The following is a 459,409-nucleotide window of genomic DNA, read 5'->3' as shown; positions in this document are numbered from 1 at the left end:
CTCGCAGATAGGCCAGATCGCCGCGTACGCTTTTCGAGCCGGGAAGAACGATCAGGTCCGCGGCGGGAATCACCTGCCCTGGGCCGATGAACTGCAAGTCCACCTGAGGATGCAGGCGCAACGGATCGAAATCCGTGTGATTGCTGATGCGCGGCAGCACCGGCACCACCACCTTCAGCACTTGATCGACCTTGCCGGCCTGGCGCTGGTCGATGCCGTCCTCCGCCTCCAGATGCAGGTCCATGACATAGGGCAGCACGCCGATCACCGGCTTGCCGGTACGCGCCTCCAGCCAGTCCAGCCCCGGCTGCAAGAGCGCCAGGTCACCGCGAAAACGATTGATGATGAAGCCCTTGACCCGCGCCTGCTCGCTGGGCGAAAGCAGCTCCAGAGTTCCCACCAGATGGGCGAACACCCCACCACGATTGATATCAGCAATCAGCAGCACCGGACAGTCCACCGCTTCGGCAAACCCCATGTTGGCGATATCGCCAGCCCGCAGATTGATCTCGGCCGGAGAGCCGGCCCCCTCCACCATCACCACCTCATAAGCGCCTCGCAGACGCTCATGGGAAGCCAGAACCGCCTGCATGGCGATGGCCTTGTAGTCGTGATAGGCCACGGCATTCATGGTGGTGACGGCCCGGCCGTGAATGATCACCTGGGAACCGGTGTCGCTGTTGGGCTTGAGCAGCACCGGGTTCATATCGGTGTGGGGCACCAGATTGGCCGCCTGGGCCTGGACCGCCTGGGCCCGTCCGATCTCACCACCATCGGCGGTCACCGCACTGTTGAGCGCCATGTTCTGCGGTTTGAACGGCACCACGCTGACGCCCCGGCGCAACAGCCAGCGACACAGGGCGGTCACTAACGTGCTCTTACCGGCATCCGAGGTGGTGCCCTGTACCATCAGCGTGCTCATGGATAGTCCTTGCGATAAGCCTGCAGCGCCTGTTCCAGGCGCGCCCAATCGGCATCGTCGGCGGGCAGGCCGAAGCGCAGACTGCTGTTGTGGGCAAACAGCCGCAGGAGAATGCCGCGCCGCGCCATGAATTGATAAAGCCGCTCGGCCTCGGCGGTGATCAGCCATTGGAACAGCGCACAGCCGCCTTGGGGCTTGAAGCCATGCTGCTCCAGGACTTCACTCAGACGCTCACTGGCCGCCTCACTGCGCAGACGTTGCCGGGCATGGCCCTCGACATCCCGCAGACAGGCCTGCCCCAGCACCCGGGTAGGTCCACTGACCGCCCAGGGGCCAACCTGCTCCGCCAACAGCCTGAGCAACCGGCGCTCGGCCAGGACAAAGCCCAGGCGTACTCCGGCCAGCCCGAAGAACTTGCCGAATGAACGCAGGACAATCAGCCCCACCTGATGGGCATGCCGGGCCAGGCTCAGTTGCGGGGTGTTATCCATGAAGGCTTCATCCACCACCAACCAGCCACCGCGCTGGGCCAAGCGGGCGTGCCAATCCAGCAGGCGCTCCGGCGTCAGGCTCAAACCGGTGGGGTTGTTGGGGTTGACCACCACCAGCACATCGAGGCTGTCGAGAAAGAAATCCACTTCCTGCTCCAGTACCTCACGCACCCGATAGCCACTGCGCCGCCAGGCCTCGGCGTGCTCGGCATAACAGGGCGACAGGACCCCAACCTTGCCCGCCCGCCGCAGCCGCGGCAGCAGTTGGATCGCCGCCTGGGAACCGGCCACCGGCAACACCTCACTCGCGCCGTAGTAGGCGCAGGCCGCTTGCTCCAGGCCATCATCGGTTTCCGGCAGGCGCGCCCAGGCACGCAGGGCAATGGGCGGCAGGGGAAATGGCCAGGGCGCCAATCCGCTGGACAGATCCAGCCAGGCCTCTTCGGCGATTCCGTGTTCCTGGGCCGCCTTGCGCAACCTTCCACCGTGCTCAAGCATAGAATTCAGCCCCCAGGCACAGAATCAACAACCACAGCCAGACACCTCGCTGCACCAACTGCCAGCCGCGATCGATGGAGTCGGCACTCGCCGGCTCGCCTTCGCCCAGTTGCGGGCGCTGGTGCAACTCACCGTGATAAATCGCTGCGCCGCCCAACTCGACCCCCAGGGCACCCGCTCCAGCCGCCATCACCGGGCCGGCATTGGGGCTGTCCCAGGTCGGGCCCTGGCGCCACCAGCATGTGAGCGCCAGGCGGGTCTTGCCCAGCAAGGCATAGGTCAGGGCCACCAGCCGTGCAGGAATGTAATTGAGCAGGTCGTCGATTCGCGCCGCCGCCCAGCCGAAACGCTCAAAACGCTCGTTGCGATAACCCCACATCGCATCCAGAGTGTTGCTCAGACGATAGAGCACCACCCCTGGCGCGCCGGCCACGGCGAACCAGAACAAGGCGGCGAACACGGCATCGCTGCCGTTTTCCAGCACCGATTCAGTGGCTGCCCGCGCCACTTCGGTGGCGTCCAGCTCACGAGTCTCACGGCTCACCAGAAAGCCGACCCGATGCCGGGCTTCATCCAGGTCGTCACTGCGCAAAGCCTGAGCCACCGGCTCGACGTGCTCGCCGAGGCTGCGAAGACCCAGGGCGCAATACAGTGCAACGATCTCCACCAGCCAACCGATGTAGGGCAGCCAGGACAGGGCCGTGGCCAACAGGGTCAAGGGCAGCACCGCCAGTACCCAGGCCGTGACCCCATGGCTGCGCCAGCCTCGGCCGGCGGCGTTGAAACGTTGCTCGATACGATCCGCCACACGGCCAAAGGCCACCAGCGGATGCCAGCGCTTGGGTTCGCCCAGCAGCGCATCCAGCGCCACCCCGGCGACACTCAGCAACGCCACACTCATTGACTCACTCCCCAGTAATTCTCATACAGCAACTCACTCAATGGCCGGGGTTGCGCCCAGCCCTGCAGCGCCAGCATCGGCGCCGGATAGAACTCGGTAACCGGTCCCAGGCACAACACGGCCAAGGGTTTGGCGCCGGCGGGTAATCCCAGCAGGTCGGCCAGGGCCTGGGGCTCGAACAGCGAAACCCAGCCCATGCCCAGGCCTTCGCTGCGGGCCGCCAGCCAAAGGTTCTGAATGGCACAGGACAGCGAGGCCAGGTCCATTTCCGGCAGGGTCCGCCGTCCAAAGACATGCCGCTCGCGCCCATCCATCAACGCCGCCACCAGCACCTCGGCACAGTCATTGATGCCTTCGACCTTGAGCTTCATGAACTCGTCGGAACGCTCCCCCAACGCCTCGGCAGTGCGCACCCGCTCCTCCTCCACCAACTGCTGGATTCGTCCACGCAGTGGTCGATCGCTGATACGGATAAAGCGCCAGGGTTGCATCAACCCGACACTGGGCGCCTGATGCGCCGCTTCCAGCAAACGCTGCAGCAGCTCGGGCGCGACACTGCCACCGGCGAAGTGACGCATATCCCGGCGTTCGGCAATGGCGCGATAAACCGCCTCACGCTCCGCCGCAGAAAACCCCTGCTCACTCACCTGCCACGCCCTCTGCAGAAGCCGGCACGAACAACGCCGCCACCGCCGCCGGATTGGACGGAAAGTAAAAGTGCACATAGGAGGCAGTCATCCGCCCATCGCGATACACCGCTTCCGCACCACGACCACCATTGGGACTGATGCCACGGGCAATCGGCTCGAGTTGCGTGCTGGTCAGGGAATGATGATAGGTGTGGCCACGCAAGCTGCCCTCCGGCAACTCCACCGCTTGCAAGGCCAGGGCCGCCAGGCGTTTTTGCATCACGGCATCGCCGGGCAGCAACCCCAAGAGATTGGCACGCAGCCCTTCGACGTCGGTCAGGGAGTCCAGCAAATACAGCATGCCACCACACTCCGCGAGCAACGGCTTGCCCGCACCATGGTGAGCACGAATAGCGCCCAGCATCGCGGTGTTTTGCGCCAGTGCCTGATGGTGCAATTCGGGGTAGCCACCGGGCAGGTACAAACTGTCCGCCTCCGGCAACTCGGTGTCATGAATCGGCGAGAAGAAGCTCAACTGCGCGCCCATGGCCCGCAACAGATCCAGGTTGGCGCCATAGGTAAAGGCAAACGCCTCATCCCGCGCTACGGCGATTCGCACACCCGCCAGCAAAGGCTCGCAGGGCTCCGGCGTGGGTGCGGCAAAGCTCACAGCCGGCGGCAGTGCCACTTGGCAACTGCTGGCCAGGGCTGCAGCGGCGGCATCAAGACGCAGGTCCAGATCATTCAGTTCGCTGGCCTGCACCAGCCCCAAATGGCGGCTGGGCAGCTCGATGCCAGTCTCCCGGGACAAGGCTCCATACCAGCGCAGTCCCTCGGTGAGGCTGCCTTCAAGCAACTGCGCGTGACGCAAGGTGCCTACCCGGTTGGCCAGCACCCCAGCGAACGGCAGGTCCGGCTGATAGCGGGCCAGTCCCAGGGCCAGCGCACCAAAGGTCTGGGCCATGGCGGTGCCATCGATCACCCCCAGCACCGGGACTCCGAAATGCCGTGCCAGATCGGCGCTGGAGGGCGTGCCGTCGAACAGCCCCATGACCCCCTCGATCAGAATCAGGTCCGCTTCGCCCGCAGCCTCCCAAAGCAAGCGGCGGCTTTCTTGCTCCCCGACCATCCACATGTCCAGCTGGTACACCGGAGCACCGCTGGCTCGCTCAAGAATCATTGGATCGAGAAAATCCGGACCGCACTTGAATACCCGTACCTTGCGCCCCTGGTTGCGGTGCAAACGGGCCAATGCCGCGGTCACGGTGGTCTTGCCCTGGCCGGAAGCCGGTGCGGCGATCAATACCGCCGGGCAATGACGAACATCGGTCATGAATTCACACTCACAGCTCAACACCTTTCTGCGCCTTGATACCGGCCTGGAACGCATGCTTGATCATGCCCATTTCAGTGACGGTATCCGCCAGCTCGATCATCTCCGGCTTGGCGCCGCGGCCGGTTACCACCACGTGCTGCATGGGGGGACGGGCCTGCAGGTCACTGAGCACCTGATCCAGATCCAGGTAGCCGTGCTTGAGGGCGATGTTCAACTCGTCGAGTACTACCAGGCCAATCTCCGGGTCGTTCAGCAGCTCCCTGGATACCGCCCAGGCCGCTTCGGCCGCAGCAATGTCGCGCTGGCGATCCTGGGTTTCCCAGGTGAAACCCTCACCCATCACGTGAAACCGCACCTGCTCTGGAAAACGCCGGAAGAACAACTCTTCGCCGGTGCTGTTACGGCCCTTGATGAACTGCACCACGCCGCACTGCATACCGTGGCCCATGGACCGCGCCAGCATGCCGAAGGCCGAACTGCTCTTGCCCTTGCCATTGCCGGTCAGCACCAGCAACAAACCACATTCGTTGGGCGAGTTGGCGATGCGCTCATCGATCACGGCTTTTTTGCGCAACATGCGCGCCAGATGGCGTTCGTCACGATCGGGGGATTCACTCATGGGGCAGCTCTCCGTTGGGGCTGGGGAACGGCGGGCAGGAAAAGAAAGAGACGGCGCTAGCCTGGCATCGCCCACCGTGATGCCGTTGGATGGATCAGGCCGGTCTCCGGGCTCATGAGGGGCATCGCTGCCGGGCTGCGCGCCTTCCCATGTCATCGACACAGTGGCATCTGGCACAGCCTTGACTCATCTACCGTTGCGGGGGCAGCGCCGGAATCGTTGCCGTGTCCATCGCTGGAACAGGCACTGACCGGCTTCCCTGTTTCACTCTGTCGACCACGGGCCACAGAGCACCTGAAACAAGTCGCGAAGGTTAGAGGGTTGGGGGTGGAGCGTCAATTAAAGCCGGCCGTCGCACATCGCACAAAACTGCACTGCATCAACAAACTGGCGCCAATCTTGTGCCACACTCAGAGCGGTGATATCAAATAGCCACATTCCGGGACCCAGGTCCTGCCACACAACAATAAGGGGTGAGTTCGATGCAAGGCATGATCATCAGCAATCCAAAGCTGGAATTCCTGCGCCCGATGCTGGAACGCTGGTTCGATTGCATTGACCGCTACAACGCAGTCCGCGGCGATAACGAAACCCCGTACTGGTTCGATGAAAAGGCCAACCTGGGATTACTCTCCGCGGCCGCCTGGATGGCGGAGATGATCAGCCTGGAACACAGCCCCAGCAAGAAGCAGCAGGAGGAAGGTGCTCGCAACGCTCGTACCGACCTGTATCTGGCCACCAAGGACGAACGCGCTTATATCCAGACCACTCAGCGCTGGCCACGGGTCAACAGCCTGCACCTGACCCAGCCATTGCTGGACATTGCCAGTGACGCCAAAAAGATCAGCTATCCCAGCGACCTGAGGCTCGGCTGCCTGTTTGTAGCCCCGCAAAAAGCCCAGCACAGCGCCTCTCCCGAAGAACTTCAGGACATGCTGGACGAGTTGCAAAAGGAGCACTGCTGCGCCGTAGCCTGGTACTTCCCCTACGCCTACCGCAAGCTGCATAACGAAAGCGGCCACTACCATCCGGGGATTGCCGTACTGTTCAAGGAGGCCCGCTGATCAGGCGGAACCATCGACTGGCTATGCTCCTCTATGACTACGACGTTCGTGCACTCATAGGGAAATCAGCATGCTCAAGCTTCAACACACCTTGCTTATCGTTATCGCCGCCGGCCTCACCGCCTGCGGCGAAACCTCCAGCCTGCAAGTCTCAGACGGCACCGGACCGAACCCCAAGCTGCCGGAACCCAATCCCACGCTGATCCCCACGGTCAATATTGCCCCTGCCATCGGCTGGCCCCAAGGCGCAAAACCCACGGCCGCAGCCGGCACCCAGGTTGCCGCCTTCGCCGAAAACCTCGACCACCCACGCTGGCTGTATGTATTGCCCAATGGCGATGTATTGGTGGCTGAAACCAATGCACCACCCAAGCCGGATGACAGTCAGGGCATTCGTGGCTGGATCGCCGGAAAAGTAATGGGCCGAGCCGGCGCAGCCGTCCCCAGCGCCAATCGCATTACCCTGTTGCGGGACCAGGATCACGACGGCGTGGCGGAAACCCGCAGCCTGTTCCTGGAGAACCTCAACTCCCCCTTCGGCATGACCCTGGTGGGCAATGATCTGTATGTGGCGGACACCGACAAGCTGCTGCGCTTCCCCTATCAGAACGGTGACACCCACATCAGCGCAGCCCCCACCAAGGTGCTCGACCTCCCCGGCGGCACACTCAACCACCACTGGACCAAGAACGTCATCGCCAGCAAGGACGCAAGCAAGCTGTATGTCACCGTCGGCTCGAACAGTAACGTTGGGGAAAATGGCCTGGATAAAGAAGAAGGCCGTGCGGCCATCTGGGAAGTGGATCGCGCCAGTGGCAAGCATCGCCTGTTCGCCACCGGCCTGCGCAACCCCAATGGCCTGGCCTGGGAGCCGGTCAGCGGAGCGCTATGGACCGCAGTCAATGAGCGCGACGAAATCGGCAGCGACCTGGTTCCGGATTACATCACCTCGGTCAAGGACGGGGCTTTTTATGGCTGGCCCTTCAGTTACTACGGGCAACACGTGGACGTGCGGGTCAAGCCACAAAATCTCGAGCAGGTGACCAAGGCAATCGCTCCGGATTACGCCGTAGGCCCACATACGGCCTCACTGGGCCTGACCTTCGCCGAAGGCAGCAAACTTCCCGCCCCCTTTACAGAAGGCGCCTTCATCGGCCAGCACGGGTCCTGGAACCGCAAGCCCCACAGCGGCTACAAGGTGATATTCGTGCCTTTCAGCGCGGGCAAACCCCAGGGACAACCAATCGACGTACTCAGCGGCTTTCTCAATGCCGATGAAAAAGCCCTGGGGCGCCCGGTCGGGGTAGTCATCGATCAGCAAGGAGGCCTATTGGTCGCCGATGATGTCGGCAACAAGATCTGGCGGGTATCCGCCGCCAAGGCGCCCTGAGTTCAGCGCTTGCGGCACAGGGTCAGGCCATCCCCCAGGGGCAGCAGTGACAAGTCGATGCGCGAGTCATCCTTCAAGGCACGATTGAGCGCCTGGATGGCTCGGGTATCCTCACTGGCGGCATTCGCCTCCAGCACTCGCCCGCTCCATAGCGTGTTGTCGAACACCGCCAGCCCCCCAACTCGCAGCAAACGCAGGGCGAACTCCAGGTAGGCCGGGTAATTGGCCTTGTCCGCATCGATAAAGATCAGATCGAAAGACTCAAGCGGGCCCGCCTGCTCCAGGCCAGCCAGGGTCTCCAGCGCAGGCGACAGGCGCAGGTCAATACGCTGGTCGACTCCCGCCTCCTTCCAGTAACGACGGGCGGTGGCATTGTAGTCACCGGGAATGTCACAACAGGTCAACGAACCGTCGTCGGGTAGCGCCTGAGCCATGCACAAGGCGCTATAGCCGGTGAAGGTCCCGACCTCGAGGATCCGGCGAGCACCGGTGAGCTTGATCAGCAGCGCGAGGAACTGCCCTTGTTCCGGCGCCACTTGCCAGCGCGCATTGGGCAGCGCCTGGGTTTCGTCACGCAAACGACGCAATAGGGGCGTCTCACGCAGTGAAACGTCCAGCAGGTACTGATAAAGGGCATCGTCGAGGTTGAGAGTACGAGCAGTCACGAGCACCTCGACAGGGAAGGCTTATGGATTGTGCGCCAGATGTTCCGGCTGCAGTACACGCTTGGCGCTCAGGTAGGCCTTCTGCCAATAGGCCTTGGACAGACTGTCGAGCTTAACGGTGCCACCTGTGGCCGGGGCGTGCACGAAACGTCCTTCGCCAACATAAATCCCGGCATGGCTGACCTGAGAACCGCCATTGGTGGCAAAGAAGATCAGGTCACCGGTCTGCAAGGCATTCTTGCCCACATCCGGCGCCTGCATGCCAATCATTTCCCGAGTCGAGCGCGGCAAGGAAATACCCGCCGCATCGCGGTAGACATAACCAATCAGACCGCTGCAATCGAATCCGGAGTCCGGAGTATTGCCACCCCAGCGATAAGGCGTGCCTACCAGGCCCAAGGCGCGAAACAGCACGTCTTCGGCAACCGGAGAAAAAGCCTGGGAGGAGTTGAATACCGGAGCACGTACCACAGGCGCCGGAGGCGGTGTACGGCTGGCGCAGGCACTGAGCAGTGCAGCGAGGGCAATAAGCGCAAAACGGGCCGAGGTCGACATAAGCTGAACAATCCTGATCGGGATGCGGCTTTCTCTGCCGTGGTACTGAAAACAAAACCGCGTAAGCAGGGCTTACGCGGTTAGTTTCAACAATAGATCAGGATTCTAGCGTCTACACGCCAAACTTCAAGTAAGACTTTAACTTCGCCCTACAAATAGTCTGCTTATTTACGTGCAGTGACTACAGTCGGCGCCATGGCGAGGGCTCGCTTGGCTTCGATGAAGGTCTTGCTCCAGTAGCTGTCACCCAGGCTATCGACCCGCACGCCGCCACTGCGACGACTGCTGGAGTGGATGAACTGATCATCCCCCAGGTAGATACCGGCGTGGCTGACGCGCCCACGGCCATTGGTGCTGAAGAACAGCAGATCACCCGGCTTGAGGTTGTTGCGTGCGACCAGAGGAGCCTTGACGTTGATCATTTCGCGAGTGGAACGCGGCAGGTTCATGCCCGCCTCTTCGCGAAACAGATAACCGATGAAACCGCTGCAATCGAAGCCGGCCTCCGAGGTACCGCCGAAACGGTAACGGGTACCGATCAAGGACATGCCGCGCTCGAGGATGCTGTCAGCCAGAACTGGCAACTGGTAAGGCTTGCTGTCAGAGAACTCTGCCAGTTCCTTTTCAGTTGCCAGCTCTTCCTGGTAAACAGCGGAAGACTGGTTTTTTGCGGAGACTTGAGCCTGTTGCACGGGCTGCTGCTGAGACACCGGTGTGTGAGAAGCGCAACCAAACAACAGGGTAACGAGTGCGAGAGGCACGAGGGGTGCGAAGCGATTTAGCATGGGCACGACCGTGGCTTGAAATAAAAGAAGACGCGACTATGCCTTCTATCGCCCTCATTTGCAAATTCAATCGATCAGAATGTGACTTATGAGTTTCTTCCGTACATCTAAGGCTTTAAGCCCATTTTAAGTTCGCCCGCCTCTGGAAACCCTTCCAAAGGTGCGTTTTCTGGCGCCTGAAATATGCCGAACGCATACCAGGGAAACTCTGCAGGCCCCGGTTTTACCAGCCTAGGGTCTCTTTCAGGAAGGGAATGGTCAGTTTGCGCTGAGCTTGCAACGAGGCCTGATCAAGACGTTCGAGCAGCTCGAAAAGAGCACTCATGCTGCGAGTGCCGCGAGTCAGAATAAAATGCCCGACTTCATCGGTCAGGTGCAGTCCACGACGGGACGCACGCAGTTGCAGGGCACGCAATTTATCTTCATCGGAGAGCGGACGCATCTGGAAGATCAGCGCCAGGGTCAGACGGGACTTCAAGTCCGCCAGCTTCACTGGCAACTCTCGGGGCGAGGTCGAGGCCGCGATCAGCAAGCGTCGGCCACTGTCGCGCAAGCGATTGAACAGATGGAACAGTGCCTCTTCCCAATCCGCCTTGCCGGCCACCGCCTGCAGATCATCCAGGCAGACCAGTTCGTACTGTTCAAGGTTGTCGAGAATCTCGATACCACGATCCAGCAACTCTGCCAGCGGCAGATAAACCGCAGGCTCCCCCAACTGCTCGAAACGCAAACACGCCGCCTGCAGCAAGTGAGTACGGCCTACGCCGTCCTTGCCCCAGAGATAGATCAGGCTTTCGGTCCAGCCGGCGTCGGCTTCGCATAGGCGCTCGACGTAGCCGAGTGCAGCGGCATTGGCGCCTGGGTAGTAGTTGATGAAGGTGGCGTCATCACGCAGACGCACACCTAGGGGCAGCTGAATCGGTTTCATGCTGACTGAACAGTTCCAAAGGAACCGTTAGTGGCCTCTGTGTAAAGTTTGCAAAGTTTATACCCGTGACGCCGAGCGCACAATGCAGCAGACCACAAGCAAAATCAAAGGTTTGCGTCAGTCGAAACGGGCTGAAGGGGATTCTTTGACAGCCTGGACAGCAGCAGGTCGATAGTCATGAAGGAACGCCCGCCCGGGGCGCCCCTAATCATCTAGCCCTTCGCCACCCTTACAGTTCGGGGTCTTCAGCACCACTGTAGAGGTCCGAGTCCTTGTACAGGTCGTGCACATGGCGTACCAGCACCATGATCACTGCCGCCACTGGCAGAGCCAGCAGCACCCCGGTAAACCCGAACAGTTCGCCACCAGCGAGGATGGCGAAGATTACCGCCACTGGGTGCAGACCAATCCGGTCCCCCACCAGCAGCGGCGTCAGCACCATCCCCTCCAGCGCCTGCCCCACCATGAATACCGCAACGATGCCGAGCATCGGGTACAGGTCGCCACCAAACTGGAACAGACCGGCAATCAGCGCCGCGCCAATACCTATGACAAAGCCCATATACGGCACGATCGCCGCCAAACCGGCAATCAGCCCAATCAACAAGCCCAATTCGAGCCCTACCAGCATCAGCCCTGCCGCATAGATCACCCCGAGAGCCAGCATCACCAGCAATTGCCCGCGGACAAACGCCCCCAGCACCTCGTGACATTCACCCGCCAGGGACATCACCCGCTCCTCGCGATTGCGCGGCAACAGGCTACGGATCTTGGCCATCATCAGGTCCCAGTCCCGCAACAGGTAGAAGCTGACCACCGGGATCAGCACCAGGTTGGCCAGCCAGCCGATCAGCGCCAGACCCGAAGCGGTGGCCTGGCTCAGCACCACACCCACAATGTCCGTGGTCTGCCCCATATGCTCGCTGATGGCAGCCTTGACCTTGTCGAACTTCCAGAAGCCATCCGCCAGCCCCAACCGGGACTGCACCCAGGGCATTGCCGAGTGCTGTACCCAGTCGAGCATCTGCGGCGCCAACTCATACAATCGCAGCAACTGCTTGGCCAGCATCGGCACCAGTACCAGCAGCAGTGTCATCACAATCAGAGTGAACAGCGCAAACACAGCCACCACGCCCCAGGTACGGGACAGCCCCCATTTTTCCAGGCGATCCACCAGCGGGTCGAACAGATAGGCCAACAACAGCGCCACCAGGAACGGACTCAGGATCGGGTGCAGCAGGTAGACCAACCCACAGACCAGGAGCACTCCACCCAACCAGACCCAACGACGCGTATCAGCCATAAACCACTCCTGCTTCTATATAGAAGGAAATCAACCTGCTACCAACGAAAGCGCAACTGCGCCTGTGTCGCCGCAGCAGCGGCTGGCGCCGAGCCTTGCGCACCTTGCACAGGCACCTGAGGCGCCAGCGCCTCACCAGCCGGAATCTCTTGCAGCTTGGCCAGGGACAACTGCGCCCGCAGTTGCTCCGCGCTGCCGTTGACCCGATAGACGACCCGGTCACCGTCGATACTCTGCAACTGCGCACCGAAAGGCTCCAAAAGGTGCCCCAAGGCTGCGTAGTGCTCCAGGGTCATGCCCTGCACTTCGAGCAACTGCTCGCTGGAAACACCAGGACGGGTAACGAAACGCGGCGCCAGACGCTGACTCACCGCAAGCAATACGCCATCCGCCAAAGCAGCGGTATCAGCCCCCTGAACGGTGCCCTGCTCTTTCTGATCGCCGAGCCACAACCGCCACTTGGCCTGCCATTGGCCGCCCTCTTCACGAGCATGTACCGCCAACAGCGCATCTGCACCATAGCGCTCAGAAGCTTCACGCAGCGGAGCCGGATCGGCGCCTTCAAGATTCGGCGCCGTCGCGACAATCTGCTCATCCAGGTCGCCAAGAGGCAAACGCAAAGGCAAGCCACGATGCTGAGCTGCTCGCCGCAGGGGCGCGGCACTGGCCTGTCCATCCCCGACCAGGCTGGAGCCCTCGGTTGAATCACTCAGCCACCAGCCAAGGATCGACGGCCGGTTGCTACCCCACAACGACAGCCCCGCCTGGCGCAGGGCACGATCGGTGCTGACCGGATCGAAGTCCACCTGCAAGCTTTCCGGCGGCCCGGCGTCATAACCATACTGGCTGATGATCTGCTGCGGGTCCTTGCGGATCGCAGCCAGACCGGGCCCTTGTGCAGCCTTGGCGTCGCCAGTGAGGCGCAGCACCAGGGTTTCAAGTGCTCGCTGGGTGGCCTGGTCGCGCTCTTCGGGCGACTGACTGCTCACCGGCTCACGCACCTGATACAAGCCATTGAGGGTTTCGGCATGACTCGCCAGGCTGACCAATGACAAACAGCCCACAAATAGAAATTTACCCAGACGCATGGAAGATTCCCGACGACAAAAAACGATTGAAACAGCACCCATGAACCGCTGCGAGCAAGGCTGTGACCACAAGCCCCGGCAAAACATTCACCCGTCGCCCGATTGTTTTCGCACTGTCATAACGATAGCCACTTGAGCGCTATACCTTATACAGGCATGGGCAGGAGCACCAACACGGCCAATCGCGGTTTTTTTAACAGGATATGCCTCTACCCGTCGGCCCGAGGATGGCCGCTGCCCCTCAAGCCTGATAAAATCGCGCGCCTTCGCAGACCGGCATCAGCTGGGCACCCTGAAACCCTTTTGCAGTGTTTCGGCAGGCTCTCTGGTTCGGTCGATACCCCTGAATCCCCCCTAAAGGCCTGGATCATGAGCAAGCAACCCTCCCTGAGCTACAAAGACGCCGGTGTAGACATCGACGCCGGTGAAGCATTGGTCGAACGCATCAAGAGCGTCGCCAAGCGCACTGCGCGCCCGGAAGTCATGGGCGGCCTGGGCGGTTTCGGCGCCCTCTGCGAAATCCCGGCCGGCTACAAACAACCTGTACTGGTTTCCGGTACTGACGGCGTCGGCACCAAGCTGCGCCTGGCCCTGAACCTGAACAAGCACGACAGCATCGGCATCGACCTGGTGGCCATGTGCGTCAACGATCTGGTGGTTTGCGGCGCCGAACCGCTGTTCTTCCTCGACTACTACGCCACCGGCAAGCTCAACGTCGACACCGCAGCCCAGGTAGTGACCGGCATCGGCGCCGGCTGCGAACTGTCCGGCTGCTCCCTGGTGGGCGGCGAAACCGCTGAAATGCCAGGCATGTACGAAGGCGAAGACTACGATCTGGCCGGCTTCTGCGTCGGTGTGGTGGAAAAGGCCGAGATCATCGATGGCTCGAAAGTCGCCGCCGGTGACGCCCTGCTGGCCCTGCCATCTTCCGGTCCGCACTCCAACGGCTACTCGCTGATCCGCAAGATCATCGAAGTTTCCGGTGCCGACATCGAAAGCATCCAACTGGACGGCAAGCCACTGACCGACCTGCTGATGGCCCCGACCCGCATCTACGTCAAACCACTGCTCAAACTGATCAAGGACACCGGCGCGGTCAAGGCCATGGCCCACATCACCGGCGGCGGTCTGCTGGACAACATTCCACGGGTACTGCCAAAAGGCGCCCAGGCAGTGGTCGACGTCGCGAGCTGGCAGCGTCCAGCGGTCTTCGACTGGCTGCAAGAGAAAGGCAACGTCGACGAGCACGAAATGCACCGCGTACTGAACTGCGGCGTGGGCATGGTCATCTGCGTCGCCCAGGACCAGGTCGAAAACGCCCTGAACGTTCTGCGTGAAGCCGGCGAGCAGCCTTGGGTCATCGGCCAGATCGCCACCGCAGCCGAAGGCGCGGCCCAGGTCGAGCTGAAGAACCTCAAGGCCCACTGATGCAAGAGCGGATGTCGCCGACCTGTGATGTTGTGGTGCTGCTGTCCGGCACCGGCAGTAACCTGCAAGCCCTGATCGACAACGCGCGGACCGACGACAGTCCGGTTCGCATCGCTGCCGTGATCTCCAACCGCGCTGACGCCTATGGCCTGCAGCGCGCCAAGGAAGCGGGTATTGCTACCCGCTTCCTCGATCACACCACCTTCGAAGGCCGCGAGGCCTTCGACCAGGGGTTGATCGAGCTGATCGATACCTTCCAACCGAAACTGGTGGTACTGGCCGGGTTCATGCGCATTCTCAGCGCTGGATTCGTCCGTCACTACCAGGGCCGTCTGTTGAATATCCACCCTTCGCTGCTACCCAAATACAAAGGGTTACACACTCATCAGCGGGCGCTGGAGGCCAAAGACACCGAGCACGGTTGCAGTGTGCACTTCGTCACCGAGGAACTCGATGGCGGGCCTCTGGTCGTACAGGCTGTGATCCCGGTAGAGTTGCACGACTCGCCGCAAAGCCTGGCGCAGCGAGTGCACGTCCAGGAACACCGGATTTACCCCATGGCCGTACGCTGGTTTGCCGAAGGTCGGCTGACGCTTGGCGATCAGGGTGCTTTACTGGATGGTCAATTACTGGCCGCCAGCGGCTATTTGATTCGAACCTAGGAGATTTTATGCGTCGCGCCCTGCTCTTCGCTTGTGCTCTGTTCGCCCTGCCGGTTGTGCAGGCAGCAGACCTTCACCCGTTCTCCGCCAGCTATACCGCCGACTGGAAGCAGTTGCCCATGAGCGGCACGGCTGAACGCAGCCTGGAAAAAACCGCCAATGGCGCGTGGAAACTCAGCTTCAAGGCATCGATGATGATCGCCAGCCTGAGTGAAGAAAGCACCCTGACCCTGGACAAGGACACTCTGGTGCCCCAGTCCTATCACTTCGAGCGTGGCGGTCTGGGCAAGGCCAAGAAAGCCGACCTGGACTTCGACTGGAACGCGAAGATGGTCACCGGCACCGATCGCGGCGATGCGGTCAAGCTGCCCCTGAACACCGGAATGGTGGATAAATCCACCTATCAACTGGCCCTGCAGCACGACGTGGCCGCCGGCAAGAAGACCATGAGCTATCAAGTGGTCGATGGCGGCGAAGTCGATACCTACGACTTCCGCGTCCTGGGCTCGGAGAAGGTCGACACCAAGGCTGGCCAGATCGATGCGATCAAGGTCGAGCGCGTACGCGACCCGACACAAAGCAAACGCATCACCGTGATGTGGTTCGCCAAGGACTGGGACTACCTCCTGGTACGCCTGCAACAAGTGGAAACCGACGGCAAGGAGTACAACATCATGCTCCTTAACGGCACGGTCAACGGCAAAACCGTCAAAGGCGGCTGAGTCACCACAGAATCAAAGCCCCGCACATGCGGGGCTTTTTTTTGTCCTGGATCTACCTGTCAGCCCCACCCAGGGGCTCTGGCGCAATGCATCAAAGATGAAACTTTTGTCATGAAACTTCCGCCACTGCGGCGAAATGTCACGGTTTTCGCGGGCTGCAGGATTGTCGCCGATCCTGCAAGGGTCTGTTGCAGATCCAGGCAATTTACTTAGCAAGCTAACAAAACATATAACAGAGTCCTGCACACGCCTTGCTGCAGATCAACAGAGATTGGAGCTAGCAGATGACTGTAAAAGTAACTGAACGCGACGATTCACATATGTCCCATGAAGGCGTAGCCGCGGGTGTACGGATCTGGGATGTGCATCAACAAGACATGCTGGTGGGCATGTTCCATTCCGAGAGCGACGCCCACAGCTACAAGGCTGAGCTGGAAAAACTCGAGCAGAACCGCGCACCCCAGAGTTCCTGACTCAACGTCAGCGCAAGAGCGCCGGGATCTCCACGCAGATCCCCGCCCGCCCCCCATAAACGACAAACCCCGCCATGAGCGGGGTTTGTCGTTACTGGAGGCTTACCACATCAGATCATCAGGGATCTGATAGGCCGCGTACGGATCATCCTCATCCGGCGCCTCTGTAGGGGTATTGAGCTGCACGATACGCCGCGGGTCACGCTCCTGGATCTTCAGCGCCGCCTCCCGCGGAATCACCTCGTAACCGCCGCCATGGTGAACGATGGCCAGGGAGCCACTGCTGAGTTTGTTGCGCATCAGGGTGTTCACCGACAGACGCTTGACCTTCTTGTCGTCGACGAAGTTGTAGTAATCCTCGGTGGTCAGCTTGGGCAGACGCGAAACCTCGATCAGTTGCTTGACCTGGGCCGCACGAGCCTTCTGCTCGGCCTTCTCCTGCTGCTGACGATTGAGCTCCTGGTCGCGCTTGACCTTCTCGGCCATGGCTTCCTGAGCTGCACGCTGCTGGGAATCGTCAAGCTCGATCTGGCCTTTATGGGCCAGGCGCTGCTGCTTCTGCTTGTCTTTGCTGACCTGCTTGGCCTGCTTTTGGTTGACCAGCCCTGCTTTGAGCAACTGGTCGCGAAGGGAAAGGCTCATGGTGCTTACTCACTTAGGCAACGGCCTCAGCCGCAGCTGGGCAAATTCTTTTCCTGACGTTTGGCTTCGCCCCACAGGGCATCCAACTCTTCGAGGGTGCAATCTTCCACGGGACGACCGGTATCGCGCAATGCCTGCTCGATAAATCGAAAGCGTCTGTCGAACTTGGCATTGGCACCCCGCAGCGCGGTTTCCGGATCGACCTTGAGGTGCCTGGCCAGGTTAACCACGACAAATAGCAGGTCGCCAATTTCATCGGTGATCGCCGCAGGGTCGTTGTCAGCCATGGCCTCCAACACTTCATCCAGCTCTTCACGGACCTTGTCCACCACCGGCAGGGCTTGCGGCCAATCGAACCCGATCTGGGCCGCACGCTTCTGCAACTTGGCGGCGCGAGACAGAGCCGGCAAGGCCACTGGCACATCGTCCAGCAGAGACAGCTGCTGCGGAGCATCGGACTTCTCTGCACGCTCCTCGGCCTTGATCTGCTCCCAGCGCTCCTTGACCTGTTCTTCATCGAGCCGCGGGATGTCCAGCGGTGCATACAGGTCCCCAGTGGGAAACACATGGGGGTGACGACGGATCAGCTTGCGGGTGATGCTGTCCACCACCCCATCGAATTCAAAGCGCCCCTCTTCCCGGGCCAGTTGGCTGTAGTACACCACCTGGAACAGCAGGTCTCCCAACTCGCCCTGCAAGTGGTCGAAGTCGCCGCGCTCGATAGCGTCGGCCACTTCATAGGCCTCTTCCAGGGTATGAGGGACGATGCTGGCGTAGTTCTGCTTGATGTCCCAAGGGCAGCCGTATTGCGGGTCCCGCAGGCGCGCCATCAGGTGGAGCAGGTCTTCAAGGCTGTACATCAGTTCATCCATTTCATGCGGGCATCACGGGGTTCGATTGCGCCGGGTCTCGATGATGTTCGGCAACTGGGATATGCGCCCCAGCAAACGTCCCAATGCATCCAGGCCCGGAATCTCGATGGTCAAGGACATCAACGCCGTGTTGTCCTCCTTGTTCGACCGGGTGTTGACCGCCAGTACGTTGATGCGCTCATTGAGCAGTACCTGGGACACGTCACGCAGCAGACCGGAACGGTCGTAGGCACGAATGATGATATCCACCGGATAGGTGAGCACCGGCACCGGGCCCCAGCTGACCTGAATGATCCGCTCCGGCTCGCGACCAGCCAGCTGTAGCACCGAGGCGCAATCCTGACGGTGAATACTGACGCCTCGACCCTGGGTGATGTAACCGACGATCGCATCCCCCGGCAGCGGCTGGCAGCAACCTGCCATCTGCGTCATCAAGTTGCCCACGCCCTGGATCTGGATGTCGCCGCGCTTGCCCGGCTTGTAGCCGGCGGCCTTGCGCGGGATCAGCTCCAGCTGTTCATTGCCGCGCTCCGGCTCCACCAGTTGCTGAGCCAGGTTGACCAGTTGCGCCAGACGCAAGTCGCCCGCGCCCAAGGCGGCGAACATGTCCTCGGCAGTCTTCATGTTGGCCTTCTCGGCCAGTTTGTCGAAGTCCACCTGAGGCAGGCCGAGACGGTTCAGTTCGCGTTCCAGCAAGGTCTTGCCGGCGGCGACGTTCTGATCACGGGCCTGCAGCTTGAACCAATGGACGATCTTCGCCCGCGCCCGGGAAGTGGTGACGTAGCCCAGGTTCGGGTTCAGCCAATCGCGACTCGGGGTGCCGTGCTTGCTGGTGATGATCTCCACCTGCTCGCCGGTCTGCAGGCTGTAGTTGAGCGGCACGATGCGCCCATTGATCTTCGCGCCCCGGCAGTTGTGACCGATCTCGGTGTGCACCCGATAAGCGAAGTCCAGCGGCGTGGCGCCCTTGGGCAGGTCGATGGCGTGTCCGTCGGGAGTGAAGATGTACACCCGGTCCGGTTCGATATCCACGCGCAACTGTTCGGCCAGGCCACCGATATCCCCCAGTTCCTCGTGCCATTCCAGCACCTGACGCAGCCAGGAGATCTTCTCTTCGTAATGGTTGGAGCCGGACTTGACGTCGGTGCCCTTGTACTTCCAGTGGGCACAGACCCCCAGCTCCGCCTCCTCATGCATCGCATGGGTACGGATCTGCACTTCCAACACCTTGCCCTCGGGGCCGATCACCGCGGTGTGCAACGAGCGGTAGCCGTTCTCCTTGGGGTTGGCGATGTAGTCGTCGAATTCCTTGGGAATGTGCCGCCACAGGGTATGCACGATGCCCAGCGCGGTGTAGCAATCGCGCATTTCCGGCACCAGCACCCGTACTGCACGTACGTCGTAGATCTGGCTGAACTCCAGCCCCTTGCGCTGCATTTTGCGCCAGATGGAGTAGATGTGCTTGGCCCGCCCGCTGATGTCGGCGTTGACCCCGGTAGCCTTCAATTCGTTCTGCAGCTGGTTCATCACGTCGCTGATGAAGCGCTCGCGATCCAAGCGCCGTTCATGCAGGAGCTTGGCGATCTGCTTGTATTGCTCGGGCTCCAGGTAACGGAAGGACAGGTCCTCCAGCTCCCACTTGATATGGCCGATGCCGAGGCGGTGAGCCAGCGGCGCATAGATATCGAAGACCTCCCGCGCGACTCGGTTGCGCTTCTCTTCGTCGGCGCTCTTCACCGCACGAATGGCGCAGGTCCGCTCGGCCAGCTTGATCAATGCCACTCGCACATCATCAACCATGGCCACCAGCATCTTGCGCAGGTTTTCCACCTGGGCCTGAGTACCGAGCACCAGGGATTGACGAGGGCTGAGACTGGCAGTGATGGCAGCCATGCGCAGCACGCCATCGATCAGCTTGGCCACCACCGGACCAAAACGCTGGCTGACCGCCGGCAGCTGGATCTGGCCCTCGCGGACGCCACGGTACAGTACCGCGGCGACCAGAGAGTCCTGATCCAGTTTGAGATCGGCAAGGATCTCGGCGATCTCCAGGCCCGTGCTGAAACTCGACACGTCCTCGGCGCTGAGATTCTTCGTCGCTATGTGTTGCAACTCAGCCTCGCGAGCGAACTCGCAGGCTTCTTTCAAGGCTTCACGGTCCAGTGCCATGTCGACGCTGACCGTATGATCGAGCCATGCCTCGAGATTGATACTGCCGTCGGTGTTGATCGGCTGGTGCGCTCTCACCTGTACCATCTTGCTTTACCTTCCCTACGACGCACATTCAATGCGTCAAATCGCTGACCTTCAACGCTCGGGCGCAGCTCGCAGGGCCAGCGAACCACACCTGAAAGATCAGTCGGATTAGACAAGCCATCCTAGCTCGCTTCGAATAACGCCATGGCCTCGACATGCGCCGTCTGAGGAAACATATCGAGGATCCCGGCACGTTTTAACCTATAGCCCTGCTTGATCAGTTCGACTGTGTCACGAGCCAAAGTTGCCGGATTGCATGACACGTACACCAACCGCTTGGCACCCAGGGTCGCCAACTGGCGGACCACCTCGAAAGCACCGTCGCGGGGTGGGTCCAAGAGTACCGCAGAAAAGCCTTCATCAGCCCACTCGGCAGCACTCAGAGGTTGGGATAAATCGGCTTGAAAAAAGCGCGTGTTATGCAAATTGTTGCTGGCAGCATTTTCAGCGGCCCGCGCCACCATGGTCGCCACGCCTTCCACTGCCACCACTTCCCGCACGTGCCGGGCCAGCGGCAAGGCGAAGTTGCCCAGCCCGCAGAACAGATCCAGCACCCGCTCCTGAGCTTGCGGCGCGAGCCACTCCAGGGCCTGGGCGACCATCGCTTCATTGACTCGCGCATTGACCTGGACAAAGTCCCCCGGCCGATACGCCAGGTGCAGGTCCCAGGTCTCCAGGCGGTAGCCCAGAGCCTGCGATGGATCAAAGGGTTGCGGCTCGCCTTCACCGTGCAGCCACAATTGCGCCTGATGGAAATCGCAGAAGTCCTTGAGGATCCCAAGGTCGCTGTCGGACAACGGCGCCATGTGGCGCAACAGCACCGCCAGGGCCGAACCGCTGAACAACTCCACATGCCCCAGTGCCTGAGGCTTGCTCAAGCGTCGCAGCATGGCGGGCAAGCGGTTCATGACAGGTTGCAAGGCCGGTACCAGCACCGGGCAATCGTCGATGGCGACGATGTCCTGGCTACCCGCCGCGCGGAAACCCACCTCAAGTTGCTTGCCTTTGGCGTCCCAGCGCACCGCCACTCGGGCGCGGCGTCGATAGCCGAATTCGGGACCGCTCAAGGGGGCAGCCCAGGCCTCGGGCTCGACACCCGCGACTTTGGACAACTGCTCGGCGAGCATGCGCTGTTTCAGGGCAAGCTGTTCGGCATGAGGCAGGTGCTGGACACTGCAACCGCCGCAGCGCCCGGCATGGGCGCAGGCCGCCGGGCGACGCAGATCACTGGCGTTGAAGATGCGCTCGGCACGGGCCTCCACTACTTTGCCGTGGCTGCCCAACACCCGAGCTTCGACCTCTTCACCGGCCAGGGCACCGCTGACAAACCAGGTACGCCCTTCGACAAAGGCAATGCCACGGCCGTCGTTGGCCAGACGCTGAATCGTCAAACGCTGCTTCTTGCCCACCGGAATCTGCGGGGCCCGGCTACCGCCCGCAGGCTGGAAGCGCAGGCCTCTCTCGTGCTTAGCCATCAGTTGGGCGCATCGAAAATGCCGGTCGACAGGTAACGATCGCCACGGTCACAGATGATCGCGACCATGACCGCGTTTTCCACTTCCCGGGACAGGCGCAGCATCGCTGCCACCGCACCACCGGAAGACACGCCGCAGAAGATGCCCTCTTCCCGGGCCAGGCGCCGGGTCACGTCTTCAGCTTCGCTCTGAGCCATGTCGACGATGCGATCGACCCGACTGGCCTGATAGATCTTCGGCAGGTATTCCTCGGGCCAGCGGCGAATGCCGGGAATGGCCGAGCCTTCCATCGGCTGCAGACCCACGATCTGCACCTGGGGATTCTGTTCTTTCAGATAGCGCGAAGTGCCCATGATGGTGCCGGTGGTGCCCATCGAGCTGATGAAGTGAGTGATGCTGCCCTGGGTCTGGCGCCAGATTTCGGGACCGGTGCCGGTGTAGTGGGCTTCCGGATTGTCGCCGTTGGCGAACTGATCGAGCACCTTGCCACGGCCTTCAGCCTGCATCCGCTCGGCCAGGTCACGGGCGCCTTCCATGCCCTCTTCCTGACTGACCAGGATCAGCTCGGCACCATAGGCGGTCATCGCCGCCTTGCGCTCGGCGCTGGAGTTGTCGGGCATGATCAGGATCATCTTGTAACCCTTGATCGCCGCAGCCATGGCCAGGGCGATACCGGTGTTGCCCGAGGTCGCTTCGATCAGGGTATCCCCGGCCTGGATCTGCCCACGCAACTCGGCGCGGGTGATCATCGACAGTGCCGGACGGTCCTTGACCGAACCCGCCGGGTTATTGCCCTCGAGCTTGAGCAGCAGGGTATTGCTGGTGGCGCCGGGCAGGCGCTGCAAACGAACCAGCGGGGTGTTGCCGACGCAATCGGCGATGGTTGGGTACTGCAAGGTCATGGCGTATTCGCAATCCAGACTGCGGGGGCGCCTATCATACCGGCAAACGCCCAAGCGCCATATCACGCAAAGTGCGGGACTTATGGCTTATTGATATAAGGCGGCGCAGGGCCGGTTCAGGCCGCCAGCAACTGCATATGAATACGCAGGCCATGGGCCGTGTTTTGCGCCCACAGCCGACCTCCCTGGCGCCCCACCGCATTGCGCGCAATGCTCAGGCCGAGACCGAACCCCCCATCCCCCGGTCGCGATCCGTCCAGCCGGATAAAAGGCGCGAAGATCCGTTCCAGATCCTCTTCGGCCACACCGGGTCCCTGGTCGTCCAGCCACAAATGCCAATACTCAGCGTCACGTCGACCATCGAGGATGACCAGAGCCCCGGGCGGTGAATGTCGGATGGCGTTGCGCAAGATGTTTTCCAGGGCCTGGGCCAGGGTATTGAGATGCCCGCGCACCCAGCAATCAGCCGGTAGGTCACAGCGCAATTGCGCTGGGGACCAGCCGCTTTCAAAGCAGGCGTTCTCGCTGAGCATCTCCCACAAGGCCTGGACCTGAATCTGTTCCTCAGGCAGCGGCGCCCGCTCAGTGTCCAGCCAGGCCAATTGCAGGCTGTCCTCCACCAGGCGCTGCATACCGTCGACTTCCCGAGACAGGCGTTCACGCAATGCCCCCAGGTTTTGCTCGCTGTCGCAAGCCACCCGCAGGCGACTCAAGGGAGTGCGCAACTCGTGGGACAGGTCCCGCAGCAACTGCTGCTGAACAGCCACGGTGCTTTGCAGCCGCTCGGACATCTGATCGAACGCTCGTCCCAATTCCCCCAACTCGTCCTTGCGCTCAGTGGTCTGGGTGGATAGCCGCACATTCAACTGCTCCGCACGCCAGGCATTGGCCTGCTCTCGCAGCTGATTGAGCGGCACCACCAACAAACGGTACAGACCCACACACAGCAGCAGCGTGAACAGTCCGGGGATCACGCCATTGGTGATCACGCGCCAGAACACCCGGTATCGCCCGGGCATGAAGCGCTGTGGCAGCTCGATGACCAGGCTGCCAAGGGACGGATCATCGGGGAACGGAATTTTCAGCCAGGGCAACCCACGGCTGTGCCGGCTCACTGGCCAATCCGCCCCTCGCAGGAACGTCAGGCGCTGAGCCTCGGCCGGTGTCAACGGGTAGCTGCTCAGGGCTTGCAGATCGCTGCCGATGACGCCGACCCAAGTGCTCTCACGGCCGGCCATCTCCTGGATCCAGGCATCGACACCGGCATGCTGGCCAACCTTCCAGGCCTGTTCCGCTTCCTGTGCGTAATTGCGCAAGGTGGCCCGGGCTTCATCGGCGAGGTACAGGTTCTTCTGCTCCACATAGCGCCCCCAGGACCAGCTCAGCCAGATCATCAACAGACAGAACGCCACCAGCAGGCAGGCCAGCTTCCAGAACAGCGAGTGCCGACCCGGCAGATCAGACCAGCTCATCGAAGGCACTCAGCACATAGCCCTTGCCCCACACCGTGCGCACTTCACGCTCGCTGTAGCCCAGCGCCTTGAGCTTGCGGCGTATCTGACTGACATGCATGTCCAGGCTGCGATCATGGGCCGCGTACCCGCGTTGCAACACATGTTGATAAAGGAAGGCCTTGCTCAGCACCTCATCGACGTTGCGGTGCAGGGTTTCCAGCAGGCGGTATTCGCTACGGGTCAGACCCGCCCAGCGCTCGGCAAAAAACACGTCACACAGCTCGTCATCAAAACGCAGGCTCTGGATGCTGCTGCTGAGTTTCGGCGGTGTCGGCCGCTGATCCAGGGCCACTCGCCGCAGGATGGCTTCGATGCGTACCCGCAGCTCGGCCATGCTGAAGGGCTTGGGCAAATAGTCGTCGGCACCCAGGCGGAATCCACTGATGCGATCGGCCTCTGCTCCCAGGGCCGACATCAGCAGCACTGGCGTGGAGTGACTCTGGCGAAAGTGGGTCAGCACCGCCAGGCCGTCCATGCCCGGCAGCAGGATGTCCATCAACACCACATCAAAGGCTTGCCGACGCGCGATGCCCAAACCTTCCTGGCCGTTCTGGCACCAGGTCACGGCAAAGCCGCAGCGCCCCAGCTGCTCATGCACATAGGCACCGAGCACCGGGTCGTCTTCAATTGCCAGGATACGGGGAGGCTCAACAGCTACGGGAGTCATTAGCTTCTGCAAGTCATTCTCAGTTGGGCAATTATTCAAGATTGCCCGGATCGCGGCAACCAGCGCCTTGGTCGTAGCCCCTCTATCCACCCTCCGGCTGTCGGCTAACCGTCTGCAATTTGCCAAGATCAGCCTCCAGCAAATCGTTACACTGCGCAGGTGGCGCATCACGGACGTGCCCGTCGACCTTTCAAAACAGCGTGGAAGCAGGAGAGTTGCGTGCTCAAGAAACTGGGAATCAAAGGCCGCGTACTGTTGCTGACCTTGCTGCCCACCAGCCTGATGGCTTTGGTACTGGGCGGCTATTTCACCTGGATGCAGCTCTCCGACCTGCAGACCCAACTGCTGCAACGCGGCGAAATGATCGCCGAACAGCTGGCTTCCCTGGTGGCACCGGCAATGGGCAACCGCAACTCGCCGATGCTCGAACGCATCGCCACCCAAGCCCTGGAACAGCAGGACGTGCGCGCGGTGTCATTCCTTGCCCCCGATCGCACGCTCATGGCCCACGCCGGCCCCAGCATGCTCAATCCACCGCCCAGCGGTAACAGCACCCACATGATGCAGCGCAGTGGTAGTGACGCGACCCGCTACCAACTGCCGGTGTTCGGCCGCCACCGCAATCTGGCCGGTGATCTGATCCCCGATGAATCAGACCGCTTGCTGGGCTGGGTGGAACTGGAGCTGTCCCATAGCGGCATGCTGTTGCGCGGTTACCGCAGCCTGTTCGCCAGCCTGCTGTTGATCGCCGCTGGCCTGGCCGGTACTGCCCTGCTGGCGGTGCGCATGGGACGGACCATCAACAACCCACTGACTCAGATCAAGCAGGCCGTGGCGCAACTCAAGGACGGCAACCTGGAAACCCGGCTGCCGCCCCTGGGCAGCCAGGAGCTGGATGAGCTGGCTTCGGGTATCAATCGCATGGCCAGCACCCTGCAAAATGCTCAGGAAGAATTGCAACACAGCATCGATCAGGCCACCGAAGACGTGCGCCAGAACCTGGAAACCATCGAGATCCAGAACATCGAGCTGGATCTGGCACGCAAAGAGGCCCTGGAGGCCAGCCGTATCAAGTCGGAATTCCTGGCCAACATGAGCCATGAGATCCGCACGCCCCTCAACGGTATTCTCGGCTTCACCCACCTGCTGCAGAAAAGTGAGCTGACACCGCGCCAGCTGGACTACCTGGGTACCATCGAAAAGTCCGCCGACAGCCTGCTGGGGATCATCAACGAAATCCTCGACTTCTCGAAAATCGAAGCGGGCAAACTGGTGCTCGACAGCATTCCGTTCAACCTGCGGGACTTGCTGCAGGACACCTTGACCATCCTCGCGCCAGCAGCCCACGCCAAGCAGCTGGAACTGGTGAGCCTGGTCTATCGGGATACGCCTTTGTCCCTGGTGGGTGATCCGCTGCGGCTCAAGCAGATCCTCACCAATCTGGTGAGCAACGCCATCAAGTTCACCCGCGAAGGCACCATCGTCGCCCGGGCGATGCTGGAAGAAGAACACGAAGACAGCGTGCAACTGCGCATCAGCATTCAAGACACCGGCATTGGCCTGTCGAACCAGGATGTTCGCGCTCTGTTCCAAGCCTTCAGCCAGGCCGACAACTCGCTGTCGCGGCAACCCGGTGGCACCGGGTTGGGGCTGGTGATCTCCAAGCGCCTGATCGAACAGATGGGCGGCGAAATCGGCGTCGACAGCACTCCGGGCGAAGGCTCGGAATTCTGGATCAGCCTGAACCTGCCGAAAACCCGCGACGACGCCGAGGACCTGCCTGGTCCCCCATTGCTGGGGCGACGCGTAGCGGTACTGGAGAATCACGAACTGGCCCGCCAGGCCCTGCAGCACCAACTGGAAGACTGCGGCCTGGAAGTGACCCCGTTCAACACCCTGGAAGCCCTGACCAACGGCATTACCGGCGTGCATCAAAGCGACCAGGCCATTGACCTGGCGGTGCTCGGCATCACCACCAACGACATGTCTCCCGAGCGCCTGAGCCAGCACATCTGGGACCTGGAGCACCTGGGCTGCAAAGTCCTGGTGCTGTGCCCGACCACCGAACAGACGCTGTTTCACCTGTCGGTCCCCAACCCCCACAGCCAGTTGCAGGCCAAGCCGGCCTGCACCCGCAAACTGCGTCGTGCCCTGTCCGATCTGGTCACCCCGCGCCGGGCCCGCAGCGAGCCGGAGGAAAGCCTCTCCAGCCGTGCTCCGCGGGTCCTGTGTGTCGACGACAACCCGGCCAACCTGCTGCTGATCCAGACCTTGCTGGAGGACATGGGCGCCAAGGTGCTGGCAGTGGACAACGGTTACGCAGCGCTGAACGCGATCCAGAACGAACCGTTCGATCTGGTGATGATGGACGTGCAGATGCCGGGCATGGACGGCCGACAAAGTACCGAGGCGATCCGCCAATGGGAAAGCGAGCGCCATGGCACGCCACTGCCCATCGTGGCCCTGACCGCCCATGCCATGGCCAACGAAAAGCGCGCCCTGCTGCAAAGCGGCATGGACGATTACCTGACCAAGCCCATCAGTGAGCGGCAACTGGCCCAAGTGGTACTGAAGTGGACCGGACTGGCCTTGCGCAATCAGGGTCCGGAACGGGCCAATGAACGCTCGGAACTGAGCCTGGAGCTGCAAGTGCTGGATCAGGACGAAGGCCTGCGCCTGGCGGCCGGCAAGGCTGATCTGGCGGCGGACATGCTGGCCATGTTGCTGGCGTCCCTGGAGGCCGATCGCGAGGCGATCAACGCCGCTCGCGCAGCCAATGACCACAGTGCCCTGATCGAACGCGTCCACCGCCTGCACGGTGCCACCCGATATTGCGGAGTGCCACAGTTGCGCGCGGCCTGCCAGCGCAGCGAAACCCTGCTCAAGCAGGAAGACGTCAAAGCCTTTGCCGCTCTGGATGAACTGGACCACGCCATCGGACGTCTCGCCGTCGAAGCGCGGATCAACGCCTGATCCAGGGCAAGACCTGCCCGGCGCCTGGCCTGCATGCTGGGCGCCCTGACCAAGGATGCAAGCATGCGTACGATTCTTTTCAGCAGCCAGAACTACGACCGTGAAAGTTTTCTCGGCGCCCACTTGCCCACGGGTATCGAACTGCAATTCCAGGCCGCCCGCCTGAGCCTGGACACCGCGGCCCTGGCCGAGCGCCATGAAGTGGTCTGCGCCTTTATCAACGACGACCTGAGCGCCCCGGTGCTGGAGCAGCTGGCCGCCGGCGGTACCCGGCTGATCGCCCTGCGTTCAGCCGGCTACAACCATGTCGACCTGCCTGCCGCCAAGCGCCTGGGCCTGGATGTGGTCCGAGTTCCGGCCTACTCGCCCCATGCCGTGGCGGAACATGCGGTGGCCCTGATCCTGGCGCTGAACCGACGCCTGCATCGAGCCTACAATCGCACCCGTGAAGGCGATTTCACCCTTCACGGCCTGACCGGCTTCGATCTGGTGGGCAAGACCGTGGGCATTGTCGGCACCGGACAGATCGGCGCCACCTTCGCTCGCATCATGGCCGGCTTCGGCTGCCAGTTGCTGGCTTACGACCCCTTCCCCAATCCTGCCGTCGAGGCCCTCGGGGCCCGCTACCTGAGCCTGTCGGAGCTACTGGCCCAGGCGCAGATCATCAGCCTGCACTGCCCCCTCACCGACGACAGTCGCTACCTGATCAACCAGGACAGCCTGGCGCACATGCAGCCCGGGGCAATGCTGATCAATACCGGGCGTGGTGGACTGGTGGATACACCGGCGTTGATCGAAGCACTGAAGAGCGGTCAACTGGGCTATCTGGGCCTGGACGTCTATGAAGAGGAAGCCCAGCTGTTCTTCGAGGACCGTTCCGACCTGCCCTTGCAGGATGACGTGCTGGCCCGGCTGCTGACCTTCCCCAATGTGATAGTCACCGCGCACCAGGCCTTCCTGACCCACGAGGCTCTGGCGGCCATCGCCGACACCACCTTGCACAACATTGCCAACTGGGCTGCGGGCCAGCCGCAGAATCAGGTCCATGGCTGAAATCCCGGCCACGGCCTGATCGAAGGTCGCCTGCCCGCAACCTGCGGCGCAGGGGCCCGTGCTAGCATACGCGGCAGATTTGGAGGACCCATGGTCGAACACGATTTCCGCTACAACCTGATGAACCCGCAACACACCCTGATCGAATGTCGCGCCCTGGTACCGGGTCGCTATCAAGTCACCGGCAACGGTGGTTCGATCCGTACCGACGACGTGCTGCTGGTCACGCTCAAGGGCAGCAAGGACCTGTCCATGCGCCTGACAGTGGACACAGTCCGCCACCTGATCAATCCGGTCGGCCAATGGGTCGCCGTGGCCCGTGGCCCGGTATTCGGCGAACTGGCGATTCATCAATGGCAAGTCAACTGCGACAGCTGCGCAGCAGAGCTGAACTTCGAGTTTGCAGTGGATGCCAAGCTCGGCACCAAGGCCCAGAAACCTGCCGCCAGCGCACGAATTGCCGAGCTGGGCTGGGCCAGTGAGGGCGAACGTCACCTCTGCCCGAAATGCCAGCAGGCCGGCCAATGAAACGCCTGGCGCTGACTGCGGCACTGGGGGCCGGCCTGATGGGCTGCGCCGCCGAGCCGCTGAAGCTGCAGCAGGATCGCAGTTACGTCCTGGAATGGATTGGCGAGCGGCCACTGATCGACTACAGCCACCTGACCATCACCTTGGGTGAAGACGGCCGCGCCTATGGCAATGGTGGCTGCAACCACTGGTTCGCGCCTTACACACTGGACGGCGAAAAGCTCAGCTTCGGCAAGGTCGGCAGCACCCGCAAACTCTGTGCTCCAGCATTGATGGAGCAGGAACGGCGCTTCCTCCAGGCCTTGGAAAGCGTAGAGCGCTGGGATGTTTCGCCGATCGAGCAAGTACGCTTCTGGCCTGCCGAAGGCAAGCCGCTGCGCTGGTGGCTGGAAGAAGGCTGATCCGACCCGGGACAGATTGCCCCCAATTCCTGCGGCCGCCGACACTATCAGCGGCTGCAGGCATCATTACCCCATCAATGACCGCGTAGAGCCTGCAGTTTTCCCAATACGCCCGCTGCGGTCTGCTCACCCAGCAGTTGCTCACGTACCTTGCCCTTGTCGTCGATGATGTAGGTCACCGGCAGCGCCTCGCTGCGTGGCAAATCGAAGAGTTGCTCAGGATTCTGCGCCAGCACCGTGAACTTGATCCCCAGTTTCTCGCTGGCGCTCTTGAGCTCCTCACCCTGTACATTGTCAAAATTGACCCCCAGTACAGTGGCCGACTGCCCTTTGAGCTGCTCGTTCAGGGCATTCAACTCGGGCACTTCAGTGCGACAAGGCCCGCACCACTCCGCCCAGTAGTTGAGCACCAGCCATTGCTTGTCGATGCGCTCGGCGGCGACTTTCTGGCCGTATTGGTCGACCCCGTAGTCATTGCCACAGCCGCCCAGCAGCAGGGTTGTAATGATCGCCAATGCTGCCGCCAATTGCCTTGCCATGCGCTGTTTCCTGTCTTGAAAGGTGTCTTGAAAAATAACTGCCGACCCAGGGCCGATGCGACCTATCGACTCCCAAGGTTCAGGAGAGCCCGTCGCGCGGGTAGAATAGCCGCCACCTTACGCAAGATGCGACCCGCACATGACCGATCTGACGCTTTATCACAACCCGCGCTGCTCGAAATCCCGCGGTGCGCTGGAACTTCTGGAACAACGCGGCCTGGCGCCGACCGTGGTCCGCTACCTGGAAACCCCACTGGACGCCGTCCAGTTGCACCGCCTGCTGGGCAAGCTGGGCATCAGCGCGCGCCAGCTGTTGCGCACCGGCGAGGATGAGTACAAAGACCTCAGCCTGGCGGACACCAGCCTCAGTGAAGAACAACTGATCGCTGCCATCGTCCAGCACCCGAAACTCATGGAACGGCCGATTCTCGAAACCGCCGACAAGGCCATCATCGGGCGCCCACCGGAAAATGTGCTGGAGATTCTGCCTTGAGCGCGCCGTACATCCTGATCCTGTATTACAGCCGCAACGGTTCGACCAACGAGATGGCCCGCCAGATCGCCCGAGGTGTCGAACAGGCCGGCCTGGAAGCGCGCCTGCGCACTGTCCCGGGAATTTCCACCGAGTGCGAAGCCGTGGCACCGCGCATTCCCGAAAGCGGAGCGCTGTATGCCAGTCTCGACGACCTGAAGCACTGCTCGGGCCTGGCCCTGGGCAGCCCGACCCGCTTCGGTAACATGGCAGCCCCGCTAAAGTACTTTCTCGACGGCACCAGCAACCTCTGGCTGACCGGTGCCCTGGTGGGCAAGCCCGCCGGCGTCTTCACCTCCACCGCCAGCCTGCATGGCGGCCAGGAAGCCACCCTGCTGTCGATGATGCTGCCGCTGTTGCATCACGGCATGTTGATCACCGGCCTGCCCTACAGCGAGTCAGCGTTGCTGGAAACCCGCGGCGGTGGCACCCCCTATGGCGCAAGCCATCATGCCGGGGCGGACGGCAAGAGCCCGCTGGACGAGCATGAAATTGCCCTGTGCCGGGCCTTGGGCCTGCGCCTGGCGAAAACCGCTCAGCAATTGGAGAACGGCCGTGGCTAAGAAGCCGAAGATCCTGCCTGCAGTGGAGTGGCTGGAACCTCGGGTCCGGATAGCCCGGATCCTCAGCCTGATCTGTTTTTTCGGCCTGGTAGGCCTGCTCTGCGTTTACTACCTGCTGGTAGCCGACCTCCACGGCGCCCGGCCCTGGGTGATCCTGCTGATCGAACTGGTGCCCCTGTTGCTGATGGCACCGGGCATGCTCAGCGGCAGTGCCCGCGGGCACTCGTGGATGTGCTTTGTGGTCAACCTGTACTTCATCAAGGGGGCACTGGCGGCCTACGACCCGAATCGTCAGCTGTTCGGCCTGCTGGAAATGTTCGCCAGCCTGGCGGTGTTCACCTCGGCACTGCTCTACGTACGCTGGCGCTTCCAGCTCAATCGCCGGCTCGCCGGCGAAGGTGCCGATCCGGCCTGACGCCCCGCAGCCCTCTGGTTCCCCCGGGCATGACATCGCCCGGGGAGCTTGCATCGCCGTTTCGGCGCCCCCACCTTGGTCAGCAGACTTTTTGACCGATACTCCCGAACCAACCCGGAGCAGGCATGCACGATTACAAATGGTTGAACGAATATTGTCTTAATCGCTTTGGCTCCGCCGCAGCCCTCGAAGCCCAGCTGCCGACGCCGGCGAGCCACGACTACCTGCGCTCGTTGAGCGCTGATCGCTACTTGTCGACCCTGGCCTTGCGAGTCTTTCGCGCCGGGTTGAAGCACAGCCTGGTAGATGCCAAATGGCCGGCGTTCGAACAAGTGTTCTTTGGCTTCGATCCGGACAAAGTGGTGCTCATGGGCGCCGAGCATCTGGAGCGACTGATGCAGGACACGCGGATCATTCGCCATCTGGGCAAACTCAAGAGTGTGCCGCGCAATGCCCAGATGATCCTCGATGTGGAAAAACAGCACGGCAGTTTCGGCGCCTTCATTGCCGACTGGCCAGTTCAGGACATCACGGGGCTATGGCAATACCTGGCCAAGCATGGCAACCAGATGGGAGGGCTTTCCGCCCCGCGCTTCTTGCGCATGGTGGGCAAGGACACGTTCATCCCCACTTGGGACGTCGTGGCGGCACTCAACGCCCAGAACATTGTCGACAAGGTGCCCAGCAGCAAGCGTGACCAGGCCCTGGTCCAGGAAGTGTTCAACCAGTGGCAGCAGGAAAGTGGCCGACCACTGTGCCAGCTGTCAGCGATGCTGGCCTACACCGTCAATCACTGATCCCCCCCTTTCATCAACGTGGCTCTCTGCCCGGTACAACGGGCAGATGAACACCCCGCTCTCAAGCGCCTCCATCTCAAGCTGACAATAAGCTGAACTAAACGCGGGTTTTTTCTTCCGCTGTTTTTTATCGGATAAAGTTCGCTGCGCACTTGCCACAACGATAAGAACGATAGATAGACGGTTTCTGTAGCCACACTCTGCTGGCCAATAGACGGGCATGGCCTGACAACAAAGCACTGATCAGGCCAACAACCTGAACAAAGGCTGTCAGGTTTAAAAGAACTGCCGCCATACATTCGTTTTTTTCACATTGCTTTCACTCTCCGCCCACTTGGCCCGACCTAAATTGGCCCCAGTTGCGGCGAGGATGCCGGTGAGCGCATGCCGTTCTTTTCAGAACACCTGGCAACAACCTAATCAGGTAAACGACGTGGTCAATACGGCTGAATCCGGTACTGGCGGCAAGACAATCCGCAGCTTGCGAATCTTGGCTGGCGCCTGTGGGGCAGCCCTGGTAACTCTCGTCTGCGGCTTTGTCCTGTGGCCAGCCACGCCACTGGACCTGGGTGTCGACAACCAGATGCAGCAAGCCGGCTTCTATCGCCACTGGCAAAGCGGCGAGGTAATTGCCCTGGTGCGGCATGCCGAGCGCTGCGACCGCTCCGCCAATCCCTGCCTGGGGCCTGTTGACGGCATCACCCTATCCGGAAGCCGCATAGCAAGCGACCTGGGCCGGGCGTTCCGCACCCTGGGCATGGCCTCCACCGATGTCATCAGCAGCCCGGCAACCCGAACCCGGCAAACTTCGGAGTTCATGTTCAACCGGCCGGTGCAGACCCAGGACTGGCTGAGCAACTGCGGCGAACACTTCGAAGAACAGATCAAGGCGCACAAGTTGTTCAAGCGCAACCTGATCCTGATTACCCACAGCGATTGCATCAGCGACCTGGAAAGCCAGTTGGGCTTTGAACATGCACTGGCCAGCAAGTACGCCAGCTCGCTATTTGTCACCCTGAACGTGGACGGAACCATGGAAGTAATGGGCATTATCAATGCCGCAAGCTGGCGAAAAACTCTTGAGCACCTTATCGAATAAGCTGTAACTATTTTTAACAACATCTCAACAGACTTTACTCGGAAAGTAGACACACTCTCTCGCTAACTATTTTACCTTATAAGTCCTTGCACTAAGAGAGCGCCCCTCTCACTTACAAGAAGCCCCATCAAACAGGCGCAGCCAAGTATATTTTTTTAAGACTTGAGAAAACTGAGTATTCGACAACAATTTACCGTTCATCAGTGATACCTAATGAACGTAACAAGCCACCGCTTTCGACAAATGACTTAGAGGACACAAATGCAGCGCACTTTACCGCCCCAAGCTTATGGAACAAGCACCACGCCTTCCGGCTATACCCTGGGCGGGAGTGCAACCAGCGGCATCCAACGCTGGGCAATACCCTTCTTGCTGCTGGCCTTCGCACTGTTCTACCTGCTGCCACTGACCAGCCACGGCCTTTGGATTCCGGATGAAACCCGCTACGCACAGATCAGCCAGGAGATGCTGCTCAGCGGGGATTGGGTGTCTCCGCACTTCATGGGCATCCGCTACTTCGAAAAACCCATTGCCGGCTACTGGATGATCGCCATCGGCCAGGCAGTGTTCGGTGACAACCTGTTCGGGGTACGTGTTGCCTCGGCCCTGAGCACCGGCCTCAGCGTACTGCTGGCTTACCTGATCACTCGCCGGATCTGGAGCGACCCGCGCAAGAGTTTTGCCGCTGCCCTGCTTTATATGAGCTTCGGCCTGATCGCCGGGCAAGCCGGGTACTCCAATCTCGATCCCCAGTTCACCTTGTGGGTCAACCTCAGCCTGGTGGCGCTCTGGTTCGCCCTGGGCAGCCAGACCCTGCGCGGCCGGTTGCTGGCTTGGGGCACCTTGGGCGCCGCCTGCGGCATGGGCTTCATGACCAAGGGGTTCCTGGCCTGGTTGCTGCCAGTGCTGATCGCCCTGCCCTACATGCTCTGGCAACGACGCTTCGGCGAGTTACTGCGTTATGGCCTGGTGGCGGTGCTGATGGCGATTGCCATCAGCCTGCCCTGGGTGTTGAGCATCCATGCCCATGAACCCGATTTCTGGCGGTTTTTCTTCTGGCATGAACATATCCGTCGCTTTGCCGCCGAGAATGCCCAGCACACTCGCCCCTGGTGGTTCTACCTGCCGCTGCTGGTGGTCTCGAGCCTGCCCTGGGCCGCCTTGCTGCCCGGCACTCTGATTCAGGCCTGGCAGGACAAGCACCAGGCGGCCACCGGTTACCTGCTGCTGTGGTTGCTGCTGCCGTTGGCGTTCTTCAGCCTGAGCCGCGGCAAGCTGCCGACCTACATCATGCCCTGCCTGCTGCCCTTGGCCGTGCTCATGGGCCACGCACTGATCCAGTGGATCAGCGCAGGCAAGACCCGGACTGTTCGCCTCAACAGCCTGCTCAACCTGCTGATCGGCGTCGCTGCACTGGTAGCGCTGGTGGTGATCCAGATCACCCGGCCGGTGTACGGCCACGACGAAATGCTCAGCCTGTCCCTGGTGTTCATCATGCTCATGGGCTGGATCATCGCCAACCTGCTGCCGGCCTCCCGGCCGCTCAACTACTGGGCAGCACCGGCACTGGGCATCTGGCTGCTGGTGGCGCTGCTGCCTGCGGGAATGCCCGGCTTGATCGTGCACAACAAGATGCCGGACCAGTTCATCAAGGAGCACCTTGCGGAACTCAAGCAGACCGACCGCCTGCTGAGCAACGACCTGGGGGCTGCCTCAGCGCTGGCCTGGCGCCTGCAGCGCTCGGACGTGGCGCTGTACAACACCGAGGGCGAATTGAAATACGGTCTGGCCTATCCTGAGTCGGCCCAGCGCAAGGTCAGCATGGCCGACGTCGGCCAATGGGTCAGTGACGCGCGAAAACAGGGATCGGTGGGTGTGGTAATGCGGGTCAAGGACGTACTGGAGAACGAAGAAGTCGCCCTGCTTCCACCGGGGGGCAAGCGCTACGAACAAGGCAACATGCTGATCCTGATCCTACCGGCCGCTCAACCCTGACCTGCCTGCCTTGACACCTGCCTGAGAGCGTCAGCGTCGACCACCGTCGGCGCTGGCGCTTCTTGCACCTTCCTCCCACATACAGCCTGCAGAAATCCGCCCATGAAAAGCTGCAACAGCGAACGCAAGGCCCTGGCCCTGCTTCTGGGCGTCAGCGCCCTGATCCTGCTCCTCGGCCTGGGCTCCCGTGAGCTGTGGGGGGCGGAAACCCGCTGGGCCAACATTGCCTTGCAGATGCTGCAGAGTGGCGACTACTTCGACCCCTATCTCAAGGGCGCCCCCTATTACGACAAACCCCTGCCGTCCTACTGGCTGATCACCGCCAGCGCCTGGCTGACCGGAGGCCTGGGGCACTGGTCGCTGCGGCTGTCCTCGGTGCTCGCCGGATGGCTGAGCATCTGGCTGGTGTACCTGCTTGGCGAGCAACTGTTTCACAAGGGCACCGGGCTGATCGCCGGCTGGATGCTGGCCACCACCTTCTACTTTGCATTCTGGGCACGGGTGGCCACCGCGGACATTCTCACCGTGTGTGGAGTGCTGGCAGCGGTGTGGTGGTACTGGCGAGGACCCGAAGATACCCGCCTGAGTCGCTATTGCCTGTTCTTCCTGCTGTTGGCGGCGACTTCACTGCTCAAGGGATTGATCGGTTTCGTCCTGCCGGGGCTCATCCTGCTGCCACACCTGCTGAGCCAGGGACGCTGGAAGCGTCACCTCAATCCACGCCTGTGCCTGGCGTTGCTGATGGCTGCCCTGCTGTACATGGTGCCGTTCGTGCTCTCGCACCTGTATGGCGCCCCGACCTACGGTGAAAGCGGGCTGAGCTTGGTGTTCCGGGAAAATGTACAGCGTTTCTTCGACCCTTTCGACCATGTCGGGCCGATCTATACCTACCTGATCTACCTGCCGGCCTACACCTTGCCCTGGGCACCCTGCTGGGTACTCGCCCTCTGGGTAGCGGCGCGTCACTGGCGCCAGCTACAACCCAATGAGCGCTGGCTGGTCTGGGCTCTGGGCTTGTTGTTTCTGTTTTTCACTGCCAGCGGCAGTCGGCGCAGCTATTACGTCCTGCCTCTGGTGCCCTTCGCCCAACTATTAGGAGGCTGGTGGCTGAACCGCCACCTGCTACAACGACGCGCCAGCGGCAAGCACAGCGAACGCAACTGGACCATAGGCTTTGCCAGCGCAGCGCTGGTCCTGCTGCTGGTGCTGGGGGTGGCCTATCCCTGGAGCAATGGCGGAGGCGGTGTCATCCAGTTCGGCACGCAGGTCAGGGCCGAGGCAAGCCGGATTGCCCCCTGGAATCAATGGCGGATGGTGATGGTCGAGGTGGATAACAAAGTGCCGCTGTACCTGCAGAATCAGGGAGCGCCCTTCTATTACGTCGCCGAAACCCAGGACTTCCCTCGTTCCGGCACCAGCGCGGACTTCATGGCCTGGCTGGACAAGACCAGCGGCCAGCATTGGGACCCCCAACGCACTCTGATCCTGGTGCGACAGAGTCAGAACGAACCGTCGATGCTCAGCTACTTGGGCAAGGATCATCAACTGATCCGCACACTGCCGACCAACGGTGAGCGGCTGGCGAAAAAAAAATCCGAGGGCAGTGTCGCCTTCATTCCGCAGGCCCCCGGGGCCTGAAGCGCCTCGCCACGCCGGATAGCAACCGGCATGGCGATGGAAGCTCAGCGAGAACGGATCAGAGATTCACCACATTGACGAAACGCGGCGTGGCGCTGTCGTCGATGCGCAGGTTGGTGAAGTCGAACAGATTGCGATCCGCCAGTTGCGAAGGAATCACGTTCTGCAGGCCGCGGAAAATGCTTTCAGTACGCCCCGGGCTCTTGCGCTCCCACTCCTGGAGCATTTCCTTGACCACCTGACGTTGCAGGTTCTCCTGGGAACCGCAGAGGTTGCAGGGAATGATCGGGAATTGCTTGAGGTCGGAGTAGGCCTGAATGTCCTTCTCGCTGCAGTAGGCCAGCGGGCGGATCACCACATTGCGCCCGTCATCGGCCAGCAGCTTGGGCGGCATGGCCTTGAGCGAACCGTTGTAGAACATGTTGAGGAAGAAGGTCTCGACGATGTCGTCACGATGGTGACCGAGGGCCATCTTGGTGGCACCAATCTCATCAGCGAAGGTGTACAGGGTGCCACGACGCAGGCGCGAGCACAGTGAGCAGGTGGTCTTGCCTTCCGGTATCAGTTCCTTGACCACCGAGTAAGTGTCCTTCTCGACGATGTGGTACTCGATCCCCAACTCCTTGAGGTAGGCCGGCAGTACATGCTCGGGGAAACCGGGTTGCTTCTGGTCCATGTTCACCGCGACGATCTCGAACTTGATCGGCGCCACCTTCTGCAGGTGCAACAGCACGTCGAGCATGGTGTAACTGTCCTTGCCGCCGGACAGGCAGACCATGACCTTGTCGCCCTCTTCGATCATGTTGAAGTCGGCGACCGCTTCGCCCGCCTGTCGGCGAAGGCGTTTCTGCAGTTTGTTCTGGTTGACCGTAAGAGTGCCCATGGCGCTTGGAATCCGCGAGGTATGTGACGAAAAGCCGGACATTTTACGCAAAAACCCCGGTCCCTTGAAAGCGTCGCAACGCAGCGCTCCCCGGGGCTGCGGTGACAGACACACCCGCGATTACCCTGGGGTTTTACAGCGCGATTTGCTCTAAAGGTGCGCACATCTGACGAAAACTCCTCCCTATACTGCGACATAAGGTCGCATGCATATATAGACCTATACTGACTGTGCCACTTGGCTGTAAGCGCTCCGTTGGGGGGCGATGGCAACAATAAAGGAGTGACTGACCATGATTCATCATGTCGTAGGACTCTTCACCCACCCCGATCAGGAATGGCGAGACATCCGTGGCGATGCAGAGGAAAGCATCAGCCACATGTACCTGACCCACACGCTGATTCTGGCAGCGATCCCCGCCATCTCGGCCTTTATCGGCACCACCCAGGTCGGCTGGGTCATCGGCAACCGCGCGCCGGTGATGCTGACCATGGAAAGCGCCCTGTGGATGACCATCATGTCGTACCTGGCCATGCTCGGCGGCGTGGCGGTGATGGGGGCCTTCATCCACTGGATGGCCCGGACCTATGACGCCAGCCCGAGCCTGGCGCGCTGCGTCGCTTTTGCCACCTACACCGCGACACCGCTGTTCGTCGGCGGCCTGGCGGCGCTGTATCCCCATATGTGGCTGGGGATGATCATCGGCACGGCGGCGATCTGCTACACGGTGTACCTGCTCTACGTCGGGCTCCCGACTTTCATGAACATCCCGTCGGACGAGGGATTCCTGTTTTCCAGCTCGGTCCTGGCGGTAGGACTGGTGGTGCTGGTAGCGATCATGGCCTTCACCGTGATTGTCTGGGGCCTGGGCGTCGGCCCCGTGTACACCAACTGACGCCGCACCAATAATAATCCTCCATCTGCCAACACAGGCCGCCGCAAGGCGGCCTTCTTAATGGACGCGATCCGACGACCATTCGGCGCCTGGACGATTCGGATTCGCCGGTCTTTGCGGCATACTCAGCCACTCTGGAGAGCCGTTAAGCATGCCCGAGCAACTCAATACCCGCGTCGAAGACTGTTTCCTACTCGCTGAATCCTTTTTCAAACGTCCTTTCAAACGCCCGGTGGTCAGCCTCAAATTACGAGGCCAGAAAGCCGGGGTCGCCCATTTGCACGAAAACCTGCTGCGCTTCAATCCGCAGCTGTACCGGGAAAACAGCGAAGACTTCCTCAAGCAGACCGTGGCCCACGAAGTCGCGCACCTGATCGCCCATCAGTTGTTTGGCGAACGCATTCAGCCCCACGGTGAGGAATGGCAACTGATCATGCGCGGGGTGTATGAACTGCCGCCCAATCGTTGCCACACCTATGACGTCAAACGTCGCAGCGTGACCCGCTACATCTACCGCTGCCCCTGCGCCGAAAGCGATTTTCCGTTTTCGGCGCAACGCCACAAGCTGGTGGCTCAGGGGCGTCGCTACTTGTGTCGACGCTGTCGGCACACCCTGGTCTACAGCGGAGAAACCAGGGTCGAGTGATGGCGCCAACGTGCTTCGCCGGCAAGCCGACGCCTACGCGATGATCTGGTTGCGCCGCAGCTCCTCGATACGCTCAGCGCTGTAACCAAGCTCCGCCAGCACCTGATCGGAATGGGCGCCCAGCCTGGCGCCGATATGCCGCGGCTCGGGCAAACCCTCGGAGAACTTCAGCGGACATGCCATCTGTGCCTGGAGGCTACCGTCTTCCCGGGGGACCTGGCTTACCAGTTGCCGGGCCTGCAATTGGGGATGCTCCACCGCCTCAGCCAAGCTCAGCACTGGTTCGACACAAGCGTCGAGCCCGGCGAACAACTGGCAAAGCTCGGCGAAGTCGTGTTTCTCGAACTCGATCTGCAAAGCCTGCTTGAGGGCCCTTTGCTGCTCGGGCAGGGGGGACAAGCCCTGGGCTGCCAGTTCCGGCCGCTCCAGGGCCTGACACAGCTGCTGCATGAACACCGGCTCCAGGCTGCCCACCGATAGCCAACGACCATCCCGGCTGCGGTAGTAGTCGTAGAAGCTGCCACCATTGAGCACCTGTTGCTCCATCCCCGGCTCAACCCCGCAGGCCAGGTAACCGGCTCCGGCCATGGCGTTCAGGCTGAACACGCAATCGGTCATGCTGATATCCAGGTGCTGGCCCTGCCCGCTGTGCTGCCGGGCGATCACCGCCGCCAGCAGGCCGATCACGCCGTGCAGCGAGCCCCCGGCGATATCCGCCGCCTGGATGCCCAGAGGCAACGGGCCCTGGTCGCGACGCCCGGTCTGGCTGGCGAGCCCGGCCAGGGCCAGGTAGTTGATGTCGTGGCCGGCGCGGTCCTTGTAGGGCCCGGTCTGACCATAGCCGGTAATGGAGACGTAGATCAGCCGCGGATTGATCGCCTTCAAGGCCTCGTACCCCAACCCCAGGCGCTCCATCACGCCCGGGCGAAACTGTTCGAGAACGATGTCATGATCCTGCAGCAGTTGCCGGATCACCTCCAGCGCCTCGGGCCGCTTGAGGTCCAGGGCCAGGCTGCGCTTATTGCGGTTGAGATAGGCGTGACTGGCGGATACGCCGTGATCGTGGGGCGGTAGCACCCGCAGCAGGTCCATGCGAGTCGGCGACTCGATGCGCAGCACCTCGGCCCCCATGTCCGCCAGCAGCAGCGAGGCGAACGGCCCCGGCAACAGGGTGGAGAAATCCAGTACCTTGAGTGACGCCAACGGCCCTTGCATGTGCCCTCTCCTCTTGATCGACTGCCTCAGAGTAGGCAGCCGCGAGCAGCGCAACAATTACCACAACGGTCAGCCGGACTGACCGTTGCGCTCAATCTCCAGGCAATAAAAAACCCGCCGCAGCGGGTTTCTTATATTCAGCAAGACTTACTTGATGCTCGGCGCCGGACCTTCGGCCACACCCAGATCGTCGGTTTCACGGGTGTCGGTGATCGCACGGCCACCAGACGCCAGCTCGACCTGCAGTTTGTCTTCGTCCAGCTCCTTGACCCACTTGGCGACTACCAGGGTAGCCACGGCATTGCCCACCAGGTTGGTCAGGGCACGGGCTTCGGACATGAAGCGGTCGATACCCAGAATCAGCGCCAGACCAGCCACCGGCAGGTGACCCACGGCCGACAGGGTAGCGGCCAGAACGATGAAGCCACTGCCGGTGACACCCGCAGCGCCTTTGGAGGACAGCAGCAGCACTAGCAGCAGGGTGATCTGGTGAGTGATGTCCATGTGGGTATCAGTTGCCTGGGCAATGAACACCGCGGCCATGGTCAGGTAGATCGAGGTACCGTCCAGGTTGAAGGAGTAACCGGTAGGAATCACCAGGCCGACCACCGACTTCTTGGCACCCAGGCGCTCCATCTTGATCAGCATGCGTGGCAGGGCCGATTCCGAGGACGAGGTGCCCAGCACGATCAGCAGTTCTTCGCGGATGTAGCGGATCAGCTTGATCACGCTAAAGCCGTGGGCGCGGCAGATGGCCCCCAGGACCACCAGCACGAACACCACGCAGGTGATGTAGAAGCAGATCATCAACTGGCCCAGTTGCACCAGGGAGCCGACGCCGTAGGCACCGATGGTGAAGGCCATGGCACCCAGCGCACCCAGGGGCGCGAGCTTCATGATCATGTTGATGATGTTGAACATCACGTGGGCGAAGCGGTCGATGAAGTCCAGCACCGGCTTGCCGTAGGCACCCAGGCGATGCAGGGCGAAACCGAAGATCACCGAGAACATCAGCACTTGCAGGATGTCGCCGTTGGCGAAGGCACCGACGATGGTCGACGGGATCACGTTGAGGATGAAGCCGACAATGCTCTGGTCATTGCCCGCAGTCACATAGGCCGCGACTTTCGAAGCATCCAGGGTCGAGGCGTCGATGTGCATGCCTGCACCCGGCTGCACCACGTTGACCACGATCAGGCCGATCAGCAGGGCAATGGTGGAGACGATTTCGAAGTACAGCAGCGCGTAGCCGCCAGTCTTGCCCACCGATTTCATGTTCTGCATGCCGGCGATACCACTCACCACGGTGCAGAAAATGATCGGCGCAATGACCATCTTGATCAGTTTGATGAACCCATCACCCAGGGGCTTGAGGGCCACGCCGGTCTGAGGATAGAAGTGACCGAGCAGGATGCCGATGGCGATGGCAACGATCACCTGGAAATACAGGGATTTGTACAGTGGCTGACGAGTCGTCATTGCAAAGTTCCTCAAGAGCCCCGGTATGCAGCGTCCGTCGATGCATGCGGTGCCTAAAGTGCGAACCCTCCTGCGCTGGAGGGATTTGTTGTGTCGAGCTGCGTGCTGGCAGATCTTCCGGCTCTATCGCAAAGCCCGTGCCACCTTGTAAAAAAGCCCTACAGGCCTTTAGACATCAGGGGTCGAGCCGATCTTTGCATCCCTTGCACCCGGCGCAGCTGGCGGATTTCCGCCCATCTACCGAGTCTCGTCCTACAATTTGGCGGATATCCGCCTTGTTCCCTCATGGGGGGCTGGCTAACATCCGCCACTCAATGGACGGACCAGCCTTCATGCGCGAACGCACCATCGCCAGCCACTTTGCCCGTGCCGCCTTAGGCGGTGCACGTCGTCGCGGCTACGATTACGGGCCGCTGCTGCAGCAGCTGGGCATTGGCCCCGAACTCCTGAGCCAGCCCAAGGCACGCATCGCCCCCGAGCAATTCACCTGTCTGCTGCAGCAACTGTGGCTGGCGTTGGACGATGAGTACCTGGGCTTCGGCCATGGCCCCAGTAAACGCGGAACCTTTGCCATGATGTGCCACGCGCTCATCCACTGCCGCACCTTGGAAAAAGCGCTCAATCGCGGCTTATTATTTTATAGCTTGTTTGCGCAAGCTCCGCGCCTTCGTCTGACGCGTGAAGGGGATATGGCTCGCCTGAGCCTGGATGATTCTGAGCTATGGGACCCAGAGCATTTTCTCAGCGAAAGCCTGCTGGTGATCTGGCATCGTCTGGGCAGCTGGTTGATCGGCCAGCGCATACGTCTTGAGCAAGCCTGCTTCAGCTACCCGAAACCCGAACACGGCGCGGAATACGATTTGCTGTTCCCCTGCCCACTGCTGTTCAGCCAGGAACACAGCAGCCTGCTGTTCCACAGTCGCTACCTGGGCATGCCGCTGTTACAGGATGAACGTACCCTCAAGCACTTCCTCGAGCGCTCCCCCGCCGACCTTTTGTCACGCCCGGACCAGGGCGACAGCCTCAGCAGCCAGTTGCGGCATCTGCTCAGCCGTGACCGGGAGCGCTGGCCCGACCTGGAAAGCGTTGCCCAGCACCTGCACGTCAGCCCACAGACATTGCGCCGCCATCTACGAGAAGAAGGTTCGAGCTTTCAGGAGCTGAAGGATGAACTGCGCCGCGACATCGCCATCTACCACCTGGGGCGGGCCGACCTGTCATTGCAACAGATCGCCGAGCAACTGGGCTTTTCCGAACCCTCGGCCTTTCATCGGGCATTCAAGAAATGGACTGGCCTGACCCCAGGCGCCTATCGCGCCCGGGAGCAGTAGCGAAAGCGCCCTTTACAGCGCCGGGAAGTGAATCCTGAAGGCCGCACCGCCCAGGGCAGAGTCCCCCAGGGTCAACTGTGCACCGTAACTTTCGATGATGTCCTTGACCACTGCCAGGCCTATGCCCTGCCCTGGATGCTGGCGATCAAGACGCTCACCACGCTGGAGAATCCGTGCCCGCTGATCCGGCGGCACGCCAGGACCATCGTCCTCAACACACAGCTCAGAACCGTCCAGAGTCTCGCGCACACTGATGCGCACCGAACTCAGGCACAGGCGGTAGGCGTTCTCCAGCAGGTTGCCAAGCAACTCCAGCAAGGCACCCTGCTCGATCGGCACATAGCAGCGCTCGGGCAAATCGAAGGACACGCGCACCTGCTTGTCGCGATAGACCTTGTCCAGGGTATCGCACAAGCTTTGCAGAACCGGTCGCAGACGCACCTGATGGCGCACCAGGCCACTCTTGCGCAAGCTGGCACGCTGCAACTGGTAGCTGATCTGCTGGCTCATGCGTTCGATCTGCGTCTGCAGGACCCAGGCCTGCTCCCGATCCTGAGGGCGCTGCGCCATGTCCTCGCTGACCCCTTGCAACACCGTCAGCGGGGTTTTCAGGCTGTGGGCCAGATCATCCAGGGAGTCCCGGTAGCGACTGCGCTGCTCGCGCTCGCTTTGCAGCAGACGGTTCAAGGAACCGGTCAGGCGCAACAGCTCCCGCGGATGCTCCTCACTGAGGCTTTGGCGGGTACCGCTCTCGATCTGGTCCAGCTCCTGACTCAAGCGCCGCAGGGCCTGCAAGCCCCAGGTCAGCCCCAGCCAGAGCAATGCCAGGAGCACCAGCAACGCCGCACCAAAGCCCAGATAGAGGTTTTCCCTGACCCCTTCAAGGGTCTGCTGGTACTCACGCACCGGCTGCAATGCAACGATACTGAAGGCCGCGTTCTTGCCCCCCAGCAACTTGATCTCGACGTCGTAGACGAAGAACTCCTGGCCATTGGCTTCACGGATTCTGGCGAACTCGTTACCGCGCCCGTCGTACCGCGGCCGGTAATTGATGTTCTCTTCCTGGGTGGCCCGGGAACGCCAGACCAGGTGCCCCTCTCGGTCATAGATGTAGCCCAGCAAGCGACTGTCGGCGAGATTGAAGCGCTCGTCCGGCAGTTGCGCGGGCATCTGCAGGCGATTGTTTTCAATTCGCGCCGCTGAAATCAGGGTGGTGACATCGGAAGCCAGGCGCTGCTCGATGGAGTCCTGCAGCGCCAGGCTGAAGGCCCCCTGCATGGCCGGCAGCAACGCCAGCATGAACAGCACCGCCAGGGTGGTCGCCGCCAGCATCAGCCGCAGGCGCAGCGATCGAATCATCGGCAGCGCTCGTTGAACAAGTAGCCCAGGCCGCGCACCGTATCAATCGGCTTGAAGCCCGACGGACCTTCCAACTTGCGCCGCAGCCGCCCCACCAGCACCTCGATGACGTTCGGATCACGCTCGTCATCGTCCGGGTACAACTGCTCCATCAGCCGGTCCTTGGCCACCACCTGCTGGTGATGGCGCATCAGGTACTCGAGGATCCGATATTCGTAGGCGGTCAGGGCCAGGGGCTGCTCATCCAGGGACGCCTGCTTGCGGTTCAGGTCCAGCAGCAACGGGCCAGCAATGATGGTGGACTGGGTAAAACCACTGGAGCGCCGCAACAACGCATTGAGCCGTGCATCCAGCTCTTCGAACTGAAACGGCTTGACCACATAATCGTCGGCACCGGCGGCCAGGCCTTCAACCTTGTCCTGCCAGTTGCCGCGGGCGGTGAGGATGAGGATCGGAAACGTCTTGCCACGGGCACGTAGCTGGCGGATCAGATCCAGTCCGCCCATGCCGGGCAACCCCAGGTCGATCACCGCCAGATCGTGATTGAACTGCTCGGTCTGATACAACGCCTCTTCGGCGTTCGCCACAGACTCGACCACATGGCCACTGTCGGTGAGGCGGGTTTGCAGGTGATGGCGCAACAGCGCCTCATCTTCGACGACCAGCAACTTCATAACGCTCTCCCAGGCAAAATTCGACATCTCCAAGGGCGCCCCTGCGCCCTGACGATCAATGCGCCAGCGCCGGACCGTGCCCAAGGCACGATCCGGCGCGGTTCAGGCCAGGCCGCTTATTTAGAAAGCGTAGTTGGCCGACAGATAAGTCTGGGCGCTGCTGGTAAGGCTCAAAGAACCTTGCTTGCTGCCGCCCCGCTCGCTCATCTCGGTCCCGGCATTGCTGCGCAGGTAACGGTAGCCGAGCTCCACCGACGTGTTTTGTGAAACCTGCTGCAGGACACCAGCCTGCACTCCCACCGCGTAACCGATGTCACTGTCGCGGCTGAAGCCCGGGGACTCCTGGGTCAGCTTGGTCAAGCCGGCGGTAGCGCCGCCAAACAGCTTGGTGCTGCTGGTCACCGGCAGGAACATATCGTAACTGCCCAGCAGGTTTTGCTGACGCAGTTTAATGCCATTGTGAGAGCCGGAAACGTAATCGTAAGTGGCGTAGTAACGGCCCTGGTCATTCTGTTGACCGAAGCGCACACCCCAGGTGTTGTCCTTGCCGATCACACCATCGGCGTTCGGGTGGCCGAGATTGCTGTTGAGCTGGCTGGATTTTTTAACCTTGTCGCTGGTCTGGCCGTAGGTCAGGCTGGCGAAGTTGCTGTCAGCGGCTTGGACGGCGGCGCTGGCGCCGAGAACGGTAAAGGCCAGGATCAGTTTTTTCAATGAAGTCATAGGAAGTTTCCTTTGCGCTATTGGCTTTTTGGGTACGGGGCTAGAGTAAACAGCCCGCCCTGAACTCCCCCTGAACACACTCTTAACCTCACCTGAACCAGATCCATCTGGCTGTCTTGAGGCGTTTTACCTGCACAACGGCTCTCGCCTAGCCTTCTGAGTCCCCTCTCTGCGCCACACACCGCTACCCTCGAACTCTTCAACCCGGCAAACTAGCAGCCATGAATGCACTCCCCCCTCTCCCCGCTTGCTGTACCTCTCTGGATGCGTCCTGGCCCCTGCCGGAGGCATTGCCCCATACCCTTTGGCTGAGCACTCGGTTCAATCCCGGGCACTTGGCTGCAGATGATTTCCAGCGCAGCGGCATTGAAGCGCCACCAAGCATCCAGCGCTCGGTAGCCAAGCGCCAGGCCGAGTTCCTTGCCGGCCGCCTGTGTGCCCGGGCCGCCCTGTGGCAACTGCAGCGCATGGATTGGGTTCCCCCGATCGGGGCCGACCGGGCGCCGATCTGGCCCGAGCATATCTGCGGCTCTATCACCCATAGCACTGGACGCGCCGCCGCCATTGTCGCCGACAAACAGCACTGGCGAGCCTTGGGGCTGGATTTGGAAACACTGCTGAGCAATGAGCGCGCCGCCAATCTGGCGCAGCAGATCCTCACTCCGACGGAACTGCAACGCCTGGACCTGTTGCCCCCCGCATTGCACGCCCTGGCGGTGACCCTGACCTTCTCGATCAAGGAAAGCCTGTACAAGACCCTGTATCCGCTGGTGCAGAAAAACTTCTACTTCGAGCACGCCGAGGTACTGGAATGGTCCCCCGAGGGCCAGGTCCGAGTGCGTCTACTGACGGACCTGAACGAAGAATGGCACCACGGCAGTGAGCTACAGGGGCAGTTCGTGGTCGAGGGCGACCAGTTGCTCAGCCTGATCGCCATCAAGGCTGCTCCCCCGACAATTGTCAGCGGGGTTCCTGCTGCCGGGGCCAGCTCAGGCTGAAGCAGGCGCCCCCGAGGCTCTTGCTCTTGCTGATCAGGGCCCGGCCATCGTGCCAATGGATGATTCGCCGCACAATCGACAGCCCCAGCCCATGGCCGCCGGAAGCCCGGGTACGGCTGTCATCCAGGCGCAGAAAAGGCGTGAAGATCTTTTCCCAGGCACTTTCCGGTACGCCGGGACCGTCATCCTCCACATCCACCCGACAGCGCAACTGGCCCACCTGATAACTGACGGTGACCTGGGATTCCGCATGGCGCATGGCATTGCTCACCAGATTCTGCAGCGCTCGGTGCAGATAGCGCGGCTCAGCCTCGACCCAGGCGCCGTCGCACTCGGCCGCGGACAGGCACAGCCCACGCTGGACCTTGAGGTTGGCCCGCAAGGGCGCCAGCTCGCTGATCACTTGGTTGATCAGCGCATCCAGATCGATACGCTGGAAGTTCAAGGCCGGCGAGCCCTGTTCCAGGCGGGCATAGGTGAGCATCTCGTCCACCAGCCGATCCAGATCCTGAATATCGTTGTCCATGCCGTCCAGGTACTTCTGCCGTGCCTGATCGGTACTTGCCGAAGCAATCATCTCCAGGCCGAAACGCAACCGAGCCACCGGTGTACGCAACTCATGAGAGACCGCCCGCACCAGTTCGCGCTGGATCGCCAGCAAGCGCTGCAGATGCTCGGCCATGCCGTTGAATGCAGCCGCCAGGCGCCCCACCGAATCCACGCCACGAGCCGGCACGCGGGTTTCCAGGCTGCCCTTGGCAATCTTCGTGGCTGCCGATTCCAGGCCGCTGAGACGTCGCTCCAACTGGCGCACCAATAAATAGACGATCAGGCCAATCAAACTCAGGCCGAGCACGGCAATCAGCACCAGCCATTGCGGCGGATAAGGGTTCATCTGATACAGCGGGCCGATTTCCAGGACCCAGGGCGTACCCACCAGCCCCGCGAATACCCGGATCGAGTCACCGCCCTTGCCCAGGGCCATCACCGTATCGCCCTCGGCCACCCGCCGGCGCTGGTCATCATCCATATCGGCAGCATCCAGGGTGGACAGGTGCATGTCGAAACCAAAACCCTTGGCCTTCTTTAACGCCGCCAGGCGCTCGGGCTGCTCCGCCACCGGATACCGTACCAACTCGTCCGCCAGCAGATAGATGGTTGCCCGGGCCAGTTGCTCGCTGATCTGTTGCACTTCGGCACTGAGCAGCAACTGCTCCTTCTCACTAACCAGGCGATAAACCCGGGCGGCGAAGGGCCCGGTCTGCTCCACCAGCGCCTGCCCCCGCAGGACTCGGCCACGCTGGCTGCTGTCCAGGTCGGTCTGGCTGAAGGTCTTCAGGCGCAGGGGAATCCCCAACAACCGCTCCCACACCGCCAGCGCGCGGCGACGCTCGATTTCGCTCATGGGCTTGAGGTTGTCCGCCATCAGCGAGAAGGTGCCGTGGGCCAGTCGTTCGCGGTACTGCTCGCTGCGCACTTCGTTGAGCAGGTGCAGAGCCAGCACCCCCAGCAGCGCCACCAGGATCAGCGCGGCGCACATGCCGCCATAGATACGCAGGAAGATGGAGTTCACGAGGGCAAGTCGGCGGCGGCTTCGGGAACGAACAGATAGCCCTTGCTGCGAATGGTCTTGATCAGTCGAGGGTGCTCAGGGTCGTCGCCGATCTTGGGCCGGATGCGCGAGATGCGCACATCGATGGAACGATCCTGGCCGTCATAACCTATGCCGCGCAGAGCGGTGAAAATTTCCTCACGGGACAGTATTCGCCCGGCGTTCACCACCAGCAGCCACAACAGATCGAACTCGGCACTGGTCAACTCGATGCCGATATCGCTCAGCCATGCTTCGCGCAGGGCATTGTCCACCACCAGGGGACCGAATTGCAGGCGCCGGGTTTTCTCCTGGGCAGGCTCCGGTGCCTCGCTGCGCCGCAGCAAGGCCTGGATCCGCGCCAGCAACAAACGCGGGCGCACCGGCTTGCAGACATAGTCGTCGGCCCCCAGGTCCAGGCCCATGACCTGATCCATGTCATCGGTACGGGCGGTGAGCATGAGAATTGGCCCGTCATAGCGAGCCCGGACCTTGCGACAGATACTCAGGCCGTCTTCGCCGGGCAGCATCAGGTCGAGAATCACCAGGTCTGGCTGCTCGGCAATGATCCTGGCTGCAGCCCGAGCGCCGTTGCCCTCGATGGCCACCTGCAAGCCGTTGCTCTCCAGATATTCACGGGTCAACTCAGCCAGACGCTGGTCATCCTCGACAATCAGTACCTGCCAGGCTTCTTGCTCCACGCTCGACCTCTTTTATTGCCAGCACTCACTGGAAGGAAGGCACCCGTCTTTTTGTCATGAAAAAGACGGATAACCGGCCATGGAAAACGCCGTCAGCACCCCATGAACCGCGACGGATTGTAGCAACCGGGATCGCCCCACACACAAGCGACTAAAACGACTCGGTCAGGGGGATTTTTTGTGATAGGGTTCGCGCCCGCAAAAATCCGCCCAAGGCAATTTCCGGCGGTAAAAAACAGTGACAAACGGTTCCATGCACTAGGACTGCGGCCTCCGCGAGTTTTACCCAGTCCATACACAATTTACGCACAACCTTATCCACAGGCAGCACGTTGCAATCAGCCCCCCAAACGCATTATCTTGTAGCCCGCCGGCCAAAAACACCTATATCTAGGGTTTTACGCAAAAAACCAAACACAATTCAGACAAGAAACTCAAGCCCTTTTCTTGCCCCGTTTGGTGGAACCAATCGCTGTTTCAGAAGACCAAGACCGCGCGTGCGGATGGCATCGTTTTCCACCCTGTCCAGGAGAAAGCGGTACGGGTGTTGCAGCAACAAGACTGTCACCCACCAGGAATAAGGTGCCGAGCCCAGGCTCGACACCATGACTTCGGCATGGAAGCGGCGCCAACAGCCCCCTTCCTGAACTGTCCCGAAGTCGTTATGCCCGGCCTCTGCCGGCTGTAGTGCTTCAGGACGGAACGGTGGGCACCTCATTGGTGCCCAAACAAACATAGAGAACGTGGAGACACCCATGCAAACCGACACAACTCGCGAGAACCCGCAGGCCAATGCGCCGCAGGCCGCCGATTCCAATCTGGATCTGTCTGCTACCGCCCCTGGCCAATTGCGCGTGATCAAGCGTAACGGCACTGTCGTTGCTTACACCGATGACAAGATCACCGTCGCTATCACCAAAGCGTTCCTCGCAGTTGAAGGCGGCACCGCCGCTGCCTCGTCGCGAATCCACGACACCGTGGCGCGTCTGACCGAACAGGTTACCGCGACCTTCAAGCGTCGCATGCCTTCGGGCGGCACCATCCACATCGAAGAGATCCAGGACCAGGTAGAGCTGGCCCTGATGCGCGCCGGCGAGCAGAAAGTTGCCCGTGACTACGTGATCTACCGCGACTCGCGTGCCAAGGAACGCGCCACTCGCTCCACCGGCGAAGAGCCGGTACAAGCCCACCCATCGATCCGCATCACCCGCGCCGATGGCAGCTTCGCTCCTCTGGACATGGGCCGTCTGAACACCATCGTCAGCGAAGCCTGTGAAGGCCTGGAAGAAGTCGATGGCGATCTGATTCAGCGCGAAACCCTGAAGAACCTCTACGACGGCGTGGCCCTGAAAGACGTCAACACCGCCTTGGTGATGACCGCCCGCACCCTGGTCGAGCGCGAGCCGAACTACTCGTTCGTCACCGCCCGCCTGCTGATGGATACCCTGCGTGCCGAAGGCCTGGGCTTCCTCGAAGTGGCCGAAAGCGCCACTCACCACGAAATGGCCGACCTGTACGCCAAGGCACTGCCAGCCTACGTCGCCAAGGGTATCGAGTTCGAATTGCTGAACCCGGTACTGGCTGAGTTCGACCTGGAAAAACTCGGCAAGGCGATCAACCACGAGCGCGACCAGCAGTTCACCTACCTGGGCCTGCAAACCCTGTACGACCGTTACTTCATCCACAAGGACGGTATCCGCTTCGAACTGCCGCAGATCTTCTTCATGCGCGTGGCCATGGGCCTGGCGATCGAAGAGAAGCAGCGTGAAGACCGCGCCATTGAGTTCTACAACCTGTTGTCGTCCTTCGACTACATGGCTTCGACCCCAACCCTGTTCAACGCCGGCACCCTGCGTCCACAGCTGTCGAGCTGCTACCTGACCACCGTTCCAGACGACCTGTCGGGCATCTACGGCGCCATCCACGACAACGCCATGCTGTCGAAATTTGCCGGCGGCCTGGGCAACGACTGGACTCCGGTTCGTGCGCTGGGCTCGTACATCAAGGGCACCAACGGCAAATCCCAGGGCGTCGTGCCGTTCCTGAAAGTGGTCAACGACACCGCCGTTGCCGTTAACCAGGGTGGCAAGCGCAAAGGCGCTGTGTGTGCCTACCTGGAAACCTGGCACATGGACATCGAAGAGTTCATCGAGCTGCGCAAGAACACCGGTGATGATCGTCGTCGTACCCACGACATGAACACCGCCAACTGGATCCCTGACCTGTTCATGAAGCGTGTCTTCGATGACGGCAAGTGGACCCTGTTCTCGCCGTCCGAAGTACCGGATCTGCACGACCTGACCGGCAAGGCCTTCGAAGAGCGCTACGAGTACTACGAAGCCCTGACCGAGTACCCGGGCAAGGTCAAACTGTTCAAGACCATCCAGGCCAAAGACCTGTGGCGCAAAATGCTCTCCATGCTGTTTGAAACCGGCCACCCATGGCTGACTTTCAAAGACCCGTGCAACCTGCGCAGCCCGCAGCAGCACGTGGGCGTGGTCCACAGCTCGAACCTGTGCACCGAGATCACCTTGAACACCAACAAGGACGAGATCGCCGTTTGCAACCTGGGCTCGATCAACCTGCCGAACCACATCGTCAACGGCAAGCTGGACACCGCCAAGCTGGAACGCACCGTGAACACCGCCGTGCGCATGCTCGATAACGTGATCGACATCAACTACTACTCGGTGCCGCAAGCGAAGAACTCCAACTTCAAGCACCGTCCGGTCGGCCTGGGCATCATGGGCTTCCAGGACGCGCTGTACCTGCAGCACATCGCTTACGGTTCCGACGCTGCCGTCGAGTTCGCCGACAAGTCCATGGAAGCGGTCAGCTACTACGCGATCCAGGCTTCCTGCGACCTGGCCGACGAGCGCGGCGCCTACGAGACGTTCCAGGGTTCGCTGTGGTCCAAAGGCATCCTGCCGCTGGATTCGCAACAGATCCTGATCGAGGCCCGTGGCCAGAAGTACATCGATGTGGACCTCAACGAAACCCTGGACTGGGCGCCGGTACGTGCCCGCGTGCAGAAAGGCATTCGTAACTCCAACATCATGGCCATCGCACCGACCGCGACCATCGCCAACATCACCGGCGTATCGCAGTCGATCGAACCGACCTACCAGAACCTCTACGTGAAATCGAACCTGTCGGGCGAATTCACCGTGATCAACCCGTACCTGGTTCGCGACCTCAAGGCTCGCGGCCTGTGGGACTCGGTCATGATCAACGACCTGAAGTACTACGACGGTTCAGTGCAACAGATCGAGCGCATCCCGCAAGAACTCAAAGAGCTCTACGCGACCGCCTTCGAAGTGGAAACCAAGTGGATCGTCGACGCTGCCAGCCGTCGCCAGAAGTGGATCGACCAGGCTCAGTCGCTGAACCTGTACATCGCCGGCGCCTCGGGCAAGAAGCTGGACGTGACCTACCGCATGGCTTGGTACCGTGGCCTGAAAACCACCTACTACCTCCGCGCCCTGGCCGCCACCAGCACCGAGAAATCCACCATCAACACCGGCAAGCTGAACGCTGTTTCCAGCGGCGGCAACCACGGTGACGACTCGGTCCTGGCTGCGCCAGCCGGTCCTGCTCCAGTGCCGAAGGCTTGCGCCATCGACGAGCCGGATTGCGAAGCCTGCCAATAAGCTGAGCTGACAGGCGCCTATGGCGCCTGTGCCAACCCCCGATAGGCCTCCGGCTTATCGGGGGTTTTCTTTTGCCCCCAACAAAACCGCAGGAGCCGGCTTGCCGGCGAAGAAGCCCCCCCGAGCGCTGCACAAGCTTCAAGGATGCCTTCGCTGGCAAGCCAGCTCCTACACAAGCCAGCCCGCCTGCACACCTGCACAGGCACGCCCTGCTCAAACCAGTGCACCTCTAGGAACCTGCCGTCGATAACGAACATGGGCAAGCGGGCATAAAAAAGCCCCTCATCGAGGGGCTTTTTGTACAGCGCTCAAGCGAACCAGCATCAGGTCATCTGGATGATGGTCTGCATGATGGTGCTCTGGGTGGAGATGGTCTTGGCGTTCGCCTGATAGTTGCTCTGAGCCTTGATCAGGTTCACCAGCTCATTGGTCAGGTTAACGTTGGACTCTTCCAGGGAGTTGGACTGGATCGCTCCCAGGGTGCCGGTCTTCGGAGCGTCATAACCTGGAATACCGGACGAGTAGGTCTCTTTCCACTGAGTGCCGCCTACCGGCTGCAGACCTTGCTCGTTGGTGAAGCTGGCCAGGGAAATCTGACCGATCGCCTTGGTCTGCTCGTTGCTGAAGTTGGCCAGCATTACACCGGTGCCATCGATGGTCAGGCTGCTGATCTGGCCAGTGGAGTAGCCGTTCTGCGCGATGATCGAGCGAGTGCTTTCGCCGAACACCGAACCGGTTTTGGTCATGTCGATGCTGACGCCGTTCGGCGCTGGCTTGGCACCGTTAGGAGTGAACACGCCATTGGTGACGGTACCCGGAGTCCAGGCAGCAGCCGACATGACAATGCTGTTACCGGTAATGGTGTACGGCGTGGTCCCAGGCGCAGCTGGCGGGGTCATGCTGCTGAGCTTGCCCGACGAGTCGAACTTCATGGTGATCGGCGACTGGTTGGCCATGGTGAATGCAGTACCGTCCGGATTGCGACCATCAATCAGCGTGTAGGTTTGCCACTCATTGGCGTTCGGCGTCTTGATCATGTACTGATCCATGACGTGCTTGTTGCCCTGAGTGTCATACACCGGAGTACTGAACGACTTGGTGTAGGTGGTGTTGTCGGTCGGATTGAACACATAAACCGGAGCGGTCGAAGCCACATTGATCGGAGTCGAATCGGAATTCAGGTTGATCGTCGAGGAGATCGAGTCGGTTGGCTTGGGCGACAGGTTCGAGGTATCGATCCGCAGGTCGGTCAATACACCGTTGATGATCTTGCCGTTGGCATCTACGGCATAGCCTTGCAGGCGCGCAGTGCCATCACTGTTGGTGATGAAGCCTTCCTTGTCGGTCTTGAAGGTACCGGCACGGGTGTAGGTCAGCGAGCCGTTGGTGCTGAGCACGAAAAAGCCCTGCCCCTGAATGCCCATGTCCAGCACGTTGCCAGTGTTGCTGATATCACCGTTGGTGAACTGCTGGGAAACGTTGGACAGGCGTACGCCGTTACCAATCACCTGGGTGCCGCTGCCCAGCTTGGTGGCCGAGTAGACGTCGGAGAATTCTGCGCGGGAAGATTTGAAACCGGTGGTCGCGACGTTGGCGATGTTGTTGCCGGTGACGTCCAGCTGTTTGTTGGCAGCGTAGAGACCGCTAAGGCCGATATTGAAAGACATATTCCACTCCTTGTGCCGGTTAGTCGGCTCTAGATACCAATGGTTTGTACTTTGGACAGGGCAATCGGGCTGCTCAGTCCTGCCAGGTTCAGCATCAACTCTCCGCCGGTCTGGCTGATGGTGACGCTGTTGACTGTCGCCGGCAGATAAGTGATCAGGTCAGTGCCCTTGCCGTCGATGGTGGTGCTGGCCTTGAAGGTGTAGTTACCCGGGGCCGCCTTGGTGCCGTCGGTCTTGGTGCCATCCCAGACAAAGCTGGCGTTGCCGGCCTTCTGGCTGCCCATGTCGATGGTCTTGACGGTGTTGCCATCCTTGTCGGTGATGGTCACTTTGACCGAGCTGACGCCAGCCGGAACGGTCACCGAACCGGTCATGCTCTTGCTGGTGTCCACCTGAGTGGTGCCGGACTGGACGATCACCGAGCGACCTACCAGGGACGAAGCCTGCAGAGCCTGAGACGATTTGTAATTGCCAGTGATGGAGTTCACCGAGGTATTAAGGGTCGTGATCCCTTCCAGGGTAGAGAACTGCGCCAACTGGGCAACGAACGCACTGTTGTCCTGAGGATCCAGCGGGTTCTGGTTGTTCAGCTGGGTCACCAACAACTTGAGAAACGCGTCCTTGCCCAGGGCCTGCTTACCGGTGGTGCTGTTCGTCGCTGCCGCCAGGCCGTCGGCGCTGGTGGTGTTCGCGGTCTTCTTCGACGAGTTGGCCAGTACATCCTTAAGGGATGGGCCGCTGGTGGTATCCGTAACGCTCATTGGCTTCGCCCCTTATCACTGACCCAGGGTCAGGACCTTCTGCATCATGGTTTTGGCGGTGTTCATCATTTCAGCGTTGGTCTGGAACGAGCGACTGGCGGAAATCATGTCGGCCATTTCTTCCACCACGTTGACGTTGGGGTAGTAGACGTAACCTTTGGCATCCGCAGCCGGGTGGTTCGGTTCGTAGCGAGCTTCCAGATTGCTCTGGTCTTCCACTACACCCAGCACCTGTACGCCTTGGCCTGCAGCGTCCTGGTTCTGGAACAGCGAATCGCTGCCACCGCTCTGGGCGCCCTGAAACATGGTGGCAAACACCGGGTGACGAGCGCGGTAAGTCTGGTCGATGCTCGACGACACGCTCTCGGCGTTGGCGATGTTACTGGCGACGGTGTTCAGACGAGTGGTCTGAGCGCTCATGCCACTACCGGCAATATTGAAAACACTGGCAAGGGACATGGATTACTCTCCGCGCAGGGCTGCAACCAGCCCTTTGAATTTGCTGTTGAGCAGCGTGAAGCTGGCTTGGAAGTCCACCGAGTTCTGTGCGTAGCTCGATTGCTCCAACTGAGCATCCACGGTGTTCTGGTCGATCGAAGGTTGCATCGGCGTGCGATACAGCAGCGACTCGTCGCCACTGCCAAGGCCCTGGGCTTCGATATGCCGGGTATTGGTCATGTTCAGCGCGAAGCTGCCGTTCTTGGCCTTGTCGTTCTGCTCGGCGAGCACAGCGGAGAAGTCCAGGTCCCGAGCCTTGTAGTTCGGGGTGTCGGCGTTGGCGATGTTGTTGGCCAGCACTTCGGCACGCTTGGCGCGAAAGCCAAGAGCTTGTTCGTGAATACCGAGCGCTTTATCGAAGCTGATGCTCATGTCGGAAACCTTTGGGTGACCTGATTTTTCGTAACCTTGACTTAGCAAGCTACGTGCCAAGTCAAAGAGCCCCGTAAATCAAGGGCTCTACGGCAGCGGCAAGGCGGCAATGCCAGAAAAGCGGCAATGGATTTCCGCGAAACGCCGGCAAAGCGGCAATCGAGCTGCCGCTTTTAGCCCAGCCACCCGATAAAATGACGCCCACAAAAAAGGAGGCCCTGAGGCCTCCTTTTTTATTGCCGCAACAATCGATCACTTCGCCTGGTAGATGATCCCCGGGCTGCATTGCACCATCTGATAATGATCCGGCAGACCATTGAGCGCTTCGGAAGCGCCCAGGAACAGGTAACCGCCAGGCTTCAGAGTGCTGTGAATGCGCATCAGGATGTCCTTCTTGACCTCGGCCGAGAAGTAGATCAGCACATTGCGACAGAACACGATGTCGAACTTGCCTAGGCTGGCGTAGCTGTCCAGCAGGTTGAACGAGCGAAACTCCACCCGACTCTTGATCGGTGCCTTGACTACCCAGCGCCCCGGCCCTTTAGGGTCGAAGTAGCGCTGCAGGCGCTCGGCCGACAAACCACGGCCAATGGCCAGGCTATCGTATTCGCCGGTCTTACAGTTATTGAGCATGGTCCCGGACAGATCGGTAGCAACAATCTGCACCCCCATCTTTAACTGGCCCATGTTGCTGCGCTCGAACTCATCGATGGACATCGACAAAGAATAGGGTTCCTGCCCAGACGAGCATGCCGCCGACCAGATCCGCAGGCGCTGATTGGGGCTGGCCTTGATGGCCTCGGGAAGCACCTTGTTCTTCAACACTTCGAAGGGATAGGTGTCACGAAACCACAAGGTTTCGTTGGTCGTCATCGCATCCACCACCATCTCGCGCAATCCGCTGCGCGGCTGGGTCTGAATCCGCTGAACCAGCTCACCCAAGGTTTTGATGCCTTGCTGCTCCATCAGTTTGTTGAGACGGCTCGAGACGAGATATTGCTTGTTTTCCCCGAGCAAAATACCACAGGCTTTTTCCAGGAAGACCCGGAACTGTTCAAAATCCAAATTACCCGTAGACAATGCTGCCGCCTCTTAAATCTTATGTTCGCCAGGGGCTGATGCCCTCAGCTGTGGTCTGCTGCTTTGATCCGGTCGACTACCCGGGATGCCAGGTCATCAGGACGGAACTTGGCAAGGAAGTCATCGGCACCGACCTTCTTCACCATCGCCTGATTGAACACCCCTGACAACGAAGTATGCAGGATGATATGCAGCTTTTGCATGCGTGGATCGCTACGTATCTCGGCCGTGAGGGTGTAACCGTCCATTTCGGGCATCTCGATGTCGGAAATCATCATGAGGAATTCCTCTTCCGGCTTCTTGCCCTCATCCACCAGCTTGCGCAGGTAGTCCAGCGCCTGCCGGCCATCGTTCAGCGCCACCACCTCGACACCCACAGTCTGCAGGCAGCGAGTAACCTGTTTACGCGCCACTGACGAGTCGTCAACGGTCAGCACTCGCAGGGATACAGCCTTGTGCTGAGTTTCGACGTCCACCACGCCCACCGAGATCGACTCGGAAGTGGGGGCGACTTCCGCCAAAACCTTTTCAACGTCGATGATCTCGACCAACTGGTTGTCCACCCGAGTTACCGCCGTCAGGTAGTGATCGCGACCAGTCCCTTTGGGCGGCGGATGGATCTCTTCCCAGTTCATATTGACGATACGCTCCACCGAGCGCACCAAAAACCCCTGGGTCTTGGTGTTGTACTCAGTGATGATGACGAACGGATTGCTTTGATCCTGCAACCCACCCGAACCTGTGGCCATTGCCAGATCCAGGATCGGAATGGTCGCCCCTCGAATATTCGCGACACCGCACACCACAGGGTTGGATTTGGGCATCAGGGTCAGCTTGGGGCATTGCAGCACCTCGCGAACCTTGAATACGTTGATCCCGTAGAGTTGCTCGCCGTCCAGACGGAACAGCAGCAACTCCAGGCGATTCTGCCCAACCAATTGCGTGCGCTGGTTTACCGAATCCATTACACCAGCCATGCCCAGACTCCCCAAAGCTTTAAGATCCGACGCACGCTCATCACTAAACGGCACGGCGCTTGCTTTTTAACTGTTATGAACGCCAAAACGACATTTTTCCGACGCCTGACATCCCCCTACCGCGCATTGCTTTGTGGGTTGTCGGCGCTGTGTATCCTAAACCCTGGCGGCCCTGCCGTTGCTGATTCGGTCACCCTGCCTGATCTACTTATCGGCGTCACTCAAGGGTTTCTTGAATTCACGGTAGAAGACTACCTGGCCACCAGTCAAACGGAAGGACGCTACGAAATCCAAGTCAACCAATTGGATCCGCGTATGCGCATGCCCGCCTGCGACAAGGAATTGACAGCGAGCCTGGAAAGTCCAGCACAGCCGCTGGGACGGGTCACGGTCAAGGTACGCTGCGAAGGCGCCTCCCCCTGGACCGTATTCGTGCCAGCCCAGGTCAAGCTGTTTCGCGAAGTGGTCACCACTTCACGCCCACTCAAGCGCGCCGGGATCATCGAGCCGGAAGACGTGGTGTTGCGTGAGAGAGATATCAGCCTGAACAATCAGGGCTACCTGACCTCCGTGGACCAGGCCATTGGTCAGAAACTTGTCCGACCAATGGTCGCCGACCAGCTCATTACCCTGGGGCACCTGGAACAGGCTGAAGTGGTGCGCAAGGGCGATCAGGTGGTGATTTCGGCACGTAGCGGCACCCTGAACGTGCGGATGCCGGGGGAGGCACTGTCCAATGGCGGCATGAGCGAGCAGATCCGGGTCAAGAACCTAAACTCGCAGCGAGTGATCAAGGCGCGCATCACCGCACCGGGGCAGGTGGAAGTGGCAATGTAGATAACTGGCGCTCGACTCGCTCGTTCCCTAAACTGTGGCCGATAAAGGGTCGCAGATACCTGCGCTGGCTTGTCGACAATCGAGCCTAAAGTTTTTCAGGGTATGGCCGAAAACATGGCAAGCGTCCAAATACCCAGAGGTTTTCTTCATCATGGTCATCGACTTCAGCCGTTTAAACAGCTCCCCTTCACTGACAGGCAGTACGCGTACCAGCGCCAGCAAGGAAACCGGTGATGCCGGCAAATCCGCTCCGCTGACGACTGCAGCCGAGACCAGCAAAAGCGGGGAATCGGTACACCTCAGCAATGAGGCTCAACAGTTGCAGAAAATCACCGACAAGCTGCGCGATCAGCCTGCTGTCGACAAGGCCCGAGTGGCCGAGTTGAAGCAAGCCATTGCCGATGGCAGCTATAAGGTCGACAGCAACCGTATAGCCAGCAAACTGCTCAACTTCGAAGCCCAGCGCTAGCCACAGGCTTGCGCCAGGCTTTTGGACGCTTAATCCCCAAGGCCAGCCATGCACGACACCAATTTACTGCAACTGATCAATGACGACCTTGCTCCAGCTCAACAACTGCTGGAGCTGCTCAGAGCCGAATCCATTGCCCTGCACGGCCGCGACATGCCGTTGCTGGAGGATATCCTGGCGCAGAAGCAGGCCCTGGTCATATTGCTGGAACAGCATGGCCGTAAGCGCACAGAGATCCTTGCCAGCCTGAACCTGCCGAGCAATCGTGCAGGCCTCGAGCAACTGGCCAGTCACTCCAGCCTGGGCGACCAACTGCTCGAGCAGGGCAATCTGCTGACCCAGTTGCTCGCCGACTGCCAGGCCACCAACGAACTCAATGGCCGTTCGATCCAGATTCAACAGGCCACCACCGCCAACCAGTTGAAAATCCTCAACGGCGGTGAACCCCCAGCACTTTATGACGCCCGCGGCTCTACCTCTATGCTTGCGAAGCCCCGCCCACTCAGTCAGGCTTAAGCCCCAAAAATGAGTGCGCGCTACCAAGCCGTGAAACATACTGGCAAAATGCCAGATCCTGCGTGTAGTTGTATTTTGTCTGGAGATTGATGAACCGTGTTCAACGCCTCAAACGCGGAAGATGCTCCGCAGCCACCTAAGGTGTTCACCACTGCGTTGGAAATTTCCTCCAACCTGCGGCTGCTGCAAGAGAGCCACGACCCGCTGATCATCACTTTCCATGAGCGCAGTCAGCGCTTCCAGAGCTACCTCGTGGAAGTGGACCGCGACAGCAACATGATTGCCCTTGATGAAATGATCCCTCGCGACGGTGAGCGATTCATGCTGGCAGGCGAGCCATTTCGCGTTGAAGGCTTTCATGAAGGCGTGCGCATCGCCTGGGAAAGCAACGGCCTGCCGACCCTCGATGAGTCCAATGGCGGGCGCTGCTACCGGACCACGCTGCCGGACGAAGTGGTTTACCACCAGCGCCGCAACGCCTTCCGGGCTGCACTCAAGCTGGCGCAACTGGTCGACATCGAACTCAGCGGCGAAAAACTCAAGTCCCCTCTGACCGGCAAGCTGCTGGATATTTCCGCTACCGGCTGCAAGTTGCGCTTCGACGGCGATATCTCTTCGCGCCTGCAACTGGGTCAGGTGTACGAGCGCTTTATTGCCGCCCTGCCCTTCGGCAGCATGACCGCCCCGGTCGAACTGCGTTACCTGCATCACGAGGAGCGTATCGACACCACCTTCGCCGGCGTGCGCTTTCACAACATGAGCGGCCTGGTGCAGCGTCAGGTAGAGCGCTTCGTCTATCAGTTGCAGCGTGAAGCGCGGCGCTTCGACAAAGACGACCTCTGAACCCCACGCATCAATGAAAACGGGCAGTGCCTTGCGGCAACTGCCCGTTTTTCGTTTCTAGGGTCGAGCCCCACTCAGATGATCCCGAGCACAATCGTCGGGCGACGCCTCATCCGACGCTTCCGGCGTCTCAGGCTCCGCTGCAGGCACAGCATCCGGAGCGGGCGTGGTCTGCATCTGATCCTGCACCACCTGCTCATCCACCCGTGGATCGAGAGCCGCCACCAGAGGTGAGCTGGACATGCTGTCCGGCATGGCGACGTGATGCAGCGGCGCATCATCCACCTGATGCAGATTGGTCACCGCCTTCGGCCGGATCCTCCAGACCAGGACCAGGGCAAAGAAACTGAAGAAGGCATACAGCATCTGACTGCCGAACAACTTCATCAGCACTCCGGCCGCCAACGGACCGATGCTCGCCCCCACGCCATACGTCACCAACAGCATCGCCGTCAGCGACACTCGACGATCACTTTCCACGTGGTCATTGGAGAAAGCCACCGCCAGCGGATAGAGGCAGAACTGCACCAGGGAACAAAGGAACCCGAGAATAAAGAGCATCTCCAGGGGAACCGACGGCAGGATCGCCAGAGGCAGGGCCACCACCGCCAGGAACAGTGCGAAACAGCGAATCAGCAACGCCCGATCATAGCGATCGGACAACCAGCCCAATGGCCACTGCACCACCAGACCGGCAAAAATACAGCTCCCCATGAACAGACCGACCTGCTCGGTACTCAAGCCCTGCTGCGACGCATAGAGCGGCGCAAGGCCATAGAACGAACCCACGATCAACCCCGACCCCAGCACGGTACTCAGAGACTGGGGTACTCGCTTGATAAAGAAGCGCGGCTCCATCGGCGCCGGATGCAAAGGCGCCGGGTGAATACGCCGGGTCATGGCCACCGGCACCAGGCACAGGGCAAAGCACAGGGCCACCAGCATCAATAGTTCCAACCCCAGGGCCGGGTGCATGACCAGAATCAACTGCCCCAGCACTAACCCCAGGTAAGAGGCGATCATGTAGCCGCTGAACACCAGACCGCGCTGATTGGCGTCGGCCTGCTCGTTGAGCCAGCTTTCGATGACCATGTACTGGCACATCATCCCCAGGCCGACGATCATCCGCAGCACCAGCCAGGCCGGCAGCCAGTCCACCAAACCGTGCCCGAGCACCGCCGCACCAACGATCCCGGCACAGGTAGCGTAGGCGCGGATATGCCCGACCCGGGCAATCAACCGATGCCCCAGCTTGCCCCCCAATACCAGACCGAAATAGTTGGCCGCCATCAAGGCCCCCACCCACAGGCCATCGACATGGTCGGCGGCCAGGCGAAGAGCCAGATAAGTGCTGAGCAGACCCGAGCCGATCAACATCATCAGCGAGGCGAAATAAAGCGCTCGAAAGGATTTCCAGATTTGGCGCATCGGCGTTCCGAGCGGCTCCTTGAATGAGGTGCCGGGCCCTTGGCAAATCAGGACCCGACCAGCGACGGTTCGGTTATGCCTGGGCCGCTAACACACGCCGCTCCCAGGGAGTGATTTCATCAAAGAAGCTGGTCAACTCCATGGTCTTCGAAGCGATGTAGCCTTCGATGAACTCGGTGCCGAACAGTTCCCTTGCCAACTGACTACGTTTCAGACGCTCCAACGCCGCATGCAAGGTACAAGGCAGCGACAGATTGTCCGGAACCTCGAACTCACCCTGGATAGCCGCCGCGGGCTCCAGCTCGTTCTCGATCCCGTGCAAGCCCGCTGCCAGGCTCGCCGCAATCGCCAGGTACGGATTGGCGTCCGCGCCCGGCAGGCGATTCTCCACCCGCCGCGCCACCGGCGAACTGGCCGGAATACGTAGCCCCGCAGCCCGATTGTCATGGGACCAGCAAGCATTGTTCGGCGAAGCGTAAGGATGGCACAAGCGCTGATAGGAGTTCACGTTGGGCGCGAACAATGCGGTGAGGTCCGCCAGCCCGGCCTGTAGCCCGCCGATGAAATGGCGGAACATCGCCGTCGGCTGCCCGGTGTCATCGCTGAAGACGTTACGCCCACTGCCGATCTCCACCAGGCTCTGGTGAATATGCATTGAGCTGCCCGGCGTATGAGCCAGGGGCTTGGCCATGCAAACCACGATCAGCCCGTGCTTGAGGGCCACTTCCTTGAGCAGGTGCTTGAACAGGAAGGTCTGGTCTGCCAGCAGCAGCGGATCGCCGTGCAACAGGTTGATCTCGAACTGGCTGACGCCCATTTCATGCATGAAGGTATCGCGAGGCAAGCCCAGGGCCGCCATGCACTCGTAGACTTCCTTGAAGAACGGCCGCAGGCCGTTGTTGGAGCTGACACTGAATGCCGAGTAGCCCTCCTCCCGTCGACCGTCCAGGCCTACCGGAGGCCGAAAAGCCTGTGCCGGATCGTCATTGGCGGCGAACACGAAGAATTCCAGCTCAGTGGCCACCACCGGCGCCAGCCCCAGGGCCGAATAGCGTGCGATCACCTGCTTGAGCTGGCCGCGGGTGGAGAGTCGCGAGCTTTCGCCACTGAGCTCATCCGCATCACAAATGGCCAGTGCCCGTGGTGTCTGGCTCCAGGGCAGACGATGAATCTGCCGAGGGTCGGCATTGAGCGCCAGGTCGCCGTCGTCGCTGCCGTAAAACCGTGCCGGCGGATACCCGCCCATGATGCATTGCAGTAGCACCCCGCGAGCCATCTGCAAACGCCGCCCTTCGAGAAAGCCCTCGGCTGTCATCACCTTGCCCCGCGGCACGCCATTGAGATCCGGAGTGACGCATTCAATCTCATCAATGCCCGTCAATCGCTCGGCGAGTGAACTGTGGCCATCGGTTGTCATGACTCAATCCTTGTTGTTATACGAGCCGCGAACGGCGACCCGTACAAAATACGCATCACCCGTTCAGGATTTCAAGCAGACAAGAATAAAATCCCGGGAGGGCACGAACTCCCGGCGAGCAACCCACACGTCATTGCCGGGACCGATCTTGAAAAAGAAGAAGGCAATAGCCCCTGATAGGGCCTGGCCACCCTGATAACACCTGGCCGCCGCAGTCTTCGGCGACCACGCCGATCAGGCACTCAAGGCAAGTACAGCTTGAACAGCCCGCCGCCCAATGGGCCGCCGTTGCTGATACGGGTGTGCCCGCACACGCCATTGCGCTGATGCAGCTCGGCAATGCGTCCGGCGAAATACAGCCCCAGCCCGGTGCTGCCGCTGCTCTGATTGATGCCCTGCACATAATCGGCCTGACGCTCGATCATCGCTTGCGGGTAGCCGTCGCCGTCATCGTTGATGGACAGCACCACCTGCCCCTCTTCGTCACTGACCGTGATCAACAGTGCATGGCGGGCGTAACGCAGCGCGTTGTTGATGCAGTTGGCCAACACCGAGGCAATCAGCTCTCGATCGAAAAAGCCCAGGGGACTCAAGGGGTCGACCTCATAGGTGGCAGAGATTCCACGACTCCTGAACACATCCTGATGGCTCACCAGTTGCGCTTCGATGAAATCATCCAGCTCGTGGTAGGCCGGCTGCAGCGGCAACTGGTTGACCCCCAGCTTGTACAGCCCCAGGAGCTGCACCAGCATGCCGTTGAGGTGAGCGAAGTGGTAATCGATCACCCCCTGTTCGGGCGCCAGGTGCGCCTCGGGCAGACGGGCCTGCCACTGGGCATGGGCCTGCATCAGCATGGCCAGGGAATTTTTCATGTCATGGACGGTGGAGGCAATCACCGTGGAGAAATCGAGCGCCTGTTGCTCTTCGTTCATTCGCCAAACGCCTTGCTTCGCAGCTTCTGGTAGCGCGGATAACGCGCGTCGGTATCGGGCATCATGCCGACCATTTTCAGGCACGCCTGGCATTCTTCCAGGAGCGCCGCGTCTGTATTGGGGTCAGTGCCGTGCAACAGCGACTGCGCCATGTTCAGGGCAATACTGATGTTCTTCGGCTGCATGGCCAAAGCCTTGCGAAACAGCTCCCGAGCCTCGCTCAGATTGCCCGCCTTGTAACTGCGCACGCCCTGGCGGTTGATGTCGGCCGCTGCATTGGACGAACTGAGAATAGTCGGATCGTCGGTGAGCTTGGCGATGTTCTGCATGACCTTCGGATCGTCGCCGTAGATTTCCGCACAGTTTTTCAACATCGAGGCACCGGCACTGGCCTGCCCCAACATCTGCAGTTGCTTGGCCACCAGCAATGCCGCTTCAGGACTCATGAACTGCTCCATGCCGTCCAGGCGCATCAGCGCCTGCTCGGTGAGTTTCTCTGCGGTTTCCGCATCATTGAGCAGCAGGCTGGTGGCCTTCATCAGCCGCGCACGAATCTGCAATCCAGGGTCGGTGGGGTTTTCCTTGGCCACCGCACTCAGGGTCTGGTTGATCTCCAGGCGAGTGCGGGTGTCCAGGCCCTTTTCACTGCCCTTGCTGATCAAGGCATGGGCCAGGCCAAGATTGCTTTCCGGATCCTTGAAGCGCGACTGCGCGCCCTGAGATACAGCCTGCCGATAGGCCCTGGAAGCACTGTCGAAGTCTTCGTTGGCCATGGCCAGCTTGCCCAGCAGCGCCTGACGACGCACCGCCAACGGCGATAGGCGCACTGCCTCTTCCAGGACATTCTGGGCACGCTTGGTGTCGCCTTCGGCCACCAGCACATCCGCCAGTCCGTCATAGAGCCCCGGCATCATCGGGAAAGCCTTGAGGGCCTTTTCATAGACAGCCTTGGCTTCGCCTACCTGCCCGCGCTTGAACAGCAGGCGCCCCAGGCCGACGTAGGCCCAGGGCAACGGCCGGTCCGCCAGAATACTGTTATACAGGCGCTCCAAAGGCTCGTTCTGATGCATGTCGCGCAGGGCATCGGCCCTATAGCGCAGGCACAACGGCGCGTAACGCGGGTCCTGCTTGCACAGAGCGACGCAGGCGTTGAGCACTTCCACCGGTTTGCCCCGATCAAGGGCCTGAAGAATGGGCTTGAGCAGGGTCTTGCGCTGTTGCAGGCGCTCCAGGCGCTGGGCCAGGCCGGAACGATTGAAGGGCTTGGTCAGATAGGCATCGGGCTCATGCTCGAGGGCGCTGAGTACCATGGCCTGACTGCTCTCGGCAGTGACCATGAGAAACACGCTCTCATGACTGATGAGCTTTTCCAGCATCAGGTCTTCCAGCACCTGCTGGCCGTTTTTCTTGCCGTCGCCCAGATGGTAGTCCTGGAGGATGAAGTCATAGCGCTTCTGCGCGCACATGCGCAGGGCCTGTTCGCCAGTGTCGGCGGTGTCCACGTCCTTGACGCCCAGCTCACGCAACATCGAACGCACCGAACTGCGGAAGTCCGAGAAATCATCGACGATCAAAAAGCTCTTTTGGTGGTACGCCAGCATCGAAGATTCCAGGCAAGTAAGAAGATCAATCCAGGGACAGCAGGACCCACCCGGCTTCGCAGCCTGTTTTTGGCGCGCAGATAATAGCTGCTGGCCACGGGCTATCAAGCACTTTCAAGTCGACCTGTGATGCAGATCGCCACTTGGGAACACAATTGTCCACTGAAGTTATCGGCCGAATTCGCCATTCCCTTAAAGTGGCCGGACAGCATTTGCTGCCTGATGTAAAAAGTCCTGGCCCAGCGCTGAAAAACACTTTGGCTGCGTGTTGAAACCTTGGATTCTGAAACATCACCTGATAGCGTGCTGCGCCTCAAAGCCTCGATCGTTTTTGCTCCGCAATACCGGCCCTGCAAGCAGGGCCGGCCAGCCGGCAAAGGTTCCATCAGTCGCAAGCCCCACAGGCTTGCAATCCGGGTGTCGAAGGATCGGCATGACGCCCGACGGCGGTATCATCGACGAGCAAATGCCGGTCTGCCAGGCAGTGCATCATGGGATGCGCAGGTCATTATCAAATGGAGTTAACGATGGCGCATGACAGCAGTGCGATAACCGGGATTGAACTGGAACAGTTCATGGACCGCCTTGAGGCACAGCAACAGGACCAGGAAACCGATACCCTGCTGGCCCAGTTGCAAGCACAGCCGCTGCGGGCCGACTCCCTGGCCTCGATCGACCGCCTGCACACGCTATGGATGCAGGCCGGTGATTCAGCCGCGGCCCGGGCCGTTATCGCAGAGGATGGCAATGCTCTGCTGCAAGCCGTGCATGAGCCCGCCCGCGCCGAGTTGACAATGAACCTGGCCATCCTGCGCTTGCGAGTCGCCAGTTATCTGGACGACGACACAACCTTGCTTGAGGTGCTCGAGCAACTCAACCAGATGGCCACACAAACCCTGGACTTCAATGTCGAGCACTATCGTCGCTACCGAATCTTCGACGAGCTGGAACAGGGTCGCCTCGAAGTCGCATTGAAAACCATCGAAGTGCGCTATGCCCTGACCTTGGGCAATCCTGCCCGTGTAGCGTTGCGTGCCTGGGATGCTGCCGACCAGTATCAACGCCGCGCCCGCGTCCTGGCCTTTCACAGTCGTGATGAAGAAGCCCGTAGCGCCGCGCTGGAAGCCGTCAACGCCGTACGCACGGCCGGTCCCGACCAAGACATCGATGAAGGCGACTGGCTGTGGCTGGGCAACTCGCTGATCGAGATCATCCCGTTGCGCCTGGCGCTGTTCGAACAACCCATCGCCCAATTGACCTCAGGCCTCTCGCTGCCTCAGCGCCGCGAGTGGGAAGTGCGTACTGCGCGCCTGGCCGCCCGCGCCCTGCACGCCCAGGGCGACCTGGCCGGAGCCTTAAAGGTCTGCAATGCCGCCGCCCTGAGCCTGGATTCTGACGGCGGCAACAATTTTATCGAGTACGAACTGCCCTGGCTGATGGAAGCCGGACGCATCGACGAAGCGGGGTTTCGAGCCTTCATCGACATCTACGACAGGCAAACCGAACTCTGGCCAGCTACCGCCCGCCTGGTTCTCGACCGCCTGCAAGATCCCGAAGAGCGCAGTGCCTGGTGGCCGATCTGCGTGATGCGTGCCTGTATTACCGAGGAAGCACTGCAGAGTTTTCTCGAGGCGCTGCCGAACATCGAAACCACCGAGTCCGATACCACCCCGCTGCTGGCCGCCCTGCACCAGGCCATGGAAGATCTGGAGACACGCGACTCACTGTTTGCCGAAGCCCGCGCCGAAGCCCTGCGGCGTGCCCCCGAGCAGCCCTGGATCACCCGCCTGGCCGCCGTGCATGACGCAGAGCGCGGCCTGATCGACGCAACCACCGAAGCCAGCCTGCTGCAAAACGCCATCCAGGCAGGCCGTATGCAGGACAACCGCAGCGCGTTCTCGCTGTTTGCCGCTCGGGTCAACAGCCTGGGGGTGATCGAGGCACTGAAAGCGCCGAAGCCGGTGCTGTCCTGCGGCAAATACGCCTACAACTATGCGTTGAGCATCGAAGACCTGGCAGAGACTGAAGCCGACAAGCTGCCCAAGGACGCCCGGGACCAGGCCTATTCGTTGCTGCGCGAAGCGCAGAAAGACGCCTACGAGCAGGGCCAGGCCCACATGGAACGCTATTTCGCCAGCGGCAGCGGCCACCCCTACGATGCCTGCGCGCACCTGTACTCCATGCTCTGCAACAACCTGGCGATCAACTATCGCTACTACAACCAGATCCGCTACGAAGACGCCATCGAACTGCACACACGCGGCATCGCCGCCAGCCCGTTCGCCGAACACTACAACGGCCTGCTCAGTGCACGTATCAGCCTGGAGGATCTGCCCGGCATCATCGATGCGGCAGAACAGCTTTGGCATTACTCGGCGGAGTTCGGCTACAGCCGCCACGACCCGAATGAGTACGTCGCCTCCGTGGTGTACGCCCTGTACAAGCTCGATCGCGACAACGAAATCCTCATCTGGCTCGAACGCCTGCTCAAGTGGCAGGAAGAGCAAGGTGTCAGCGATCGGCAACTGGACAGCTCGGCGCTGTTCGCCCGGATTCAGGTCGCGCGCTACCTGGCCCATGCCCATCCCGACAACGCCGACAGCCTCTGGCAGCGTTACGAGCCAGCAGTGCTGACCCTCAACGAAGTCTCGGTCATGTCCAGCTCGGTGGACTTCCTCAAGGCCCGTGGCCGCACCGCCGAAGCCATTGACTACTGCGCACGAACCCTGGCGCTGTGCACCCCGGACGATGACTACGACATCAGGTGCCGCGCCCGGATCGAGGAGATCCTGAGCGAGCTGCAAGCACCGGCTCAACCGGCCGGCAAAAAAAACTGGTGGCAGATATGGAAGTAAGCGCCGACAAACGCAGCCCCAGCTACGCCCCACGCAACCTGCTGAATGCCGATGAACTGAAACGCGGCATCACTCAGCGCAGCCAAGGGCGCGGCGACGAGGATGGGGTGCAGGGTTGGCTGCTGAATCACTTCTATCGCCACCTGGTGGGCAACTTCGAACCTGCGCGGCGCATCCAGACCCTGGATGACGCCTGTGCGGCACTGGGTAGTGACGCGCCGCCGGCCTGGGTAAGCGGGTACTTCGACAGCGCTGCCAAGGTACAACTCGAAGACGCCGCCAAGACCGTGGCGGCGCTGGTATGGGTCGACCCGCTGGAGCCATTGCTGTTGCAGCAGGAAGCGCAACTGGTGGAGTTCCTGACCTCGCGTAAAGGCACGGCACTGGAGGGCAAGCTGGAGCGCATCACTTGCCCGCAGGCCCTGGCACTATGGGAAAAAGAGCACGCACAGATGGCCGCCCGGGTCGATCAGGGCTGGCGCCAGAGCTCTCCCGACGCCCTCAATGTGGCGGTCTCCTGCGCCGAACACACCTGGGTCGAACTGCGCCCGGAAAGCCCGTTGCTACGGGCTGAAATGGCCTTCGAAAGCTATGTGATGCGCCACTGCCTGGGACAATTCGCCAACCGCCGAGCCTTGACCGGCGGCTACGGTGAACGCTACGCCGAAGCCGTGGAGCAACAGGGCATGCGCGTGTTCAGTCTGCGTGATGCCCAGGGCCAGCCTCACATCACCGTCAGCCTGATCATCCAGGACGACGGCGTACTGACCGTGGAGCAAGTCAAAGGCAAGCAGAACCGCCCGCCCATCGAGCGCTACTTCCAGGACCTGCTGCGCCTCCTCAACACCCTGGACACCGACCTGCAGACGCCAGCCGACTGCATTGCCATCGGCATCGTGCGCACCGATGCCGGCTGGTTGCGTATCGAGGAAGTCAGCGATGCGCAAGCCCAGACCCGCCTGGTGGCTCGCTACCCGCAACTGTTCTACCGACTGGACGCCCCGTCGGCCATGGTCGAATGGCTGGTGGCGGCCCGCCAGTCCGACTTGCTGCTGGAAGTTGCCCCCCAGGCGCCATCAGTCAAGTACGCCACCCGCCATATCTTCAAGAAAAGCCCATGGCCACAACGCCACGCCGACGACCCGCTGTATCGGACCGAAGGCGTGCCCTGGACGGACATGTCTCCTCCCCAGGCCGAGGAAATCGCAGCCTGGCAGGCCAGAAACCGGTGAAACGCACATGATGACGATAATTGCCGTAGCCTTCGGCGCCTGGCTGGTGTGGCGCTACTTTCGCCGCCAGTCGCCTACGTCTCTGGTGGTGTTCACGCCACGCAAACGCTGGGCACTGAGCCTGGCCCAACCCATGGTGGATGCCACCGGGATGACCGGCTTCTTCGATCCCGAGACCACCCATTTCATGGATCAGGCGAAAGCCTCCCTCAGGGCCCCGCTGCTGCACCAGATCGGCTTTCGCAGCAACGCCACGAACGACGAAGTCCGCGAACACTTGAACAGCACCCTGGAACGCCAGTGGTTCCGGGTTGACCTGCACGACCTGAACGCCACCGACGACCCGCGAGCAGCAATGGCCTTCGCCTGCGTGCGCAGCGCCTTCTTTGTCCGCTGCGCGATGTTGATGGGCTGGATCGACACAGAGAGCGGATGGAGGATCATGCTCCTCAATGCCCAACGAGCTCAGGATTGCTTCAGCGACTGGGAAGACTTCGGCAGAGCCTTCATGCTCGGGCGCAGCCAATGGATCGCGGCGTTCAGGGCCGACTCTCTGGGTGAGGTGTTCAATGAAGCAAGCCTGAGCCGGCTGCTCATGCCCGGTAGCGGCATCTGGGCTGGGGTTGCCTGGCAGGGCCTGCCGGCGTTGTTGCCTGTGGCGGATTGAGACCGCGAAGGGATGGTGTCCCAGGGCAGGTTCGAACTGCCAACCTTCCCCTTAGGAGGGGGATGCTCTATCCAATTGAGCTACTGAGACAAAACTGCAAGCGCCTGATACTTCACGGCGCGTAGGACGGCGTGCATGTTAACGGCCAAGGCCGCATTTGTCATGTTATCCATAGGGCTTTTTGCACGAGCCGTCAGGAGCGATCCGCTCACTCGGGGTCTCATCGTGCAAATTGCATCACCGCAAAAAGCCATCATTGCAAAATGCAATTCACCGACATCCAAAATCAATCTCAAGTTATTGTTTTTAAAGAGTTTATCTACAGTTAAACTCTTGGCACGCAGGCTGCTTTATCAGTGGATAAAACACTGCGGAGATGACGCCCATGAACAGCGCCCTGTTTCTCTTGAATGCGATCGCCATTGCCGTACTGGTGGCTTTTCACTTTCAACCTGCAGACAACGCTGGCCCTGCCGGACTGTCCAGCGCCCGTTACAACCAGCACCCGACACCGCAGCTGGCAGTCATGAACACCCAGGGCGAGCCTCGCAGCGTAACCAGGGTTACCCAGGAAAAGACACCGCAGCAACCAGCCGCCACGCCAACCGAACGCTGGATTTTTTAAGACCAAGACTTCAGGAGCCTTCTATGTCCACCGCAGCCAAAAGCCTGCTTATTCTGACGTTGCTCAGCGCTATCGCCGCCTTGCTGCTGCCGGAAGCCCCCCAGGCCAATGCAGCTCTGATCATCTGCGGCTCAATGTTCAGCCTATTCCTGTTGGCGCTGTTGGCCGGGCGCAAGATCAAGTTCGACCCGGTATTGCGCTGACCCCCTTCTCGCTCAGTATGACCAGCAGCCCCTCCAGGGTTGTCGTCAACTCACCCGAATTGTCTAGACGCACGACCTGCTCCTCATCCAGCCAGGCAGCAGTGGCAAATTTTTCATTGCGCTGCAGGCGACGCTCTATCTCCGGCAGGCTTTCCCTGCCTCTACGCAGCAGGCGACGGCGCAATACGTCGGTATCGACCATCAGAACTATCGGAATTAAATCAGGATAACGCTCCCGCGCTTGAGGCAAATGACCTCTAGAGCCGTTGACCAGCACATTCTGCCCCTGCGCCAGCCAAGCATCGATCTGCGCGGGAATGCCATAACCCAGACCATTGGCTCGCCAAAACAAGGCAAAATCGCCCCGAGCCACCCGTCGCTCGAACTCCTCGGCAGTAACCCCCAACGCCTCCTCGCCCACCGACTCGGCCGAGCGCGTGATCACCCTTCTTACAACCTCACATCCCAACGCACTTAAAGGCTGCCTGGCCGCATCAATCAGGCTATCCTTGCCGGCCCCTGACGGCCCCATCAAATAAATCACTCTACCCGGCATAGGCTGCCGCTCCGGACAGCACAACTAGTAAATCGGCCATTTGCCACTATCCTCTAACAGGTAGGGATTACACTCTCAACCGCATAGCATGCACCTTCGCCCGTGCACTGACACTCCCGTCGAATGGGAGAATGCGGCCAACAACGCGGGCCCGGCGATCTTTTCAAACCAGTCCGCATTTCTGATAATTGGTGCTGGCATAACGCCTTTATCCAGTTCAATATTTGTCACAGAATTGACGCCAAGGATCTGGCAATTTTGAGGCATGATGCGGGCCTCTTAACAATTCAGGTTGAACATTTGGCAATCAGGCTTGTCCTAAAAGACAGCCCGCGGCCAATTCCGAGAACCGCTCCCCTGAACTAACCGGTTAAATATATGCGCCCATTGAAACAGGCAATTTATTCCAGCCGTACGGCTGACAAGTTCGTCGTACGTCTACCCGACGGGATGCGTGAACGCATTGCCGAGGTGGCTCGCAATCATCACCGCAGCATGAACTCCGAAATCATCGCGCGCCTGGAACAGAGTCTTATTCAGGAAGGTGCCTTGGGTGAAGAGTTGAGCATGCGCCTGGATAGCCCTGAGCTGTCCTTGCATGAACGCGAACTGCTTCAACGCTTCCGTCAACTCTCTCATCGCCAGCAGAACGCTTTGGTTTCGCTGATCGCCCATGACGCCGAAATGGCCGCAGACGCCAACTGATTTCACCCTGAAAGCTCAAGCCAGCCTAGCCGCTGGCTTTTTTTTGCCTGCGATAAAAGCAACGAAGCGCCATAAAGGCGCTTCGCGAATAAACCGATGTGCGAGGCTGGCTCAGAGCAGGAAGATCGTCGCCAAACCAAGGAAGATGAAGAAGCCACCGCTGTCGGTCATGGCAGTAATCATTACGCTGGCCCCCATTGCCGGGTCACGCCCCAAGCGCGCCAGCGTCATGGGAATCAGAACCCCCATCAGGGCCGCCAACAGCAGGTTCAGGGTCATCGCGGCGGTCATCACCACTCCCAACGACCAACTCCCGTAGAGCATGTAGGCGACAACACCGATCACCCCACCCCAGACCAGACCATTGATCAGGCCTACTGCCAGTTCCTTGCGCATCAGGCGTGAAGTATTCCCAGTACTCACCTGGTCCAAGGCCATGGCCCGGACAATCATGGTGATGGTCTGATTACCCGAATTGCCGCCGATACCCGCAACAATTGGCATCAGTGCCGCCAGGGCTACCAGCTTTTCGATAGAGCCTTCGAACAGACCAATCACTCGAGACGCGACGAACGCGGTAATCAGATTGATTGCCAGCCAGGCCCAACGGTTGCGCAGGGACTTCCAGACCGAGGCGAAGATATCCTCCTCTTCCCGCAGACCGGCCATATTGAGAACTTCGGTCTCGCTCTCCTCACGAATCAGGTCGACCATTTCGTCAATGGTCAAACGGCCGATCAGCTTGTCGTTCTTGTCAACCACCGGGGCCGAGATCAAGTCATAACGCTCAAATGCCTGAGCCGCATCGTAGGCATCTTCATCCGGATGAAAGCTCACCGGGTCGCTGGCCATGACTTCCGCGACCTGCTTGTCCGGATCATTGACCAACAGACGCTTGATCGGCAGGACACCCTTGAGCACGCCGTCGTAATCCACCACAAACAGCTTGTCGGTATGGCTCGGCAGCTCCTTGAGACGGCGCAGGTAGCGCAGAACCACTTCAAGACTGACGTCCTCTCGAATCGTCACCATCTCGAAGTCCATCAGCGCACCGACCTGCTCCTCGTCATAGGAGAGCGCAGAGCGAACTCGCTCACGCTGCTGGCCGTCAAGGGCTTCCATCAACTCATGGACGACGTCTCGCGGCAGCTCGGGAGCCAGGTCAGCAAGTTCGTCGGCGTCCATCTCCTTGGCAGCAGCCAGGAGCTCGTGATCGTCCATGTCGGCGATCAGGGTTTCACGTACGGAATCGGATACTTCGAGAAGGATGTCGCCGTCACGCTCGGCCTTGACCAACTGCCAGACGGTCAGGCGCTCTTCAAGAGGCAAGGCTTCAAGGATGTAGGCAACGTCGGCAGAGTGCAGATCATCGAGCTTGCGCTGCAATTCGACGAGATTTTGCCGATGGACCAGGTTCTCGACCCGATCGTGATGGTGACCTTCCTGACGGTGCGTCAGGTCTTCAACCACCCGCTGGCGCTGCAGCAGCTCAACGACTTGAGCGAGGCGGTCTTGCAGGCTTTCCTGCGTTTTCTTTACTTCTACTTCGGTCATAGGCGAACTCCACTCCCAGCAGAGGAGCACGCCGGAAGGATCAATCAGTCAGTTCATGATTGTGAAAACGGGATACTGAGTAACTACTGGGTAAGTCCATGGAGGTATTCCACAAGCCCCGGCGGGGCTGACGGGCGCAATGATACACCGCTTGGCAGTTTTAAACGTTAAAAAATCGTGGCAAGAACAAGCGCTTGCGGCATAAACCTGAGTAGTGTCCGAATCTATGAAACTGCGACGCCCCGGCAGAAAAAGAAAACACACACCGGGAGAAAAAAGTTCGGCGACAGGCAGAGCATTCGACTTCCGAAGAGCAAAGCCGTTCCAGCCGGACGAGCAAGAAGAACGACAAATAAATAAAACGCAGAAAGCAAAAAGCCCGCATCTTTCGATGCGGGCTTTCTGGTGTATGGTGCACTCGACAGGATTCGAACCTGTGACCGCTCGGTTCGTAGCCGAGTACTCTATCCAGCTGAGCTACGAGTGCATTTTGTGTTTTTAGACCAGACCACAACTGGCTGAAGCCAAGTTAACTACATTGCTGCAACTAACTCTTAAATGGTGCACTCGACAGGATTCGAACCTGTGACCGCTCGGTTCGTAGCCGAGTACTCTATCCAGCTGAGCTACGAGTGCATTTGTTGCCGCGCATTATAGGCCGTTAAATCTTTTTGTAAAGCACTTTTTCTAGTAATTTCAACAACTTACAGAAGAAGCCAGATTACAACGTACTAAACAAATAATGGCGGAGAACGGGGGATTCGAACCCCCGACACCCTTTTGAGGTGTACTCCCTTAGCAGGGGAGCGCCTTCGGCCACTCGGCCAGCTCTCCGCAACACGGGGCGTATATTAACCAGCTTTCTCCCCGTTTGCAAACAAAAAAAACGATAAAAATTAATGGCTTGGTTCTTCGTCCTTCTCTTTCTTTATCCGCAGGTAAATTTCCTCACGGTGAACCGCCACTTCTTTGGGGGCGTTGACACCAATACGCACTTGATTACCTTTGACGCCGAGCACGGTCACAGTGATCTCGCCATCACCAATGATCAGGCTTTCTGCGCACCGACGAGTCAGAATCAGCATACCTTTCTCCTCACGCATTACATTTTCAGGGACTACAGTCTGCAAAAAAAAGGGTGTCGGCCTACAACCTGGTCGGCTGCAGTCCTACACGCCTAAGTATTGACTAGCACGGGCAAAAGAACAGCTTTCTGCCGTGCCGATCAAAAACACAAAGGGCGCGGTCAGACCGCGCCCCTTTCAAACACCTATCACTCGCCCTGGCGGGCTGGAGCGTCAAGCTCGAACGCGGTGTGCAACGCACGCACTGCCAACTCCAGGTACTTCTCTTCGATCACCACCGAAACCTTGATTTCGGACGTGGAGATCATCTGGATGTTGATACTTTCCTTGGCCAGGGCTTCGAACATGCGGCTTGCCACACCCGCGTGGGAGCGCATGCCAACACCAACGATCGAGACCTTGGCAATATTGGTATCACCGACCACCTCACGGGCGCCGATCTCACGGGCGGTGTTTTCCAGCACAGTCTGGGCCGCCAGGTAGTCATTGCGGTGCACGGTGAAGGTGAAGTCGGTGGTGTTATCGTGCGAAACGTTCTGCACGATCATGTCGACTTCAATGTTCGCCGCACTGATTGGGCCGAGAATCTTGAAGGCCACGCCAGGATTGTCTGGCACGCCACGGATAGTCAGCTTGGCTTCATCGCGGTTGAAAGCGATGCCGGAAATGATCGGCTGTTCCATGGATTCCTCTTCATCAATAGTAATGAGGGTGCCCGGACCCTCCTGAAAGCTGTGCAACACGCGCAGCGGAACGTTGTACTTGCCAGCAAACTCGACCGCGCGGATCTGCAGCACCTTGGAACCGAGGCTAGCCATTTCCAGCATCTCTTCGAAGGTGATCTTGTCCAGGCGCTGAGCCTTGGGTACCACACGTGGATCAGTGGTATAGACGCCATCTACATCGGTATAGATCTGGCACTCGTCAGCCTTCAGGGCCGCTGCCAGCGCCACACCGGTGGTGTCGGAGCCACCACGACCCAACGTAGTGATGTTGCCGTGCTCGTCAACGCCCTGGAAACCGGCAACCACAACCACACGCCCGGCCTTCAGGTCACCACGAATCTTCTGATCATCGATCTGTAGGATTCGCGCTTTATTGTGAGCGCTATCGGTAAGAATGCGCACCTGGTTGCCGGTGTAGGACACCGCCGGAATACCACGCTTGATCAACGCCATGGCCAGCAACGCAATGGTCACTTGCTCGCCGGTGGAGACGATCACATCCAGCTCACGGGGAACCGGTTTGGCTTCGCCACTGATCTGCTTGGCCAGATCGATCAGGCGATTGGTTTCGCCGCTCATCGCCGACAGCACGATCACCAGGTCATCGCCGGCTTCGCGGAACTTCTTCACCTTGTCGGCGACCTGCTCGATCCGCTCGACAGAGCCGACCGAAGTGCCTCCAAATTTCTGTACGATCAAAGCCATTTTCTAAGCCGCCTCAGCCCGTAAAGGGGCGCCCGTTAATCAATCAAACTGCACAGCGCAAGGGCCCGCCACTAGACGACGGGCCCGGCTCGGCGCCTTAAATACCCTGTTCGACAAATGGCACGGTCAGGGCCAGTGCCCCATCCAGCGCAGCAGCATCAACACCACCGCCTTGAGCCATGTCTGGACGACCACCACCCTTCCCACCCACTGCCGCAGCGGCTTGTTTCATCAAATCACCGGCTTTGAGTTGGCCAGTCAGGTCCTTGGTTACACCCGCAACCAGTACGACCTTTTCCTCATGGACACTGCCGAGCAGGATCACTGCGCGGCCGAGTTTGTTTTTCAACTGATCCACCAGCGCCAACAGCGCCTTGCCGTCCTGGCCGTCAAGACGCGCAGCCAGCACTTTCACGCCCTTGACGTCTGCCGCTTGAGCGGACAGATCATCACCCGCCGCACTAGCTGCCTTGGCCTGCAGTTGCTCAAGCTGCTTCTCCAGCAGACGATTGCGCTCCAGCACGGCCGACAGTTTGTCGATCAGGTTGTCACGGCTGCCCTTGACCAGGGTCGCCGCTTCCTTGAGTTGTTCTTCCGCAGCGTTCAGGTACGCCAAGGCCGCAGCACCGGTGACCGCTTCGATACGCCGTACGCCGGAAGCCACACCGCCTTCGCTGGTGATTTTCAGCAGGCCGATGTCGCCGGTACGGTTGGCGTGGATACCGCCGCACAGCTCAACCGAGAAATCACCGCCCATGCTCAGTACGCGCACACTGTCGCCGTACTTCTCGCCGAACAGCGCCATGGCCCCCTTCTTCTTGGCGGTATCGATGTCGGTCTCTTCGGTTTCCACCGCCGTATTCTTGCGAATCTCGGCGTTGACGATGTCTTCCAGGGCCTTGATCTGCTCGGGCTTGATCGCTTCGAAGTGGCTGAAGTCGAAACGCAGGCGCTGACTGTCCACCAGCGACCCCTTCTGCTGTACATGCTCGCCCAGTACCTGGCGCAGTGCGGCGTGCAGCAAGTGGGTGGCCGAATGGTTCAGCGAAGTGGCGTGACGCACGTCGGCATCGACCTGAGCTTCAACCGGAGCACCCACAATCAGGCTGCCCGACGCCAGTACGCCGTGGTGCAGGAACGCACCACCGGTCTTGGTGGTGTCGCGCACATCAAAACGTGCACTGCCAGCCTGCAGGTAACCGCAGTCACCGATCTGTCCGCCGGACTCGGCGTAGAACGGAGTCTGGTCAAGAACCACAACCCCTTCTTCGCCTTCATTAAGTACGTCGACCGATTGCCCTTCTTTATAGAGGGCGACCACTTTGGCCGAACCGCTGGTGGCGTGATAGCCGGTGAACTCGGTGGCCACATCGACCTTGACCAGACTGTTGTAGTCCATGCCGAAGGAGCTGGCGGAACGGGCACGTACACGCTGGGCTTCCATCTCGCGCTCGAAACCTTCCTCATCGAGGGTCAGGCTGCGCTCACGGGCGATGTCACCGGTCAGGTCCATGGGGAAACCGTAGGTGTCGTAGAGCTTGAACACCACGTCGCCCGGCACTACCGAGCCTTCGAGTGCCGCCAGATCCTGTTCGAGGATCTTCAGGCCCTGCTCCAGGGTCTTGGCGAACTGCTCTTCTTCAGCTTTCAGCACGCGTTCGATATGCGCCTGCTGGGATTTAAGCTCTGGGAAGGCTTCGCCCATTTCGGCCACCAGGGCCGCGACGATCTGGTAGAAGAAGCTGCCCTTGGCCCCCAGCTTGTTGCCGTGACGGCAGGCACGACGAATGATCCGTCGCAGCACATAACCACGACCTTCGTTAGACGGCAGCACGCCGTCGGCAATCAGGAAACCGCAGGAACGGATGTGGTCGGCCACCACTTTCAGCGACGCCTGGGCATCATTGGTGCAACCAATGGCCTTGGCTGCCGCGTCCAGCAGGCTCTGGAACAGGTCGATTTCATAGTTCGAGTGCACATGCTGCAGCACTGCGCTGATCCGCTCCAGGCCCATGCCGGTGTCCACCGACGGCGCCGGCAGCGGGTGCAGAACGCCATCGGCGGTGCGGTTGAACTGCATGAACACGTTGTTCCAGATTTCGATGTAGCGATCACCGTCCTCTTCAGGCGAGCCGGGTGGGCCGCCCCAGATATCGGCGCCGTGATCGTAGAAAATCTCGGTGCAAGGGCCGCACGGGCCAGTATCGCCCATGGTCCAGAAGTTGTCGGAAGCGTAAGGCGCGCCCTTGTTGTCACCGATGCGCACCATACGCTCGGCCGGCACCCCGACTTCCTTGGTCCAGATGTCGTAAGCCTCGTCGTCGCTGGCGTAAACCGTGACCCAGAGCTTTTCCTTCGGCAGGTTCAGCCACTTGTCGGAGGTCAGGAAAGTCCAGGCGAAAGTGATGGCGTCACGCTTGAAGTAGTCACCGAAGCTGAAGTTGCCCAGCATTTCGAAGAAGGTGTGGTGACGAGCGGTATAACCGACGTTTTCCAGGTCGTTGTGCTTGCCGCCGGCGCGGACGCACTTCTGGCTGCTGACAGCGCGGGTATAAGCGCGCTTTTCCTGACCCAGGAAGCAGTCCTTGAACTGGTTCATCCCCGCGTTGGTGAACAGCAGGGTGGGGTCGTTGCCTGGGATCAAAGAGCTGGAGGCTACACGGGTGTGGCCTTGCTCTTCGAAGAAGCGAAGGAAGGCTTCACGGATTTCTGCGCTTTTCATTAGGTTCTTCCACGGAGACTGCGGCCAAAGGCCTGTGCGCAACGTCAACAGACGAAACGACGGCAAAGGGCCGCATTATATCGGCGTTAATCACTTGGTACAGCGTGTTTGTACGATACAAACAGTCAATTGGACGGAGAACACTGTCAGTTACGGGAAAACTCGGCAAAAGTGCTCACCACTTGTTCGATTTGCCCGGAACTGACATTCAAATGGGTTACCAGGCGCAGCCGTGACGCGGCGCTGAGGCAGATCCCTCGCTCGGCGGCGAACGCCTTGAGGGCTTCCGCCCGTTCCCCCATCTGCACATACACCATATTGGTCTGCACCGGTTCGACACTGAAGCCCGCCTGGCTCAGCCCCTGTGCCAGCAACTGCGCATTGGCATGGTCATCCGCCAGACGCTGTACCTGATACTCCAGGGCATACAGCCCCGCTGCTGCCAGCCCACCGGCCTGGCGCATGCCACCGCCGACCATCTTGCGCAGGCGCCGCGCCTTGTCGATCAGCTCACGGGAGCCGCACAACACCGAGCCCACTGGCGCACCGAGGCCCTTGGACAGGCACACCGATACTGAATCGAAGTGTTCGGTGATCACCCGGGCATCCACCCCCAGCTTCACCGCCGCGTTATACAGCCGTGCACCATCCAGGTGCAGGGCCAACCCCCGCTTACGGGTAAAAGCCCGAGCCTGGGCCAGGTAAGCCAGGGGAAGCACCTTGCCCTGCATGGTGTTTTCCAGGGCCAGCAAGCGCGTGCGGGCAAAATGAAAGTCATCGGGCTTGATCGCGGCCGCCACCTGATCCAGGTCCAGGGAACCGTCGGCCTGAAGCTCCAGCGGCTGAGGCTGGATCGATCCCAGCACCGCGGCGCCACCCCCTTCATATTTATAGGTATGGGCCTGCTGGCCGACGATGTACTCATCGCCTCGCTCGCAGTGGGCCATCAAGGCCAGCAGATTGCTCATGGTGCCGGAAGGTACAAACAGGGCAGCGGCGAATCCCAAGCGTTGTGCCAGTTCCGCCTCCAGCTGATTGACCGTCGGGTCTTCGCCGTAGACATCGTCTCCGGTACGGGCGCAAGCCATGGCCTCGAGCATGCCCGGGGTCGGCTGGGTCACGGTGTCACTACGAAGATCGATCACGCTCATCACATCTGGCTCCGGCTACGGGGGACCGCAAGGTCCGCGCTAAACAGGGGGAATTCCCTTTCGAAACGAATTACTGCGGCCCCACGGACGATTAATCAAGCAGCAACTGTAGAAAACCTTGCGCCACAGGGTGAAAAATCCGATGAACATTATCCAAAAGACGCAATGCTTCCCCGCCAAATCTGTGTTAAAAACTCACCGCCCGCGAAAAACTCGCGGGCAATCGTTCTCAGGGCGGGGTGTAATTCCCCACCGGCGGTAATTGCGCGCAATGTGCATAGCCCGCGAGCGCTTGGCGATGCCCGTGGCAAGGCCACAGGTGACGACAAGGTCAGCAGACCCGGTGTGATTCCGGGGCCGACGGTCATAGTCCGGATGAAGAGAGAACGGGATTGGCGCCAAAGGGCCGTTGTCGGACAGCTTGTGGGAAATCCACGGCCGTTCTGCGCGCACCCTTAAATCCCATTCGATTCATATACGCCCTGTTTTTCATACAAACAGGAGTCAAAACAGATGCAACCCACCGCAATCGATAGCAAAAGCAAACACCACCCCAACGAGCGCGTCGCCTTTATCCAGGCCTGCTGGCACAAGGAAATCGTCGATCAGAGCCGCCAGGGTTTCGTCGCGGAAATGCTCGCCCAGGGTTATCAGGAAAGCGATATCGACTTCTTCGAAGTCGGCGGCGCCTTCGAGATTCCTCTGCACGCCAAACTGCTGGCCAAGTCCGGTCGCTACACCGGCATCGTCGCCGCGGGCCTGGTAGTGGACGGCGGCATCTACCGTCATGAGTTCGTCGCCCAGTCGGTAATCAGCGGCCTGATGCAGGTGCAGTTGGAAACCGAAGTGCCAGTGTTCTCCGTGGTGCTGACCCCGCATCATTTCCATGCGGGTGAAGAGCATCAGAAGTTCTTCTTCGAGCACTTCGTGCACAAGGGTCAGGAAGCAGCGAAGACCTGCGCCGATACCCTGCAGAAGGTTCGGGCCCTGCGCCGCAATGAGCAGCGTGCGGTTGCCGTTTAAGCGATAAGAGCATCGCCGGCAAGCCCGCTCCTACAGAGTTGTTCAGGAGTCGGCCTGCCGGCGAACCTCAGGCCAGGCCGTCAGCCGTGGTCGGCACAATCAGAATCCCTGCACGCAGGCCGTTCTTGACCTTAGGGTTGGGAAAAATGATCCGCGCGCCCTCTTCCTCGATGACCCAACGGGTCTGGGCGATATCCTCGGCCAGCAGGTAACCCACTTCCAACTCGGAAAAGTTCTCGACGTCCGCCGGCAAATGCAGGTGGAAGCTGTCGCTGTGCTTGATGATTTCCCGCGCCACGCTGAACAGTTGCAAACCGTCGAGACTGTCCTGCTCCGCTCCAGGCTCGGTGCCTTCGATGATGTGCTTGAGACGGGTTTCCAGGCGCTCGACATTGACGCCCTGGTTCTGCCCGAATGGCCGCGCCTTGCCCAGTTCCAGCGTGAAGGACTCGGCCCCCAGTTGATCGTAGGTGTAGGCACTGAAGACGATGGAAGGCTTGTTTTGCAGCAGCACCGCCTCCATGCCGGCGGCCCGCAGGCGCGACAGTTCACGGCGCGAATGCCGGCGCCCGTCCTTCCACGGATAGAGGGCAAACTGCTCGATCTTCGAACCACGAATCGCCGTGTGCAGATCGTAGTGCAGGCGTTCGCGATCCGGCAGATTGAAGAAACTTGCCGCCAGACGCTCCAGCTCGCAAGCCCGCAGGGCTTCGAAACCACTGCTCAACTCATGCCGGCCGTTGAACAGCCGATTGACGTCCTGCTCGACGAATCGCTCGCCACGGCGCATGGCCTCGGGGTTGCCGAACAGGAACAGAATGCGGGCCCTGGGCTTCAAGTCGCCCCGGGCAATGTCATGCAACAAACGGTCGAGCAGCTCGATGGGAGCCGTCTCGTTGCCGTGGATACCGGCGGACAACAACAGGTCCAGACCGTTATCCCGAGCTTCGGGCGGCCGTACTTCCAGGGCGCCCTCGCTCAGCCAGCGCATGCGCACGCCGTCGACAGTCAGTTGAGTCTTCTCTGCCGGTTCACGGCCGGCGAGGGTCAGTTCAAGCAGTTTGCCGAGGGCGAGCATAAAGCGGCTTCCTTAGTGAGCGTGACCGCAGTCAGGGCCATGCACGTGATCATCTTCACCAGCGTCGGCCGGTTCCATTTCCAGTTGCAGGCTGACCAGGTTGGTGGCCAGCGGACGCAGCAGCAGGCTGGCGTATTCGGCATCGCCCTCTTCCACGTCCACGCCGATCAGCAATTGGCCACGGCCGTCCTGCTGGATCCACACTTCCTTGCCCTGCCACAGCACCGCGAAGCGGGTGCAGGAGGTTTGCAGTTGGGTGCCGTCGGTGTCTTCAAGGATCAGTTGCAGGGTATCGCTCATGGGGTCGTTCTCATCTGGGGTGAAGCGGAGCGCCCGGATCAGCCGGGCGCGGGCTTTCAATTGATCTGGAAGGGATAAACCGCGCCCAGTTTAAGGATTTGCGTCAGTTCATCCAGTGCCGTCCGGCATTCAAGCAACAGCTGCGGGTCCGCCAGATCACTTTCACTGAGGCGGTCGCGGTAGTGCTTGCCGACCCATTGGGTCAGGGTGTCGTACAACGGCGCGGTCATGATAACCCCAGGATTGACTGCCGCCAGCTCGGTTTCATTAAGAGCCACCCGCAGACGCAGACAAGCCGGGCCACCGCCGTTCTGCATGCTCTGCTTGAGATCGAAAACCTTCACTTCACGGATCAGGCCACCCGAGCTGGTGAGGCTTTGCAGGTACTGCCAGACCCGCTCGTTGCTGCGGCACTCTTCCGGCACGATCAGCAGCATCGAACCATCGGCACGGGACAGCAGTTGGCTGTTGAACAGGTAGGAGCGCACCGCATCTTCCACCGTCACCTGCGAACGCGGTACACAGATCGACTGGAAGTTGCCGCCGCGCTTGCCCAGTTTGCCCTGCAGTTCAGCGAGCATCTTCTCGGTCTCGAGGAAGGCATCCTCGTGATAGAACAGCACCTCGCCATTGCCAACGGCGATCACGTCGTTGTGGAACACGCCCTGGTCGATCACCGAAGGATTCTGTTGGGCATAGACCACACCCTCCTCGCTCAGGCCATGCAGACGCGCCACGGCTTGCGAGGCTTCCAGGGTCTGACGCGCCGGGTACTTCTGCGGTGCCGGGTAGCGGTTGTCGAAGGCGCTGCGACCGAAGACGAAGAACTCGACACCGGCCTGGCCGTAATCACGGCAGAAACGGGTGTGATTGGCCGCGCCTTCATCACCGAACTGCGCCACCGCCGGCAACGCCGCGTGATGGGCGAAATGTTTCTGGTCGGCGAACATCGCCCCCAGCACGCGACTGGTGGTCGGGTGCTCGATGCTGCGATGGTACTTGCAGTTGAGGTTGGCGGCGGTGAAGTGCACACGACCGTCAGCCGTGTCGGCGCTTGGGCTCACCGTGGCGGCATTGGCCACCCACATGCTCGAAGCGGAGCAACTGGCCACCAACAACGGCATCGCCTGCTTGGCGGCTTGCTGAATGACTTGCGCATCGGTCCCGGCAAAACCCAGGTTGCGCAAGGCCGCGACATCGGGCCGCTCTTGCGGAGCGAGCACGCCTTGCTGAAAGCCCATTTCCATCAGTGCTTTCATTTTCGCCAGGCCTTGCAGCGCCGCTTCCTTGGGATTGGAGCCCTGCTGGCTGTTGCTCTGGGAGGCGACGTTACCGTAGGACAAACCGCCGTAGTTATGGGTCGGCCCCACTAGACCGTCAAAATTGACTTCATAGGATTTCATCAGCGAGGCTCCACGAATCTGTTTGTTATAGGCATCGGTTCAACACAGGGCGAGCGTTTCGCGCTCGTTCGCCGGCCAGCCGGCTCCTACACAGATCTGCAGGAGCCAGCTGGCGGGCGAAGAGACCATAAAGGCCTCTCGAATCAGGACAAGCGCACACCCGGCGTCAACGCGCTCGGCAGCACCAGGCTCGGGGTTTCCAGGGAAGCCACCGGATACGCGCAGTAATCCGCCGCGTAATAGGCACTGGCCCGATGGTTGCCCGAAGCCCCGACGCCACCAAAAGGCGCGCTGCTGGCGGCACCGGTCAGCTGTTTGTTCCAGTTGACGATCCCGGCACGGCTCTCCAGCCAGAACTGCTGGTAACGCTCGGCAGAATCCGACAACAGACCGGCAGCCAGGCCGTACTGAGTGTTGTTGGCCTCGGCAATGGCCCCATCGAAATCAGCGTAGCGGATCACTTGCAGCAAAGGTCCGAACAGCTCTTCATCAGGACGCTCAGCCACCGCCGTGACATCCAGGATGCCCGGGGTCAGCAAGGCAGCCTGAGCCTGGGGTTGAGTCATTTCCAGCAAGGCTACGGCGCCATTGGCCAGCAACTGTTGTTGCGCGTCCATCAGCGCACGGGCGGCGCCAAGGGAGATCACCGACCCCATGAAGGGCGCAGGCTGTTGATCGTAGCCACCCACATCGATGGTCGCGCTGACCGCCACCAGGCGCGCCAGCAAGGCATCACCCCAGGCCCCTTGCGGCACCAGCAAGCGGCGAGCACAAGTGCAGCGCTGACCGGCAGAGATGAAGGCCGACTGAATAATGGTGTAGACCGCTGCATCCAGGTCGGCGACCTGATCCACCACCAGCGGGTTGTTGCCGCCCATTTCCAGAGCCAGGATCTTGTCCGGACGCCCAGCGAACTGCTGGTGCAGATGATTGCCGGTGCGGCTGGAGCCGGTGAAAAACAGGCCATCGATACCTGGGTTGGCGGCCAGGGCGATACCGGTTTCCCGGGCGCCTTGCAACAGGTTGAGGACGCCCGCCGGAAGACCGGCTTCGATCCAGCACTGGACCGTCAGCTCGGCCACTTTCGGCGTCAGCTCGCTCGGTTTGAACAGCACGCTGTTGCCCGCCAGCAGCGCAGGAACGATGTGCCCGTTAGGCAGATGCCCGGGGAAGTTGTAAGGGCCGAACACCGCCACCACGCCGTGGGGCTTGTGCCGCAGCACCGCCGTGGCATCGCCCAACGGGCCGCTCTTCTCGCCGGTACGCTCGCGGTAGCTCTGCACCGAGATAGCAATCTTGTTGACCATGCTGGTCACTTCGGTGGCAGCTTCCCACAGGGGCTTACCGGTTTCCTCACCGATGCAGCGAGCCAGTTCGTCGGCACGCGCCTTCAAGCTGGCGGCAAACGCCTCCAGCACACTGATGCGCTCTTCCAGCGAACGCTTGGCCCAGGCTGGAAACGCCTGGCGAGCCGCCTGCACGGCGCTTTCCACTTGCGCGGCAGTGGCGCCGTTACCGGACCAGATAACCGCCTGGGTCACCGGATTGACCGAGGTGAAGGCTTCGCCCTGGCCAGCCAGCCATTGGCCGGCAATGTACAGCGTGCTCATTATTTCGACTCCCGAGAAGCAGACAGCGGAACCGCGCGGACCTGGTCGCCGGCGTTGAGTTGCAGGCGCTTGGCGGTCAGTGGATCGACCACCAGGGTGCCCGCAGCGAAGCGTGCAGGCGCCGCAGTGATGCGGCAGTCCTCGCGTTTACGGTTGTGGATCAGGAACGGCGTGGCGTCGTCGCCCGGGGTGCCGATGGCCAGCACCAGTGCCTGGCTGTCACGCACCGCGCGGATCTTGCTGGTCTCGCACTCCACCGCCGGGCCGGCGTCGAAGATGTCGACATAGCCCTGGTAGCTGAAGCCCTCGCTCTTGAGCATGGCCAGGGCCGGCTCGGTGTCGGTGTGGACCTTGCCAATCACATTGCGTGCATCCTCGGACAGGAAGCAGGTGTAGAGCGGGAACTTGGGCATCAGCTCGGCGATGAACGCCTTGTTGCCGACCCCGGTCAGGTAGTCGGCCTGGCTGAACTCCATCTTGAAGAAGTGACGGCCCAGGCTTTCCCAGAACGGCGAGCGGCCATTCTCATCGGACATGCCGCGCATCTCGGCAATGATCTTGTTGCCGAACAGTTGCGGGAATTCGGCGATGAACAGCATCCGCGCCTTGGCCAGCATGCGGCCATTGAGGCCGGTGCGGTAATCGGCGTGAAGGAACAAAGAGCACAGCTCGGAGTTGCCGGTCAGGTCGTTGGCCAGGAACAGCGTGGGAATCTCACGGTAGATATTCAGCTCCTGGGAGGCGCTGACCGTCAGGCCGACCCGAAAGTTGTACCAGGGCTCACGCAAGCCGACGGCACCGGCAATGGCGGAAATCCCCACCACTCGGCCATTGTCGTCTTCCAGCACGAACAGGTAGTCCGCATCGCCGCGTCCGGCTTCGCCGCGAAAGGTCTTTTCCGCCCAGCCAACCCTGTGGGTCAGGCGCTCTTCGTTGGCCGGCAAGGTGGTGAGGCCGGTGCCGGTGCTGCGGGCCAGGTCGATCAGCGCGGGTAAATCGCTGCTGCGTACGGGACGAACGATCATGCTATCTCCTCAAACACAGGCCGCTGGCGGCCTGCGCGAAACTCGCTGCTTTCTAGGCATGCTTTCCAGGTCGTGAAAGCAGGGGTTAAACCGCCACCAGGCGCACGCTGGCACCTTCGCCGACGCCCAGGGCTTCGGCCGTTTGCAGATCCAGGGTCACCGGTTTGCCCGGGGCGTAATCCAGCTCCAGCAACACGGCGCGGTAATCCTGCAACTGACCGTTGGACACCAAGTACTGGCGACCGCCGCCCTTGAGCGCCTCGCCAATCTTCACCGGTACCACTCGGCTCTGGGCAATGGAGCGAATCCCCGAAACCCGTGCATGCAAGGTAGGACCACCGTCGAAGATGTCGATGTAGTGATCGGTTTCAAAACCTTCGCGCATCAGGATGTCAAAGGTGATCTGCGCCCGCGGGTGCACCTGGCCCATGGCTTCCTGGGCGGCGTCCGGCAGCAGCGGCACATAGATCGGGTAATGGGGCATCAGTTCGGCAAGGAAGGTCCGGCTCTTCAGGCCGCACAGGCGCTCGGCCTCGGCATAGTTGAGGTCGAAGAAGTTACGCCCGATGGCGTCCCAGAACGGCGAATCGCCGTGCTCATCGCTGTAGCCGACGATCTCGGTCACCACCGAATCGGCGAAACGCTCCGGATGGCTGGCGACAAACAGCAGGCGGCCCCGGGAGTTGAGCTCCGACCAGGGCGACCCCACCAGTTCCGGCACCACATAGAAACTGGTCAACAGGCTGTTGCCGGTCAGGTCGTGGCACTGGGACAGGACGTGAATCTTGTTGTGGATCTTCAGCTCGCGGGACGCATGAACGAAGGTTTCGTTGCGAAAGCTGTAGAACGGCTCGGAATAGCCGGCAGAAGCGACGATGGCCGAACAACCCACCAGCTTGCCGCTGTCGGTGTCCTCAAGGACGAAGAAGTAGCTTTCTTCACCGTTGAAACTTACTTCAGCCGCGAACGAAGCCTCACTTGCAGCGATCTTGTCGCTCAGGCGATCCACATCATCGGGCAAGGAGGTGACACCAATCGGGCTGTCTGCAGCCAGACGCTGTACCTCGCCCAGATCAGCCATTTGCGCGGGGCGCATCACCAGCATGGTGTCACTCCTTACTCTAAAACAGGTCGGAAACCGTCCGACTCAGGGAAAAAAATGCCGGGACAGCCCGGCACAGGAATTAGGCTCGACGCCGGCCACTAAAGCCGACGCCGAGGAGTACTGCTACCTGGATCAGGCTTGAGTCAGTTTCGCTACGGCGCGCTCGAAGCGGTCCAGGCCGGCGTCGATATCGGCATCCTCGATCACCAGGCTCGGAGCAAAGCGCACCACGTCCGGACCGGCTTGCAGAATCATCAGGCCTTCTTTCTCGGCGGCGTTGAACACATCCTTGGCCTTGCCCTTCCAGGCTTCGCTGAGCACACAACCGAGCAACAGGCCCAGGCCGCGGACTTCAGTGAACAGGCCGTACTTCTCGCCGATCTGCAGCAGACGAGTCTTGAAGCGGTCGTGCTTGGCCTTCACACCATTGAGCACCTCGGGGGTGTTGATCACATCGATCACCGCCTCGGCCACGGCACACGCCAGCGGGTTACCGCCGTAGGTGGTGCCGTGGGTGCCAACCACCAGGTGCTTGGCTAGCGCTTCGGTGGTCAGCATCGCCGCGATCGGGAAACCGCCGCCCAGGCTCTTGGCGCTGGTGAGGATGTCCGGGGTCACGCCGTAATGCTGGTAGGCGAACAACTCGCCGCTGCGGCCCATGCCGGTCTGTACTTCGTCGAATACCAGCAGCGCGTTGTGCTGGTCGCACAGCTCGCGGGCGCCTTGCAAGTAGGCCAGCTCAGCCGGCAGCACGCCGCCTTCACCCTGGATCGGCTCCAATACCACCGCGCAAGTCTTGTCGGAAACCGCCGCCTTCAAGGCTGCCAGGTCGTTGTATGGCACATGAGTGATGCCGGTGATTTTCGGACCGAAGCCGTCGGAATACTTCGACTGGCCACCGACGTTCACGGTGAACAGGGTGCGACCGTGGAAGCTGTTCAGCGCGGCGATGATTTCGTACTTCTCGGCACCGAAACGATCGTGAGCCACACGCCGGGCCAGCTTGAAGGCGGCCTCGTTGGCTTCTGCACCGGAGTTACAGAAGAACGCGCGCTCAGCGAAAGTGGCGTCGATCAGCTTGTGGGCCAGACGCAGAGCCGGCTCGTTGGTGAACACGTTGGACACATGCCACAGTTTATTGGCCTGCTCGGTCAGAGCCCCCACCAGCGCCGGATGGGCGTGGCCCAGTACGTTGACCGCGATGCCGCCGGCGAAGTCGATCAGCTCCCGTCCCGACTGATCCCAGACTCGAGACCCCGCGCCGCGCACAGGAATGAAAGCGGCAGGTGCGTAGTTGGGAACCATCACCTGGTCGAAATCGGCGCGTTGCACCGGAGCTTGCTCAACGGACATCGGAGTCTCCTGAAGAGGAACACCCGCCTGAAACTGGCGAGCGATGGAGGGATTGTAAGGACAGTTTTGTGCCCGGCCTTGTCGCCAAGCGACAACTTCTTATAGCGCCAACCCCGGTTTTACGCGGGTTTATGGCAATGCGACAAATAGCGTCGCAAAGGCGCAGTTTAAACTGCGCGCAGGCTCAGCGGCAGATTTGCCGGGCAATTTGCCCGAGGTAATTACCCAGGTAGTTATTCACATAGCTATCCAGATAGCTGCGTGGCGAGCAGACCCAAATCCCGAAAAGGTTATCGGCGCTACGCCAACAAGGTGGCGCGAGTGGGTTGCCTGGGGGATTCGCCGGCAAGCCGGCTTCTACAGGACGGGGTCAGCCGCGTTCGGCTGGCACGGAGGAGAGTTCGAACGGGCTGCTGCTGCGCCGTTGATTGCGATCTTCACGGGGGGTGGCGCCAAAGAAATTGCGGTAGGCGCTGGAGAAGTGCGGACCGGAGGAGAAGCCGCAGGACAGACCGATCTGAATAATCGACTTGCTGGTCTGCATCAGCATCTGCCGCGCCTTGTTCAGGCGCAGTTCCAGGTAATACTGGCTGGGCACCCGATTCAGGTACTGCTTGAAGATCCGCTCCAACTGACGTCGAGACACACAGACATGCTGGGCAATCTCGTCGGTGGTCAATGGCTCTTCGATATTGGCCTCCATCAGCAGCACTGCCTGAGTCAGCTTCGGATGGCTGGAGCCCAGACGGTTCTGCAGCGGAATACGCTGACGCTCGCCACCCTCACGGATGCGCTCGACCACCAGCTCTTCCGAAACCGCACCGGCCAGCTCTGCGCCGTGATCCCGCGCCAGCACCGCCAGCAACAGATCCAGCACCGACATGCCGCCACAGGCCGTCAGGCGATCACGATCCCAATCGAACAGATGACTGGTGGCAATCACCTTGGGGAAGCGTTCGGCAAAATCATCCTGCCAGCGCCAGTGCACCGCAGCCCGATAACCATCGAGCAGACCCAGTTGGGCCAGCGGGTAAACCCCGGCGGACAGCCCCCCAATTACACACCCGGCACGCACCAGCTGCTTGAGGGCGCTACTGAGGGTCGAACTCATCGGTGCCGGTGGCTCATCGGCCAGCAGGAACAACTTCTGACAACCTTCAAGCTTGCCCGCCCAAGGCTCCCCCGGCAGTTGCCAGGCACCTTCGACCGGCGCTTCGGCCTGCAGGAATGCCAGCTCATAAACCACGTCCGGGTGCACCCGCTGGGCAACACGCAAGGCCTCCTCGGCCAGCGCCAGCGTCAAGGCTTTAGTGCTGGGCCAAATCAGGAAACCAATTCGATGGGCAGTCATGGCGGGCAATCCGAAACGAAAACAGTGTTAGAAGCCAAGGGCGGCAGCACCAAGTTAGACCATCTGGCGCGCGGTGCGCAGCATGACCTAATTTGGTGCATAACGGCAGCTATTACTTGAGGCTGCCGGAGAGGAATTGTTGCAAACGTTCTGATTGCGGGTTCACCAGCACTTCCCGCGGGTTGCCGCTTTCTTCCACCACGCCTTTGTGCAGGAACACCAACTGGTTGGAGACTTCACGGGCAAAGCCCATCTCGTGAGTCACCACCACCATGGTCCGGCCTTCCTGGGCCAGGGCCTGCATGACCTTCAACACGTCACCCACTAGCTCTGGGTCCAGGGCCGAGGTCGGCTCGTCGAACAGCATGACTTCCGGCTCCATGGCCAGTGCCCGGGCGATAGCCACGCGCTGCTGCTCACCACCGGACATGTGTCCCGGGTAGGCATCCTTGCGGTGCGCCACACCCACCTTGGCCAGGTAATGCTCGGCCTTCTCGCGAGCCTCGGCCTTGGACACGCCCAGCACATGCACCGGTGCTTCCATGATGTTTTCAATGGCGGTCATGTGCGACCACAGGTTGAAGTGCTGGAACACCATCGACAGGCGCGAACGCATGCGCTGCAGCTGCTTGGGATCGGCAGCCTTCAGCGCGCCGTCCTTGTTGGCCACCAGCTTCAACTCTTCGTTGTTCAGCAGGATCTTGCCGGCATGGGGCTGCTCGAGCAGGTTGATGCAGCGCAAAAAGGTACTTTTGCCCGAGCCACTGGAGCCGATGATGCTGATCACATCGCCAGCTGCGGCCTTCAGGGACACGCCCTTGAGCACTTCGTGACTGCCATAGCGCTTATGCAGGTCTTGGACTTCAAGTTTGTACATGCGGTCGGTTCTCACAAAAACAGTCAGTCGTTGAGCAAGCGCCCGTGACGCAGCGCTTCGCGCCCCGCCACCTTGGCCAGCCAGAAACCGGGTTGGGCATAACGCAGCCGCTCAACGGCGAACAACACGCCGCTGGTGCCAGCACACACCGTACTGACCCGATCGGATAGGGGATCAATCACTTCAAAAATCGGTTCGCCCACTTCTACCCAGCTCCCGGCCGGACGCAGAAAGCTCACCACGCCAGGGTGCGGCGCATACAGCAATTGGGTGCCTTCAAATGGCATGGCTTCGCAGGCTTCATGCGCGGGCGCAGGCCACTCACCGGCAATCAACCCCTGTTCGGCGAGAAACGCCAGGATGCCGGCAGCATGCGCCTCGGCCTGAGGACGCCCGGTGTCGGCCTGACCGCCCAGCTCCAGAGTGGTGGCCAGGCAGGCCAGGGGAATCTGCGCCTCGGGAAACTGTTGCGACAGACGCAACCAGGGCAGCGAACAGGCCTCATCGAACGAGCTGCCACCGGAATCTTCCGCCAGCAACCCGACCTTCACATCCAGGTGCGCCGCCAGGGAACGCCACTGCGGCCAATGCTGCGGCAAGGCGTACATATGCAGCGCCGCCTCGGTATCGCAATGCAGGTCCAGCACCACATCCGCCGTACAGGCATGACTCAGGAGCACCCGCTGCATGCCCTGCAACTGGCTTGCAGCCGGTGGCAACTCGGACAGCACCTCGCTCATGGCCTGACGGATCAAGCGCACATTGGCGTGAGGATCGTCCCCCAGACGCCCTTCCAGGCGCTGGGCCACAGGCCCGCTCAACTCGACAAAGTCGCGGTTGAAGTTCTTGCCGCTACCGGCTTCGAAACGTCCCTGGTGATTGCCTTGCAGCAACTGCCCCAACCCCAGCGGATTGGCCACGGGCACCAGTTCGATAACACCATTGAGAGCACCTTCGGCTTCCAGTTCGGCCAGGCGCTTCTTCAGCTCCCAGGCGGTGCGCATGCCGGGCAACTCGTCTGCATGCAGACTGGCCTGGATATAGGCCTTGCGCTCGCCACTGCCGAAACGGAACACCGAGATGCTGCGTTCGCTGCCCAGGTGACTCCAGGGCAATGGATGATCGATACGTTGCATATCAGTGCTTCCGCGGTGCCAGGTAGCGCAGCCAGCGGCCTTCGGCCAGCTTGAACAGGCGCACCAGGATGAAAGTCAGGCACAGATAGAACACGCCCGCGGTGATATAGGCCTCGAACGGCAGGTAGTACTGCGCATTGACCGTGCGCGCCGCGCCCGTGATGTCGATCAAGGTCACGATGGACGCCAGACTGGTGGTCTGCAGCATCATGATCACTTCGTTGCTGTACTGCGGCAGAGCCCGGCGCAGGGCCGATGGCAGGAGAATGCGGCGATACATCTTGTAGCGCGACATGCCCATGGCCTTGGCCGCCTCGATCTCACCGTTAGGCGTGGCCTTGAGGCTGCCGGCGATGATTTCTGCGGTGTAGGCGCTGGTGTTGACGGCAAAGGCCAGGCAAGCACAGAAAGTTGCGCTGGACAGCCAGGGCCAGAGGAAACTCTCACGCACCGCTTCAAACTGGGCCAGGCCGTAGTAGATCAGGAACAACTGCACCAGCATCGGCGTGCCACGGATCACATAGGTGTAGAGCCAGGCGCTCATGTTCACCAATGGCTGCTTGGACACCCGCATCAGGCCCAGGGGCAAGGCCACCAGCAAGCCGAAGAACAGCGACAGTGCCAACAGTTTCAGAGTGGTCAGCAAGCCGCTGAAGTACAGCGGCAAGGCGTCATAGATGACGTTGTAGTCGAAGATCATAGATCAGCCGCCCTTACGCCTACCGAGTAGCGCTTCTCAAGGTGACGCAATGCCAGCAACGAGACACTGGTGATCACCAGGTACATCGCCGCCACTGCGAGGAAGAAGGTGAAAGGCTCGCGAGTGGCGTCTGCCGCCTGCTTGGCCTTGAACATCATGTCTTGCAGTCCCACCACCGAAATCAGTGCAGTGGCCTTGGTCAGAACCAGCCAGTTGTTGGTGAAGCCGGGAATCGCCAGGCGAATCATCTGCGGCACCATCACCCGGAAGAACACCTGGAAGCTGCTCATGCCGTAAGCCATGCCCGCCTCGGCCTGCCCCTTGGGGATCGCCATGAAAGCGCCACGGAAGGTTTCCGACAGATAGGCACCAAAGATAAAGCCCAGGGTGCCGATACCGGCGGCCAGCGGATTGAGGTCGATGTAATCGTCGTAGCCCAGCAGCGGCGCCACACGGTTCAGCAAGTCCTGGCCGCCGTAGAAGATCAGCAGGATCAGCACCAGATCGGGAATGCCACGAATCACCGTGGAATACAGGTCGCCGAGCCAGGCCAACCAGCGCACCGGCGAGAGGCGCAGCGCGACCCCGATCAAACCCAGAACAATGGCCAGGGCCATGGACGACAAGGCGAGCTGAAGCGTCAGCCAAGCGCCATCGAGGATGACAGCCCCGTAGCCTTTCAACATGATTCAGGTCCTCGAAAATTGGGATGAAAAAATGGCGCAAACTTCAGAGATTCTGCTGCTTGCGCCATCTCGGACTGACTGTTTCGACGGTCTTACTTACCGTAGATGTCGAAGTCGAAGTACTTGTCCTGGATTTGCTTGTACTTGCCATTCTCACGAATGGCAGCGATGGCGGCGTTGATCTTGTCCAGATCGGCCTTGTCACCCTTGCGCACAGCGATCCCTACGCCGTCGCCGAAATATTTGACGTCAGTGAAGGCCGGACCGACGAAGGCGAAGCCCTTGCCGGCGTCGGTTTTCAGGAAGCCGTCATTCAACAGCGTAGCGTCCGCCACGGTGCCGTCGAGGCGACCGGCCGCCACATCCAGATAGATTTCGTTCTGCGAGCCGTAAGGCTTGATCTGTGCACCCAGCGGCGCCAGGACTTCACGAGCGAAACGCTCGTGGATCGAGCCACGCTGCACACCGATATTCTTGCCTTTGAGCTCAGCCAGGCCATCGCTGACCTGAGTACCGGCCCTCATCACCAGACGGGCCGGAGTGTTGTAGTACTTGTTGGTGAAGTCCACGGACTTCTTGCGATCATCGGTGATCGACATGGACGAGAGAATGGCGTCGATCTTGCGCACTTTCAGCGCCGGGATCAGGCCATCGAACTCCTGCTCGACCCATACGCACTTGACCTTCATCTCTTCGCACAGGGCATTGCCGATGTCGTAGTCGAAACCGACGATGCTGCCGTCCGGCGCCTTGGAGGCAAACGGAGGGTAAGCCGCTTCGATACCAATTTTCAGGGGCTTTTCATCGGCGAAAGTCGGCAGGGACAGCACGGACAGTGCCAGGGCGCCAAGAAGCACGAGTTTCTTCATCTTAGAACTCCATCGGTAAAGGGCGAAAACGGCAGAGTGAGCGACAGCCCAATATGCGAATGGGTGGAACCTGAATTGCCGCGCTGCGTCCCGGGAAGCCCGCAGAGGACTCACACACAGGCAACGACGAGCGAGTGACCGGCATTCTAACGACAGGCTGGAAGCCGATATTTCCTCAATGCGACAACAAATTACAGAAGCATTGAGAATGCCGGGGCAGCACATTGACAGCTCTTCAAATCTATGCAAGAGCAAAAGACAGTAAACCGATCTATGTTGCAAATTGCGGGCCTATTATTCGCAAAGCCTTCTATTCCGGCAAGCGCAGCGTGATGACTTATTTTTTATATGGATATAAAAGGCCCTGAAATGGGGCTAGGCGTTTCCCATGGCCCCGAAAATGAGCGCGGGGTTACATCTTCGACAACATCGGTAACATTCGGATACGCCTGCCGGAAATATCCGATATTTATTCGCCCCTCTTCGCTGGCAAAGCGGCCGCCGCAACAACCACGCAGCCCCGCAGGAATCAGCTTGCCGGCGAATCGTGTGGCCACAAAAAAGCCCCGCCTGGCACAAGGCCGGGCGGGGCTGGATGACTCGGAATCCGCCTCAGGCGACGTTCATGGTCTTGTGGGTATCAATCAGATGCTGCACCACACTTGGGTCGGCCAAGGTGGAGATATCTCCCAGACCGTCGTACTCCGCCGTAGCAATCTTGCGCAGGATTCGCCGCATGATCTTCCCGGAACGAGTTTTCGGCAGGCCCGGTGCCCATTGGATGACATCCGGCGAGGCAATCGGACCGATCTCCTTGCGCACCCAATTCTTCAGCTCCAGACGCAGGGCTTCGCTCGGCTCTTCGCCACCATTGAGGGTCACATAGACATAGATGCCCTGCCCCTTGATGTCGTGAGGCACACCCACCACCGCCGCCTCGGCGACTTTAGGGTGAGCAACCATGGCGCTTTCGATCTCGGCGGTACCCATGCGGTGCCCGGACACGTTGAGCACATCGTCCACTCGACCCGTGATCCAGTAGTAGCCGTCTTCATCGCGACGGGCGCCGTCACCGGTGAAGTACATGCCGCGGAAGGTCTTGAAGTAGGTGTCGACGAAACGATCGTGATCGCGGTACAGGGTCCGCGCCTGGCCTGGCCAGGAGTCGAGGATCACCAGATTGCCCTCGGCCGCGCCTTCGATGATGTTGCCCAGGTTGTCTACCAGGGCCGGCACCACGCCGAAGAACGGACGCGCTGCAGAACCCGGCTTCAGGGCATGAGCGCCCGGCAGCGGGCTCATCAGGGTGGCGCCGGTTTCGGTCTGCCACCAGGTGTCGACGATCGGGCAACGGGATTGACCGACGTTCTTGTAGTACCAGTCCCAGGCTTCCGGGTTGATCGGCTCGCCCACCGAACCCAGCAGGCGCAGGCTGCTGCCGTCGGCGCCTTCGCAGGCGGCGGTGCCCGAAGCCATCATGGCGCGGATCGCAGTCGGGGCGGTGTAGAGGATGTTGACCTTGTGCTTGTCGACGATCTTCGCCACCCGGGTCACGTCCGGATAGTTGGGCACGCCCTCGAACAGCACGGTGGTGGCGCCGTTGGCCAACGGGCCATAGACAATGTAGGTGTGACCGGTGACCCAACCGACGTCGGCGGTGCACCAGTAGACTTCGCCCGGACGGTAATCGAACACCCGCTCATGGGTCAGCGACGCATAGAGCAAGTAACCGCCAGTGGTGTGCTGCACGCCCTTGGGCTTGCCGGTGGAGCCAGAGGTGTAAAGGATGAACAGCGCTTCTTCGGCACCCATCTCTTTCGGTGCACAGACGCTGCCGGCCACCTTCATCAGGTCTTCGTACCAGATGTCGCGATGCTGGTTCCACTTGATGTCGCCACCGGTGCGCTTGCACACGATGACTTTCTGGATGCTGCTGGTTTCCGGGTTGGTCAGGGCGTCGTCGACATTGGCCTTGAGCGGCACCTTCTTGCCGGCCCGGATGCCTTCGTCGGCAGTGATCACCACTTTCGAGCGGCAGTCGATAATGCGACCGGCCAGCGCCTCAGGCGAAAAGCCACCGAATACCACCGAATGGATCGCGCCGATACGGGTACAGGCCAGCATGGCCACCACCGCTTCGGGGATCATTGGCATATAGATAGTCACCACATCGCCGCGGTGCACGTCCTGGCCACGCAGGGCGTTGGCGAACTTGCAGACTTCTTCATGCAGTTCGCGGTAGGTGATGTTGCGGCTTTCGGCAGGATCGTCGCCTTCCCAGATGATCGCGATCTGATCGCCACGTTCGGCGAGATGGCGATCCAGGCAGTTATAGGAGACGTTCAGGGTGCCATCGGCGAACCACTTGATATCCACGTGGTGGTCGTCGAAGGAGGTCTGCTTCACCGTGGTAAAAGGCTTGATCCAGTCGAGACGCTTGGCCTGTTCGCGCCAGAAACCGTCCGGGTTCACGACCGACTGCTGGTACATGGCCTTGTAGGTCGCCTCGTCAGTCAGCGTATTGGCCAAAACCTCGGGACGAACGGGATACAGAGAAGCCGCACTCATCTTTCTTACCTCGGTGACATAGTTGTTTTTGTATGACCCCGTTGTAGCCGGGGGGCGCCTATAGAACCATTCGACGATGGTAGTAACAACCCCCTGCGAAATACCCCGATATTTGCCGCAACCCTTCAAGAACGCTGCTTACAGCGATATTCACCGCGGATAAAAATGTTCAAACAGACCTCCAGACAGGCCTTTTTCGGGGATTGTTACAAAAACCGTCAAAGGTGTTTATCAAAAGTACGCCTATATGGTCGCAGGCCCCGGGCCTAAAATCTGCCTCGCCAAACAGGCAATCTGATTAACCAAGTTGCAGCCCCCACGAAGGCAGTTAATCAAACTTCTACTCAAGTTCCACACGCAGCCCCACAAAGGCTGCGTGACCCCACACGACCTTAGAAAGGTAAAACGCAAATGAAAGCTTTATTAGTTCTGGCCCTCAGCAGTCTGTGCGTTACAGCGATGGCTGATGAGATCCCGACTGATGTCGCCCAGCAGCAAGTACCGGTAGAGGAATACACTTACTCCACCGACCTGGATATCGCCAAAGTTATCTCCATGAGCGAAGTTCCAGAAGTATGCGAAGTTGTACCAGCGCGCATGGAATATGAAGACTCCCACGGTCAGCGGCATATTCTTCAATACCGCGTAATGGGCAACGGTTGCTCTAACGGCTAATAACCAAGTTCATTGCATAGCCCCTGATGACTGCCGGCCGCAAGAAATCCCTCTTGCGGCAAAGATGCCCGACAACGACCCGCCCAAGGGCCGTGAAAGGCTTCACTTTGACGACGTGCGAGCACGGCAATCGCACGCACTTTTCCTGCTGCGGTTGATGGCCTGCTCATGGCACTGCCAACGACCTTTCGCGCCTCTCGGCTGACGACTTCGGCGAGGGCAGTCCTGCCAACCTTGAAGAGCTCTGCCAGGAGATTTTCAGCGACAAAACCGGACGATTCGAGTTGTGTTCAAAACCCGAAAAAGGCTTGCAAAAACACAACATCTAGTAAAATTGGCTATTTTTTGGCCACTTCCGGATAAATTTTTCGAACCTGAAAAAAAATCTTCAACGGCCAAAGCCTTGTAAACCCGCGCTTTGCTCTCAGTCCCCCTCCTTCTTGGGCACGCCTGCGCCCATCGGTCGCCCCACGACCCCGAAAATATCCTTATAATGCGTCCTCAAAACGGGCCCGCAACATTCCCTTACCGGATGAAAACGACCTGCTGAATCCCGCGCCGGAGCCGACACCCTCAGTTCCGCCCGACAGCAGCTTCAAGGCACCCGAACACGTATTTCTGTTTATTGCCTGCGTTCACTGCTGCAACAAACGATTTCTAATGATTTAACGCGGCCAGTAGCGCCGTGTGAAAAGCCAACCCTTTTGTTTTCACACGGGCATCTGGCCCTCAAGCAGGAGACGACACGTCATGCTGAGCTGGGACGAATTCGACAAAGAAGAAGGCGAAGTTGCAGTCAAAGGCGCCAACGCCGGCCACGCTACTGAAGCCAACATGGACCGCCTCGACAGCGCTGGTGGTGCCGCCGCTCTTGAAGCCCGCGCCGTGACCGCCAGCGACTCCGCTGCCGTTGCCCGCGCCAAGGCGTCCCTGGACCAGCTCGACATCGCCGAAGGCCTGGCCGAACTGGAAGGTTCTTCCGCCCGTGTCGCCGTTGACGAAAAACGCATGATCAACTGCCGCGCCGACCTCAACCAGTTGGTACCGTTCAAGTACGACTGGGCCTGGCAGAAATACCTCGACGGCTGCGCCAACCACTGGATGCCGCAAGAGGTCAACATGACCGCCGACATCGCCCTGTGGAAAAACCCGGAAGGCCTGACCGACGACGAGCGCCGCATCGTCATGCGCAACCTGGGCTTCTTCTCCACCGCCGACTCCCTGGTTGCCAACAACCTGGTACTGGCCGTGTACCGCCTGATCACCAACCCGGAATGCCGCCAGTACATCCTGCGCCAGGCGTTCGAAGAGGCGATCCACACCCACGCCTATCAGTACTGCATCGAATCGTTGGCCATGGATGAAGGCGAGATCTTCAACATGTACCACGAGATTCCATCGGTCGCGAAGAAAGCTGCCTGGGGCCTGAAGTACACCCGTTCGATCTCCGATCCGAAGTTCGAAACCGGCACCGTCGACACCGACAAGGAACTGCTGCGCAACCTGATCGCCTACTACTGCGTTCTGGAAGGCATCTTCTTCTACTGCGGCTTCACCCAGATCCTGTCCATGGGTCGCCGCAACAAAATGACCGGTGTCGCCGAGCAGTTCCAATACATCCTGCGCGACGAATCCATGCACCTGAACTTCGGCATCGACGTGATCAACCAGATCAAGATCGAAAACCCGCACCTGTGGGATGCCGAGATGAAGGAAGAAGCCACCCAGATGATCCTCCAGGGCACCCAACTGGAAATCGAATACGCTCGCGACACCATGCCGCGCGGCGTACTGGGCATGAACGCGGCCATGATGGAGGACTACCTCAAGTTCATCGCCAACCGTCGCCTGTCGCAGATCGGTTTGAAGGAAGAGTACCCAGGTACCACCAACCCGTTCCCATGGATGAGCGAGATCATGGACTTGAAGAAAGAGAAGAACTTCTTCGAGACCCGCGTGATCGAGTATCAGACTGGCGGTGCATTGAGCTGGGATTGATTCCCGGATCGATGAAACAAACAAGAAGCCCTGACTTGGTCAGGGCTTTTTTATTGGCCGCGCAAATCCGCACCCGCTTCTTGTACAAAACCCGGTTCATTAAAGTACGTGCAGGCTCCAAGACCTACCGTTATAAAGTCCCCTCCCCCGCTTAAGGATCAAAGCGCTCATGAAATTCGATACCGCCTACTGCATCAGCCTCGACGAAAAGTTGTCGATCTATGACGTGCGGGATCTGAACTTCGATGAAACCCTGGTCTTCGACTCGGCCAAGGAAAGTTTCCAGTGCCCCAACGATGACTGTCGCGCAGCGTTCGATGCCGCCAATCAACTGGGCACCTTCAATGCCAAGAACGTCAATTACATCCGCACCCCGCATTTCAAGAACCTGCCCAGCACTCTTCATATACAAGGCTGCCCTTACGGGATCAGCAAAAGCCCTGGCAGCATCGAAGGAGCTGCAGTCGAGGATGATCGCGAGGAGCACTTCCCTTCGGAGCTGCTGCTGACCCGCCGCGAATACCTGCGCCGACCGGCCACCCCTGCAGCAGCACCGCAGACGCCTGGAAACAACCCGCCAGTGACGCCTGCCAGCTTGCAAACGCCCCACGCCGGGCGCGATACAACCCCGGACAAGACCAGCGTCTTCGCCCACCCGGTGGAATGCTTCGTATCGAATATCGACGATAAGGAACTGCTCAAGCGCATGCCGTTGAAGATCGGCGAGCACACCGCGTCCTACGCCTCGTTCTTCAAGAAAATCGAGTACCTGCTGGATAACAAGGGGCTGATCTACTGGGGCAAGATCAAGGAAATCAAGGACTACACCCAGAGCTTTCGCATCGACTTCGAGCACAAGGTCTGGTTCAAGGAAGAGGGCGAAGCCAAGAAGAAGCCCTATTCAGTCAACGTCTACCTGAGCAAGAAACTGGTCGACAACTACCGCAAGCGCAAAGCCTTCCTCGAAGAGCTCAAGGGCGCCATCGACAGCCAGCGTGAGTTGTACTGCTTCTTCTATGGCGTCACCCCGACACTCAAGCAGGTGCCGAGCAAGAAAAATCCCGAAGCAACCTTCGGAGTGTTCAGCGCCAATATCGAGAACCTGGACCATTTCGTGATTCGCGAGGCACCAGGCCTGGAAGCGAAATAGCCCCCTGCGGTTTCACCGCTTGGGCAACGCCAGGGCCACTCCCTCGGATGCTTCCTGAGCACCTCATACCGCAGCACCGACCACTCCGTGCCATCGCAGGCCCCTGGAGCGTCCCGTTGAGCGCCAGGTCACGATGCAATTTCTGGTAGACATAACGCCCCGTGACCTCCTGGGGAGAGTGGGCGCTGATCTCCAGCACAATCGGCATCTTGCCCAGGGCTGCGCTGAAAACTTCGCGAGAACTTGCAGCCTGCACAGCCGACAGATAGATCGAAAGCCACAGGACGCCGAAGATCTGGCATATCAATCCGTTGAACATGGGAACTCCCTTGTATGAAAAAGCCGGCAACGCGCTCATCCAAGCCAGAGCCAGCGTTGCGCATCGGGCAATTTGGACCTGCGGCCAAGGACAGTCGAGCCACCAAGCGTGATGCTCCCTATCACTTCAGGCACATGCTGAGCAGCACCAGCAACAACAGGCCGATGTACACCCGGGCATGCATACGGTCGGGAATTCTGCCAATCCAGGGAGTGGCCAGGCGGATGCCCAGCAACGAGCCGAGGGTCAGTACCGAGAACGCCAGCAGATCCACATAACCGACGAACCAGGGTCCGAGATCGAACGGGCTGAAACGGGCCAGGCCCATGTAGGTGACAGTTCCCGCCAACGCCACAGGCACGCTCAGAGGATTGGCCATTGAGGTGGCCTGGGTCATGGTCAGACCGCAACGGCGCAATAGAGGCACCGTCATGACACTGCCGCCTACGCCGAGAAAGGTGGCGACAACACCTATTCCTACACCGCCAAAGAGCGTTTCGCGGGCGCCAAGGAGGCGCGCTTTCTGCCCTTGCGACGGTTCAAGAAAACCGCGTCGCAGCAGGCAGTCGGCAATGGTGATCCCCAGATAGGCGATAAAGGCATAACGAATCACTTCGCCACTGACCCACATGGCCGCCGCCGCCCCCAAGATCGCCCCCAGACCTATATAGCCCCCCAGAGGCCACAGATAGTGGCGAACAAGATTGCCCGCACGCTGATGTCGACGGCTAGCGACCAGGGCATTGACGATCATCACGCAAGTCGAGGTAGCCACCGCGACATGCATCGCCGACTGCCCTGCTGCCGAGTCCGCGCCCTGGCTGCCCAGCAACATCCAGTACAGCAGCGGCACCACTACAAATCCGCCGCCAAAGCCGAACAGCACGGCGCTGATGCCCGTCATGCAACCAAAAAATGCCAGCAGTAGATAGAACATCGGACCACGCTCGTCTTTGCAGAAGACCTGGACGATAGAGCTTCACCGCTTGGCCGACTTCAGCAAGTCAGCCAATAATGTTTGCGTTTACGCCAAACACGGAACGACTCGGCATGCGCAACATCTCCATCGATCAACTGGATCAGACACCGCGTCCGGTACTGGCCATCGGAACCGACTACGCCGACGGCCAACGCCTGCCCCGCCACCGCCATCGGCGGGCACAGCTGCTGTATGGCGCTACCGGGGTCATGCAGGTGGGTACCGATCAGGGCAACTGGGTAGTACCACCGCAACATGCGGTGTGGATCCCGTCCGGGGTGGAGCATGAGGTGCTGATGCTCGGAGTCAGTACCCGCAGCCTGTATATCGAACCTGCCGCGGCGCCCCTGGATAACAGCGGCTGTCGAGTCGTCAGCGTCTCGCCATTGTTGCGCCAACTGCTTCTGGAGGCCGTAGAGATTCCCCTGGAATACGATCAGGGCGGGCGTGACGGATTGCTGGTCGAGCTGCTGCTGCATGAACTGCAACGCAGCACTGCGCTACCGCTGCATATCCCCCTGCCGGCTGATGGCCCGCTACTGGAGTTGTGCCAGGCCTTTCTCGGACAGCCCGATATTCACCAATCCCCGGAGCACTGGGCGGATCGGTTGCACGTCAGCCTGCGCACTTTCAATCGCGTCTTCCGCCAGCAAACGGGTATGAGCTTCATTCAATGGCGACAACGAGCCTGCGTGATCCTGGCCCTGGCGCGGCTGGCAGCCGCGGAGCCCGTGACACGCATCGCCCTGGATTTCGGCTATGACAGCCCCGGTGCATTCTCCACCATGTTCCGCCGAGTGCTGGGACAGTCCCCCAGTACCTACCTGAACAGGGCGGACCCGCCCCCGGGAAAAACCTTGTGACCAAAGGCGCGTGCCGAGAGCAAAAATCAGTTTGATCCGGGAATAAAACAACTGTACAAATAACCAGTATAAAGCCAACTTCCTGCCTAACCTCCCGGAGAAAACCATGGCCTCTCTAGCGATGAAAATCACCCTGGAACGTATCGCCCTCTATCAATTCACTCCGCAGCACTGTGCCCAAGCCCGGGACATGCTGGATTGGGACATGGATCGACTGTCCCGTGAGTCCGCAGTCTCGGTGCAAGCCATCCAGCGCTTCGAAGCCGGTTACGAGGTGCGTGACGTGACCCGCCTGGCACTGGCGTTCTGCCTTGAAGCTCAAGGGCTGGTGTTCTTTCCCGGCTTCACTCCCGGCCGCGGCATGAATATCAAGGGCGCTACCCCCAATCCCATGGAACGCCCTGACTACGCAATGATCGAGTGATCCAGTGCCTTGAGCAGTTGCCCGCACAAGTCCGGCACTGAAAGCTGGGTCGAATCCAGGCGAACAAGCGGACAGCCCAGGGTTTTGATCCAGGTTTCATGGCGCCGCAGACTGCGGGTTCCGTGACCACCCTCGTCGTAGCCGGCGGCCCAGGTGAGAAAAGTCTGGGTCGCGGCATGACGCTCGTCCCCCTCGAAAATCTGCTCGCCGTAGCGCTGGAATTCCCGGACACGCAAGCGCTGCAAGCGAACCTCCGGGTCCAGTTGCACAAAGACCGCCAGAGTGAAACTGGGGATCAGCACATCCCCCCAACCACAAAGGGAGCCGGACATGGATCAGGAAATGATTACGCGGATTCGACAGCCGCCTGTTCGGGGGCGCCTTCCACCTCCAACCACCAGGCCCCGCCCCGCTGAGGCTGAGCCAGGTTGAAGGCTTCGCCCATTTGCGGCGTGGTGATATTGATACTGCGCTCCCAGGCCAGGGCCAGGATACGGTCGAAGGGTTCATGCCAAGCATGCATGGCCAGGTCAAAGGTGCCGTTGTGGATTGGCAGCAACCAGCGCCCCTGCAGGTCGATGTGAGCTTGCAGGGTTTGCTCCGGCTGCATGTGAACATGGGGCCATTCGACGTTGTAGGCACCGGTTTCCATCAGCGTCAGATCAAAGGGCCCGTACTGCTGACCAATACGCTTGAAACCGTCGAAATAACCGGTATCGCCGCTGAAGAAGATCCGCGTCGCGGCGTCGATCATGACCCAGGACGCCCACAAGGTGTGGTTGCCATCGAACAACCCGCGACCGGAAAAGTGCTGCGACGGCGTAGCGATAAAGCGGATGCCCTCGACTTCGCACCCCTGCCACCAATCCAGCTGCCGGACCTTCGCCGCGGGTACCCCCCACTTGATCAGGGTATCTCCCACTCCCAGCGGGGTGAGGAAGTGCCGGGTCTTGGCTGCCAGAGCCAGTACTGTCTGGTGGTCCAGGTGATCGTAGTGGTCATGGGACAGGATCACCGCCTCGATCTCGGGCAAAGCCTCCAGGCTGATGGGGGGCTGGTGAAAACGCTTGGGACCGGCCCATTGCACCGGGGACGCACGTTCGGCAAACACCGGGTCAGTGATCCAGAACTTGCCACGCATCTTCAACAGCACCGTGGAGTGCCCAAGACGAAACACGCTGTGATTGGGGGCCGCCTGCAGTTGCTCGCGGGTCAGCGGCTGTACAGGGATAGCTCCGGCCGGACGGGTATTACGCGGTTTGTGGAACAGCATGTTCCAGAAAATCTGCAGGGTTTTACCGAAACCGGCGCGATGTACCGGAGCATGGTTACGAAAGGCGCCCTGTTCCTGGCGGGAAGTTTCCTGGCGGGGGGGGCGTGTGACGCTGGACGAAACAGTGGCCATGATTGAAATGACTCCATTGGAATGCGGCAGGTTCCGACGTTGTTCTGCGGGACGATCTACTGGCCAAGGCACGCAAGCATCAGCCGCCAATCATCGTTCTCAAGAAGAACTACACTACACAGTGTAGTTTCTACATTGCAACAGGATTAAGACGAAGTAGACTGCCGACTGATTTCAACGCCGACCCTGACCGAACCCAACTTATGACAGCCCCGAAGCGCCTCACCGACCTCAAACGCAATGCCATCATCCAGGCGGCGATCAGCGAATTCCGCGCCAGCGGTTTCGAAATCACCAGCATGGACAAGATCGCCGCCACGGCCGGGGTTTCCAAGCGTACGGTGTACAACCACTTCCCCAGCAAGGAAGAGTTGTTCGCCGAAATTCTGCATAAGCTCTGGACCAGCACCAGCGCCCAATCGGAGGTCAGCTACCGCAGCGACCAGCCATTGCGCGAGCAGTTGCAAAACGTTCTGCGAGCCAAGCTGCAACTGCTGGCCGACAACAACTTCCTCGACCTGGCCCGAGTCGCCATCGCCGCCACCATCCACTCCCCCGAGCGAGCACAGAACATGGTGGCGCGACTCGGCGAACGGGAAGAAGGCCTGACCCTGTGGATCCGCGGGGCGCTGGCTGACGGCCGCCTCAAGCCCCTGGACCCGGAGTTCGCCGCGCAACAGATGCACGGGCTGCTCAAGAGCTTTGCCTTCTGGCCGCAGATCACCATGGGCCAGCCGACCCTGACAGAGGACATGCAAACCCGGGTCATCGAGTCGGCGCTGGACATGTTCCTGACTCACTACCAGGCATGACCCTGCTTGCGCTCCTGTCACACGACGTTCCCGGCCACTGTTAAATGGCTTCGAAGGACACTGATTATTCCCACTGGAATAAATGACAATATTCACCAAACTGATCCGATAAACGGCCAAGCCGCAAAAAACACCACAAGGTGTTTCAGTACAGAATCCGGTGCAGGAATTTATGGAAAACCAACGCGGCAAGGGGCTGTCATTTGCCCGACGCATCTATTGGCCAAGGATCATCGGCCTGAGTATCGGCGGCATCAGTGTCCTGGCCGCACTTTACCCCCTGGCACCGCCTGACTGGATATGGGCCCTGCTGTTGTTCCACGGCCTGATCTGGCCCCATCTGGCGTATCAGCTTTCCACCCGCTCGGACTTTCCCTACCGGGCAGAACGCCGCAACCTGTTGTATGACTCACTGCTGGGGGGATTCTGGGCGGCAACCATGCAATTCAATCCCCTGCCGGCAGTCACCATCCTCTCGATGATGACCATGAACAACGTCGCCGCAGGCGGCTTGCGCCTGTTCATTCGTGGCGGCCTGGCCCAATGTGCCGGGATACTGCTGTCCTGGGCGCTGATCGGGGCCAACTTCAGTGCGCAGATCAGCCCGCTGCAGATCTATGCCTGCCTGCCCATGCTGACCCTCTACCCCCTGGCCGTGGGCATGGTCTGCTATCGACTGGCGATCAAACTGTCCGAACACAAGCGCGCCCTCAGCGCCCTGAGCCGCACCGACAGCCTTACCGGCCTGCTCAACCACGGCTCGTGGAAAGACCTGTTGCACATCAAGTTCCACAAGTGCCAGCAGCAGCAGATGGAAGCCAGCATCGCCTTGATCGACATCGACCACTTCAAAGCGATCAACGACACCTACGGGCATATTGTCGGCGATACAGTGCTGCGCCATTTGAGCAATGAACTACGCCGCAACCTGCGCCATGACGATCTCGCCGGTCGCTACGGTGGCGACGAGTTCTGCGTGATCCTGCCACGCATGAGCCGGCAACAGGCCCTTGATGTGATGGAGCGCCTGCGCCAGGTCTTCAATCAGTACCGGCATCCAGAAGTGCAGGAACTGAAGGTCAGCCTGAGTATCGGCCTGGCGGCTTTCGACTCAAGCTTTCCAGACCCTGCAGGCTGGCTCGATGCGGCGGACAAGGCCCTGTATCTGGCCAAGAACAGCGGGCGCAACCGTACGGCCAGCAATGACAGCGAAGCCCATTTCTCTCCCGCGCAAATGGCATAAAAACCGCCAAAACTTATACAAAAAGGAAGTAAAAAATATTTCTGTACAAGTTTATTTGGATTTTTCTTCGTGACTGACATCATAATGCCGCCACTTTGCAGCAGCGGATAACCCCCGCGGCACCGCTGCCAGCCAAGTCATCCAATCCAACTAAATCGATTCGCAGCCGTTACGTATCCTCTTGATGCGGCCAGCGACGTTCGCCCGAAATGTCGCCCGCTTCACCGCTGCGAAATTATCTGTCAGTCATGGAACGCTGACATTGAGCAGATAATGCCGATCGCCGGGGAGCTTTCGGCATACCGGCGCACTCCATAGGGATCGACGCGACGTTTCTCCCACAGAGCACCTGCCAACATGCTATTCAATCGTCACAACAAGACCATCGATTCCCTGAACCAGACCATCGCCGAACAATCCCGCCTTCTGGACGCCATCGACCGCTCCATGGCGGTGATCGAGTTTGACCTCCAGGGCACGGTGCTCCGAGCCAACGACAACTTCCTGAAGACTCTGGGCTATCGGCAAGATCAGGTGATCGGCCAGTCTCACCGACTGTTCTGCCTCCCGGAATACGCTCGCAGCGCCGACTACCAGCAATTGTGGACCCGCCTGAAAAATGGCCAGTTCGAGTCCGGCACCTTTGAGCGGGTTGGCGCCGCGGGCCAGAGCCTGTGGCTGGAAGCCAGCTACAACCCGATCCGCGATGCCTCCGGCACGGTGTACAAAGTGGTCAAGTACGCCCTTGACGTCACCGCCAGGGTGCAAGAGGAAGTCGAGGCCCGGAACAAACTGGAGGCCATCGACCGGGCCATGGCGGTCATCGAGTTCAACCTCGACGGCAGCATCATTGGCGCCAACGCCAACTTCCTCAGCCGCATGGGCTACAGCCTAGCGGAGATCAAGGGCAAGCATCACCGGATGTTCTGCAAACCCGAGCTGATCAGCAGCAGCGCCTACCAGGACTTCTGGAATCGCCTGAACAGGGGGGAGTTCTTCAACGGCCGCTTCGAGCGGATCGACAGGCATGGGCGCACGCTGTGGCTGGAAGCCAATTACAACCCGGTCTATGACGCCAGCGGACGCCTGTGCAAGGTGGTCAAGTACGCTGCAGACGTGACTCAGCAGGTAGAGAAGCATGAGCAGGACGCCCAGAGTGCGAGCCAGGCGTATCACATCTCGGTGGAGACCCGGAAAGTCGCCGAACAAGGCACCGGGGTGATCCAGCAGGCTGCCAGCGAGATGCGCCAGATCGCCCATAACATCGAGGACTCTTCCTCGCTGATCGCCCGCCTCGGCGAACGTTCCGAGCAAATCACCGCCATCGTCAACACTATTCGCGGGATTGCCGATCAGACCAACCTGCTGGCCCTCAACGCTGCCATCGAGGCCGCCCGGGCCGGAGAACAGGGCCGAGGTTTTGCCGTGGTAGCCGACGAAGTCCGGCAACTGGCGGCACGCACCAGCGGCTCGACGGCGGAAATCTCCAGCATGATCGACATGATCCAGAACGAAACGCAGCAAGCGATCAAGAGCATGGACGGCACTCGTGAACGAGCTGCCAAGGGCGTGCAACTGGCGGATCAGGCCGGGACCGTGATCCTGCAGATTCGCGATGGCGCCAGTGACGCGGTGCAAGCGGTCAGCATGTTCGCCAACGAACGCGACGTGCTCTGAGGGTGGTTTTCCCGACGTCGATAATGACGTCGGGCCTGGCCTTGAGGACTATAGTGGCCTGACGTCCCAACGCCTGGCGGAGGCCATCATGAGTTCCAGCGACACCCCGGAAAAAACCACCCCAATCGTCGACCATCTGCGCTTTCACCGTGCCCACGCCCACCTCGCTCCGACCTTTGGCAACGACACCTTTGCCTTGAAGGCGGAAGCCTTTGCCCGGTTCTTTGGTACCCCGACCTTTCTCGGAGCACAGACCCTGATCGTAGTGATCTGGATTGCCCTCAACCTCACTGGCGTGACCCAGTTCGATGTCTACCCCTTCATCCTTCTGAACCTGGCCTTCAGCCTGCAAGCAGCCTACGCCGCACCGCTGATCCTCCTGGCCCAGACCCGCCAGGCCGCACGGGACAAGGCCCAATCGGACGCAGACGCCCAGCACCGCGAAGCCCTGGCCATCGCTAACAGTGAACGCCAGGCCCAGGCCGCGCAGACCACCAGCCAACTGCTGGAGTTGCTGGAGCAGAACACCCGGCTCACGGAAATGACCAAGCAACTGACCGAACGCATCGAGAACCTGACCAGCGAGATGCACGCGCACTTTGTGCACAAGGATCAGCCCGACACCTGAGCCCCGCTCATGGCCAGCGCAGATGGCGCGCCAGTTCATCAAACAGAGTCACCACCGAACGCAGGGCCCGGCAATCCGGACGGGTCAGCAGCCACAGAGCTGTGTCATGGCCCAAGGGTTCACTCAACGCCTCCAGACCGCCACTGCCCATGAGAAAATCCGGCAAGGCTGCAACGCCGAGGCCGGCCCTTACCAGTTCGGTCACCGCGAGCATGCTGTTGCAGCGATAGCTGGGCTGCACGCCAGGCCAGCGCTGACGGCGCCAGGCCACGGTGGGATGGTCGGGGAGAAAATCATCCGGGGCGATCCAGGCCACCTTCGACAGGTCGCTACAGTCCACCCGTTGCTTGTACGCCGGGCTCGCGCACAGCCGATACGACACCGCTCCCAGGCAACGTCCCACCAGATGTTCCGGCGGTGTTGCGGTCAGACGCACCGCTATGTCCGCATCACGCCGATTGAGGTTGGCGAAATCATTGGACGTACAGAGTTCGATCACCAGCGCCGGGTAGTTCGGCATGAATTGCGCCAGGGCCGGCAGCAGCAGACCTTGCAACACCGAATCTGTGCAAGTCAGGCGCACTGTGCCGCTGATCACCTCTCCTCCCTGGGCCACGCCGATCCGCGCGGCCTCCAAGGCCTGCTCCGCCTGTTCAGCCTGCTGTGCCAGGGCCTGAGCCAGGCTGGTGGGCAGATAGCCAGCGCGGCTCTTGTCGAACAACTGCTGCCCGAGCCCGGCCTCCAGCCGGCGCACCGCACGAAACACCGTGGAAACATCCACCTTGAGCAGGGCCGCGGCGCGAGCCAGGGAGCCGCCACGGACCAGGGCGAGAATCAGTGACAGGTCGGGATAGTCCAGCTGATAGTGCACGGCTGCATTGATCACTTGGTGAAACGCCAATATTGATTGCGTGATCGCCAATCTATAGTGGCTCCAGGCAGTCGACAAGTCAGCGCCACAACCGGAGAGGCCACATGCACCCAGCCCGATCTACAGCCACCATCCGCATCGCCCTGGTAGGGGATTACGACCCACAGATCACCGCACACCAGGCCATTCCCCTGGCCCTGGAGCGCGCCGCGACCGATAGCGGGGTCAGGGTGGACTACCAATGGCTGGCCACGCCGGAGCTGACCCACGAGCAACAGCTCAACGGCTTCGACGGAATCTGGTGCGTGCCTGGCAGTCCCTACCGCCACATCGACGGTGCCCTCTTGGCGATCCGTGTGGCCCGGGAACAGCAACGGCCCTTCCTCGGCACCTGCGGCGGCTTTCAGCACGCAGTGCTGGAATATGCCCGCAACGTGCTGGGCTGGAGCGACGCCGAGCACGGTGAGATCACCCCTCATGCCCAGCGCGCGGTGCTCACCCCCTTGAGCTGCGCCCTGGTGGAAGCCCACGACCGAATCCAGCTGCAAAGCGGCAGCCGGATCGCCCAGGCCTACGGCACTCCGAGCATCGAGGAAGGTTATCGCTGCCGCTATGGGGTCAATCCGGACTTTGCGGCCCCGCTGCTCAGTGGTGCGCTGCGCCCTACCGGCCACGACAGCGACGGCGACTTGCGCGCCGTGGAACTGGAGGGGCATCCATTCTTCGTTGCCACACTGTTCCAGCCCGAGCGCGCCGCCCTCCAAGGCCGTACGCCGCCCCTGGTGACAGCCCTGCTCAACGCTTGCCTGGAGGCGTAAGGATGATCGGCCAGACGCCCGCCCCACCCTATTACGCAGTGATCTTCAGTTCCCAGCGCCGTGAAGCCGATCCCGCCTATGACCAGGCGGCCGAACACATGGTCGAGCTGGCTCGCCAACAACCGGGATTCCTTGGGGCCGAATCGGCACGGGGTGAGGATGGCTTCGGTATCACCGTGTCCTACTGGACCTGCGAGGCGGCGATCCTGGCCTGGAAGCAACACGCCGAACACCGCGCCATCCGCGAGCGTGGTCGCAACGACTGGTACCGGTACTTTCATACCCGGGTAAGCAAGGTCGAGCGGGCCTACAGCTTCGGCATTTGAAGCAAGCCCCTGAGCCGCTCCGGATGCGGCTCAGGGCAAGCACGGGTCAGCCCTGGGCGGTCGACAGCAGGCTGCGCACCGCCTGGATTTCCGGTAGATCGCTGCGACGCATGTAAACCCGCAGCGGTTCGCTGATGTTGATCCGGTCGTCGATGTTCTGATCCAGCAGCAACTGGATCTGCTCGCGCTTGAGGCTCATGGCCTGATCGGACACCGGCGCCCAGACAAATTCATTGGCCGGCACTATGGCGTCATCCGCCACATCCATGCCGAAGGAGTCTTCGCTGAAACGCACGATGTAGCGACCGGTCTTGCGATTGAAGCCGACAAAGCCCTTGAGCTGATCGGCAGCCTGGCAGATGAGTTCGGAGGTGATGCTCATGGTAAACCTCACTGTAAGTCCCATGGGACGGGTGATCGATGGTCTACACGCGAGGCAAGGAAGGGGCTGTTTTCGGGCTTCCCTCTGATGGGGAAACTGCAGCGCCCAAGAGTACTGCAAAGCACCGGAGAAAACCGCGAAAGATGCGTATGAGAAGGATTTATGTCGCTCTGGAGATAGCACAAGCGTCATTGAGTTGCTAAAAGATATCTCCTTGTACTTGCCTCCACGAAAGGATTTCGAGCATGCCAGCGACCTTCCCCCCTTGTGCCCTGATGTTGGCCCTGATGCTCGGTTGCGGCCTGGCCCAGGCCACTGAACAGCCCGATCCAGACGCGCTTGCCGCTCGCCAGGGGATCCCGCAGCCGGCGGTGATCGCCCACCGTGGTGCGTCTTTCGATGCCCCCGAGTCCACCGCGGCGTCCTACAGGCTGGCCCGGGACCTGGGCGCCGACTACCTGGAGATGGACCTGCAGCGCAGCAAGGACGGTGTGCTCTTCGTCTTGCATGACAACAACCTGCAACGCACTACCGACGTGGCGCAGAAATTCCCCGAACGCAAGGACAGCCCGGCCAACGCCTTCACCATGGCCGAACTGAAAACCCTCGACGCCGGCAGCTGGTTCAACCAGGCCCATCCGGACCGCGCCCGCCCGGGCTTCGCCGGCCTGAAGATCCTCACCCTGGACGAGATCATCGACATCGCCCTGGGCAATCCACAACACAAACCCGGACTCTACATCGAGACCAAGGAGCCCCAGCTGTTCCCCGGCATCGAGCACGATCTCAAGGAAAAACTCCAGGACCGTGGCTGGCTGAGCCCGGCGGGCTCCAAGCTGGCGAAAAGCGAGCTGGCAGTGGGCCAGGGCAAAGGCAAGGTCGTGCTGCAGACCTTCGACAAACACAGCCTGGAGTTGCTGCACAAGGAAATGCCCAAGGTGCCGAAAATCCTGTTGCTGTGGGTGGCTCCCGGCAGCATCGAGCCAGCCTCCGGGCAGACCTTCGCCAGCAGCGGCGAAACCGACAAGGCCGCTTTTTATGCCAAACAGCAACCCAAGGACCAGGCCGAGTTCAAGCGCTGGGTCGACTTCGCCAAGACCCAGGGTGCCATCGGCACCGGTCCCTGCGCAGCGTTGACGGCTGGCGGCGATCAGAGCTATGCGGATCTGGTGCAACCCTGGATGAATCAGTACACCCACGACCAGGGCCTGCTGGTGCACGTCTACACCATCGATGAACCGGTGGATTTCAACAAGGTCATGGAGGCCGGGGTCGATGGCATCTTCACCAACCGCAGCGCCGAACTGCTCAAGTATTTCAAGCGGCCGGCCAGCGCCAGCGTGGCCCAGTTGCTGGAGGCCAGCGGTTACTGAATGTCCGCTTCACACTGGAGCGGCGAACTCTGGCTGGGCCATGACTTCGGTCTGATCCACGGGGTGATGGGGCGCACCACGCCCCACGCTCACTATGCCCATCAACTGATCATTGCCCCCCAACAGCCGGTCACCGTGGAACTGGACGGTGTCCGGCTCAGTGGTCACTTCCTGTTGATCCAGGCCCTGCGCCGCCACGCCATCATCCAGGCCCCCGACCGGGCCTTCACGGTCTACGCCGAGCCACTGCGCATCGCGGCCCAGGACCTGCAGCTCTGCGTCAGCCGTATCGAGCCGTCACTGCCCGGCCTGGAAGCGGCGCTGCGCAGTTGTCCGCGCCAGCCCATTGCCGACCGTCGTGTGGCACGGGCGCTGCTGGCCCTGGACGCCGCCCTGGAGGGCAAGGTGGCAGCGACGCAATTGGCAGCCCAGGCCCATGTGTCTCTGAGCCAGCTGGAACGGTTGTTCGCCCGTGATGTAGGCCTGCCGGTACGGCGCCTGGTGCTGTGGCGACGTCTGCGTCTGGCCATGGCCCTGTTGCTGGAGGGGCAGGCCATGGCCCAGGCGGCCCACGGCGCCGGGTTCGCCGACACCGCGCACTTCTCCCGCACCTTGAAGGCACTGTTCGGCGTCACCGCCGGGCAGGCCCTGAAAACCCTCAGGCCCCGCCTGCTGGATTGACCGGGCGCCTCAACGCCTCGGGCACCTTGGGCTCGGCGGCATAGCGTTGGGCCTTGAATGGCTCCAGCAACTGCGGCCAGTAATCCACCGGATAGTCCGGACGGCTACCGATGCCCAGGTCGCCCTGGCGCATCGGGTAGTCATGCCGATAGAACGCGGTTCCCAACAGCCAGTCCCAGAGATTGAAGAAAAGACCGAAATTCACGTCACCGGCGCGGCCGTACTTCATATGGTGAAAGCGATGCACCGGCGCCCAGGCAAACACCAGGCGCAGCAATCCCAAGCGCATATCGACATTGGAATGCTGCAACAGCAACTGAATGGCGATGGCCAGGGCCAGCAACTCTGCCACTGGCAGCGGGATGCCCAGTACCAACAACGGCAGCAACCCCGCCGTCGCTTCCAGCAGTTGGTGCAGGGGATGCTTGAGCAGACCGTTGAAACCGTACATGCGCAGCACACTGTGGTGCACCGCATGCAGGCGCCAGAGCCAGGCCCAGCGATGGCTGGCGTAATGAGCCAGGGTGATCCCGCAATCGGCGATCACTATTGCCAGCACCAGTTGGCCCCAGAGCGGCCAGTCCCCAGGCCACAGGCCGTCATGGGCCAACAGCGCCACCAGCCCCGGCAATGCGAGCAGGCCCAGGGCATTCAGACCCTCATTGACCAGGGCATGCAGACTGTCCCGCAGGCGGTCACCCTGGGAGCGATTCCATGCCGGCTCATAAGGCAGGACCCACTCCACCAGGAAAGACACCAGGAGCGCAGCCGCAAACAGCACCAGCAACCCACTCGCAGAAGCCTCTCCCGCACTCATCCAGCACACCGCACCACCGATGAATCCACCAAAGAACAAGGGGGCATACAACCACGCAAGCCATCGTTTCATTCACTGAGTCTCCTAGAAGGGAGACACCAGCTTGGGCCCCGCCCCCGCCCTCTGGCTTGAACAAACGGCGCAACCACTGACCTGAATTAAGGGTGAATTAAGTTGCAGTGGCTAACCTGTGTCCATCGAAACCCATCACCCCAAGGAATCAACCCATGACCAAGTTCTCCGCTCTGTTCGCCGCTGCCGCCCTGACCCTGACCGCCGGCCTGGCCCAGGCCGATGTCCGTCCGGACCTGATCCCGGGCCTGCTCAAATCCGGCGCCATCATGGACCTGGAAAAACTCAACCAGGCGGCCCTGGCCCAGCACCCGGGCACCACCGCCGCCAGCATCACCGACACCGAGCTGGAGCAGACCGCGACAGGCGCCTACGTCTACCAGGTGGAACTGCGTGACAGCAAAGGCATCGAGTGGGACGTGGACCTGGACGCCAAGACCGGCAAGGTTCTGAGCAACAAGCAAGACAAGTAAGCCCCCGCACACAGCACAAGGCCGCGCCCCGTTTCGGGAGCGCGGCCTTGTGCTGTGGGGCCCGCATACAGGGTGAGCGATCTCAGGCGCCGAGACGCGCCGTGACTTCGTTCAACTGTCCCGACAGGCCGTGCAGGTTGCGGCTCGCCGCTTCGGTACGCTGGACGTTGTCGAGGTTGGTACTGGCAATCGAAGTGATCTCGGTCAGGTTGCGCGAGATGTCCTCGGCCACCGACGTCTGCTCCTCGGCGGCAGTGGCGATCTGCCGATTCATGTCGCGGATCGCTTCCACCGCTTCGGTGATGCGCTCCAGCATTGCACCGGCCTCGGTCACCTGCTGCACACTCTGCTCGCTGCGGGACTGGCCGCTCTCGATGGCCTGGGCCGCATCCACCGCACCGGTCTGCACGCTCTGGATGATCTGGTTGATCTCGATGATGGACGCCGCAGTACGCTGGGCCAGGCTGCGCACCTCATCGGCGACCACGGCAAAACCGCGCCCCGCCTCACCGGCCCGGGCCGCTTCGATGGCAGCGTTGAGCGCCAGCAGGTTGGTCTGCTCGGCGATCCCCTGGATCACTTCCAGGACCTTGCCGATACGCCCGCTGTCGGCCTCCAGACGGCGGATCACCGTGGCCGTGTTGGCAATCTCGCCACGCATCTGGGTGATGCTGTGGATCGTGCTCTGCATCACCTGCTCGCCCTGCTGCGCCGACTGGTCGGCATCATCCGCGGCGCGCGCAGCATCGGCAGCGTGGCGCGCCACTTCCTGGGCCGTGGCGGACATCTCGTTCATCGCCGTCGCCACCTGATCGGTGCGGTTGAACTGCTCGTTGGTGCCCTGGGACATCAAAGTGGCAATGGAGTTGAGCTCGCCGCTGGAGCTGTCCAGGTCCGAAGCGCTGCGCTGCAGGCTGCTGAAGGTCTGGGCCAGGAAGTCACGCAGGGTGTTGGCAGCAGCCGCCAGCCTGCCCAGTTCGTCCTGGCGATCGCTGGCCACCCGGTCGGCGAACTGGCCACGGCTGAGCTGGGCGACGTAGTCGATCAACTGGCGGATCGGCTGCACCAGGCTGCGGTTCACCAGCCACAGGCTGAGCAGGCCGATCAGCAAACCGGAAGCCAGCATCACCAGGATGCCCAGCCACACCGTACGATCGGCCGCCGAGCTGATGTCCCGGGACTGCTGGTCACTGTGCTTGCGCAACTCGGTCACCAACTCGCTCATCTGTTCGCTGGTGGCACGGTCCACGCCCTTGACCGCAGCGTCGCCGGCACTCGGGTCGGCGCCTGCGGCCACATAGGCGTCACGGCCTTTCTGATAGGCCGAGCCGAGCGAACGGTGCTCCTCGGCCAGGCGCTGTGCCCGGTTCTTGAGGCCCGAATCCAGGCCAGGCGTCTGGGCCAACTGGCCGAGGATGTTCTGCACATCCCGCTGACGATCTTCGAACTGCTGCCAGTACTTGTTCAGTTCCTGGGGCTGCTTGCCCCGCAGCAACACGTTCTTCCACTCCTGCACCTGGCTCTTGAACTGCAGGTTGGCCTCGTCGATCAGTTGCGAACTGCGCAGCGGACCTTCGATCAGCTCGCGATAGCTCTGCACGCCACCGGACAGCAAGTGAAAACACGCCAGGGCGATCAACAGCATCGCAAACAGGCTACCGCTCAGCAGGGCAAGAATTTGCGCTCTCAGGGATTTTTGCAAAAACATCGAGAAGATCTCATGGCAGGGATAGAGCAGGCCCACTAAGGGCATGCGTAGGTCCGAACTTCCCTGTCAGGAGCATTCGAGGAAAATCGAATGCGTATTGCATGTGAGCGTGATCGGCATCCGCGATCCATTCTTGAGCGCTGCCGACCACTGGTATGGCGCCGCGGATTGTGCACTTTGAAACGTCACAAAACTGTCAAAAAGCCTTGCCATGATGAGGCCCAAGTGAACCTGTAAAACCCGCGCCAGGTACTGTCCCTCCTGCGAGACCCCATGAACCACAGCATCGACCAGAGTCACCGCGATTCCGATCTGTTTGGCCTGCTCTACGGTTTCAGCTTTCGGCCCGGCGAACGGGGTCATGAACTGGATTCAGCCAAGGCCCTGCAAGCCCTGCAACAGCCGCGCAACAGCGACGAATTCCTCTGGTTGCACCTGAACCTGGCCCACGCCGCCTGCGAGCGCTGGATGAAGGCCCACTTGCAATTGCCCGAGGAGTTCTTCGAAGCCCTGCACGAAGGGTCGCGCTCGACCCGCATCGAACACGTGGACTCGGCACTGCTGGCGGTGGTCAACGATGTGGTGTTCAACTTCAGCAGCATGGTGTCCTCGGACATCTCCACCCTGTGGGTCTGCGTACGCAGCAACCTGATCATCAGCGCCCGCCTGCAACCCCTGCACTCGGTGGACAAGCTGCGCTCCTCGGTCAAGGCCGGCGAACGCTTTCGCTCGCCCCTGGAACTGCTGGTGCACCTGCTGCGCGACCAGGGCGAAGTGCTGACCCAGATCGTGCGTAAAACCAGCCTCAGCGTCGACCAGATCGAAGACCAGTTGCTGGCGGCCCGGGTCTCCAGCAACCGAGCCGAACTGGGGGCCATGCGTCGGGTACTGGTGCGCCTGCAACGGCTGCTGGCCCTGGAACCGGGCTCCCTGCTGCGTCTGCTCAATCGGCCGCCGCAATGGTTGCAGAAGGAAGACGTCAAGGAGCTGCGCAAGTCCACCGAAGAGTTCGCCCTGATCATCAACGACCTCACCGCCCTCGGGGAGCGGATCAAACTGCTGCAGGAAGAGATCGCCGCCAACCTCAATGAACAGACCAACCGCACCCTGTTCACCCTGACCGTGGTCACGGTCCTGGCCCTGCCGATCAACATCATCGCCGGCTTCTTCGGCATGAACGTGGGTGGCATTCCCTTTTCCGGCGACCCGGAGGGCTTCTGGATTCTGGTGGCGCTGGTGGCCACCTTCACCGTGATCGCCGGGCGCTGGGCCTTCCGTAAACGCCAGGACTACTGAAACACTCCCTGTAGGAGCCGGCTTGCCGGCGAAGGCGCGCCCAAGGTCGACGGCTGGCTCAGGGACCTCTTCGCTGGCAAGCCAGCGCCTACGCGATGATTGCGATGGCCGCGATGGCCGCGATGATGGCGGCGGACTCGAACGGATCAACGGAGCCACTCAATCGCGCAAACCATGACCTGAGGCAGTCTCCTTGTAACAATTGGCAACGATCATGGGCGACACTCTCTCCCGCAACAGGATTGTCCAGTAATGGCCACCCCTTCCCTGACTGCCGCTTCCCCCAGCCTCGACGTCAAACCGCAACTGGATAAAAAACCCGGCCCCTTCACCCTGGTAGTGTTTTTCGCAGTGCTGGCCATGGGTTTGCTGTTCACCGCCTACAGCCTGGTGCATGACATGCACGAACTGGGCACCACGGTCACCACCTGGACCCCGTTCCTGCTGCTGGGTGTGGCCTTGCTGATCGCCCTGGGCTTCGAGTTCGTCAACGGCTTCCACGACACCGCCAACGCCGTGGCCACGGTGATCTACACCCATTCGCTACCACCGCAGTTCGCGGTGGTCTGGTCCGGGATGTTCAACTTCCTCGGGGTGCTGCTGTCCAGTGGCGCGGTGGCCTTCGGCATCATCGCCCTGCTGCCAGTGGAACTGATTCTGCAGGTGGGCTCCTCGGCCGGCTTCGCCATGATCTTTGCCCTGTTGATCGCCGCCATCCTGTGGAATCTGGGCACCTGGTGGCTCGGGCTGCCAGCCTCTTCGTCCCATACCCTGATCGGGTCGATCATCGGCGTCGGTGTGGCCAACGCCCTGATGCACGGCCGCGACGGCACCAGCGGCGTGGACTGGAGCCAGGCCACCAAGGTCGGTTACGCCTTGCTGTTCTCGCCACTGATCGGCTTCGTGTTCGCCGCCCTGCTGCTGTTGGCCCTGCGCCTGTTCGTCAAGAACCGCGCGTTGTACAAGGCCCCCAAGGGTGACGCGCCACCGCCGTGGTGGATTCGCGGGCTGCTGATCCTGACCTGCACCGGGGTGTCCTTCGCCCACGGCTCCAACGACGGCCAGAAAGGCATGGGCCTGATCATGCTGATCCTGGTGGGCACCTTGCCCATGGCCTATGCCCTGAACCGCACCATGCCCGCCGACCAATCGCTGCAGTTCGCCGCAGTGGCCGAAGTCACCCAGCAAGCCCTGGTGAAAAGCGCACCGCAAGCGGCACCCGCCGACCCTCGTGCCGTGCTCTCGGAGTACATGCGCAGCAAAGAGGCGACACCTGAACTGGTTCCGGCCCTGGCCGCCCTGACCGGCGCCATCGGCGCCGAGGTCAAGGGTTACGGCTCGCTGGCCAAGGTTCCCGCCGAAGCCATGGGCAACGTGCGCAACGACATGTACCTGACCAGCGAAGCCATCCGCCTGATGGACAAGAACCAAGTCGGCCATTTCGACCAGGACACCCGGGACAAGCTGCAACTGTTCAAGCAGCAGATCGACAACGCCACGCGCTTTATTCCGCTGTGGGTGAAGATTGCCGTGGCCATCGCCCTGGGCCTGGGCACCATGGTCGGCTGGAAACGCATCGTGGTCACCGTCGGCGAGAAGATCGGCAAGACCCACCTGACCTACGCCCAGGGTGCCTCGGCAGAAACCGTGGCCATGCTGACCATCGGCGCGGCGGACATGTTCGGCCTGCCGGTATCGACCACCCACGTCTTGTCCTCGGGGGTGGCCGGAACCATGGTGGCCAATGGCGGCGGGTTGCAGATGCGCACCATCCGCAACCTGGCCATGGCCTGGGTCCTGACCTTGCCGGCGGCGATCCTGCTGTCGGGCAGCCTGTACTGGCTGTTCACCCAACTGTTCTGATCAGCGCCCGCTTGCCCGTCGCCCTGTCAGCCGACGGCGGGCAAGCGGCCCCGCAAGCGACTGGCCAGCCCGGCCTGCAAGGCAAACGCCAGGACCCCGGTCAGCGGTGCCGAGAAACTGGCCAGGCCGCCCCCCGCCCACATCAGCATCAGCCCCAGGGCCGTGCCACCGAACCAGGCCGTCAGCCCCACCGGGTTGAAGGCCGCCACGCGATCAATCGCCGCCACGTCGGTACGCCCCAACAGAATCTGCGCCAGGGCCACGCCGACCCAGGCCACGACAAAGATCCCCTGATAGGCCAGGGCCTTGAGCAGGTAGGCGAACACATCCGCCAGCATCAGGCCGTAGACGATGATCCCCACCGCCACCGCCCACATCAGGTAGGAACCGCGCAGACCGAAACGACCGAAGAACGCCTGCATGTTCAAGGTCGCCAGGTAGTAGTTGGCGGTGTTGATCCGGGTTTGCGTGGCCCAGACGAACAACAGCCCCCAGAGCCCCATCAACTGCAAGATCGCCATCACCACCGAGACTTCATTGAGCGCGCCGTCATGGGGAATGCTGCTCACCAGGTAGATCCCCGCCGCGCCGTTGAGCAAAAAGGTCACCGCGTAGAACGGCATGCCGAAGCTCCAGCGACCGTGATAAGCGGCGTCTGCCGGCTTGCCGAAACGTGCGTAGTCGAAGGTGAACAGCATCAGGATCCACACCCCCATGTAGGCTACGAAGCAATCCCACCAGCCTGTGCTGCTGGGATTGGCCGGGCCGAAATCCAGCCATTGCGGCTGGTAGCCATAACGGCTGATGGACAGGCCCACGGCGAACAGCAAGCCCCCCAGATACACCGGCAACAGCACACCGTTGAGCTTGTCCAGCCAGTGCTGCACGCTGCCCAGGATCAGCGGCACGCTGTACAGCACCACCACCAGCGCCGCCAGCGGATACAGCAGTTGCGGGTACAGGTGGTTGAGAGCCACGGCGATCACCGACCCTTCGAACACTGCGTAGTAGATCGCCGTGGAGAAGAAAATCAGGGTCGCCAGGCAGGCTCCGGTGCTGCCGAACAACAACCGTGAAAACAGCGCCACCGAGAGCCCGCTGCGCATGGCGAAGCGGCTGAGCACAGTGTTCACCAGGCCATAACTGAGCACCGACAGGAGCATGCCGATCAGTGCATTACGGGTGCCGTAAGACAGGGCCAGGGAAGCGCCGACGACGATGTAGAACATCGCGCTGCACACCGCCCACCAGGCCATGGTCAGGGACAGTCGTCCCATACGCGCTTCGCTTGGGACGGCAACGCTGGCCGGGTCCTGCACGGTTTGATTCGATTGCGATAAAGCTGCCATTGGCGTGAACTCCAGAACCAATCAAGGGTTGAAGCGCGGGCAGCCGTCACCGCACCGAAGTGCGGCGTTGGCTTACCTTTTGGCATGGCCCGCGCGATGCGGCGGGCAGAATCAGGAAGGGAAGAGCTTGCTCAGACAGCTGAGCTTTTTCTTATAGGAGCGCCGGGCTTGCAGCGCTTCTTCGAGGGTCACCGCCACAAAGCGGGCCTTCTGGTTGGGCTGCATCTGGCCGATCAGGTCGAGGTCGGCGCTGATCACCGTACCGATCATGGCGTAGCCGCCACCGGACACCGCGTCCCGGTGCAGGACAATGGGTTCAAGCCCGGCCGGCACCTGGATCGAACCGATGGGGTAGCAACTGTCGACGATGTTCGACGGATCGGAACCGGCGCCGAACGGCTGCTCCCGCGGCTGGAAGCTCAGAGCGCTACCGCCCTTGAAGCGATAGCCGATGCGGTCGGCTTCCGAACCCACGGTCCAGGGTTCGGCGAAGAAGCTGACCTTGGCCGCGTCGCTCAAGCGTTCGTAGTACAGGCCCGGCACCACCCGCAGGCTGATTTCGCCCCCCATGGATTGGCGCAGCGCCATGGGCAAACTGGCACCGGGACGGCTTTTGCCGCTGGCGACGCCCACCGGCAGCTCATCCCCTGCCGCCAAACGCCGGCCCTGAAAACCACCGAGGGCGCCCAGGGCATAGGTCGAACGACTGCCCAGCACCAGCGGCACATCGATGCCACCGGCCACCGCCAGGTACGCTCGGGCCCCGGCCTTGGGAAAGTCGAAACGCAGCACTTGCCCGGCCTTGACCGCAAAGGCGGTGTCCAGGTGCATGTCCACGCCATCGAGTTTGGGCGTCATATGGGCGCCGCAAACCGCCACCAGGGCATCGGCGCTGAACGCAAGCTCCGGCCCGAGCAGCGTGCACTCCAGCCCGGCCGCGCCTGCCGGGTTGCCCACCAACTGGTTGGCCGCGCTCAGGGCGTACTGGTCCAAGGCGCCAGACGGCGGAATCCCCAGGTGATAGAAACCTTCGCGACCCAGGTCCTGCACCGATGTGGCCAGGCCCGGTTTGATGACCTTGATCATGCCAGCACCTCCTGCAGCGACTTGGGATAGCCGACCGGGTCGGCGAGAAAGGCATCCAGGGAAAACTCCACCTCGCGGATACGCAGGTCAAAGCGCCCGGCCTCGACTTCGGCCACCGCTTGATCGTAGGCCTCGCGGTCGATGGGCTTGAACTGCACGATGTCCCCCGGGCGGAAGAACACCATGTGCGCCTTGAGGTAAGCCAGTTGCTGCTGCGGGTCGTAGATGGGGGCCGGGGTGACGCCGAACATCTGGTAGCCGCCGGCACCGCGCACCGAGTAGATGCAGCCGAAACAGCCGCCATGACCCAGGGTCAGTTTTGGCGTATCGGTGCGCGGCCGCAGGTACTTGGGCACCTGTAACTGCCGCTCACGCTCAACCATCTGGAACATGAACGGCAACCCGGCAACAAAACCCACCATAGAGACGAACCAGGGCGCACCGCTGTGGGCGGCGATAAAGGCGTCGACGTCCGCCAGACCGTTGATCCGCGCTGCGTACTCCAGGTCCGTGGCGCTGGGGTCCTGGTGCCGGTCACGAAAGCGCATCAGGGTTTCATGGGTCCAGGGGTCGTTGTAGAGCACCGGGATCTCGATGATCCGGGTGTGCAGGCTGCGCTCGGCCACCGCCCCGGCCTCGGCCTGCTGCACCGCCTCCAGCAGGGTGTGGGGGGCGATGCGGTCCGGGTCGAAACGGATCTGGAACGAGGCATTGGCCAGGCACACATCCAGTACCCCATCCAACTCCAGGCGCTCCACGGCGCGAGTCACCGCCATGCCCTTGAAGAAGGCTTCCAGGGACATACTGTCGCTGACTTCGGCGAACAGGTGCTCGTCGGCACCAAAGCTGTAGCGGATCGGCTGGCTCATGCGACACCTCCGGCGCGGCGCTCGGCCAGCCAGGTTTCCAGGGTTCCCGTGTGAAAATCGGCCTGCTGCAGCCAGGGTTCGGCCAGCAGTTCACGGTGCAGCGACAAGGTACTGGCCATGCCGGTCAAGGTGGTGTGTTCCACGGCCAGCCGCGCCCGGGCCAGGGCCTCGCCGCGGTCACGCCCGTGGACGATCAGCTTGGCCAGCAGCGAGTCGTAATAAGGCGGCACAGCATAGCCCGGGTACAGGTGACTATCGACCCGCACCCCCGCCCCTTGCGGCCAGATCAGTTGCTCGACCTTGCCCGGGCTGGGGAAAAAATCCCGCGCCGGGTCTTCGGCATTCAGGCGCATCTGCAAGGCCGCGCCATTGAGCTGGATATCGCTCTGGCGCAGGCCCAGGGGCTCGCCCCCGGCGATGCGCAACATGGCCTGGACCAGATCGATGCCGGTGATCAGTTCGCTGATGGGGTGTTCCACCTGAATCCGTGTGTTCATCTCGATAAAGAAGAACTCGCCGGTGCTGTCGTCGTAGAGGTATTCCAGGGTGCCGGCGCCTTGGTAGCCCAAGGCTTCGGTGAGGCGCACGGCGCTGCTGCACAATTGCTCACGCTGCTCGGCACTGAGGACCGGCGACGGCGCTTCTTCGAAGATTTTCTGCCGCCGCCGTTGCAGCGAGCACTCGCGCTCGAACAGGTGCACTGCGTGTTGGCCATCGCCCAACACCTGAACTTCGATGTGCCGCGCACGGCCAATGAAACGCTCCAGGTACACCGCGCCATTGCCGAAAGCCGTCTGGGCTTCCCGTTGCGCCCGAGGGAACTCCTCGGCCAATTGCGCCGCATCCTGAGCCAGGCGAATCCCCCGCCCGCCACCGCCGGCACTGGCTTTGATCAACAGCGGAAAACCCACGTTTTCAGCGGCCTTGAGCGCGGTGTCCAGGTCGAAGAGTTCACCCGGGGAGCCCGGTACCACCGGCACTCCCGCCGCCTGCGCGGTGCGCCGGGCTTCGGCCTTGTCGCCCATGCGGCGGATGGTTTCGGCGCTGGGCCCGACGAAGATTACTCCGGCCTTGACCACCGCCTCGGCGAAGTCGGCGTTCTCGGAAAGAAAGCCATAGCCCGGATGCACCGCATTGGCACCGCTGGCCTGCAAGGCACCGAGCAGGGCCTGGACATTCAGGTAGCTCTTGTCGGCCCGGGCCGGGCCAATGATCTGCACTTCATCGGCCATGCGTGCGGCCATGGAATCGGCATCTGCCTCGCTGCACGCGGCAACGGTGGGAATCCCCAGGGCCTTGGCCGCACGAATGATGCGCACGGCAATCTCGCCACGGTTGGCCACCAGTAATTTGTTGATTGATCCAGTCATGCCCCGGCCCTCACTGTTCGAGCGTCGCGACGACCTGACCCGGTTCCACCGGATCACCGTCTTCCACCAAAAAGGCACTGACTTGACCCGCGCTCCCGGCGGTCAGTTCGGAAAACTGCTTCATGACTTCAATCAGGCCGATCACGGTATCGGCGCTGACGGAATCGCCGACCTCGACGAAAGGCGCCGACTCCGGGGTGGCCTTGCGATAGAAGGTGCCCGGCAAGGGGGTGATAACACTGTATTCGGCCATGTCTGTTCCTTTTGGAATAGTTGTAGAAAGGCAGGCAAAAAAATCAAAACCAGATGAAACCCGCGTCTGCGCGCGGTGCTTCGTGTCGATGCGCCTCAGCGCGGTGCGCGCACCTCGATGCCGGCCTGATCCAGCGCCGTGCGGGTGGCCTCCACCAGATCCAGGGCGCCGGGGGTGTCGCTGTGCAGGCAGATGGAGTCGAACTCAAGGAACAGATCCTCACCTTCGACGGTACGCACCAGGCCGGTCTGGCAGGCGCGCAGCACCTTGGCCGCCACGGCCGCCGGGTCCAGGGCGCGCACCTGGCGGGTGAAGACGATGGAACCGCTGAGGTCGTAATCACGGTCGGCGTAGAACTCGCGGATCACCGGCTGGCCGAGCTCCTGGGCGATGCGCCAGATCACCGAATTGGGCATGCAATACAGCAGCAGCTCGGGCTCCAGCTTGCGCAGGTTTTCCACCAGCAACCGCGCCGCTTCCTCGTCCCGGGCCAAGTGCATGTAGAGCGCACCGTGGGGCTTGATGTGTTGCAACTTCACACCTTGCACCCGGGCCATTTCCCGCAGGGCGCCAAGCTGATAGAGCATGTCGTCCACCAGTTCCTGGGCCGGTGCGTTGATGTGCCGGCGGCCGAAACCCACCAGGTCGCGGAACCCCGGATGAGCACCGATAGCGACCCCCAGGCGCTTGGCCTGTTCGATGGTGCGGCGCATGGTACCGGGGTCGCCGGCGTGAAAACCGGTGGCGATATTGGCCGAGCTGATATAGCCCATCAGCTCGTTGTCGACGCCGTCGCCGATGGTCCAGGGACCGAAGCTCTCGCCCATGTCCGAATTGAAATCCACTGCCTGCATCACTGTTGCTCCAACTCTTGTGACTTCGTGCAGTGAAAATTAGAGCGGCCTTGACCCCTTGGGAAGATCTATTATCAGATAGAGCATCTTCTGAAAAACAGATAAAGCTTTGTTAGGAGCGGGCAGCCGGCAGCGAGGTCGCTTTCGCCGGCAAGCCGGCTCCTACAGAGGTGATGGGGAATGGAACATGTCGTTGACCTTGCGCCAGGTGCGCTACTTCGTGGCCACTGCGGAGATCGGGCAGATCTCCCAGGCGGCGATCCACTTGAATATCTCCCAGTCGGCGGTGACCACCGCGATCAAGGAGCTTGAAGCGATGCTCGCGGTGCAGTTGTTCGTGCGCTCGGCCCAGGGCATGAACCTGACCGACGCCGGGCGGCACTTTCTCAACCGTGCCTATGTGATCTTGCGCAGTGTCGAGGATGCGCTGAACAGCCCGCTGCCGGACTACCGGGCCAGCGGTGTGCTGCACCTGGCGGCCAGCTACACGGTGATCGGCTACTTCCTGCCACACCACCTGCAACGCCTGGAGCACTGGCACCCGGACGTCACCATCGAACTCCACGAGCAGGAGCGCCAGGCTATCGAGCAAGGGTTGCTGGAGGGGCGTTTCGACATGGCGGTGGTGCTCACCGCCAACCTGACCCACCCGGACATCGTCTCGGAAACCCTGTTCAACTCCGAGCGCCGGCTGTGGCTGCCGGCGCACCATCGGCTCTGCGAACGGGCCAGCGTCAGCCTGGCGGACGTGGCTGAAGAGCCGTTCATCCTGCTCACCGTCGACGAAGCCGAACAGAGTGCCATGCGCTATTGGGAACAAGCCGGCCAGCAGCCCAATGTGCGGGTGCGCACCAGCTCGGTGGAGGCCGTGCGCAGCATGGTGGCCAACGGCAGCGGCGTGGCGATTCTTTCGGACCTGGTGCACCGGCCCTGGTCCCTGGAGGGCAAGCGCATCGAGACCCTGAGCCTGAGCGACGCGGTGACCCCCATGAGCGTGGGCCTGGCCTGGCACCGCGAACGGACTTTCACCCCGGCGATGCAAGCCTTGCGCGACTACTTTCACGACGCCTTCCTGGCGCCCCAGCAACTCTCGGCCCGGCGCTGAGGTCTTGCCCAGTCTGTAACAGCTACCGAGCCCGTGCAGCTGCGAAAAGGGCCACAGGACCTGTAGTGATCCAAGAGCGACGCCGCCTGCCGCAGTGGCTACACACGTTTACTCAAGGGCAGGTCCAGCGTTGCGCGGTGCTGGCGATCTGTCCGGCCAACTGGGCGATGGCCTGTTGATGAGCCTGCACCAGACTGCCCAGTTCGACACCCGCCGGCTGGCGGATCTGACTGCTGCAGGTCAGGCTGCGTGCCGGACCGCCCTCGCCCCGCAAGCGCAGGCTCCAGACCACATCGATCAGCGCGTAACGCCCGGGCAGGGATTCGAAACGCCGCACATCGGTCTGCAACGACAGCACCGGGCGCCCGGGTTGCTTGGGCAAGCCTTCAAGGTTGCGGGTGCCGAGCTTCTGCTCCATCTGGCTGGCCAGGGCGTCGTGGAACTCATCCACCAGGGGCGCGCTCCAGCGCTGGGTTTCCAGGATCGCCAGGGTGCCGCTGTCCTGGCGCACCACCAACTGCGGCTGATCCACCTGGACCGGAATGCGCACCGTGGACATCTCGAACTGCAGGCTTGTGTTGCGTGCCGCAGCGCTGCCTTCAGCCACCGGCGGCATCAGGGTGTAGTAATGGGTAGGCGCAGAGCTGCAAGCGGCAAGTCCCAGGGTCAGGCTCAACAACAAGGCAGGTTTTTTCATGGCTGGGCTTCCGGTGCGGATTCGCGAACAGAGGAGGATGGCGACTGGTAGGCATCCGGTTGGTTGTCTTTGAGGCGACCGCGAATCAACGCTTCAGGATGACGGCCGAGGAAGTCGCTGAGCACCCGCACCGAACGGGCGGTGCGCTGCACTTCCTCCATGGCCTGGCTGAGTTTCTGCCGCTGTGGCGAGTCCTCGGAGAAGCTCTCGTTGGCACTGGCCAGGGTCTTCTTCGATTGCTCCAGGGTGTCGCGCATCTGCGGCAGCACTTGGCCGTTGACCTGTTTCAGGGTCTTCTGCATCTCCGCCAGACTGCCGTCGAGGTTGGCGGCGATGGAGTCGATCGGCAGCTTGCTGATCTTGTCCACCACGGCCTGCAGTTGTTCCTGCAACTTGTCCATGCTGCCCGGGATGGTGGGGATCTCCAGCGGCCGTGCGGCGGGGTTGTAGGCCACCGGCTTGGCGTTGGCGACAAAATCCAGGGAGATGTACAGCTGGCCGGTCAGCAGGTTGCCGCTGCGGGGCTGGGCCCGCAGGCCGTTCTTGACGAAGGCGCCGATCAGTTGCGCGGAGCGGGCGTCGTCTTCACCGCCGGTCTGCTTCACCAGTTTTTCATGGGCCTTGCCCAGGCGCTCGGGATAGATCACCGCCCCTACCAGGGTCGGGAAATACTTGCGCTGTTCGTCGTAGTCCAGGTCCATGGACACCACCTTGCCGATGTTCACCCCGAGGAATTCCACCGGGGCATTGAGCGACAGGCCACGCAGGGCCTGGTCGAAGCGCATGCGGATGTAATAGGGCGCACCGTCCGGCGGGGCCAGCGCCGTATCCTGGTCACCGAACAGGGTGTATTCGGCATTCTCCTCGGCCGGCTTGGCGTTGGGGCTGTACTTGGGTTCGACAAAGGCAATGCCGCCGGCAAGGATCGAGGACACCGACTCGGTGTTGACCTTCAAGCCGTTGGCGCCCAGGGTCACATCCACCCCGCTGGCGTTCCAGAATCGGCTGTCGGTGGTGACGTACTTATCATTGGGCGAGTTGACGAAGATCTTCACGTCCACGCCCTTGCCGCTGTTGGCCAACTGGTAGGACACCACCTGCCCCACCTCGATGCGCCGGTAGTAGACTGGCGAACCGATGTCCAGGGAGCCGAGGTCGTCGGTGTGCAGGGTGAAGCGCTTGCCCTTTTGCCCGTAGGTAATGGGCGGCGGGGTTTCCAGGCCCTTGAAGCTGTCCTTGCGCTTCTCCGACTTGCCGGCATCGGCGCCGATAAAGGCCCCGGAGAGCAAGGTATCGACCCCGGAAACGCCGTTGGCGCCAATGCGCGGGCGCACCACCCAGAACATCGAGTCGTCGGCGGTGAAAGGTTCGGCGGACTGGTCCAGCTCGACCTTGGCCAGCACCTTGCGGCGATCATCGCTCAAGGCGATGGAGGTCACCTTGCCGATCACCACGTTCTTGTACTTGACCTGGGTCTTGTTGGCTTCCAGGCCCTCGGCAGTCTGGAAGCTGATGGTGATTTCCGGCCCGGCCGACAGCGAGTTGTGGACCACCATCGACAGCCCCACCAAAGCCGCGACAATGGGCACCAACCACACCAGCGAGACATTGAAACGCCGCGTACGCAGCGCCGGAGCGCCGGGAGCCGGCTGAGAACCTGCAGTCTTGGAACCTGGATGATCAGACATCTTCAACCTCTACATCCCAGATAAGCCGGGGATCGAAACTCATGGCCGCCAACATCGTCAGCACCACCACCAAACCAAAAAACAGAATGCCCATCCGCGGATCGATGGAACTCAGGGCCCGAAACTGCACCAGGGCCGCCACCAGGGCCACCACCAGCACATCGAGCATCGACCAATAGCCGATCACCTCGATAAAACGGTACAGCCTGGCACGCTCGCGCTGGGCCCAGAGGCTGCGGCGCTGGCAGGTCACCAGCAAGGTGCCGAGGACAAAGAATTTAATGCAGGGCACCACTACGCTGGCGATGAAAATCAACAGGGCAATGTCCCAGGAGCCGTGCTTCCAGAACTCCACCACGCCGCTCATGATGGTGTTTTCACTGGCACTGCCAAAAATACTGGTGTGCATCACCGGCAATAGGTTGGCCGGGATGTAGAAGATCAGGCTGGCCACGAGAAAGGCCCAGGTTCGCGCCAGGCTGTTGGGCTTGCGCGCATGGACCACGGAGTCGCAACGGGGGCACTGGTGCTCGGATTGCTCGCAGACCTGGCCGCAGGTGTGGCAGAGCATCAGTTGATAGTCCCGGGCGTAAGGGGGCGGACTCATCAGTAGCGCCCCTCCAGGTCATCCCAGAGATAGCGGATGTCCTTGCCGGAAATCAGGATGATCAGCACCGTCAGCATGGCCAGGGCCCAGAGCCCGAGGCCAGGGTGCACATCGAGCATGCCTGCCAGCTTGACGATGGCCACCAGAATTCCCAGCAGGCACACCTCGAGCATGCTCCACGGCCGCAGGTGCTCCAGGGCTCGCATGCAGGCCTTGAAGCCTGGCGCGGCGCGATCGAAATTGGCGAACCCCAGCACCCAGCACAGCAGAATGATCTGCAGGCACGGCGCCAGGATGATGGTCAGGCCAGTGATCGCCGCAATCAGGCTGATGCGACCCTGAGCCAAGGCTTCTACCGATTGCCAGAGGGTCGCTTCGTTGCTCAGGCCTTCGAGGCTGATCTTGATCACCGGAAACAGATTGGCGAAGACGAACAACAACCCGGCGGTAATCGACAGGGCGAACAGCTGCTGCACGTTCATGTAGCGGGCACGGGCCAGCACCGCGCCACAGCGCGAGCACTGAGCGGCCTGGCCTTTGCCGAGCGGCACGGATTCGTACAGCGAATCGCAGTGTTCGCAGATGATCCAGTTGCGGGAAATAGTCATGGTCTTCAGATAGTCGGGAGGGCTGCAGGTTCAGTGACGGCCTCCAGCGGACGCACATTTTCAGAAAAACTCGAGGACGGTGTCCAGTTCTGTCTGAAATCAGGTCGCAGACCTCTACGCCATAATAGGCCCCCCGTGGGTTTTCGCCGGCCACAACCTGGGCCGGCGACTATCACCGAGACCTTCGGCTCAATGAGCCAGACGCTGTTGCAGCCACTTGTCCCGCAGTACGTCGTAGCTCCAGTGGTAGAGGTAGGTGTAGGGCAGAAAGAACAACAGCACGCCGATATCGAGGATGAACGCCTGCAACAGGCTGATATTCAACCACCAGGCAATCAGCGGTACACCCACCGCCACCAGACCGCCTTCGAACAGCAGGGCATGCAGGACCCGGGTCCAGCCATTGTGTGCAAGCTGCAGACGCTTGAGCAGACGATCGAACAGACCGTTGAACACCACGTTCCAGATCAGCGCCAAAAGGCCGATGCCGATAGTCACCAGGCCCATGTCAGCCATGGGTTTGTCCATGATCCAGGACAGCAGCGGCGTGCAGATCAGCACGGCCAGCAGTTCAAAACCTACAGCCTGGAAAATACGTTCGGTAAGGGATTTGTGCAGGCTCATTGCCGTGCTCCTTGAGTGAATGTGTTGGCGATCTTCCAGGATCAGGCCGATACTTCATAATCAATAACCATCGATCAAGGCGATAGTTTATGGCCTCACACGAAGTGCTGCTGGCGTTCGTCCAGGCAGCGACCCAGGGTTCCTTTTCCGCCGCCGCCCGCAAGCTGGGCAAGAGCCAGTCCACCATCAGCGCGGCGGTGGCCAGCCTGGAAATCGACCTCAATGTGCAGTTGTTCGATCGGGCCAGTCGCAAGCCCGGCCTGACGCCCGCCGGGCATGTGCTGCTGCAGCGCGCGGAGGAGATCCTTGCGGCCACCAGCCGCCTGGAAATGGCCGCCAGCCAATTGTCCCGGGGAGTCGAGGCGAAACTCACCGTGGCCCTGTCCGACACCTATCAGTCGGATCGCTTTGAAAGCTGCCTGAGCGCCTTCGAGCAGCGTTACCCGGACCTGGAACTGGAATGCCTGATCGCCGAATGCGAAGACCTGATCGCCCTGGTGCAAAGTGGCCGGGCGCACATCGCCTTTGCCGAGATGCAGGCCGATTACCCGGCGGACCTGGAACACAAGACCCTGGATGAACAGGGTGAAATGTCCCTGTACGTATCCCGCAAGCATCCTCTGGCCCGACTGGAGCACGTCGATCAGGAAGCCCTGCGCCAGCACCGAGAACTGCGCCTGGCAACAGTGCTCAACCCCTACGACAGCCGCACCCAGGGACGGGTCTGGTCAGCGCCCAGCTACCTGATGCTGCTGGAAATGGCCCAGGGCGGTTTTGGCTGGGCGCCGTTGCCGAGCTGGCTGGTGGACGGCTTTGGCGCCGGTAAATTGCAGGAACTGAAAGTACGCGGTTGGCCGCGCACGGTGGCGGTGGATGCCCTCTGGTCGCGCCTGCATCCGCCCGGGCCGGCAGGGAGCTGGCTACTGGGGCGGATGCTGGAGTGAGGCAGTTCGAGTCTGCGCCCCTGTAGAGCGCCCCTGCAAAACTACACCGAGCTGGGGGCCAACTGGGCCAGGCGAGCTTCGAGAAAACGCCGTTCCGGAGCTTGCCGGGTCAGGGCCAAGGCTCTTAGGTAGGACTCCCGCGCCGCCTCGACCTGCCCCAACTGCCGGCAGAAGTCGGCATGGGCGGCGTGGAGCAGATGGTAATCCTGCAAGTCGCCACGCCGCACAATGGCCTCCACCTGCTCCAGGCCGACCGCGGGGCCATCACGCTTGGCCAGGGCCACGGCACGGTTGAGTTCGATCACCGGCGAAGGCTGCAGCCGCAGCAAAACGTCATACAGACCGACGATCTGCGGCCAATCGGTCTGTTCGGCGCTGGGAGCCTCGGCATGCACCGCTGCAATCGCCGCCTGCAGGCAATAGGCCCCGCCGTGTCCGCTGCGCAGCCCGCGCTCCACCAGGGCACAGCCTTCGTCCATCAAGGCCCGCTGCCACAGGGAGCGGTCCTGCTCATCCAGCAGGATCAACTCGCCAGTGCTGGAGAGTCGCGCCCCACGTCGGGACTCGTGCAACAGCATCAGGGCCAGCAGGCCCAGTACTTCCGCCTCCGGTAACAGTTCCAGGAGCAGGCGTCCCAGGCGTATCGCTTCACGGGTCAGGTCCTCACGGGTCAACTCGGCCCCCATGGACGCCGAATAGCCTTCGTTGAACACCAGATAGATCACTCGCAAGACACTGTCCAGGCGCTCGGGCAACTCGTCCAGCGCCGGTACCTGATAGGGAATCCCGGCGTCGCGGATCTTCGCCTTGGCGCGCACGATACGCTGGGCGATGGTGGCCGGCGTGACAAGAAAGGCCCGGGCGATTTCCTCCGTGCTCAGGTCGCAGATTTCCCGCAGGGTCAGCGGCACCTGGGCGTCTGCCGCCAGCGCCGGGTGGCAACAGGTGAAGATCAACCGCAGGCGATCGTCTTGCACGTCCTCACCGCTCCAGTCGTGCTGTTCAAGTTGCTCCAGCTGGTTGACCAGCGCCGCCTGGGAAGCGGCGAAACGCGCCCGTCGGCGCAAGGCATCGATGGCCTTGAAACGTCCGACGGACACCAGCCAGGCCCGAGGATTGTCCGGCACGCCGTCCCCTTGCCAACGCTCCACGGCGACAAAGAAGGCCTCGTGCAAGGCCTCTTCAGCGAGGTCGAAATCCCCCAGCAGGCGGATCAGGGTGGCGAGAATGCGCCGCGATTCCTCGCGGTAGACCCGCGCCACCAGGACCTGCACGGCCGCACCGGATTGACCCGGCATCAGTCCGGCATGCCTTGAGTCACCAGGGCCACCAGACGCTCCAGGCTCTCCCCCCACCCCTGATGAAAGCCCATGGCTTCGTGGGCCTGCCGATCGGCTTCACTCCAATGCATGGCGCGGGCGGTGTAGAGCGTCTTGCCGTCCTGCTCCTCGAAGGTCACTTCAGCGGTCATGAACGGCTTGCCCGAAGGAATCCAGCCAGGCACATAGGCATCGGTGAACACCAGGCGCGACGGTGCCTGGATCTCCAGGAACACCCCCATGGTCGGGTATTCGGTGCCGTCCGGCGCCCGCATCAAAGTGCGAAACTGGCCACCGACCCACAGGTCCATTTCACACTCCGGGGTGGTCATGCCGTGCGGCCCCCACCATTGCGCCAGCAACGCCGGCTCGGTCCAGGCGCGAAACACCTTGGCCCGTGGCGCATCGATCAAGCGGCTGATGGACAGTTCATGCTCGGCGGCCTGGCGGCCCACTGTTGAAAAGGTCATTGGCAAACTCCTGCTTATGCTTGTTATCAGGGATTGAGTTCACGCACCGGACGCACTTCGACACTGCCGACCCGGGCCGCCGGAATGTTCCCCGCCACCTGGATCGCTTCATTCAAGTCTCTGGCCTCGATCAGGTAGAAACCGGCCAGTTGCTCCTTGGTTTCGGCGAACGGACCATCGGTGATGGAGAGCTTGCCGCCACGCATGCGCACCGTGGTGGCGGTCTGTATCGATTGCAACGCCTCGGCGGCAAGCATCCGCCCGCTGCCCTGGACCGACTCGGCATAGGCCAGGCACTCGGCGTCCTTGGGGCTCTCGGGCAGGCTGTGCAACAACTGTTCATCGCTGTAGACCAGACAGAGGTATTTCATGGGTGTCTCCGGGTTCGGGCTGATCAACTATGGTTGCTGTTTTGTCCTTTGGCGAACCGCCCGATCATCAGGGTTGCAGATCGAATCGGGTGGTCCCGGTCAGCATGTCGAACGGCGCCGACCAGTGTTCATGCACCACCTGCCATTGCCCGCCGCGCAGCTCATAGGCGGCGCTCACCCGCATCCAGCAGGCCTTGGTCTGCCCTTGGGCATCGGTGCCCCCGCAATGGGCCAGCCAATGGGCGAACGCCAGCTCCTCGGCGGCCCGCACCCGCAGTTGGTGGAACTCGAAGATGCCCGGGCCCGGGCAGGCCTGCATGCAGGCTTGCCAATGTTCACGGTAGGCGGCCTTGCCCGAATACTGCAGGGCGCCGACGGCGTCGAAAGAGACAATGTCATCGGCGTAAAAACTGACGATACGCTCGATGTCCCTGGCGAGCACCGCCTGCTGCCAATGGTCGATCAGGCTGCGGATCTGCGCTTCACTGGATGGGTTGTGCATGGCAAAAACTCCTCAAGGGTGGAATAAACCGGCACCGGGCAGCCCCTGCAAGAGCGCACTTGAATGCTCGGTTCACCCTTAGTCGTCTGGCCACCCAGACAATCGACAACCTCGACAAAAAATTTTCCCGCTGAATCAAAATCGCTAGAATCCGCCCCCTTCCCTCCCCTGGACAGTCTCCCCAGTGACCACTCGTCTCGTGCCTTATGAACAGCTCGACAGCCATCAGCGTGCCCAACTGCTGAGCCTTGTAGTACGGCCTGAACAGAGGGCGTTTTCCGGGGATATCCATGGCGCGCTGTACACCCTGGGCAACGCACCGGCAGGCGCCATCAAAGGCTTCGCCCTGCTCAGCGACGAACGGCCGGTGGCTTTCCTGCTGCTCAAGCACGCGCCTTGCCTGCCTGCCTGGGCCGAGGCCGACCACGCCACCCTGCACGCTCTGCAAGTGGACCTGCCGCTCCAGGGCCAGGGACTGGGCACCGCCTGCCTGCAAGCCCTGCCTGGCGCCGCGCTCCAGGAGTGGCCGCAGCTCAAGGGCCTGATGCTGGCGGTGGATGCCGACAACCAGGCCGCACTCCAGCTCTATCTCAAGCTGGGCTGGGTCGAAAATGGCAAGGCCTGCAAAGGCCGGATGGGATATGAGCGCAGGATGGTTCTGGCGTTTTGAGTTCAGCACTTCAACTCAAGGGCACTCCTGCTTGGCAGCCCCCTGAAAAGACCCTACGCAGGCGCCCCTTGTTCATCAGGGGTATGCCTGGGACTTACAACCCCCGCACCATCTCATGCCAGGCCATGCCGCCGTGGTCCGACGCCGAAGCCTTGATGTAGACGAAGCCAAAGCGCTCATAGAGCGGCACATGGCGTTCCTTGCACATCAGGTGGATACGCGCCTTGCCCTGCTCGGTCATGCGTGCAATGAAGGCTTGCAACAGTTGCCGGGACAAGCCCTGGCCCTGGAAATCGGGATGCACCACCACCGACATGATCACCACTTCGGAGCCGGCCGGGTCGTGGCCGATCAGTTCCTTGAAGGCTTCGTCGGCCATCTGCACCTCGAAGGTGGCACCGGAATTGATGAAGCCGGCCACTGCGCCATCCACCTCGGCGACGATAAAACCCTCGGGCCAGGTAGCGATGCGGGTAGCGATCTTTTCCCGGGTCGCGGCTTCGTCGCCTTCATAGGCCAGGGTCTCGATGGCGAAGCAAGCATCCAGGTCGGTGGGCAGGACGGTACGGATCAGTGGGGTCGAAGCAGTCATGGGCGGTAACCTGAAGACGGTGAAGGATGGCCGATTCTAGCAAGAGTGGCGTTATGGGGAGTCTTGCGTATGCCCCGCATAGGGATAGTCGGGGCCGCCGTAAAGCTTTCATATAAACCCTGGCAAGGGCGGCGCCCAGGGATTATCTATCTGATCCCCGACGCCTCCGACCGGCCCCATCAAGCTGGTCCTGCCGCGTCTTGCCCACAGGACCTTCCCCATGAGCAACATTCAGATCGGCCTTCTTGTGCTGTTCAGCATCACCGCCTTCGGCTGCATTACCTTGTACATCGATTTTGTGCATGAGCGGCGCCGCGGCAAAAAAGCCCTGAGCGGCGCCACAAGACAGGATCACAGCCCGACCAGGCGATAACCCACCTGCAACTCGGTGATCAGATGCTGGGGCTGAGCCGGATCGGCCTCCAGCTTCTGCCGCAGATGCGCCATGTGCACCCGCAGGTAATGGGCGCGGTCGACATAGTCCAGGCCCCAGACTTCCAGCAGCAACTGACGATGGGTCAGTACCCGGCTCTGGCCACGGATCAGGGCGCAGAGCAGACGGTATTCGATGGGGGTCAGGTGCACCAACTGCCCTTCGCGGCGCACCTCATGGGTGGCCAGATCGACTTCGATGGTGCCAAAGGCCACCTTGCTGGTGGCCGCCGCCGCGCCGCTCTGGCCATGGCGCCGCAGTTGCGCACGAATCCGCGCCAGCAACTCCGGCACGCCGAACGGCTTGACCAGATAGTCGTCGGCCCCGGCATCCAGGGCGGCGACTTTCTCGTCTTCGCGGTCCCTGGCCGACAGCACCAGGATCGGCACCGCCAGCCAGCCTCGCAGTTCACTGATCAGTTGCTTGCCATCGCCGTCCGGCAGGCCCAGGTCGACGATCACCAGGTCCGGCTGGCGACTGGCGGCATGGATCAGGGCGCGCTTGACGCTGTCGGCCTCGAACACCTGGAAACCTTCGTCCTCCAGGGCAATGCCGACAAAACGGCGAATATTGGCTTCGTCCTCGACAATCAGGATGCGTGGGCTGCTCATAGGGCTTCCATCGATGGCGGTTGTCCCGCCGGCAAGGTGATGACAAAACTCAGCCCGGCGTCGGCGTGAGGCTGGGCCTCGATACGCCCGCCATGGGCTTCGACAATACGTTTGGCCAGGGCCAGCCCCAGGCCGATCCCGGCCACCGCGGACTCTTGCTGGCCACGGCTGAAGGCCTCGAACAGGCTGTCCGGGGAGCTGCCCTTGGGACAGCCCGGACCGCAGTCGCTGACCTGCAGGATGATCTGCTGGTCCACCTGGCGGGCAGTGATCTGCACCAGGGTCCCGGCCGGGGTGTACTTGGCAGCATTGTCCAGCAGGTTCACCAGCACCCGTTCCAGCAACAGTGCGTCCACGTCCACCAGAGGCAGATGCGGCGCCATGGTCACCCGCAGTTCATGTCCGGCCAGGGGCTCGCGCAACTGGCGCAGGGCGCTGCCGACAATCTCCTCCAGAGAGTTCCACTGACGCTTGAGGCGCACCCCCCGCTCCTGCATTCGCGCCATGTCCAACAGGTTCTCGATCAGGCGCTGCATGGAAGTAGCTTGATCATGGATACCATGCAACAGCTCGGGCAACGGACCATTCGGAGCATGGGGCAACGCGGCATCGGCGGCCCCGATGATGGTGGTCAGCGGCGTGCGCAAGTCATGGGAAATGGCGGCGAGCAAGGTGTTGCGCATGCGTTCGCCTTCCATCTGCACCACGGTGCTCTGCGCCACTTCGACGTAATGCACCCGTTCCAGGGCGATTGCCAACTGGCTCATGCAGGCCTCCAGCAGGCGCTGTTCCTCGGGTTCCTTGAGGCGTTCGGCGTCTGCCAGCTCCAGCACCAGCACACCGCGCACTCGCATCGGCGCCTTGAGCGGCAGGTAGCAGCCCTTGGCCGCCGCCAGGGTATCGGTGCCGCTGCCTGCCGGCTGATCGTGGTCATAGGCCCACTGGGCAATGCTTTCATCGATCGCCAGGGCATTGGCATTCAAGGCTCGCACGCGATTGTCCGCATCCGGCAGCGCCAAGCCGACCCGGGCCTCGAACACCCCGCTGAAGGTGCGCAGGGCCACGGCGCAGATCTGCTCCTCGGTCAGTGCCGCCGATAGCTCCCGAGCCAGCCCGGCCAGGGAGGTGGCGCGGCGCTCACCTTCGGCGGCGGTGCGTGCCTGGTGGCGCAAGCGTGCGGTGAGCTGGCCGGTGATCAGGGCGATGCCGAGCATCAGGGCAAAGGTGAAGAAATACTGGGTGTCGTTGACGGTGAAGGACCACACCGGCTGGACGAAGAAGAAGTCGAAACACAGCACCGCCAGCATCGCCGCCCAGACACCCGGGCCACGCCCGAAACGCAGGGCCACCAGAACCACAGTGAGCAGGAACAGCATCACCACGTTGGCCGGGTCGAACACCTTCAGCAGCAGCGCCGCCACTGCGGTGGCGGCGAAACACGCGAGGCTGGCCCACAGATAGGCCGGCGCTCGACTCGGGGACAATCCGGCCTCTGGCTTGTCGGCAGGTACCGGGCGCCGGCTCAAGGGCCCGTTGGCGATCACGATCTGGTCGATTTCCGGATGCTGGCGGCTGATGCGATCGCTCACCGACTGATGCCAGAACTGCCAGACCTTGCGCGGGTAATGGCCCAGCACCAGGCGGTTGGCATTGTGCTCACGGGCGCAGGCCACCAAGGCCTCGGCCACGTCCATGCCAGGCAGGGTCGCGGTCTCGGCGCCGAACTCGGCGGCCAGGGCCAGGGTCTTCATCGCCGCCGCATAACGGCTGGCGCCGTGGCCACGGCGTTGCGCCGAAGCCACATGCACGACGATCCAATCGGCCTCGAGCTTCTGCGCCAGGCGCGCCGCTTCGCGTACCAGGCGTTCGTCCGCCGGATCACCGGCGATCCCCACCAGCAGCCGCTCCCGGGCCGGCCACAGGGCATTGATCGAACGCTCGCGGCGGTAGTCGCGCATTTGCGCATCGACCCGGTCGGCGGTGCGGCGCAGGGTCAGCTCGCGCAGGGCCAACAGGTTGCCCTTGCGAAAGAAATTGCGTGAAGCACGTTCGGCCTGGGGCCCCATGTAGACCTTGCCGTCCTTGAGCCGGCGTAGCAGGTCATCCGGCGGCAGGTCGATCACCAGCACTTCGTGGGCTTCATCGAACAGGTGATCCGGCACCGTCTCGCGCACGCGGATGCCGATGATGCCGCTGACGATGTCGTTGAGGCTTTCCAGATGCTGGACGTTGAGGGTGGTCCAGACATCAATCCCGGCCCGCAGCAGTTCTTCCACGTCCTGCCAGCGCTTGGGGTGGCGCGAGCCGGGGACATTGCTGTGGGCCAGCTCGTCCACCAGCAACACCGAGGGACGCCGCGCCAGGGCTGCGTCCAGATCGAATTCGGGCAAGGCATAGTCGCGGTGCATCAGGCTGTGGCGCTCCAGCACCTCCAAACCTTGCAGCAAATCGGCGGTTTCCCGCCGGCCATGGGTTTCCACCACCCCGGCCACCACGTCGCGGCCCAGGGCCACTTCGCTGCGGGCGGCGGTGAGCATGGCGCAGGTCTTGCCGACCCCGGCGTTGGAGCCGAAATAGATCCGCAGTTTGCCGCGCTGGGCCGCCTGTTCGTCCTGTTGCAGCTTTTCCAGCAGCGCATCGGGATCGGGGCGCCCGTCGCGGGGCGGGGGACTTGCATCAAGCACAGTCATGAGCTTCCTTAAATGAACAATGCGGCGCCCCCAGGGAGCGCCGCATTGCCAGTCCTTGCGTCAAACCAGGCCGAGCCCGGCCAGCAGCATGTCGATCAGCTTGATCCCGGCAAAGGGTACCAGCACCCCGCCCAGTCCGTAGATCAGCAGGTTGCGGTTAAGCAAGGCCGCCGCGCCGATGGATCGGTACTTCACCCCCTTGAGTGCCAGGGGGATGAGGAACACGATGATCAACGCGTTGAAGATTACCGCGCTGAGGATCGCCGAGTTCGGGCTGTTGAGGTGCATCACGTTCAACGCCGCCAACTGCGGGTAAGTAGCGACGAAAGCGGCCGGTACGATAGCAAAATACTTGGCCACGTCGTTGGCCACACTGAAGGTGGTCAAGGCGCCGCGGGTCATGAGCATCTGCTTGCCCACTTCCACCACCTCGATCAGCTTGGTCGGGTTGCTGTCGAGGTCGACCATGTTGCCCGCTTCTTTCGCCGCCTGGGTGCCGCTGTTCATCGCCACCGCCACGTCGGCCTGGGCCAGGGCGGGAGCGTCGTTGGTGCCGTCGCCGGTCATGGCCACCAGCTTGCCCTTGGCCTGATAGTCGCGGATCAGTTGCAGCTTGTCCTCGGGACGGGCCTCGGCGAGAAAGTCGTCGACCCCGGCTTCCACGGCAATCGCCGCCGCGGTCAGGCGGTTGTCACCGGTGATCATCACGGTCTTGATGCCCATGCGCCGCAGTTCGGCAAAGCGCTCCTTCATCCCGCCCTTGACCACGTCCTTGAGTTCCACCACGCCCAGGGCCTGGGCGCCGTCGCTGACCACCAGCGGCGTGCTGCCGCGCCGGGAGACTTCATCGACCTTGGCCTGCAAGGCCGGTGGAAAGCTGCCGCCCAAGGCCTCGATATGCCGGCGAATGGCATCGGCGGCGCCCTTGCGGATGCTGCGTCCGTCCGGCAGGTCGACGCCGCTCATGCGGGTCTGGGCAGTGAACTGCACAAAGCTGGCGCCCAGGGCGTTGATGTCACGGCCACGAATGTCGAACTTCTGCTTGGCCAGCACCACGATGCTCCGGCCTTCAGGGGTTTCGTCCGCCAGGGAGGCCAGTTGCGCGGCGTCTGCCAGCTCGCTGTCCTTGATCCCCGGCGCCGGCAGGAAGGCGCTGGCCTGACGGTTGCCCAGGGTGATGGTGCCGGTCTTGTCCAGCAGCAGCACGTCGACGTCCCCGGCGGCTTCCACGGCGCGTCCCGAGGTGGCGATGACATTGGCCGACATCATCCGGCTCATGCCTGCCACGCCGATGGCCGACAACAGGCCGCCGATGGTGGTGGGGATCAGGCACACCAGCAACGCCACCATCACCGTGGCGCTGATCACGCTGCCGGTGCCGCTCATGGCCACGGCGAAGATCGAGTACGGGCTCAGGGTCACGATCACCAGCAGGAACAGCAGGGTCAGTCCCACCAGGAGAATGGTCAGGGCCACTTCGTTGGGGGTCTTCTGACGCTTGGCCGATTCCACCATGGAGATCATGCGGTCCAGGAACGACTCGCCGGGGTTGACGCTGATGCGCACCACCAGCCAGTCGGAAAGCACCTTGGTGCCGCCGGTGACCGAGGAGAAGTCGCCCCCGGCCTCGCGGATCACCGGCGCCGATTCGCCGGTGATGGCGCTCTCATCCACCGTGGCCACGCCTTCGATGACCTCGCCATCCAACGGCACCAGATCCCCGGCTTCGATCAGCACCACCATGTCCTTGCGCAGTTCGCTGGCGGCCATGGGCAGCCAGGCAGCACCATGCTTGGGCTGCTGCAACAGCTTGGCCAGGGTCTGGCGCTTCATGCCCTTGAGGCTTGCGGCCTGGGCCCGGCTGCGGCCCTCGGCCAGGGCTTCGGCAAAGTTGGCGAACAACACAGTGAACCACAGCCACAGGGTGATGCTGAGGATGAAGCCACTGGAGGCCTCGCCTTCACCGCCCAGGGACTGGAACCACAGCAGAGTGGTGAGAATGCTGCCCAGGTAAACCACGAACATCACCGGGTTCTTCCACTGCGCCTGGGGCAGCAGCTTCTTCACCGCATCCAGGCACGCCGTCAGCAACAGCCCACGGTCGAACAACGCTATACGAGGGTTCTTACTCATGATCGGTATCTCTTACTCACTGACCGCAAGGGGCGAGGCATGCACGGGTGCCAGGGCATCCAGCGCGAGATTGAGTTGCAGCACATTGACCCGGGGCTCGCCCAACAGACCGAAGGTGCGGCTTTCGCTGTGGTCTTGCAGCAGCGCCTGCAGATCGGCCAGGGGCATGCGCCGCAGACGGGCGACCCGGTCCAGTTGCAGCTGGGCGTTGGCCAGGGAGATGTGCGGGTCCAGGCCGGAAGCCGAGGCGGTCACCGCGTCCACCGGCACCGGCATGTCCGCTTTCAGGCCGTTGAGCTGGCGGTAGGCGCTGACCCGTGCGGCCACGCTGTCCAGCAGCTTCTGGCTGGTAGGGCCCAGGTTGCTGGCACCACTGGCCCCGGCGTTGTAGGGCTGGGGCACGCTCTTGCTGGGGTCCAGCGGATCGCTGCCCAGCGTCATGCTCGGCCGGCCCTGGAAATACTCCGGGCGACTGAAGGACTGGCCGATCAGTTTTGAGCCCACCACCAGGCCGTCACGCTGCACCAGGCTGCCCTGGGCCTGGAACGGGAACAGCAGGTTGGCCAGCACGGTGGTAGCCAGCGGATAGGCCAGCCCGGTCAGCAGCATGAAAAACACCGCTGCCACCAGCACTGGGCGCAACAGGCCCTTGAACAGCACCGCAGTGGCGCCTTGGGTTTGCATTTGCGTCGTCATCACAACCCCTTACTTGTAGGTCTGGCCGGCCAGCAACTGCAGTTGCTCCACCAGCGGGCCGAGCGCGAGGGCCGGCAGGAAAGTCAGGCCACCGACCACCAGCACCACGAACACCACCAGGAACATGAACAGCGGTGTAGCGGTGGGAATGGTGCCGGCACCGGCCGGGATGTTCTTTTTCGCCGCCAGCGAACCGGCCACGGCCAGCATCGGCAACATGGTGAAGAAGCGTCCCATGAGCATGGCCAGACCGATGGTGGTGTTGAAGAACGGCGTGTTGGCATTCAGCCCGGCAAACGCCGAACCGTTGTTGGCGGTACCCGAGGCGTAGGCGTAGAGCACCTCGCTGAAACCATGGGGGCCAAGGTTGTTGAGGCTGTTCAGGGTGTCCGGCCACAGCGCGGCCAGGGCGGTGAAGCCGAGGATGCAGATCGGATGCGCGAGCACCGAGAGCATCACCAGCTTGATCTCCCGGGCCTCGATCTTCTTGCCGAGGAATTCCGGACTGCGGCCGATCATCATGCCCACCAGGAACACCGTCAGCAGGGCGTACTGGATCAGGTTGATAAAGCCCACGCCGTCGCCGCCGAACACGCAGTTGAGCATCATCTGCGCCAGGGGCACGAAGCCGCCCATGGGGGTCAGCGAGTCATGCATGGCGTTCACCGAACCGGTGGTGGCGCCAGTGGTGGTGGTAACGAACAGCGCGGTGTCGGCGATGCCGAAGCGCAGTTCCTTGCCTTCCATGTTGCCGCCGCTCTGGGTTGCCGACAGTTGCTGGTCGGCACCGACCTGGGTCAGCAGCGGATTACCACCCTGCTCCGCGGTGAAGACAATGGTCAGGAAGCCGACGAACATCACCAGGAAGGTGCCGAAGAACACCCAGCCCTGACGCCGACGCAACAGCATGCTGCCGAAGGTGTAGGTCAGTGCCGAAGGGATCAGCAACATGCTGAGAATGTGCAGGACGTTGGTCAGCGGCGTCGGGTTCTCGAACGGGTGGGCGGCGTTCATGCTGAAGAAGCCGCCACCGTTGGTGCCGATGTGCTTGATTGACTCGAAGCTGGCCACAGCGCCGACGATCAGTTGCTGCTGGGCGCCTTCCAGGGTGGTGGCCAGGGCCTGGGAGTTGAGGGTCTGCGGCATGCCCTGCCAGACATAGACCAGGGCCATGACCAGGCACAGCGGCAGCATCACCCGGTACAGGGTGCGGGTGAAGTCCACCCAGTAGTTGCCGATATCCGCCGAGCTGGAACGGCTCAGGCCGCGAATGAAACCAGCCGCGGCGACAACGCCTGCGGTAGCGCCGACGAACATCAGGAAGGTGATCACCGCCATCTGGCTGAAGTTCGACAGGCTGCTTTCTCCCGAGTACGCCTGCCAGTTGGTGTTGGTGATAAAGGACGCAGCGGTGTTGAACGCCAGGTCCGGGGTCTGCGCCGCCAGCCCCAAGGGGTTGAGGGGCATGACAGTTTGCAGACGCAGCACCAGGTAGCCCAGGAGCATCATCGCCGCGTTGGACAGCAACAGCGCCGAGCCATAACGGGCCCAGCCCATGGTTTCGCCGGGGTCGATCCCCAGCAGGCGGTAGGTGGCCCGCTCGGGCAACGCGTGGCCACGGCCATTGAAGACCCGGGTCAGCCATTTGCCCATGAGTACGGCGAGCCCGGTCATTACCCCGAGGATCACCGCGTATTCCAGCACAGTACTCAACATGTCGATGCTCCGTTCAAATCTTGCCCATGGCGACGATGACCAGGGCCGTCAGTACAAAGAACCCCAGGGACAGGCCCACGAAGATCAGGTCGTACATGGCTGGTTTCCTTTCTCGAGAGTGCCCGGACGGGCGAATGAAAATGCCGGGGTAGCGCTGGGTGCGGTCATCAGAATTTCTCGGCACGGATCAGCGCGTAACCCAGGTAGACGAACAGCAGCACGGCGCAAAAACCGCTGGCGCCGTAGATGAATTCCAGTGTCAGCAAGGCTTTTCCCCTTAACCCATTGAGGCGGCGCCGCAACCGCAGACAGCGGCCCGGGGCGCAACCGGTCAGGCGCCCGGCAATGGGCGCCGGCAGGGAGTCGGGAACGAGCCGTCCTCCGCTCTCCTCTGCGCCACGCAGGTTAGGTGAGGGCGTATCAAGGTCGGACACTGATTGCAGGGGACGGTGTTAAGACGGCGTATAGATTGCGGCCAAGGCAGGGAGAATCGGGGGCCGGCCAGCGCCCCCGAGGGGATCATTCACTTTTGAGCGGTAGCCAGACCTCCACCACACCGCTACCGGTATCAGGGTTGAAATCGGCACTGTAGCGCTCGAATTCCGGGGCATCGGCCGCTTCGCGACCGGACTGGGGCAGCCAGGTCTTCCAGATGTAGTTGAACGTCTGTGGCAAGTCCTGCAAGGAACCGCCGTGCTCGAACACCGCATAGTTCTGCGGCTGCACCTCGATCCAGCGATAACGCTCGGGCAGGTCGTCGAGCTTGCTGATCTCGACCCCGGCCAGGTATTCGAAGCTGCCCTGGCCATCGGGGTTGCAGCAGACGCCGTAGGTCAACTCATTCACTTGCCCCGGCACTTTGCCGATGTGGGGGATGAAGCGCTCCCAGAGCTGGCCGATGTCCTGGCCGGCACCAGGGGTAAACCGCTCGCTGAAGCCGGCGATCAGCAGAAAACGCTCTCTTTCGAAGCGCGGTTCTGGACCCGCGCCCTGTTTTTGCTCATCCATGAATGCCACTCCTGCCGCAGAAAAGATGGGTTCGGCAGCAAGTATAGAAGCCAATCGTCAGGGCCAGGATCAGAGCGCCGGAAGGTCGGCCACCCCGGCGCCGAGGATGAACTCCTGATAACCGGATAGGATCACGTACACCGCGAAATAGCAGAAGATCGCTGCAGATGCCAGATAGGAGTAGCGCAACAGCTTGTCCCCCAGCAACTTGCCGCCCTGGGTCGCGGCCAGGCACAGGCCCAGGGTCCAGACCAGCCCGGCGCAAAAGAAGCCGGCCAGGAACAACCCGGAGTCGGCAACCGTGCCACCACCGGATCGGGCAATCAGGGTGCCTCCCACGGCGGCAAACCAGAGGATCGCACTGGGGGAAGACATGGCCAGGAAGATCCCGCGCAAGAACTCCTTGCGCGGCGAACCGCGGTCCGCATCCCCAGCCGTGGCCAATGTCGCGCTGTGATGAATGGCGGCATAAATCATCTTCGCCGCGAAATACACCAGCAGCGCCGAACCACCGATCCACAGCACCCAGCGCACCGTTTCGTACTGCAGCAGCACGGTCATTCCGGCCAGGGCCAGCAGCGCATAAATCAAGTCTCCGACGCAGGTCCCGAGGCCCAGGCAAAAGCCCTGAAAATAGCCGCGCTGCATGGCCAGGGTGATCATCGCGATATTGGCCACGCCGATGTCCAGGCACAGCGAAAGGCTCAGCAAAAAGCCGCTGGTAAACTCCATCATTCATCCCGTTTGACGCTGTTGTTCGAAGAGCTGCCGCGCGGCGTCAGATCCGCCGGAACGGATCAGGCAGAGGCCGGGCGCCGTCCTTGCAGGCAAAAAGCGTGCACGTTATAGCGGCAAACCCGACAGCCCGGCAAACCGCCCGGAGCGCAAAAATATTTTTCCGCTCCTCTGGACAAGCCCGCGCCAGCGCCTTTATCGTCTGCCCCGCAGGCCACCGCAGTGGCCAACGTCGCTCGGACGGTTCCGGGCGCTTACGTCTTTTCGAGGCAACAATGGCCGAACAAGGTTCGCCGCGCCGCTTTGCGCGCATCGATCGTCTCCCCCCTTACGTTTTCAATATCACTGCCGAGCTGAAGATGGCTGCGCGTCGGCGCGGCGAAGACATCATCGACTTGAGCATGGGCAACCCCGACGGCGCGACTCCGCCGCACATCGTCGAAAAACTGGTTACCGTTGCCCAGCGTGAGGACACCCACGGCTACTCCACCTCCAAAGGCATTCCACGGCTGCGCCGGGCGATTTCCCGTTGGTACAAGGATCGCTACGAGGTCGATATCGACCCGGAAAGCGAAGCCATCGTCACCATCGGTTCCAAGGAAGGCCTGGCGCACCTGATGCTCGCCACCCTGGACCAGGGCGACACGGTGCTGGTGCCCAACCCCAGCTACCCGATCCACATCTACGGCGCGGTGATCGCCGGCGCCCAGGTGCGCTCGGTGCCGCTGGTGCCTGGGGTGGACTTCTTCGCCGAGCTGGAGCGGGCCATTCGCGGTTCGATCCCCAAGCCGAAAATGATGATCCTCGGCTTTCCCTCCAACCCCACCGCCCAATGCGTGGAGCTGGACTTCTTCGAACGGGTGATCGCCCTGGCCAAGCAGTACGACGTGCTGGTGATCCACGACCTGGCCTACGCCGACATCGTCTACGACGGCTGGAAAGCCCCGTCGATCATGCAAGTGCCCGGGGCCAAGGACATCGCGGTGGAGTTCTTCACCCTGTCCAAGAGCTACAACATGGCTGGCTGGCGTATTGGCTTCATGGTGGGCAACCCGGAGCTGGTCAGCGCCCTGGCGCGGATCAAGAGCTACCACGACTACGGCACCTTCACCCCACTGCAGGTAGCAGCAATCGCGGCACTTGAAGGCGACCAACAGTGCGTACGCGACATTGCCGAGCAGTACCGGCAACGGCGCAACGTGCTGGTCAAGGGCCTGCATGAGCTGGGCTGGATGGTGGAGAACCCCAAGGCCTCGATGTACGTCTGGGCCAAGATTCCCGAGGCCTACGCGCACCTGGGCTCCCTGGAGTTCGCCAAGAAGCTGCTGGCCGAAGCCAAGGTCTGCGTGTCCCCGGGGGTGGGTTTCGGTGAATACGGCGACGATCATGTGCGCTTTGCGTTGATCGAGAACCAGGACCGGATTCGCCAAGCGGTGCGTGGTATTCGCGGCATGTTCCGCGCCGACGGGCTGGTGCAGAAAAGCTGAGATGCTTTCAGCCACAAAAAAACCGCAGTGATGCGGTTTTTTTGTACTCGCGTTTCACCGACAACCTGCTCCCTGCAGGAGCCGGCTTGCCGGCGAAGCCGTTTAAACCACCAACGACAACAGCAGGATAAAGATCAGCCCCACCACCGAGAGGATGGTCTCCATCGCCGTCCAGGTCTTGAAGGTCTCGGCTACGGTCATGTTGAAGTACTGCTTCACCAGCCAGAATCCGGCGTCGTTGACGTGGGACAGGATCAGCGAGCCGGCGCCGGTGGCCAGCACCAGCAGTTCGCGGTTGACCCCGGGGATCATCCCCACCACCGGCACCACGATGCCCGCGCCCGTGATGGTCGCCACAGTGGCCGAACCGGTGGCAATACGAATCACCGCCGCCACCAGCCACGCCAGGAGGATCGGCGAGATCTGCGCGTTGACCGCCATATGACCGATCACATCGCCCACGCCGCTGGTCACCAGCATCTGCTTGAAGCCGCCGCCGGCACCGATGATCAGGATGATCGCGGCCGTAGGCGCCAGGCTGGCGTCGAGCAGGCCGAGGATCTGTTTGGAGCCGATGCCCTGCTTGTAGCCAAAGGTGTAGAGCGACAGCAGCAAGGCCAGCAGCAAGGCACTGATCGGGTGGCCGATCATGTCCATCCAGATGCGGAAGAAATGCCCGTCCGGCAGCGCCACGTCGGCGAAGGTCTTGAGCAGCATCAGGAACACCGGCAGTAGCACGGTCAGCAAAGTGACGCTGAAGCTCGGCAGGTTCTGCGAGGTATTTTCACGGGCCAACTGGTCGACCAGCTCCTGGGACGGATGACCCGGGATGTATTTGGCGATGAAGGTGCCGTAGATCGGACCGGCAATGATGGCGGTCGGCAGGGCAACGATCAGGCCGTAAAGAATGGTTTTGCCAATGTCGGCGCCGAACACGCCGATGGCCAGCAGTGGCCCCGGATGCGGTGGCACCAGGCCATGGACCGCCGAGAGGCCGGCCAGCAGGGGAATGCCGATCTTGATCAGCGACACCCCGGTGCGCCGGGCCACAATGAACACCAGCGGGATCAGCAGCACGAAGCCGATCTCGAAGAACAGCGGGATGCCCACCAGGAACGCGGCGAACATCATCGCCCACTGCACCCGCTCCTTGCCGAACGAACGGATCAGGGTCTGGGCGATCTGATCGGCGCCGCCGGACTCGGCCATCATCTTGCCGAGCATGGTACCCAGGGCCAGGATGATGCCGACAAAACCGAGCACGCCACCAAAACCGTCCTGGAACGCCTTGATGATCTTGTCCACCGGCATGCCCGACGTCAGGCCGAGGAACCCCGCGGCGATGGTCAGGGCAATAAAGGGATGCAGCTTGAATCGGGTGATCAGTACGATCAGGCCGATGATAGTGACCACTGCATCAACCAGCAGATAGGTCTCTTGGGACATGCCAAACATGGGATTGCCTCCGGTTTGTTGTTTTTATTAAAGCGTTAAAAACAAGGGCCGAGTGGGATAGCGCTACCTATTTCGAGCCAGCACTTAATGTGAAGGTTCAAGGCCATGCTCCAGCCACCATTGGTTGGCCAGTTCGGCCAGGCGCTGGACGCTCAGGGTGCTGGCATCCAGCGCCAGGGTGAGCGGCTCCCCCACGGGGGATTCGAGGGTGGCGAACTGACTGTCGATCAGAGTCGAAGGCATGAAATGCCCCGGCCGGTGTGCCACGCGATCGGCGGCCACTGCTGGTGTCAGTTCGAGGAAGATAAAGCCCAGGCCGGGGGTGGCGGCGCGCAGGCGCTCGCGGTATTTGCGCTTCAGGGCCGAGCAGGTCAGTACCGGACGCTGACCGGCGGCCAGGGTACGACGCAATTCATCGCAGAGGCTGTCTAGCCAGCCGGCACGGTCGTCGTCGTCGAGGGGAATGCCGGCGCTCATCTTGGCAATATTGGCGGCAGGGTGGAACGTATCGCCTTCAATGGCCGTGGCGCCGCTGCGCTGGCACAGGGCCTGACTGACGCTGGATTTGCCACAGCCGGCAACACCCATGATGACCAGGGCGGTAATAGATTGACTCATGTAACACCTCAGCGCGCAGACAGCGCTACCTTCGCTAGTTCTAGTTCTAGTACAAAAACAGTGTCTGCCGACGCCTTCTTGTCATTTTTGTGGGTTGCCGCTTATATAGTCCGCCAAACCAAAGAGCGAGGGTCAGGCACACCTCGCTCACGCATTGCAGCTGTTTCAGGACAGCGCTACCTTAGTGACTTGAATTTTGTTTGGCAAGCCGTCTGATGACCACTCATAAAAACGATAAAAACTCCCGTACCACGGGGCGCCCTACCCTCAACGAAGTGGCACGACTGGCCGGTGTCAGTCCGATCACCGCCTCACGCGCCCTGCGCGGTGTCAGCAGCGTGGCCACCGAACTGGTGGAAAAGGTGCAAAAGGCCGCGCTGGAGTTGAACTACGTGGTCAACTCCGCCGCCCGCGCCCTGGCTTCGGCCCAGAGCCAATCGGTGGTGGTGTTGGTGCCGTCGCTGTCCAACCTGCTGTTCATCGAAACCCTGGAAGCCATTCATCAGGTCCTGCGACCCAAGGGCTTCGAAGTGTTGATTGGCAACTACCACTACTCCAGGGATGAAGAAGAGAACCTGCTACGCAACTACATGACCTACCAGCCCCGGGGTCTGCTGCTGACCGGTTTCGACCGTACCGAGAGCGCCCGGCGGATGATCGAGGCCAACAACATCCCCTGCGTTTACATGATGGACCTGGACTCCGGTGCCGGACTCAACTGCGTGGGCTTTTCCCAGTTGAACGCCGGCGAGACCGCCGCCCAGCATCTGATTTCCCGTGGCCGCAAGCATCTGGCCTACGTCGGCGCACAACTGGATCAACGCACCCTGCTGCGGGGCGAAGGTTTCCGTCGCGCCCTGCAAGAGGCCGGGCTGTACAACCCCGATCTGGAACTGCTGACCCCTCGCCCATCCTCCGTGGGCCTGGGCGGCGAACTGTTCCTGCAACTGATGCAGAGCCAGCCGCAGGTCGACGCCATCTTCTTCGGCAACGACGACCTGGCCCAGGGCGCGCTACTGGAAGCCATGCGCTGCGGGATCAAGGTCCCGGAACAAGTCGCGGTGCTGGGTTTCAACGACCTACCGTCCTCGGAGCACATGGTGCCGCGCCTGAGCAGCATCAGCACCCCAAGGGAAGCCATTGGCCGCCGCGCAGCCGAGCAGATGCTGACCCTGCTGGCCGGCAACAGCGTGGCCGAGCCCGTGGTGGACATGGGCTTCGAGCTGCGGGTACGGGAAAGCACCTGAGGCGTTTCAGGGCTGCATGCTCAGGACACTGAGCAACAGCCCGAACCCCACCAGCACCACACCGAATACCTGATCGATACGGCGCTTGTACCCCAGCAATCGCCTGGCTATGGCCGGTGCCGAGAAAAACAGCGCCACCGCCACGAACCACAATACGTGGGCCAGGACAATGATTGCGCCGTAGCCGATCTGCACCGGCAACACCGTGCCCGGCTGGATCACCTGCATAAACAGGCTGAGAACGAAAATCATCGTCTTGGGGTTCAGCGCATTGGTCAGAAAGCCGCTGCGCAGAGCCGCCCAGGACGATATCTCGAGACTCGCCGTCCCTGCCTCTTGCGGCCCCTGGTCAGAACCGCGCAACAGCTTGACCCCCAGATAGATCAGATAAACCGCCCCGGCAATCTTCAGCCCGGTGAACCACAGCAGCGACTGCTGCAACAGCACCCCCACCCCCAGTAGGCTGTAGCCGATATGCAGCATGACCCCAAGCCCGATCCCCAGGGCGGTGAACACGCCGTGGCGGCGCGAGAGCATCAGGCTGTTGCGCGTCACCAAGGCAAAATCGGCTCCGGGACTGAGCACCGCCAGAATGGTGATGGTGATTACGACTAACAGTTCAGTCACGTTGCATACGCCTTGGTTATAGAATCAGGCGCTACTGTATGGGGATCGGCACGGGAACAGCCAACGATGAAAACTGACACTCTCAGTGATAAAAACTCACAGACATCACGCCGTCGCCTGCCTCCCCTCAGCGCCTTGCGCTGCTTCGAAGCGGCGGCACGCCTGGAAAGCTTCACCCGGGCCGGCACCGCTCTGCACCTGACCCATGGCGCCATCAGCCGCGCCGTGCGCGCCCTGGAAGAGGACCTGGGCACGGCGTTGTTCGAACGCCGCAGCCATCGGGTATTTCTGACGCCGGCCGGAGCCGAACTGCTGCACAGCGTGACCCAGGCCCTGGACCTGATCGAGAACACTGCCAGCCGCCTGCGGGCACCGAACCCCGAGGCGCCGCTGGTGCTGTCCTGCGAACCGACCCTGCTGATGCGCTGGCTGATCCCACGCCTGCCGGCGTTCCAGGCCGCCCACCCGGAGATATCGATCCAGTTGCTGGCCGGCGGCGGGCCTTTCTCGTTCAACACCGGCATCGACCTGGCGATTCGCCGCAACGATTTCGCCTGGAACGACGAAACCCAGGCTCACTGGCTGTTCGACGAAGCCATTGGCCCCGTCTGCCGACCGGACAAACAGCCTGACTGGGCCCCTTCGCCAGACGGCCAGCCGACCCTGGTGGAACACGCCCCGCGCCTGCACAGCGCCACCAGGCCGCAAGCCTGGGAGCAGTGGCTGCAACGGCGGCAACTGCCTGCTTCCCTGGCTCCCCAGGAGCAAGTCTTCGAGCATTTCTACTTCAGCCTGCAAGCGGCGGTGGCGGGCCTGGGGCTGGCCATCGCCCCCTGGCAATTGGTGCGCGATGATCTGGCCGGAGGATTGCTTTGCGCCCCTTTCGACTTCGTCGCCGATGGCAGCGCCTATTACCTGTTGTCCGCCCAGGCGATCAGCGACGATTCAGCGGCCGGTCACCTGCTGCGCTGGTTGCGTGAACAGGCCCTGGGCTAAACCCCGGGGTCGGGCAGCGGCCCCAGCGCCGGATCTTCGCCACTGAGCAACTGCACCAGGGCCAGCGCGCCCTTCTGCAAAGGTCGGTTCTTCAGCCACACCCCATGCACCGGCAATGACAAACCGTTGTCGAGGTTCTTGAACTTCAGCCGCTGCAGGCGCCCGGCCGCCAGCAGCGGCTGGATCACCGACAAGGGGAAATTGCCCCAGCCGATGCCGGCTTCCACCATGTGCAGGGCCATGGCCAGGCTGTCGGTGCGCCACAGCGACTCGCCCACCAAGGGCCGGGTATCGCTGATGGGCAGGTCGCGACTGGCCACCACGACCTGACGGACCCGGATCAGTTCCTCCAGGTACAACGAGCCATCGCTGGCCACAAACACCGGATGTCGCGGCGAGATACAGGCAATCACCCGCTCACTGCCGATGTACTGGAAATACTCCAGGGCATTCACGCTCAAGCCGGCAAAAGCCACGCCCACACTCACCCGCCCACTGTGCAGCAGCTGCAGCACATCATCCTGGGGGGCACTGAGCACCTCCACCTCCAGCAGCGGATAGCGCTCGGCAATCAGCTTGATGGCGGCCAGTACTCGCTGCTTGTCGATGTCATCCACCACGGCGATCGACAGCTTGCTCTCCAGGCCCAGGGACAGCTCGATGGCGTGCACCTGCAACTGCTTGAGCTGGTCGGCGATCAGCCGCGCATGGGGCGCCAGAGACAGGGCCAGGGGCGTCGGCACCGGCTCGCGATGGCTGCGATCAAACAGGGCATAACCCAGTTCGGCCTCAAGGTTGGCAATGCCCATGCTCACCGCCGAAGGCACCTTGCCCAAGGAGCGGGCCGCCGCAGAAAAGGAACCGCGCTCGAGCACGGCGAGAAACAACTGGATGCTGTCACTGGAGAAATTCATGGGTGCAACCTATCAGCAAAACTGAAAGCTTCCGACTTTTTCTGTCATCGCCATTGAAGCTATCTTTCGCGCCCTGCGCCAGTCCAGCCCTGGCCATTGACATTCAACACCGAGGAGTCTCCATGCAAGGCGTCAAACGCAAACTGGTCTACGTATCCCTGTTCGAGGTATTCGGCATGACCTTCTCGGCCCTCGGCCTGGCCCTGCTGTCCGGCACATCCCCCAGCAGCACCGGGCCGCTGGCCGTGGTCATCACCAGCATCGCGGTGACCTGGAACTTCATCTACACCACCCTGTTCGAACGCTGGGAAAGCCGCCAGCCGTCACGCACCCGCACCGTCAAACGGCGCATCGCGCATGCCGTGGGCTTCCAGTTGACCCTGATCGTGTTCCTGATCCCGCTCATCGCCTGGTGGATGAACATCAGCCTGGTGCAGGCCTTTCTCCTGGACCTGGCGCTGATCCTGTTCATCCCCTGCTACACCTTCGCCTTCAACTGGCTGTTCGACCGGGTTTTCGGTCTGCCGGCTTCGGCCCTGCCCGATCCGGCCTGAAGCCAAGCAAAACACCCCTGGAGGCAATTTGACCGTCGCCGAGAACCTGGCTCACTGATAGATTCCCATGGCCAACCTGTGCCACGAACAAGGAAGCGTCATGGGAACCCCCTATAGAATTCTCGGTAAAGCCTCGTCCATCAACGTCAGGAAAGTCTTGTGGACCTGTGAAGAGCTGGACCTTTCCTACCAGCAGGAAGATTGGGGCAGCGGCTTCCAGTCGACCCACAGTCCCGAATTTCTCGCCCTCAACCCCAACGCCCAGGTCCCAGTGCTGATCGATGACGCCGGGGCCCTGTGGGAGTCCAACAGCATTTGCCGCTACCTGGCCAATCTGCATCCCGGCAGCGGCCTGCTGCCCCTCGCCCCGCGGGCCAGGGCCCTGGTGGAACAGTGGATGGACTGGCAGGCCACCGAACTCAATCCGGCCTGGAGCTACGCCTTCATGGGCCTGGTGCGCCAGCATCCAGACTGCCAGGACAGCCGGCGCATCGGCGCCAGCCTGCTGGCCTGGAACGGCAAGATGGCAATTCTTGAACAGCAGCTTGAAAGCACCGGGGCCTATGTGCTCGGTGAAGCCTTCAGCCTGGCGGACATCGTCCTTGGCCTCTCGGTCAATCGCTGGAAGATGACCCCCATGGAACACCCGGACTTCCCCGCTGTGGCCGCCTACTACGAACGCCTCAGCCTGCGTCCAGGCTTCCTGCTGCATGGACGCAACGGCACCCCCTAGGCCACCCCTTCTCAGCCCACCGGAGACTCGACATGGATGGACTCAACGTACTACTGACCGGCGCCTGCGGCAGGATCGGCAAAGTGTTTTTCCAGGGTTCCCAGGAACGCCATCGCTTCACCCTCACCGACCGCGTCGAACCGGACTTCGACATCCCCGCCCCCCACCGCTTCGTACGCCTGGACCTCGATGACCCGCAAGCCATCGGCCGCCTGCTGCCAGGGATCGACGTGATCGTGCATCTGGCCGGCATCCCCCACGCCAGTGCCAGCTTCGACGAACTGCTGCCCAACAACATCCTCGCCACCACCTACCTGTTCGAGGCAGCAGTGAACGCTGGTTGCCAGCGCCTGGTGTTCGCCAGCAGCGCCCAGACCATCGAGGGCTACCCGGTGGACCGGCAGATCACCCCGGGCATGCCGGTGATGCCGGCCAACCTGTACGGCGTGAGCAAATGCTATGGCGAAGCCCTGTGCGCCTTTTATGCGGCCCGGCGCGGGCTGTCCTGCATCGCCCTGCGCATTGGTGCGTTCGAGGACCCGCAACACCACGAACTGACCACCACCCGCGACCTGAGCGCCTGGCTCAGCCCTCGGGACGCCGTGCAACTGCTACAGCGAGCGGTGGAAACCCCTGGGGTGCAGTACCTGATCGGCCATGGCATATCCAACAACCGCTTCAAGCGCCTGGACCTCAGCGAAACCACCCGGGTCCTGGGGTACCAGCCGGTGGACGATGCCTTCCAGGAGCATTTCGGCATTCCCATCACTTACTGAGACACTGATCGCCCCCCCCCTCGGCAAACAGGCGGGCGGCAATTGCCAGGAAGCGGCAAGACTTGTCCGCTTACTGGCCACCCGCCGACAGTTATTCTCCTAACCCATTGATATTCATGGACCAAAGTATCGGCATGAAACTTGCTAAAACTTCAGTCTAGTTCTCTCACACAGGTTCCCGATCATGTTGGTCAACGCCCAGAAATCCGTTTCGGTGCAGCCCACCTCGCGCACCGATATGGACCCGACCACCGCTGCCGCCAGCGCGCTGTACAGCGGCATGCTGCAGCAGGCCCAGAACTCCGTGACCGTGCCGACGTCCCAGTCCAGCCTGCAAGGCAATACCGTGGACGACAACGTCAATGCAGCGTTCGCCAAGACCCGTGTCCTGCTCCAGGCCACGCCGCCCGCCACCAGCACTCCACAGGCCACCAGCGCCACGGAAACCGGTGCCCTGAGCGAGTTCAAGGACTACATGAGCAAGACGCCCGAACAGCGTCTGCGTGACAGTATCCTCAAGGATATGGGTCTGACCGAAGAAGATCTGAAGAACCTGCCACCTGAGCGGCAACTGACGATCAACCAGGAAATTGCCCAGCGCCTGCAAGACAAGATGCAGTTGGCCAAGGAAGAGAAAGAGGCCAAGAACAGCGCCAAACCGATCGACGAGAAGTTCCTCGCGTCGTTGTAACAGTGACAACAAAAAAGGGTTCCCATGGGAACCCTTTTTTGTGTCCGAGGTAAAACCGCGACTACAACTGCAAGGTCGAGTTGAACTGGCTGATGGCATCCACCACATGCCTTGAGCCCTGCTGAATCTCCAGGATCACCTCCCCCGCCTCATTGGCCAGCTCGACCCCAAGTCCGGTGCGACTCAGGCTCGACTGCATGCTGGTGACCGCGCTCATGGACAGGTCGTGGTTCTTGCGCACCACCTCGACGATCTCCACCGTTGCCTGGCTGGTGCGTGCCGCCAGGCTGCGCACCTCGTCCGCCACCACCGCGAACCCCCGCCCATGCTCGCCGGCCCGGGCCGCCTCGATGGCCGCATTGAGCGCCAGCAGGTTGGTCTGGTCGGCAATCCCGCGAATGGTCTGGACGATGGTGCCGATGATCTCCGACTGTTTGCTGACCGCATCGATGCTGCGGGCGGCTTCATTCAGGTCGTGGGAAATCTGCTGAATGATTTCCACCGTCTGTTGCACCACCTCCGACCCCTTCTGGGCGCAGGCATCATTCTGCACCGAGGTGCTGTGGGCCGATTCGGCGGCGGATTGCAGGGTAGTCACTTGCTGGGTGATATCACTGGCGAACTTGACCACCTTGTACAAGCGGCCCTTGGTGTCGAACAGCGGGTTGTAGGAAGCCTCGAGGAACACGGTCTGGCCGTACTTGTTTTCCCGCTCGAAACGGTGGGAGTGGTATTCGCCACGGTTCAACGAGGCCCAGAACTGCTTGTACTCCGAAGACTCGGCTTCAGAGCGATGACAGAACATGCTGTGGTGCTGACCGAGGATCTCGTTCAGGGAGTACTGCATGGTCTTGAGGAAGTTGTCGTTGGCGGCAACTATCTTGCCGTCCGGGGTGAATTCGATGATTGCCATGGAACGGCCAATGGCGTTCAGCAGGCTCTGGTTTTCATGTTCCAGATGGATGCGCTCGGAGATGTCCGAGGCCACCTTGATCACACTCCTGACCCGACGGTCGGCATCGAACACCGGCATGTAGCTGGCTTCGAGCCAGATCTCCTGGCCGCGCTTGTTCAGCCGCAGGAAGGTGCCGCTGACAGGTTCACCCCGGCCCAGATCACGCCACAACTTGGCGTACTCCTCACTGCGATAGAACTCTTCCTCGCAGAAGATCCGGTGATGCTTGCCGCGTATCTCCTCCACGGAATAGCCCATGGCCTTGCAAAAATTATCGTTGGCGTCGAGCACGATGCCATCGGGAGAGAACTCGATCATCGCCATGGAATGGCTGATCGCCACCAACTTGGCATTGGCCTCGGTCAACGCACAATTAAAGCGCTCGATCTCTAGCAGGTCAGCCTTGTGATGTAGGTTAAACATGGTTGTATCACCTTCAACGCTGTCTTTTGATTGACGGAAGTTTCTAGTCTTTCAACTGAGCCACCACAACGTTCCATAAACAGGGCAAGCGCCTCTCTCCATGTGAGAAAGGAAGTGTCAGGTGATAAATGATGTTTAATCGGAGAGTCCATGTTGCAACGCTCTTATCAAGCCATCCTTTTCTTGATGACCCGTTGCCGGGTCCGACCTAACAAAGAAAAGAAACTCCATCTAATTAAATGCTCCTGATCCTGCGGTGCCTCTAGTTGCGCACTCTCGTCTTTATTCATGAATTCAATTTCGTGCTCGGATGAACATTCCACAAACACCCGTTATAAGGCTGAAAACATCACGAGACCGTGGTTCACAAAGCGCCCGATACGCTTTTTCACAATTGAGCATAGACAGCCGCCGACTCTATGCAAGGCCACCAGTCAGTCTGTTTTCACAACTTTTAAATGCTTCTCAGCCTTCACGAAAAGTATCAAGCAAGACATAAATATGACTCGCCAGGAACAGTTCGCCGACTAGACCCGAGCGAGCATCTGTACAAAGGCCTGAACCAGCCCGTGTGACTCCCGCCCCGGCGCCGCTACCAGGGCGAACTGCCGCTCGATCGGGCAACTCAAAGGCAGCACTCGCAATCCCTGGCGCTGTTCCGGCAAGGTACTCTCCGGCACCAGGGTCACCCCCAAGCGTTCGCGCACCAGGCTGAATGCGCTATTCCACTCGCGCACTTCGATCCGCACATCTGCCAACGGCATTCCGGCTTCGACCGCCAGGCTGCGGGCATTCACCGAGCAGCCGCCAGTGGCCAGGACAAAGGGCTGCGCCAGCAAGGCTTCAAGCTCGATGGTCGGGGCCTGCCAAGGATGGTCCTGAGGCAGCACGGCCACCCACGAATCGACACCCAGCACCCACGAACGACGCTCGGGCGCCGGATTCAGTACCACTCCCAGATCCACCAACTGCGCCTCCAACAGGGCTTCGACTTCATCGTCGCTGACCTCCAGTTGCACCACCTCGATCCCCGGGTGCAGTTGCTTGAAACGTCGCAGCACCGGTGGCAGGAAGCTCGCCAGGACCATGGGAAAGCCCGCCAGGCGCAAACTGCCCTGGAGGATGCCCCGGGCCGTGTCCACTTGCCGGCGAACCTGGGCCAGGGCTCCGAGCATCACCCGGGCCTGCTCCAGCACCTGTAGGCCGATTGCCGTGGGCAGCGCCTGGCGGCTTTCACGGATGAACAGTTGCACGCCCAGCATGTCTTCCATCTGGGCCAAGGCCTGACTGGCCCCGGACTGGGTCATGCCCACCTGCTCGGCGGCCCGGGTGATGGTGCCGCATTCGGCTATCGCCACCAGCAGGCGCCAATGCATCAGGTTCATCATGGCAGTAGCTATCCTTATGGCGATTTTCTGAAAGATTAATTTTACCCATGCAGGTGTCGCCCCGACACTGGCTCCAACACTCACCAGAGACCTGCCGATGAAACTCTACTACGCCCCTCAAGCCTGCTCCCTGGCCTCCCATATCGTACTGCGGGAACTGCAACTGCCGTTCGACGCCATCCGTGTCGACAATCGCAGCAAGCGCACCGCCGACGGTCAGGATTTCCTCGTCATCAACCCCAAGGGCTACGTGGCCGCCCTGCAACTGGACAACGGCGAAGTGCTCACCGAAGGCCCGGCAATCCTGCAATACCTGGCCGACCTCAAGCCCGAGGCCGGATTGGCGGCGGCCAATGGCAGCTGGCAACGGGTACGCCTGCAGGAAACCCTGAACTTCATCACCAGCGAAGTTCACGGGATCATGGGCTGGCTGTTCAACCCAGGGCTCGATGACAGCGTGAAGGAGGTGTTCCGGCAGAAGCTGTTCAAACGCTTTGCCCTGCTGGAGCAGACCCTGGAGCGCCAGGATTATCTGCAAGGCGGTCAGTTCGGCATCGCCGATGCCTATCTGTTCACCGTGCTGCGCTGGACTGCGCTGTTTGCCATCGATCTGGGAGCCTGGCCGGCGCTGGTAAAGTTCCAGGCTCGGGTCGAGCAGCGGCCGGCGGTGCGGGAGGCGTTGGCAATAGAGCTGGCGTAGGTTCGGTACAAGAAATGGAGAAGTCGCGCTGAGCAGACAGAACGCGCGCCTGCCATTTTAGAAGGGATAAAACGAAGCCCGCGCTGCGGGCTTCGTCAAATTGATCAATGGCCGAAGATGTTCACTTCGGTTTTCTTGGCCTTTTTCTCGGCGCGTTTCTCGTCAGCGCTCTTTGCCGGTTTCTTCTTGGCATTTTTCTTGGCGTTCATACCTTTGGACATGATCTTCACTCCACTGTTGCGGGATAGGATTCAGGTATAGCACCTATAGCTGCCGGGGGTTCCTTTATAATCTGCCGCTCCCTGTTGCAAACCCGGAAAGCCCATGTCCAGCCTCCAGATCAGCCGCCTTGCCGAGGCCGCGCGCCCCTTGCTGAACAAGTTCTATCGCCAGCACCAGTCGCCCATGCGGGCCTCGTCCGCAGGTCAGCTCTGGGTGGTCAAGAACGATGGGATCGTCGCCGGGATGAGCCTGACCCCGGTGGCCCAGGGGCATTGGCTGACGGGTTTGTTCGTCGCCCCCGAGCGACGCGGCCAAGGGCTGGCCGGGCAGTTGGTGGAGCAGGCCCTGAGGCAGGTCGAAGGACCGGTCTGGCTGTTCTGCCACCCGGACCTGGAAACTATGTATCAGCGCATGAGTTTTTCCACCGATACCCGATTACCCCAGCCCCTGGCCGAACGACTGGCTCGCTACCAACGCAGCAAACCGCTGCTGGCCATGGGGACCGACAGCGGCCGCCTGGGCCCGTAGGCTTGGGCGTTACTCGTCAGTGTTGGGATCGAGCTCGGGAAACAGCACCTCGGTGAAACCGAACTTGCTGAAATCAGTGATCCGCGACGGGTACAACCGCCCGATCAAGTGATCGCATTCATGCTGCACCACCCGGGCATGAAAGCCCGAGGCCACACGCACGATAGGCTCGCCCTTGGGGCTGAAGCCTTCATAGCGAATATGCTGGTAGCGCTGCACCGCGCCCCGCAGCCCTGGCACCGAGAGACAGCCCTCCCAGCCCTCTTCCAGTTGCGGACTCAAGGGCGTGATCAAGGGATTGATGAGGATGGTCTGAGGCACTGCCTCCGCCTCCGGATAACGTTCGCTGTGCTCGAAGCCGAAGATCACCAGTTGCAGATCGACACCGATCTGCGGTGCTGCCAGGCCAACGCCACCGACACTTTCCATGGTCTGGAACATATCGTCGATCAGTTGCCACAACTCCGGGCTGTCGAACATCTCGGGCGGCACCGGGGGCGCAATACGCAGTAGGCGTTCATCGCCCATTTTGAGGATTTCACGGATCATGTTCAGGCTTCGTCAGTGGTCGGATGGAGCGAGTGGTCCCGGCCCAGTCCCGATACGTGTTGTTTATCGCCGGGCCCGTCAAAGTCCTTTTCGCCAGGTTCCTTGCCTTCGGCCGACATGTGTTCGATCACCGCGTTCATCTCCGCCCCCAGCAACAGCACAGCAGCAGAGATGTAGAAGTACAGCAGCAACACGATGATCGCGCCGATACTGCCATACATGGCGTTGTAGTTAGCGAAGGTTTTCACGTAGTAGGCAAAGCCCAGGGACGCGACAATCCATACCACCACCGCCAGCACCGAGCCCGGCGTGATGAAGCGAAACTTCTGCTTCACATCGGGCATCACGTAATACATCAGGGCCACCGCCACCATCATCAGCAGCACGATCACCGGCCAGCGCAGGATGGTCCACAAGGTGACGATGAACTCTTCCAGGCCCACCTGCCCGGCCAGCCAGGTCATCACCTGGGGCCCCAGTACCATCAGGGCCGCAGCGGCCAGAAGCATGCCGGCAATGCCCACGGTGTAGAACACCGACAGCGGGAAGCGCTTCCAGATCGGCCGGCCCTCGACCACATCGTAGGCAGCGTTCATTGCGCTCATCATCAGGCGCACGCCCGCCGAGGCGGTCCACAGGGCGATGACGATACCCACGGAGAGTAATCCGCCCTTGGACTGTTGCAGTTGATCGATCACCGGATTCACCTGCTCCAGGGCCTGGGGCGGCAGCACCAGCTCCGATTGCAGGCGCAGCCAGGTAAAGAAGTCCGGCAGATGCAGGAAACCGATCAGGGCAATGAGAAACAGGATGAAGGGGAACAGCGAGAACAGCATCTGGTAGGCCAGCGCCGAGGCATAGGTGGACATCTCGTCCGCGATGAATTCATTGACCGTGCGGATCAGCACACGGTGCAAGGGCAAACCTTTGAGGTCCGGAAAAATCATAGCGTCTCCTTTCGCCGCAAAAAGGTTGAAGTCGATAGCGACTCAGGGGGCGTTTTCTACAACAAATTAGCCTAGTTGGCGAACCGCAACCATTCGGACGGGCTGATTACGGGTTCTCGACAGCAGCGCACACATGAAAACGGCCATCCGTGGATGGCCGCTGCGGTGCATCATCGTGGGCCTCGTACTCAGGCCTTGTCGATGGTCTTTTTCACTGCATCCTTGGTCTTGCCAAGGGCTTGCTGGGCTTCGCCTTTCTTCTCCTGCAGCTTGCCCTCTGCCTGCAGCTTGGTGTTGTCGGTGGCCTTGCCGACACCTTGCTTGACGTTGCCGATGGCTTCGTTGGCCAGACCTTTTGCCTTATCCGCTGTGCTGCCCATGGTATTTCTCCGTAGAACATTCATTGATCGAACAAAGAGGATTTACGTCGTTACCCAAGGTTGACTCGTGGCCGTTGCGCAGAGTTTCAATTATTTTTCGTCGGGCATTTCATCCCAGGCCTGAGGTTGCCCTTTATGTTTGTCGGGCAACCCGGGAGAATGCTCGACCTGTTCAGGCCAAGCACTGAAGATCCAATCCCCGTAGGAATGTTATGAAACTCGATAAAAAGCAGGCCATTGCCCGTAGAAACCAGGAACTGGGCGGTGCGGTGCTGGGCGTCAACAACTGCCATTTCGCGGAGCTGAACCGCAATCGCAATATCTGGTGGTTCGATATCCTGGTGACCCGCCTGGCCATTGGTCAGTACGAATGGGTGCACCTGCTCCTGCACACCCCGGACACCAACCAGTTGCTGCACCTGAAAGTGCCGACCGTATTCCTGCGGGAAAAGATGGAAGGCCTGGTGATCCGCAATGAAGGCAAGCGCAAGGCCGCCCTGAGCCTGGAGTTGAGTGCCGACAAGGACTCCTTCCTCAAGGACGTGCGCCCGGCCGGCACCGGCGTGGACTTCTCCCAGTTCCAACAGTAAGCCGGCGCAACTCACGCCCCATGAAAAAGCCCCGCACTGGCGGGGCTTTTTCATGGGGGCTGAGAATTATTTCTTCACGCCGAGCTTCTTCAACTCTTCGTCCCGCAACTCGCGACGCAGGATCTTGCCGACGTTGGTGGTCGGCAGGGCATCGCGGAACTCCACCGCCTTGGGCACCTTGTAACCGGTGACATTGGCGCGCATATGTTCCATCACCTGCTCCTTGGTCAAGGTGACCCCTGGCTTGGCGACAATGAAGATCTTGATGGTCTCGCCGGACTTCTCGTCCGGTACGCCGATCGCCGCGCACTGCAGGACGCCCGGCAGGGAAGCCAACACGTCTTCCAGCTCGTTGGGGTACACGTTGAAACCCGAGACCAGGATCATGTCCTTCTTGCGGTCGACGATGCGGATATAGCCATCCGGCTGAATCAGGGCGATGTCACCGGTCTTCAACCAGCCTTCGCTGAGGACTTCGTCAGTGGCGTCCTGACGCTGCCAGTAGCCCTTCATTACCTGCGGGCCCTTCACGCACAGTTCACCCACTTCCCCCAGGGGCAGCTCGTCGCCGGCGTCGTTGATCACCCGACACAGGGTTGAAGGCACCGGAATACCGATGGTACCGATCTGGATATTCTGGATCGGGTTGACCGTGGCCACCGGACTGGTCTCGGTCATGCCGTAGCCTTCGCAGATCGGGCAATTGGTGACCGACTTCCAACGCTCCGCGGCCGCCAGTTGCAGGGCCATGCCCCCGGACAGGGTGACTTTGAGCGCGGAAAAATCCAGCTTACGGAACGCTTCGTTGTTGCACAGGGCAACGAACAGCGTGTTAAGACCGACAAAACCGCTGAACTTCCACTTCGACAGTTCCTTGACCATCGCCGGCAGGTCCCGCGGGTTGCTGATCAGGATGTTGTGGTTGCCCATGAGCATGATGGCCATGCAATGGAAGGTGAACGCATAGATGTGGTACAGCGGCAGCGGAGTGATGAGGATCTCGCAACCTTCATTGAGGTTGGAGCCCATCAGCGCCTTGCACTGCAGCATGTTGGCCACCAGATTGCGGTGGGTCAGCATCGCGCCCTTGGCCACGCCGGTGGTGCCGCCGGTGTATTGCAGAACCGCCACGTCGCCGCTGGCAGGGTTGGCTTCCTGTACTGGCTGGCCGTGGCCCTTGCTCAGCACATCATTGAACTTGACGGCCTGAGGCAGGTGATAAGCCGGTACCATCTTCTTCACGTACTTGACCACACTGTTGATCAGCACACGCTTGAAGGTCGGCAAAAGGTCCGCCACTTCGGTGACGATCACGTGCTTGACCCCGGTCTTGGGGACCACGGTCTCTGCCAGGTGAGCCATGTTGGCCAGGCAGACCAGGGCTTTGGCTCCGGAGTCGTTGAACTGGTGCTCCATCTCCCGCGCGGTATACAGCGGGTTGGTGTTGACCACGATCAGGCCGGCGCGGATAGCACCGAATACCGCAATCGGGTATTGCAACAGATTGGGCAATTGCAGGGCGATTCGATCGCCAGGCTGCAAATCGGTATGCTGTTGCAGGTACGCGGCAAAGGACCCGGACAGTTCGTACAGCTCACCGTAAGTGATTGTCTTGCCGAGGTTGCTAAAGGCCGGTTTGTTAGCGAAACGTTGGCAGGATTGCTTCAACACCGCCTGAATATTCGGATACTCGTCAGGATTGATATCGGCAGCAATCCCAGCTGGGTACTTATCCTTCCAAAAGTCTTCGATCATGGAAGCCCACTCCTCAGCAACGCGAATTCATCACCGCATTTGATGCGATTATTATTTGTCTGTGTTTTTTATTGGTGTCTATTGTTGGTGAGTCTGGCTTTTACTTAGGCCGAGAAGTCACAAAGCGCGCCGAGAGTAGCAGCTTTGGAAAAGGCCGCCTAGAGCCAAAGAAGGCCTGAATAGTCACATTTTTGACTCAAGACCATTTAATAGTCATTTTTAGAGTAAAAATTCTACAGCCTTGAATTCCGCTCTGGCACGGGGCTTTGCGCCCCATGAATGCATCGCGGGCAAGCCCGTTGAGCCAACAGGCTTGCCCGCGATGTAGAAATCCAGGGTCAGGCGATGTCGCGCAGCTCGCGACGCAGGATCTTGCCCACAGGCGTCATCGGCAGAGACTCACGCAGGACGATGTGCTTGGGCACTTTGTAACCCGTGAAATTCTCCTTGCAATAGGCCTTGAGCTCTTCAAGGCTGACCCCCGCCTCACGGGGCACCACAAACAGCTTCACCGCCTCGCCGGAACGCTCGTCCGGCACCCCGATCACCGCACAGTTGGCGACCTTGGGGTGAGCCATGACCACATCCTCGATCTCGTTGGGGTAAACGTTGAAACCCGAGACGATGATCATGTCCTTCTTGCGATCGACGATGCGCACGAAACCATCGGGATCGATCACCGCAATATCGCCGGACTTGAACCAACCCTCGGCATCCAGCACTTCGGCCGTGGCTTCCGGCTTGTTCCAGTAGCCCTTCATGATCTGTGGCCCCTTGATGCACAGCTCACCACGCTCGCCAAGCGGCTGCTCCACCCCTTGGTCGTCGATGACTTTCAGGGTAGTACCCGGAACGGGCAGGCCCACGGTGCCCAGGCGCGATCGGTCGCCATAGGGGTTGGTACAAGCTACCGGCGAGGTCTCGGTAAGACCGTAACCTTCGGTGATCCGGCAGCCGGTGAGTTTCTGCCAGCGCTCAGCCGTGGCCTTGACCAGCGCGGTGCCACCGGAGTTGGTCAGCTTGAGGTTGGAGAAGTCCAGGTTCTTGAACTCCGGATGATCCATCAAGGCCACGAACAGCGTGTTGAGCCCCAGCAAGGCGGAAAAACGCCAGTTCTTCAGTTCCTTGATAAAGGCACCGATATCCCGCGGATTGCTGATCAGCACGTTGTGGTTGCCCGTGACCATCATGCACATGCAGTTCGCGGTGAAGGCATAGATGTGGTACAGCGGCAGCGGCGCGATCATCACTTCCTGCCCTTCACGCCACTGGGTATGACCGTCGGGCCCGTGCTGGCCGAGGCAGGCCCGGGCCTGCTGCATGTTGGCCACCAGGTTGCCGTGGGTCAGCATCGCGCCTTTGGCCAGACCGGTGGTACCGCCGGTGTACTGCAGCACGGCGACATCATCGAGCCCCACCTGCAGCGGCTTGATTCCCTGGCCACGCCCCAGACGCAGGGCACTCTTGAAGGAAATGGCCTGAGGCAGGTGATAGGCCGGAACCATCTTCTTGACCTTGTCCACCACTGTATTGACCAACCAGCCCTTGGCGGTGGGCATCAGGTCACCCATCTTGGCCTCGATCAGGAACTGGATCTCGGTATCCCCCAGGACTTCCTGGACCTTCTGCCCGAAGACATTCAGATAGACCAGGGCCCGGGCTCCTGAATCCTTGAACTGATGACGCATCTCACGGGCGGTGTACAGCGGGTTGGTGTTGACCACCACCAGACCGGCCCGCAGGGCACCGAAGACCGCGATCGGGTACTGCAGGACGTTGGGCATCTGCACCGCAATACGATCCCCCGGAACCAGATCGGTATGGCTTTGCAGATATCCGGCAAAGGCCGCGCTGTAGCGTTCCAGCTCGGCGTAGGTCAGGGTCACCCCCATATTGCTGAAGGCCGGGCGATCAGCAAATTTCTTGCAGGAACGCTCAAACACCTCGATCACCGACTTGAAGGCCCCCAGGTCAATCTCGTTGGGGACGCCGGCGGGGCGTTTATCATTCCAGAAATCAGGTTGCATTATTCTTGTCCTCTCATTACCTGAACGGTCCGGGCCGCCTCTGTAACGCTGTCAGCGGCGGGGCTCCTCGGACGTTAGCAGCTATGGCGATTCAGGCAAATATGCGCAAGTGTGTCATTAATTTTGTGAATCTTGCTTCCAACAGGCCGGCGAATCAGACGCACACGCGGCGATACGCTATAAAGTGCAGCGTCTTCGTGCAAAGGAATCGCCATGACCCACGACACGTTCTGGTTGACCACGAGTGATCACCAACGCCTCTTCGTCAACCTATGGCTGCCCGAGAGTCCGCTCAAGGCGGTGATCCTGCTGTCCCACGGCATGGCCGAGCACAGCGGGCGTTATGCCCGCCTGGCCACTGCCCTGTGCGCCGAGGGTTATGGAATCTATGCCCCGGATCAGCGCGGCCACGGTAAAACCGCGGAACACGGCGTCCTCGGCCACTATGCGGACCAGGGTGGCTGGAGCAAGGTGGTCGGCGACCTGGCCAGTCTCAACCAGCACATCGGCCAGCAACACCCCGGCACGCCCATCGTATTGCTGGGCCACAGCATGGGCAGCTACATCGCCCAGGCCTACCTGCAACATCACAGCGCCAGCCTCCACGGGGCGATTCTCAGCGGCTCGAACTTCCAGCCGGTGGCCCTGTACCGCGCCGCCAACCTGATCGCGCGGCTCGAACGCTGGCGCCAGGGCGGCCAGGGACGCAGCGCACTGATCGAGTGGCTGTCGTTCGGCTCCTTCAACAAGGCCTTCAAACCCAATCGCACGGCCTTCGACTGGCTCAGCCGCGATCCGGACGAAGTCGACAAGTACGTGAACGACCCGCTGTGCGGCTATCGCTGCACCAACCAGCTGTGGATCGACCTGTTGGGTGGCCTGCAGCAAATCAGCAAGATTTCCAATCTGACGCAGATCGATCCCGGCCTGCCATTGTTGGTCATGGGTGGAGAATGTGATCCGGTGAGCGATGGCAAGCGTCTCAAGGATCTGGCCAACGCATTGCGCGAGGCCGGCAGCCAGTGCCTGCAGCTCAATATCTACCCGCAGGCACGTCATGAGCTGTTCAACGAAAGCAACCGTGATCAAGTGACCCACGACGTACTGGCCTGGCTGGACCAAGCGCTGCAACACCGCCGGCCTCCCCGGTCGGAGTAAGCGACGGCGCGGTCAGTGCGCTCATCTACCTGTCAGAGGATTTCAGCAACATGACCCAGGTTACCAACACCCCTTACGAAGCCCTGGAAGTCGGTCAGACCGCCCAGTACAGCAAGACCGTCGAGGAGCGTGACATCCAGCTGTTCGCCGCCATGTCCGGCGACCACAACCCGGTGCACCTGGATCCCGAGTTCGCCGCCGCCACCATGTTCAAGGAGCGCATTGCCCACGGCATGTTCAGTGGCGCCCTGATCAGTGCCGCCGTGGCCTGCGAACTGCCTGGCCCGGGCACCATCTACATCGGCCAGCAGATGAGCTTCCAGAAGCCGGTGAAGATTGGCGATACCCTGACCGTACGCCTGGAAATCCTCGAGAAACTGCCGAAATTCCGTGTACGCATCGCCACCCGCGTGTTCAACCAGCGCGACGAGCTGGTGGTGGACGGCGAAGCCGAGATCCTCGCCCCACGCAAGCAACAGACCGTGACCCTGCCGACCCTGCCGGCCATCACCATCGGCTAAACCCCGCCCCACGCAATCCCGCAGGAGTCGGTTTGCCGGCGAAGGCTTTGCTCGTGTCATGGCTTGCCAGTACATTCGCCGGCAAGCCGGCTCCTACCGTTTGCTGCCCTCCTCGACCTGCACGCTGGCGGTCATGCCGGCGCTCAGGTTGATGCCTTCAGGCACCTTGTCCAGTTTGATCCGCACCGGGATCCGCTGGGCCAGGCGCACCCAGTTGAAGGTCGGCTCCACTTCCGCCAGCAGTTGCCCGTCAGGGGTGGCGTTGCGGTCGGTGATCCCCCGGCTGACGCTTTCCACATGGCCCTGCAGGGCATCGCCGGCACTCATCAGCCAGACCTTTACCGGGTCGCCGACCTGGATTCGCGGCAGTTTGGTTTCCTCGAAATACGCCTGGACGTAGAACGTCGAATCATCGATCAGCGCCATCACCGGCTGCCCGGCATTGACGTAGTTGCCCTCGGCCAGGCGCAGGTTGGTGATATGCCCGTTACGGGGCGCGTGCACCTGACTGCGGGCCAGATTGAGTTCTGCGACCTTGGCCTCGGCCTGGGCCTGACGCAGTTCACCCCGGGCAATGCCGGCGTTGATCTGGGCGTTCTCCCGCAGCTCGGCGCTGATGGCCTGCGGACCAAGGGCTGCACGGCGACTGGCCTCGTGCTCGCGCAGACTCAACTGCTGCTGACGGGTCTGAACCACGGCCTGGGCCTTTTCCAGGGCCGCCTCGAACCGGTCGCGGTCGATGCTCAACAACAAGTCTCCGGCCTTCACCTGCTGGTTGTCCGCCACCTTGAGCTCGCGCACCCAGCCGGATACGTCCGGGGCCACGATCACCACGTCGGCGCGAATCCGCGCATCCCGGGTCCAGGGCGTAAGCATGTAGTACTGCCACAGGTGATAACCGGCGAAGATCGCCACCGCCACCAGGCACAGGGTAAACACGACACGTACAGGTGTACGCATAATCAACTCCTCATAAAGGTCCCAGGACCACAGTGATCACCGTCAACACACAGACGTACAGGGCACAATCGAACAGTGCTTCATGCCAGATCCAGCGCCCCAGCCCAGTGACCCGCACCAGCACCCGCAGGGCGCCAGTAACCACCAGCGCCAGCACCACATAAATCAGGAACGGGCTGAGCAGCACCCCGCCCAACGACCACTCACGCAGCCCCATGACTGTCCTCCTGCTGCCGGCACCAACTGCGCCAGCTGTTTTGCAATTGCAGCACCGCACCCTTGGCCAGCTTCAGCGCGTCACTGGGTGGCTGCCGGTCCAAAGCCTCGAGCAAGGCCGCACTGGGCGCCGCCAGGGCTTCCTGGCGCCGACCGGCCGGGCCCTCTTCGAGGATGCGTTGCAACTGCTCGAAATACTCCCGTTGCGCCGCACTCACCGGCACCTGGGCCACCGCCAGGCTCAGGCGCAAATGCATCAGTTCATCGCCGATGTCCAGGCCTAACAGACCATCGTCCCAGCGACTGCGGGCCGGCTCCGGCAACTCCGGGTAATGCCGGGCCAGTTGCAGCAGGCGATCGGCCATGCGCCCGCCGAACCAGCTTTCCGCGCCTCGCAGGTTGCGCCGGGTCAAACGCACCAGATCACTCAGGGTCGCCGCCAGCAGGCGCCGGCCATGCCAGGCCGGGTTACGCAGGATCAACAGGTGGAAGGCCAGGACCGCAGCGCCCACCCCCAGCACCATGGCCTGGGCGTTATTGAAGAAGCTGGCGACATCGAAACTCATGCGGTTCATCGGCGAAATCAACACGATGAAATGCAGGCAGAACGAAGTGGCAGTGGCGCCTATCTGTGGCTTGGCCATGCCCAAGGCGCCGAAGAACAGCGGCACGCCCATGGCCATGGCCAACATCGCAAAGCCGCTCCATTGAGGCAGGAGGATCTGCCCTACCAGGAACGCCGCCGGAATCGCCAGGAAGATTCCGCGCATGAAGCTCATGCCAATCTGCGCGCCGTTCTCACGGCTGGCGAACAGGCTGCAGACCACGCACGTCAGGAGCATGGCCCCGGAGGCTGCAGGCCAGGCAGTGGCCATCCAGAAGCTGGCCACCGTGAGAAACGCCAAGGCACTGCGGGCACCGAATACCAGGGCCAGCGACAGATCACGATGGGGAGTCAGGGTTGCCGGTTGCTCCACCGGCGCCCGCCCCTCCTGCACCGCGTCCAGGGCATGGGTTGCCGCCAGGGCGGTGTCCAGCAACAAGGCAAAACGCGCCAGGCAAAAGCTCTGCGCCGGACTGACCTGAAGATCATGGGAAGCCTCCTGCAGGCGTGGACGCAGCGCCTGTAGATCAGCTTTGTCGGCCGCCGCCAGGGCCTGCTGAACCTGATCCATCCAGGGCTGGAGTTGCCGGGCTTCGTCGGCGTCCAGTTGTTTCCACTGGCGCCGCACCGAACGGGAAATCCGCAACAGCATCAGCAGCTTCTGGCTCAGGCCGCTGATGGCCCGAGCGCGCTGTCGCCCCAAAGGGCCTTCGAACCAGGCGTGTTCACGCTGGGAATCCACGGCGACGATGCGCCCGAGAATTTCCAGCAGGCCCTTGCGCGCCAGGGCATCGCCGGCCAGGGTCGCGCGGGCCGCCTGCATGCCACTCTGCCAGGCGCTGCGGGCCTGCTCGGCCAGTTGGCGCTCTACCCGCATCGGCCAGATCAGGGCACTGCTGGCAGTGGCGCAGATGATCCCCAGGGAGATCTCCGTGCAACGGGCTACCGCCTGATCGAACACCCCCAAAGGATGACTGATGGCAGGCAAGGCAATGATCGCCACGGTGTAGCCGGCCAGCACAAAGGAGTAGGACCAGGCACTGCGCAACAGGGTCGAACTGGCGGTGCACACGCCCAGCCACAACGCCAGGGCCAGCAGAAACAGCCAGGGAGTCTGGGCGAACAGCCCCATGAACAGCACCGACATGAGGGTGCCAATCAGGGTTCCCAGCAGCCGTGCCAGGCCCTTCTGCAGCACCATCCCGGACAACGGCTGGGCAACGATGAAGGCAGTCATCAGGGCCCAGGCCGGCTGCTCCAGGCCCCAACGCAACGCCAGCCACAGCGCCAGGCCGCCACCAAGCAGAGTCTTGATCGCGAACTGCACGGCAGCAAGGCTGGGAGCAAGCAAGGCCTGCAAGGTAATGGGCACGAACAAGGACTCTCGGTGTGACTGAATAACCATAGTCGGGATCGCCACGAGTGGGCGCGAGCTAATTATTAGCTAGCTAACTAATTCACGTCCAGCACTAAATCGTGGACATAAAAAAACGCCAGACTGGCTGGCGTTTTTGACAGGCTTTAACGGTTACGAACGGGCACGGGCCTGGTTGCGCAAGGCTTTGACCTGATCATGATTGCGTTGCACGCCGTGGTACTGGCGCTCCACCACATCACGAATACCCACCAGGTTGTGCTTGCTGATTTTCTCCAGCGCCTCTTTATAGGACTTCAAGGCATGGTCTTCACCACGCTCGGCCTCGTTGAGCACCGACTCCTCGTCCTTGCCGGTCACCAGTGACTTGAGGTCGACCCAACGACGGTGCAGATCGCCGCTGACGCTGGTGGAGGTTTCCGGATCGCCGCCCATGGAACGCACCACGGACTGCAGTTCTGCCGCGGCTGTAGCGCAATCGGTGGAGCGCTTGATGAACAGCGCCTTGAGTTCTGGGTGCTTGATGTCTTCGGCACAGGTCTTGAACCCCTCCTGACCATCCTTACTGGTCTCGATCAGGCTGTTGAGCACCGAAATTGCTTCTTTATTCAAGTCAGTCATTTTCTGGTTCCTTGCGGGTTAGGAGAGTTGAGTCAACTACTGAGTTAACTGCTGAGCTAACCGTTGCACCCGCCATGCCAGACTTTGAATTTATATTTTTTACTTAATTTTCAATAACTTAATTTTTATTGAAAAATCTGTATCCGCGTTATTTGCATGATCTGTCATTTGGCCTGCATGCAGAATGCCTGTATTTTCCAAGGCGTTCGAATCACACGAAAGTTGCGCCATGACCCCCGAGACACTTGAACTGCTGATCACCCGGGAAATGCCCTTCGGCAAGTACAAGGGCCGCATCCTGGCCGACCTGCCCGGCCCCTATCTGAATTGGTTCGCCCGCGAAGGCTTTCCCAAGGGCGAGCTTGGCGGCCTGCTGGCCCTGATGCAGGAGATCGATCACAACGGCCTGTCCGACCTGCTGGACCCGCTGCGCGCCAAACACGGCAAACCCAAGCCCCGTCACTGAAAAAGAGCCCACCATGCCAAGGACTGCAGCAACGCTTGCCCACGACGAAGACCATTGGCGCGCGATCGCCCGGCAATTCGACATCGACCCCGGACCGATCAATCTGGAGAACGGCTATTTCGGGCGCATGACTCGCAAGGTGGCCGAGGAGTATCAACACAATATCCAGTGGGTGAACCGCAGCAACTCGGTGCATGTCCGTCAGCGCTTCGAACAGATCGAGGCCCTGCAGATCCGTGGCCAACTGGCAGACCTACTGGAAGCCCCGGAGAATGCCGTGGCCCTCACCCGCTGTGCTTCCGACGCCCTGCAATCCTTGATCCGCAACTACAACCGCCTGCAACCCGGCGACCAGGTGCTGCTCAGCGACCTGGAGTACGACACGGTGAAAAGCGCGATGCGCTGGCTGGCCCGTCACCGGGGTGTGGAAGTGATAGAGATCGAGCACCAGCACCCTGCCAGTTTTGACAGCCTGCTCGACACCTATAAAAGCGCGTTCGAACGTTACCCGCGACTCAAGCTGATGCCGCTGACCTATGTCACCCATCGCAGCGGACTGGTCATGCCAGTCCAGGCCATTGCCGCCGCCGCCCGGGAACACCAGGTCGACATCATTCTCGACGGTGCCCATGCCCTGGGGCAGATCGAATTCGACCTGCCCCGGCTGGGCATCGTCTTTGCCGGCTTCAACCTGCACAAATGGATCGGTGCGCCACTGAGCCTGGGCTTTATCTATATCCACCCGGAACGCCTGGAGGATATCGACCCGGACATGGGTGAGTTCCACTTCCCCGCCGACGACATCCGGGCTCGAACGCCCTACAGCACACCCAACATCCCGGCGCTGATGACCTTGCCCCTGGTGTTCGAGGAACATCGAGCCATGGGCGGTTCCGCGGCCAAGGGCGCACGCCTGAACTACCTGCGCGCGACCTGGACCGAAGCAGTCCGCGAGACGCCAGGGATCGAAATCCTGACCCCGCAAGATCCGCGCCTGTGCTGCGCCATCAGCGCCCTGCGCTTTACCCGCCACACCAACCAGCAAGCCCTGGTGGAGCGCCTGCTGCGCGACTACAACCTGTTCGCCGTGACCCGCACCGGTGCCGGTTTTGGCCCCTGCATCCGCATCACCCCGGGGCTGGTGACACCTATTGAGCATATCCAGCACTTGATCGAAGCCCTGGGCGAATTGGCCAACCCATGACTCTTCCCCCTTGCGCGAAGGGGGGAGTTTTTCTCCAGGCAAAAAAAAACGGTGCACCGACCAAGCGCACCGTAAAGCCGTAGAACACACCAACGAATCGGGTAAAGACTTCAGTCCAGCAGAGACAGGGCCTCGGCCGTACACTCTTGAATCCGTGCCCAGTCGCCGTTCTTGATCCACTCGGGATCGAGCATCCAGCTACCGCCCACGCACATCACATTCTTCAAGGCCATGTAGCTCTTGATATTGGCCGGGCCGACGCCGCCCGTCGGGCAGAATTTCACCTCGCCGAACGGACCGCCCAGGGCCTTGATCGCCGCCACGCCACCGCTGACTTCAGCCGGGAACAGCTTGAAGCGGCGATAACCCAGGGCATACCCCTCCATGATCCCGGAAGCATTGCTGATCCCCGGCAACAGCGGGATCGGGCTGGCCACACTGGCCTGCAACAGGTCACGGGTGATGCCCGGGGTGACGATGAACTGCGAACCCGCCGCTTCGGCCGCTGCCAGCATCTGCGGATCGAGCACGGTGCCGGCACCGGTCACCAGTTCCGGACGCTGCTCGCGCAGGATCTGGATGGCCTTGAGGCCGAACTGCGAACGCAGAGTCACTTCCAGGGCCGTCAGGCCGCCTGCCGCCAGGGCGTCTGCCAGTGGCAGCACATCCTGCTCACGGGCAATGGTGATCACCGGCAGAATCCGCGCCTTGGCGCAGAGGCTGTCGATCAGGGCAACTTTGTCCGCCATGGAAACGGTCGGGGGTAGGTTTGTCATAGCGGCTGATCCTTGGCTCATGGGCACCAGTAAATCTCTAACGGGGTTTGCAGGAAGGCGCGAATCGGCATTTCGGCAACAGCGTCACCGGCCAGTGCGGCACTCAGGGTGGTCAGCTTGGACTGACCGGAAATCGACAACAGCTGATTGCGGGCCGACGCCAGCAAGGCCCGGCTCATGCTCAGGCGCTGATGGGGCACGGTCGGTGCCAGCATTGGCCAGCAGCGACGGGTGCCATCGACCAGAAGCGCTTCGGCCAGGTTCGGGCTGTTGGGGAACAGCGAGGCGGTATGACCGTCATCGCCCATGCCCAGCACCAGCACATCGATACCCGGCAACTCGGACAACAGACGATCCGCCTGCCGCGCCGCTTCTTCCAGGTTGGCCGCAGCGCTATAGAGGCTGAGGAAGCTGGCCTTGGCCACCGGCCCCTGGAGCAGATAGCGCTTGAGCAGGCCGGCATTGCTGTCGGCATGTTCCACCGGCACCCAACGCTCGTCCGCCAGAGTAATCAGCACCTTGGACCAGTCCAGCTCCTGCTTCACCAGGGCCTGGAAAAAACCCACCGGGCTACGGCCACCGGACACCACCAGGGTCGCGTTGCCACGGACGGCAATAGCCTCGCGCAGCAGCTCGGCCACTCTCAGTGCCTGGCCTTCAGCCAACAGGGTCGGGCTGCGGAATTCGTGGGTTGCTACACCCGCCGGCAGTTGCAAATCAGATATCGCCATACCAAGACCTCCCGTCCCGCGTGATCAGTGCAATGGAGCTCATCGGCCCCCAGGACCCGGCCGCATAGGGCTTGGGTGCATCACCGGATTTCTTCCACCCGGCGATCAACTGGTCACACCACTTCCACGCGGCTTCGATTTCATCTTTGCGGACAAACAGGTTCTGATTGCCGCGCATCACTTCCAGCAACAACCGCTCGTAGGCATCGGGAATCCGCGCACTGCGATAGGTATCGGAAAAATTCAGCTGCAACGGACCGCTGCGCAGTTGCATGCCCTTGTCCAGGCCTTGTTCCTTGGTCATCACCCGCAGGGAAATACCTTCGTCCGGTTGCAGGCGGATGATCAGCTTGTTGCTGATCTGCAGGCGCTGCTCGGGGGCGAAGATATAGTGCGAAGGCTCTTTGAAGTGGATGACGATCTGCGACAACTTCTGCGGCATGCGCTTGCCGGTGCGCAGGTAGAACGGCACTCCGGCCCAACGCCAGTTGCGGATATCGGCTCGCAGGGCAACGAAGGTTTCGGTGTCGCTCTGGGTGTTGGAGTTTTCTTCCTCCAGGTAACCCGGAACCGATTGGCCCTCGCTGTGACCGGCAATGTACTGGCCACGCACCACCTGGGTGGTCAGGCCTTCCGGGCTGATGGGCGCCAGGGCCTTGAGCACCTTGACCTTCTCGTCACGGATGCTGTCGGCGGACAGGTCGGCCGGCGGGTCCATGGCGATCAGGCACAGCAACTGCAGCAAGTGGTTCTGGATCATGTCCCGCAGCTGGCCGGCCTTGTCGAAATAGCCCCAACGGCCTTCGATGCCAACCTTCTCGGCCACGGTGATTTCCACGTGGGAGATGTAGTTCTGGTTCCACTGGGTTTCGAACAGGCTGTTGGCGAAACGCAGGGCGATCAGGTTCTGCACCGTCTCCTTGCCCAGATAGTGGTCGATCCGATAGATGCGATTTTCCGGGAAGAACTGGGCCACCGCGTCGTTGACCTTGCGCGACGAATCCAGGTCCGAACCAATGGGCTTTTCCAGGACCACGCGAGTGTGCTGGTTGAGCCCGACCCTGGACAGGTTCTCGCAGATCGCGCCATACACCGCCGCCGGGGTGGCGAAGTAGGCGATCAGGCGCTGTTCGCTGCCAGCGCGCTCGGCCAGGGCCACGTAGTCCTCGGCCTTGAGGAAGTCCACATGCAGGTAGCTCAGGCGAGCGAGAAAAGTCTGCAGGACGGCGCTATCGATGTCCTTGTCGCCGACGTACTTGCGCAGCTCGGTTTCGATATTCGCCAGGTGCTCTTGCTCGGTGCCCGGCTCACGGGCCAGGGCCAGAATCCGCGTGTCGTCATGCAACAGACCGGCGGCATCGAGTTGGTACAAGGCAGGAAACAGCTTACGCAGCGCCAGATCGCCCAGCGCGCCGAACAAGGCAAAAGTGCAGGGTTCAACCGTTATCGAAGGCATGATGTTTGTTCTTTTATCAAGTTAAGCTACAAATACCTTTTTTCAAGGCATCACTCAAGGAAAAATGTAGTAATAAACACAACATTTTTACAAAATACAGATTCCAGGTGGTGGTCGATCCAGGCCATCAGTAGGATAGGCCACCTCTCAACTTCGCATTGCAGGCGCTTGTCGCGGCTCTGCCGCTGCGCCTGACTAGCCGATCTAGGAAACTTTAATGGACCGAGTGCGAAATCTTCTGGAGCAGATCCAGAACCGCCTTGAAGAACTGAACAAGGCGGAACGTAAAGTCGCTGAAGTCATCCTGCTCAACCCGCAGCAGGCGACTCGCTTCAGCATCGCTGCGCTGGCCCAGGCCGCCTCGGTCAGCGAGCCGACGGTCAATCGCTTCTGCCGCTCGTTCGGTGTCAGCGGTTACCCGGAACTCAAGCTGCAACTGGCCCAGAGCCTGGCCAGCGGCGCCGCGTACGTCAGCCGCGCCGTAGAGGCCGACGACAACCCGGAAGCCTACACACAAAAGATCTTCGGCAGTGCCATTGCCTCCCTGGACAGCGCATGCCAGGCCCTGGACCCGAACCTGATCAGCAAGGCCGTTGACCTGTTGATTCAGGCTCGGCAGATCCACTTCTTCGGCCTCGGTGCCTCGGCCCCGGTGGCCATGGATGCACTGCACAAATTTTTCCGCTTCAACCTGGCAGTGACGGCCCATGCCGACGTATTGATGCAGCGCATGATCGCCTCGGTGGCCCACACCGGCGAATTGTTCGTGATCATTTCCTACACCGGCCGTACCCGAGAGTTGGTGGAAGTGGCGCGCATTGCCCGAGAAAACGGCGCTTCGGTGCTGGGGCTGACCGCGGAAAACTCGCCGCTGGCCAAGGCCAGTACCTTGAGCCTGAACATTCCGCTACCGGAAGACACCGACATCTACATGCCGATGACGTCGCGGATCATCCAGCTCACCGTGCTTGATGTGCTGGCCACCGGCATGACCCTGCGCCGCGGCGTGGACTTCCAGCCGCACCTGCGCAAGATCAAGGAAAGCCTCAACGCCAGCCGCTATCCGGTGGGCGACGAGTTCAATTGAGGTAGTTCCGTTCGCCGGCTCCTACACCGCAGCGCGCGCCTGCAGACTCAGGTGCGCCTGCTCCCCCGGCGCCAGGCATAGGCTGTCGGTGCCCCCGGCAGCCGCTTCGACACAGACGAACCGCGACACCTCGTTCCAGCTCACCCCCAGCAAGGGCCGAGTGCCGGGATGCCAGACCACGGTGTCAGCATCGTCACCGGTATCAATGCATAACTCACGCTGCCAGGCGTGATCCTTGAGCTGCAACTCCCCTTCGTGCTGGAACACCCGCTGGCACCCGCCCTCGACCCGCAACTCGCCCTGCTGCTGACAGACCTGGCGGTTCAACTGGTCGTACCCCTGGGCACCATCAAGCCCAGACAGCGCTACCTCGCCGACATCACCAATACGCCAGTAGGCGTGCAAAGCCTGACTCAACTGACAAGGTTCACTGTCCTGATGCTCGGTGCTCAGACGCAGATCCATGCTTTGCCCCAAGTGCGCGTGCAGGTCGACCTTCCAGTCGCACAACTGCAATTGCCAGTGCAGGCGCACACCGTCGTCAGCGCTGCTGCTGTCCAGCAACTTCCAGTCCAACAGCCGCGCCCAACCGTGGGACGGCCAGGCATTTTCGCTGGGATGGCGCCCGTACCAGGGCCAGCAGACCGGCACCCCACCGCGAATTGCCCCCACTTGCGGCCACTTCGCAGCGCACCACAGCCAGGGCTTCTGCCCGGCCGGCTGAAAGTGCAGCAGCTGTGCGCCCTGGCGACTGAACACCGCCTGGCACAGCGGATGATCGATCACCAGCACATCGCGCAGCTGATAGCGCTCCCAGGCGAACACCGGGCGTTCGCGCAAGGATTTGAAAAAGCGTTGTAGCGGATGCTCATGCATGGGCCGCGGTCCTGAAAATCACTGCTGTCTCGATATTCATCAGGGGGACTGCGCCATCCCCACAAAAAAAAGCGGACGGCCCAGGCCATCCGCAAAATGCGCACATAGAGAAGGAGCTTATCGCAACAGCCCTAGAACACCGACTGAATTTTCAGACCGGCCACCAACGCGTTATCCACTTCATCCACACCGCCCGGGTGAGTGATGTACTGCAGGTTGGGGCGCACGGTCAGCCAGTTGGTGACGTGGAAACCGTAGTTGATCTCGTAGTTGTATTCCGTGTCGCGCAGCGGCATGTACAGCGCATTGTCATAGTTGCTGATGCCGTTGTCCTCGTTGATCAACTGGGCGTTCTTGCGCACATCGTCATTGACGTGGATACGCGCAAAACCGATGCCCACGTCATCCTTCGGACGCGCATCGAACGGCCCCTTGTACACGAACATCAACGACTGGTAGTTGTCGACGACGTTGGTGTCCTTGTCATGGAAAGTGGCGTTGGCGGCGATGTTCAGACCACGGGAAGCATCACCATTGTGCGTGGTGAGTTGCTGCTGCCCGACGAACCAGTAGCCGTGCTTGCTGTTGTGCACGCGATAGGCATCACCCGTGTCCGCGGCATCCTGACCGTTGACGTCCTTGCGCACATCATTGGCATCGGCCGTGCTCTTGTAGTAACCGACGCGGTACTCGCCCGGCAGGCTGTTGAGCTTGGGCGACCAGACCAGTTCCACCGGCAATACGGTGCCCTTGGTACCACTGCCGCTGAGCTTGAAGCCGTTGCCGTGCTCCAACTGCGACGGGTTCTGGTTGTAGGCGCCGATCTGCGCGTACAGCTCGGGAGTGATGTGGTACTTGATGCGCAGGGCCGCCTGGCTGACCGGCCAGTTGTACCAGATGCCGGTGGCCCAGTTGCCCACCTGGGAGCCACAGAAGGCCAGGTTCTGGAAATCGCAGGGAAAGGTGTTGAAGTCTTCGCCTTCGCCGAAGTAACCGGCCTTGACGTCCAGCTTGCCGTCGAGGAACTGGTGCTGAATCCACAGTTGGGTCAGACGGACCATATGGCCACGACCGTAAACCTCCTGGGAAGAGCTCAGGGTGCCGGCACGCGGGTCGCCGATGCGGTCGTTGGAAATGTTCTGACCGTTACGGTTGGTCAGTTGGATCTTGGCCTGGGTGTTGTCCCAACCCAGCAGTTTCTGCAGATCGAACGCCACGCCGAGGCCGAACTGGTCGCTGTAGCGCCCGGTCTTGTCGTCGTTGTAGCCGCCATGCAGGTTGGCGCCCATTTCACCGACGTAGTCGGCCTTGATGTCGATCCCCTGTTCGATCAGCTTGGTGCGCTCACCGCCCCAGTCGCCGGTCATCCACTTGGAGTCGGCGCTGAACGCCTCGTCAGCCATGGCATGGGCCGACAGGACCAATGCCGCAGCCGCTGACAACTGGCAAAGCAGCCGGGTATTGCTGTGTTGCTTTTTCATCCCTACATCCTCGTCTTTATTGTTATTAACGATTTATCCAACGCGGTTTACAGCGGGTGCGACGGATGACAGGCCATCCGCCACGGATTCAACGTCCCTTGAACTGCGCCACATTGCCGCTTCGGGGCTCGGACACAGGCGCGCCGGCCGTTCCCAGGCGCTCGCCACTCTGGGCATCGAACAGCAGCACTCGGGCCGGATCGAACTGCAGTGTCAGGGTTTCCCCGGCCTCGGGCGCCTGATCCGGAGCCAGGCGGCAGCAGACCTTGGTGCCATTGAGCGTGACGAACACCAGGGTGTCGGGACCGGTGGGCTCGATCACCTGGACCTCGGCGCGCAGGGTCGGCAAACCGTTGGCTTCGGCGGGAGCCAGGGAAATCTGCTCCGGACGAATGCCGAGGATCACTTCACGGTCTTCAAGCCCCGCGTCCTGCATACCCAGAGGCAGCTCGCAACGGGCCTGGCCACTGTCCAGCAGGGCCAGCAGGCGGCCTTCCTTGCGTTGCAGGCGCAGGGGGATGAAGTTCATCGGCGGCGAACCGATAAAGCTCGCCACGAACAGGTTGGCCGGGTCGTTGTAGATCTGCTTCGGGGTACCGAACTGCTGGATGATCCCGTCCTTCATCACCGCCACCTTGTCGCCCAGGGTCATGGCTTCGATCTGATCGTGGGTGACGTAGACCGTGGTGGTCTTCAGGCGCTGGTGCATCAGTTTCATTTCGGTGCGCATCTCGACCCGCAGCTTGGCGTCGAGGTTGGACAGCGGTTCGTCGAACAGGTAGATCTTCGGCCGCCGCGCCAGCGCCCGGCCCATGGCCACCCGCTGCTGCTGGCCACCGGAGAGCTGGCCCGGCTTGCGGGTCAGCAGGTGCTCGATCTGCAGCAGCTTGGCCACCCGCGCCACCTCCGCGTCGATCTCGGCGCTGGGCATCTTGCGGATCTTCAGGCCGAAGGCGATGTTGTCGCGCACGCTCATGGTCGGGTACAGCGCGTAGGACTGGAACACCATGGCGATGTCACGGTCCTTGGGGCTCATGCCGCTGATGTCGGCATCATCCACCAGGATCGCCCCGCCGCTGATGTTCTCCAGCCCGGCGATGCAGTTCATCAGGGTGGATTTACCGCAGCCGGACGGGCCGACGAGGATCAGGAACTCACCGTCGTCGATCTTCAGCTCGATGTTCTTCAGGGTGTCCGGCAGGCCGGCACCGTAGGTCTTGTTGACGTTGCGTAATTCGAGAGTTGCCATGCTTTACCCCTTGACCGCGCCGGACGTCAGCCCGCGCAGGAAATACTTGCCGGCGAAGATGTAGACCAGCAGTGTCGGCAGCCCGGCGATCATCGCCGCCGCCATATCAACGTTGTATTCCTTGGCCCCAGTGCTGGTGTTCACCAGGTTGTTCAGGGCCACGGTGATCGGTTGCGCGTCGCCGCTGGCAAACACCACGCCGAACAGGAAGTCGTTCCAGATCTGGGTGAACTGCCAGATCAGGCAGACCATGATGATCGGCACCGACATCGGCAGCAGGATCTTGCCGAAGATGGTGAAGAACCCGGCGCCGTCCAGGCGCGCCGCCTTGACCAGGGCATCGGGGATGCTCACGTAGTAGTTGCGGAAAAACAGCGTGGTGAAGGCCAGGCCGTAGACCACGTGCACCAGCACCAGACCGGTGGTGGTGTTGGCCAGGCCGAACTTGCCAAGGGTGAACGAGGCCGGCAGCAGCACAGTCTGGAACGGCAGGAAGCAGCCGAACAGCAGCAGGCCGAAGAACAGCTGGGAGCCGCGAAAGCGCCACATCGACAGCACGTAGCCGTTCATTGCACCGATGAACGTGGAGATCAGTACCGCCGGCACGGTGATCTTCACCGAATTCCAGAAGTAGCCGCCCACGGTGTCCCAGGCCTTGATCCAGCCGATGCCGTCCACCACCTGAGGCCAGCTCAGCAGGTTGCCGGTGCGGATGTCTTCGGGGGTCTTGAAGCTGGTGAGCAGCATCACCACCAACGGAATCAGGTACACCGCCGCCGCCAGCAACAGCGTGGCGTAGATGGCGATCCGACTGAAATTCAGGGTTGGCTTGGCGAGGGAGTTATTCATGGCGCTTGCCTCGCAGTTCGGAGTACAGGTACGGCACCAGAATGGTCAGCACGGCCCCCAGCATCAGCATGGCACTGGCGGAACCGATGCCCATCTGGCCACGGCTGAAGGTAAAGGAATACATGAACATCGCCGGCAAATCGGAGGAGTAGCCCGGGCCACCCGCGGTCATCGCCGCCACCAGATCGAAGCTCTTGATGGCGATGTGGGCGAGGATCATGAAGGCACTGAAGAACACCGGGCGCAGGCTCGGCAGGACGATCCTCAGGTAGATGGTCGGCAGGCTCGCACCGTCCACCTGGGCAGCGCGGATGATCGACTGGTCGACACCCCGCAGGCCGGCCAGGAACATCGCCATGACAAAGCCCGAGGCCTGCCACACGGCAGCGATCACCAGGCAATAGACCACCCGGTCCTGATCCACCAGCCAGTCCAGACGAAAGCCTTCCCAGCCCCAGTCACGGAGCATCTTGTCCAGACCCAGGCCAGGGTTGAGCAGCCACTTCCAGGCGGTGCCGGTAACAATCATCGACAGTGCCATGGGGTACAGGTACACGGTGCGAATGAAGCCTTCCTTGCGGATGCGCTGGTCCAGCAACACCGCCAGGAACACCCCCAGCACCAGGCTGATGGCGATGAACATGCCGCCAAAGAGCGCGAGGTTCTTGCTCGCCACCCACCAGCGGTCGTTGTCCATCAAGCGCAGGTACTGCTGCAGGCCGACCCACTTGTAGCTCGGCATGAAGCTGGAATTGGTAAAGGACAGAATGAACGTCCAGATGATGTAGCCATAGAACCCCACCAGCACGATCACCATGCTTGGCGCCAGCACCAGCTTGGGCAGCCAGCGCTGCAGTGCGTCCAGGGGTGAGGCCTTGCTGAAAACCGCCACAGAGCTCATCGCAATAACCCGGTTGAAGAAATGGAACCTCTGCCTGCAGGAACCGGCTCGCCAGCGAACGGCACGACACGATGTACCGGGCACGGCGCTTCGCCGGCGAGCCGGCTCCTACACAGGGAGAGGTGGACAACGAGCCGCAGGCGAACCTGCGGCGCCGGACCTTACTGCGCGGCCTTGACCGCCGAGGCCAGTTGCGCACTGGCCTTGGCCGGGTCCGCATCCTTGTCGTTCATGAAGTTGGTCACCACGTCGAAGATCGCGCCCTGCACCGCCAGGGAAGTGGCCATGTTGTGCGCCATGCTCGGCTGCAGGCCGCCGGTCTTCTCGTCGGCCAGGAAATCCTTGGCCGCGGCTTGCGCACAGGAGTCGAAGCCCTCGGTACTCATGGCATTGAGCATGTCGGTACGTACCGGGATCGAGCCCTTGTTGATGCTGAAGACCTTCTGGAAGTCCTTGCCCAGGGCGACCTTGGCCAGGTCTTGCTGAGCGGCGATATCACCTTTGCGATCGGCCTTGAGCTTGAACACCGCCAGGGAGTCGATGTTGTAGGTGAAAGCCTTGTCGGTGCCCGGGAACGGCACGCACTGGTAGTCCTTGCCGGCGACTTTCTTCGCCGCCGTCCATTCACTCTTGGCCCAGTCGCCCATCATCTGCATGCCGGCCTTGCCGCCGATCACGTCGGCGGCAGCGATGTTCCAGTCACGCCCGGCGCGGTTGGGGTCCATGTAGCCGGTGATCTTCTTCAGCTCGGTGAAGGCCTTGGTCATTTGCGCGCCGGAGAGGGTTTTCTGGTCCAGGTCCACCAGGGCTTTCTTGTAGCCCTCAGGGCCCATCACCGACAGCACCACATCTTCGAATACGGTGCTGTCCTGCCACGGCTGACCTCCGTGGGCCAGGGCAATGAAGCCCGCAGCCTTGAGCTTGTCGCCAGCGGCATAGAACTCTTCGAGGGTGGTCGGAGCCTTGTCGATCCCGGCCTTCTTGAACACTTCAGGGTTGATCCACAGCCAGTTGACCCGGTGGATGTTCACCGGCACCGCGACGTAGTCACCTTCGTACTTGACGGTATTGGCCACCTTGGACGACAGCAGGCCGTCCCAGTTTTCCGCCTTGGCCACGTCCTTGAGGGTGTCGGTGCTGAGCAAGCCGGTGCTGCCCCACTCCTGGATGTCCGGGCCCTTGATCTGTGCCACACCCGGTGGGTTGCCGGCCACGGCGCGGCTTTTCAGCACGGTCATCGCGGTCGAACCGCCACCACCGGCGACGGCGCCGTCCTTCCAGGTGAAACCGTCTTTTTCCACTTGGGCCTTGAGCACATCGACGGCGGCTTTTTCACCACCCGAAGTCCACCAGTGGACGACTTCCACGGAACCTTTGGAATCGGCGGCGAGGGCACTCAGGGGAAACAGAGAGGCAAGGGAAATGACAGTGGCGAGGCGAGAAATCGCATTCATTTGAAGTACCTTTCTTGTTGTTATGCATGCAAGTCTGGTGCTTGCGCTGCACACGAGTCTAAACAGCCTAGTCGAACGTTCGGGTAACGAAGCGACGGGGAAATGTCACGACATGGTTACACAAGGCCCGGAACAGACGCTTGGGCCAAAGCCGAGGCCATGCTCGGCGCCAGGGGCAGACGCGGAATCAGCACGGCTTGCCAGGCGTGATAGAGGTCCGGCTTGCCGCCCCAGATTTCGGCGGCCGGGCGGTTGTCGCTGCCCAGTTCGTGATGCCAGCTACCCTGTTGGCGATCGATGAAATGCACTTCGCAGAACTCCCAGAAAAGCCGGTACCAGGTCTCGTACTGCTCTTGGCCGGTGCGCCTGAGCAAGGCGCTGGCGGCGGCGCTGGCCTCGGCGTGAGTCCAGTGCAGACGCTGGCGAACCACGGGCCGGTTGTCCCAGTCCAGGGTGTAGACAATGCCCGGGGCACCGTCCACGTCCCAGCCGTAGCGACAGTTACTCTCGAACAAACGTTGCGCATCCAGCGCCAGCCAACCCGGAGTCAACATGCCGGCCTGGACCCGCGATGCATCCAGGTGCAACAGCAGGCGCGCCCACTCGAAACCGTGGCCCGGCGTGGTGCCGAAGGGACGGAAACCGTCGGCGGGGCAGGCCTGGTTGTAGTCCCGCACAGGCTGCCAGGACGGATCGAAATGCTCGATCACCATGAAGTCATTGGCTGCGGCGTGCTGATGGATCACCCGTTCGACGATGCGCAGCGCGCGGTTGAGCCAGCGCGGGTCCTGGGTGACATCGGCCAGGGCCAGGAAGGCCTCGGTGGCGTGCATGTTGCTGTTGGCGCCGCGATAGGCTTCCTGCTCGCTCCAGTCGCGGTTGAAGGACTCGCCCATGGCGCCCTCCTCCTCGCTCCAGAAATGCCCGTCAATGACCCGGATCGCCTCCGCGAGCAGGGCTTCGGCACCGGGCCGCCGCGCCACCACTGCGGAGCTGGCGGCCAGGGCGACAAAGGCATGCAGATAGGCAGCCTTGGTGCTGTTGCCATCCGCGTGACCGGCCACGGCGAACCAGCCACCGTGCTCGGCATCACGCAACGGGCCCATGAGGGCGGCGATGCCGTGGTCCACCAGCCCGGCGTAACCCGGCAAGCCCTGGATATGGGCCATGGCAAAACTGTGGGTCATGCGCGCGGTGTTCATGGTTTCGGCCAGAGCGCCGACGGGCAGGCAGCCCTGGGCATCGAGGTTGCCGAAGCCTTCGGCGAGCCGTGAAACCTTGGCGAAATCCAGCAGGCGCTGGCCTTCGGCGGCGAGCCAGGAATGGTGAGCGGGCGCGTTCAGCCAACTGCGCAGCGGCAGGGGAAGAGAGTCCATGGGTGACCTGTTGTTGTTTTTATCGAAGGCTTGAGTCTAATCAAGCCGCCGGCAACCGCAGGTAACGAAGGGCCCGCACAATGTCACCAAACGGTGACATTACCCTCCGTCCCGTAGGAGCCGGCTTGCCGGCGAAGAGGCCCTTGAGTGCTGTAGCGCCCTTGAGGACGCCTTCGCTGGCAAGCCAGCTCCTACACAAGCCAGCACTTACACCGGCCGGTAGGTCAGTCGAAGGTCCGGGGCAGGTACAGGGTTACCCGCAGGCCGCCTTCGCGCAGGTTCTGCAGGCTGACTTCGCCGCCATGGCTGTGGGCAATGTTGCGCGCAATACCCAGGCCCAGGCCGTAGCCCTGCTGCTGGCCGGCAAGACGGAAGTGCGGTTCGAAGACTTGCTCCAGACGTTGCTCCGGTACGCCGGGGCCTTCGTCGTCGACATGCAGGACAAAGCCGCTGTCGTCGTCTTCGATGTGCAGGTGAGCGTTCTGTCCGTACTTCAGGGCATTGTCGATCAGGTTGCCCATGCAGCGCTTGAGCGCCAGGGGCTTGCCCGGGTAGCTGGCCAGGGCCCGGCCCTGCTGGGTTACGCGGCCATTGCCGTTGGGTGCCAGATAAGGCTCTACCAGGCAGTCGAGTACCTGATTGAGGTCCACCGGTTCGATGTTCTCGTGGATGTCGGTGTCCTTGACGCATTGCAGCGCGCCTTTGACCAGCAGCTCCAGTTCGTCCAGGTCGCGACCGAACTTGGTTTGCAATTGCTCGTCCTCCAGCAGTTCCACCCGCAGGCGCAGGCGGGTAATGGGGGTGCGCAGGTCATGGGAGATGGCGCTGAACAGCTGGCTGCGCTCGGTCAGGTAGCGACTGATGCGTTCGCGCATGCTGTTGAAGGCCCGGCCCACCTCCACCACTTCACTGCCGCCGCCCTCCGCTACCGGCTCGACATCCGCCCCCAGGGACATGTCCCGAGCCGCCCGGGCCAGGCGCTTGAGGGGCCGACTCTGCCAGTGCACCAGCAGGCCGATGAACAGCAGCAGAAAACCGCTGGTAAGAAGGATGAACCACACTTGCTGCGCCGGCAGGCCCTGTTCTTCGAGGCTGGTGTAGGGCTCGGGCAGGAGCGAGGCGATGTACAGCCATTCTCCCGGGGCCATCTGGATCTGGGTCACCAGCACCGGTGGGTTCACCGGCTCAAGGGTCAGGGCGTAATGGGCCCAGGAGCGGGGCAGTTCATCGAGTTTGAGGCCGCCATTGAAGATCCGCAGATCATCGGGGCTGACAAAGGTCACGGAAATGTCCGCGTCGTTGCCCAGGGACTGGCGCAACACTTGCTCCACCGCCTGCAATACCGCCTCTTTACGCGGGGTGGCGGGCAGCACCTGCATGCCCAGGGGCTTGTCATTGAGGGTCACGACAAAACGAGTACCGCCCATGCTGCGCAACTGGTCGAGCACCAAGGGGCGATAAGCCACCGGCAGCGAACGCAGGTAGCTGACGCTGGCGGTCATCGAGTGAGCCAGGCTGCGGGCGCTGGTCACCAGGCCCTCGAGCTGGGTGGCGCGCAATTGTGAAACCCAGATCACGCTGGACAGGGCCTGGGCAAACAACACCGCCAGCAAGGTCAGCAGGAGCATGCGCCCCAGTAGAGAGCGGGGCATCGGCACCCGTCGCAATACCCCGCGCAACGCCTCAGTGACCATTGCCGGCAACCACATTGGCTGCCAATTGATAGCCACTGCCACGCACGGTACGGATCAGCCGCGGCGGCTTTTCCGTGTCCCGCAGACGCTGGCGCAGGCGGCTGACGGCCATGTCGACGATGCGGTCCAGGGGCATCAGGTCGCGCCCGCGGGTGGCGTTGCCGATGGTGTCGCGATCGAGGATTTCCTGGGGGTGGTCGAGGAACAGCTTGAGCAGGGCGAAGTCGGCGCCGGAGAGGATCACCTCCTCGCCGTCGTTATGAAACAACCGATGACTGATCACATCCAGGCGCCACTCGTCGAAGCACAACACTTCGCCGGCAACCCGCTCCTGAGCGAACTGGGCGCGGCGCAGCAGGGCCTTGATCCGTGCCTGCAGTTCGCGGGGGCTGAAGGGTTTGCCCAGATAGTCGTCGGCCCCCAGCTCCAGGCCGATGACCCGGTCGGCCTCGTCGGAACTGGCGGTGAGCATGATGATCGGCACCTGGCTGCGCCGTGGATGCTGGCGAATCCAGCGGCACAGGCTGAAGCCGTCTTCGTCGGGCAGCATCACGTCGAGGATCACCAGGTCGCTGGGCGCCTCGCTCAGGGCCTGGCGAAAGCCGGCGCCATCGGCGGTGGTGCGCACCTGGAAACCGCAGCGGCTGAGGTAGGTTTCCAGCAGCTCGCGAATTTCCTGATCGTCGTCAACCAACAAAATCGACTTACTGACTGAACTCACCGGGGCCGTCCTTATTGTTAGGCAGGGAGCGCGATTATGCCTGATGGTGGGAGGCCTGTTACGGCCTCTTCGCCGGCAAGCCGGCTCCTACACCCTGCTGCCAGGCGTCAACCCTGGGCCTGTTCCAACGCCACGCCGGCGCCGGTCAGCCCGGAATAGGGCGCGGTCACCAGCCACACCGGGATGCCCTTGAAGTAATCGCTCATGCAGCCCTTGTCGGCAAAACTCTTGGCAAAGCCGCTGTGGATGAAGAAGTCGGCGAAACGGGGAATCACCCCGCCGACGATATACACCCCGCCCCGAGCGCCCGTGGTCAGTACATTGTTGCCCGCCACCCGCCCCAGCCAGCAGCTGAACTGCTCCAGCACTTCCCGGGCAATCGGGTCGCCGGCCAGCCCGGCAGCGGTGATGGCTTCCGGGGTATCGAGGCGCGGCTCATGGCCGTCCACCGCGCAGATCGCCCGGTACACCCGAGGCAATCCACTGCCGCTCAGAGCGGTCTCGGCGCTGACATGGCCAATCTCATCGTGAATGTGCTGCCACAGTTGGGTTTCTCGCGGGCTGCTCAAGGGCAGGTCGACATGGCCGCCCTCCCCCGGCAAGGCCATGTAGCGGCCGTCACCGAAATTCAGCAGGGTGCCCACCCCGAGGCCAGTGCCCGGCCCTATCACCACCGCCGGACGCAAGGGTTCGGCGACTCCTTCGCAGACCACACGAAACTCATCGGGCTGCAAGCGGGTCATGCCCAGGGCCATGGCCGAGAAGTCGTTGACCAGCAGCAACTGCTCCACCTGCAAGGTCTGGCAGAACGCCTGGCGGCTCAGGCGCCAGTGATTGTTGGTAAAGCGGAACTCGTCGCCGCTGACCGGACCGGCCACCGACAGGCATACCGAACCAATGGAACCCAGGGCCAGGCCCTGGTCTTGCAGGTACGCCTTGATGGCGTCTTCCGGGCAGCGATAGTCCGCCGTTGCGTGGACCTGGATCGCGTCCAGTTGCTGGTCCTTCCACAACGCGAACCGCGCGTTGGTGCCACCGATGTCACCGACCAGGGCCAGTTTCAATTAAGCGTCTCCAGAGCAGAGGTAAAGGCGCTGGCGCCCTGCTCTGCCGAGCTGAAGGCCATGCGCATGAAAGCGAAGAGTTCGCGGCCGGTACCGACGTTGTTGCCCAACAGGCCCTTGGCCGGCTCGCGAGCTGCGAATTCTGCGGCGTCCACCTTAAGCTCAAGGGTGCCCTTGACGCCATCCACACGAATGATATCGCCATCCAGCACCCGAGCCAGGGCACCACCCACCTGGGCTTCCGGGCTGACATGGATCGCCGCCGGGATCTTGCCCGAGGCGCCGGACATACGCCCGTCGGTGACCAGCGCGACCTTGAAGCCTCGGTCCTGCAGCACACCGAGGAAGGGCGTCATCTTGTGCAGCTCGGGCATGCCGTTGGAGCGCGGGCCCTGGAAGCGCATCACCGCGACGAAATCTTTCTCCAGCAGTCCGGCCTTGAAGGCATCGGCCAGGTCCTGCTGGTCCTGGAACACCACGGCCGGGGCTTCGACGACCTGATGCTCGGGAGCCACCGCGGAGACTTTCATCACCCCGCGGCCGAGGTTGCCTTCCATGACCCGCAAGCCGCCTTCCGGGGAGAAGGCCCGAGCCACCGGTCGCAGGATGTTTTCGTCGAGGCTTTCGATCGGGCCGTCGCGCCATACCAGTTTGCCGTTATCGAGGAACGGCTCCTGGGTGTAGCGGCTCAGGCCGGGGCCGGCCACGGTATTGACGTCCTCGTGGAGCAGGCCGGCTTCCAGCAGCTCGCGGATCAGGAACGACATGCCGCCCGCTGCCTGGAAGTGGTTGATGTCGGCCTTGCCGTTGGGATAGACGTGGGACAGGGTCGGCACCACCTCGGACAGGTCGGCCATGTCCTGCCAGGTCAACTGGATACCTGCCGCCTGGGCGATGGCTGGCATGTGCAGAGTGTGGTTGGTGGAACCGCCCGTTGCGTGCAGGGCAACGATGGAGTTGACCAGGCAACGCTCGTCGACGATTTCGCCGATGGGCATGAAGCTGCCGCTCTGCTTGGTCAGGCGCGTGACCTGCTGCGCAGCTTCGTAAGTCAGCGCATCACGCAGCGGCGTGTTGGGGTTGATGAACGAAGCGCCCGGCAAGTGCAGGCCCATGACTTCCATCAGCAACTGGTTGGTGTTGGCGGTGCCGTAGAAAGTGCAGGTGCCCGGGCTGTGGTAGGACTTCATTTCCGACTCCAGCAGCTCCTCGCGGCTGGCCTTGCCTTCGGCATAACGCTGGCGCACATCGGCCTTCTGCTTGTTGGAAATCCCCGACACCATCGGCCCGCCCGGAACGAAGACCATCGGCAGATGACCGAAGCGCAGGGCCCCCATCATCAGGCCCGGGACGATCTTGTCGCAGATCCCCAGCATCAGCGCGGCGTCGAACATGTTGTGGGACAGCGCCACCGCGGTAGACAGCGCAATCACCTCACGGCTCGGCAGGCTCAGTTCCATGCCCGCCTCGCCCTGGGTCACGCCATCGCACATGGCCGGGGTGCCGCCAGCGAACTGGCCCACCGAACCGATCTCCCGCAGGGCTTTCTTGATCTGCTCGGGAAAATGTTCGTAAGGCTGGTGGGCCGACAACATGTCGTTATATGACGAAACAATTGCCACGTTGGCCGCGTTCATCATCCGCAGGCTGTGTTTGTCGTCGGCGCCACAACCGGCCACGCCATGGGCGAAGTTCGCACACTGCAGCTTGCCCCGCTGCGGGCCGTCGCTGGCGGCGCCCCGGATCAAAGCGAGATAGGCCTGGCGAGTGGCGCGACTGCGGGCAATAAGCCGTTCGGTGACCTCAAGAACGCGGGGATGCATGTGTAGAACTCCAGGCTAACGGATGTGGCGACCTGTTTGTCTATGCTGATCAGAAGCGTCGCCAACCAGGGACGGCGGAGGACTTTCCTGACCATTTGGACCAGTTGATTCAGGTCACTCGTTGTAGATAAGACAAAATATTGCCACTAAAAAGGCTTGTTTTCTATTTCTATGCGAATAATCTTGTAATTCCAACAACAAATTTAACGACAGGCGTTTGCACATGACTCTTCGAATCGCAATCAATGGTTTTGGCCGTATTGGCCGTAACGTCCTGCGCGCACTCTATACCCAAGGCTATCGTCAGGATCTGCAGATCGTCGCCATCAACGATCTGGGAGACAGCGCGATCAATGCCCACCTGCTGAAATACGACACCGTCCACGGCACTTTCGACGCCGAAGTCCAGCACGACCAGGAAAGCCTGACCGTCAACGGCGACCGCATCGCCGTCAGCGCCATCCGCAACCCGGCCGAACTGCCCTGGGCCGCGGAAAAGATCGACGTGGTCTTCGAATGCACCGGCCTGTTCACCGACCGTGCCAAGGCTGCCGCCCATCTTACTGCCGGCGCGCGCAAAGTGATCATCTCGGCCCCGGCCAAAGGCGCCGACGCCACCGTGGTCTATGGGGTCAACCACGACATTCTGCGCCAGTCGCACCAGGTCATTTCCAACGCTTCGTGCACCACTAACTGCCTGGCCCCGGTGGCCCAGGTGCTGCATCGCGAGCTGGGGATCGACAACGGCCTGATGACCACCATCCACGCCTACACCAACGACCAGAACCTCACCGACGTCTATCACAGCGACCCCTATCGCGCCCGCTCGGCCACCCAGAACATGATCCCGAGCAAGACCGGCGCCGCTGAAGCCGTCGGCCTGGTACTGCCGGAACTGGCGGGCAAGCTGACCGGCATGGCGGTACGGGTACCGGTGATCAACGTATCCCTGGTGGACCTGACCGTGACCCTCAAGCGCGACACCACGGCCGAAGAGGTCAACGCCCTGCTCAAGAGTGCCAGCCAGCATTCGAAGATCCTCGGCTACAACACCCTGCCGCTGGTCTCCAGCGACTTCAATCACAACCCGCTGTCGTCGATCTTCGACGCCAACCACACCAAGGTCAGCGGCGGTCGCTTGCTCAAGGTACTGGCCTGGTACGACAACGAGTGGGGCTTCTCCAACCGTATGCTGGATAACTGCCTGGCCCTGTGCAACGCGGAATAAAACGGATATTCGTCGATGATCGGTATCAGTTTCACGCAAAAGACCATGGCGGCGCGCAAGCGCATCGCCCTGGTCGCTCACGACCACTGCAAGGTCTTTCTGCTGGACTGGGCCGAGCGACAGAAGTCACGACTGGTCGAACATGAACTGCTGGCCACCGGCACCACCGGGCTGCTGCTGAGCAAACGCCTGGGACTGCCGGTGGAAAGCATGATCAGCGGCCCTCTGGGCGGCGATCAGCAGTTGGGCGCGCAGATCGCCGAACAGCGGGTCGACCTGCTGGTGTTCTTCTGGGACCCCTTCGAACCCCAGCCTCACGATCCGGATATCAAAGCCCTGCTGCGCGTGGCGGCGGTATGGAACATTCCCGTGGCCTGCAACGAGTGCAGCGCCGACTACCTGCTCAGCAGCCCACTGATGAGCCAGGCCCACGAACACCGGATTCCCGACTACCAGGCGTACCTGGCCGCTCGGGGATAAAATCACACAAGGCTTGACCATTGACGTAGATGACAATCATTATCATCTGCTGCAAAAAATGGATCAGGCCTTGCTGTGAGTCAATCGCACTTCAACCACGTCTTCCTCACTCAACGAATTTCTCTGCTGCGAACGCTGGAGCGGATGGTCAACAACCACAGCACCGCCGAAGACCTACTGCAGGAAACCTATCTGCGAGTGACCCGCGCGCTCAGCGAGCGACCGATCACCCACCTTGAGCCTTTCGTGTTCCAGACCGCACGCAACCTGGCGCTCGACCACCTGCGGGCGCGACGCATCCAGGGCCGCACCCTTATGGAAGATGTGCCGGCGGAGGTGGTGGAGAACGTCGCCGCGCCCGTCAGCAGCGCCGAAGACGCCGCCCACGCCGAACAATTGCTGGAGCGCCTGAACCTCAGCCTCGGCCAGCTCAGCCCGCGCCAGCAGCAGATCTTCATCCTCAGCCGCCTGCACGGCCACAGCTATCAGGAGATCGCCGATGAGCTCGGGGTTTCGCTGAGCACGGTGCAAAAGGAATTGAAACTGATCATGGCCATCTGCATCGGCGTCGCCGAACGTCTCGACGGCCAGTGAGTTTCAACCGCTGAGCAGAATGACTGCGTCAGCCCCAGGCCTTTGTTAACCTTGGCCGGCTTTCGCTCTCTCTTGAAAAAACAGCTGCGCACAGACGCCGCCGAGGAACACCCGTGACGGATTTTCACAGCGCCGAGCCGCCCAACCCTGCCGGCTCGCACTCAAGCACCCTTGCCATGGATCAGGCGCTGGATTGGCTGATCGAGCTGGAACATCCGAACGAGGAACAAGTGCGCCAGTTTCACCAGTGGCTGGCGGCTTCACCGCTCAATGCCCAGGCCTTCGAGAAGGCCCAGGCCATCTGGAACGGCCCCCAAGTGGCACTCTGTGCCCAGGCCCTGGCCACCCCCGCGCCGAAGGTTTCACGCCTGGCCCGCCTGCGCCCTCATTGGAAGCCACTGGCCACTGCCGCGGTGCTGGTGCTGGGGCTGTTCAGCTTCAGCAACCTGCCCCTGCGCCTGCAGGCCGACCACCTGACCCTGGTCGGTGAACGCCAGCGCCTGCAACTGGAAGACGGCTCGAAGGTCCTGCTCAACACCAACTCGGCGTTTTCCAGCCAGATCGACGATCACCAGCGTGTGGCCCGGCTGTACCAGGGCGAAGCCTTCTTTGAGATCCCGGCCACGCTCGGCCTGCCCCTGGAACTGGACGCTGGTCCGGTCCGGGCCAGCGTGCGCGACACCGCCTTTGCCGTGCGCTATCTGGACGGCGTCGCCCAGGTCCAGGTGCAGCGCGGCGATATCGACCTGCGGGCGACCCATGCCGACCAGCGCATTCGCCTGAAGGCCGGAGAAAGCGTACGCGTTGGCCCTCAGGGTTTTGAGCACCCGGCCAAGCTCGATGCCGGCAAGGACCTGGCCTGGGTCGAGGGTCGCCTGGTGTTCGAGAACTGCCCCCTCAACCAGGTGCTGGCGGAACTGCGACGTTATTACCCGGGCTGGATCGTCAATAACAACGAGCAGTTGGCGAATGTTGCCGTCACCGGCAACTACCGCCTGGACCAGCCCCTGGATGTGTTGCGCTCCCTGGCCCATATCACCTCGGCGCAGCTCTCGGAATTCCCGGCGCTGGTGATTCTCAACTGAGAATAATTATTTTTACGCGATAGCCAGGGGTCATACGTCTCGTTATAGCCAATGCAACTGATTCGCATTTTGAATGCGTATCTGCACCTATAAGATTCGTGCGACCCGGAGCGCTCTCGATGTCCCCTCGCCTCAACAGCCGATCCTCTGTTCCCTGTACCCGCCTGCAGAACTGCACCCTGTCGCTGCTCACCGCGGCGATCCTGCTGGCCGGCGCTCACGCCACTCCTGTCATGGCGGCCGATGCCCCGGCGCCTTCCAGCCAGCGCATGGGCAACTACAACTTCGCCATTGCCCAACAACCGCTGGTCTCGGCGCTCAATGCCTTTACCGCAGTCACCGGCTGGCAAGTGGGCCTGCCCGCCGAGCTGGCTGCCGGCGTTGCCTCCCCCGGCGTACGCGGCTCGCTGCCGCCGGAAAAGGCCCTGGATCGGCTGCTCGGCGGCACCAACCTGAGCTACCGCAAGCTGGGCAACAACAGCATCGTTCTGGAGAAACGCAGCGGCGCCAACGTGGTGAACCTGCAGCAAGTGACCATCAGCGCCACCCGCCAGGAGCAGGACATCAGCTCGGTACCCAGCACCGTGAGCGTGCAGACCCGGGAAGAACTCGACCGCCAGAACGTCAACACGATCAAGGAGCTGGTGCGTTACGAGCCTGGTGTTTCGGTGGGCGGTGCAGGCCAGCGCGCCGGTATCAGCGGCTACAACATCCGAGGTATCGACAGCGACCGGATTCTCACCCAGGTGGACGGCGTGGAAGTGCCGGATCACTTCTTCAGCGGCCCTTATGCCAAGACCAACCGCAACTACGTCGACCCGGAAATCGTCAAGCGCGTGGAAATCCTCCGTGGCCCGGCCTCGGTGCTCTACGGCAGCAGCGCCATCGGTGGCGCGGTCAGCTACTACACCCTGGACGCCGACGACATCATCAAGCCCGGCCAGGATTTTGGTGCGCGCCTGAAGACCGGCTACAGCTCGGCGGACGAAAGCTGGCTGAAATCCGCCACTGTCGCCGGCCGGGCCAGCGATTTCGACGGCCTGTTGCACCTGAGCCAGCGCGACGGCCACGAAACCGAGTCCTATGGCAGCAACAACGGCACCGGTCTGAACCGCACTGCCGCCAACCCGGAAGACGCCCGCACCACCAACGTCCTGGCCAAGCTCGGCTGGAACTATGCGGACGACGCACGCCTGGGCCTGACCTACGAGAAGTACAAGGACGACCGCGACACCAACCAGAAAAGTGCGGTGGGCGGCCTGTTCCTCAATGGTGTTGGCCAGAACTGGTATCGCTCGCGCGTCGGCAACGACACCATCAGCCGCGAACGCTTCGGCCTGGAAAACAGCTTTGCCCTGGAGTCGCCCATCGCCGATCGGATCAAGTGGAGCCTGAACTACCAGATCGCCAAGACCGACCAGACCACCTCCGAACGCTATAACCCGGTGTCGATTTTCAGCCCGGTGGCCCGTGACGTGCAGCGCGAGCGGAAAACCCTGTACCAGGAAAAACAATGGGTGTTCGACGCTCAGTTGGACAAGGCCTTCGCCCTGGGTGAAACCGATCACCAGTTGACCTACGGCACCACTCTCAAGCAGCAGAAAGTCACAGGCTCGCGCTATGGCACCGCCAGCTGCCTGGCCGTCGGTGCCGGCTGCACCGCGGTTGGCGCGCCGAGCCCTTCCGCCGGCGACAGCGTAAAGAAGTCCAGCGACTTCCCGGACCCGACCATCAACACCTACAGCCTGTTCGCCCAGGACCAGATCAGCTGGAACGCCTGGACCTTCACCCCTGGCCTGCGCTACGACTACACCCAGCTCAAGCCGAAACTGACGCAGGAGTTCCTCAATGTCGCCAACCCCACCGGCAACTTTCCGGTCAGCGACGACAAGAAGACCTGGCATCGGGTTTCGCCCAAGTTCGGCCTGACCTACAGCTTCGACGAGCACTACACCGCCTACGGCCAGTACTCCGAGGGCTTCCGCACGCCGTCGGCCAAGGCGCTCTACGGCCGCTTTGAAAACATCACCACCGGGTACATCGTCGAGCCCAACTCCAACCTCAAGCCAGAAACCAGCAAAGGTTACGAAACCGGCCTGCGAGGCAATTTCGACGCCGGCTCCTTCGATGTCTCGGTGTTCTACAACCAGTACCGCGACTTCATCAACGAAGACGCCATCACCGCCGGCGCGCTGCAATCGGTGATCCAGAGCAACAACATCAAACACGCCACCATCAAGGGCGCCGAAGCCAGGGGCCGTCTCAACCTCGATGCCTTCGGTGCACCACAGGGCCTGTACAGCATCGGCTCGCTGGCCTACGCCTACGGTCGCAACAATGACAACGGCGAGCCGATCAACAGCGTCAACCCGCTCAAGGGCGTGTTTGGCCTCGGCTACGACCAGGACAACTATGGCGCGCTGCTGAGCTGGACCCTGGTCAAACGCAAGGACCGGGTCGACAACAGCACCTTCAAGGCCCCGGATGGCCGCACCACCAGCGGCCAGTTCAAGACACCGGGCTACGGCATCCTCGACCTCAGCGGTTTCTACAAGGTCACCGACGACCTGACCGTGAACGCCGGCCTGTACAACCTGACCGACAAGAAATACTGGAACTGGGATGACGTGCGCGGCTACGACAGTGTCGGTGAAGCCGGGCAGACCGCACCCGCCAACCTCGACCGCCTGACCCAGCCCGGCCGCAACTTCTCGGTCAACCTGGTGTGGGATATCTGACGCCAAACCGCCTCACTGCTCTTTTTCATCCAGGGCAGTGAGGATTTTTTACTGTGTCGCGTCTTCTTGTTCGTCTAGTCACTAAGTGCCTCTCATTCTCAAGGACATCTGCATGACCTCCCAGGATTCCTCCCAGCGTCATCACCTGCGCTCCCAGCGTCTGAACCAGATCACCCACGAGCCCCATTCCAAGCTCGACGCCCTGGTCAAGGCCCACGCACCGTTTGAAACCCAGGGTGCCTTCGCTCGCTTCGTGGTAGCCCAGTACCTGTTCCAGTCGGAGCTGGTGGAGCTGTACAACGATGCCGAGCTGATCAAGATCGTCCCCGATCTGGCCGAGCGCTGCCGCGCCGAAGCGGCCAAGGCCGACCTGGCAGACCTGGACACCGAGGTCCCGGCACCGGTAGCCGGCGCAGTGCGCAACCCGAGCAAGGCCGAAGCCCTGGGCTGGATCTTCGTCTCCGAAGGCTCCAAGCTCGGCGCCGCATTCCTGATCAAGCGCGCCGTGGGCCTGGGCCTGAGCGAAACCTTCGGTGCCCGGCACCTGGGCGAGCCGGCTGGCGGTCGTGCCGAAGGCTGGAAGACCTTCACCCGCATCCTCGACGGCCTGGAATTCACCGCCGAAGAAGAAGCCGCAGCGGAGAAAGGCGCCCTGGATGCCTTCAACCGCTTCACCGTACTGCTGGAACAGGCTTACTCCAGCGCTGCACAACCGGCCTGACCTCCTGTAGTTGCGAGCAGGTGGCGCGCCAGGCGTGCCCCCTGCCCGCAGCGGTATTTTGTCGGCCACTGCCATTCCCGGATTGAGCCGTACGGCGCGTTACCTCATCATCGAAGCCATGACCCCCACTCGCCCCTCCTCGTCGAAAATATCCCGCCTGCTGTTTGGCGCGCTGGCTTACATCAGCCTGGCTATCGGCCTGATCGCCATCGTCGTACCGGGTCTGCCCACCACCGAATTCATCCTCCTGGCCGCCTGGGCCGCTACCAAGAGTTCGCCACGCCTGAGTGCCTGGATGGAGAGCCACCGGCTGTTCGGCCCGATCCTGAGCAACTGGCGCAACGGCCGGATTGTCAGCCGCAAGGCCAAAATCAGCGCCACCCTCAGCATGCTGCTGTGTGCCGGCCTGATGCTGACCCTGCTCAACCATCACTGGACGATGTACGCCGCCATCGCCGGCATGACCCTGGGCAACCTGTGGATCTGGTCGCGCCCCGAAGCCTTGCCGCAAACCTGCCCCCCGCCCCTGTAGCAGCCGGCTTGCCGGCGAAAGCCACCTGAGAATATGCATCAACTTGGCGGCCCTCTTCGCCGGCAAGCCGGCGCCTGCACGACGAAGGCCTGCGCCCTACCGTTCGTCGGCTAAAACTCACGCAAAAGCCGGCCAAGCCGATGTTCCGGACATGGCGCTGAATGGACTTGGCGACCGGAATCAGCCGATTCCGTGCTTTCCATCCGTCCTTTCGCGAGATCGCCCCATGTTCGACTCTCTCTCCATCCGCCTGAAAATCGTGCTGTTGTCCGGACTGTGCCTGTTGGGCGTGGTGGCGCTGATCGTCGGCATGAACCTCTATCAGAGCCAGCAGAACAATCAACTGGTGAACACGTCCAGCACGCGGATGCTGACAGCCGGAGTCGAGGACCTGCTGCAGGCCAAGGCAGCCGAACAAGCCGCGCGCATTCAGAAAACCTTCGGCGAAAGCCAGCTGGTGATCACCGCCCTGGCGGATCAAGTCCGGGACCTGCGAGACCTGGCCAACAAGCGCGGCCTGGATGCCCCGGCCCTGCGTGAAGAACTCAACCGCAGCCTGAAAACCGCCTTCGAGCGCAACCCCAAGGTGCTCGGCATCTGGCTCGCCTACGAGCCCAACGCCCTGGACGGCAAGGACAGCGAGTTCGCCAACGACGCCACCCGCGCCTCCAACGAACGCGGACGTTTCGCCACCTACTGGAGTCGCGCCGGCGGCCAGCAACTCAATACCGTGATGGCTGAGGAGGACATGACCAAGACCACCCTCAACCTCAGCGGCACGCCCTACAACATCTGGTACACCTGCCCCCGGGACAGCCGACGCATCTGCCTGCTCGATCCCTATGCCGACACCATCGGCCAGGACAAGAAGCAAGTGCTGATGACCACCATCTCCCTGCCACTGCTGGTGGACGGCAAGGTGCTGGGCGTGATTGGCGTCGACATCGCCCTGGACGCCCTGCAAGCCGCCGCTGTCGAGGCCCAGCGGGACCTGTTCGACGGGGCCGGGCACATGATGATCCTGGCCGGCAGTGGGCTGCTGGCCGCTGTCGGCGCTGATGCCGGCCAGGTCGGCAAGAACATCAATGAAACCTTTGGTGCCCAGGGCAAGGACATCCTCGCGACGCTCGCCGGCAGCCAATCGAAAGTCCTGCAGCAAGGCGACTTGATCCGCGCGGTCTATCCCTTCAGTCCGATTGCCGATGCCAAGGCCTGGGGCGTGACCATCGACCTACCACAACAGGTGCTGCTGGCGGACTCGGTCAAACTGCAGACCCTGCTGGATCAAGCCCAGACCAGCGGCACCCTGAAGACCCTGCTGGTCGCCGTCGGTGCCGGCCTGCTGGGCCTGCTGCTGATGTGGCTCAGCGCTTCCGGCGTGACCCGGCCGATCAACAGCGTAGCCGAGATGCTCAAGGCCATCGCCAGCGGCGACGGCGACCTGACCCAGCGCCTGAACTACAGCAAGAAAGATGAACTGGGCGAGCTGGTGAGTTGGTTCAACCGCTTCCTCGACAAGCTGCAACCGACCATTGCCCAGATCAAGCAAAGCATCACCGAGGCCCGCGGCACCGCAGACCAGTCTTCGGAAATCGCCCGCCAGACCAGCGAAGGCATGCAAGTGCAGTTCCGCGAGATCGACCAGGTGGCCACCGCGTCCAACGAAATGAGCGCCACCGCCCACGACGTCGCCAACAGTGCTTCCAATGCCGCGCAGGCCGCCCGTGGCGCCGACCAGTCGGCCAAGGAAGGCATGACCATCATCGAACGCAGCACCCGGGATATCAGCCTACTGGCCGACGAGGTGAGCAAGGCGGTGGGTGAAGTCGAAGCCCTGGCGGTGAGCAGCGAGCAGATCGGTTCGGTGCTGGAAGTGATCCGCAGCATCGCCGAGCAAACCAACTTGCTGGCCCTCAATGCGGCCATCGAAGCGGCCCGTGCCGGCGAAAGCGGTCGCGGCTTTGCGGTGGTGGCCGATGAAGTGCGCAACCTGGCCAAGCGCACCCAGGACTCGGTGGAAGAAATTCGCGTGGTGATCGAACGCATCCAGAGCGGCACCCGTGACGTGGTGACCACCATGCACGCCAGCCAGAGCCAGGCGCAGAACAACGCCGGACAGATCCAGCAGGCGGTCCAGGCCCTGGGCAAGATCAGCGACGCGGTCACCGTAATCAGCGACATGAACCTGCAGATCGCCAGCGCCGCCGAGCAACAGAGCGCGGTGGCCGAAGAGGTCAACCGCAACGTCTCGGCGATCCGCAGCGTGACCGAAACCCTCACCGAACAGGCCAGCGAATCGGCTCAGGTGAGCAGCCAACTGAACGCCCTGGCGACTCAGCAGATGAAACTGATGGATCAGTTCCGGGTGTAACACCCAGCAGGCCTCTGACCTCGCGACATCGGTCAGAGGCGCTGCCGATCACCACAGATTATCGATACCGCGACTGTTGAATCACAACTTCAGCAAGCCGCTGTACAGCCCGTAAGCCGCCAGCGACGCCCCCATGAGCACCGCCGTGAAGATCAGCTTCTCCAGCGCCGTGAACAACGGCTCGCCCTGCTCGCGCTTGGCCTTGGCGAACAGAATCACCCCGGGCGCATACAACAGGGCCGACAGCAGCAGGTACTTCAAGCCGCCGGCGTACAGCAGCCAGATGGCGTAGCTCAGGGCCACGACGGCGACGAACAGGTCCTTCATCCGCTCCCGAGAGGCTTGCTCGTAGGTTTCCCCACGGCCGCTGAGCAACACCGCGTAGGCCGCCGACCACAGGTAGGGCACCAGGATCATCGACGATGCCAAATAGATCAGGCTGGTATAGGTGCCCGCGGAAAACAGGGTGATCAACAGGAAGATCTGGATCATCACGTTGGTCAGCCACAGGGCATTGACCGGCACATGGTTGGCGTTCTCCTTCTTCAGGAAAGCCGGCATGGTCCGGTCCCGGGCCGTCGCATAGAGAATCTCCGCGCACAGCAGGGCCCAGGACAACAGCGCCCCCAACAGGGAAATCGCCAGGCCGATGCTGATCAGCAAGGCGCCCCAGGGGCCGACGATGTGTTCCAGCACCGCCGCCAGGGAGGGGTTCTGCAGCGTGGCCAATTCCGGCTGGCTCATGATCCCCAGGGACAGCACGTTCACCAGCACCAGCAACGCCAGCACTCCGAGGAAGCCGATCACCGTGGCCCGCCCGACATCCGCGCGCTTCTGCGCCCGAGCCGAATACACGCTGGCGCCCTCGATGCCGATGAACACGAACACCGTGACCAGCATCATGTTGCGCACCTGATCCATCACCCCGCCAAAATTCGGATTGCTGCGTCCCCAGATATCGCGGGTGAAGATGTCGGCCTTGAACGCCACGGCAGCAATGACGATGAACATCACCAGCGGCACAATCTTCGCCACCGTGGTCAATTGGTTGATGAACGCCGCCTCCTTGATCCCGCGCAGCACCAGAAAATGCACGGCCCACAGCAGCAATGACGCACAACCGATGGCCACCGGGGTATTGCCCTGGCCGAACACCGGGAAGAAATAGCCTAGGGTGCTGAACAGCAGGACGAAGTAGCCGACGTTGCCCAGCCAGGCACTGATCCAGTAGCCCCAGGCGGACGAAAAGCCCATGTAGTCGCCGAACCCCGCCTTGGCATAGGCATAGACTCCGGAATCCAGCTCCGGCTTGCGGTTGGCCAGGGTCTGGAAAACGAACGCCAGGGTCAGCATGCCCACCGCAGTGATCCCCCAGCCGATCAGCACCGCACCGGCATCGGCACGGGCGGCCATGTTCTGTGGCAGGGAAAAGATCCCACCGCCAATCATCGAGCCCACGACCAGAGCGATCAGTGCACCGAGTTGAAGCTTCTGCGCCGGTTGTGTCATTCCTACCTCTGCCTCAGTGAGTCGATCTGGCGATAAACCTACAGTTTATTAAATAACGTCTACAAATGTGCGTCTAACAGTAACAGTCAATTAATCATCCTTTATCCGCACAGGCTTTAGATACCCTGCAGAAGGCACTGAATAACCGACTGTTTTGTTATGTAAATGTACTAAGTGCCATCACTACCAAGTGATTAATCGAACACGCGTGAAGATTTGCACATTCTTCAAAACGGTCTAGCTTCAAACGTCGCTGGCAATGAGAACCCCTATTGATCAGGAGATCAAAAAGCCTCTGGAATGGCCCTCTCAGGGCAGCATTCTACCTCTCGCAATAAATCTTAAGTCATTCATTCACAACGGAATGCAGCGATGAACTGATCTAAGTCAGCTGTTCGGATTGCAAGCAGATTTACTCTGACGTCTCTCTTCTCCTGCATTGGAGTCATGCAATGTCTGAATCCCCCGGTAAACTAAGACTGGGCGCCTTAGTCGCCCTGGTAGTGGGTTCCATGATTGGCGGCGGGATCTTTTCCTTACCGCAAAACATGGCAGCCAGTGCCGATGTCGGTGCAGTTCTTATTGGTTGGGCAATTACCGCTGTCGGCATGTTGACCCTGGCATTTGTCTTCCAGACCCTGGCCAATCGCAAACCTGATCTGGACGGTGGTGTATATGCCTACGCCAAGGCCGGATTCGGCGACTACATGGGCTTTTCTTCGGCCTGGGGCTACTGGATCAGCGCCTGGCTGGGCAACGTCGGCTACTTCGTCCTGCTGTTCAGCACCCTGGGTTATTTCTTCCCGATCTTCGGCGAGGGCAACACCCCGGCCGCGGTGATCGGTGCCTCGATCCTGCTCTGGGCCGTGCACTTTCTGGTACTGCGCGGGATCAAGGAAGCCGCCTTCATCAACCTGGTGACCACGGTTGCCAAAGTGGTGCCGCTGCTGCTGTTCGTGCTGATCGCGCTGTTCGCCTTCAAGCTGGATATCTTCACCGCTGATATCTGGGGGGTGAAGAACCCGGACCTGGGCAGCGTGATGAATCAGGTGCGCAACATGATGCTGGTCACCGTCTGGGTGTTCATCGGCATCGAGGGCGCGAGCATTTTCTCCTCTCGGGCGGAAAAACGCTCGGACGTGGGCAAGGCCACCGTCATCGGCTTCATCACCGTACTGCTGTTCCTGGTGCTGGTGAACGTGCTGTCCCTGGGGATCATGACCCAGCCGGAACTGGCCAAGCTGCAGAACCCCTCCATGGCGGCGGTACTGGAACATGTGGTGGGCCACTGGGGCGCGGTGCTGATCAGCGTCGGCCTGATCATCTCGCTGCTGGGGGCGCTGCTGTCGTGGGTACTGCTGTGTGCGGAGATCATGTTCGCCGCAGCCAAGGACCACACCATGCCGGAGTTCCTGCGCCGGGAAAACGCCAACCACGTACCGGCCAACGCCCTGTGGCTGACCAATGCCATGGTGCAGATCTTCCTGGTCATCACCCTGTTCTCGGCCAGCACCTACCTGTCGCTGATCTATCTCGCCACCTCGATGATCCTGGTGCCCTACCTGTGGTCGGCGGCCTACGCGGTCCTGCTGGCAGTGCGCGGCGAAAGCTACGAACAGGCCCTGGCCGAACGCAAGAAGGACCTGATCATCGGCGGCATCGCCCTGCTCTACGCGATCTGGCTGCTGTACGCCGGCGGGGTCAAGTACCTGCTGCTGTCAGCCCTGCTCTATGCCCCCGGCGTGGTGCTCTTCGCCAAGGCCAAGATGGAACTGCACAAACCGATTTTCACCAACGTCGAGAAGCTGATTTTTGCCGCAGTGGTCATAGGCGCCCTGGTGGCGGCCTACGGTCTCTACGACGGCTTCCTGACCCTGTAACACCGCCTTTCAAGCAACACCCCTGATTGTTTTGTCTCTGGAGGATCACAGTAATGACCACGGAAAAAGTTAAGTACGGCGTCCATTCCGAAGCCGGTAAACTGCGCAAAGTCATGGTTTGCTCCCCAGGCCTGGCCCACCAGCGGCTGACCCCGAACAACTGCGACGAACTGCTGTTCGATGATGTGCTGTGGGTGGCCCAGGCCAAACGCGACCATTTCGACTTCGTCACCAAGATGCGCGAGCGGGACATTGATGTGCTGGAAATGCACAACCTGCTGACCGACATCGTTGCCATCCCCGAAGCCCTGGACTGGATCCTGGAGCGCAAGATCACCGCCAATCAGGTGGGCCTGGGCCTGGTCAACGAAGTCGGCTCGTGGCTGCGCAGCCTGGAGCCACGCAAGGTTGCCGAATTCCTCATCGGCGGCGTCTCGGCCGACGACCTGCCCAGCAGCTTCGGCGGCAAGACCATCGAGATGTTCCGCGACTTCCTCGGCCACTCCAGCTTCATCCTGCCGCCGCTGCCCAATACTCAGTTCACCCGCGACACCACTTGCTGGATTTATGGCGGCGTGACCCTGAACCCGATGTACTGGCCGGCGCGACGTCAGGAAACCCTGCTGACCACCGCCATCTACAAATTCCACCCCGAGTTCACCAACGCCGACTTCCAGATCTGGTACGGCGACCCGGATCAGGAGCACGGCAATGCCACCCTGGAAGGCGGCGACGTGATGCCTATCGGCAATGGCGTGGTCCTGATCGGCATGGGTGAACGCTCGTCGCGCCAGGCCATCGGTCAACTGGCACTGAACCTGTTCAAGCACAAGGCCGTGGAGCGTGTGATCGTCGCCGGCCTGCCGAAGTCCCGCGCGGCCATGCACCTGGATACCGTATTCAGCTTCTGCGACCGCGATCTGGTCACGATCTTCCCGGAAGTGGTGAGTCAGATCGTCGCCTTCAGCCTGCGCCCTGACGAAAGCAAACCGGGCGGCATCGATGTGCGCCGCGAAGAAGCCAGCTTCCTCGATACCGTGGCCAAGGCCCTCAACCTCAAGGCCCTGCGCGTGGTGGAAACCGGCGGCAACAGCTTCGCCGCCGAACGCGAGCAATGGGACGACGGCAACAACGTGGTGGCCGTGGAACCGGGCGTGGTCATCGGCTACGACCGCAACACCTACACCAATACCCTACTGCGCAAGGCTGGGGTCGAGGTCATCACCATCAGCGCCGGCGAACTGGGCCGGGGCCGCGGCGGCGGCCACTGCATGACCTGCCCGATCATTCGCGATCCGATCGACTACTAAGCCTTTAGACGACACGCTCTCCGACCGCGCCTACCCGGCGCCGGTCGGACCGATTACCGAATCCGAGGAAAATAATCATGGCGTTCAACATCCACAACCGTAACCTGCTGAGCCTGGAACACCACACCCCACGCGAACTGCGCTACCTGCTGGACCTGTCCCGCGACCTCAAGCGCGCCAAGTACACCGGCACCGAGCAGCAGCACCTCAAGGGCAACAACATCGCGCTGATCTTCGAAAAGACCTCCACCCGTACCCGCTGCGCCTTCGAAGTGGCCGCCTATGACCAGGGCGCCAACGTCACTTACATCGACCCCAACTCGTCGCAGATCGGCCACAAGGAAAGCATGAAGGACACCGCCCGAGTGCTGGGGCGCATGTACGACGCCATCGAGTACCGCGGCTTCAAGCAGGAAATCGTCGAAGAACTGGCGAAGTTCGCCGGGGTTCCGGTGTTCAACGGCCTGACCGACGAATACCACCCAACCCAGATGATCGCCGACGTGCTGACCATGCGTGAACACGCCGACAAGCCGATCCACGAGATCAGCTACGCCTACCTGGGGGACGCCCGCAACAACATGGGCAACTCGCTGCTGCTGGTGGGCGCCAAGCTCGGCATGGACGTGCGCATCTGCGCGCCCAAGGCCCTATGGCCCCATGACGACCTGGTGCAGCGCTGCAAGCAATACGCCGAAGAAAGCGGTGCCCGCATCACCCTCACCGAAGATCCGAAGGCCGCAGTCAAAGGCGTGGACTTCATCCACACCGACGTCTGGGTCTCCATGGGCGAACCGGTGGAAGCCTGGGCCGAGCGCATCGAGCAACTGCTGCCGTATCAGGTCAACACCCAACTGATGAAAGCCACCGGCAACCCTCGGACCAAGTTCATGCACTGCCTGCCGGCCTTCCACAACAGCGACACCAAGGTGGGCAAACAGATCGCCGAGCAGTATCCGCATCTGGCCAACGGCATCGAAGTCACCGACGACGTGTTTGAGTCCCCGGCCTGCATCGCCTTCGAGCAAGCGGAGAACCGCATGCACACCATCAAGGCGATCCTGGTTTCGACCCTGGCCGACCTCTAACTCGCCTCCCCCTGCCGGGGCTGACTTGCCAGCGAACTGCTGTTCGCCGGCAAGCCGGCTCCTACAGAGCCTCTAGAAGGACTGCATTATGCGTATCGTCGTTGCACTGGGCGGTAACGCCCTGCTCCGCCGTGGTGAACCCATGACTGCGGACAACCAACGCGCCAACATCCGCATCGCCACTGAACAGATCGCCAAGATCCATCCCGGCAACCAGTTGGTGATCGCTCACGGCAATGGCCCACAAGTGGGCCTGCTGTCGTTGCAGGCAGCCGCCTATACCCAGGTTTCGCCCTACCCGCTGGACGTGCTCGGCGCCGAGACCGAAGGCATGATCGGCTACATCATCGAACAGGAACTGGGCAACCTGCTGGACTTCGAGGTGCCCTTTGCCACCTTGCTGACCCAGGTGGAAGTGGACGCCAAGGACCCGGCCTTCAAGAACCCGACCAAGCCCATCGGCCCGGTCTACAGCCAGGAAGAAGCCGAGAAGCTGGCCAAGGAAAAAGGCTGGGCCATTGCCCCGGACGGCGACAAGTACCGTCGAGTGGTGGCCAGTCCCAAGCCCAAGCGCATTTTCGAAATCCGCCCGATCAAGTGGCTGCTGGAAAAAAGCAGCATCGTGATCTGCGCCGGCGGTGGCGGCATTCCGACGATGTACGGCGAGGACGGCAAGCTCAAGGGCATCGAGGCGGTGATCGACAAGGACCTGTGTTCTGCGCTGCTGGCCGAGCAACTCGAAGCCGATTTGCTGGTGATCGCCACCGACGTCAACGCAGCATTCATCGACTTCGGAAAACCCACCCAGAAGGCCATTGCCCAGGCCCATCCGGATGAATTGGAGAAGCTGGGCTTTGCCGCCGGCTCCATGGGACCGAAGGTCCAGGCCGCCTGCGAATTTGCCCGGCACACTGGCAAAGTCGCGGTGATCGGTTCACTCTCGGACATCGAAGCGATCGTCCAGGGCAAGGCCGGTACCCGCATCAGCACGGCAAAAACCGGCATCAGCTACCTGTAAGACGCTTGCTGTGAGAACACGGGGCGGGCCCGGTGCCTGCCCTCATTCAAAGCCCTGGAGGAGAGACGCCTATGGCCATGTTTGAGCCCGGTCACCTGCATATAGAGCGCCATGCGCTGAGCAAGGACGACTTCAGCTACAACCTGTGCATCGACTACGAACTGGCCCAGGACCCCAAGGAGGGTCATGGCATGCTGTTCACCCTGCACGGCACCATTGAAGACAAATCCTTGAAAGAGCAGTTCTTCCTGGCCAAGGACCTGGCCTTTGACTTCGCCCGTCACGCGACCCGCATCGCCCAACAGTACGGCTTGCCCAAGAGCGCCAGCATTGCCTCCATGCACAAGTACTACGACGAGATGTTCGAAGACGTACGCAAGCAACTTAACGTCAAGCCCGGCGACCCGATAAACCCCGAACACCTGGCATGACCTCCCCCCTTCTGTAGGAGCCAGCTTGCCGGCGAAATGACCAGCGCCATGCCTGGGGATCTGGTCCGCCTTCGCCGTCAGGCCGGCTCCTACAACAGCCCCACCGATTTCGACTAAGGCCATCGCCCAAGGCATACTGGCGCCCTTCAGTGTTCCAGAAGCCTCTGCCTCCCCATGCGTATCCACGTCAGCTTCATCGACCGCGTCGGCATTACCCAGGAAGTCCTGGCCCTGCTGGGCGGACGCAATCTCAACCTGGATGCGGTGGAAATGGTGCCGCCCAACGTCTATATCGACGCCCCGACCCTGAGCCCCCAGGTACTGGAAGAGTTGCGCGATGCGCTGTTCAACGTACAGGGCGTGCAGGCGGTAACGGTGGTCGACATCCTGCCCGGCCAGCGTCGCCACTTGCAGTTGGACGCCTTGCTGGCGGCCATGACCGATCCGGTGCTGGCCCTGGACAGCGCCGGCAAGGTATTGCTGGCCAACCCGGCGCTGATTGCCCTGTATGGCCGTGAACCGGCGGGAGAAAGCGTCGCCGAACTGTTTGCCGATGCCGCGCTGCTGGAGGCCCTGCTGGAAAACGGCTTTCGCCTGCCGCTGCGGGAAATCATGGTCAACGGACAGACACTGCTGCTGGACGCCACCCCCATTACCGATGCCGGCGCGCTGCTGACTCTGTATCAACCCAACCGCATCGGTGAGCGACTCTCGGCCCTGCACCACGATCATGCCGAAGGCTTCGATGCGCTGCTCGGCGAATCCCCGGCAATTCGCACGCTCAAGGCCCGGGCCCAACGGGTCGCGGCCCTGGATGCACCGCTGTTGATCCAGGGGGAAACCGGCACCGGCAAAGAGCTGGTGGCTCGTGCCTGCCACGCCATCAGCGCCCGGCACAGCGCGCCCTTCCTGGCCCTGAACTGCGCGGCGCTGCCGGAAAACCTCGCCGAGAGTGAACTGTTCGGCTACGCCCCCGGGGCCTTTACCGGGGCCCAGCGCGGGGGCAAGCCGGGGCTGATGGAGCTGGCCAACCAGGGCACGGTGTTTCTCGATGAAATCGGCGAGATGTCGCCTTACCTGCAGGCCAAGCTGCTGCGTTTTCTCAACGACGGCAGCTTTCGTCGGGTCGGTGGCGATCGCGAGATCAAGGTCAATGTGCGCATCCTCAGCGCTACCCATCGTGACCTGGAAAAGATGGTCGGCGAAGGCAGCTTCCGCGAAGACCTGTTCTATCGCCTCAACGTATTGAATGTCGAAGTGCCGCCGCTGCGCGAACGCGGCCAGGACATCCTGCTGCTGGCCCGCTACTTCATGCAGCAGGCCTGCGCGCAGATCCAGCGCCCAGTGTGTCGCCTGACCCCGGGCACCTACCCCGCCCTGCTGGGCAACCGTTGGCCGGGCAACGTACGGCAATTGCAGAACGTGATCTTCCGGGCGGCGGCCATTTGCGAAAGCAATCTGGTGGACATCGGTGATCTGGACATCGCCGGCACCTCGGTGGCACGGCAGAACGATGCCGAAGTCGAGAGCCTGGAACAGGCAGTGGAAGCCTTCGAGAAGGAATTGTTGGAAACCCTCTACGTCAACTACCCCTCGACCCGGCAACTGGCCAACCGCCTGCAAACCTCCCACACGGCCATCGCCCATCGCCTGCGCAAGTACGGCATCCCCGGCAAGGCCTGACCTGCCCCCTCATCCGTAGGAGCCGGCTCGCCGGCGAAGAGGCCCTCAAGCCCTGTGTCGCTCTTAAGGGCGCTTTCGCTGGCAAGCCAGCTCCTACCTCCCCGCCGCGTCTACCGTTCTAGAAGCGACCTGCAACTGTACTGAAAGCGCTACAGCGGAACGATTTCGCTACACATCCTTGTAATCGCTGCCGTGCAAGGCTTTGATCCTCAAAGCCTTTTTTCTACAGGGCCAGATGTAGCGATTTCGCTACAAGCAAGCCCTTCAGGCTTTTCGATAAAACGCTCAAATCATTGATCTTAAAAGAACAAATCAATATTGGCCGTGTTCTTGCTATGGACATTGCCATTCGGCTCGGCCCTGCACGAGCATTCAATCGCGTCCACCAGACGAGTCTGGCCCTTGAGGAGTTTCCATGAGCGAGTTGCGTTTTACTGAAGATCACGAATGGCTGCGTAGCGAAGCGGATGGCAGTGTCACCGTCGGCATCACGGCTTTCGCCCAGAACGCCCTGGGTGATGTGGTGTTTGTGCAACTGCCGGAGCTGCAGAGCTACGACAAGGGCGCCGAAGCCGCCACCGTGGAATCGGTGAAGGCCGCCAGCGGTGTGTACATGCCCCTGGACGGGGAAGTGGTCGCCACTAACCCGGCCCTGGAAGACAGCCCGGAACTGGTCAACGAAGATCCGCTGGGCGAAGGCTGGTTCTTCCGCTTCATTCCCGCGGATGCCGCCGCTGTCGGCCAACTGCTGGATCAGGACGCCTACGACCGCCTGATCAAAGCCAGCGCCGAAGCCTGAGGAGCCCGTCATGACCGTCAACCTGACTACCGCCAACGAATTCATCGCGCGCCACATCGGTCCGCGCCAGGGCGATGAGCAAGCCATGCTCAACAGCCTGGGCTTCGACTCCCTGGAAGCCCTGAGCGCCAGCGTGATTCCCGAAAGCATCAAGGGCACCAGCGTACTGGACCTGGGCCATGGCCAGAGCGAAGCCGAGGCCCTGGCCTCGATCAAGGCCATCGCCAACAAGAACCAGTTGTTCAAGACCTACATCGGCCAGGGCTACTACAGCTGTCACACGCCTTCGCCGATCCTGCGCAACCTGCTGGAAAACCCGGCCTGGTACACCGCCTACACCCCCTACCAGCCAGAAATCTCCCAAGGTCGCCTGGAAGCCCTGCTGAACTTCCAGACCCTGATCAGCGACCTGACCGGTCTGCCCATCGCCAATGCCTCGCTGCTGGACGAAGGCACTGCCGCCGCCGAAGCCATGACCTTCTGCAAGCGCCTGAGCAAGAACAAGGGCAGCCACGCCTTCTTCGCTTCCGTGCATTGCCACCCGCAAACCCTGGACGTACTGCGCACTCGTGCCGAGCCTCTGGGGATCAACGTGGTGGTGGGCGATGAGCGCAAACTGACCGATGTCAGCCCGTTCTTCGGTGCCCTGCTGCAATACCCGGCGAGCAACGGTGACCTGTTCGACTACCGCGAACTGACCGATCGCTTCCACGCCGCCAATGCCCTGGTGGCTGTGGCCGCGGATCTGCTGGCCCTGACCCTGCTGACACCGCCAGGCGAGTTCGGCGCGGACGTGGCCATCGGCAGCGCCCAACGCTTCGGTGTACCGCTGGGCTTCGGTGGTCCGCACGCGGCTTACTTCTCCACTCGCGATGCCTTCAAGCGCGACATGCCGGGCCGGCTGGTTGGTGTCTCGGTAGACCGTTTCGGCAAGCCGGCCCTGCGCCTGGCCATGCAGACCCGCGAGCAACATATCCGCCGTGAAAAGGCCACCAGCAACATCTGCACCGCCCAGGTACTGCTGGCCAACATCGCCAGCATGTACGCCGTGTACCACGGCCCCAAAGGCCTGATCCAGATTGCCCAGCGCATCCACCAGCTGACCGCGATCCTGGCCAAAGGCCTGGGCGACCTGGGTCTGGCCGTGGAGCAGGAAAGCTTCTTCGACACCTTGAGCTTGCATACCGGTGCCCGCACCGCCGCGCTGCACGACAAGGCTCGCGCCCAGGGCATCAACCTGCGGGTGATCGACGCCGAGCGCCTGGGCCTGTCCCTGGACGAAACCACCACCCAGGCCGACGTTGAAGGCCTGTGGAACCTGCTGGGCGAAGGCAAAGCCGCGCCGGACTTCGCCGCACTGGCGGCTTCGGTCACCAGCAGCATCCCCGCCGCCCTGGTCCGTCAGTCGGCGATCCTCAGCCACCCGGTGTTCAACCGCTATCACTCGGAAACCGAGCTGATGCGCTACCTGCGCAAATTGGCGGACAAGGACCTGGCCCTGGATCGCACCATGATCCCGCTGGGCTCCTGCACCATGAAGCTCAACGCCGCCAGCGAAATGATCCCGGTCACCTGGGCCGAGTTCGGTGCGCTGCACCCCTTCGCCCCGGCCGAGCAAAGCGCCGGCTACCAGCAACTGACCACCGAGCTGGAAGCGATGCTCTGCGCCGCGACCGGCTACGACGCCGTCTCCCTGCAGCCCAACGCCGGCTCCCAGGGCGAGTACGCCGGTCTGCTGGCCATTCGTGCCTATCACCAGAGCCGTGGCGATGACCGTCGCGACATCTGCCTGATTCCATCGTCGGCCCACGGCACCAACCCGGCCACCGCCAACATGGCCGGCATGCGCGTGGTGGTCACCGCCTGCGACGCTCGGGGCAACGTGGATATCGAGGACCTGCGAGCCAAGGCCATCGAGCACCGCGAGCACCTCGCCGCACTGATGATCACCTACCCGTCGACCCACGGCGTGTTCGAAGAAGGCATCCGCGAAATCTGCGGCATCATTCATGACAACGGCGGCCAGGTGTACATCGACGGCGCCAACATGAACGCCATGGTCGGCCTCTGCGCACCGGGCAAGTTCGGTGGCGACGTGTCCCACCTGAACCTGCACAAGACTTTCTGCATTCCCCACGGCGGTGGCGGTCCTGGTGTCGGCCCAATCGGCGTCAAATCGCACCTGGCGCCTTTCCTGCCTGGCCATGCTGCGCTGGAAAACAAGAAAGGCGCGGTCTGTGCCGCCCCCTTCGGCAGCGCCAGCATCCTGCCGATCACCTGGATGTACATCCGCATGATGGGCGGCGCCGGTCTCAAGCGCGCTTCGCAGTTGGCCATCCTCAATGCCAACTACATTTCGCGCCGCCTGGAAGAACACTATCCAGTGCTCTATACCGGCAGCAACGGCCTGGTGGCCCACGAATGCATCCTCGACCTGCGTCCTTTGAAAGACAGCAGCGGCATCAGCGTCGATGACGTGGCCAAGCGCCTGATCGATTTTGGCTTCCACGCGCCGACCATGTCGTTCCCGGTGGCCGGTACGCTGATGATCGAACCGACCGAAAGCGAATCCAAGGAAGAACTGGACCGCTTCTGCGACGCCATGATCCGCATCCGCGAAGAAATCCGCGCCGTGGAAAACGGCGTCCTGGACAAGGACGACAACCCACTGAAAAACGCTCCGCACACGGCGGCAGAACTGGTGGGCGAATGGTCCCATCCGTACAGCCGTGAGCAGGCCGTGTATCCGGTAGCGTCGCTGATCGAAGGCAAGTACTGGCCGCCGGTTGGTCGGGTCGACAACGTGTTTGGCGACCGCAACCTGGTGTGTGCCTGCCCGTCGATCGAAAGCTACCAGGACGCTTGAGCCGTCCATCACTGGAGAGCCGTGCCCCTGCAGATACCGCGTATACCTGTAGGAGCCGGCTCGCCAGCGATGAGCAACGCATCAATCGGGTAGAACCGCGTCGCCTGGATCGCGGGCAAACACGCTCCTGCAAGTGCTTGCCTGCCGATCAATACAATAAGAAACCGGAGAACCAACATGTCCCTGAGCGTGTTCGACCTGTTCAAGATTGGCATCGGCCCCTCCAGCTCCCACACCGTCGGCCCGATGCGCGCCGCCGCGCGTTTTGTCGAAGGCCTGCGTCGCGATCAGCTGCTGACCAGCACCACCTGCGTCAAGGTCGAGCTGTACGGCTCGCTGGGCGCCACCGGTAAAGGCCACGGCAGCGACAAAGCGGTGCTGCTGGGCCTGGAAGGTGAACACCCGGACACCGTGAATACCGAAAACATCGCCGCACGCCTGCAGCAGATACGCGGCAGCGGACGTATCGATCTACTCGGCGAACACAGCATTGCGTTCAACGAGAAAGAACACCTGGCAATGATCCGCAAACCCCTGGCCTATCACCCTAACGGCATGATCTTTCGCGCCTTCGATAGCGCCGGCCTGCAGACCCGTAGCCGTGAGTACTACTCGGTCGGTGGCGGTTTCGTTGTCGACGAAGACGCCGCCGGTGCCGACCGCATCGTCGAAGACACCACCCGCTTGACCTTCCCCTTCAGGAACGCCAAGGAACTGCTGCAACACTGCAGCACCTACGGTTTGTCCATCAGCCAGGTGATGCTGACCAATGAAAGCGCGTGGCGCCCGGAAGCGGAAACCCGTGCCGGACTGCTGAAGATCTGGCAGGTGATGCAGGACTGCGTGGATGCTGGCTGTCGCAATGAAGGGATTCTGCCCGGCGGACTCAAGGTCAAGCGTCGTGCCGCGGCCCTGCACCGCCAGTTGTGCAAGCACCCGGAAGCAGCCTTGCGCGATGCCCTGTCGGTGCTGGACTGGGTCAACCTCTACGCCCTTGCGGTGAATGAAGAAAACGCCAACGGCGGGCGAGTGGTCACCGCCCCCACCAATGGTGCAGCCGGGATCATTCCCGCGGTGCTGCATTACTACATGCGCTTCATACCCGGCGCCAACGAAGACGGGGTGGTGCGCTTTCTCCTGACTGCGGCCGCCATCGGCATTCTGTACAAGGAAAACGCCTCGATCTCCGGTGCCGAAGTCGGCTGCCAGGGTGAAGTCGGCGTGGCCTGCTCGATGGCGGCCGGGGCCTTGTGCGAGGTGCTCGGGGGCAGCGTGCAGCAGGTGGAGAACGCGGCGGAAATCGGCATGGAACACAATCTGGGATTGACCTGCGACCCGATTGGCGGCCTGGTGCAGGTGCCCTGCATCGAGCGCAATGCCATGGGTTCGGTGAAAGCCATCAACGCGGTGCGCATGGCCCTGCGCGGAGACGGGCAGCATTTCGTCTCCCTGGACAAGGTCATTCGCACCATGCGCCAGACCGGCGCCGACATGAAAAGCAAATACAAGGAAACCGCCCGTGGCGGTCTGGCCGTGAACATTATCGAGTGCTGATGCTCAAGCGACGCATCCGCACATTTTTCAGGAGTTGCCCATGTCCACCGAAACACTGTTGAAAACCCCATTGCACAGCCTGCACCTGGAACTCGGCGCCCGCATGGTGCCTTTCGCCGGCTACGACATGCCGGTGCAGTACCCCCTTGGGGTGATGAAAGAGCATCAGCACACCCGTGAGCACGCCGGTCTGTTCGATGTGTCCCACATGGGGCAGATCCGCTTGAGCGGTGCCAATGCCGCCAAGGCTCTGGAAACCCTGGTGCCGGTAGACATCATCGACTTGCCGGTGGGCATGCAACGCTACGCCATGTTCACCAACGAACAGGGCGGCATCCTCGACGACCTGATGGTCGCCAACCTGGGCGACGAGCAACTGTTCCTGGTGGTCAACGCCGCTTGCAAGGAGCAGGACCTGGCCCATCTGCGCCAGCACATCGGCGATCAATGCGACATTCAACCCCTGTTCGAAGAGCGCGCCCTGCTGGCACTGCAAGGCCCGGCAGCGGTCACCGTGCTGGCACGCCTGGCACCGGAAGTGGCGACGATGACCTTCATGCAGTTCAAGCCGGTGCAGGTGCTGGGAGCCGACTGTTTTGTCAGCCGTTCGGGTTACACCGGGGAGGATGGCTTCGAAATCTCGGTGCCGGCTGATCAGGCGGAAAAACTCGCCCGGGCGCTGCTGGCCGAGCCGGAAGTGGCGGCCATTGGGCTGGGCGCCCGTGACTCCCTGCGCCTGGAAGCCGGTCTGTGCCTGTATGGCCACGATATGAACAGCGACACGACGCCGATCCAGGCCAGCCTGCTGTGGGCTATCTCCAAGGTCCGCCGCGCCGACGGCGCCCGCGCTGGCGGTTTCCCCGGGGCCCAGGCGATCTTTTCCCAACAACAGGAGGGGGTCAGTCGCAAACGCGTCGGCCTTCTGCCCCAGGAACGGACGCCGGTACGAGAAGGCGCGGAAATCGTCGACGCTGAAGGCAACATCATCGGCAGCGTCTGCAGCGGCGGCTTCGGCCCGACCTTGGGCGGTCCATTGGCCATGGGTTACCTCGACGTGAAGCACAGTGCACTTGATACGCCAGTTGCTGCGATAGTTCGTGGGAAAAAGGTGCCAATGCTTGTAAGCAAAATGCCATTCGTGCCACAACGCTACTACCGTGGCTAAAGGACTGTTTCTATAAGTAACGCGGTTGCGTTAAAAGTGCACTAATCTGTAACGCAACCGCCATAAAACAGTGCATATTTTCGATACTGAACTCTACTTATAACGCCCGAAAACAATTGAACAACTCTATCGAATAAGCCCTGCACGCTAGTTCCGCCAAACCTCGGTAAGCTGAGTAAAACCGGGGCTTCGCGGGGCTTGTTTTTTCTCCCATAGTTGGCGTAGAGTTTCCCCACTGTGTTTGCATGGGTCGCTTGGAATCGTGACCTGGGCAGTAGCTAACAAGTTTGCTACAACCCGTTCGACGTCTCTTACTTTCCTGCAACCCAGCCCAGTACTCTTTCATGAGAAAGAGACTGTCATTAATTTTTTAGCGTCAAAGGAAATAAGAAATGTCCCAACGTCAGAGCGGTACCGTCAAGTGGTTTAACGACGAGAAAGGTTTTGGTTTTATCACTCCAGAAAGCGGTCCGGATCTGTTCGTACACTTCCGCGCCATTCAGGGCAACGGCTTCAAGAGCCTGAAAGAAGGCCAAAAAGTGACCTTCATCGCTGTGCAAGGCCAGAAAGGCATGCAGGCTGACGAAGTACAAGCAGAAGCTTAATCGTCTGTAACGAAAAAGCCCCTGATGCTGACATCAGGGGCTTTTTTGTGCGCGCAATTCCGTAAAATGGCTTCTTTTTTCAGTCGAGAGCCTGTCATGTCGAAACATCTGCTAAGCCCCCAAGGCGAATTCCCCGCCGCCGGTCTGGGTCGTCGCCTGGCAGCGATGTTCTATGATTTTCTACTCTGCGTCGCCCTGCTGATTGTCACGGGCGGCATCTACAAGCTGATCCAGATGCAAATCATCGGCGAAGCGCGGATGCGTGCCCTGACCGAATCTGGAGCCCTGGACGGCGACCCACTGTACTCCACCGTGCTGCTGTTCGTGCTGTTCGGCTTCTTCGCCAAGTTCTGGACCCATTCCGGACAGACCTTGGGCATGCAGGTCTGGGGCATTCGGGTGCAGAACGCCGATGGCAGCCGCATCAGTCTGTGGCAGGCCCTGTTGCGCTTCATGGTGTCCATCGCGTCCTGGCTGTGCGCCGGCCTGGGCTTCTTCTGGGTACTGGTGGACAAGCAGAAACGCAGTTGGCACGACATCTATTCCAATACCCAGCTGGTGCGCATCCCCAAGAAAAAGAAATAACCCGCCACTCACAAAAACGCCCCGACAGATCGGGGCGTTTTCATGACCACGGGAGAAAACCGATCAGGCGTTACCCGCCAGTTTCATCCGCGCCGCCTGGGTAAAGTCCAGCATGCGCTTGAGCGGCCGAACGGCATTGGGGACCAGCGCCGGGTCCACATGGATCTCGTTGCTGCCCTGCTGCAGGCACTGCAAGGTACGCTCAAGGGTATTCATGGCCATCCACGGGCAATGGGCGCAACTGCGGCACGCCGCACCGTTACCGGCAGTAGGCGCCTCGATGAACACCTTGTCCGGGCACAGCTGCTGCATCTTATAGAAGATGCCGCGGTCGGTAGCGACGATGAATGTCTTGTTCGGCAGACGCTGCGCGGCAGCGATCAACTGACTGGTGGAGCCAACGGCGTCAGCCAGATCGATCACCGAGCTGGGGGACTCCGGGTGCACCAGGATAGCCGCCTCTGGGTACAGCGCCTTCATGTCTTCCAGTTGCTTGGACTTGAACTCTTCATGAACGATGCATGCACCGTCCCAGAGCAGCATGTCGGCACCGGTCTGGCGCTGGATATAAGTGCCCAGGTGCTTGTCCGGGCCCCAGATGATCTTCTCGCCGTTATCCATCAGGCTTTCGACGATCTCCAGGGCGCAACTGGAGGTGACCACCCAATCGGCGCGGGCTTTGACCGCTGCCGAGGTGTTGGCATACACCACCACGGTACGCTCAGGGTGCTGATCGCAAAAAGCCGAGAACTCATCCACCGGGCAACCCAGATCGAGAGAGCAAGTGGCTTCCAGCGTCGGCATCAGCACGCGTTTTTCAGGATTGAGAATCTTCGCCGTCTCGCCCATGAAGCGGACACCGGCAACCACTACGGTCTTGGCCGGGTGGGCATTGCCGAAGCGCGCCATTTCCAGGGAGTCGGAAACACAGCCACCGGTTTCTTCGGCCAGGGCCTGAATCACCGGATCACAATAGAAATGTGCAACCAGCACCGCATCCTGAGCCTTGAGCTCGGCAGCGATGGCGGTGCGCAGATGGGCCTCTTGCTCAGCGCTCAAGGGTTTGGGCTGCTTGGCGTCGAGGTGGGCTTGAACCAGAAGGCGTTCAGAAATTTGCGTCATGTTCGCAAGACCTGCAGGCGCTTGGGCGCGAAAGTCGAGTATACCACCGGCTCCGGACCGCTTAGGGCCCCGCCGGGAGAGTGAGTTCATCAGGTACGGACAGCATTGGAGCCGCGCAAGGCTACAGAATATCCAGGGTATTCAAAAGCCTATTCTGCCCAACAGCCATGCCCTGCCCCGCCGGCTCCGTATCTGCCCGCACGCCCCCAAGCTACGCCCTGGCCCGCTGGTCGGACAGGGCACTACCCAGCCCCGGTCCGGCGTGCACCACCAGGAAGTACGAGGAACGACCCGACAGGAACTTCACGCCCCCCGAACAGCCCACAACCGCTCACCAAGCGATTCGCGGCACGGCAGCGCGATCCAGAAGCCAGGTCGCCACGTCGGTGCTGTTGATCACCGAACCATGGTGACTCTGCTCATCCCGCCAATAGCGATTGTCCTGGGCCGGATCGAGGCCCAAGCCCTGGGCCAGCGCCTCGGCGCTGCGACCGGCGGACAGCAGCACATCCACCGCGACTCCCGTCAGCGGCACGGCCTGCCACTCTGAGAGCAACAGGATATTGCCGTGGACGCAGTCGCGGCTGACCAACTGCGCATCCACCAGGTCGTCGATGTAGGCGTACTGCGGGTCGGCTTCCAGGCGTTGGGCAATGGCGGCCGGGGCCAGTCCTCGTAGCTCGGACAGCCGTGGCGGGTCCACCAGCAATACGGGCTGCGGCGCACTCGCCGGGCTCCGCTGTGCCACGCAACAAGCGGCCACATAGGCGCCGAAGGAATAACCAAGTACCGCGTCCACTGTACTCAGGTCGTGCTCCTGGGCAATGTTTCGGGCCAGGGCGTCGACACTGGAATAGGGCCAGTAGTCGCTGTAGTTGACCTGCACCAGCGACACCCGCCCCTTGAGCGCCCGCCCCAGGGCGGAAAAACAGATCGGATGGCCGACGAAGTCGGGAAAGCAGATCAGCTTCATCCCCGCTCCCCCGCCGCAACAAAACACTCAAGGAAGGCCCGGGCCTGCGGCTCTGGCAAATAGCTGTTGAGCAGCACCTCGCAGTCCTGGGCCGACTTGACCAGCGTCAGATCGAGCAGGGTCTTGGGCCACTCCGTGACCGGGTTGGCGATCCGGGTTTGCAGCCACTGTGCATCACTGGCCGGCAACTCGACGAAGTTGCACAGAAACGCCGGGGCAAAGCCGTACAAGCCCAGCGCAGCAAGTATCTCCTCATAGCCGAGCGCCGCGCGGGCCAGCTTGGCATTCAGGTAATCCTGGGTGGCCTGCGGCTCGCAACCCTCGGCAAATCGCTGCGGTGTCAGTGGCACCGGCACGGTGTAAGTGGAGAAACCGCTGATCACCGCACGCTCGGCCCAGGCGAACAGCAGATTGACGATAGGCGCTTCGATCCCCAGTCCCCCGGCACAGCCCTGGCGAAATGCCTGCAACAGGTGGAACAGGCGTTGTGGCGAGGCCAGCTTCAGCGGGTCCATGGCCAACCGCGTCCGCATCTGTACGGCCTGGGCGGTGGTCACCGGCGCCGCGGCATCGGCCAGCGGCGCATACTCGTCGGCCTCCTGCTCCCAGGCCTCGGTGCCGGCATCTGCCAGGCGCTCATAGTCCTCGGCCTGCATCAGGTTGTTACCGATAAAAGAGAAATCCGCCCCCTCCGATATCAACTGCGGGTCCTGCGCCAACTGCTCAACACTGCGCAGCAGGCTCAGTTGTCCGACGTGATTGCCGAGAATGTGATGCAGCCACAGCCCCAGGTGCAGGACGCCGTCAACGCGCACCTTGAACAGGCTGCACAGGTCCTGCTCGAACAACGACAGCGGCCGCTGGAGGAAGTGTTCCACGCAGGCCTCCTGGCTGGGGAACTCCGCCACGGCGTCCTGCCACAGGCGCGCAGGCGGCTCGGGAGCCAGGTCAAAACAGTACTCGCCCTCGACCCGTGCCACTCGACAGGCCGTTAGCGGATAGCGCTGCTTCAGCCCCTGGGCCAGCGTCGCCAGGTCCACCCCGGCGGCCGGCAACTGCTCGGGCCGGAACAGATAGAGCACGTTGTTGGCCCGCAGGTCCTTGTGCAACAGCTCGGCATAGACCATCGACAGCTGACTCTTGTTCAGGCCGATCCAGCGACTGTCGCCAGCCGCCTGCAACGGCTCGGGAACGCTGTGCAGCGCCTCCCGGGCCTGGCTGGCGGAGGTGGCGCGGACCACGGCAAAACGCCCCAGGTGGGTGCTGATCGAAAACCCTGCATGGGCTTCGGACAGGGACTCCTGCTGCAGTGGCGTGACGTAGTACTGCTCGGTACCCCTTTCCAGCAACGACGCCAAAGCAGGCTGCGCCTGCAGCCAGTCCAGCAACTGCTGCAGGCTGCTCATGCGGTAGAACTGCTCCAGACCCAGGCCCTCCCGGCCCAGGTGCCGGTTCACCGTGTCCACCAGCTTGATCGCCCCCAGAGAGTTGCCTCCGTTGTCGAAGAAACTGCGCTGGCGGTCATGGGCCAACACGCCAAAGCACGCGAGAAACCGCCCCGCCACCGACGCGTCCGCTTCACCGGTCGGATGTTCACAGCACAGACGCTGCTTCAGTTCAGCGATATCCAGCTTGCCGGACGCCCGCAGGGGAAAACGTTCAAGCCCGACAAAGCGCTGCGGCACCATGAACGGTGGCAGGCGTTGCCGACCATACTCGGCCAGCGCCCCGGGCTCGACCCCTGGGGCTTCCAGGTACACCAGCAGCAACTGGGCCTCGCTCCGCAGATCATCCAGCAGCACCGCACAGTCGAGCATTCCCGGGTAACGCTTGAAGGCCGCAGCCACTTCAGTCAGCGACAGGCGCTGGCCACGCAACTTGATCTGGTCATCGCTGCGGCCGTGAAAGTGATAAAGGCCCTGGCCATCGCGGGACACCAGATCGCCGCTGCGGTAGCAACGCAGCGTCTGGCCCTGCCACGGCAGTTCGATGAAGCGCTCCCGGGTCAGCGCGACGTCCCCAAGATAACCGGGGGACAGCCCGCCCCCGGCAATCAGCAATTCGCCGGGCTCATCCACGTCGCATTCCTGCCCGTCGGCACGCACCAGCAACAGCACAGCATCGTCCACGCCATGGCCAATGGGGATCTCCCGGGTACTGTCAACGTCCCGGGGAATGGCATAGACACAGGTGCCCATGGTGTTTTCCGTGGGGCCATAACCGTTGTACAGCGTCAGCCCGTCGGCGGCGGCATAGGCCTGCTGGATATGCCCCGCGGACAGTACCTCGCCGCCGACCATCAGCCGCTGGACGCCCCGCAGCCAGTCGCGATCGATGTCGATGAAGGTATTGAACAGGGTCGAGGTCAGCCACAGGCTGTCGACCCCAGCGTCATGGATGTAACGCCGCAGGTGCCCAAGGGTCAGCGGACCAGGGACATGGATATGCAGCTCGCCGCCATTGAGCAGCGCGGTCCAGATCTCGAACTGCGAGGCATCAAAAGTCAGGTTCGAGGCATAGAGCATGCGAAAGCCCGGCTGCAGCGGAAAGTGTCGCGGGCGGTCGCAAAAGCCCAACACCCCACGATGGGTGCAGGGAATGATCTTTGGTGCGCCGGTAGTGCCGCTGGAAAAGTTCACGTACACCGGCTCGGCACCGGTTAGCTGCGGCCAGCACGGTGCCTCGTCCGTCGGCGCCAGCAATGACTCCAGTGCCAGGTACCCTGGGCCACCGGCCACATCCTGGGTGATGCGCCAATGCACGCCGCTGCGCTCACAGACCGACTGATTCCACTGGGGCGGATTGCTGCGGTCCAGATAGCAGTACGACAGGCCTGCCCGGACCATGCCCACCAACAGCACCAGTTGTTCGATCGAACGCTCCACTTCCAGGCCCAGGGTGCTGCCCGGTGACAGGCCGAGGCCCAGCAGCCGCGCCGCCACCCGAGCCGAGCGCTGCTCCAGCTCCCGGTAGCTGAGTCGTGCGCCGTTGCAGCTCAGCGCGGTGTCCGTGGCGTGGTGGGCGAAGACTTCATTCAGGCGCGAAGCAATAGATAGGTGGCCCATGCCGTTACCCTTCCCTGTGCTTGATCAGGTTGATTCCAGGGGCGAAGAACGCCGCGCTGTTGTAGATCTGCAATGCCTGCTCCAGGTCCATCTCGACTCGCTGCAAGTGCTCCAGCCAGGCCTTGCCGGCCACCAGGTAGTCAAGGCAGCGCGCGATATTGCGCTCCACACTGGCTTCCCCCACCGGGCACTGCACGTCCTTGAGGCCATGATGGTAAGCGTCGTCGCGATAACCGTTGCCGCAGCGGGAAACGTTGACGATGTCGATGTTGCCCATTTGCGGCGAGAGCTCCAGGGTCAGGCTGACTCGCCCGACATTCACCAGCCGCGAACGGGTTTGCCCGTTGCCCTCCGGGGCGAGCAGGGCCAGCAAGCGCGCAAACAAGGCGCTGATATCGCCATCGATGCACAGGAAGATCCGGGTGAAGCGCCCGGCCATCGCCCCAGGCTCGGCCAGCAGGTCGAGCACCTGCACCGGCAGGCCCGGATCGATGGCGGCCGGGTTCAGGTCGGCAACCCAGATCTGCGCGCCATGACAGGCCGCCACCAGGCCCAGCATCTTGCCCACCAGGCCCATGCCCACCACCAGAATCTGTTCCCCCGCCAGCAATTGCGCACGGTCCACCGCGTGCACGGCCGTGGCGCCCAGGGTGGCGAGAATCGCCTGGTCCTGAGTCAGTGACGGCGGCACCTTGCACACCAGACGCTGCGGCACCTGAATCCAGTTGGAATGGGTGGCGATCTTCCAGCCCATGGCCACCACCCGGTCCCCCGGCTGCAAGCCTGCAACCTGGGCCCCGACCGCACGAACCACCCCGACCGCGCAGTAGCCCAGCGGCAACTGCTCGCCCGTCTCGCGGACCTGCTGCAGGTAGTGGCGCTCGGTCCCCGGGCTGACCATGGAGTAGTCCACTGCCACCCGCACTTCGGTAGCCGCCAGTTCGGCGAGCGGCGCCTCAACGGCGATCACGCCATTGGTGCCACAGGCTGTGAGTGTGTAGCGATCGGCGCGCATCAGGCCTCCCGTCCGGTCAGGCGATCCAGGCATTGGGCAAACCCTGGAAAGGAAGTCTGGTAGCAATGCCCTTCGAGGATGGTGGCCTTGAGCCCGTGGGCCAGCAGTAGCACATGGGCGGTCATCGACAGGCGATGGTCGCCGAAGGTCGGGATCGCCCCCTGCACTCGCGGTGTCTGCCCACCCGAGACGTGCACGTCGTAGCCCTCGACCCGATAGTCCAGGTCCAGGGCATTGAGCATGCTGCGGGTGGCGGCGATCCGGTCCGACTCCTTGAAGGTCAGTTCGTAAAGGTCACTGAAGGTCGCACTTCCCGGCAGCACGCAGCTGATGGCCAGGGCCAGCGGCACCTCGTCGATCATCGCGTGGAACTGGTGCTTGTCGCGCAAGTCATGGGCCCTGGGCCGGCCACCGCCGCGCAGTAGCAGACGCCCCACCGGCTCGCCATGGCGAATGCTGTCCACTTCCAGGGTCAGGTTGAAACCGCAGGCCAGCAGCCAGTTGAAGAAGCCCAGGCGCGTCGGATTCAGGCATACGTTGTCGAAGCTCAGGCACTGCTGCTCCTGGTAGCGGTTGCACAGCAGGAACAGCGCGGCAGGATAGGCAATGGCCGACGGGTCGCGGGGAACGCTTATCTCGGCGGGAATCGCACAGTCGCGGGGCTGATAGTGGATCTGCAATTGCTCGTCCTGCAGCCAGTCGCCAAAACTGTTGATGATGCGCTGGGTGTGATCCCGGGCCACCACCGGGTAACGGATCGACATTGGCTTGCGTGCCGCGACCCCGGCGAACAGCAAGGTACTGATGGCCTGGGCACTGCCAATCCGGATCTGCGCCGCACCGCCCTGGAACGATGCCGGGTGGATGCGGATCGGCAGTGCTCCCGGCCGGCCCAGGTACTCCAGGTGGGCGCCCATCTGGTTCAAGGGTTCGACGATCCAGTCAAAGGGGCGATTGCGCAGGGTCTCGTCGCCGTCGACGATGCACGGCACATTGAGCCCCACCAGCATCCCGATCAACAGCCGCGCCGCAGCGCTGGAGGGCCCCAGGTCGACCCGCCGATCATGGGTTGCCTGGGCGAACTCACCGCTGATCTCCAGGGTCTGTGGCGCTTGCCCCGGCGTGACCTCAAGGCCCAGTTGCTGCAGGGCATCGAGCAGCAGGGTCACCGCCTTGCCCCGGTTCAAATCCCGCAGGCGCACCGGGTGCCGAGCCAGCGCAGCGAACAGGATCATCCGGTGGCTGATGGACTTGTCCGACGGCAGGTAGCCGTCGATGTTGACCCAGACCTGCTGTTCACGGTCCAGGGTGAAATCGATGGGCCGGTCCGGATAATCGATCATTGGGTACTCCTGTACTTGGCGGGGTTGATCAGTTCGGCGTCGTCCACCAGCGCTTCGCCCTCGAAGTGGTCGCCGACGCCGGGGCCGGCGGGCAGCACCAGCGGCTGGGTTTCGTAGAAGCGCCGGCGGTTCTTCTTGCGCTCAAGGCCGAGGTTGAAGCCACTCAGGTCGACGCCCCAGCTTTCCAGCCGGCCGTGGGCGATGGCACTGTCCACCAGGGCCTGGCCCGTGTCGGTACGGATCAGCGCACGGCCGTGTTTCTGCTCCTCGGAACCGTTGAGGCTGGCTTCAAAGATGTTCGGGTCGCCGTCACAGACGCTGACGTCGGCCAGCCCGCTCATCCAGTCACCGCAACTGAGGCAGCGAAAGGTCTTGTTGTCCTTGAGCTTGCCGAGGATTTCCCAGAAATCGATGCCGAAGGTCTGGCTGTCCAGCAGGGTGACTTGCAGGCGCCCGGGGTAATCGCCTTCGCGGTACTTGATGTCGCTGACCTGTTGCGGGTCCTGGCCCAGCACTTCGCTGATGATGCTGCGGGTGCCGGCCGGCAAGGTGTTGGAGGAACAGGCGGTTTCGATCACGCAGACGATCTGGCTGCGGGCCCAATGGCCGATGGCCGTGTCCCGGCGCTGCAACTTGCGGATCGCCTGCACGTGGCAGGCCAGCCCCACCAGGGCGATGCGGGCCTCTGGCTGCTGTTCGTAAACTTCACGCAGGGCATTGAGGTAGGGCGCCAGTTGGTAGGTGGACTGGGCATTGTTGATGATCGCCTGCGCCGCGCTGCCCAGCTGCGGGGCGCTGCGCCAGCCCTGCTCGGGGTGACGGCCCATGGTCAGGGTCAGGTCCACGGCGAAGTGTTCCCGAGCGGTCAGCAACAAGGTGGTGGCGGTACCGCCACTGGCGGAGCGCCGGACAATCTGCGGATCGGTGGAGCGCGCGCCGATGGCCTGGCGACTGATTCCCAGCCAGCGCTCATCGGTGCGGCGGGTACGACCGAACAGCTCCAGCTCGGCGCGATCGGTATCCGGCTGCAAGCCCGGACAGACCGCCAGGCACTCGGTGCAACTTCCACAACTGTCGCCGATGCCCTCCAGCAAAGGCACCACCCGGTCCGGGTCGAAGCTGATCACTTGCTCTGGACACACCAGGGCACAGGCGCCGCAACCGGCACACAGATTCTGATCGAGCACCGTTAGTTTCAATAACATCCCTGTCATCTTGGATAAGCCTCGTGTGCCGTTTTCCGGGTGCAGCCGGCCGCGCCCCCGTGAATCGGGTGCGGGCAGAACCTGCAGTACTGAAGTGGCCGCTGACGGTCAGCTCAAAGCGGGCGTTCCATCTTGATGATTTCGATGGACACCGGGCTGTTGCCACGGCTGAAAGTGCCTTCGCCGATCTTCTGGAAGCCGTGGTAGGCATAGAAGCCTTCGGCCGTCAGGGTCGCCTCCAGGTAGGCGGAGCTGGCACCACTGGCCCGCAGCCGGGCGAGCGCCACCTCCAGCAAGCGGCTGCCGATACCGCGCCTGGCACCGTCGCCACGAATGAACAGCTTGCTGACCTCGTTGCCGTCAAGCTCGACGAAACCTTCGATCTGCTCGCCCTCGGCCAGCCACAACGAGCCCTTTTCCACGGCTTCGCGGTAGGTTTCCGGGGAGCGCCCATCAAGCCACATGCGGATCTGCTGATCGCTGTATTCAGAGGTGCACAGGCGCTCTACCGAGTTGCGGTGGGCCTCGAAAATGCCGATCAGATCGTCCGTGGTTGCCTGGCGTATCCGTACGTTGCTCATTCAGCTGAACTCCACTTTCTTGGGGGCGGGGTGGTAGCGAAACTTGAAGTTGATCAGGCTGCCCAGCATCACCAGGGCACTGCCGAGCATCAGGTGCAGGCTCAGGGGCGTCTCCCCCAGCCATGCCGACAGGTAACTCGCTCCGATCGGGTACAACACGCCGACGTAGCCGGCGTTCTCGGCGCCCATGCGCTTGATCAGGTCGATGAACAGCACGAACACCAGCGCCGAACACACCACCCCCAGGTACAGCAGGATGCCGAGGTCGGCCAGGGTTCCGGGAAGCTGCAGCCCATGGCCGCTGAGCAGCAGGCTGATGGCGTACAGAGCGCAGGCCCAGCCGGACGCCACCTTGTTGATGTGCAGGGTGCCGAGCTGGAAGGTCTTCTGGATATGTTCGGAAAGCACCGAGGCGATGGCCACTGCCAGAAAGGACGTCAGCCCCAGCGCCACCCCGGCCAGCGACAGCGGCCGCCCCGGATCGCCAAGCATGAACAGCCCCAGTCCGGCGATGCTCACCACTGCGCCGAGCAGGTTGTGCAAGGCAACCGGCACCTGCAGGAACACACGCTTGAGACCGATGATGAAGAAAATCACGAAGGCGCTGAGGCAGGCCATCTGCGCGGCGCCCAGATAGGCAGTGGCCAGGTAGGCCAGGCCAATGCCGGCATAGAAGTACACCGCCCCCACCGTGGCCATCAGCAGGTAGGCCTTGCGTGTCACTGGCTGCCGGGGACCGGCGAACAGCCGTTGCCACAACCACAGCACCCCATAGGCGATCAGGAAGCGCAGCATCAGCGAAGAGCCGACGTCGCTGCGCTCCACCTGCAGGGAGATGGCGATCCAGTTGGTGGACCAGATCAGCAGGCAACCGAGAAACATCAGCACGGCAACCAGTGAACGAGGTTTCTTGTTGTTATCGGGCATGGCGTTCATGGAGGTTTCTCTAGTTCAAGGCCGTGGCGATCCCGCTCAGCAGCGACTCCAGGCGCTCGGCGCCGAAGACCTGCGGGTCGTAATCGATTTTCAGCAACAGCTCGCCCGCGGCCAGGTAGCCGGTGAACTCCAGGTGATGGCTGGGGCTGCCTTGCATCAACTGCAGGCTCAATGGATGCACGCCGACCCGGGCCCCGGGTTGGTTCTCCACGGCGCCGAGGAAGTTGTAGCTGTAGCCACAATCGAACAGGCCCTTGAGCCGCTCGGCCTCGGGCGTGGCGAAGTAGCGGTTGCCGAAACTGTGGGCGATCCCCTGGCTGGCCTGTTGGCTGGCCTTGATTGTGCCGGCGATCTCCTGCAGGTCCAGGCTGGCGACCTGCAACACCAGGGGATAGATCACCGTCAGCCAGCCGAACACGCTGTTGAGCTCGGCGCCGCTCTTGTCCAGGGCCCGGCCGTGATCCAGCAAATGGACTTTCTGGAACGGATTGTCGTCGCCCTGGCTCATGGCGCGAAGGATCGCCGCCAGCAACAGCTGGCTGGTCTCGGCCACGCCCTGGGCCCACTGCGCAAGGTCGCCGACCGGCCCCAGCGACAGCTCGGCACGCCGAAACGCCTCGCGCCGGGGAAACTCGGGCGGCTGCGCCGTCAACTGTGTGCAGCGGCTCCAGGGCAGCGCCTCCCAGAACGCCTCATGGGTAGCAGCGGCATGCTCACGCTGGTAGGTCTGCTGCCACTCCTCGAAAGCCGTGGGTCGGGCCCAGCGCTGCATGCACTCCAGGCCCTGCCCCAGGCATTCGTCCAGCTCGGAAACCAGTAGCATCCAGGAGTACCGATCGACCTGGAACTGATGCCCGGCAATGATCAGGTGGTGGCCATCGGCATCCTGTTGCTGACTGAAACACAAGCGTTGCCCCTGACTCAGGGAGATGGTCGCGCAGGTCTGGGCCACGGCTTGCTGCAGGTCTGTCGTGGCGGGCAGTAACCCGAGGTCCTGTACACCTTGCTCGATGAAGTGATGGCTGAATATCGCCCGCAACGCCTGACTGACCCGCCCAGGCTCCTCGCCCGCGGCGATATCCAGCACCAGGGCCTGGTTCCAGTGGTCCAGGTCGCTGATCCCGCGGCTGAGTAGAAAACGCCGATTGGGCAAGCCAATGGCCTGTGCTAGGGAAACCCCGGGACGGGCCTTGGCCTTCACCGGTTGCAGCTGCAACTGCCCCAGTGCCTGATCCGACAGCAGCTCCTCCAGGTCCAGCACCAGGCCTTTTCTCTTCAGCGTGGCGACCACCTGCAAGGCCCGCAGCGAATCACCGCCATTGTCGATAAAACTCCTGGCCGGATCCGCACTCTGCCCGCCGAGCACCTGGCCGATGGCTTGCCACAAAGGCTCCGATGCGGCCTGCACTGACACTGATGCCATGGCACTGGCCGCCAATTGCGCGAGCGCCTGCCGGTCGATCTTGTTGTTGCGGTTCAGGGCGAAACGCTCTACCAGCATGAACCGCGCCGGCACCCTGTGCGCCGGTAGCGCGGCCCTGGCGGCCTGACGCAGCAGGTCTTCGCCGAGGCTGGCATCGCGGGCAATGACAAAGGCCACCAGGGCCACGTTGTCCCCCACCTGATGGGCGATCACGCAGGCTTCCTGCACCTGGGCCAGGGCCTTGAGCTCCGACTCCACCTGAACCAGGCTGACCTTCTGCCCGTTGACCTTGACGATGGAATCCTTGCGCCCCAGCAAGCGGATGGCGCCATTGGGCAGGCGGCACGCCAGATCGCCAGTGGCGTAGCACGGGCGCTGCGGGTCCGTAGGGCTGGGCTGGGTCAGCTCGACGATCAGCCCGCTGGCCGGGTCCAGGCGCCGGGCAACCAGGGAGGAATAGAGCAGCAGTTCACCCACACCCTCGCCATAGGGCTGCTCCGGCTCTTGGGCAATGTCCAGGGTTACGCCCTCCACCGGCCGATCCAGGGCCCAGGTCGGCTCCTGCAGGGTCTGCCCCTGGTCGATCCTGGCGTAGAGCGCGGTGGTGCATTCGGTCGGCCCGTAGGCGTTGAACAATTGCGAACCTGGCGCAAAGGCATGGTTGAAACGCTGGATGTCCGAGGGGTGGATGATCTCGCCGCCGATCACCAGCCGCTTGGGCCGAGTGTAAGTGGCGCTGGCGTCGCTATAGAAGGCTCGCAGGTAGGGCACGGTCATGTGCAGCACGTCGATGTCATGCTCAGCGATCATTGCCTCGACGGCGGCGAAGTCATGTTCCCGGGGATTGAGGCTGCACAGGGTGGCGCCGGTCTTCAGGCTGGCGAAGATGTCCATCAGGCCGGCGTCCCAGCCAGCGGAAGCCAGTTGCAGGACACGCTGCCCGGAGCCGATACCGACATAGCCGATGTAGTTGTCGATGTGCCGATCCAAGGCCTCGATGCGCTGCACTATGGCCTTGGGCTCGCCAGTGGAGCCGCTGGTGAAGATCACGTATTCCTGGCAGCGCAGCGGGTATTCACGGCCAGAGGCTACGGGCCGGGGCTGCAAGTGCAGCAGGTCGAGCACCGGCAAGGAGGCGCTCAGCTGCGGGCCGGGCCGGGTTGTGCCATTGAGGATCAGATTCACGCCCAGGCGCTCAAGCACCGGCGCCAGCTCGTCCAGGTTGCTCGCCGGGTCAATGAACACCACTCGCCGGGCAGCGGACAAAGCCGCGATCAGCGCCGCATACAGGGCCCGGCCATGGCTGGCATACAGCGCCACCACCGGCTGCGACAGCCCTTGCAGCTCGGCACTGAAGGCCTCGCGCAGCTGGTCGAGCTCGGCAAAACCAAGGCTGCCCTGGACATCAATGATTCCTGCATCTGCAACATCGGTACCCGCCATGCGGGCAAAAGCCTGCAACATGATATCCCTGCCTTGTTGTTTTTAGAGGGAGCGGCAAACGCCCTGCAGCGTCTGCATGAATGCCTGGATTTCCTGTCGGGAGATGCTCAGTGGTGGGGTCAGCTTGACCGTCGCCGGGTTGCGTCCGCCGGTGCGCACGATCACGCCGTGCTCCAGCAGGCGGTTACGCACCGCCAGTACATCGCCGGTGCTGCCGGTCCCCTCGAAGTCAAAGGCGAGCATCATGCCGCGACCGCGCACATTGGCCACCCGCGAATCCTGCGTCCCCAGTTCCTCGAGGGCCTGGCGCAGATAGGCACCGTTGCTCGCCGCCCACTCCCAGGGTTGTTCCTGGTGATAGATGTCCAGCACCTTGGAGGCCATGGCGCAGGCCAGGGGCATCAGGGTGAAGGTAGAGGAATGCTCGGCATACCCCAGGCAGTCCACCAGCTCCGGGCGGCCCACCACTGCAGAAATCGGCAAGCCATTGCCCAGGGCCTTACCCAGGACCAGCAAGTCCGGCAGTAACTGCGGGGTGCTGAAAAACGGTGTTCCAGTGCGACCGAAACCGGTGTAGATCTCATCGAAGATGGTGATCACGCCGAAGGTCTTGCCCAGTTCGACAATCGCTTCGAGCAACGCCAAGGGCACCGGGTACATGCCTTCCGCCGCCTGGATCGGCTCGATGATCAGCGCCGCCGGCAAGCGATTGGCCTGCTGCGCCTGGCGCAGATCCTCGGCCAGTTGCTCGCGCCACAGGGCGGCTCGGGCCGGGTCCTGGTCGGCGTCATAATCCAGGGTCATAGCGGTCAGTTGCAGGCTGTCGCCACCGGCCAGGTGCTTGCGAAAACTGCGGTTGGAGGTCACCGACAAGGCGCCCTGGGTCTTGCCATGGAAGGCATTGTGGAAATACACCACGCCCTGGCGTCCAGTAGCGGCGCGGGCGATTTTCAGCGCCACCTCGATCGCCTCGGCACCGGTGACCGCGGCAAACACCGAAGCTTGCGCGTAGGGCACCAGGCCCGCCAGCTTGGCCACCACTTCATGGCGCTGTGGATTGTCGATGTTCCAGCCGGTATGAATCAGCAGTTCGGATTGACGCTTGAGGACCTCGACCAAGTCATCGCGCTGATAACCCAGGTTGGCGGCACCGCTGCCACCGGACATGTCGAAAAAGGATTGGCCCTGCTCATCGTAAAGAAAACATCCCTTGCCACGAACAACGGAAGGGCTGGAGGGGGCGCTGCGCTTAACGGATATTGCAACCGCTTCTGTGAACATCCTGTCACCTTGAGTAAGCCGGGCTTGTGACTCACGCACATACTCAGGGACAGATTCGTGCAGGCAGGGCAAAGCCCTGCTGACTGCGAAGTTACCGACCCTGGTACGTGTTCTCCTTGCCAGGGACGCAACCCCTGTCGGCAATGGCGGCAAGATTTACGCGGGAGGCATTTGCACTGTCAACGAGACCCGCACTTATTTCGAATTTAAAGCGATAACCACTGAAAAAAAGGGGGAATTCAGATAAAGCCCCTGAATTTATCAAGGTTTTTAGAGAGGAGTCCGGCTACCAGCAAAAGGCCAGCCTCTGCAGAAGAGTCGATATTTGAGCGATGGGAGGACGGCAAGCTGAGCAGCTGAGGGGCGGGATCACGGTTTTTTGCAAAGCAAAAAAAAACCCGGAAATCCTCACTTTCGTGGGCCTTCCGGATTTTCTAAACCGCCAAATATGGTGGGTCGTGTGGGATTCGAACCTACGACCAATTGGTTAAAAGCCAACTGCTCTACCAACTGAGCTAACGACCCGCTGTGTGGTGGCGCGTATAATACTGATTTCTAACGGGAATTCAACACCCTATGTGAAAAAAATCAAAAATAAGGTGTTGGATCGCTGATTCCGGCCGCATTGAAGCCCTCCGCACGCAGACGGCAGCTGTCACATTTGCCGCACGCGTGCCCCCTGTCGTCCGCCTGATAGCAGGAAACCGTCAGCCCGTAATCCACTCCCAGGCGTACCCCAGCCTTGATGATCTCGGCCTTGCTGAGGTTCTGCAGAGGCGCCTGGATACGGAAGCCCTGCCCTTCGACACCGGCCTTGGTCGCCAGGTTGGCCATGCGCTCGAAAGCTTCGACGAACTCGGGACGGCAATCCGGGTAGCCGGAGTAATCCACGGCGTTGACGCCAATGAAGATATCCCGCGCCTCCAGAACTTCCGCCCAGCCCAGGGCCAGGGACAGGAACACGGTGTTGCGTGCCGGCACATAAGTAACCGGAATACCTTCACCGGGCGTTTCCGGCACATCAATGGAACTGTCGGTCAGCGCCGAACCGCCAATGCCGTTGAGGTTCAGGCCAATCACCTTGTGCTCCACCACGCCCAGGTCGCGAGCCACGCGCTCGGCAGCGTGCAACTCGGCACGATGGCGCTGGCCATAATCGAAACTCATGGTGTAGCAGCGGTAGCCTTCGGCCCGGGCCATGGCCACCACGGTGGCCGAGTCCAGGCCGCCGGAGAGCAGGATCACTGCACGTTTTTCGGTCAATGCTTGGTTCTGTGCTTGCTCAGTCATATCAGCGCCCCGGCTCATCATTCCAAAGGTATTTGTGCAGTTGCAGTTGCAGGCGCACCGGCAGGTTGTCAGCGACGATCCAGTCCGCCAGGTCCCGTGCATTCAGGTCATGGTGGCTGGGCGAGAACAGCACTTCACCGGCACGTCGCTCCAGGCCGTACTGGATCAGCTTGGACACGGCCCAGTCATAGTCCTCGCGGGAACAGATGACAAACTTGACCTGATCGTTGGCCGTCAACAGCTCGATGTTCTCGTAGCGATTGCGGTGGGACTCCTCGGACCCGGGAGTCTTCAGGTCGAGAATCCGGCTGACTCGCGGGTCCACCGCGGAGATATCCAGAGCACCACTGGTTTCCAGCGACACTTCATAACCGGCATCGCACAGCTGCTTGAGCAAGGGAATGGCATTGGGCTGGGCCAGCGGCTCACCGCCGGTGACACAGACATAACGCGGACGAAAACCGGCAACCTGCTCCAGCAGGCTGTCGAGGGTACGTTGGGTGCCACCGCTGAAGGCGTAGGCACTGTCGCAGTATTGGCAACGCAGCGGACATCCGGTCAGGCGCACAAAAACCGTGGGCAGCCCGGCAGTCCGAGTCTCCCCCTGCAACGAGTAGAAAACTTCGGTGATTCTCAATGTGTCTTGCATAGTCGCCACGGGCGTAACAGCTAAACAGGCTGTCCGCCTCCGTCAGGCACTTCAAGGAACCCCGCCATCGCGCAAATCCCAGGAAGCGTGTTTCAGAAAAAGGGCATGGATTCTAACGAAAAAACCCGCGACAAGCGCGGGTTTCTTGTAACGGCTACCAACGCATTTACATGCGTTGCAGATCCCGTTGTGCCAACTGAGCGGCGGAAGTGCCTGGGTACTGGGCTACCACCTGCTGCAGAATGCCTTTGACCCGGTCGGTATGACCCAGACGGCGCTCTACATCAGCCAGCTTGTACAGCGAGTCCGGCACCTTGGCGTGCTTCGGATACAGCTGGGAAACCTTGGCGAACGCCTGACCCGCACCTTGCAGATCACCCTTGGCCAGGTTCACTTCACCCAGCCAATACTGGGCATTGCCGGCGTACTGACTGTTGGGGTACTTGCGCAGGAATGCCGAGAAAGCCTGGCTGGCCTTGTCGAAATCCTTGGCTTTGATCAGGTCGAAGGCAGCATCGTAATAGAGCTTTTCCTTGGCCGGATCACCGGGTTCGCTGCTGGCGGCTGGTGCCTGGGCAGCAGCGCCGGCTGCGGCACCGGCGGCATTGGTATCGCCACCGGCAGAAGAATTCTCAGGAGTTGCGGCAGGTGCAACACCGCTTCCTATGCGCCGATCAAGATCCTGGTATCGCTCCAGGCTTTCTTGCTTCATGCGCGCTACATCATTTTGCAGAACTTCGATCACACCCTGTTGGCGTGCAATCTGTTCCTGCATTTGCTGCAGTTGCTGGAACAGCTCGCCCTGTGCCGAGACAGGGGTCGAAACCCCTCCCCCGGCATAGGCGCCGTTCGTGCCATAACCCGCTGGCGGATAACTGCTCCCGCTATTGTTATAGCCGGAGTTGTTATCGACCACAGGAACCGCAGACCACGCCGCAAGCGGCGTGAGACTGAGAGCCAAAATAGTTACAGCACGACGGCACGTTCGCATGACGAATTACTTACGCAGTTCGACGCGACGGTTTTGAGCCCAGGACTGCTCGTCGTGGCCAGTAGCAACTGGACGCTCTTTACCGTAGGAAACCAGCTCCAGCTGAGCTGGGGAAACGCCTTGCAGAACCAGGTAGCGTTGAACGGCTTTCGCACGACGCTCGCCCAGTGCCATGTTGTACTCACGAGTACCACGTTCGTCGGTGTTGCCTTCCAGAACAACGCGAGCGCCGTTTGCTTTCAGGTCTTTGGCGTGAACGTCCAGAGCGCGCATGGCTTCTGGCTTCAGGTCCGAGCTGTCGTATTCGAAGTAGAAGGTGGTGATTGCGCGCAGAGCAGCTTCTTCGCTCAGGGAGCCATCAACAGCACCAGTGTTAGCGCCGTAACCAGCGTTTGGATCAACAGCGCCTTCGCCGGCGTTGTCGCCACCTTTGGAGGAGCAACCTACAGCCACAGCCATGGCCAGAGCCAGCGCAGCAAACTTACCAAACTTCAACATTTCCATCGTGAAACTCCTAATGAACCCCAGTGTGTTAAGTGAAACATTGTAGCGCCGCGTCAGTTCAGGTAAGGGGACCAGGACGGTTCTCTGACTTCGCCTTGAGCGGTAGGAAGCGGGAGCCTCACACGTCCATTAATGGACACGAGCATCAAGACTCCCCGGCCCTGCTGGCGGGTGGCGTAGATTACCATGGTGCCGTTGGGCGCAACAGTAGCTGACTCATCAAGGTTGGTGTCTGTAAGGATTTTTACGCTACCGCGCTGCAAATCCTGAGCCGCCACCCGGAAGTTGGTGAAACCGTCCTGGCGGTGAATCATTACCAGGGTCTTTTCGTCAGCAGAAAGTTTCGGGTTGGCGTTGTAGTTACCAATAAAGGTCACACGCTCGGCGCCACCGCCATTGATGTTGCTTTTATAGACCTGCGGCTTGCCGCCACGGTCGGAAGTGAAATAGATGGTGGAACCATCCTTGCCCCAGAACGGCTCGGTATTGATGCCCGGACCACTGGTGACACGGCTGATTTGCCGGGATGCCATGTTCATCACATAGATATCCGGGTTGCCATCCTTGGACAGAACGAATGCCAGGCGAGTGCCATCAGGCGACCAGGCAGGCGCACCGTTCAAGCCTTCGAAGTTGGTGATCTGCTCACGACGCCCAGTGTCGATGTGCTGGACGAAGATCCGCGGACGCTTCTGCTCGAACGACACATACGCAATGCGCTTGCCATCAGGAGCGAAACGCGGCGACAGGATCGGCTCGCGGGACTGCAACAGAGTCACCGCCCGTGCGCCGTCGTAGTCCGAACGCTGCAGGGTGTAACGGGTGTTGTTCACCGAGAAGCGCTCAGCCGTCACATACAACAGGCGCGTCGAGAACGCTCCCTTGATGCCGGTGAGTTTTTCAAAGGACTGGTCGGAGATGTAGTGCGACATGTCCCGCAGTTGGTCGACGCTGCCCGACACGCTGCCGGTCAGCACTTGCTGCTCGGTGGCGACGTTGAACAACGCGTATTGCACCTGCAGGCGACCGCCCGCCGGAACAATGCTGCCGACCATTACGTACTGGGCGCCCAGTGCTTTCCAGTCACGGAAAATGACTTCGCTGGCCTGGGTCGGCAAGCTGATCATGTTCTGCTTTGGAATCGGTGCGTAGTAACCCGAGTTGCGCAGGTCGTCACCGATGATCTGCGCCATGTCGTCCGGCAGCACGCTGCCGCCCTGCCAGCCGAATGGCACTACCGCGATAGGCGTTGCCCGGTCGCTGCCACTGGTGACCAGAATATTTTTTTCATCCGCTGCCGCTATCCCTGCCATACAGCAAATAACGACAAGCATTCCTCGAAGAAGGTTTCTCACAAGGCTAGATCCTCAGGTGTGAATGTCATCTTGAATGAACGATAGGGCGCGAAATCCTTCGGACTCAAACCCTGCATTTCTGTCAAACGCCCAATGTTCTTGACTGCCGCCACCGCCGAAGCGTCGAACGGACCATCACCACTGGACTTGATCACGCTGACCGTAGTCACCGTGCCATCAGGCAACATGCCGATCCGCAGTTCCACCGTCATGCCCTTGCGCGCCGAAGGTGGACGAGCCCAGCCTTCCGCTGCACGGATACGAATCAGGTCATCGAAACTGCCCGCGACACTGTCACCCACCTCATCCGATTTCGTGGCTTCACGCTCCGGCTTATCGGAAAGCAAGTCCGCCAAGGCCTGGGCCTTTTTCTCTTCGGCAGATTTGCGCGCTGCTTCCTGGGCCTTTTTCTTCGCGGCGTCGGCGGCAGCTTTTTTCTTCGCATCCTCGGCGATCTTTTTCTTCGCCTCGTCTGCTTCGGCTTTTTTCTTCGCGTCTTCCGCGGCTTTCTTCTTCGCGTCTTCGACGATTTTCTTCTTCGCTTCTTCAGCGGCCTTTTTCTTGGCCTCTTCTTCAGCGGCTTTCTTGGCTTCTTCTTCAGATTTCTTCTTGGCTATATCAGCCAATTGTTTCTCTTCAGCCTTTTTCGCTTCCGCGGTTTTCTTGGCTTCATCAGCCTTCTTCGCTTCGTCAGCTTTCTTGGCCTCGTCGGCCTTTTTCGCTTCCTCGGCTTTTTGAGCAGCCTCTTCTTTCTTTTGTTCCGCAGCCTTGATCTCTTCCTGCTCGACCTTTTTCTGCTCCAACTGCTCGGCTTCGGTCTGACGCGCGGCGGATTTCTTCGCCTCACCCGCAATCTTGTGATTGGTCTGGGTGGTCGCCGGACTCTTCGATTTCAGCTGATACAGGGTCGCCTGAACGATCGGCTTGGCCGGGGGCAGTTCCGGAGTCATGGCAAAGCTGACGAACAGCATGCCAAACACCAGCACGTGCAGGGCAATTGCCCAGACACTAGGCCAGAAGTAGCTTTCCGAGGCGGACGGCTCTCGCTGTTGGTGCATCAGGGCGCCTCGGTAATCAAGCCAACGTTACCGACTCCGGCTTTCTGCAGGCCGCCCATGGCACCCATCACGGCGCCGTAGTCGACGGATTTATCACCGCGAATGAACACCTGGGTGTGTTTGCCGCCTTCATTGCCGGCACGAATGATCTTGGTCACCGCGTCGGTCATCTGCGGCAAGGTCATCGCCTTGTCCTGTTGCTTTTCGGTATCGACTTCACTGCCAAGGTTCCAGTAATAGGTCTTGTCAGCCTTGATCGAGATGGTCAGCACCTGGGTGTTGTTGTCCTGGGGCAAGGCTTCGCTGGAAACCTTGGGCAGGTCAACTTTCACGCCCTGGTTGAGCATCGGCGCGGTCACCATGAAGATAACCAGCAGTACCAACATCACGTCGATGTAGGGCACCACGTTCATCTCGGCAACCGGCTTGCGTTTGTGGCGAACTCGGGCCATGGGGTTTACCTGCTCACTCTTCGCTGGTGTGCACTTTACGGTGCAGGATCGCCTGGAACTCGTCGGCGAAGGTGTAGTAACGGCTGATCAGCGTCTCGCCACGAGCGGCGAAACGGTTGTAGGCGATCACCGCCGGGATGGCCGCGAACAGACCGATGGCCGTAGCGATCAGGGCTTCGGCGATACCCGGGGCCACAGTGGCCAGGGTCGCTTGCTGGGCCTGAGCCAGGCCGCGGAAAGAGTTCATGATCCCCCAGACGGTACCGAACAGACCAATGTATGGACTGACCGAACCGACGGTGGCGAGGAACGGCAGGCTCTGCTCGAGCTTTTCTTCTTCGCGGGAAATCGCTACACGCATGGCGCGGGCTACGCCTTCCATGACGGCTTCAGGATCGACGCCCGGTTGCTGGCGCAGACGGGAGAACTCCTTGAAACCGGCACGGAAAATCTGCTCGACGCCAGAGTCCGGGTCTGGGTTGCTGCCCGCCTGACGGTACAGCTTGGACAGGTCGATACCGGACCAGAAGCGCTCTTCGAAGCTCTCCAGGGCACGTCGACCGGCGCGCAGCAGATTGCTGCGCTGAAAGATCATGATCCATGAAGTCACCGATGCGGCAACCAGGGTCAGCATTACCAACTGCACTACAACGCTGGCATTGCTGACCAGGCTCCACATGGAGGAATGGTCGACGACGTTAGCTTCCACGCTTTATCTCCTGCTCTGAGTGTGTACCCGCGCTGCTCTCGTCGGCAAAGGCCGTACGCAGAGCGTCTGGAATGGCGCGGGGTTTGAAAGTGTCGGCGCGCACACAGGCCACCAAAAACTGCCCTTCACAGAGCAGCGCATTATCCGTGGATCGCCTGACCTGCTGAGTGAAGCGCAGGCTGACCCGGTTCAATTCGGTGACATGGGCACTGACCAGAAGCTCGTCGTCCAGTCGCGCCGGCGCGTGATAACGCGCTTCGCTGGAATGCACGACGAATAACAGGTTCTCCCCTGCCAGCTGCGATTGGGCAAAGCCCAGGTGTCGTAGCCGCTCGGTTCGAGCCCGCTCCATAAACTTAAGGTAATTAACGTAATACACGATGCCGCCGGCATCGGTGTCCTCGTAATAAACGCGACAACGATGTGCGAACGGCTCAAGCCCGTTTTGCGCGCGCATACTCTAGTGCTTACTCCTCAGGTTGCCAATCCGGCCAGGCAACTGTTTTTTCATTCTTGAACGACTTTTCGTGAAGTTTTAACGATGCCAGTCCCTAGGACAGCACAAACCCCGAATAAATCGACAAGGCGCGGGTTATTAATCGTCCACGGCATCGAGGAATTCGTCTACCACGGGCATGTCTCCCATTCGTGACGGAATGTTAAGACCAAAGTGCAGGTAGGCGTGCCGGGTTACCACACGACCACGAGGGGTACGCATGATGTAGCCCTGCTGGATCAGATACGGCTCCAGCACATCCTCGATGGTATGGCGCTCCTCGCTGATGGCCGCAGCCAGGCTGTCGACGCCCACCGGGCCACCGTCGAACTTCTCGATCATGGTCAGCAATAGACGCCGGTCCTGGTGGTCGAAGCCACGCTCGTCAACGTCCAGCAGGTTCAGTGCCAGATCAGCGATCGGCTTGGTGATATGCCCCTTGGCCCGCACTTCGGCGAAGTCCCGTACCCGACGCAACAGGCGGTTGGCGATCCGCGGCGTACCCCGGGCGCGCCGAGCCACCTCGAAGGCGCCTTCCGGGTCCAGCGGCAGCCCGAGAATACCGGCGGAACGACTGACGATGGTCGCCAGATCTGCGGTGCTATAGAACTCCAGGCGCTGAACGATACCGAAACGATCGCGCAACGGGTTGGTCAGCATCCCCGCACGCGTGGTCGCCCCCACCAGAGTGAACGGCGGCAGGTCCAGCTTGATCGAGCGCGCCGCAGGGCCTTCGCCAATCATGATGTCGAGCTGAAAGTCCTCCATGGCCGGGTACAGCACTTCCTCGACGATCGGCGACAGCCGATGAATCTCGTCAATAAACAGCACATCATGGGGCTCAAGATTGGTCAGCAGCGCCGCCAGATCGCCAGGGCGCTCCAGCACCGGGCCGGAAGTGCTCTTGATCGACACTCCCATTTCCTCGGCGATGATATTGGCCAATGTGGTCTTGCCCAGCCCCGGAGGGCCAAAGATCAGGGTGTGATCCAGGGATTCGTTGCGCCCACGGGCGGCCTGGATGAACAGCTCCATCTGCTCGCGCACGCTGGGCTGGCCGATGTAGTCGGCCAGACTGACCGGGCGAATCGCCCGATCCTGGATTTCCTCGCGCTCACGGGGCCCCGTGGCGGCGATCAGACGGTCAGCTTCAATCACTTAAATCATTCCCTTCAGGGCTCGGCGGATCATGTCTTCACTGCTCAAGCCTTTGTCTTTGATCGCAGATACCGCCTTACTGGCCTCCTGCGGCTTGTAGCCCAGGGAGATCAGCGCACTGACCGCATCCGACTCGGCGCTGGCCACCGGCACTGGCGCATCCGGCTGGTTCGGCACCAGGGCAAACATGCTCGGTACGGCTTCCCAGGCCTTGAAACGGTCCTTGAGTTCCACCAGCAGGCGCTCGGCGGTCTTCTTGCCGACACCAGGCACCTTGGTCAAGGCCGAAGTGTCCTGAGCTTGCACGCAGCGCACCAGTTCATCCACCTCAAGGCTGGACATCAAGGCCAGGGCCAGTTTCGGGCCTACACCATTGAGACGGATCAACTCGCGAAAAAAGTCTCGCTCGCGCTTGCTGGCGAAGCCGTAGAGTAACTGCGCGTCCTCACGGACGACCAAATGGGTGTGCAAGGTCAGGGGTTCGCCGACCGACGGCAAGCGATACAAGGTGGTCATCGGCACTTCGACTTCGTACCCCAGCCCGTTTACATCAAGAATCAGGTGCGGCGGCTGTTTCTCAGCCAGGGTGCCGCGCAAGCGTCCAATCACGTTTCAGATCCTTAGGCGATGGCCAGCCCGCAGCTGGCGACTCGTTGGGCGAGCGTCTGCGCCGGCTACCCAGGCGTACAACGCTCAACCCTTAAAATGACTGCGCTGATGCTATCAGAGACGCAAGCGACCGCCACGACTGCGTGCCGTTCCCAACCCATGGGGCAACAGACTGGAACGGGTGTGGGCGTGACAGATGGCAATGGCCAGGGCGTCCGAGGCATCGATCTGCGGTTTGGTGGTCAATTTGAGCAGGTGCATGACCATCATCTGCACCTGCTCCTTGTTGGCGCCGCCGGTGCCGGCCACGGCCTGCTTGACCTGGGTGGCAGTGTACTCGGCAATCTCCAGCCCTTCTTCGGCGCCGGCAACAATTGCCGCGCCACGTGCCTGGCCAAGCTTCAGCGCCGAGTCGGCGTTGCGCGCCATAAACACCTTCTCGATCCCCATGGTCACCGGACCGTAGGTCTGGATGACCTCACGAACACCGCGATAGACGATCTGCAGCCGATCGGGCAGCTCGCCGGCGCCGGTACGGATGCAACCGGAGGCCACGTACACACAGCCGCGCCCCGTGTCTCGAACCACGCCATAACCGGTAATGCGCGAACCGGGGTCGATGCCAAGAATAAGAGTCATAACGCCTGCTGCTTGAATAAAGAGGCTTGCCGGCCATGACCGGAACAGCGAAAAGGCAGAAGCCGGAAGTACCCTGCCGCGCAATCATCGCGGCTTCGCACATCCGGCTTCAAGGTTAGTGCAGTTGGATCAGCCGAGCTGCTCGGCAACCGACTCCGGAATATCTGCGTTGGAATAAACGTTCTGCACGTCATCCAGGTCTTCCAGCATGTCGATCAGCTTGAGAACCTTTTCCGCACCTTCCAGATCCAGTTCGGCACTGGTGGTAGGCAGCATGACGATTTCCGCGTCAGCAGCAGTGAAACCCGCCGCATCCAGGGCATTGCGCACGCCATAGAAACCGGCAAACGAGGTAAACACATCGACGGAGCCATCTTCGTTGCTGACCACGTCGTCGGCATCGGCTTCCATCGCCGCTTCCATCAACGCGTCTTCATCGACACCTTCGGCGAAGGTGATCTGCCCCTTGCGCTCGAACAGATAGGCCACCGAACCGTCCGTGCCCAGGTTGCCGCCACACTTGCTGAAGGCATGACGCACAGCCGCCGCGGTGCGGTTGCGGTTGTCGGTCATGCACTCGACCATCACCGCCACGCCGTTGGGGCCATAGCCTTCATAGGTCAGCTCGACCACGTCGTCGCTGCCGGCAGCACCGGTACCACGAGCGATGGCACGATCGATGATATCGCGACTCATGTTGGCGCCCAGAGCCTTGTCCAGGGCCAGGCGCAGACGCGGATTGGAGTTCGGATCGCCACCGCCCTGGCGGGCGGCAACAGTCAGCTCACGAATCCACTTGGTGAAGATCTTGCCTCTCTTGGCATCCTGACGCTCTTTGCGGTGCTTGATGTTCGCCCACTTGGAATGACCTGCCATAACTTGCTCCAAATTCTCTTTGAAACATTGCCCACGCCACTTGGCGGGTGCGGGCAACAAAAACTCGACCCATAGAAAAAGCGCACCCGAAGGTGCGCCTTATCGGGCCGGCTTACTCAGCCTTGGGCTGTTCGCGCAGGCGGATGTGCAGCTCGCGCAGAGCCTTGGCATCCACCAGACCCGGTGCCTGAGTCATGACGCAGGCCGCGCTCTGGGTTTTCGGGAAGGCGATCACTTCACGGATCGACTGGGCGCCGGTCATCAGCATCACCAGACGGTCCAGACCGAAGGCCAGGCCACCGTGCGGCGGCGCGCCGTACTTGAGGGCGTCCAGCAGGAAGCCGAACTTCTCTTCCTGCTCGGCTTCGCTGATACCCAGCAGGCGGAATACCGCTTGCTGCATTTCCTTGCGGTGGATACGGATCGAACCACCACCCAGCTCGGTGCCGTTCAGCACCATGTCGTAAGCGCGCGACAGAGCGGTAGCCGGGTTGGCTTCCAGTTCTTCAGGCGAGCATTTCGGCGCGGTGAACGGGTGGTGCAAGGCGGTGAAGCTACCGTCGTCGTTTTCTTCGAACATCGGGAAGTCGACCACCCACATCGGAGCCCATTCGCAGGTCAGCAGGTTCAAGTCGTGACCGAGCTTGATGCGCAGGGCGCCCAGGGCTTCGCTGACGATCTTGGCCTTGTCGGCACCGAAGAACACGATATCGCCGTCGACCGCACCCACGCGATCCAGGATCACGTTCAGGTTGGCTTCCGGGATGTTTTTCACGATCGGCGATTGCAGACCTTCAACACCCTTGGCGCGCTCGTTAACCTTGATGTAGGCCAGGCCCTTGGCACCGTAGATGCCGACAAACTTGGTGTAATCGTCGATCTGCTTGCGCGGCATGCTCGCCCCGCCTGGAACGCGCAAGGCGGCGATACGGCATTTCGGATCGTTGGCCGGGCCGCTGAACACCTTGAATTCCACTTCTTTGAGCTGGTCGGCAACGTCCACCAGTTCCAGCGGGTTGCGCAGGTCCGGCTTGTCGGAACCATAGCGACGCATGGCTTCTTCGAAAGTCATGTGCGGGAATTCGCCGAATTCCAGATCCAGCACTTCCTTGAACAGGTTGCGGATCATGCCTTCGGTCAGGCCCATGATGTCTTTTTCATCGAGGAAGCTGGTCTCGATGTCGATCTGAGTGAACTCAGGCTGACGGTCGGCACGCAGGTCTTCGTCGCGGAAGCACTTGGCGATCTGATAGTAGCGATCGAAGCCGGCCACCATCAGCAGCTGCTTGAACAGCTGTGGCGATTGCGGCAGAGCGAAGAAGCTGCCGGCATGGGTACGGCTCGGCACCAGATAGTCGCGAGCACCTTCAGGGGTGGCGCGAGTCAGGATCGGGGTTTCCACGTCGAGGAAACCGTTCTCGTCCAGGTAGCGACGGATGCTGGTGGTCATGCGCGAACGCAGGCGCAGCTTCTCGGCCATTTCCGGACGACGCAGGTCGATGAAGCGATAGCGCAGACGGGTTTCTTCACCCACGTCGGAGTATTCGTTGAGCGGGAACGGCGGGGTTTCCGCTTCGTTCAGCACTTCCAGCTCGTAGCCCAGCACTTCGATCATGCCCGAAGCCATGTTGGCGTTGCCGGCACCGGCCGGACGCAGACGTACCTTACCGGTGATCTTGACTACGTATTCGCTGCGCACGCGGTCGGCGGCGGCGAAGGTTTCAGCGCGGTCCGGGTCGAACACCACCTGGGCCAGACCTTCACGATCACGGATATCGAGGAAAATCACTCCGCCATGGTCACGGCGACGGTGGACCCATCCGCAAAGGGTTACTTCCTGACCTTCCAGGCTTTCGTTCAGTTGGCCGCAATAATGGCTGCGCATCATGGTAGTGGTTTCACTTCTCGTAATTCGAAATTCGATGGAGGCCTTGCGCACCTCAAGGTGCCGGATAGTGCAAGAACTCGCGCGTGTCGTTCAACTTAGTCAGCTTTGTCGCCACCGGCCAGGTTCTTCTTGGAGCCGGTCTTGAAGTCAGTTTCATACCAGCCAGTACCACTGAGGCGGAAACCGGGCATGGACAGCATCTTTTTCAGTTCAGGCGCCTGGCAGGCAGGGCAGTCGACCAGCGGCGCGGCGCTGATCTTTTGAATGGCTTCCAACTGATGACCACAGGAAGCGCATTGGTAGTCGTACATGGGCATGGGGAGCGTCTCGGCAATCCAGATTACTGCTTGAACTACAGCCAGAGCCCACGCCAAAGCTCGGGCTACCTAGCAAAGAGCGGGATTATATCCATTAAATCGGCCCTGTGCAGCCGTATGACCATATAGATAGCGGACGCTGCGAAAAGGTGCGAATGACGCCTTGGACGCCATTCGCTATTACAGGCTTAACGATTTTCCAGCAGAGAGCGCAGCATCCACGCGGTTTTTTCATGCACCTGCATACGCTGGGTCAGCAGATCCGCGGTCGGCTCATCGCTGACTTTGTCCAGCAACGGAAAGATGCCGCGGGCGGTGCGGGTTACCGCTTCCTGACCGGCCACCAGCTGTTTGATCATTTCTTCAGCCGCCGGCACGCCCTCCTCCTCCTTGATCGAGGACAGTCGGGCATAAATGGAATAGGCGCCCGGAGCCGGGAAGCCCAAGGCACGGATACGTTCGGCAATCAGGTCAACGGCCAGGGCCAGTTCGTTGTATTGCTCTTCGAACATCAGGTGCAGGGTGCGAAATTGTGGGCCGGTGACGTTCCAATGGAAGTTATGGGTTTTCAGGTACAACACGTAAGTATCCGAAAGCAGACGGGAAAGACCGTCGACGATGGATTTACGATCTTCTTCGCTGATACCGATATCAATTGCCATGTTTCTCTCCGTTAACGGGATGGATTCACCCAATCAGCTGCCGGACCACTCTAGCAAGAGTACTGCTCCCCCGCCGACCCGGATCGTCGATCCGCCTGCGGTGGATTGTCTCGCGGCCCAGCCAAGGCTTTTAAGCGTTGAGTTCGAGCCAGCTCTGACAGCAGGGGAAAACCGACGTTCCTTGAAAAAACCTCTGCCATCCGTCTAGAACAGGTCTTTGCCCGATGCTGCGAATCCACCACCTGCCCCGCTGCATTTCCAGCCTCCCGCCGAGGGCCGCTACTGATTTGAGAAGGCCTGGGCTTTGCTGTTAAATAGAGCCCGTGTCGCTGTTGCCTATTTCTTCGGCCAGCGCGCATAGGCTGACACCGCGTACGTAACCACCGCCTCACCTATTTGTTCAGAAGCGAACCGTGCGTGATCAGCTCTTCCTTGTGCTTCCTTCTTAACGTGAGTTAATCAAAATGTTGAAAATCGTCCACCTGCTGACAGGCATTGCAGCTTTGCTGCTGTCCTTGATTCCGAGCCTTAGATCCGACGCAATTCCCTACCTGCAACAACCCGATGCTATTTACCTGGCCCTTTTCGGCCTGCTCAACCTGATCCTCGCTCCAGTTATCCCTTACTGGAACAAAGGCTCGCGCCATCATCTGCAGAATCTGGTCAGCGCCCTGCTGGTACTGGTCGTCGTCCTGCAAACCCTCACCCTGCTGGCACCAATGCCAGTCATTGGTGGCCAACCGGCGGTCCTGGTCAGCCTGCTGACCGCTCTGCTCGCCGTGGTCCTGCATCTGGCCATCAGCTTTTACAAGTCCTCACCGGCGGCCTCCGCAGCGCCTGCCTACGACATGAGCAACCGCGATACCGGCACGGTGAAGTGGTTCAACACGTCCAAGGGTTTCGGCTTTATCTCCCGGGACTCCGGCGACGATATCTTCGTGCACTTTCGCGCCATTCGCGGAGAAGGCCACCGTGTCCTGGTAGAAGGCCAGCGCGTAGAGTTTTCGGTGATGAACCGCGACAAGGGCCTGCAAGCCGAAGATGTCATCGCTGCATTGCCGCGCCGCTGATCCGCGCCCACAAAAAACCGCGCCAAGGCGCGGTTTTTTTTATACCTCAAAGACAGCTGCTCTCCCTCAATAATGCGGGGGCGGCGCCTCCTCCTCGAAAGATTCGAACTGCCCGACCATTTCTTCCTGACGCTTGAGCAAGGCACTCATCTGCAACTGCAGGCGTTCCACAATCTTCTGTTGCGATACCAGAACATCGTTCAAGGCTTGAATGGTGTCGTCCTGGAACGCCAGGCGGCTCTCCAGATCGGTTACACGTTCTTCCAGACTCATGACTCAGCCCTCCAGAAACTGGAAATCATCGGCCAACACCACCCGCAGCCGATCACGGATCGCCGCAACCTGCTGCGAATTGTAAGGTTTGGCCGGGTGCTTGCCCCATACCGGCGCAGGCCAAGCCACATCATCGCGCTTACGCACGATTACATGCATATGCAACTGGCTGACCACGTTACCCAGGGTTGCCACATTCATCTTGTCGGCGTCGAAGGAGTCCTTGAGCACTTCAGCCAGAACCGTGGTTTCCTGCCACAGTTGCTGCTGGTCGGTGACATCGAGCTGAAACAACTCGCTGATATCTTCTCGACGTGGCACCAGGATGAACCAGGGATAGTTTGCGTCATTGGACAGCAGCAACCGACAGAGGGGGAAATCCCCGATAGGCAATGTGTCTTGTTGCAGCCGTGAATCTAAAGTGAACACCGCGCTTACTCCCGCTCAGCTCATTCCAGCCTGGCCCTCAGCATCAACGACACTCGCCAGGCGACAGACGCGCAGCATACCTGCGAATGCATTGGGCTTCATGGTCAATGAGCCTGAGCCCCGATAGCGCCTTCTTACTCCCGGCAAGGAGCCGACTTCAATGCAAGAGCCACGCCCCATAGCAGAACACTTTCCTGCATCTCGCACCATTTGCGCACAACACGCAGAAAATGCCCAAAAAGTGACTGGCTAAGCCATTGATGTTCCTCACTCTACCTGCCCACTACTGTATGAACCGTGCACAGCGTTGCAAAAGTTTTGCACCAGAATCGCACAGGCGGTCTACGCTAAATTCCTCAAGCATCCGCCGTTTACTCACTTTGCAGTGTGCAGCGGTAACGTTTTGGCACGCTGTGCAACTTATTGCACAGTCCTGCACCAGGAAGAGCATCGCGTCAAGCCAAACAAAAAGACGCTTGAAATGGCGATTTTATGCGGTTTTTACAGGTCGGCATGCCGCCCAGAAGAAAAAAGACGGAGCAAATTCGATTTGTGCACGCTTGTTGCATTCAACCCGACATCGTCTGCGGCGGGCCATCCGAAGTGGCCCATCACAGACTCATAATAATAGTGGCAGGGTTGCCCCGCGGTGCTTTGTAGAGTGTGTGCATGGGGGGCTTAATTCCTCGTGATATTGCTTCGAAGAACACTGCATAAGTTGTTGGTCCGGATACAGACTGACTGCAGAATTGCGACACCGATCGAGCAATTTGCGACAGGGTCGTAAAGAAGCTGAAAGGATAGATAGGCAAGTATCGCCAACATTGTCAGCGTGATATAAGTTTGCGCCGACACAAAAAGAAAGAGCCGCCCAGATAATAAAACAGGTGGGACGGCAGTACTCTTCTAAAAACCAAAGGAGCAAATCACGATGCGCGTGATGAAGTGGAGCATGATCGCCCTGGCTGTATCAGCAGGCACCTCGCAGTTCGCAATCGCGTCCTCCCAGGACGACGCAAAGGGCTTTATCGAAGACAGCACCCTGACCGCGAAAACCCGTGCGATGTACATGAACCGTGACTATAAAGACGGCGTGGGCAACGTGCGTCGTGGTAACGGTACTTACACCACTGGTACTGACGATAAAACCAGCGGCTACCGTCAAGACACCGGTATCAGCGAGTTGCTCAACTATCAATCCGGCTTCACCCAGGGCACTGTCGGTGTCGGTGTCGATGCCATGGCCATGGGCAGCGTGAAACTCGACGGCGGCGCAGGTCGTGCCGGTAACGGTTTGTTCGCTACCAATGGTTCCGGCGAACCGGAAAACACTCAGTCCAAACTGGGCGCGGCAGCGAAATTCCGCATCTCCGACACCGTTCTGAAATACGGCAACCAGTTCGTATCCAGCCCGGTCTTCACCACCGACGACGGCCGCCTGTTGCCTGAAGTCGCCACCGGTACCCTGATCACCAGCAACGAAATCAAGGGTCTGGAACTGAGCGCCGGTCGCTTCACCGCTCTGAGCGCGCAAACCGGCATGGGCCGTGACAGCATCAACGGTCGCAGCCGTGTCACCGGCAAGCAAAACCCAGGGCTGAGCGCAGCGAACATCGCTGGCTTCACCTACTCGGGTCTTGAGAACTTCATTTTCGCCGTGCACGCCTCCGACGTTGAAGACTACTGGAAGAAGCAGTACGTCAACGTCAACTACACCCTGCCACTGAGCGACAAACAGTCGTTGAACTTCGACTTCAACGGCTACCGCAGCAAGGACGACGGCAAGAAACTGGCCGGCGACCTGGACAACCGCGTCTGGAGCCTGGCAGCCGCCTATAGCATCGAAGCCCACAAGTTCACCCTGGCCTTCCAGCAGTCCGCTGGTAAAACCGGTTACAACTACGGCGTCGACGGTGGCGGTACCGTTTACGTAGCCAACTCCGTGCAGATCTCCGACTTCGTTGGTGAAGACGAGAAATCCTGGCAGGCGCGCTACGACCTGAACATGGCCTCCTTCGGCGTACCTGGCCTGAGCTTCATGACCCGCTACATTCGTGGCAGCAACGTTACCGTTGCCGACTCCAGCGATGGCAAAGAGCACGAGTGGGACGTAGAAGCCAAGTACGTACTGCAGGAAGGCCCGGCCAAGGACTTGTCCTTCCGTCTGCGTAACGCGATCTATCGTGGTACCAACAGCGATTACCGCGCGACCAACTACGACAACCTGAACGACCTGCGTCTGATCGTAGAGTATCCACTGAGCATCTTGTAATTTCAGTGCTCAGCTGAATGCACTAACACGCAGTTAAAATAAAAACCGCCGCCCTGAATCAGGTCGGCGGTTTTTTTATGCTTGCAAAAAACATTGGCGACGAAAAGACAAACTAAATAGCAAGCTAACTAAGCAGGCAAGCATCAATAGTTTTTGTCCGCTGACGCTGATTGCAACTTGATAGTTATCAATGGCCGCCCGTGAAAACAAACAAGGGGCTGATAGCCCCTTGTCTTGAACAGCACTAGTTGACCGAACGGCCAACTCATAAAACTGACTTATTGCGTTGCCGCTTCCTGAACCACACGAATGACTCGCTGTGGAAAGGGAATATCAATACCTGCCGCCTTCAAGCGATCACGGGACAATTCATTGAACCGGAACATCACATCCCAGTAATCCGCCGTCTTGACCCACACCCGCAATGACAGGGTAATCGCGCTGTCGCCCAAAGTGGAAACCACTGCTACTGGCGCCGGATCGGCCAGTACACGCTCATCCTTGGCCAGCTCCAGCAACACTTCACGGGCCTTCTGCAGGTCCGCGTCATAATCCACACCCACGTCGAACACTACCTTGCGGGTCGGCTGACGGTTGTAGTTGGTGATGATGCCGTTGGACAGATTGCCGTTGGGCACGATCACCGTCTTGTTGTCACCGGTACGCAGCACGGTGTGGAAGATCTGAATGCTGTCCACGCTACCGCTGATGCCCTGAGCTTCGATGAAATCGCCAATGCGGAACGGACGGAACAGCAGGATCAGCACCCCGCCGGCGAAGTTCGCCAGACTGCCTTGCAAGGCCAGGCCGATGGCCAGACCGGCGGCACCGATCGCGGCGACGAAAGAGGTGGTTTCTACACCAATCATCGAGGCCACACTGACGATCAGCAGCACCTTGAGAATGATGTTGGCCAAGCTGCTGATAAAGCCTTGTAACGCCAGATCGGCATTGCGCAGCGCCAGCAGCTTGCCCACTTTATGAGTCAACTTGTTGATCAGCCACCAGCCGATGGCCAGGGTGAGTACCGCCAGCAGCACACGGCTGCCGTATTCCATGATCATGGGAATCCAGGCTTGGGAAGCCCGGACCAGGTTGTCTACTTCAGCGTTCAAATCCATCTATCTCTCCAGATTCCCGGGGTTACGGCGTGCTTGACTGACCGGCAGAACGACCGGCTCGCCTGGAGCTCAATCGTTTCTGCCATTGCTCCGGCCTCGGACGCCAAAAAGCTCTAGAGGTTCCCGGAGAAGCGGATCAGTCGCGGAAGTTGTTGAACTGCAGCGGCATGCCGAATTCTTTGGCACGCAGAGCGGCGATGGCCTCTTGCAGATCGTCGCGCTTCTTGCCAGTGACGCGTACCTGCTCGCCTTGAATGGCAGCCTGTACTTTCAGCTTGGCATCCTTGATATGAGCGACGATCTTCTTCGCCAACTCTTTATCGATACCTTCCTTGAGTACGGCCTCCTGCTTCATCACCTTGCCCGAGGCGTAGGCGTCCTTGACCTCCAGGCACTGCACGTCGATCTTGCGCTTGACCAGGGCCAGCTTGAGGATCTCGATCATGGCCTCGAGCTGGAATTCGGCTTCGGCGGTCAGGTTGACGGCCAGATCCTTTTCCTTGAACTCGAAGCTACCCTTGCCCTTCAAGTCATAGCGGCGGTCCAGTTCCTTGACGGCGTTTTCCACCGCGTTGGTGACTTCGTGCTTGTCCAGTTCGGATACCACGTCAAACGACGGCATGTAATCTCTCCAAATAAAAAGGGGCGCTGTTCAAAACATCGAACACGCCCGGCTTGCGGTTAAAATCCGCGCTCATTATAACGGGTCTTTCCCCTCCTTCACCGCGCGCCCTCTGCGGGGCTGCCAAACAGAGCGAAAACTTGATGTCCACGACCTGGCATGTTCTCGGCGCCGGCAGCCTCGGCACCTTGTGGGCCACCCGCCTGGCCCGCGCCGGCTTGCCGGTACGCCTGATACTGCGCGATCAGGCACGCCTACAGGCCTATCAGGCGGCGGGCGGCCTGACCCTGGTAGAGCAGGGCCAAAGCAGCTTGCAGGCGATTCCCGGGGAAACCTGCGATAGCCCCGCACCTATCCACCGCCTGCTGCTGGCGTGCAAGGCCTACGACGCCGAAGCGGCGGTGGCCAGTATCGCCCCCCGCCTGGCCCAGGGCGCCGAACTGATCCTGCTGCAAAATGGCCTGGGCAGCCAGGACGCGGTGGCCACCAGAGTGCCCAACGCGCGCTGCATCGCCGCCTCCAGCACCGAAGGCGCATTTCGCGATGGTGACTGGCGTGTGGTCTTTGCCGGCCATGGCTACACCTGGCTTGGCGACTCAGGCCACCCTACCCCACCGATCTGGCTGGATGAGTTGAGCGCCAGTGGCATCCCTCACGAATGGAGCACCCAGATACTGACCCGACTCTGGCGCAAGCTGGCGCTCAATTGTGCAATCAATCCTTTGACGGTGCTGCACGACTGCCGCAACGGCGGCCTGCAGCAACACCAATGTGAAGTGGCAACCTTGTGCGCCGAGCTGAGCGAGTTGTTGCAATGCTGCGGACAACCCACCGCGGCGGAAAACCTGCAGCAAGAGGTGGAACGGGTCATCCAGGCCACCGCCGCCAACTACTCCTCGATGCATCAGGATGTGGCCAGTCAACGACGGACCGAAATCAGCTATTTACTGGGCTATGCCTGCCAGGCCGCGGCCCGTCACCGCTTGCAGCTGCCTCATCTGCAACAGTTGCAGCAACGCCTGGTGAGACACCTGCGTCTACGCGGATTGCCCAGCGCCTGAGCAGCGGCTACGCTGCCCACTTGCTCATCTCCAGCGATATAGCCGATGCCATTGCGCCAGCGTCTTGAAAACCTGCCCGTGGGCCAAAAGCTCCTGGCCGCCCTGCTTGTCCTGTTGACCACCGTGCTGTTGGTCGCCAATCTGACCTTTATCAGCGCCGCTTACTGGATATCCCAGGAAAGCATGGCGCCCCAGGCACTGCAGACCATCGGCCGGCTGGTCTCCAACCCGGCCTTGGCGGTACAGGCTCTGAACTCTCCCGAAGATGCACAAAAGCTGCTCAGCGAGCTGGACAGCTATACCCCGCTGCGCGCGGCCGCCCTCTATGACGGCAAGGGCATGCGTCTGGCCCAACTGCAACACGGAGAGCACCTCAAGCTGCCCGAACGCTACCGGCACATCGAAGCCTGGCAACTGACCGAATTTCGCAGCAACCAAGTGATCGCTTTGCCTCGCCCGGGCCAGGCGCCAGGCCATCTGTTGCTGGTGGCCACCAGCGAACTGCCAATGGCGTTCTACACTGGCACCCTCACCGCAAGCCTCGGGATCCTCATTTTCAGCGTGTTGCTGTGGTTGATCATCGCGCGGCAGATCAAGCGCCTGATCACCCAACCGATTCACCAGCTCGAAGTGCTTTCGCGTCAGGTGACTCGCGAGGAGAACTACTCGCTGCGCGCCTCCCGGGGCAACCACGATGAAATCGGCAGCCTGGCGGAAGCCTTCAACACCATGCTGTCGCGTATCGAAGCCCGGGAGCAACAGCTCAAGCGTGCCCGGGACGACTCCCAGGCTGCCTACGATCAGGCCCAGGGACTGGCGGAAGAAACCCGCCATACCAACCGCAAGCTGGAACTGGAAGTCCAGGTGCGCAGCAAGATCGAGAAGAAGCTCACCGGCTTCCAGAACTACCTCAACAGCATCATCGACTCCATGCCCTCGGCGCTGATCGCGCTGGACGAACAGCTGTACGTTACCCAATGGAACCAGGAGGCCAGCGCCCTGTCCGGCACCCGCCTGGACGAAGCCCTGAACCAGCCGATCTTCCTCGCCTTCGAACCCCTCAAACCGTTCCTGCCGCAACTCAAGGAAACCGTCGAGCAACACACCGTCACCAAGGTCGAGCGGGTGACCTGGTTCAAGGATGAGGAGGCCAAGCACTATGCCCTGACCTTCTACCCACTGATGGGCGGCGCCGGACGCGGCGTAGTGATCCGGATCGACGACATCACCCAGCGCCTGTCCCTGGAAGAAATGATGGTGCAATCGGAGAAGATGCTTTCGGTGGGTGGTCTTGCGGCCGGCATGGCCCACGAGATCAACAACCCTTTGGGAGCGATCCTGCACAACGTGCAGAACATTCGCCGCCGGCTATCGCCCGAACTGCCAAAGAACCTCGAACATGCGCAGCAGATCGGCGTCGAACTGCAAACCGTCAATCGCTACCTGGACAGCCGTGAAGTACCACTCCTGCTGGACGGCATTCAACAAGCTGGGGCCCGGGCAGCAAAAATCGTCACCCACATGCTCAGTTTCAGCCGACGCAGCAATCGGCAGATGGCGCCGTGCGACCTGCCGGCACTGATCGACCAGGCGGTAGAAATCGCCAGCAACGACTTCGACCTGGCCATAGGTTTCGACTTCAAGGGCCAGGCCATCATTCGCCAGTTCGACCCGAATCTGGGCCCGGTCCCGGGCACCGCCAACGAACTGGAGCAGGTGCTGCTCAATCTGCTGAAGAACGCAGCCCAGGCCATTCATCAGCGCGATGACGACAGCGAACCGGGACGCATCATCCTGCGTACCCGACTCAATCCGCCCTGGGCGGAAATCCAGGTGGAAGACAACGGTATCGGCATGAGCGAGAGCGTTCGCAAACGCACCTTCGAGCCCTTCTTCACCACCAAGGAGATCGGCCAGGGCACCGGACTCGGACTTTCAGTGTCGTACTTCATCATCACCAACAACCACAAGGGGCAAATGGAAGTGCAATCGACCCGGGGCCAAGGCACCTGCTTTACCTTGCGCCTGCCCCTGGCCAGCAGCCAGCCCCAGATTCAAGAACCCCTACCACTGGAGAACTAAGCATGGGTTTTCGCTTGTCGAAGATTTACACCCGCACCGGCGACAAAGGCGAAACCGGGCTCGGAGACGGCCGCCGGGTTGCCAAGGATCATCCTCGAGTGGAAGCCATTGGTGAAGTCGACACCTTGAACAGCCAGCTGGGACTGCTCCTGGCCGGCCTGGAGGAGCAGGTTGATACCTGCCCGGGCTTCAAGGAAGTCATCGAGGTATTGGCACCCTGTCAGCACCGGCTGTTCGATCTGGGGGGCGAACTGGCAATGCCGGTGTATCAAGCACTCAACGAGGCCGAGGTGGAGCGTCTTGAGGCGGCCATCGATGTCTGGAATGAAGAGCTGGGCCCCCTGGAGAACTTCATCCTGCCCGGTGGTTCGTCACTGATCGCCCAGGCCCATGTTTGCCGCAGCCTGGCTCGCAGCGCCGAGCGTCGCTGCCAACACCTGAATGCGGTGGAACCCTTGCAGGGAGTAGGACTGGCCTACATCAATCGCCTGTCGGACCTGCTGTTTGTCGCCGCACGCCTGATTGCCAAGCGCCAAGGCATCGCCGAAATCCTCTGGCAGGCCGCCGCCAAACCCACCCCCTCTGCGTAGGCGCCGGCTTGCCGGCGAAAAGGTTTGCACAACGCCCAACGACGCCTTCGCTGGCAAGCCAGTTCCTGCATAGACGGCTGCTAGCCAGCGCTGCCACAGAGGATGTCTTCAGTCCTGCGGCCAGAAGGCGCGGATACCGGCAACACCTTGAGCACCGGCTTCCCAGGCTTGCTGACATTCGGCAGGCCCCACGCCCCCCAGCAGATAGACGGGCCTGTTGAAACTGCTGATCAACTGCTGCGCCTGCTCCCAACCCAGGGGTTGGGCATCGGGGTGAGTCTGGGTCGGCTGAACCGGGGACAAGGTCACGAAATCCACATCCATCTGCTGCGCCAGGGACAACTCTTCGGCGTTATGGCAGGAGGCGGCCAGCCAGCGATCATTGCCAAAAGGCCGCCCGGCGCTGGCGTACTTGCGCAATTGCGCCGCAGTAATGTGCCAGCCGGCAGAGGGGAAATCCCCTAGCCACTCGAACGGCCCCTTGAGCATCAACTGCGCCTTGCCCGCACACAGGCCCACTGCGTCCACTGCCAGATCGCGGTACTGGGGATCGTAGCCACCAGGAGCCCGCAACTGAATCAGCTTGCAGCCCTGGGCGATGGCCTTCTGCATGCCACGCAGCAAGGTCGGGGTTTCCAGGCCTTCCGGGGTAATCAGGTAGTGAGCGGGTAAACGCGCTGCAGCGACAATCGGCTGATTGGCTGCGGGGAACTCATAATCGGCCAACTCACGAGGGCTGACCCACGCCAGGGGCTGCCCTTCCGCGCCGTGGGCTTGGCCACTGAACGCCGAGACTTCCCAGACATCCAGCAACACCTGTTTGTCCGGATAGTCGTGCTGCACTTTGATCAGCGGGCGCGCCATCTGTACGACGATGCCCAGCTCTTCCTGCAGTTCACGGGCCAGCGCGGCTTGTACCGCTTCACCGGCCTCGACCTTGCCTCCGGGAAACTCCCACAGGCCACCTTGATGCTGAGTATCGGCACGCCGGGCAATCAGGATCTTGCCGGTGGCATCCCGGATGACGGCCGCAGCCACATGTACTCGTTTCACCGCACTGTTTCCTCTGATCAGGCATTGGGCCTGGCCCTTACAGGCCAGGCGTTGATATGTGCGCTTCGCCGGCAAGCCGGCTCCTACAGTGGGTGGAGCGGCGTTGCCGGAGAGGTTTTTAAGTGCGGTATTCCGCGTTGATCTTCACGTATTCGTGAGACAGGTCCGTGGTCCAGATGGTCTCGCTGCACGTACCACGACCCAGTTCGATGCGAATGGTGATTTCTTCCTGCTGCATCACTGCCGCGCCCTGGGCCTCGGTGTAACTGGCAGCCCGCGCGCCGCGGCTGGCAATGCAGACTTCGCCGAGGAATACATCGATCTTGCTGACATCCAGATCCGTGACGCCAGCACGGCCCACAGCGGCGAGGATGCGACCCCAGTTCGGATCGGAGGCGAACAGGGCCGTCTTGATCAGCGGCGAGTGAGCTACGGTGTAGCCCACGTCCAGGCATTCCTGATGAGTGCCGCCGCCGTTGACTTCAACGGTGACGAACTTGGTTGCACCTTCGCCGTCACGGACGATGGCCTGGGCCACTTCCATGCAAACCTCGAACACCGCCTGTTTCAGGGCAGCGAACAGCGGCCCCTCGGCCTGGGTGATTTCCGGCAGCTTGGCCTGACCAGTGGCGATCAGCATGCAGCAATCGTTGGTCGAGGTATCGCCGTCGATGGTGATGCGGTTGAAAGACTTGTTGGCACCGTCCAGCAACAGGTTCTGCAGCACTTCCCGGGAGACTTTGGCATCGGTGGCGATGTAGCCGAGCATGGTGGCCATGTTCGGACGGATCATCCCCGCCCCCTTGCTGATACCGGTCACGGTGATGGTCACGCCATCGTGCTGGAACTGACGGCTGGCGCCTTTGGGCAGGGTGTCGGTGGTCATGATCCCGGTGGCCGCGGCCGCCCAGTTGTCCACGGACAGGTCATCCAGCGCGGCTTGCAGAGCACCCTCAATTTTCTCTACCGGCAGCGGCTCGCCAATCACGCCGGTGGAATACGGCAGCACAGCGCTGGCATCGACGCCGGTCAGCTCCGCCAGCTTGGCGCAGGTACGGGTTGCAGCAGCCAGGCCCGGCTCGCCGGTACCAGCGTTGGCATTACCGGTGTTGGTCAGCAGATAACGCACCGGCCCCTGCACACGCTGCTTGGCCAGGATCACCGGTGCCGCGCAGAACGCGTTGAGCGTGAACACTCCAGCCACGGTGGAGCCTTCGGCACAGCGCATGACCACCACATCCTTGCGCCCGGGGCGCTTGATGCCGGCCGAAGCGATGCCGAGCTCGAAACCGGCAACCGGGTGCAACGTAGGCAAAGGACCAAGACCAACAGCCATGAATGCGCTCCTCTTATCAGGTGTCTGCACCGTCGTCTCAAAAGACGGTGTTGCAAATGGAAAAACGCCGCGACGGCGGATGCCGTCACGGCGCGGGTGTTTCAGTGTCTGGCGAGGATCTTAGTTGATCTGGCCGTGACAGTGTTTGTACTTCTTGCCCGAACCGCAGTAGCACAGTTCGTTGCGGCCCAGTTTCTGCTCATTGCGCACCGGCGCGGTGGCCAGGGCGACATCAACATCAACCCCCTCTTCCAGCGCTTCCGGCTGATCCAGACCCGGAGCCTCGGCGTGTTCGAACTGCAGACGCTGGGCCAGTGCCTCGGCTTCCTGACGCAGACGCGCCTCTTCTTCGGCCGGATCTTCACGGCGGACCTGCACATGGGACAGGACCCGGATCGAATCGCGCTTGATGGAATCCAGCAACTCGGAGAACAGGGTGAAGGACTCGCGCTTGTACTCCTGCTTCGGGTTCTTCTGCGCATAACCGCGCAGGTGAATACCGTGGCGCAGGTGGTCCATGGTGGACAGGTGGTCTTTCCACAAGTCATCCAGTACCCGCAGTACGATCTGCTTCTCGAAAGAACGCAGCGCTTCGGCACCGGCCTGGTCTTCTTTCTCGTTGTACGCAGCGATCAACTCGTTGAGCAGCTTCTCGCGCAGGGTTTCTTCGTACAGGTGATCGTCTTCGTCGAGCCATTGCTGGATCGGCAGGCTTACACCGAAACCGCTCTGGATCGACTCTTCCAGACCGGCCACGTCCCACTGCTCGGGCAGCGATTGCGGCGGAATATGCGCACTGACTGTGGCATTGAGCACGTCCTGGCGGAAATCGGCGATGGTTTCGCCAATGTTGTCCGCCGCCAACAAGGTGTTGCGCATGTGATAGATCACTTTACGCTGCTCGTTGTTGACGTCGTCGAACTCCAGCAATTGCTTGCGGATGTCGAAGTTGCGGCCTTCCACCTTGCGCTGGGCCTTCTCGATGGCATTGGTCACCATGCGGTGCTCGATCGCCTCGCCGGACTGCATGCCCAATGCCTTCATGAAGTTCTTCACCCGGTCAGAGGCAAAGATACGCATCAGGCTGTCTTCCAGGGACAGGTAGAAGCGGCTGGAACCGGCATCACCCTGACGACCGGCACGACCACGCAGCTGGTTGTCGATACGGCGCGATTCGTGACGCTCGGAAGCGATTACCTGCAGGCCACCGGACTCCAGCACTTGCTGGTGACGCTTCTGCCAGTCGGCCTTGATCTGGGCGATCTGCTCCGGAGTCGGGTTCTCCAGGGAGGCGACCTCCACTTCCCAGTTGCCGCCCAGCAGGATGTCGGTACCACGACCGGCCATGTTGGTGGCGATGGTCAAGGCTCCCGGGCGACCGGCCTGGGCGATGATTTCCGCTTCCTTCTCGTGGAACTTGGCGTTCAGGACCTTGTGCTCGATGCCTTCCTTGTTGAGCAGGTTGGACATGTGCTCGGAAGTTTCGATGGTCGCGGTCCCCACCAGCACCGGACGGCCCTGGGTCATGCATTCCTTGATGTCGTTGATGATCGCGGCGTATTTCTCATCCGCGGTCAGGAACACCAGGTCGTTGTAGTCCTTACGAGCCAGCGGCTTGTTCGGCGGAATCACCATCACCTGCAGGCCGTAGATCTGATGGAACTCGAAGGCTTCGGTGTCGGCGGTACCGGTCATGCCGGACAGCTTGGTGTACAGACGGAAGTAGTTCTGGAAAGTGGTCGAGGCCAGGGTCTGGCTCTCGGCCTGGATGTTGAGGTTTTCCTTGGCTTCGATGGCCTGGTGCAGGCCCTCGGACAGGCGACGACCCGGCATGGTACGGCCGGTGTGCTCATCCACCAGGACCACTTGACCATCCTGAACGATGTATTCGACGTTGCGATTGAACAGCTTGTGGGCACGCAGGCCGGCATAAACGTGGGTCAGCAGGCCCAGGTTGTGGGCCGAATACAGGCTTTCGCCTTCCGCCAGCAGGCCGACCTGGGTCAGCATTTCTTCGATGAACTGGTGACCGGCTTCGTTGAGCTCGACCTGACGGGTCTTCTCGTCGACAGTGAAGTGACCGGCCTTGGTGACCTGGCCTTCCACTTCCTCGATGTGCTGCTCCAGGCGCGGGATCAGCTTGTTGATTTCGGTGTACAGGCGGGAACTGTCTTCAGCCTGACCGGAAATGATCAACGGAGTACGGGCTTCGTCGATGAGGATCGAGTCGACTTCGTCGATCACGGCAAAATTGAGCTCGCGCTGGAACTTGTCTTCCATGCTGAAAGCCATGTTGTCGCGCAGGTAGTCAAAACCGAATTCGTTGTTGGTGCCGTAAGTGATGTCGGCGGCGTAGGCGGCACGTTTCTCTTCAGGCGGCTGGAACGGCGTAACCACGCCGACGCTCAGGCCGAGGAATTCGTACAGCGGGCGCATCCAGTTGGCGTCACGACGCGCCAGATAGTCATTCACCGTCACAACGTGCACGCCCTTGCCGGACAATGCGTTGAGGTACACACCCAGGGTGGCTACCAGGGTCTTGCCCTCACCGGTGCGCATCTCGGCGATCTTGCCTTCATGCAAGGTCATGCCACCGATCAACTGCACGTCGAAGTGACGCATACCCATGATGCGCTTACCGGCTTCACGGGCGACCGCGAAGGCTTCGGGAAGCAGTTTGTCGAGGGTTTCACCCTTGGCGATACGGGCCTTGAACTCGGCGGTCTTGGCACGCAATTGATCGTCCGAAAGGGCCACCATTTGCTCTTCGAAGGCATTGACGATCTGTACCGTCTTGAGCATGCGTTTGACTTCACGCTCGTTCTTGCTTCCAAAAAGTTTCTTTAACAAAGGCGCAAACATATCGGCAGGATCTTCCACACATAGGGTTGGAGGGCGGCCCCGTGAGTCGCCCGAGCAGCCCTCATGGCCGCATGCGAACGAGCATTCTACCCGGAAACGATGGTGAGGAAAGTGGCGTTATTCCACGATGCTGGCACAGCGCTGTGACGGGGCTCACCTAAAATAAGGGCTTTTTGCCGAACTTCAAGCCCATTGACCACAGAACTTAATGATTACGATCAGCAAAGCGCCAGAAAGTAGTCAAAGTACGAAAAAGCAATGAGCCCGGTGCCCCGGGTGCTTTCTGCTACCATGGCGCCTCTGTAACTTCAGGTTTCTGATCATGGCATTTCGCCCCCTTACGGCACGCGCGCCCGCCGTTCTTCTTCGCGAAGCCAAGCCACTCAAAGCCATACTCGGCCACGCCCAGCGCCTGGCGCATCTGCAGCGCCTGCTGGAGAGCCAATTGCAACCGGCCGCTCGCGAACATTGCCACGTCGCCTCCTGGCGAGAAGGCAGCTTGCTGCTGATCGTGACCGATGGCCACTGGGCTACGCGTCTTCGCTATCAGCAAAAACGCCTGCAGCGCCAACTGCTGGAGTTCAATGAGTTCAGCAACCTCACGCGCATCCTGTTCAAGGTCCAGCCTCCCACGGTCCAACAGGGCGCAGCGGGGCATACCATGGATCTGTCGAACAACGCCGCCGCAACCATCCAGGCCACAGCCGAAGGCATCACCGATCCCAATCTGCGCGCCGCCTTGGAGCGCCTGGCCAGCCACGCCAAACCGCGGGGCTGATCCAGACGCCAGGCTTCAGCGCCGCTTGCTGCCGCCCAGCAACGACCCCATCAGGCCCCTGACCAATTGCCGACCCAACTGATTGGCCGCCTGACGCATGGCCGACTTCAATGCCTGCCCGGCGGCAGTGCCGAGGAACTCACCCGCCCGATCAGCCAGGCTCGGTTCTTCAGCGACGGGCTTGTCGGGCGTCGCCTGCGCTTCAGGCGCCAGGTCCTTGCGCCCCATCAGCACCTCATAGGCAGACTCGCGATCGATAGGCTTGTCATAACGGCCCTGTAACGGCGAACTGGCGATCAGGGCCTTGCGTTCGGTCTCCGTCAACGGTCCGATTCGCGATTGCGGTGGTGCCACCAGCACGCGCTGCACCATCTCCGGCGTCCCCTTGTCTTGCAGGGTCCCTACCAACGCCTCGCCAATGCCCAACTCAGTGAGCACCGCCAGCGCGTCAAAGTCCGGGTTTGGACGGAAACCATCGGCCACAGCCCGTAACGACTTCTGCTCCTTGGCGGTGAACGCCCGCAAGCCATGCTGAATACGCAGCCCCAGTTGAGCCAGCACATCGTCCGGCAGATCCCCTGGCGATTGGGTGACGAAATACACCCCCACCCCCTTGGAGCGAATCAGCCGTACCACCTGCTCCAATCGATCCTGCAGAGCCTTGGGAGTGCCTGCGAACAGCAAGTGGGCTTCATCGAAAAACAGGGCCAGTACAGGCTTGTCCGCATCACCACGTTCCGGCAATTGCTCGAACAATTCAGCCAGCAGCCATAAAAGGAAGGTCGCATAGACTTTCGGCGCCTCGTGCACCAAACGACTCGCGTCCAACAGATGAATCCGTCCACGGCCATCGGCAGCTGGCTGCAGAATGTCTTCCAGTTGCAACGCGGGCTCGCCGAACAGAGCTTCCGCCCCTTGCTGCTCCAGGGTCGCCAGACGCCGCAACAGCGCCTGACTGGACCCCGTGGTCATCAGCGCCGCATCATCTCCCAGCAGTTGAGGGTGGTCCTTGAGGTGATTGAGCAGCGCCTTGAGATCCTTCAAGTCCAGCAACAACAGCCCTTCACGGTCCGCCACCTTGAACGCCGCATACAGCGCCGACTGCTGACTGTCGGTGAGCTCAAGCAGGCTGCCCAGCAATAGCGGGCCCATTTCGCTCAAGGTGGTGCGCAAGGGATGGCCGGACTGACCATGGATATCCCACAGTGTTACCGGATACGCCTGAGGCTTATGTTCAAGCCACGGCATGCCGGCGATCCGTTCGGCGATCTTGCCCTGTGGATTGCCCGCCGCCCCCAGCCCGCACAGATCGCCCTTGATATCCGCGGCGAATACCGCCACCCCGGCGTCACTGAAGGCCTCAGCCAGGCGCTGCAAGGTCACGGTCTTGCCAGTACCGGTGGCACCCGCCACCAGACCATGGCGGTTGGCCAGGCGCATGGCCTGAGCGATCGGCTGACCACCAAGGTCGGCACCGATAACGAGTTGCGATGAGTCAGGCATTTTGTCACCCCTGGTTAATCTTTGGCCTTACACGGTCGATATGAAGAAATGATGGATCAGAAGTATCTGAAATAAAGGTCAGGTAATTCCTTTGGGATAGATGGAGATATCAGCTTACTTATAACACCGCCCATTTTGCGCGCTTTTCCAACCCGATGCCCTGGACTCAAAGACCTTAGCGGACACACCAAGCCATGAACAAAAATCTGCGCTTCAGCCACAAGATCCTGCTTGCCGCCTCGCTGATCGTCATAGCTGCATTTGCGCTATTCACGCTCTACAACGATTACCTGCAACGCAACGCCATTCGTGATGATCTGGACAACTATCTTCAGGAAATGGGCGACGTTACGGCAAAAAATATTCAGACCTGGCTCGCCGGCCGCGCCTTGCTGATCGAGAACATCTCGCAATCGGTGGCTCTCAACCCCGACCCGACCAATGTCAGCAACCTGCTGGAACAGAAGTCCGTGAGCTCAACCTTCATGGGGGCTTACCTGGGCAACAAGGACGGCACCTTCATCATCCGCCCGGACAGCAAGATGCCCGACGGCTACGACCCTCGCGCACGCCCCTGGTACAAGAGTGCCGAGAGCACCAACGGCTCGGCCCTGACCGAACCCTATATCGACCTGGCCTCCGGCCAACTGGTGATCTCGATTGTCGACAGCGTGCTCAAGGCCGGCCAGCGGATTGGTGTAGTGGGCGGCGACCTGAGCCTGCAGGTGATTGCCGACAGCATCAATGCCCTGGACTTCGACGGCATGGGCTACGCCTTCCTGATCAGCGCCGACGGCAAGATCCTGGTGCACCCGGACAAGAACCTGGTGATGAAGAATCTCAAGGACGTCTATCCCCAGGACACCCCGCGCATCAGCAGCGAGCTCAGTGAGATCAGCGTCGACGGCAAAACCCGCATCGTCACCTTCACCCCGATCAAGGGCCTGTCTTCGGTGAACTGGTACATCGGCCTGTCGGTGGACAAGGACAAGGCTTTCGCCATGCTCAGCGAATTCCGCACCTCGGCCCTGATCGCCACCCTGACCGCCGTGGCCCTGACCATCGCCCTGCTGGGCCTGCTGATACGCTTGCTGATGCAGCCCCTGCACGTAATGACCCGTGCCATGCAAGACATCGCCGACGGCGAAGGCGACCTGACCCGCCGCCTGAACATCCACAACCAGGACGAGTTCGGCATCCTCGGTACGGCCTTCAACCGCTTTGTCGAACGTATCCACGGTTCGATCCGCGAAGTGTCCTCCGCCACCGAGCATGTCAACGAAGTAGCTCTGCGGGTGGTCAGCGCCTCCAACTCATCGATGCTCAACTCCGATGAGCAGGCCAGTCGCACCAACAGTGTCGCCGCGGCCATCAATCAACTGGGCGCCGCAGCCCAGGAAATCGCCCGTAATGCCGCCCAGGCCTCGCAGCAGGCCAGCGACGCCCGCAACCTGGCTGAAGACGGCCAGCAGGTGGTGGATCGCAGCATCCAGGCGATGAACCAGCTATCGGACATGATCAGCGCCTCCAGCAGCAACATCGAGACCCTGAACAGCAAGACAGTGAACATCGGGCAGATTCTCGAAGTCATCACCAGCATCTCCCAACAGACCAACCTGCTGGCACTCAACGCCGCCATTGAAGCCGCCCGTGCGGGTGAAGCCGGCCGCGGATTTGCCGTGGTTGCCGACGAAGTGCGCAACCTGGCTCACCGCACCCAGGAGTCGGCGCAGCAGGTGCAGACCATGATTGAGGAACTGCAAGTGGGCGCCCGCGAGTCGGTGAGCACCATGAGCAATAGCCAGCGTCACAGCCAGGACAGCGTAGAGATCGCCAACCAGGCTGGAGAGCGGCTGAACAGCGTGACCCAGCGCATCGGTGAAATCGACGGCATGAACCAGTCGGTGGCTACCGCCACTGAGGAACAGACCTCGGTGGTGGAGTCCATCAACATGGACATCACCGAAATCAATACGCTGAACCAGGAAGGCGTGGAAAACCTCCAGGCGACACTGCGGGCCTGCTCCGATCTGGAACAGCAAGCAGCGCGCTTGAAGCATCTGGTGGGCAGCTTCAGGATTTGATGGCGGGCCTCAGGGCCCTTTAGTCGGCAAGCCGGCTCCTAGAGGAGGAGCCGATTGCCAACCATGACAGGCAAACCACTCACTGCGGCTCCGGTGGCGGCTCCTGCTGCAACTGCTCCCACAGTTGGGCGGCCCCAGGAAACTCGGTGCCGTCATCGGCATCAAGTTCGTCGGGGTCGTAGCGGCTCAAGCACCCCTCGCCGAGGGTGGCAGGGGCCTGGGAAGTGGCTTTATCCAGTGGATCGGTCATCGGACTGACCTCGTGATTTACAGAACCAGGACCGGGATATTGCCCCCCGCTCCTGGTTTTTTTTCAATCAGAACACCACGGTCTTGTTGCCGTGCACCAGCACGCGGTCTTCCAGGTGGTAGCGCAGGCCGCGGGCCAGGACCATCTTCTCCACATCACGACCAAAACGCACCATATCCTCGATGCTGTCGCTGTGACTGACTCGTACCACGTCCTGCTCGATGATCGGGCCGGCATCCAGCTCTTCGGTGACGTAGTGGCAGGTGGCGCCAATCAGCTTCACCCCACGCAGAGAAGCCTGGTGGTAAGGCTTGGCACCGACGAAGGACGGCAGGAAGCTGTGGTGGATGTTGATCACCTTGTGCGCATATTCGCTGCACAACGCCGGCGGCAGGATTTGCATGTAGCGCGCCAGCACTACCACTTCGGCGTCGTGCTGCTTGACCAGGCGCGACACCTCGGAGAATGCCGGCTCCTTGTCCTGAGGATTGACCGGTACGTGGTAATAAGGAATGCCATGCCACTCGACCATGCTGCGCAGGTCATCGTGGTTGGAGATCACACAGACGATCTCACAGTCCAGCTCATCGCTGTGCCAGCGGTGCAACAAGTCGGCCAGGCAATGGGACTCACGACTGGCCATGAGCACCACACGCTTCTTCTCGGCGGTATCAGTGATCCGCCAGTCCATCGAGAACTCTTCAGCGATCGGCGCAAATGCCTCGCGAAAAGCCTCCAGGCCAAAAGGCAGGGAATCGGCACGAATCTCGTGGCGCATGAAGAACCAGCCACTGAGGTTGTCCGAGTGGTGGCTCGCTTCGGTGATCCAACCGTTATGGGAGGCCAGAAAGTTACTGACTTTGGCAACGATGCCAACGCGGTCAGGGCAAGAAATCACCAACCGAAAGGTGCGCATGAGGGGGAAACTCCAGAACTTCGCAAAGGTCGCCATTCTAGCCACTACGCGAAAAAACTGCAGTATCCATTGCGCCCCGGGCCTTGATTAGATTGGCAAACGCACCTTCAAACGCCTTATCGACTGCCACTGCGACGACAGATACCGACACTTGCCAATAGCGCATAACTAATTTGTGAATAGCGCAATCGAACCCATCGACCTATTAAATACCGAAATGATTTTTACGCCTAAACACACTAAGAGAGACAAATAAAACAGCGGTATTATGTTTACTTGCACATACTCTCTGACTATTATTGCGACATTGTCACCCAGCCACTCAGCGCTCAATAAGGTAGTCCACATGTCCCTGATCAACGAATACCGTGCTACAGAAGAAGCCATTAAAGAACTGCAAGCACGTTTGAAGAACCTGTCCCAAGACGACAAACTGAAAACCGAACTGGAATTCGAAGGCAAACTGCGCAGCCTGATGGGCGAGTACTCCAAGTCCCTGCGCGACATCATCGCCCTGCTGGATCCGGACTCGAAAGTTAAAGCACCACGTGCCGCAGTAAAAACCACCGGCACCAAGCGTGCCCGTAAAGTTAAACAGTACAAAAACCCGCACAATGGTGAAGTCATCGAAACCAAAGGCGGCAACCACAAGACTCTGAAAGAGTGGAAAGCCAAGTGGGGCGGCGATGTGGTTGAAGGCTGGGCAACCCTGCTGGGCTAAGCCTTGCCAGTGAGCGCCCGGGCTCTTGCAGCCTGACTGAAAAACGCCAGTCCGCTGGCGTTTTTTTATGCCCCGGCGACCTGTTCCAGGCCCGGGGCACTCCCTCAAAGAGCCAGACGTCCAGCCAGGGCCCGAACATGCTCCTGCCACTCATCCAGCACCTGACGCTGCTTCGGATCAGCACTTAACAACGATTGCTCAAGTCCCTGAGCGAAACTTTCCAGGGTATTGGGCGCGCCGAGTTTCGGGTCAAGCAAACGCTGCTGACAGAAACCGCGCCAACGCTCTTGCTCGGTTTTATCCAATGTCTCCGGAAAGTTGCGGGCACGGTAGCGAAAGAGCAATTCAGGTAAGCGCTCATCATCAAATGGCCACTGTTGCTGAGCCAAATGCAACGGATCGGCCTCACGCACTTGCTCACACAAACGCCGATCGCGATCGCCAATAAAGCCGTCGTACAACTGTTGCTCCGGGTCCTCACTGGCAGCGAACTCATCAGGGCCGTAAATCACCGAAAGTTTATCCCGCCAAACTTCCTGGGCTTCAGTCAAAAGCACCCCACGGCGCTGGTACTGCTCCATGTCCAAGTGCAGCCGTTGTTGATCCTCCGCGCGCAGGACACTCAATGGCGCCACTACCGGGCAGCGATTGATATGGATGAGTTTCAACGGCACTGGCAGCTCACCGTCCAGAAGATCTTCGCGCCGCGTATATAAACGCTGACGCAAGGTTTCGGCATCCAGGTCCAGTAGCCCCTGCGGGTCCAGATGCAGATCACAGACGATCAGCGCATTGCGGTTGCGTGGATGCCAGGCCAGGGGCAGCACCACCCCGATATAGTGCCGTGCCGCAGAGAAACGCCCGGAAATATGCACCAGAGGCTGCAGCAGGCGGATCTGATCCATCACCCGCTGCTTGCTGCGCAGTTGAAACAGCCAGTCATAGAGCTTGGGTTGCTTGTCGCGAATCAGGCGCGCCAGGGCAATGGTGGCACGGACATCGGACAGCGCATCGTGGGCCTGGCCGTGGTCGATACCATTGGCGGCGGTCAGGCGCTCCAGCTTGAGAGTCACCTGCCCCTGCCCCTGCTCCTGCGGCCAGACGATACCCTCGGGACGCAGAGCATAGGCCGTGCGCACCACATCGATCAGGTCCCAGCGGCTGTTGCCGCCTTGCCACTCCCGGGCATAGGGATCGAAGAAGTTGCGGTACAAGCTGTAGCGGGTCACCTCATCGTCGAAACGCAGGGTGTTGTAGCCGACACCGCAAGTACCCGGACGCGCCAGTTGCCCGTGCACCCGGGTCATGAAGTCCGCCTCGCTCAAGCCCTGCGCCGCCAGACGGCTCGGGGTGATGCCGGTGATCATGCAGGCCACCGGGTGCGGCAGGATATCGTCGCTGGGCTGGCAGTAGAGGTTGACCGGCTCGTCGATCTCATTGAGCGCCAGATCGGTGCGAATGCCGGCCACTTGCAACGGGCGATCGCTGCGAGGATTGATGCCGGTGGTTTCGTAGTCGTACCAAAAGAGGGAAGTCACGGCCTGTTCCTGAACTGAAAGACCGCCGCAGTCTAGGCGCTCAAGCGCCACCAGGGCCAGCCGCGCGTCCAGGCATTACCCAGACCGGGGCATCGAATTCGTAGTTAATGATGTCGTTTGCCCCTCAGACACTGCTAGCATCGGCGCTGGATTTTTCTCTACCAGGCCAAGCCGACAAGTTGCCCATGCTTGAGACGACAGCAACGCCAAGGAACGCATCGCTGCACCCGCCACTGGATACGCGGTATCAGGTCGAAACCCCCGAGGGCATCGACCTGCCACTGCGACCTGCGGGACTGCTGGTCCGTACCCTGGCGTTTTCCCTCGACCTGGGTATTCGCGGGCTGGTGCTGGGCCTGCTGTTGATTGTCCTGGGCTTTTTCGGCGAGATCGGTATCGGCCTCGGCTCAATCCTGCTGTTCCTGATCAGCTGGTGGTACATGGTGCTGTTCGAGGTACTGAACCAGGGTCGCTCTCCCGGTAAACAACTGATGGGGCTACGGGTGGTACAGGACGATGGCACCCCCATCGGCTGGAGCGCCTCCCTGACTCGCAACCTGTTGCGCTTTGCCGACATGCTGCCGTTCGGCTACTTCCTCGGCGCAATCAGTTGCCTGCAGCACCCGACCTTCAAGCGCCTCGGCGACCTGGCCGCCGGCACCCTGGTGATCTACCGCGAGCAGTCGGTCAAGCGACCGGAACTGCGAGCCGCCGTACCCCGTTCCGCGCCTTTTGCCCTGAGTCTGAATGAACAACGAGCGATTCTCGAGTTTGCCGAACGCCAGAGTCAGCTGTCGGCCGAACGGACCGGGGAACTGGCGGCGATCCTCGCGCAGCCGCTGCATGTACCCACCGCCCAGGCCACTGCCGAACTCAATGGCATCGCTCGCGGTTTTCTGGGAACGACATGAAACAAAGCCTTTTCGAAAACCGTCACCAGGCGCAATGGCAACAGTTCGAGCATCTGCTGGACCAGTTGGAGCGCCGCCGAGCCAAAGCCGAGGACTGCCAGAGCTTCGTCCAGGACTACCGTCGCCTGTGCCAGCACCTGGCCCTGGCTCAGGAGCGCGGCTACAGCAGCTACCTGATCGACCCCCTGCAGCAACTGGCTTTGCGCGGCCATCAGCAGTTGTACCGTCAACGCACCGCTATCAGCGCCAATATCCTGGGTTTCGTACTGGCCGGCTTTCCTCGCCTGGTGCGCCAGGAATGGCGCCTGGTGCTGATCGCCAGCCTGCTGTTCTTTGGCAGCCTGCTGGGTATAGGGCTGCTGGTGTACCTGTTTCCCGAGCTGATCTACAGCCTGGTGAGCCAGCAACAGGTGACGGAAATGCAGGGCATGTACGACCCCAGCGCCGGACGCCTGGGACGGGCTGCCGAACGCGCCTCCAGTGAAGACTGGGTGATGTTCGGCTACTACATCATGCATAACATCGGCATCGCCTTTCAGACCTTTGCCAGCGGTTTGCTGTTCGGTCTGGGTAGCGTGTTCTTCCTGTTTTTCAACGGTCTGATGATCGGCGCCATCGCCGGCCATCTGACCCAGATCGGCTTCGGCCAGACCTTCTGGCCCTTCGTCATCGGTCACGGTGCCTTCGAACTGAGCGCCATTGCCCTGTCCGGGGCGGCCGGCCTGAAACTGGGCTGGGCGCTGATTGCCCCCGGTCGCCTGAGCCGCGGCGAAGCCCTGTTGCAGGCCGCGCGGATCAGCGTGCAACTGGTCTACGGGGTCATCGTATTCCTGCTGATCGCGGCCTTTATCGAAGCCTACTGGTCCTCCATGACCTGGCCCGCGGCCTGGATCAAATACAGCGTCGGCGCCGTCCTGTGGAGCCTGGTGGCGGCGTACCTGACCCTGGCCGGACGTGAATCCCATGCGCCTGAGTGACGCCAGCGTGACGATCCGCCCACGCACCCCCTGGGAAGCCATGGACCTGGGCGTACTGCTGAGCCAGCGCCACCGACGCCTGCTGATGACCAGCTGGGCCATCGTCAGCCTGCCGGTGTTCGCCCTGCTGAGCCTGCTGCTGTGGCAATCCCCATCCTTGGCAGTGCTGTTGTTCTGGTGGCTGAAACCGGCCTTCGAACGCTTGCCGCTGTTCATCCTCTCCAAAGCCCTGTTCGGGGAAACCCCAAGCCTGGGAGAGGCGCTGAGGCAATGGCCACGCCTGCTCAAGCCACAACTGCTGGCCAGTCTGACCTGGCGCCGCTTCAGCATGAGCCGCAGCTTTGTCATGCCGGTGGTGCAACTCGAAGGCCTGACTGGCGACGCCCGGCAACAACGCCTGGCGGTCCTGCTGCAGCGCAACACCGGGGCCGCACGCTGGTTGACCCTGATCGGCATGCACCTGGAGGGCGCCTTGTGGATTGGCCTGATGGTGCTGTTCTACCTGTTGCTGCCGCAACAGATCGAGCTGGACTGGAACTGGCAGAGCCTGGTCATCGCCGCTCAGCAGGACTGGCTCTGGCTGGAACACCTGACCAACGCCTTCTACGCCCTGGTCCTGGTGATCTGGGAACCGATCTACGTGGCCTGTGGCTTCAGCCTGTACCTCAACCGCCGCACCGAGCTCGAGGCCTGGGACATCGAACTGGTTTTCCGCCGCCTGCGCCAGCGTCTGGCAGGCACCGCGGCGCTGCTGCTGGTGGCCGGCCTGATGCTGGCGACGCCAGGCCCATCGCTCTGGGCAGCCACCACCAGCAGTTCCGTGGCCGGCCCCGAAGTGCCCCGACTGCAGCAGCAACCTCTGACCAGCAAGGCCTCGAAGGACAGCATCCAGGGCATCCTGGAAAAGCCGCCATTCAAGAACCAGGAATCGGTCACCCGCTACCGCTTCGGCGAAGAACAGGCACAGAAGAAAGACGCCAAGGGCAAGCCGCCGGGCTGGCTCAAGAGCCTGTTGGAAAACCTCGACAACAACAGCTTCGGCAGCCTCGCCAAGGGCCTGGAAATCCTCCTCTGGGGCTTGCTGCTAGGGGCCCTGGGCTGGCTGATCTGGCGCTACCGCGATTGGCTGCGTGCCTTTGTCAGCCGCCGTCCGCTACCGCGCAAGAAACGCCCCGCCGCGATACCCCAACAACTGTTCGGTCTGGACGTCAGCAGCGAAACCCTGCCCGCCGATGTGGCCGCCCGCGCCGAGGAGCTCTGGTCAAACCAGCCCCGGGAAGCCCTGGGCCTGCTGTATCGGGCACTGCTCAGTCGCCTGCTGGAAGACTTTCATCTGCCCCTCAGCGTGGCCGATACCGAAGGCCAGGTACTGGAGCGGATCAAGGCCTTGCAGCAACCGCCCCTGGAAGCCTTCAGCCGCGAGCTGACCAAGCACTGGCAGAACATGGCCTACGGGCACCGGGTTCCCGGCGCCGATCTGCAGCCGCAACTGTGCGACGCCTGGCGCAGCCTGTTCGGCCCAGGAGCGCCCGCATGAAACGCTATCTATGGGGCAGCCTGGCCCTGTTGCTGATCCTGGTACTGGGAGCCGCCGGCTACTACCTGTACCAACAGGCCACGCCTTATCAGGAACTCATCGATCACGGACCGTCTCCCGAAGCCCAGGCCAATCCCTACCTGGCCGCCGAGATGTTTATGCGCGAACGCGGCCTCAAGGTCGATCACGCCAACGGCCTGGAAGTACTGGCCACCTTGAAGCCCGCCGGCAACAGCCTGCTGTTGCTGGGAGAGCGCTCGAACATGAGCCCGCGCCAGGTCGACCAGGTGCTGGATTGGGCCCGTGCCGGTGGTCGGCTGATCTTTGTCGCCGAAGCCCTGTGGGACGATGACACCCAACAAAGCGGTGACCTGCTGCTGGATCGGGTGCAGATCCATCAACAGCTCAGCGAGGACCTTGAGGAACCGCCGGAACAGGAAGCCAACGACGCCTTTCCAAAGCTGACCAAAGTCTATCTGGAAGACGAACAGGCCCCGGCCTACATCGGCTTCGACACTGCCTTCCACCTGGACGACCCGGACAGCCTGGCCCAATCCTGGGCCAACAGCGGCGTGGCCACCCACATGATCCAGCTCGACTACGGCCAGGGTTCGGTCACCGTGCTGACCGACGCCGACATCTGGAAAGCCCCGGCCATCGGCCTGTACGACAACGCCTGGCTGCTGTGGTACCTCAATACCGATACGGCAGTAACCCTGCTGTTCAACACTGACCACCCGAGCCTGTGGCAATTGCTCTGGCGCTATTTCCCCCAGGCGTTGGTCGCCCTGGCCCTATTGATCGGCCTGTGGCTATGGCAGGCCGGTAGCCGCCAGGGTCCGTTGCTGGCACCGGCGCCCAAGGCCCGGCGTCAACTGCGTGAACACCTGCGCGCCAGCGCCGACTTCATCCTGCGCCATGGCGGCCAGGGCCCACTGCTACAGGCCCTGCAACTGGATATCCGGCGCCGGACCCGACGTCGTCATCCGGGTTTCGAACAGCTGGAGCCCGAAGCCCAGTGGGACGTGCTCGCCCTCCTCAGCCACCAGCCTGTCGCTGCTGTGCGCCAAGCCCTGCAACCCTTGTCCGGGCAGCGCCTTTCCGGTGCTGACTTCAGCCACCAGGTCGCCCACCTGCAAACTCTCAGGAATGCCCTATGAGCGAACAACCCGTCGAACCCCTTGACTCCTCTGAGGCACCTCAGCCCCAGGTCCATGTCGCCCAGCAGCGGCAACGGGCCAGCCAGCTGGCGCAGGCGGTGCGCCAGGAACTGCAGAAGGTGGTGATCGGCCAGGAGGCCGTGATCGATGATGTGCTGACGGCGCTGATCGCCGGTGGCCACGTACTGCTCGAAGGCGTCCCTGGTCTGGGCAAGACGCTGCTGGTACGGGCCCTGGCCCGCTGCTTCGGCGGTGAGTTCGCACGGATCCAGTTCACCCCGGACCTGATGCCCAGCGATGTCACCGGCCACGCGGTGTACGACCTGCAGACCGAGCAGTTCAAACTGCGCAAGGGGCCGCTGTTCACCAATCTGCTGTTGGCGGACGAAATCAACCGCGCCCCGGCCAAGACCCAGGCCGCTCTGCTGGAAGCCATGCAGGAACGCCAGGTGACCCTGGAAGGCCGGGCCCTGCCCATCGCCCAGCCATTCATGGTCCTGGCGACCCAGAACCCCATCGAGCAGGAAGGCACCTACCCGCTGCCGGAAGCTGAACTGGACCGTTTCATGCTCAAGTTGCGGATGGACTACCCGGACGCCGAGGAGGAGCTCAACATGGTTCGCCAGGTGGCTCGCTCGACCCGCGCCGACATGCTCGATGTCCAGCCCCTGCGTACCGTGCTCCAGGCCAAGGACGTGCTGGCCCTGCAGCGCATCGCCAGCGAGCTGCCTCTGGACGAACAGGTGCTCGACTATGCCGTGCGCCTGGCCCGGGCCACCCGCAGCTGGCCCGGACTGACTCTCGGCGCCGGCCCGCGAGCCTCCATTGCCCTGGTGCGCGGAGCCCGGGCTCGGGCCCTGCTGCGGGGCGGCGAATTCGTGATTCCGGATGACATCAAGGGCTGTGCCCTGGCCGTACTGCGGCATCGGGTACGGGTCGCTCCGGAACTGGATATCGAAGGGCTATCGGTGGAACAGGTGCTCAAGCAGATGCTCGAGCAGATTCCGGCACCGCGTCTGTGAGCCGCCCACACTGATGAAGCCGACTCGTCTGTTGCTAATCTGGCTGGGCACCCTGGCCGGCCTGTACATCCTCCTGGGCGCGGTGCGTGCCCTGGGTATCGAGGCCGTGCCACGCCTGGACTCGATCGCCTGGGGCCTGTTGCTGGCGCTGTTGCTGCTGGCGCTGCTGGATGCCCTGCGCTTGTCGCGCCTGGCGTCGCCCGAGGTACAGCGCCAGTTGCCCGGCAGCCTGCCCCTGGGACGTTGGAGCGAAGTGCAACTGGAGATCCGTCACCCTTATCAGCAAGCGCTTCAGGTGCAGCTCTTCGACCATCCGCCCCAAGGCTTGAGCTTTGAGCACCTGCCGCAATCGGTGAGCCTGGAGCCGGGCCAGGTCAGCCGGGTGGGGTATAGCGTGCGACCGCTACAACGAGGACATTTCAACTTCTTCCAGTGTGAAGTCAGCCTGCCCAGCCCACTGGGCCTGTGGACTGCCAGAAGACGGTTGAAAGTCCACGACAGCACCCGGGTCTACCCGGACTTCGCCCGCCTCTATGGCGCGCAGTTGCTGGCAGTGGACAACTGGCTCAGCCAACTCGGGGTGCGCCAACTGCAACGCCGGGGGCTGGGACTGGAATTCAATCAGTTGCGGGAGTTTCGCGAAGGCGACAGCCTGCGGCAGATCGACTGGAAAGCCACCGCCCGCCAGCGCACGCCCATCGCCCGGGAATATCAGGACGAACGCGACCAGCAGATCATCTTCATGCTCGACTGCGGACGCCGCATGCGCAGCCAGGACAGTGAGCTGGCGCATTTCGACCATGCCCTCAACGCTTGCCTGTTGCTCAGCTATGTCGCGCTGCGCCAGGGGGACGCAGTGGGCCTCTACAGTTTTGCCGGAGAACGCTCGCGCTACCTTGCGCCGGTCAAGGGATCGGCCCAACTGAGCGTGCTGCTCAACGGCGTCTACGACCTGGACACCAGCCAGCGTCCAGCCGACTACCAGGCTGCAGCCAGTGAATTGCTGGCGCGGCAGAAGCGTCGGGCGCTGGTGGTGCTGGTCACCAACCTGCGGGATGAAGACGACCAGGAGCTGCTGACCGCGGTCAAGCGCATCAGCCGCCAGCACCGGGTACTGGTGGCCAGCCTGCGTGAGGAAGTTCTCGACCAGTTGCGCCAGAGCCCGGTGCAGACCTTGCCCGAGGCGCTGATCTACAGCGCGGCGGTGAACTACCTCAATAGCCGGGCCGAACTCCATGAGCGCCTGAGCGCCCACGGCATCGCCCTGCTCGACGCCCGTCCAGGTGAGCTGGGAGCGGAACTGGTCAGCCGGTATCTGAGCTGGAAGAAAGCCGGCAGCCTGTAGTGGCTGCCGTGACATTCAGGCCGATGTCTGCAACGGATGGAAACTGAAGTAGTGCCGCAGGGCCTGCTCCAGTTCAGCGAATTCGGCGCTCGCCCGCAGCAGGCTGAATCCGCTGTCGTACTGGTGAGGGGTCAGGTCCTCATGGCACCACAGGCAACAGGCGCTGAAATCGATGAACTGCGCCTGCCCATCACTGCCGGGGACTTTCACCCGCAGCTCGAACTCGGCACCGATCAGCATCGGCAACTGGCTGATCAACATCAGCCCGTCAGCGGAAATATTGCCCAGAAAACCGACAGGCTTGTCGGTAAACCGGTTGAAGACTTTCAAGTAGGACGGCAGTTGATGCCGCTCGATCCGAGGTTCCGTGAACATGCTGGGTATCGCTATGAAAGGTCATTAAGCATGACCGCACTAGTGCTTCGCAACGGGCCATGAGTAGAGGCTCGTTCTCCCGGATTCGAGGTGCGAGGAAAATCTTCACAAGGATTTCAACGCCACTGCGCCAGGCAGGAACCGGGCAGTGTTCGAACAACCTGTACAAATGTTAGCTCAAGCGCGAGGGGCAATTACACTGCCCCTGACCGGTATCGCTTACAACGCTGTGCGGCGAACTTGTGCTGCACCGTTTGCCGGGTAATGCCCCAGTTGCTGCAGGGTGTCCAGGCGGGCGCGAGCACGGTAGGCGTATTCGCTGCTGGGGTACTGGGTAATGATGAACTGATACGTCTGCGCCGCATCCACGAACAACTTCTGGCGCTCCAGGCATTGCCCGCGCAGCATCGACACTTCCGGCTGGATATAACGCCGCGCACGGCTGTCACGGTCAACCTGGCTCAACTCGAGCATCACGCTCTCGCAGTTGCCGCGGTCATAAGCGCGGTAGGCGTTATTCAAATGATGGTTCATGGACCAACGGGTGCAGCCGACAACACTGACGGCCAGGGCAGCAATGAGTACGAATCGCATGGGGTATCTCCTGTCTTGTGCAGTGTATCGACTCATCGGCAAAAATCTTCAAGGTTGTTGCGGTAAACAAACAAAGCAATAAGTAGTGCAAACGAACAATGACTACAACTTCGGAGCATAGTAGCCTCTCGTTGCGCTTGAACTCAGGAGTCCGTGCATGTCCGTTCGTCGTACCAAAATCGTTGCCACCCTTGGCCCGGCCAGTAACTCGCCGGAAGTTCTCGAACAGTTGATTCTCGCGGGCCTGGATGTTGCCCGTCTGAACTTCTCCCACGGCACTCCGGACGAGCACAAGGCTCGCGCCAAACTGGTCCGCGACCTGGCCGCCAAGCACGGCCGCTTCGTGGCCATCCTCGGCGACCTGCAAGGCCCGAAGATCCGCATCGCCAAATTCGCCAACAAGCGTATCGAACTGAAGATCGGTGACAAGTTCACCTTCTCCACCGTGCACCCGCTGACCGAAGGCAACCAGGACATCGTCGGCATCGACTACCCGGATCTGGTCAAGGATTGCGGCGTCGATGACGAACTGCTGCTGGACGATGGCCGTGTGGTAATGCGCGTGGAAACCGCCACCGCTACCGAGCTGCACTGCGTAGTGACCGTCGGCGGCCCGCTGTCCGACCACAAAGGCATCAACCGTCGTGGCGGTGGCCTGACCGCTCCGGCCCTGACCGAAAAAGACAAGGCCGACATCAAGCTGGCCGCCGAAATGCAAGTCGACTACCTGGCCGTGTCCTTCCCTCGCGATGCTGCCGATATGGAATACGCACGCAAGCTGCGTGACGAATCCGGTGGTACTGCCTGGCTGGTGGCGAAGATCGAACGCGCCGAAGCCGTGGCCGACGACGAAACCCTCGACGGCCTGATCAACGCCAGTGACGCCGTGATGGTGGCCCGTGGCGACCTGGGCGTGGAAATCGGCGATGCCGAGCTGGTGGGCATCCAGAAGAAAATCATTCTTCACGCGCGCCGCCACAACAAGGCAGTGATCGTTGCGACCCAGATGATGGAGTCGATGATCCAGAACCCGATGCCGACCCGTGCCGAAGTGTCCGACGTGGCCAACGCCGTGCTCGACTACACCGACGCGGTCATGCTCTCGGCAGAAAGCGCCGCCGGTGCCTACCCGCTGGAAGCGGTCCAGGCCATGGCGCGGATCTGTGTCGGTGCGGAAAAGCACCCCACCAGCAAGACCTCCAGCCACCGCATGGGCAAGGTGTTCGAAAGCTGCGACCAGAGCATCGCCCTGGCGGCCATGTACACCGCCAACCACTTCCCTGGCGTGAAGGCCATCATCGCCCTGACCGAAAGCGGCTACACCCCGCTGATCATGTCGCGCATCCGTTCTTCGGTGCCGATCTACGCCTACTCCCCGCACCGTGAAACCCAGGCGCGTGCAGCCATGTTCCGCGGCGTCTACACCATCCCGTTCGACCCGGCTTCCCTGCCTCCGGAGCAGGTCAGCCAGGCTGCGATCGATGAGTTGCTCAAGCGCGGCGTAGTAGAGAAAGGCGACTGGGTGATTCTCACCAAGGGCGACAGCTACCACACCACCGGCGGTACCAACGGCATGAAGATCCTGCACGTTGGCGACCCGATGGTCTGAGCCCTGGCTCGCTGAACGCAAAAGCCCCGGCGGTGAAAACCCCGGGGCTTTTTTTTATCTGCGCCCTACCCTTTAACGACAGGCATCAGCCTTTGGCGAGAAACCCCGACAACGCGGCGATGGCCTCTGGCGAGCGCAGACGCTGAGTGAACTGCACGCCCTCTTCTTCTATCACCTGGCGCAGTTGCTCACGATAGGGAGCCTTCATCAGGCGCTTGCTCACCTGCACCGCCTCCGGCGCCAGTTGGCTGAAACGCAATGCCGCCTCCCTGGCTTTGGCCAGGGCTGCCGCGCCATCTCCCAGGGCCGCAGTGGCAATGCCCCAGGCCGCCGCCTGTTCACCACTGAAGCCTTCGCCGAGCAGCAACAACTCAGCGGCCTTGGCCTGTCCCAGCAAGCGCGGCAGGATCAGGCTCGAGCCAAACTCCGGGCACAGCCCGAGGTTGACGAACGGCATGCGCAGCCGTGCATCACGGCTGACATAGACCAGATCGCAATGCAGCAGCAAGGTGGTGCCAATGCCCACGGCCGCACCGGCCACCGCGGCCACCACCGGCTTGCGGCACTCCAGCAGGTTGCGCATGAACTGGAACACCGGGCTGTCGAGCCCCCTGGGCGGCTGTTGCAGAAAGTCGGCGATGTCGTTGCCGGCGGTAAAGCACTCGCTGCTGCCGCAGATCAGCACGGCATTGATTTGCGGATCGGCGTCCGCCTCGGCCAGGGCTTCGGCCAGACGGCTGTACATGGCACGGGTCAGGGCGTTTTTCTTGTCGGGGCGATTCAGGCGCAGGGTCAGCAGCCCGCCCTCGCGTTGCAGCTCGATGGCATCGGTCATGAAGATCTCGCTCTGGGAAAATCAGCGCTCAACCACGGGGCAGGAACACATCGGCCAGCAGTTGATTGCGCGGCAGCCCCGCCAGGTACAGGCGCCGGGCAAAGGCGTCGACACTGTCGGGGTGCCCGCAGAGTAAGGCCTGGGTTTGCCGGGAAACAAGTCGCAGTTGCGCCAGGGCCGCCGTCAGCTCCGCCCCCTGCCACAGCTCGACACTCAGCTGGGGACGGTTCGCCGCCAGGGCGGCCAAGGGTCTGGCCAGATAATGCTCTGTGGCGTCATGAGCCAGGTGAATGATGCGGATAGGGCCTTGGTGATCCTGACGCAGAGCTTCGCGCAGCACCCCGAACAAGGGCGCCAGACCGGTTCCCGACGCCAGCAGCCAGAGCGGTCGTTGCTGCCAGTCCGGATCGTAGTGCAAGGCGCCACCGCGCAACTCGCCCAGGCGGATCGAATCCCCCAGTTGCAACTGGCGCGCGGCATCGCTGAATTGTCCCGGGTGCCGACAGTCCAGATGAAACTCCAGGAAGCGGTCCTCTTCCGGCAGGCTGGCCAGGGAATACGGCCGGGCGATCTGGCTGGCAGTCCACAGCACCAGGTGCTGGCCGGCGCGATAACGCAATGGCCGCTCAGGTTGCAGACGCAAGCGCAGGACCGTGGGCGATAGCCAGTCGAGCCCGATCACCTGGGCCGGCAGGCCATCGCGCAGCGGATCAAAAGTCTCGACCTGCAGGTCCTCCACCACCTGGCACTGACAGGCCAGACGCCAGCCACGACGGCGCTGTTCATCGCTTAAGGCATCCGGCCGACTGTCGCTGGGCAGGCCCCGGACACAATGCACCAGGCAGGCATGACAACTGCCGGCGCGACAACTGTAGGGCACCGCCACACCGGCCTGATTCAAGGCATCCAGCAGGTTGCTTGCGGGCGCCACCGACCAGCGTCGGCTGCCCACGGTCAATTCAGGCATCGAGGTTTTCCCAGGCGGCGGAACAACGATTGCGGCCGTCGCGCTTGGCCCGGTACAGCGCCTGATCGGCGCGTTGCAGGGCATTGTCCAGATCATCGCCGGCCTGCAGCAGGGTCATCCCTGCCGACAGACTCAGGTCACGCACATTCAGGCCCACCAGTTGCACCTCCATGAAGGCCAGGCGCAGACGCTCACAACAGGACGTCAGGCGCTCGGCATCACACTCGGGCAACAGCACCACGAACTCCTCACCGCCGTAGCGGGCCAGCACATCACCGTCCCGCAGGCAGGCCGTGGCCACTGCGGCGAACGCCTGCAGCACCTGATCTCCGGCCGCATGGCCGTGGAGATCGTTGATGCGCTTGAAATGGTCCAGGTCGATCAGCGCCAACCCATGCACCTGTTCCTCACCCATGGCCTGCAACTCGCGGCTGGCGATACGCAGGAAGTGCCGGCGATTGAACAGCCCGGTCAATTCATCCGTCGCCACCAGGTCTTCCAGTTGCCGCATCATCCCCCGCAGGGTGTCCTGATGAGCCTGCAAGGCAAAGCGCCGCTGACGCATGCGCGAACGCGACGCCTGGACATAGGCGGCGTACAGGCACATCCACACCAGCATCACCAGCAGCACACAGACTTGCAGCGCCGCCAGTTGGGGATCGTCGAGGACAAAGCGATAGCCGTCCCACAGGTTGACCCCGGCAAAACAGAAGAAGATCAGCGCCGCGCAACGCAGATAGGCCCGGCGGGATAAATGAAACAGGCCAAACAGCAGCGGCAGGATATAGAACACCAGGAAGGCGCCCCGGGCCTGATCCAGGTGGGCGATCAGCCAGGTCTGCCAGGCAATGCCCAGGACCACCTGGACTTCGGTCAGGCTGGGGTCGGCAAAGCGCAGGTTACGTCCACTGGTGAACACCCAGTACAGCAGTCCCTGACTGGCCAGCACCAATGCGCTGCCCATCAGTGCACTGCTGATGGAGGCGCGATAGTGCCCCGTAAGAACCGCCAGCCAGAACAGCAGCAGGATCAGTCCGTAGGTGCCCGCAGCAATGCTGAAGCGCTTGAGTAACAAGCTCTGGATGGCTTTATGGGTCAATCGTTGACTCACCGTGAGAAAGGAGGCTTAAAGAGTTTCCTACCCTGCAGGCCAGTTGCCACTTTAGTGCTGCGCCCGGCAAATGACTATCCAAATTTTAAGCCGTGTTCTGCGGTTTCGCCGCTGATTAACGCAAGATCAGTGCCCATCCGATGGGCGACTTTCGTTTGCCTGGCTGGCGGGTGTGCCGGGCCCCCAGGCGCGGTATACTGCCGCGCCTTTTTAGCGTCGCGCCAGTTGTCTGTCCGGCGTGCCTTAGAAGGTGTCTGCAACCGACCGATACACCATGCTGCAGCCACCTTATTAAATGTTCCCGTCTTTTAGAGGAGCGCGACTCATGACCGTGATCAAGCAAGACGACCTGATTCAGAGCGTTGCCGACGCCCTGCAGTTCATTTCCTATTACCACCCCGTGGACTTCATCCAGGCGATGCACGAGGCCTACCTGCGCGAGGAATCGCCGGCCGCTCGTGACTCCATGGCACAGATCCTGATCAACTCGCGCATGTGCGCCACCGGCCACCGGCCGATCTGCCAGGACACCGGTATCGTCACCGTGTTCGTTCGCGTGGGCATGGACGTGCGCTGGGACGGCGCCACCATGAGCCTGGACGACATGATCAACGAAGGCGTGCGTCGCGCCTACAACCTGCCGGAAAACGTCCTGCGCGCTTCCATCCTGGCCGACCCGGCAGGTGCTCGGAAAAACACCAAGGACAACACCCCGGCAGTGATCCACTATTCCATCGTTCCCGGCAACACCGTGGAAGTGGACGTGGCGGCCAAGGGCGGCGGCTCCGAGAACAAATCGAAGATGGCCATGCTCAACCCGTCCGACTCCATCGTCGACTGGGTCCTCAAGACCGTGCCCACCATGGGTGCCGGCTGGTGCCCACCGGGCATGCTGGGCATCGGCATCGGCGGCACCGCCGAGAAGGCTGCAGTGATGGCCAAGGAAGTGTTGATGGAGTCCATCGACATCCACGAGCTCAAGGCTCGCGGCCCGTCCAACCGCATTGAAGAAATGCGCCTGGAGCTGTTCGAGAAGGTCAACCAGCTGGGCATCGGCGCCCAGGGCCTGGGTGGCCTGACCACAGTGCTCGACGTGAAGATCATGGACTACCCGACCCACGCCGCCTCCCTGCCGGTGTGCATGATCCCCAACTGCGCCGCTACCCGTCACGCGCACTTCGTGCTCGACGGTTCCGGCCCGGCCGAACTGGAGGCTCCGCCACTGGACGCCTACCCGGAAATCGTCTGGGAAGCCGGTCCTTCGGCGCGACGTGTCAACCTCGACACTCTGACGCCGGAAGACGTGCAAAGCTGGAAACCGGGCGAGACCGTGCTGCTCAACGGCAAGATGCTCACCGGTCGCGACGCGGCGCACAAGCGCATGGTGGAGATGCTGAACAAGGGTGAAACCCTGCCGGTAGACCTCAAGGGTCGCTTCATCTACTACGTCGGCCCGGTCGATCCGGTAGGCGACGAAGTAGTAGGCCCGGCCGGCCCCACCACCGCCACGCGGATGGACAAGTTCACCCGGCAGATCCTTGAGCAGACCGGCCTCCTGGGCATGATCGGCAAGTCCGAGCGTGGCCCGACCGCCATCGACGCGATCAAGGACAACAAGGCCGTGTACCTGATGGCCGTCGGCGGCGCTGCCTACCTGGTGGCCCAGGCGATCAAGAAGTCCAAGGTCCTGGCCTTTGCCGAACTGGGCATGGAAGCGATCTACGAGTTCGAGGTCAAGGACATGCCTGTGACTGTCGCCGTGGACAGCAAGGGCGAGTCGGTCCACATCACAGGTCCCGCCATCTGGCAGAAAAAGATCAGTGACAGCCTGGCGGTAGAAGTGCAGTAAGCCCTTCTCCCGTTTGGCCAAAGCGGCGGCGCTGTTGAGACAACAGCCCGTCGCTTTTTTTATGGCGCGCCCTTTCGCGACACTGTCGGCGATCAACGTTCCACCCAGCGCTCATGCTATCGTTCCCGCCCCCATTGCAGCCTGCCCCGACTCATGGCCCAGATCTCTCGCCCTCTACGCTTGACGTTCTATATCCTGGTTATTCTCGCTGGCACCGTCATCAGCGCCGGCCTGGCCATGCGCCACGCCGAACGCCAGACGCTGGTGGAGGATGCCGCCCGAGCCAATGAACAGCTGGGGCTGTATGCCAACTCCCTGCACACCCTGATCGAACGCTATCGCGCCCTGCCGGCGGTGCTGGCTCTGGACCCGGAACTGCGCTCGGCGCTTCAGGGCCCAGTGACGGCAGACACCCAGGATGCACTGAACCGCAAACTGGAAAAGATCAACGGCGCCGCCCGCTCCTCGACCCTGGAACTGCTGAACCATGAAGGCCTGGCCGTGGCGGCCAGCAACTGGCGGCTGCCCAGCAGCTATGTGGGCCACAACTATGGCTTTCGTCCCTACTTCAAGCAGACCCGTAGCCAGGGCAGCGGACGTTTCTACGCGGTGGGGGTGACCAGCGGCATTCCGGGGTATTTCCTGTCCAGTGCGGTCAAGGCCGACAACGAGGACTTCCTCGGGGCCATGGTGGTCAAGCTGGAATTCCCCGAACTGGAGCATGAATGGAGCCAGGGCAACGACACCCTGCTAGTGAGCGACGCCCGGGGCATCATCTTTATCGCCAACCAGCCCGGCTGGCGTTACCGGCAGTTGCAAACGCTGTCCGAAAACGACCTGGCGGAGATCAAGCTGACTCGCCAGTACGACAAGCAACCGCTGACGGCACTGCAACACACGGCCCTGCAAAAATTCGATGACAACAGCAGCCTGGTGCGGGTTGAGGGTCCCGAGGGCGTGGCCAACTATCTCTGGGAATCCCTGCCGCTGACTGCCGAGGGCTGGACCCTGCACCTGTTGCGCAAACCGGCGAGCGCTTTCGAGGAAAGTCGCAATGCCGGGCTGGCGGCCGCCGGTGCCTGGCTGACCCTGGTGTTCCTGTTGCTGTTCCTCAGCCAACGCTGGCGCCTGGGGAAGATCCGTCAGCGTAACCGTGAAGAGCTGGAGCAATTGGTCCAGGAACGCACTCGAGATCTGCGCACCGCCCAGGAAGGCCTGGTGCAATCGGCCAAGCTGGCCGCCCTGGGGCAGATGTCCGCGGCCCTGGCCCATGAAATCAACCAGCCCCTGACCGCCCAGCGCATGCAGCTTGCAACGCTGCGGCTGCTGCTGGATCACGGCCGGGTGGATGAGGCCTACAAGGCCCTGCGGCCGCTGGATGACATGCTGACCCGCATGGCCGCCCTCACCAGCCATCTCAAGACTTTCGCCCGCAAGAGCCCCAGCGGCCTGCGCGAACGCCTGGACCTGGCGGCAGTGGTGGACCAGTCGCTGCACTTGCTGGAGACCCGGCTGCGCAGCGAAGACATCGAAGTGGTGCTGCACCTGACCCGCCCGGCCTGGGTCCGCGGCGACGCCATCCGCCTGGAGCAGGTACTGATCAATCTGCTGCGCAACGCCCTCGATGCGATGCAGGACAAGACGCACAAACGCCTGGAAATCAGCCTCGAAGCCGAAGACCAGCTGTGGCAGCTGCGGGTCGCCGACAACGGTGGCGGCATCGCCGAGGAGCACCTGCTGAGCGTGTTCGATCCGTTCTTCACCACCAAGCCGGTGGGGGATGGACTGGGCCTGGGGCTGGCCGTGTCCTACGCCATCGTCCACGAACTGGGAGGCCGCCTGAGCGCCGCCAACCAGGATCAGGGCGCAGTGTTCACCCTCAGCCTGCCCATCGATCTGGAGGCGCACATCCAATGCTGAACTCGGTAATCGTGGTGGATGACGAGGCCAGCATCCGTACCGCCGTCGAACAATGGCTGAGCCTGTCGGGTTTCGAGGTCCAGCTGTTCAGCCGCGCCGAGGATTGCCTGGCGCAATTGCCGAAGAACTTCCCCGGGGTGATTCTCAGCGATGTGCGCATGCCCGGTATCAGCGGCCTGGAGCTGCTGGCCCAGGTCCAGCGCCTGGACCCCGACCTGCCGATCATCCTGCTGACCGGTCACGGTGACGTGCCCATGGCTGTCGAGGCCATGCGCGACGGGGCCTACGACTTCCTGGAAAAGCCCTTCAGCCCCGACACCCTGCTCAGCAGCCTGCGCCGGGCCCTGGACAAGCGCCGTCTGGTCCTGGAAAACCGTCGCCTGCACCAACAGGCTGACAGCCGAGCCAAGCTCGACGCTACCTTGCTCGGTGTGTCCCGGGCCCTGCAGACCCTGCGTCGCCAGGTGCTGGACCTGGCCGCCCTGCCCGTGAATGTGCTGATTCGTGGTGAAACCGGCAGCGGCAAGGAGCTGATCGCCCGCTGCCTGCATGATTTTGGTCCCCGGGCCGCCAAGCCCTTCGTGGCCTTGAACTGTGCAGCAATCCCCGAGCAACTGTTCGAGGCCGAACTGTTCGGCCATGAGAGCGGCGCCTTCACCGGCGCCCAGGGCAAGCGCATCGGCAAGCTGGAGTACGCCCATGGCGGCACGCTGTTTCTCGACGAGATCGAAAGCATGCCCCTGGCCCAGCAGGTAAAACTGCTGCGGGTGCTGCAGGAGCAGAAACTCGAACGCCTGGGCTCCAACCAGAGCATCAAGGTCGACCTGCGGGTGATCGCCGCCACCAAGCCCGACCTGCTGGAGGAGGCCCGGGCCGGACGCTTTCGCGAAGACCTGGCCTATCGCCTGACCGTCGCCGAACTGCGCCTGCCGCCCCTGCGTGAGCGCCGCGAGGATATCGCGCAACTCTACGAACACTTCGCCCAGACCGCCGCCGAGCGCCTGGGACGCGCCGTCGCGCCCTTGAGCGGCCCGCAGTTGAGCCGCCTGCTCAGCCATGACTGGCCGGGCAACGTGCGCGAACTGGCCAACGTCGCCGAGCGTCAGGTGCTGGGCCTCGGAGAACCGGAACCCGAAACCCTCGAAGCCGGGCAGTCCCTTGCAGCACAGCAAGAAGCCTTCGAAGCCCAGTGCCTGCGCGCCGCCCTGACTCGCCACAAGGGCGAGATCAAGGCGGTGCTCAACGAACTGCAACTGCCCCGCCGGACCCTGAATGAAAAAATGCAGCGTCACGGCCTGACCAGGGAAATGTTCCTCAAAGAGGAATAGCCCCCGCCTGCCGGAATCGGCTTGCCGGCGAAAAGGCCCTCAAGCCAGGTACAGCCCCACCAACGCCCCCACCCGCAAAAGGCGCGCCGCCTGCGCGCGCCTCCCAGGGGCCGCGCTCACTTCGGCAATTTCCCGCCTACCCCACAGGCACCCATAGGCGGATTTCCGCTCATCGTCACCGTTAAACCCCCTCTAGTCCGGGCTTCTCGCCCTTGGCACAGCTCCTGCTATAGCCCCAGTAGGCTGCGCTTGCGCGCGCTCCACAAAAACAATGAATAGAAGGGTCCGTCATGGATATCTCTAATACCCTGCCTGCTGGGTCGGCGGCTGCGCCCGCCCAGGAAAAGACCACCGCCAGCCGTCTGAAATCGATTTTCAGCGGTTCCGTCGGCAACATGGTCGAGTGGTACGACTGGTACGTCTACGCTGCATTCTCGCTGTACTTCGCCAAAGTCTTCTTCCCCAAGGGCGACACCACCGCGCAACTGCTGAATACCGCCGCGATCTTCGCCGTGGGCTTCCTGATGCGCCCGATCGGTGGCTGGCTGATGGGGCTGTACGCGGACCGCAAAGGCCGTAAAGCCGCGCTGATGGCCTCGGTGCTGCTGATGTGCTTCGGCTCCCTGATCATCGCCCTGACCCCGGGTTACGAAACCATCGGCGTCGGAGCTCCGATCCTGCTGGTGCTGGCGCGCCTGATGCAGGGCCTGTCGGTGGGCGGCGAGTACGGCACTTCGGCCACCTACCTCAGCGAGATGGCGACCAAGGAACGTCGCGGCTTTTTCTCCAGCTTCCAGTACGTGACGTTGATTTCCGGCCAGCTCATCGCCCTGGCGGTGCTGATCGTGCTGCAGAACGTGCTGACCACCGAAGAACTGCAGTCCTGGGGCTGGCGGATTCCGTTCGGCATCGGTGCTCTGTGTGCGGTCGTGGCCCTGTACCTGCGTCGCGGCATGGAAGAAACCGAGTCCTTCACCAAGAAGAAAGAAAAGCCCAAAGAAAGCCTGATGCGCACCCTGATGCGTCATCCCAAGGAATTGATGACCGTGGTCGGCCTGACCATGGGCGGCACCCTGGCCTTCTACACCTACACCACCTACATGCAGAAATACCTGGTGAACACCGTCGGCATGAGCATTTCCGACTCCACCACCATCTCTGCAGCGACCCTGTTCCTGTTCATGTGCCTGCAACCGGTGATCGGCGCGCTGTCGGACAAGATCGGTCGGCGGCCGATCCTGATTGCCTTCGGCATCCTCGGCACCCTGTTCACCGTGCCGATCCTCACCACCCTGCACACCATCCAGACCTGGTGGGGCGCGTTCTTCCTGATCATGGCGGCGCTGATCATCGTCAGTGGCTACACCTCGATCAACGCGGTGGTGAAGGCCGAGCTGTTCCCCACTGAAATCCGTGCCCTGGGCGTGGGCCTGCCCTACGCGCTGACCGTATCGATCTTCGGCGGCACTGCGGAATACATCGCCCTGTGGTTCAAGAGCATCGGCATGGAAACCGGCTACTACTGGTACGTCACCGCCTGCATTGCCTGTTCGCTGCTGGTCTACGTGACCATGAAGGACACTCGCAAGCATTCGCGGATCGAGACCGACTGAGAAAAACAACGCCCGGGTGCAAGGCCCGGGCGTTTTTTCATGTGTGGGTCAGGACAGTTCGGCGGCGTTCTGCCGTGAGTAGCGGTTCTGAGCCCAGGACGCGCCGACGATCATCACCAGCAGAATCCCCGCCAATACCGCCGACGAGCCGATGGTGCCGAAGTCCAGACCACCCTTTTCATGGGGTTTGGTGAGGAAGTCGCCCAAGGTCGCGCCAAACGGCCGGGTCAGGACAAAGGCTACCCAGAACAGCAGCACCGACGAGAGCTTGGTGAAGTACTTGAGCAGTACCACCACGGCGATGGTGGAGCCGATCAGCAACGCCCCGCCGGCAAAGCCCAGCCCAGAATCGTCCGCCAGGTAGTCACCGAGGGCGGTGCCCAGGGTGTTGGAAAACAGAATCGCCATCCAATAGAACATCTCGCCGCGAAAGGTCTGGATCTTGTTGACGTTCAGCGAATCGCCACTGAGGCGCCAGGCGGCGAAAATCGCCAGCAAAATGCCGATCAGGATCAACGAGCCACTGGCGTAGCCCAGGCCCAGAGTGCGGTCCATGAAGTCCGACATGGTGGTTCCGGCGGTGCTGGTGGACAGGATCACGATCCAGTACAGCACCGGGTTGTAGGTCTTCGACCACAGCTGAGTGACCAGAGTCAGCAGGAACACACTGATCAGGATCATCGAGCTGATGGCATATCCGACATTGAGGGTCATCGACAGCAGATCACCTGCGGTTTCACCCAGGGTCGTCGCGCAGATTTTCATGACCCAGAAGGCCAGGGTGATCTGGGGAAGTTTGTTCATTGGTAAGGGAGCTCCAAGGGTCACATTCGAGATGGCCTGTCGTGGGTTGCAGACCTGCGCGAAGGCTGAACGCCCGGGAGTGAAAAATAGGTCGGGGCTGAATGAAAAAACCGTTGAAGGCTTTTTTATCCTTTTTTTGTCCGCTGCCTGCTCAATTAATGATCAGTTAATGCTGAATACTTAGCCTGCTACTGAATCCAAGTTGCGACTTGGCACGTATCTGTAGTGAGGCCTGAGTGCGGTCATCGGTGGTCAGTAATGACGGTCTACATATCGGTAAATTCGATTTTAACAAGCATTAATTTGCGCTTTTTTATCAAATTTACCGGAGTAGGATTCATTCCAAGCCCAACGCAAACACCTCAACGAACCTGGAGTCATCCCCATGAAAAGCAAACTGATCCTCGCCCTGACCCTGTCGGTACTGGCTGCCAACACCTTCGCTGCTGACGGTTTCGATCGCACCGGTTCCGCCACCTTCGCTGAAGACGGCTACGACCGCACCGGCTCCGCCACCTTCGCTGCCGACGGTTACGACCGCACCGGTTCCGCCACCTTCGCTGCCGACGGTTACGACCGCACCGGTTCCGCCACCTTCGCTGAAGACGGCTACGACCGCACCGGTTCCGCCACCTTCGCTGAAGACGGTTACGACCGCACCGGTTCCGCCACCTTCGCTGAAGGCGGCTACGACCGCACCGGTTCCGCCACCTTCGCTGAAGACGGCTACGACCGCACCGGTTCCGCCACCTTCGCTGAAGACGGCTACGACCGCACCGGTTCCGCCACCTTCGCTGCCGACGGTTACGACCGTACCGGTTCCGCCACCATCAGTTGATCGACTCACCTGACACCACAGCCCGGCTTCGGCCGGGCTTAGTCTTTTCTGGCCTGGGAAAATCATCCGCCACCTGGATCAACCGGGGCCGGGGCGCTGGAATTCGACCAGAGCGCACTGCACTATGGCGCCCTTCACTCGCACCCCTGCAGGAACCTTGAGCCATGTCCGACGATATCCACTATTACCAACCTGCCCTGGGCCACGGCCTGCCCCATGACCCGTTCAATGCCATCGTCGGCCCGCGCCCCATTGGCTGGATTTCTTCCCAGGATGCCGAAGGCCGGCTGAACCTGGCGCCTTACAGTTTCTTCAATGCCTTCAACTACATTCCGCCGATCATTGGTTTCTCCAGCGTCGGACGCAAAGACAGCCTGAACAACATCGAGGCCACCGGGGAGTTCGCCTGGAACCTGGCCACCCGGCCCCTGGCCGAACAGATGAACCAGAGCTGCGCCGCGGTCCCCGCCGAGGTCGACGAATTCGAACTGGCCGGGTTGACGCCCGTGGCCTCGAAGATCATCAGCGTGCCTCGGGTTGCTCAGAGCCCGGTGTCCTTCGAATGCAAGGTCACCCAGATCATTCAGTTGCAACGTGCGGACAAGGAGCGGGTGCCGAGCTGGCTGATCCTCGGCGAAGTGGTCGCCGTGCATATCGCCAAGTGGCTGCTCAAGGACGGGATCTACGATACCGCCGCAGCAGAACCCATTCTGCGCGGCGGCGGACCGGCGGACTACTTCCAGTTGGGACCGGAGGCCCTGTTCAAGATGCACCGCCCAGGAGCGGTCAGGTAGTTTGGCGACTCAGTGGCGGTGAAAGCTCAGTTCGCCGTCTTGATCGACGTCGGCCAGCTGTTCGAGGTGTTGCGCGGCAGCCTGGTCGGCTTCGTGAGCGGTCTTGAATGTCTGCTCAACCAGGACTTTATGAAAGCGTGGAGCCCCTGAAGCGCCCAGGGCTTTGACGGCGATGGCGGCGCTGTATCCCCCCTCCCCTGGAACCACAGCGGAAACTGCTTCGTAGTGTGCAAACTCTTTACGTGCCATGTTGCTGATCCTGGCCAATGGAAAGTCGGCCATTCTAAACCTTCAACTGGCCAGCTGGTGCACCGGCGCGCGCTGCAGTTGCGCGTACTCACCATGAGCCTCAAGCGCCGACACCGTGCTGAAGGTGTGGAAGTCCAGGCTGTTGACCACCAGGTCCTGAACCAGCTCGGCGAAGATCGCCATGGTCGGCGAGTTGAAATAGGCGGTCATTGTCTGCTGGCTGCTCCAGAAGCCGGACACCAGCCACAGGTCGGCATCGCACTGCGAATGCTGCAGAGCAAAGTGCAGGCAACCGTTGGCCTGGCGCGAAGGTTCGATCAGGCTGCTCAAGCGCGCACCCAACTCCGTGGAGCGCCCGGCCCGGGCCCGAACAAAAGCCATGTGACTGACGGGAATATGCGTGGACATTTGGAACCCTCCCAGGGTGTTGTCGAGGCAGCCGGGGGACGGGCTGCGACACAATCAACGATACGGGGCGGGCCCAGCCGCGCGTTAGTCGATTTCTGCCGTTGATTTGCCCAATCCTGCGACAAGCCTGTTCCTGCATCCCCTTGGGTGGCGACATGGGACAGAAGCGTTACAGCGGTGTTTCAAGCAAGTGAAGCCCCCGTGCATCGGCTCACCTTGCCTATCGCGCGCGCAAGCAGCAGGATCAGGCAAGTTTTACGCAGAATTCGCCTACCCGCGACTCTTGCACAAACTTAAGCTGTGCCGACTGCAAACACCCCGAGGCGCCCCATGTCATCACTGGATACCCTGCCGCCGCCCCTGGCTCCGGAGATGGAACGCCAGCGCGTGGAACTGGCCGCGATCATTGCTCGCAACACCGCCGAAGACGGCAGCTACGCCACCGCCATCAACTCGCTGTTCGTCTCGCGCCACAGCACGTCCCATCACTTCGGCTCGGTGCTGGCGCAACCGGCGCTGTGCATCATGGCCCAGGGCCGCAAGGAAGTGCGCCTGGCCGATGAAAGCTACAACTACGACCCGCTGAATTACCTGGTGGTCTCGGTTTCAGTGCCGCTCAGCGGCAAGGTGGCGATCGTTTCGCCGCAAGAGCCGATCCTGGCCCTGCGCCTGGACATCGACCCCGGGGAAATCAATGCGCTGATCGCCGATGCCGGCCCCCTGGGCGTACCCGCCCGGCCTACCGGACGTGGCCTGTACGTGGAGCGCCTGGACCCGGCGATGCTGGACGCCGTGCTGCGCCTGACCCGCCTGCTGGACACCCCGAAAGACATCGCCATGCTCGCGCCGCTGGTGCGTCGGGAAATTCTCTATCGCCTGCTGCGCAGCCCCCAGGGCCACCGTTTGTATGAGATCGCCACCGCCAACAGTCAGGGCCACCGGGTCAACCAGGCCATCAAGTGGCTCAACGGCAATTTCGTGCACCCGTTGCGCATCGATGATCTGGCCCGGGAAGTCAATCTCAGCGTGTCGACCCTGCATCACCGCTTCAAGGCCATGACCGCCATGAGCCCGTTGCAGTACCAGAAGCAGCTGCGCCTGCAAGAAGCCCGGCGCCTGATGCTGGCCGAAGGGCTGGAGGCTTCGGCGGCGGGGTATCGGGTCGGCTATGAAAGCCCGTCCCAGTTCAGCCGCGAGTACAGCCGACTGTTTGGCGCGCCGCCCCTGCGAGACATGGCGCGCCTGCGGGTGGGCGGGTAACCCGGGTTCGCCGGCAAGCCGGTGCCTACAGGGCGCGGATTACGTGCTTGAGTTCCTGGAACGCTTGCAGGCCCCAAGGTCCCAGTTCACGGCCGATGCTGCTCTGCTTGTAGCCGCCCCAGGCGGTCTGGGGAAAGATCACCTGGGGGGCGTTGATCCACACCAGGCCGGCCTGCAGGGCATTGGCAACCCGTTCGGCATTTTCCACGTCCGCCCCCACCACACTGGCCACCAGGCCGAACTCGCTGTCATTGGCCAGTTCGATCGCCTCTTGCTCGCTGCTGAAGCTGCGCACACAGAGCACCGGGCCAAAGATTTCGTCACGCCACAGGGCACTGTCCAGCGGCACCTCGGTGAACACCGTGGGCTGGATGAAAAAACCCTGCTGCAACCCGGCCGGGCGGCCGCCGCCACAGACCAGCTTGGCACCGACATTCAGGCCACGATCGATGTGCGCCAGTACTCTCTGGTATTGCGCCTGATTCACCAGGGCGCCCATCACCACCTCGGGGTCGAACGGGTCGGCCACCCGAATGCCTTCGGCCCGGGCCTTGAGCCGCAGAAGGAATTCATCGGCCAACTCCTCGGCGACCAATACCCGGCTGGTGGCAGAACACATCTGCCCGGCATTGAAGAAGCCACCGCCACAGGCCAGCTCCACCGCCAGGTCTAGGTCGGCATCCGCCAGCACCAGCAAGGATGACTTGCCCCCCAGCTCCAGGCTCACGCCCTTGATGGTTTCCGCCGCCCGCTGCATGACCTGAACCCCCACCGCATTACTGCCGGTGAAGGAAATCTTCGCCACTCGCGGGTCCGCCGCCAAAGGCGCGCCGACCGCCAGGCCAGTCCCGCAGACCAGGTTGAACACCCCGTTGGGCAAGCCGCTTTCGGCGATGATTGCCGCCAGCTCCAGCTCCGGCAGCGGAGTGACTTCCGAGGGTTTGAGCACCACGCTGCAGCCGGCGGCCAGGGCGGGCGCCAACTTCCAGGCCGTGGTGACCATGGGGAAGTTCCACGGCACGATCAGTCCGACCACGCCACAGGGCTCACGACGCAGGCGCGCGCTGAAATCCGCGCTGGGCAGCGGCACATTCGCATCCTGGGTCGCGTCCAACGCCTCGGCCAGCCCGGCGTAGTAGTCAAAGGTGGCGATGACATCGTCCACATCCATGGCCGCCTCAAACTGCGGCTTGCCGTTGTTGCTCGACTGCAGCTGCATTAGCCGCTCCCGGCGTTCGGCCACGCCGGCAGCGATCTTGCGCAGCACGGCGGCACGCTCGACGCCACTGCTTTGCGCCCAGCGGGCAAGCCCCGCCGTAGCAGCCTGCAGTGCCTGATCCACGGCTTGCGGCCCGGCGCCCGCCACCCAGGCCAAAGGCGCCTCGGTGGACGGGTTGATCACCTGCAGATGCTCGCTGCCTGCCGACCATTGGCCATCGATGTACACACCGTTCAATACGTGCGGCGAACTCATGCCTGTACTCCTTGAGTCCAGCGATTCTGGTCAACTTCAATCAAGCTCGGTCCCTGGCGATCGGCTGCCATGCGCAGGGCCACACGCAGTTGTTCGACACTGTCGATACGCTCGGCCGCGCACCCGAGGCCCTTGGCCACGGCAATGAAATCCGGGGTGTAGATGTCGACTCCCACGGGCTCGATGGCTCGATTGACCATGTATTTCTTGATCTCTTCATAACCCTGGTTATTCCACAGCAGGACGATGATCGGCGTGCGTGCTTCCACGGCGCAGGCCAGCTCCGCCAGGGTGAACTGCAAGCCGCCGTCGCCGATCAGGCAAGCCACCGGTCGCCGCTGACTGGACTGGGAAGCGCCCCCGAGCCAGGCACCGATGGCAGCCGGCAAGGCATAACCCAGGGTGCCGTAGCCGGTGGACGAGTTGAACCAGCGCCGCGGCTGCTCAGGATTGAACGTCAGGTTGCCGCTGTACACCGGCTGAGTGGAGTCGCCCACCAGGACGATCTCCGGCAACTCCTGAACCACGGTTTCCAGGAACAGGGTCTGGGCCCGGGTCGGCGAGTCCCACAGGTTCTCGAGTTCGCTGCGCAAGGCAGCGGCCCGGGCCGGGCCCCAGTCGCTGCCGCGCTCGCTCAAGGTTTGCCGGGACAGGTCTGCCAGCAGGGCTTGGGCAGCGTTCCGGGCATCGGCTACCAGCGCTACTTTCGGTGGGTAGTTGCGCACCGTTTGATCGGCGTCGATATCGATCCGCAGTAAGGCCCCGGGAATTTCAAAGCCGCCGGCAAAGGTCACGTCGTAATCGGTTTCCGCCAGTTCGGTGCCAATGGCCAGCACCACGTCGGCCTCGGCCACCAGGGCACGGCTCGCCACCATCGACTGGGTGGAGCCAATCAGCAGCGGGTGAGCCGACGGCAACATGCCCTTGGCGTTGATCGTCAGGGCCACCGGGGCCTGCAGCAGTTCTGCCAAACGGGTCAGGGGAGCGGCAGCGTCAATGGCGCCGCCACCGGCCAGGATCAGCGGGCGCTTGGCCGTTGCCAACAGCTGACTCATCCGGGCGACGGCGTCCGGGGCGGCACCGGCACGGGCAATGGTTACCGGCTCGCTGGCCAGCAAGTGATCCGCATCCTGAACCAGCACATCGAGAGGAATCTCGATATGCACCGGACGTGGGCGTCCCGCCTGGAACAGGGCGAAGGCCCGGGCCAGCACCACTGGCAGTTCGTCGGCACTCATCAGGGTATGGGAAAACGCCGCCACGCCACTGACCAGTGCGCTCTGGTTCGGCAATTCATGGAGTTTGCCGCGCCCGCCGCCCAACTGGCTGCGGGTCTGCACGCTGGAGATCACCAGCATGGGAATCGAGTCCGCATAGGCCTGGCCCATGGCGGTGGTGATGTTGGTCATGCCGGGGCCGGTGATGATGAAACACACACCGGGCTTGCCGCTGGTGCGGGCGTAGCCATCGGCCATGAATCCGGCGCCTTGCTCATGGCGCGGGGTGACATGATGGATGGGCGAGCGGGCCAGGCCGCGATACAACTCGACGGTATGCACTCCGGGAATGCCGAACACCTGCTCAACCCCATAACCTTCAAGTAACTTGACCAGTACTTCGCCGCACGTCGCCATCTCATCGCCCTTCTTATTGGTGGGATACCCGACGCCTGACCACTGGCTGGAAAACGTCAGCAGACGCCGGGAGGGCTATTGGAACGGTGAGGCTGTAGCCGCAACAATGGATAAAAAGTCATACTAGCCATGTCCCCACGTCATGCCTTGGCTCCCCATGAAACGCTTGCCTCCCCTGCCCGCGCTGCACACCTTTCTGGTCACCGCCCAGTGCTGCAATTTCACTCGCGCTGCCGAGCAATTGCACATCACTCAAGGAGCGGTGAGCCGACAAATTGCCGGCCTGGAAAGCCACCTGGGTTATCCGTTGTTCCAGCGCCATGCCCGGGGCTTGAGCCTGACTAGCGAAGGGGCACAATGGTTGCCGCGGGTGCTGCAGGTATTCGAACTGATCAATGGCGCGGTGGATGACATCGGTGGACAGAACCGCAACCTGCGCCTCAAGGCTCCGACCTGTGTGATGCGCTGGCTGCTGCCACGGCTGCTGCAATGGCAGAGGGAACGCCCGGATGTTCCGGTACAACTGACCACCACCATTCAGCACGGCGTGGATTTCAGCCGCGAACCCTTCGATGCCGCCGTCATGTATGGAGCCCCGCCGCACCCGACCCTAGGTTCGCGGCACCTGTTCAATGAACAACTGACGCCGGTCTGCTCACGACCGCTGCTGGAGGGGCCGATGCCCCTCAAGAGCCCGGCGGACTTGCAACAGCACTTGTTACTGCATCCCTCCCATGATCAACGGGACTGGCAAAGCTGGTTGAAAGCCGCAGGCACGCCACTCAATACCCTGGGCAAGGGCCAGCATTTCGAGACCCTGGACCTGGCGATGTCCGTGGCGTCCCAGGGGACGGGAGTGGCGATTGGCGACTGGGCGTTGATTGGCGACGACCTGAGTGCCGGACGGCTGGTCATGCCTTTTGAACTGAAGGTACCGACGGGCCAGGCGTACTACCTGGTCTACCCGGAGCGCCCGGGGCCTTCGGCGGCCTTGCAGGAATTGCTGGACTGGTTGGTGGAGCAGGCCAAACAGCGTTGAACGGGAAAACACTGATGCCGGCAGACAGCAAAAAGGCCCGCGAGGGCCTTCAATACTGACCGGAACACCCCGATAACCGCTTACGGCAGGCGGCTACCAGGGCAATCGGTCGCTGATCAGTAACCGACGGTGAAACGCTGGCGGCGATGAGCCGGTTTTTCCACTTCGTCGATCAGGGCAATGGCGTAGTCGGCGAAACTGATCCAACTGCGACCTTGGGCACTGACCAGCAGATCGTCCTGGCCCAGGCGGAACTGCCCGGTGCACTCACCCTCAACGAACTCCGCCGATGGCGAGAGGAAAGTCCAGTCCAGATCCTGCTCCTTGCGCAAGGTATCCAGGTACACGCCACCGGCGCTGGCCTCGGCCTTGTACTCCTCCGGGAAACCGGGGCTGTCGATGACCTTGCCGCCACCGGGCAGCAGTAGCGAACCCGCACCGCCCACCACCAGCAGACGCTTGACCCCGGCCTTTTTCACCGGGTCGATAATGGCATTGGCCGGGATGGTGGAAAAATGCGCGGCGCTGATCACCACGTCGTGGCCGGCCACCGCTGCCTGCAATGCAGCACTGTCGGCCACATCCACCTCGCGGGAGAGTACGCCGGCACGCTGGCCGATCTTCGCCGTGTTGCGGGCGATGGCGGTGACGCTGTGACCGCGACGCAGGGCTTCTTCCAGGAGTTGGCTACCGGCACGGCCGGTGGCACCAATGATTGCGATTTTGCTCATGACATGTCTCCAGTTGGCTAAGAGAGTACAGAGGCGTCCGCTCCCCGAAGGGAGCGGGTCAAACCGGTTTCACCACTTCATTTCGCCCTTGGCGACCTTGGCGCTCAGCTCCAGGGAGCTGTCTTCGCCCAGGTCCGGGTAACGCTTTTTCATGGCCGCGATCAGAGCAGCGGAGTCCTTGGCCTTGGCCGTCTCTTCATCGAAGGCCTTGATGTAGTCAGCGGTGAAGTGCACCGGGGCTAGGGAACGAGCGCTGTCACCGAGGAAGTGCCCGGGGATCACAGTCTTGGGCTGCAGGCCCTCAATGGTCTTCAGGGTGCTCAGCCAGTCCTGGTGGGACTGCGGGGTCTGGGTATCGGCCATCCATACGTGGATGTTCTCCGCGACCACCACGCCCCCTACCACGGCCTTGATCGACGGAATCCATACAAAGCTGCGGTCCGGTTGCTTGCCATCCAGGCCGATGACCTCGAGTTTCTGCCCTTCCAGAGTCAGGCTGTGGCCCTTGAGTACGCCGGGCACAATGGTCTTGGCCGGAATGTCTGCACCCATTTTCGGCCCCCAGAACGCCAGCTTGCCGTCCACCGTAGCCTTGATGTGATCCACCGTTGGCTGTGAGGCAACGACCTTGGCATCGGGGAAGGCCGTGGTCAGGGTGTCGAGGCCGAAGTAGTAATCCGGATCACCGTGGCTGATGTAGATGGTGGTCAAGTGCTTGCCACTGGCACGGATCTTTTCTACCAGTTGCTGGGCCTGGGATTTGCCGAACTGGGCATCCACCAGGATCGCGTCCTTCTTGCCGCTGACCAGTACCGAGGTCACCGGGAAGATGGCATTGGCACCCGGGTTGTAGACATCCAGTTTCAGGGTGGGCTCGGCGGCTGCGGCATGGGCGGCAAAGCCCAGGGTGGCGGTGGCCAGCAGCAGGCGTTTGAGAGAGGTGAATCCGATCATGAGGGCAGCTCCAGCATCTGTTGGCTTGGTTGGAAGTGGACAAAGCTTAGTTGCCAGAGTCGTTACAAAAAATGCGATGCTTGAACATAGTTTGTTTCTGAAAGCGGGCAAATCATGGATCGTCTCCAAGCAATGCGGGTCTTCGTCACCGTTGTCGACCTGGGCAGCCAGTCGGCCGCCGCTGACCACCTGGACCTTTCACGGCCGGTGGTTTCACGTTATCTGGCGGAGCTGGAGGATTGGGTCGGCGCCCGGTTGATGCACCGCACCACGCGCAAACTCAGCCTGACGGCTGCCGGCGGCGAGATCCTGCCCCGCTGTCGGCAGATGCTGGAGCTGTCCAACGATATGCAGGCTGCGGTGGGCGAGCCTGATGACGCACCCCGCGGGCTGCTGCGCATCAGCGTCAGCACCTCGTTCGGCCAGTCACAACTGGCGGATGCCGTGGCCGACTACGTCAAACGTTATCCCGGAGTGAGCATCGATCTGCAGATGCTCGATCGCACCGTGAATCTGGTGGATGAGCGCATCGACCTGGCGATCCGTACCAGCAACGACCTGGACCCCAACCTGATCGCCCGACGCTTGACCGTCTGTCGCTCGGTGATCTGCGCCTCACCAGCCTACCTGCAGGAACACCCGGCACCACAACGGGTGGAGGAGTTGAGCCAGCACAACTGCCTGACCCACTCCTACTTCGGCAAGAGCCTGTGGCATTTCGAACAAGACGGCGAGCAGGTGTCGGTACCGGTACAGGGCAACATCAGCGCCAACGAAGCCAGTACCCTGTTGCGCACCACTGTGGCCGGCGCCGGCATCGCCATGCTGCCCAGCTACCAGGCCGGGGAGTACATCAAGCGTGGAGACCTGGTGCGCCTGCTGGCCAATGCCGAACCCCGCAAGATGAACATGTACGCGGTCTACGCCTCGCGCAAGCACATGCCGGCGACCTTGCGCAGCATGTTGGACTTCCTGGTGCTCAGGTTTCCCCAGGAGCCGCTCTGGGATGAAGGGCTGTAGACAACAGAACAAGCGCTCAGCACTTCGATCCACCGGCTCAATACCTCGCCCAACAGGCTGGGCGGCAGCCTGGCAAGCCCCCGCAACTGACCTATGCTGATATCAATACCCCTGAAAACACGGGGGTATTGGTTCAGAGGTCGTTGCCATGAACGTCAAGACAAGAAGGTACCTGGCCATTTTCATGACCTGCACCATGACCCTGGCGCTATACGGTACCGCCGCTTATCGCGTCGAGCAGGCCCGTATGCAACAGCGTAACTACGCCAGTTGCAACCTGGAGCGCTGCATTCCCCACAACGCCACCTTGAACGCCCTCAGGTGAGCGGCGACGCCCCGGCGCCCCCTGCCTGATCGGCCTTGAGCCGGTCGCGGAACACCTTGGGCGAAATCCCCTCGCGGCGTCGGAACAGCCGGGTGAAATTGGTGGGATCGGAAAAACCCAGGTCATCGGAAATCTCGTAGATGGTCATTCCGGTGTAGGTCAGCAGGCGCTTGGCCTCCAGCAGCTGGCGCTCGTGCATGATCTGCAGCGCCGGTTGCCCGGCCAGCTCGCGGCAGGTGCCGTTGAGGTGCGACACCGAGATGCCTAGCTTGTGAGCCAGGTCCTCGACCTTCACATGCTCGCGGTAGTGGGCCTCCACCAACTGGATAAAACCGTTGAAATACTCCCGGGCCCGCTGGGGACGCTGACTGGAACTGCTGCGCTGCAGTGCCTGGCGACCGACCCAGACCACAATCATGCTCACCAGGGCGTGCATGAGCATTTCCCGAGCCGGTTGCTGCCCCTGATATTCATTCTGCAAGGCACTGAACAAACCGTTCAGGTACTGCGCATCCTCCCGGGCCGGGTAGCTGCCAGACTTGGCCAGGGTATTTTCCGAGCGCCCCAACTGAGCTTGCATATGGCTCAACAGCGGCGCCGCCAGAGTCACGACATAACCTTCGACATCCTCGGAAAAACGAAAACCATGCACCGATAACGGCGGCAACACTTGGACCATCGGTTCGTCCAGCAGGGTCCGCTGGCCTTCGACCTCCAGTTCGGCCTGCCCTCGGAAGACGAACAGCAACTGGCAGAGGTCGGCATGCCGGTGGGGTTTGATTTCCCACTGGTGCTCACGACTGCGTTGGCTGATGGACTCGCAATGGAGCAGATCCGGGGTGGGCCACTCCAGGCTCTCGCCATAGAGTTTGAACACGGGAATGGCAGCAAGGGCAGGCTTGTTCATCACTACAGTCCAGGCCTCAGAGTAACGGGGAGGAGAATTGCACCGTTGGAAAAATGCTCAGGGCACCCGCCAGGATTCATCGACCCATTGACGGGTTCAGCCAGGAAAAACGCAAGCACCGGCGACACAAATGAACATTCGTACAGCCAGGATTCAGGGAGCCGGCACCGAACGCACACTATACAGAATGCGTCCCATTACACATCAACACCAAGTGCCACAAAGCTTTTCGAAAGTGGTGAATCCAAGACCCTTTGGCACAACGTCCACGGCTTGAACAACCTTCATGAAAAAACGCCGTGGCCTTCCTTGTGGCGTTATCCGATAGCTCCCTATCGAGTACACTGACGCCCATTACCGCCAGCCTTGCCGCTACGGATCAATCACTGCCCGCAGGTTTTTTCGTGACCCACCTCCAACAGCCTGGCCCGCCCAAACCGGCCATCCGCAGCGTGCTGATCGCCCTGATGCTGGCGATCTTTCTCGGCGCCCTGGACCAGACCATCGTCGCCGTCTCCATGCCGGCCATTTCCGCCCAGTTCAAGGATGTCAGCCTGCTGGCCTGGGTCATCTCCGGCTACATGGTGGCAATGACCGTGGCAGTGCCTATCTACGGCAAGCTCGGCGATCTGTATGGCCGGCGTCGGCTGATGCTGTTCGGCATGGGATTGTTCACCCTGGCCTCGCTGTTCTGCGGTCTGGCCCAGAACATGGAACAACTGGTGCTGGCGCGGATCTTCCAGGGCATCGGCGCCGGCGGCATGATCTCGGTGAGCCAGGCCATCATCGGCGACATAGTCCCGCCCAGGGAGCGCGGCCGCTATCAGGGCTACTTCAGCAGCATGTACGCGGTGGCCAGTGTCGCCGGCCCGGTGCTGGGCGGCTACATGACCGAATTTCTCTCGTGGCGCTGGGTATTTCTGATCAACCTGCCCCTGGGACTGGGTGCCTGGTGGGTGGCTCACCGCACCCTGGTGGGGCTGCCGGTGCCCCAGCGCAAGCCGATCATCGACTACCTCGGCACCCTGTTGCTGATCATCGGCCTGAGCGCCCTGCTGTTGGGCATCACCCAAGTGGGCCAGGGCCACTCCTGGCGCAGCGCCAAAGTGCTCGACCTGCTGGCCATCGCCTGCATCGTCCTGGCCCTGTTCGTCTGGCATGAGCGCCGGGCCCGGGAGCCCCTGCTGCCAATGCATCTGTTTGCCAACCGCAATGCGCTGCTGTGCTGGTGCACGATTTTCTTCACCAGTTTCCAGGCCATCTCGCTGATCGTGCTGATGCCCCTGCGCTTCCAAAGCATCACCGGGGCCGGGGCCGACAGTGCCGCCCTGCACCTGCTGCCCTTGGCCATGGGTCTGCCCATGGGCGCCTATTGCGCCGGACGCCTGACCTCGGTGACCGGACGCTACAAGCCGATGATCCTGGGCGGCGCGCTATTGATGCCGGTGTCGATTCTCGGCATGGCCCTGGTGCCGCCCCAGGAGGTACTGCTGAGCAGCCTGTTCATGTTGCTCTGCGGGATTGCCGGTGGCATGCAGTTCCCTACCTCCCTGGTGGGCACCCAGAACTCGGTGGAGCAACGGGATATCGGTGTCGCCACCAGCACCACCAACCTGTTTCGCGCCCTGGGCGGCGCGGTGGGGGTGGCGCTGATGTCGGCATTGCTCCTGGCCTTGCTGCAGGATTCCAGCCTGGCGCATCTGAGTGGCGCAGGTCTGATGAGCGAGGGGCACTCCGGCAGTGCCTTGCTGGAAGGCCTGAACGCCGCGCCTGGCTCCGCGCGCGACGCATTGCGCAACGAGTTGCTGCTGACCTTCCGGCATCTGCTGCTGGTCAGTGCCGCAGTCTCCCTGCTGGGGCTGGCTGCGGCGATTGCCATGCCCAATCGCCTGCTACGGGGCCGTGAAGACAAGGCACGTTGATCCTGATGCCGGCAGAGGCTAGCGTTCAGGACTCAAGGGCTGTAGTACCCCACGGCAACTAACAGATTCCCGACCTTGCGCAAGTAGGCATGCTTGTCCTCGATCTTGCCAGTCACCGGGTTCTTCCAGCGGTACTCGTATTCCCCCTGATCCTGGCCTGCCATCAACGCCAGGATCGGTTCGCCCACCGGTTTGCCCTCCGGGTCCTTGATCTTGCCGAAATCGGTATTGAGCAGACGCAGATTGGTGCCATGGGCCAGATAGCGGTGGCTGTCGAGGTCCACCACGAACACATACAGATCGTCTTCGAGAAACCCGCCACGCAAGTCATTGATGGCTTTGAGCGTACCCGGCTGATCGCTGCCCAAGGCCGTGGCCGCTCGCTCCAGCAGTGCCTTGGCCTGCTCGGCCGAGGCCCGAGGCAGGTAATACCCCACCGCCAGGATGCGCTCGCCGATACGCTGGAAGTACACATGCTTGCGTTCGATCTTGCCGTCGGCCCAGTTCTGCCAACGGTACTCGGCTTGCTGGATGCCATTGGCCTCGGGAATCTTCAGGGCGTCCTTGAACGCCTTGCGCAGATCCGGCCCCAGGGCTTCGGAGACATCTCGACCAATCAATGCCGACGAAGGACCGCCACTGGCCAGCATCACGCCCCGGGTGTCCACCACGAACACATAACGATCGCGGTCGACGAACTCACCCTGACGGCTGAAGGCCGCAAACGCCTTGTCACCCTGGTCGTGGTAATAGCGCAGGGCTTTTTCCAGCAGCGCCCGGGCCGCCACACCGTCATCGGCCGCCGGTACCGCCGCATGCAGCGGCCCCATGCACAGCAACAACAACCATCCCAGCCAGGTGTTTTTTTGCAACAGTCTCATCGCTCGCTCCTCGTTCCTGATGGCGTTTGAAGAGCGTAGACGGCTGCGGGACATGAGTGAATATTCAGCGCACTTTGGCCAAACAGTGCCCACCCACGCCATGCGTGGGTGGGCCTGACCGTTCAAGGACGGGTATTGATCTGCTGCTGCAGGTTCTGGATCTGGCTTTGCAGGGTATTGATGTTGCGGGTGACCTGGCCACGGAACGCATCGAACTCGGCAGTGCTGGCTCCGTTCTGGGCGGCGGCGGGACGATTGTCCTGCTCACTCTTGAGCACCACCAGCTCCTGCTCCAGGCGCTCGATGGCGGCGCTCGGGTTGCCCTGTTTTTTCAACGCGGCAAGGTCGGCACTCAGGCTCTTGAGCTGGGTATCGACCTTGCCGGCGTCCGTCTGGGCGCCTTTCAGGCTCGCCAGTTCAGAGTTCAGGGCTTTGACCTGAGCCTGCAACTGGGCATTGGCCGCTTGCTGCTCGGCAGTCTGGGCACTCATCTGCGCCAGGCGCTTGTCCAGGTCCGTGGCCTGCCCCGCCACGCCCTGCTGTTGTCGGCTCTGATCCTGCAGCCGGCTTTCCAACTGCTTGATCTGCAGCTTCAAGGCTTCGCTGTCAGTGGTGACATTGGTCTGGCTGGCCACCACTTTGCCGGAGATATCCTGCAGACGACCGGCGGCCTCTTCGCTGATCCTGGCGAAGCTTTCCTGAGTCGCCACCAGTTGCTGCTCCATCAGCGAGATCTGCTGAAAGCTCCACCAGGCAAGGCCGATGAAGGCAAAGAACAATGCCCCCACCAATGCCCACAATGGACCGGTACTGGGCCCCTTGGCCTTGACCACCGGAGCGCTGCGCGAATGCACGGTGGTGCGCTCACGGGCAGCGCTGGTGGCAGGAAAGACATCGTCATCGAGGGGATCGGCGCGCAGACTTGGAACGTCATCGAAGTCATCGTGTGCATCGTTACGCATGGGGCAACCTTTGTGAACCGCGGTGATGGCTGAATGCGGCGAGTATAAACCGCTAATTCACCCGGCCTATGGACCGGCCCGGGCAAACCGGGTTCAGTCTTTGATTTCAGCTTATGTCCTGAGCCTTCCACCAACTGCAGAACTCATCCAGAGCAGCCCACAAGCTGACCTTGGGCTCATAGCCGAGGTAGTGCCGGGCCCGGCTGATATCCAGGGTGAAGTTCTTGTTCATGACCTGCATCCCCAGGCGCGACAGGGTCGGCTCCGGACGGCCAGGCCAGAGTTTGCAGACCCCCTCGTTAAGCGCCGCCACGCTGTAGGCCAGGCCAAAGGAGCGATAGCGGGTGACTTGTGGCACCTGCATCTGACGCATCACGTAGTTGACCACGTCCCACAGCGGAACCGGCGCGCCGTTGCTGATGTTGTAGACCTTGCCCAGGGCCGAGCCACTGGCGTGCAAGCTACTGAACAGGGCCTCGTTGAGGTTGTGCACACTGGTGAAGTCGACCTTGTTCAGACCGTTGCCGACGATGGCCAGGCGACCTTTGCGCTGCATTTTCAACAGCCGCGGGAAGATGCTCATGTCGCCGGCACCGGTGACAAAGCGCGGCCGCAGCGCAATGACCTCAAGCCCGAACTCCTGGGCACCGAAGACCTTCTGCTCGGCCAGGTACTTGGTGGCTGCATAGGGGTGCCTGAAACGCTTGGGCACTTGCTCTTCGGTCAGCCCCAGATGATCACGGCCATCGAAATAGATCGACGGCGAGGACAGGTGCACCAGGCGTTGGACCCGCTGCTTGAGGCAGGCCTCGACCACATTCTCAGTGACCAGTACGTTGCCCTGATGGAAATCCTGATAGCGCCCCCACAAGCCCACCGCACCGGCGCAGTGCACCACGGTATCGACATCGCGACAGAGTTCGCGCACCAGGCCGGCATCGTTCAAGTCGCCCTGGACGAACTCGGCACCACGGCGCACCAGGTGATCCACCGCTTCGGCGCGACGGCCGTTGACCCGGACCTCCAGGCCCTGCTCAAGGGCAAAACGAGCAAAGCGCCCGCCGATGAAGCCGCTTGCGCCGGTAACCAGAATTTTCATGAATATTCCTAAGAAAGCAGTGACGAGCTACGAGCTACAAGCTGCAAGTTAAAAATCAGTGCGCAAGCTGTCTAGTTGCAGCTTGTGGCTTGACGCTTACGGCTGCTCCCAGGGCACCAGCCATTGTGCAGATAAACGTGCCAGGTGCTCGGTCAACAAGCCCAGCAATTGTCCGCCGTTGCGCCAATGATGCCAGTACAGCGGCACATCGATGGGTTTATCCGGCAAAAGCTCCACCAGCAAGCCTCGCTGAAGTTGCTCGCGAACCTGCAGTTCGGGCACCAGCCCCCAGCCCAGGCCAGCTTCAGTGAGGCGGATGAAACCCTCGGAAGACGGGCACAAATGATGTTCGAAACCGCCATCGACACCCAGGGACGCCAGGTAGCGATGCTGCAGGAAATCGTCAGGGCCGAATACCAATGCCGGGGTTCGAGCCAACTGCTCGGCACGTACGCCCGAGGGAAAGTGCCGGGTGATGAACGCCGGGCTGGCCAGGGCTCGATAACGCATGGCGCCCAGCAGCAGACTGCGGGCCCCGGCCACCGGACGCTCACTGGCGCAGACACAAGCCGCCACTTCGCCTGCACGCATGCGTTTGAGGCCCACCGTCTGGTCCTCCACCACCAGGTCCAGGAGCAAGTGATGTTCGGCGCAGAAGTCAGCCACCGCTTCGGCCCACCAGGTGGCCAGGCTGTCGGCGTTGAGGGCGATGCGCAGGCGTTCCGGCAAGCCTTCTTCGTCCAGCGCCGGCACCAGGCTTTGCAGGTCCCGCTCCAGAAGGCGTACCTGCTGCACATGGTTGAGCAAGCGGCGACCGATTTCCGTGGGCGCTGGAGGCGTCACCCGCACCAGCACCGGCTGCCCGACCCGGGCCTCCAGAAGCTTGATGCGCTGGGAAATTGCCGACTGCGACAATCCCAGCACCTGGGCCGCCCGTTCGAATCCTGCCTGTTCGATCACCGCGGCCAGGGCGGAGAGCAACTTGTAGTCGAACATCAGTTTTCCTAATGAGTGATCAGCACTATTGGTTTTTCTTATACCGCCTGAAGCGAGAAAATAGCCAGCGTAAAGCCTCTGTAATGCTTCTTCGCTCAAGGATTTTGTTCATGGCCGGTGAAACCTCTCTCGCTACCCTGTTGCGCAGCATGAGCCCGCAGCTCAACGACGGCGAGTACGTGTTCTGTTCCATCACAGACCCCAGCCTGCTGCAGGACTGCGAAGTGCTGGGCAGCTTTCGTGAACGCGAGGGACTGACGGTCATCGTCCTGCGCCAACAGGCCGAGCGCCTGGGACTGGCCTTCGATTACGTGGCTGCCTGGATCACCCTCAACGTGCATTCGGCCCTGGAAGCCGTGGGCCTGACAGCAGCCTTCGCCGGCGCCCTGGGTCAGGCCGGGATCAGCTGCAACGTGATCGCCGGCTATTACCACGATCACCTGTTTGTCGGTCAGGCGGATGCCCGGCGAGCCATGCAGGTTCTGCAAAAACTGGCCGCCGGCGAGGAGCAATAGTCATGTGGCAAAGCTATGTAAACGGTCTCTTGGTGGCCGCCGGCCTGATCATGGCCATCGGTACGCAAAACGCCTTCGTCCTGGCTCAGAGCCTGCGCCGTGAGCACCACTTGCCAGTGGCGGCGCTGTGCGTGACCTGCGATGCCCTGTTGGTGGCGGCCGGCGTGTTCGGCCTGGCCACCGTCCTGACCCAGAGCCCGATGCTGCTGGCAGTGGCACGCTGGGGCGGCGCGGCATTCCTGATCTGGTACGGCGCCCAGGCCCTGCGCCGGGCCTGCTCGAAACAAAGCCTGCAACAGGGCGAAGGCCAGACCGTGCGTTCACTCCGGGCTGTCATGCTCAGTGCCCTGGCGGTCACCCTGCTCAACCCCCACGTCTACCTGGATACCGTGCTGCTGATCGGTTCACTGGGGGCACAACAAACCGAGCCCGGCGCTTACGTGGTGGGGGCCGCCAGCGCTTCATTGCTGTGGTTCTTCACCCTGGCCCTGGGCGCCGCCTGGCTGGCTCCGTGGCTGGCTCGCCCCAGTACCTGGAGGATTCTCGACCTGCTGGTGGCGGTGATGATGTTCAGCGTGGCGTTCCAGCTGATCAGCGCTGCGTGACTTATTCCAAAAGGCTCTGGAACCTCTATCCCACACAGTTGTTGCGTGGTTAAGCCGCACCCCCGGTGCTATGATCCGAACCCTGCGCCGCAAAGAGTACAAACTCCCCGGCGCTTGTCTGGCCGCCCGTGATCGGCCTTGCGCTCACCGCAACTGACCTGATTAGGAGAATCATCATGGCTTTCGAATTGCCGCCGCTGCCCTATGCACACGACGCCCTGCAGCCGCACATTTCCAAGGAAACCCTGGAATACCACCACGACAAGCACCACAACACCTATGTCGTGAACCTGAACAACCTGGTGCCAGGCACCGAGTTCGAAGGCAAGACTCTGGAACAGATCGTCAAAACCTCTTCGGGCGGCATCTTCAACAACGCAGCCCAGGTCTGGAACCACACTTTCTACTGGAACTGCCTGGCGCCAAACGCCGGCGGCCAACCTACCGGCACACTGGCTGAGGCCATCAACGCTGCCTTCGGTTCGTTCGACAAGTTCAAAGAAGAGTTCACCAAGACTTCCGTTGGCACCTTCGGTTCCGGCTGGGGCTGGCTGGTGAAAAAGGCTGACGGCTCCCTGGCCCTGGCCAGCACCATCGGCGCCGGCAACCCGCTGACCAGCGGCGACACTCCGCTGCTGACCTGCGACGTCTGGGAACACGCCTACTACATCGACTACCGCAACGTTCGTCCTAAATACGTCGAGGCGTTCTGGAACCTGGTCAACTGGAAATTCGTGGCTGAGCAGTTCGAAGGCAAGAACTTCGTCGCTTAAGTCCGTTTGCAGTGCAAAAAACCCGGCCTGGCCGGGTTTTTTTTTGCCTCTGACAAAGCGGGCATCTTGTCCCGCCCAACCGAGGCGCTAAGATTCATCTGATGTAAAAATCAACGCCGCCCCTCAAGTTGCAAGGCGTCGCTACCGACACACTATCCACAGCAAGAGCAATCCTGAATCTGATCACCCGGGCCTGGCCCGCAGACGTCCTGTACTCGGCATTAATGTCACTTTGACGGCCAACACGGGATTGCCAATACTCATGGCAACTTGACGCTACGCGCACGGAACAAGGAATAGCCCTTTGAAGCTGGAACTCAAAAACAGCTTGTCGGTGAAGTTGCTCCGGGTTGTGCTGCTGTCGGCACTCATAGTGGGCGTAGTCCTGAGCTGCGCCCAGATCGTCTTCGATGCCTACAAGACTCGGCAGGCGGTCGCTAACGATGCCCAGCGCATTCTCGACATGTTTCGCGACCCATCGACACAGGCGGTCTACAGCCTGGACCGGGAAATGGGCATGCAAGTCATTGAAGGCCTGTTCCAGGATGATGCGGTGCGCATGGCCTCCATTGGCCACCCCAACGAAACCATGCTCGCGGAAAAGTCCCGCGAGCTGCAGCATTCCTCCAGTCGCTGGCTCACTGATCTGATTCTTGGCCAGGAACGCACCTTCACCACCCAGTTGGTGGGCCGTGGCCCCTATAGCGAGTATTACGGCGACCTGAGCATCACCCTCGACACCGCCACCTACGGCCAGGACTTCATCATCAGCTCGGTGATCATCTTCATTTCCGGAGTCCTGCGCGCCCTGGCCATGGGCCTGGTGCTGTACCTGGTCTATCACTGGTTGCTGACCAAGCCGCTGTCGCGAATCATCGAGCACCTGACCACCATCAATCCCGACCGCCCCAGCGAGCACCAGTTGCCGCTGCTCAAGGGTCACGAAAAAAATGAACTGGGAATCTGGATCAACACCGCCAACCAGTTGCTGGCCTCCATCGAGCGCAATACCCACTTGCGCCACGAAGCGGAAAACAGCCTGCTGCGCATGGCCCAGTACGACTTCCTGACCGGTCTGCCAAACCGCCAGCAATTACAGCAGCAACTGGACAAGATCCTGGTGGACGCCGGGCGCCTGCAACGCCGGGTCGCAGTGCTCTGCGTCGGCCTCGACGACTTCAAGGGCATCAACGAACAGTTCAGCTACCAGACCGGCGACCAACTGCTGCTGGCCCTGGCCGATCGCCTGCGCGGCCACAGCGGTCGCCTCGGCGCCCTGGCTCGCCTGGGTGGCGATCAGTTCGCCCTGGTCCAGGCCGATATCGAACAACCCTATGAAGCCGCAGAACTGGCACAAAGCATCCTCGACGACCTGGAGGCCACCTTCGCCCTCGATCACCAGGAAATCCGCCTGCGCGCCACCATCGGCATCACCCTGTTCCCGGAAGACGGCGACAGCACGGAAAAACTCCTGCAAAAAGCCGAACAGACCATGACCCTGGCCAAGAGCCGGTCACGCAATCGCTATCAGTTCTATATCGCCAGCGTCGACAGCGAAATGCGCCGGCGCCGGGAACTGGAAAAAGACTTGCGCGAAGCCCTGACCCGAGACCAGTTCTTTCTCGTCTATCAGCCACAGATCAGCTATCGCGACCACCGGGTGGTGGGTGTCGAGGCGCTGATTCGCTGGCAACACCCGGAACACGGCCTGGTGCCGCCGGACCTGTTCATTCCCCTGGCGGAGCAGAACGGCACCATCATCGCCATCGGCGAATGGGTGCTGGACCAGGCCTGCCGCCAACTGCGCGAATGGCACGACATGGGCTTCAGCGACCTACGCATGGCGGTCAACCTGTCCACGGTGCAACTGCACCACGCCGAACTGCCACGGGTGGTCAACAACCTGCTGCAGATCTACCGCCTGCCACCCCGCAGCCTGGAGCTGGAAGTCACCGAAACCGGCCTGATGGAAGACATCAGCACCGCCGCCCAGCACCTGCTGAGCCTGCGACGCTCCGGGGCGCTGATCGCCATCGACGATTTCGGCACCGGTTATTCGTCTCTGAGCTACCTGAAAAGCCTGCCCCTGGACAAGATCAAGATCGACAAGAGCTTCGTCCAGGACCTGCTGGATGACGACGACGATGCGACCATCGTGCGCGCCATCATCCAGCTGGGTAAAAGCCTGGGCATGCAGGTGATCGCCGAGGGCGTGGAAACAGCCGAACAGGAGGCTTACATCATCTCCGAAGGCTGCCATGAAGGTCAGGGCTATCACTACAGCAAACCCCTGCCGGCGCGGGAGTTGAGCGCCTACCTGAAACAGGCGCAGCGCAGCAACGCGGTGATCCTCTGACCCAGGCATCGCACTCGCCAGCTTGACCTGGCGCAATCCCCTACTGAATAAGAAATATTTACAGGCGCGACCCTTTACACATAATGCAAATCTTTCGCATTATGTTGCAGTTTTTGCGCGCCCCCGCGCCGTCCACTCCCCTCTCGAAGCAGGATGTTCGCCATGATTCGTATGCCTCTGGCTACCGCCAGTCTGTTGGCCATCGCTATTTCCCTCGCCGGCTGCGGCGAAGGCAAAGACGACAAGGCTGCCGCTCAAGCGCCGACCCCGGCCGCCAGCACTGCCACCCCAGCCACTGACGCTGCCGGCAAGGTCGACGAAACCGCGGCCAAGGCTGTGGTCGCGCATTACGCCGACATGGTGTTCGCCGTTTACAGCGACTCCGAATCCACCGCGAAAACCCTGCAAACCGCCATCGATGCCTTCCTCGCCAAGCCCAACGACGAAACCCTGAAAGCCGCCAAGGCTGCCTGGGTTGCCGCTCGCGTGCCTTACCTGCAGAGCGAAGTGTTCCGCTTCGGCAACACCATCATCGATGACTGGGAAGGTCAGGTGAACGCCTGGCCACTGGACGAAGGCCTGATCGACTACGTCGACAAGAGCTACGAGCACGCACTGGGCAACCCGGGCGCCACCGCCAACATCATCGCCAACACCGAGATCCAGGTCGGCGAAGACAAGGTCGACGTGAAAGACATCACCCCGGAAAAACTCGCCAGCCTGAACGAGCTGGGCGGTGCCGAGGCCAACGTCGCCACCGGCTACCACGCTATCGAATTCCTGCTCTGGGGCCAGGACCTCAACGGCACCGGCCCTGGCGCCGGCGCCCGCCCTGCTTCCGACTACCTGGAAGGTGCCGGTGCCACCGGCGGCCACAACGAGCGTCGTCGCGCCTACCTGAAGGCCGTGACCCAACTGCTGGTCAACGACCTGGAAGAAATGGTCGGCAACTGGAAGCCGGACGTGGCCGACAACTACCGTGCCACCCTGGAAGCCGAACCGGCCGAAACCGGCCTGCGCAAGATGCTGTTCGGCATGGGCAGCCTGTCCCTGGGTGAACTGGCGGGCGAACGGATGAAGGTATCCCTGGAAGCCAACTCCCCTGAAGACGAGCAGGATTGCTTCAGCGACAACACCCACAACTCGCACTTCTACGATGCCAAGGGTATCCGCAACGTCTACCTGGGCGAGTACACCCGTGTCGACGGCAGCAAGATGACCGGCGCCAGCCTGTCTTCCCTGGTGGCCAAGGCCGACCCGGCTGCCGACGCCGCACTGAAAGCTGATCTGGCGGCAACCGAAGCCAAGATCCAGGTCATGGTGGACCACGCCAACAAGGGTGAGCACTACGACCAGTTGATCGCTGCGGGCAACGAATCCGGCAACCAGATCGTGCGTGACGCCATCGCCGCCCTGGTGAAGCAGACCGGCTCGATCGAACAGGCTGCGGGCAAGCTGGGCATCAGCGACCTGAACCCGGACAACGCCGATCACGAGTTCTGATCAGCGCGGCTTCAGTAAAAAGGCGACCTGCGGGTCGCCTTTTTTTGTGCCCGCAGTGCTCCGTTTCCTACGCCTGAATGCTTCCCCGCAAGCTTGTCCTGGGTCAAACCAAACGATAATTCCTCTTATTCAATCCAGGCGGCCCTGTTAGACTTTGCGCCCTTGTTTTGCTCGTCTTGCAGGATGTCCGATGCCCCCGTCGCTGCTTCGCTGGTCCGCTCTACTCATGGCCTTGAGCCTGAGTGCCTGCGATGACGCTCCACGCTTTACCCAGGCCGAACCGGGGGAAGCCCGAGCCGGCGGCGCGACGACGGTCAACAAGGCCGATCGCAATGCCTTTTCCCTGCCGTCGGCCAACCTGCCACCGACCCGACGCCTGGACTTCAGCGTCGGCAACAGTTTTTTCCGCAGCCCCTGGGTGATCGCCCCCTCCACCACCACTGCCCGTGACGGCCTCGGTCCGCTGTTCAACACCAACGCCTGCCAGAACTGCCACGTCAAGGACGGCCGCGGCCATCCCCCCGCGCCTGATGCGCTGAACGCCGTGTCGATGCTGGTGCGCCTGTCGATCCCGGATGCCCCGGCCTACACCAAGATCATTGAGCAGGTCGGCGTGGTGCCGGAACCGGTGTATGGCGGCCAGTTGCAAGACATGGCAATTCCCGGAGTCGCCCCCGAAGGCCGGGTGCGGGTCGATTACGATCAGGTACCCGTACGGTTCAAGGACGGCACCCAGGTGGAGTTACGCAAGCCCAGGCTGCAGATCACCGACCTGGGCTACGGCCCAATGCACCCCGAGACGCAGTTCTCCGCCCGAGTGGCGCCGCCGATGATCGGCCTGGGGTTGCTGGAGGCCATTCCCGAAGCGGCAATCCTGGCCAACGCTCAGCCCGACGCCGGCAACAAGGCCATTGCCGGACGACCCAACTGGGTCTGGGATGACGCGCAGCAAAAAACCGTACTCGGGCGTTTTGGCTGGAAAGCCGGCCAACCCAACCTCAATCAACAAAATGTTCACGCGTTTTCTGGTGATATGGGCCTGACCACTCACCTGAGGCCTTTCGATGACTGCACCGACGCGCAAACCGCCTGCAAGCAGGCCCCCAACGGCAATGGCCCGGACGGTGAGCCGGAAGTCAGCGACAACATCCTGCGCCTGGTGCTGTTCTACACTCGCAACCTGGCAGTACCGGCGCGCCGCGATGTCGATTCGCCCCAGGTCCTGGCCGGCAAGAACCTGTTCTTCCAGGCCGGCTGCCAGTCCTGCCACACCCCTAGTTTCACCACCGCGGCCAACGCCGCCGAACCCGAATTGGCCAATCAGGTGATCCGCCCCTACAGCGATCTGCTGCTGCACGACATGGGCGAAGGCCTGGCGGACCACCGCACGGAGTTCAAGGCCAGTGGCCGCGACTGGCGCACTGCGCCCCTGTGGGGCATCGGCCTGACAGAAACCGTCAGTGGCCACACCCAGTTCCTGCATGACGGCCGCGCCCGCAACCTGATGGAAGCGGTGCTGTGGCATGGCGGCGAAGCCGAAGGCGCCAAGCAACAGGTTCTCGCGTTCAATGCCGAGCAACGTGCCGCGTTGCTGGCCTTTCTGAATTCGCTATAAACACTCGACTCATCTGCTTTCTCCACAATAAAGGGAGCCCGAACATGTTCCGCCCCAAACTGCTGTTCACCAGCCTTGCCGCACTCGCCCTGGGCGCCTGCTCGCCCCAGGACCCACAAGCCGTGACCTCGGCCGCCATCGCCAAACAGGTGATCCTGCCAACCTACAGCCGTTGGGTCGAGGCCGACCGCCAGCTGGCCATCAGCGCCCTGGCCTTCTGTGAAGGCAAGACAAGCCTGGACACCGCCCGCGCCGACTTCCTCCACGCACAAAAAGCCTGGGCCGAGCTGCAACCACTGCTGATCGGCCCGCTGGCCGAGGGCAACCGCGCCTGGCAGGTGCAGTTCTGGCCGGACAAGAAAAACCTGGTCGGCCGGCAGGTCGAGCAACTGGTGACCGCCAATCCGCAGATCGATGCCGCGGCCCTGGCCAAATCCAGTGTGGTGGTGCAAGGCCTGTCGGCCTACGAGTACATCCTCTTCGACAGCAAGATCGACATGGCCGACAGCGCGCAGAAAGCCCGCTACTGCCCGCTGTTGACCGCCATCGGTGAACGTCAGAAACAACTGGCGCAAGAGATCCTGACGGGCTGGAATACCAACGACGGCATGCTCGCGCAGATGAGCAAGTTCCCCAACCAGCGCTACGCCGACTCCCATGAAGCCATCGCTGACTTGCTGCGGGTCCAGGTTACTGCCCTGGATACCTTGAAGAAGAAGCTCGGCACGCCGATGGGCCGCCAGACCAAGGGCATTCCCCAGCCGTTCCAGGCTGATGCCTGGCGCAGCCAGTCGTCCCTGCAAGGCCTTGAGGCCAGCCTCAGCGCTGCTCAAACCGTGTGGGCAGGTGTCGACAACAAAGGCCTGCGCGGCCTGTTGCCAGCCGATCAGAAGCCTTTGGCCGACAAGATCGACGCCGCCTACGCCGCTTCGCTGAAACTCTTCGCCAGCACCCAGCGCTCGCTGACCGAAATGCTCGGTGACGACGCTGGTCGCCAGCAGCTCAACGATCTGTACGACAGCCTCAACGTGGTCCACCGCCTGCACGAAGGCGAACTGGCCAAGGCGCTGGGGATCCAACTGGGCTTCAACGCCAACGACGGTGACTGATGATGCTGCGACGTCAGGCTTTGGCACTGGGCAGCCTGCTGCTCAGTGCGGTGACCTTGGGCGGCTGGACGCTGTTCAAGCAAAAGGGCAAACAGCCCTTGCTGCTTTCGGCCAGGGACGATGGTGACGGCAAGCATTACGCCGTCGGTTATCAGCTGGACGGTAAACAGGTGTTTGCCACCCAGGTCGGCCAACGTTGCCATGACATCATCAATCACCCGCAGTTGCCGATCGCCCTGTTCGTGGCCCGGCGCCCGGGCACCGAGAGTTACCTGATCGACCTGCGCAACGGCGCGCTGCTGCAGACCGTGACCTCGCAACCTGACCGGCACTTCTACGGTCACGCGGTGATCCACAAGGATGGCCAGTGGTTGTACGCCACCGAGAACGACACCCGGGACCCCGGCCGTGGCCTGCTCGGGGTGTATCGCTTCGAAGGCGAGCGCCTGGTGCACAGCGGTGAACTGTCCACCCACGGTATCGGCCCGCACCAGGTGTCGTGGATGCCCGACGGTGAAACCCTGGTGGTAGCCAATGGCGGCATCCGCACTGAAGCCGAAAGCCGGGTGGAGATGAACCTCGATGCCATGGAGCCGAGCCTGGTGCTGATGCAGCGCGACGGCACCCTGTTGAGCAAGGAAACCCTGGCCCAGCAGATGAACAGCGTGCGCCACATGGGCATCGCCAGCGACGGCACCATCGTCACCGGCCAGCAGTTCATGGGCGCCGCCCACGAGCCCTCGGAACTCCTGGCAATCAAGCGGCCGGGACAACCTTTCGCGGCCTTCCCGGTACCCGAACAGCAGTTGCAGGCCATGGGGCACTACACCGCCAGCGTCGCGGTGCACAGCGACCTGCGCCTGGTGGCTCTGACCGCCCCCCGGGGTAACCGCTTCTTCATCTGGGACCTGGACAGCGGCGCAGTGCGGGTCGATGCGCCCCTGCCAGACTGTGCCGGGGTCGGCGCCGTGGCCGACGGCTTCGTGGTGACCTCGGGACAAGGCCGCTGCCGCTTCTACGACTGTCGCCAGACACAGATTGCGGCAAAACCGCTGGATCTGCCCGCAGGGCTCTGGGACAACCATCTGCATCTGATCTGAAGAACCCTCCCCGGCCTTGGCGCCGGGAGCTTCGCTAGACGACAGGACAGTCATCTGGAACCCGCACGCGACTCGGAGTAATGTCTACCGGGCTTGTTTCCCGGGCTTTCCAAGGAAGCGGAATATGCTGCGTCGCCGCATGTTGATCATGTTGGGTGTGGTCCTGTTGGTCGTGCTGTTGCTAGCCGGCTACAAGGCGTTTTCGATCTACAAGATGGTCCAGGTCTACTCGGCCCCAAAGCCGCCCATCAGCGTGGCGGTGATTACCGCCGACGAGCGCCCCTGGCAAAGCCGGCTGCCCAGTGTCGGCAGCCTCAAGGCCCTGCAAGGGGTCAACCTCAGCCTGGAAGTCGCCGGTACGGTCAAGGACCTGCAGTTCGAATCCGGGCAGCAGGTCAAGGCCGGCCAACCGTTGCTGACCCTGGACAGCGCTGTGGAAAGCGCCCTGCTGGAAACCGCCCAGGCCGACCTCGGCCTGGCCCAGCTGGATTTCGGACGCGGTAGCCAACTGGTGGGCAGTCAGGCGATTTCCAAGGGCGAGTACGACCGGCTTTCGGCCCAGTTGCAAAAGAACAAGGCCACGGTCAACCAGCTCAAGGCCTCCCTGGCCAAGAAACGCATTCTCGCCCCCTTTGCCGGCACAATCGGCATCCGCCAGGTAGATGTCGGCGACTTCCTGGCCAGCGGCACGGTGATCGCAACACTGCAGGATCTGAGCAGCCTGTACGTGGACTTCTATATCCCGGAACAATCGGTGCCCAAGATCCGTCTGGGACAGACCGTGCAGCTCAGCGTTGCGGCGTTTCCCGGGGAGTCGTTCCCCGGCAGCATCAGCGCCATCAACCCCAAGGTCGAGAACAGCACCCGCAACGTGCTGGTACGCGCCACCCTGGCCAACCCCGAAGGCCGCTTGCTGCCGGGCATGTTCGCCGACCTGCAAGTATTGCTTCCCGACCCGCAGCTCAAGGTGGTGGTGCCGGAAAGCGCCCTCGCCTACACCCTCTACGGCAACTCGGTGTACGTGGTCACGCAGAAGAAAGCCGCCGACGGCAGCCTGGAGCAAGACTCCGAGGGCCGGCCGCTGCTGATCGCCGAGCGGCGCTTTGTCGACACTGGCGAGCATCGCGGCGGCCTGGTGATGATCAACAAGGGTGTGGAGAAGGGCGAACAGGTGGTCAGTGCCGGCCAGATCAAACTGGATAACGGCGCCCACATCAGCATCACCCCGGACAAGCTGCAACCGGAACAGCCGAACAGCCAGCCTCGCGCCGACTGATCAAGGAATCCCCATGGCCTTTACCGATCCGTTTATTCGCCGCCCGGTACTCGCTACCGTGGTCAGCCTGCTGATTGTGCTGCTGGGATTCCAGGCCTGGAGCAAGCTGCCCCTGCGCCAGTACCCACAGATGGAGAACGCCCTGATCACGGTGACCACCGCCTACCCCGGGGCCAATGCAGAAACCATCCAGGGCTATATCACCCAGCCCATGCAGCAAAGCCTGGCCAGCGCCGAAGGCATCGACTACATGACCTCGGTGAGCCGGCAGAACTTCTCGGTGATCTCGATCTATGCACGGATCGGTTCCAACAGCGACCGCCTGTTCACCGAACTGCTGGCCAAGGCCAACGAGGTCAAGAACAAGCTGCCCCAGCAAGCCGAAGACCCAGTGCTGAGCAAGGAGGCGGCCGACGCCTCGGCGCTGATGTACATCAGCTTCTCCAGCCCGCAACTGAACAACCCACAGATCACCGACTACCTCTCACGAGTGATCCAGCCCAAGCTGGCGACCCTGCCAGGCATGGCCGAGGCGGAGATCCTCGGCAATCAGGTGTTCGCCATGCGTCTGTGGCTGGACCCGGTGAAGTTGGCGGCCTATGGCCTGGCTGCCAGCGACGTGAGCAACGCCGTGCGCCAGTACAACTTTCTGTCCGCCGCAGGCGAGGTCAAGGGCGAGTACGTCGTCACCAGTATCAATGCCAACACCGAGCTGAAATCCGCCGAGGCGTTCGCGGCTATCCCGTTGAAAACCGATGGCGACAGCCGGGTCCTGCTCAAGGATGTGGCGCGGGTGGAAATGGGCGCGGAAAACTACAACGCCATCAGCTCCTTCGGCGGCGTGCCCTCGGTCTACATCGGCATCAAGGCCACCCCCGGAGCCAACCCGCTGGACGTGATCAAGGAGGTGCGCAAGCTGCTGCCGGAACTGGAAGCGCAACTGCCCCCGACCCTCAAGTCGGACATTGCCTACGACGCCACGCTGTTTATCCAGGCCTCCATCGACGAGGTAGTCAAAACCCTGTTCGAAGCGGTACTGATCGTGATTGTGGTGGTGTTCCTGTTCCTCGGCGCCTTGCGTTCGGTAGTGATCCCGGTAGTGACCATTCCGCTGTCGATGATCGGCGTGATGTTCTTCATGCAGTTGATGGGCTACTCGATCAATCTGCTGACCTTGCTGGCCATGGTCCTGGCCATCGGCTTGGTGGTGGACGATGCAATCGTGGTGGTGGAGAACATTCATCGGCACATCGAAGAAGGCAAGACACCCTTGGATGCGGCCATCGAAGGTGCCCGGGAAATCGCCATGCCGGTGGTATCGATGACCATCACCCTGGCGGCGGTTTACGCTCCCATAGGTTTTCTCCAGGGACTCACCGGCGCCCTGTTCAAGGAGTTCGCCCTGACGCTGGCCGGGGCCGTGGTGATTTCCGGGATCGTCGCCCTGACTCTGTCACCGATGATGTGTGCACTGTTGCTGCGCCGCGACGAAAACCCCAGCGGCCTGTCCCATCGCCTGGACCGGATTTTCGACAGCCTGAAGCAGCGCTACCAGCGCCTGCTCCACGGCACCCTTGAGACCCGTCCCGTTGTACTGGTCTTCGCGCTGATCGTGCTGTGCCTGATTCCCCTGCTGCTCAAGTTCACCAAGGCGGAGCTGGCACCGGACGAAGACCAGGGCATCATTTTCATGCTGGCCACGGCGCCGCAACCGGCCAACCTGGAGTATCTCAATGCCTACACCGATGAGTTCCTGGCGATCTTCAAGGAGTTCCCGGAGTACTACTCCTCATTCCAGATCAACGGTTTCAACGGGGTGCAATCGGGGATCGGCGGCTTCCTGCTCAAGCCCTGGAACCAGCGCCAGCGGACCCAGATGCAGATCCTGCCCCAGGTACAAGGCAAACTGGCAGGCATCGCCGGCCTGCAAGTCTTCGGTTTCAACCTGCCGGCCTTGCCCGGCACCGGCGAGGGCCTGCCCTTTGCCTTCGTGATCAACACCCCCAACGATTACGAGTCCCTGTTGGACGTGGCCAACCGGGTGAAGAAACGCGCCATGGAGTCGGGGAAATTCGCCTTTGTCGACATTGACCTGGCCTTCGACAAACCCGAAGTGGTGGTCGACATCGATCGGGCCAAGGCCGCGCAAATGGGCGTTACCATGCAGGACCTGGGGGGTACGCTGGCGACCTTGCTCGGCGAGGCGGAAATCAACCGTTTCACCATCGACGGACGCAGCTACAAGGTGATCGCCCAAGTGGAGCGCGCCTATCGGGACAACCCTGACTGGTTGAATAACTACTACGTGAAGAACAGCAAGGGTGAGGCCCTGCCGCTGTCGACCCTGATCAAAGTCAGCGACCGCGCCCGCCCTCGGCAGTTGAACCAGTTCCAGCAGCTCAACGCTGCGACCATTTCCGGTGTGCCCGTAGTCAGCATGGGCGAAGCCATCGACACCATGCGCCAGATCGCTACGCAGGAGGCCCCCGCCGGTTACGCCTTCGACTATGCCAGCGCCGCCCGCCAGTACGTCCAGGAAGGCAGTGCGCTCTGGGTCACCTTCGGCCTGGCCCTGGCGATCATTTTCCTGGTGCTGGCGGCGCAGTTCGAAAGCTTCCGCGACCCGGTGGTGATTCTGGTGACCGTGCCGCTGTCGATCTGCGGCGCACTGATCCCACTGTTTCTCGGCTGGTCGAGCATGAACATCTACACCCAGGTTGGCCTGGTGACGCTGATCGGCCTGATCAGCAAACATGGGATTCTGATCGTTGAATTCGCCAACCAACTGCGCCGGGACCAGGGACTTAGCGCCCGACAGGCGGTGGAGCAAGCCGCATCGATTCGCCTGCGCCCGGTGCTGATGACCACAGCAGCGATGGTGTTCGGCATGGTGCCACTGATCCTGGCCAGCGGCGCCGGTGCAGTCAGTCGCTTCGATATCGGCACAGTAATCGCCACGGGCATGTCCATCGGCACCCTGTTCACCCTCTTCGTCCTGCCCTGCATCTACACCCTGCTGGCCAAGGCGGACACCTGAATCCGGGACAAACAAAAGGCCTCGAAATGCGAGGCCTTCAGGTGGCAGTTTCAGGTCTTCAACTCTGGGGTTTCAACGCCTGGCTCATGCCGAACATGAACAACAGCAGTTCATGATCCGGCTTGACCGCCACCGAGCTCTTGGCCACCCGTGGCAACGGGCAATGTTCACCCTGAGCGGCACTGAGAACCTGCGTTCGCGGCTGCTCCCAGACAACCATGGCCAAGGAAGCAACTGCCAAGGCTCCTGCCAGGAACAAACCTCGTGCAATTTCTAGCTTCATAGCTATAAACCTTTGATGGGGCTGCCAAACACCGTTCTATAAAAGTAGTAGAGCTTTTGCCAGTCCGTGTCATTCCACGACGAATGGCGGCGCAGTTGCTTGAGGTCATGGGCCGCCGCCCGACGGCTGCTCAGGCGCTGGCGACACTTCTCGAAATCCAGCAATGCAATCCTCACCTGGGCCTGCTCGCCCTCGCCATCTATTCGTACAAAAACATGTTTGGAATACAGGCAGCCATGCTGCCAACGGCCCTTGTGCATACGCGCCAGGGTCTGCGCCAGTGCCTGCAACACTCGCTCGTGCAGCACTTCGCCGTGGCGTTCACGCTCACCTGCGGCATACCAGTTATCGATTTCCACAAAGCCGTCGAGCGCAGCGGTCACCAGCAGGGCCTGCCACTGATGCTCGGGGCCGCGCCGGGCGCCACAGAACACCAGCTCCGGAACCTCTATATCCAGCAAACGCAGGCCTTGCAGGGCATCACGCTCACGCAGGACGGTCGGACGACCAAAGGGGTGTAGAAAGCTGCGATGAATGTGCCCGATCTGCCGCTTGGCATAGAGCAGGCGACCGCTGCTGCTGATCAGGCGCTGCACGCCGCTCTCACCGCCTCGACGCTTATTGGGTTCCTCGACCCATTCACCTTGTTGGTTCCAGAAGTATTCGAAGCAATCTGTGGGCACGGCGTCCATTTCCGAAGCACATTCAACAGCCATCCTCTTACCTCTTGCGTAATACGTAGACCCGCCACATGGCGTAGAGCGGAAAGAAGTCCAGGTGCTCCTGGACACGAAAACCGGCTTGCCTGAATTCTTCTTCGACCGTAGCCGCCGGTAACACGAAACGATTCTGGTAACCCTCCTGCCCACCTTCGGACAGCCGCTTGCGCTCCATGCGCTTGCGCTTCCAGGCCTTGAAGTTGCCATCGACCCATAGCGAAACAATCACGCTGTCACGGGTGACCCGCTGAAACTCCCGTAGCAGCGCTATCCGATGCTCGGCCTCACCGATGTGGTGCAACAACCGCATGGAAAAAATGCAGTCCACAGCGTTGTCCGGCAAGTCGATGGCAAACGCAGACGTTTGCAAGGCTCGTACCCGTTTCACCACATCGGCCGGTTGCGCCACCGTGGCGGTGTTCAGCATAGCCGCTGAATTGTCGGCGCCAATAATGATTCGATTGGCCTTTTCGGTCAGCAGCGGCCAGAAACGACCCGCGCCGCACGGCAGGTCCAGCACCAGGCCCGGTTCTCCCGCCAGGGCCAGCGCAGCGCGAGCCAATTGTTCATCACGCTTGTGGGACAACTGTCGTGCCAGCCCCTCCTGGTGCTTGAGCAGGTATTGCTGCGCATGTTGGGCATCGTACTTGTCGGAAAATTCCAGCTTGATCGGTGTCGCCATCATCAAAGTCTCCTGCAACTGATGGCGCCACCTTAAGCAGCGGCGTGTCAGCGACAGGTCATCCCCTTGTGAAAACTTCGTACCGTCCAACGAGGAAATATTTCAGAGTTTTACAGGCAGCAGACAATGGCCTGGGGCCACCTAAGAAGAAAAATCGACAAGCGAGTGGCCCTGAAAAACAGGGCCCAGCAAGAATATTCAAGCCTTGGAAGGGGGCAGTTGAACGTGAAAACGACAGCCATTGGGGGTCATGGTACTGAGAGTGACGCTCCAGCCCTGGTTCTCGCAGATGCGCTGGACCAGGGACAAGCCCAGCCCCAAGCCTTCACCGCGCTTTTCATCACCGCGGACAAAGGGCTGGAACATCGCCTCGCGTTTTTCCTCGGGAATGCCCACGCCGCTGTCCTCCACGACGAATCCATCCGGCACCAGGCTCAGGCGGATAAATCCCTGTTCGGTGTAGTGCAAGGCATTGCGCAACAGATTGCCCATCACCGCATGCAGGAAAGTGGCGTTGTAGCGGGTCTCACCCGGTTGTCCCGGCTCGAAGATCAACTCGATACCCTTGGCCTCGACGGATTCGCGCCACACTCCGATCAAGTCCTTGGCAGCCTGGGTCAGCGTCAGTTGCGGCGACATGCTAGCATCTTCCCGCTGGGCTCGGGCCAGCATCAGGAACGTCTGCACCAGCTCACGCATTTCCTCGCAAGCTCGGGCAATACGTTCGACCTGGGCTCGTCCACGGGGATCGAGCCCGGGGTTTTCCAGGAGCAGCTCGCAGGACGTGGCCAGGACCATCAGCGGCGTCCGCAGTTCATGGCTGACGTCACTGGTGAACAGACGCTCACGGCTCAAGGCCTGGCGCAGGCGTCCGAGAGTCGCATCGAAGGCAATCGCCAACTCGCCCACCTCATCCGCCGCATAATCCGGTGCCAGGGGCGGTGCCAAGCCCAGCAGTTGATCCCGGTGACGGACCTGGCGAGCCAGACGAACCACCGGCGCCATCACCCGACGTGCCAGGACCCACCCCAGGAACACCGCCAGCGCCAGACTTAGGATGAAACCCACCAGCACCACCGCGAACAGCACCCGCTCGCGCTCTTCGAAATCGCTCTGATCCTGCAGCAGCACATAACGCCGGCCATCCACCACTTCGACCATAGCGTGATAGGACAGCTGCTCGCGAAACACTTCATGGAAGCCCGGGTCCAGGTGCCTCAGATCCTTGGGCAACTCGAAATCGCCGCGCCCGCCACTGTAGTAGAACAGTTGGTCGGGCTCGGGGCGGTGATTCCAGTCGGCAACGTTGTCCATTAGCAACAGGCGTTGCAGATCGCCGCCAAGGCCGGCGGAGATGAGTTTCTCCTCCACCAGATGCACGGTCGCCACGATGCCCATGGCGAAAGCCCCCGCCACCAGTGCGCTCATCAAGGCAAAGGCGATGATGATGCGCTGGGCAAGGCTCTGCTTAAACTCCATCACGGCCCTCGGCCAACCGGTAGCCGACACCGTGCACGGTGTGCAGCAACGGTTTGGCGAACGGCTTGTCGATCACCTGGCGCAGTTGGTGGACATGGCTGCGCAGGCTGTCACTATCCGGACAGTCATCGCCCCACAGGGCCTCTTCGAGGATTTCCCGGCGCAACACATGGGGGCTCTTCTGCATCAACACCGCCAGCAGCTTGAGGCCCACCGGGTTGAGCTTGAGCAGGCGCCCTTCACGGGTGACTTCCAGGGTATCGAGGTCATAGCTGAGGTCACCGACCTGCAACGCTCTGCGACCACCGCCCTGGGTACGGCGCATCACCGCCTCAATCCGCGCGGCCAGTTCCGAAAGGGCAAATGGCTTGAGCAGGTAGTCGTCGGCACCGGACTTGAAGCCCTGAAGCCGGTCATCCAACTGGTCACGGGCCGTGAGCATGATCACTGGGGTATCGCGCCGGGCATCTTCGCGCAGGCGCTTGCACAGGGTGTAGCCGTCGATCCCTGGCAGCATGATGTCGAGCACGATCAGGTCGTAATGCTCAGTGGCAGCCAGGTGCAATCCCGACAGACCATCCTGGGCGCAGTCCACGGTGTAGCCCTTGAGTCCCAGGTAATCCGCCAGGTTGGCGAGAATATCGCGGTTGTCTTCAACCAGTAGAATTCGCATCGGCACTCTCTCCGTACACAGTTACGGCCGTCTTGGCTCGCGCAGCTTAAGGCCAAGTCCGACTCGCCGCCAGCCTTGTCTGACCGCTCCCCGGGCACTTTTCACCCCTTCAATGGCTTAACGAGTTTTTCACCACAGGTTCACAACCTGCCTACAGGGGCAAGCTCAGACTGCCGGCCGTTTGCCCACAAGGAACACCCCTCTGATGGATCTTCTCAAGACCGCCCCAGCGCGCTTAGTGCTGTTATTGACCAGCACCTGGCTGGCGATTTTCCTGCTGACCCGCAGCGCTCTCCTGCTGACTCACCTCAACGAAGCCGGTAGCGGCTGGCTGCCAGTGTTCGGCGTCGGCCTGCTTTACGACCTGGGCTTCCTGGCCTACGCCGCCCTGCCCCTGGGCCTGTGCCTGTTGCTCTGCCCGCCCAGCCTGTGGCAGCGGCGTGGAACGCGCTGGCTGTTACAGGGCCTGTTCAGCCTGAGCCTCTTCGCCATGCTTTTCACCGCTGTTGCGGAATGGCTGTTCTGGGACGAGTTCGGCGTGCGTTTCAACTTCATCGCCGTCGACTACCTGGTGTATTCCGACGAAGTCCTCAACAACATTCTCGAGTCCTACCCGATCGGCCTGTACATGGCGCTGCTGGCCCTGGCGGCAATCGCCCTGAGCCTGGCGCTGCGCAAGCCGCTGAAGGCGGCTCTGGATGCGCCCTTGCCGTCTCTGCGTGATCGCCTGCTCAGCACCCTGGGACTGCTGCTGGTGGCCAGCGCCAGCCTGCAACTGCTCAGCCAGGACAGTCCGCGGGCCCAGGGCGGCAATGCCTACCAGAATGAGCTGGCGAGCAACGGTCCGTATCAGTTCTTTGCTGCCTTTCGAAACAATGAGCTGGATTACCCACAGTTCTATCGCAGCCTGCCTGCCGATGTGGTGGCCCGCCAGATGCGCGCCGAACTCAACGAGCCCAATGCCCGCTTCATCGGCAAGGACCCCCTGGACATCCGTCGCGCCATTGACAACCCGGGCACCCCGCGCACACCGAATATCGTCCTGGTCACCCTGGAAAGCTTCAGCGCCAAGTACATGGGCAGCAATGGCGACGAACGCAATCTGACCCCCAACCTCGACGCCTTGCGCCAACAGAGCCTGTACTTCAACAATTTCTATGCCACCGGCACCCGCACCGACCGCGGCCTGGAAGCCATCACCCTGGCGATCCCACCGACGCCCGGACGCTCCATCGTCAAGCGCATCGGTCGTGAAAGCGGCTTTGCCAGCCTGGGCCAGCAACTTCGCGCCGTGGGTTACGACAGTGTGTTCGTCTATGGCGGACGCGGTTACTTCGACAACATGAACGCCTTTTTCAGCGGCAACGGCTACCGAGTGGTGGACCAGAGCAGCGTCGAAGAGTCCGAGATCCATTTCAAGAACGCCTGGGGCATGGCCGACGAAGACTTGTATAACCAGACCCTGAAGCTGGCGGACGCCGACTACGCGCAACAACGCCCCTTCCTGCTGCAACTGATGACCACCTCCAACCATCGTCCGTACACCTACCCCGACGGCCGCATCGACATCAAGTCCGGCAATGGCCGTGACGGCGCGGTCAAATACACCGACTACGCCATTGGCGAGTTCCTCAAGGCGGCGCGGCAAAAACCCTGGTTCGACAACACGATCTTCGTGTTCGTCGCCGACCACACCGCAGGCAGCGCGGGCAAGGAGGACCTGCCCATCAGCAACTATCAGATCCCGCTGTTCGTCTACGCCCCCAAGCTGGTCCCAACGCGGGAAAGTGCCCAGCTGGCCAGTCAGATCGACCTGGCGCCAACGCTGCTGGGGTTGTTGAACCTGGACTACGAATCGACCTTCTTCGGTCGCAACCTGTTGCAGGACAACCCACTGCCCCCGCGTGTCCTGGTGGGCAATTACCAACACCTGGGGCTGTTCGACGGCAAGGACCTGGCGATTCTCAGCCCGCGCCAAGGGCTGCGCCGCCATGACCAGGCCCTGGGTGCCAGCCAGGAATCCCGGGTGCAGGACAGCGACCCGCTGATCCAGCGCGGTATCAGTTACTACCAGAGCGCCAGTTATGGCTTCAAGCAGCAACTGTTGAGCTGGAAGGCGCCCAAAACCTCGGCGGCCGAGTTGAGTCAGCGCTGAAGTCATTCGCGGGCAAGCCCGCTCCTACAGAGGTGCATCGTTGTAGGAGCGGGCTTGCCCGCGAAGATCCAGGCGACCCCTCCTATCCCAGGCATAAAAAAGCCCCGCCGGTGTTCACCGGCGGGGCTTTTTCAGTACAGGGGTAAGGCTGGCTTACATCATGCCGCCCATGCCACCCATGCCGCCCATGTCTGGCATGCCGCCAGCTGCAGGCTTGTCTTCCACGATTTCAGCAACAGCGGCTTCGGTGGTCAGGATCAGACCGCCGATGGACGAAGCTGCTTGCAGCGCGGAACGGGTTACCTTGGTTGGGTCCAGGATGCCCATTTCGATCATGTCGCCGTATTCGCTGGTGGCAGCGTTGTAACCGAAGTTACCGGAACCCTGCTTGACCTTGTCCACAACCACGCTTGGCTCGTCACCGGAGTTGGCAACGATCTGACGCAGTGGAGCTTCGATAGCGCGACGCAGAACAGCGATACCCACGTCCTGGTCGGCGTTGTCGCCCTTCAGGTCGTTGATGCCTTGCAGAGCACGGATCAGGGCTACGCCACCGCCAGGTACCACGCCTTCTTCAACGGCTGCACGGGTAGCGTGCAGGGCGTCTTCAACGCGGGCTTTCTTCTCTTTCATTTCAACTTCGGAACCAGCGCCAACCTTGATCACTGCAACGCCGCCGGACAGCTTGGCCAGACGCTCTTGCAGTTTTTCACGGTCGTAGTCGGACGAAGTGTCGGCGACTTGTTGACGGATCTGAGTCACACGAGCCTGGATGTCCGCTTCAACGCCAGCACCGTCGATGATGGTGGTGTTTTCTTTGGACAGGATCACGCGCTTGGCGTTACCCAGGTGCTCCAGGGTGGTGCTTTCCAGGCTCAGGCCGATCTCTTCGGAGATAACGGTACCGCCGGTCAGGACGGCGATGTCCTGCAGCATGGCCTTGCGACGGTCGCCGAAGCCTGGTGCCTTGACGGCAGCGACTTTGACGATACCGCGCATGTTGTTCACAACCAGAGTCGCCAGGGCTTCGCCTTCAACGTCTTCAGCCACGATCAGCAGTGGGCGGCCGGCTTTGGCAACGGCTTCCAGCACTGGCAGCATTTCGCGGATGTTGGAGATCTTCTTGTCCACCAGCAGGATCAGCGGGCCGTCGAGTTCGGCGACCATGGTGTCCGGCTTGTTGATGAAGTAAGGGGACAGGTAGCCACGGTCGAACTGCATGCCTTCTACAACCGACAGTTCGTTTTCCAGGCCCGAGCCTTCTTCAACGGTGATCACGCCTTCTTTACCGACTTTTTCCATGGCCTCGGCAATGATGTCGCCGATGGAGTTGTCGGAGTTGGCGGAGATGGTGCCGACCTGAGCGATGGCTTTGGAGTCAGCGCATGGCTTGGACAGACCTTTCAGCTCTTTGACGATGGCGATGGTCGCCTTGTCGATGCCGCGTTTCAGGTCCATCGGGTTCATGCCGGCAGCGACGGCTTTCAGGCCTTCGTTGACGATCGACTGGGCCAGAACGGTAGCGGTGGTGGTGCCGTCGCCAGCGTCATCGTTGGCACGGGAGGCAACGTCTTTGACCAGCTGCGCGCCCATGTTTTCGAAGCGATCTTTCAGCTCGATTTCTTTGGCTACGGAAACGCCGTCCTTGGTGATGGTCGGAGCGCCGAAGCTCTTCTCGATGATCACGTTACGGCCTTTCGGGCCCAGGGTCGCTTTTACTGCGTCAGCCAGGACGTTGACACCGGTGAGCATTTTCTTGCGGGCGGAATCGCCGAATTTAACTTCTTTAGCAGCCATGATCGATATTCCTTAAATACTGTGTAGTAGCGGGAAAATACGTGGGAAATCAGCCTTCGATAACGGCGAGAATTTCGTTCTCAGCCATTACCAGCAGATCTTCGCCATCGACTTTCACGGTGTTGCTGCCGGAGTACGGGCCAAACACCACTTTGTCACCCACTTTCACGGCCAGCGCACGTACTTCACCGTTGTCCAGCACGCGGCCGGTACCTACAGCGACGATTTCGCCACGGTTAGGTTTTTCAGCAGCCGAACCAGGCAGAACGATACCGCCGGCAGTTTTCGATTCTTCTTCGCTGCGACGGATGACGACGCGGTCATGCAGAGGACGAAGCTTCATTGTCGATCTCTCCTAATTGTGGTTTTCAACGGCCGGTGTCGATACCGGCGGGTTAACAAATCCGGCGTGGCCGGTTGCGGCTCGACAAGCGAGACGCGGAAGTCTGTCTGGTGTCAGCACCAGAAACCTTGCGGTGACCGTTACATAAGGGCGCATAAGGTTATTACAAGGGCAGGCTGATGAAATTTTTTACATCACCCGGGTTAAAACGAACACGGCACCCGAAGGTGCCGTGTGTTTGAGGCCAGTTATCAAGAATCTCGGTGCTCGAACTCACCTTCAATGACATTGGGCTCACGGCCCAACGGCTGTTGCGGCGCAGGGCCGCCACGGGCCGCACGCATGTCATCGGCAAAGGCGCGTTGGCGCAAGGCCTGCTCCTCGGCACGCTGGCGCATTTTATTGGCCAGCAGGCGACGGCTGATGGGCAGCAGCATCAGCAAGCCGAATACATCGCTGATGAAACCCGGCAGGATCAGCAGGCCGCCACCCAGGGCCAGCATCAGCCCCTCGAGCATCTGCTGGGCCGGCAACTCACCGCGATTGAGGCTTTCACGGGCACGCAGTGCCGTGGCCAATCCGGCCACGCGCAACACCAGCACACCGAGCATCGAACCGAGAATGATCAGCAGCAGTGCCGGGAAAAACCCGATGGCCGCGCTGACCTTGACGAAGACGAACAGCTCCAGCACCGGGAACAGTAAAAAGAGCAACAGAAAAGGGCGCATCAAATGGTTTCCTCTGCGGAAGAATGCCTTCCAGTAGACCGTAAATGACGTCGCCAATTCGTGAATTCAAGCACCCGGTGCCGGATTTTTCGGCCATCGATCGGCGTGGGCCAGAAAAACCAGGGCTTCGCGCACTTGTGTCGGCGTGTTGCAAAGGCTTGGAAATGGCAGCCAGTAAAGGGCCTGGCCAATGCGCAGGTGCATGCCTTCGCTGTCGATCCCGGCCAGTTGCGCCGGCACGCTGTGCGGCAGTCCCGTCAGTTCCACGTAGTGAGCAATGGCTTTGGCGTGGTCGCTGTTCATATGTTCCACCATGCTCAACTCGGCCTTGCCGGCGAACGGGTTGGCCAGGGCCACTTGATCAACCCAGTGAATAGCGCCGAAACCGCCGATGTAGCGATGACGCACCGGCTTGAGTACCCAGAAATCGAAGTCATGGGCCTTGTGGTAGTTCTGGGATTCCGGGAAGTAGCGGTAGTAGCGCTCGGCGGCGGCCTCGATAGCGTCCTGGTCCTCAAGCTTCTCGGCTTCGGCCAGGTAGGTCAGGCGCCCCACCGCTTGCACGTCATCGGCATCGCGCTCGCCTACCAGCAGCGAGCACTTGGAATCCTTCTGCAGATTGTGGGTGTGCTGGGCGATGCGGCTGATGAGAATCAGGGGGCGCCCCTCGGCATCCAGGCAATAAGGCACCACGGAACCAAAGGGAAAACCCGGCATGGCCTTGGAGTGCGTCGACAACACGCCGCGGTATTCCTTGAGCAGCAATTCTCGTGCATTCTTGGCAGCTTCAACGCTCACTTTATGACTCCTTCTATAGAATCCGTCGAAAACGGACGGGCGCCTGGAGCATTGTTCCAGCTACGCCAACGGGGCAATTCTCATCTGCAGCCAGGCCAGGTCCGGCAGCCGGCCGAGGTTCCCCGAAAAGGACCACCCCTCAAGACCTGCTAGCGGGACATGCGAATGCAACTCACTGACAAAGTAATCATTATCACTGGCGGTTGCCAAGGTCTGGGCCGCTCCATGGCCGAGTATTTCGCCGCCAAGGGCGCACGACTGGCCCTGGTGGACCTGAACCAGGAAAAACTCGACCAGGCCGTGGCGGCCTGCAAGGCCCTTGGCGTCGAGGCCCGTGCCTATCTGTGCAATGTGGCCAATGAAGAACAAGTGAGCCATATGGTGGCCCAGGTCGCCGAAGACTTCGGCGCCATCAACGGTCTGATCAACAACGCCGGAATCCTGCGCGACGGCCTGCTGCTCAAGGTCAAGGACGGCGAGATGACCAAGATGAGCCTGGCCCAATGGCAGGCGGTGATCGACGTCAACCTGACCGGAGTGTTCCTCTGCACTCGGGAAGTGGCGGCGAAAATGGTGGAATTGAACAACAGCGGCGCGATCATCAACATTTCCTCGATCTCGCGCGCCGGCAATGTCGGCCAGACCAACTACTCGGCGGCCAAGGCCGGCGTGGCGGCAGCCACCGTGACCTGGGCCAAGGAACTGGCGCGCTACGGAATTCGCGTGGCCGGGATTGCCCCCGGCTTTATCGAGACAGAAATGACCCTGAGCATGAAACCCGAAGCCCTGGAGAAGATGACCTCAGGCATTCCGCTCAAGCGCATGGGCAAGCCGGAAGAGATCGCCCACTCGGCAGCCTATATCTTCGAGAACGACTATTACACCGGACGCATCCTGGAGATGGACGGCGGCCTGCGCATCTGAGCCTGTAATCGCAACTGTAGAAGCCGGCTTGCCGGCGAAGGCGTCCATAAGATCGCGTTCGCCGGCTGGGCCTGTTTCGGACTTCAGTCGTCGCTGATGGTGATGTTGGGCATCGCCGGAGCGGCGGCTTCCTGCAATACGATGCGTGCTCCGACATGTCGGGCCAGTTCCTGATAGACCATGGCGATCTGGCTTTCAGGCTCGGCGATCACCGTCGGCTTGCCGCCGTCGGCCTGCTCGCGGATCAGCATCGACAGCGGCAGCGAAGCCAGCAACTCGACGTCGTATTGGCTGGCCAGCTTCTCGCCGCCGCCTTCGCCGAACAAATGCTCGGCATGGCCGCAGTTGGAGCAGATGTGCACCGCCATGTTTTCCACCACGCCCAGCACCGGGATGTTGACCTTGCGGAACATCTCCACGCCCTTGCGCGCATCCAGCAGCGCCAGGTCTTGCGGTGTGGTCACGATCACTGCGCCGGCCACCGGGACTTTCTGCGCCAGGGTCAGTTGGATATCGCCAGTGCCCGGCGGCATGTCGATCACCAGATAGTCGAGGTTGCCCCAGTCGGTCTGGGTCACCAGTTGCAGCAAGGCGCCGGAGACCATCGGGCCACGCCAGACCATCGGCGTGTTGTCGTCGGTGAGGAAGGCCATGGACATGACCTCGACCCCGTGGGACTCGATGGGCACGAACCACTTCTGGTCCTTGATCTTCGGCCGGGTGCCTTCGGCAATGCCGAACATGATGCCCTGGCTCGGACCATAGATATCGGCGTCGAGAATCCCCACCTTGGCGCCTTCACGAGCCAGGGCCAGGGCCAGGTTGGCCGCGGTGGTGGACTTGCCCACGCCGCCCTTGCCGGACGCCACCGCCACCACGTTCTTGACGTTGGCCAGGCCCGGGATCTGCGCCTGGGCCTTGTGCGCGGCGATCACGCTGGTGATCTCGACCTTGGCCGAAGCGACACCGTCCAGGCCTTCGATGGCCAGTTGCAGCATCTGCGCCCAGCCACTCTTGAACAGACCGGCGGCATAACCCAGTTCCATCTGGACCAGGACCTTATCGCCCTGGACATCAATGGCCCGCACGCAGCCGGCGCTGACCGGGTCCTGGTTCAGGTAAGGGTCGGTGTATTGGCGAAGAACGGCTTCCACCGCTGCGCGATTGACGGCGCTCATGGGCAACTCCGATAACAAGACAGGAAAATCAGCCGGCTATCCTACGCCGCCGACTCCTTCGTGGCGAGAAAGCTTGCTGTGCACAATGTGCCCGGAAGGGTGAAAAATCCGCGCTGGCGCTTTATAGTGGCCGACCTCCGTTTCATCAAGTAGCCGAGCCCCATGTCCGAGCCACGCAAGATCCTCGTCACCAGCGCCCTGCCCTATGCCAATGGTTCCATCCACCTTGGCCACATGCTTGAGTACATCCAGACCGACATGTGGGTGCGCTTCCAGAAGCATCGCGGCAACCAATGCATCTATGTCTGCGCCGACGACGCACACGGCTCGGCCATCATGTTGCGTGCGGAGAAGGAAGGCATCACCCCGGAACAACTGATCGCCAATGTCCAGGCTGAACACAGCGCCGACTTTGCCGAGTTCCTGGTGGACTTCGACAACTTCCACTCGACCCACGCCGAAGAAAACCGTGAGCTGTCGAGCCAGATCTACCTCAAGCTGCGAGACGCCGGGCACATCGCCACGCGTTCCATCACTCAGTATTTCGACCCGGAAAAGAAAATGTTCCTGGCCGACCGCTTCATCAAGGGCACCTGCCCGAAGTGCGGCACTGAGGACCAGTACGGCGACAACTGCGAAAAATGCGGCGCCACCTATGCCCCGACCGATCTGAAAGATCCAAAATCGGCGATCTCCGGCGCCACCCCGGTGCTCAAGGATTCCCAGCATTTCTTCTTCAAGCTGCCGGACTTCCAGCAGATGCTGCAGACCTGGACCCGCAGCGGCACCCTGCAGGACGCCGTCGCCAACAAGATCGCCGAGTGGCTGGATGCCGGCCTGCAGCAGTGGGACATCTCCCGCGATGCGCCGTACTTCGGCTTCGAGATCCCGGACGAGCCGGGCAAGTACTTCTATGTCTGGCTGGACGCGCCAATCGGCTACATGGCCAGTTTCAAGAACCTCTGCGCCCGTCGTCCGGAACTGGACTTCGACGCGTTCTGGGGCAAGGACTCCACCGCCGAGCTGTACCACTTCATCGGCAAGGACATCGTCAACTTCCACGCGCTGTTCTGGCCCGCCATGCTCGAAGGCGCCGGCTACCGCAAACCGACCGGCATCAACGTCCACGGCTACCTGACCGTCAACGGCCAGAAGATGTCCAAGTCCCGTGGCACCTTCATCAAGGCTCGCACCTATCTGGAGCACCTGTCGCCGGAATACCTGCGCTACTACTACGCCTCCAAGCTGGGCCGCGGTGTCGACGACCTGGACCTGAACCTCGAAGACTTCGTGCAGAAGGTCAACTCCGACCTGGTGGGCAAGGTGGTGAATATCGCCAGCCGTTGCGCCGGCTTCATCCACAAAGGCAACGCCGGGCTGATGGTCGACAGCAATGCCGCCCCCGAGCTGACCGAGGCCTTCCTGGCCGCGGCGCCAAGCATCGCCGACGCCTATGAAGCCCGTGATTTTGCCCGCGCCATGCGCGAGATCATGGGGCTGGCGGACCGCGCCAACGCCTGGATCGCCGACAAGGCCCCATGGTCGCTGAACAAGCAGGAAGGCAAGCAGGCTGAAGTCCAGGCCATCTGCGCCACCGGTATCAACCTGTTCCGCCAACTGGTGATTTTCCTCAAACCGGTGCTGCCGCTGCTGGCCGCCGATGCCGAGGCCTTCCTGAACGTTCCGGCACTGACCTGGAACGATCACCAGCACCTGCTGGCCAATCATCAACTCAACGAATTCAAGCCGCTGATGACGCGGATCGACCCGGTAAAAGTCCAAGCCATGACCGACGCCTCGAAAGAAGACCTGGCCGCCAGCCAGACCGACACCGGCACAGCCACGCCAGCGGGCAACGGCGAACTGGCCAAGGACCCGCTGTCACCGGAAATCGACTTCGACGCCTTTGCCGCCATCGACCTGCGCGTCGCCTTGATCGTCAAGGCCGAAGCCGTGGAAGGTGCCGACAAGCTACTGCGCCTGACCCTGGATATCGGTGACGAGCAGCGCAACGTGTTCTCCGGGATCAAGAGCGCTTACCCGGACCCGTCCAAGCTCGATGGTCGCCTGACCATGATGATCGCCAACCTCAAGCCGCGGAAAATGAAGTTCGGCATCTCCGAGGGCATGGTGATGGCCGCCGGTCCTGGCGGTGAAGAGATCTACCTGCTGAGCCCGGACAGCGGCGCCAAGCCCGGCCAGCGGATCAAGTAAGGCTGCAGGCTGGACCCCGTCCCCCCCTTGCGCCCCGCGCAACGGGGGGATTTGCATATCTGGCGGGCCCTGCGCCCGCGCCGGAGTTTGCCTACTCTTGAGGGACAGCCTGCCCGTACCGGCCCAACCATGACCCACTTCCTGTTCGCCCTTGTCAGCACCGCCCTGATCAACAACTTCGTGTTGCAGTGGCCGCTGGGCGTCGATCCGCTGCTGCACGCCCCAGCCGATAGCACCCGGCAGCGGATCCACGCGCTGGGCCTGGCAACCACGGTCTTGATGCTGATCAGCTGCGTGCTCGGCCACGTCCTTTATCGTGGCGCGCTGCTGCCTTTGGGACTGGAGTCCTTGCAGTTGTTTCTCTGGCTGCCTCTGAGCGTGCTGCTGATCAAGCCAGTGTTGCAGCTGCTGTCCCGGGCCTTGCCCAGAGTTTCGTTCGACGGCCTTTGGCCGTTGCTGCTGGGCAATGCCGGCGCGCTCGGCCTGCTGCTGATCGCCACAGGGGAAAACCTCGGGCTCGCGACGCTCAGCGCCATGAGCCTGGGAGCCGGACTGGGCTTCTGGCTGGTACTGAGCCTGTTCAACGATCTGCGCCAGCGTATCTCCAACAACGATATTCCCCTGCCCTGGCGCGGCCTGCCGATCGACCTGATCAGCGCCGGCCTGCTGGCAGTGGCGTTTTTCGGCTTCAACGGACTGATCAAAACATGAGTCTGATTCAACGCATCGACGCCCTCCTGCCCCAGACCCAGTGCGGCAAATGCGGCCATCCCGGATGCAAACCCTACGCCCAGGGCATCGCCAACGGCGAGGCCATCAACAAGTGCCCACCCGGCGGTGAGGAAACCATTGCCGGCCTGGCGCAACTGCTGCAGCTACCGGTGCTGGAGCTCGATCGCAGCCGCGGCGAGGCTCCGGCCCAGATCGCCTATATTCGCGAAGCCGAATGCATCGGCTGCACCAAATGCATCCAGGCCTGTCCCGTGGACGCCATCGTCGGCGCGGCCAAATTGATGCACACCGTGCTTGTGGACGAATGCACCGGCTGCGACCTGTGCGTAGCGCCCTGTCCGGTGGACTGCATTGATATGCTGCCGCTGCCTGAGGCCAAGGTGGTGCCGATCGTCGGCGGCCTGGCCACCAGCCCCGAGCAGCTGCAAGCCCGCAGCAGCAAGCGCGAACAGGCGCGAAGACGCTTCGAACAACGCAACGAACGCTTGCAACGGGAAGAGGCCCGGCGCCTGGCCGAACGCCAGGCCCGCGCACAACGAGCCGCGCAAACCACTGACGACAACCAGAACCCGGTGCAGGCCGCCATCGAGCGGGTCCGTGCACAGAAGGCCGCTGCGGCCGATGCAGCGCTGAAAAAAGCCAAGATCGAGCTAGCCATGAGCCGGGCCCAGCTGCACAAGTCCCTCAAGGCTTTCGGCCATCCACCGACCTTTGAGCAGCAAATGCAATTGATCGTCCTGCAGCGTCAGTTCGAAACCGCCGAGCAGGCCTTGGCCCAGCTGGAGTTCCAAGCGCCACCTGCTCCGACGCCGGTGGCCAAGGATGCTGAGCTCAAGCGAGCGAAGATCCAGTTGGCGACGCGCCGCGCCGAACTGAAGAAAGCTCAGGCGGCTGAAGCGTCCAGTGCTGAACTGGAAACCCTGAACGCAGCCCTGGCGGCGGCCGAACAGGCCCTGCATGCCGCCGAGGACGCCTGTGCGAAACCGGCGCCGACACTGACTCGTATCGAAAAACGCCCGATCGATCCACAACTGCGGCAACTGAAAACCGAGCTGGCCTACGCCCGCGCCGACCTGAACAAACTACAGCGCCAGCCCGACACCCGCGCAGAACAGCTGGCCCAGGCTCAGGCACGCTTGCACGAGGCCGAGCGCCAGGTGAAGGCCCATGCTGATTGCTGACGGCGTCGACCAGCGCCTGCGCCAGGCCATGCAGCGAGTGCTGCTGGCCACGTTGCCGGGACTGTTGGTGCTGCTGTGGCTGTACGGATGGGGCGTGCTGCTCAATCTGCTGCTGACCGTCAGCGGCGCCCTGGTCGCGGAAGCCCTGGTCCTGTACGTCAGACGACGCCCGCTGCCGCCCAACCTCGGTGACGGCAGCGCCTTGGTCAGCGCCACGCTGCTGGCCCTGGCCTTGCCACCTTATTGCCCTTGGTGGCTGCCGCTGAGCGCAGCTGCCGCGGCCATTCTCCTGGGCAAGCAGGTTTACGGTGGTGTCGGCCAAAATCCGTTCAATCCGGCCATGCTCGGCTACGCCCTGGCCTTGCTGTGTTTTCCCCAGTCGATGACCCATTGGCCGGCGCACCACGCCATGGACCTGCTCGGTGGCCTGCAACAGGTATTCGGTGTCGCGGACGGCCTGCATCCGGATGCCTGGGTCCAAGCTACCGCGCTGGACAGCCTGCGGATCAACAAAAGCCTGACCCTCGACGAACTCTTTGCCAGCAACCCCGCCTTCGGTCACTTCGGCGGCCGTGGTGCCGAATGGATCAGCCTGGGATTTCTCGCCGGAGGACTGTTTCTGCTGCAGCAGCGGGTCATCAGTTGGCAGGCGCCCGTGGGCATGCTGGGCAGCCTCTTTGTCATCAGCCTGCTGTGCTGGAACGGCTCGGGCTCCGACTCCCATGGTTCGCCGCTGTTTCACCTGCTCAGCGGCGCCAGCATGCTGGGCGCATTCTTTATCGTCACTGAACCGGTGTCCGGCCCCAAGGCAGCGAAAGCCAGGCTGCTGTTCGGCGCCGGCGTCGGTCTGCTGACCTACCTGATCCGCACCTGGGGCGGCTACCCCGACGGCGTTGCCTTCGCCGTACTACTGATGAATCTGGCGGTGCCGGGGCTGGAGCGCCTGTGCTCCTCGGAACAGGAGAAGACTTGAGCATGACGAGAACTCGCGGTCTGCTCCTGCTGGTACTGCTCGGCGTTCTCGGCGTGGGCGCCACCCTGTGGCTGCAATACGCTGGCGCACCGCGCATCGCCGCCGAGCAACGGGCATTGCAGGCCCGCAAGTTACTCGACCTGCTGCCCACGACAAGCTACGACAACCAGCCACTGGACCGGCCACTGCCCTTGAGTGATGTGCAACTGGACAACAGCCGCTTGCTGAATGGTTACCTGGCCACCCGCGAGGGTCTGCCCAGCGCTGTGCTGTTGCGCAGTCGAGTGAACGGTTACGCCGGCCCCATCGAGCTGCTGATCGCCATCGACAGCCATGGCCGCCTGCTGGGGAGCAAGACGCTCAGGCAGGATGAGACCCCAGGCCTGGGAGGCCGCATCGCCGAGCAGCCCAACGCCTGGCTGCAGGGGTTTTCCGGCAAATCCCGCACGTCCCCGGACGATGCTGCCTGGGCCCTGAAAAAGGACAATGGCCAGTTCGATCAGATCGCGGGCGCCACCATCACCTCCCGTGCGGCGATCAGCGCCCTGCACGATGCCCTGCGCTACTTCGATGAGCATCGCCAGCAACTGCTTCCAGGAGCCGCTCATGAGTAAGCCACTGTCATTGCCGGGCCTGCTGATGCTGACGCCGTTGATCGGGGCCACGGATGCCTGGGTCAAAGCGCTGGGCCTGGCGCTGGCATCCACTCTGCTGATCGGGGCCTTTGGGGCCGGTATGGGCCTGCTGCGGCCACACTTGCAAAGCCGTCAGCAGTGGCTGGCCAGCCTGTTGCTCGCCGCCACTCTCGGCAGTTGGCTATGGCTGGCGGTGCAAGCCTGGAGTTATGAGCTGCACCAGCAGTTGAGCCTGTACCTGGGCCTGCTGCCCCTGCAATGCGTGATATTGGAGCAGGCGGGCTTCTTCCAGCACCGCGACCGGCTGCGCCTGGCTGCCGGTTTCTGTGGCGCGCTGGTGCTGGTGGGCGCACTGCGCGAATTGCTGGGCACCGGCGCCCTGGGCAGCCATCTGGGCTGGTTGGCCGGCCTGCCCGGTGATGGCGCTGGCTGGGTGTTGCTGCCCCAAGGCGGATTGCGCCTGCTGACTCTGGCCCCTGGGGGTTTTATCCTGCTTGGCCTGCTGCTGGCGGCAAAGCAGGCCTGGACCGCCTCTTCGTCCTTCAATCGACCGCCTTCGAGGAAATGAACCACCCATGAATGCCGCCAAACGCCTGGAAATATTTCGCCGACTTCACGAAGACAATCCCGAACCGAAAACCGAACTGGCCTACTCCTCGCCATTCGAGTTGCTGATCGCGGTCATTCTTTCGGCGCAATCGACCGACGTCGGGGTCAACAAGGCGACCGCCAAACTCTTTCCCGTGGCCAATACACCAGCGGCTATCCATGCCCTGGGGGTCGAGGGACTGTCCGAATACATCAAGACCATCGGCCTGTACAACAGCAAGGCCAAGAACGTCATCGAGACCTGCCGCCTGCTGGTGGAACGCCACAACAGCGAAGTGCCACAAACCCGGGAAGAGCTGGAAGCCTTGCCCGGCGTCGGCCGCAAGACCGCCAACGTAGTCCTCAACACCGCCTTCCGGCAATTGACCATGGCCGTGGACACCCACATCTTCCGGGTCAGCAACCGCACCGGGCTGGCCCCGGGCAAGAATGTGGTGGAAGTGGAAAAGAAACTGATGAAGTTTGTGCCCAGGGAGTTTCTGCTGGACTCCCATCACTGGCTGATCCTTCACGGTCGCTACGTCTGCCTGGCACGCAAGCCACGTTGCGGGAGCTGTCGAATCGAAGACCTGTGCGAATACAAGCAAAAGACTTCTGACGATTGAGGAAGCATTGATTTTGCTGATGAGTCGATTGAAAAAATCTTTTTTACCCGCCAGGAGAATATCGATATAAGGAGCGCCAATGGCAGTCTTAGCCTGGAGTTGACCTTATGAGCACTGGCAAAGAACAACTGGACGTAGAAGAAGACTTCATCGCGGCAGAGACAGACGATGCTGAACCGGTGGTCGAGGTGGCGAAAACCAATCTGAGCAAACGCAGAACCATCGACAATCTTCTGGAAGAACGACGCCTGCAGAAACAACTGGCCGATTACGACTTTGACCTCTAGTCACAAAAGAGCCTCCAGATGGAGGTTTTTTTGTGCCTCTCTCGCTCCGAAACTCGACCGGTCAGCCCCTCGGCATGACCGGCCCGTTCCGAACTAGCCGGTTGCTCCACTCAAGGTTGTCGCTTCAGTAACCAACACTCATACCAACTGATGGCGCTGGGCAAACTCGATCAGGTCAACCAATGAACGAGCATTGAGCTTGGCCAACAACCGCCGCTTGTAAGTGCTGACGGTCTTGTTGCTCAGGCACAAGCCCTCAGCGATTTCCTTGTTACTCATGCCATTGGTGAGCTGCTTCAATACGATCAACTCACGCCCTGAAAGAAGTTCGATCATTTCTTCCTCGCTGCTGACGCCCTGACTGGAACGAAAGGTGTGCAACGCCTCGTTGGGAAAGTAGCTGTAACCCGCCAGCACCGCCCGCACCGCACTGATCAGTTCGGTAATGTCCTGCTGCTTGCACACATAGCCGGCAGCACCGGCCTGCATGCAACGCATGGAAAAGGGTCCAGGAACTTGCAGAGTCAACACTAGTATCTTGATCGGCATACCTCTGGACATCAGGCGGGTTATAACTTCAAGTCCATCAAGTTGTGGGATACCAATATCCAGAATCAAAATATCGGGAACATATTCAAGAGCCAACTTCAAAGCGTCCGTGCCATTATCTGCTTCTGCTACTACTTCAAAACCATGGCGTTCCATCAACATGCGCACAGCCAAGCGGATAACAGGATGATCATCCACGATCAATACTCTTTTCATAGGTCCATCCAAGTCCTGAGAGTTTTTTAGAGCCCGCACAATACCCCAGAGAATTGACTCTGACACCGTGCTACCTGGGGCTACGACCCTACGAGGACGATCCTTACAAACAATACCGATTTGCCTTACAAAATAATTTAGATAAAGGTCACTTAACTGGAAAAGCGCTTAGGATTAATCGCTAGACCAGCTACTTTTCGTACTAAAAACCACATCATCAGGCATCACTTTCAGCGGTAGTGATTAACAAACTGCAATCAAGAAAGCCGCCCCATTCAATCAACTGGCCTGTTCAGCTTCTGGCCGAAAGCACTATTAATCAGGGGCAAAAAAAAGCCCCGCTTATCGCGGGGCTCTTTTAACAACTCAAGGTATCAGACCAGGGTCCGTCCCTTGTTTGCAGCGATGCGCATGCGCAGGGCGTTGAGCTTGATGAAGCCTGCTGCGTCCGCCTGGTTGTAAGCACCGCCGTCTTCTTCGAAGGTGGCGATGTTGGCGTCAAACAGCGACTCATCGGACTTGCGACCGGTAACGATCACGTTGCCCTTGTACAGCTTCAGGCGCACTACACCGTTCACGTGGGCTTGGGAGGCGTCGATCATCTGTTGCAGCATCAGACGCTCCGGGCTCCACCAGTAGCCGGTGTAGATCAGGCTGGCGTACTTGGGCATCAGCTCGTCTTTGAGGTGGGCCACTTCACGGTCCAGGGTGATGGACTCGATGGCGCGGTGAGCGCGCAGCATGATGGTGCCACCAGGCGTCTCGTAGCAGCCACGGGACTTCATGCCCACGTAACGGTTCTCGACGATGTCCAGACGACCGATGCCGTGTTCACCACCGATGCGGTTCAGGGTCGCCAGCACGGTAGCCGGAGTCATTTCCACGCCGTCGATGGCGACGATGTCGCCGTTGCGGTAGGTCAGCTCCAGGTATTGCGGGGTGTCAGGAGCCTTCTCCGGGGAGACGGTCCAGCGCCACATGTCTTCTTCGTGCTCGGTCCAGGTGTCTTCCAGAACGCCGCCTTCATAGGAGATATGCAGCAGGTTGGCGTCCATCGAGTACGGCGACTTCTTCTTGCCGTGACGCTCGATCGGAATACCGTGCTTCTCGGCGTAGTCCATCAGCTTCTCGCGGGACAGCAGGTCCCACTCGCGCCAAGGGGCGATCACTTTGACCCCAGGCTTGAGAGCATAGGCGCCCAGCTCGAAACGCACCTGATCGTTGCCCTTGCCGGTGGCGCCATGGGAAATGGCATCGGCACCAGTCTCATTGGCGATTTCGATCAAACGCTTGGCGATCAACGGACGAGCGATGGAAGTACCCAGCAGGTACTCGCCTTCGTAGACGGTGTTGGCGCGGAACATCGGGAAAACGAAATCACGCACGAACTCTTCGCGCAGATCGTCGATGTAGATCTCTTTGACGCCCATGGCTTGCGCCTTGGCGCGGGCCGGCTCGACCTCTTCGCCTTGGCCCAGGTCAGCAGTGAAAGTCACTACTTCACAGTTGTAAGTATCCTGCAGCCACTTGAGGATCACCGAAGTGTCCAGGCCGCCCGAATACGCCAGAACGACCTTGTTTACGTCCGCCATGCCATCACTCCACGGGGTTGTACGGAAAGCCGTCGAGTCTACCGATCCACGAGGATAATTTACAGAGGCGCGACAGCTTATGACGACCAAGCGACAGATTATGTCGAGCGCGCGACGACGACAGCCGTATCAGGAAGTCGCTGCTGCGCTCGAACCAGAGGCGGCCTGAGGCGCCGGAGCCGGTTTTTCGGTGGGGGCAACCCGCTCCAGATGCACATTGACCCGGCGGTTCTTCGCTCGATTGGCTGCATTAGTGTTGGGAGCCAAGGGATAACGCTCGCCATGGAAGCGCACAACAATCTGGTTTTCCGCCAAACCGTTGGCCTTGAAGAACTCCATCACTGCCAGGGCGCGGCGTCGGGACAGGTCGCGGTTGGTCAAGCGGTTACCGCTGTTATCAGAGTGGCCGTCCAGTTCGACGTGATTGACCGTCGGATCGGCCTTGATGAAGTCCACCATCACCTGCAACTTCGCCTTGGCGCGAGCATCGAGTTCGATACCGCCACCCGGGAAACCGATCTCGCCCTGTTTCACCTGTTCGTAGTTCATCGGCAGCAGTTTGGTCATGCAGCTTTGATAGTCGCTGTAGGCCTTGCTGAATTTCACCGGTAGCAAGCGCACCTCGGAAACCCCGCCCTCGCGGGAAAAATGCCGGACCACCGGACTGCGTCCCTCCAGCAAGCCGATGATCAGGCGACCGGCCTGCATCTGGTTGCTGTTGTACAGCACCCCATCCGTACCGGCCTTGACCGCTCCGAGGTTGATGTCGCCACGCCCCGGCTGCCAGGGCGCAGCGGCTGCAAGCAGAGTCGCCGAGCCACCCGCCTGCATCGGGTTGAAACTCTTGAGGCGAAAGATCGCCTGCTCGCCGGCGCGGCGAACGAATTCGCCGGAACCGAAATCGGTGACGGGCTGGATCAAGCGGCACTCGAATTTGTCGCCTTCGACCGTCCACTCAATGCTCTCCAGACGGGTCTGGAAAGTGAGAGCCATCGCGGGCAGGCTGGCAAACACACTGAGCAAGGCTAGATAACGCTGGCGCACGGGAGGCTCCACTGACGTGTACAACAGAAAAATCGACAGGCGTTAATACGCCATACCTTCGGGATATCGGTTGCTCGTCGCAAAACTTGATAGCGAGTGCCTGGAAGAGTCTTTTCCGGTAGCATTCCCCCGAGTTTTACCCGCCTGGAACCTCCAATGTCCGACCGCCTGACCCTGCTGCGTCCCGACGACTGGCATATTCATCTTCGCGATGGTGCCGTGTTGCCCAATACAGTCGCAGATGTCGCGCGCACCTTTGGCCGCGCCATCATCATGCCCAACCTGGTACCTCCGGTGCGCAACGCCGCGGAAGCCGATGCCTATCGCCAGCGTATTCTAGCTGCGCGCCCGGCCGGCAGCCGCTTCGAGCCGCTGATGGTGCTCTACCTGACCGACCGCACCCAGCCGGACGAAATCCGCGCAGCCAAGGCCTGCGGTTTCGTGCACGCCGCCAAGCTGTACCCGGCCGGCGCGACCACCAACTCGGACTCGGGCGTGACCAGCATCGACAAGATCTTCCCGGTGCTCGAAGCGATGGCCGAAGTTGGCCTGCCTCTGCTGATCCACGGTGAAGTGACCCGTGGCGACGTCGACGTCTTCGACCGGGAAAAAATCTTCATCGACGAGCATATGCGTCGCGTGGTCGAGCGCTTCCCCAGCCTGAAAGTGGTGTTCGAACACATCACCACCGGTGAAGCCGTGCAGTTCGTCAAGGAGGCTTCGGCCAACGTTGGCGCAACCATCACCGCGCACCACCTGCTGTACAACCGCAACCACATGCTGGTGGGCGGTATTCGCCCGCACTTCTATTGCCTGCCGATTCTCAAGCGCAACACCCACCAGGAAGCCCTGCTGGATGCGGCCACCAGCGGCAGCGAGAAGTTCTTCCTCGGCACCGACTCGGCGCCTCATGCCCAGCACGCCAAGGAAGCCGCTTGCGGTTGCGCCGGTTGCTACAGCGCCTATGCCGCGATTGAGCTGTATGCCGAGGCGTTCGAACAGCGCAATGCCCTGGATAAACTGGAAGCCTTTGCCAGCCTCAACGGCCCGCGCTTCTACGGCCTGCCGGCCAACACCGATCGCATCACCCTGGTTCGTGAAGAATGGACCGCCCCCGCCAGCCTGCCGTTTGGTGAGCTGACTGTCATTCCGCTGCGCGCCGGTGAAAAACTGCGCTGGCGCCTGCTGGAGGATCACTCGTGAGTGACGACCATTTCGACGACGAACAAGAAGGTAACGGCGGCGGCCCTCGGCACCCGATGGCGGCGCGCTTTCGTGGTTACCTGCCAGTAGTCGTCGACGTTGAAACCGGCGGTTTCAACTCGGCCACCGACGCCCTGCTAGAGATTGCCGCCACCACTATCGGCATGGATGAAAAAGGCTTCGTGTTCCCGGAACACACCTATTTCTTCCGGGTTGAGCCTTTTGAAGGCGCGAACATCGAAGCCGCTGCCCTGGAGTTCACCGGGATCAAGCTCGACCACCCGCTGCGCATGGCCGTCAGCGAAGAAACTGCCCTGACCGATATTTTCCGTGGGGTGCGCAAGGCACTGAAGGCCAATGGCTGCAAACGCGCCATTCTGGTAGGCCACAACAGCAGCTTCGATCTGGGCTTCCTGAATGCCGCCGTAGCTCGCCTGGATATGAAGCGCAATCCGTTCCATCCGTTCTCCAGCTTCGACACCGCCACCCTGGCTGGCCTGGCGTACGGCCAGACCGTACTGGCAAAGGCCTGCCAGAGCGCGGACATCGACTTCGACGGTCGTGAGGCCCACTCGGCTCGCTACGACACAGAGAAGACTGCCGAGTTGTTCTGTGGCATCGTCAACCGCTGGAAACAAATGGGCGGCTGGCAGGATTTCGACGACTGATTAATTCTTCGTCGGGTGAATTGCTCCCATAAAAAAACCGGCCCTGAGGCCGGTTTTTTTATGCGTGACGCCAGGCTTACAGCTTGCCAGCGTTCTCGCTCAGGTAAGCGGCAACGCCTTCTGGCGAAGCGGTCATGCCTTTGTCGCCTTTTTTCCAGTTGGCAGGGCAGACTTCGCCGTGCTCTTCGTGGAATTGCAGAGCATCGACCAGACGGATCAGCTCTTCCATGTTACGGCCCAGTGGCAGGTCGTTGACGATCTGCGAACGAACAACGCCTTTATCGTCGATCAGGAACGCGCCACGGAAAGCCACGCCGCCTTCGGACTCAACGTCGTAGGCCTTGGCGATGTCGTGCTTCATGTCAGCCGCCATGATGTATTGAACCTGACCAATGCCGCCGGCATTGATCGGGGTGTTGCGCCAGGCGTTGTGAGTGAAGTGCGAATCGATCGAAACAGCGATCACTTCCACGTTACGAGCCTTGAAGTCAGCCATGCGGTGGTCCAGGGCGATCAGCTCGGACGGGCAAACGAAGGTGAAGTCCAGTGGATAGAAGAACACCAGGCCGTATTTGCCTTTGATGGCCGAGGACAGGGTGAAACTGTCGACGATTTCGCCATTGCCGAGAACGGCCGGTACGGTGAAGTCAGGGGCTTGTTTGCCTACGAGTACGCTCATTGGATATCTCCTGGTGTGGACGTAGTAATGAAGAAGGGGATTGGCCTTGAGTCTGCCACGCGGATGCGACAGCTCCGTGACCTGACCCCGCTTCGCAAGGACCGACCATCATACACCGCGTCTTTGAGCTGTCCTTAACGGTTTTTCGTCGCCCTGGCTCACAAAGCGGAAAATGCGAATCATCTGTCTCTATCGTGAACAAAACCGTTCGTCACCCAGGTAGGAAACTGCAACAAAGGCGACCGAAACCACTTTGACAATCATTCTCGTTAACATTAAGATCCATCGCAATTGAGCCCTAACCAGCGACGGTTCTCATCCTATGTATGTCTGCCTCTGCACCGGTGTCACCGACGGACAAATTCGCGAAGCCATCTATGAAGGTTGCTGCAGCTACCGCGAAGTGCGTCAGGCAACCGGCGTCGCCAGCCAGTGCGGTAAATGCGCATGCCTGGCCAAGCAAGTGGTCCGCGAGACACTGACCGAACTGCAGAGCAGCCAGGCGGCAATTCCCTATCCAGTGGAATTTAATGTCGCTTGAATTTTCGAATAAATCGCACTGTTTTAAACAACCGGACCTAGCGTCCGGTTTTTTTATGCCTGTAATTCAATCGCTTAGGGTCAAAACGCGGAACACAAACATTCTTATTCCGATTAATTTTCATATATTATTCAATAACTTAGGTTTGACAGTAATGTTTGCGCGGCTCAGACTCTGCCCTTATTCCACTAATTAAAGGGCAGGACCCCATCATGAAAGGCGACATTACAGTCATCCAGCATCTCAATAAAATCCTTGCCAATGAACTGGTCGCGATCAATCAGTACTTCCTGCATGCACGCATGTATGAAGATTGGGGCCTGAACAAGCTGGGCAAGCACGAGTACCACGAGTCCATCGATGAGATGAAGCATGCGGACAAGCTGATCAAGCGCATCCTCTTCCTCGAAGGCCTGCCGAACGTTCAGGACCTGGGCAAGCTGCACATTGGCGAACACACCAAGGAAATGCTCGAGTGCGACCTGCGTATCGAGCGCACCGGTCATGCGGACCTCAAGGCAGCCATCGCCCATTGTGAATCGGTGAGCGACTTCGGCAGCCGTGAACTGCTGGAAGATATTCTTGAATCCGAAGAAGAACATATCGACTGGCTGGAAACCCAATTGGGCCTGATCGATAAAGTCGGTATCGAGAACTATCTGCAATCGCAAATGGGTGACGAGTAACTTAACTCGTAATACTCAAACAATAAAAAGCCCCGCCCTCGAAAGAGAGGCGGGGCTTTTTATTACGCGGATATATTCGCGTCAGGCTTCAGTCTTGGCTGCGGCTTTTTCGGCTGCGTCCTTGATCAGAGTCTGCAATTCACCGTTGGCAAACATCTCAGCCATGATGTCGCTACCACCGACCAGCTCACCCGCCACCCACAGCTGTGGGAAGGTTGGCCAGTTGGCGTACTTGGGCAGGTTGGCGCGAATTTCCGGGTTCTGCAGGATGTCCACATAAGCGAACTTCTCACCACAGCCCATTACGGCCTGAGCGGCTTTCGCGGAGAAGCCACACTGTGGGGCATTCGGCGAGCCTTTCATGTAAAGCAGAATGGTGTTGTTGGCAATCTGCTCTTTAATAGTTTCGATGATATCCATGGAACACCTCGGCTGAACTTTCCGACGCTGTTGTCGGCACGGTGGCGCATTGTAACGGAATCCTGAGCGCCCTGCTCGGCCTCTCCGACAGACATCTCAGGCGGCTTCCACCTTGACCGGCACCCCGTTCAACGCTGCATTCCCAGACAACGCATCGAGCTGACGCTCATCGGTCAGGTCATTGGCGCTGCAACCCGGCTGCTCCATGGCAATGTTCATCTGCACCCCTGGGCGCCCATGCCCCCAGCCATGGGGCAAGCTCACCACCCCCGGCATCATTTCACTGCTGGCCAGCACCTCTACCTCCACCGCACCGACCCGAGAACTGATTCGCACTCGTTGGCCGTCATTCAGCCCGCGGCTGGCGAGGTCGTCCGGGTGCATCAGCAATTGGTGACGGGGCTTGCCCTTCACCAGGCGATGATAGTTATGCATCCACGAGTTGTTGCTGCGCACATGGCGACGACCAATCAGCAGCAATTCATCCAGCGGCGGCACGCTCAAGGCGGCAAACCGCGCCAGATCCGCCAGGATCGCTGCTGGCGCCGCCTGGATCTTCCGATTCTCGGTTTTCAAGCGTGCCGCCAGATTCGGCTGCAGCGCCCCCAGATCAATACCGTGGGGATACTGGTCCAGCGTTGCCAACGACAGTTTGAGCGGCGAGGCGTCGCCGTAGGCACCGGCTCGCAACCCCATGTCGATCATTTGCGCAGGGGAAATGGTCGGTTTCAGCGGCTGTTCGGTTTTCGCGGCAAACGCCTTGGCCAGGCCGACAAAGATCTCCCAGTCGTGCAGCGCGCCCGCAGGCTTGGGCAGGATCGCCCGGTTGAAGCGACTGACATTGCGCACCGCAAACAGATTGAAGGTGGTGTCGTAGTGATCGTTCTCCAAAGCTGAGGTGGACGGCAGGATCAGGTCGGCATATCGGGTCGTTTCATTGATGTACAAGTCGATGCTGAGCATGAACTCCAACCCATCGAGGGCCTGCTCCAACTGCCGGCCATTGGGCGTGGACAGCACCGGGTTGCCGGCCACGGTGATCAATGCCCGAACCTGCCCCTCGCCCTCAGTGAGCATCTCTTCGGCCAAGGCAGACACAGGCAGCTCGCCGCCATACTCCGGAAGCCCGGAAACCCGACTCTGCCAGACGTTGAAATGCCCCCCCGAAGTTGCCGCCACCAGATCCACCGCCGGCTCCGTACACAGGGCCCCGCCCACCCGGTCAAGGTTGCCGGTGACCAGGTTGATCAGTTGCAGCAACCAATGGCACAACGTACCGAAGGCTTGGGTCGAAACCCCCATGCGCCCATAGCAGACCGCTCGATCCGCCGAGGCGAACTCCCGGGCCAACTGCCGAATCTGCGGTGCCGGAATCGCACACAGCGGGCTCATGGTTTCCGCGGTGAAGCGGGAAATCGCCTGGCGCACCTCTGCCAATCCATCGACCTGCAGATGACTGCCGCGAATCGGCCCTTCCTCAAAAATCGTGTTCAGCAGGCCAAACAGCAAGGCCACATCGCCTCCAGGACGAACGAACAGGTGCTGATCGGCTATAGCCGCCGTTTCACTGCGCCGAGGATCGACCACCACCACCTTGCCACCACGAGCCTGGATTGCCTTCAAGCGCTTTTCCACGTCCGGCACCGTCATGATGCTGCCGTTGGACGCCAAGGGGTTGCCGCCGAGGATCAGCATGAAGTCGGTGTGATCGATGTCCGGAATCGGCAGCAGCAGACCGTGGCCATACATCAGGTAGCTGGTCAGGTGCTGGGGCAACTGGTCGACCGACGTCGCTGAGAAGCGGTTACGGGTCTTGAGCTGGCCAAGGAAGTAATTGCTGTGGGTCATCAGCCCGTAGTTGTGAACGCTGGGGTTGCCCTGATAGGTCGCCACCGCATTATTGCCATGGCGCTGCTGAATGCTCGCCAACCTTTCGGCTACCAGGGCGAAGGCCTCGTCCCACTCGATCGGCTGCCATTCATTGCCCACGCGCCGCACCGGCTGACGCAGGCGATCGGGGTCACTCTGAATATCCTGCAAGGCCACGGCCTTGGGGCAGATATGGCCGCGGCTGAAGCTGTCGTGAGCATCCCCCTTGATCGAGGTGATGCGCGGGCCACGGCCCTCTTCCTCAGTGATTTCCAGGGTCAGGCCGCAGATCGCTTCGCACAGGTGGCAGGCACGGTGATGCAGAGTCTTGGTCATGGCCAGTCTCTATTGTTTGAAGGCGACCCGTAGGGGCCGCTGGAAGCAAAAACTATGGCGGCTGACCGCTGCCGACGCCAGCGACGTTCGCCCCATGAATTCAGGGCCATCAGCCCCGGCCATGATCAGTACAGTCAGTTCGATGGCAAGCGCGGCGGGCCATCCATTGAGACTTGCGCCGTAGAATCTATGGGCCCCTGCTCGGCATAGACTCCCGACAGCTCAGCCAGCAATCGCCAATGCTCATCCAGCCCGGTGCTGAGGGTCATCATCCGATCGACCATCTTGCGCGCGGCAGCACGGGTCACTGGATCCTCGCTACGCAGCAATTCGAAAGAAAACGCAGTCATTGAGGCAGTCATGTCAGTGAGCGCCCGGGCCGTGAGCCCCAACAGCGTCATCAGTTGTTGCTCCTTGGACTCCATCGCACACCTATCCCTGCCGCAGATTCGCCTTTATAACCTCAGCACTTTGCATTAGGAAATGTTTCAGGTTGGCGCCCCTCAAAATGCCCAGGATAGCGATCTCGGCCCACAGGTCAGAAAACGACTGCAAGCGTACAGCCGGCGCCCCGCTGCATTGCCAAGGCGCGTCGGGGCAGTGTACAAATGCCCGGCTGCTGTCTGGAAACTGGTCTCAAAAGCGTCAGCGCAATCGCGTCCTGACCTCTCATGCCCGTAATCGCCGTAGCACTATTGGTAAGACGCGACATTTAATTATAAGATCGCGCCTTCCCCTATTTCGTCGCCCCGTGCGGCTTTCGCCGCAGGTCCAGCCCGTTGTTCGATTAAACAAGGCTTTGAGAATCTGCGGTCCGTTGCAAAAAGGTAGTTAATGATGAGCGCAAGGCACTTTCTCTCCCTGATGGATTGCACGCCCGAAGAGCTGGTCAGTGTGATTCGTCGTGGCATCGAGCTGAAGGACCTGCGTAACCGCGGCGTACTCTTCGAGCCCTTGAAAAATCGTGTGCTCGGTATGATTTTCGAGAAGTCGTCGACCCGTACCCGACTGTCTTTCGAAGCCGGCATGATCCAACTGGGCGGCCAGGCCATCTTCCTTTCGCCACGGGATACCCAACTGGGACGCGGCGAGCCCATCGGCGACTGCGCCATCGTCATGTCGCGCATGCTCGATGCGGTGATGATCCGAACCTTTGCCCACAGCACCCTGACCGAATTTGCGGCCAATTCCCGGGTACCGGTGATCAACGGCCTGTCCGATGACCTGCACCCTTGCCAGCTGCTGGCGGACATGCAGACCTTCCTCGAACATCGCGGCTCGATCCAGGGCAAGACCGTGGCCTGGATCGGCGATGGCAACAACATGTGCAACAGCTATATAGAAGCGGCCATGCAGTTCGATTTCCAACTGCGCATCGCTTGCCCTGAGGGCTACGAGCCGAACCCGGAATTTGTCGCCCTGGCCGGCGATCGCGTGACCATCGTCCGCGATCCTCGCGAAGCGGTGACGGGCGCCCACCTGGTGAGCACCGACGTCTGGACCTCCATGGGTCAGGAAGAGGAAACCGCCAAGCGCCTCAAGCTGTTCGCACCATTCCAGGTGAACCGCGCCCTGCTCGACCTGGCAGCGCCGGACGTATTGTTCATGCATTGCCTGCCCGCCCACCGTGGCGAGGAAATCAGCCTCGACCTGCTGGACGACCCACGCTCGGTAGCTTGGGACCAGGCGGAAAACCGTCTCCATGCACAAAAGGCCCTGCTCGAGTTTCTCGTCGAGCCGGCGTACCACCACGCATGAGCCAGCCATTACTGCTGAACCTGCGCAATCTGGCATGCGGCTATCAGGACCAACGGGTGGTGCAAAACCTCAATCTGCACCTCAATGCCGGTGACATCGGCTGCCTGCTGGGCTCATCCGGCTGCGGCAAGACCACCACCCTGCGGGCCATCGCCGGATTCGAGCCCGTACACGAGGGCGAGATCCAGTTGGCCGGCGAAACCATCTCCAGCGCCGGCTTCACCCTGGCGCCGGAGAAACGTCGGATCGGCATGGTGTTCCAGGATTACGCCCTGTTCCCACATCTGTGTGTGGCGGACAACATTGCCTTCGGCATCCGCAAGCACCCGCAGAAAGACCGGGTGGTCGCTGAATTGCTGGAACTGGTCAACCTGAAGAACCTTGGCCAGCGCTTCCCCCACGAACTGTCTGGCGGCCAACAGCAGCGAGTAGCCCTGGCCCGCGCCCTGGCGCCGGAACCACAATTGCTGTTGCTGGACGAGCCGTTCTCCAATCTCGACGGTGAACTGCGCCGCAAGCTCAGCCATGAAGTGCGCGACATCCTCAAGGCTCGGGGTACCAGTGCGATCCTGGTCACCCACGACCAGGAAGAAGCCTTTGCCGTGAGTGATCAGGTCGGGGTGTTCAAGGAAGGTCGCCTGGAACAGTGGGATACGCCCTACAACCTCTATCACGAACCGCAGACGCCCTTTGTCGCCAGCTTCATTGGCCAGGGCTACTTCATTCGTGGCCAGTTGAGCAGCCCGGAATCGGTGCAGACCGAACTGGGTGTGCTGCAGGGCAACCGAGCCTACACCTGGCCGGCAGGTGGGGCGGTGGACGTACTGCTGCGCCCCGACGATATCGTCTATGCACCGGACAGCGCCCTGAAAGCGCGGATCGTCGGCAAGACCTTCCTCGGCGCCTCGACCCTGTATCGCCTGCAACTGCCGACCGGCAGCCAGCTGGAATCGATCTTCCCCAGCCATGCCGATCATCAGGTTGGAGCGGATGTGGGCATTCGGGTCGCCGCAGAACATCTGGTGCTGTTTCAGGCTTCGGGCAGCACCGCGGCGCAGATTCCGCACAGCGATTCAGGAGTGCGCCGCTACAGCAGCGCACATTGAGCCGCCTTCGCCGGCAAGCCAGCCCCTACAACAGCGCACTGTAGGAGCCGGCTTGCCGGCAAAAAAACCCACCGCCGTCATTCCAGATACAACTGCCCACTGGCAATCAGCCGCGCATGGCCACCGATCTTCACCCGCTCCCCCTCCAACCGACAGAACAACGCTCCACCTCGCGCCGAACACTGATAAGCGCTCAACTGCTGCTTAGCCAATTGCCCTGCCCAATAAGGCGTCAGGCAGCAATGGGTCGAACCGGTCACCGGGTCCTCGTCGATGCCAATGGCCGGAGCAAAATACCGCGAGACAAAGTCATGCCGGTCTCCACGCGCAGTAACAATCACTCCGGGCCAGGGCAGCTTCGCCAGCGCCGCCATATCCGGCCGACAATCACGCACCGCCTGCTCCGACTCCAGCACCGCCAACAGCTCATTGGCGCCCTGCAACTCGACGACTGGGGCGCCCAGAATCCGCGCCACCTTCTCCAGCCCTGCCTGGCTGCGGGGGCTGCGCAAAGGAAAATCAAGCCATAGCAGCCCGTCTTCAGAGGTGACGCTCAAGGGCCCGGAACGGCTCTGAAAATCGATGCGCTGCGTCGGCTCGCCGTAGACCTCGAACAACACATAAGCACTGGCCAGGGTGGCGTGCCCGCACAGTGGCACTTCAGTGGTCGGAGTAAACCAGCGGATTCGCCAGCCTTGCGCCTCACGCACCACAAAAGCGGTTTCCGCCAGGTTGTGCTCGGCGGCGATCTGCTGCATCAGCGCATCGTCAAGCCATGCATCAAGCCGGTAAACCATGGCCGGATTGCCGGTGAAGGGGCGGTCACTGAAGGCATCGATCTGCTGGAACTCAAGCGGCATAACCGTTCTCCTTGGATAGTCGGCCGCCAGCATGAGCTTCGGAACAAGGAACCCGACAGACACAGAAGGGAAGATTTTCCGGCATACAGCAGCAGCCCGGGCCGCTGCCGACGCCCGGGCTCAAGGGCGACCGATGTCGGCGAACTTCGCCTGGGTATGCTCGGCCAGCACGGCCGCGGCCAGCTCCACCTCCAGGCCACGACGACCGGCACTGACGAAAATACTGGCGAAAGGCTGGGCACTGGTGTCGATAAAGGTCCGCAGTCGCTTCTTCTGCCCCAGCGGACTGATGCCCCCCAGCAGATAACCGGTGGCACGCTGGGCAGCGGCCGGGTCGGCCATTTCGGCTTTCTTGACCCCGGCTGCCTGGGCCAGGGCCTTCAGGTCAAGACTTCCGACGACCGGCACCACCGCCACCAGCAATTCGCCCTTTTCACTGCTGGCCAGCAGGGTCTTGAACACTTGCGCCGGATCGAGATTGAGCTTCTCCGCCGCCTCCAGGCCGTAGGACGCAGCCTTGGGGTCATGTTCGTAACTGTGGATGCGATGTTCGGCGCGAACTTTTTTCAGCAGGTCCAGTGCAGGGGTCATGGCAGCTCCAAGTGGGGACAAAAAGGCAAAACCGAGCGGGCGAATTTTAGGCCATTCATCAGCAAAAGGCTCTATTACAAGCCTTGATAACCGCCCCTCGTAGCTGCCAGCACTGCGACTTCTGTCACTCCCGAGACTGCGACCCAGGATCATTCATTTGATTGATATCTATAAAATGACCGCTCGTTCACTTTCGACCTTTGACAGCGGTGTTTCTTGTCTATATTTTTTCGTTTCTGAATATCCTGCGGTAGATCCAAGGTTGCACCCAGTAGCAAGACGAGGCCGGAATGGGGATTCCGTCTTCGTTGGAAGTCGCGCTCCATGCCTTTTGCAGCAGCGCCAGACAACAACAAAAATCGAGGTTCACAATGACAACTGCTCTGCAACAACCGTCGCTATCGGGCCAATGCATGGCCGAGTTCCTGGGTACTGCACTATTGATCTTCTTCGGCACCGGTTGTGTCGCCGCGCTCAAGGTCGCGGGCGCCAGCTTCGGTCTGTGGGAAATCAGCATCATCTGGGGGATCGGCGTGAGCATGGCGATCTACCTGACCGCCGGGGTCTCCGGCGCGCACCTGAATCCAGCCGTGAGCATCGCTCTGTGCCTGTTCGCCGACTTTGAAAAACGCAAACTGCCGTTCTATATCCTGGCCCAGGTTGCCGGCGCCTTCTGCGCGGCGCTGTTGGTTTACACGCTGTACAGCAATCTATTCTTCGATTTCGAACAATCCCACCAAATGATCCGTGGCTCCCAGGCCAGCCTGGAACTGGCTTCGGTGTTCTCCACCTTCCCCAACCCGGCGCTGTCCACTGCCCAGGCGTTCCTGGTGGAAGTGGTGATCACCGCGATTCTCATGGGGGTGATCATGTCCCTGACCGATGACAACAACGGCATGCCTCGCGGCCCGATGGCGCCACTGCTGATCGGCCTGCTGATTGCCGTGATCGGCAGCGCAATGGGCCCGCTGACCGGCTTCGCCATGAACCCGGCACGGGACTTCGGTCCTAAACTGATGACGTTCGTGACTGGCTGGGGTGAAATCTCCTTCACCGGTGGCCGTGACATTCCGTATTTCCTGGTACCGATCTTTGCCCCGATCCTCGGTGCCTGCCTCGGTGCTGCGGCCTATCGCGGGCTGATTGCCCGGCATCTGCCCAGCGCTGTCGCCGCCTCCGAGGCCGAACCGGCCGTAGAGGGCAAAGTCAAAGTTTCTTGAATCTCGCGGCGCGTGATCCTGCCCAAATCGATCACGCGCCTGTTTCCAACCCCTTATTTCGTCCAAGGCAATCGACATGACCGACATTCAGAATAAGAACTACATCATTGCCCTTGATCAGGGTACGACCAGCTCCCGGGCGATCATTTTCGACCGCGATGCCAACGTGGTCTGCACTGCCCAGCGTGAATTCGCCCAGCATTACCCACAGGCCGGCTGGGTCGAACATGACCCAATGGAAATCTTCGCCACCCAGAGTGCGGTGATGGTGGAAGCCCTGGCGCAGGCCGGCCTGCATCACGACCAAGTGGCCGCTATCGGCATCACCAACCAGCGTGAAACCACCGTGGTCTGGGACAAGACCACCGGCCGCCCGATCTACAACGCCATTGTCTGGCAGTGCCGCCGCAGCACCGAGATCTGCCAGCAGCTCAAGCGCGACGGCCTGGAAGACTACATCCGCGACACCACCGGCCTGGTTACCGACCCCTACTTCTCCGGCACCAAGCTCAAGTGGATCCTCGACAACGTCGAAGGCAGCCGCGAGCGCGCCCGTAGCGGCGAACTGCTGTTCGGCACCATCGACAGCTGGCTGATCTGGAAATTCACCGGCGGCAAGACCCACGTCACCGACTACACCAACGCCTCGCGCACCATGCTCTTCAACATCCACACCCTGGAGTGGGACGCGAAGATGCTGGAGGTGCTGGACATCCCGCGGGAAATGCTCCCGGAAGTGAAGTCTTCGTCGGAAATCTATGGCCGCACCAAGAGTGGCATCGCCATCGGCGGTATTGCCGGCGACCAACAAGCCGCGCTGTTTGGCCAGATGTGCGTCGAGCCGGGCCAAGCCAAGAACACCTACGGCACGGGTTGCTTCCTGCTGATGAACACCGGCGACAAGGCGGTGAAATCCCAGCACGGCATGCTCACCACCATCGCCTGCGGCCCCCGCGGCGAAGTGGCCTATGCCCTGGAAGGCGCAGTATTCAACGGCGGCTCCACTGTGCAGTGGTTGCGTGATGAACTGAAAATCATCAACGACGCCCATGACACCGAATACTTCGCCGGCAAGGTCAAGGACAGCAACGGTGTGTACCTGGTACCAGCCTTCACCGGCCTGGGCGCTCCCTACTGGGACCCCTATGCCCGTGGCGCACTGTTTGGCCTGACCCGCGGCGTACGCGTGGACCACATCATCCGTGCCGCCCTGGAATCCATTGCCTATCAGACCCGCGACGTGCTCGACGCCATGCAGCAGGATTCCGGCGAACGCCTGAAAGCCCTGCGGGTGGACGGCGGCGCGGTAGCCAACAACTTCCTCATGCAATTCCAGGCGGACATTCTCGGTACTCAGGTTGAACGCCCGCAAATGCGCGAAACCACAGCCCTGGGCGCGGCCTACCTGGCAGGCCTGGCCTGCGGTTTCTGGGGCAGCCTGGAGGAACTGCGGGGCAAGGCCGTGATCGAGCGCGAGTTCGAACCACAGCTGGCGGAAGCGGAAAAAGAAGGCTTGTACGCAGGCTGGAAGAAAGCGGTAAGCCGCACCCGCGACTGGGAACCCCACGACGAGGTCAAATAAGCCAAGCCGTGGATTGGTAACTGCTTGTAACTGGTCGGGAGGGGATTCCTGCGGCATCATGGGCAAATTTTGCACGGCAGCCCAAAGGAAGCCCCATGAATCTGCCTCCCCGTCAGCAACAAATCCTCGATCTGGTCCGCGAACGCGGTTACGTCAGCATCGAGGAATTGGCCCAGCTGTTCGTTGTTACTCCGCAAACCATCCGCCGCGATATCAATCAGCTGGCGGAAGCCAATTTGCTGCGCCGCTATCACGGCGGCGCGGCCTATGATTCCAGCGTAGAAAACACCGCCTACGCCATGCGCGCCGACCAGATGCGCGACGAAAAGCAACGCATCGGCGAAGCCGTTGCCGCGCAGATCCCCGATCACGCCTCGCTGTTCATCAACATCGGTACCACCACCGAATCCATCGCCCGCGCCCTGCTCAACCACAACCATCTGAAGATCATCACCAATAACCTGCACGTGGCCTCAATGCTCAGCGCCAAGGATGATTTCGATGTGCTGCTCACTGGTGGCAATGTCCGCCGTGACGGCGGCGTGGTCGGCCAGGCCAGTGTCGACTTCATCAACCAGTTCAAGGTGGATTTCGCCCTGGTGGGCATCAGTGGCATCGACGAGGACGGCAGCCTGCTGGACTTCGACTATCAGGAAGTGCGGGTATCCCAGGCGATCATCGCCAACGCCCGACAAGTGATCCTCGCCGCCGACTCCAGCAAGTTCGGGCGCAACGCCATGATCCGCCTCGGCCCCATCAGCCTGATCGACTGCCTGGTCACCGACCAGCAACCGGTACCGGCCCTGAGCCAACTGCTCAACCAACACAAGATCCGTCTCGAAGTGGTCTGACCCCCCCCTACCCTGCGGATCCGGCCGCACTCGAACGACGAGCCTCGACGCCTCATCGCTTTCGAAATCGCCGCGGCCGATCCCCACCCTACAGCCCAAAGCAACATCAGCGGCTACAGTTAATCCTCGATAATGTTCGAAAACTTTCCTTTAGCCCTGCTTCGATCAGTTTTTTCAATCGAGGCGCGCTGGATGCGTTCATCTTTATGCGCTAGTATTTTCGAAAATGAACATTAATGTTCGAATTCAAATATCCAAGCAACACGAGGCCTGTCGATGCCCACTTCTACCTTGCCCGCGCGCCCTCTTTCCGAGGTTTACGATATCGCCGTCATCGGCGGTGGGATCAATGGTGTTGGAATTGCCGCGGATGCGGCAGGTCGCGGCTTGTCCGTGTTCCTTTGCGAAAAAGACGATCTGGCCAGCCATACCTCCTCGGCCAGCAGCAAGCTGATCCACGGCGGCCTGCGCTACCTCGAACATTACGAGTTCCGTCTGGTGCGCGAAGCCCTGGCCGAACGTGAAGTGCTGCTCGCCAAGGCCCCGCACATCGTCAAGCCCATGCGTTTTGTCCTGCCACATCGGCCGCACCTGCGCCCGGCCTGGATGATTCGCGCCGGCCTGTTCCTGTATGACCACCTGGGCAAGCGGGAAAAGCTCGCAGGCTCTCGCAGCCTGAAGTTCGGCGCTGACAGCGCCCTGAAGGCCGAGATCACCAAAGGCTTCGAATACTCCGATTGCTGGGTCGACGATGCGCGCCTGGTGGTACTCAATGCCATGGCCGCCCGCGAGCACGGCGCCCACGTACATACCCAGACCCGTTGCGTCAGCGCCCGGCGCAGCAAGGGCCTGTGGCAACTGGATCTGGAGCGTGCCGACGGCAGCCTGTTCTCCATCACCGCCAAAGCCCTGGTAAACGCTGCAGGACCCTGGGTCGCCAAATTCATCAAGGATGATCTGAAGCTGGAATCGCCTTACGGCATCCGCCTGATCCAGGGCAGCCATCTGATAGTGCCCAAGCTGTACGAAGGCGAACACGCGCACATTCTGCAGAACGAAGACCAGCGCATCGTCTTCACCATCCCCTACCTCGACCAGTTCACTCTGATCGGCACTACCGACCGGGAATACACCGGCGATCCGGCCAAGGTGGCGATTACCGAAGCAGAAACCGATTACCTGCTGCAAGTGGTCAATGCGCACTTCAAGAAGCAACTGAGCCGCAGCGACATCCAGCACAGCTATTCCGGGGTTCGCCCGCTGTGCAACGACGAATCCGATAACCCTTCGGCGGTGACTCGCGACTACACCCTGGCCCTGTCCGCCACGGGTGACGAGGCTCCGCTGCTGTCCGTGTTCGGCGGCAAGCTGACCACCTATCGCAAGCTGGCGGAATCAGCCATGGCGCAACTGGCGCCCTACTTCAGACAGGCCAAGCCCAGCTGGACCGCCACAGCCACCCTGCCCGGCGGCGAGAACATGAGCACGCCACAGGCCCTGGCAGAAGCCATCCGCAAGAAGTTCGACTGGGTGCCCAGCCAGATCGCGCGCCGCTGGGCCACCACCTACGGCAGCCGCACCTGGCGCCTGCTGGAGGGCGTACACAGCCTCAGCGACCTGGGCGAACACCTGGGTGGCGGACTCTATACCCGTGAAGTGGATTACCTGTGTGCAGAGGAATGGGCACTGAAGGCCCAGGACATCCTCTGGCGCCGGAGCAAGCTCGGCCTGTTCACCACGGCGGCGCAACAGCAACAGCTGGAAGACTACTTACAGAAGGTCGAGCACAACCGCGGCAAGATCAAGGCAGCCTGAGTAGCTCGGATAGACAAAGCCCCTGCACCCTAAGGTTCAGGGGCTTTTTTATGGGCGACGCATTGAACGTTTCGCCGGCAGCCGGCTCCTACAGGTGTCGGACGCGCATTCGGTTTTCCGAACGCAACCCCGAAGAGGATTCGGATAACCGGATAATCTGCTGCAAAAAACTTCGCAATAAATATTTAATACCCTTTGAAATCAAGGCCTTGACCATGATCAATGGGTCTGGCACGACTCATGCTCTACACTGTGCGACGAATGCCTGTCGTGCCAACACAACAGGAGCCGTCAAGGCATTCGCTGTATAAAAGAGCCGTCGAACTGGCTTCATAAAAAAAACAAATGTCGAGGAAATATTGATGCGCATCGTTCCCCATCTGTTGGGCGCAGCTATCGCTGCCGCTCTGATTAGCACTCCAGTTTTCGCTGCCGAGCTCACCGGCACACTGAAGAAAATCAAAGAGTCCGGCACCATCACCCTCGGACATCGCGACGCTTCCATCCCGTTTTCCTACATCGCTGACGCTTCCGGCGTGCCAGTGGGCTACTCCCACGACATCCAGCTGAAAATCGTCGAAGCGATCAAGAAAGACCTCGACATGCCTGACCTCAAGGTCAAGTACAACCTGGTCACCTCCCAGACCCGTATCCCACTGGTGCAGAACGGCACCGTAGACGTCGAGTGTGGTTCCACCACCAACAACGTCGAACGTCAGCAACAGGTCGACTTCTCCGTCGGCATCTTCGAAATCGGTACCCGTCTGCTGTCCAAAAAGGACTCGACCTACAAGGATTTCGCTGACCTCAAAGGCAAGAACGTAGTGACCACCGCCGGCACCACTTCCGAGCGCATCCTCAAGGCGATGAACGCCGACAAGCAGATGGGCATGAACGTGATTTCCGCCAAGGACCACGGTGAGTCGTTCCAGATGCTGGAATCGGGCCGCGCCGTTGCGTTCATGATGGACGACGCGCTGCTGGCCGGCGAAATGGCCAAGGCCAAGAAGCCTGCCGACTGGGCCGTGACCGGTACTCCTCAGTCCTACGAAATCTATGGCTGCATGGTGCGCAAGGGCGATGCCCCGTTCAAGAAAGCCGTGGATGACGCCATCGTCGCCACCTACAAATCGGGCGAAATCAACAAGATCTACGACAAGTGGTTCCAATCGCCGATCCCACCCAAAGGCCTGAACCTGATGTTCCCGATGAGCGACGAGCTCAAGGCCCTGATCGCCAACCCGACCGACAAAGCGGCTGACGACAAAAAGTCCTGATTCCTGACTAACCTTATCTCCTGAAGGGGCCCTGCCCTTTCAGGAGTCTGTCACTACCTGCTGGCATTTTTTTGGAAACACTCGAACCGGTGGTTGTCGAGCCGATCGTGTGTGCCTGATCGTCATGATCAGGCGGGAACGGACGTCCCCAGGCGGGTGCTTGTACATCGAACGATCTGAGGGGTAACCCTAATGAATTACAACTGGGACTGGGGCGTGTTCTTCAAGTCCACCGGCGTGGGCAGCGAGACCTATCTCGACTGGTTCATCACCGGTTTGGGCTGGACCATCGCCATCGCCGTGGTGGCCTGGATCATCGCGCTGCTGCTGGGTTCGATCCTGGGTGTCATGCGCACCGTGCCGAACCGTCTGGTGTCGGGCATCGCCACGGTCTACGTGGAGATCTTCCGTAACGTGCCGCTGCTGGTGCAGCTGTTCATCTGGTACTTCCTGGTACCGGACCTGCTGCCGGCCAACCTCCAGGAGTGGTACAAGCAAGACCTCAACCCGACCACCTCGGCCTACCTGAGCGTTGTCGTGTGCCTGGGCCTGTTCACCGCCGCGCGGGTTTGCGAACAGGTTCGTACCGGCATCCAGGCGCTGCCACGCGGCCAGGAATCCGCCGCTCGTGCCATGGGCTTCTCGCTGCCGCAGATCTACTGGAACGTGCTGCTGCCCCAGGCCTACCGGATCATCATTCCGCCGCTCACCTCAGAGTTTCTCAACGTCTTCAAGAACTCCTCCGTGGCGTCCCTGATCGGCTTGATGGAACTGCTGGCCCAGACCAAACAGACCGCCGAGTTCTCGGCCAACCTGTTCGAAGCCTTCACCCTGGCTACCCTGATCTACTTCACCTTGAACATGAGCCTGATGCTGCTGATGCGCCTGGTAGAGAAAAAAGTATCGGTCCCCGGCCTGATCTCCGTGGGAGGTAAATAATGGAATTCGACTTCTCGGGCATCATCCCGGCCATTCCCGGCCTGTGGAACGGCATGCTGATGACCCTCAAGCTGATGGTCATGGGCGTGGTCGGCGGGATCGTCCTCGGTACCTTGCTGGCACTGATGCGCTTGTCCCACAACAAGCTGCTGTCGAACCTGGCCGGTGCCTACGTCAACTACTTCCGCTCGATTCCGCTGCTGCTGGTGATCACCTGGTTCTACCTGGCGGTGCCGTTCGTGCTGCGCTGGATCACCGGCGAAGACACCCCGATCGGTGCGTTCACCTCCTGCATCGTGGCCTTCATGATGTTCGAAGCGGCGTACTTCTGCGAAATCGTCCGTGCCGGCGTGCAGTCCATTCCCAAGGGCCAGATGGGCGCTGCCCAGGCACTGGGCATGAGCTACGGCCAGACCATGCGCCTGATCATCCTGCCCCAGGCGTTCCGCAAGATGACCCCGCTGCTGCTGCAGCAGAGCATCATCCTGTTCCAGGACACCTCCCTGGTGTACACCGTGGGCCTGGTGGACTTCCTCAACGCCTCGCGCTCCAGCGGCGACATCATCGGCCGCTCCAATGAATTCCTGATCGTTGCCGGTCTGGTGTATTTCACAATCAGCTTTGCCGCCTCGCTGCTGGTCAAGCGTCTGCAAAAAAGGTTCGCCGTATGATCTCTATCAAGAACATCAACAAGTGGTATGGGGACTTCCAGGTGCTGACTGATTGCAGCACCGAGGTCAAGAAAGGTGAAGTGGTGGTGGTCTGCGGGCCGTCCGGCTCGGGCAAGTCCACCCTGATCAAATGCGTCAACGCCCTGGAACCCTTCCAGAAAGGCGACATCGTGGTCGATGGCACCTCCATCGCCGACCCGAAGACCAACCTGCCGAAACTGCGTTCTCGCGTGGGCATGGTGTTCCAGCATTTCGAGCTGTTCCCGCACCTGACCATCACCGAAAACCTGACCATCGCGCAGATCAAGGTCCTGGGCCGCAGCAAGGAAGAGGCCACCAAGAAAGGCCTGCAACTGCTGGATCGCGTCGGCCTCGCCGCCCATGCCCACAAGCACCCGGGCCAGCTTTCCGGCGGCCAGCAACAGCGTGTGGCCATCGCCCGCGCCCTGGCCATGGACCCGATCGTCATGCTGTTTGACGAACCCACTTCGGCCCTGGACCCGGAAATGGTCAACGAGGTGCTGGACGTGATGGTGCAACTGGCCCAGGAAGGCATGACCATGATGTGCGTGACCCACGAAATGGGCTTTGCCCGCAAAGTGGCGAACCGGGTGATCTTCATGGACAAGGGCCAGATCATCGAAGACTGCCAGAAAGAAGAGTTCTTCGGCGATATCAGCGCCCGCTCCGAACGTGCCCAGCACTTCCTCGAGAAGATCCTGCAGCACTAAAACCCGCGTTCCTGTAGGCGCCGGCGTGCCTGCGATGGGACGGCATCTGACTCCCCTATCGTCAGCGCCGCCCTTATCGCCGGCAAGCCGGCTCCTACAGACACTGCGCAGTGGTTGACCCAAGGCATCTGTGATGAAATGCGACCCCACTCTCTATCGCGCCGCGCCGCCATCACTCGCCGTGAAACCCCGTCTGATCCGTCACCTGTTTCTACCGCCCCTGGTCATCTTGCTGATGATCGGCCTGGGCTACGTCGGCTTCTGGATCAGCGAGCACAACGGCATTCGCAGCCTCAGTGAAAATGGCGAACGCCAGCTGGAACTGCACGCCCGCGCCGTAGAAAGCGAGATCAGCAAATACACCTATCTGCCCAGCCTCTTGGAGCTGGAATCCAGTGTCTCCAGACTGCTGGCCGATCCCTCGCCGGAGCACCGGCAAACCGTCAACCAATACCTCGAAGGCCTGAATCGCCGCAGCCGCAGCCGGGCCATCTATGTCATGGACACCACCGGCCGGGTACTGGCCACCAGCAACTGGCGCGATGTCGACAGCTACCTGGGTGAAGACCTGTCCTTCCGCGCCTACTACCAGAACGCCGTACGTGGCCAGCCCGGACGTTTCTACGGCATCGGCAGCACCAACGGCGAGCCCGGCTACTACCTGGCCCACGGCCTGGAAGAACAAGGCAAGATCATCGGCGTGGCGGTCGTCAAAGTGCGCCTGGAGGCCCTGGAGGAACGCTGGCAGCGGGCCCGCCTGGAAGCCTTCGTCAGTGACGAGAACGGCATCATCATCCTCTCCAGCGACCCGGCGCGGCGCCTGAAGTCGGTTCGTCCCCTGAGCGACGACACCAAGGAACGCCTGGCCCGCAGCCTGCAGTACTACTGGTTCCCCCTCAACGAACTGGAACCCCTGGCCCGAGAACGCCTGGCCGAAGGTGTGGAGAAGCTGACTTTTCCCGCCAACACCGAACTGGTGTCCGACGACAAGGCCATCAGCTACCTGTCCCAGACCCGGCCGCTGAGCGACACCCCGTGGAACTTCACCCTGCTCACGCCCCTGCAGGACCTGCGCCGGGAAGCCATCAACCAAGGCATCCTGGTGGCCGTGGCCTTTGCCTTGGTGGCCTTCCTGCTGATCGCCTGGAATGAACGGCGCAAGGTCATCGCCACCCGCCTGGCCGCCCGAGAAGCGCTGCAGGAAGCCAACAGCCAGCTGGAACGACGGATCACCGAACGCACCGCCGACCTGCGGGCCAGCAACGAGCGTCTCAAGGGGCAGATCCGCGAACGCCGCCAGGCCGAAGAAACCCTGCGCCGAGCCCAGGACGAACTGGTCCAGGCCGGCAAGCTGGCGGCCATCGGCCAGATGTCCACCAGCATCGCCCACGAACTCAACCAGCCCCTGGCAGCGTTGCGTACCCTCTCCGGCAACACCGTGCGTTTCCTTGAGCGCGGCGCCCTGGACACTGCCAGCGCCAACCTCAAGACCATCAACGAATTGATTGATCGCATGGGCCGCATCACCGCCAGCCTGCGCTCCTTCGCCCGCCGCGGCGACGACCAGGGCCAGGCCAGCCTCGACAAGGCCGTGGACGCCGCCCTGCAACTCCTCAACGCACGCATCGAACCCTTGCCCCTGTTACTGCACCGGGCCTTCACCGAGCAGACCCTGCAGATCGACCAGACCCGCCTGGAACAGATTCTGGTCAACCTGATCGGCAACGCCCTGGACGCCATGCAGGCACAACCGGCGCCGGAACTGTGGCTGGAAGGCGAGCCCGGCGACGGCAAGTATCGTCTGCGGGTACGCGACAACGGCCACGGCATTGATGCCGAAGCGCGCAAGCATCTGTTCGAACCCTTCTTCACCACCAAACCCGGCGAACAGGGCCTGGGCCTGGGCCTGACCCTGTCCGCCAGCCTCGCCGCCGCCACCGGCGGCAACCTGGGGGTGGAACATCCGGCAAGCGGCGGCACCGCCTTTGTCCTCAGCTTGCCCCTGGCAAGCCCCAATCAAGCCGAGCCGATATGAACAACGAGCTGACCGTGCTGATCGTCGAAGACGACCCCCATGTCCTGCTGGGTTGCCAACAGGCCCTGGCCCTGGAAGACATTCCCTGCATTGGCGTGGGCAGCGCCGAAGAAGCCCTGGCCCAGGTCGGGGAGAACTTTCCCGGCATCGTGGTCAGTGATATCCGCCTGCCGGGCATCGATGGCCTGGAACTGCTGACCCAACTCAAGGCCCGGGATCGCAGCCTGCCGGTGGTGCTGATCACCGGTCACGGTGATATTTCCATGGCCGTGGGGGCGATGCAGAAAGGCGCCTACGACTTCATGGAGAAACCCTTCTCTCCCGAACGTCTGGTGGACGTGGCCCGCCGCGCCCTGGAACAACGGGGACTGGCCCGGGAAGTGACTTCCCTGCGCCGCCAGTTGGCCGAACGCAGCTCCCTGGAAGGGCGGATCATCGGCCGCTCGCCGGCCATGCAAAATCTGCGGGAGTTGATCGCCAATGTCGCCGACACTTCGGCCAACGTGCTGATCGAGGGCGAAACCGGTACCGGCAAGGAACTGGTTGCCCGTTGCCTGCACGACTTCAGCCGCCGCCACCAGCAACAGTTCGTCGCCCTGAACTGCGGCGGCCTGCCGGAAAATCTGTTCGAAAGCGAAATCTTCGGCCATGAGGCCAACGCCTTCACCGGGGCCGGCAAACGTCGTATCGGCAAGATCGAGCACGCCCACCAGGGCACGCTGTTCCTCGATGAAGTAGAAAGCATGCCGATCAATCTGCAGATCAAACTGCTGCGAGTACTGCAGGAGCGGACCCTGGAGCGCCTCGGTTCGAACCAGAGCGTGGCCGTGGATTGCCGGGTGATCGCGGCCACCAAATCGGACCTGGACGAACTGAGCCGGGCCAAGGAATTTCGCAGCGACCTGTATTACCGCCTCAACGTAGTGACCCTGGAACTCCCGCCCCTGCGCGAGCGCCGCGAGGACATCCTGCAACTGTTCGAGCACTTCCTGCAGCAGTCGTCCCTGCGTTTCGACCGCGCCGTACCAGAGCTGGACAACCAGACCCTGTCGACCCTCATGAGCCACGACTGGCCGGGCAACGTGCGCGAGCTGCGCAACGTCGCCGAACGCTTTGCCCTCGGCCTGCCGGCGTTCAAGAAGTCCGGCAGCAGCAGTGCCCAGGGCCTGGGTTTCGCCGAAGCGGTGGAAGCCTTTGAACGCAACCTGTTGAACGATGCCTTGCAGCGCAGCGGCGGCAACCTGACCCAGGCCAGCCAGGAACTGGGCATGGCCAAGACCACGCTGTTCGACAAGGTCAAGAAGTACGGCCTGAGCCACTGACCCGAGGCGCACCCGTTATGGATCTATTGTTGAAGGCCGCCCTGGGCGCGGCGGTGGTGGTGATTCTGGCGGCCCTGGCCAAGACCCGGAACTACTACATCGCCGGCCTGGTGCCGCTGTTCCCGACCTTTGCCCTGATTGCCCACTACATCGTCGGCAAGGGCCGTTCCCTCGATGACCTGAAGACCACCATCCTGTTCGGCATGTGGTCGATCATTCCCTACTTCGTCTACCTGGCGACACTCTATGTGATGGTCGACCGCCTGCGCCTGGAAGCGTCCCTGGCAGTGGCTGCCGTGGCTTGGCTGATAGCCGCGACGATCCTGGTCAGCGTCTGGGTGCGCCTCCACGCCTGAGTCCCCTCCACTCCCGTAGGAGCGAGCTTGCTCGCGAACCGGCCGACGTCTTCTTCGCCGGCAAGCCGGCGCCTGCGGGAGCGGGGCTGGCCCGACCCTTGCATTTACCCTGTAAAGCCCGCCCAGCCTGCGTTTCAGCCTGATCACGCAGTTTTATGGAGGGCGCTGCCATGGGTAAAGAACACCTTGAACATCTTAGATCTCGACCACAGCCTGACCGCCCAGGAGCCCATAGTGCGGCGCCTGAAAAGCGGCCAGGCGCGACGCCTGGACCTGCTGGACCTGGGCCCCAAGCTGCGACTCTGGTCCACCGAACGCACCTACCGTCATTTCCGCGAGCGCCTGGGCCAACGCCCCCGGCACAGCGGCCCGCAACCGGAAATCTTCTTTGTCGGCTCCGGCGACTATCACCACCTGACCCCGGCCTTTCTCAGCGATCTGCCCGAGCCGGTCAGCCTGATCCACTTCGACAATCACCCGGACTGGGTACGCTTCGCCCCCCGCCGACACTGCGGTTCCTGGGTCAACCGGGCACTGAAGCTGCCGAATATCCAGCGCATCGTCACCCTGGGCCCCTGCAGTGAAGACCTGCACAACCCGCAACTGCGGGGCGGCAACCTCGGCGCCCTGAAGCACGGCAAGCTGCAGCTGTTTCCCTGGCAACATGCGCCGTCCAAGGTCTGGGGCCGGGTCGGTGACGGTGCCGGGCACCAGCAACAGGAAAACCACCTGCACTGGCGCAACCTGGCGGACCTGGACTGGCAAGCCTTCCTGACCCAGATGATTGATAGCCTGCCCACCGAGGCGATATGGATCACCATCGACAAGGACGTGCTGGCCAGCGAGGACGCCGCCACCAACTGGGACCAGGGCGGCATGCGCCTGACCCACTTGCTGCAGGCGCTGCGCGAGCTGGCGGCGCGCAAGCGGGTCCTGGGCATCGATGTCTGCGGCGAGTTCGCCAAGCCGGCCTTCAGCAATGCCTTCAAGCGCTGGGAAGCCAAGTCCGATCAACCTCCGGCCGAACGCTGGAGCCAGGACGACCTGCTGCGCAACTCAGTAACCAATGAAGCCCTGATCTCGCTGTTCGAGGAGCTGTTCCCGTGACCTTGACCGTTGTTCTGTTAGTCGCCTTTTCCATTGTCCTGGACGTCATCGGCCAGCTTTGTTTCAAGCTCGGTCTGGACCGCCTGCCGGAGCTGGAAGGCGGCTTTCGCCTGAATGCCTTCTGGGGCCAGGTGTTCAATGCCCCTCTGCTGTGGTGCGGTATCGGGGCCTATGTGATCGAGTTTTTCGTCTGGCTCGAAGCCCTGTCCCGGGCCCCTCTGAGCCTACTGTTTCCGGCTGCGGCCCTGGCCTATTGCGGCGTGGTACTGGCGGGCAAGGTGGTGCTGGGCGAGACCGTCAGCCGGCGGCGCTGGATGGGTACGCTGGTGATCACCGCCGGGGTGATGCTGGTTTGCGTGGCCAGTACCTGAGCCTTATTCAACGAATAGAAGGAAACGTTTCATGAGTTCGAACACCTCCCACGGCTGGCTGCACGAGCGTCTGGGCACCATCGTGCTCTGGGCCCTGCTGATCGGCTTCGAGAGCGCCGGCCAGATCGCCACCAAGGTCGGCGGCGACCAATTGGGGCAGATGGATTTCAACCTGCAATGGCTGGCGGCGGTAGCGGTCAATCCTGGCGTTTTGCTGGCAATTGCCTGCTATATCGGCGCATTTTTCGTGTGGATGCTGATATTGCGTCGTAGCAGCCTGTCCCTGGCCTTCCCCTTGAGTTCCCTGGTCTTTGTCGTGGTGCTGCTGGGCTCCTGGCTGGGCCTGGGCGAACAGATCAGCCTGCTGCACTGGGTCGGGGTCTTGGTGATCATTGGCGGGATTGCCCTCTTGGCGGAGGGAGAAGAGGCCTGAGGGCCTCTTTGCTACAGCGAAGGGATGTTGTGTAGGAGCCAGCTAGCCGGCGAAGGCGATCTTGCCGGCCCCTTCGCTGGCAAGCCAGCTCCTACAGCCACGGGGTTTAGGCCTTGCGGTGGGCAACCAGGAATCCCAGGCCGTGGGATACGGATATCACTTTCACCCCCGCCGCCCGCTGCTGTTCGCGGATCTCGCGGTGGAAGGCCTTGACCTTGGTCCAATGCATTTTCGGCCGGTAATGGTGCTCGGCGTGATAACCGTTGTTCATCCAGATCAGGTTGTACAGCGGGCTATAGGAACTCACGCCCCAGGCAATCGGCAGGTCCGGATTGCCCCCCAGATGCTCGTAGTAGCCATTGAGCGACGACAGCGACTGCCCCAGGTACCAGAACGGCAGCAGTACCAGCACCGCATGCCAGTCATACAGGGCCAGGGCCAGGTAGAACGCCACTGTGACGCCGATCTCCACTTTTACCCAACGTGCATCGTCAGGCCGTTTGCGCTGCATTTCCTGATAGATATCCTTGGGATCGTCGCGAAAAAAGCTCAAAAAAGTGTAGGCCCAGGGATTGTCCGGCTGGCCATTCTTGCCATGCAGGTAGATCGATAGCGGGTCCACGGTCTTGCCGTGGGCGTCTGGCAGATCGGAGTTGCCCCGGTGATGACGGTTGTGAATGTCGCGGTACAGGGTCTGGGAGAAACCTATGGTCACCGACAGCAGCAGATCGAAGGCACGGTTCATCCACCCTGGGGTGAAATAGGCGTTGTGGATCTGGTTGTGGGAAATGCTGTTGATGCTCCACGACAGGCTGACTGAATACAGCAGGGCTGCCGGGGCGATGAACCACCAGGACAGGGCGTGGAAATCCAGCACCAGCCACAGGACGAAGGCGAAATGCGCCACGGCCATGACAATCGGAATCAGGTCCCAAAGGGAATAGGCCAGTAGACGGTAGGCAGGTCGAGCCATGAAAAACTTCCTGAGAAATTGAGTACATGGCCGTCATTGCAAAGGCCAGACCAGTTTTCCCTGGAAGCGCCGCAGGCCGGGTTGCGGCCTGCGGCAGTGTGCCTCAGAACTTGTAGCTGATGGCGGTCTGCACCTGGCCCTGGTTGACCTCGCCCCGCTGGCGAACGATGGAGCTGTCCGCCGCGGAGTTGACCAGGCGGATCCAACTGGCGCTGGCCACCAGCGACCAGTTGTTGCCCAGTGGCACCTGGATGTTCTGGCTCAGGCTGAAGTTCTGCAGGCCGCCGCCGGCACTGTAGCGATCGATACCCGAAGCCAGGGCTTCCTTGGCGTTGACGCCATAGAAGGTCTGACTCTGACGGGCGTCGGCAAAGTGCAGGGTCAGGTTATTGCTGCCGATGATGCCCATGCCCAAGGGGTAGCCGATCTCGCCTCCGACCTTGCCCAACATGCCGCCCTGGCCACCGGCACCGCCGACGGCCTGGCCCACGGCGGCGAACACCCGCCAGAAGTCGTCAGGGGCGTATTGCACGAAAGCCCCGACATCGGCCATGTCGCGCACGTCCCGCAAGCCGCGCAGGTCGCCGTCGGCGTTACGTCCCTGCAGGTAGTTGATATAGGGGCCGGCGCTGAAACCATTGCCCTTGAACGCATCCCAGGTCAGGCCGTCGTCGGTACTCAGGCTGACGTCGCCCCAGTCCAGGTCCAGGTATGGCAACGGCACGGTGTCATAGCTGCTGCCCGTGGGGTCATGGGGTTGATAGCCGACGCCCAGGCCCAGTTCGCCAGTGATGTCGGAATCGGCAAAGGCACCACAGGCAACGGTCAGCGACAGCAAGCCGGCGAGTAAAGCGGGGGAAGAAAGCCGGGGCATGAATGAGTTTCCTTGTCTGAACATGCGCGCATCAATCATCAGAGCGCCCCTCGGGCGCAAGCACTGATGTTGTTTGTAGCAACCTACAAAAATTGTAGCAAGAACCCTACAAATCTCCCGCCACCCTCGCCAGAGCCCCAGCCCTGCTGGGTTTTTGCAACTTGGCACAGTCCCTGCTGTACCCCTGCCGCAAGCGCAAACAGCGCTCTTATTCAACAGGTAACAGCAGATGATGCACTGGCATATCGTATGTGACTTCGACGGGACCATCTCCCGCGCCGACGTGATCGATAACGTTCTCCAACGCTTCGCCGACCCGAGCTGGGAAGGCATAGAGCAGGAATGGCTGGACGGTCACATCGGCTCCCGAGAATGCCTCAGCCGCCAACTGGCCCTGGTCAAGGCTTCGCCCGCCGAACTGCTGGGCTACTTCGACAGTGTCGAAATCGACCCGGACTTCCCCGACTTCGTCGATCACGTGATCGGCCTGGGCGCTTCCATTGAAGTGGTCAGTGACGGCATCGAGCAAGGCATCGCCCGCATCCTGGCACGCAACTACGTGACCCTGCTGCCGATCCTCGCCAACCGCCTGCGCCAGGTCGACCACAACAGCTGGCGCATCGACTTTCCCTACGCCAGCGACGCCTGCCGCGCCGCCTCCGGCAACTGCAAGTGCAAATCCACCCCACGGGGCAAACGCGTGCTGGTGATCGGTGATGGCCAGTCGGACATGTGCGTGGCCTCCACCGCCGACTTCGTCTTCGCCAAGGATCGCCTGGCCGACTACTGCGAACGCAACAAGATTCCTCACGCTCGGTTCGACTCCTTCGCCGAACTGCCGGCGCTGTTGGCAAAACTGCCGAACAACGCGGCCAACGCGACCAATTTCTCCCTTGAAACCCAGGAACTCTTCCACCATGTCTGATATCCGCATCGCTACCCCAGAAGACCAGATCCTTCTGGAAAAAGAAGCCAAGTACTGCTCCTACGGCGATACCGTTCACTACATCGAACCCCCTCGTATCTTCAGCCGCTGCGAAGGTTCCTACGTCTGGGACACCAGCGACCAGGCCTACCTCGACCTGCAGATGTGGTACTCGGCGGTGAACTTCGGCTACGCCAACCCGCGCCTGAACAATGCCCTCAAGCAACAGATCGACACCCTGCCGCAGATTGCCAGCCAGTACCTGCACAAAGGCAAGATCGAACTGTCGGAAATGATTGCCGTGGACGCCAAGAAGAAGTTCGGCCTCGACGGTCGCGTGCACTTCAACGTCGGCGGTTCGCAGTCGGTGGAAGACTCGCTGAAAGTGGTGCGTAACGCCACCAACGGCAAGAGCCTGATGTTCGCCTTCGAAGGCGGCTACCACGGTCGCACCCTGGGCGCTTCGTCGATCACCTCCAGCTACCGCTACCGTCGCCGCTACGGCCACTTCGGCGAGCGCGCGCAGTTCATTCCGTTCCCGTACCACTTCCGCGGCCCCAAGGGCATGACCAAGGAAGAATACGGCAGCCACTGCGTGCAGCAGTTCGCCCGCCTGTTCGAGACTGAATACAACGGCGTCTGGGACCCGAAAGTCGGCCAAAGCGAATACGCGGCCTTCTACGTCGAGCCGATCCAGGGCACCGGTGGCTACGTGATCCCGCCCATGAACTTCTACAGCGAACTCAAGCATGTGCTGGACCAGCACGGCATCCTGATGGTGGTGGACGAAATCCAGATGGGCTTCTACCGCACCGGCAAGCTGTGGTCCATCGAGCACTTCGACGTCAAACCCGACGTGATCGTGTTCGGCAAGGCACTGACCAACGGCCTCAACCCGCTGGGCGGTATCTGGGCCCGTGAAGAGCTGATCAACCCGGGCGTGTTCCCACCGGGATCGACTCACTCCACCTTCGCCTCCAACCCGCTGGGTACTGCGGTGGGCCTGGAAATGTTCAAGATGACTAGCGAGATCGACTACGGCGCGATGGTCATGGAAAAGGGCAAATACTTCCTGGCCGGCCTGCAAGACCTGCAGAAGCGCTACCCGATCATCGGCGACGTCGACGGCCTGGGCCTGGCCCTGCGCTGCGAAATCTGCACCACTGACGGCTTCACTCCGGACAAGGCGACCCTGGACTTCATGGTCGAGGAAGGCATGAAGGGCGACATCGAAATCGACGGCCAGCGCCTGGGCCTGATCCTCGATGTGGGCGGCTACTACAAGAACGTCATCACCCTGGCCCCGTCGCTGGAAATCAGCTACGCGGAAATCGACCTGGGCATCGCGCTGCTGGACCGCCTGCTGGATCGGGCCATGAAGCGATGAGCGCCGCTGAGATCGATCTGGGCGAAGGCGACGCCGGCTTCGTTCTCGGCACGGGTCCGGTCGGGGTCTTGTTGATCCACGGCCTGACCGGCACCCCGACGGAACTCCGTCGGGTGGCCCAGGGCCTGGTCAAGGACGGTACGTGCACGGTGTACGTACCGACCCTGCCCGGGCACTGCGGGGACAACAGCGACCTGCAGGCCACCGGCTGGCAGGACTGGTACGAGGGCGTGCGCAAGACCTTTGTCGGCGTGCAGCAGCGTCACGAGCAAGTGTTCGTCGGCGGCCTGTCCATGGGCGCAGTGATGTCCATGTACCTGGCGTCCGAGCATCCGGGGCAGATCAGCGGCCTGCTGATGTATTCCACAACCCTCAAGTACGACGGTTGGAGCATCAACAAGCTGGCGTTCCTCACCCCGTTGCTGATGAAGATCCCCTTCGGCGTGCACATCTGCCGCTTCGAGGAAAAACCGCCCTACGGCATCAAGAACGAACGCCTGCGGGCCATTGTCGAGAAACAGATGAAGGCCGGCGAAAGCAGCAATGCCGGACTCCTGACCATGGAGGGCGTGACGGTGCGCGAGTTGCATCGGATGAACGCCGTGGTCAAGAAACGCATGCCTTCGATCATGACCCCGGCCCTGGTGCTGCACTCCAGCGAGGACGACATCACCAGTCCCTGGAACGCCGACTACGTGGAGCGCAAGCTCGGCGGCCCGGTGACCAAGATTCTCCTCGACAACTGCTATCACATGATCACCGTGGACCTGCAATACCAGCGGGTGATCGAGTTGAGCGCGGACTTCATCCAGCAGCGAGTGGTTGCACCTGCGGTGCGCGAAGACTACCGACAGCTGGCATGACTTAAGGAAGAGACGTGATTACCGCCCAAGCCTATTCCACCATCCAGGCCATTGAACGCAGCGCCTGGAATGACTGTTTCCCAGAGGCCCTGGAGGATTGGGACTACTACCTGGCCGTGGAAAAAGCCGCCATCGCCGACTTTCAGTGGCGCTACCTGGCACTTTACGAAGGCTCGACCCTGGTCGCGGTGGCCCCGGCCTTCACCACTCAGTATCGGCTCGACACCACGGTTTCGGGCCTGGCCAAACGCTTCACCGAACGCCTGGAACGCCAGTGGCCCGGGGTCCTGCAACTGCGCCTTTACGCCATCGGCTCGCCGGTGGCCGAACAGTGCCATGCCGGCACCGCCAGCCATGTTCCACCCCAGCGCCGGCAGGCCCTGCTGGAACAATTGCTGCAGCTGGCACGGCGCGATGCCGACAGCTTCGGCATCGGCCTGATGGCGGTCAAGGACGCGCCCAGCAACGACCCGCAATGGGCCGCCAGTTGCCTGGCCGCCGGCCTGCAGGCCATGCCGAGCCTGCCCAGCGCAATACTCCCGGTGCCCTTCGCCTCGATCGATGCGTATCTGGGCACCCTGGGCAAATCCACCCGCAAGGACCTGCGGCGCAAGCTGCGCGCCCCAGGACCGCGCATCGAATGGCGCCAGCGGATCGACGACGTGCTGCCGGACATCATGCGCCTGTACGAGGCGACCCTGAATCGCAGCGACCTGCAGTTCGAACGCCTGCCGGCGGACTATTTCACCGGCACCCTCGAGCAGCTGGGAGATCGCGCCGCCTGCGTCCTGTACTGGGTCAACGACCAACTGGTGGCATTCAACCTGGTGCTCGTCGACCAGCATCGGCTGATCGACAAGTTCTTTGCCCACGACCTCAATCTCAGTCGCGAACACAACCTCTACTCGCGCAGTTGGCTGGCCAATGTCGACTACTGTATCCAGCAGCGCATTCCCTTGTACGAGTGTGGTCAGGCCGGTTACGCCAGCAAGTTGCGCCTGGGTTGTCGTTTCACCGGTAACATGTTGTTTTTCCGACATCGCAATCCCTTGCTCAATGCCCTGCTCAAGGTGATAAAACGCTTTGTCCGCCCGGATCGCTCCGACCCCGCCATGGCTGCTGCAATAAGCGAAAGTACATGACCAGAAAAGATCGTCGCCCGCCCCGCCCCTTCGCCATCTCCCGCTGGAGCCTGCAGCGCAAGCTGGTGTTGGCGTTCTGGCTGGTCAGTGTGATTCCCACCATGATTGCCGCGGAACTGGCAGCCACCACCCTGTCGGAAATCTTCGACAGCAACGTGCGCATCTGGCTGCAGGAATCCACCAAGATCGTCGAGGACGAGATCACCGAGATCCTCCATGACAACGCGCGGATCGCCCAGTTGTTCCTGCGCTATACCCGTCCCCCCACCGATCGCAACGCGGCCAAGCACGACAAGCTCACTGCCGACATTGCCGACTCCATGGGCATCGACGTGGTGGCACTGATCCGCAAGAGCGACCACAAGGTGATGTTCACCACCGCCGCCGACGACGTGGTGGGGCAGATCAGCACCGCTTCCAACGCCGTGCTGCAGACCATCCAGGTCGGCGGCGTGGCCACCGGGGCGGTGGTCTCGACCTTCCAGACCCAGCTCGACGGGGTCGACTATCAGCTGTTGATCGCCACCTACCTGGACGCCAGCTTCCTCACCAGCGTGGCCGATGTGCATTCGCTGGACCTGCGCCTGTACCTGGCCAAGGCCGATGACTTCTCGGAGATCTTCGCCACCCAGCGCTTCGAGGACCACCCGCCCCGAGTGCCGCACAAGATTGAAGACATCCTGCGCGCTACCCGTCAGCCGACCGAGCAGTTCACCAGCCGCTACAGTGGCCTGTACCGGCCGATCTTCAACGACAGCGGCGACCTGGTGGGGGTGATTTTCAGCGGTCTGCTGCGCCACAGCAGCCTGGTGGGCCTGGTCAACCAGAGCAACCTGTTCATCCTGATCTTCCTCCTCAGCTCGGCAGCCTCGCTGTGCGTCGGCTGGCTGGTCTCGCAACGCCTGACGCGGCCGCTGCGTGGCCTGTCCAAGGGTGTCCAGGCGGTAATCGCCGGCGACTACCGGCAACGGGTGCCGGTGATCGGTGGCGACGAACTGGCGGAGCTGAGCAGCACCTTCAACCACATGAGCGAGCGCCTGGGGGAACTGCAGCACCTGGAGGGCCAGTTGCGCCGTCGCGACCGCCTGCACGCACTGGGTGAAGTGGCCATGGGCCTGGCCCACGAGATCCGCAATCCGTTGGGCATCATCAAGACCGCGACGCAGTTGCTGCACCGTCGGGCCAACCTGCCGGAAAACGACAAGCGCCACCTGGAATACGTGATCAGCGAAGTCAGCCGGATCAACGACCTGATCACCGAGTTCCTCGACTTCGCCAAGCCCAGCGCCCCGATCCGCGCCACACAGCTGGTACGCCCGTTGGTGGAGGATCTGCTGGGCTTTTGCACCCCGGAACTGGCGACCCACAATATCGACGCGCGGATCGACGACCAGGCACCGGGGGCGACCATCCACGCCGATGCCCGGCAGCTCAAGCAGGCCTGCCTGAACCTGATCCTCAACGCCATCGACGCCATGCCCGAAGGCGGCCGCCTGACCCTGGGCATCGCCCAGCAGGAAGACGAAACCATCATCAGCGTCAGCGATACCGGCCAGGGCATCGAGCCGGACATGCTGGAGCGCATTTTCACCCCATTCGTCACCACCAAGGCCTCGGGCACCGGCCTGGGCCTGGCGAAAGTCTATTCGATCATGGAAAGCCATGACGGCCACATCGAGTGCGTCAGCGAAAAAGATGCCGGCGCCACCTTCAGCCTGTACATTCCGGCCAACGGTGAAGAGGACGACGAGGACACTGATGACGCATAACCTGCTGGTGGTCGATGACGAACCCAAACTCTGCGACCTGCTGTCCTCGGCCCTGAGCCAGAACGGCATCCAGGTGTTCACGGCGGGCAATGGCCTGCACGCCCTCAAGGTGCTGGAGCAGGAAGACATCGACCTGGTGATCAGCGACTGGCGCATGCCGGGGATGGACGGGCCCCAGCTGCTGGGGGAAATCAAGCAGCGCTACCCGAACCTGCCGGTGATCGTGATGACCGCCTACAGCACGGTGAAGAACGCCGTGCAGTCCATGCGCAACGGCGCTTACGACTACATTGCCAAGCCCTTCGATATCGACGAGCTGGACATCACCGTCAGCAAGGCCCTGCAGTTTCGCGACATCCTCAAAGACAACCAGCGCATGCGCGCCGAACTCGACGAGCACCAGCAGTTCGACAGCCTGGTGGGCGACAGCCCGGCCTTTCGCCAGGTACTGCAGGCGGTGGACTCGGTACGCGAGAGCAGCGCCACCATTCTCCTGACCGGAGAAAGCGGCACTGGCAAGGAGATGGTCGCCCGGGCCATCCACAAGCACGGCAATCGCGCGGACAAACCCTTTGTCGCCGTCAATTGCGCGGCCATTCCCGAAGGCTTGCTGGAAAGCGAGATGTTCGGCCACCGTAAGGGCGCCTTCACCGGCGCCGTGGCGGACCGGGTCGGACGCTTCCAGCAGGCCGACAAGGGCACCCTGTTTCTCGATGAAGTGGGCGACATGCCCCTGGCCTTGCAGGCCAAGATCCTCCGCGCCCTGCAGGAGCGCGTGATCGAGCCGGTGGGCGATCCCCGGGAGCGCAAGGTCGATGTGCGGGTGATCGCCGCGACCAACAAGAACCTGCTGGAAGCCGTGGCCAACAAGGAGTTCCGCGAGGATCTGTACTACCGCCTCAACGTCTTTCCCATTCCCTTGCCGGCGCTGCGCGAGCGGGTCGAGGACATCGCCCCACTGGCCCGCCACTTCGCCCACAGCCTGGGGGCCACCGCCGGCAAGCGCATCACCGGCTTCAGCCCACAAGCCCTGCAGGCCATGGCTTGCTACAGCTGGCCAGGGAACATCCGCGAACTGCAGAACTGCGTGGAGCGGGCCACCATCGTCGCCCGCGCCCCGGTCATCGAAGAGAGTGACCTGCCGGGCTATCTGTTCGACACCCCGCCGACCGGAGCCGAGGGCAGCGTTGCCCTCAGCGTCGGCCCGCAAGTGCCCAGCGACCTGGACGCGGCCCTGGCCGAAGTGGAGCGGGCCTACATCCTCGCGGCCCTCCACCAAAGCAACGGCGTCCAGGCGGCAGCGGCGCAGATGATCGGTATTTCCGAACGCAGCTTCTGGTACCGCCTGAAAAAGCTGGGCATTCAGGTGGACAAGATCGTTCGTTGAGACGGTGTTGCCTCATTCGCCGGCAAGCCGGCTCCTACAGGACCATCGCCTTACAGCACATTTGCGCTATCCAGCGGCTCGATCTGCGCCCAATGGGAAGTGTCGGCACGATGAGTCTGCAGATACGGCAGCACCGCCGCCAGCAACGGCGCCTTGAAGGCTTCCTGGAAACGATGGGCCAATCCCGGAATCAGTTTCAGCTGGCTGCCCTGGATCTGCGCCGCCAGATGCACCCCATGCATCACCGGCAACAGCGGATCGGCGGTGCCGTGCACCACCAGCGCCGGCACCCGCAGTTGCTTGAGCAAGGCCACCCGACTCGGCTCCGCGAGGATCGCCATGATCTGGCGCTTGACGCCTTCCGGGTTGAACGCCCGGTCATAGGACAGCGCAGCCTGATGCAGCAGGACCTGGCGGTCATCCGCGACCTTCGGGCTGCCCAGAGCCGCCAGCAAGTCCGCCTGCTGCTCCAGGGCCGCCTCGCGGTTCGGCGCATTGCGCCGGGACAGCAACTGCACCAGAGCCTCGTTCGGCGCCGGCAGGCCTTCGGCCCCGGAACTGGTCATGATCAGTGTCAGGCTCTCTATTCGCTGTGGCGCCATGGCCGCCAGATGCTGGGCAATCATGCCGCCCATGCTCGCCCCCAGCACATGGAACTGCTCGATATGCAGGGCATCCATCAGCCCCAGGGCATCATCGGCCATGTCGCTCAGGGTATAAGGCGCGGCCACGGGTAGACCGAGCTTGTAACGCAGCACTTCGAAGGTCAGGTTGGCGCTGGCCGGGGCCTGGCGCCAGGTGGACAGGCCCACGTCGCGATTGTCATAACGGATCACCCGAAACCCTTGCTGACACAGGGCCTCCACCACTTCGTCCGGCCAGTGGATCAATTGTCCACCCAGGCCCATGATCAACAGCAATGCCGGATCGGAACTTCGACCGATGCTTTGGTAGGCCAGGCTCACCTGCGCCAGGTCGACCCGTTGTGTAGGTACGTTAACATCGCAGCGCGCGGCCGCAAAAGACAACTGGCCGAGCAAAAGCCCGGCCAGCAGGATGACAGTGGAAAACAATCTTGCCCGCATGGAAAACACCGAAACGCAGAACCCCAGTAGAGCGCGAGTCTGATGAACTTCGATGTTTCGCGCTGCCACAGTTGCGTGACAGTTTGATGAAGCCCGCCCAGCGGTCACCAGTTGGGGGACGGCCGGGCGGCGCTTCGTTTGCCGACGAAGAGGAGCTGATGATCGCCTTCGCCGGCAAGCCGACTACAGGGGCTCAGGCCAGTTGGCTGCGCAGTTGGCGGGCCGCGGCCACCATGTTCACCAGGGCCGCTTCGGTTTCCGGCCAGGCGCGGGTCTTCAGGCCACAGTCGGGGTTGATCCACAGTCGCTCGGCGGGAATGCGTTTGACCGCCTTGCTCATCAGCTTGACCATCTCGGCAGTGTCCGGCACCCGTGGCGAGTGGATGTCATACACACCCGGGCCGATGTCATTGGGGTAGTCGAAGGCTTCGAAGGCTTGCAGCAACTCCATGTCCGAACGGGAAGTCTCGATGGTGATCACGTCGGCATCCATGGCGGCGATGGACTGGATCACATCGTTGAACTCGCTGTAGCACATGTGGGTATGGATCTGGGTTTCGTCCCGCACACCGGAGGCGCTCAGGCGGAAGGCCTGCACCGCCCAGTCCAGGTATTCCTGCCATTGCGCGCGGCGCAGAGGCAAGCCTTCGCGGAACGCGGCTTCGTCGATCTGCACAATCTTGATCCCGGCCTGTTCCAGGTCCTGCACTTCATCGCGCAGGGCCAGCGCCAGTTGCTGGGCCTGAACCTTGCGCGATACGTCTTCGCGCGGGAAGGACCACATGAGCATGGTGACCGGTCCTGTGAGCATGCCTTTCATGACCTTGTCGGTGAGGCTCTGGGCGTACTGGATCCAGTCCACGGTCATGGCCCGGGGCCGGCTCAGGTCGCCGTAGATGATGGCCGGTTTGACGCAGCGCGAGCCGTAGCTCTGGACCCAGCCGAAGCGGGTGAACAAGTAGCCGTCCAGTTGCTCGGCAAAGTACTCCACCATGTCGTTGCGCTCGGCTTCACCGTGGACCAGTACATCCAGGCCAAGGCTCTCCTGAATCTCCACTGCGTGGCGAATCTCGCTGCGCATGGCATCGGTGTAGTCGTTGAGCGACAGCTTGCCCTGCTTGTAGGCCTGGCGCGCCAGGCGGATCGATGCAGTCTGCGGGAAAGAACCGATGGTGGTGGTGGGAAAGACCGGCAGTTGCAGGCGCGCTCGCTGCTGTTCGATACGTTGGGCGAAGGGTGACTGGCGCTGACTGTCGGCGGCGCTGATGGCCTTGATCCGGGCCTGGACCTGGGCCTTGTGAATCCGTGGCGAGCGGGCACGACTGGCCTGGACCTCCCGGCTTTGCGCCAGGGCCGCTTGCACCGCAGGGGCCTGGGGATCGTTCAGAGCATCACGCAGGACCGAGATCTCGCCGCACTTCTGCACGGCAAAGGCCAGCCAGCTTTTCAGCTCGGCATCCAGCTGGTCTTCCCGAGACAGGTCCACCGGGCTGTGCAGCAGCGAGCAAGAGCTACTGACCCAAAGGTTGTCGCCAAAACGCTCCTGGGCGACCTGCAACTGTTGCAGGGCCTGCTCCAGTTCGCAGCGCCAGACGTTGCGCCCATTGACCAGGCCCACCGAAAGAATCTTGTAGGTCGGCAGCCGGTCCAGTATCTGGCCCAGTTGTTCCGGAGCCCGCACCGCATCGATGTGCAAGCCGTCCACCGGCAGGCCCACCGCCAGGCCAAGGTTGTCTTCCAAGCCGCTGAAGTAAGTAGCCACCAACTTTTTCAGCGGCGAGTACTGGAGGATGTGGTAAGCCCGCTCGAAGGCACTCTTCCATTCCTGTGGCAGGTCGAGGGTCAGGATCGGCTCGTCGATCTGCACCCACTCCACGCCCTGGGCCTTGAGGCGATTGAGGATCTCGCCGTACAGCGGCAACAGGCGCTCCAGCAGATCGAGCTTGTTGAATGCATTGCCCTTGGCCTTGCCCAGCCACAGGTAGGTCAAGGGGCCGATGATCACCGGCTTGACCTGATGCCCCAGGGCATGGGCTTCATCGACTTCGTCGAACAGTTGCTCCCAGCTCAGCTTGAACGGCTGATCGGCGCTGAACTCGGGGACCAGGTAGTGGTAATTGGTGTCGAACCACTTGGTCAGCTCCTGGGCGTATTGCGCCTGCCCATGCTCCCCGCAGCAGCCAGCACTGGCACCACGGGCCATGGCGAACAGGGTGTCCAGGGTCGGACGGCCCTGGGCATCGCGGACACCGTCGAAACGCTCGGGAATCACCCCGAAGGTCAGGGAGTGGCCGAGCACCTGGTCGTACCAGGCAAAGTCACCCACGGGCAGCAGATCGATGCCGGCGTCTTTTTGCACTTGCCAGTGCCGAGCCCGCAGTTCGCGACCGACCTCTTGCACCGCCGCCAGATCAAGGTCGCCCTTCCAATAGGCTTCCAGGGCCTTTTTCAGTTCACGGTCAGCGCCGATGCGTGGAAAACCGAGGGTGTGGGCCAGTGCCATGGGAAAGTGCCTCCTTGTAAAAGATGGCGCTATTGTCGACAGCTCGGCCAACATGAGACAAACTCAACCTTTTCGTGTTGATCACAAAATTTACTCATGGAGACCCTGGTGCTCGAAATCCGTCACCTGAAGACCCTGCACGCCCTGCGCGAAGCCGACAGCCTGGTTGAAGCCGCCGAACGCCTGCACCTGACCCAGTCCGCCCTGTCCCACCAGTTCAAGGAGCTTGAAGAGCGCCTGGGCATGCCGCTGTTCGTGCGCAAGACCAAGCCGGTGCGCTTCACCAGCGCCGGCCTGCGCCTGCTGCAACTGGCCGATGCCACCCTGCCGCTGCTACGTGGCGCTGAACGTGACATTGCCCGCCTGGCCGGCGGCACCGCCGGCCGCTTGCACATGGCCATCGAGTGCCATAGCTGCTTCCAGTGGCTGATGCCCACCATCGACCAGTTCCGCGACGCCTGGCCGGAAGTGGAGCTGGACTTGGCCTCGGGCTTCTCCTTTGCACCGCTACCGGCGCTGGCCCGGGGCGACCTGGACCTGGTGGTGACTTCCGATCCCCTGGAACTGGCCGGTATCACTTATGTGCCGCTGTTCACCTACGAAGCCATGCTTGCGGTGGCCAACCAGCACCCTCTGGCAAGCAAGCCCTACATAGTCCCGGAAGATCTGCTGAACGAAACCCTGATCACCTATCCGGTGGAGCGGGATCGTCTGGACATCTTCACCCGCTTCCTGGAGCCGGCGGACATCGAACCGGCGCAGGTACGCACCTCGGAACTGACGGTGATGATGATGCAGTTGGTGGCCAGCGGCCGCGGTGTGTGTGGCATGCCCCACTGGGCTCTGCATGAATACAGCTCACGGGGTTATGTGAAGGCCAAGCGGCTGGGTGAAAAGGGACTATTCGCCACCCTGTACGCGGCGATTCGCGCCGATATGCTGGATGCGCCTTACATGCGTGACTTCCTGCTGACCGCCAAGGACACCTCGTTCTCGACCCTGGACGGCGTCAGCGTCGTACGCTGAGCCCCACACTCACGCAGGAACCGGCTTGTCAGCGCACAGGATCACCGCGGTACTTCGCGCCACATGTGGATCTTGTCGAGATAATCCTCCCCCACGCACACCGCCTGGGGTTCCAGCCCGAACTGGACAAAGCCGCAGCGCCGGTACAAGGACAGCGCTGCGTCATTGCCCGCCGTTACCGTCAGTTGCACCAGACGCAGCCCCTCATAATCGGCGGCCTGCGTCAGTAACCTCTGCACCAGCTGATAACCCAGACCGCAGCTACGCTGCTCGCCCGTGACGTAGAGCCCGAAAAGGGTCGCCTTGTGCCGGGCTTTCTCGCGAAGTTCAAAGGCCAGACCGACAATCCCCAGCAGGCGCCCCTCGAAAAAAGCCCCCAGCAGCAGGTCCAGCTCGCCGTCCAGGCGCGCGGCCCACCAGGCCAGGGGTAGCTTTTCCCGCTCCCTGACACTGGAAGTGAACGCCTGGGGATGACGGTCATAGGCTTCGAGCATCAAGGCCCGGTATTGCTCCACATCGTCAGGGGTCAGGCGCTGGATCTGCAGGCTCATCGAGGGGCGTCCATCCATCACATTCAGTTGGCTCGACGTTGTTCGAACATCAACCGCACCGCCAGCCCCGCCAGCACGAAGCCCATGAAGTAACGCTGTACCGACAGCCAGGTGGGGTTACTGGCGAACCAGGAGGCAATGCCTGCGGCGAACAGGGCAATCAGCAGGTTCACCGAGAAACTCACGCTGATCTGGGTCAGGCCGAGAATGAGGCTCTGGGAGAACACCGAACCGTGCTCGGGATGAATGAACTGCGGAAAGATCGACAGGTAGAACACCGCGATCTTGGGGTTCAGAGCGCTGGTCAGAAAGCCCATGGTCACCAGCTTGCGGGGCGAGTCCGCCGGCAACTGCTGGGCTTCGAAAGGCGATCGCGCGCCAGGCTTGAGCGCCTGCCAGGCCAGCCACAGCAAGTACAGGGCACCGGCCCACTTGAGCACTTCATAGGCCATGGGCACCGCCATGAATACGGCAGTCAGGCCCAGTGCAGCAGCAAACAGGTGGACGAAAAAACCCGCCACGACCCCCAGCAACGATGTCACCCCGGCCTTGCGCCCCTGGCAGATCGAACGGGAAATCAGGTAGATCATGTTCGGGCCCGGGGTCAGCACCATCAGCAACGAGGCCGCGGCGAAGATCAGGTAGTCGTGGAGTGGAATCATGGCAGTCCTTGGCAACGGGGAGTCAGGCGAGGCTCGCCTGGGCCTTGCGATAAAACGGCAAGATCAGATCCCGTGTCAACGGCGCCAGGAATAAATCACCATCGCCGGCCGGATCGATCCAGCGCACCTCCTCGATCTCCGCCGCCGGGGTCACCGCAGTGTCGATGCGAACAAGAAAGACCTCGGCCTGCACCACATGTCCAGGCTCGTTGGCCGCCGGTGCGCAAAACTGTTGCAGATAGCGGGCTTGGCTCGGATCGATGCGCAGGCCCAGTTCCTCCTCCAGCTCTCGGGCCAGGGCCTGCACCGGCGGCTCGCCGGCTTCGATCTTGCCGCCAGGCTGCATGAAGGCCTGGGTGCCGCGCTTGCGCACCAGCAGGGTCTGGCCATCGGCCCCCAGCAACAGAGCAGCGGCGATACGGATGATGGAGGGTGCAACGGCGGAAGACAGCGACATGGGAACCTGAAAACCTTGAGAGCGAAGGCGCAAGGATCACATGTCCGGCAGCGGGCCGTCATCCGCCAGCGATATTTTTCCCGTTGTTGGAGCCCTCTTTTCAGGCCCCCGACTGCTGCTCCCGCGCCAGTTTGACGAACACGCTGTAACGGGCGCCCTCCATGGTTTCAAAGGCGATCAGTTTGTCCACCAGGGGCAGGCTCAGCACCTTGCCGGCGTTGAGCAGAAGCATGCCGTTGTCGGCATTCAGGTTACGCGCCAGCACCATGCCCGCCGCCAGCTCCCGGGTGCCGAGGACCTTGACCGAAGGGTCACCCAGAGTCACATCGCTGAGGTAGACCGAGCACACTTGGATAAACCCCTCCACCAACTCGGGGTCGTACAGCCGGCCGGCGTACTTGCGGATGAACACCAGGGCCTCGTCACTGTTCATGTGCCGTTCGAGAATCAGGCCGCACTGCAGTTCGATGAAGTCCACCGCCAGCTTGAGCAGCCGCGAGCCCAGGGGAATCGCCTCGCCCTTGAGGTGATCGGGAAAGCCACTGCCGTCCCAGTGCTCCTGGTGATGGCGGATCAGGCGTGCAGCATCCTGCACCGGCTCCAGGGTCATCAGCAGGGATTCGCTTTGCGCCGGATAGGCCCGATAACGATCACGCTCATGGTGATGCAGCCAATCGGCCGGGGTGATCATCATGCTGTCGCTCCAACTCAGCTTGCCGATGTTGTGCAGGGCCGCGGCCATGGCCAGGTCGCGCTGAGCCACGGCATCGATGCCCTGGATCTTGCAGTAGGCACGCACCAGTTCGATGATCCGGCGATTGGTCTGCTTGTCGCTTGGCAGACGCTGGTTCACCAGCAGCGAGAACAGCTCGGCGCCTGTGGCATAGCTGTGCTTGAGCTCCTCATAGGCCAGGTCGAGCATGTCGGCGGTTTGTTGCAGCTCCGCGGTGCGCGACGCGACGCGTTTTTCCAGCAGGGCATTGAGGGCCTTGAGCTCAGCGTTCTGCTCTTGGGTCAGAGCTTCCAGGCGCTGGCGCTCACGTTCGGAATGCTGGTGCTCCAGTGCCTGGCGCAAGGTCAGCAGCAGTTCCTGGTCGTCCCAGGGCTTGCTCAGGTAACGGTAGATTTCCCCTTCATTGATCGCCTTGGCGATCAGTTTCAGGTCCGGGTCACCGGTCAGCAGGATGCGCGTGGTGGCCGGATAGTGCTGGTGAATGCGCGCCAGCAGGGTCGGGCCATCCATCTGCGGCAGATGGGCGGAGCTGATCACCAGGTCCACCTCCCGGGTGGCCATGATCTTCAGGGCTTCGCTGGCGTCGTGGGCAAGATGCAGCACGTAGGAATGGGAGCTGAGCAGTTGGTGCAGGCGCTGCAGGATCGTGTCCTGGCTGTCCACCAACAGAACCTCGGGCAGGCGTGTGACTGTGGCAACGTTCAGCTCACCCATGAGACACCTCGGGTCAACATCGATGCACATGTCCTTCATTCTTTTTACTGACAACACTGATCCTTGTTGCCTGTTTCAAGCGTAGAAGAATTTCCGAGGGCAATGATGGCTTTTTAATACCATCCGTCCGCTGAAAGTGCTCCAACGGACGGCGGCGCGAATGGACGCCAAGGACCTCACTTGGCAGCGGCTTTACCGCTGGAGCTGAAGGACGCAAAACGTTTGTTGAAACCGGCGATACGGCCTTCGGACTGGGTCTTGCGCTGCTGGCCGGTGTACACCGGGTGCGAGGCGCTGGAAACGTCCAGGGTCACGTAGGGATAGGTCTGACCATCACTGTGCTGGTAGGTGCGGTCGGTATCGACGGTAGAGCCGATGAGGAAAAACACGTCGGCGGCAGTATCGTGAAACAGCACAGGGCGATAGTCGGGGTGGATGTTGGGTTTCATCGGAGTCTCCAGCGGCTGGGGTGAAAAACAAGTGTTATACAGTAACAACAAAAACCGCCTTAAACGAGAACTTATCGCAATAAGCCCCTACAAAAGTGGTCTGACTCCTGCCTCGTTCCCCCGATTCAGGCTTGCCCGTAAGGCCCCAGCGGGCCAGTATGCTGGGCTGCAACGCTCTGACACAGCCGTGAATTCCTATAAGAAATGCCTGTGCAGCCCACCGTTCCAGCTGTTCGGTGCCGCTGTCGATTACCCGTTATCAAGGCACCCGATGCCTGATTGACCTGATGAGTCCGAACCAAGGAAACCGTATGAGCCTGTCACTCCTGAGCCGCTACGCCTTCTTTGCTGCCTGCGTGATATTCACCCTCGCCAGCCTGCCTTTTCTCGAACACGACTGGCTCTGGCCATTCACCCTGGTCACCGGCCTGCTGAGCCTGCTGGGGATCTTCGATCTGCTGCAAAGTCCCCACGCGGTACGTCGCAACTATCCGATTCTGGGCAACATCCGCTACCTGGTCGAAGGCATCCGTCCGGAGATTCGCCAGTACCTGCTGGAATCCGACAGCGACGCCCTGCCCTTTTCCCGCGCCCAGCGCTCCCTGGTGTACTCACGAGCCAAGAATGAGAGCGCCGACAAACCCTTCGGCACCCTGATCGATGTCTATCAGTCGGGCTTCGAGTTCATCGGCCACTCCATGCGCCCGGCTCCTCTGAGCGACCCCAGCAGTTTTCGGGTCACCGTCGGCGGCCCGCAATGCACCCAGCCCTATTCGGCGTCGGTGTTCAACATCTCGGCCATGAGCTTCGGCTCCCTGAGCGCCAACGCCATTCGCGCCCTGAACCAGGGCGCCAAGCTCGGCAACTTTGCCCACGACACCGGTGAAGGCAGCATCAGCCCCTATCACCGCGAGCACGGCGGCGACCTGACCTGGGAACTGGGCAGTGGTTACTTCGGCTGCCGCACCGCCGACGGGCGCTTCGACCCCGAGCGCTTCGCCACCCAGGCACAGAACCCGCAGGTGCGGATGATCGAGATCAAGATGAGCCAGGGCGCCAAGCCGGGTCACGGCGGCATCCTGCCCAAGCACAAGGTCACTCAGGAAATCGCCGACACCCGCGGCATCCGCATGGGCGAGGATTGCATTTCGCCGTCGAGCCACAGTGCGTTTTCCACCCCCATCGAAATGATGCATTTCATCCAGCAGCTGCGTGAGTTGTCCGGTGGCAAGCCGGTAGGCTTCAAGTTCTGCCTGGGCCACCCGTGGGAATTCATGGGCATTGCCAAGGCCATGCTGGAAACCGGCATCCTCCCGGACTTCATCGTGGTCGACGGCAAGGAAGGCGGCACCGGCGCGGCACCCGTGGAGTTTACCGACCACATCGGCGCGCCCATGCGTGAAGGCCTGCTGTTCGTCCACAACACCCTGGTGGGCCTGAACCTGCGGGACAAGATCAAGCTTGGTGCCAGCGGCAAGATCGTCAGCGCCTTCGACATCGCCAGCGTCCTGGCCATTGGCGCCGACTGGGCCAACTCGGCCCGAGGCTTCATGTTCGCCATCGGCTGCATCCAGTCACAAAGCTGCCACACCAACAAATGCCCCACCGGTGTCGCCACCCAGGACAACCTGCGCCAACGCGCCCTGGTGGTGCCGGACAAGGCCCAACGGGTGTATAGCTTCCACCGCAACACCCTCAAGGCCCTGGCGGAGATGCTGGCCGCCGCCGGCCTGCAGCACCCGTCGCAACTGGAAGCCAAACACCTGGTGCGACGCATGTCCGCCACCGAAATCAAGCTGTTCTCCCAACTGCATGTGTTCCTCAAGCCCGGCGAATTGCTCACCGGCGAGGTCAACGGCGAGTTCTACTCGCGCATGTGGCAACTGGCCCGGGCCGACAGCTTCGAACCCAACACCGAAGCCGCCGCTTAAGCCCCATTGCCCAGTGCTCCCCGATCGCCGGGGAGCGCCGGGCGTCACCCAAGGAAGATTGCAATGCTCAAGGTCATCGCTGAAGATTTCATCCAGCCCGAACACCTGGAAACCGTGCGCCCGTGGTACGCCGAACTGGTGGAAAAAACCCGCCAGGAACCGTTGTGCATTGCCTACGATCTGTTCGTCGATCAGAAAGACCCGGGGCACTTCATCTTCGTCGAACAGTGGCCGGACCAAGCAGCCCTCGACGCTCACTGCAACACCGAACACTTCACCCGGTTGGTACCGCAGATCAACGCCTTTCAAACCCGCGAATGCCGCGTGTTGCTGATGGACGAATTCTAGAAGCCGACATCCTCCCGATGCTTGACCGGACCACCGAAAGCAGACCGAACCACCACTGACCTTTCGGAGTGCCACCATGCCCTTGCTGTCTTTCGAGCAACTGTCCCGCCAACTGCCCGGCCCCTGGCAATCCTCGCTGGTGGGCCAGGTCGGCCCGGCCCGCATCAAGGTCCTGCGCATGGACCAAGCGCCCTACCCTGAAGAAACCCACGACTACAACGAAGGCCTGCTGGTGACCCAGGGCTGCCTGCGCCTGGGCATTGGCCAGGCCACTGTAGAAGTGCTGGCCGGTCAGATGTACCTGGTGGAAGCCGGCCAAGCCCACAGCGTACTGCCCGGCAGCCACGGCACCCTGGTGATCATCGACGTCTAGCCTCAGTCGACACTCAACAAGGGGCCACAACCCGGACCGGGGCCGGCTGTGGACGCCCCCTTTATCAGGGACATCCACGCCCGCATCAATGCATAAACGCATAATTAAATTGCATTGACGCATATTCCGTCTAAGGTTGCTTGCAGACCCGGCCAGCGCACGCCATCGAGGCTGGCACAGCGCGGCACCCAGCGCCGGGTCCGGCTACTTGCTGTAGCCCCAGAGGCAACAACGACACCAGCCGGAGGCTGGTTTTCATTCATGGAGGATGAACATGTTAAGCACTACCTTGACCCCCACTGGCAACCCACCGGCCCTGCCCCAATGCCTGGCCGGTACGCTGATCGATCTGCAACTGGCTGAAGTCGACCCACGCGCCGAGGCTGCGCCCCAGGCCGGCGCCCGACTCAATTTCAGTGTGCAGCCGCAGACCCAGAGCAACTGGTGCTGGGCGGCCCTATCCGCCTCGGTCGGCAACTACTACGGCACCGGCTCCTGGACCCAGTGCGGGGTAGCCAACGCCGAATTGGGCCGCAACTCCTGCTGCAGCCAGCCCGGGCCATGCAACGTCTACGGCTACCTGGACTCGGCCCTCAGAACCACCCGCAGCTATGGCGGCATGCGGGAAAACCGGATGCAGATGCCGGCCATCGAGAACCAGCTCGGCATGGGCCGCCCCGTCGGCCTGCGCTGCGCCTGGTATGGCGGCGGCGCGCATTTCCTGACGATCTACGGCACCGACGGCAACTACATCCTGGTCGCCGACTCCATTTTCGGTTACTCGACCCGTGCCCTTAACAGCTTCCCTGGTTCCTACAACGGCGGCGGCAATTGGACTCACACCTACTTCACCCGGAAAAACTAGGAGGCGTCATGCAACTGACTTACCCCAAGGCGCCCACCCACGGCGTCCAGACCTTGCACCCAGCACTGCAGGCGGCCCTGCGCACCCAGGGTTTCGGTGTCAACCGCGCCTTTGCCAATGCCGGCACCCTGAGCCTGTCACAGGCATTTCGTGGCTACGCCCTCAGCCTGGAGGACCTGGCCAGCGGCAAGGGCCTGGACCAGGCCACAACCGGGGACTGGCATTACCTGGTGTTCGCCGGCGGCGTATCCATTGCCGACGCGCAACTGACGGAAGTGGCCGGCAAGGTCGAGTTCGCGGCGCTCAATCACGGCGCTCTGGCGGCGTCCGCCATCAGTGCCCTGAACCTGGCGGAACAGGCCCCCCTGCTGCTGGGAAAATCCTGCGAGTTGAGGTTGCTGTTCATCCCTGCCCTGCAGGTGACGGCGATCTGGCTGCACGCAGCCGATGCCGAAGTGCTGATTCCCATCGATCCCACCCCGGTGAACCTGGCAGCCCAACAGCTCTATGACGCAGCGGCGCTATTGAGCCTGCTGACCCCCTTGGCCCGACAAGCCAAGGCGGTGTTCGATGCCGATACCAGCGGCACCCTGGGAGGCTGAACCGCGGCAAAAAAAAATCCGGCGGCCCTGGCGGGACGCCGGATTCTTCAGGTCAGGCCGTTGGCCCGGGATGCTCAAGACAAGAGCCTCCCGGGCGAGGGATCACGACGCCGAACGCACCGCACCCTGCTGGGCGTTGGTGGGCTGCAGCTTGAACAGGTAGAACAGCACCGTCAGCAGCACCAGGAACGCCGGGCCGACATACAGCGCCACACGGGTGTCCGGGAAGTAGGCCATCAGCCCCACCACCAGCACCAGGAACGCCAGGGCCAGGTAGGAACTGACCGGGTACAGCCACATGCGATATTTCAGCGCAGCACGCTCGCTCGGGCTCAGGCCCTTGCGGAACTTGAGCTGGGCCAGAAGGATCATCACCCAGGTCCAGATCGCGCCGAAGGTGGCAATCGAAGTCACCCAGACGAACACTTTCTCCGGCACCCAATAGTTCAGCAGTACGCCAAGCAGCAAGGCGAAGATCGACAGCAGCAGCGCGCGACGCGGCACACCGTTGTTCGAGGTCTTGGCGAAACCGGCCGGGGCCTGGCCGTTCTGCGCCAGGCTGTAGAGCATGCGCCCGGTGCTGAAGATGCCGCCGTTGCAGGAGGACAGTGCTGCAGTGATCACCACGAAGTTGATGATGCCGGCAGCCGTCTTGATCCCCAGGCGTTCAAAGGTCATCACGAAGGGGCTGCCCTGGGTGCCAATCTCGTTCCATGGGTAGATCGACAGGATCACGAACAACGCGCCCACATAGAACAGCAGGATGCGCCAGAACACCGAGCCGATGGCATTGGGAATGGTCTTCTGCGGGTTGCGCGCTTCACCGGCGGTGAGGCCGATCATCTCTACGCCCAGGTAGGCGAACATTACCATCTGCAGGGACATCAGCACGCCGGTCACGCCGTTGGGCATGAAGCCGCCGTGGGTCCACAGGTTGGAAATCCCCAGGGCCACGCCGTCGTTACCGAAGCCGAAGGCAATGATGCCGACGCCGCCGATCACCATGGCGATGATGGTGACGATCTTGATCAGGGCAAACCAGAACTCGAACTCACCGAAGGCCTTGACCGCGATCAGGTTGATCGAGCCCATGCTCACCAGGGCCGCCAGGGCCCAGATCCAGCGCGGCACATCGGGGAACCAGATGCCCATGTACACCGCCACCGCGGTGATTTCCGCGACACAGGTCACCAGCCACAGGAACCAGTAGTTCCAGCCGGTGAGAAAACCCGCCAACGGGCCCAGGTAGTCTTGTGCGTAACGGCTGAAGGAGCCGGCGACCGGGTTATGCACCGCCATCTCGCCGAGGGCGCGCATGATCACCAGAATCGCCAGGCCGCCGATGATGTAGGACAGCATGATGGCCGGACCGGCCATTTCGATGGCCTTGGCCGAGCCGAGGAACAGGCCGACGCCGATACAGGCGCCCAGCGCCATCAAGCGAATATGCCGTTCGCCGAGTTCGCGTTTCAGCGGGCCGCCCTGAGCGGTCTCGCCGTGGGGCAGTTGGTTGCCAACTGACATAGAGATACAACCTCATTTTGTTATTGGATATGAACCACCGAGTCTGCGAAGCCATGGCGGATAGCCATAGCGTGCTCAACCGGACCGACCTTGTGGGACGGCGCGTCTGTAGGACAAGACCTGCCAGATCAGCGGGGTGCGCAGTATAAAAAGCTCCCGACAGGGCTTTTCACTCTATAAGTAGCTAAATTCAGAGAGAAATCTCGGCAAATACCGCTTTCGCGGAGAAGCATTACCTGCTTTTTGCCCTTAAACCTCACTCGGAAAGGGCCGGAAGTATTGCACAGCCCTGGTGCATCGTCATGCCCCTACCTAGGGCGTATTTACCTGGAAAAAAGGCTCTATCACAGCACTTTCCCACCGACTCCAGATCAGCCCGGTTGCCACGGCCCGGTTCGAGGACAAGTTGCTTTCACAATTTCTTCACCCGCGGCCACCACCGACTAAGCTTCAGACAAGTCCGATCAATCTGCGTGAATGGATCAATCGACTATGGGCGCTCTGTGGCAGACCGATTCGCGTAAAACCGCAGTGCCAAACCACAGCGAGGACGAAGCGCCTATACCCAAAAAAACCGGACCGCGCCGTTATGCCTGGCGCCTGTTCTGGCTGCTATTGCTGATTGCGCTGATCGCCCTGGGGGTCGCCGCCACCCGGGAAATGCGGACCTCCAAGCTCCAGGCCCGGGAATTCAGCAAGCTGGCTCGTGACTTGAGCTATTCCCTGCAACCTGGCCCCAGCGATGCCATGCTCTATCCCGGCGCCGGCCCCTTCGACCGGCGTCTGGGCTATAGCGCCCTGGGTGAGTTCCTGCCACGTCTGCTCAAACGCGGCTACCTGATCGACGCTCAGACACGCTTTTCCCCGGCGTTGATGGACTACAGTAAAAACGGTTTTTTCGTGCCCTATACCGAGAAAATCCAGGCCGGCCTGTCCATCACCGATTGCCGCGCCGCGCCCCTGTATCAATTCAATTACCCGCAACAGCTGTATGCCAGCTTCGCCCATATCCCGCCCCTGATGGTGCACAGCCTGCTGTTCATCGAAAACCGCGATCTGCTGGACCCCAAGCTGGCCCAGGCCAACCCGGCAGTGGATTGGCCGCGCTTCGCCAAGGCCGCCTGGTCCCAGGTGGCCAAGCTCCTGCACCTGCCCGGGCAGACCGCTGGCGGCAGCACCCTGGCCACCCAGCTGGAAAAATACCGCCACTCACCCGATGGCTTGACAGTGTCCGGCGGTGAAAAGATCCGCCAGATGATTTCCGCCAGCGTGCGCGCCTATCAGGATGGCCCGCAAACCCTGGAAGCCCGGCGCCGGATCGTCCGCGATTACCTCAACAGCGTGCCGCTGTCGGCAGTTCCCGGCCACGGCGAGGTACATGGCATGGCCGAGGGCCTGCGGGTCTGGTACGGCGCCGATTTCGATCAGGTCAACCAGGCCCTGGCCAGCAACGCCACCGATGCCAGAAGCCTGGCCCAGCGTGGCCTGGCCCTGCGTCAGGTGCTGTCGCTGATGATCGCGCAACGCCGCCCCTCCCATTATCTGGTCAAGGGGCACGCCGAGCTGGCGGACCTCACCGACAGCCATATCCGCCTGCTGGCGCAAAACGATGTCATCGATCCCGCCCTGACCGCCGCGGCCCTGGCCAGCAAGGTCAACTACCGCGACTGGCAGCAGCAGCCGACGATCCAGCCGATCGAAACCAACAAGGGCATCAGCGTGGCCCGCAGCCGTTTGGCAGCGCTGCTCAACCGCCCCCTGTACGACCTGGACCGCCTTGACCTATCGGCCACCAGTACCTTGCAGAGCGACCTGCAACGCCAGGCCACGGAGTACCTCAAGCATCTCGCCGACCCTGCATTTGCGGCACAGATCGGTGTGCTCGGCGAGCGCCTGCTGACCCCCACCAGCACCACCCAAGTGCGTTACAGCTTCACCCTGTTCGAACTCACCCCCGACGGCTCGCGGGTGCGCGTGCAGACCGACAGCACCGACCAGCCTTTCGACATCAACGAAGGCAGCAAGCTGGAATTGGGCTCCACCGCCAAGTTGCGGGTGCTGACTACCTACCTGCAGATCATCTCCGAGCTGCACGACAAGCACGCCGGGAAAACCCCGGCCGAACTGAAGAAGGTTGTGGTCAATGACCAGGACCGCCTGAGCCGCTGGGCCATCGACTACTTGATGCAGAACAGCGACCGCAACTTGCCGAAGATGCTCGACGCCGCCCTGGACCGCACCTACTCCGCCAGCCCCGGCGAAGCCTTCTTCACCGGCGGCGGGGTGCATCACTTCCACAACTTTCGCAACGAGGACAACGGCCGCAGCCCGACCCTGCGCGATGCCCTGCGCGAATCCATCAACCTGCCGTTCATTCGCCTGATGCGTGACCTGGTGCGCTACAGCACCTACGGCGGCGACAGCGGCAGTGCCGAGTTGCTCAAGGACGACGCCAACCCGCGGCGTCAGGAATACCTGGCACGCTTCGCTGACCGCGAGGGCACCTCGTTCCTGTTGCGGTTCTGGAAGAAGTACCGCAACAAGGACACCCAGGCACGCCTGGACACTTTTCTCGACGGCATGCACCCCACGGCGATCCGCCTGGCTGCCGTGCACCGCTACCTGCTGCCGGACGCCAGCCAGGAAAGCTTCAATCGCTTTGTCCGGGCCCACATGAAAAACGCCAAGACCGGCGAAAAGCTCACCGATGAGCGCCTGGACAAACTCTATGCCGGCTATGGCCCGGGGGCCTATGACCTGCCGGACCAGGGCTACATCGCCAAGGTCCATCCCCTGGACCTGTGGCTGCTGGGCTACCTGATGAACAACCCCGACGCGACCTTCAGCCAGATCGTCAAGGCCAGTGAGTTTGAACGCCAGGAGGTCTACAGCTGGCTGTTCAAGAGCCGCCATCGCAGCGCCCGGGACAGCCGCATCCGCACCATGCTGGAGATCGAAGCGTTCCTGGATATTCACCAGCGCTGGCAGAGCGTCGGTTACCCGTTCGACCACCTGGTGCCTTCCCTGGCCACCGCCATCGGCAGTTCCGGCGATCGGCCGGCGGCTCTCGCCGAGCTGGTAGGCACCATCCTCAACGACGGCGTGCGCCTGCCGACCCTGCGCATCGACAGCCTGCACTTTGCCGCCGGCACGCCTTACGAAACCCGCCTGAGCAACGACCCAGGCAAGGGCAAGCGCGTGATGCCTTCGGAGGTCGCCACGGCCCTGCGCGGAGCCTTGTCACAGGTGGTGGATGCCGGCACCGCGAAACGGGTATCCGGCAGTTTTAAACTGGCGGACGGTACGCCGCTGGCCATGGGCGGCAAGACCGGTACGGGCGACAACCGCATCGAGGCCATTGGTGCTGGCGGCCGGGTGCTGAGCTCCAAGTCCATCAACCGCACCGCGACCTTCGTGTTCTACATCGGCGATCACCACTTCGGCACCCTCACAGCCTATGTGCCGGGGGCTTCGGCCCAGGGCTTCAAGTTCACCTCGGCCTTGCCGGTGCAGGTGCTCAAAGGCATGGCGCCGATTCTCATGCCCTACCTGCAGCCTGGCAGCAGCACCCAGTGCCTGGGCAGCCTCGCGCAACGCTGAATCCCTCCGCTTGCCAGACCCTCCACGCCATTCCATGGCGTGGATCGCCCGTCCATTGCGATTTTCCATCTCCGACCAACGGCAGCTTTGAGCGGCACAGAAGTGCTTGCGCAATTCTTAAGATATATCTTAAGTTATGTCTAAATCGAACAGGAGAAAGAGAAAATGAGAGAGCATCCTCACCACCGCGAACACGGTGACGGCCACGACAGTTTCGAGCGCCGTCCCGCTCGTGAACGCGGCGGCCGCGGCCCCCGGGTGTTTGCCCCCGGCGATTTGAAGTTGCTGCTGCTGGCGTTGATCGCCGAACAGCCCTGCCACGGCTACGACCTGATCCGCCAGATCGAAGGCATGTTCGACGGCGCCTACAGCCCGAGCCCCGGAGTGATCTATCCGACCCTGACCTTCCTGGAAGAAAGCGAAATGATCCAGGGCGACGCCGAAGGCGGAAAAAAACGCTACAGCGTCACCGACGCCGGTCGTCTTTCCCTTCAGGAGCAGGCCATTGCCCTGGACGGCGTGCGCATGCGCATCGAGGTCAGCAAGCGTTCCCTGCGCGGCCACGACCGCCCCGCGGAAATTCATGAGGCGGTGCACAACCTGCGCCACGCCCTGCAAATGCACCATGGCCGCTGGAGCCCGGAAGAAATCCTCCGGGTACGCGACCTGCTGAACAACACCGCCAAGGCCATTGTCGATGGTCCTGTCAGCCACACTGCCCAGGAGAAATCCGAATGACTGCAACCCCAGAGCCATCCATTCACCGGGTCATGCACGAGATCAAGCGCCGGCGCCTGGAAGTCTTGCGCGTTGTCGACCTGACCCCGCGCATGCGCCGCATCACCCTCGGCGGGCCTGAGCTGGCCGGCTTCATCAGCCTGGGCAGCGACGACCATGTGAAGCTGCTGTTCCCGCAGAACGCCGAACAGCAAGCCGCCCTGGAAACCCTGGTGCTGGGCCCGGGCAAGGACAGCGGTCCGATGCCCGCCATGCGCGACTACACCCCACGCCGCTACGACCTGGAACAGGGCGAGCTGGACATCGACTTCGTGCTCCATGGCGACGGCCCCGCCTCAACTTGGGCCGAACAGGCCAAGCCGGGGCAGTACCTGCACATCGGCGGGCCGCGAGGTTCGATGGTCGTGCCGGACATCTTCGACAGCTACCTGCTGATCGGTGACGAAACCGCACTGCCGGCCATTGCCCGACGCCTGGAAGAACTGCCGGCCGGACGCCAGGTATTGGCGGTGATCGAGGTTCAGGATCGAGCCGAGCGCCAGGCACTGCACAGCGCCGCCGAGATCGAGGTGATCTGGGTGGAACGTGATGGCGGCGGGCAGGACCTGATCAGCACTGTGCGTCAATTGCAGGTCCCGCAAGGCAAGCTGTACGCCTGGGTGGCCACCGAGAGCAAGGTCTCGCGCCAGGTTCGTCGAGTGCTGCTGGATGAGCACCGGCTCAACGACGAGTTCGTCAAGGCCGCCGGTTACTGGCGCCTGGACGGCAGCGAAGAAGAATAACCCCGCCTCACGGTAGGCGCTGGCTTGCCAGCGAAGGCGTTCTCAAGGGCCCCTTCGCCGGCAAGCCGGCTCCTACGGAGTGGCCGGGAATGCATTTCCCTTGTAGGAGCTGGCTTGCCAGCGAAAGCGGTCTCAAAGGCCACGTCGCCGGCAAGCCGGTGCCTAGCGGGGTTGCGGAGGGTGTTTGCCCAGCCAGCGATCCAGGCCCAGCAACAGCAGCGACACCAGGACGAATCCCGCCAATATGCCCAGGGCATTGAGCAACACCTGGGGGTAGCCGAGCTTGTCCACGGCAATAAAGGGATAGGGGTACAACCCCAGCAAATCCCCGCGCAAGAGCAGATAGGCGAAATACAGCATCGGGTAAAGCATCCATAAGCCGATGTGCCTCAGCCGCAGCCGCCCCTTGGGCACACAGCACCACCAATAGATCAGGAACAGCACCGGCATCACGTCGTGCAGCAGCTCGTCCGCCAGCCATTGCCAGCCCTGGGGATGCCACAGGTGACGCAACAGCAGGCTGTAGGCCAACCCCACCAGGACAATGCTCGCCGCCACCGCGCCACTGACCGGCGCACGCAGCATGAACGCCTGCCCCCGGGAAATCCGCAGATTCAGGGCACAGGTCAGCACACTGGCCACCAGGGTATTGCTGAGCACGGTGAAGAAACTGAAGAAGTTCACCAGCCCGCCCAGCAGGCTGGCACCGGCCTCCCAGCGCAGCAACAGGATCAAGTACAGCTGAACCGTCAGCCCCAGCCAACCCAACACTGCGGCAATGGCGATCAGCCCGCGTCGGCTGAACAGCCTCTGCAGCCATACACCGGTCATGGAATTCCTCAGAGCGGACGCTTGGTGCGCTGCAACTTCACGTAGAGCTTCTCGACCTTTTCCCGTGCCCAGGGCGTCTTGCGCAGGAAGGTCAGGCTCGACTTGATGCTCGGATCACTCTTGAAGCAACGGATATCGATGCGCTCGGCCAACCCCGACCATTCGTAGTGTTCCACCAGCGCCTTGAGGATCTGTTCCAGGGTCACGCCATGCAGCGGGTCGGTTTGGGTATCGGTCATGCCAGGCCTTCGGGGAGAAAGATGAGGAAGCCGCGCACCTTAGCCGAGGGCATGCGCCCACGCCAGAGCGCTGTTTTAACTGTAGCCGCCGTCGGCAACCACGGTGCTTGAGCATGAGAAGCAAAAAGTTCCTGGCTTTTTGAAATAAAAGAGATGTTATATTGTATCAATCAATAACAACTCACCTGCATCCTGGGCACCCCCGTGTCCCGCCTGTTTTCTGACTCAAAGCGCGCTGCGCAACGCTTGCCAAGGAATGACCGATGTCCCTCTCAGTCCCTCGCCCTTCCCGCTCTTTACTGTGGCGCCTGTCGCCGCTGTCCGCCGCCTTGCTGATTGCTTCCCAGGCCCAGGCCCTGGATTTGCCCCAGCAAGTCATCACCGCCAATCCTCTGGGCAGTACCCAACTGGCCGCACCGACCACCGTGCTGGAAGGCGAGCAATTGACCCTGGAACAGAAAGGCAGCCTCGGTGAAACCCTGAACAAGCAGCCGGGCGTGTCCTCGTCCTACTTCGGTCCCGGCGCCAGCCGCCCGGTGATTCGTGGCCTGGACGGCGACCGCATCCGCATCCTGCAAAATGGCGTCGGCGCCCTGGATGCCTCGTCGCTGTCCTACGACCACGCCGTGCCCCTGGACCCGGTCAACGTCGAACGTATCGAAATCGTTCGTGGCCCGGCAGCCTTGCTGTACGGCGGCAACGCCATTGGCGGGGTCATCAACAGCTTCGACAACCGCATTCCCACCGAAGCCATCGAGGGCATTCACGGTGCCGGTGAACTGCGCTACGGCGCCGCCACCACCCGCAGCAGCGCCGGAAAACTGGAAGCCGGCGACGGTACCTTCGCCCTGCACCTGGACGCCAACTCCCGGCAGTTCAATGACCTGAAGATTCCCGGCTACGCCCGCAGCCGCCACGCGCCGGCGAGCGAAGATGGCGACGGCAAGAAAGGCCGCCTGGGCAACAGCGACGGTCGCCAGGACGGCGGCGCCATCGGCGGCTCCTACACCTGGGACGACGGTTATGCCGGCCTGTCCTACAGCAACTACGACTCCAACTACGGCTCCCCCGCCGAAGACGACGTGCGTATCCGCATGAAGCAGGATCACTACGCCTTTGCCTCGGAGCTGCGCAACCTCCAAGGCCCGTTCAGCTCGCTCAAGTTCAACGCCGGCTACACCGACTATGAACACCGGGAGATCGAAGGCGGTGAAACCGGCACCACCTTCAAGAACAAGGGTTACGAGGCGCGGGTCGAGGCTCGGCACCTGCCCATCGGCCCGCTGGAAGGCGTGGTCGGTGCCCAGGTCAATCGCAACGAGTTTTCCGCCCTGGGTGAAGAAGCCTTCGTGCCGAAGACCGATACCAACAGCGGCGCCCTGTTCATTCTTGAAGAACTGCAAGCCACCGAGCGCCTGAGACTCAGCCTTGGCGGACGCCTGGAACACACCACCGTGGACCCGGACGGCAAAGGCAACGAACGTTTTGCCCAGGCCAATAAGTCCAGCAGCTTTACTGCCGGCAGCCTGTCCTCCGGTGCGGTCTATACCCTGACGCCGGTCTGGTCCCTGGCCGCCACCCTGGGCTACACCGAACGCGCTCCGACCTTCTACGAGCTGTATGCCAACGGCGCCCACGTCGCCACAGGCACCTATGAGCTGGGCAACGCCAAGCTGTCCAAGGAAAAGGCCGTGTCCAGCGACCTGGCCCTGCGCTTCGACAACGGCACCCACAAAGGCAGCGTCGGGGTGTTCTACAGCCACTTCTCCAACTACATCGGCTTGCTGGGCACGGGCCGAACCCTCAACGATGAAGGGGAAGAAGATGCAGACGGAATTGCGGAATACGCCTATTCCGGAGTACGGGCACGCTTCACCGGGATCGAAGCCCAGGACCGCTGGAACCTGGGAGAAAGCGCCTACGGCAAGTTCGCCCTGGAGCTGTCCGGCGACTACACCCGGGCCAAGAACCTCGACAATGGCCAGGACCTGCCACGCATTGCTCCGCTGCGCCTGAACAGCGGCCTGCTCTGGGAACTGGATCGCTGGCAAGCACGCCTGGATGTCCAGCATGCCGCCGGCCAGGGCCGAGTGCCGGACCACGAAAGCAGCACCGATGGCTACACCACCTTTGGTGCCAGCGCCGGCTATCGCTTCGACATTGGCCGTAGCCAGTGGCTGGCCTTCGTCAAAGGCGAGAACCTGACCAACCAGACCGTGCGCTACGCCAGTTCGATCCTGCGAGATATCGCGCCGGCCGCCGGGCGCAGTGTGGAAGTGGGGTTGCGTACTACCTTTTAAGGCCCTGTTCGCCGGCAAGCCGGCTCCTACAGATCCGCGTAGGAACCGGCTTGCCGGCGAAAGCGGTCTCAGCAATAACGTCGCGGGTCAGCCTCGATCAAGCTGGCCAACTGAGTCAGGGCAAAACGCAACTCGTCCTGGGTCGTAGGCGACATCAGCACCACCCGCACACAACGGGAGCTGGCACCGCGTTCCACCTGGAACTGGCTGCCGCTCATCACCAGCACTCCATTGGCTCGGGCCAGGGTGGCGAACTCATCGCCAGTCCAGGGCTCCGGCAAGGTCAGCCACAGGTGATAGCTGTGGGGCTGAGTCTGGATCTCCAGACCGGCAAACACTTCCCGGGCAATCGCCTGGCGCGCTGCCGCTTCGTTACGCTGGGTCTGTACCAGCTTGCGGTCCAATCCCTCGACAATCACATTGCTGGCCAGTTGCGCGGTCAGCGGCGACGGCATCCACACACTGCTACGGACCATCGAGCTCAGCCGCGACAGCAACTTGGGCGGGCTGTAGAGATAGCCCACACGCAACGCCGGCATGATCGCCTTGGACAGACTGGTGAGGTACACCGAACGCTGCGGCGCATAGCTGGAAAGCGGTTTGATCGACGGATCGGTGGCGAGGAAGCCGTAGATATCGTCGTCGATGATCAGGAAGTCGAACTCTTCGGCAATCGCCGCAATCTGCGCCCGGCGCTGGGGTGACATGATCGCCGTGGTGGGGTTCTGGCAACTGGCGACGCACACCAGCAGCGCCGGCTTTTCCCGTAGGCACTGCTCGCGCAAGGCCTCGGGAATCATCCCCTCAGCGTCCATCGCCACGCCCCGCAGGCGCCGCTCCAGGCCATGGGCCACGGAGATGATGCCCGGGTAGGTCAATGATTCGCAGAGCACCAGATCGCCGGCATTGCTCAAGGCGCTGATAGCCACCAGCAACCCGTGCTGGGCGCCGGCAGTCATCACCACCTGTTGCCAATGGGCTTCGGGCAAGGAGTGGCGCAGCCACTGGGCACCGGCTTCACGATGAGCCGGATGACCACCGTCGGGGGCGTAGTCCAGGGCACGGCCGAAGTCGCTGCTGCGGGCCATGCCCACCAACGCGCCGCGCAACCAGTACTCCAGGGTTTCGCTGTAGGGCTTGATGATCGACAGATCCAGGGCTTCGGACTGCCCCAGGGACAGGGACGGCGCACTGGAACCTTCCGGCAACTCTTGCGGCGGTTGCGCCAGCACATAAGTACCGCGCCCCACCTCTCCCTGCACCAGGCCACGACGCTGGGCTTCGCTGTAGGCACGACTGACGGTGCCAGGGGTGACGTTGAGGGTCACCGCCAGCTCGCGCAAGGTCGGCAAGCGGTCACCGTCGTTCAACAGGCCGCTGCCGATGTCCCGCGCCAGGGCGTCGGCGATGGACAGGTAAACCGGCTGATTGAACTCGCTTAACTGGGGAACCCACATGGAGGCTGATCACCATCGGCTGCTTTGAAGTGGACCGGAGCATATCACAGGCTTGCACTCGCCCTAATATCGACTCAATCAACCTATTGATTCGATCAACAGGCAAATGAAAAAACTGCAGGAGACTCGAAAAAATATTCATTACAAAGATAAATATCTGTAAATCAATACGTTACAAACGAAAAAGGAGTGTCTCAGGTTCATCCACCTTGAGAAACGATTGAATCGATTCAATTCATTGAAATACACTCAATCAACGCCAACCCAATCGAATCAATCCTTCTCTCACCCCACCCCCAGTCGAGATGCCATGCACAGTCTCAGAAAGGACCTGTCCCTCTCCGCCGTGATTGCCGGCCTGATCGCCGTGATCATTTCCTACGCCGGCCCCTTGATCATCGTGTTCCAGGCCGCCCGCGAAGCCCACTTGCCCAGCGATCAGGTGTCGTCCTGGATCTGGGCCATCTCCATCGGCAGCGGCCTCACCGGCCTGCTGCTGAGCTGGCGCCTCAAGGTGCCGGTGATCACCGCCTGGTCAACTCCGGGCGCGGCGCTGCTGGTGTCGATGCTGCCCACGGTGTCGCTGCCCCAAGCCATAGGCGCCTATATAGTCGCCTCGCTGATCATTGCCGTGGTCGGGCTGTCCGGGGCCTTCGACAAACTCATGAGCCGCCTGCCCAAAGCCATTGCCGCCGCCATGCTGGCGGGCATCCTGTTCCGCTTCGGCGCCGGACTGTTCACCTCAGTCACCCTGCAACCGGTCCTGGTACTGGCGATGATCGCCGCCTATCTGCTGGGCAAGCGCCTGTCGCCACGCTACGCGATTCTGGCAGTACTGCTGGTGGGCTGCGCCGTGGCCGCCGGCCTCGGCGAGTTCAACGGCGGCGCCATTACCCTGGCGGTGGCCCAGCCGATCTTCATCGCCCCCGAATGGAGCTGGCACGCCATCATCAACATCGGTCTGCCCCTGGCCCTGGTGACCCTCACCGGACAGTACGTTCCGGGCATGGCGGTGATGCGCAGCGCCGGCTACAACACTCCGGCGCGCTCGATCGTGTCCTGGACCGCCATCACCTCGGTACTGCTGGCGCCGTTCGGCTCCCATGGCATCAACCTCGCCGCCATCACCGCAGCCATCTGCACCGGTCGCGAAGCCCACGAAGACAAGGACAAACGCTACATCGCCGGGATTGCCTGCGGCCTGTTCTATCTGTTCATGGGCATCTTCGGCGCCACCCTGGCCTCGGTCTTCGCCGCCCTGCCCAAGGAGTTGATCGCCGCCTTGGCCGGTCTTGCCCTGTTCGGTGCCATCAGCGCCGGCCTGAGCGGTGCCATGGCCGATGAGAAACAGCGTGAAGCGGCCCTGATCACCTTTCTGGTGACCGCTTCGGGCATGAGCTTCCTGGGGCTGGCCGCGGCGTTCTGGGGGCTGATCTTCGGCCTGGTGGCGCACTTCGCCCTGAGCTATACCCGGCAGAAACAAGCCCTCGCCGAGGCAGCCACGCCGCACTGACCCCGAATGGGCCCGATTACTGTTACCGAATCCGAAACTGTTCATGTCAATAAAAGCGCTTTCTCTTGATGAGACGGCGCTTTATCCTTCGCACCCTGAAGCTGAAACGCTTCATCTTTCCTTTTGAAATCAGCGGCATGCCCCCTCGATCCAGCGTGATCAAGGCCACGCAGCCTGCCCTTGCTTCTGCCTATTCCTAGAAAAAGACCTGACTCGAATGCCTATGCCTACTTTCCAGCGCCTAAAAGACAGCGCTGTCCTGACTCCCGTCGCCCTGCCCAAGACCCTGAGCCTGATCGGCGCCCTGGGGTTTGCCGCCTGCGCCCAGGCCGCACCGGCCTTCGACAGCGACTCGCCCTGGATGCTCGGCGACTGGAATGGCACACGCACGGAACTGGCCAACAAGGGTTACGAGTTCAAGGTCGACTACGTCGGCGAAATGGGCGCCAACCTGCATGGCGGCTACGACCATGACCGTACCGCGCGCTACAGCGATCAGTTCGCCTTCGGCAGCCACCTGGACCTGCAGAAGATCCTCGGCTGGGATGACGCCGAGTTCCAGTTGACGGTAACCAAGCGCGACGGCAACAACATCAGCGACGACCGGATCAACGACCCTCGGGTCGGCGGCTTCACCTCGGCCCAAGAAGTCTGGGGCCGCGGCCAGACCTGGCGCCTGACCCAGATGTGGTACCAGCAGAAATTCTTCGACCAGAAACTCGACATCAAAGCCGGACGCTTCGGCCAGGGCGAAGACTTCAACAGCTTCCCCTGCGACTTCCAGAACCTGGCGTTCTGCGGCTCCCAGGTGGGCAACTGGGCCGGCAGCGTCTGGTACAACTGGCCGGTGAGCCAGTGGGCGCTGCGGGTCAAATACCACCTGACCCCAGAGGTCTACGCGCAGATCGGCGCCTATGAGCAGAACCCGTCGAACCTGGACCGCGACAACGGCTTCAAGCTCAGCGGCAGTGGCACCCAGGGCACCCTGTTGCCGGTGGAACTGGTGTGGACCCCCAAGCTCAACGGCCTGGCCGGTGAGTACCGCGCCGGCTACTACTACAGCAGCGCCAAGGCCAGCGACGTGTACAAGGACAGCAACGGCCAGAGCGCGGCCCTGAGCGGCGAAGCCTACCGCAGCAGCTCGAGCAAGCACGGCCTGTGGTTCGGCGCACAACAGCAAGTCACCAGCTTGGCCAGCGACCACTCCCGCGGCCTGAGCCTGTTCGCCAACGTCACCGCCCATGACAAAAAGACCAACGCCATCGACAACTACGTCCAGGCCGGTTTGGTCTACAAAGGCCTGTTCGATGCCCGCGCCAAGGACGACATCGGCTTTGCCCTGGCCCGGGTCCACGTCAACCCGGCGTACCGCAAGAACGCCCAGGCCCGCAACCAGGCCCGCGCGATCTACGACTACGACAACCCGGGGTACCTGCCGCCCCAGGACACTGAATACAGCGCCGAACTGTACTACGGCGTGCACCTGGCCAACTGGCTGACCGTACGCCCCAACCTGCAATACATCCGTCATCCCGGTGGCGTCAGCCAGGTGGACGACGCATTGATCGGCGGGATCAAGATCCAGAGTTCGTTCTGAAGCCGCGAGGCAAAAAACCACGCCATTCACAGTTTTCAGCTGAACCAAGCCCGCGCCTGATCGTCATCTACAGTGAACATGCGCGGGAACACTCTTAACGTCACGGAGAACCACACTATGAGCACTGAGGGTGCTTCAAGTCCGAGCCGCTTGCTGCCAAGCCTGCTCGGAATCTTGCTGCTGCTAATGGGCCTGGCCTTGCTGGCCGGGGGGATCAAGCTGAGCATGCTCGGCGGCTCGCTGTACTACGTCCTGGCCGGTATCGGCCTGACGCTGACCGGCCTTCTGCTGCTGGCCGGCAAACGCGCTGCGCTGGGTCTTTATGCCCTGGTACTGTTCGCCAGTACCGTCTGGTCGCTGTGGGAAATCGGCCTGGACTGGTGGCAGCTGGTGCCACGCCTGTCCCTGTGGTTCGCCCTTGGCGTGGTCCTGCTACTGCCCTGGTTCCGTCGTCCGCTGCTGCGCGATGGCCCGGCACCGATGGGCACTGCGGCCCTGAGCGTGGCCGTGGTCCTGGCTGGTGGCGCCGCCATCGGCAGCCAGTTCACTAACCCTGGGGAAATCTCCGGCGACCTGGGTCGCGACAGCGCCGACATGACCAGCACCGCGCCGGCCATCCCTGATGGTGACTGGCAGGCCTACGGCCGCACCGAGTTCGGTGACCGCTACTCGCCGCTGAAGCAGATCACCCCGGCCAACATCGGCAAGCTGCAGGAAGCCTGGCGCATCCGCACCGGCGACATGCCGACTGCCAAGGACCCGGTAGAAATCACCAACCAGAACACCCCGCTGAAGGTCAACGGCAAGCTCTATGCCTGCACCGCCCACAGCAAGGTGCTGGCTCTGGACCCGGATACCGGCAAGGAAATCTGGCGCTTCGACCCGCAGATCCAGGGCCCCAACGGCGACGATTTCCGTGGCTGGGCGCACATGACCTGCCGTGGCGTGTCGTACTACGACGAAGCCAACTTCAAGAACACCGACGCCATCAGCCAACCGGCCACCCTGTCCCCAGCGGGCCAGGCCATCGCCGCCAGCTGCCCGCGTCGCCTGTTCCTGCCCACCGCCGATGCACGCCTGATCGCCATCAACGCCGACACCGGCAAAGTCTGTGAAGACTTCGGCAACAAAGGCGCCGTGGACCTCAAGGCCGGTATCGGCCCGTTCACTCCGGGTGGCTACTACTCCACCTCGCCGGCGGCCATCACCCGCAATCTGGTGATCATCGGCGGTCACGTCACCGACAACGAATCGACCAACGAACCGTCCGGCGTGATTCGCGCCTTCGACGTGCACGACGGTCACCTGGTGTGGAACTGGGATTCGGGCAACCCCGACGAAACCGCTCCCCTGCCAGAAGGCAAGACCTACACCCGCAACTCGCCGAACATGTGGTCCCTGGCCAGCGTCGACGAGAAACTGGGCATGGTCTACCTGCCACTGGGCAACCAGATGCCTGACCAATGGGGCGGCAACCGCACTGCGGGCGCCGAGAAATTCAGCGCCGGCACCGTGGCCCTGGACATCGACACCGGCAAGCTGCGCTGGAACTACCAGTTCACCCACCACGACCTGTGGGACATGGACGTGGGCAGCCAGCCGACCCTGCTCGACATGAAGACCGCGGACGGCGTCAAGCCGGCGCTGATCCAGCCGACCAAGCAAGGCAGCCTGTACGTGCTGGACCGTCGCGACGGCACCCCGATCGTGCCGATCCGTGAAGTGCCGGCCCCGACCGGCGCAGTCGAAGGTGACCACACCGCTCCAACCCAGGCTCGTTCGGACCTGAACCTGCTGCCGCCGCCACTGGACGAGAAAGCCATGTGGGGCGCCACGCCGTTCGACCAGATGCTGTGCCGCATCCAGTTCAAGGAACTGCGCTACGAAGGCCAGTACACCCCGCCGTCGGTGCAGGGCAGCCTGATCTACCCGGGTAACGTCGGCGTGTTCAACTGGGGCAGCGTCTCGCTGGACCCTGTGCGCCAGCTGCTGTTCACCAGCCCGAACTACATGGCCTTCGTTTCCAAGCTGGTGCCGCGTGCCGAAGTGGCCGCCGGCAGCAAGCGCGAAAGCGAGACCTCGGGCGTGCAACCCAACACTGGCGCGCCTTACGCAGTGATCATGCATCCGTTCATGTCGCCTCTGGGCGTACCGTGCCAAGCGCCGGCCTGGGGTTATGTGGCCGGTATCGACCTGACCACCAACAAAGTGGTGTGGAAGCACAAAAACGGCACCAGCCGCGACAGTTCGCCGATCCCGATCGGCCTGCCAATCGGCGTACCGAGCATGGGCGGCTCCATGGTCACCGGCGGTGGCGTGGGCTTCCTCAGCGGCACCCTGGACCAGTACATCCGCGCCTATGACGTGAAAAACGGCAAGGAACTGTGGAAATCCCGCCTGCCAGCAGGCGGCCAGGCCACGCCGATGAGCTACACCGGCCAGGACGGCAAGCAATACGTCCTGGTGGTCGTGGGCGGCCACGGCTCCCTGGGCACCAAGATGGGCGACTACATCATTGCCTACAAACTGTCGGAATAAGTTTTACCGGCAGGGGTGAAAGGGGCGGCTACCTTGGGGTAGCCGCTTTTTTTTGTGTTCTGGGTAGAGGGGATGGTGTGTATATCCGGTGCTGCGGGGGTGGCGACTTATGGTTCCGCTTTTACAGCGGGGTTGGGTACATATCCGTTGCTGCGGGGGTGGCGGCTGGCGGTTCCGCTCTTACAGCGGGGTTGGGGTACATATCCGGTGCTGCGGGGGTGGCGGCTGGCGGTTCCGCTCTTACAGCGGGGTTTGGGTACATATCCGTTGCTGCGGGTGTGGCTACTGGCGGTTCCGCTCTTACAGCGGCTCACTTTTGAACAGCGCAAAAGTAAGCAAAACGCTCTGCCCCTCCACTCGGTGCCTCGCCTAGGCTCGGCATGCCCGAACTCCGGCATTGATCCGTGGGCCGCCGCCACCGGCCATCCATGGCCGGGTGGCGGCTAACCCGGCGTCCTGCCGGGTTACCCACGGCTCAATGCCTGCGTTCGGCCATCGTGGTTAACGGGGCGCTCAGGTCAAGATCAAAATCAAGAGCGCGACGGCGGCCTGCCGGCCGGCCTGAGGCTGGAGCGGTGTGTACCGCCCCCCGTGTAGGAGCTGGCTTGCCAGCGAAGGCGTCCGCCCAGGCGATGCATGTCTCACGGGCCCTTTCGCCGGTAAGCCGGCTCCTACGGACAGCGCGTAAAACGCGCTTGGCTCTGGCTTTTGATCTTGATCTTGATCTTGATCTTCAGGCCCCTTCCCAGCCGGCCGAGCGTAGGCGTTGCGTAGGGGGCAGCTCGGCAAGGATGCCGAGCTAGCCGCCACCCGGCCATGGATGGCCGGTTGGCGGCGGGCCCCCGGAGCAATGCCGGAGCGAGCAACCGTGTCGAACTTCAAGCCATTTCAGCGAAGTGTTTCTGATCGCGGATCATGGCATTCAGGATCGCCAGCAGCTTTCTCATGCAGGCAACCAAGGCCACTTTCTTGCTCTTCCCAGCAGCCAACAAATGGTTATAAAACTGTTCTATCACGGGGTTATGGCTCTTTGAGGACAGAGTTGCCATGTACAACACACTTCTTAGTTCGGCTCGACCACCCCAGATCCGCCTGCGGCCCTTAAAGATACCGCTATCGCAGTTGTAAGGAGCCACACCTACCAACGCAGCTACCTGCTTGCGATTGACCTTGCCTAGTTCAGGCAGCATCGCTAACAACGAAAGCGCGAGCACGTCACCGACACCTTTCACTTCACGCAACAAGTCATAGTTAGCCTTCCAGATCGGGGATGCCTTGATTGCATCGTGTAAATCATCATCGGTATTTTTAAGTCGCTTCTGCAACCACACAACATGCGCCTTGATGTCCTGTTGAAGTGCTTTAAATACTGCTTGCTTCAAACGCGACTGTTCCGCCACCAGCATGTCGATGATTTGACGACGTCGTACCAGCAGATCTGCCAGCTCACGAGCATGTTCATCCGCAAGTTCGCGAATAGCGGGCTTAACTGCTTGGGCAAACTCGGCAATGATCCGAGCATCCAGTGCATCAGTTTTTGCCAGTTGGCCTGTAGCCTTCGCAAAATCACGGACCTGCCGAGGATTGACGATAACAACCGGTAAACCAGAAGCGGATAGCTCAGCGGCGGCTAGCCGCTCGAATCCACCTGTTGCCTCCAGCACCACCAAAGCTGGTGTCTGTGCCTTGAGATATTTGGTTAAACGCTGAATATCGTCATGCGTGTTAAGAAACTGCTCGACCTGACCAGTCGTGCTGACAAATGAATCCAGCGTGCTCTTGGAAACATCAATTCCGACAAATGCAGAGTCTTGGTTCATGGTGATTTCCCCTGTCCAACCTTGCAGAATCGGGCTTTAAGCCCAGGCAACCGTTCGGACTAATTTAGGAAGGAGCCTGCCTCGACCCATGCTCACTCACGATCTCGAAATCCGAGGGCACCGCGTCTGAGGCAGGTAGAAATTAGCTTACAAGGGCACCCCGAGCCTCAGCGAGGGGCCCATGGAGGGGCAAGCGTTTTTGGTTCCTTTTTAGGCGTTTGTAAAAAGGGACTCGCCGTAAGGGCGAAACCGCCAGCCGCCACACCCGCAGCAACGGATATGTACACAAAAAGATCCCGGTTTTACGACTGCTTCCCCGCCGATCAAGACCAAACTCTCCCCCCTTCCCCTCAAACCGCGGTCACCGAAAATTCCTACAACTCGCGTCCAATTGCATCACCTTGTCCCTCCAAGGCGATGCCCTTAAGGTCTGGGGGTCATTGCAAATTCAGTGACAGGGGTGTGGAAGCCCCTATATCGTTAGGCGCGCAAAGCACCAGCAACCGCCAGGCATGTTTGTAGCCTGCACTTATGGTGGCTGTGCGCGGGGCACTCTTGAGTGCGCCGGGTGCCTAACGTCCCGGTCTTCCACACCTGCGTACAGCCGCCACCTAATTACGTGGAAGTGATTTTTGGCGACTCCGACTCATACGTTAGGAAGCAGACCAATGAAGAAAATCACACCCGATCCACCCATCGATACAGTGGATAAAAACGTGGAGCACTACATGCCCCTCACCAGCAACGACTACAACATCCCCGCCCTGCTGGTGGACACCCAGGCCCCACTGGACGCGCTCCACGAAGCCGCCGCCCACCGCATCCGCGCGGCCACGCAGTTGCTGGAAAACATCGCCAGCCACGACAACCTGCAGAGCAATCCCGCCCTGCTCCAGGACTTCGCTCAACTGTGCGTCATCCCCCTGCGCGACGGCTGCGACCTGCTCGACGTACTGGGCCGGCGTCTGCAGGAACAACTGCTCACCTGACCCCTGAGCCGGGCCCGGCAGCGCCCCGCCGGGCCCATCAAGCGGCCCTGATCCCCGCGCCCCCTGCGCCTCGTAATTGCAAAGCGACATTAGCCCATTTGTGCTAATCGACCCTCCCCCACCCGGGCGATATAGTGCCAAGCAACCACCCGCTCTCCCCCAACACCGCCGTTCTGCGGTGTCGGGAGCGGCTGCGCCGTTGAAAACACAACAACACCAAGGAAGACTCATCATGAAACTCCATTCCAGTGTCCGTCCTCTCACCCTGCTCAGCATCCTGGCCCTCGCCCTGGGCGGTTGCGCCATCGCCAAACCGAGCAACGACGACCTCAAGAACCGCGCCCAGACCACCCTCGGCAAGCCCGTGAGCACGGTCTCGAACGTACGCAGCGACGCGTCCCAGACCTACTTCACCGCCAGCACCAGCAACGGCGAATATGACTGCGTATTGCCCAGCGGCGGCATGGTCGCCTTCGCCACCATGGGCGGCGCAGTAGCGCTCCCCGCCCAGTGCACCAAGCAGTAAGCCGGCAGTCCCTGACTACCCAGGTTCGCGGCGAACACCGGCACCTGCGCCATGGCAGGGCTGTGTCGCGCGAACATTGCAACTTCTTCAAAAGGTTCTGAACCCATGAACTCCCGCTTACTCATGGTGGCAGGCACAGTCCTGCTCGCCTGTGCCTTGAGTGCCTGCGCGCCGCGCCAGGGACGAACCCTGGACGAATACCCGCCGGTAAAGATCCCCACCGTGCAGTACCCCACCGTCCCCTTCGATACCCAGGCCGCGCGCGCCGCCCTGCAACCCGGCAACGCAACGCTCACCGGCAAGTTCTGCATCGTCGGCAACGACGGCATCGAGAACAGCGGCAATGTGGAGATCTATCTCTACCCGGTCACCCCGCACTTGCAGGCCTGGCATGACTTGCGCAGGTCCCAGCCCGAGGGCGCGCCGGTGAGCATGGCCCCCGAGGCCGTGGCCGTGCACCGGGTGACCCGGACCAACGGCAACGGCATCTTCCAGTTCACGGGCCTGCAACCGGGCCGGTACTTCGTCCAGGGCCAGGACAGTGTGTACGGCACCAGTCGCTGGAACGAGTACGTGGGCACCGGCCAGAGCAACACCAACTACGGGCCGGTGACCACTCACTACTACACCGAGCGCAGTTCGACCTCTTCGTACTCGGGCATGCTGGACAACTTCGTCGAGCTCGCCAGTGGCGAGAACAAGAAGCTGACCATGACCAACTACCCCCTGCTTATCCCGTGCCGGACCTGGTAGCAGCCCCTTGCGTCACGGCCCTGTGACTGGACGCCATCGGCGCCTCGCGCAGGGCCCGCAAGGTGCCCCGCAGTTCCACCGGGTGCACCGGCTTGGAGAGGATGGCGATGTTGCGATCGTGCAGAGCGGCGTGGATTTTCTCGAGGTCGTGTCCGGTGATGATCAAGGCCGGCACTTCCCAGCCCCGCTGCTGGCGGATGCTGTCGATGCACTCGATGCCCGAGGCGCGGGTGCCCAGGTCGTAGTCGGCGACGATGATGTCGCAGTCGGTCAGCAGATCTTCCCCGCTCGACTCGGCCTGGACCACGCAGCCCCAGCGTTCCAGCAGCGCCGAGGTGGCCAGCAGGACGTTGCGGTCATCTTCCACCAGACAGACCCGCAACCCGGTCAGCAAGCCGCTCTGCAACGCCTCGTCACGGCCGTGCAAACGCTGCGGCGCGGCCAGAACCAAGCCATGCAGGCTGACGGCAGTACCATGATCGACCCGCGAGCGGAGCGTCACCTGCAGGTCGGTCAACTGCCCCAGGCGTTTGACGATGGACAGGCCCAGCCCCACCCCTTCGACGTCCTTGTCCCGTAGCTGGCGGACCCGGTAGAACTCATCGAAGATCTTCGGCAGGTGCTCCTCGGCGATGCCCCGGCCCTGGTCATAGATGACAATGGCCAGGCCCTGTCCACGACGACGCACACCAATCAGCACTGGCCGTTCCGCAGCGTATTTGAAGCAGTTGGACAGCACGTTCTGCACCATGGTCGCCAACAACCCCGGGTCGACCCGCACCCAATGGGCACAAGGCCGCAACCGCAGTTCGACCCCGGCCCAGCGCGCCGCTTCGGTGTTCTGACGCACCAGGTCCCGCAGTAACTCCCCCAGGTGCACGGTTTCGTACTTGGGCTGCACGCGTCCGTTGTCCAGGGTGTAAAGATCGAGGATCGAACGAAACAACTGCGACACGTTGAGCAGCGAACGGTCGATGTTGTCCACCAAGCGCCGCTCTTCCCCCCCAAGGTTGGCCTCGCGCAAGCAAGCGGTAAACAGGCCGATGGAGTGAATCGGCTGGCGCAGGTCGTGGCTGGCCTGGGCCAGGAAACGGGACTTTTCCAGGTTCGCGGCGATGGCTTCTTCCGAAGCCAGGCGGGTGCGCTTGAGCAGGATATGGGCGTACACCGGAATCACCGTGCTGGTGATCATCAGCATCAGCACCATGTACGGCTGGGCCTGCCAATAGGGGGTCAGCAGGTAGACCATGAACAGTGCGAACTGCGCCAGAACGGTGGCGATGGCCAGGTAGCGCGAGCCAAAGCGCATGCCATTGCCCAGGTTCACCCAGACCATCACCGCGTAGATCGGCAGCGCCCCTTCCCCGCCCACCACCAGTCCGTAACAGGTGCCGCTGTAGTCGTAGACCATGCCCAAAACGCGCCGCGCCGGGTAGTGCCCGGGCCAGCGGGCAATGGCCGCGCGCAGGATGATCGAACCCAGCAAGAACAGGGAAATGTAGATCATCACCGGCACATAGGTATCGACACTCTGCCCCGGCAGAAAGCCGATCAAACCAAACCAGACCAGGGCACAACTGGCCACGATAATCCGCAGGGTGGCCTGATCGAGCTCGCTGTCCTTCTCAACTTTCATGCAATCACCTCCTTGTGCAATAGGCGCTACCGTGGTCTTTTGCCGCTCTGCAAAACAGCGTATCGAACACGACCAGCGGGCAGTTACAACGCCGCGACCCACGTTAGCATGCTCACAGGACTGGATGTTTCAAGGAGTTTCAAGACATGAGATGCCGGATTATCGTCGCTGACGACCACCCGCTGTTTCGCGAAGGCATGCTGCGTACCATCCAGCGCCTGCTACCCGAGGCGGTGCTCGAAGAGGCCGGCGACCTGACGGCGGTGCTGACCCTGGCCCTGACCGGCGAGGAACCGGACTCGCTGATTCTCGACCTGCGTTTCCCCGGATTGACCTCGGTCAGCATGATTACCGACCTACGCCGACAGCTGCCCCGAACCTCGATCATCGTGGTATCGATGGTGGACAACCAGGACCTGATCGGCGAAGTCATGGCCGCCGGCGCCGACGGCTTTATCGGCAAGAGCATCAGCCCGGAGGAGATCGGCCAGGCAATCCTGGCCATTCGCCAGGGCGAAGTGGTGGTCAAGTACGCACCTTCAGGCTTGCTGCTGCCCCTGGATGCCTGCGCCGAGATCAGCCAGTTGACCAACCGCCAGCAAGAGGTGCTGCGCCTGATCGCCCAGGGCAAGACCAACAAGGAAATCGCCCGGGAGCTGGATATCTCGCCGTTCACCGTGCGCATCCATGTCTCGTCCCTGTTGCATACCCTGAAGGTGCCCTCCCGGGCAGCGGCTGCGGTGAAGTTCGCCGGGGCCTGGTAATCCGGGACAGGCTCGCGCACCAATGCCAAAGAATCGCCTCCGGCGCTGCACCGGCTGTTTGACCCGGTTGCACCTTTAACACTGGGAAGCCAGGCATAAATGAGGCAGCATCGGTCCTGGCACGCCTGTATAAACGCCATGGCATTGGGCGGCACGCCAGGAACAGCGTGCTGGCGCGGCCGCCCCACGCAGGAGAAACACATCATGAATACGGATAAACGTGATGAATTATTTGATCGGTTGCACCACTGGTTCGGTGACTCGGAAGCCACCAACTGGAACGAATACACCACCGAACAGGTGGCCAAGGGCGTGCTTCACGCCTTTACCCCGGCGCAATGGCAACGACTCGGCGAGACACTGCTGTCCCGGCCCGAGTACTGGCAGCACCGCTGCGCCGTCTCCCTGGGCGAGTTGCGAACCGCACCCGCCATCGCGTTGTTGAAACGCCTGCTGGCAGACTCGCCTTACCTGGATGTGCGAGTCATGGCGGTCTATGAGCTGGACTGGGCGCAAGCCGCCATCGAGCAGCGCTATGCGCCCTGTATCCTGGAAATCATGGACAACCTCAGTGAAGAAGGCATCGAGCCGGAGCTGCAAAGCCTGCTGACCAAGGCCGAGTCGGCCACCCTCTGAAAGCCCCCAACCTGGATGCCGGCTCCCCGCCGGCCATCCAGTCCCTTCAGCTGGACACCCGTGAACGCAACAGCCAACGCTCGAAAGCCTCGGTGGGCAACGGCCGGCTGATCAGGTAGCCCTGAACCGTGTCACAGCCCCAGCTCTCCAGCAGTTTCAGGCAATGCTCGAACTCCACCCCTTCAGCCACCACCTTGAGTCCCAGCTTGTGGCTCATTTCGATGGTCGAGCGCACGATTACCGCATCACCGCTGGTTTCGTCCAGGTTGCGGATAAAGGACTGGTCGATCTTCAGCTCCTGCACCGGTAGACGCTGCAACTGGGCCAGGGACGAATAGCCGGTTCCAAAATCATCCACCGACAGACTGATGCCGCAGCCACGCAAGCGCTGCAGCACCGCCAGCGACTGCTCCGGATGGCGCATGATGGCGCTCTCGGTGATCTCGAACACCAGTTGCTCGGCGGCCACCTGATAGCGCTCCAGGCACTCGCTGACCCGGACTTCCAGGCCGTCGTCCTCCAGGTCGCTGGCGGAGATATTCAGCGACAGGCGCACCGGCAAAGCCCGGCGACTCCACTCCGCCAACTGGCGAATACAAGCCTCGATGACCCAGGAGGTCAGGCTGTGCATGCTGCCGGTCCGCTCGGCCAGGGGAATGAACTCCGCCGGCGACACCACGCCGAACACCGGATGCTGCCAGCGCAGCAGAGCCTCGGCCTGGTGCAGGTAATCTCGACGCAGATCCAGCTTGGGCTGATACAGCAGGAACAGTTCGCCTTCGGCGGCGGCACGACGCAGATCACGGATCAAGCTGATCTGCCGCTGATGAGCCAGGTCGCGGTCTTGCTGGTAGACCTGCAGGTAACCGGGGTTGAGCGATGCATCGTGGCGGGCGATCGCCGCACGGCTGATCAATTCTTCGGCGGACTTGCCGTCGACGGGATACACCGCCATGCCCATGCAGATCTGGCGCCGCACCTCATCGCCCTGGATCAGCTGGGGTCGGCTCAACAAGCCATGGAGGCGGTCGGCCATGGCAATGGCGCCATCGAGCTCGGTGTTTTCCAGCAGCAGGAGAAACTCGCTGGCGGTGATCCGCGCGGCGGTATCGCCCTGGGACAGCACTTCACGCAGCCGCCGGCTCAGCTCCCTCATCATCTGCTCCAGCCCTTCAGTGCCGAAGCCTTCGTTGATCGCCCGATAGTTGTCGATCCCCAGGTACAGCAACACCACATTGCGCCGGGCAGCGATGGCCTGGCTCAGACGCTCGATGGCCAGAGCCCGATTCGGCAGCCCGGTCAGGGCGTCATGCAGGGCGTTGTGGGCCAGTTGCCGCTCACGGGTGGCAATGGCACTTTGCATGGCGTTGAAGGCATCGGCCAGCACGCCGAATTCGTCGCTGCGCTTGATGGCCACCGTGGCCTGATAGTTGCCGGCACCGATGCGTCGGGCGGCCTGGGCCAGGTCTTCCAGAGGCCTCGAAACCCGCCGAGCCATCAGCAGGGCGAAGGCCAGGGAAATCACCAGCGCCACCATGGCGATCCACAGGAACTCCCGGTCCAGTGGCGCGAAGGCTTGCAGTGCTTGTTCCAGAGGACTTTGCAGCAAGGCCATGACCCGCGGATCGTCGGCATCCCCGGTATTGGCCAGTTGCAGTGCCTGGTTGAGAAAGCGCTGGCCATGGGCTTCGCTCATCTGCGGCAGGGACTGCCACAAAGAATCACGCAGGACATTGATGATCGGTGACCAGAAGAACTCCGGCTGGGTGCTGAACAACTCTCCGGGGTGCTCGCCGTCGACGGTCAGGAATGACACTTCAAGGTTGCTCATGGAACGCAGTTCCCGGGCGAACAGCTCGTCCATGGGAAAGCCCATCACTACCCGGGCAATGGGCAGCGACTCCAACACTTCGCCTTGCACCAGCAGATAGGGACGGCCCTTGATCGCAACGAACAACATGTGGGTGTTGTGCCGCAGCGCTCGACGCAGCGCCCGGTCGTAGGGAAAAGGCTGGTCCCGGGCAATCTCCGCCAGAGTGCTGGCGATGACTCGCCCCTCGGGGCTGAGCACGAACATCTCGCTGGAACGGATGCCCCCACGGTGCTGGGCCAGGGACGCAAGAATGTCCACCGGTTTGCCGCTGACCACAGCACGACGAAACTCCGAATCCACCACCAGCCAGTCGACACCGTATTGCAGGTTGCGGCCCCGCAGGTCCAGCAGGCGCTCGAACACTCGAGTGCCGATCTTCAATTGCAGTTGCGCCTGCTTCTCCACTGCCTGGGTGGTGGCAGTCTTCACCGCGAAATACACCGCGCCAATCAGTACCAACAGCAACAGCGCCAGCACCCCGACAATCCTTGCCTGAAAGGTTAGGCGCCACTTCATAGGGCTGCTCTCATCCACTCCGATCGCCCGCCGAGCCGGGAAAGTACCAGCGCGGGTGACGGCCGCCGGGAGCTGAAAAATCCGTTCTTCATACCCATCCCTCTAAGAAGCTGAATGCGCGCGTCAAATAAATGCCATCTTCATTCCGGCATTCCGGACACTCAGATTAATCCTCTAACTACAGAAGATCACGCAATAAAACAGGTGATCACGCAGTCATTTTATTGACATTTGATATCCGTCAAAGCCGTCAAATACCTCCACAACGTCCACTCGACGCGTCTGGACTTAGCCCCAAGGGGAGTTGAGGAGCGCTCGGAAAAAAGCTGAAACCAGTTTCCCATTGAAACCTGCCGTGACCTGCCCCATCTAACCTGCATAGCCCATCGCGCAGGAGCCTTCATGAGCGACCAGCAAGCATTTCCCGAAGATCCACGTGAGTACGTCGATCCGGAAAATACCGAACAGCCCAGTGCCCATGGCACCGGCCTGGCCCTGCCCGGGCAGAATCTGCCGGACAAGGTCTACATCATCCCGATTCACAATCGACCCTTCTTCCCGGCGCAAGTGCTGCCGGTGATCGTCAACGAAGAACCCTGGGCCGAAACCCTGGAACTGGTGAGCCAATCCGACCACCACTCCCTTGCGCTGTTTTTCATGGACACGCCCCAGGACGACCCTCGCCACTTCGACACATCCGCGTTGCCGGAGTACGGCACCCTGGTCAAGGTCCACCACGCCAGCCGCGAGAACGGCAAGCTGCAATTCGTCGCCCAGGGCCTGACCCGGGTCCGCATCCGCACCTGGCTCAAGCACCACCGTCCGCCCTATCTGGTGGAAGTCGAATACCCGCACCAGCCCAGCGAACCCACCGATGAGGTCAAGGCCTACGGCATGGCGCTGATCAACGCGATCAAGGAGCTGCTGCCGCTCAATCCGCTGTACAGCGAAGAACTGAAGAACTACCTCAACCGCTTCAGCCCCAACGACCCTTCGCCGTTGACCGACTTCGCCGCCGCCCTGACCTCCGCCACCGGCAACGACCTGCAGGAAGTGCTGGACTGCGTGCCGATGCTCAAGCGCATGGAAAAAGTCCTGCCGATGCTGCGCAAGGAAGTCGAGGTCGCGCGTCTGCAGAAAGAGATCTCCGCCGAGGTCAACCGCAAGATCGGCGAGCACCAGCGCGAGTTCTTCCTCAAGGAACAGCTCAAGGTGATCCAGCAGGAGCTGGGGCTGACCAAGGACGACCGCAGCGCCGACCTGGAACAGTTCGAGCAACGCCTGAACGGCAAGGTCCTGCCACCACAGGCGCAGAAGCGCATCGACGAGGAGATGAACAAGCTGTCGATCCTCGAAACCGGTTCGCCGGAATACGCCGTAACGCGCAATTACCTGGAATGGGCCACCGCCGTGCCCTGGGGTGTGTACGGCGCCGACAAGCTCGACCTCAAGCACGCGCGCAAGGTGCTGGACCAGCACCACGCCGGGCTTGACGACATCAAGACCCGCATCCTCGAGTTCCTCGCGGTGGGCGCCTACAAGGGTGAGATCAGCGGCTCCATCGTGCTGCTGGTGGGCCCGCCCGGCGTGGGCAAGACCAGCGTTGGCAAGTCCATCTCCGAATCCCTGGGGCGCCCCTTCTATCGCTTCAGCGTCGGCGGCATGCGCGATGAAGCCGAGATCAAGGGCCACCGCCGCACCTACATCGGCGCCCAGCCGGGCAAGCTGGTGCAGGCCCTCAAGGAAGTGGAGGTGATGAACCCGGTGATCATGCTCGACGAGATCGACAAGATGGGCCAGAGCTACCAGGGCGACCCGGCCTCGGCCCTGCTGGAGACCCTCGATCCGGAGCAGAACGTCGACTTCCTCGACCATTACCTGGACCTGCGCATGGACCTGTCCAAGGTGCTGTTCGTGTGCACCGCCAACACCCTGGATTCAATCCCCGGCCCGCTGCTCGACCGCATGGAAGTGATTCGCCTGTCGGGTTACATCACCGAGGAAAAACTCGCCATCGCCAAGCGCCACCTGTGGCCCAAGCAGTTGGCGAAAGCCGGTGTGGCCAAGAGCAGCCTGAGCATCAGCGACAGTGCCCTGCGCACGGTGATCGACAGTTACGCCCGGGAAGCCGGGGTGCGCCAACTGGAGAAACAGCTGGGCAAGCTGGTGCGCAAGGCGGTGGTCAAGCTGCTGGACGAGCCGGATGCAAACATCAAGATCGGGCCCAAGGACCTGGAAGCTTCCCTGGGCATGCCGGTGTTCCGCAACGAGCAGGTCCTGAGTGGCACCGGGGTCATCACCGGCCTGGCCTGGACCAGCATGGGCGGCGCGACCCTGCCCATCGAGGCGACGCGGATTCACACCCACAACCGCGGCTTCAAGCTCACCGGGCAACTGGGTGACGTGATGAAAGAGTCGGCGGAGATCGCCTACAGCTACGTCAGTTCGCACCTCAAGCAGTTCGGTGGCGACAGCAAGTTCTTCGACGAAGCCTTCGTCCACCTGCACGTTCCTGAAGGCGCCACGCCCAAGGATGGCCCGAGTGCCGGGGTGACCATGGCCAGCGCCCTGCTGTCTCTGGCGCGCAACCAGCCGCCGAAAAAAGGCGTGGCCATGACCGGCGAGCTGACCCTCACCGGCCACGTGCTGCCCATTGGTGGAGTGCGCGAGAAAGTCATCGCCGCGCGGCGGCAGAAGATCCACGAGCTGATCCTGCCGGAACCCAACCGCGGGCATTTCGAGGAACTGCCGGACTACCTCAAGGAAGGCATCACCGTGCATTTCGCCAAGCGTTTTGCCGACGTGGCCAAAGTGCTGTTCTAAATCCCTTCGCCGGCAAGCCGGCTCCTACAGGTTGTCCCGTGTAGGAGCCGGCTTGCCGGCGAAGAGGTCATAACCGCCAACCTCCATCCCCACCCCACACCGCCCATCATCTTCAGTTATGCTCGCCGTTCGTCACGAATGATCGGAGCTTCCTGACCCATGCCCGCACCCCGCCTTCTTGCCCTGCTCAGCTTCGCCCTGCTGGCCGCCTGCGCCAGCCAACCCAAGCAAAACGTCACCGTAGAAAACCAGAGCCAGTGCCCCCTGCAATTGCACAACGGGCAAACCCTGACCCTGACCCTGCCCAGCAATCCCACCACTGGCTATCGCTGGGCGATCCAGGATTCGGCCGGCGGCATCCTGCGCAAGGTCAGCCCCGAGGTCTACAGCAATCCCGAGAACACCGGCCTGGTGGGCAGCGGTGGTCAATCCACCTGGCGTTTCCAGGCTTTCGCCAGCGGCCAGGGCCGGCTGCTACTGACCTATCAGCAACCCTGGGCACCGGAAGAAGCACCGGTGAAAGCCTTCGACTGCTCGATCACGGTCAACTGAGATGGGCTGGCTGATTCTTGCGCTAATGGGCGCCGCCACCTTCATCTACGGGGTGAGCGTGCATGCCACGCTGCTCTGCCTGCTGGTCAAGCCGCTGCCGGTGCTGGCACTGCTGGGCTGGTTGCACGATGCGCCGCCGGGGGACTATCGCCGCTGGATCATCATCGGCCTGTTGTTCTCGGTGCTGGGGGACGTGCTGCTGGCCTGGCCCTCGGACCTGTTCGTGTTCGGCCTCGGGGCGTTTCTGGTGGCGCACCTGGCCTACCTCAAGGCTTATCTCAGTGACTGCCGGCGCCCGGCGCTGCTGCCCTTGCTGGTGGCACTGGCCATTGGCGCGGTGCTGTTGAGCATCCTGATTTCCCACGGCCTGGGCCCGTTGCTGATCCCGGTAATCGTCTACGCCCTGACCATCAGCGCCATGCTCTGGCGGGCCCTGGCACGCCTGGGCTCGACAGTGCCCACGCGCTCGGCGGCCCTGGCCGCAGTGGGCGCCCTGAGCTTCGCCTTCTCCGACAGCCTGATCGGCATCAGCCGCTTCGTGGTGGCCTTCGATGCCGCGCCCTACCTGATCATCATTTTCTACTGGCTGGGCCAGTGGGGCATTGCCGCTTCGGCATTCAGCCAGAAGCCGCGCTGACCCACCTTCGCCGACAGGCCGGTCCCTACAATCTGTAGGGGCCGGCTTGCCGGCGAACAGCACCACACCTTGTGTCGCCCTCGCCCCCCTGAAGGCCCTTCGGGCCTTATCGCAAGCGGCGCCAGCGGCTACAATGCCGCCCTCTTTTTATCTCCATCGCCGGAACCGCCGTGAGCAAAGAACCCGACCGCCTATTCGCCCAGCCCCTGGCCCAGGTGCCCGACTTCGCCTTTAACGAGGATGTGGTGCGGGTGTTCCCGGACATGATCAAGCGCTCGGTGCCGGGTTACCCGACCATTGTCGAGAACCTCGGGGTACTGGCAGCGCAGTTCGCCCAGCCCAACAGCGTGCTCTACGACCTGGGCTCATCCCTGGGCGCGGTGACCCAGGCCTTGCGCCGCCATGTGCGCACCGACGGTTGCCGGGTCATCGCCGTGGACAATTCGGCGGCCATGGTCGAGCGCTGTCGGGAATACCTCAACGGCCAGGACTCGATGTTCCAGGAGCTGCTGCCGGTGCAGGTGATCGAAGGCGATATCCTGGCCCTGGAGTTCCAGCCGGCCTCGGTGGTGGCCTTGAACTTCACCCTGCAGTTCATCGCCCCCGAGCAGCGCCTGGCCCTGCTCGGGCGCATCCGCCAGTCGCTGCTGCCCGGCGGCGCGCTGATCCTCTCGGAGAAGCTGCGCTTCAACGACACCGAGGAACACGCCCTGCTCACCGACCTGCACATCGCCTTCAAACGCGCCAACGGCTACAGCGAACTGGAAATTGCCCAGAAGCGCAGCGCCATCGAAAACGTCATGAAGCCCGACAGTCTCGAAGAACACCGCGAACGCCTGCTGGCCGCTGGGTTCTCGAAAGTCGTGCCGTGGTTCCAGTGTCTTAATTTTGCCTCGTTGATTGCCCTGCCATGATTGATCTGTCCCCCCTCGCTCGCCGTCTGGCGGGCACGCCCCTGGCCGAATGGGCCAACGGCCTGCAAGCCCAGCTCGATACCAAGATGGAAAAGGGCCATGGCGACCTGGAGCGCTGGCAGAGCGCCCTGGATGCGCTTCCGAAGATCCAGCCCAGCGAAGTCGACCTGATCAATGGCCTGCGCCTGGACACCGATTGCGATGACGCCACCCGAGCGCAGATGTGTACTGCGCTGATGGGCCTGTCGCCATGGCGCAAGGGGCCGTTCGATCTGTTCGGCGTGCACGTGGACACCGAATGGCGCTCGGACTGGAAATGGTCCCGGGTCGCCCCGCACCTGAACCTTGAAGGCAAGCGCATCCTCGATGTCGGCTGCGGCAATGGCTACTACATGTGGCGCATGCTCGGCGCCGGCGCCCACAGCGTGATCGGTGTCGACCCCAACTGGCTGTTCTTCTGCCAGTTCCAGGCGGTGCAGCGCTACTTGTCGGAGCCTTCGGTGTGGCACCTGCCGTTCCCCTTCGAAGATCTGCCGGCCAACCTGGAAGGCTTCGACACGGTGTTTTCCATGGGGGTGTTCTACCACCGCCGCTCGCCCATCGAGCACCTGCTGGCGTTGAAGGACTGCCTGGTCAAGGGCGGCGAACTGGTGCTGGAAACCCTGGTGGTGGAAGGCGATCAGCATCAGGTACTGGTGCCGGAAGACCGCTACGCGCAGATGCGCAACGTGTGGTTCCTGCCGTCGGTGCCGGCTCTGGAACTGTGGTTGCGCCGCGCCGGGTTCAGCGACGTGCGGTGCGTGGATGTCAGCGTGACCAGCGTCGAGGAGCAGCGCGGTACCGAGTGGATGAAGTACCAGTCCCTCAGCGACTTCCTCGATCCCAACGACCACAGCAAGACCATCGAAGGCCTGCCGGCGCCGATGCGCGCGGTGATTGTCGCCAAAAAATAACGCCGCCCTCACCCTGTAGGAGCTGGCCGGGCGGCGTTCCGCTTGCCAGCGAAGGCGCCCGCCAAAGCGGTGCAAGGCTCAAGGGCCTCTTCGCCGGCAAGCCGGCTCCTACGGTTTGGTGTAGGCCGCGAACCGGTTTGCGCTCAGCGCGCTCGACGCGCCTTGAAGAACTCGCTCAACACCGTGCCGCACTCTTCGGCCAATACCCCGCCCTCGTACAGCACTCGATGATTGAGGAAACCCTGGGTGAAGAACTGGCCCTGGCTCTGCACGATGCCGGCCTTGGGTTCCAGGGCGCCGTACACCACTCGGGCAATGCGCGAATGGACGATCAGCCCGGCGCACATGCTGCAAGGCTCCAGGGTCACGTACAGGGTGCTGCCAGGCAGCCGGTAATTGCTCAGCGCCTGGGCCGCCGCGCGGATCGCCACCATCTCGGCGTGGGCGCTAGGGTCACTGCCGCTGATGGGGCAGTTGTAGCCGCGGCCGATAATCTGCCCATCCAGTACCAGCACCGCGCCCACCGGCACTTCCCCCAGGGCGGCGCCTTGGGCGGCCAGGGCCAGGGCTTCGCGCATGAAGTCCTGGTCGCGACTGCGGTCGATGATCGGCGCCGGGCGTATCTGACGCATCACACCACCTCGATGGCGGCCATCAGGCCGGTTTCCATGTGGTCGATCACGTGGCAGTGGAACATCCAGACCCCGGGGTTATCCGCCACCAGCGCCACGCGGGCACGTTCGTTCTTGCCCAGCAGGTAGGTGTCGGTGAAATACGGAGTGATCTTCTTGCGGTTCGAGGCGATGACTTTGAAGCTCATGCCGTGCAAGTGGATCGGGTGTTGGTACTGGGTCATGTTCTTCAATTCGAAAATGTAGCTCTTGCCCTTTTTCAGCGTGGCAATCGGGCGGTCGGCGCAGGTCTTGTCGGTGATGTCCCAGGCCTTGCCGTTGATCTGCCACAGGCTGGGCGGCTTGCCATTGTCCAGGTTCACCGAAACCGAGCCAACCCACTCGAAATTGAAGTTGAGCTTCTCGGCGTTGTCGAGATCCGGCTCGGCCACCGGGTTGGCCGGCAGGGCTGGTGGCCAGGTAGTAGGTGCATCAGTGTTGGCCACCGAGCGCAACGTGCCCAGGCGCACCGGCCCGTTACGCAAGGACAGTTCCTCCCCCGCTGCCGGCGCCTTGATCGCCAGGCAGATGCGCATGCCCGGGCCCAACCAGTATTCCTTGCCCAAGGGCCGCGGCTCGATGGGGTTGCCGTCCAGCGCATAGATCTGTGCTTCGACATCCGGAATGTTGATGCGGTAGGTCAGGGTGTTGTCCAGGTTGAGCAGGCGCACCCGGGTGATCTGCCCGGCCGGCAGGTCGATCACCGCCTGGGACACGCCGTTGATGGTGGACAGGCGCCCGGCGGTACCGCCTCGCGCCGCCTCCCGAGGAATGCTGAAGGGCATGAACGCGCCCTCTTCATCCACGTGCCAGCTTTTCAGGCTCAGGGTGCGCTCGTACTGGAAGCCGGTGGGTTCGCGTTCTTCGATGATCAGCGGGCCCACCAGGCCACGGCCCAGTTCTTCACTGCTGTTCACATGGGGGTGATACCAGTAGCTGCCGGCATCCGGTACGCGGAACTTGTAGTCGAAGTATTCGCCGGGCAGCACCGGCAGTTGCGAGACGTAAGGCACGCCGTCCATTTCCAGGGGCAGGCGGATGCCGTGCCAGTGGATGGTGGTGGCCACGGGCAGGTGGTTGATAAAACGTACCCGCAGCCACTCGCCTTGACGTACCCGCAGCTCGGTACCCGGTGCCGATGGTCCGAAGGCCCAGGCCTCGGTCTTGTGCCCCGGCACCAGCTCCACATCCAGGGGCGCGGCAATCAGCTCGTAGTCGTGGCCCGCTTCAGCGTCAGCCATTTTCCCCAGCCAGTAACGCGAGGCGCCACCCGCTCCCACGCCCACCACTACCAGACCGGCCAGACCACCGAGTATTTGTCGACGGGTAAAGGACATGGACTCAACTACCTCACGTATCTGCGGCGGACCCAGGCCCGCAAAAGGCGAATACGATACACCCGCAGTTGAGAAACAGTAAGGCCGGCGCGGCGACCGGACGCAGGCAGGACGGGGAAACGGGGGGTATTTTCGAGCATCTGCTCGCTGGCAAGCCCGCCGCTCTCGTAGGAGCCGGCTTGCCGGCGAACAAGCCCCTCAGCCCTGCAATCCCAACAGCAGATGCACCACGCCACCGGCCAGGGGCATCACCGCCGGCACCCCAGCCACTCGCAGGGCGCTGCTGTCCAGCAACTGCGGATCATGCAGCTCCAGGCGCAAGCGGGTCAGGGCCAGTGGTTGCTGGCTCTTGATGTTGGCGCTGCCCCCCAGTGCCGCCAGCATCGCGTCATTCAGAACACTGCCGTTGGCCTTGGGGGCCTTCGGCTGATCAGGCACCAGATCCGGAGTCAGGGCCTTCCAGAACGCCCGTTGCAATTTCTCGAACATCTTCAGTTCTCCAGAACCAGTGAGTCGGCTGCGACTTGCTGCTGTTGCAGGTATTCGCGTACCTGTACCGCGTCTTCCAGATCGATGATCCGCGCCGCCAGGGCCTGGCACTCGCTCAGGTCCAGCTCCCGTACCCGGGCCTTGATGGCGGGGATCAGCGGCACGCTCACCGACAGTTCGTCCACTCCCAGGCCCAGCAACAGCGGCACCGCCAGGGTCTCGGAAGCCAGTGCGCCACAGACGCCGACCCACTTGCCGTGGGCATGGGCAGCCTGCACCGTTCGCGCGATCAGGCGCAGCACCGACGGATGGAAGCTGTCGGCCTGACTGGCCAGACGCGGATGATCACGGTCCATGGCCAGGGTGTATTGGGTCAGGTCGTTGGTGCCAATGGAGAAGAAGTCCACCTCCGGAGCGAAGCGGTCCGCCATCAAGGCCGCCGAAGGCACCTCGATCATGATGCCCAACTTGGGCCGCTCCGCCAGACCCAGGGCCCGAACCTCGTCATCCAGTAGCTGCCGCGCCTGACGCAGCTCCGCCAGTTGGCTGACCATCGGCAACATGATGTGCAGGCGAGCCTGCCCGGCGCTGGCGAGAATCGCCCGGAACTGCTCGCGCAGCAGTTCGGGACGCTCCAGGCACAGGCGGATACCCCGCAGGCCGAGAAAGGGGTTGACCTCGCTGTCCATGGGCACATAAGCCAGAGGCTTGTCGCCACCCACGTCCAGGGTCCGCACCACCAGATTGCGCGTCGGCCCCAAGGCCTGGGCAATGGCTCGATAGGTTTCGGCCTGCTCCTCGGGGCTGGGGGCGTGGCTGCGGTCCTGGTAGAGGAACTCCGAACGCAACAGGCCGACGCCTTCGCCTCCCAGGCTCATTGCCTGCTCGGCCTCCGCCAGAGACGCGATATTGGCCGTTACCTCCAGATGATGACCATCGCGGGTCACCGCCGGTTGCGCCGCCTGGGCCAGATGCTGACGCTGGCGCAGGCGTTGCTGCTGACGCAGGGACTCCAGTTGCTGCAGGCGTTGCGGGTCCGGGTCCGTATGCAGTTCGCCGCGATCGGCATCCAGCAGAACCTGGGAGCCGTTGGCCAGGGACAGGACTCGGGAAGACACGCCACAGATCGCCGGCAGGCCCAGGGTCCGGGCGAGGATCGCCACGTGGCTGGTGGCGCCACCGCCGACGGTGGCAAACCCCAGCACCTTGGCCGTGTCCAGGCTGGCGGTCTGCGAGGGCGTCAGTTGCTCGGCAATCAGAATCGCCTGGTCCGGCAAGCTCAGGGCATGCTCCTGCACCCCGAGAATCAGCTTGAGCACCCGTTGGCCGACGTCCGCCAGATCCACCGCGCGCTCAGCCAGCAGCGTACTGCCCAGGCCCTTGAACAGCTCGGCGGTGACCTCGATGGCGCTGTTCCAGGCAAAGGCAGCACTCTTGCCGCTGACGATCAGGGCTTCGGCCTGCTCCAACAGGCTCGGGTCGTCGAGGAGTTCCTGGTGGGCACGGAAGATTTCCTGCTGCGCTTCACCCGGGGCATTGTCCCGCAGCTGTTGCAGGCCCCGGACCGCCTCCCGCAAGGCCCGCTCAAGGACTTCGCGCTCCTGCTGCGGGTTCGCCGCCAACTCCCTTATCTGCAGGCGCTGCTCAGCCACCTGCAGCACCTGACCGACCGCCGAACCCGGTGACGCACAGACACCCCGCAGAACCGTCTCCAGCGACTCATCCCGCGCCGCTACCGGCTCAGGACTCGGCGCCACAGCACTGACCTTTTCGCCACAACCCGAGGCCAACAGCTCCACCAGAACCTGGATCGCCCGCTCGGCATCCGCACCCGCAGCACTGACCTGCAAGACATCGCCCTGCACCGTCTGCAACGCCATGATCGACACCAGGGACTTGGCGTTGGCCGAGTCCTGGCGCCGGTGCAGGCAGATGTTCGCGGCAAAGCCCTTGGCGGCCTGGGCCAGCAACGCCGCCGGACGTGCGTGCAGCCCCTGGGGGTTGCCCAGGATCAGCGGTTTGGAAAACAGCGCCTCAGCTTCAGCGTCCTCGGCGACCTCCTTCGCGGAGGCGGGCTCGATCTGCAACAGCGGCTGTCCCAGCTCCACCAGCAGGCTGCCGGACACCAGCCCCGTCACCGCCTCGCCACTGACCACCAGCATCAGGGTCAACAGGCTGCGCGCGTGCTGGGCCAGATAATCAGCATCGAACTCGATCAGTGGCTGGCCTGCCGAGACCTGCTGCCCCTCCTCCACCAGACAGATGAAGCCCTTGCCCGCCAGGTTTACCGTGTCCAGCCCGATGTGCATCAGCACCTGCTGGCCCTGTTCACCGGTGATGCTCACCGCATGGCCGCTGTGTTGCAGGTTGCTGACGACCCCGGACAGAGGCGCACAGAGGGTCTGGGAAGTCGGGTCGATGCACAGCCCGTCACCGATCACCCGGCTGGAAAACACCGGGTCCGGAACCTGGTCCAGGGGCAGCAGCATCCCGGACAGGGGCGCGAGCAATTGCAAGGGTTGGGTTATGGCCATGACGTCACCTGCTAATGATTCCTTGAAGTGCCGATGGAGCGCGAGCCCCGACAGCATCGCTTATTTCCACCAGTACTCGACCTGCAAACCGACGTTCGCACCGTGACGGGCGGTGCCGAACACACCGCTGTCGGACAGCGCGGAACCGGCCGCCAGTTCGTTGGCCGCGCGCTTGGCGGCCTCGTTCCAGCTGGCATAGGTGTAGTACAGGCGCACTTCCGGCCGGGCCCAGAAGTCTGGCCCCTTGGGTGACCAGGTAGGCGCGAAGGTGAACTTGCTGAGTTTGCGGGTGCCTCCCGGCGCCTCCACCTGATCGTGGCCAAACTCGGTCACCAGCTTGAACTGCTCGGTGATGGCATAGGCCGGGCGCACGCCCAGGGAGATCCAGTTCTGGTCCTGGCCGTCGGGGCGAATGTCCTTCTGATAGACCGCCTCTACCTGGCCACCGAAGCGCGGGGTGACCTGCCAGTCGAAGAACTCCACCAGGCGATAGCTCTTGTTGCCGTCATCCAGGTAGGGATTGCCGGTGTAGCCCAGGCCGGTACCGGGACCCTCACCGTATTGCAGGGCCAGTTTGTTCTTGCCGCCGAAAAAGTCCTTCTGCACATGCTGGGTGGTAATCGCCCAGCCATTGTGGGCACCACGGCGATCGGGCTTCTCTAGGTAGCTCAGGCCCAGCGCCAGCTCGCCGCCGGGATTGGTCTGGAAACCGGCAACGTTGAAGTCGTGACGGCTCACGGCCTGCTTCTGGTAGAGGTTGTCCTTGCGGGAAAAGGCGTAGCTGTATTTCAGATCGCCGATGCGCACGTCCTCGACCCCGCCGCCGGTGGCGCTCTGGTTCCAGTAGTAGAAGTCGGAAATATGGATGTCGTTACGCTTGTAGTAACGGCGCCCGGCCCACAACGAGCCGCCATTGAGGCTGGGCAGGTTCGACCACTGGGCGTACATCTGCGGCATGCGCGCCGAGCCGTTCTCGCCCTGGAAGGTCAGGTTGCGGTCGTAACGGTTGTAGAGCGAAGCCATGCCGTCGACGCTGAGCACCGAGCCGTCTTCCAGGGTGTACAGGTCCTGGCGCAGCTCAAGCTCGGCGTACTGTTCACACTCGTTGCCCAGACGGTACTTGGACTGCGCGCCGGGCAACTGGAAGCAAGACTGCGAGCCACTGTTCACCGAGGTGCCAAGACCGCTGCGCAGGTACCCGGCAAACTCCAGGGCCTGGGCCGGTAACGGCAATGCCAGGCACAGGCAAGACGCCGCCAGAGCGCGATTTATTGTTGTTTTCATAAGCCACCCCATTATTTTTATTGTGATGTTTGGATTCGTCGGAGCCGGTTTGGCGGCGAATGCCTGGGCCAGAAAGATCGCCTGGCCCGGTTCGCCGGCAAGCCGGCTCCTACAGGGTCAGGTGCAGGACGAAGGACTCGTAAGGCCGCAGGTGCAAGTGCTGGCTGCGCGGCTCGTGGTCCGGGTAGTTGCTGATCAGCAGACGCTGTTGCATGCCGGCGCTGATCACCGCTTCCGGCAACTCGACCTCACACGGCGAGCCGTAGAAGTTGTTCACCACCAGCAGGCGCTCGCCGTCGCCTTCACGCACATAGGCCCAGATCTGCCCATGCTCGGGCAACAACTGGCGATAAAGGCCGTGCTGGATCAGCGCCTCGTGACGACGCAAGGCAATCAGCCGGCGATAGTGATGCAGCACCGAATCTTCGTCGTCGAGTTGTGCCTCGACATTGATCTGGCTGGCATTGGCCGGTATCCCGATCCAGGGCTCGGCGCTGCTGAAACCGGCATTGACCCCGGCATTCCACTGCATCGGCGTGCGCCCGTTGTCCCGGGACTTCTGCTGGATCGCCGCCATGATGGCCTGCGGCTCTTCACCGGCCTCGCGCTTGAGGCGGTGGATGTTCAGGGTCTCGACATCGCGATACTGCTCGATCCGCTCGAAGTGCGGATTGGTCATGCCCAGTTCTTCGCCCTGGTAGATGAAAGGCGTGCCCTGAAGCAGGTGCAGCGCGGTGGCCAGCATCTTCGCCGACACTACCCGATGCTCGCCGTCGTCGCCAAAACGCGAGACCACCCGCGGCTGGTCGTGGTTACACCAGAACAGCGCATTCCAGCCGCCACCGGCCTGCATGCCGGTTTGCCAGTCGGAGAGGATGCGCTTGAGTTCGAGGAAGTCGAAATCGGCCCGCAGCCACTTCTGCTGGTTGGGGTAGTCCACCTTCAGGTGATGGAAGTTGAAGGTCATCGACAGCTCCTTCGACTCCGGATGCGAGTAACGGATGCAGTGCTCCAGGCGAGTGGAGGACATCTCGCCGACATTCACCAGATCGTGCCCGGCGAACACTTCCCGATGCATTTCCTGCAGGTACTGGTGCACGTTGGGGCCGTCGGTATAGAAGCGGCGGCCGTCGCTCTGATCCTCGGGGAAATCTGCCGGCTTGGAGATCAGGTTGATCACATCGAGGCGGAAGCCGCCGACGCCCTTGTCACGCCAGAAGCGCATCATCTTGAAGACTTCGGCACGCACCTGGGGGTTGTCCCAGTTGAGGTCGGCCTGGGTGTGATCGAACAGGTGCAGGTAGTACTGCCCGGTCTGGGCCTCGTATTCCCAGGCGGAGCCGCCGAACTTGGATTCCCAGTTGTTGGGCTCATCGCGCCAGATGTAGAAATCCCGGTAGGGGTTGTCCAGGCTGCTGCGGGCCTGCTGGAACCAGGCGTGCTCGATGGAGGTGTGGTTGACCACGATATCCAGCATCAGCTTGATCCCGCGCTTGCCGGCTTCGGCGATCAGCAGCTCGCAGTCGGCCATGCTGCCGTAGCTGGGATCGATGGCGTAGTAGTCGCTGATGTCATAGCCGTTGTCCCGTTGCGGCGAGCGCAGGAACGGGGTCAGCCACAGGCAGTCGACCCCCAGCCAGTGCAGGTAGTCGAGCTTGTCCACCACCCCCAGCAGGTCACCGGTGGCCTGGCCTTGGTGGCTGTGAAAACTTTTCGGGTAGATCTGGTAGATCACCGAACGCTGCCAGTCTTGCATGGGGGAATCCTTTGGAAAGTGCGAGGGCGTTCGCCGGCGAGCCGGCGCCTACAAGGCCGGTCAGGCCACTCGGTAGCCGGGGCGGATGATCTTCAGGCTCAGGCCGCAGGTCAGGACAAAGGGCACCACCAGGGCGATGACCATGCCAATGACGAACGTCGGGATGTACTGGGGAATGATCGAAATGAACCCCGGCAGCCCACCGACGCCGATGGCCGAGGCCTGGACCTTGTTCAGCGAGAGGAAGATGCTGCCCAGAGCCGAGCCGATCAGCGCGGCGTAGAAGGGAAACTTGTAGCGCAGGTTGACGCCGAACATCGCCGGCTCGGTGATGCCGAAGTAGGCGGAAATCGCCGAGGTCGAGGCCATGCTGCGATCACGAGCATTGCGGCTCATGGTGAATACCGCCAGGGCCGCGCTGCCCTGGGCCAGGTTGGACATGACGATCATCGGCCAGATGAAGGTGCCGCCCTGGGTGGCGATCAGTTGCAGGTCGACGGCCAGGAACATGTGGTGCATGCCGGTGATCACCAGTGGTGCGTAGAGCAGGCCGAAGATGGCGCCCCCGAGCACGGGAGCCAGGTCGAACAGGGTGACCACGCCTTCGGTGATGAGGATCCCCAGGTGCCGGGTCACGGGCCCGATGATCGCCAGGGCCAGTACGCCGGTGACCACGATGGTGGTGATGGGCACCACCAGCAGGGTGATGGCGTTGGGCACCCGGGCCCGCAGCCACTTTTCGATCACGCTCATCACATAGGCCGCCAGCAGGATCGGCAGGATCTGCCCCTGGTAGCCGACCTTCTCGATCTGGAACAGACCGAAGATATCGAAGTACGGCAGGCTCTGGCCGTCCAGCCCGGCCACAGCCTTGCCATAGTTCCAGGCATTGAGCAGGTCGGGGTGCACCAGCATCAGCCCCAGGACAATGCCGAGGATCTCGCTGCCACCAAAGCGCTTGGCCGCCGACCAGCCCACCAGGGCCGGCAGGAATACGAAAGAGGTGTTGGCCATCAGGTTGATCAGGCTCCAGAGCCCATCCAGCCCCGGGTAAGCCTCAAGCAGGGTCTTGCCCTCGATGAACATGCCCTTGGCGCCCAGCAGGTTGTTCACCCCCATCAGCAGGCCCGCGATGATCAGGGCCGGCAGGATGGGCATGAACACATCGGAGAACACCCGCACCAGACGCTGCATGGCGTTGGTCTTTTCCGCGCCCTTCTGCTTCACGTCGGCAATGGTGGAAACCGCAAGGCCCGTCTGTTCTCGCAGGGCCGCGTAGACCTTCTCTACCTCGCCAGGGCCGATCACCACCTGGAACAGGCCACCGGTGAAGAACGAACCCTTGACCAGATCGATCTGGTTGAGTGTGGCGCTGTCGACGAGGCTCGGATCCTTGAGGGCCAGGCGCAGGCGGGTCACGCAATGGGCCGCCTGTTCGAGGTTGTCGGCGCCACCGAGGCTGTGCAGCAACTCGCTGGCGATTATTGAATAGTCGTGGCTCATGCTTGTTCTTCCACCTGAGATTTTTGTTATTGGCAGCACGCCGAGGGGCAAATTACTCGTCTGTACGAGTTAAATCAATAACTCGTACAGACGAGTTTGAAATTTTCTTCCGGCGTGGCCCTGCGCCATGCTTTTTCCACCCGGGAAAGCATCACCAGGGCGCATGGACAAATGCCCCGTCCAGCCCTTAAGGTGCCTGCCTTGAGCACAGTCCGGCACAGAGCCATCCCATGAGCAAATACAACCAGATCTACAGCGATCTGCTTGCCAGCATCACCACCGAACGTCTGGAGCGTGGCGCCCGCCTGCCTTCGGAAAGCGAACTGATGGACAGCTACCAGGCCAGCCGCGGCACCGTGCGCAAGGCCATCGAACTGCTGCAGGAGCGCGGTTTCGCGCAGAAGATCCACGGCAAGGGCACCTTCGTGCTCTCGCCCAATCCCATCGAGTTCCAGCTGGGCGGCATCGTCAGTTTCCAGGAAACCTATCCAGGGCTGGGGGATGACGTCAGCACCGAGGTGGTGGAGTTCAGCCAGTTTCCCCTGCAAGGCGCCCTGCGCAACCATCTGCAGGCACAAGAAGGCAGCCTGATCACGCGGATCAAACGAGTGCGACGGATCGACGGCAAGCGGGTGATTCTCGACATCAACCATTTTGTCGCCGAGCTGATTCCGGGACTGGACCGAGAGATCGCCGAGCATTCGATCTACGCCTACATCGAACAGACCCTGCAACTGAACATCAGCTACGCCCAGCGCACCATCGAGGCCAGCCCAAGGAGCAAGGACGACCAGCAGCTGCTCGACCTGGACGGCCAGAGCCATGTGATCGTGGTGAGCAACCAGACCTTTCTCCAGGACGGGCGGCAGTTCGAATACACCGAATCACGGCACACTCTGGACAAGTTCTACTTCTCCGACGTGGCCCGGCGCTAATCCCCACCCTGCCCCGTCAGCCCAACAGGGCCACCAGCTCACCGCTGAGGGGGCCGATGCGCTTCGACTCCTTGGCGGTGTTCACCTGCTGCGCCACTCGCGCCACTTCGATCACCGGGTGCTTGAGGGGATAGCCGCCCTTGCTGTCCAGCCAGCTCAAGACTTCCGCCAGATGCCACAGCGAAGTGCTGCCTTCATGGATCGCCAGGGGAAAACTGTCGGCGTGACCGAGCATCAGTTTGCGCATGTTCTGCCGGGACACGCCGACGATCTCGGCGATCTCGCTGAGGCCGACAAAATCCGGGCTGGCCTCTACCAGCCGAGCCTCGGGAATGATCCGCTTGATATCCCCCAGGGCACTGAGCAGCGCCGCTTCGGCACTCTCGGCCTCGCGACTGAACTCCAGGGCCAGGCGCCCGGCCAGGCCGGTTCCCACCAGGACGTCAGTGCAACCCGCCGCACCGAGGCGCTCCACCAGTTGCAGCGGATCACAGTCCTCCAGCGGCAGCAGATAGTTGAGGGTGAACAGGTATTCCATGGTCCTTACTCCTTGCGGGCTGCCGGGGCCCTGGCCCCACGCAGCTGGTTCAGGGTGCAGTTGTCGATCACCCGGCATAGCGCCCGAGCGTGCTGGCTTGGGTTCTTCGGCGTGCGCCACACGCTGGTAATGCAGAACTCGCCACAGCGACACACCTCGTTGTTGTACGGGCAGTAGATCCGGCCCCAGGCATGGCCGCCGCCGACCTCAATGCGCCAGCCCTGCCATTCGGCGTAGCGCAGGGCCATTTCAATATCCTTCTTGGGATGAGTTGCACGAGCCATCCGTAGCCTCCAGTATCGCCAGCCATGCACGGTTGTCAACTGACAACCTTAAGCAATCCGATCAAACCCGCACCACGAACAAGCCGCAGTAAAAACAGCGGGGGAAGACCCAAGGGTAGAGAGAAGCCCGGGACAGAGCGCCGAACATGTCTTACGTGATATTGCCGGAAGGCGAAAAAGCGCCGCTTCTAAAGGTTCTGCAACACAAATGTCGATGTGTAACGGATTCAATCCCCCAGAAACGACAATGGCGATCGACACCCCAAGGTCCCGATCGCCATTGTTTACCGCGAATGGATCAAGCGCCGATCACTCGGCCCCGATCACTCCCACTCAATCGTGGCCGGCGGCTTGCTCGACACGTCGTAAGTGACGCGGGAGATGCCTTCGATTTCGTTGATGATCCGGCCGCTGACGGTTTCCAGCAGCTCGTAAGGCAGGTGCGCCCAACGTGCGGTCATGAAGTCGATGGTTTCCACGGCGCGCAGGGCCACGACCCAGGCGTAACGGCGGCCATCGCCGACCACGCCGACGGATTTCACTGGCTGGAACACTACGAATGCCTGGCTGACCTTGTGGTACCAGTCGGCCTTGCGCAGTTCTTCGATGAAGATGTGGTCGGCACGACGCAGCAGGTCGGCGTATTCCTTCTTCACTTCACCAAGGATGCGCACGCCCAGGCCCGGGCCCGGGAACGGGTGACGGTAGACCATGTCGTACGGCAGGCCCAGCTCCAGGCCCAGACGGCGGACTTCGTCCTTGAACAGCTCGCGCAGCGGTTCAACCAGCTTGAGGTTCATTTCTTCCGGCAGGCCGCCCACGTTGTGGTGCGACTTGATCACGTGGGCCTTGCCGCTTTTCGCGCCAGCCGACTCGATCACGTCCGGGTAGATGGTGCCTTGAGCCAGGTACTTGATGTTTTCCAGCTTGCAGGATTCGGCATCGAACACATCGATGAAAGTACGGCCGATGATCTTGCGCTTCTTCTCCGGGTCGGCTTCGCCGGCCAGGTTGCCCAGGAACTGCTCCTCGGCGTTGGCGCGGATCACCTTGACGCCCATGTTCTCGGCGAACATGGCCATCACTTGCTCACCTTCGTGCAGGCGCAGCAGGCCGTTGTCGACGAAGACGCAGGTCAGCTGGTCGCCGATGGCCTTGTGCAGCAGGGCCGCGACCACGGAGGAATCGACGCCGCCGGACAGGCCCAACAGGACGTTGTCGGTGCCGACTTGGGCACGGATCTGGGCAATCGCGTCTTCGGCGATCTTCGACGGCGTCCACAGTGCTTCACAGCCGCAGATGTCGAGGATGAAGCGCGACAGGATGCGGCCGCCCTGCTTGGTGTGGGTCACTTCCGGGTGGAACTGCACGCCGTAGTAGCGCAGGTCGTCGTTGAACATGCCGGCAATCGGGCAGCTCGGGGTGCTGGCCAGGATGTGGAAGTCTTCCGGCATCTTGGTGACTTTGTCACCGTGGCTCATCCATACGTCGAGGCCGAACAGGCCATCGGCGTCGACGTGGTCTTCGATGCCGTCCAGCAGGCGGCTCTTGCCGACCACATCAACGCGGGCATAACCGAATTCACGCAGTTCGGAACCTTCGACCTTGCCGCCCAGTTGCTCGGCCATGGTCTGCATGCCGTAGCAGATGCCGAAGACCGGAACGCCCAGGTCGAATACCGCTTGCGGGCAGCGAGGGCTGTTGGCTTCGTGCACGGACTCGGGACCGCCGGCGAGGATGACACCTTTGGGAGCGAATTCGCGGATCGCTTCGTCGTCCATGTCGAACGGATGCAGTTCACAGTAGACACCGATCTCGCGCACGCGGCGGGCGATCAATTGGGTGTACTGGGAACCGAAGTCGAGGATCAGGATACGGTGAGCGTGAATGTCGAGGGCCATGGTCAGTCTCGTCTAATTTCAGAAACGACACGGGGCTGAAAAACACAGCCCCGGTTACTAAATTCGTCAATCGCCTCCGGGCCTGAGCCTGGAGGCGATCACTATCAACCTACGCGATAGTTTGGCGCTTCCTTGGTGATCTGCACGTCGTGGACGTGGGATTCAGCCATGCCGGCGCCGGTGATGCGGACAAACTCCGGCTTGGTGCGCATTTCTTCGATGTTGGCGCTACCGGTGTAGCCCATGGAAGAACGCAGGCCACCCATCAGTTGATGGATGATCGCGGTCAGGGTGCCCTTGTACGGCACGCGACCTTCGATACCTTCCGGCACCAGCTTCTCGGCACCCGCGGAGGAGTCCTGGAAGTAGCGATCGGAAGAGCCCTGGGCCTGGGACATGGCGCCCAGGGAACCCATGCCACGGTAAGCCTTGTAGGAACGCCCCTGGAACAGTTCGATCTCGCCCGGCGCCTCTTCGGTACCGGCGAACATCGAACCCATCATCACGCAGGAGGCACCGGCCACGATGGCCTTGGACAGGTCACCGGAGAAACGGATACCGCCGTCGGCGATCAAAGGAACGCCCGTGCCGACCAGTGCTGCTGCAACATTGGCGATCGCGCTGATTTGCGGCACGCCAACACCGGCAACGATACGGGTGGTGCAGATCGAGCCAGGGCCAATACCGACCTTGACGGCGTCAGCGCCAGCTTCGGCCAGAGCCTTGGCTGCAGCGCCGGTAGCGATGTTGCCACCGATCACCTGGACTTCAGGGAAGTTCTCTTTGACCCAGCGAACGCGGTCGATCACACCTTTGGAATGACCGTGGGCGGTGTCTACCACCACCACATCGACACCGGCGTTGACCAGCGCAGCAACGCGATCGCCCGTGTCTTTACCAGTGCCGACTGCAGCGCCTACACGCAGACGACCTTGATCGTCCTTGCTGGCCAGTGGGTAAGCCTTGGCTTTCTCGATGTCGTTGACGGTCATCATGCCCTTGAGGGCGAAGGCGTCGTCGACGATCAGTACGCGTTCGATGCGGTGCTTGTGCAGCAGTTCACGGACGGCGGTCTTGTCGGCGCCTTCCTTGACCGTGACCAGACGCTCTTTAGGCGTCATCACTTCGCGGACGCTGACTTCCAGACGGCTTTCGAAACGCACGTCGCGGGAAGTCACGATGCCCACCAGATCGCCGTTGTGCAGCACGGGCACACCGGAGATGTTGTGCATGCTGGTCAGTTCGAGCAGATCACGTACGGTGGCGTCGGCTTCGATGGTGATGGGGTCTTTGACCACACCGGCTTCGAAACGCTTGACCTTGCGCACTTCGGCAGCTTGCTGCTCGATGGTCATGTTCTTGTGGATGATGCCGATGCCGCCTTCCTGAGCCATGGCAATTGCCAGACGGGCTTCAGTGACGGTGTCCATGGCGGCGGAAACCAGTGGAATATTCAGCTCGATGCCACGGGTCAAACGGGTCTTTAGACTGACCTCATTAGGCAGTACTTCGGAATAACCGGGCACTAAGAGGATGTCGTCGAAGGTGAGGGCTTCTTGGCTGATACGCAGCATCGCGGGGGCTCCCGGGCGGGAAAATGGAAGCGCGCCATTATACTCAGACACCTACCCGGGCTCAATGTAAAACTCTGTCTAATATCGCTGGAGTGATAGATGGAGATATCGCCACGCTACAGCTCGACCTTCACCCAACTCACTGGCTGATCCAGCCAATCGGCAAATTCGTCGATAAAGCTCTGTTTGAAGCCCGCCTCTGCCCAGTTGTTGAAGATGAACCCCAGGTTGGAAAAACCACAGGCCTGCAGGAACAGAAACCCGTTGATGTCATCTTCATGACCGCATTCGGGGCAGGTAAAGTTGTCGGTCCGCCCGGGCATCCAGTCTTCCAGGCTCTCGAACAGCGCTTCGCCCACTTCCTGGCGACACTCGGCGCAGCCGGCTTCTTCGAGAAAGCCTCTGGCCGGGGTATAGATGCAACGCTTGGTGATGATCTCCAGGCCATTGATCGGCTCGCCAAAAGGCAGTGCGTCCGGGCGCAGCACAACGTCCCGGGCACCGGCGGCAATGGCATGGCCCATGCGATTGCCGGTACGCCCACAGGTGCTCAGGGTTTCCTCGACGATATTCTTGCGCACCAGCCAACGCACAATGGCCCGAGCCCGGGGCTCGTGCACCGGCAGGGTGGAAATTTTCGGGACGAGGATGCTTTGCGAATTCATGGATAAGCCTGGAACATGCTGGGACGGTACGAACGCTTTCGCCGGCTAGCCGGCGCCTAGCATTAATTGTAGGAGCCGGCGGGCAGGCGAACAGATTTAAAGGCCCGCAGCTTAATCCCTGAACCTCGTAGGTCAAGTGCTCAGGTAGCGCCCGATCAAGGCAACACCACTGGCCAGCACCAACCAGGTCACCAGGCGCACAAAAGCTTCCCGAGACAGCCTCATGGTCAAGCGCCGTCCCACCCACAAGCCCAACGCCATCGCCGGCAGCAAACACCCAGCCAAGAGCAACAGCGGCAACTCGGCATACACCCCGGCCACGGCAAACAGACTCAGACGCACCACGGTGCTGCAACTGATCAACGCACTCTGGGTGGCCCGGGCCGGGTCCTTGGGCAAACGGCTGTTCAGGTAAATGGCATATAGAAAGCCGCCACTGCCGAACAAGGCACCAAACATCCCGCCGACAATCCCCATGGGCACTGACCACCCCACCGCCAAGCGTGTGGGACGCGCCTTAACCCACAAGCTGTAAACGGCATAAGCGCTGATAAACAGCCCCATTAATAGAAGCAACAAATCGGACTTGAGGTTGAGCAAAAAGATCACCCCCAAGGTACAACCCAGCGCCATGCACGGCAGCAAGCGCAACAACTCGGGCTTGGCCACATCCTTGCGCGACGGCAGCAGGTTGCCGAAGGCCGCGACAAAGTCGAGCAACACCAATAGCGGCACGATTTTCGACAACGGCATGAACAGGATCAGGATCGGCCCCGCCACCAGCGCCGTGCCGAAACCGGCAATGCCAAAAACCACGTACGCCAGCGCGATCCCCAGACCGATGACCAGCCAACCGCCCGGACCGAAAGACCACTGGTTCAAACCCTCGATGATCACACTCATCACTGCAACTTCCTTAGTCAGTACGCAACGACTTTAGCCAGCAGCGAGCCTTGCGACTAATATCTTCAAAGTCGCCTACTCATCACAAAAAGGCATGTCTTGTGATTTCAACCCGTCAATTGCGCTACTTCGTGGAAATCGCCGAATGCGGCAGCTTCAGTGCTGCGGCAGAGCGCCTGTTCGTCGCCCAATCGGCCCTCAGCCGGCAGATCAAGGAGCTGGAAAGCCAGCTGCAAACCCCACTGTTCGAGCGCACCGCACGCCTGCCACGGTTGACCGCCGCCGGTGAGGCGTTCTTCCCCAAGGCGCGCAACCTGCTGACCGAGCTGCACAAGGCCAGTGAACTGGCCACCCAGGTGGGCCAGGGGCAATTGGGCACGCTACGGCTCAGTCATTCCAGCACCGTGCCCATGAGCGGCCGCCTGCTGCAGGGCATCAGCGGTTATCTGCAATCCTGCCCCGGAGCGTCCATGGACATGGTCAAACTGTCCTCCGAGGGGCAATTGGAAGAACTCGCCGAAGGCCGGCTGGATATCGGCCTGCTGCGCCTGCCGGTACTGCGCCAGCGGGAAGGCGTACAGATCGTGCCGTTGTTCAGTGAGCCGCTGCTGCTGGCAGTGCCTGCGGAGCATCCGCTGGCACTGGACCCTGCGCCTCATGGGGTGGACCTGGCACAGCTCAGGGACCAGGCCTTTATCTCCATCCCTCATCCACAGCGCGGCGGCTTGAGCTACCTGTCGGCCGAGCTGTGCATGCGCCAGGGTTTCTTTCCCAAGGCGGCGCGGGTGATGTCGCGCAAGACCACCCAGTTGCAGTTGATCCAGGCCGGGTTCGGCATTGCCCTGCTGCCCGCCTCGATGCAGGACATTGCCCCGGCCGGCGTCCGCTTCTTGCCCCTGGCCGATAGCGACTGCCAAAGCACCGTCGCCCTCGCCTATCGTCAGCAACCCACGCCCCTGGTGGCACAGTTCGTCGAACATTTGCGTGCTCACCTGGATCTGCCGATTTGCGTTGTTCCATTGCCAGACAGCCCTTTAAACTGAGCCCATGATTAAAGATCCCTTTGCACGACTCGGCCTGGACCGCGAGGTCCTCACCGTCACCCAGCTCAACGGCCGCGCTCGGGTGCTGCTCGAGGATGTGTTCAGCAATATCTGGGTCGAAGGCGAGATCTCCAACCTTGCCCGCCCGGCTTCCGGCCATGTGTACTTCACCCTCAAGGACAGCGGCGCCCAAGTGCGCTGTGCGCTGTTCCGGCAGAATGCCGCGCGGGTCCGTCAAGCGCTGAAGGACGGCCTGGCGGTCAAGGTCCGGGGCAAGGTCTCGCTGTTCGAGGGACGCGGCGACTATCAGCTGATTCTCGACACTGTGGAGCCCGCCGGTGACGGCGCCCTGCGTCTGGCTTTCGATGCGCTGAAGGAAAAGCTCAGCGCCGAAGGGTTGTTCAGTGCCGAACGCAAAGTAGCGTTACCGGCCCATCCGCAACGCATTGGCATTATCAGCTCGCCCACCGGCGCGGTGATCCGCGACATCATCAGCGTATTCCGCCGCCGAGCGCCCCAGGTTGCACTGACGTTGATCCCCACGGCCGTGCAGGGTCGCGAGGCCACGGCGCAGATCGTCCGCGCCCTGCAATTGGCCGATGCCCGAGGCTTCGATGCCTTGATCCTGGCTCGGGGTGGCGGCTCCCTGGAAGACCTCTGGTGCTTCAACGAAGAGGCGGTAGCCCGGGCGGTCGATGCTTGCGTAACGCCGATCGTCAGCGCCGTCGGCCATGAAACCGACGTCTCCATCAGCGACTTCGTCGCCGACGTAAGGGCCCCCACCCCTTCGGCCGCCGCTGAACTGCTGGCCCCCGACTCCAGTGACCTGCAACGCCGGGTCGAGAGCCTGCATCGCCGCCTGGTGATGCGCATCCGCGACCGGCTGATGCGCGACCGCTTACGCCTGGACGGCCTGGCCAGACGCCTGCGCCATCCGGGCGAACGTCTGCGTCAGCAAGCACAACGCCTGGATGACCTGGATATGCGCATGCGCAGGGCCTTCGAGCGCAACCTCAATACCCGTCGCGAGCGCCTGATCCGCCTGGAAACCCGCCTCGGCGCCCAGCATCCAGGACGGCAGCTGGCCCTGTTGCGCCAGCGCCTGGACAGCCTCGCCGAACGCCTGCCCCGAGCCATGCGCGAAGGCCTGAAAGCCCGACGCCTGCAGTTGCACAGTCAGATGCAGACCCTGCATGTGGTCAGCCCCCTGGCCACCCTCGGGCGCGGCTACAGCATTCTTCTGGACGACCGCGGCCACGCCATCCGCACTGCCGCCCAGACCCGCAATGGCCAGCGCCTCACCGCCCGCCTGGGCGAAGGCGAACTGCAGGTGCGAGTCGAAGACAACCACCTGACGCCTGTCACTCTTTCTCTATTGGACTGATCCATGCCGCGTTTTCTCGCTTCCCTGCTGTTGCTGTGCCTGGCCTTCAACGCCAACGCCAACGCCGATAGCTACATCACTCGCCTGTTGAACAAACCCGTGCCTGGTGGCGTGGCGGTAGTGGACCTGGGCAGCGCAGCCCAGGCACCCAAGGCCAGCTACCAGGGCAAACCCGTGCTGGTGGTGAAGGAGCAGAACAACTGGCTGGCCATTGTCGGTATCCCCTTGACGGTCAAGCCAGGCACCCAGCAGATCAGCGCCGGCAACCGCAGCCTGAACTTTGTGGTGGGCAGTAAGAAGTACCCCGAGCAGCACATCACCCTGAAGAACCAGCGCCAGGTCAATCCGAACCCGGCTGACCTGAAACGCATCGATGGTGAACTGGCAGAGCAGCTCCGTGCCTATCGCAGCTTCAGCCCCAACACCCCGAGCAATCTGCTGCTGGACAAGCCAGTGAACGGGCCGCTGTCGAGCAAGTTCGGTGTGCGCCGGTTCTTCAACGGCGAGGAGCGCAACCCCCACGCTGGCCTGGATTTCGCAGTGCCGGCAGGCACACCGATCAAGACCCCGGCGGCCGGCAAGGTGATCCTGACCGGCAACTACTTTTTCAATGGCAACACGGTGTTCGTCGACCACGGCCAGGGCTTTATCAGCATGTTCTGCCACATGTCGAAGATTGACGTGAAGGTGGGTCAGTCCCTGGCCCGTGGGGCAGTGGTGGGCAAGGTGGGTTCGACCGGACGCGCGACCGGCCCGCATATGCACTGGAACATCAGCCTGAACGATGCACGGGTGGATCCGGCGATCTTTATCGGGGCGTTTCAACCCTGATCCCGGACCCTGATCGCCGGCAAGCCGGCTCCCACGAGGATTGCGCAGGCCATCATGACTGCGCAATCGTTAGTATTCTTTCAAAGAATAGGCAGCATAAAATCTCGATATAGTTTCTATTTCGAGTATTCCTCTCAATTTTTTTCGACTGCTTGCCATCTCTCACCTCAGTGGTTAGGGTTGAGCACATGAAAACCTCTCACACCCTCATTCAGCGTCGTCAACACCGGAGCCTCTGCCTCGTCAGCGCACGACTGCCAGGCTGAATCGCGGTGCCTCATCCCCCTGCGTCAACACCTCACTCTTGACTCACCGGTAGGCCGCCTCTTTTCGGCCCGGACAATAAGGATTTCGCCATGACCATGCTCAAAGACCCATCCTCCAAGTACCGCGCGTTCCCGACCATCAACTTGCCGGACCGCACCTGGCCGTCGAAGACCATCACCAGCGCGCCGATCTGGTGCAGTTCGGACTTGCGTGATGGCAACCAGTCGCTGATCGAGCCGATGGATGCGGTCAAGAAGCTGCGTTTCTGGAAGACCTTGGTGGCCGTCGGCGTGAAAGAGATCGAGGCTTCGTTCCCCGCGGCCTCGCAAACCGACTTCGACTTCGTGCGCACCCTGATCGAAGGCGGCCACATCCCGGACGACACCACCATCCAGGTGCTGACCCAGGCCCGTGAAGACCTGATCGCCCGTACCTTCGAATCCTTGCGTGGCGCCAAGAAAGCCATCGTCCACCTGTACAACGCCACCAGCCCTTCGTTCCGCCGTATCGTCTTCAACCAGGACAAGGCCGGGGTGAAAGAGATCGCAGTGAACGCGGCCAAACTGTTCGTCAAGTACGCCGCCCAGCAGCCGGAAACCCAATGGCAGTTCGAGTACTCGCCGGAAACCTTCAGCGCCACCGAACTGGAGTTCGCCAAGGAAGTCTGTGACGCCGTGGTTGAAGTCTGGAACGCGACGCCGACCAACAAGGTGATCCTCAACCTGCCGGCCACCGTTGAAGTGGCGACGCCAAACATCTATGCCGACCAGATCGAGTGGTTCTGCCGCCACATCAACCGTCGTGACAGCGTGCTCATCAGCCTGCACACCCACAACGACCGTGGCACTGGTGTAGCCGCCACCGAACTGGGCCTGATGGCGGGCGCCGATCGTGTCGAAGGCTGCCTGTTCGGCAACGGTGAACGTACCGGTAACGTCGATCTGGTCACCGTAGCCTTGAACCTCTACACCCAGGGTGTGAACCCGGAACTGGACTTCTCCGACATCGACGGCGTGCGCAAAGTCGTGGAAGAGTGCAACCAGATTGCCGTGCATCCGCGTCATCCTTATGTTGGCGACCTGGTCCACACCGCCTTCTCCGGTTCCCACCAGGACGCGATCCGCAAGGGCTTCGCCCAGCAGAAAGCCGATGGCTTGTGGGAAGTGCCGTACTTGCCGATCGACCCGGCCGACATCGGTCGCAGCTACGAGGCGGTCATCCGCGTCAACAGTCAGTCGGGCAAAGGCGGTATCGCCTACCTGCTGGAACAGGAATACGGCATCAGCTTGCCGCGCCGCATGCAGATCGAGTTCAGCCAGGTGGTGCAACGTGAAACCGACCGCCTGGGTCTGGAGATGACTGCCCAGCAAATCCACGCGCTGTTGCACAGCGAATACTTGCAGGCCAACACTCCGTACGCGCTGGTCAGCCATCGCCTGCAGGAAGAAAACGGCCACAGCGCCGTGGAAGTGGAAGTGTCGAGCAAGGGCCAGGGCGAGACCAACCTGAACTGGCGTGGCAAGGGCAATGGCGCCCTGGAAGCCCTGGTGGCCGGCCTGCCAATACCTGTAGAGATCATGGACTACAACGAACACGCCATTGGTGCGGGCACCAACGCCAAGGCCGCGGCCTACATCGAACTGCGGGTCAACGGTGAACGTGCGGTCCACGGTGTTGGTATCGACGAAAACATCACCACTGCCAGCTTCAAAGCGCTGTTCAGTGCCCTGAACCGCTCCCTGAGCGAGCAGGAAGCCAAGGCCGCTTAAGCAGCCCTGACAAAAAAGGCCCCGGGGAGTCCTGCTCCTCGGGGCCTTTTTGTATGTGGCATTAACCTAACAACCGGCGACGCTCGCCTCAGGCATGTACGTCGACGCTGAACATGGCCTGCAACAAGGCTGCCTGCAACACTTGCAAAGTGCTGTTGGTCACGGCGATCTGGGTCTGGATCTCCATCACCTGCTGGGCTTTCTGCTCGTCGCTGGCCTGGCCCTTCTCGGTGCTGGCCAACTGCGCCTGCTGTTGCTCGAGGATCTTCTGGGTCTGCTCGATCTGCTTCTGCAGTTGCTTGACCGGATCGCCTCCGCCTTTCACCGCATCGATGCTGGCATCGGCAGAGTTGACCCGCAGCTCCTTGTCTTCGCCGTCCTTGCCCTGGGCAACCGGCGCCAGCGGGCTGGTGTCTTCGGCTTCGCCGGTCGCTGTCTTCGGTGCCGACAGCGGGTAAGGATTGACGACATTGGCATTGATGGTGGTCATGACTGATTCCTCCTGAATGTCCGTCCTATCGGCCTTCATCCCTGAAGCTTGATATGTGCAACCTGTAAAAAAGTGTAGAGCCGCGGCCCAGCCCTTCTAGGTGAACCTGAAGGTATCGGCGTCGAGATTCGCGGGAAAGCGTGCTCGGTAGGCGGCCAACTCACCGGCGTTCAAACGTACCTGGAACACCCCGTCCGCCTCCCCGGCACTGAGCAGGGTCTCGCCCTGATAGTCCAGCACCTGGCTGTCACCGGTATAGGCAAAGCCCTTACCGTCGGTACCCACCCGGTTCACCGCAGCTACATAGCACAGGTTTTCAATGGCCCGGGCCGGCAGCAAGCGGTTCCAGTGCAGCCGCCGAGCCCCGGGCCAGTTGGCGGTGTACAGCAGCAGATCAGTGTCCTGGGCATCGCGGCTCCACACCGGAAAGCGCAGGTCATAGCAGATCAGTGGACGAATCCGCCAACCCTTGAGTTCGAACTGCACCTGGCGCTCGCCAGGGGTGAAGTGATTGTGCTCGCCGGCCATGCGGAACAAATGGCGCTTATCGTAGTGCCAGACTTCGCCGTCGGGACGTGCCCACAACAGGCGGTTGCGGTGGCTGCCGTCCGCCGCCTGGATGATCACACTGCCAGTGATCACCGCATCGAGCTTCTTCGCCTGGCAGCGCAGCCATTTGCTGGTGGGGCCGTTCTCCGCCTCAGCCAGGGTGCTGGATTCCATGGAGAAACCGGTGGTGAACATTTCCGGGAGAATGATCAGATCCGCACCGCGGGCCTGCTCCAGCAACTGCTCGAAATGCTCGAAATTGGCCTGGCGGTCATGCCAGGCCAGGGTAGTCTGGATCAATGCCAGATTCAGATCGGGTAACGCACTCAGATCACGCATAGTTTCTCCGCTGCCTGACGCAGCGTCTCCTCGCGCTTGGCAAAACACAGCCGAACCAGACGCTGCCCCTGAGGCGGCTGCTGATAGAACACCGACACCGGAATGGCTGCCACGCCGTGTTCGCGGGTCATCCAGATCGCCATGTCGACATCATTCAAGTCTGGACGAATCTGCGAATAGTCCACCAGTTGAAAGTAGGTGCCGGCCACCCGGGTAAAGCTGAAGCGCGAAGGACTCAGCAAATCGCAGAACAGATCACGCTTGGCCTGGTAGAAGGCTGGCAGCTGTTCGACATGTTCCGGGCATTCGGCCATGAAGTCCGCCAGAGCGTACTGCAAAGGGGTCACGCCGCAGAAGCTGACATATTGATGCACCTTGCGCAGCTCGGCGCTCAGGGCCGGCGGAGCAATGACATAACCGGTCTTCCAACCCGTCACGTGATAGGTCTTGCCGAAGGAGCTGACGACGAAAGCCCGCTGATACAGCTCCTCGTGGGCCAAAACGCTGACATGGGGGACGCCGTCGAACACCAGATGTTCATAGACCTCATCGCTGACCAGGTAGATGTCGCGATCACGGATCAGCACTGCCAACTGGTCCAGTTCGGCACGGCTGATCAAGGCACCACTGGGGTTATGCGGCGTGTTGAGAATGATCATCCGCGTACGCGAACTCAGGGCTTCGCCAAGTTTCTGCCAGTCGATGGCAAAGTCCTCGTGGCCCAGTTGCACATGCACACAACGGCCACCGGCCAGCTCCACTGCCGGCTCATAACTGTCGTAACAGGGATCGAAAACGATGACCTCGTCACCGCGCTGAATCACCGCCTGGATGGCACAGAAAATGGCCTGGGTGGCGCCCGGAGTGATGGTCACTTCGCTGTCGGCATTGACCTCGACGCCATAGCTGCGAGCGATTTTCGCCGCTACCTGTTGGCGCAGGGACGGCAAGCCGGTCATGGGTGCGTACTGGTTATGGCCATTGGCGATATGCCGCCCAACCGCATCACGCAAGGCTTGGGGACCATCGAAATCAGGGAAGCCCTGGGACAGGTTGAGCGCTCCGGTTTCAACCGCGAGCTGGGACATTTGCGTGAAGATGGTGGTGCCGACATTCGGCAGCTTACTGGTGATCATGAGGATTCCCTGCTGAACACCCGGCTCTACGACGGCGCGGGAGGTCCCGAGAATAGCCCAAACACCGGGCATGAAAAAGGGCGCATAAAGCGCCCTCTTACCCACACAAATCCCGGTTGCTCAGCGCTTGTCGCGGCGCTTCTTGTCGGCCTTCTTGTGGTGTGACATCAAACGACGCTTCTTGTTGACCTGGCGGTCGGTCAGCGTGTTCTTGTTGCCTTCGTACGGGTTCTCGCCACCCTTGAACTCGATACGAATCGGCGTGCCCACCAGCTTCAGTACGCGACGGTAGGTGTTTTCCAGGTAACGCACGTAGGACTTCGGTACCTTCTCCACCTGATTACCGTGAATCACGATCAGCGGCGGGTTAGCACCCCCCAAGTGGGCGTAGCGCAGCTTGATCCGACGGTTGTTGACCATGGGCGGTGCGTGCTCGCCAACGGCATCTTCGAGGATCTGCGTCAGACGGCTGGTCGGCCAGCGGGTGACCGCCGACTTGAAGGAGTTCTGCACCGACTGGTAGAGGTTACCCACACCGGTACCGTGCAAGGCCGAGATGAAGTGGATATCGGCGAAGTCGACGAAGAACAACCGGCGTTGCAGCTCGGTCTTCACGTAGTCGCGTTCGCTCGGCTGCATGCCGTCCCACTTGTTCAGGGCAATCACCAGGGCCCGACCAGCTTCGAGGGCAAAGCCCAGCAGGTTCAGGTCGTGGTCTACCACGCCTTCCCGGGCGTCCATGACAAAGATCACCACGTTGGCGTCTTTGATCGCTTGCAGGGTTTTGACCACCGAGAACTTTTCAACTTCCTCGTGGATCTTGCCGCGCTTGCGCACACCGGCGGTGTCGATCAGCGTGTACTTCTCGTCGTTACGTTCGAACGGAATGTAGATACTGTCGCGGGTAGTGCCGGGCTGGTCGTAGACGATGACCCGGTCTTCACCGAGCATGCGGTTGACCAGCGTGGATTTACCCACGTTGGGACGACCGATGATGGCGATCTTGATCCCGTCTTTCTCGCTCGGGCCAGGAATGCGCTTGGCTTCCTCGCCTTCGGCGACGATCTCTTCCTCGCCTTCTTCCGGCTCGTCGGCGTCATCCTTGGGGAACTCGCTCAGGGCGATTTCCAGCATCTGGGTGATGCCGCGGCCATGGGCACCAGCGATCGGAACAGCGTCGCCCATGCCCAATGGCGCGAACTCGGCACGGGCCATGTCCGGGTCGATGTTGTCGACCTTGTTGGCGATCACGTAGGAGGTCTTGTTACGTTTGCGCAGGTGTTCGCCGATCATCTGGTCGGCCGCGGTAAACCCGGCCTTGGCGTCCACCAAAAACAACACCACATCGGCTTCTTCGATGGCCAGCAGCGACTGCTCGGCCATCTTTTCATCCATGCCATGTTCGTCACCGGAGATACCGCCGGTGTCGATCAGAATATAGGTACGCCCTTGCCACTTGGCCTCACCGTATTGGCGATCACGGGTCAGACCGGACAGGTCGCCGACAATGGCGTCGCGAGTCCGAGTCAGGCGGTTGAACAAGGTGGACTTGCCGACGTTAGGTCGGCCCACCAGGGCGATTACGGGAACCATGCGGCTCTCCACTGCGTTAATTCAGAAAATACAAAAGCCGCTGCGAGGCAGCGGCTGGTGCTCGGGGCAGCACTGTAGGAGCGAGCTTGCTCGCGATTGACTCCATGGCGCCGCGCTCATCCAGCAAGCTGGCGTCACCTGGCATCCATTGCGAGCAAGCCCGCTCCTACAGTTCGCTTGGGGATCCCCCCAAGCATAGTCAAACCATTACTTGATGGTCAGGGCTTCCAGTTTGCCGCTGTTGCCATACACATAAATCATGTCGCCCACTACCAGCGGACGAGCGCGCAGGCCGTCGCTATCGATGCGGGTACGACCGACGAAACGACCGTCAACCTGGCTCAGCAGGTGCAGGTAACCTTCCAGGTCGCCCACCGCTACGTAGCTGGAGAAGACTTCCGGGGCCGACAGTTGACGACGGGCCAGGGAGTCGTTGCTCCACAGGGCCGTAGTCGAACGTTCGTCCACGCCTTCCACGGTGCCCGACGACAGGCTGACATAGACGCTGCCAAAACCTTGCGCCACACCGGCATAGCTGGAAGCGTCACGCTGCCACAGCGGACGACCGCTCTCCAGGTCCAGGGCAACCACACGTCCCTGGTAGCTGGCGACGTACAGGGTACCGCCGGACAGCAGCAAGCCGCCGTCGATGTCCACTACCCGATCCAGCTCGGAACGGCCTTGTGGAATAGCGACACGCTGCTCCCACACCGGCACGCCGTTGCGGATATCCAGCGCCACCACCTTGCCAGTGGAGAGACCGGCCAGGGCCAGACGGTTGGTGGCCAACGGCGCACTGGTGCCCCGCAGGGTCAGTACCGCTGGAGTGCTGTCGTAGAGCCAGAGCTGGTTGCCGGTGCTGGCATCGAGGCCAATCACCCGGTCATCCTGAGTCTGGACCACCACCACGTCACCGTTGGTGGCTGGCGGAGCCAGCACTTCACTGGTGACCCGGGCGCGCCACTTCTCTTCACCGCTGGAAGCATCCAGGGCAACCACTTCGCCTTTCAGAGTGCCGATCATGACCAGGCCGTAACCCACGCCGACGGCGCCGGAAACAGGCAGTTCGAGATCTTTCTTCCATTTGACGTCGCCGTTCATGCGATCCATGGAAACCACAACGCCAGTCACGTCGGCGGCATAGATGGTGTCACCATCGATGGCCGGCACCAGCATGTTGTAGGTTTCGCCCTGACCGTCACCGATCGAACGGCTCCACTGCTTCTGCAGGACCACTTCTTCTTTGAAGTCGACCAGTTCAGCCGGCGGCAGTTCTTTCTTGCTGTTGCTGCTGCAACCCGCGGCCAACAAGGCCAGAGCCAGCAATGCTGCATGTTTCCAACGGATCACGTCATGCATCCCCTTTGGCCAGGTCGTCCAGCTTGATTTGTAAGCCACCGACCGCTGCTTCATCCGAGAGCGCCGCCTTGGCTTTTTGGTATGCCGCATGGGCTTCATCCACACGGCCCAACTGGACCAGCAGATCACCCTTGAGTTCTTCGCGGGTCGCCAGGAACGCCTTGTCGGCATCACCGTCGAGCAGCTTCAGGGCTTCATCAGCCTTGTTCTGCGCTGCCAGTACCTGGGCCAGACGCTGACGCGCCACTTCACCCAGGGTCGGGTTCGCCGGCTTGTCGGCTACCGCTTTCAACTGCGCCGCTGCGTCGTCCAGCTTGCCGGTGTCCACGGCTACCTTGGCCACGAACAGGTTGCCGTATTGCGCATAGGCAGTGCCGCCGAATTCGCTGTTGAGCTTGCCGGCCAGATCCGCAACCCGGGCAGCGTCAGGCTTGCCATCCGGCGTCAAGGTGGTTTCAAGCAGTTGCTGATAGAGCACCGAAGCGCCTTGCGACTGATTGTTCTGATACTTGTGCCAGGCCTGCCAGCCGAACACGATAACCAGGGCCAGCAGGCCGCCAGTCACCAGGGGTTTGCCGTTACGCTGCCACCAGTCTTTCAATTCCGCCAGCTGTTCATCTTCGGTACTCGACACCCCAATACTCCTTATTCGCTAAATCGGCTGTTTGACAGCTTCAACCCTGCACGACGCAGGTGGCCAGGTGCGCAGCGAGCGCATCCCAGGCAATGCTTTGTTGTTCACCCTGGCCACGCAGGGGTTTGAAACCTACCACTTGCTGGGCCAGTTCGTCGTCACCGAGGATCAGCGCGTACAACGCACCGCTCTTGTCGGCTTTCTTGAATTGGCTCTTGAAGCTGCCGGCACCGGCATTGATCTGCAGACGCAGGTTCGGCAATTGGTCTCGAACGCGCTCACTCAGCGCCAGTGCGGCCAGTTCGGCAGCCTCCCCGAAGGCGCAGAGGTAAACGTCGACCTGACGCGAGATCTCTTGCGGGATCTGCTCCAGGGTTTCCAGCAGCAGCACCAGACGCTCGATCCCCATGGCGAAACCAACACCCGGAGTAGGTTTGCCGCCCATCTGCTCGACCAGACCGTCGTAACGGCCGCCGGCACAGACAGTCCCCTGGGCGCCGAGCTTGTCGGTGACCCACTCGAAAACGGTCTTGCTGTAGTAATCCAGCCCGCGCACCAGCTTCGGGTTGATCACATAAGGGATGCCTGCGGCGTCCAGACGGGCCTTGAGCCCTTCGAAGTGCACACGGGACTCTTCGTCCAGGTAGTCGGCCAGTTTGGGCGCGTCCACCAGCACGGCTTGAGTGTCCGGGTTCTTGGTATCGAGCACGCGCAGCGGATTGGTCTTCAGGCGACGCTGGCTGTCTTCGTCCAGCTTGTCCATGCGCGCCGACAGGAACGCCACCAGCGCGTCGCGATAACGTGCTCGGGCCTCAGCGGTGCCCAGGCTGTTCAGTTCCAGCTTGACCGCATCACGGATACCCAGCTCGCCCCACAGGCGCCAGGTCAACACGATCAGCTCAGCATCGATGTCCGGACCGTCGAGGTTGAAAACCTCGCAACCGATCTGGTGGAACTGGCGATAGCGGCCTTTCTGCGGGCGCTCGTGACGAAACATCGGGCCGATGTACCAGAGCTTCTGCACCTGACCACCGCCAGTGATGCCGTGCTCGAGCACAGCACGTACGCACGCCGCGGTGCCTTCCGGACGCAGGGTCAAGGAATCGCCGTTGCGGTCTTCGAAGGTGTACATCTCTTTTTCGACGATGTCGGTCACTTCGCCGATGGAGCGCTTGAACAGCTCGGTGAACTCGACGATTGGCATGCGGATCTGCTTGTAACCGTAGTTATCCAGCAGACGCGCCACAGTGCCCTCGAAATAACGCCACAGGGGGGTCTGCTCGGGCAGGATGTCATTCATGCCACGAATGGCTTGCAGAGACTTGCTCACAAAAAATCCTTAAATACGTTCGGTTAGCCGCGAGCGATCAGCGCTGCGTCGGCTTCGACCTTTTCGGCCGCCTTCTGCCGGATCAGCTTTTCAAGCTCGTCCACCAGATTGTCATTGGTCAGTTTCTGTGCCGGCTTGCCGTCGATGTAGATCAGGTTCGGCGTACCACCGGTCAGGCCGATATGCGCTTCCTTGGCTTCACCCGGACCGTTGACCACGCAACCGATCACTGCGACATCCAGCGGTACCAGCAGGTCTTCAAGGCGCCCTTCCAGTTCGTTCATGGTTTTCACCACATCGAAATTCTGCCGCGAGCAGCTCGGGCAGGCGATGAAGTTGATGCCACGGGAACGCAGGTGCAGGGACTTGAGAATGTCGTAGCCGACCTTCACTTCCTCGACCGGGTCGGCCGCCAACGAGATGCGAATGGTATCGCCAATGCCTTCGGCCAGCAGCATACCGAGGCCGACAGCGGATTTCACCGTGCCTGAACGCAATCCGCCGGCTTCGGTGATCCCCAGGTGCAGGGGCTGGATGATTTCCTTGGCCAGCAACCGATAGGCTTCGACGGCCATAAACACATCGGATGCCTTCACGCTGACCTTGAAGTCCTTGAAATTCAGGCGTTCAAGGTGCTCGACGTGGCGCAGTGCCGACTCAACCAGCGCCGCTGGGGTCGGTTCGCCGTACTTTTTCTGCAGGTCTTTTTCCAGGGAACCGGCATTGACCCCGATACGAATCGGAATCCCGCGGTCACGGGCGGCATCCACCACCGCACGCACCCGGTCTTCGCGACCGATGTTGCCGGGGTTGATCCGCAGGCAATCGACACCCAGCTCGGCTACGCGCAAGGCGATCTTGTAGTCGAAGTGAATGTCGGCCACCAACGGCACCTTGACCTGCTGTTTGATGCGGCCGAACGCCTCGGCGGCGTCCATGTCCGGCACCGAGACCCGCACGATGTCGACACCGGCAGCTTCCAGGCGGTTGATCTGGGCGACGGTTGCGGCCACATCGTTGGTGTCGCTGTTGGTCATGCTCTGCACCGCGATCGGGGCATCGCCACCGACCGGTACCGAGCCGACCCAGATCTTGCGGGACTCGCGACGTTTGATTGGAGATTCGCCGTGCATGACTTATTGACCTAACTTCAGGCGAGCGGTCTCGCCACTGGTGAACGGGGCGATATCCACCGCCTGACCGTTGTAAGAAATTTGTGCGCCACGGGCATAACCCAGACGTACGGCAAAAGGTGGCTTGCCGCTGACATCAACCGCTTCACCCTTGCGCTTGAGGGCGCTGAGCAGAATCTTGCCGTTGCCATCGATAACCTGGGCCCAGCAATCGGCGCTGAACTGGATCTGCACCTGGGCCGAACCTGCAGCTGGGGTTGCCGGGGCCACTGCCGCCGGGCTCAAGGCGTTGGCAGGCGCGGCTGCCGGAGCAGGCGCCTGAACCACTGGAGCGGTAACGGCCGGTGCCGTAGCCGGCGCCGCGCGTGCCGGAGTCACTGGCGCAACAGGCGGCGTAACAGGCGTTGCAGCCGGAGCCGTCGCAACAGGCGCTGCCGGACTGGCAGGCGCTTCACCCGCTGCCTGGCTCTCCGGCTGCCCGGCGTTGACCACCGCTTCGCTCTGACCTTCGGCGACGGCCTGGTCTTCCGGCTCGTCGATTGGATGGATCTGAGTGGTGCCATCGGCACCCTCGACCTCGACATGCTCGGGACTCAAGGAGATCGGCTCCTTGCCGCGCAAGGAGGACTGATCCTGCCACCAGATGAAACCGCCACCCACCACAGCCACCAACAGCAGCAAGCTGACGATGCGCAGGATGGTGTGGGAAACCCGTACCGGCTCTTCGATACGACCCAGGGCGTGAACGCTGCTGCCTTGGGAGTCGGTACCGGTGTACTGATCGAATTCCTGTACCAGGATGGCCTGGTCCATGCCCAGCAGTTTGGCGTAGGCGCGGATATAGCCGCGGGCAAAGGTGTGCCCCGGCAGCTTGTCGAACGCGCCGGCTTCCAGATTGCTCAGGGAGCTCACGGTGAGGTTGAGCTTGTGGGCCACTTCAGCCAGCGACCAACCATTGCTTTCGCGGGCCTGACGCAGGGTCTCACCGGGGTTTACGCGAGTCACTGCTTGAACTTCGGGATGCGCCGCTTTCATCATTGCTCCGACAGGTATTGCTGATATTCCGGCGTACCGGGATAAAGTCGTTTTAGTTGCAGACCGTAACTGGCGGCCTTGTCGCGATCTTCGAACACCGTTGCCAGCCGAACGCCGAGCAATAGACTACGTGCATTTTGCTCTTCGAGCAGGCTAAAACGATCGTAATAGTCACGCGCGGGCACATAATGCCTGTCTTCGTAAGACAACTCAGCCATTTCCAGCAATGCGCGGGGCTGTTGGTGATTCAAGCGCAGGGCTTTTTCCAGTTGCAGTTGGGCCAACTCACGCTGGCCCAGCTTGGAAGCGGTCATACCGAGGTTTTCGAACACCCGGGAACGCTCGGGGTACAGAGTATCAGCAGCGGCCTGCTCGAAGCGCTGATAAGCCTCTTTGTAACGTTTTTCTTCGAACAGGAAGCTGCCGTAGTTGTTGAGGATACGCGTACTGTCCGGACGGGCTGCGAGGGCTTGGCGAAAGTGCTCATCGGCAAGCACAGGTTCCATCTCGGCCTGGAACACCAGCGCCAGGGCGGCATTGGCGTCAGCATCGGCAGGCGCCAGCTCCAGGGCCTTTTTCAACGGCACCTTGGCCCTTTCGCTCATCCCCTGCTGCAGATACCCCAGGCCCAACTGTACATAGGCCTCACGTGCCTCATCGCGGCCCTTGCTGGTGTTCATCGGATTGGAATCACCCGACAGAACACAGCCAGCACAGAGGCTGGCAACAAGCAGGAGCAGCGCGAAGCGCAGGGTCATGGAGATCCTCTCTCAGGTACGGGTCGCGGCGCTTTGCGGCATATCGGCGTCGGCGCTCAGCTCACGCACGGCGATATAACGTTCGCTACGACGGGTGCGGTCCAGCACCTGCCCGACCAACTGACCGCAGGCGGCATCGATGTCTTCACCGCGAGTCGTACGCACGGTGACATTGAAGCCGGCATGATGCAGTTGATCCTGGAAACGACGAATGGCGTTGTTGCTCGGACGCTCGTACCCGGAATGCGGGAACGGGTTGAACGGGATCAGGTTGATCTTGCAAGGAATGTCCTTGAGCAACTCGATCATTTCAACCGCGTGTTCCAGCTTGTCGTTGACGTCCTTGAGCAGGGTGTACTCGATGGTCAGCACACGCTTCTCGCCCAGGGAGGACATGTAGCGCTGGCAGGACTCGAGGAGCATCTTCAGCGGGTACTTCTTGTTGATCGGCACCAGCTGGTTGCGCAGCGCATCGTTGGGTGCGTGCAGGGACAACGCCAGGGACACGTCGATGTGCTTGGCCAGCTCATCGATCATCGGCACCACGCCGGAGGTGGACAGGGTCACACGACGCTTGGAAATGCCGTAGCCCAGGTCGTCCATCATCAGGTGCATCGCAGCGATGACGTTGTCGAAGTTCAGCAGCGGCTCACCCATGCCCATCATCACCACGTTGGTGATGGCACGGTCGACGGTCGCCGGGACGCTGCCAAAGGATTTGTTGGCAATCCACACCTGGCCGATAACTTCGGCGGCGGTGAGGTTGCTATTGAAGCCTTGCTTGCCGGTGGAGCAGAAACTGCAATCCAGGGCACAGCCTGCCTGGGACGAAACGCACAGAGTGCCGCGTTTGCCCTGGGGAATGTAAACGGTCTCGACGCAGCTGCCGGACGCCACGCGCACCACCCATTTGCGGGTGCCGTCGCTGGAGATGTCCTCGCTGACCACTTCCGGACCGCGAATCTCGGCAACGGCCTTGAGCTTCTCGCGCAAGGCCTTGCCGACATTCGTCATGGCGTCGAAATCATCGACGCCAAAGTGGTGAATCCATTTCATTACCTGACCGGCACGGAAACGCTTCTCCCCGATTGAGTCGAAGAATTTCTCCATTTCCGGTTGAGTCAACCCCAACAGGTTAGTTTTGCCGATCGATGTAGTCATGGTCTCACCCCTCACTCGCCAGCCTTACTCAGCGAGCGGTTACTTCAGTAGCTGCGAAGAAGTAAGCGATTTCGCGAGCAGCGGCAGCTTCGGAGTCCGAACCGTGAACGGCGTTGGCGTCGATGGACTCGGCGAAGTCAGCACGGATGGTGCCGGCAGCAGCTTCTTTAGGGTTGGTAGCGCCCATCAGCTCACGGTTGCGAGCGATGGCGTTTTCGCCTTCCAGAACCTGAACAACAACCGGACCGGAAGTCATGAAGGCAACCAGTTCGCCGAAGAAGCCACGCTCGCTGTGCTCAGCGTAGAAGCCTTCAGCTTCAGCCTTGGACAGTTGCTTCATTTTCGAAGCTACAACGCGCAGGCCGGCTTCTTCAAAACGGGAAACGATCTTGCCGATAACGTTTTTTGCAACAGCGTCAGGCTTGATGATGGAGAAAGTACGTTGAACAGCCATGGTGTAACTCCAGAAACGGTGATTAAAGCGAAAAATTAAACCCGCGAATTATACGCGGGTTTATAGGGATTGCCTAACTGCGTAGCCCGCGGATTCAGTCCGCTTCGTCGATCCAGGCGGCCTGAATTGCTTCAAGAACCTTCTCGCCTCCGCGAGCCGGATCGTCGCTGAACTCTGGCAGTGCCAGAACCCATTGGTGCAAGTCGACAAAGTTCACATAACGCGGGTCCACATCCGGCTTGGAATCAGCCAGCTGGATCGCGATTTCCAGTACATCAACCCACTTCAGACTCATGACGACTCCTTGAATCAGTGCGGCGCTTCGGCGGCATGGTTGAGTGAGTACTTGGGAATTTCAACGGTCAGGTCTTCATCACCAACGATGGCCTGGCACGACAGGCGCGACTGTGCTTCCAGGCCCCAGGCCTTGTCCAGCAAGTCTTCTTCCAGCTCGTCGGCTTCGTTCAGCGAGTCAAACCCTTCACGAATGATGCAATGGCAGGTAGTGCAGGCGCAGACGCCGCCGCAGGCGCTCTCGATCTCGATGTGGTGGTCGTGGGCCACGTCGAGCACCGAAACACCGGGCTCGACCTCGACAACCAGACCGTCCGGGCAGAACACGGCGTGTGGCAGAAAAATGATCTGCGGCATCAGTTATTCCTCGATTTCATTCAGGTTGCGCCCCGCCAACGCGGCTTTCACCGTCGAATCCAGGCGGCGGGCAGCAAAGGCATCGGTCACTTGCGACAGACGCTTGGTCTGCTGCTCGATGGCGTAACCATCGGTGCCACGCATCAATTCACTCAGTTCCTGCATCTGCAGTTCGATGACCATGCGCTCTTCAGCGTCCAGCAGACGATCACCGTCGGCGTCCAGGGCGCCCTGCACGGCCTCGATCAGGCGCTGGGCATCAACCTGCTGCTCACGCAGCACGCGGGCCACCTTGTCGTCGCCGGCGTACTGGAAGGAGTCCTTGAGCATCTTGGCGATTTCGCCGTCGGTCAGGCCGTAGGACGGCTTGACCTGAATGCTGGCTTCAACACCCGACCCCAGCTCTCGGGCAGAGACACTGAGCAGGCCATCGGCGTCGACCTGGAAGGTCACGCGAATCTTCGCCGCCCCGGCCACCATCGGTGGGATGCCGCGCAGTTCGAAGCGCGCCAGGGAACGGCAGTCGCTGATCAGCTCGCGCTCACCCTGCAGCACATGAATCATCATGGCCGTCTGGCCATCCTTGTAAGTGGTGAAGTCCTGGGCACGGGCAACCGGGATGGTGGTGTTGCGCGGAATCACCTTCTCCATCAGCCCGCCCATGGTTTCCAGCCCCAAAGACAGCGGAATCACGTCCAGCAGCAGCAATTCGCCGCCTTCACGCTTGTTGCCGGCCAGGGTATCGGCCTGGATCGCGGCACCAATGGCCACCACTTGATCCGGATCGATCTCGGTCAACGGCTGGCGACCGAACATTTCAGCCACCGCCTCACGCACACGCGGCACGCGGGTCGAACCGCCCACCATGACCACCGCCTGCACTTCATCCAATTCGACATTGGAATCGCGTACAGCACGACGACAGGCCTTGAGGCTGCGGGCAACCATCGGCTCGATCAGCGCATCGAAGGCTTCGCGAGTCAGGGTGGCACGCCAATCGCCATACACCACCTCCACGGACGCGGCGCCGGTCAAGGCTTCCTTGGCCGCACAGGCGGCTTGCAACAGACTGCGCTGGGTACCCGGGTCGAGGTCGGCGGACAGGCCCGCGCCCTCGATGATCCAGCCGGCAATGGCGTGATCGAAGTCGTCGCCGCCCAGGGCAGTATCGCCACCGGTAGCCAGGACTTCGAAGACACCGCCAGTCAGGCGCAGAATGGAAATATCGAAGGTGCCGCCACCCAAGTCATAGATCGCAACCACGCCTTCGGCGTGCTGATCCAGACCATAAGCCACAGCTGCCGCAGTAGGTTCGTTGAGCAGGCGCAGCACATTCAGGCCAGCCAGCTTGGCCGCATCCTTGGTGGCTTGACGCTGGGCGTCATCGAAATAGGCCGGAACGGTAATCACCGCACCCACCAGCTCGCCACCCAGGGCCGCCTCAGCACGCTGACGCAAGACCTTGAGCACTTCAGCCGATACTTCCACCGGGCTTTTCGGCCCCTGGATGGTCTCGATGAACGGCATGTGCGACTCACCATCAACGAAGCGATAAGGCAGTTGCTCACCCAATTGCTTGACGTCGGACAGACCGCGCCCCATCAGGCGCTTGACCGAGAGCACGGTGTTCAGGGGGTCGGAGGGCGCAGCCAGGCGGGCGGACTCACCCACTTCAACGCGGTCGGCGTGATAACGCACGGCCGACGGCAGAATCACCTGGCCCTGCGCGTCGGCCAGAGGCTCGGAAAGACCACTGCGCAAGGCAGCGACCAGCGAATTGGTAGTGCCCAAGTCGATCCCCACAGCCAGACGACGCTGGTGCGGTTGAGGACTTTGGCCGGGTTCGGCGATCTGCAGTAGGGCCATGCTTATCTGGACTTATCTGTATATCAGGCGTGCGACCGGAGCGGCACTGGGTTAATCGTCGAGGCGCTCTTCTAACTGGCGCACTTCGTAGGTGAGCTTGTCGAGGAACTGCATGCGCCGCATCAGGCGTTCGGCCTGCTCGCGTTGCGCTGCATCATCCCAACAGGCTGCGAAGCTTTCGTTCAGTTCATCCTGTGCAGTCTTGAGTCGACGCTTGAATGCCGCCACTCCAGCCAGGTCGGCGCTGTCCTGCAAGTCTTCGAGCTCTTCGCGCCACTGCATCTGCTGCAGAAGAAACTCCGGATCAT

General features: G+C 61.5%; 425 protein-coding genes, 5 tRNA genes, 5 pseudogenes and 2 riboswitches (2 of these 437 running past the window's edge). Of the genes and pseudogenes, 191 read left to right on the top strand and 244 right to left on the bottom strand.

Going from position 1 to position 459,409, the window contains the following annotated elements:
- The 6 genes in view from FW796_RS08550 to cobO are tightly spaced (at most 10 nt apart) and all read right to left on the bottom strand, a layout consistent with a single transcriptional unit that may run on beyond the window.
- Positions 1-922, bottom strand: partial view of a cobyric acid synthase gene (locus FW796_RS08550; RefSeq protein ID WP_446439239.1) — the 5' portion only. 530 nt of this gene lie to the left of the window's left edge; only the first 922 of its 1,452 coding nucleotides appear in the window; its start codon is at positions 920-922; its stop codon lies off the left edge, out of view.
- Complete coding sequence (cobD, locus tag FW796_RS08545; protein ID WP_446439238.1) at positions 919-1,911, bottom strand: threonine-phosphate decarboxylase CobD; 993 nt, start codon at positions 1,909-1,911, stop codon at positions 919-921. Before cobD ends, FW796_RS08550 begins: the two co-directional genes overlap by 4 nt.
- Positions 1,904-2,812, bottom strand: coding sequence for an adenosylcobinamide-phosphate synthase CbiB (gene cbiB, locus FW796_RS08540; RefSeq protein WP_346632280.1), 909 nt, complete (start codon positions 2,810-2,812; stop codon positions 1,904-1,906). Before cbiB ends, cobD begins: the two co-directional genes overlap by 8 nt.
- Positions 2,809-3,459, bottom strand: coding sequence for a 5,6-dimethylbenzimidazole synthase (bluB, locus tag FW796_RS08535; RefSeq protein ID WP_123726934.1), 651 nt, complete (start codon positions 3,457-3,459; stop codon positions 2,809-2,811). Before bluB ends, cbiB begins: the two co-directional genes overlap by 4 nt.
- On the bottom strand, positions 3,452-4,774 hold the full coding sequence (locus FW796_RS08530) for a cobyrinate a,c-diamide synthase (RefSeq protein ID WP_346632281.1): 1,323 nt from the start codon (positions 4,772-4,774) through the stop codon (positions 3,452-3,454). Before FW796_RS08530 ends, bluB begins: the two co-directional genes overlap by 8 nt.
- A gap of 10 nt (positions 4,775-4,784) precedes the next feature.
- Complete coding sequence (gene cobO / locus FW796_RS08525; protein WP_346632282.1) at positions 4,785-5,396, bottom strand: cob(I)yrinic acid a,c-diamide adenosyltransferase; 612 nt, start codon at positions 5,394-5,396, stop codon at positions 4,785-4,787.
- Between the two features lie 80 nt (positions 5,397-5,476).
- Positions 5,477-5,709: riboswitch (cobalamin riboswitch) on the bottom strand.
- Positions 5,710-5,878: 169 nt separating this feature from the next.
- Here cobO and FW796_RS08520 point away from each other — a divergent pair.
- Together FW796_RS08520 and FW796_RS08515 are read left to right on the top strand one after the other, a co-directional pair.
- Complete coding sequence (locus FW796_RS08520) at positions 5,879-6,460, top strand: hypothetical protein (protein ID WP_346632283.1); 582 nt, start codon at positions 5,879-5,881, stop codon at positions 6,458-6,460.
- Positions 6,461-6,530: 70 nt separating this feature from the next.
- On the top strand, positions 6,531-7,850 hold the full coding sequence (locus FW796_RS08515) for a PQQ-dependent sugar dehydrogenase (protein WP_346632284.1): 1,320 nt from the start codon (positions 6,531-6,533) through the stop codon (positions 7,848-7,850).
- Between the two features lie 2 nt (positions 7,851-7,852).
- Here FW796_RS08515 and FW796_RS08510 read toward each other — a convergent pair whose 3' ends face one another.
- The 6 genes from FW796_RS08510 to FW796_RS08485 all read right to left on the bottom strand — a co-directional run bounded on the left by FW796_RS08510 (position 7,853) and on the right by FW796_RS08485 (position 13,174).
- On the bottom strand, positions 7,853-8,515 hold the full coding sequence (locus tag FW796_RS08510) for a class I SAM-dependent methyltransferase (protein ID WP_346632285.1): 663 nt from the start codon (positions 8,513-8,515) through the stop codon (positions 7,853-7,855).
- A gap of 21 nt (positions 8,516-8,536) precedes the next feature.
- Positions 8,537-9,070 carry a C40 family peptidase gene (locus tag FW796_RS08505; protein ID WP_092311761.1) on the bottom strand — a complete coding sequence of 178 codons (534 nt, stop codon included), beginning with the start codon at positions 9,068-9,070 and terminating at the stop codon, positions 8,537-8,539.
- A 164-nt stretch (positions 9,071-9,234) separates the two neighbouring features.
- Positions 9,235-9,855, bottom strand: a complete 621-nt coding sequence (locus tag FW796_RS08500) for a C40 family peptidase (RefSeq protein WP_102860746.1) — start codon at positions 9,853-9,855, stop codon at positions 9,235-9,237.
- Between the two features lie 223 nt (positions 9,856-10,078).
- On the bottom strand, positions 10,079-10,783 hold the full coding sequence (gene hda / locus FW796_RS08495; protein ID WP_007898944.1) for a DnaA regulatory inactivator Hda: 705 nt from the start codon (positions 10,781-10,783) through the stop codon (positions 10,079-10,081).
- A 229-nt stretch (positions 10,784-11,012) separates the two neighbouring features.
- On the bottom strand, positions 11,013-12,086 hold the full coding sequence (locus FW796_RS08490) for an AI-2E family transporter (RefSeq protein WP_346632286.1): 1,074 nt from the start codon (positions 12,084-12,086) through the stop codon (positions 11,013-11,015).
- A gap of 38 nt (positions 12,087-12,124) precedes the next feature.
- Positions 12,125-13,174 carry a DUF2066 domain-containing protein gene (locus tag FW796_RS08485; RefSeq protein WP_346632287.1) on the bottom strand — a complete coding sequence of 350 codons (1,050 nt, stop codon included), beginning with the start codon at positions 13,172-13,174 and terminating at the stop codon, positions 12,125-12,127.
- A 369-nt stretch (positions 13,175-13,543) separates the two neighbouring features.
- Between FW796_RS08485 and purM the strand changes: the two genes are divergently transcribed.
- From purM to FW796_RS08465, 4 genes are all read left to right on the top strand, one after another.
- On the top strand, positions 13,544-14,602 hold the full coding sequence (gene purM, locus FW796_RS08480) for a phosphoribosylformylglycinamidine cyclo-ligase (protein WP_123726926.1): 1,059 nt from the start codon (positions 13,544-13,546) through the stop codon (positions 14,600-14,602).
- Between the two features lie 11 nt (positions 14,603-14,613).
- A complete protein-coding gene (purN, locus tag FW796_RS08475) occupies positions 14,614-15,264 on the top strand; it encodes a phosphoribosylglycinamide formyltransferase (protein ID WP_346632288.1) in 651 nt (216 codons plus the stop codon).
- An 8-nt stretch (positions 15,265-15,272) separates the two neighbouring features.
- Complete coding sequence (locus tag FW796_RS08470) at positions 15,273-15,986, top strand: DUF3108 domain-containing protein (RefSeq protein ID WP_346632289.1); 714 nt, start codon at positions 15,273-15,275, stop codon at positions 15,984-15,986.
- A gap of 284 nt (positions 15,987-16,270) precedes the next feature.
- Entirely contained in the window at positions 16,271-16,459 is a 189-nt protein-coding gene (locus tag FW796_RS08465) for a hypothetical protein (protein ID WP_011062706.1), read from the top strand.
- Between the two features lie 102 nt (positions 16,460-16,561).
- Here the strand turns inward: FW796_RS08465 and FW796_RS08460 are convergent, their stop codons facing one another.
- The 7 genes from FW796_RS08460 to FW796_RS08430 all read right to left on the bottom strand — a co-directional run bounded on the left by FW796_RS08460 (position 16,562) and on the right by FW796_RS08430 (position 24,787).
- Positions 16,562-17,101 carry a DUF2058 domain-containing protein gene (locus tag FW796_RS08460; RefSeq protein ID WP_025127007.1) on the bottom strand — a complete coding sequence of 180 codons (540 nt, stop codon included), beginning with the start codon at positions 17,099-17,101 and terminating at the stop codon, positions 16,562-16,564.
- 26 nt (positions 17,102-17,127) lie between these two features.
- Positions 17,128-17,961: a nucleoside triphosphate pyrophosphohydrolase gene (mazG, locus tag FW796_RS08455; RefSeq protein ID WP_346632290.1), complete on the bottom strand. Its 834-nt coding sequence runs from the start codon at positions 17,959-17,961 to the stop codon at positions 17,128-17,130.
- Between the two features lie 24 nt (positions 17,962-17,985).
- A complete protein-coding gene (gene relA, locus FW796_RS08450; protein ID WP_346632291.1) occupies positions 17,986-20,229 on the bottom strand; it encodes a GTP diphosphokinase in 2,244 nt (747 codons plus the stop codon).
- Positions 20,230-20,351: 122 nt separating this feature from the next.
- Complete coding sequence (rlmD, locus tag FW796_RS08445) at positions 20,352-21,704, bottom strand: 23S rRNA (uracil(1939)-C(5))-methyltransferase RlmD (RefSeq protein ID WP_346632292.1); 1,353 nt, start codon at positions 21,702-21,704, stop codon at positions 20,352-20,354.
- Positions 21,704-22,606 carry a cysteine synthase CysM gene (cysM, locus tag FW796_RS08440; RefSeq protein ID WP_102880559.1) on the bottom strand — a complete coding sequence of 301 codons (903 nt, stop codon included), beginning with the start codon at positions 22,604-22,606 and terminating at the stop codon, positions 21,704-21,706. Before cysM ends, rlmD begins: the two co-directional genes overlap by 1 nt.
- Before the next feature lie 116 nt (positions 22,607-22,722).
- Positions 22,723-24,078, bottom strand: a complete 1,356-nt coding sequence (locus tag FW796_RS08435) for a sensor histidine kinase (protein ID WP_346632293.1) — start codon at positions 24,076-24,078, stop codon at positions 22,723-22,725.
- Positions 24,065-24,787, bottom strand: coding sequence for a response regulator transcription factor (locus FW796_RS08430; RefSeq protein WP_404937496.1), 723 nt, complete (start codon positions 24,785-24,787; stop codon positions 24,065-24,067). Before FW796_RS08430 ends, FW796_RS08435 begins: the two co-directional genes overlap by 14 nt.
- A gap of 219 nt (positions 24,788-25,006) precedes the next feature.
- Between FW796_RS08430 and FW796_RS08425 the strand changes: the two genes are divergently transcribed.
- The 4 genes from FW796_RS08425 to FW796_RS08410 all read left to right on the top strand — a co-directional run bounded on the left by FW796_RS08425 (position 25,007) and on the right by FW796_RS08410 (position 29,742).
- Complete coding sequence (locus FW796_RS08425; RefSeq protein WP_346632295.1) at positions 25,007-27,760, top strand: response regulator; 2,754 nt, start codon at positions 25,007-25,009, stop codon at positions 27,758-27,760.
- Between the two features lie 63 nt (positions 27,761-27,823).
- A complete protein-coding gene (locus FW796_RS08420; protein ID WP_446439237.1) occupies positions 27,824-28,813 on the top strand; it encodes a 2-hydroxyacid dehydrogenase in 990 nt (329 codons plus the stop codon).
- A gap of 90 nt (positions 28,814-28,903) precedes the next feature.
- Positions 28,904-29,341 carry a hypothetical protein gene (locus FW796_RS08415; protein WP_110594717.1) on the top strand — a complete coding sequence of 146 codons (438 nt, stop codon included), beginning with the start codon at positions 28,904-28,906 and terminating at the stop codon, positions 29,339-29,341.
- A complete protein-coding gene (locus FW796_RS08410) occupies positions 29,338-29,742 on the top strand; it encodes an META domain-containing protein (protein WP_346632297.1) in 405 nt (134 codons plus the stop codon). Before FW796_RS08415 ends, FW796_RS08410 begins: the two co-directional genes overlap by 4 nt.
- 74 nt (positions 29,743-29,816) lie before the next feature.
- Here the strand turns inward: FW796_RS08410 and FW796_RS08405 are convergent, their stop codons facing one another.
- Complete coding sequence (locus tag FW796_RS08405; protein ID WP_446439236.1) at positions 29,817-30,281, bottom strand: TlpA disulfide reductase family protein; 465 nt, start codon at positions 30,279-30,281, stop codon at positions 29,817-29,819.
- 139 nt (positions 30,282-30,420) lie between these two features.
- Here FW796_RS08405 and arsC point away from each other — a divergent pair, with 139 nt between their 5' ends.
- The 7 genes from arsC to FW796_RS08370 all read left to right on the top strand — a co-directional run bounded on the left by arsC (position 30,421) and on the right by FW796_RS08370 (position 37,320).
- Entirely contained in the window at positions 30,421-30,774 is a 354-nt protein-coding gene (arsC, locus tag FW796_RS08400; RefSeq protein WP_446439235.1) for an arsenate reductase (glutaredoxin), read from the top strand.
- A complete protein-coding gene (gene wrbA / locus FW796_RS08395) occupies positions 30,771-31,376 on the top strand; it encodes an NAD(P)H:quinone oxidoreductase (protein ID WP_446439234.1) in 606 nt (201 codons plus the stop codon). The genes arsC and wrbA overlap by 4 nt, the downstream gene beginning before the upstream one ends.
- Positions 31,369-31,791 (top strand): DUF2069 domain-containing protein, encoded by a 423-nt coding sequence (locus tag FW796_RS08390; protein WP_346632300.1) that lies wholly within the window; start codon positions 31,369-31,371, stop codon positions 31,789-31,791. The genes wrbA and FW796_RS08390 overlap by 8 nt, the downstream gene beginning before the upstream one ends.
- Before the next feature lie 125 nt (positions 31,792-31,916).
- Entirely contained in the window at positions 31,917-32,588 is a 672-nt protein-coding gene (locus tag FW796_RS08385) for a DNA-3-methyladenine glycosylase I (protein WP_346632301.1), read from the top strand.
- A gap of 433 nt (positions 32,589-33,021) precedes the next feature.
- Positions 33,022-33,687 carry a lipopolysaccharide core heptose(II)-phosphate phosphatase PmrG gene (gene pmrG, locus FW796_RS08380; protein ID WP_346632302.1) on the top strand — a complete coding sequence of 222 codons (666 nt, stop codon included), beginning with the start codon at positions 33,022-33,024 and terminating at the stop codon, positions 33,685-33,687.
- Between the two features lie 261 nt (positions 33,688-33,948).
- Positions 33,949-35,682 (top strand): lipid IV(A) 4-amino-4-deoxy-L-arabinosyltransferase, encoded by a 1,734-nt coding sequence (gene arnT / locus FW796_RS08375; protein WP_446439233.1) that lies wholly within the window; start codon positions 33,949-33,951, stop codon positions 35,680-35,682.
- Between the two features lie 102 nt (positions 35,683-35,784).
- Complete coding sequence (locus FW796_RS08370; RefSeq protein ID WP_446439232.1) at positions 35,785-37,320, top strand: ArnT family glycosyltransferase; 1,536 nt, start codon at positions 35,785-35,787, stop codon at positions 37,318-37,320.
- Between the two features lie 58 nt (positions 37,321-37,378).
- On the opposite strand, the gene ttcA is transcribed toward FW796_RS08370, so the two are convergent.
- Positions 37,379-38,203, bottom strand: coding sequence for a tRNA 2-thiocytidine(32) synthetase TtcA (ttcA, locus tag FW796_RS08365; RefSeq protein WP_346632305.1), 825 nt, complete (start codon positions 38,201-38,203; stop codon positions 37,379-37,381).
- A gap of 292 nt (positions 38,204-38,495) precedes the next feature.
- Between ttcA and FW796_RS08360 the strand changes: the two genes are divergently transcribed.
- Both FW796_RS08360 and FW796_RS08355 read left to right on the top strand, forming a co-directional pair.
- Positions 38,496-39,098, top strand: a complete 603-nt coding sequence (locus FW796_RS08360; protein ID WP_123726910.1) for a Yip1 family protein — start codon at positions 38,496-38,498, stop codon at positions 39,096-39,098.
- 151 nt (positions 39,099-39,249) lie between these two features.
- Positions 39,250-39,744, top strand: a complete 495-nt coding sequence (locus FW796_RS08355; protein ID WP_346632306.1) for a SprT family zinc-dependent metalloprotease — start codon at positions 39,250-39,252, stop codon at positions 39,742-39,744.
- Positions 39,745-39,777: 33 nt separating this feature from the next.
- Here FW796_RS08355 and FW796_RS08350 read toward each other — a convergent pair whose 3' ends face one another.
- Complete coding sequence (locus FW796_RS08350) at positions 39,778-40,959, bottom strand: CaiB/BaiF CoA transferase family protein (RefSeq protein WP_346632307.1); 1,182 nt, start codon at positions 40,957-40,959, stop codon at positions 39,778-39,780.
- Positions 40,960-41,106: 147 nt separating this feature from the next.
- A complete protein-coding gene (locus FW796_RS08345) occupies positions 41,107-42,438 on the bottom strand; it encodes a dicarboxylate/amino acid:cation symporter (protein ID WP_346632308.1) in 1,332 nt (443 codons plus the stop codon).
- Between the two features lie 332 nt (positions 42,439-42,770).
- Between FW796_RS08345 and FW796_RS08340 the strand changes: the two genes are divergently transcribed.
- Positions 42,771-43,769, top strand: coding sequence for an AraC family transcriptional regulator (locus FW796_RS08340; RefSeq protein WP_346632309.1), 999 nt, complete (start codon positions 42,771-42,773; stop codon positions 43,767-43,769).
- Positions 43,770-43,781: 12 nt separating this feature from the next.
- On the opposite strand, the gene FW796_RS08335 is transcribed toward FW796_RS08340, so the two are convergent.
- The 3 genes from FW796_RS08335 to FW796_RS08325 all read right to left on the bottom strand — a co-directional run bounded on the left by FW796_RS08335 (position 43,782) and on the right by FW796_RS08325 (position 46,525).
- The gene (locus FW796_RS08335; protein WP_346632310.1) at positions 43,782-45,128 is read right to left on the bottom strand and encodes an ATP-binding protein; all 1,347 of its coding nucleotides are present in this window, start codon (positions 45,126-45,128) and stop codon (positions 43,782-43,784) included.
- Positions 45,125-45,802, bottom strand: coding sequence for a response regulator (locus FW796_RS08330; RefSeq protein WP_123726906.1), 678 nt, complete (start codon positions 45,800-45,802; stop codon positions 45,125-45,127). Before FW796_RS08330 ends, FW796_RS08335 begins: the two co-directional genes overlap by 4 nt.
- A 120-nt stretch (positions 45,803-45,922) precedes the next feature.
- On the bottom strand, positions 45,923-46,525 hold the full coding sequence (locus FW796_RS08325; protein WP_102860716.1) for a hypothetical protein: 603 nt from the start codon (positions 46,523-46,525) through the stop codon (positions 45,923-45,925).
- Positions 46,526-46,746: 221 nt separating this feature from the next.
- Between FW796_RS08325 and FW796_RS08320 the strand changes: the two genes are divergently transcribed.
- Positions 46,747-47,523 (top strand): 4'-phosphopantetheinyl transferase family protein, encoded by a 777-nt coding sequence (locus FW796_RS08320; protein WP_404937499.1) that lies wholly within the window; start codon positions 46,747-46,749, stop codon positions 47,521-47,523.
- On the opposite strand, the gene FW796_RS08315 is transcribed toward FW796_RS08320, so the two are convergent.
- Both FW796_RS08315 and FW796_RS08310 read right to left on the bottom strand, forming a co-directional pair.
- Positions 47,486-49,096 carry an ATP-binding protein gene (locus tag FW796_RS08315; RefSeq protein WP_446439231.1) on the bottom strand — a complete coding sequence of 537 codons (1,611 nt, stop codon included), beginning with the start codon at positions 49,094-49,096 and terminating at the stop codon, positions 47,486-47,488. The two genes, FW796_RS08320 and FW796_RS08315, sit on opposite strands and share 38 nt — an antisense overlap.
- Positions 49,093-49,815, bottom strand: coding sequence for a response regulator (locus FW796_RS08310; RefSeq protein WP_446439230.1), 723 nt, complete (start codon positions 49,813-49,815; stop codon positions 49,093-49,095). The genes FW796_RS08315 and FW796_RS08310 overlap by 4 nt, the downstream gene beginning before the upstream one ends.
- Positions 49,816-50,570: 755 nt before the next feature.
- On the opposite strand from FW796_RS08310, the gene FW796_RS08305 reads away from it, so the two are divergent.
- Positions 50,571-53,465 carry a ribonucleoside-diphosphate reductase subunit alpha gene (locus FW796_RS08305; RefSeq protein WP_346632314.1) on the top strand — a complete coding sequence of 965 codons (2,895 nt, stop codon included), beginning with the start codon at positions 50,571-50,573 and terminating at the stop codon, positions 53,463-53,465.
- A gap of 323 nt (positions 53,466-53,788) precedes the next feature.
- Here FW796_RS08305 and flgE read toward each other — a convergent pair whose 3' ends face one another.
- The 6 genes from flgE to FW796_RS08275 all read right to left on the bottom strand — a co-directional run bounded on the left by flgE (position 53,789) and on the right by FW796_RS08275 (position 58,820).
- Positions 53,789-55,132, bottom strand: a complete 1,344-nt coding sequence (gene flgE, locus FW796_RS08300) for a flagellar hook protein FlgE (protein ID WP_346632315.1) — start codon at positions 55,130-55,132, stop codon at positions 53,789-53,791.
- 29 nt (positions 55,133-55,161) lie between these two features.
- Positions 55,162-55,893: a flagellar hook assembly protein FlgD gene (gene flgD / locus FW796_RS08295; protein ID WP_346632316.1), complete on the bottom strand. Its 732-nt coding sequence runs from the start codon at positions 55,891-55,893 to the stop codon at positions 55,162-55,164.
- 15 nt (positions 55,894-55,908) lie between these two features.
- Positions 55,909-56,352, bottom strand: coding sequence for a flagellar basal body rod protein FlgC (gene flgC, locus FW796_RS08290; RefSeq protein WP_011062742.1), 444 nt, complete (start codon positions 56,350-56,352; stop codon positions 55,909-55,911).
- A 3-nt stretch (positions 56,353-56,355) separates the two neighbouring features.
- A complete protein-coding gene (gene flgB, locus FW796_RS08285) occupies positions 56,356-56,763 on the bottom strand; it encodes a flagellar basal body rod protein FlgB (protein WP_346632317.1) in 408 nt (135 codons plus the stop codon).
- 252 nt (positions 56,764-57,015) lie between these two features.
- A complete protein-coding gene (gene cheR / locus FW796_RS08280; RefSeq protein ID WP_011062744.1) occupies positions 57,016-57,843 on the bottom strand; it encodes a protein-glutamate O-methyltransferase CheR in 828 nt (275 codons plus the stop codon).
- Between the two features lie 44 nt (positions 57,844-57,887).
- Positions 57,888-58,820, bottom strand: coding sequence for a chemotaxis protein CheV (locus tag FW796_RS08275; RefSeq protein WP_102860707.1), 933 nt, complete (start codon positions 58,818-58,820; stop codon positions 57,888-57,890).
- Between the two features lie 75 nt (positions 58,821-58,895).
- On the opposite strand from FW796_RS08275, the gene flgA reads away from it, so the two are divergent.
- The 4 genes from flgA (at position 58,896) to FW796_RS08255 (ending at position 61,485) form a co-directional block, all read left to right on the top strand.
- Positions 58,896-59,657 (top strand): flagellar basal body P-ring formation chaperone FlgA, encoded by a 762-nt coding sequence (flgA, locus tag FW796_RS08270; protein ID WP_346632318.1) that lies wholly within the window; start codon positions 58,896-58,898, stop codon positions 59,655-59,657.
- A 151-nt stretch (positions 59,658-59,808) separates the two neighbouring features.
- Positions 59,809-60,126, top strand: coding sequence for a flagellar biosynthesis anti-sigma factor FlgM (gene flgM, locus FW796_RS08265; protein ID WP_346632319.1), 318 nt, complete (start codon positions 59,809-59,811; stop codon positions 60,124-60,126).
- A 48-nt stretch (positions 60,127-60,174) separates the two neighbouring features.
- Positions 60,175-60,642, top strand: coding sequence for a flagella synthesis protein FlgN (locus tag FW796_RS08260; protein ID WP_123726894.1), 468 nt, complete (start codon positions 60,175-60,177; stop codon positions 60,640-60,642).
- Between the two features lie 96 nt (positions 60,643-60,738).
- Positions 60,739-61,485, top strand: coding sequence for a flagellar brake protein (locus FW796_RS08255; RefSeq protein WP_265073600.1), 747 nt, complete (start codon positions 60,739-60,741; stop codon positions 61,483-61,485).
- 57 nt (positions 61,486-61,542) lie between these two features.
- Here the strand turns inward: FW796_RS08255 and FW796_RS08250 are convergent, their stop codons facing one another.
- The 4 genes from FW796_RS08250 to FW796_RS08235 form a co-directional block, all read right to left on the bottom strand.
- Positions 61,543-62,913, bottom strand: a complete 1,371-nt coding sequence (locus tag FW796_RS08250; RefSeq protein WP_346632320.1) for an MFS transporter — start codon at positions 62,911-62,913, stop codon at positions 61,543-61,545.
- A 73-nt stretch (positions 62,914-62,986) separates the two neighbouring features.
- Positions 62,987-64,228, bottom strand: coding sequence for a glutamine synthetase family protein (locus tag FW796_RS08245; protein WP_346632566.1), 1,242 nt, complete (start codon positions 64,226-64,228; stop codon positions 62,987-62,989).
- Between the two features lie 344 nt (positions 64,229-64,572).
- The gene (locus FW796_RS08240; protein ID WP_346632321.1) at positions 64,573-65,262 is read right to left on the bottom strand and encodes a sensor histidine kinase; all 690 of its coding nucleotides are present in this window, start codon (positions 65,260-65,262) and stop codon (positions 64,573-64,575) included.
- The gene (locus tag FW796_RS08235) at positions 65,259-66,863 is read right to left on the bottom strand and encodes a response regulator (protein ID WP_346632322.1); all 1,605 of its coding nucleotides are present in this window, start codon (positions 66,861-66,863) and stop codon (positions 65,259-65,261) included. Before FW796_RS08235 ends, FW796_RS08240 begins: the two co-directional genes overlap by 4 nt.
- Before the next feature lie 527 nt (positions 66,864-67,390).
- Between FW796_RS08235 and FW796_RS08230 the strand changes: the two genes are divergently transcribed.
- From FW796_RS08230 to FW796_RS08220, 3 genes are read left to right on the top strand one after another with little or no spacing between them, the layout of a single operon-like run.
- Entirely contained in the window at positions 67,391-69,718 is a 2,328-nt protein-coding gene (locus FW796_RS08230) for a hypothetical protein (RefSeq protein ID WP_346632323.1), read from the top strand.
- Positions 69,709-70,950 carry a hypothetical protein gene (locus FW796_RS08225; RefSeq protein WP_446439229.1) on the top strand — a complete coding sequence of 414 codons (1,242 nt, stop codon included), beginning with the start codon at positions 69,709-69,711 and terminating at the stop codon, positions 70,948-70,950. Before FW796_RS08230 ends, FW796_RS08225 begins: the two co-directional genes overlap by 10 nt.
- A gap of 7 nt (positions 70,951-70,957) precedes the next feature.
- A complete protein-coding gene (locus FW796_RS08220) occupies positions 70,958-71,617 on the top strand; it encodes a DUF1266 domain-containing protein (RefSeq protein ID WP_404937503.1) in 660 nt (219 codons plus the stop codon).
- A gap of 13 nt (positions 71,618-71,630) precedes the next feature.
- Here the strand turns inward: FW796_RS08220 and FW796_RS08215 are convergent.
- Positions 71,631-71,707: transfer RNA gene (locus tag FW796_RS08215), tRNA-Arg, on the bottom strand.
- Positions 71,708-72,002: 295 nt separating this feature from the next.
- On the opposite strand from FW796_RS08215, the gene FW796_RS08210 reads away from it, so the two are divergent.
- Both FW796_RS08210 and FW796_RS08205 read left to right on the top strand, forming a co-directional pair.
- On the top strand, positions 72,003-72,242 hold the full coding sequence (locus FW796_RS08210) for a hypothetical protein (RefSeq protein ID WP_446439228.1): 240 nt from the start codon (positions 72,003-72,005) through the stop codon (positions 72,240-72,242).
- A 23-nt stretch (positions 72,243-72,265) separates the two neighbouring features.
- Positions 72,266-72,445, top strand: a complete 180-nt coding sequence (locus tag FW796_RS08205; RefSeq protein WP_346632327.1) for a PA3371 family protein — start codon at positions 72,266-72,268, stop codon at positions 72,443-72,445.
- Here FW796_RS08205 and phnN read toward each other — a convergent pair.
- Positions 72,420-73,001 (bottom strand): phosphonate metabolism protein/1,5-bisphosphokinase (PRPP-forming) PhnN, encoded by a 582-nt coding sequence (phnN, locus tag FW796_RS08200; RefSeq protein WP_346632328.1) that lies wholly within the window; start codon positions 72,999-73,001, stop codon positions 72,420-72,422. The two genes, FW796_RS08205 and phnN, sit on opposite strands and share 26 nt — an antisense overlap.
- A gap of 378 nt (positions 73,002-73,379) precedes the next feature.
- Between phnN and FW796_RS08195 the strand changes: the two genes are divergently transcribed.
- Complete coding sequence (locus tag FW796_RS08195) at positions 73,380-73,706, top strand: Arc family DNA-binding protein (RefSeq protein ID WP_016968184.1); 327 nt, start codon at positions 73,380-73,382, stop codon at positions 73,704-73,706.
- A gap of 111 nt (positions 73,707-73,817) precedes the next feature.
- On the opposite strand, the gene mgtE is transcribed toward FW796_RS08195, so the two are convergent.
- The 8 genes from mgtE to ltaE form a co-directional block, all read right to left on the bottom strand.
- Complete coding sequence (gene mgtE, locus FW796_RS08190; protein WP_446439227.1) at positions 73,818-75,260, bottom strand: magnesium transporter; 1,443 nt, start codon at positions 75,258-75,260, stop codon at positions 73,818-73,820.
- A gap of 410 nt (positions 75,261-75,670) precedes the next feature.
- A tRNA-Arg gene (locus FW796_RS08185) sits at positions 75,671-75,747 on the bottom strand.
- A gap of 72 nt (positions 75,748-75,819) precedes the next feature.
- Positions 75,820-75,896, bottom strand: a tRNA-Arg gene (locus FW796_RS08180).
- Between the two features lie 107 nt (positions 75,897-76,003).
- Positions 76,004-76,094, bottom strand: a tRNA-Ser gene (locus FW796_RS08175).
- Positions 76,095-76,156: 62 nt separating this feature from the next.
- Positions 76,157-76,345, bottom strand: a complete 189-nt coding sequence (gene csrA / locus FW796_RS08170) for a carbon storage regulator CsrA (RefSeq protein WP_002554426.1) — start codon at positions 76,343-76,345, stop codon at positions 76,157-76,159.
- A gap of 188 nt (positions 76,346-76,533) precedes the next feature.
- Positions 76,534-77,775 carry an aspartate kinase gene (locus tag FW796_RS08165; RefSeq protein ID WP_102860691.1) on the bottom strand — a complete coding sequence of 414 codons (1,242 nt, stop codon included), beginning with the start codon at positions 77,773-77,775 and terminating at the stop codon, positions 76,534-76,536.
- 97 nt (positions 77,776-77,872) lie between these two features.
- Positions 77,873-80,497: an alanine--tRNA ligase gene (alaS, locus tag FW796_RS08160; protein WP_346632330.1), complete on the bottom strand. Its 2,625-nt coding sequence runs from the start codon at positions 80,495-80,497 to the stop codon at positions 77,873-77,875.
- A gap of 146 nt (positions 80,498-80,643) precedes the next feature.
- A complete protein-coding gene (gene ltaE / locus FW796_RS08155) occupies positions 80,644-81,648 on the bottom strand; it encodes a low-specificity L-threonine aldolase (protein WP_404937505.1) in 1,005 nt (334 codons plus the stop codon).
- 221 nt (positions 81,649-81,869) lie between these two features.
- Positions 81,870-82,040: riboswitch (FMN riboswitch) on the top strand.
- Positions 82,041-82,161: 121 nt separating this feature from the next.
- On the opposite strand from ltaE, the gene FW796_RS08150 reads away from it, so the two are divergent.
- Complete coding sequence (locus tag FW796_RS08150) at positions 82,162-82,671, top strand: 6,7-dimethyl-8-ribityllumazine synthase (RefSeq protein ID WP_102880592.1); 510 nt, start codon at positions 82,162-82,164, stop codon at positions 82,669-82,671.
- 67 nt (positions 82,672-82,738) lie between these two features.
- Here the strand turns inward: FW796_RS08150 and astE are convergent, their stop codons facing one another.
- The 14 genes from astE to acs all read right to left on the bottom strand — a co-directional run bounded on the left by astE (position 82,739) and on the right by acs (position 98,732).
- Entirely contained in the window at positions 82,739-83,749 is a 1,011-nt protein-coding gene (gene astE / locus FW796_RS08145) for a succinylglutamate desuccinylase (protein ID WP_346632332.1), read from the bottom strand.
- 12 nt (positions 83,750-83,761) lie between these two features.
- Positions 83,762-84,049, bottom strand: a complete 288-nt coding sequence (locus tag FW796_RS08140) for a topoisomerase II (RefSeq protein ID WP_102860686.1) — start codon at positions 84,047-84,049, stop codon at positions 83,762-83,764.
- Between the two features lie 56 nt (positions 84,050-84,105).
- Complete coding sequence (gene astB / locus FW796_RS08135) at positions 84,106-85,452, bottom strand: N-succinylarginine dihydrolase (protein WP_346632333.1); 1,347 nt, start codon at positions 85,450-85,452, stop codon at positions 84,106-84,108.
- 143 nt (positions 85,453-85,595) lie between these two features.
- Positions 85,596-87,065, bottom strand: coding sequence for a succinylglutamate-semialdehyde dehydrogenase (astD, locus tag FW796_RS08130; protein ID WP_346632567.1), 1,470 nt, complete (start codon positions 87,063-87,065; stop codon positions 85,596-85,598).
- Positions 87,062-88,087, bottom strand: a complete 1,026-nt coding sequence (gene astA, locus FW796_RS08125; RefSeq protein WP_402885479.1) for an arginine N-succinyltransferase — start codon at positions 88,085-88,087, stop codon at positions 87,062-87,064. Before astA ends, astD begins: the two co-directional genes overlap by 4 nt.
- 85 nt (positions 88,088-88,172) lie before the next feature.
- Positions 88,173-89,192, bottom strand: coding sequence for an arginine/ornithine succinyltransferase subunit alpha (gene aruF, locus FW796_RS08120; RefSeq protein WP_346632335.1), 1,020 nt, complete (start codon positions 89,190-89,192; stop codon positions 88,173-88,175).
- Positions 89,193-89,324: 132 nt separating this feature from the next.
- The gene (locus FW796_RS08115) at positions 89,325-90,545 is read right to left on the bottom strand and encodes an aspartate aminotransferase family protein (RefSeq protein ID WP_446439226.1); all 1,221 of its coding nucleotides are present in this window, start codon (positions 90,543-90,545) and stop codon (positions 89,325-89,327) included.
- 370 nt (positions 90,546-90,915) lie between these two features.
- Complete coding sequence (gene argR, locus FW796_RS08110) at positions 90,916-91,896, bottom strand: transcriptional regulator ArgR (RefSeq protein ID WP_102860681.1); 981 nt, start codon at positions 91,894-91,896, stop codon at positions 90,916-90,918.
- 112 nt (positions 91,897-92,008) lie between these two features.
- The gene (locus FW796_RS08105) at positions 92,009-92,773 is read right to left on the bottom strand and encodes an ABC transporter ATP-binding protein (protein WP_011062773.1); all 765 of its coding nucleotides are present in this window, start codon (positions 92,771-92,773) and stop codon (positions 92,009-92,011) included.
- Positions 92,774-92,796: 23 nt separating this feature from the next.
- Positions 92,797-93,909: a succinylglutamate desuccinylase/aspartoacylase family protein gene (locus tag FW796_RS08100; protein WP_346632337.1), complete on the bottom strand. Its 1,113-nt coding sequence runs from the start codon at positions 93,907-93,909 to the stop codon at positions 92,797-92,799.
- Position 93,910: 1 nt separating this feature from the next.
- Positions 93,911-94,609 (bottom strand): ABC transporter permease, encoded by a 699-nt coding sequence (locus FW796_RS08095; protein WP_102860679.1) that lies wholly within the window; start codon positions 94,607-94,609, stop codon positions 93,911-93,913.
- Positions 94,606-95,295 (bottom strand): ABC transporter permease, encoded by a 690-nt coding sequence (locus tag FW796_RS08090; RefSeq protein WP_016968104.1) that lies wholly within the window; start codon positions 95,293-95,295, stop codon positions 94,606-94,608. The genes FW796_RS08095 and FW796_RS08090 overlap by 4 nt, the downstream gene beginning before the upstream one ends.
- A gap of 92 nt (positions 95,296-95,387) precedes the next feature.
- Complete coding sequence (locus FW796_RS08085) at positions 95,388-96,164, bottom strand: ABC transporter substrate-binding protein (protein ID WP_446439225.1); 777 nt, start codon at positions 96,162-96,164, stop codon at positions 95,388-95,390.
- A gap of 612 nt (positions 96,165-96,776) precedes the next feature.
- A complete protein-coding gene (gene acs, locus FW796_RS08080; protein ID WP_346632338.1) occupies positions 96,777-98,732 on the bottom strand; it encodes an acetate--CoA ligase in 1,956 nt (651 codons plus the stop codon).
- A 411-nt stretch (positions 98,733-99,143) separates the two neighbouring features.
- Between acs and FW796_RS08075 the strand changes: the two genes are divergently transcribed.
- The 3 genes from FW796_RS08075 to FW796_RS08065 all read left to right on the top strand — a co-directional run bounded on the left by FW796_RS08075 (position 99,144) and on the right by FW796_RS08065 (position 102,555).
- Positions 99,144-99,407, top strand: coding sequence for a DUF2790 domain-containing protein (locus FW796_RS08075; protein ID WP_016968107.1), 264 nt, complete (start codon positions 99,144-99,146; stop codon positions 99,405-99,407).
- Positions 99,408-100,157: 750 nt separating this feature from the next.
- Positions 100,158-101,405, top strand: coding sequence for a ribonucleotide-diphosphate reductase subunit beta (locus FW796_RS08070; RefSeq protein ID WP_011062780.1), 1,248 nt, complete (start codon positions 100,158-100,160; stop codon positions 101,403-101,405).
- Positions 101,406-101,574: 169 nt separating this feature from the next.
- Positions 101,575-102,555 (top strand): hypothetical protein, encoded by a 981-nt coding sequence (locus FW796_RS08065; protein ID WP_404937510.1) that lies wholly within the window; start codon positions 101,575-101,577, stop codon positions 102,553-102,555.
- 440 nt (positions 102,556-102,995) lie between these two features.
- On the opposite strand, the gene FW796_RS08060 is transcribed toward FW796_RS08065, so the two are convergent.
- Positions 102,996-103,811: a sulfite exporter TauE/SafE family protein gene (locus FW796_RS08060; protein WP_404937511.1), complete on the bottom strand. Its 816-nt coding sequence runs from the start codon at positions 103,809-103,811 to the stop codon at positions 102,996-102,998.
- Between the two features lie 113 nt (positions 103,812-103,924).
- On the opposite strand from FW796_RS08060, the gene FW796_RS08055 reads away from it, so the two are divergent.
- Both FW796_RS08055 and FW796_RS08050 read left to right on the top strand, forming a co-directional pair.
- Entirely contained in the window at positions 103,925-104,716 is a 792-nt protein-coding gene (locus FW796_RS08055; protein WP_346632341.1) for an AraC family transcriptional regulator, read from the top strand.
- A gap of 106 nt (positions 104,717-104,822) precedes the next feature.
- A complete protein-coding gene (locus tag FW796_RS08050; protein WP_346632342.1) occupies positions 104,823-105,140 on the top strand; it encodes an XRE family transcriptional regulator in 318 nt (105 codons plus the stop codon).
- Here FW796_RS08050 and FW796_RS08045 read toward each other — a convergent pair.
- Positions 105,122-105,472, bottom strand: a complete 351-nt coding sequence (locus FW796_RS08045) for a hypothetical protein (protein WP_446439224.1) — start codon at positions 105,470-105,472, stop codon at positions 105,122-105,124. The genes FW796_RS08050 and FW796_RS08045 overlap by 19 nt on opposite strands.
- A gap of 14 nt (positions 105,473-105,486) precedes the next feature.
- Positions 105,487-106,545, bottom strand: coding sequence for an MBL fold metallo-hydrolase (locus FW796_RS08040; protein WP_346632343.1), 1,059 nt, complete (start codon positions 106,543-106,545; stop codon positions 105,487-105,489).
- Positions 106,546-106,748: 203 nt separating this feature from the next.
- On the opposite strand from FW796_RS08040, the gene FW796_RS08035 reads away from it, so the two are divergent.
- From FW796_RS08035 to FW796_RS08015, 5 genes and pseudogenes are all read left to right on the top strand, one after another.
- Positions 106,749-107,357 (top strand): TetR/AcrR family transcriptional regulator, encoded by a 609-nt coding sequence (locus FW796_RS08035; protein ID WP_346632344.1) that lies wholly within the window; start codon positions 106,749-106,751, stop codon positions 107,355-107,357.
- Between the two features lie 172 nt (positions 107,358-107,529).
- A complete protein-coding gene (locus FW796_RS08030; RefSeq protein ID WP_446439223.1) occupies positions 107,530-108,600 on the top strand; it encodes a diguanylate cyclase in 1,071 nt (356 codons plus the stop codon).
- A gap of 357 nt (positions 108,601-108,957) precedes the next feature.
- Positions 108,958-109,731: pseudogene (locus tag FW796_RS08025) on the top strand (PAS domain-containing protein); the annotation flags it as partial.
- Entirely contained in the window at positions 109,717-110,277 is a 561-nt protein-coding gene (locus FW796_RS08020; protein WP_446439309.1) for a methyl-accepting chemotaxis protein, read from the top strand. The pseudogene FW796_RS08025 and the gene FW796_RS08020, both read left to right, overlap by 15 nt.
- An 88-nt stretch (positions 110,278-110,365) precedes the next feature.
- The gene (locus FW796_RS08015; RefSeq protein ID WP_346632347.1) at positions 110,366-110,905 is read left to right on the top strand and encodes a DUF1003 domain-containing protein; all 540 of its coding nucleotides are present in this window, start codon (positions 110,366-110,368) and stop codon (positions 110,903-110,905) included.
- Between the two features lie 7 nt (positions 110,906-110,912).
- On the opposite strand, the gene FW796_RS08010 is transcribed toward FW796_RS08015, so the two are convergent.
- Entirely contained in the window at positions 110,913-111,806 is an 894-nt protein-coding gene (locus FW796_RS08010) for a LysR family transcriptional regulator (protein WP_446439222.1), read from the bottom strand.
- 74 nt (positions 111,807-111,880) lie between these two features.
- Here FW796_RS08010 and FW796_RS08005 point away from each other — a divergent pair, with 74 nt between their 5' ends.
- Together FW796_RS08005 and FW796_RS08000 are read left to right on the top strand one after the other, a co-directional pair.
- Positions 111,881-112,594, top strand: a complete 714-nt coding sequence (locus tag FW796_RS08005; RefSeq protein WP_446439221.1) for a CTP synthase C-terminal region-related (seleno)protein — start codon at positions 111,881-111,883, stop codon at positions 112,592-112,594.
- 2 nt (positions 112,595-112,596) lie between these two features.
- On the top strand, positions 112,597-112,920 hold the full coding sequence (locus tag FW796_RS08000; protein ID WP_346632350.1) for an antibiotic biosynthesis monooxygenase family protein: 324 nt from the start codon (positions 112,597-112,599) through the stop codon (positions 112,918-112,920).
- A gap of 46 nt (positions 112,921-112,966) precedes the next feature.
- On the opposite strand, the gene FW796_RS07995 is transcribed toward FW796_RS08000, so the two are convergent.
- Positions 112,967-113,302, bottom strand: a complete 336-nt coding sequence (locus tag FW796_RS07995) for a DUF2025 family protein (RefSeq protein WP_102860665.1) — start codon at positions 113,300-113,302, stop codon at positions 112,967-112,969.
- 245 nt (positions 113,303-113,547) lie between these two features.
- Between FW796_RS07995 and FW796_RS07990 the strand changes: the two genes are divergently transcribed.
- Both FW796_RS07990 and FW796_RS07985 read left to right on the top strand, forming a co-directional pair.
- A complete protein-coding gene (locus FW796_RS07990; protein WP_346632351.1) occupies positions 113,548-114,675 on the top strand; it encodes a glycerophosphodiester phosphodiesterase in 1,128 nt (375 codons plus the stop codon).
- The gene (locus FW796_RS07985; RefSeq protein ID WP_404937513.1) at positions 114,676-115,356 is read left to right on the top strand and encodes a helix-turn-helix transcriptional regulator; all 681 of its coding nucleotides are present in this window, start codon (positions 114,676-114,678) and stop codon (positions 115,354-115,356) included. It abuts the gene before it with no gap.
- Here FW796_RS07985 and FW796_RS07980 read toward each other — a convergent pair.
- Positions 115,334-116,245 (bottom strand): sterol desaturase family protein, encoded by a 912-nt coding sequence (locus tag FW796_RS07980; RefSeq protein WP_446439220.1) that lies wholly within the window; start codon positions 116,243-116,245, stop codon positions 115,334-115,336. The two genes, FW796_RS07985 and FW796_RS07980, sit on opposite strands and share 23 nt — an antisense overlap.
- 155 nt (positions 116,246-116,400) lie before the next feature.
- Here FW796_RS07980 and FW796_RS07975 point away from each other — a divergent pair, with 155 nt between their 5' ends.
- Positions 116,401-116,718, top strand: coding sequence for a PepSY domain-containing protein (locus tag FW796_RS07975; protein ID WP_011062798.1), 318 nt, complete (start codon positions 116,401-116,403; stop codon positions 116,716-116,718).
- 82 nt (positions 116,719-116,800) lie between these two features.
- Here FW796_RS07975 and FW796_RS07970 read toward each other — a convergent pair whose 3' ends face one another.
- Positions 116,801-118,426: a methyl-accepting chemotaxis protein gene (locus FW796_RS07970; RefSeq protein WP_346632568.1), complete on the bottom strand. Its 1,626-nt coding sequence runs from the start codon at positions 118,424-118,426 to the stop codon at positions 116,801-116,803.
- 273 nt (positions 118,427-118,699) lie between these two features.
- Between FW796_RS07970 and FW796_RS07965 the strand changes: the two genes are divergently transcribed.
- Both FW796_RS07965 and FW796_RS07960 read left to right on the top strand, forming a co-directional pair.
- The gene (locus tag FW796_RS07965) at positions 118,700-119,722 is read left to right on the top strand and encodes a transporter (protein WP_346632355.1); all 1,023 of its coding nucleotides are present in this window, start codon (positions 118,700-118,702) and stop codon (positions 119,720-119,722) included.
- Between the two features lie 252 nt (positions 119,723-119,974).
- Entirely contained in the window at positions 119,975-121,585 is a 1,611-nt protein-coding gene (locus FW796_RS07960) for an inorganic phosphate transporter (protein WP_446439219.1), read from the top strand.
- 26 nt (positions 121,586-121,611) lie between these two features.
- Here FW796_RS07960 and FW796_RS07955 read toward each other — a convergent pair whose 3' ends face one another.
- The 6 genes from FW796_RS07955 to FW796_RS07930 form a co-directional block, all read right to left on the bottom strand.
- On the bottom strand, positions 121,612-122,862 hold the full coding sequence (locus FW796_RS07955) for a purine-cytosine permease family protein (RefSeq protein ID WP_446439218.1): 1,251 nt from the start codon (positions 122,860-122,862) through the stop codon (positions 121,612-121,614).
- 183 nt (positions 122,863-123,045) lie between these two features.
- On the bottom strand, positions 123,046-124,020 hold the full coding sequence (locus FW796_RS07950; protein WP_446439217.1) for a 5-oxoprolinase subunit C family protein: 975 nt from the start codon (positions 124,018-124,020) through the stop codon (positions 123,046-123,048).
- Entirely contained in the window at positions 124,017-124,889 is an 873-nt protein-coding gene (locus tag FW796_RS07945) for a 5-oxoprolinase subunit B family protein (protein WP_402885421.1), read from the bottom strand. The genes FW796_RS07950 and FW796_RS07945 overlap by 4 nt, the downstream gene beginning before the upstream one ends.
- Positions 124,886-126,259: an acetyl-CoA carboxylase biotin carboxylase subunit gene (locus FW796_RS07940; RefSeq protein ID WP_446439216.1), complete on the bottom strand. Its 1,374-nt coding sequence runs from the start codon at positions 126,257-126,259 to the stop codon at positions 124,886-124,888. Before FW796_RS07940 ends, FW796_RS07945 begins: the two co-directional genes overlap by 4 nt.
- A gap of 10 nt (positions 126,260-126,269) precedes the next feature.
- Positions 126,270-126,512, bottom strand: a complete 243-nt coding sequence (locus FW796_RS07935; protein WP_011062806.1) for an acetyl-CoA carboxylase — start codon at positions 126,510-126,512, stop codon at positions 126,270-126,272.
- Between the two features lie 95 nt (positions 126,513-126,607).
- Complete coding sequence (locus tag FW796_RS07930; protein WP_404937518.1) at positions 126,608-127,366, bottom strand: 5-oxoprolinase subunit PxpA; 759 nt, start codon at positions 127,364-127,366, stop codon at positions 126,608-126,610.
- Positions 127,367-127,553: 187 nt separating this feature from the next.
- On the opposite strand from FW796_RS07930, the gene FW796_RS07925 reads away from it, so the two are divergent.
- Positions 127,554-128,471, top strand: a complete 918-nt coding sequence (locus tag FW796_RS07925; RefSeq protein ID WP_123726221.1) for a LysR family transcriptional regulator — start codon at positions 127,554-127,556, stop codon at positions 128,469-128,471.
- 112 nt (positions 128,472-128,583) lie between these two features.
- Here the strand turns inward: FW796_RS07925 and FW796_RS07920 are convergent, their stop codons facing one another.
- The 5 genes from FW796_RS07920 to FW796_RS07900 form a co-directional block, all read right to left on the bottom strand.
- Entirely contained in the window at positions 128,584-129,168 is a 585-nt protein-coding gene (locus tag FW796_RS07920) for a PqiC family protein (RefSeq protein WP_346632362.1), read from the bottom strand.
- Positions 129,165-130,856 carry a PqiB family protein gene (locus tag FW796_RS07915; RefSeq protein WP_346632363.1) on the bottom strand — a complete coding sequence of 564 codons (1,692 nt, stop codon included), beginning with the start codon at positions 130,854-130,856 and terminating at the stop codon, positions 129,165-129,167. The genes FW796_RS07920 and FW796_RS07915 overlap by 4 nt, the downstream gene beginning before the upstream one ends.
- On the bottom strand, positions 130,849-131,463 hold the full coding sequence (locus tag FW796_RS07910) for a paraquat-inducible protein A (protein ID WP_346632364.1): 615 nt from the start codon (positions 131,461-131,463) through the stop codon (positions 130,849-130,851). Before FW796_RS07910 ends, FW796_RS07915 begins: the two co-directional genes overlap by 8 nt.
- Positions 131,463-132,071 carry a paraquat-inducible protein A gene (locus FW796_RS07905; RefSeq protein ID WP_207166411.1) on the bottom strand — a complete coding sequence of 203 codons (609 nt, stop codon included), beginning with the start codon at positions 132,069-132,071 and terminating at the stop codon, positions 131,463-131,465. The genes FW796_RS07910 and FW796_RS07905 overlap by 1 nt, the downstream gene beginning before the upstream one ends.
- Positions 132,072-132,260: 189 nt before the next feature.
- Positions 132,261-132,695: a multidrug/biocide efflux PACE transporter gene (locus FW796_RS07900; protein WP_446439215.1), complete on the bottom strand. Its 435-nt coding sequence runs from the start codon at positions 132,693-132,695 to the stop codon at positions 132,261-132,263.
- An 89-nt stretch (positions 132,696-132,784) separates the two neighbouring features.
- Between FW796_RS07900 and FW796_RS07895 the strand changes: the two genes are divergently transcribed.
- Complete coding sequence (locus FW796_RS07895) at positions 132,785-133,639, top strand: LysR family transcriptional regulator (protein ID WP_346632366.1); 855 nt, start codon at positions 132,785-132,787, stop codon at positions 133,637-133,639.
- A 41-nt stretch (positions 133,640-133,680) separates the two neighbouring features.
- Here the strand turns inward: FW796_RS07895 and FW796_RS07890 are convergent, their stop codons facing one another.
- The 4 genes from FW796_RS07890 to FW796_RS07875 form a co-directional block, all read right to left on the bottom strand.
- Positions 133,681-134,937 carry an RNA polymerase sigma factor gene (locus tag FW796_RS07890; protein ID WP_446439214.1) on the bottom strand — a complete coding sequence of 419 codons (1,257 nt, stop codon included), beginning with the start codon at positions 134,935-134,937 and terminating at the stop codon, positions 133,681-133,683.
- Positions 134,937-135,428: an SRPBCC family protein gene (locus tag FW796_RS07885; protein ID WP_346632368.1), complete on the bottom strand. Its 492-nt coding sequence runs from the start codon at positions 135,426-135,428 to the stop codon at positions 134,937-134,939. The genes FW796_RS07890 and FW796_RS07885 overlap by 1 nt, the downstream gene beginning before the upstream one ends.
- 26 nt (positions 135,429-135,454) lie before the next feature.
- A complete protein-coding gene (locus FW796_RS07880) occupies positions 135,455-135,799 on the bottom strand; it encodes a YciI family protein (RefSeq protein ID WP_346632369.1) in 345 nt (114 codons plus the stop codon).
- Positions 135,800-135,866: 67 nt separating this feature from the next.
- The gene (locus FW796_RS07875; RefSeq protein ID WP_346632370.1) at positions 135,867-136,301 is read right to left on the bottom strand and encodes a YybH family protein; all 435 of its coding nucleotides are present in this window, start codon (positions 136,299-136,301) and stop codon (positions 135,867-135,869) included.
- Between the two features lie 184 nt (positions 136,302-136,485).
- On the opposite strand from FW796_RS07875, the gene FW796_RS07870 reads away from it, so the two are divergent.
- Positions 136,486-136,971 (top strand): GNAT family N-acetyltransferase, encoded by a 486-nt coding sequence (locus tag FW796_RS07870; protein ID WP_446439213.1) that lies wholly within the window; start codon positions 136,486-136,488, stop codon positions 136,969-136,971.
- A gap of 94 nt (positions 136,972-137,065) precedes the next feature.
- Here the strand turns inward: FW796_RS07870 and FW796_RS07865 are convergent, their stop codons facing one another.
- On the bottom strand, positions 137,066-137,563 hold the full coding sequence (locus FW796_RS07865; protein WP_123726210.1) for a GNAT family N-acetyltransferase: 498 nt from the start codon (positions 137,561-137,563) through the stop codon (positions 137,066-137,068).
- A 220-nt stretch (positions 137,564-137,783) separates the two neighbouring features.
- Between FW796_RS07865 and FW796_RS07860 the strand changes: the two genes are divergently transcribed.
- Positions 137,784-137,936, top strand: coding sequence for a hypothetical protein (locus FW796_RS07860; protein ID WP_446439212.1), 153 nt, complete (start codon positions 137,784-137,786; stop codon positions 137,934-137,936).
- On the opposite strand, the gene FW796_RS07855 is transcribed toward FW796_RS07860, so the two are convergent.
- From FW796_RS07855 to FW796_RS07815, 9 genes are all read right to left on the bottom strand, one after another.
- Positions 137,915-138,607, bottom strand: coding sequence for a response regulator (locus FW796_RS07855; RefSeq protein ID WP_123726209.1), 693 nt, complete (start codon positions 138,605-138,607; stop codon positions 137,915-137,917). The two genes, FW796_RS07860 and FW796_RS07855, sit on opposite strands and share 22 nt — an antisense overlap.
- The gene (locus tag FW796_RS07850) at positions 138,604-141,297 is read right to left on the bottom strand and encodes a sensor histidine kinase KdpD (RefSeq protein ID WP_346632373.1); all 2,694 of its coding nucleotides are present in this window, start codon (positions 141,295-141,297) and stop codon (positions 138,604-138,606) included. The genes FW796_RS07855 and FW796_RS07850 overlap by 4 nt, the downstream gene beginning before the upstream one ends.
- A 60-nt stretch (positions 141,298-141,357) precedes the next feature.
- A complete protein-coding gene (gene kdpB / locus FW796_RS07845) occupies positions 141,358-143,430 on the bottom strand; it encodes a potassium-transporting ATPase subunit KdpB (RefSeq protein WP_346632374.1) in 2,073 nt (690 codons plus the stop codon).
- Positions 143,431-143,442: 12 nt separating this feature from the next.
- A complete protein-coding gene (gene kdpC, locus FW796_RS07840; RefSeq protein WP_346632375.1) occupies positions 143,443-144,126 on the bottom strand; it encodes a potassium-transporting ATPase subunit KdpC in 684 nt (227 codons plus the stop codon).
- Between the two features lie 9 nt (positions 144,127-144,135).
- On the bottom strand, positions 144,136-145,842 hold the full coding sequence (kdpA, locus tag FW796_RS07835) for a potassium-transporting ATPase subunit KdpA (protein ID WP_346632376.1): 1,707 nt from the start codon (positions 145,840-145,842) through the stop codon (positions 144,136-144,138).
- A 13-nt stretch (positions 145,843-145,855) separates the two neighbouring features.
- The gene (locus tag FW796_RS07830) at positions 145,856-146,026 is read right to left on the bottom strand and encodes a hypothetical protein (RefSeq protein ID WP_162884082.1); all 171 of its coding nucleotides are present in this window, start codon (positions 146,024-146,026) and stop codon (positions 145,856-145,858) included.
- On the bottom strand, positions 146,010-146,108 hold the full coding sequence (kdpF, locus tag FW796_RS07825; protein ID WP_016968152.1) for a K(+)-transporting ATPase subunit F: 99 nt from the start codon (positions 146,106-146,108) through the stop codon (positions 146,010-146,012). The genes FW796_RS07830 and kdpF overlap by 17 nt, the downstream gene beginning before the upstream one ends.
- A 253-nt stretch (positions 146,109-146,361) precedes the next feature.
- Positions 146,362-146,850, bottom strand: a complete 489-nt coding sequence (locus tag FW796_RS07820) for a GyrI-like domain-containing protein (protein WP_346632378.1) — start codon at positions 146,848-146,850, stop codon at positions 146,362-146,364.
- Between the two features lie 69 nt (positions 146,851-146,919).
- Positions 146,920-147,582 (bottom strand): LysE family translocator, encoded by a 663-nt coding sequence (locus FW796_RS07815; protein ID WP_446439211.1) that lies wholly within the window; start codon positions 147,580-147,582, stop codon positions 146,920-146,922.
- 278 nt (positions 147,583-147,860) lie between these two features.
- Between FW796_RS07815 and alaC the strand changes: the two genes are divergently transcribed.
- Positions 147,861-149,072, top strand: coding sequence for an alanine transaminase (alaC, locus tag FW796_RS07810; protein WP_123726204.1), 1,212 nt, complete (start codon positions 147,861-147,863; stop codon positions 149,070-149,072).
- 102 nt (positions 149,073-149,174) lie between these two features.
- Here alaC and FW796_RS07805 read toward each other — a convergent pair whose 3' ends face one another.
- Positions 149,175-150,527 carry a GntP family permease gene (locus FW796_RS07805; protein ID WP_047305702.1) on the bottom strand — a complete coding sequence of 451 codons (1,353 nt, stop codon included), beginning with the start codon at positions 150,525-150,527 and terminating at the stop codon, positions 149,175-149,177.
- Positions 150,528-150,611: 84 nt separating this feature from the next.
- Positions 150,612-151,145, bottom strand: a complete 534-nt coding sequence (locus tag FW796_RS07800; protein WP_102860632.1) for a gluconokinase — start codon at positions 151,143-151,145, stop codon at positions 150,612-150,614.
- Positions 151,146-151,360: 215 nt separating this feature from the next.
- On the opposite strand from FW796_RS07800, the gene FW796_RS07795 reads away from it, so the two are divergent.
- Entirely contained in the window at positions 151,361-152,392 is a 1,032-nt protein-coding gene (locus tag FW796_RS07795; RefSeq protein WP_148059758.1) for a LacI family DNA-binding transcriptional regulator, read from the top strand.
- 6 nt (positions 152,393-152,398) lie between these two features.
- Here the strand turns inward: FW796_RS07795 and FW796_RS07790 are convergent, their stop codons facing one another.
- The gene (locus tag FW796_RS07790) at positions 152,399-153,019 is read right to left on the bottom strand and encodes a LysE family transporter (RefSeq protein WP_404937525.1); all 621 of its coding nucleotides are present in this window, start codon (positions 153,017-153,019) and stop codon (positions 152,399-152,401) included.
- A 66-nt stretch (positions 153,020-153,085) separates the two neighbouring features.
- Here FW796_RS07790 and FW796_RS07785 point away from each other — a divergent pair, with 66 nt between their 5' ends.
- Positions 153,086-154,015, top strand: coding sequence for a LysR family transcriptional regulator (locus FW796_RS07785; RefSeq protein ID WP_446439210.1), 930 nt, complete (start codon positions 153,086-153,088; stop codon positions 154,013-154,015).
- Here FW796_RS07785 and FW796_RS07780 read toward each other — a convergent pair.
- Positions 154,012-154,929 carry a LysR family transcriptional regulator gene (locus tag FW796_RS07780; RefSeq protein ID WP_446439209.1) on the bottom strand — a complete coding sequence of 306 codons (918 nt, stop codon included), beginning with the start codon at positions 154,927-154,929 and terminating at the stop codon, positions 154,012-154,014. The genes FW796_RS07785 and FW796_RS07780 overlap by 4 nt on opposite strands.
- 122 nt (positions 154,930-155,051) lie before the next feature.
- Between FW796_RS07780 and FW796_RS07775 the strand changes: the two genes are divergently transcribed.
- From FW796_RS07775 to FW796_RS07760, 4 genes are all read left to right on the top strand, one after another.
- Positions 155,052-155,483 carry a PACE efflux transporter gene (locus tag FW796_RS07775; RefSeq protein WP_102860627.1) on the top strand — a complete coding sequence of 144 codons (432 nt, stop codon included), beginning with the start codon at positions 155,052-155,054 and terminating at the stop codon, positions 155,481-155,483.
- 100 nt (positions 155,484-155,583) lie between these two features.
- On the top strand, positions 155,584-156,216 hold the full coding sequence (locus FW796_RS07770) for a glutathione S-transferase family protein (RefSeq protein WP_346632383.1): 633 nt from the start codon (positions 155,584-155,586) through the stop codon (positions 156,214-156,216).
- A 32-nt stretch (positions 156,217-156,248) separates the two neighbouring features.
- The gene (locus tag FW796_RS07765; protein WP_346632384.1) at positions 156,249-156,992 is read left to right on the top strand and encodes an NAD-dependent epimerase/dehydratase family protein; all 744 of its coding nucleotides are present in this window, start codon (positions 156,249-156,251) and stop codon (positions 156,990-156,992) included.
- 184 nt (positions 156,993-157,176) lie between these two features.
- Complete coding sequence (locus tag FW796_RS07760) at positions 157,177-157,683, top strand: hypothetical protein (RefSeq protein WP_446439208.1); 507 nt, start codon at positions 157,177-157,179, stop codon at positions 157,681-157,683.
- 61 nt (positions 157,684-157,744) lie between these two features.
- On the opposite strand, the pseudogene FW796_RS07755 reads toward FW796_RS07760, so the two are convergent.
- The 3 genes and pseudogenes from FW796_RS07755 to FW796_RS07745 form a co-directional block, all read right to left on the bottom strand.
- A pseudogene (locus FW796_RS07755) lies at positions 157,745-158,158 on the bottom strand (methyl-accepting chemotaxis protein); the annotation flags it as partial.
- A 126-nt stretch (positions 158,159-158,284) separates the two neighbouring features.
- A pseudogene (locus tag FW796_RS07750) lies at positions 158,285-159,061 on the bottom strand (PAS domain-containing protein); the annotation flags it as partial.
- 527 nt (positions 159,062-159,588) lie between these two features.
- Complete coding sequence (locus tag FW796_RS07745; RefSeq protein WP_346632387.1) at positions 159,589-160,449, bottom strand: LysR family transcriptional regulator; 861 nt, start codon at positions 160,447-160,449, stop codon at positions 159,589-159,591.
- A gap of 97 nt (positions 160,450-160,546) precedes the next feature.
- On the opposite strand from FW796_RS07745, the gene gstA reads away from it, so the two are divergent.
- The gene (gene gstA / locus FW796_RS07740; RefSeq protein WP_346632388.1) at positions 160,547-161,149 is read left to right on the top strand and encodes a glutathione transferase GstA; all 603 of its coding nucleotides are present in this window, start codon (positions 160,547-160,549) and stop codon (positions 161,147-161,149) included.
- Between the two features lie 324 nt (positions 161,150-161,473).
- Positions 161,474-161,899 carry a GNAT family N-acetyltransferase gene (locus FW796_RS07735; RefSeq protein WP_446439207.1) on the top strand — a complete coding sequence of 142 codons (426 nt, stop codon included), beginning with the start codon at positions 161,474-161,476 and terminating at the stop codon, positions 161,897-161,899.
- Positions 161,900-161,908: 9 nt separating this feature from the next.
- Here FW796_RS07735 and def read toward each other — a convergent pair whose 3' ends face one another.
- The 3 genes from def to FW796_RS07720 form a co-directional block, all read right to left on the bottom strand.
- A complete protein-coding gene (def, locus tag FW796_RS07730) occupies positions 161,909-162,448 on the bottom strand; it encodes a peptide deformylase (protein ID WP_346632390.1) in 540 nt (179 codons plus the stop codon).
- A gap of 2 nt (positions 162,449-162,450) precedes the next feature.
- Positions 162,451-163,395 (bottom strand): YihY/virulence factor BrkB family protein, encoded by a 945-nt coding sequence (locus FW796_RS07725; RefSeq protein ID WP_346632391.1) that lies wholly within the window; start codon positions 163,393-163,395, stop codon positions 162,451-162,453.
- A 188-nt stretch (positions 163,396-163,583) separates the two neighbouring features.
- Complete coding sequence (locus FW796_RS07720) at positions 163,584-163,775, bottom strand: CsbD family protein (RefSeq protein WP_102860617.1); 192 nt, start codon at positions 163,773-163,775, stop codon at positions 163,584-163,586.
- Positions 163,776-163,987: 212 nt separating this feature from the next.
- On the opposite strand from FW796_RS07720, the gene FW796_RS07715 reads away from it, so the two are divergent.
- Complete coding sequence (locus FW796_RS07715) at positions 163,988-164,365, top strand: hypothetical protein (protein ID WP_123726253.1); 378 nt, start codon at positions 163,988-163,990, stop codon at positions 164,363-164,365.
- Positions 164,366-164,431: 66 nt separating this feature from the next.
- Here FW796_RS07715 and fadD1 read toward each other — a convergent pair whose 3' ends face one another.
- A complete protein-coding gene (gene fadD1, locus FW796_RS07710; protein ID WP_446439206.1) occupies positions 164,432-166,120 on the bottom strand; it encodes a long-chain-fatty-acid--CoA ligase FadD1 in 1,689 nt (562 codons plus the stop codon).
- A 338-nt stretch (positions 166,121-166,458) separates the two neighbouring features.
- Positions 166,459-168,147 (bottom strand): long-chain-fatty-acid--CoA ligase FadD2, encoded by a 1,689-nt coding sequence (fadD2, locus tag FW796_RS07705; protein WP_346632393.1) that lies wholly within the window; start codon positions 168,145-168,147, stop codon positions 166,459-166,461.
- 213 nt (positions 168,148-168,360) lie between these two features.
- Between fadD2 and FW796_RS07700 the strand changes: the two genes are divergently transcribed.
- Together FW796_RS07700 and FW796_RS07695 are read left to right on the top strand one after the other, a co-directional pair.
- Positions 168,361-169,305 carry an alpha/beta hydrolase gene (locus FW796_RS07700; protein WP_346632394.1) on the top strand — a complete coding sequence of 315 codons (945 nt, stop codon included), beginning with the start codon at positions 168,361-168,363 and terminating at the stop codon, positions 169,303-169,305.
- A 50-nt stretch (positions 169,306-169,355) separates the two neighbouring features.
- Complete coding sequence (locus FW796_RS07695; RefSeq protein WP_011062855.1) at positions 169,356-169,826, top strand: MaoC family dehydratase; 471 nt, start codon at positions 169,356-169,358, stop codon at positions 169,824-169,826.
- A 93-nt stretch (positions 169,827-169,919) separates the two neighbouring features.
- Here the strand turns inward: FW796_RS07695 and FW796_RS07690 are convergent, their stop codons facing one another.
- The 4 genes from FW796_RS07690 to FW796_RS07675 all read right to left on the bottom strand — a co-directional run bounded on the left by FW796_RS07690 (position 169,920) and on the right by FW796_RS07675 (position 173,602).
- Entirely contained in the window at positions 169,920-170,786 is an 867-nt protein-coding gene (locus FW796_RS07690; RefSeq protein ID WP_346632395.1) for an HlyD family secretion protein, read from the bottom strand.
- Positions 170,787-170,796: 10 nt separating this feature from the next.
- Positions 170,797-171,003 carry a DUF1656 domain-containing protein gene (locus FW796_RS07685; protein WP_346632396.1) on the bottom strand — a complete coding sequence of 69 codons (207 nt, stop codon included), beginning with the start codon at positions 171,001-171,003 and terminating at the stop codon, positions 170,797-170,799.
- Positions 170,990-172,978 (bottom strand): FUSC family protein, encoded by a 1,989-nt coding sequence (locus tag FW796_RS07680; protein WP_446439308.1) that lies wholly within the window; start codon positions 172,976-172,978, stop codon positions 170,990-170,992. Before FW796_RS07680 ends, FW796_RS07685 begins: the two co-directional genes overlap by 14 nt.
- Positions 172,979-173,134: 156 nt before the next feature.
- Positions 173,135-173,602 carry a ferritin-like domain-containing protein gene (locus FW796_RS07675; RefSeq protein WP_346632397.1) on the bottom strand — a complete coding sequence of 156 codons (468 nt, stop codon included), beginning with the start codon at positions 173,600-173,602 and terminating at the stop codon, positions 173,135-173,137.
- 229 nt (positions 173,603-173,831) lie between these two features.
- Between FW796_RS07675 and FW796_RS07670 the strand changes: the two genes are divergently transcribed.
- Positions 173,832-174,068, top strand: coding sequence for a DUF3820 family protein (locus FW796_RS07670; protein ID WP_025126856.1), 237 nt, complete (start codon positions 173,832-173,834; stop codon positions 174,066-174,068).
- A gap of 13 nt (positions 174,069-174,081) precedes the next feature.
- The gene (locus FW796_RS07665) at positions 174,082-175,272 is read left to right on the top strand and encodes an aminotransferase class V-fold PLP-dependent enzyme (RefSeq protein ID WP_446439205.1); all 1,191 of its coding nucleotides are present in this window, start codon (positions 174,082-174,084) and stop codon (positions 175,270-175,272) included.
- 110 nt (positions 175,273-175,382) lie between these two features.
- Here the strand turns inward: FW796_RS07665 and FW796_RS07660 are convergent, their stop codons facing one another.
- The 3 genes from FW796_RS07660 to zwf are packed head-to-tail and all read right to left on the bottom strand — an operon-like array spanning position 175,383 to position 178,235.
- Positions 175,383-176,048, bottom strand: a complete 666-nt coding sequence (locus FW796_RS07660) for a bifunctional 4-hydroxy-2-oxoglutarate aldolase/2-dehydro-3-deoxy-phosphogluconate aldolase (RefSeq protein WP_042940567.1) — start codon at positions 176,046-176,048, stop codon at positions 175,383-175,385.
- A gap of 17 nt (positions 176,049-176,065) precedes the next feature.
- Positions 176,066-176,779 carry a 6-phosphogluconolactonase gene (gene pgl, locus FW796_RS07655; RefSeq protein ID WP_446439204.1) on the bottom strand — a complete coding sequence of 238 codons (714 nt, stop codon included), beginning with the start codon at positions 176,777-176,779 and terminating at the stop codon, positions 176,066-176,068.
- Entirely contained in the window at positions 176,766-178,235 is a 1,470-nt protein-coding gene (zwf, locus tag FW796_RS07650; protein ID WP_346632401.1) for a glucose-6-phosphate dehydrogenase, read from the bottom strand. The genes pgl and zwf overlap by 14 nt, the downstream gene beginning before the upstream one ends.
- A gap of 226 nt (positions 178,236-178,461) precedes the next feature.
- Here zwf and FW796_RS07645 point away from each other — a divergent pair, with 226 nt between their 5' ends.
- Complete coding sequence (locus tag FW796_RS07645; protein WP_170001736.1) at positions 178,462-179,322, top strand: MurR/RpiR family transcriptional regulator; 861 nt, start codon at positions 178,462-178,464, stop codon at positions 179,320-179,322.
- 21 nt (positions 179,323-179,343) lie between these two features.
- On the opposite strand, the gene FW796_RS07640 is transcribed toward FW796_RS07645, so the two are convergent.
- The 11 genes from FW796_RS07640 to edd form a co-directional block, all read right to left on the bottom strand.
- On the bottom strand, positions 179,344-180,198 hold the full coding sequence (locus tag FW796_RS07640; protein ID WP_346632402.1) for a D-hexose-6-phosphate mutarotase: 855 nt from the start codon (positions 180,196-180,198) through the stop codon (positions 179,344-179,346).
- A gap of 131 nt (positions 180,199-180,329) precedes the next feature.
- Positions 180,330-181,679 carry a carbohydrate porin gene (locus tag FW796_RS07635; RefSeq protein WP_346632403.1) on the bottom strand — a complete coding sequence of 450 codons (1,350 nt, stop codon included), beginning with the start codon at positions 181,677-181,679 and terminating at the stop codon, positions 180,330-180,332.
- Between the two features lie 88 nt (positions 181,680-181,767).
- Positions 181,768-182,928, bottom strand: a complete 1,161-nt coding sequence (locus FW796_RS07630; protein WP_346632404.1) for an ABC transporter ATP-binding protein — start codon at positions 182,926-182,928, stop codon at positions 181,768-181,770.
- 3 nt (positions 182,929-182,931) lie between these two features.
- Complete coding sequence (locus FW796_RS07625) at positions 182,932-183,777, bottom strand: carbohydrate ABC transporter permease (RefSeq protein WP_346632405.1); 846 nt, start codon at positions 183,775-183,777, stop codon at positions 182,932-182,934.
- Positions 183,770-184,678, bottom strand: coding sequence for a carbohydrate ABC transporter permease (locus FW796_RS07620; protein WP_346632406.1), 909 nt, complete (start codon positions 184,676-184,678; stop codon positions 183,770-183,772). The genes FW796_RS07625 and FW796_RS07620 overlap by 8 nt, the downstream gene beginning before the upstream one ends.
- Positions 184,679-184,839: 161 nt before the next feature.
- A complete protein-coding gene (locus tag FW796_RS07615; protein WP_346632407.1) occupies positions 184,840-186,132 on the bottom strand; it encodes an ABC transporter substrate-binding protein in 1,293 nt (430 codons plus the stop codon).
- A 116-nt stretch (positions 186,133-186,248) separates the two neighbouring features.
- Positions 186,249-187,508, bottom strand: a complete 1,260-nt coding sequence (locus tag FW796_RS07610; protein WP_446439203.1) for a D-mannose isomerase — start codon at positions 187,506-187,508, stop codon at positions 186,249-186,251.
- A gap of 224 nt (positions 187,509-187,732) precedes the next feature.
- Complete coding sequence (locus FW796_RS07605) at positions 187,733-189,202, bottom strand: ATP-binding protein (protein ID WP_346632409.1); 1,470 nt, start codon at positions 189,200-189,202, stop codon at positions 187,733-187,735.
- Complete coding sequence (locus FW796_RS07600) at positions 189,192-189,923, bottom strand: response regulator (protein ID WP_446439202.1); 732 nt, start codon at positions 189,921-189,923, stop codon at positions 189,192-189,194. Before FW796_RS07600 ends, FW796_RS07605 begins: the two co-directional genes overlap by 11 nt.
- Positions 189,924-190,030: 107 nt before the next feature.
- The gene (locus FW796_RS07595) at positions 190,031-190,987 is read right to left on the bottom strand and encodes a glucokinase (protein WP_346632411.1); all 957 of its coding nucleotides are present in this window, start codon (positions 190,985-190,987) and stop codon (positions 190,031-190,033) included.
- Positions 190,984-192,810 carry a phosphogluconate dehydratase gene (gene edd / locus FW796_RS07590; RefSeq protein ID WP_346632412.1) on the bottom strand — a complete coding sequence of 609 codons (1,827 nt, stop codon included), beginning with the start codon at positions 192,808-192,810 and terminating at the stop codon, positions 190,984-190,986. Before edd ends, FW796_RS07595 begins: the two co-directional genes overlap by 4 nt.
- A gap of 223 nt (positions 192,811-193,033) precedes the next feature.
- On the opposite strand from edd, the gene gap reads away from it, so the two are divergent.
- From gap to FW796_RS07545, 9 genes and pseudogenes are all read left to right on the top strand, one after another.
- The gene (gap, locus tag FW796_RS07585; RefSeq protein ID WP_102880664.1) at positions 193,034-194,038 is read left to right on the top strand and encodes a type I glyceraldehyde-3-phosphate dehydrogenase; all 1,005 of its coding nucleotides are present in this window, start codon (positions 193,034-193,036) and stop codon (positions 194,036-194,038) included.
- A 15-nt stretch (positions 194,039-194,053) separates the two neighbouring features.
- On the top strand, positions 194,054-194,518 hold the full coding sequence (locus FW796_RS07580; protein WP_346632413.1) for a methylglyoxal synthase: 465 nt from the start codon (positions 194,054-194,056) through the stop codon (positions 194,516-194,518).
- A 75-nt stretch (positions 194,519-194,593) separates the two neighbouring features.
- A complete protein-coding gene (locus FW796_RS07575; protein WP_346632414.1) occupies positions 194,594-195,112 on the top strand; it encodes an RNA polymerase sigma factor in 519 nt (172 codons plus the stop codon).
- Between the two features lie 113 nt (positions 195,113-195,225).
- Complete coding sequence (locus FW796_RS07570) at positions 195,226-196,197, top strand: FecR family protein (protein ID WP_404937528.1); 972 nt, start codon at positions 195,226-195,228, stop codon at positions 196,195-196,197.
- A gap of 119 nt (positions 196,198-196,316) precedes the next feature.
- A complete protein-coding gene (locus tag FW796_RS07565; RefSeq protein ID WP_346632416.1) occupies positions 196,317-198,935 on the top strand; it encodes a TonB-dependent receptor in 2,619 nt (872 codons plus the stop codon).
- A gap of 112 nt (positions 198,936-199,047) precedes the next feature.
- The gene (locus tag FW796_RS07560; RefSeq protein ID WP_346632417.1) at positions 199,048-199,656 is read left to right on the top strand and encodes a biliverdin-producing heme oxygenase; all 609 of its coding nucleotides are present in this window, start codon (positions 199,048-199,050) and stop codon (positions 199,654-199,656) included.
- Positions 199,657-199,774: 118 nt separating this feature from the next.
- On the top strand, positions 199,775-200,188 hold the full coding sequence (locus tag FW796_RS07555; RefSeq protein ID WP_346632570.1) for a YbaN family protein: 414 nt from the start codon (positions 199,775-199,777) through the stop codon (positions 200,186-200,188).
- 151 nt (positions 200,189-200,339) lie between these two features.
- Positions 200,340-201,701 (top strand): annotated as a pseudogene (locus FW796_RS07550) (PDC sensor domain-containing protein); the annotation flags it as partial.
- A gap of 102 nt (positions 201,702-201,803) precedes the next feature.
- Positions 201,804-202,559 carry a methyl-accepting chemotaxis protein gene (locus FW796_RS07545; RefSeq protein ID WP_402885635.1) on the top strand — a complete coding sequence of 252 codons (756 nt, stop codon included), beginning with the start codon at positions 201,804-201,806 and terminating at the stop codon, positions 202,557-202,559.
- Positions 202,560-202,640: 81 nt separating this feature from the next.
- Here FW796_RS07545 and arcD (FW796_RS07540) read toward each other — a convergent pair whose 3' ends face one another.
- A complete protein-coding gene (gene arcD, locus FW796_RS07540; protein WP_346632419.1) occupies positions 202,641-204,068 on the bottom strand; it encodes an arginine-ornithine antiporter in 1,428 nt (475 codons plus the stop codon).
- A 452-nt stretch (positions 204,069-204,520) separates the two neighbouring features.
- On the opposite strand from arcD (FW796_RS07540), the gene arcD (FW796_RS07535) reads away from it, so the two are divergent.
- The 12 genes from arcD (FW796_RS07535) to FW796_RS07480 all read left to right on the top strand — a co-directional run bounded on the left by arcD (FW796_RS07535) (position 204,521) and on the right by FW796_RS07480 (position 219,052).
- Complete coding sequence (gene arcD, locus FW796_RS07535; RefSeq protein WP_221811109.1) at positions 204,521-205,948, top strand: arginine-ornithine antiporter; 1,428 nt, start codon at positions 204,521-204,523, stop codon at positions 205,946-205,948.
- A gap of 53 nt (positions 205,949-206,001) precedes the next feature.
- Positions 206,002-207,258, top strand: coding sequence for an arginine deiminase (arcA, locus tag FW796_RS07530; protein ID WP_123726159.1), 1,257 nt, complete (start codon positions 206,002-206,004; stop codon positions 207,256-207,258).
- A 77-nt stretch (positions 207,259-207,335) separates the two neighbouring features.
- Positions 207,336-208,346, top strand: a complete 1,011-nt coding sequence (locus tag FW796_RS07525; RefSeq protein ID WP_123726158.1) for an ornithine carbamoyltransferase — start codon at positions 207,336-207,338, stop codon at positions 208,344-208,346.
- Between the two features lie 88 nt (positions 208,347-208,434).
- Positions 208,435-209,364 (top strand): carbamate kinase, encoded by a 930-nt coding sequence (arcC, locus tag FW796_RS07520; RefSeq protein WP_346632420.1) that lies wholly within the window; start codon positions 208,435-208,437, stop codon positions 209,362-209,364.
- 71 nt (positions 209,365-209,435) lie between these two features.
- The gene (locus FW796_RS07515; RefSeq protein ID WP_102860580.1) at positions 209,436-209,795 is read left to right on the top strand and encodes a DUF5064 family protein; all 360 of its coding nucleotides are present in this window, start codon (positions 209,436-209,438) and stop codon (positions 209,793-209,795) included.
- A 174-nt stretch (positions 209,796-209,969) separates the two neighbouring features.
- On the top strand, positions 209,970-211,478 hold the full coding sequence (locus FW796_RS07510; RefSeq protein ID WP_346632421.1) for a sigma-54-dependent transcriptional regulator: 1,509 nt from the start codon (positions 209,970-209,972) through the stop codon (positions 211,476-211,478).
- A 415-nt stretch (positions 211,479-211,893) separates the two neighbouring features.
- Positions 211,894-212,277: a glycine cleavage system protein GcvH gene (gene gcvH, locus FW796_RS07505; protein ID WP_102860578.1), complete on the top strand. Its 384-nt coding sequence runs from the start codon at positions 211,894-211,896 to the stop codon at positions 212,275-212,277.
- Positions 212,278-212,287: 10 nt separating this feature from the next.
- Positions 212,288-215,143 carry an aminomethyl-transferring glycine dehydrogenase gene (gene gcvP, locus FW796_RS07500; protein ID WP_446439201.1) on the top strand — a complete coding sequence of 952 codons (2,856 nt, stop codon included), beginning with the start codon at positions 212,288-212,290 and terminating at the stop codon, positions 215,141-215,143.
- Between the two features lie 177 nt (positions 215,144-215,320).
- Complete coding sequence (locus FW796_RS07495) at positions 215,321-216,697, top strand: L-serine ammonia-lyase (protein ID WP_446439200.1); 1,377 nt, start codon at positions 215,321-215,323, stop codon at positions 216,695-216,697.
- Positions 216,698-216,737: 40 nt separating this feature from the next.
- Positions 216,738-217,862, top strand: a complete 1,125-nt coding sequence (gene gcvT, locus FW796_RS07490; protein ID WP_446439199.1) for a glycine cleavage system aminomethyltransferase GcvT — start codon at positions 216,738-216,740, stop codon at positions 217,860-217,862.
- Between the two features lie 392 nt (positions 217,863-218,254).
- Positions 218,255-218,467 (top strand): cold-shock protein, encoded by a 213-nt coding sequence (locus FW796_RS07485; protein WP_007977299.1) that lies wholly within the window; start codon positions 218,255-218,257, stop codon positions 218,465-218,467.
- A gap of 96 nt (positions 218,468-218,563) precedes the next feature.
- Positions 218,564-219,052 (top strand): RDD family protein, encoded by a 489-nt coding sequence (locus tag FW796_RS07480; RefSeq protein ID WP_346632425.1) that lies wholly within the window; start codon positions 218,564-218,566, stop codon positions 219,050-219,052.
- Positions 219,053-219,115: 63 nt separating this feature from the next.
- On the opposite strand, the gene nadA is transcribed toward FW796_RS07480, so the two are convergent.
- From nadA to FW796_RS07345, 27 genes are all read right to left on the bottom strand, one after another.
- A complete protein-coding gene (nadA, locus tag FW796_RS07475; RefSeq protein ID WP_346632426.1) occupies positions 219,116-220,174 on the bottom strand; it encodes a quinolinate synthase NadA in 1,059 nt (352 codons plus the stop codon).
- Positions 220,175-220,505: 331 nt separating this feature from the next.
- Complete coding sequence (locus FW796_RS07470) at positions 220,506-221,147, bottom strand: thioesterase domain-containing protein (RefSeq protein WP_446439198.1); 642 nt, start codon at positions 221,145-221,147, stop codon at positions 220,506-220,508.
- Positions 221,144-224,212 carry an AMP-binding protein gene (locus tag FW796_RS07465; protein WP_446439197.1) on the bottom strand — a complete coding sequence of 1,023 codons (3,069 nt, stop codon included), beginning with the start codon at positions 224,210-224,212 and terminating at the stop codon, positions 221,144-221,146. The genes FW796_RS07470 and FW796_RS07465 overlap by 4 nt, the downstream gene beginning before the upstream one ends.
- A gap of 4 nt (positions 224,213-224,216) precedes the next feature.
- Positions 224,217-225,227 (bottom strand): zinc-dependent alcohol dehydrogenase, encoded by a 1,011-nt coding sequence (locus FW796_RS07460; protein ID WP_446439196.1) that lies wholly within the window; start codon positions 225,225-225,227, stop codon positions 224,217-224,219.
- On the bottom strand, positions 225,227-226,570 hold the full coding sequence (locus tag FW796_RS07455; protein ID WP_346632430.1) for a 3-phosphoshikimate 1-carboxyvinyltransferase: 1,344 nt from the start codon (positions 226,568-226,570) through the stop codon (positions 225,227-225,229). The genes FW796_RS07460 and FW796_RS07455 overlap by 1 nt, the downstream gene beginning before the upstream one ends.
- The gene (locus tag FW796_RS07450; RefSeq protein WP_446439195.1) at positions 226,567-227,775 is read right to left on the bottom strand and encodes a Coenzyme F420 hydrogenase/dehydrogenase, beta subunit C-terminal domain; all 1,209 of its coding nucleotides are present in this window, start codon (positions 227,773-227,775) and stop codon (positions 226,567-226,569) included. Before FW796_RS07450 ends, FW796_RS07455 begins: the two co-directional genes overlap by 4 nt.
- Before the next feature lie 113 nt (positions 227,776-227,888).
- Positions 227,889-228,356 (bottom strand): GNAT family N-acetyltransferase, encoded by a 468-nt coding sequence (locus FW796_RS07445; RefSeq protein WP_346632432.1) that lies wholly within the window; start codon positions 228,354-228,356, stop codon positions 227,889-227,891.
- Positions 228,357-229,292 (bottom strand): DMT family transporter, encoded by a 936-nt coding sequence (locus FW796_RS07440; RefSeq protein WP_404937535.1) that lies wholly within the window; start codon positions 229,290-229,292, stop codon positions 228,357-228,359. It abuts the gene before it with no gap.
- Positions 229,293-229,302: 10 nt separating this feature from the next.
- Positions 229,303-232,179, bottom strand: a complete 2,877-nt coding sequence (locus FW796_RS07435; RefSeq protein WP_446439194.1) for an AMP-binding protein — start codon at positions 232,177-232,179, stop codon at positions 229,303-229,305.
- 21 nt (positions 232,180-232,200) lie between these two features.
- Entirely contained in the window at positions 232,201-233,439 is a 1,239-nt protein-coding gene (locus tag FW796_RS07430) for an aspartate aminotransferase family protein (RefSeq protein ID WP_446439193.1), read from the bottom strand.
- A gap of 449 nt (positions 233,440-233,888) precedes the next feature.
- A tRNA-Lys gene (locus FW796_RS07425) sits at positions 233,889-233,964 on the bottom strand.
- Between the two features lie 63 nt (positions 233,965-234,027).
- Entirely contained in the window at positions 234,028-234,702 is a 675-nt protein-coding gene (gene queC, locus FW796_RS07420) for a 7-cyano-7-deazaguanine synthase QueC (protein ID WP_162884155.1), read from the bottom strand.
- A 28-nt stretch (positions 234,703-234,730) separates the two neighbouring features.
- Positions 234,731-235,378, bottom strand: coding sequence for a 7-carboxy-7-deazaguanine synthase QueE (gene queE / locus FW796_RS07415; protein WP_123726124.1), 648 nt, complete (start codon positions 235,376-235,378; stop codon positions 234,731-234,733).
- Between the two features lie 166 nt (positions 235,379-235,544).
- The gene (gene ybgF, locus FW796_RS07410; RefSeq protein WP_123726123.1) at positions 235,545-236,369 is read right to left on the bottom strand and encodes a tol-pal system protein YbgF; all 825 of its coding nucleotides are present in this window, start codon (positions 236,367-236,369) and stop codon (positions 235,545-235,547) included.
- A 6-nt stretch (positions 236,370-236,375) separates the two neighbouring features.
- Complete coding sequence (pal, locus tag FW796_RS07405; RefSeq protein WP_003227510.1) at positions 236,376-236,873, bottom strand: peptidoglycan-associated lipoprotein Pal; 498 nt, start codon at positions 236,871-236,873, stop codon at positions 236,376-236,378.
- A gap of 53 nt (positions 236,874-236,926) precedes the next feature.
- Positions 236,927-238,207: a Tol-Pal system beta propeller repeat protein TolB gene (gene tolB / locus FW796_RS07400; protein ID WP_015636767.1), complete on the bottom strand. Its 1,281-nt coding sequence runs from the start codon at positions 238,205-238,207 to the stop codon at positions 236,927-236,929.
- 17 nt (positions 238,208-238,224) lie between these two features.
- Entirely contained in the window at positions 238,225-239,286 is a 1,062-nt protein-coding gene (gene tolA, locus FW796_RS07395; protein ID WP_346632437.1) for a cell envelope integrity protein TolA, read from the bottom strand.
- A complete protein-coding gene (tolR, locus tag FW796_RS07390; protein ID WP_011063015.1) occupies positions 239,286-239,738 on the bottom strand; it encodes a protein TolR in 453 nt (150 codons plus the stop codon). Before tolR ends, tolA begins: the two co-directional genes overlap by 1 nt.
- A 13-nt stretch (positions 239,739-239,751) precedes the next feature.
- Entirely contained in the window at positions 239,752-240,447 is a 696-nt protein-coding gene (tolQ, locus tag FW796_RS07385; protein WP_011063016.1) for a protein TolQ, read from the bottom strand.
- On the bottom strand, positions 240,437-240,904 hold the full coding sequence (gene ybgC, locus FW796_RS07380; RefSeq protein WP_446439192.1) for a tol-pal system-associated acyl-CoA thioesterase: 468 nt from the start codon (positions 240,902-240,904) through the stop codon (positions 240,437-240,439). The genes tolQ and ybgC overlap by 11 nt, the downstream gene beginning before the upstream one ends.
- Before the next feature lie 138 nt (positions 240,905-241,042).
- Positions 241,043-242,101 carry a Holliday junction branch migration DNA helicase RuvB gene (gene ruvB / locus FW796_RS07375; RefSeq protein WP_011063018.1) on the bottom strand — a complete coding sequence of 353 codons (1,059 nt, stop codon included), beginning with the start codon at positions 242,099-242,101 and terminating at the stop codon, positions 241,043-241,045.
- Positions 242,102-242,710: a Holliday junction branch migration protein RuvA gene (gene ruvA, locus FW796_RS07370; protein ID WP_123726120.1), complete on the bottom strand. Its 609-nt coding sequence runs from the start codon at positions 242,708-242,710 to the stop codon at positions 242,102-242,104.
- 114 nt (positions 242,711-242,824) lie between these two features.
- On the bottom strand, positions 242,825-243,349 hold the full coding sequence (gene ruvC / locus FW796_RS07365; RefSeq protein WP_011063020.1) for a crossover junction endodeoxyribonuclease RuvC: 525 nt from the start codon (positions 243,347-243,349) through the stop codon (positions 242,825-242,827).
- A gap of 129 nt (positions 243,350-243,478) precedes the next feature.
- Positions 243,479-244,225 (bottom strand): YebC/PmpR family DNA-binding transcriptional regulator, encoded by a 747-nt coding sequence (locus tag FW796_RS07360; protein WP_346632439.1) that lies wholly within the window; start codon positions 244,223-244,225, stop codon positions 243,479-243,481.
- A 112-nt stretch (positions 244,226-244,337) separates the two neighbouring features.
- Entirely contained in the window at positions 244,338-246,113 is a 1,776-nt protein-coding gene (gene aspS, locus FW796_RS07355; RefSeq protein WP_346632440.1) for an aspartate--tRNA ligase, read from the bottom strand.
- 95 nt (positions 246,114-246,208) lie between these two features.
- Complete coding sequence (locus FW796_RS07350) at positions 246,209-246,430, bottom strand: FmdB family zinc ribbon protein (RefSeq protein WP_010457489.1); 222 nt, start codon at positions 246,428-246,430, stop codon at positions 246,209-246,211.
- Between the two features lie 188 nt (positions 246,431-246,618).
- On the bottom strand, positions 246,619-247,092 hold the full coding sequence (locus FW796_RS07345; protein ID WP_011063023.1) for a Dps family protein: 474 nt from the start codon (positions 247,090-247,092) through the stop codon (positions 246,619-246,621).
- Positions 247,093-247,556: 464 nt separating this feature from the next.
- Between FW796_RS07345 and FW796_RS07340 the strand changes: the two genes are divergently transcribed.
- The gene (locus FW796_RS07340) at positions 247,557-248,162 is read left to right on the top strand and encodes a cold-shock protein (protein ID WP_346632441.1); all 606 of its coding nucleotides are present in this window, start codon (positions 247,557-247,559) and stop codon (positions 248,160-248,162) included.
- 66 nt (positions 248,163-248,228) lie between these two features.
- Here the strand turns inward: FW796_RS07340 and FW796_RS07335 are convergent, their stop codons facing one another.
- Positions 248,229-248,435: a SlyX family protein gene (locus FW796_RS07335; protein WP_346632442.1), complete on the bottom strand. Its 207-nt coding sequence runs from the start codon at positions 248,433-248,435 to the stop codon at positions 248,229-248,231.
- A 3-nt stretch (positions 248,436-248,438) separates the two neighbouring features.
- Positions 248,439-248,864: an HIT domain-containing protein gene (locus FW796_RS07330; protein ID WP_404937539.1), complete on the bottom strand. Its 426-nt coding sequence runs from the start codon at positions 248,862-248,864 to the stop codon at positions 248,439-248,441.
- Between the two features lie 931 nt (positions 248,865-249,795).
- On the opposite strand from FW796_RS07330, the gene FW796_RS07325 reads away from it, so the two are divergent.
- Positions 249,796-251,136: an OprD family porin gene (locus tag FW796_RS07325; protein WP_102860552.1), complete on the top strand. Its 1,341-nt coding sequence runs from the start codon at positions 249,796-249,798 to the stop codon at positions 251,134-251,136.
- Positions 251,137-251,414: 278 nt separating this feature from the next.
- On the opposite strand, the gene FW796_RS07320 is transcribed toward FW796_RS07325, so the two are convergent.
- Positions 251,415-252,257 carry a mechanosensitive ion channel family protein gene (locus FW796_RS07320; protein WP_346632444.1) on the bottom strand — a complete coding sequence of 281 codons (843 nt, stop codon included), beginning with the start codon at positions 252,255-252,257 and terminating at the stop codon, positions 251,415-251,417.
- 136 nt (positions 252,258-252,393) lie between these two features.
- Positions 252,394-252,879, bottom strand: coding sequence for a YajQ family cyclic di-GMP-binding protein (locus tag FW796_RS07315; RefSeq protein WP_346632445.1), 486 nt, complete (start codon positions 252,877-252,879; stop codon positions 252,394-252,396).
- Between the two features lie 143 nt (positions 252,880-253,022).
- Here FW796_RS07315 and FW796_RS07310 point away from each other — a divergent pair, with 143 nt between their 5' ends.
- Genes FW796_RS07310 through FW796_RS07300 form a run of 3 tightly spaced genes read left to right on the top strand, consistent with a single transcriptional unit; the run spans position 253,023 to position 256,612 of the window.
- Positions 253,023-253,940, top strand: coding sequence for a putative 2-dehydropantoate 2-reductase (locus FW796_RS07310; RefSeq protein ID WP_446439191.1), 918 nt, complete (start codon positions 253,023-253,025; stop codon positions 253,938-253,940).
- 45 nt (positions 253,941-253,985) lie between these two features.
- Positions 253,986-256,022, top strand: coding sequence for a sensor histidine kinase (locus tag FW796_RS07305; RefSeq protein WP_346632447.1), 2,037 nt, complete (start codon positions 253,986-253,988; stop codon positions 256,020-256,022).
- A 2-nt stretch (positions 256,023-256,024) separates the two neighbouring features.
- Positions 256,025-256,612, top strand: coding sequence for a cob(I)yrinic acid a,c-diamide adenosyltransferase (locus FW796_RS07300; RefSeq protein WP_346632448.1), 588 nt, complete (start codon positions 256,025-256,027; stop codon positions 256,610-256,612).
- Positions 256,613-256,720: 108 nt separating this feature from the next.
- Here the strand turns inward: FW796_RS07300 and FW796_RS07295 are convergent, their stop codons facing one another.
- From FW796_RS07295 to secA, 3 genes are all read right to left on the bottom strand, one after another.
- Entirely contained in the window at positions 256,721-257,665 is a 945-nt protein-coding gene (locus FW796_RS07295; RefSeq protein WP_404937541.1) for a Nudix family hydrolase, read from the bottom strand.
- A 118-nt stretch (positions 257,666-257,783) separates the two neighbouring features.
- Positions 257,784-259,001: a bifunctional glutamate N-acetyltransferase/amino-acid acetyltransferase ArgJ gene (argJ, locus tag FW796_RS07290; protein WP_346632450.1), complete on the bottom strand. Its 1,218-nt coding sequence runs from the start codon at positions 258,999-259,001 to the stop codon at positions 257,784-257,786.
- A 120-nt stretch (positions 259,002-259,121) separates the two neighbouring features.
- Positions 259,122-261,863 carry a preprotein translocase subunit SecA gene (gene secA, locus FW796_RS07285; RefSeq protein WP_346632451.1) on the bottom strand — a complete coding sequence of 914 codons (2,742 nt, stop codon included), beginning with the start codon at positions 261,861-261,863 and terminating at the stop codon, positions 259,122-259,124.
- 322 nt (positions 261,864-262,185) lie between these two features.
- On the opposite strand from secA, the gene FW796_RS07280 reads away from it, so the two are divergent.
- Positions 262,186-262,641, top strand: coding sequence for a DUF721 domain-containing protein (locus tag FW796_RS07280; RefSeq protein WP_123726105.1), 456 nt, complete (start codon positions 262,186-262,188; stop codon positions 262,639-262,641).
- Positions 262,642-262,656: 15 nt separating this feature from the next.
- On the opposite strand, the gene FW796_RS07275 is transcribed toward FW796_RS07280, so the two are convergent.
- Positions 262,657-264,144, bottom strand: coding sequence for a helicase HerA-like domain-containing protein (locus tag FW796_RS07275; protein WP_346632452.1), 1,488 nt, complete (start codon positions 264,142-264,144; stop codon positions 262,657-262,659).
- 194 nt (positions 264,145-264,338) lie between these two features.
- Here FW796_RS07275 and FW796_RS07270 point away from each other — a divergent pair.
- Together FW796_RS07270 and FW796_RS07265 are read left to right on the top strand one after the other, a co-directional pair.
- A pseudogene (locus FW796_RS07270) lies at positions 264,339-265,370 on the top strand (HAMP domain-containing protein); the annotation flags it as partial.
- Positions 265,371-265,463: 93 nt separating this feature from the next.
- A complete protein-coding gene (locus FW796_RS07265; RefSeq protein ID WP_371826169.1) occupies positions 265,464-266,228 on the top strand; it encodes a methyl-accepting chemotaxis protein in 765 nt (254 codons plus the stop codon).
- A 79-nt stretch (positions 266,229-266,307) separates the two neighbouring features.
- Here FW796_RS07265 and FW796_RS07260 read toward each other — a convergent pair whose 3' ends face one another.
- The gene (locus FW796_RS07260) at positions 266,308-266,478 is read right to left on the bottom strand and encodes a hypothetical protein (RefSeq protein ID WP_346632454.1); all 171 of its coding nucleotides are present in this window, start codon (positions 266,476-266,478) and stop codon (positions 266,308-266,310) included.
- Between the two features lie 67 nt (positions 266,479-266,545).
- Positions 266,546-267,394, bottom strand: coding sequence for a formyltetrahydrofolate deformylase (gene purU / locus FW796_RS07255; protein WP_346632455.1), 849 nt, complete (start codon positions 267,392-267,394; stop codon positions 266,546-266,548).
- A gap of 346 nt (positions 267,395-267,740) precedes the next feature.
- Here purU and mvaT point away from each other — a divergent pair, with 346 nt between their 5' ends.
- Positions 267,741-268,115: a histone-like nucleoid-structuring protein MvaT gene (mvaT, locus tag FW796_RS07250; RefSeq protein ID WP_102860539.1), complete on the top strand. Its 375-nt coding sequence runs from the start codon at positions 267,741-267,743 to the stop codon at positions 268,113-268,115.
- A 104-nt stretch (positions 268,116-268,219) separates the two neighbouring features.
- On the opposite strand, the gene sbcB is transcribed toward mvaT, so the two are convergent.
- On the bottom strand, positions 268,220-269,653 hold the full coding sequence (gene sbcB / locus FW796_RS07245) for an exodeoxyribonuclease I (RefSeq protein WP_446439190.1): 1,434 nt from the start codon (positions 269,651-269,653) through the stop codon (positions 268,220-268,222).
- Between the two features lie 185 nt (positions 269,654-269,838).
- On the opposite strand from sbcB, the gene FW796_RS07240 reads away from it, so the two are divergent.
- Genes FW796_RS07240 through FW796_RS07215 form a run of 6 tightly spaced genes read left to right on the top strand, consistent with a single transcriptional unit; the run spans position 269,839 to position 276,605 of the window.
- Entirely contained in the window at positions 269,839-270,564 is a 726-nt protein-coding gene (locus FW796_RS07240) for an RDD family protein (RefSeq protein ID WP_446439189.1), read from the top strand.
- Positions 270,561-271,541, top strand: a complete 981-nt coding sequence (locus tag FW796_RS07235) for a stage II sporulation protein M (protein WP_346632458.1) — start codon at positions 270,561-270,563, stop codon at positions 271,539-271,541. The genes FW796_RS07240 and FW796_RS07235 overlap by 4 nt, the downstream gene beginning before the upstream one ends.
- Entirely contained in the window at positions 271,528-273,078 is a 1,551-nt protein-coding gene (locus FW796_RS07230) for a DUF4129 domain-containing protein (RefSeq protein ID WP_446439188.1), read from the top strand. Before FW796_RS07235 ends, FW796_RS07230 begins: the two co-directional genes overlap by 14 nt.
- On the top strand, positions 273,075-274,238 hold the full coding sequence (locus FW796_RS07225) for a DUF4350 domain-containing protein (protein ID WP_446439187.1): 1,164 nt from the start codon (positions 273,075-273,077) through the stop codon (positions 274,236-274,238). Before FW796_RS07230 ends, FW796_RS07225 begins: the two co-directional genes overlap by 4 nt.
- On the top strand, positions 274,235-275,260 hold the full coding sequence (locus FW796_RS07220; RefSeq protein ID WP_404937545.1) for an AAA family ATPase: 1,026 nt from the start codon (positions 274,235-274,237) through the stop codon (positions 275,258-275,260). Before FW796_RS07225 ends, FW796_RS07220 begins: the two co-directional genes overlap by 4 nt.
- A gap of 13 nt (positions 275,261-275,273) precedes the next feature.
- Positions 275,274-276,605 (top strand): DUF58 domain-containing protein, encoded by a 1,332-nt coding sequence (locus tag FW796_RS07215; RefSeq protein WP_346632462.1) that lies wholly within the window; start codon positions 275,274-275,276, stop codon positions 276,603-276,605.
- A gap of 15 nt (positions 276,606-276,620) precedes the next feature.
- Here the strand turns inward: FW796_RS07215 and FW796_RS07210 are convergent, their stop codons facing one another.
- Together FW796_RS07210 and FW796_RS07205 are read right to left on the bottom strand one after the other, a co-directional pair.
- On the bottom strand, positions 276,621-276,980 hold the full coding sequence (locus tag FW796_RS07210; protein ID WP_346632463.1) for a PilZ domain-containing protein: 360 nt from the start codon (positions 276,978-276,980) through the stop codon (positions 276,621-276,623).
- A gap of 219 nt (positions 276,981-277,199) precedes the next feature.
- A complete protein-coding gene (locus tag FW796_RS07205; RefSeq protein WP_123726098.1) occupies positions 277,200-277,574 on the bottom strand; it encodes a tetratricopeptide repeat protein in 375 nt (124 codons plus the stop codon).
- Between the two features lie 157 nt (positions 277,575-277,731).
- On the opposite strand from FW796_RS07205, the gene pyk reads away from it, so the two are divergent.
- Positions 277,732-279,183: a pyruvate kinase gene (gene pyk, locus FW796_RS07200; protein ID WP_346632464.1), complete on the top strand. Its 1,452-nt coding sequence runs from the start codon at positions 277,732-277,734 to the stop codon at positions 279,181-279,183.
- A gap of 85 nt (positions 279,184-279,268) precedes the next feature.
- On the opposite strand, the gene FW796_RS07195 is transcribed toward pyk, so the two are convergent.
- The 3 genes from FW796_RS07195 to FW796_RS07185 are packed head-to-tail and all read right to left on the bottom strand — an operon-like array spanning position 279,269 to position 282,084.
- Positions 279,269-280,018, bottom strand: coding sequence for an enoyl-CoA hydratase-related protein (locus tag FW796_RS07195; RefSeq protein WP_346632465.1), 750 nt, complete (start codon positions 280,016-280,018; stop codon positions 279,269-279,271).
- Between the two features lie 28 nt (positions 280,019-280,046).
- Positions 280,047-280,985 (bottom strand): iron-sulfur-binding ferredoxin reductase, encoded by a 939-nt coding sequence (locus tag FW796_RS07190; RefSeq protein ID WP_446439186.1) that lies wholly within the window; start codon positions 280,983-280,985, stop codon positions 280,047-280,049.
- Positions 280,978-282,084: a GGDEF domain-containing protein gene (locus tag FW796_RS07185; RefSeq protein ID WP_346632467.1), complete on the bottom strand. Its 1,107-nt coding sequence runs from the start codon at positions 282,082-282,084 to the stop codon at positions 280,978-280,980. Before FW796_RS07185 ends, FW796_RS07190 begins: the two co-directional genes overlap by 8 nt.
- A 337-nt stretch (positions 282,085-282,421) precedes the next feature.
- Between FW796_RS07185 and FW796_RS07180 the strand changes: the two genes are divergently transcribed.
- From FW796_RS07180 to FW796_RS07165, 4 genes are all read left to right on the top strand, one after another.
- Positions 282,422-283,945: a fumarate hydratase gene (locus FW796_RS07180; protein ID WP_346632468.1), complete on the top strand. Its 1,524-nt coding sequence runs from the start codon at positions 282,422-282,424 to the stop codon at positions 283,943-283,945.
- A 153-nt stretch (positions 283,946-284,098) separates the two neighbouring features.
- Positions 284,099-285,865: a sensor histidine kinase gene (locus tag FW796_RS07175; RefSeq protein WP_346632469.1), complete on the top strand. Its 1,767-nt coding sequence runs from the start codon at positions 284,099-284,101 to the stop codon at positions 285,863-285,865.
- The gene (locus FW796_RS07170) at positions 285,859-287,193 is read left to right on the top strand and encodes a sigma-54-dependent transcriptional regulator (protein ID WP_346632470.1); all 1,335 of its coding nucleotides are present in this window, start codon (positions 285,859-285,861) and stop codon (positions 287,191-287,193) included. Before FW796_RS07175 ends, FW796_RS07170 begins: the two co-directional genes overlap by 7 nt.
- A 290-nt stretch (positions 287,194-287,483) precedes the next feature.
- Entirely contained in the window at positions 287,484-288,806 is a 1,323-nt protein-coding gene (locus FW796_RS07165) for an MFS transporter (protein ID WP_346632471.1), read from the top strand.
- Positions 288,807-288,854: 48 nt separating this feature from the next.
- On the opposite strand, the gene FW796_RS07160 is transcribed toward FW796_RS07165, so the two are convergent.
- Positions 288,855-289,610 carry a COG4705 family protein gene (locus tag FW796_RS07160; protein ID WP_404937548.1) on the bottom strand — a complete coding sequence of 252 codons (756 nt, stop codon included), beginning with the start codon at positions 289,608-289,610 and terminating at the stop codon, positions 288,855-288,857.
- Positions 289,611-289,995: 385 nt separating this feature from the next.
- Here FW796_RS07160 and FW796_RS07155 point away from each other — a divergent pair, with 385 nt between their 5' ends.
- Together FW796_RS07155 and FW796_RS07150 are read left to right on the top strand one after the other, a co-directional pair.
- On the top strand, positions 289,996-290,448 hold the full coding sequence (locus FW796_RS07155) for a heme utilization protein (protein ID WP_446439185.1): 453 nt from the start codon (positions 289,996-289,998) through the stop codon (positions 290,446-290,448).
- Positions 290,449-290,612: 164 nt separating this feature from the next.
- Positions 290,613-291,242, top strand: coding sequence for a flavin reductase family protein (locus FW796_RS07150; protein ID WP_346632474.1), 630 nt, complete (start codon positions 290,613-290,615; stop codon positions 291,240-291,242).
- 9 nt (positions 291,243-291,251) lie between these two features.
- On the opposite strand, the gene FW796_RS07145 is transcribed toward FW796_RS07150, so the two are convergent.
- The gene (locus tag FW796_RS07145) at positions 291,252-291,524 is read right to left on the bottom strand and encodes a hypothetical protein (RefSeq protein WP_339070115.1); all 273 of its coding nucleotides are present in this window, start codon (positions 291,522-291,524) and stop codon (positions 291,252-291,254) included.
- A 9-nt stretch (positions 291,525-291,533) separates the two neighbouring features.
- Positions 291,534-291,899, bottom strand: a complete 366-nt coding sequence (locus tag FW796_RS07140; RefSeq protein WP_346632475.1) for a putative quinol monooxygenase — start codon at positions 291,897-291,899, stop codon at positions 291,534-291,536.
- Positions 291,900-292,229: 330 nt separating this feature from the next.
- Here FW796_RS07140 and FW796_RS07135 point away from each other — a divergent pair, with 330 nt between their 5' ends.
- The gene (locus FW796_RS07135; RefSeq protein WP_346632476.1) at positions 292,230-293,159 is read left to right on the top strand and encodes an AraC family transcriptional regulator; all 930 of its coding nucleotides are present in this window, start codon (positions 292,230-292,232) and stop codon (positions 293,157-293,159) included.
- Positions 293,160-293,184: 25 nt separating this feature from the next.
- Here the strand turns inward: FW796_RS07135 and FW796_RS07130 are convergent, their stop codons facing one another.
- Both FW796_RS07130 and FW796_RS07125 read right to left on the bottom strand, forming a co-directional pair.
- Positions 293,185-294,633 carry an aldehyde dehydrogenase family protein gene (locus FW796_RS07130; protein WP_446439184.1) on the bottom strand — a complete coding sequence of 483 codons (1,449 nt, stop codon included), beginning with the start codon at positions 294,631-294,633 and terminating at the stop codon, positions 293,185-293,187.
- Positions 294,630-296,267, bottom strand: a complete 1,638-nt coding sequence (locus FW796_RS07125) for a 5-guanidino-2-oxopentanoate decarboxylase (protein WP_404937551.1) — start codon at positions 296,265-296,267, stop codon at positions 294,630-294,632. The genes FW796_RS07130 and FW796_RS07125 overlap by 4 nt, the downstream gene beginning before the upstream one ends.
- A 157-nt stretch (positions 296,268-296,424) precedes the next feature.
- Between FW796_RS07125 and FW796_RS07120 the strand changes: the two genes are divergently transcribed.
- The gene (locus FW796_RS07120; protein WP_346632479.1) at positions 296,425-297,306 is read left to right on the top strand and encodes a LysR substrate-binding domain-containing protein; all 882 of its coding nucleotides are present in this window, start codon (positions 296,425-296,427) and stop codon (positions 297,304-297,306) included.
- Between the two features lie 116 nt (positions 297,307-297,422).
- Here FW796_RS07120 and FW796_RS07115 read toward each other — a convergent pair whose 3' ends face one another.
- Both FW796_RS07115 and FW796_RS07110 read right to left on the bottom strand, forming a co-directional pair.
- Complete coding sequence (locus tag FW796_RS07115) at positions 297,423-298,037, bottom strand: NAD(P)-dependent oxidoreductase (RefSeq protein ID WP_446439183.1); 615 nt, start codon at positions 298,035-298,037, stop codon at positions 297,423-297,425.
- Positions 298,038-298,106: 69 nt separating this feature from the next.
- Positions 298,107-298,991, bottom strand: coding sequence for an MBL fold metallo-hydrolase (locus FW796_RS07110; protein WP_346632481.1), 885 nt, complete (start codon positions 298,989-298,991; stop codon positions 298,107-298,109).
- Between the two features lie 114 nt (positions 298,992-299,105).
- Between FW796_RS07110 and FW796_RS07105 the strand changes: the two genes are divergently transcribed.
- Together FW796_RS07105 and FW796_RS07100 are read left to right on the top strand one after the other, a co-directional pair.
- Positions 299,106-300,011 (top strand): LysR family transcriptional regulator, encoded by a 906-nt coding sequence (locus FW796_RS07105; protein WP_346632482.1) that lies wholly within the window; start codon positions 299,106-299,108, stop codon positions 300,009-300,011.
- A 148-nt stretch (positions 300,012-300,159) separates the two neighbouring features.
- Positions 300,160-300,336: a hypothetical protein gene (locus FW796_RS07100; RefSeq protein ID WP_162884084.1), complete on the top strand. Its 177-nt coding sequence runs from the start codon at positions 300,160-300,162 to the stop codon at positions 300,334-300,336.
- On the opposite strand, the gene FW796_RS07095 is transcribed toward FW796_RS07100, so the two are convergent.
- Entirely contained in the window at positions 300,329-301,243 is a 915-nt protein-coding gene (locus tag FW796_RS07095; protein ID WP_346632483.1) for a helix-turn-helix domain-containing protein, read from the bottom strand. The genes FW796_RS07100 and FW796_RS07095 overlap by 8 nt on opposite strands.
- 404 nt (positions 301,244-301,647) lie before the next feature.
- Here FW796_RS07095 and FW796_RS07090 point away from each other — a divergent pair, with 404 nt between their 5' ends.
- Positions 301,648-303,165, top strand: a complete 1,518-nt coding sequence (locus FW796_RS07090; protein WP_346632484.1) for an MDR family MFS transporter — start codon at positions 301,648-301,650, stop codon at positions 303,163-303,165.
- Between the two features lie 32 nt (positions 303,166-303,197).
- Here FW796_RS07090 and FW796_RS07085 read toward each other — a convergent pair whose 3' ends face one another.
- The 4 genes from FW796_RS07085 to FW796_RS07070 form a co-directional block, all read right to left on the bottom strand.
- Positions 303,198-304,046: a cache domain-containing protein gene (locus tag FW796_RS07085; RefSeq protein ID WP_346632485.1), complete on the bottom strand. Its 849-nt coding sequence runs from the start codon at positions 304,044-304,046 to the stop codon at positions 303,198-303,200.
- Positions 304,047-304,168: 122 nt separating this feature from the next.
- Positions 304,169-305,008, bottom strand: a complete 840-nt coding sequence (locus FW796_RS07080) for an ATPase (protein WP_346632486.1) — start codon at positions 305,006-305,008, stop codon at positions 304,169-304,171.
- 106 nt (positions 305,009-305,114) lie between these two features.
- The gene (locus tag FW796_RS07075) at positions 305,115-306,107 is read right to left on the bottom strand and encodes an NAD-dependent epimerase/dehydratase family protein (RefSeq protein WP_346632487.1); all 993 of its coding nucleotides are present in this window, start codon (positions 306,105-306,107) and stop codon (positions 305,115-305,117) included.
- 96 nt (positions 306,108-306,203) lie between these two features.
- Complete coding sequence (locus FW796_RS07070; RefSeq protein ID WP_446439182.1) at positions 306,204-307,103, bottom strand: LysR family transcriptional regulator ArgP; 900 nt, start codon at positions 307,101-307,103, stop codon at positions 306,204-306,206.
- A 110-nt stretch (positions 307,104-307,213) separates the two neighbouring features.
- Here FW796_RS07070 and FW796_RS07065 point away from each other — a divergent pair, with 110 nt between their 5' ends.
- From FW796_RS07065 to FW796_RS07020, 10 genes are all read left to right on the top strand, one after another.
- Positions 307,214-307,618, top strand: coding sequence for an ACT domain-containing protein (locus tag FW796_RS07065; protein ID WP_446439181.1), 405 nt, complete (start codon positions 307,214-307,216; stop codon positions 307,616-307,618).
- A gap of 2 nt (positions 307,619-307,620) precedes the next feature.
- Positions 307,621-308,223, top strand: a complete 603-nt coding sequence (locus tag FW796_RS07060; protein WP_102880727.1) for a LysE/ArgO family amino acid transporter — start codon at positions 307,621-307,623, stop codon at positions 308,221-308,223.
- A gap of 176 nt (positions 308,224-308,399) precedes the next feature.
- Entirely contained in the window at positions 308,400-308,996 is a 597-nt protein-coding gene (locus FW796_RS07055) for a superoxide dismutase (RefSeq protein ID WP_446439180.1), read from the top strand.
- A 304-nt stretch (positions 308,997-309,300) separates the two neighbouring features.
- Positions 309,301-311,352, top strand: a complete 2,052-nt coding sequence (locus FW796_RS07050) for a putative bifunctional diguanylate cyclase/phosphodiesterase (RefSeq protein WP_404937554.1) — start codon at positions 309,301-309,303, stop codon at positions 311,350-311,352.
- Positions 311,353-311,514: 162 nt separating this feature from the next.
- Positions 311,515-312,855 (top strand): imelysin family protein, encoded by a 1,341-nt coding sequence (locus tag FW796_RS07045; RefSeq protein WP_346632491.1) that lies wholly within the window; start codon positions 311,515-311,517, stop codon positions 312,853-312,855.
- Between the two features lie 190 nt (positions 312,856-313,045).
- Positions 313,046-314,470, top strand: a complete 1,425-nt coding sequence (locus FW796_RS07040; RefSeq protein ID WP_446439179.1) for a di-heme oxidoreductase family protein — start codon at positions 313,046-313,048, stop codon at positions 314,468-314,470.
- 44 nt (positions 314,471-314,514) lie between these two features.
- Positions 314,515-315,579 carry an imelysin family protein gene (locus tag FW796_RS07035; protein WP_446439178.1) on the top strand — a complete coding sequence of 355 codons (1,065 nt, stop codon included), beginning with the start codon at positions 314,515-314,517 and terminating at the stop codon, positions 315,577-315,579.
- 2 nt (positions 315,580-315,581) lie between these two features.
- A complete protein-coding gene (locus tag FW796_RS07030) occupies positions 315,582-316,679 on the top strand; it encodes a DUF1513 domain-containing protein (protein WP_446439307.1) in 1,098 nt (365 codons plus the stop codon).
- Positions 316,680-316,803: 124 nt separating this feature from the next.
- Complete coding sequence (locus FW796_RS07025) at positions 316,804-317,955, top strand: efflux RND transporter periplasmic adaptor subunit (RefSeq protein WP_346632494.1); 1,152 nt, start codon at positions 316,804-316,806, stop codon at positions 317,953-317,955.
- 13 nt (positions 317,956-317,968) lie between these two features.
- Positions 317,969-320,992: a multidrug efflux RND transporter permease subunit gene (locus tag FW796_RS07020; protein ID WP_346632495.1), complete on the top strand. Its 3,024-nt coding sequence runs from the start codon at positions 317,969-317,971 to the stop codon at positions 320,990-320,992.
- Between the two features lie 58 nt (positions 320,993-321,050).
- On the opposite strand, the gene FW796_RS07015 is transcribed toward FW796_RS07020, so the two are convergent.
- The 5 genes from FW796_RS07015 to colR form a co-directional block, all read right to left on the bottom strand.
- On the bottom strand, positions 321,051-321,275 hold the full coding sequence (locus FW796_RS07015) for a hypothetical protein (protein ID WP_102860499.1): 225 nt from the start codon (positions 321,273-321,275) through the stop codon (positions 321,051-321,053).
- 2 nt (positions 321,276-321,277) lie between these two features.
- Positions 321,278-321,991: a lipopolysaccharide kinase InaA family protein gene (locus tag FW796_RS07010; RefSeq protein ID WP_346632496.1), complete on the bottom strand. Its 714-nt coding sequence runs from the start codon at positions 321,989-321,991 to the stop codon at positions 321,278-321,280.
- Between the two features lie 4 nt (positions 321,992-321,995).
- Complete coding sequence (locus tag FW796_RS07005; RefSeq protein WP_404940088.1) at positions 321,996-322,676, bottom strand: class I SAM-dependent methyltransferase; 681 nt, start codon at positions 322,674-322,676, stop codon at positions 321,996-321,998.
- A 198-nt stretch (positions 322,677-322,874) separates the two neighbouring features.
- Entirely contained in the window at positions 322,875-324,155 is a 1,281-nt protein-coding gene (locus tag FW796_RS07000) for a sensor histidine kinase (protein WP_346632497.1), read from the bottom strand.
- Positions 324,145-324,828: a two-component system response regulator ColR gene (gene colR, locus FW796_RS06995; RefSeq protein WP_047305857.1), complete on the bottom strand. Its 684-nt coding sequence runs from the start codon at positions 324,826-324,828 to the stop codon at positions 324,145-324,147. The genes FW796_RS07000 and colR overlap by 11 nt, the downstream gene beginning before the upstream one ends.
- Before the next feature lie 205 nt (positions 324,829-325,033).
- On the opposite strand from colR, the gene FW796_RS06990 reads away from it, so the two are divergent.
- Entirely contained in the window at positions 325,034-326,983 is a 1,950-nt protein-coding gene (locus FW796_RS06990) for an LTA synthase family protein (RefSeq protein WP_446439177.1), read from the top strand.
- 153 nt (positions 326,984-327,136) lie between these two features.
- Here FW796_RS06990 and groL read toward each other — a convergent pair whose 3' ends face one another.
- The 4 genes from groL to FW796_RS06970 all read right to left on the bottom strand — a co-directional run bounded on the left by groL (position 327,137) and on the right by FW796_RS06970 (position 330,649).
- Positions 327,137-328,780, bottom strand: coding sequence for a chaperonin GroEL (gene groL, locus FW796_RS06985; RefSeq protein WP_025129665.1), 1,644 nt, complete (start codon positions 328,778-328,780; stop codon positions 327,137-327,139).
- 49 nt (positions 328,781-328,829) lie between these two features.
- Complete coding sequence (locus FW796_RS06980; protein ID WP_011063093.1) at positions 328,830-329,123, bottom strand: co-chaperone GroES; 294 nt, start codon at positions 329,121-329,123, stop codon at positions 328,830-328,832.
- Positions 329,124-329,374: 251 nt separating this feature from the next.
- Positions 329,375-329,851, bottom strand: coding sequence for an FxsA family protein (locus FW796_RS06975; protein WP_011063094.1), 477 nt, complete (start codon positions 329,849-329,851; stop codon positions 329,375-329,377).
- A gap of 66 nt (positions 329,852-329,917) precedes the next feature.
- Positions 329,918-330,649, bottom strand: a complete 732-nt coding sequence (locus tag FW796_RS06970) for a HugZ family pyridoxamine 5'-phosphate oxidase (protein ID WP_446439176.1) — start codon at positions 330,647-330,649, stop codon at positions 329,918-329,920.
- 165 nt (positions 330,650-330,814) lie between these two features.
- On the opposite strand from FW796_RS06970, the gene FW796_RS06965 reads away from it, so the two are divergent.
- Entirely contained in the window at positions 330,815-331,573 is a 759-nt protein-coding gene (locus FW796_RS06965) for an SDR family oxidoreductase (protein ID WP_346632500.1), read from the top strand.
- 83 nt (positions 331,574-331,656) lie between these two features.
- On the opposite strand, the gene apbC is transcribed toward FW796_RS06965, so the two are convergent.
- Positions 331,657-332,751, bottom strand: coding sequence for an iron-sulfur cluster carrier protein ApbC (gene apbC / locus FW796_RS06960; protein WP_346632501.1), 1,095 nt, complete (start codon positions 332,749-332,751; stop codon positions 331,657-331,659).
- A 162-nt stretch (positions 332,752-332,913) separates the two neighbouring features.
- Here apbC and metG point away from each other — a divergent pair, with 162 nt between their 5' ends.
- The 8 genes from metG (at position 332,914) to FW796_RS06920 (ending at position 339,987) form a co-directional block, all read left to right on the top strand.
- Positions 332,914-334,965 (top strand): methionine--tRNA ligase, encoded by a 2,052-nt coding sequence (gene metG / locus FW796_RS06955; protein WP_346632502.1) that lies wholly within the window; start codon positions 332,914-332,916, stop codon positions 334,963-334,965.
- Positions 334,966-335,094: 129 nt separating this feature from the next.
- Positions 335,095-335,676: an Rnf-Nqr domain containing protein gene (locus FW796_RS06950; protein ID WP_404937559.1), complete on the top strand. Its 582-nt coding sequence runs from the start codon at positions 335,095-335,097 to the stop codon at positions 335,674-335,676.
- The gene (rsxB, locus tag FW796_RS06945) at positions 335,673-336,878 is read left to right on the top strand and encodes an electron transport complex subunit RsxB (protein WP_404937560.1); all 1,206 of its coding nucleotides are present in this window, start codon (positions 335,673-335,675) and stop codon (positions 336,876-336,878) included. The genes FW796_RS06950 and rsxB overlap by 4 nt, the downstream gene beginning before the upstream one ends.
- Positions 336,865-337,851 (top strand): RnfABCDGE type electron transport complex subunit D, encoded by a 987-nt coding sequence (locus tag FW796_RS06940; RefSeq protein WP_346632505.1) that lies wholly within the window; start codon positions 336,865-336,867, stop codon positions 337,849-337,851. Before rsxB ends, FW796_RS06940 begins: the two co-directional genes overlap by 14 nt.
- A gap of 2 nt (positions 337,852-337,853) precedes the next feature.
- Positions 337,854-338,465, top strand: a complete 612-nt coding sequence (locus tag FW796_RS06935; protein WP_446439175.1) for an RnfABCDGE type electron transport complex subunit G — start codon at positions 337,854-337,856, stop codon at positions 338,463-338,465.
- A complete protein-coding gene (locus FW796_RS06930) occupies positions 338,458-339,054 on the top strand; it encodes an Rnf-Nqr domain containing protein (RefSeq protein WP_346632507.1) in 597 nt (198 codons plus the stop codon). Before FW796_RS06935 ends, FW796_RS06930 begins: the two co-directional genes overlap by 8 nt.
- A 7-nt stretch (positions 339,055-339,061) precedes the next feature.
- Positions 339,062-339,700 carry an endonuclease III gene (gene nth / locus FW796_RS06925; protein WP_346632508.1) on the top strand — a complete coding sequence of 213 codons (639 nt, stop codon included), beginning with the start codon at positions 339,062-339,064 and terminating at the stop codon, positions 339,698-339,700.
- 107 nt (positions 339,701-339,807) lie between these two features.
- Positions 339,808-339,987: a PA3496 family putative envelope integrity protein gene (locus FW796_RS06920; protein WP_346632509.1), complete on the top strand. Its 180-nt coding sequence runs from the start codon at positions 339,808-339,810 to the stop codon at positions 339,985-339,987.
- Between the two features lie 138 nt (positions 339,988-340,125).
- Here the strand turns inward: FW796_RS06920 and FW796_RS06915 are convergent, their stop codons facing one another.
- From FW796_RS06915 to FW796_RS06905, 3 genes are all read right to left on the bottom strand, one after another.
- The gene (locus FW796_RS06915) at positions 340,126-340,752 is read right to left on the bottom strand and encodes a response regulator transcription factor (RefSeq protein WP_346632510.1); all 627 of its coding nucleotides are present in this window, start codon (positions 340,750-340,752) and stop codon (positions 340,126-340,128) included.
- Between the two features lie 374 nt (positions 340,753-341,126).
- Complete coding sequence (locus tag FW796_RS06910; RefSeq protein WP_102880745.1) at positions 341,127-342,344, bottom strand: argininosuccinate synthase; 1,218 nt, start codon at positions 342,342-342,344, stop codon at positions 341,127-341,129.
- Positions 342,345-342,473: 129 nt separating this feature from the next.
- Complete coding sequence (locus tag FW796_RS06905) at positions 342,474-343,388, bottom strand: flagellar protein MotY (protein ID WP_346632511.1); 915 nt, start codon at positions 343,386-343,388, stop codon at positions 342,474-342,476.
- A 156-nt stretch (positions 343,389-343,544) separates the two neighbouring features.
- Between FW796_RS06905 and pyrC the strand changes: the two genes are divergently transcribed.
- Positions 343,545-344,591: a dihydroorotase gene (gene pyrC, locus FW796_RS06900; RefSeq protein ID WP_346632512.1), complete on the top strand. Its 1,047-nt coding sequence runs from the start codon at positions 343,545-343,547 to the stop codon at positions 344,589-344,591.
- Positions 344,588-345,259, top strand: a complete 672-nt coding sequence (gene rnt, locus FW796_RS06895; RefSeq protein ID WP_102860482.1) for a ribonuclease T — start codon at positions 344,588-344,590, stop codon at positions 345,257-345,259. The genes pyrC and rnt overlap by 4 nt, the downstream gene beginning before the upstream one ends.
- A gap of 76 nt (positions 345,260-345,335) precedes the next feature.
- On the opposite strand, the gene FW796_RS06890 is transcribed toward rnt, so the two are convergent.
- Positions 345,336-345,938, bottom strand: coding sequence for a peroxiredoxin (locus FW796_RS06890; RefSeq protein WP_007922432.1), 603 nt, complete (start codon positions 345,936-345,938; stop codon positions 345,336-345,338).
- Between the two features lie 322 nt (positions 345,939-346,260).
- On the opposite strand from FW796_RS06890, the gene FW796_RS06885 reads away from it, so the two are divergent.
- Positions 346,261-346,479 carry a bacterioferritin-associated ferredoxin gene (locus tag FW796_RS06885; protein WP_011063112.1) on the top strand — a complete coding sequence of 73 codons (219 nt, stop codon included), beginning with the start codon at positions 346,261-346,263 and terminating at the stop codon, positions 346,477-346,479.
- A 212-nt stretch (positions 346,480-346,691) separates the two neighbouring features.
- Positions 346,692-347,165, top strand: a complete 474-nt coding sequence (gene bfr / locus FW796_RS06880; protein WP_025129649.1) for a bacterioferritin — start codon at positions 346,692-346,694, stop codon at positions 347,163-347,165.
- 81 nt (positions 347,166-347,246) lie between these two features.
- Here the strand turns inward: bfr and grxD are convergent, their stop codons facing one another.
- The 3 genes from grxD to FW796_RS06865 form a co-directional block, all read right to left on the bottom strand.
- Positions 347,247-347,585 carry a Grx4 family monothiol glutaredoxin gene (grxD, locus tag FW796_RS06875; RefSeq protein WP_075121425.1) on the bottom strand — a complete coding sequence of 113 codons (339 nt, stop codon included), beginning with the start codon at positions 347,583-347,585 and terminating at the stop codon, positions 347,247-347,249.
- Between the two features lie 96 nt (positions 347,586-347,681).
- Entirely contained in the window at positions 347,682-349,790 is a 2,109-nt protein-coding gene (locus tag FW796_RS06870; protein ID WP_404937562.1) for a molybdopterin oxidoreductase family protein, read from the bottom strand.
- Between the two features lie 134 nt (positions 349,791-349,924).
- Positions 349,925-350,215 carry a hypothetical protein gene (locus FW796_RS06865; protein ID WP_404937563.1) on the bottom strand — a complete coding sequence of 97 codons (291 nt, stop codon included), beginning with the start codon at positions 350,213-350,215 and terminating at the stop codon, positions 349,925-349,927.
- A 412-nt stretch (positions 350,216-350,627) separates the two neighbouring features.
- Between FW796_RS06865 and argF the strand changes: the two genes are divergently transcribed.
- Positions 350,628-351,548 (top strand): ornithine carbamoyltransferase, encoded by a 921-nt coding sequence (argF, locus tag FW796_RS06860; RefSeq protein ID WP_123394062.1) that lies wholly within the window; start codon positions 350,628-350,630, stop codon positions 351,546-351,548.
- On the top strand, positions 351,545-352,654 hold the full coding sequence (locus FW796_RS06855) for an ABC transporter ATP-binding protein (RefSeq protein WP_123726047.1): 1,110 nt from the start codon (positions 351,545-351,547) through the stop codon (positions 352,652-352,654). Before argF ends, FW796_RS06855 begins: the two co-directional genes overlap by 4 nt.
- A 77-nt stretch (positions 352,655-352,731) precedes the next feature.
- On the opposite strand, the gene FW796_RS06850 is transcribed toward FW796_RS06855, so the two are convergent.
- Positions 352,732-353,514, bottom strand: coding sequence for a PhzF family phenazine biosynthesis protein (locus FW796_RS06850; RefSeq protein WP_446439174.1), 783 nt, complete (start codon positions 353,512-353,514; stop codon positions 352,732-352,734).
- A gap of 120 nt (positions 353,515-353,634) precedes the next feature.
- The gene (gene ybaK / locus FW796_RS06845; protein WP_346632516.1) at positions 353,635-354,105 is read right to left on the bottom strand and encodes a Cys-tRNA(Pro) deacylase; all 471 of its coding nucleotides are present in this window, start codon (positions 354,103-354,105) and stop codon (positions 353,635-353,637) included.
- Between the two features lie 371 nt (positions 354,106-354,476).
- Between ybaK and FW796_RS06840 the strand changes: the two genes are divergently transcribed.
- The 14 genes from FW796_RS06840 (at position 354,477) to FW796_RS06775 (ending at position 368,815) form a co-directional block, all read left to right on the top strand.
- Positions 354,477-355,325 (top strand): MIP/aquaporin family protein, encoded by an 849-nt coding sequence (locus FW796_RS06840; protein WP_446439173.1) that lies wholly within the window; start codon positions 354,477-354,479, stop codon positions 355,323-355,325.
- Positions 355,326-355,401: 76 nt separating this feature from the next.
- The gene (gene glpK / locus FW796_RS06835; RefSeq protein ID WP_346632518.1) at positions 355,402-356,907 is read left to right on the top strand and encodes a glycerol kinase GlpK; all 1,506 of its coding nucleotides are present in this window, start codon (positions 355,402-355,404) and stop codon (positions 356,905-356,907) included.
- A gap of 95 nt (positions 356,908-357,002) precedes the next feature.
- Positions 357,003-357,758: a DeoR/GlpR family transcriptional regulator gene (locus tag FW796_RS06830; RefSeq protein ID WP_346632519.1), complete on the top strand. Its 756-nt coding sequence runs from the start codon at positions 357,003-357,005 to the stop codon at positions 357,756-357,758.
- A gap of 276 nt (positions 357,759-358,034) precedes the next feature.
- The gene (gene glpD, locus FW796_RS06825) at positions 358,035-359,573 is read left to right on the top strand and encodes a glycerol-3-phosphate dehydrogenase (protein WP_346632520.1); all 1,539 of its coding nucleotides are present in this window, start codon (positions 358,035-358,037) and stop codon (positions 359,571-359,573) included.
- Positions 359,574-359,935: 362 nt separating this feature from the next.
- Positions 359,936-360,850 carry a glutamate/aspartate ABC transporter substrate-binding protein gene (locus tag FW796_RS06820; RefSeq protein ID WP_102860472.1) on the top strand — a complete coding sequence of 305 codons (915 nt, stop codon included), beginning with the start codon at positions 359,936-359,938 and terminating at the stop codon, positions 360,848-360,850.
- A 192-nt stretch (positions 360,851-361,042) separates the two neighbouring features.
- Complete coding sequence (locus FW796_RS06815) at positions 361,043-361,789, top strand: amino acid ABC transporter permease (protein ID WP_123726042.1); 747 nt, start codon at positions 361,043-361,045, stop codon at positions 361,787-361,789.
- The gene (locus FW796_RS06810; protein ID WP_346632521.1) at positions 361,789-362,460 is read left to right on the top strand and encodes an amino acid ABC transporter permease; all 672 of its coding nucleotides are present in this window, start codon (positions 361,789-361,791) and stop codon (positions 362,458-362,460) included. Before FW796_RS06815 ends, FW796_RS06810 begins: the two co-directional genes overlap by 1 nt.
- A complete protein-coding gene (locus tag FW796_RS06805; RefSeq protein ID WP_016964662.1) occupies positions 362,457-363,191 on the top strand; it encodes an amino acid ABC transporter ATP-binding protein in 735 nt (244 codons plus the stop codon). Before FW796_RS06810 ends, FW796_RS06805 begins: the two co-directional genes overlap by 4 nt.
- 133 nt (positions 363,192-363,324) lie before the next feature.
- A complete protein-coding gene (locus tag FW796_RS06800; RefSeq protein ID WP_346632522.1) occupies positions 363,325-365,226 on the top strand; it encodes a sensor histidine kinase in 1,902 nt (633 codons plus the stop codon).
- Positions 365,223-366,548: a sigma-54-dependent transcriptional regulator gene (locus FW796_RS06795; RefSeq protein WP_346632523.1), complete on the top strand. Its 1,326-nt coding sequence runs from the start codon at positions 365,223-365,225 to the stop codon at positions 366,546-366,548. Before FW796_RS06800 ends, FW796_RS06795 begins: the two co-directional genes overlap by 4 nt.
- A gap of 26 nt (positions 366,549-366,574) precedes the next feature.
- Positions 366,575-366,904 carry a GlpM family protein gene (locus FW796_RS06790; protein WP_169892259.1) on the top strand — a complete coding sequence of 110 codons (330 nt, stop codon included), beginning with the start codon at positions 366,575-366,577 and terminating at the stop codon, positions 366,902-366,904.
- Between the two features lie 186 nt (positions 366,905-367,090).
- On the top strand, positions 367,091-368,011 hold the full coding sequence (locus tag FW796_RS06785; protein ID WP_346632524.1) for an arginase: 921 nt from the start codon (positions 367,091-367,093) through the stop codon (positions 368,009-368,011).
- Positions 368,008-368,382 carry a transporter gene (locus FW796_RS06780; protein WP_115580793.1) on the top strand — a complete coding sequence of 125 codons (375 nt, stop codon included), beginning with the start codon at positions 368,008-368,010 and terminating at the stop codon, positions 368,380-368,382. Before FW796_RS06785 ends, FW796_RS06780 begins: the two co-directional genes overlap by 4 nt.
- Positions 368,383-368,413: 31 nt before the next feature.
- The gene (locus FW796_RS06775; RefSeq protein ID WP_025129629.1) at positions 368,414-368,815 is read left to right on the top strand and encodes an EamA family transporter; all 402 of its coding nucleotides are present in this window, start codon (positions 368,414-368,416) and stop codon (positions 368,813-368,815) included.
- Between the two features lie 106 nt (positions 368,816-368,921).
- Here the strand turns inward: FW796_RS06775 and FW796_RS06770 are convergent, their stop codons facing one another.
- Together FW796_RS06770 and FW796_RS06765 are read right to left on the bottom strand one after the other, a co-directional pair.
- A complete protein-coding gene (locus FW796_RS06770) occupies positions 368,922-369,788 on the bottom strand; it encodes a fatty acid desaturase family protein (protein WP_446439172.1) in 867 nt (288 codons plus the stop codon).
- A 103-nt stretch (positions 369,789-369,891) separates the two neighbouring features.
- On the bottom strand, positions 369,892-370,662 hold the full coding sequence (locus tag FW796_RS06765; RefSeq protein WP_346632526.1) for a MipA/OmpV family protein: 771 nt from the start codon (positions 370,660-370,662) through the stop codon (positions 369,892-369,894).
- Between the two features lie 229 nt (positions 370,663-370,891).
- Between FW796_RS06765 and FW796_RS06760 the strand changes: the two genes are divergently transcribed.
- The 6 genes from FW796_RS06760 to FW796_RS06735 are packed head-to-tail and all read left to right on the top strand — an operon-like array spanning position 370,892 to position 378,135.
- Positions 370,892-371,587 (top strand): HAD-IB family phosphatase, encoded by a 696-nt coding sequence (locus FW796_RS06760; protein ID WP_011063137.1) that lies wholly within the window; start codon positions 370,892-370,894, stop codon positions 371,585-371,587.
- Complete coding sequence (locus FW796_RS06755; RefSeq protein WP_346632527.1) at positions 371,580-372,974, top strand: aspartate aminotransferase family protein; 1,395 nt, start codon at positions 371,580-371,582, stop codon at positions 372,972-372,974. Before FW796_RS06760 ends, FW796_RS06755 begins: the two co-directional genes overlap by 8 nt.
- Positions 372,971-373,837: an alpha/beta hydrolase gene (locus FW796_RS06750; protein WP_346632528.1), complete on the top strand. Its 867-nt coding sequence runs from the start codon at positions 372,971-372,973 to the stop codon at positions 373,835-373,837. Before FW796_RS06755 ends, FW796_RS06750 begins: the two co-directional genes overlap by 4 nt.
- Positions 373,838-373,851: 14 nt before the next feature.
- Positions 373,852-374,979, top strand: a complete 1,128-nt coding sequence (locus FW796_RS06745) for a GNAT family N-acetyltransferase (protein ID WP_346632529.1) — start codon at positions 373,852-373,854, stop codon at positions 374,977-374,979.
- Positions 374,976-376,748 carry an ATP-binding protein gene (locus FW796_RS06740; RefSeq protein ID WP_446439171.1) on the top strand — a complete coding sequence of 591 codons (1,773 nt, stop codon included), beginning with the start codon at positions 374,976-374,978 and terminating at the stop codon, positions 376,746-376,748. Before FW796_RS06745 ends, FW796_RS06740 begins: the two co-directional genes overlap by 4 nt.
- Positions 376,738-378,135, top strand: a complete 1,398-nt coding sequence (locus tag FW796_RS06735; RefSeq protein WP_404937567.1) for a sigma-54-dependent transcriptional regulator — start codon at positions 376,738-376,740, stop codon at positions 378,133-378,135. The genes FW796_RS06740 and FW796_RS06735 overlap by 11 nt, the downstream gene beginning before the upstream one ends.
- Positions 378,136-378,185: 50 nt before the next feature.
- Here the strand turns inward: FW796_RS06735 and FW796_RS06730 are convergent, their stop codons facing one another.
- Both FW796_RS06730 and metE read right to left on the bottom strand, forming a co-directional pair.
- Positions 378,186-379,220 carry an alpha/beta fold hydrolase gene (locus FW796_RS06730; RefSeq protein ID WP_346632532.1) on the bottom strand — a complete coding sequence of 345 codons (1,035 nt, stop codon included), beginning with the start codon at positions 379,218-379,220 and terminating at the stop codon, positions 378,186-378,188.
- Positions 379,221-379,413: 193 nt separating this feature from the next.
- Complete coding sequence (gene metE, locus FW796_RS06725) at positions 379,414-381,723, bottom strand: 5-methyltetrahydropteroyltriglutamate--homocysteine S-methyltransferase (RefSeq protein WP_446439170.1); 2,310 nt, start codon at positions 381,721-381,723, stop codon at positions 379,414-379,416.
- A gap of 108 nt (positions 381,724-381,831) precedes the next feature.
- On the opposite strand from metE, the gene metR reads away from it, so the two are divergent.
- Entirely contained in the window at positions 381,832-382,749 is a 918-nt protein-coding gene (gene metR / locus FW796_RS06720) for a transcriptional regulator MetR (RefSeq protein ID WP_346632534.1), read from the top strand.
- 41 nt (positions 382,750-382,790) lie between these two features.
- On the opposite strand, the gene FW796_RS06715 is transcribed toward metR, so the two are convergent.
- The 5 genes from FW796_RS06715 to FW796_RS06695 all read right to left on the bottom strand — a co-directional run bounded on the left by FW796_RS06715 (position 382,791) and on the right by FW796_RS06695 (position 386,315).
- Positions 382,791-383,294: an N-acetyltransferase family protein gene (locus FW796_RS06715; RefSeq protein ID WP_446439306.1), complete on the bottom strand. Its 504-nt coding sequence runs from the start codon at positions 383,292-383,294 to the stop codon at positions 382,791-382,793.
- Positions 383,295-383,323: 29 nt separating this feature from the next.
- On the bottom strand, positions 383,324-383,962 hold the full coding sequence (locus tag FW796_RS06710; protein ID WP_346632536.1) for a LysE family translocator: 639 nt from the start codon (positions 383,960-383,962) through the stop codon (positions 383,324-383,326).
- 22 nt (positions 383,963-383,984) lie between these two features.
- Positions 383,985-384,419, bottom strand: a complete 435-nt coding sequence (locus FW796_RS06705) for an NUDIX hydrolase (RefSeq protein WP_446439169.1) — start codon at positions 384,417-384,419, stop codon at positions 383,985-383,987.
- Positions 384,420-384,519: 100 nt separating this feature from the next.
- Positions 384,520-385,866, bottom strand: a complete 1,347-nt coding sequence (locus FW796_RS06700) for an HD domain-containing phosphohydrolase (protein WP_446439168.1) — start codon at positions 385,864-385,866, stop codon at positions 384,520-384,522.
- A gap of 176 nt (positions 385,867-386,042) precedes the next feature.
- Positions 386,043-386,315 carry a type B 50S ribosomal protein L31 gene (locus FW796_RS06695; RefSeq protein WP_123726025.1) on the bottom strand — a complete coding sequence of 91 codons (273 nt, stop codon included), beginning with the start codon at positions 386,313-386,315 and terminating at the stop codon, positions 386,043-386,045.
- 311 nt (positions 386,316-386,626) lie between these two features.
- Here FW796_RS06695 and FW796_RS06690 point away from each other — a divergent pair, with 311 nt between their 5' ends.
- From FW796_RS06690 to FW796_RS06670, 5 genes are all read left to right on the top strand, one after another.
- Positions 386,627-388,246, top strand: a complete 1,620-nt coding sequence (locus FW796_RS06690) for an FMN-binding glutamate synthase family protein (protein ID WP_346632539.1) — start codon at positions 386,627-386,629, stop codon at positions 388,244-388,246.
- Positions 388,247-388,309: 63 nt separating this feature from the next.
- Entirely contained in the window at positions 388,310-388,594 is a 285-nt protein-coding gene (locus FW796_RS06685; RefSeq protein ID WP_346632540.1) for a putative quinol monooxygenase, read from the top strand.
- A 76-nt stretch (positions 388,595-388,670) separates the two neighbouring features.
- Positions 388,671-388,967 carry a cupin domain-containing protein gene (locus FW796_RS06680; RefSeq protein ID WP_346632541.1) on the top strand — a complete coding sequence of 99 codons (297 nt, stop codon included), beginning with the start codon at positions 388,671-388,673 and terminating at the stop codon, positions 388,965-388,967.
- A gap of 274 nt (positions 388,968-389,241) precedes the next feature.
- Positions 389,242-389,832, top strand: coding sequence for a papain-like cysteine protease family protein (locus tag FW796_RS06675; RefSeq protein WP_446439167.1), 591 nt, complete (start codon positions 389,242-389,244; stop codon positions 389,830-389,832).
- A gap of 8 nt (positions 389,833-389,840) precedes the next feature.
- Positions 389,841-390,434, top strand: coding sequence for a hypothetical protein (locus FW796_RS06670; protein ID WP_346632543.1), 594 nt, complete (start codon positions 389,841-389,843; stop codon positions 390,432-390,434).
- Positions 390,435-390,536: 102 nt separating this feature from the next.
- Here FW796_RS06670 and FW796_RS06665 read toward each other — a convergent pair whose 3' ends face one another.
- The gene (locus tag FW796_RS06665) at positions 390,537-391,958 is read right to left on the bottom strand and encodes an amino acid permease (RefSeq protein WP_346632544.1); all 1,422 of its coding nucleotides are present in this window, start codon (positions 391,956-391,958) and stop codon (positions 390,537-390,539) included.
- 492 nt (positions 391,959-392,450) lie between these two features.
- Between FW796_RS06665 and FW796_RS06660 the strand changes: the two genes are divergently transcribed.
- The 3 genes from FW796_RS06660 to FW796_RS06650 all read left to right on the top strand — a co-directional run bounded on the left by FW796_RS06660 (position 392,451) and on the right by FW796_RS06650 (position 397,078).
- Positions 392,451-395,558, top strand: a complete 3,108-nt coding sequence (locus tag FW796_RS06660; protein ID WP_446439166.1) for a transglycosylase domain-containing protein — start codon at positions 392,451-392,453, stop codon at positions 395,556-395,558.
- A gap of 165 nt (positions 395,559-395,723) precedes the next feature.
- A complete protein-coding gene (locus FW796_RS06655) occupies positions 395,724-396,296 on the top strand; it encodes a PadR family transcriptional regulator (RefSeq protein WP_346632546.1) in 573 nt (190 codons plus the stop codon).
- Positions 396,293-397,078, top strand: a complete 786-nt coding sequence (locus tag FW796_RS06650) for a siderophore-interacting protein (RefSeq protein WP_346632547.1) — start codon at positions 396,293-396,295, stop codon at positions 397,076-397,078. Before FW796_RS06655 ends, FW796_RS06650 begins: the two co-directional genes overlap by 4 nt.
- Before the next feature lie 162 nt (positions 397,079-397,240).
- Here the strand turns inward: FW796_RS06650 and FW796_RS06645 are convergent, their stop codons facing one another.
- On the bottom strand, positions 397,241-397,909 hold the full coding sequence (locus FW796_RS06645) for a Pr6Pr family membrane protein (RefSeq protein ID WP_446439165.1): 669 nt from the start codon (positions 397,907-397,909) through the stop codon (positions 397,241-397,243).
- An 8-nt stretch (positions 397,910-397,917) separates the two neighbouring features.
- A complete protein-coding gene (locus FW796_RS06640; protein ID WP_016966714.1) occupies positions 397,918-398,148 on the bottom strand; it encodes a VF530 family protein in 231 nt (76 codons plus the stop codon).
- A 263-nt stretch (positions 398,149-398,411) separates the two neighbouring features.
- Between FW796_RS06640 and FW796_RS06635 the strand changes: the two genes are divergently transcribed.
- Positions 398,412-400,448: a TonB-dependent receptor gene (locus FW796_RS06635; RefSeq protein ID WP_446439164.1), complete on the top strand. Its 2,037-nt coding sequence runs from the start codon at positions 398,412-398,414 to the stop codon at positions 400,446-400,448.
- A gap of 68 nt (positions 400,449-400,516) precedes the next feature.
- On the opposite strand, the gene FW796_RS06630 is transcribed toward FW796_RS06635, so the two are convergent.
- Positions 400,517-401,905 carry an aminotransferase-like domain-containing protein gene (locus FW796_RS06630; RefSeq protein WP_446439163.1) on the bottom strand — a complete coding sequence of 463 codons (1,389 nt, stop codon included), beginning with the start codon at positions 401,903-401,905 and terminating at the stop codon, positions 400,517-400,519.
- Positions 401,906-402,215: 310 nt separating this feature from the next.
- Here FW796_RS06630 and FW796_RS06625 point away from each other — a divergent pair, with 310 nt between their 5' ends.
- From FW796_RS06625 to FW796_RS06615, 3 genes are all read left to right on the top strand, one after another.
- Positions 402,216-403,418, top strand: a complete 1,203-nt coding sequence (locus FW796_RS06625) for a benzoate/H(+) symporter BenE family transporter (RefSeq protein ID WP_446439162.1) — start codon at positions 402,216-402,218, stop codon at positions 403,416-403,418.
- A gap of 223 nt (positions 403,419-403,641) precedes the next feature.
- Positions 403,642-405,015: a carbohydrate porin gene (locus FW796_RS06620; RefSeq protein ID WP_404940094.1), complete on the top strand. Its 1,374-nt coding sequence runs from the start codon at positions 403,642-403,644 to the stop codon at positions 405,013-405,015.
- A 117-nt stretch (positions 405,016-405,132) separates the two neighbouring features.
- Entirely contained in the window at positions 405,133-407,553 is a 2,421-nt protein-coding gene (locus FW796_RS06615) for a glucose/quinate/shikimate family membrane-bound PQQ-dependent dehydrogenase (protein ID WP_346632552.1), read from the top strand.
- An 878-nt stretch (positions 407,554-408,431) separates the two neighbouring features.
- On the opposite strand, the gene FW796_RS06610 is transcribed toward FW796_RS06615, so the two are convergent.
- Complete coding sequence (locus tag FW796_RS06610) at positions 408,432-409,373, bottom strand: IS110 family transposase (protein ID WP_446439161.1); 942 nt, start codon at positions 409,371-409,373, stop codon at positions 408,432-408,434.
- Between the two features lie 668 nt (positions 409,374-410,041).
- On the opposite strand from FW796_RS06610, the gene FW796_RS06605 reads away from it, so the two are divergent.
- From FW796_RS06605 to FW796_RS06595, 3 genes are all read left to right on the top strand, one after another.
- Complete coding sequence (locus tag FW796_RS06605) at positions 410,042-410,362, top strand: hypothetical protein (protein WP_102880781.1); 321 nt, start codon at positions 410,042-410,044, stop codon at positions 410,360-410,362.
- 232 nt (positions 410,363-410,594) lie between these two features.
- On the top strand, positions 410,595-410,888 hold the full coding sequence (locus tag FW796_RS06600; protein ID WP_123724667.1) for a hypothetical protein: 294 nt from the start codon (positions 410,595-410,597) through the stop codon (positions 410,886-410,888).
- Between the two features lie 105 nt (positions 410,889-410,993).
- Positions 410,994-411,641 carry a carboxypeptidase-like regulatory domain-containing protein gene (locus tag FW796_RS06595; protein WP_404937576.1) on the top strand — a complete coding sequence of 216 codons (648 nt, stop codon included), beginning with the start codon at positions 410,994-410,996 and terminating at the stop codon, positions 411,639-411,641.
- Here the strand turns inward: FW796_RS06595 and FW796_RS06590 are convergent.
- The gene (locus FW796_RS06590; protein ID WP_446439160.1) at positions 411,619-413,277 is read right to left on the bottom strand and encodes an ATP-binding response regulator; all 1,659 of its coding nucleotides are present in this window, start codon (positions 413,275-413,277) and stop codon (positions 411,619-411,621) included. The genes FW796_RS06595 and FW796_RS06590 overlap by 23 nt on opposite strands.
- Positions 413,278-413,423: 146 nt before the next feature.
- Here FW796_RS06590 and FW796_RS06585 point away from each other — a divergent pair, with 146 nt between their 5' ends.
- Both FW796_RS06585 and FW796_RS06580 read left to right on the top strand, forming a co-directional pair.
- On the top strand, positions 413,424-414,041 hold the full coding sequence (locus FW796_RS06585; protein WP_346633985.1) for a response regulator transcription factor: 618 nt from the start codon (positions 413,424-413,426) through the stop codon (positions 414,039-414,041).
- A gap of 204 nt (positions 414,042-414,245) precedes the next feature.
- Entirely contained in the window at positions 414,246-414,677 is a 432-nt protein-coding gene (locus tag FW796_RS06580) for a HEAT repeat domain-containing protein (RefSeq protein ID WP_346633984.1), read from the top strand.
- Between the two features lie 46 nt (positions 414,678-414,723).
- On the opposite strand, the gene FW796_RS06575 is transcribed toward FW796_RS06580, so the two are convergent.
- Positions 414,724-417,066, bottom strand: coding sequence for a putative bifunctional diguanylate cyclase/phosphodiesterase (locus FW796_RS06575; RefSeq protein WP_346633983.1), 2,343 nt, complete (start codon positions 417,064-417,066; stop codon positions 414,724-414,726).
- Between the two features lie 402 nt (positions 417,067-417,468).
- Here FW796_RS06575 and lon point away from each other — a divergent pair, with 402 nt between their 5' ends.
- The 5 genes from lon (at position 417,469) to cmoB (ending at position 422,945) form a co-directional block, all read left to right on the top strand.
- Complete coding sequence (lon, locus tag FW796_RS06570) at positions 417,469-419,889, top strand: endopeptidase La (protein WP_446439159.1); 2,421 nt, start codon at positions 417,469-417,471, stop codon at positions 419,887-419,889.
- Positions 419,890-420,048: 159 nt separating this feature from the next.
- On the top strand, positions 420,049-420,441 hold the full coding sequence (locus FW796_RS06565; protein WP_346633981.1) for a protease inhibitor I42 family protein: 393 nt from the start codon (positions 420,049-420,051) through the stop codon (positions 420,439-420,441).
- 1 nt (position 420,442) lies between these two features.
- On the top strand, positions 420,443-421,078 hold the full coding sequence (locus FW796_RS06560) for a lysoplasmalogenase (protein ID WP_404937578.1): 636 nt from the start codon (positions 420,443-420,445) through the stop codon (positions 421,076-421,078).
- Between the two features lie 170 nt (positions 421,079-421,248).
- Positions 421,249-421,992, top strand: a complete 744-nt coding sequence (cmoA, locus tag FW796_RS06555; RefSeq protein WP_346633979.1) for a carboxy-S-adenosyl-L-methionine synthase CmoA — start codon at positions 421,249-421,251, stop codon at positions 421,990-421,992.
- Entirely contained in the window at positions 421,989-422,945 is a 957-nt protein-coding gene (gene cmoB / locus FW796_RS06550; RefSeq protein ID WP_404937579.1) for a tRNA 5-methoxyuridine(34)/uridine 5-oxyacetic acid(34) synthase CmoB, read from the top strand. Before cmoA ends, cmoB begins: the two co-directional genes overlap by 4 nt.
- A 143-nt stretch (positions 422,946-423,088) precedes the next feature.
- Here cmoB and tadA read toward each other — a convergent pair whose 3' ends face one another.
- The 7 genes from tadA to treP all read right to left on the bottom strand — a co-directional run bounded on the left by tadA (position 423,089) and on the right by treP (position 432,519).
- Positions 423,089-423,577 (bottom strand): tRNA adenosine(34) deaminase TadA, encoded by a 489-nt coding sequence (gene tadA, locus FW796_RS06545; protein ID WP_103741932.1) that lies wholly within the window; start codon positions 423,575-423,577, stop codon positions 423,089-423,091.
- Positions 423,577-424,953 carry a multicopper oxidase family protein gene (locus tag FW796_RS06540; RefSeq protein WP_346633977.1) on the bottom strand — a complete coding sequence of 459 codons (1,377 nt, stop codon included), beginning with the start codon at positions 424,951-424,953 and terminating at the stop codon, positions 423,577-423,579. The genes tadA and FW796_RS06540 overlap by 1 nt, the downstream gene beginning before the upstream one ends.
- Positions 424,954-425,151: 198 nt before the next feature.
- Complete coding sequence (locus FW796_RS06535; RefSeq protein WP_404937581.1) at positions 425,152-425,442, bottom strand: PTS transporter subunit EIIB; 291 nt, start codon at positions 425,440-425,442, stop codon at positions 425,152-425,154.
- 2 nt (positions 425,443-425,444) lie between these two features.
- Positions 425,445-427,976: a phosphoenolpyruvate--protein phosphotransferase gene (gene ptsP, locus FW796_RS06530; RefSeq protein ID WP_446439158.1), complete on the bottom strand. Its 2,532-nt coding sequence runs from the start codon at positions 427,974-427,976 to the stop codon at positions 425,445-425,447.
- Positions 427,977-428,036: 60 nt separating this feature from the next.
- On the bottom strand, positions 428,037-429,260 hold the full coding sequence (locus tag FW796_RS06525) for a carbohydrate porin (RefSeq protein WP_446439157.1): 1,224 nt from the start codon (positions 429,258-429,260) through the stop codon (positions 428,037-428,039).
- Between the two features lie 109 nt (positions 429,261-429,369).
- Positions 429,370-431,016, bottom strand: coding sequence for an alpha,alpha-phosphotrehalase (gene treC / locus FW796_RS06520; RefSeq protein ID WP_446439156.1), 1,647 nt, complete (start codon positions 431,014-431,016; stop codon positions 429,370-429,372).
- Between the two features lie 60 nt (positions 431,017-431,076).
- Positions 431,077-432,519 (bottom strand): PTS system trehalose-specific EIIBC component, encoded by a 1,443-nt coding sequence (gene treP, locus FW796_RS06515; RefSeq protein ID WP_123724683.1) that lies wholly within the window; start codon positions 432,517-432,519, stop codon positions 431,077-431,079.
- 230 nt (positions 432,520-432,749) lie between these two features.
- Between treP and treR the strand changes: the two genes are divergently transcribed.
- Entirely contained in the window at positions 432,750-433,454 is a 705-nt protein-coding gene (gene treR / locus FW796_RS06510; RefSeq protein ID WP_346633972.1) for a trehalose operon repressor, read from the top strand.
- A gap of 16 nt (positions 433,455-433,470) precedes the next feature.
- Here the strand turns inward: treR and FW796_RS06505 are convergent, their stop codons facing one another.
- From FW796_RS06505 to FW796_RS06480, 6 genes are all read right to left on the bottom strand, one after another.
- The gene (locus FW796_RS06505) at positions 433,471-433,992 is read right to left on the bottom strand and encodes a DNA-binding protein (protein WP_446439155.1); all 522 of its coding nucleotides are present in this window, start codon (positions 433,990-433,992) and stop codon (positions 433,471-433,473) included.
- Between the two features lie 5 nt (positions 433,993-433,997).
- A complete protein-coding gene (locus FW796_RS06500) occupies positions 433,998-434,276 on the bottom strand; it encodes a hypothetical protein (protein ID WP_346633971.1) in 279 nt (92 codons plus the stop codon).
- Positions 434,277-434,599: 323 nt separating this feature from the next.
- Entirely contained in the window at positions 434,600-436,177 is a 1,578-nt protein-coding gene (guaA, locus tag FW796_RS06495; RefSeq protein WP_025129574.1) for a glutamine-hydrolyzing GMP synthase, read from the bottom strand.
- Between the two features lie 104 nt (positions 436,178-436,281).
- Positions 436,282-437,751 carry an IMP dehydrogenase gene (gene guaB / locus FW796_RS06490; RefSeq protein WP_025129573.1) on the bottom strand — a complete coding sequence of 490 codons (1,470 nt, stop codon included), beginning with the start codon at positions 437,749-437,751 and terminating at the stop codon, positions 436,282-436,284.
- A 116-nt stretch (positions 437,752-437,867) separates the two neighbouring features.
- Positions 437,868-438,416, bottom strand: coding sequence for a sugar ABC transporter ATPase (locus tag FW796_RS06485; protein WP_346633970.1), 549 nt, complete (start codon positions 438,414-438,416; stop codon positions 437,868-437,870).
- A gap of 132 nt (positions 438,417-438,548) precedes the next feature.
- Positions 438,549-439,319 (bottom strand): sulfite exporter TauE/SafE family protein, encoded by a 771-nt coding sequence (locus FW796_RS06480; protein WP_404937586.1) that lies wholly within the window; start codon positions 439,317-439,319, stop codon positions 438,549-438,551.
- A gap of 101 nt (positions 439,320-439,420) precedes the next feature.
- On the opposite strand from FW796_RS06480, the gene FW796_RS06475 reads away from it, so the two are divergent.
- The 4 genes from FW796_RS06475 (at position 439,421) to leuA (ending at position 444,613) form a co-directional block, all read left to right on the top strand.
- The gene (locus FW796_RS06475; protein ID WP_404937587.1) at positions 439,421-440,362 is read left to right on the top strand and encodes a LysR family transcriptional regulator; all 942 of its coding nucleotides are present in this window, start codon (positions 439,421-439,423) and stop codon (positions 440,360-440,362) included.
- Positions 440,363-440,366: 4 nt separating this feature from the next.
- Positions 440,367-441,746, top strand: a complete 1,380-nt coding sequence (gene xseA / locus FW796_RS06470) for an exodeoxyribonuclease VII large subunit (protein WP_346633967.1) — start codon at positions 440,367-440,369, stop codon at positions 441,744-441,746.
- A 3-nt stretch (positions 441,747-441,749) separates the two neighbouring features.
- Positions 441,750-442,577 (top strand): peptidoglycan DD-metalloendopeptidase family protein, encoded by an 828-nt coding sequence (locus FW796_RS06465; protein ID WP_446439154.1) that lies wholly within the window; start codon positions 441,750-441,752, stop codon positions 442,575-442,577.
- 356 nt (positions 442,578-442,933) lie between these two features.
- Entirely contained in the window at positions 442,934-444,613 is a 1,680-nt protein-coding gene (leuA, locus tag FW796_RS06460) for a 2-isopropylmalate synthase (protein WP_346633965.1), read from the top strand.
- 88 nt (positions 444,614-444,701) lie between these two features.
- Here the strand turns inward: leuA and FW796_RS06455 are convergent, their stop codons facing one another.
- From FW796_RS06455 to hscB, 16 genes are all read right to left on the bottom strand, one after another.
- Positions 444,702-445,103: a hypothetical protein gene (locus tag FW796_RS06455; RefSeq protein WP_346633964.1), complete on the bottom strand. Its 402-nt coding sequence runs from the start codon at positions 445,101-445,103 to the stop codon at positions 444,702-444,704.
- A gap of 96 nt (positions 445,104-445,199) precedes the next feature.
- Positions 445,200-445,991 carry an amidohydrolase gene (locus FW796_RS06450; RefSeq protein ID WP_123724695.1) on the bottom strand — a complete coding sequence of 264 codons (792 nt, stop codon included), beginning with the start codon at positions 445,989-445,991 and terminating at the stop codon, positions 445,200-445,202.
- Positions 445,979-447,127: a pyridoxal phosphate-dependent aminotransferase gene (locus FW796_RS06445; RefSeq protein ID WP_404937589.1), complete on the bottom strand. Its 1,149-nt coding sequence runs from the start codon at positions 447,125-447,127 to the stop codon at positions 445,979-445,981. Before FW796_RS06445 ends, FW796_RS06450 begins: the two co-directional genes overlap by 13 nt.
- Positions 447,128-447,247: 120 nt before the next feature.
- The gene (gene der, locus FW796_RS06440; RefSeq protein WP_346633961.1) at positions 447,248-448,720 is read right to left on the bottom strand and encodes a ribosome biogenesis GTPase Der; all 1,473 of its coding nucleotides are present in this window, start codon (positions 448,718-448,720) and stop codon (positions 447,248-447,250) included.
- Positions 448,721-448,927: 207 nt separating this feature from the next.
- Positions 448,928-450,079, bottom strand: a complete 1,152-nt coding sequence (gene bamB, locus FW796_RS06435) for an outer membrane protein assembly factor BamB (RefSeq protein WP_346633960.1) — start codon at positions 450,077-450,079, stop codon at positions 448,928-448,930.
- Entirely contained in the window at positions 450,072-450,713 is a 642-nt protein-coding gene (locus FW796_RS06430) for a tetratricopeptide repeat protein (RefSeq protein ID WP_123724699.1), read from the bottom strand. The genes bamB and FW796_RS06430 overlap by 8 nt, the downstream gene beginning before the upstream one ends.
- Before the next feature lie 40 nt (positions 450,714-450,753).
- The gene (gene hisS, locus FW796_RS06425) at positions 450,754-452,043 is read right to left on the bottom strand and encodes a histidine--tRNA ligase (protein ID WP_346633959.1); all 1,290 of its coding nucleotides are present in this window, start codon (positions 452,041-452,043) and stop codon (positions 450,754-450,756) included.
- A gap of 23 nt (positions 452,044-452,066) precedes the next feature.
- Positions 452,067-453,176 (bottom strand): flavodoxin-dependent (E)-4-hydroxy-3-methylbut-2-enyl-diphosphate synthase, encoded by a 1,110-nt coding sequence (gene ispG, locus FW796_RS06420; protein WP_011063207.1) that lies wholly within the window; start codon positions 453,174-453,176, stop codon positions 452,067-452,069.
- 3 nt (positions 453,177-453,179) lie between these two features.
- Positions 453,180-454,211: a helix-turn-helix domain-containing protein gene (locus FW796_RS06415; protein WP_404937590.1), complete on the bottom strand. Its 1,032-nt coding sequence runs from the start codon at positions 454,209-454,211 to the stop codon at positions 453,180-453,182.
- Positions 454,211-454,969 carry a type IV pilus biogenesis/stability protein PilW gene (gene pilW / locus FW796_RS06410; RefSeq protein ID WP_346633957.1) on the bottom strand — a complete coding sequence of 253 codons (759 nt, stop codon included), beginning with the start codon at positions 454,967-454,969 and terminating at the stop codon, positions 454,211-454,213. The genes FW796_RS06415 and pilW overlap by 1 nt, the downstream gene beginning before the upstream one ends.
- 12 nt (positions 454,970-454,981) lie before the next feature.
- A complete protein-coding gene (gene rlmN / locus FW796_RS06405) occupies positions 454,982-456,130 on the bottom strand; it encodes a 23S rRNA (adenine(2503)-C(2))-methyltransferase RlmN (protein ID WP_102860398.1) in 1,149 nt (382 codons plus the stop codon).
- A 28-nt stretch (positions 456,131-456,158) separates the two neighbouring features.
- Positions 456,159-456,584, bottom strand: coding sequence for a nucleoside-diphosphate kinase (gene ndk, locus FW796_RS06400; protein WP_025129556.1), 426 nt, complete (start codon positions 456,582-456,584; stop codon positions 456,159-456,161).
- Positions 456,585-456,678: 94 nt separating this feature from the next.
- A complete protein-coding gene (gene iscX / locus FW796_RS06395) occupies positions 456,679-456,879 on the bottom strand; it encodes a Fe-S cluster assembly protein IscX (protein WP_102860397.1) in 201 nt (66 codons plus the stop codon).
- Between the two features lie 14 nt (positions 456,880-456,893).
- The gene (fdx, locus tag FW796_RS06390; protein ID WP_346633956.1) at positions 456,894-457,235 is read right to left on the bottom strand and encodes an ISC system 2Fe-2S type ferredoxin; all 342 of its coding nucleotides are present in this window, start codon (positions 457,233-457,235) and stop codon (positions 456,894-456,896) included.
- A gap of 3 nt (positions 457,236-457,238) precedes the next feature.
- On the bottom strand, positions 457,239-459,101 hold the full coding sequence (gene hscA / locus FW796_RS06385) for a Fe-S protein assembly chaperone HscA (protein WP_346633955.1): 1,863 nt from the start codon (positions 459,099-459,101) through the stop codon (positions 457,239-457,241).
- Positions 459,102-459,152: 51 nt separating this feature from the next.
- Positions 459,153-459,409: the final stretch of a co-chaperone HscB gene (gene hscB / locus FW796_RS06380; RefSeq protein WP_011063215.1), read on the bottom strand. It continues 265 nt past the right edge of the window; the window shows 257 of its 522 coding nt (coding positions 266-522); its start codon lies beyond the right edge, outside the window — the gene reads right to left on this strand; it ends in the stop codon at positions 459,153-459,155.

This window comes from Pseudomonas sp. 910_21, from assembly GCF_052850735.1.
The sequence above is the reverse complement of the archived record's forward strand: the minus strand, read 5'-3'. Positions and strand labels throughout refer to the sequence as shown.

Bases quoted from the DNA above. Each gene is read 5' to 3' on its own strand.
- cobD (WP_446439238.1), bottom strand. From the start codon at position 1,911: ATGCTTGAGCACGGTGGAAGGTTGCGCAAGGCGGCCCAGGAACACGGA.
- cbiB (WP_346632280.1), bottom strand. From the start codon at position 2,812: ATGAGTGTGGCGTTGCTGAGTGTCGCCGGGGTGGCGCTGGATGCGCTG.
- FW796_RS08530 (WP_346632281.1), bottom strand. From the start codon at position 4,774: ATGACCGATGTTCGTCATTGCCCGGCGGTATTGATCGCCGCACCGGCT.
- cobO (WP_346632282.1), bottom strand. From the start codon at position 5,396: ATGAGTGAATCCCCCGATCGTGACGAACGCCATCTGGCGCGCATGTTG.
- FW796_RS08520 (WP_346632283.1), top strand. From the start codon at position 5,879: ATGCAAGGCATGATCATCAGCAATCCAAAGCTGGAATTCCTGCGCCCG.
- FW796_RS08515 (WP_346632284.1), top strand. From the start codon at position 6,531: ATGCTCAAGCTTCAACACACCTTGCTTATCGTTATCGCCGCCGGCCTC.
- FW796_RS08505 (WP_092311761.1), bottom strand. From the start codon at position 9,070: ATGTCGACCTCGGCCCGTTTTGCGCTTATTGCCCTCGCTGCACTGCTC.
- FW796_RS08500 (WP_102860746.1), bottom strand. From the start codon at position 9,855: ATGCTAAATCGCTTCGCACCCCTCGTGCCTCTCGCACTCGTTACCCTG.
- hda (WP_007898944.1), bottom strand. From the start codon at position 10,783: ATGAAACCGATTCAGCTGCCCCTAGGTGTGCGTCTGCGTGATGACGCC.
- FW796_RS08490 (WP_346632286.1), bottom strand. From the start codon at position 12,086: ATGGCTGATACGCGTCGTTGGGTCTGGTTGGGTGGAGTGCTCCTGGTC.
- FW796_RS08485 (WP_346632287.1), bottom strand. From the start codon at position 13,174: ATGCGTCTGGGTAAATTTCTATTTGTGGGCTGTTTGTCATTGGTCAGC.
- purM (WP_123726926.1), top strand. From the start codon at position 13,544: ATGAGCAAGCAACCCTCCCTGAGCTACAAAGACGCCGGTGTAGACATC.
- purN (WP_346632288.1), top strand. From the start codon at position 14,614: ATGTCGCCGACCTGTGATGTTGTGGTGCTGCTGTCCGGCACCGGCAGT.
- FW796_RS08470 (WP_346632289.1), top strand. From the start codon at position 15,273: ATGCGTCGCGCCCTGCTCTTCGCTTGTGCTCTGTTCGCCCTGCCGGTT.
- FW796_RS08465 (WP_011062706.1), top strand. From the start codon at position 16,271: ATGACTGTAAAAGTAACTGAACGCGACGATTCACATATGTCCCATGAA.
- FW796_RS08460 (WP_025127007.1), bottom strand. From the start codon at position 17,101: ATGAGCCTTTCCCTTCGCGACCAGTTGCTCAAAGCAGGGCTGGTCAAC.
- mazG (WP_346632290.1), bottom strand. From the start codon at position 17,961: ATGTACAGCCTTGAAGACCTGCTCCACCTGATGGCGCGCCTGCGGGAC.
- relA (WP_346632291.1), bottom strand. From the start codon at position 20,229: ATGGTACAGGTGAGAGCGCACCAGCCGATCAACACCGACGGCAGTATC.
- rlmD (WP_346632292.1), bottom strand. From the start codon at position 21,704: ATGGCTAAGCACGAGAGAGGCCTGCGCTTCCAGCCTGCGGGCGGTAGC.
- cysM (WP_102880559.1), bottom strand. From the start codon at position 22,606: ATGACCTTGCAGTACCCAACCATCGCCGATTGCGTCGGCAACACCCCG.
- FW796_RS08435 (WP_346632293.1), bottom strand. From the start codon at position 24,078: ATGAGCTGGTCTGATCTGCCGGGTCGGCACTCGCTGTTCTGGAAGCTG.
- FW796_RS08430 (WP_404937496.1), bottom strand. From the start codon at position 24,787: ATGACTCCCGTAGCTGTTGAGCCTCCCCGTATCCTGGCAATTGAAGAC.
- FW796_RS08420 (WP_446439237.1), top strand. From the start codon at position 27,824: ATGCGTACGATTCTTTTCAGCAGCCAGAACTACGACCGTGAAAGTTTT.
- FW796_RS08415 (WP_110594717.1), top strand. From the start codon at position 28,904: ATGGTCGAACACGATTTCCGCTACAACCTGATGAACCCGCAACACACC.
- FW796_RS08410 (WP_346632297.1), top strand. From the start codon at position 29,338: ATGAAACGCCTGGCGCTGACTGCGGCACTGGGGGCCGGCCTGATGGGC.
- FW796_RS08405 (WP_446439236.1), bottom strand. From the start codon at position 30,281: ATGGCAAGGCAATTGGCGGCAGCATTGGCGATCATTACAACCCTGCTG.
- arsC (WP_446439235.1), top strand. From the start codon at position 30,421: ATGACCGATCTGACGCTTTATCACAACCCGCGCTGCTCGAAATCCCGC.
- FW796_RS08385 (WP_346632301.1), top strand. From the start codon at position 31,917: ATGCACGATTACAAATGGTTGAACGAATATTGTCTTAATCGCTTTGGC.
- arnT (WP_446439233.1), top strand. From the start codon at position 33,949: ATGCAGCGCACTTTACCGCCCCAAGCTTATGGAACAAGCACCACGCCT.
- FW796_RS08370 (WP_446439232.1), top strand. From the start codon at position 35,785: ATGAAAAGCTGCAACAGCGAACGCAAGGCCCTGGCCCTGCTTCTGGGC.
- ttcA (WP_346632305.1), bottom strand. From the start codon at position 38,203: ATGGGCACTCTTACGGTCAACCAGAACAAACTGCAGAAACGCCTTCGC.
- FW796_RS08360 (WP_123726910.1), top strand. From the start codon at position 38,496: ATGATTCATCATGTCGTAGGACTCTTCACCCACCCCGATCAGGAATGG.
- FW796_RS08355 (WP_346632306.1), top strand. From the start codon at position 39,250: ATGCCCGAGCAACTCAATACCCGCGTCGAAGACTGTTTCCTACTCGCT.
- FW796_RS08350 (WP_346632307.1), bottom strand. From the start codon at position 40,959: ATGCAAGGGCCGTTGGCGTCACTCAAGGTACTGGATTTCTCCACCCTG.
- FW796_RS08345 (WP_346632308.1), bottom strand. From the start codon at position 42,438: ATGACGACTCGTCAGCCACTGTACAAATCCCTGTATTTCCAGGTGATC.
- FW796_RS08340 (WP_346632309.1), top strand. From the start codon at position 42,771: ATGCGCGAACGCACCATCGCCAGCCACTTTGCCCGTGCCGCCTTAGGC.
- FW796_RS08335 (WP_346632310.1), bottom strand. From the start codon at position 45,128: ATGATTCGATCGCTGCGCCTGCGGCTGATGCTGGCGGCGACCACCCTG.
- FW796_RS08330 (WP_123726906.1), bottom strand. From the start codon at position 45,802: ATGAAGTTGCTGGTCGTCGAAGATGAGGCGCTGTTGCGCCATCACCTG.
- FW796_RS08325 (WP_102860716.1), bottom strand. From the start codon at position 46,525: ATGACTTCATTGAAAAAACTGATCCTGGCCTTTACCGTTCTCGGCGCC.
- FW796_RS08320 (WP_404937499.1), top strand. From the start codon at position 46,747: ATGAATGCACTCCCCCCTCTCCCCGCTTGCTGTACCTCTCTGGATGCG.
- FW796_RS08305 (WP_346632314.1), top strand. From the start codon at position 50,571: ATGCAAACCGACACAACTCGCGAGAACCCGCAGGCCAATGCGCCGCAG.
- flgE (WP_346632315.1), bottom strand. From the start codon at position 55,132: ATGTCTTTCAATATCGGCCTTAGCGGTCTCTACGCTGCCAACAAACAG.
- flgD (WP_346632316.1), bottom strand. From the start codon at position 55,893: ATGAGCGTTACGGATACCACCAGCGGCCCATCCCTTAAGGATGTACTG.
- flgC (WP_011062742.1), bottom strand. From the start codon at position 56,352: ATGTCCCTTGCCAGTGTTTTCAATATTGCCGGTAGTGGCATGAGCGCT.
- flgB (WP_346632317.1), bottom strand. From the start codon at position 56,763: ATGAGCATCAGCTTCGATAAAGCGCTCGGTATTCACGAACAAGCTCTT.
- FW796_RS08275 (WP_102860707.1), bottom strand. From the start codon at position 58,820: ATGGCTGGTGTAATGGATTCGGTAAACCAGCGCACGCAATTGGTTGGG.
- flgA (WP_346632318.1), top strand. From the start codon at position 58,896: ATGAACGCCAAAACGACATTTTTCCGACGCCTGACATCCCCCTACCGC.
- flgM (WP_346632319.1), top strand. From the start codon at position 59,809: ATGGTCATCGACTTCAGCCGTTTAAACAGCTCCCCTTCACTGACAGGC.
- FW796_RS08260 (WP_123726894.1), top strand. From the start codon at position 60,175: ATGCACGACACCAATTTACTGCAACTGATCAATGACGACCTTGCTCCA.
- FW796_RS08250 (WP_346632320.1), bottom strand. From the start codon at position 62,913: ATGCGCCAAATCTGGAAATCCTTTCGAGCGCTTTATTTCGCCTCGCTG.
- FW796_RS08245 (WP_346632566.1), bottom strand. From the start codon at position 64,228: ATGACAGCCGAGGGCTTTCTCGAAGGGCGGCGTTTGCAGATGGCTCGC.
- FW796_RS08240 (WP_346632321.1), bottom strand. From the start codon at position 65,262: ATGAACGAAGAGCAACAGGCGCTCGATTTCTCCACGGTGATTGCCTCC.
- FW796_RS08235 (WP_346632322.1), bottom strand. From the start codon at position 66,863: ATGCTGGCGTACCACCAAAAGAGCTTTTTGATCGTCGATGATTTCTCG.
- FW796_RS08230 (WP_346632323.1), top strand. From the start codon at position 67,391: ATGGCGCATGACAGCAGTGCGATAACCGGGATTGAACTGGAACAGTTC.
- FW796_RS08225 (WP_446439229.1), top strand. From the start codon at position 69,709: ATGGAAGTAAGCGCCGACAAACGCAGCCCCAGCTACGCCCCACGCAAC.
- FW796_RS08220 (WP_404937503.1), top strand. From the start codon at position 70,958: ATGATGACGATAATTGCCGTAGCCTTCGGCGCCTGGCTGGTGTGGCGC.
- FW796_RS08210 (WP_446439228.1), top strand. From the start codon at position 72,003: ATGAACAGCGCCCTGTTTCTCTTGAATGCGATCGCCATTGCCGTACTG.
- FW796_RS08205 (WP_346632327.1), top strand. From the start codon at position 72,266: ATGTCCACCGCAGCCAAAAGCCTGCTTATTCTGACGTTGCTCAGCGCT.
- phnN (WP_346632328.1), bottom strand. From the start codon at position 73,001: ATGCCGGGTAGAGTGATTTATTTGATGGGGCCGTCAGGGGCCGGCAAG.
- FW796_RS08195 (WP_016968184.1), top strand. From the start codon at position 73,380: ATGCGCCCATTGAAACAGGCAATTTATTCCAGCCGTACGGCTGACAAG.
- mgtE (WP_446439227.1), bottom strand. From the start codon at position 75,260: ATGACCGAAGTAGAAGTAAAGAAAACGCAGGAAAGCCTGCAAGACCGC.
- csrA (WP_002554426.1), bottom strand. From the start codon at position 76,345: ATGCTGATTCTGACTCGTCGGTGCGCAGAAAGCCTGATCATTGGTGAT.
- FW796_RS08165 (WP_102860691.1), bottom strand. From the start codon at position 77,775: ATGGCTTTGATCGTACAGAAATTTGGAGGCACTTCGGTCGGCTCTGTC.
- alaS (WP_346632330.1), bottom strand. From the start codon at position 80,497: ATGAAAAGCGCAGAAATCCGTGAAGCCTTCCTTCGCTTCTTCGAAGAG.
- ltaE (WP_404937505.1), bottom strand. From the start codon at position 81,648: ATGAGCGTGATCGATCTTCGTAGTGACACCGTGACCCAGCCGACCCCG.
- FW796_RS08150 (WP_102880592.1), top strand. From the start codon at position 82,162: ATGCAACCCACCGCAATCGATAGCAAAAGCAAACACCACCCCAACGAG.
- astE (WP_346632332.1), bottom strand. From the start codon at position 83,749: ATGCTCGCCCTCGGCAAACTGCTTGAACTGACCCTCGCCGGCCGTGAA.
- FW796_RS08140 (WP_102860686.1), bottom strand. From the start codon at position 84,049: ATGAGCGATACCCTGCAACTGATCCTTGAAGACACCGACGGCACCCAA.
- astB (WP_346632333.1), bottom strand. From the start codon at position 85,452: ATGAAATCCTATGAAGTCAATTTTGACGGTCTAGTGGGGCCGACCCAT.
- astA (WP_402885479.1), bottom strand. From the start codon at position 88,087: ATGATCGTTCGTCCCGTACGCAGCAGCGATTTACCCGCGCTGATCGAC.
- aruF (WP_346632335.1), bottom strand. From the start codon at position 89,192: ATGCTGGTGATGCGCCCCGCGCAAATGGCTGATCTGGGCGAGGTACAG.
- FW796_RS08115 (WP_446439226.1), bottom strand. From the start codon at position 90,545: ATGTCCGTTGAGCAAGCTCCGGTGCAACGCGCCGATTTCGACCAGGTG.
- argR (WP_102860681.1), bottom strand. From the start codon at position 91,896: ATGACTGCCCATCGAATTGGTTTCCTGATTTGGCCCAGCACTAAAGCC.
- FW796_RS08105 (WP_011062773.1), bottom strand. From the start codon at position 92,773: ATGTACAAACTTGAAGTCCAAGACCTGCATAAGCGCTATGGCAGTCAC.
- FW796_RS08100 (WP_346632337.1), bottom strand. From the start codon at position 93,909: ATGCAACGTATCGATCATCCATTGCCCTGGAGTCACCTGGGCAGCGAA.
- FW796_RS08095 (WP_102860679.1), bottom strand. From the start codon at position 94,609: ATGATCTTCGACTACAACGTCATCTATGACGCCTTGCCGCTGTACTTC.
- FW796_RS08090 (WP_016968104.1), bottom strand. From the start codon at position 95,295: ATGTTGAAAGGCTACGGGGCTGTCATCCTCGATGGCGCTTGGCTGACG.
- FW796_RS08085 (WP_446439225.1), bottom strand. From the start codon at position 96,164: ATGAAGAAACTCGTGCTTCTTGGCGCCCTGGCACTGTCCGTGCTGTCC.
- acs (WP_346632338.1), bottom strand. From the start codon at position 98,732: ATGAGTGCGGCTTCTCTGTATCCCGTTCGTCCCGAGGTTTTGGCCAAT.
- FW796_RS08075 (WP_016968107.1), top strand. From the start codon at position 99,144: ATGAAAGCTTTATTAGTTCTGGCCCTCAGCAGTCTGTGCGTTACAGCG.
- FW796_RS08070 (WP_011062780.1), top strand. From the start codon at position 100,158: ATGCTGAGCTGGGACGAATTCGACAAAGAAGAAGGCGAAGTTGCAGTC.
- FW796_RS08065 (WP_404937510.1), top strand. From the start codon at position 101,575: ATGAAATTCGATACCGCCTACTGCATCAGCCTCGACGAAAAGTTGTCG.
- FW796_RS08060 (WP_404937511.1), bottom strand. From the start codon at position 103,811: ATGTTCTATCTACTGCTGGCATTTTTTGGTTGCATGACGGGCATCAGC.
- FW796_RS08055 (WP_346632341.1), top strand. From the start codon at position 103,925: ATGCGCAACATCTCCATCGATCAACTGGATCAGACACCGCGTCCGGTA.
- FW796_RS08050 (WP_346632342.1), top strand. From the start codon at position 104,823: ATGGCCTCTCTAGCGATGAAAATCACCCTGGAACGTATCGCCCTCTAT.
- FW796_RS08045 (WP_446439224.1), bottom strand. From the start codon at position 105,472: ATGTCCGGCTCCCTTTGTGGTTGGGGGGATGTGCTGATCCCCAGTTTC.
- FW796_RS08040 (WP_346632343.1), bottom strand. From the start codon at position 106,545: ATGGCCACTGTTTCGTCCAGCGTCACACGCCCCCCCCGCCAGGAAACT.
- FW796_RS08035 (WP_346632344.1), top strand. From the start codon at position 106,749: ATGACAGCCCCGAAGCGCCTCACCGACCTCAAACGCAATGCCATCATC.
- FW796_RS08030 (WP_446439223.1), top strand. From the start codon at position 107,530: ATGGAAAACCAACGCGGCAAGGGGCTGTCATTTGCCCGACGCATCTAT.
- FW796_RS08015 (WP_346632347.1), top strand. From the start codon at position 110,366: ATGAGTTCCAGCGACACCCCGGAAAAAACCACCCCAATCGTCGACCAT.
- FW796_RS08005 (WP_446439221.1), top strand. From the start codon at position 111,881: ATGCACCCAGCCCGATCTACAGCCACCATCCGCATCGCCCTGGTAGGG.
- FW796_RS08000 (WP_346632350.1), top strand. From the start codon at position 112,597: ATGATCGGCCAGACGCCCGCCCCACCCTATTACGCAGTGATCTTCAGT.
- FW796_RS07995 (WP_102860665.1), bottom strand. From the start codon at position 113,302: ATGAGCATCACCTCCGAACTCATCTGCCAGGCTGCCGATCAGCTCAAG.
- FW796_RS07990 (WP_346632351.1), top strand. From the start codon at position 113,548: ATGCCAGCGACCTTCCCCCCTTGTGCCCTGATGTTGGCCCTGATGCTC.
- FW796_RS07985 (WP_404937513.1), top strand. From the start codon at position 114,676: ATGTCCGCTTCACACTGGAGCGGCGAACTCTGGCTGGGCCATGACTTC.
- FW796_RS07980 (WP_446439220.1), bottom strand. From the start codon at position 116,245: ATGAAACGATGGCTTGCGTGGTTGTATGCCCCCTTGTTCTTTGGTGGA.
- FW796_RS07975 (WP_011062798.1), top strand. From the start codon at position 116,401: ATGACCAAGTTCTCCGCTCTGTTCGCCGCTGCCGCCCTGACCCTGACC.
- FW796_RS07970 (WP_346632568.1), bottom strand. From the start codon at position 118,426: ATGTTTTTGCAAAAATCCCTGAGAGCGCAAATTCTTGCCCTGCTGAGC.
- FW796_RS07965 (WP_346632355.1), top strand. From the start codon at position 118,700: ATGAACCACAGCATCGACCAGAGTCACCGCGATTCCGATCTGTTTGGC.
- FW796_RS07960 (WP_446439219.1), top strand. From the start codon at position 119,975: ATGGCCACCCCTTCCCTGACTGCCGCTTCCCCCAGCCTCGACGTCAAA.
- FW796_RS07955 (WP_446439218.1), bottom strand. From the start codon at position 122,862: ATGGGACGACTGTCCCTGACCATGGCCTGGTGGGCGGTGTGCAGCGCG.
- FW796_RS07950 (WP_446439217.1), bottom strand. From the start codon at position 124,020: ATGATCAAGGTCATCAAACCGGGCCTGGCCACATCGGTGCAGGACCTG.
- FW796_RS07945 (WP_402885421.1), bottom strand. From the start codon at position 124,889: ATGAGCCAGCCGATCCGCTACAGCTTTGGTGCCGACGAGCACCTGTTC.
- FW796_RS07940 (WP_446439216.1), bottom strand. From the start codon at position 126,259: ATGACTGGATCAATCAACAAATTACTGGTGGCCAACCGTGGCGAGATT.
- FW796_RS07935 (WP_011062806.1), bottom strand. From the start codon at position 126,512: ATGGCCGAATACAGTGTTATCACCCCCTTGCCGGGCACCTTCTATCGC.
- FW796_RS07930 (WP_404937518.1), bottom strand. From the start codon at position 127,366: ATGCAGGCAGTGGATTTCAATTCGGACATGGGCGAGAGCTTCGGTCCC.
- FW796_RS07925 (WP_123726221.1), top strand. From the start codon at position 127,554: ATGTCGTTGACCTTGCGCCAGGTGCGCTACTTCGTGGCCACTGCGGAG.
- FW796_RS07920 (WP_346632362.1), bottom strand. From the start codon at position 129,168: ATGAAAAAACCTGCCTTGTTGTTGAGCCTGACCCTGGGACTTGCCGCT.
- FW796_RS07915 (WP_346632363.1), bottom strand. From the start codon at position 130,856: ATGTCTGATCATCCAGGTTCCAAGACTGCAGGTTCTCAGCCGGCTCCC.
- FW796_RS07910 (WP_346632364.1), bottom strand. From the start codon at position 131,463: ATGAGTCCGCCCCCTTACGCCCGGGACTATCAACTGATGCTCTGCCAC.
- FW796_RS07905 (WP_207166411.1), bottom strand. From the start codon at position 132,071: ATGACTATTTCCCGCAACTGGATCATCTGCGAACACTGCGATTCGCTG.
- FW796_RS07900 (WP_446439215.1), bottom strand. From the start codon at position 132,695: ATGAGCCTGCACAAATCCCTTACCGAACGTATTTTCCAGGCTGTAGGT.
- FW796_RS07895 (WP_346632366.1), top strand. From the start codon at position 132,785: ATGGCCTCACACGAAGTGCTGCTGGCGTTCGTCCAGGCAGCGACCCAG.
- FW796_RS07890 (WP_446439214.1), bottom strand. From the start codon at position 134,937: ATGCCGGGTCAATCCGGTGCGGCCGTGCAGGTCCTGGTGGCGCGGGTC.
- FW796_RS07885 (WP_346632368.1), bottom strand. From the start codon at position 135,428: ATGACCTTTTCAACAGTGGGCCGCCAGGCCGCCGAGCATGAACTGTCC.
- FW796_RS07880 (WP_346632369.1), bottom strand. From the start codon at position 135,799: ATGAAATACCTCTGTCTGGTCTACAGCGATGAACAGTTGTTGCACAGC.
- FW796_RS07875 (WP_346632370.1), bottom strand. From the start codon at position 136,301: ATGCACAACCCATCCAGTGAAGCGCAGATCCGCAGCCTGATCGACCAT.
- FW796_RS07865 (WP_123726210.1), bottom strand. From the start codon at position 137,563: ATGACTGCTTCGACCCCACTGATCCGTACCGTCCTGCCCACCGACCTG.
- FW796_RS07860 (WP_446439212.1), top strand. From the start codon at position 137,784: ATGAGCAACATTCAGATCGGCCTTCTTGTGCTGTTCAGCATCACCGCC.
- FW796_RS07855 (WP_123726209.1), bottom strand. From the start codon at position 138,607: ATGAGCAGCCCACGCATCCTGATTGTCGAGGACGAAGCCAATATTCGC.
- FW796_RS07850 (WP_346632373.1), bottom strand. From the start codon at position 141,297: ATGACTGTGCTTGATGCAAGTCCCCCGCCCCGCGACGGGCGCCCCGAT.
- kdpB (WP_346632374.1), bottom strand. From the start codon at position 143,430: ATGAGTAAGAACCCTCGTATAGCGTTGTTCGACCGTGGGCTGTTGCTG.
- kdpC (WP_346632375.1), bottom strand. From the start codon at position 144,126: ATGACGACGCAAATGCAAACCCAAGGCGCCACTGCGGTGCTGTTCAAG.
- kdpA (WP_346632376.1), bottom strand. From the start codon at position 145,842: ATGTTGAGTACTGTGCTGGAATACGCGGTGATCCTCGGGGTAATGACC.
- FW796_RS07820 (WP_346632378.1), bottom strand. From the start codon at position 146,850: ATGGATGAGCAAAAACAGGGCGCGGGTCCAGAACCGCGCTTCGAAAGA.
- FW796_RS07815 (WP_446439211.1), bottom strand. From the start codon at position 147,582: ATGGAGTTTACCAGCGGCTTTTTGCTGAGCCTTTCGCTGTGCCTGGAC.
- alaC (WP_123726204.1), top strand. From the start codon at position 147,861: ATGGCCGAACAAGGTTCGCCGCGCCGCTTTGCGCGCATCGATCGTCTC.
- FW796_RS07805 (WP_047305702.1), bottom strand. From the start codon at position 150,527: ATGTTTGGCATGTCCCAAGAGACCTATCTGCTGGTTGATGCAGTGGTC.
- FW796_RS07800 (WP_102860632.1), bottom strand. From the start codon at position 151,145: ATGAGTCAATCTATTACCGCCCTGGTCATCATGGGTGTTGCCGGCTGT.
- FW796_RS07795 (WP_148059758.1), top strand. From the start codon at position 151,361: ATGACCACTCATAAAAACGATAAAAACTCCCGTACCACGGGGCGCCCT.
- FW796_RS07785 (WP_446439210.1), top strand. From the start codon at position 153,086: ATGAAAACTGACACTCTCAGTGATAAAAACTCACAGACATCACGCCGT.
- FW796_RS07780 (WP_446439209.1), bottom strand. From the start codon at position 154,929: ATGAATTTCTCCAGTGACAGCATCCAGTTGTTTCTCGCCGTGCTCGAG.
- FW796_RS07775 (WP_102860627.1), top strand. From the start codon at position 155,052: ATGCAAGGCGTCAAACGCAAACTGGTCTACGTATCCCTGTTCGAGGTA.
- FW796_RS07770 (WP_346632383.1), top strand. From the start codon at position 155,584: ATGGGAACCCCCTATAGAATTCTCGGTAAAGCCTCGTCCATCAACGTC.
- FW796_RS07765 (WP_346632384.1), top strand. From the start codon at position 156,249: ATGGATGGACTCAACGTACTACTGACCGGCGCCTGCGGCAGGATCGGC.
- FW796_RS07760 (WP_446439208.1), top strand. From the start codon at position 157,177: ATGTTGGTCAACGCCCAGAAATCCGTTTCGGTGCAGCCCACCTCGCGC.
- FW796_RS07745 (WP_346632387.1), bottom strand. From the start codon at position 160,449: ATGATGAACCTGATGCATTGGCGCCTGCTGGTGGCGATAGCCGAATGC.
- gstA (WP_346632388.1), top strand. From the start codon at position 160,547: ATGAAACTCTACTACGCCCCTCAAGCCTGCTCCCTGGCCTCCCATATC.
- FW796_RS07735 (WP_446439207.1), top strand. From the start codon at position 161,474: ATGTCCAGCCTCCAGATCAGCCGCCTTGCCGAGGCCGCGCGCCCCTTG.
- def (WP_346632390.1), bottom strand. From the start codon at position 162,448: ATGATCCGTGAAATCCTCAAAATGGGCGATGAACGCCTACTGCGTATT.
- FW796_RS07725 (WP_346632391.1), bottom strand. From the start codon at position 163,395: ATGATTTTTCCGGACCTCAAAGGTTTGCCCTTGCACCGTGTGCTGATC.
- FW796_RS07720 (WP_102860617.1), bottom strand. From the start codon at position 163,775: ATGGGCAGCACAGCGGATAAGGCAAAAGGTCTGGCCAACGAAGCCATC.
- FW796_RS07715 (WP_123726253.1), top strand. From the start codon at position 163,988: ATGAAACTCGATAAAAAGCAGGCCATTGCCCGTAGAAACCAGGAACTG.
- fadD1 (WP_446439206.1), bottom strand. From the start codon at position 166,120: ATGATCGAAGACTTTTGGAAGGATAAGTACCCAGCTGGGATTGCTGCC.
- fadD2 (WP_346632393.1), bottom strand. From the start codon at position 168,147: ATGCAACCTGATTTCTGGAATGATAAACGCCCCGCCGGCGTCCCCAAC.
- FW796_RS07700 (WP_346632394.1), top strand. From the start codon at position 168,361: ATGACCCACGACACGTTCTGGTTGACCACGAGTGATCACCAACGCCTC.
- FW796_RS07695 (WP_011062855.1), top strand. From the start codon at position 169,356: ATGACCCAGGTTACCAACACCCCTTACGAAGCCCTGGAAGTCGGTCAG.
- FW796_RS07690 (WP_346632395.1), bottom strand. From the start codon at position 170,786: ATGCGTACACCTGTACGTGTCGTGTTTACCCTGTGCCTGGTGGCGGTG.
- FW796_RS07685 (WP_346632396.1), bottom strand. From the start codon at position 171,003: ATGGGGCTGCGTGAGTGGTCGTTGGGCGGGGTGCTGCTCAGCCCGTTC.
- FW796_RS07675 (WP_346632397.1), bottom strand. From the start codon at position 173,602: ATGACTGACTTGAATAAAGAAGCAATTTCGGTGCTCAACAGCCTGATC.
- FW796_RS07670 (WP_025126856.1), top strand. From the start codon at position 173,832: ATGACCCCCGAGACACTTGAACTGCTGATCACCCGGGAAATGCCCTTC.
- FW796_RS07665 (WP_446439205.1), top strand. From the start codon at position 174,082: ATGCCAAGGACTGCAGCAACGCTTGCCCACGACGAAGACCATTGGCGC.
- FW796_RS07660 (WP_042940567.1), bottom strand. From the start codon at position 176,048: ATGACAAACCTACCCCCGACCGTTTCCATGGCGGACAAAGTTGCCCTG.
- pgl (WP_446439204.1), bottom strand. From the start codon at position 176,779: ATGGCGATATCTGATTTGCAACTGCCGGCGGGTGTAGCAACCCACGAA.
- zwf (WP_346632401.1), bottom strand. From the start codon at position 178,235: ATGCCTTCGATAACGGTTGAACCCTGCACTTTTGCCTTGTTCGGCGCG.
- FW796_RS07640 (WP_346632402.1), bottom strand. From the start codon at position 180,198: ATGCATGAGCATCCGCTACAACGCTTTTTCAAATCCTTGCGCGAACGC.
- FW796_RS07635 (WP_346632403.1), bottom strand. From the start codon at position 181,679: ATGAAAAAGCAACACAGCAATACCCGGCTGCTTTGCCAGTTGTCAGCG.
- FW796_RS07630 (WP_346632404.1), bottom strand. From the start codon at position 182,928: ATGGCAACTCTCGAATTACGCAACGTCAACAAGACCTACGGTGCCGGC.
- FW796_RS07625 (WP_346632405.1), bottom strand. From the start codon at position 183,777: ATGAATAACTCCCTCGCCAAGCCAACCCTGAATTTCAGTCGGATCGCC.
- FW796_RS07620 (WP_346632406.1), bottom strand. From the start codon at position 184,678: ATGAGCTCTGTGGCGGTTTTCAGCAAGGCCTCACCCCTGGACGCACTG.
- FW796_RS07615 (WP_346632407.1), bottom strand. From the start codon at position 186,132: ATGAATGCGATTTCTCGCCTCGCCACTGTCATTTCCCTTGCCTCTCTG.
- FW796_RS07610 (WP_446439203.1), bottom strand. From the start codon at position 187,508: ATGGACTCTCTTCCCCTGCCGCTGCGCAGTTGGCTGAACGCGCCCGCT.
- FW796_RS07605 (WP_346632409.1), bottom strand. From the start codon at position 189,202: ATGGTCACTGAGGCGTTGCGCGGGGTATTGCGACGGGTGCCGATGCCC.
- edd (WP_346632412.1), bottom strand. From the start codon at position 192,810: ATGCATCCCCGCGTTCTTGAGGTCACCGAACGGCTTATTGCCCGCAGT.
- gap (WP_102880664.1), top strand. From the start codon at position 193,034: ATGACTCTTCGAATCGCAATCAATGGTTTTGGCCGTATTGGCCGTAAC.
- FW796_RS07580 (WP_346632413.1), top strand. From the start codon at position 194,054: ATGATCGGTATCAGTTTCACGCAAAAGACCATGGCGGCGCGCAAGCGC.
- FW796_RS07565 (WP_346632416.1), top strand. From the start codon at position 196,317: ATGTCCCCTCGCCTCAACAGCCGATCCTCTGTTCCCTGTACCCGCCTG.
- FW796_RS07560 (WP_346632417.1), top strand. From the start codon at position 199,048: ATGACCTCCCAGGATTCCTCCCAGCGTCATCACCTGCGCTCCCAGCGT.
- FW796_RS07555 (WP_346632570.1), top strand. From the start codon at position 199,775: ATGACCCCCACTCGCCCCTCCTCGTCGAAAATATCCCGCCTGCTGTTT.
- FW796_RS07545 (WP_402885635.1), top strand. From the start codon at position 201,804: ATGCAAGTGCAGTTCCGCGAGATCGACCAGGTGGCCACCGCGTCCAAC.
- arcD (WP_346632419.1), bottom strand. From the start codon at position 204,068: ATGACACAACCGGCGCAGAAGCTTCAACTCGGTGCACTGATCGCTCTG.
- arcD (WP_221811109.1), top strand. From the start codon at position 204,521: ATGTCTGAATCCCCCGGTAAACTAAGACTGGGCGCCTTAGTCGCCCTG.
- arcA (WP_123726159.1), top strand. From the start codon at position 206,002: ATGACCACGGAAAAAGTTAAGTACGGCGTCCATTCCGAAGCCGGTAAA.
- FW796_RS07525 (WP_123726158.1), top strand. From the start codon at position 207,336: ATGGCGTTCAACATCCACAACCGTAACCTGCTGAGCCTGGAACACCAC.
- arcC (WP_346632420.1), top strand. From the start codon at position 208,435: ATGCGTATCGTCGTTGCACTGGGCGGTAACGCCCTGCTCCGCCGTGGT.
- FW796_RS07515 (WP_102860580.1), top strand. From the start codon at position 209,436: ATGGCCATGTTTGAGCCCGGTCACCTGCATATAGAGCGCCATGCGCTG.
- FW796_RS07510 (WP_346632421.1), top strand. From the start codon at position 209,970: ATGCGTATCCACGTCAGCTTCATCGACCGCGTCGGCATTACCCAGGAA.
- gcvH (WP_102860578.1), top strand. From the start codon at position 211,894: ATGAGCGAGTTGCGTTTTACTGAAGATCACGAATGGCTGCGTAGCGAA.
- gcvP (WP_446439201.1), top strand. From the start codon at position 212,288: ATGACCGTCAACCTGACTACCGCCAACGAATTCATCGCGCGCCACATC.
- FW796_RS07495 (WP_446439200.1), top strand. From the start codon at position 215,321: ATGTCCCTGAGCGTGTTCGACCTGTTCAAGATTGGCATCGGCCCCTCC.
- gcvT (WP_446439199.1), top strand. From the start codon at position 216,738: ATGTCCACCGAAACACTGTTGAAAACCCCATTGCACAGCCTGCACCTG.
- FW796_RS07485 (WP_007977299.1), top strand. From the start codon at position 218,255: ATGTCCCAACGTCAGAGCGGTACCGTCAAGTGGTTTAACGACGAGAAA.
- FW796_RS07480 (WP_346632425.1), top strand. From the start codon at position 218,564: ATGTCGAAACATCTGCTAAGCCCCCAAGGCGAATTCCCCGCCGCCGGT.
- nadA (WP_346632426.1), bottom strand. From the start codon at position 220,174: ATGACGCAAATTTCTGAACGCCTTCTGGTTCAAGCCCACCTCGACGCC.
- FW796_RS07470 (WP_446439198.1), bottom strand. From the start codon at position 221,147: ATGAAGCTGATCTGCTTTCCCGACTTCGTCGGCCATCCGATCTGTTTT.
- FW796_RS07465 (WP_446439197.1), bottom strand. From the start codon at position 224,212: ATGGGCCACCTATCTATTGCTTCGCGCCTGAATGAAGTCTTCGCCCAC.
- FW796_RS07460 (WP_446439196.1), bottom strand. From the start codon at position 225,227: ATGCGCGCCGATCGCTACACACTCACAGCCTGTGGCACCAATGGCGTG.
- FW796_RS07455 (WP_346632430.1), bottom strand. From the start codon at position 226,570: ATGATCGATTATCCGGACCGGCCCATCGATTTCACCCTGGACCGTGAA.
- FW796_RS07450 (WP_446439195.1), bottom strand. From the start codon at position 227,775: ATGTTATTGAAACTAACGGTGCTCGATCAGAATCTGTGTGCCGGTTGC.
- FW796_RS07445 (WP_346632432.1), bottom strand. From the start codon at position 228,356: ATGAGCAACGTACGGATACGCCAGGCAACCACGGACGATCTGATCGGC.
- FW796_RS07440 (WP_404937535.1), bottom strand. From the start codon at position 229,292: ATGAACGCCATGCCCGATAACAACAAGAAACCTCGTTCACTGGTTGCC.
- FW796_RS07435 (WP_446439194.1), bottom strand. From the start codon at position 232,179: ATGTTGCAGGCTTTTGCCCGCATGGCGGGTACCGATGTTGCAGATGCA.
- FW796_RS07430 (WP_446439193.1), bottom strand. From the start codon at position 233,439: ATGTTCACAGAAGCGGTTGCAATATCCGTTAAGCGCAGCGCCCCCTCC.
- queE (WP_123726124.1), bottom strand. From the start codon at position 235,378: ATGCAAGACACATTGAGAATCACCGAAGTTTTCTACTCGTTGCAGGGG.
- ybgF (WP_123726123.1), bottom strand. From the start codon at position 236,369: ATGCGAACGTGCCGTCGTGCTGTAACTATTTTGGCTCTCAGTCTCACG.
- pal (WP_003227510.1), bottom strand. From the start codon at position 236,873: ATGGAAATGTTGAAGTTTGGTAAGTTTGCTGCGCTGGCTCTGGCCATG.
- tolB (WP_015636767.1), bottom strand. From the start codon at position 238,207: ATGCTTGTCGTTATTTGCTGTATGGCAGGGATAGCGGCAGCGGATGAA.
- tolA (WP_346632437.1), bottom strand. From the start codon at position 239,286: ATGCACCAACAGCGAGAGCCGTCCGCCTCGGAAAGCTACTTCTGGCCT.
- tolR (WP_011063015.1), bottom strand. From the start codon at position 239,738: ATGGCCCGAGTTCGCCACAAACGCAAGCCGGTTGCCGAGATGAACGTG.
- ybgC (WP_446439192.1), bottom strand. From the start codon at position 240,904: ATGCGCGCGCAAAACGGGCTTGAGCCGTTCGCACATCGTTGTCGCGTT.
- ruvC (WP_011063020.1), bottom strand. From the start codon at position 243,349: ATGACTCTTATTCTTGGCATCGACCCCGGTTCGCGCATTACCGGTTAT.
- FW796_RS07360 (WP_346632439.1), bottom strand. From the start codon at position 244,225: ATGGCAGGTCATTCCAAGTGGGCGAACATCAAGCACCGCAAAGAGCGT.
- aspS (WP_346632440.1), bottom strand. From the start codon at position 246,113: ATGATGCGCAGCCATTATTGCGGCCAACTGAACGAAAGCCTGGAAGGT.
- FW796_RS07350 (WP_010457489.1), bottom strand. From the start codon at position 246,430: ATGCCCATGTACGACTACCAATGCGCTTCCTGTGGTCATCAGTTGGAA.
- FW796_RS07345 (WP_011063023.1), bottom strand. From the start codon at position 247,092: ATGGCAATTGATATCGGTATCAGCGAAGAAGATCGTAAATCCATCGTC.
- FW796_RS07340 (WP_346632441.1), top strand. From the start codon at position 247,557: ATGTTGAAAATCGTCCACCTGCTGACAGGCATTGCAGCTTTGCTGCTG.
- FW796_RS07335 (WP_346632442.1), bottom strand. From the start codon at position 248,435: ATGAGTCTGGAAGAACGTGTAACCGATCTGGAGAGCCGCCTGGCGTTC.
- FW796_RS07325 (WP_102860552.1), top strand. From the start codon at position 249,796: ATGCGCGTGATGAAGTGGAGCATGATCGCCCTGGCTGTATCAGCAGGC.
- FW796_RS07320 (WP_346632444.1), bottom strand. From the start codon at position 252,257: ATGGATTTGAACGCTGAAGTAGACAACCTGGTCCGGGCTTCCCAAGCC.
- FW796_RS07315 (WP_346632445.1), bottom strand. From the start codon at position 252,879: ATGCCGTCGTTTGACGTGGTATCCGAACTGGACAAGCACGAAGTCACC.
- FW796_RS07310 (WP_446439191.1), top strand. From the start codon at position 253,023: ATGTCCACGACCTGGCATGTTCTCGGCGCCGGCAGCCTCGGCACCTTG.
- FW796_RS07305 (WP_346632447.1), top strand. From the start codon at position 253,986: ATGCCATTGCGCCAGCGTCTTGAAAACCTGCCCGTGGGCCAAAAGCTC.
- FW796_RS07300 (WP_346632448.1), top strand. From the start codon at position 256,025: ATGGGTTTTCGCTTGTCGAAGATTTACACCCGCACCGGCGACAAAGGC.
- argJ (WP_346632450.1), bottom strand. From the start codon at position 259,001: ATGGCTGTTGGTCTTGGTCCTTTGCCTACGTTGCACCCGGTTGCCGGT.
- secA (WP_346632451.1), bottom strand. From the start codon at position 261,863: ATGTTTGCGCCTTTGTTAAAGAAACTTTTTGGAAGCAAGAACGAGCGT.
- FW796_RS07280 (WP_123726105.1), top strand. From the start codon at position 262,186: ATGGCATTTCGCCCCCTTACGGCACGCGCGCCCGCCGTTCTTCTTCGC.
- FW796_RS07275 (WP_346632452.1), bottom strand. From the start codon at position 264,144: ATGCCTGACTCATCGCAACTCGTTATCGGTGCCGACCTTGGTGGTCAG.
- FW796_RS07265 (WP_371826169.1), top strand. From the start codon at position 265,464: ATGCTCAACTCCGATGAGCAGGCCAGTCGCACCAACAGTGTCGCCGCG.
- FW796_RS07260 (WP_346632454.1), bottom strand. From the start codon at position 266,478: ATGACCGATCCACTGGATAAAGCCACTTCCCAGGCCCCTGCCACCCTC.
- purU (WP_346632455.1), bottom strand. From the start codon at position 267,394: ATGCGCACCTTTCGGTTGGTGATTTCTTGCCCTGACCGCGTTGGCATC.
- mvaT (WP_102860539.1), top strand. From the start codon at position 267,741: ATGTCCCTGATCAACGAATACCGTGCTACAGAAGAAGCCATTAAAGAA.
- FW796_RS07240 (WP_446439189.1), top strand. From the start codon at position 269,839: ATGCTTGAGACGACAGCAACGCCAAGGAACGCATCGCTGCACCCGCCA.
- FW796_RS07235 (WP_346632458.1), top strand. From the start codon at position 270,561: ATGAAACAAAGCCTTTTCGAAAACCGTCACCAGGCGCAATGGCAACAG.
- FW796_RS07230 (WP_446439188.1), top strand. From the start codon at position 271,528: ATGCGCCTGAGTGACGCCAGCGTGACGATCCGCCCACGCACCCCCTGG.
- FW796_RS07225 (WP_446439187.1), top strand. From the start codon at position 273,075: ATGAAACGCTATCTATGGGGCAGCCTGGCCCTGTTGCTGATCCTGGTA.
- FW796_RS07220 (WP_404937545.1), top strand. From the start codon at position 274,235: ATGAGCGAACAACCCGTCGAACCCCTTGACTCCTCTGAGGCACCTCAG.
- FW796_RS07215 (WP_346632462.1), top strand. From the start codon at position 275,274: ATGAAGCCGACTCGTCTGTTGCTAATCTGGCTGGGCACCCTGGCCGGC.
- FW796_RS07210 (WP_346632463.1), bottom strand. From the start codon at position 276,980: ATGTTCACGGAACCTCGGATCGAGCGGCATCAACTGCCGTCCTACTTG.
- FW796_RS07205 (WP_123726098.1), bottom strand. From the start codon at position 277,574: ATGCGATTCGTACTCATTGCTGCCCTGGCCGTCAGTGTTGTCGGCTGC.
- pyk (WP_346632464.1), top strand. From the start codon at position 277,732: ATGTCCGTTCGTCGTACCAAAATCGTTGCCACCCTTGGCCCGGCCAGT.
- FW796_RS07195 (WP_346632465.1), bottom strand. From the start codon at position 280,018: ATGACCGATGCCATCGAGCTGCAACGCGAGGGCGGGCTGCTGACCCTG.
- FW796_RS07190 (WP_446439186.1), bottom strand. From the start codon at position 280,985: ATGCCTGAATTGACCGTGGGCAGCCGACGCTGGTCGGTGGCGCCCGCA.
- FW796_RS07180 (WP_346632468.1), top strand. From the start codon at position 282,422: ATGACCGTGATCAAGCAAGACGACCTGATTCAGAGCGTTGCCGACGCC.
- FW796_RS07175 (WP_346632469.1), top strand. From the start codon at position 284,099: ATGGCCCAGATCTCTCGCCCTCTACGCTTGACGTTCTATATCCTGGTT.
- FW796_RS07170 (WP_346632470.1), top strand. From the start codon at position 285,859: ATGCTGAACTCGGTAATCGTGGTGGATGACGAGGCCAGCATCCGTACC.
- FW796_RS07165 (WP_346632471.1), top strand. From the start codon at position 287,484: ATGGATATCTCTAATACCCTGCCTGCTGGGTCGGCGGCTGCGCCCGCC.
- FW796_RS07160 (WP_404937548.1), bottom strand. From the start codon at position 289,610: ATGAACAAACTTCCCCAGATCACCCTGGCCTTCTGGGTCATGAAAATC.
- FW796_RS07155 (WP_446439185.1), top strand. From the start codon at position 289,996: ATGAAAAGCAAACTGATCCTCGCCCTGACCCTGTCGGTACTGGCTGCC.
- FW796_RS07150 (WP_346632474.1), top strand. From the start codon at position 290,613: ATGTCCGACGATATCCACTATTACCAACCTGCCCTGGGCCACGGCCTG.
- FW796_RS07145 (WP_339070115.1), bottom strand. From the start codon at position 291,524: ATGGCCGACTTTCCATTGGCCAGGATCAGCAACATGGCACGTAAAGAG.
- FW796_RS07140 (WP_346632475.1), bottom strand. From the start codon at position 291,899: ATGTCCACGCATATTCCCGTCAGTCACATGGCTTTTGTTCGGGCCCGG.
- FW796_RS07135 (WP_346632476.1), top strand. From the start codon at position 292,230: ATGTCATCACTGGATACCCTGCCGCCGCCCCTGGCTCCGGAGATGGAA.
- FW796_RS07130 (WP_446439184.1), bottom strand. From the start codon at position 294,633: ATGAGTTCGCCGCACGTATTGAACGGTGTGTACATCGATGGCCAATGG.
- FW796_RS07125 (WP_404937551.1), bottom strand. From the start codon at position 296,267: ATGGCGACGTGCGGCGAAGTACTGGTCAAGTTACTTGAAGGTTATGGG.
- FW796_RS07120 (WP_346632479.1), top strand. From the start codon at position 296,425: ATGAAACGCTTGCCTCCCCTGCCCGCGCTGCACACCTTTCTGGTCACC.
- FW796_RS07115 (WP_446439183.1), bottom strand. From the start codon at position 298,037: ATGAGCAAAATCGCAATCATTGGTGCCACCGGCCGTGCCGGTAGCCAA.
- FW796_RS07110 (WP_346632481.1), bottom strand. From the start codon at position 298,991: ATGATCGGATTCACCTCTCTCAAACGCCTGCTGCTGGCCACCGCCACC.
- FW796_RS07105 (WP_346632482.1), top strand. From the start codon at position 299,106: ATGGATCGTCTCCAAGCAATGCGGGTCTTCGTCACCGTTGTCGACCTG.
- FW796_RS07100 (WP_162884084.1), top strand. From the start codon at position 300,160: ATGAACGTCAAGACAAGAAGGTACCTGGCCATTTTCATGACCTGCACC.
- FW796_RS07095 (WP_346632483.1), bottom strand. From the start codon at position 301,243: ATGAACAAGCCTGCCCTTGCTGCCATTCCCGTGTTCAAACTCTATGGC.
- FW796_RS07085 (WP_346632485.1), bottom strand. From the start codon at position 304,046: ATGAGACTGTTGCAAAAAAACACCTGGCTGGGATGGTTGTTGTTGCTG.
- FW796_RS07080 (WP_346632486.1), bottom strand. From the start codon at position 305,008: ATGCGTAACGATGCACACGATGACTTCGATGACGTTCCAAGTCTGCGC.
- FW796_RS07075 (WP_346632487.1), bottom strand. From the start codon at position 306,107: ATGAAAATTCTGGTTACCGGCGCAAGCGGCTTCATCGGCGGGCGCTTT.
- FW796_RS07070 (WP_446439182.1), bottom strand. From the start codon at position 307,103: ATGTTCGACTACAAGTTGCTCTCCGCCCTGGCCGCGGTGATCGAACAG.
- FW796_RS07065 (WP_446439181.1), top strand. From the start codon at position 307,214: ATGGCCGGTGAAACCTCTCTCGCTACCCTGTTGCGCAGCATGAGCCCG.
- FW796_RS07060 (WP_102880727.1), top strand. From the start codon at position 307,621: ATGTGGCAAAGCTATGTAAACGGTCTCTTGGTGGCCGCCGGCCTGATC.
- FW796_RS07055 (WP_446439180.1), top strand. From the start codon at position 308,400: ATGGCTTTCGAATTGCCGCCGCTGCCCTATGCACACGACGCCCTGCAG.
- FW796_RS07045 (WP_346632491.1), top strand. From the start codon at position 311,515: ATGATTCGTATGCCTCTGGCTACCGCCAGTCTGTTGGCCATCGCTATT.
- FW796_RS07040 (WP_446439179.1), top strand. From the start codon at position 313,046: ATGCCCCCGTCGCTGCTTCGCTGGTCCGCTCTACTCATGGCCTTGAGC.
- FW796_RS07035 (WP_446439178.1), top strand. From the start codon at position 314,515: ATGTTCCGCCCCAAACTGCTGTTCACCAGCCTTGCCGCACTCGCCCTG.
- FW796_RS07030 (WP_446439307.1), top strand. From the start codon at position 315,582: ATGCTGCGACGTCAGGCTTTGGCACTGGGCAGCCTGCTGCTCAGTGCG.
- FW796_RS07025 (WP_346632494.1), top strand. From the start codon at position 316,804: ATGCTGCGTCGCCGCATGTTGATCATGTTGGGTGTGGTCCTGTTGGTC.
- FW796_RS07020 (WP_346632495.1), top strand. From the start codon at position 317,969: ATGGCCTTTACCGATCCGTTTATTCGCCGCCCGGTACTCGCTACCGTG.
- FW796_RS07015 (WP_102860499.1), bottom strand. From the start codon at position 321,275: ATGAAGCTAGAAATTGCACGAGGTTTGTTCCTGGCAGGAGCCTTGGCA.
- FW796_RS07010 (WP_346632496.1), bottom strand. From the start codon at position 321,991: ATGGCTGTTGAATGTGCTTCGGAAATGGACGCCGTGCCCACAGATTGC.
- FW796_RS07005 (WP_404940088.1), bottom strand. From the start codon at position 322,676: ATGGCGACACCGATCAAGCTGGAATTTTCCGACAAGTACGATGCCCAA.
- FW796_RS07000 (WP_346632497.1), bottom strand. From the start codon at position 324,155: ATGGAGTTTAAGCAGAGCCTTGCCCAGCGCATCATCATCGCCTTTGCC.
- colR (WP_047305857.1), bottom strand. From the start codon at position 324,828: ATGCGAATTCTACTGGTTGAAGACAACCGCGATATTCTCGCCAACCTG.
- FW796_RS06990 (WP_446439177.1), top strand. From the start codon at position 325,034: ATGGATCTTCTCAAGACCGCCCCAGCGCGCTTAGTGCTGTTATTGACC.
- groL (WP_025129665.1), bottom strand. From the start codon at position 328,780: ATGGCTGCTAAAGAAGTTAAATTCGGCGATTCCGCCCGCAAGAAAATG.
- FW796_RS06980 (WP_011063093.1), bottom strand. From the start codon at position 329,123: ATGAAGCTTCGTCCTCTGCATGACCGCGTCGTCATCCGTCGCAGCGAA.
- FW796_RS06975 (WP_011063094.1), bottom strand. From the start codon at position 329,851: ATGCGCCCTTTTCTGTTGCTCTTTTTACTGTTCCCGGTGCTGGAGCTG.
- FW796_RS06965 (WP_346632500.1), top strand. From the start codon at position 330,815: ATGCAACTCACTGACAAAGTAATCATTATCACTGGCGGTTGCCAAGGT.
- apbC (WP_346632501.1), bottom strand. From the start codon at position 332,751: ATGAGCGCCGTCAATCGCGCAGCGGTGGAAGCCGTTCTTCGCCAATAC.
- metG (WP_346632502.1), top strand. From the start codon at position 332,914: ATGTCCGAGCCACGCAAGATCCTCGTCACCAGCGCCCTGCCCTATGCC.
- FW796_RS06950 (WP_404937559.1), top strand. From the start codon at position 335,095: ATGACCCACTTCCTGTTCGCCCTTGTCAGCACCGCCCTGATCAACAAC.
- rsxB (WP_404937560.1), top strand. From the start codon at position 335,673: ATGAGTCTGATTCAACGCATCGACGCCCTCCTGCCCCAGACCCAGTGC.
- FW796_RS06940 (WP_346632505.1), top strand. From the start codon at position 336,865: ATGCTGATTGCTGACGGCGTCGACCAGCGCCTGCGCCAGGCCATGCAG.
- FW796_RS06935 (WP_446439175.1), top strand. From the start codon at position 337,854: ATGACGAGAACTCGCGGTCTGCTCCTGCTGGTACTGCTCGGCGTTCTC.
- FW796_RS06930 (WP_346632507.1), top strand. From the start codon at position 338,458: ATGAGTAAGCCACTGTCATTGCCGGGCCTGCTGATGCTGACGCCGTTG.
- nth (WP_346632508.1), top strand. From the start codon at position 339,062: ATGAATGCCGCCAAACGCCTGGAAATATTTCGCCGACTTCACGAAGAC.
- FW796_RS06920 (WP_346632509.1), top strand. From the start codon at position 339,808: ATGAGCACTGGCAAAGAACAACTGGACGTAGAAGAAGACTTCATCGCG.
- FW796_RS06915 (WP_346632510.1), bottom strand. From the start codon at position 340,752: ATGAAAAGAGTATTGATCGTGGATGATCATCCTGTTATCCGCTTGGCT.
- FW796_RS06910 (WP_102880745.1), bottom strand. From the start codon at position 342,344: ATGGCGGACGTAAACAAGGTCGTTCTGGCGTATTCGGGCGGCCTGGAC.
- pyrC (WP_346632512.1), top strand. From the start codon at position 343,545: ATGTCCGACCGCCTGACCCTGCTGCGTCCCGACGACTGGCATATTCAT.
- FW796_RS06890 (WP_007922432.1), bottom strand. From the start codon at position 345,938: ATGAGCGTACTCGTAGGCAAACAAGCCCCTGACTTCACCGTACCGGCC.
- FW796_RS06885 (WP_011063112.1), top strand. From the start codon at position 346,261: ATGTATGTCTGCCTCTGCACCGGTGTCACCGACGGACAAATTCGCGAA.
- bfr (WP_025129649.1), top strand. From the start codon at position 346,692: ATGAAAGGCGACATTACAGTCATCCAGCATCTCAATAAAATCCTTGCC.
- grxD (WP_075121425.1), bottom strand. From the start codon at position 347,585: ATGGATATCATCGAAACTATTAAAGAGCAGATTGCCAACAACACCATT.
- FW796_RS06870 (WP_404937562.1), bottom strand. From the start codon at position 349,790: ATGACCAAGACTCTGCATCACCGTGCCTGCCACCTGTGCGAAGCGATC.
- FW796_RS06865 (WP_404937563.1), bottom strand. From the start codon at position 350,215: ATGGAGTCCAAGGAGCAACAACTGATGACGCTGTTGGGGCTCACGGCC.
- argF (WP_123394062.1), top strand. From the start codon at position 350,628: ATGAGCGCAAGGCACTTTCTCTCCCTGATGGATTGCACGCCCGAAGAG.
- FW796_RS06855 (WP_123726047.1), top strand. From the start codon at position 351,545: ATGAGCCAGCCATTACTGCTGAACCTGCGCAATCTGGCATGCGGCTAT.
- FW796_RS06850 (WP_446439174.1), bottom strand. From the start codon at position 353,514: ATGCCGCTTGAGTTCCAGCAGATCGATGCCTTCAGTGACCGCCCCTTC.
- ybaK (WP_346632516.1), bottom strand. From the start codon at position 354,105: ATGACCCCTGCACTGGACCTGCTGAAAAAAGTTCGCGCCGAACATCGC.
- FW796_RS06840 (WP_446439173.1), top strand. From the start codon at position 354,477: ATGACAACTGCTCTGCAACAACCGTCGCTATCGGGCCAATGCATGGCC.
- glpK (WP_346632518.1), top strand. From the start codon at position 355,402: ATGACCGACATTCAGAATAAGAACTACATCATTGCCCTTGATCAGGGT.
- FW796_RS06830 (WP_346632519.1), top strand. From the start codon at position 357,003: ATGAATCTGCCTCCCCGTCAGCAACAAATCCTCGATCTGGTCCGCGAA.
- glpD (WP_346632520.1), top strand. From the start codon at position 358,035: ATGCCCACTTCTACCTTGCCCGCGCGCCCTCTTTCCGAGGTTTACGAT.
- FW796_RS06820 (WP_102860472.1), top strand. From the start codon at position 359,936: ATGCGCATCGTTCCCCATCTGTTGGGCGCAGCTATCGCTGCCGCTCTG.
- FW796_RS06815 (WP_123726042.1), top strand. From the start codon at position 361,043: ATGAATTACAACTGGGACTGGGGCGTGTTCTTCAAGTCCACCGGCGTG.
- FW796_RS06810 (WP_346632521.1), top strand. From the start codon at position 361,789: ATGGAATTCGACTTCTCGGGCATCATCCCGGCCATTCCCGGCCTGTGG.
- FW796_RS06805 (WP_016964662.1), top strand. From the start codon at position 362,457: ATGATCTCTATCAAGAACATCAACAAGTGGTATGGGGACTTCCAGGTG.
- FW796_RS06800 (WP_346632522.1), top strand. From the start codon at position 363,325: ATGAAATGCGACCCCACTCTCTATCGCGCCGCGCCGCCATCACTCGCC.
- FW796_RS06795 (WP_346632523.1), top strand. From the start codon at position 365,223: ATGAACAACGAGCTGACCGTGCTGATCGTCGAAGACGACCCCCATGTC.
- FW796_RS06775 (WP_025129629.1), top strand. From the start codon at position 368,414: ATGAGTTCGAACACCTCCCACGGCTGGCTGCACGAGCGTCTGGGCACC.
- FW796_RS06770 (WP_446439172.1), bottom strand. From the start codon at position 369,788: ATGGCTCGACCTGCCTACCGTCTACTGGCCTATTCCCTTTGGGACCTG.
- FW796_RS06765 (WP_346632526.1), bottom strand. From the start codon at position 370,662: ATGCCCCGGCTTTCTTCCCCCGCTTTACTCGCCGGCTTGCTGTCGCTG.
- FW796_RS06760 (WP_011063137.1), top strand. From the start codon at position 370,892: ATGATGCACTGGCATATCGTATGTGACTTCGACGGGACCATCTCCCGC.
- FW796_RS06755 (WP_346632527.1), top strand. From the start codon at position 371,580: ATGTCTGATATCCGCATCGCTACCCCAGAAGACCAGATCCTTCTGGAA.
- FW796_RS06750 (WP_346632528.1), top strand. From the start codon at position 372,971: ATGAGCGCCGCTGAGATCGATCTGGGCGAAGGCGACGCCGGCTTCGTT.
- FW796_RS06740 (WP_446439171.1), top strand. From the start codon at position 374,976: ATGACCAGAAAAGATCGTCGCCCGCCCCGCCCCTTCGCCATCTCCCGC.
- FW796_RS06735 (WP_404937567.1), top strand. From the start codon at position 376,738: ATGACGCATAACCTGCTGGTGGTCGATGACGAACCCAAACTCTGCGAC.
- FW796_RS06730 (WP_346632532.1), bottom strand. From the start codon at position 379,220: ATGCGGGCAAGATTGTTTTCCACTGTCATCCTGCTGGCCGGGCTTTTG.
- metE (WP_446439170.1), bottom strand. From the start codon at position 381,723: ATGGCACTGGCCCACACCCTCGGTTTTCCACGCATCGGCGCTGACCGT.
- FW796_RS06710 (WP_346632536.1), bottom strand. From the start codon at position 383,962: ATGATTCCACTCCACGACTACCTGATCTTCGCCGCGGCCTCGTTGCTG.
- FW796_RS06705 (WP_446439169.1), bottom strand. From the start codon at position 384,419: ATGTCGCTGTCTTCCGCCGTTGCACCCTCCATCATCCGTATCGCCGCT.
- FW796_RS06700 (WP_446439168.1), bottom strand. From the start codon at position 385,866: ATGGGTGAGCTGAACGTTGCCACAGTCACACGCCTGCCCGAGGTTCTG.
- FW796_RS06695 (WP_123726025.1), bottom strand. From the start codon at position 386,315: ATGAAACCCAACATCCACCCCGACTATCGCCCTGTGCTGTTTCACGAT.
- FW796_RS06690 (WP_346632539.1), top strand. From the start codon at position 386,627: ATGAGCCTGTCACTCCTGAGCCGCTACGCCTTCTTTGCTGCCTGCGTG.
- FW796_RS06685 (WP_346632540.1), top strand. From the start codon at position 388,310: ATGCTCAAGGTCATCGCTGAAGATTTCATCCAGCCCGAACACCTGGAA.
- FW796_RS06680 (WP_346632541.1), top strand. From the start codon at position 388,671: ATGCCCTTGCTGTCTTTCGAGCAACTGTCCCGCCAACTGCCCGGCCCC.
- FW796_RS06675 (WP_446439167.1), top strand. From the start codon at position 389,242: ATGTTAAGCACTACCTTGACCCCCACTGGCAACCCACCGGCCCTGCCC.
- FW796_RS06670 (WP_346632543.1), top strand. From the start codon at position 389,841: ATGCAACTGACTTACCCCAAGGCGCCCACCCACGGCGTCCAGACCTTG.
- FW796_RS06665 (WP_346632544.1), bottom strand. From the start codon at position 391,958: ATGTCAGTTGGCAACCAACTGCCCCACGGCGAGACCGCTCAGGGCGGC.
- FW796_RS06660 (WP_446439166.1), top strand. From the start codon at position 392,451: ATGGGCGCTCTGTGGCAGACCGATTCGCGTAAAACCGCAGTGCCAAAC.
- FW796_RS06655 (WP_346632546.1), top strand. From the start codon at position 395,724: ATGAGAGAGCATCCTCACCACCGCGAACACGGTGACGGCCACGACAGT.
- FW796_RS06650 (WP_346632547.1), top strand. From the start codon at position 396,293: ATGACTGCAACCCCAGAGCCATCCATTCACCGGGTCATGCACGAGATC.
- FW796_RS06645 (WP_446439165.1), bottom strand. From the start codon at position 397,909: ATGACCGGTGTATGGCTGCAGAGGCTGTTCAGCCGACGCGGGCTGATC.
- FW796_RS06640 (WP_016966714.1), bottom strand. From the start codon at position 398,148: ATGACCGATACCCAAACCGACCCGCTGCATGGCGTGACCCTGGAACAG.
- FW796_RS06635 (WP_446439164.1), top strand. From the start codon at position 398,412: ATGTCCCTCTCAGTCCCTCGCCCTTCCCGCTCTTTACTGTGGCGCCTG.
- FW796_RS06630 (WP_446439163.1), bottom strand. From the start codon at position 401,905: ATGTGGGTTCCCCAGTTAAGCGAGTTCAATCAGCCGGTTTACCTGTCC.
- FW796_RS06625 (WP_446439162.1), top strand. From the start codon at position 402,216: ATGCACAGTCTCAGAAAGGACCTGTCCCTCTCCGCCGTGATTGCCGGC.
- FW796_RS06620 (WP_404940094.1), top strand. From the start codon at position 403,642: ATGCCTACTTTCCAGCGCCTAAAAGACAGCGCTGTCCTGACTCCCGTC.
- FW796_RS06615 (WP_346632552.1), top strand. From the start codon at position 405,133: ATGAGCACTGAGGGTGCTTCAAGTCCGAGCCGCTTGCTGCCAAGCCTG.
- FW796_RS06610 (WP_446439161.1), bottom strand. From the start codon at position 409,373: ATGAACCAAGACTCTGCATTTGTCGGAATTGATGTTTCCAAGAGCACG.
- FW796_RS06605 (WP_102880781.1), top strand. From the start codon at position 410,042: ATGAAGAAAATCACACCCGATCCACCCATCGATACAGTGGATAAAAAC.
- FW796_RS06600 (WP_123724667.1), top strand. From the start codon at position 410,595: ATGAAACTCCATTCCAGTGTCCGTCCTCTCACCCTGCTCAGCATCCTG.
- FW796_RS06595 (WP_404937576.1), top strand. From the start codon at position 410,994: ATGAACTCCCGCTTACTCATGGTGGCAGGCACAGTCCTGCTCGCCTGT.
- FW796_RS06590 (WP_446439160.1), bottom strand. From the start codon at position 413,277: ATGAAAGTTGAGAAGGACAGCGAGCTCGATCAGGCCACCCTGCGGATT.
- FW796_RS06585 (WP_346633985.1), top strand. From the start codon at position 413,424: ATGAGATGCCGGATTATCGTCGCTGACGACCACCCGCTGTTTCGCGAA.
- FW796_RS06580 (WP_346633984.1), top strand. From the start codon at position 414,246: ATGAATACGGATAAACGTGATGAATTATTTGATCGGTTGCACCACTGG.
- FW796_RS06575 (WP_346633983.1), bottom strand. From the start codon at position 417,066: ATGAAGTGGCGCCTAACCTTTCAGGCAAGGATTGTCGGGGTGCTGGCG.
- lon (WP_446439159.1), top strand. From the start codon at position 417,469: ATGAGCGACCAGCAAGCATTTCCCGAAGATCCACGTGAGTACGTCGAT.
- FW796_RS06565 (WP_346633981.1), top strand. From the start codon at position 420,049: ATGCCCGCACCCCGCCTTCTTGCCCTGCTCAGCTTCGCCCTGCTGGCC.
- FW796_RS06560 (WP_404937578.1), top strand. From the start codon at position 420,443: ATGGGCTGGCTGATTCTTGCGCTAATGGGCGCCGCCACCTTCATCTAC.
- cmoB (WP_404937579.1), top strand. From the start codon at position 421,989: ATGATTGATCTGTCCCCCCTCGCTCGCCGTCTGGCGGGCACGCCCCTG.
- tadA (WP_103741932.1), bottom strand. From the start codon at position 423,577: ATGCGTCAGATACGCCCGGCGCCGATCATCGACCGCAGTCGCGACCAG.
- FW796_RS06540 (WP_346633977.1), bottom strand. From the start codon at position 424,953: ATGTCCTTTACCCGTCGACAAATACTCGGTGGTCTGGCCGGTCTGGTA.
- FW796_RS06535 (WP_404937581.1), bottom strand. From the start codon at position 425,442: ATGTTCGAGAAATTGCAACGGGCGTTCTGGAAGGCCCTGACTCCGGAT.
- ptsP (WP_446439158.1), bottom strand. From the start codon at position 427,976: ATGGCCATAACCCAACCCTTGCAATTGCTCGCGCCCCTGTCCGGGATG.
- FW796_RS06525 (WP_446439157.1), bottom strand. From the start codon at position 429,260: ATGAAAACAACAATAAATCGCGCTCTGGCGGCGTCTTGCCTGTGCCTG.
- treC (WP_446439156.1), bottom strand. From the start codon at position 431,016: ATGCAAGACTGGCAGCGTTCGGTGATCTACCAGATCTACCCGAAAAGT.
- treP (WP_123724683.1), bottom strand. From the start codon at position 432,519: ATGAGCCACGACTATTCAATAATCGCCAGCGAGTTGCTGCACAGCCTC.
- treR (WP_346633972.1), top strand. From the start codon at position 432,750: ATGAGCAAATACAACCAGATCTACAGCGATCTGCTTGCCAGCATCACC.
- FW796_RS06505 (WP_446439155.1), bottom strand. From the start codon at position 433,992: ATGGAATACCTGTTCACCCTCAACTATCTGCTGCCGCTGGAGGACTGT.
- FW796_RS06500 (WP_346633971.1), bottom strand. From the start codon at position 434,276: ATGGCTCGTGCAACTCATCCCAAGAAGGATATTGAAATGGCCCTGCGC.
- guaA (WP_025129574.1), bottom strand. From the start codon at position 436,177: ATGGCCCTCGACATTCACGCTCACCGTATCCTGATCCTCGACTTCGGT.
- guaB (WP_025129573.1), bottom strand. From the start codon at position 437,751: ATGCTGCGTATCAGCCAAGAAGCCCTCACCTTCGACGACATCCTCTTA.
- FW796_RS06485 (WP_346633970.1), bottom strand. From the start codon at position 438,416: ATGAATTCGCAAAGCATCCTCGTCCCGAAAATTTCCACCCTGCCGGTG.
- FW796_RS06480 (WP_404937586.1), bottom strand. From the start codon at position 439,319: ATGAGTGTGATCATCGAGGGTTTGAACCAGTGGTCTTTCGGTCCGGGC.
- xseA (WP_346633967.1), top strand. From the start codon at position 440,367: ATGATTAAAGATCCCTTTGCACGACTCGGCCTGGACCGCGAGGTCCTC.
- FW796_RS06465 (WP_446439154.1), top strand. From the start codon at position 441,750: ATGCCGCGTTTTCTCGCTTCCCTGCTGTTGCTGTGCCTGGCCTTCAAC.
- leuA (WP_346633965.1), top strand. From the start codon at position 442,934: ATGACCATGCTCAAAGACCCATCCTCCAAGTACCGCGCGTTCCCGACC.
- FW796_RS06455 (WP_346633964.1), bottom strand. From the start codon at position 445,103: ATGACCACCATCAATGCCAATGTCGTCAATCCTTACCCGCTGTCGGCA.
- FW796_RS06450 (WP_123724695.1), bottom strand. From the start codon at position 445,991: ATGCGTGATCTGAGTGCGTTACCCGATCTGAATCTGGCATTGATCCAG.
- FW796_RS06445 (WP_404937589.1), bottom strand. From the start codon at position 447,127: ATGATCACCAGTAAGCTGCCGAATGTCGGCACCACCATCTTCACGCAA.
- der (WP_346633961.1), bottom strand. From the start codon at position 448,720: ATGGTTCCCGTAATCGCCCTGGTGGGCCGACCTAACGTCGGCAAGTCC.
- bamB (WP_346633960.1), bottom strand. From the start codon at position 450,079: ATGCATGACGTGATCCGTTGGAAACATGCAGCATTGCTGGCTCTGGCC.
- ispG (WP_011063207.1), bottom strand. From the start codon at position 453,176: ATGCACGGCGAATCTCCAATCAAACGTCGCGAGTCCCGCAAGATCTGG.
- FW796_RS06415 (WP_404937590.1), bottom strand. From the start codon at position 454,211: ATGAAAGCGGCGCATCCCGAAGTTCAAGCAGTGACTCGCGTAAACCCC.
- pilW (WP_346633957.1), bottom strand. From the start codon at position 454,969: ATGACCCTGCGCTTCGCGCTGCTCCTGCTTGTTGCCAGCCTCTGTGCT.
- rlmN (WP_102860398.1), bottom strand. From the start codon at position 456,130: ATGACTACATCGATCGGCAAAACTAACCTGTTGGGGTTGACTCAACCG.
- ndk (WP_025129556.1), bottom strand. From the start codon at position 456,584: ATGGCTGTTCAACGTACTTTCTCCATCATCAAGCCTGACGCTGTTGCA.
- iscX (WP_102860397.1), bottom strand. From the start codon at position 456,879: ATGAGTCTGAAGTGGGTTGATGTACTGGAAATCGCGATCCAGCTGGCT.
- fdx (WP_346633956.1), bottom strand. From the start codon at position 457,235: ATGCCGCAGATCATTTTTCTGCCACACGCCGTGTTCTGCCCGGACGGT.
- hscA (WP_346633955.1), bottom strand. From the start codon at position 459,101: ATGGCCCTACTGCAGATCGCCGAACCCGGCCAAAGTCCTCAACCGCAC.